This window comes from Haloarchaeobius sp. HME9146 (assembly GCF_025399835.1).
Taxonomy (GTDB): Archaea; Halobacteriota; Halobacteria; order Halobacteriales; family Natrialbaceae; genus Haloarchaeobius.
The window spans coordinates 1-443,948 of sequence record NZ_JAODVR010000001.1; the positions used below are offsets into that span (position 1 = coordinate 1).

General features: G+C 66.5%; 442 protein-coding genes, 6 tRNA genes and 3 pseudogenes (1 of these 451 running past the window's edge). 216 read left to right on the forward strand and 235 right to left on the reverse strand.

From position 1 onward, the window contains the following. The 3 genes from N6C22_RS00005 to secF all read right to left on the reverse strand — a co-directional run. A partial coding sequence (locus tag N6C22_RS00005) for a hypothetical protein (RefSeq protein ID WP_261648451.1) occupies positions 1-333 on the reverse strand: 333 nt, incomplete at its 3' end. Positions 334-398: 65 nt separating this feature from the next. Next, positions 399-1,952, reverse strand: a complete 1,554-nt coding sequence (locus N6C22_RS00010) for a preprotein translocase subunit SecD (RefSeq protein WP_261648453.1) — start codon at positions 1,950-1,952, stop codon at positions 399-401. After that, entirely contained in the window at positions 1,949-2,854 is a 906-nt protein-coding gene (gene secF / locus N6C22_RS00015) for a protein translocase subunit SecF (protein ID WP_261648454.1), read from the reverse strand. The genes N6C22_RS00010 and secF overlap by 4 nt, the downstream gene beginning before the upstream one ends. A gap of 112 nt (positions 2,855-2,966) precedes the next feature. Between secF and N6C22_RS00020 the strand changes: the two genes are divergently transcribed. Next, positions 2,967-3,284 carry a hypothetical protein gene (locus N6C22_RS00020; RefSeq protein ID WP_261648455.1) on the forward strand — a complete coding sequence of 106 codons (318 nt, stop codon included), beginning with the start codon at positions 2,967-2,969 and terminating at the stop codon, positions 3,282-3,284. 16 nt (positions 3,285-3,300) lie between these two features. Here the strand turns inward: N6C22_RS00020 and N6C22_RS00025 are convergent, their stop codons facing one another. The 3 genes from N6C22_RS00025 to N6C22_RS00035 are packed head-to-tail and all read right to left on the reverse strand — an operon-like array spanning position 3,301 to position 4,344. Then, positions 3,301-3,774 carry a DUF5812 family protein gene (locus tag N6C22_RS00025; RefSeq protein ID WP_261648457.1) on the reverse strand — a complete coding sequence of 158 codons (474 nt, stop codon included), beginning with the start codon at positions 3,772-3,774 and terminating at the stop codon, positions 3,301-3,303. Between the two features lie 16 nt (positions 3,775-3,790). Continuing rightward, positions 3,791-4,027 carry a hypothetical protein gene (locus N6C22_RS00030; RefSeq protein WP_261648459.1) on the reverse strand — a complete coding sequence of 79 codons (237 nt, stop codon included), beginning with the start codon at positions 4,025-4,027 and terminating at the stop codon, positions 3,791-3,793. Next, positions 4,027-4,344, reverse strand: coding sequence for a hypothetical protein (locus N6C22_RS00035; RefSeq protein ID WP_261648461.1), 318 nt, complete (start codon positions 4,342-4,344; stop codon positions 4,027-4,029). The genes N6C22_RS00030 and N6C22_RS00035 overlap by 1 nt, the downstream gene beginning before the upstream one ends. A gap of 121 nt (positions 4,345-4,465) precedes the next feature. Here N6C22_RS00035 and N6C22_RS00040 point away from each other — a divergent pair, with 121 nt between their 5' ends. From N6C22_RS00040 to N6C22_RS00050, 3 genes are all read left to right on the forward strand, one after another. Further along, entirely contained in the window at positions 4,466-5,758 is a 1,293-nt protein-coding gene (locus N6C22_RS00040; RefSeq protein ID WP_261648463.1) for a glucose-6-phosphate isomerase, read from the forward strand. A gap of 88 nt (positions 5,759-5,846) precedes the next feature. Next, a complete protein-coding gene (locus N6C22_RS00045) occupies positions 5,847-6,677 on the forward strand; it encodes a CPBP family intramembrane glutamic endopeptidase (protein ID WP_261648464.1) in 831 nt (276 codons plus the stop codon). A gap of 66 nt (positions 6,678-6,743) precedes the next feature. After that, entirely contained in the window at positions 6,744-6,881 is a 138-nt protein-coding gene (locus N6C22_RS00050; RefSeq protein WP_261648466.1) for a CopG family transcriptional regulator, read from the forward strand. A 12-nt stretch (positions 6,882-6,893) separates the two neighbouring features. Here the strand turns inward: N6C22_RS00050 and N6C22_RS00055 are convergent, their stop codons facing one another. Further along, complete coding sequence (locus N6C22_RS00055) at positions 6,894-7,355, reverse strand: NOB1 family endonuclease (RefSeq protein WP_261648467.1); 462 nt, start codon at positions 7,353-7,355, stop codon at positions 6,894-6,896. Next, positions 7,356-7,601 carry a PRC-barrel domain-containing protein gene (locus N6C22_RS00060; protein ID WP_261648468.1) on the reverse strand — a complete coding sequence of 82 codons (246 nt, stop codon included), beginning with the start codon at positions 7,599-7,601 and terminating at the stop codon, positions 7,356-7,358. Between the two features lie 186 nt (positions 7,602-7,787). Here N6C22_RS00060 and infB point away from each other — a divergent pair, with 186 nt between their 5' ends. Further along, entirely contained in the window at positions 7,788-9,599 is a 1,812-nt protein-coding gene (gene infB, locus N6C22_RS00065; protein ID WP_261648469.1) for a translation initiation factor IF-2, read from the forward strand. A gap of 293 nt (positions 9,600-9,892) precedes the next feature. On the opposite strand, the gene N6C22_RS00070 is transcribed toward infB, so the two are convergent. The 9 genes from N6C22_RS00070 to N6C22_RS00110 form a co-directional block, all read right to left on the reverse strand. After that, positions 9,893-12,232, reverse strand: a complete 2,340-nt coding sequence (locus N6C22_RS00070; protein ID WP_261648471.1) for a type II CAAX endopeptidase family protein — start codon at positions 12,230-12,232, stop codon at positions 9,893-9,895. Between the two features lie 55 nt (positions 12,233-12,287). Further along, on the reverse strand, positions 12,288-13,049 hold the full coding sequence (locus tag N6C22_RS00075) for an ABC transporter ATP-binding protein (RefSeq protein WP_261648473.1): 762 nt from the start codon (positions 13,047-13,049) through the stop codon (positions 12,288-12,290). Positions 13,050-13,187: 138 nt separating this feature from the next. Next, complete coding sequence (locus tag N6C22_RS00080) at positions 13,188-13,583, reverse strand: DUF5811 family protein (RefSeq protein WP_261648474.1); 396 nt, start codon at positions 13,581-13,583, stop codon at positions 13,188-13,190. Positions 13,584-13,647: 64 nt separating this feature from the next. Beyond that, complete coding sequence (locus N6C22_RS00085) at positions 13,648-14,121, reverse strand: pyruvoyl-dependent arginine decarboxylase (RefSeq protein WP_261648475.1); 474 nt, start codon at positions 14,119-14,121, stop codon at positions 13,648-13,650. 75 nt (positions 14,122-14,196) lie between these two features. Further along, positions 14,197-15,438, reverse strand: coding sequence for a proteasome-activating nucleotidase (locus N6C22_RS00090; protein ID WP_261648477.1), 1,242 nt, complete (start codon positions 15,436-15,438; stop codon positions 14,197-14,199). Between the two features lie 806 nt (positions 15,439-16,244). Then, positions 16,245-16,877, reverse strand: a complete 633-nt coding sequence (locus N6C22_RS00095; RefSeq protein ID WP_261648478.1) for a hypothetical protein — start codon at positions 16,875-16,877, stop codon at positions 16,245-16,247. 764 nt (positions 16,878-17,641) lie between these two features. Beyond that, on the reverse strand, positions 17,642-18,799 hold the full coding sequence (locus tag N6C22_RS00100) for a hypothetical protein (protein ID WP_261648480.1): 1,158 nt from the start codon (positions 18,797-18,799) through the stop codon (positions 17,642-17,644). Positions 18,800-18,953: 154 nt separating this feature from the next. Then, positions 18,954-20,747 (reverse strand): oligoendopeptidase F, encoded by a 1,794-nt coding sequence (pepF, locus tag N6C22_RS00105; RefSeq protein WP_261648482.1) that lies wholly within the window; start codon positions 20,745-20,747, stop codon positions 18,954-18,956. A gap of 289 nt (positions 20,748-21,036) precedes the next feature. Continuing rightward, entirely contained in the window at positions 21,037-21,222 is a 186-nt protein-coding gene (locus N6C22_RS00110; RefSeq protein WP_261648484.1) for an endonuclease Q family protein, read from the reverse strand. Between the two features lie 233 nt (positions 21,223-21,455). Here N6C22_RS00110 and N6C22_RS00115 point away from each other — a divergent pair, with 233 nt between their 5' ends. Together N6C22_RS00115 and N6C22_RS00120 are read left to right on the forward strand one after the other, a co-directional pair. Continuing rightward, complete coding sequence (locus N6C22_RS00115) at positions 21,456-22,760, forward strand: M28 family metallopeptidase (protein WP_261648485.1); 1,305 nt, start codon at positions 21,456-21,458, stop codon at positions 22,758-22,760. 449 nt (positions 22,761-23,209) lie between these two features. Then, positions 23,210-24,109, forward strand: coding sequence for a spondin domain-containing protein (locus N6C22_RS00120; protein ID WP_261648486.1), 900 nt, complete (start codon positions 23,210-23,212; stop codon positions 24,107-24,109). 168 nt (positions 24,110-24,277) lie between these two features. Here N6C22_RS00120 and truA read toward each other — a convergent pair whose 3' ends face one another. The 3 genes from truA to N6C22_RS00135 all read right to left on the reverse strand — a co-directional run bounded on the left by truA (position 24,278) and on the right by N6C22_RS00135 (position 26,136). Further along, positions 24,278-25,105, reverse strand: a complete 828-nt coding sequence (truA, locus tag N6C22_RS00125) for a tRNA pseudouridine(38-40) synthase TruA (RefSeq protein ID WP_261648488.1) — start codon at positions 25,103-25,105, stop codon at positions 24,278-24,280. 64 nt (positions 25,106-25,169) lie between these two features. After that, positions 25,170-25,676 carry a hypothetical protein gene (locus N6C22_RS00130; protein ID WP_261648490.1) on the reverse strand — a complete coding sequence of 169 codons (507 nt, stop codon included), beginning with the start codon at positions 25,674-25,676 and terminating at the stop codon, positions 25,170-25,172. Continuing rightward, positions 25,669-26,136, reverse strand: coding sequence for a hypothetical protein (locus N6C22_RS00135; RefSeq protein ID WP_261648492.1), 468 nt, complete (start codon positions 26,134-26,136; stop codon positions 25,669-25,671). The genes N6C22_RS00130 and N6C22_RS00135 overlap by 8 nt, the downstream gene beginning before the upstream one ends. 93 nt (positions 26,137-26,229) lie before the next feature. Here N6C22_RS00135 and N6C22_RS00140 point away from each other — a divergent pair, with 93 nt between their 5' ends. Continuing rightward, entirely contained in the window at positions 26,230-26,652 is a 423-nt protein-coding gene (locus N6C22_RS00140) for a hypothetical protein (protein ID WP_261648493.1), read from the forward strand. A 288-nt stretch (positions 26,653-26,940) separates the two neighbouring features. On the opposite strand, the gene hisS is transcribed toward N6C22_RS00140, so the two are convergent. After that, positions 26,941-28,257, reverse strand: a complete 1,317-nt coding sequence (gene hisS / locus N6C22_RS00145) for a histidine--tRNA ligase (protein ID WP_261648495.1) — start codon at positions 28,255-28,257, stop codon at positions 26,941-26,943. Positions 28,258-28,340: 83 nt separating this feature from the next. Between hisS and N6C22_RS00150 the strand changes: the two genes are divergently transcribed. Next, on the forward strand, positions 28,341-29,390 hold the full coding sequence (locus N6C22_RS00150; protein WP_261648496.1) for a HAMP domain-containing sensor histidine kinase: 1,050 nt from the start codon (positions 28,341-28,343) through the stop codon (positions 29,388-29,390). Between the two features lie 325 nt (positions 29,391-29,715). Here the strand turns inward: N6C22_RS00150 and N6C22_RS00155 are convergent, their stop codons facing one another. The 4 genes from N6C22_RS00155 to N6C22_RS00170 all read right to left on the reverse strand — a co-directional run bounded on the left by N6C22_RS00155 (position 29,716) and on the right by N6C22_RS00170 (position 32,280). Beyond that, positions 29,716-30,306: an asparagine synthase-related protein gene (locus N6C22_RS00155; protein WP_261648498.1), complete on the reverse strand. Its 591-nt coding sequence runs from the start codon at positions 30,304-30,306 to the stop codon at positions 29,716-29,718. Further along, a complete protein-coding gene (locus tag N6C22_RS00160; RefSeq protein ID WP_261648499.1) occupies positions 30,306-30,662 on the reverse strand; it encodes a DNA-binding protein in 357 nt (118 codons plus the stop codon). Before N6C22_RS00160 ends, N6C22_RS00155 begins: the two co-directional genes overlap by 1 nt. 90 nt (positions 30,663-30,752) lie before the next feature. Next, on the reverse strand, positions 30,753-31,208 hold the full coding sequence (locus tag N6C22_RS00165; protein WP_261648501.1) for a 30S ribosomal protein S19e: 456 nt from the start codon (positions 31,206-31,208) through the stop codon (positions 30,753-30,755). A gap of 40 nt (positions 31,209-31,248) precedes the next feature. Then, a complete protein-coding gene (locus N6C22_RS00170) occupies positions 31,249-32,280 on the reverse strand; it encodes a lysylphosphatidylglycerol synthase transmembrane domain-containing protein (RefSeq protein WP_261648502.1) in 1,032 nt (343 codons plus the stop codon). 114 nt (positions 32,281-32,394) lie between these two features. Between N6C22_RS00170 and thiL the strand changes: the two genes are divergently transcribed. Next, on the forward strand, positions 32,395-33,276 hold the full coding sequence (gene thiL / locus N6C22_RS00175; RefSeq protein ID WP_261648503.1) for a thiamine-phosphate kinase: 882 nt from the start codon (positions 32,395-32,397) through the stop codon (positions 33,274-33,276). A 395-nt stretch (positions 33,277-33,671) separates the two neighbouring features. Here thiL and N6C22_RS00180 read toward each other — a convergent pair whose 3' ends face one another. The 5 genes from N6C22_RS00180 to N6C22_RS00200 form a co-directional block, all read right to left on the reverse strand. Then, positions 33,672-34,802, reverse strand: coding sequence for a site-2 protease family protein (locus N6C22_RS00180; RefSeq protein ID WP_261648504.1), 1,131 nt, complete (start codon positions 34,800-34,802; stop codon positions 33,672-33,674). Between the two features lie 352 nt (positions 34,803-35,154). After that, on the reverse strand, positions 35,155-35,406 hold the full coding sequence (locus N6C22_RS00185) for a hypothetical protein (protein ID WP_261648506.1): 252 nt from the start codon (positions 35,404-35,406) through the stop codon (positions 35,155-35,157). Between the two features lie 277 nt (positions 35,407-35,683). After that, a complete protein-coding gene (locus tag N6C22_RS00190; protein WP_261648507.1) occupies positions 35,684-36,511 on the reverse strand; it encodes a molybdopterin synthase in 828 nt (275 codons plus the stop codon). A 53-nt stretch (positions 36,512-36,564) separates the two neighbouring features. Next, positions 36,565-36,855, reverse strand: coding sequence for a hypothetical protein (locus N6C22_RS00195; RefSeq protein WP_261648510.1), 291 nt, complete (start codon positions 36,853-36,855; stop codon positions 36,565-36,567). Between the two features lie 297 nt (positions 36,856-37,152). After that, on the reverse strand, positions 37,153-39,345 hold the full coding sequence (locus N6C22_RS00200) for a YCF48-related protein (RefSeq protein ID WP_261648511.1): 2,193 nt from the start codon (positions 39,343-39,345) through the stop codon (positions 37,153-37,155). A gap of 140 nt (positions 39,346-39,485) precedes the next feature. On the opposite strand from N6C22_RS00200, the gene pyrH reads away from it, so the two are divergent. The 3 genes from pyrH (at position 39,486) to N6C22_RS00215 (ending at position 44,421) form a co-directional block, all read left to right on the forward strand. Next, positions 39,486-40,202: a UMP kinase gene (gene pyrH, locus N6C22_RS00205; RefSeq protein ID WP_261648513.1), complete on the forward strand. Its 717-nt coding sequence runs from the start codon at positions 39,486-39,488 to the stop codon at positions 40,200-40,202. A 138-nt stretch (positions 40,203-40,340) separates the two neighbouring features. Continuing rightward, positions 40,341-42,011 carry a lysine--tRNA ligase gene (gene lysS, locus N6C22_RS00210; protein WP_261648514.1) on the forward strand — a complete coding sequence of 557 codons (1,671 nt, stop codon included), beginning with the start codon at positions 40,341-40,343 and terminating at the stop codon, positions 42,009-42,011. 613 nt (positions 42,012-42,624) lie between these two features. Then, positions 42,625-44,421 (forward strand): site-2 protease family protein, encoded by a 1,797-nt coding sequence (locus tag N6C22_RS00215; RefSeq protein WP_261648517.1) that lies wholly within the window; start codon positions 42,625-42,627, stop codon positions 44,419-44,421. A gap of 55 nt (positions 44,422-44,476) precedes the next feature. Here the strand turns inward: N6C22_RS00215 and N6C22_RS00220 are convergent, their stop codons facing one another. Continuing rightward, positions 44,477-45,007, reverse strand: coding sequence for a PadR family transcriptional regulator (locus tag N6C22_RS00220; protein WP_261648518.1), 531 nt, complete (start codon positions 45,005-45,007; stop codon positions 44,477-44,479). 113 nt (positions 45,008-45,120) lie between these two features. On the opposite strand from N6C22_RS00220, the gene N6C22_RS00225 reads away from it, so the two are divergent. After that, positions 45,121-46,641, forward strand: coding sequence for a heme-binding protein (locus N6C22_RS00225; RefSeq protein ID WP_261648519.1), 1,521 nt, complete (start codon positions 45,121-45,123; stop codon positions 46,639-46,641). 600 nt (positions 46,642-47,241) lie between these two features. On the opposite strand, the gene N6C22_RS00230 is transcribed toward N6C22_RS00225, so the two are convergent. Then, complete coding sequence (locus tag N6C22_RS00230; protein WP_261648520.1) at positions 47,242-48,294, reverse strand: aldo/keto reductase; 1,053 nt, start codon at positions 48,292-48,294, stop codon at positions 47,242-47,244. Between the two features lie 158 nt (positions 48,295-48,452). Between N6C22_RS00230 and N6C22_RS00235 the strand changes: the two genes are divergently transcribed. Further along, on the forward strand, positions 48,453-50,588 hold the full coding sequence (locus N6C22_RS00235; RefSeq protein WP_261648522.1) for a GH32 C-terminal domain-containing protein: 2,136 nt from the start codon (positions 48,453-48,455) through the stop codon (positions 50,586-50,588). Positions 50,589-50,876: 288 nt separating this feature from the next. Here N6C22_RS00235 and N6C22_RS00240 read toward each other — a convergent pair whose 3' ends face one another. Further along, positions 50,877-52,178, reverse strand: a complete 1,302-nt coding sequence (locus tag N6C22_RS00240; protein ID WP_261652522.1) for a glycoside hydrolase family 68 protein — start codon at positions 52,176-52,178, stop codon at positions 50,877-50,879. 299 nt (positions 52,179-52,477) lie between these two features. Between N6C22_RS00240 and N6C22_RS00245 the strand changes: the two genes are divergently transcribed. Next, positions 52,478-53,377, forward strand: a complete 900-nt coding sequence (locus N6C22_RS00245) for an acyltransferase (RefSeq protein ID WP_261648524.1) — start codon at positions 52,478-52,480, stop codon at positions 53,375-53,377. Positions 53,378-53,412: 35 nt separating this feature from the next. Next, on the forward strand, positions 53,413-54,501 hold the full coding sequence (locus N6C22_RS00250) for a sorbosone dehydrogenase family protein (RefSeq protein WP_261648526.1): 1,089 nt from the start codon (positions 53,413-53,415) through the stop codon (positions 54,499-54,501). 27 nt (positions 54,502-54,528) lie between these two features. Here the strand turns inward: N6C22_RS00250 and N6C22_RS00255 are convergent, their stop codons facing one another. Beyond that, a complete protein-coding gene (locus N6C22_RS00255) occupies positions 54,529-55,821 on the reverse strand; it encodes an aryl-sulfate sulfotransferase (RefSeq protein ID WP_261648528.1) in 1,293 nt (430 codons plus the stop codon). Positions 55,822-55,920: 99 nt separating this feature from the next. On the opposite strand from N6C22_RS00255, the gene N6C22_RS00260 reads away from it, so the two are divergent. Beyond that, positions 55,921-56,205 (forward strand): hypothetical protein, encoded by a 285-nt coding sequence (locus tag N6C22_RS00260; RefSeq protein ID WP_261648529.1) that lies wholly within the window; start codon positions 55,921-55,923, stop codon positions 56,203-56,205. 94 nt (positions 56,206-56,299) lie between these two features. Continuing rightward, the gene (locus N6C22_RS00265) at positions 56,300-56,455 is read left to right on the forward strand and encodes a hypothetical protein (RefSeq protein ID WP_261648530.1); all 156 of its coding nucleotides are present in this window, start codon (positions 56,300-56,302) and stop codon (positions 56,453-56,455) included. On the opposite strand, the gene N6C22_RS00270 is transcribed toward N6C22_RS00265, so the two are convergent. The 3 genes from N6C22_RS00270 to N6C22_RS00280 form a co-directional block, all read right to left on the reverse strand. Next, a complete protein-coding gene (locus tag N6C22_RS00270; protein ID WP_261648531.1) occupies positions 56,431-56,922 on the reverse strand; it encodes a cupin domain-containing protein in 492 nt (163 codons plus the stop codon). The genes N6C22_RS00265 and N6C22_RS00270 overlap by 25 nt on opposite strands. Before the next feature lie 95 nt (positions 56,923-57,017). Continuing rightward, positions 57,018-57,272: a hypothetical protein gene (locus tag N6C22_RS00275; protein ID WP_261648532.1), complete on the reverse strand. Its 255-nt coding sequence runs from the start codon at positions 57,270-57,272 to the stop codon at positions 57,018-57,020. Positions 57,273-57,557: 285 nt separating this feature from the next. Then, positions 57,558-57,628: transfer RNA gene (locus N6C22_RS00280), tRNA-Gly, on the reverse strand. Positions 57,629-57,897: 269 nt separating this feature from the next. Between N6C22_RS00280 and N6C22_RS00285 the strand changes: the two genes are divergently transcribed. Then, positions 57,898-58,695, forward strand: coding sequence for an NAD+ synthase (locus N6C22_RS00285; RefSeq protein WP_261648534.1), 798 nt, complete (start codon positions 57,898-57,900; stop codon positions 58,693-58,695). 48 nt (positions 58,696-58,743) lie between these two features. On the opposite strand, the gene N6C22_RS00290 is transcribed toward N6C22_RS00285, so the two are convergent. Both N6C22_RS00290 and N6C22_RS00295 read right to left on the reverse strand, forming a co-directional pair. After that, on the reverse strand, positions 58,744-59,370 hold the full coding sequence (locus N6C22_RS00290; protein ID WP_261648536.1) for a hypothetical protein: 627 nt from the start codon (positions 59,368-59,370) through the stop codon (positions 58,744-58,746). Positions 59,371-59,439: 69 nt separating this feature from the next. Beyond that, positions 59,440-60,129: an enoyl-CoA hydratase/isomerase family protein gene (locus N6C22_RS00295; protein WP_261648537.1), complete on the reverse strand. Its 690-nt coding sequence runs from the start codon at positions 60,127-60,129 to the stop codon at positions 59,440-59,442. A 60-nt stretch (positions 60,130-60,189) separates the two neighbouring features. Here N6C22_RS00295 and N6C22_RS00300 point away from each other — a divergent pair, with 60 nt between their 5' ends. The 4 genes from N6C22_RS00300 (at position 60,190) to N6C22_RS00315 (ending at position 65,523) form a co-directional block, all read left to right on the forward strand. Further along, entirely contained in the window at positions 60,190-60,861 is a 672-nt protein-coding gene (locus N6C22_RS00300) for a hypothetical protein (RefSeq protein WP_261648538.1), read from the forward strand. Between the two features lie 64 nt (positions 60,862-60,925). After that, positions 60,926-60,997: transfer RNA gene (locus tag N6C22_RS00305), tRNA-Thr, on the forward strand. 208 nt (positions 60,998-61,205) lie between these two features. Further along, complete coding sequence (locus N6C22_RS00310) at positions 61,206-61,574, forward strand: hypothetical protein (RefSeq protein WP_261648540.1); 369 nt, start codon at positions 61,206-61,208, stop codon at positions 61,572-61,574. Between the two features lie 196 nt (positions 61,575-61,770). Next, a complete protein-coding gene (locus N6C22_RS00315) occupies positions 61,771-65,523 on the forward strand; it encodes a glycoside hydrolase family 97 catalytic domain-containing protein (protein WP_369684378.1) in 3,753 nt (1,250 codons plus the stop codon). 29 nt (positions 65,524-65,552) lie between these two features. On the opposite strand, the gene N6C22_RS00320 is transcribed toward N6C22_RS00315, so the two are convergent. Next, on the reverse strand, positions 65,553-65,924 hold the full coding sequence (locus tag N6C22_RS00320) for a hypothetical protein (RefSeq protein ID WP_261648542.1): 372 nt from the start codon (positions 65,922-65,924) through the stop codon (positions 65,553-65,555). A 107-nt stretch (positions 65,925-66,031) separates the two neighbouring features. On the opposite strand from N6C22_RS00320, the gene N6C22_RS00325 reads away from it, so the two are divergent. The 3 genes from N6C22_RS00325 to N6C22_RS00335 all read left to right on the forward strand — a co-directional run bounded on the left by N6C22_RS00325 (position 66,032) and on the right by N6C22_RS00335 (position 69,436). Then, on the forward strand, positions 66,032-67,069 hold the full coding sequence (locus N6C22_RS00325; RefSeq protein WP_261648543.1) for an NAD-dependent epimerase/dehydratase family protein: 1,038 nt from the start codon (positions 66,032-66,034) through the stop codon (positions 67,067-67,069). 76 nt (positions 67,070-67,145) lie between these two features. After that, positions 67,146-67,859, forward strand: coding sequence for a hypothetical protein (locus N6C22_RS00330; RefSeq protein ID WP_261648545.1), 714 nt, complete (start codon positions 67,146-67,148; stop codon positions 67,857-67,859). Between the two features lie 56 nt (positions 67,860-67,915). Next, the gene (locus tag N6C22_RS00335) at positions 67,916-69,436 is read left to right on the forward strand and encodes an Hvo_1808 family surface protein (protein ID WP_261648546.1); all 1,521 of its coding nucleotides are present in this window, start codon (positions 67,916-67,918) and stop codon (positions 69,434-69,436) included. 30 nt (positions 69,437-69,466) lie between these two features. Here N6C22_RS00335 and N6C22_RS00340 read toward each other — a convergent pair whose 3' ends face one another. From N6C22_RS00340 to N6C22_RS00370, 7 genes are read right to left on the reverse strand one after another with little or no spacing between them, the layout of a single operon-like run. Further along, a complete protein-coding gene (locus tag N6C22_RS00340; RefSeq protein ID WP_261648547.1) occupies positions 69,467-71,647 on the reverse strand; it encodes an LUD domain-containing protein in 2,181 nt (726 codons plus the stop codon). Then, complete coding sequence (locus tag N6C22_RS00345) at positions 71,644-72,150, reverse strand: LUD domain-containing protein (protein ID WP_261648549.1); 507 nt, start codon at positions 72,148-72,150, stop codon at positions 71,644-71,646. Before N6C22_RS00345 ends, N6C22_RS00340 begins: the two co-directional genes overlap by 4 nt. Beyond that, entirely contained in the window at positions 72,147-72,920 is a 774-nt protein-coding gene (locus tag N6C22_RS00350) for an ABC transporter ATP-binding protein (RefSeq protein WP_261648551.1), read from the reverse strand. The genes N6C22_RS00345 and N6C22_RS00350 overlap by 4 nt, the downstream gene beginning before the upstream one ends. Then, a complete protein-coding gene (locus N6C22_RS00355; protein ID WP_261648553.1) occupies positions 72,917-73,735 on the reverse strand; it encodes an ABC transporter ATP-binding protein in 819 nt (272 codons plus the stop codon). Before N6C22_RS00355 ends, N6C22_RS00350 begins: the two co-directional genes overlap by 4 nt. After that, positions 73,732-74,856 carry a branched-chain amino acid ABC transporter permease gene (locus N6C22_RS00360; RefSeq protein WP_261648554.1) on the reverse strand — a complete coding sequence of 375 codons (1,125 nt, stop codon included), beginning with the start codon at positions 74,854-74,856 and terminating at the stop codon, positions 73,732-73,734. Before N6C22_RS00360 ends, N6C22_RS00355 begins: the two co-directional genes overlap by 4 nt. After that, a complete protein-coding gene (locus tag N6C22_RS00365; RefSeq protein ID WP_261648556.1) occupies positions 74,853-75,872 on the reverse strand; it encodes a branched-chain amino acid ABC transporter permease in 1,020 nt (339 codons plus the stop codon). Before N6C22_RS00365 ends, N6C22_RS00360 begins: the two co-directional genes overlap by 4 nt. A gap of 6 nt (positions 75,873-75,878) precedes the next feature. Continuing rightward, complete coding sequence (locus N6C22_RS00370; RefSeq protein ID WP_261648557.1) at positions 75,879-77,147, reverse strand: ABC transporter substrate-binding protein; 1,269 nt, start codon at positions 77,145-77,147, stop codon at positions 75,879-75,881. Positions 77,148-77,458: 311 nt separating this feature from the next. Here N6C22_RS00370 and N6C22_RS00375 point away from each other — a divergent pair, with 311 nt between their 5' ends. After that, positions 77,459-78,112, forward strand: a complete 654-nt coding sequence (locus tag N6C22_RS00375) for a TrkA family potassium uptake protein (RefSeq protein WP_261648558.1) — start codon at positions 77,459-77,461, stop codon at positions 78,110-78,112. A gap of 328 nt (positions 78,113-78,440) precedes the next feature. Then, positions 78,441-79,319 carry a dihydrodipicolinate synthase family protein gene (locus N6C22_RS00380; RefSeq protein ID WP_261648559.1) on the forward strand — a complete coding sequence of 293 codons (879 nt, stop codon included), beginning with the start codon at positions 78,441-78,443 and terminating at the stop codon, positions 79,317-79,319. Here the strand turns inward: N6C22_RS00380 and N6C22_RS00385 are convergent. Next, positions 79,281-80,009 carry a TOBE domain-containing protein gene (locus N6C22_RS00385; RefSeq protein ID WP_261648561.1) on the reverse strand — a complete coding sequence of 243 codons (729 nt, stop codon included), beginning with the start codon at positions 80,007-80,009 and terminating at the stop codon, positions 79,281-79,283. The genes N6C22_RS00380 and N6C22_RS00385 overlap by 39 nt on opposite strands. Before the next feature lie 65 nt (positions 80,010-80,074). Here N6C22_RS00385 and N6C22_RS00390 point away from each other — a divergent pair, with 65 nt between their 5' ends. The 6 genes from N6C22_RS00390 (at position 80,075) to N6C22_RS00415 (ending at position 85,700) form a co-directional block, all read left to right on the forward strand. Further along, complete coding sequence (locus N6C22_RS00390) at positions 80,075-81,085, forward strand: substrate-binding domain-containing protein (RefSeq protein WP_261648563.1); 1,011 nt, start codon at positions 80,075-80,077, stop codon at positions 81,083-81,085. 38 nt (positions 81,086-81,123) lie between these two features. After that, on the forward strand, positions 81,124-82,104 hold the full coding sequence (locus tag N6C22_RS00395; RefSeq protein WP_261648564.1) for an ABC transporter permease: 981 nt from the start codon (positions 81,124-81,126) through the stop codon (positions 82,102-82,104). Next, positions 82,101-83,036 (forward strand): ABC transporter ATP-binding protein, encoded by a 936-nt coding sequence (locus tag N6C22_RS00400; RefSeq protein ID WP_261648565.1) that lies wholly within the window; start codon positions 82,101-82,103, stop codon positions 83,034-83,036. The genes N6C22_RS00395 and N6C22_RS00400 overlap by 4 nt, the downstream gene beginning before the upstream one ends. A 58-nt stretch (positions 83,037-83,094) precedes the next feature. After that, positions 83,095-84,306: a PQQ-binding-like beta-propeller repeat protein gene (locus N6C22_RS00405; protein ID WP_261648566.1), complete on the forward strand. Its 1,212-nt coding sequence runs from the start codon at positions 83,095-83,097 to the stop codon at positions 84,304-84,306. Next, positions 84,303-85,094, forward strand: coding sequence for a hypothetical protein (locus N6C22_RS00410; RefSeq protein ID WP_261648568.1), 792 nt, complete (start codon positions 84,303-84,305; stop codon positions 85,092-85,094). The genes N6C22_RS00405 and N6C22_RS00410 overlap by 4 nt, the downstream gene beginning before the upstream one ends. A gap of 138 nt (positions 85,095-85,232) precedes the next feature. Next, entirely contained in the window at positions 85,233-85,700 is a 468-nt protein-coding gene (locus N6C22_RS00415; protein WP_261648569.1) for a hypothetical protein, read from the forward strand. Positions 85,701-85,708: 8 nt separating this feature from the next. Here the strand turns inward: N6C22_RS00415 and N6C22_RS00420 are convergent, their stop codons facing one another. The 16 genes from N6C22_RS00420 to N6C22_RS00495 all read right to left on the reverse strand — a co-directional run bounded on the left by N6C22_RS00420 (position 85,709) and on the right by N6C22_RS00495 (position 96,613). After that, positions 85,709-85,918 carry a hypothetical protein gene (locus N6C22_RS00420; protein WP_261648570.1) on the reverse strand — a complete coding sequence of 70 codons (210 nt, stop codon included), beginning with the start codon at positions 85,916-85,918 and terminating at the stop codon, positions 85,709-85,711. A 58-nt stretch (positions 85,919-85,976) separates the two neighbouring features. Beyond that, positions 85,977-86,756, reverse strand: coding sequence for an SDR family oxidoreductase (locus tag N6C22_RS00425; RefSeq protein ID WP_261648572.1), 780 nt, complete (start codon positions 86,754-86,756; stop codon positions 85,977-85,979). 193 nt (positions 86,757-86,949) lie between these two features. Further along, positions 86,950-87,516, reverse strand: a complete 567-nt coding sequence (locus tag N6C22_RS00430) for an XTP/dITP diphosphatase (protein ID WP_261648573.1) — start codon at positions 87,514-87,516, stop codon at positions 86,950-86,952. A 73-nt stretch (positions 87,517-87,589) separates the two neighbouring features. Then, entirely contained in the window at positions 87,590-88,243 is a 654-nt protein-coding gene (locus tag N6C22_RS00435; protein WP_261648574.1) for a helix-turn-helix domain-containing protein, read from the reverse strand. 107 nt (positions 88,244-88,350) lie between these two features. Continuing rightward, positions 88,351-88,623, reverse strand: a complete 273-nt coding sequence (locus tag N6C22_RS00440) for a DUF5808 domain-containing protein (RefSeq protein ID WP_261648575.1) — start codon at positions 88,621-88,623, stop codon at positions 88,351-88,353. Positions 88,624-88,664: 41 nt separating this feature from the next. Next, a complete protein-coding gene (locus N6C22_RS00445) occupies positions 88,665-89,243 on the reverse strand; it encodes a VIT1/CCC1 transporter family protein (protein WP_261648576.1) in 579 nt (192 codons plus the stop codon). Further along, positions 89,244-89,531, reverse strand: coding sequence for a DUF211 domain-containing protein (locus N6C22_RS00450; RefSeq protein WP_261648577.1), 288 nt, complete (start codon positions 89,529-89,531; stop codon positions 89,244-89,246). 55 nt (positions 89,532-89,586) lie between these two features. After that, complete coding sequence (locus tag N6C22_RS00455; protein ID WP_261648578.1) at positions 89,587-91,182, reverse strand: bifunctional N(6)-L-threonylcarbamoyladenine synthase/serine/threonine protein kinase; 1,596 nt, start codon at positions 91,180-91,182, stop codon at positions 89,587-89,589. Next, positions 91,183-91,317 carry a 30S ribosomal protein S27ae gene (locus tag N6C22_RS00460; protein ID WP_261648580.1) on the reverse strand — a complete coding sequence of 45 codons (135 nt, stop codon included), beginning with the start codon at positions 91,315-91,317 and terminating at the stop codon, positions 91,183-91,185. A 3-nt stretch (positions 91,318-91,320) separates the two neighbouring features. Continuing rightward, complete coding sequence (locus tag N6C22_RS00465; protein ID WP_261648582.1) at positions 91,321-91,623, reverse strand: 30S ribosomal protein S24e; 303 nt, start codon at positions 91,621-91,623, stop codon at positions 91,321-91,323. Between the two features lie 114 nt (positions 91,624-91,737). Continuing rightward, complete coding sequence (locus tag N6C22_RS00470; protein ID WP_261648584.1) at positions 91,738-92,283, reverse strand: GTP-dependent dephospho-CoA kinase family protein; 546 nt, start codon at positions 92,281-92,283, stop codon at positions 91,738-91,740. Between the two features lies 1 nt (position 92,284). After that, positions 92,285-92,482, reverse strand: coding sequence for a transcription elongation factor subunit Spt4 (gene spt4 / locus N6C22_RS00475; protein ID WP_261648586.1), 198 nt, complete (start codon positions 92,480-92,482; stop codon positions 92,285-92,287). Then, complete coding sequence (locus tag N6C22_RS00480; protein ID WP_261648587.1) at positions 92,483-93,052, reverse strand: DNA-directed RNA polymerase; 570 nt, start codon at positions 93,050-93,052, stop codon at positions 92,483-92,485. It abuts the gene before it with no gap. Positions 93,053-93,055: 3 nt separating this feature from the next. After that, positions 93,056-93,442, reverse strand: coding sequence for a PIN domain-containing protein (locus N6C22_RS00485; RefSeq protein WP_261648589.1), 387 nt, complete (start codon positions 93,440-93,442; stop codon positions 93,056-93,058). Next, positions 93,443-94,678, reverse strand: a complete 1,236-nt coding sequence (locus N6C22_RS00490) for a translation initiation factor IF-2 subunit gamma (protein ID WP_261648590.1) — start codon at positions 94,676-94,678, stop codon at positions 93,443-93,445. It abuts the gene before it with no gap. A gap of 90 nt (positions 94,679-94,768) precedes the next feature. After that, entirely contained in the window at positions 94,769-96,613 is a 1,845-nt protein-coding gene (locus N6C22_RS00495) for an SLC13 family permease (RefSeq protein WP_369684379.1), read from the reverse strand. Between the two features lie 111 nt (positions 96,614-96,724). On the opposite strand from N6C22_RS00495, the gene N6C22_RS00500 reads away from it, so the two are divergent. The 4 genes from N6C22_RS00500 (at position 96,725) to N6C22_RS00515 (ending at position 99,341) form a co-directional block, all read left to right on the forward strand. Further along, complete coding sequence (locus N6C22_RS00500) at positions 96,725-97,609, forward strand: helix-turn-helix domain-containing protein (RefSeq protein ID WP_261648591.1); 885 nt, start codon at positions 96,725-96,727, stop codon at positions 97,607-97,609. 107 nt (positions 97,610-97,716) lie between these two features. Next, positions 97,717-97,953 (forward strand): hypothetical protein, encoded by a 237-nt coding sequence (locus tag N6C22_RS00505; protein ID WP_261648592.1) that lies wholly within the window; start codon positions 97,717-97,719, stop codon positions 97,951-97,953. An 81-nt stretch (positions 97,954-98,034) separates the two neighbouring features. Beyond that, entirely contained in the window at positions 98,035-98,280 is a 246-nt protein-coding gene (locus N6C22_RS00510; RefSeq protein ID WP_261648593.1) for a hypothetical protein, read from the forward strand. Positions 98,281-98,369: 89 nt separating this feature from the next. Further along, entirely contained in the window at positions 98,370-99,341 is a 972-nt protein-coding gene (locus N6C22_RS00515) for a DUF5787 family protein (protein ID WP_261648594.1), read from the forward strand. A gap of 116 nt (positions 99,342-99,457) precedes the next feature. Here N6C22_RS00515 and N6C22_RS00520 read toward each other — a convergent pair whose 3' ends face one another. The 4 genes from N6C22_RS00520 to N6C22_RS00535 all read right to left on the reverse strand — a co-directional run bounded on the left by N6C22_RS00520 (position 99,458) and on the right by N6C22_RS00535 (position 105,250). Further along, positions 99,458-100,345, reverse strand: a complete 888-nt coding sequence (locus tag N6C22_RS00520) for a purine nucleoside permease (protein WP_261648595.1) — start codon at positions 100,343-100,345, stop codon at positions 99,458-99,460. A 42-nt stretch (positions 100,346-100,387) separates the two neighbouring features. Further along, on the reverse strand, positions 100,388-101,209 hold the full coding sequence (locus N6C22_RS00525; RefSeq protein ID WP_261648596.1) for an MBL fold metallo-hydrolase: 822 nt from the start codon (positions 101,207-101,209) through the stop codon (positions 100,388-100,390). A 3-nt stretch (positions 101,210-101,212) separates the two neighbouring features. Then, positions 101,213-102,556, reverse strand: a complete 1,344-nt coding sequence (locus N6C22_RS00530) for an ATP-binding protein (protein WP_261648597.1) — start codon at positions 102,554-102,556, stop codon at positions 101,213-101,215. Positions 102,557-103,015: 459 nt separating this feature from the next. After that, positions 103,016-105,250, reverse strand: a complete 2,235-nt coding sequence (locus N6C22_RS00535; RefSeq protein WP_261648598.1) for a flippase activity-associated protein Agl23 — start codon at positions 105,248-105,250, stop codon at positions 103,016-103,018. 143 nt (positions 105,251-105,393) lie between these two features. Here N6C22_RS00535 and N6C22_RS00540 point away from each other — a divergent pair, with 143 nt between their 5' ends. The 4 genes from N6C22_RS00540 (at position 105,394) to N6C22_RS00555 (ending at position 109,820) form a co-directional block, all read left to right on the forward strand. Further along, complete coding sequence (locus N6C22_RS00540) at positions 105,394-106,458, forward strand: zinc-dependent alcohol dehydrogenase family protein (RefSeq protein WP_261648599.1); 1,065 nt, start codon at positions 105,394-105,396, stop codon at positions 106,456-106,458. Between the two features lie 198 nt (positions 106,459-106,656). Then, the gene (locus N6C22_RS00545; RefSeq protein ID WP_261648600.1) at positions 106,657-107,802 is read left to right on the forward strand and encodes a thiolase family protein; all 1,146 of its coding nucleotides are present in this window, start codon (positions 106,657-106,659) and stop codon (positions 107,800-107,802) included. 726 nt (positions 107,803-108,528) lie between these two features. After that, positions 108,529-109,002, forward strand: a complete 474-nt coding sequence (locus N6C22_RS00550) for an HTH domain-containing protein (protein WP_369684380.1) — start codon at positions 108,529-108,531, stop codon at positions 109,000-109,002. 62 nt (positions 109,003-109,064) lie between these two features. Then, complete coding sequence (locus tag N6C22_RS00555; protein WP_261648603.1) at positions 109,065-109,820, forward strand: ABC transporter ATP-binding protein; 756 nt, start codon at positions 109,065-109,067, stop codon at positions 109,818-109,820. Positions 109,821-109,824: 4 nt separating this feature from the next. On the opposite strand, the gene N6C22_RS00560 is transcribed toward N6C22_RS00555, so the two are convergent. The 7 genes from N6C22_RS00560 to N6C22_RS00590 form a co-directional block, all read right to left on the reverse strand. After that, on the reverse strand, positions 109,825-110,355 hold the full coding sequence (locus N6C22_RS00560) for a 2'-5' RNA ligase family protein (RefSeq protein ID WP_261648605.1): 531 nt from the start codon (positions 110,353-110,355) through the stop codon (positions 109,825-109,827). Beyond that, entirely contained in the window at positions 110,356-112,035 is a 1,680-nt protein-coding gene (locus N6C22_RS00565) for an aldehyde ferredoxin oxidoreductase family protein (RefSeq protein WP_261648607.1), read from the reverse strand. Between the two features lie 289 nt (positions 112,036-112,324). Continuing rightward, complete coding sequence (locus tag N6C22_RS00570) at positions 112,325-114,226, reverse strand: cation:proton antiporter (protein ID WP_261648608.1); 1,902 nt, start codon at positions 114,224-114,226, stop codon at positions 112,325-112,327. Positions 114,227-114,325: 99 nt separating this feature from the next. Then, positions 114,326-116,293 (reverse strand): long-chain fatty acid--CoA ligase, encoded by a 1,968-nt coding sequence (locus tag N6C22_RS00575; RefSeq protein WP_261648610.1) that lies wholly within the window; start codon positions 116,291-116,293, stop codon positions 114,326-114,328. Positions 116,294-116,368: 75 nt separating this feature from the next. After that, complete coding sequence (locus N6C22_RS00580; protein ID WP_261648612.1) at positions 116,369-118,357, reverse strand: long-chain fatty acid--CoA ligase; 1,989 nt, start codon at positions 118,355-118,357, stop codon at positions 116,369-116,371. 73 nt (positions 118,358-118,430) lie between these two features. Further along, positions 118,431-120,386: a long-chain fatty acid--CoA ligase gene (locus N6C22_RS00585; protein WP_261648614.1), complete on the reverse strand. Its 1,956-nt coding sequence runs from the start codon at positions 120,384-120,386 to the stop codon at positions 118,431-118,433. Positions 120,387-120,454: 68 nt separating this feature from the next. Next, complete coding sequence (locus tag N6C22_RS00590) at positions 120,455-121,363, reverse strand: MBL fold metallo-hydrolase (RefSeq protein ID WP_261648616.1); 909 nt, start codon at positions 121,361-121,363, stop codon at positions 120,455-120,457. A 135-nt stretch (positions 121,364-121,498) separates the two neighbouring features. Here N6C22_RS00590 and serS point away from each other — a divergent pair, with 135 nt between their 5' ends. From serS to N6C22_RS00605, 3 genes and pseudogenes are all read left to right on the forward strand, one after another. After that, positions 121,499-122,875, forward strand: coding sequence for a serine--tRNA ligase (serS, locus tag N6C22_RS00595; protein ID WP_261648617.1), 1,377 nt, complete (start codon positions 121,499-121,501; stop codon positions 122,873-122,875). Positions 122,876-123,119: 244 nt separating this feature from the next. After that, a pseudogene (locus tag N6C22_RS21125) lies at positions 123,120-123,221 on the forward strand (SHOCT domain-containing protein); the annotation flags it as partial. A 22-nt stretch (positions 123,222-123,243) separates the two neighbouring features. Beyond that, the gene (locus N6C22_RS00605; RefSeq protein WP_261648620.1) at positions 123,244-123,567 is read left to right on the forward strand and encodes an SHOCT domain-containing protein; all 324 of its coding nucleotides are present in this window, start codon (positions 123,244-123,246) and stop codon (positions 123,565-123,567) included. Positions 123,568-123,589: 22 nt separating this feature from the next. Here the strand turns inward: N6C22_RS00605 and N6C22_RS00610 are convergent, their stop codons facing one another. Both N6C22_RS00610 and N6C22_RS00615 read right to left on the reverse strand, forming a co-directional pair. Next, a complete protein-coding gene (locus tag N6C22_RS00610) occupies positions 123,590-123,916 on the reverse strand; it encodes a nuclear transport factor 2 family protein (protein WP_261648621.1) in 327 nt (108 codons plus the stop codon). A gap of 39 nt (positions 123,917-123,955) precedes the next feature. Then, positions 123,956-124,837 carry a redoxin domain-containing protein gene (locus N6C22_RS00615; RefSeq protein WP_261648623.1) on the reverse strand — a complete coding sequence of 294 codons (882 nt, stop codon included), beginning with the start codon at positions 124,835-124,837 and terminating at the stop codon, positions 123,956-123,958. A gap of 137 nt (positions 124,838-124,974) precedes the next feature. Between N6C22_RS00615 and N6C22_RS00620 the strand changes: the two genes are divergently transcribed. From N6C22_RS00620 to N6C22_RS00635, 4 genes are all read left to right on the forward strand, one after another. Further along, positions 124,975-126,717: a Rieske (2Fe-2S) protein gene (locus tag N6C22_RS00620; RefSeq protein ID WP_261648624.1), complete on the forward strand. Its 1,743-nt coding sequence runs from the start codon at positions 124,975-124,977 to the stop codon at positions 126,715-126,717. Between the two features lie 67 nt (positions 126,718-126,784). Further along, positions 126,785-127,201: a hypothetical protein gene (locus N6C22_RS00625; protein WP_261648625.1), complete on the forward strand. Its 417-nt coding sequence runs from the start codon at positions 126,785-126,787 to the stop codon at positions 127,199-127,201. Between the two features lie 37 nt (positions 127,202-127,238). Beyond that, positions 127,239-127,745 carry a DUF367 family protein gene (locus N6C22_RS00630; protein WP_261648626.1) on the forward strand — a complete coding sequence of 169 codons (507 nt, stop codon included), beginning with the start codon at positions 127,239-127,241 and terminating at the stop codon, positions 127,743-127,745. 225 nt (positions 127,746-127,970) lie between these two features. Next, positions 127,971-128,120: a 50S ribosomal protein L40e gene (locus N6C22_RS00635; protein WP_261648627.1), complete on the forward strand. Its 150-nt coding sequence runs from the start codon at positions 127,971-127,973 to the stop codon at positions 128,118-128,120. A gap of 55 nt (positions 128,121-128,175) precedes the next feature. Here N6C22_RS00635 and N6C22_RS00640 read toward each other — a convergent pair whose 3' ends face one another. Next, the gene (locus N6C22_RS00640) at positions 128,176-128,787 is read right to left on the reverse strand and encodes an MBL fold metallo-hydrolase (protein ID WP_261648629.1); all 612 of its coding nucleotides are present in this window, start codon (positions 128,785-128,787) and stop codon (positions 128,176-128,178) included. A gap of 130 nt (positions 128,788-128,917) precedes the next feature. On the opposite strand from N6C22_RS00640, the gene N6C22_RS00645 reads away from it, so the two are divergent. Genes N6C22_RS00645 through N6C22_RS00655 form a run of 3 tightly spaced genes read left to right on the forward strand, consistent with a single transcriptional unit; the run spans position 128,918 to position 130,304 of the window. After that, the gene (locus N6C22_RS00645; protein ID WP_261648631.1) at positions 128,918-129,097 is read left to right on the forward strand and encodes a DUF5786 family protein; all 180 of its coding nucleotides are present in this window, start codon (positions 128,918-128,920) and stop codon (positions 129,095-129,097) included. 6 nt (positions 129,098-129,103) lie between these two features. Then, positions 129,104-129,658 carry a DUF99 family protein gene (locus N6C22_RS00650; RefSeq protein ID WP_261648632.1) on the forward strand — a complete coding sequence of 185 codons (555 nt, stop codon included), beginning with the start codon at positions 129,104-129,106 and terminating at the stop codon, positions 129,656-129,658. 25 nt (positions 129,659-129,683) lie between these two features. Continuing rightward, positions 129,684-130,304 carry a uracil-DNA glycosylase family protein gene (locus N6C22_RS00655; RefSeq protein ID WP_261648633.1) on the forward strand — a complete coding sequence of 207 codons (621 nt, stop codon included), beginning with the start codon at positions 129,684-129,686 and terminating at the stop codon, positions 130,302-130,304. Here the strand turns inward: N6C22_RS00655 and N6C22_RS00660 are convergent. From N6C22_RS00660 to N6C22_RS00675, 4 genes are all read right to left on the reverse strand, one after another. Beyond that, complete coding sequence (locus tag N6C22_RS00660) at positions 130,301-131,335, reverse strand: ABC transporter permease (protein ID WP_261648635.1); 1,035 nt, start codon at positions 131,333-131,335, stop codon at positions 130,301-130,303. The two genes, N6C22_RS00655 and N6C22_RS00660, sit on opposite strands and share 4 nt — an antisense overlap. After that, the gene (locus tag N6C22_RS00665) at positions 131,332-132,090 is read right to left on the reverse strand and encodes a phosphonate ABC transporter ATP-binding protein (RefSeq protein ID WP_261648636.1); all 759 of its coding nucleotides are present in this window, start codon (positions 132,088-132,090) and stop codon (positions 131,332-131,334) included. The genes N6C22_RS00660 and N6C22_RS00665 overlap by 4 nt, the downstream gene beginning before the upstream one ends. 63 nt (positions 132,091-132,153) lie before the next feature. Continuing rightward, positions 132,154-133,104, reverse strand: a complete 951-nt coding sequence (locus N6C22_RS00670; protein ID WP_261648637.1) for a phosphate/phosphite/phosphonate ABC transporter substrate-binding protein — start codon at positions 133,102-133,104, stop codon at positions 132,154-132,156. A 136-nt stretch (positions 133,105-133,240) separates the two neighbouring features. After that, positions 133,241-135,283 carry a DUF4350 domain-containing protein gene (locus N6C22_RS00675; protein WP_261648639.1) on the reverse strand — a complete coding sequence of 681 codons (2,043 nt, stop codon included), beginning with the start codon at positions 135,281-135,283 and terminating at the stop codon, positions 133,241-133,243. A gap of 133 nt (positions 135,284-135,416) precedes the next feature. On the opposite strand from N6C22_RS00675, the gene hisH reads away from it, so the two are divergent. Next, positions 135,417-136,082: an imidazole glycerol phosphate synthase subunit HisH gene (gene hisH, locus N6C22_RS00680; protein ID WP_261648641.1), complete on the forward strand. Its 666-nt coding sequence runs from the start codon at positions 135,417-135,419 to the stop codon at positions 136,080-136,082. Positions 136,083-136,092: 10 nt separating this feature from the next. Here hisH and N6C22_RS00685 read toward each other — a convergent pair whose 3' ends face one another. The 3 genes from N6C22_RS00685 to N6C22_RS00695 all read right to left on the reverse strand — a co-directional run bounded on the left by N6C22_RS00685 (position 136,093) and on the right by N6C22_RS00695 (position 138,163). Then, positions 136,093-136,260, reverse strand: coding sequence for a hypothetical protein (locus N6C22_RS00685; protein ID WP_261648642.1), 168 nt, complete (start codon positions 136,258-136,260; stop codon positions 136,093-136,095). A gap of 46 nt (positions 136,261-136,306) precedes the next feature. After that, positions 136,307-136,663 (reverse strand): hypothetical protein, encoded by a 357-nt coding sequence (locus tag N6C22_RS00690; RefSeq protein WP_261652524.1) that lies wholly within the window; start codon positions 136,661-136,663, stop codon positions 136,307-136,309. A 78-nt stretch (positions 136,664-136,741) separates the two neighbouring features. Further along, entirely contained in the window at positions 136,742-138,163 is a 1,422-nt protein-coding gene (locus tag N6C22_RS00695; protein ID WP_261648644.1) for a PAS domain-containing protein, read from the reverse strand. 90 nt (positions 138,164-138,253) lie between these two features. On the opposite strand from N6C22_RS00695, the gene N6C22_RS00700 reads away from it, so the two are divergent. The 4 genes from N6C22_RS00700 (at position 138,254) to N6C22_RS00715 (ending at position 141,801) form a co-directional block, all read left to right on the forward strand. Next, a complete protein-coding gene (locus tag N6C22_RS00700) occupies positions 138,254-139,360 on the forward strand; it encodes a tRNA (guanine(26)-N(2))-dimethyltransferase (protein WP_261648646.1) in 1,107 nt (368 codons plus the stop codon). Between the two features lie 77 nt (positions 139,361-139,437). Beyond that, a complete protein-coding gene (locus N6C22_RS00705; protein WP_261648648.1) occupies positions 139,438-140,334 on the forward strand; it encodes a YihY/virulence factor BrkB family protein in 897 nt (298 codons plus the stop codon). Beyond that, a complete protein-coding gene (locus N6C22_RS00710) occupies positions 140,327-140,911 on the forward strand; it encodes a ribonuclease BN (RefSeq protein WP_261648649.1) in 585 nt (194 codons plus the stop codon). The genes N6C22_RS00705 and N6C22_RS00710 overlap by 8 nt, the downstream gene beginning before the upstream one ends. Beyond that, positions 140,899-141,801: a phosphatase PAP2 family protein gene (locus N6C22_RS00715; protein WP_261648650.1), complete on the forward strand. Its 903-nt coding sequence runs from the start codon at positions 140,899-140,901 to the stop codon at positions 141,799-141,801. The genes N6C22_RS00710 and N6C22_RS00715 overlap by 13 nt, the downstream gene beginning before the upstream one ends. On the opposite strand, the gene N6C22_RS00720 is transcribed toward N6C22_RS00715, so the two are convergent. Further along, a complete protein-coding gene (locus tag N6C22_RS00720) occupies positions 141,749-142,396 on the reverse strand; it encodes a DedA family protein (RefSeq protein WP_261648651.1) in 648 nt (215 codons plus the stop codon). The genes N6C22_RS00715 and N6C22_RS00720 overlap by 53 nt on opposite strands. Before the next feature lie 42 nt (positions 142,397-142,438). Then, complete coding sequence (gene glnA, locus N6C22_RS00725; protein ID WP_261648652.1) at positions 142,439-143,791, reverse strand: type I glutamate--ammonia ligase; 1,353 nt, start codon at positions 143,789-143,791, stop codon at positions 142,439-142,441. Between the two features lie 126 nt (positions 143,792-143,917). Here glnA and lrp point away from each other — a divergent pair, with 126 nt between their 5' ends. Together lrp and N6C22_RS00735 are read left to right on the forward strand one after the other, a co-directional pair. After that, positions 143,918-144,376, forward strand: coding sequence for an HTH-type transcriptional regulator Lrp (gene lrp, locus N6C22_RS00730; protein WP_261648653.1), 459 nt, complete (start codon positions 143,918-143,920; stop codon positions 144,374-144,376). A 196-nt stretch (positions 144,377-144,572) separates the two neighbouring features. Next, entirely contained in the window at positions 144,573-144,887 is a 315-nt protein-coding gene (locus tag N6C22_RS00735) for a thiamine-binding protein (RefSeq protein ID WP_261648654.1), read from the forward strand. Positions 144,888-144,947: 60 nt separating this feature from the next. On the opposite strand, the gene N6C22_RS00740 is transcribed toward N6C22_RS00735, so the two are convergent. The 9 genes from N6C22_RS00740 to N6C22_RS00780 form a co-directional block, all read right to left on the reverse strand. Next, positions 144,948-145,352, reverse strand: a complete 405-nt coding sequence (locus tag N6C22_RS00740; RefSeq protein WP_261648655.1) for a ubiquitin-like small modifier protein 1 — start codon at positions 145,350-145,352, stop codon at positions 144,948-144,950. Between the two features lie 271 nt (positions 145,353-145,623). Continuing rightward, positions 145,624-147,267 (reverse strand): thermosome subunit beta, encoded by a 1,644-nt coding sequence (gene thsB / locus N6C22_RS00745; protein ID WP_369684381.1) that lies wholly within the window; start codon positions 147,265-147,267, stop codon positions 145,624-145,626. Between the two features lie 231 nt (positions 147,268-147,498). Beyond that, entirely contained in the window at positions 147,499-148,239 is a 741-nt protein-coding gene (locus N6C22_RS00750) for an SOS response-associated peptidase (RefSeq protein WP_261648657.1), read from the reverse strand. 150 nt (positions 148,240-148,389) lie between these two features. Next, a tRNA-Ser gene (locus N6C22_RS00755) sits at positions 148,390-148,471 on the reverse strand. 64 nt (positions 148,472-148,535) lie between these two features. After that, complete coding sequence (locus N6C22_RS00760; RefSeq protein ID WP_261648658.1) at positions 148,536-148,736, reverse strand: hypothetical protein; 201 nt, start codon at positions 148,734-148,736, stop codon at positions 148,536-148,538. Next, positions 148,733-149,113 carry a Rid family detoxifying hydrolase gene (locus tag N6C22_RS00765; protein ID WP_261648659.1) on the reverse strand — a complete coding sequence of 127 codons (381 nt, stop codon included), beginning with the start codon at positions 149,111-149,113 and terminating at the stop codon, positions 148,733-148,735. Before N6C22_RS00765 ends, N6C22_RS00760 begins: the two co-directional genes overlap by 4 nt. A 69-nt stretch (positions 149,114-149,182) precedes the next feature. Beyond that, on the reverse strand, positions 149,183-149,614 hold the full coding sequence (locus N6C22_RS00770) for a PaaI family thioesterase (RefSeq protein ID WP_261648660.1): 432 nt from the start codon (positions 149,612-149,614) through the stop codon (positions 149,183-149,185). A gap of 91 nt (positions 149,615-149,705) precedes the next feature. After that, positions 149,706-150,692, reverse strand: a complete 987-nt coding sequence (locus N6C22_RS00775; protein WP_261648662.1) for a cytochrome d ubiquinol oxidase subunit II — start codon at positions 150,690-150,692, stop codon at positions 149,706-149,708. Then, positions 150,685-152,097 carry a cytochrome ubiquinol oxidase subunit I gene (locus N6C22_RS00780; RefSeq protein ID WP_261648664.1) on the reverse strand — a complete coding sequence of 471 codons (1,413 nt, stop codon included), beginning with the start codon at positions 152,095-152,097 and terminating at the stop codon, positions 150,685-150,687. Before N6C22_RS00780 ends, N6C22_RS00775 begins: the two co-directional genes overlap by 8 nt. Before the next feature lie 147 nt (positions 152,098-152,244). Between N6C22_RS00780 and N6C22_RS00785 the strand changes: the two genes are divergently transcribed. Next, complete coding sequence (locus N6C22_RS00785) at positions 152,245-153,129, forward strand: hypothetical protein (RefSeq protein ID WP_261648665.1); 885 nt, start codon at positions 152,245-152,247, stop codon at positions 153,127-153,129. 55 nt (positions 153,130-153,184) lie between these two features. Here the strand turns inward: N6C22_RS00785 and N6C22_RS00790 are convergent, their stop codons facing one another. Together N6C22_RS00790 and N6C22_RS00795 are read right to left on the reverse strand one after the other, a co-directional pair. Next, entirely contained in the window at positions 153,185-154,546 is a 1,362-nt protein-coding gene (locus N6C22_RS00790) for a GAF domain-containing sensor histidine kinase (protein WP_261648666.1), read from the reverse strand. Then, positions 154,455-155,063: a hypothetical protein gene (locus N6C22_RS00795; RefSeq protein WP_261648668.1), complete on the reverse strand. Its 609-nt coding sequence runs from the start codon at positions 155,061-155,063 to the stop codon at positions 154,455-154,457. The genes N6C22_RS00790 and N6C22_RS00795 overlap by 92 nt, the downstream gene beginning before the upstream one ends. Positions 155,064-155,398: 335 nt before the next feature. On the opposite strand from N6C22_RS00795, the gene N6C22_RS00800 reads away from it, so the two are divergent. Continuing rightward, entirely contained in the window at positions 155,399-155,680 is a 282-nt protein-coding gene (locus tag N6C22_RS00800) for an amphi-Trp domain-containing protein (RefSeq protein ID WP_261648669.1), read from the forward strand. A gap of 28 nt (positions 155,681-155,708) precedes the next feature. On the opposite strand, the gene ilvA is transcribed toward N6C22_RS00800, so the two are convergent. After that, positions 155,709-156,920 carry a threonine ammonia-lyase gene (gene ilvA, locus N6C22_RS00805; RefSeq protein ID WP_261648670.1) on the reverse strand — a complete coding sequence of 404 codons (1,212 nt, stop codon included), beginning with the start codon at positions 156,918-156,920 and terminating at the stop codon, positions 155,709-155,711. Between the two features lie 261 nt (positions 156,921-157,181). After that, entirely contained in the window at positions 157,182-157,589 is a 408-nt protein-coding gene (locus N6C22_RS00810) for a gamma-glutamylcyclotransferase (protein ID WP_261648671.1), read from the reverse strand. Between the two features lie 52 nt (positions 157,590-157,641). Here N6C22_RS00810 and N6C22_RS00815 point away from each other — a divergent pair, with 52 nt between their 5' ends. Next, complete coding sequence (locus tag N6C22_RS00815; protein WP_261648672.1) at positions 157,642-159,009, forward strand: MATE family efflux transporter; 1,368 nt, start codon at positions 157,642-157,644, stop codon at positions 159,007-159,009. Here N6C22_RS00815 and N6C22_RS00820 read toward each other — a convergent pair whose 3' ends face one another. Next, entirely contained in the window at positions 159,010-161,259 is a 2,250-nt protein-coding gene (locus N6C22_RS00820) for a PAS domain S-box protein (RefSeq protein ID WP_261648674.1), read from the reverse strand. 148 nt (positions 161,260-161,407) lie between these two features. Here N6C22_RS00820 and N6C22_RS00825 point away from each other — a divergent pair, with 148 nt between their 5' ends. Next, entirely contained in the window at positions 161,408-162,430 is a 1,023-nt protein-coding gene (locus N6C22_RS00825; protein WP_261648676.1) for an NEW3 domain-containing protein, read from the forward strand. Continuing rightward, positions 162,427-162,930, forward strand: a complete 504-nt coding sequence (locus N6C22_RS00830) for a hypothetical protein (RefSeq protein ID WP_261648678.1) — start codon at positions 162,427-162,429, stop codon at positions 162,928-162,930. Before N6C22_RS00825 ends, N6C22_RS00830 begins: the two co-directional genes overlap by 4 nt. Here the strand turns inward: N6C22_RS00830 and N6C22_RS00835 are convergent. The 3 genes from N6C22_RS00835 to citZ form a co-directional block, all read right to left on the reverse strand. Continuing rightward, positions 162,927-163,271, reverse strand: coding sequence for a hypothetical protein (locus tag N6C22_RS00835; protein WP_261648680.1), 345 nt, complete (start codon positions 163,269-163,271; stop codon positions 162,927-162,929). The genes N6C22_RS00830 and N6C22_RS00835 overlap by 4 nt on opposite strands. 56 nt (positions 163,272-163,327) lie before the next feature. After that, complete coding sequence (locus N6C22_RS00840; protein WP_261648682.1) at positions 163,328-163,795, reverse strand: hypothetical protein; 468 nt, start codon at positions 163,793-163,795, stop codon at positions 163,328-163,330. 171 nt (positions 163,796-163,966) lie between these two features. After that, on the reverse strand, positions 163,967-165,103 hold the full coding sequence (gene citZ, locus N6C22_RS00845; protein ID WP_261648684.1) for a citrate synthase: 1,137 nt from the start codon (positions 165,101-165,103) through the stop codon (positions 163,967-163,969). Between the two features lie 257 nt (positions 165,104-165,360). Between citZ and N6C22_RS00850 the strand changes: the two genes are divergently transcribed. Beyond that, positions 165,361-166,578, forward strand: a complete 1,218-nt coding sequence (locus tag N6C22_RS00850) for a potassium channel family protein (protein WP_261648685.1) — start codon at positions 165,361-165,363, stop codon at positions 166,576-166,578. Here N6C22_RS00850 and N6C22_RS00855 read toward each other — a convergent pair. Both N6C22_RS00855 and N6C22_RS00860 read right to left on the reverse strand, forming a co-directional pair. Further along, positions 166,558-167,454: a hypothetical protein gene (locus tag N6C22_RS00855; RefSeq protein WP_261648687.1), complete on the reverse strand. Its 897-nt coding sequence runs from the start codon at positions 167,452-167,454 to the stop codon at positions 166,558-166,560. The genes N6C22_RS00850 and N6C22_RS00855 overlap by 21 nt on opposite strands. Before the next feature lie 62 nt (positions 167,455-167,516). Next, entirely contained in the window at positions 167,517-168,863 is a 1,347-nt protein-coding gene (locus tag N6C22_RS00860) for an MFS transporter (protein WP_261648688.1), read from the reverse strand. A gap of 125 nt (positions 168,864-168,988) precedes the next feature. On the opposite strand from N6C22_RS00860, the gene N6C22_RS00865 reads away from it, so the two are divergent. From N6C22_RS00865 to N6C22_RS00890, 6 genes are all read left to right on the forward strand, one after another. Next, positions 168,989-170,140: a hypothetical protein gene (locus N6C22_RS00865; RefSeq protein ID WP_261648690.1), complete on the forward strand. Its 1,152-nt coding sequence runs from the start codon at positions 168,989-168,991 to the stop codon at positions 170,138-170,140. Between the two features lie 55 nt (positions 170,141-170,195). Beyond that, a complete protein-coding gene (locus tag N6C22_RS00870; protein WP_261648691.1) occupies positions 170,196-171,320 on the forward strand; it encodes a hypothetical protein in 1,125 nt (374 codons plus the stop codon). An 84-nt stretch (positions 171,321-171,404) separates the two neighbouring features. Continuing rightward, a complete protein-coding gene (locus N6C22_RS00875) occupies positions 171,405-172,544 on the forward strand; it encodes a hypothetical protein (RefSeq protein ID WP_261648693.1) in 1,140 nt (379 codons plus the stop codon). Between the two features lie 81 nt (positions 172,545-172,625). Beyond that, positions 172,626-173,582: a succinylglutamate desuccinylase/aspartoacylase family protein gene (locus N6C22_RS00880; RefSeq protein WP_261648694.1), complete on the forward strand. Its 957-nt coding sequence runs from the start codon at positions 172,626-172,628 to the stop codon at positions 173,580-173,582. 5 nt (positions 173,583-173,587) lie between these two features. Then, positions 173,588-174,691: a threonine synthase gene (locus N6C22_RS00885; RefSeq protein ID WP_261648695.1), complete on the forward strand. Its 1,104-nt coding sequence runs from the start codon at positions 173,588-173,590 to the stop codon at positions 174,689-174,691. A 3-nt stretch (positions 174,692-174,694) separates the two neighbouring features. Further along, on the forward strand, positions 174,695-175,219 hold the full coding sequence (locus N6C22_RS00890) for an NUDIX domain-containing protein (RefSeq protein ID WP_261648697.1): 525 nt from the start codon (positions 174,695-174,697) through the stop codon (positions 175,217-175,219). Between the two features lie 248 nt (positions 175,220-175,467). Here the strand turns inward: N6C22_RS00890 and N6C22_RS00895 are convergent, their stop codons facing one another. Further along, a complete protein-coding gene (locus N6C22_RS00895; protein ID WP_261648699.1) occupies positions 175,468-176,742 on the reverse strand; it encodes a tRNA(Ile)(2)-agmatinylcytidine synthase in 1,275 nt (424 codons plus the stop codon). A gap of 72 nt (positions 176,743-176,814) precedes the next feature. Further along, a complete protein-coding gene (locus N6C22_RS00900; RefSeq protein WP_261648701.1) occupies positions 176,815-178,695 on the reverse strand; it encodes a right-handed parallel beta-helix repeat-containing protein in 1,881 nt (626 codons plus the stop codon). Between the two features lie 358 nt (positions 178,696-179,053). On the opposite strand from N6C22_RS00900, the gene N6C22_RS00905 reads away from it, so the two are divergent. Next, positions 179,054-180,058: a transcriptional regulator gene (locus N6C22_RS00905; protein ID WP_261648702.1), complete on the forward strand. Its 1,005-nt coding sequence runs from the start codon at positions 179,054-179,056 to the stop codon at positions 180,056-180,058. Between the two features lie 63 nt (positions 180,059-180,121). Here N6C22_RS00905 and N6C22_RS00910 read toward each other — a convergent pair whose 3' ends face one another. Continuing rightward, the gene (locus N6C22_RS00910; RefSeq protein ID WP_261648704.1) at positions 180,122-180,376 is read right to left on the reverse strand and encodes a glutathione S-transferase N-terminal domain-containing protein; all 255 of its coding nucleotides are present in this window, start codon (positions 180,374-180,376) and stop codon (positions 180,122-180,124) included. 156 nt (positions 180,377-180,532) lie between these two features. On the opposite strand from N6C22_RS00910, the gene N6C22_RS00915 reads away from it, so the two are divergent. Next, positions 180,533-182,845, forward strand: a complete 2,313-nt coding sequence (locus N6C22_RS00915; protein WP_261648705.1) for a DUF2298 domain-containing protein — start codon at positions 180,533-180,535, stop codon at positions 182,843-182,845. On the opposite strand, the gene N6C22_RS00920 is transcribed toward N6C22_RS00915, so the two are convergent. Beyond that, entirely contained in the window at positions 182,846-184,291 is a 1,446-nt protein-coding gene (locus tag N6C22_RS00920; protein ID WP_261648706.1) for an NCS2 family permease, read from the reverse strand. It lies immediately after the preceding gene. Positions 184,292-184,639: 348 nt separating this feature from the next. Between N6C22_RS00920 and N6C22_RS00925 the strand changes: the two genes are divergently transcribed. Further along, positions 184,640-186,559 carry a DEAD/DEAH box helicase gene (locus N6C22_RS00925; protein ID WP_261648707.1) on the forward strand — a complete coding sequence of 640 codons (1,920 nt, stop codon included), beginning with the start codon at positions 184,640-184,642 and terminating at the stop codon, positions 186,557-186,559. Between the two features lie 22 nt (positions 186,560-186,581). Here N6C22_RS00925 and N6C22_RS00930 read toward each other — a convergent pair whose 3' ends face one another. The 6 genes from N6C22_RS00930 to N6C22_RS00955 all read right to left on the reverse strand — a co-directional run bounded on the left by N6C22_RS00930 (position 186,582) and on the right by N6C22_RS00955 (position 192,551). Then, positions 186,582-187,298 (reverse strand): phosphoribosyltransferase family protein, encoded by a 717-nt coding sequence (locus N6C22_RS00930; protein ID WP_261648708.1) that lies wholly within the window; start codon positions 187,296-187,298, stop codon positions 186,582-186,584. Between the two features lie 78 nt (positions 187,299-187,376). Then, on the reverse strand, positions 187,377-189,311 hold the full coding sequence (gene thrS / locus N6C22_RS00935) for a threonine--tRNA ligase (RefSeq protein ID WP_261648709.1): 1,935 nt from the start codon (positions 189,309-189,311) through the stop codon (positions 187,377-187,379). Positions 189,312-189,575: 264 nt separating this feature from the next. Next, positions 189,576-190,079, reverse strand: coding sequence for a DUF4352 domain-containing protein (locus N6C22_RS00940; RefSeq protein WP_261648710.1), 504 nt, complete (start codon positions 190,077-190,079; stop codon positions 189,576-189,578). A gap of 3 nt (positions 190,080-190,082) precedes the next feature. Then, positions 190,083-191,801: a b(o/a)3-type cytochrome-c oxidase subunit 1 gene (locus tag N6C22_RS00945; RefSeq protein WP_261648711.1), complete on the reverse strand. Its 1,719-nt coding sequence runs from the start codon at positions 191,799-191,801 to the stop codon at positions 190,083-190,085. Continuing rightward, positions 191,798-192,355 (reverse strand): cytochrome c oxidase subunit II, encoded by a 558-nt coding sequence (locus N6C22_RS00950; protein ID WP_261648712.1) that lies wholly within the window; start codon positions 192,353-192,355, stop codon positions 191,798-191,800. The genes N6C22_RS00945 and N6C22_RS00950 overlap by 4 nt, the downstream gene beginning before the upstream one ends. Before the next feature lie 4 nt (positions 192,356-192,359). Then, positions 192,360-192,551, reverse strand: coding sequence for a cytochrome oxidase (locus N6C22_RS00955; protein ID WP_261648714.1), 192 nt, complete (start codon positions 192,549-192,551; stop codon positions 192,360-192,362). 176 nt (positions 192,552-192,727) lie between these two features. Between N6C22_RS00955 and N6C22_RS00960 the strand changes: the two genes are divergently transcribed. Genes N6C22_RS00960 through N6C22_RS00975 form a run of 4 tightly spaced genes read left to right on the forward strand, consistent with a single transcriptional unit; the run spans position 192,728 to position 196,627 of the window. Next, positions 192,728-192,919, forward strand: a complete 192-nt coding sequence (locus N6C22_RS00960) for a hypothetical protein (RefSeq protein ID WP_261648715.1) — start codon at positions 192,728-192,730, stop codon at positions 192,917-192,919. Positions 192,920-192,923: 4 nt separating this feature from the next. Next, positions 192,924-193,454 carry a TlpA family protein disulfide reductase gene (locus tag N6C22_RS00965; protein ID WP_261648716.1) on the forward strand — a complete coding sequence of 177 codons (531 nt, stop codon included), beginning with the start codon at positions 192,924-192,926 and terminating at the stop codon, positions 193,452-193,454. Positions 193,455-193,456: 2 nt separating this feature from the next. Further along, positions 193,457-194,221 (forward strand): sulfite exporter TauE/SafE family protein, encoded by a 765-nt coding sequence (locus tag N6C22_RS00970; RefSeq protein ID WP_261648717.1) that lies wholly within the window; start codon positions 193,457-193,459, stop codon positions 194,219-194,221. A 15-nt stretch (positions 194,222-194,236) separates the two neighbouring features. Then, positions 194,237-196,627 carry a cation-translocating P-type ATPase gene (locus N6C22_RS00975; protein WP_261648718.1) on the forward strand — a complete coding sequence of 797 codons (2,391 nt, stop codon included), beginning with the start codon at positions 194,237-194,239 and terminating at the stop codon, positions 196,625-196,627. 37 nt (positions 196,628-196,664) lie between these two features. Here the strand turns inward: N6C22_RS00975 and N6C22_RS00980 are convergent, their stop codons facing one another. The 9 genes and pseudogenes from N6C22_RS00980 to N6C22_RS01020 form a co-directional block, all read right to left on the reverse strand. Continuing rightward, complete coding sequence (locus N6C22_RS00980; RefSeq protein WP_261648720.1) at positions 196,665-196,892, reverse strand: hypothetical protein; 228 nt, start codon at positions 196,890-196,892, stop codon at positions 196,665-196,667. 121 nt (positions 196,893-197,013) lie between these two features. Further along, complete coding sequence (locus N6C22_RS00985; protein ID WP_261648724.1) at positions 197,014-197,265, reverse strand: hypothetical protein; 252 nt, start codon at positions 197,263-197,265, stop codon at positions 197,014-197,016. A gap of 145 nt (positions 197,266-197,410) precedes the next feature. Next, the gene (gene pyrE / locus N6C22_RS00990) at positions 197,411-197,944 is read right to left on the reverse strand and encodes an orotate phosphoribosyltransferase (protein WP_261648726.1); all 534 of its coding nucleotides are present in this window, start codon (positions 197,942-197,944) and stop codon (positions 197,411-197,413) included. A gap of 183 nt (positions 197,945-198,127) precedes the next feature. Continuing rightward, entirely contained in the window at positions 198,128-198,673 is a 546-nt protein-coding gene (locus N6C22_RS00995) for a CDP-2,3-bis-(O-geranylgeranyl)-sn-glycerol synthase (protein ID WP_261648727.1), read from the reverse strand. 25 nt (positions 198,674-198,698) lie between these two features. Next, positions 198,699-199,421 (reverse strand): aspartate/glutamate racemase family protein, encoded by a 723-nt coding sequence (locus N6C22_RS01000; protein WP_261648728.1) that lies wholly within the window; start codon positions 199,419-199,421, stop codon positions 198,699-198,701. A 2-nt stretch (positions 199,422-199,423) separates the two neighbouring features. Beyond that, positions 199,424-201,021: pseudogene (locus tag N6C22_RS01005) on the reverse strand (hydantoinase B/oxoprolinase family protein). Continuing rightward, positions 201,018-203,033 (reverse strand): hydantoinase/oxoprolinase family protein, encoded by a 2,016-nt coding sequence (locus N6C22_RS01010; protein WP_261648730.1) that lies wholly within the window; start codon positions 203,031-203,033, stop codon positions 201,018-201,020. The pseudogene N6C22_RS01005 and the gene N6C22_RS01010 overlap by 4 nt, the downstream one beginning before the upstream one ends. Before the next feature lies 1 nt (position 203,034). Next, positions 203,035-204,243: an Nramp family divalent metal transporter gene (locus N6C22_RS01015; protein WP_261648732.1), complete on the reverse strand. Its 1,209-nt coding sequence runs from the start codon at positions 204,241-204,243 to the stop codon at positions 203,035-203,037. 149 nt (positions 204,244-204,392) lie between these two features. Further along, positions 204,393-204,935, reverse strand: coding sequence for a ribbon-helix-helix protein, CopG family (locus tag N6C22_RS01020; RefSeq protein WP_261648734.1), 543 nt, complete (start codon positions 204,933-204,935; stop codon positions 204,393-204,395). Between the two features lie 118 nt (positions 204,936-205,053). Between N6C22_RS01020 and N6C22_RS01025 the strand changes: the two genes are divergently transcribed. Continuing rightward, on the forward strand, positions 205,054-205,893 hold the full coding sequence (locus tag N6C22_RS01025) for a proline dehydrogenase family protein (protein ID WP_261648735.1): 840 nt from the start codon (positions 205,054-205,056) through the stop codon (positions 205,891-205,893). Positions 205,894-205,949: 56 nt separating this feature from the next. Then, entirely contained in the window at positions 205,950-206,612 is a 663-nt protein-coding gene (locus N6C22_RS01030) for a DUF502 domain-containing protein (protein ID WP_261648737.1), read from the forward strand. A gap of 122 nt (positions 206,613-206,734) precedes the next feature. On the opposite strand, the gene N6C22_RS01035 is transcribed toward N6C22_RS01030, so the two are convergent. The 4 genes from N6C22_RS01035 to N6C22_RS01050 form a co-directional block, all read right to left on the reverse strand. After that, positions 206,735-207,688 carry a branched-chain amino acid transaminase gene (locus N6C22_RS01035; protein WP_261648738.1) on the reverse strand — a complete coding sequence of 318 codons (954 nt, stop codon included), beginning with the start codon at positions 207,686-207,688 and terminating at the stop codon, positions 206,735-206,737. A gap of 72 nt (positions 207,689-207,760) precedes the next feature. Next, positions 207,761-208,120: a hypothetical protein gene (locus tag N6C22_RS01040; RefSeq protein ID WP_261648739.1), complete on the reverse strand. Its 360-nt coding sequence runs from the start codon at positions 208,118-208,120 to the stop codon at positions 207,761-207,763. Positions 208,121-208,267: 147 nt separating this feature from the next. Then, positions 208,268-208,945, reverse strand: a complete 678-nt coding sequence (gene ribB / locus N6C22_RS01045) for a 3,4-dihydroxy-2-butanone-4-phosphate synthase (protein ID WP_261648741.1) — start codon at positions 208,943-208,945, stop codon at positions 208,268-208,270. Position 208,946: 1 nt separating this feature from the next. After that, on the reverse strand, positions 208,947-209,651 hold the full coding sequence (locus N6C22_RS01050; protein ID WP_261648742.1) for a CTP-dependent riboflavin kinase: 705 nt from the start codon (positions 209,649-209,651) through the stop codon (positions 208,947-208,949). 216 nt (positions 209,652-209,867) lie between these two features. On the opposite strand from N6C22_RS01050, the gene N6C22_RS01055 reads away from it, so the two are divergent. Together N6C22_RS01055 and N6C22_RS01060 are read left to right on the forward strand one after the other, a co-directional pair. Then, the gene (locus tag N6C22_RS01055; protein WP_261648744.1) at positions 209,868-212,450 is read left to right on the forward strand and encodes a PAS domain S-box protein; all 2,583 of its coding nucleotides are present in this window, start codon (positions 209,868-209,870) and stop codon (positions 212,448-212,450) included. 46 nt (positions 212,451-212,496) lie between these two features. After that, the gene (locus N6C22_RS01060) at positions 212,497-215,079 is read left to right on the forward strand and encodes a PAS domain S-box protein (RefSeq protein ID WP_261648746.1); all 2,583 of its coding nucleotides are present in this window, start codon (positions 212,497-212,499) and stop codon (positions 215,077-215,079) included. 14 nt (positions 215,080-215,093) lie between these two features. Here N6C22_RS01060 and twy1 read toward each other — a convergent pair whose 3' ends face one another. Together twy1 and N6C22_RS01070 are read right to left on the reverse strand one after the other, a co-directional pair. Then, entirely contained in the window at positions 215,094-216,083 is a 990-nt protein-coding gene (gene twy1, locus N6C22_RS01065) for a 4-demethylwyosine synthase TYW1 (RefSeq protein ID WP_261648748.1), read from the reverse strand. A 45-nt stretch (positions 216,084-216,128) separates the two neighbouring features. Then, on the reverse strand, positions 216,129-216,632 hold the full coding sequence (locus tag N6C22_RS01070; protein WP_261648749.1) for a hypothetical protein: 504 nt from the start codon (positions 216,630-216,632) through the stop codon (positions 216,129-216,131). Positions 216,633-216,818: 186 nt separating this feature from the next. Here N6C22_RS01070 and argS point away from each other — a divergent pair, with 186 nt between their 5' ends. After that, entirely contained in the window at positions 216,819-218,573 is a 1,755-nt protein-coding gene (gene argS, locus N6C22_RS01075) for an arginine--tRNA ligase (protein ID WP_261648751.1), read from the forward strand. Between the two features lie 90 nt (positions 218,574-218,663). Here the strand turns inward: argS and minD are convergent, their stop codons facing one another. Beyond that, positions 218,664-219,572, reverse strand: coding sequence for a cell division ATPase MinD (minD, locus tag N6C22_RS01080; RefSeq protein ID WP_261648752.1), 909 nt, complete (start codon positions 219,570-219,572; stop codon positions 218,664-218,666). Positions 219,573-219,883: 311 nt separating this feature from the next. On the opposite strand from minD, the gene prf1 reads away from it, so the two are divergent. Then, a complete protein-coding gene (gene prf1 / locus N6C22_RS01085) occupies positions 219,884-221,125 on the forward strand; it encodes a peptide chain release factor aRF-1 (RefSeq protein ID WP_261648754.1) in 1,242 nt (413 codons plus the stop codon). Positions 221,126-221,198: 73 nt separating this feature from the next. On the opposite strand, the gene N6C22_RS01090 is transcribed toward prf1, so the two are convergent. The 11 genes from N6C22_RS01090 to ahaH all read right to left on the reverse strand — a co-directional run bounded on the left by N6C22_RS01090 (position 221,199) and on the right by ahaH (position 231,625). Then, complete coding sequence (locus N6C22_RS01090; protein ID WP_261648756.1) at positions 221,199-222,065, reverse strand: hypothetical protein; 867 nt, start codon at positions 222,063-222,065, stop codon at positions 221,199-221,201. Positions 222,066-222,105: 40 nt separating this feature from the next. Beyond that, complete coding sequence (locus tag N6C22_RS01095) at positions 222,106-222,498, reverse strand: DUF6276 family protein (RefSeq protein WP_261648757.1); 393 nt, start codon at positions 222,496-222,498, stop codon at positions 222,106-222,108. An 87-nt stretch (positions 222,499-222,585) separates the two neighbouring features. Then, positions 222,586-223,278, reverse strand: a complete 693-nt coding sequence (locus N6C22_RS01100; protein ID WP_261648758.1) for a V-type ATP synthase subunit D — start codon at positions 223,276-223,278, stop codon at positions 222,586-222,588. Positions 223,279-223,425: 147 nt separating this feature from the next. Further along, positions 223,426-224,832 (reverse strand): ATP synthase subunit B, encoded by a 1,407-nt coding sequence (locus N6C22_RS01105; RefSeq protein ID WP_261648760.1) that lies wholly within the window; start codon positions 224,830-224,832, stop codon positions 223,426-223,428. A 4-nt stretch (positions 224,833-224,836) separates the two neighbouring features. Continuing rightward, positions 224,837-226,600 (reverse strand): ATP synthase subunit A, encoded by a 1,764-nt coding sequence (locus tag N6C22_RS01110; RefSeq protein WP_261648761.1) that lies wholly within the window; start codon positions 226,598-226,600, stop codon positions 224,837-224,839. A 3-nt stretch (positions 226,601-226,603) separates the two neighbouring features. Next, entirely contained in the window at positions 226,604-226,927 is a 324-nt protein-coding gene (locus N6C22_RS01115; protein WP_261648762.1) for a V-type ATP synthase subunit F, read from the reverse strand. Further along, positions 226,924-227,985: a V-type ATP synthase subunit C gene (locus tag N6C22_RS01120; RefSeq protein ID WP_261648763.1), complete on the reverse strand. Its 1,062-nt coding sequence runs from the start codon at positions 227,983-227,985 to the stop codon at positions 226,924-226,926. Before N6C22_RS01120 ends, N6C22_RS01115 begins: the two co-directional genes overlap by 4 nt. Further along, entirely contained in the window at positions 227,982-228,566 is a 585-nt protein-coding gene (locus N6C22_RS01125) for a V-type ATP synthase subunit E (protein ID WP_261648764.1), read from the reverse strand. The genes N6C22_RS01120 and N6C22_RS01125 overlap by 4 nt, the downstream gene beginning before the upstream one ends. A gap of 21 nt (positions 228,567-228,587) precedes the next feature. Next, positions 228,588-228,836 (reverse strand): F0F1 ATP synthase subunit C, encoded by a 249-nt coding sequence (locus tag N6C22_RS01130; protein WP_369684428.1) that lies wholly within the window; start codon positions 228,834-228,836, stop codon positions 228,588-228,590. A gap of 256 nt (positions 228,837-229,092) precedes the next feature. Beyond that, positions 229,093-231,306: a V-type ATP synthase subunit I gene (locus tag N6C22_RS01135; protein WP_261648766.1), complete on the reverse strand. Its 2,214-nt coding sequence runs from the start codon at positions 231,304-231,306 to the stop codon at positions 229,093-229,095. After that, the gene (ahaH, locus tag N6C22_RS01140; protein WP_261648768.1) at positions 231,293-231,625 is read right to left on the reverse strand and encodes an ATP synthase archaeal subunit H; all 333 of its coding nucleotides are present in this window, start codon (positions 231,623-231,625) and stop codon (positions 231,293-231,295) included. The genes N6C22_RS01135 and ahaH overlap by 14 nt, the downstream gene beginning before the upstream one ends. A 153-nt stretch (positions 231,626-231,778) precedes the next feature. Here ahaH and N6C22_RS01145 point away from each other — a divergent pair, with 153 nt between their 5' ends. After that, on the forward strand, positions 231,779-232,480 hold the full coding sequence (locus tag N6C22_RS01145) for a methyltransferase domain-containing protein (protein WP_261648770.1): 702 nt from the start codon (positions 231,779-231,781) through the stop codon (positions 232,478-232,480). Positions 232,481-232,770: 290 nt separating this feature from the next. Here N6C22_RS01145 and N6C22_RS01150 read toward each other — a convergent pair. Both N6C22_RS01150 and N6C22_RS01155 read right to left on the reverse strand, forming a co-directional pair. After that, a pseudogene (locus N6C22_RS01150) lies at positions 232,771-232,944 on the reverse strand (type IV pilin); the annotation flags it as partial. A 39-nt stretch (positions 232,945-232,983) separates the two neighbouring features. Then, positions 232,984-234,183, reverse strand: a complete 1,200-nt coding sequence (locus N6C22_RS01155; RefSeq protein ID WP_261648771.1) for a hypothetical protein — start codon at positions 234,181-234,183, stop codon at positions 232,984-232,986. Between the two features lie 152 nt (positions 234,184-234,335). Between N6C22_RS01155 and N6C22_RS01160 the strand changes: the two genes are divergently transcribed. The 8 genes from N6C22_RS01160 to N6C22_RS01195 all read left to right on the forward strand — a co-directional run bounded on the left by N6C22_RS01160 (position 234,336) and on the right by N6C22_RS01195 (position 245,509). Continuing rightward, positions 234,336-235,679 carry a hypothetical protein gene (locus N6C22_RS01160; protein WP_261648774.1) on the forward strand — a complete coding sequence of 448 codons (1,344 nt, stop codon included), beginning with the start codon at positions 234,336-234,338 and terminating at the stop codon, positions 235,677-235,679. Positions 235,680-235,772: 93 nt separating this feature from the next. Continuing rightward, positions 235,773-236,573, forward strand: a complete 801-nt coding sequence (locus N6C22_RS01165) for an electron transfer flavoprotein subunit beta/FixA family protein (RefSeq protein WP_261648776.1) — start codon at positions 235,773-235,775, stop codon at positions 236,571-236,573. Beyond that, complete coding sequence (locus N6C22_RS01170; protein WP_261648779.1) at positions 236,570-237,526, forward strand: electron transfer flavoprotein subunit alpha/FixB family protein; 957 nt, start codon at positions 236,570-236,572, stop codon at positions 237,524-237,526. The genes N6C22_RS01165 and N6C22_RS01170 overlap by 4 nt, the downstream gene beginning before the upstream one ends. A 334-nt stretch (positions 237,527-237,860) precedes the next feature. Further along, positions 237,861-238,979: a BMP family protein gene (locus N6C22_RS01175; protein ID WP_261648781.1), complete on the forward strand. Its 1,119-nt coding sequence runs from the start codon at positions 237,861-237,863 to the stop codon at positions 238,977-238,979. 1 nt (position 238,980) lies between these two features. Beyond that, the gene (locus N6C22_RS01180; protein ID WP_261648783.1) at positions 238,981-241,419 is read left to right on the forward strand and encodes a methyl-accepting chemotaxis protein; all 2,439 of its coding nucleotides are present in this window, start codon (positions 238,981-238,983) and stop codon (positions 241,417-241,419) included. 259 nt (positions 241,420-241,678) lie between these two features. Next, positions 241,679-244,024 (forward strand): methyl-accepting chemotaxis protein, encoded by a 2,346-nt coding sequence (locus N6C22_RS01185; protein WP_261648784.1) that lies wholly within the window; start codon positions 241,679-241,681, stop codon positions 244,022-244,024. A gap of 132 nt (positions 244,025-244,156) precedes the next feature. After that, positions 244,157-244,999, forward strand: a complete 843-nt coding sequence (locus tag N6C22_RS01190; RefSeq protein WP_261648786.1) for a polyprenyl synthetase family protein — start codon at positions 244,157-244,159, stop codon at positions 244,997-244,999. A 45-nt stretch (positions 245,000-245,044) separates the two neighbouring features. Continuing rightward, on the forward strand, positions 245,045-245,509 hold the full coding sequence (locus tag N6C22_RS01195) for a hypothetical protein (RefSeq protein WP_261648788.1): 465 nt from the start codon (positions 245,045-245,047) through the stop codon (positions 245,507-245,509). A gap of 19 nt (positions 245,510-245,528) precedes the next feature. Here the strand turns inward: N6C22_RS01195 and N6C22_RS01200 are convergent, their stop codons facing one another. Continuing rightward, complete coding sequence (locus N6C22_RS01200; RefSeq protein ID WP_261648789.1) at positions 245,529-246,629, reverse strand: DUF373 family protein; 1,101 nt, start codon at positions 246,627-246,629, stop codon at positions 245,529-245,531. 26 nt (positions 246,630-246,655) lie between these two features. Beyond that, a complete protein-coding gene (locus tag N6C22_RS01205) occupies positions 246,656-247,516 on the reverse strand; it encodes an N-acyl homoserine lactonase family protein (RefSeq protein ID WP_261648792.1) in 861 nt (286 codons plus the stop codon). A 118-nt stretch (positions 247,517-247,634) separates the two neighbouring features. Between N6C22_RS01205 and N6C22_RS01210 the strand changes: the two genes are divergently transcribed. Then, a complete protein-coding gene (locus N6C22_RS01210; protein ID WP_261648794.1) occupies positions 247,635-248,426 on the forward strand; it encodes a YqcI/YcgG family protein in 792 nt (263 codons plus the stop codon). Beyond that, positions 248,423-248,986, forward strand: a complete 564-nt coding sequence (locus tag N6C22_RS01215) for a cysteine hydrolase family protein (RefSeq protein WP_261648796.1) — start codon at positions 248,423-248,425, stop codon at positions 248,984-248,986. Before N6C22_RS01210 ends, N6C22_RS01215 begins: the two co-directional genes overlap by 4 nt. Here N6C22_RS01215 and N6C22_RS01220 read toward each other — a convergent pair. Next, the gene (locus N6C22_RS01220; RefSeq protein WP_261648798.1) at positions 248,978-249,487 is read right to left on the reverse strand and encodes a phosphate-starvation-inducible PsiE family protein; all 510 of its coding nucleotides are present in this window, start codon (positions 249,485-249,487) and stop codon (positions 248,978-248,980) included. The two genes, N6C22_RS01215 and N6C22_RS01220, sit on opposite strands and share 9 nt — an antisense overlap. A gap of 179 nt (positions 249,488-249,666) precedes the next feature. On the opposite strand from N6C22_RS01220, the gene N6C22_RS01225 reads away from it, so the two are divergent. Further along, positions 249,667-250,662 carry a radical SAM protein gene (locus N6C22_RS01225; protein ID WP_261648799.1) on the forward strand — a complete coding sequence of 332 codons (996 nt, stop codon included), beginning with the start codon at positions 249,667-249,669 and terminating at the stop codon, positions 250,660-250,662. A gap of 324 nt (positions 250,663-250,986) precedes the next feature. On the opposite strand, the gene N6C22_RS01230 is transcribed toward N6C22_RS01225, so the two are convergent. After that, a complete protein-coding gene (locus tag N6C22_RS01230) occupies positions 250,987-251,673 on the reverse strand; it encodes a hypothetical protein (protein ID WP_261648800.1) in 687 nt (228 codons plus the stop codon). Positions 251,674-251,835: 162 nt separating this feature from the next. Here N6C22_RS01230 and N6C22_RS01235 point away from each other — a divergent pair, with 162 nt between their 5' ends. From N6C22_RS01235 to N6C22_RS01250, 4 genes are all read left to right on the forward strand, one after another. Further along, positions 251,836-252,282, forward strand: a complete 447-nt coding sequence (locus N6C22_RS01235) for a TRAM domain-containing protein (RefSeq protein ID WP_261648802.1) — start codon at positions 251,836-251,838, stop codon at positions 252,280-252,282. A 75-nt stretch (positions 252,283-252,357) separates the two neighbouring features. Beyond that, positions 252,358-252,834, forward strand: a complete 477-nt coding sequence (locus tag N6C22_RS01240) for a Tfx family DNA-binding protein (protein ID WP_261648803.1) — start codon at positions 252,358-252,360, stop codon at positions 252,832-252,834. 23 nt (positions 252,835-252,857) lie between these two features. Then, positions 252,858-253,217 carry a DUF952 domain-containing protein gene (locus tag N6C22_RS01245; RefSeq protein WP_261648805.1) on the forward strand — a complete coding sequence of 120 codons (360 nt, stop codon included), beginning with the start codon at positions 252,858-252,860 and terminating at the stop codon, positions 253,215-253,217. Positions 253,218-253,241: 24 nt separating this feature from the next. Next, a complete protein-coding gene (locus N6C22_RS01250; RefSeq protein ID WP_261648807.1) occupies positions 253,242-254,027 on the forward strand; it encodes an SDR family oxidoreductase in 786 nt (261 codons plus the stop codon). Positions 254,028-254,045: 18 nt separating this feature from the next. Here N6C22_RS01250 and N6C22_RS01255 read toward each other — a convergent pair whose 3' ends face one another. Both N6C22_RS01255 and N6C22_RS01260 read right to left on the reverse strand, forming a co-directional pair. Then, the gene (locus tag N6C22_RS01255; RefSeq protein ID WP_261648808.1) at positions 254,046-255,026 is read right to left on the reverse strand and encodes a sugar phosphate nucleotidyltransferase; all 981 of its coding nucleotides are present in this window, start codon (positions 255,024-255,026) and stop codon (positions 254,046-254,048) included. After that, positions 255,020-255,301 (reverse strand): hypothetical protein, encoded by a 282-nt coding sequence (locus N6C22_RS01260; protein ID WP_261648811.1) that lies wholly within the window; start codon positions 255,299-255,301, stop codon positions 255,020-255,022. Before N6C22_RS01260 ends, N6C22_RS01255 begins: the two co-directional genes overlap by 7 nt. Positions 255,302-255,461: 160 nt before the next feature. On the opposite strand from N6C22_RS01260, the gene N6C22_RS01265 reads away from it, so the two are divergent. From N6C22_RS01265 to N6C22_RS01275, 3 genes are all read left to right on the forward strand, one after another. Beyond that, the gene (locus N6C22_RS01265; protein ID WP_261648812.1) at positions 255,462-255,665 is read left to right on the forward strand and encodes a hypothetical protein; all 204 of its coding nucleotides are present in this window, start codon (positions 255,462-255,464) and stop codon (positions 255,663-255,665) included. 150 nt (positions 255,666-255,815) lie between these two features. After that, positions 255,816-256,751: a replication factor A gene (locus N6C22_RS01270; protein ID WP_261648814.1), complete on the forward strand. Its 936-nt coding sequence runs from the start codon at positions 255,816-255,818 to the stop codon at positions 256,749-256,751. Position 256,752: 1 nt separating this feature from the next. Then, positions 256,753-257,367: an RPA family protein gene (locus N6C22_RS01275; protein WP_261648816.1), complete on the forward strand. Its 615-nt coding sequence runs from the start codon at positions 256,753-256,755 to the stop codon at positions 257,365-257,367. A 15-nt stretch (positions 257,368-257,382) separates the two neighbouring features. On the opposite strand, the gene N6C22_RS01280 is transcribed toward N6C22_RS01275, so the two are convergent. Next, positions 257,383-258,030 (reverse strand): histidine kinase N-terminal 7TM domain-containing protein, encoded by a 648-nt coding sequence (locus tag N6C22_RS01280; RefSeq protein ID WP_261648817.1) that lies wholly within the window; start codon positions 258,028-258,030, stop codon positions 257,383-257,385. A gap of 115 nt (positions 258,031-258,145) precedes the next feature. Between N6C22_RS01280 and N6C22_RS01285 the strand changes: the two genes are divergently transcribed. Then, the gene (locus tag N6C22_RS01285) at positions 258,146-258,577 is read left to right on the forward strand and encodes a ribbon-helix-helix protein, CopG family (protein WP_261648818.1); all 432 of its coding nucleotides are present in this window, start codon (positions 258,146-258,148) and stop codon (positions 258,575-258,577) included. A 12-nt stretch (positions 258,578-258,589) separates the two neighbouring features. On the opposite strand, the gene N6C22_RS01290 is transcribed toward N6C22_RS01285, so the two are convergent. Continuing rightward, on the reverse strand, positions 258,590-259,048 hold the full coding sequence (locus tag N6C22_RS01290) for a DUF5814 domain-containing protein (protein ID WP_261648819.1): 459 nt from the start codon (positions 259,046-259,048) through the stop codon (positions 258,590-258,592). A gap of 130 nt (positions 259,049-259,178) precedes the next feature. Between N6C22_RS01290 and N6C22_RS01295 the strand changes: the two genes are divergently transcribed. Further along, positions 259,179-259,251, forward strand: a tRNA-His gene (locus tag N6C22_RS01295). Positions 259,252-259,515: 264 nt separating this feature from the next. Here the strand turns inward: N6C22_RS01295 and N6C22_RS01300 are convergent. Next, the gene (locus N6C22_RS01300; RefSeq protein ID WP_261648821.1) at positions 259,516-260,859 is read right to left on the reverse strand and encodes a hypothetical protein; all 1,344 of its coding nucleotides are present in this window, start codon (positions 260,857-260,859) and stop codon (positions 259,516-259,518) included. A 167-nt stretch (positions 260,860-261,026) separates the two neighbouring features. Between N6C22_RS01300 and N6C22_RS01305 the strand changes: the two genes are divergently transcribed. Further along, on the forward strand, positions 261,027-261,377 hold the full coding sequence (locus N6C22_RS01305; protein ID WP_261648823.1) for a hypothetical protein: 351 nt from the start codon (positions 261,027-261,029) through the stop codon (positions 261,375-261,377). A 304-nt stretch (positions 261,378-261,681) separates the two neighbouring features. Further along, entirely contained in the window at positions 261,682-261,858 is a 177-nt protein-coding gene (locus N6C22_RS01310) for a hypothetical protein (RefSeq protein ID WP_261648825.1), read from the forward strand. 14 nt (positions 261,859-261,872) lie between these two features. Here the strand turns inward: N6C22_RS01310 and N6C22_RS01315 are convergent, their stop codons facing one another. Next, positions 261,873-263,036 carry a CBS domain-containing protein gene (locus tag N6C22_RS01315; RefSeq protein WP_261648826.1) on the reverse strand — a complete coding sequence of 388 codons (1,164 nt, stop codon included), beginning with the start codon at positions 263,034-263,036 and terminating at the stop codon, positions 261,873-261,875. A 70-nt stretch (positions 263,037-263,106) separates the two neighbouring features. On the opposite strand from N6C22_RS01315, the gene N6C22_RS01320 reads away from it, so the two are divergent. Next, positions 263,107-263,478 carry a cupin domain-containing protein gene (locus N6C22_RS01320; RefSeq protein WP_261648827.1) on the forward strand — a complete coding sequence of 124 codons (372 nt, stop codon included), beginning with the start codon at positions 263,107-263,109 and terminating at the stop codon, positions 263,476-263,478. A 194-nt stretch (positions 263,479-263,672) separates the two neighbouring features. Here N6C22_RS01320 and N6C22_RS01325 read toward each other — a convergent pair whose 3' ends face one another. After that, the gene (locus N6C22_RS01325; protein WP_261648828.1) at positions 263,673-264,134 is read right to left on the reverse strand and encodes a hypothetical protein; all 462 of its coding nucleotides are present in this window, start codon (positions 264,132-264,134) and stop codon (positions 263,673-263,675) included. Between the two features lie 168 nt (positions 264,135-264,302). Here N6C22_RS01325 and N6C22_RS01330 point away from each other — a divergent pair, with 168 nt between their 5' ends. From N6C22_RS01330 to N6C22_RS01350, 5 genes are all read left to right on the forward strand, one after another. Continuing rightward, the gene (locus N6C22_RS01330; RefSeq protein WP_261648829.1) at positions 264,303-264,599 is read left to right on the forward strand and encodes a hypothetical protein; all 297 of its coding nucleotides are present in this window, start codon (positions 264,303-264,305) and stop codon (positions 264,597-264,599) included. Between the two features lie 55 nt (positions 264,600-264,654). Continuing rightward, positions 264,655-266,763: a DEAD/DEAH box helicase gene (locus N6C22_RS01335; protein WP_261648831.1), complete on the forward strand. Its 2,109-nt coding sequence runs from the start codon at positions 264,655-264,657 to the stop codon at positions 266,761-266,763. 203 nt (positions 266,764-266,966) lie between these two features. Further along, positions 266,967-267,701, forward strand: coding sequence for a hypothetical protein (locus N6C22_RS01340; RefSeq protein WP_261648833.1), 735 nt, complete (start codon positions 266,967-266,969; stop codon positions 267,699-267,701). Positions 267,702-267,786: 85 nt separating this feature from the next. Beyond that, complete coding sequence (locus N6C22_RS01345; RefSeq protein WP_261648835.1) at positions 267,787-268,617, forward strand: hypothetical protein; 831 nt, start codon at positions 267,787-267,789, stop codon at positions 268,615-268,617. 81 nt (positions 268,618-268,698) lie between these two features. Next, entirely contained in the window at positions 268,699-270,603 is a 1,905-nt protein-coding gene (locus N6C22_RS01350; RefSeq protein WP_369684382.1) for an SLC13 family permease, read from the forward strand. Here the strand turns inward: N6C22_RS01350 and N6C22_RS01355 are convergent. Further along, positions 270,600-270,866, reverse strand: coding sequence for a hypothetical protein (locus tag N6C22_RS01355; RefSeq protein WP_261648837.1), 267 nt, complete (start codon positions 270,864-270,866; stop codon positions 270,600-270,602). The genes N6C22_RS01350 and N6C22_RS01355 overlap by 4 nt on opposite strands. A gap of 110 nt (positions 270,867-270,976) precedes the next feature. Here N6C22_RS01355 and N6C22_RS01360 point away from each other — a divergent pair. Both N6C22_RS01360 and N6C22_RS01365 read left to right on the forward strand, forming a co-directional pair. After that, positions 270,977-271,047 (forward strand) — tRNA-Pro (locus N6C22_RS01360). A 45-nt stretch (positions 271,048-271,092) separates the two neighbouring features. Then, positions 271,093-271,263, forward strand: coding sequence for a hypothetical protein (locus tag N6C22_RS01365; protein ID WP_261648838.1), 171 nt, complete (start codon positions 271,093-271,095; stop codon positions 271,261-271,263). Here the strand turns inward: N6C22_RS01365 and N6C22_RS01370 are convergent. Further along, entirely contained in the window at positions 271,230-272,051 is an 822-nt protein-coding gene (locus N6C22_RS01370) for an alpha/beta hydrolase (protein WP_261648840.1), read from the reverse strand. The genes N6C22_RS01365 and N6C22_RS01370 overlap by 34 nt on opposite strands. Before the next feature lie 268 nt (positions 272,052-272,319). On the opposite strand from N6C22_RS01370, the gene N6C22_RS01375 reads away from it, so the two are divergent. From N6C22_RS01375 to N6C22_RS01405, 7 genes are all read left to right on the forward strand, one after another. Then, positions 272,320-274,545, forward strand: coding sequence for a S8 family serine peptidase (locus N6C22_RS01375; protein WP_261648841.1), 2,226 nt, complete (start codon positions 272,320-272,322; stop codon positions 274,543-274,545). A 74-nt stretch (positions 274,546-274,619) separates the two neighbouring features. Continuing rightward, entirely contained in the window at positions 274,620-276,716 is a 2,097-nt protein-coding gene (locus N6C22_RS01380) for a minichromosome maintenance protein MCM (RefSeq protein WP_261648843.1), read from the forward strand. Beyond that, positions 276,716-276,991: a hypothetical protein gene (locus N6C22_RS01385; protein ID WP_261648845.1), complete on the forward strand. Its 276-nt coding sequence runs from the start codon at positions 276,716-276,718 to the stop codon at positions 276,989-276,991. The genes N6C22_RS01380 and N6C22_RS01385 overlap by 1 nt, the downstream gene beginning before the upstream one ends. A gap of 68 nt (positions 276,992-277,059) precedes the next feature. Beyond that, positions 277,060-277,398, forward strand: a complete 339-nt coding sequence (locus N6C22_RS01390) for a hypothetical protein (RefSeq protein ID WP_261648846.1) — start codon at positions 277,060-277,062, stop codon at positions 277,396-277,398. A gap of 26 nt (positions 277,399-277,424) precedes the next feature. Continuing rightward, a complete protein-coding gene (locus tag N6C22_RS01395) occupies positions 277,425-278,258 on the forward strand; it encodes a hypothetical protein (protein WP_261648848.1) in 834 nt (277 codons plus the stop codon). 25 nt (positions 278,259-278,283) lie between these two features. Further along, positions 278,284-278,823: a hypothetical protein gene (locus N6C22_RS01400; protein ID WP_261648849.1), complete on the forward strand. Its 540-nt coding sequence runs from the start codon at positions 278,284-278,286 to the stop codon at positions 278,821-278,823. Then, positions 278,820-279,497, forward strand: a complete 678-nt coding sequence (locus N6C22_RS01405; protein WP_261648851.1) for a MinD/ParA family protein — start codon at positions 278,820-278,822, stop codon at positions 279,495-279,497. The genes N6C22_RS01400 and N6C22_RS01405 overlap by 4 nt, the downstream gene beginning before the upstream one ends. On the opposite strand, the gene N6C22_RS01410 is transcribed toward N6C22_RS01405, so the two are convergent. Then, positions 279,481-280,356 carry a transcription initiation factor IIB family protein gene (locus N6C22_RS01410; protein ID WP_261648853.1) on the reverse strand — a complete coding sequence of 292 codons (876 nt, stop codon included), beginning with the start codon at positions 280,354-280,356 and terminating at the stop codon, positions 279,481-279,483. The genes N6C22_RS01405 and N6C22_RS01410 overlap by 17 nt on opposite strands. Positions 280,357-280,615: 259 nt before the next feature. On the opposite strand from N6C22_RS01410, the gene N6C22_RS01415 reads away from it, so the two are divergent. Further along, entirely contained in the window at positions 280,616-281,131 is a 516-nt protein-coding gene (locus N6C22_RS01415; protein ID WP_261648854.1) for a hypothetical protein, read from the forward strand. Here N6C22_RS01415 and N6C22_RS01420 read toward each other — a convergent pair. Continuing rightward, a complete protein-coding gene (locus N6C22_RS01420; RefSeq protein WP_261648855.1) occupies positions 281,128-281,520 on the reverse strand; it encodes a pyridoxamine 5'-phosphate oxidase family protein in 393 nt (130 codons plus the stop codon). The two genes, N6C22_RS01415 and N6C22_RS01420, sit on opposite strands and share 4 nt — an antisense overlap. Before the next feature lie 210 nt (positions 281,521-281,730). On the opposite strand from N6C22_RS01420, the gene N6C22_RS01425 reads away from it, so the two are divergent. The 5 genes from N6C22_RS01425 to N6C22_RS01445 all read left to right on the forward strand — a co-directional run bounded on the left by N6C22_RS01425 (position 281,731) and on the right by N6C22_RS01445 (position 287,767). Further along, on the forward strand, positions 281,731-282,936 hold the full coding sequence (locus N6C22_RS01425; RefSeq protein WP_369684383.1) for a substrate-binding domain-containing protein: 1,206 nt from the start codon (positions 281,731-281,733) through the stop codon (positions 282,934-282,936). A gap of 92 nt (positions 282,937-283,028) precedes the next feature. After that, a complete protein-coding gene (pstC, locus tag N6C22_RS01430; protein ID WP_261648859.1) occupies positions 283,029-284,150 on the forward strand; it encodes a phosphate ABC transporter permease subunit PstC in 1,122 nt (373 codons plus the stop codon). Then, positions 284,150-285,760 carry a phosphate ABC transporter permease PstA gene (gene pstA, locus N6C22_RS01435; protein WP_261648861.1) on the forward strand — a complete coding sequence of 537 codons (1,611 nt, stop codon included), beginning with the start codon at positions 284,150-284,152 and terminating at the stop codon, positions 285,758-285,760. The genes pstC and pstA overlap by 1 nt, the downstream gene beginning before the upstream one ends. Next, positions 285,757-286,668, forward strand: coding sequence for a phosphate ABC transporter ATP-binding protein PstB (gene pstB, locus N6C22_RS01440; protein ID WP_261648863.1), 912 nt, complete (start codon positions 285,757-285,759; stop codon positions 286,666-286,668). Before pstA ends, pstB begins: the two co-directional genes overlap by 4 nt. Positions 286,669-286,735: 67 nt before the next feature. Further along, positions 286,736-287,767, forward strand: coding sequence for an AbrB/MazE/SpoVT family DNA-binding domain-containing protein (locus N6C22_RS01445; RefSeq protein ID WP_261648864.1), 1,032 nt, complete (start codon positions 286,736-286,738; stop codon positions 287,765-287,767). A 54-nt stretch (positions 287,768-287,821) separates the two neighbouring features. Here the strand turns inward: N6C22_RS01445 and N6C22_RS01450 are convergent, their stop codons facing one another. The 3 genes from N6C22_RS01450 to N6C22_RS01460 form a co-directional block, all read right to left on the reverse strand. Beyond that, entirely contained in the window at positions 287,822-288,781 is a 960-nt protein-coding gene (locus N6C22_RS01450) for a hypothetical protein (protein WP_261648865.1), read from the reverse strand. 114 nt (positions 288,782-288,895) lie between these two features. Beyond that, the gene (locus N6C22_RS01455) at positions 288,896-289,657 is read right to left on the reverse strand and encodes a ParA family protein (RefSeq protein ID WP_261648866.1); all 762 of its coding nucleotides are present in this window, start codon (positions 289,655-289,657) and stop codon (positions 288,896-288,898) included. A gap of 60 nt (positions 289,658-289,717) precedes the next feature. Further along, a complete protein-coding gene (locus tag N6C22_RS01460; RefSeq protein WP_261648867.1) occupies positions 289,718-290,140 on the reverse strand; it encodes an HIT family protein in 423 nt (140 codons plus the stop codon). 89 nt (positions 290,141-290,229) lie between these two features. On the opposite strand from N6C22_RS01460, the gene N6C22_RS01465 reads away from it, so the two are divergent. Both N6C22_RS01465 and N6C22_RS01470 read left to right on the forward strand, forming a co-directional pair. Beyond that, positions 290,230-291,060, forward strand: a complete 831-nt coding sequence (locus N6C22_RS01465) for an amidohydrolase family protein (RefSeq protein WP_261648868.1) — start codon at positions 290,230-290,232, stop codon at positions 291,058-291,060. A gap of 90 nt (positions 291,061-291,150) precedes the next feature. Continuing rightward, positions 291,151-292,260, forward strand: a complete 1,110-nt coding sequence (locus N6C22_RS01470; RefSeq protein WP_261648869.1) for a hypothetical protein — start codon at positions 291,151-291,153, stop codon at positions 292,258-292,260. A gap of 63 nt (positions 292,261-292,323) precedes the next feature. On the opposite strand, the gene N6C22_RS01475 is transcribed toward N6C22_RS01470, so the two are convergent. The 3 genes from N6C22_RS01475 to N6C22_RS01485 all read right to left on the reverse strand — a co-directional run bounded on the left by N6C22_RS01475 (position 292,324) and on the right by N6C22_RS01485 (position 293,640). Continuing rightward, positions 292,324-292,704 carry a MaoC family dehydratase N-terminal domain-containing protein gene (locus N6C22_RS01475; protein ID WP_261648870.1) on the reverse strand — a complete coding sequence of 127 codons (381 nt, stop codon included), beginning with the start codon at positions 292,702-292,704 and terminating at the stop codon, positions 292,324-292,326. An 80-nt stretch (positions 292,705-292,784) separates the two neighbouring features. Next, positions 292,785-293,414 carry a uracil-DNA glycosylase family protein gene (locus N6C22_RS01480; RefSeq protein WP_261648871.1) on the reverse strand — a complete coding sequence of 210 codons (630 nt, stop codon included), beginning with the start codon at positions 293,412-293,414 and terminating at the stop codon, positions 292,785-292,787. A gap of 1 nt (position 293,415) precedes the next feature. Continuing rightward, positions 293,416-293,640 (reverse strand): hypothetical protein, encoded by a 225-nt coding sequence (locus N6C22_RS01485; RefSeq protein ID WP_261648873.1) that lies wholly within the window; start codon positions 293,638-293,640, stop codon positions 293,416-293,418. An 86-nt stretch (positions 293,641-293,726) separates the two neighbouring features. On the opposite strand from N6C22_RS01485, the gene N6C22_RS01490 reads away from it, so the two are divergent. The 4 genes from N6C22_RS01490 to N6C22_RS01505 all read left to right on the forward strand — a co-directional run bounded on the left by N6C22_RS01490 (position 293,727) and on the right by N6C22_RS01505 (position 299,855). Continuing rightward, on the forward strand, positions 293,727-293,975 hold the full coding sequence (locus tag N6C22_RS01490) for a hypothetical protein (protein WP_261648875.1): 249 nt from the start codon (positions 293,727-293,729) through the stop codon (positions 293,973-293,975). Between the two features lie 272 nt (positions 293,976-294,247). Continuing rightward, complete coding sequence (locus N6C22_RS01495) at positions 294,248-294,400, forward strand: hypothetical protein (RefSeq protein WP_261648876.1); 153 nt, start codon at positions 294,248-294,250, stop codon at positions 294,398-294,400. 64 nt (positions 294,401-294,464) lie between these two features. Further along, positions 294,465-297,662: an isoleucine--tRNA ligase gene (gene ileS, locus N6C22_RS01500; RefSeq protein ID WP_261648878.1), complete on the forward strand. Its 3,198-nt coding sequence runs from the start codon at positions 294,465-294,467 to the stop codon at positions 297,660-297,662. A gap of 42 nt (positions 297,663-297,704) precedes the next feature. Beyond that, positions 297,705-299,855: a CARDB domain-containing protein gene (locus N6C22_RS01505; protein ID WP_261648880.1), complete on the forward strand. Its 2,151-nt coding sequence runs from the start codon at positions 297,705-297,707 to the stop codon at positions 299,853-299,855. 29 nt (positions 299,856-299,884) lie between these two features. Here N6C22_RS01505 and N6C22_RS01510 read toward each other — a convergent pair whose 3' ends face one another. The 4 genes from N6C22_RS01510 to N6C22_RS01525 all read right to left on the reverse strand — a co-directional run bounded on the left by N6C22_RS01510 (position 299,885) and on the right by N6C22_RS01525 (position 302,699). Beyond that, positions 299,885-300,421: a heme NO-binding domain-containing protein gene (locus N6C22_RS01510; protein WP_261648881.1), complete on the reverse strand. Its 537-nt coding sequence runs from the start codon at positions 300,419-300,421 to the stop codon at positions 299,885-299,887. 75 nt (positions 300,422-300,496) lie between these two features. Continuing rightward, positions 300,497-301,345 (reverse strand): ribose-phosphate diphosphokinase, encoded by an 849-nt coding sequence (locus tag N6C22_RS01515; RefSeq protein WP_261648883.1) that lies wholly within the window; start codon positions 301,343-301,345, stop codon positions 300,497-300,499. Between the two features lie 37 nt (positions 301,346-301,382). Next, entirely contained in the window at positions 301,383-301,847 is a 465-nt protein-coding gene (locus N6C22_RS01520; RefSeq protein WP_261648885.1) for a twin-arginine translocation signal domain-containing protein, read from the reverse strand. Between the two features lie 51 nt (positions 301,848-301,898). Beyond that, complete coding sequence (locus N6C22_RS01525; protein WP_261648888.1) at positions 301,899-302,699, reverse strand: hypothetical protein; 801 nt, start codon at positions 302,697-302,699, stop codon at positions 301,899-301,901. A 465-nt stretch (positions 302,700-303,164) separates the two neighbouring features. On the opposite strand from N6C22_RS01525, the gene glmM reads away from it, so the two are divergent. The 5 genes from glmM to N6C22_RS01550 all read left to right on the forward strand — a co-directional run bounded on the left by glmM (position 303,165) and on the right by N6C22_RS01550 (position 307,762). Further along, complete coding sequence (gene glmM, locus N6C22_RS01530; RefSeq protein WP_261648890.1) at positions 303,165-304,532, forward strand: phosphoglucosamine mutase; 1,368 nt, start codon at positions 303,165-303,167, stop codon at positions 304,530-304,532. A 368-nt stretch (positions 304,533-304,900) separates the two neighbouring features. Next, positions 304,901-305,650 (forward strand): hypothetical protein, encoded by a 750-nt coding sequence (locus tag N6C22_RS01535; protein ID WP_261648891.1) that lies wholly within the window; start codon positions 304,901-304,903, stop codon positions 305,648-305,650. Positions 305,651-305,691: 41 nt separating this feature from the next. Continuing rightward, complete coding sequence (locus N6C22_RS01540) at positions 305,692-306,075, forward strand: hypothetical protein (RefSeq protein ID WP_261648892.1); 384 nt, start codon at positions 305,692-305,694, stop codon at positions 306,073-306,075. Next, on the forward strand, positions 306,072-306,989 hold the full coding sequence (locus N6C22_RS01545; protein ID WP_261648893.1) for an ABC transporter ATP-binding protein: 918 nt from the start codon (positions 306,072-306,074) through the stop codon (positions 306,987-306,989). Before N6C22_RS01540 ends, N6C22_RS01545 begins: the two co-directional genes overlap by 4 nt. Continuing rightward, positions 306,986-307,762, forward strand: coding sequence for an ABC transporter permease (locus N6C22_RS01550; RefSeq protein ID WP_261648895.1), 777 nt, complete (start codon positions 306,986-306,988; stop codon positions 307,760-307,762). Before N6C22_RS01545 ends, N6C22_RS01550 begins: the two co-directional genes overlap by 4 nt. A gap of 4 nt (positions 307,763-307,766) precedes the next feature. On the opposite strand, the gene N6C22_RS01555 is transcribed toward N6C22_RS01550, so the two are convergent. Both N6C22_RS01555 and hisI read right to left on the reverse strand, forming a co-directional pair. Then, positions 307,767-308,864, reverse strand: a complete 1,098-nt coding sequence (locus tag N6C22_RS01555) for a hypothetical protein (protein WP_261648897.1) — start codon at positions 308,862-308,864, stop codon at positions 307,767-307,769. Beyond that, positions 308,857-309,222, reverse strand: a complete 366-nt coding sequence (gene hisI / locus N6C22_RS01560; protein WP_261648899.1) for a phosphoribosyl-AMP cyclohydrolase — start codon at positions 309,220-309,222, stop codon at positions 308,857-308,859. The genes N6C22_RS01555 and hisI overlap by 8 nt, the downstream gene beginning before the upstream one ends. A 214-nt stretch (positions 309,223-309,436) precedes the next feature. Here hisI and N6C22_RS01565 point away from each other — a divergent pair, with 214 nt between their 5' ends. Continuing rightward, positions 309,437-309,661 carry a hypothetical protein gene (locus tag N6C22_RS01565; RefSeq protein WP_261648900.1) on the forward strand — a complete coding sequence of 75 codons (225 nt, stop codon included), beginning with the start codon at positions 309,437-309,439 and terminating at the stop codon, positions 309,659-309,661. Positions 309,662-309,664: 3 nt separating this feature from the next. Here N6C22_RS01565 and N6C22_RS01570 read toward each other — a convergent pair whose 3' ends face one another. Further along, complete coding sequence (locus tag N6C22_RS01570; protein WP_261648901.1) at positions 309,665-310,771, reverse strand: A24 family peptidase C-terminal domain-containing protein; 1,107 nt, start codon at positions 310,769-310,771, stop codon at positions 309,665-309,667. A gap of 425 nt (positions 310,772-311,196) precedes the next feature. Here N6C22_RS01570 and N6C22_RS01575 point away from each other — a divergent pair, with 425 nt between their 5' ends. Further along, positions 311,197-312,018, forward strand: coding sequence for a hypothetical protein (locus N6C22_RS01575; protein WP_261648902.1), 822 nt, complete (start codon positions 311,197-311,199; stop codon positions 312,016-312,018). Between the two features lie 198 nt (positions 312,019-312,216). Here the strand turns inward: N6C22_RS01575 and fer are convergent, their stop codons facing one another. Together fer and N6C22_RS01585 are read right to left on the reverse strand one after the other, a co-directional pair. Then, positions 312,217-312,606, reverse strand: coding sequence for a ferredoxin Fer (fer, locus tag N6C22_RS01580; protein ID WP_261648903.1), 390 nt, complete (start codon positions 312,604-312,606; stop codon positions 312,217-312,219). A 131-nt stretch (positions 312,607-312,737) separates the two neighbouring features. Beyond that, positions 312,738-313,982, reverse strand: a complete 1,245-nt coding sequence (locus tag N6C22_RS01585; RefSeq protein WP_261648904.1) for an inorganic phosphate transporter — start codon at positions 313,980-313,982, stop codon at positions 312,738-312,740. 79 nt (positions 313,983-314,061) lie between these two features. Between N6C22_RS01585 and hisA the strand changes: the two genes are divergently transcribed. Beyond that, entirely contained in the window at positions 314,062-314,793 is a 732-nt protein-coding gene (hisA, locus tag N6C22_RS01590; protein WP_261648906.1) for a 1-(5-phosphoribosyl)-5-[(5-phosphoribosylamino)methylideneamino]imidazole-4-carboxamide isomerase, read from the forward strand. Between the two features lie 215 nt (positions 314,794-315,008). On the opposite strand, the gene N6C22_RS01595 is transcribed toward hisA, so the two are convergent. Beyond that, positions 315,009-315,254 carry a hypothetical protein gene (locus N6C22_RS01595; RefSeq protein WP_261648908.1) on the reverse strand — a complete coding sequence of 82 codons (246 nt, stop codon included), beginning with the start codon at positions 315,252-315,254 and terminating at the stop codon, positions 315,009-315,011. A 301-nt stretch (positions 315,255-315,555) separates the two neighbouring features. On the opposite strand from N6C22_RS01595, the gene hisB reads away from it, so the two are divergent. Then, positions 315,556-316,143 (forward strand): imidazoleglycerol-phosphate dehydratase HisB, encoded by a 588-nt coding sequence (hisB, locus tag N6C22_RS01600; RefSeq protein WP_261648910.1) that lies wholly within the window; start codon positions 315,556-315,558, stop codon positions 316,141-316,143. Here hisB and N6C22_RS01605 read toward each other — a convergent pair. Further along, positions 316,140-317,297 (reverse strand): laminin B domain-containing protein, encoded by a 1,158-nt coding sequence (locus tag N6C22_RS01605; protein WP_261648911.1) that lies wholly within the window; start codon positions 317,295-317,297, stop codon positions 316,140-316,142. The genes hisB and N6C22_RS01605 overlap by 4 nt on opposite strands. 131 nt (positions 317,298-317,428) lie before the next feature. Between N6C22_RS01605 and N6C22_RS01610 the strand changes: the two genes are divergently transcribed. The 5 genes from N6C22_RS01610 (at position 317,429) to N6C22_RS01630 (ending at position 322,031) form a co-directional block, all read left to right on the forward strand. Then, positions 317,429-317,932 carry an amino acid-binding protein gene (locus N6C22_RS01610; protein WP_261648912.1) on the forward strand — a complete coding sequence of 168 codons (504 nt, stop codon included), beginning with the start codon at positions 317,429-317,431 and terminating at the stop codon, positions 317,930-317,932. Between the two features lie 52 nt (positions 317,933-317,984). Continuing rightward, a complete protein-coding gene (locus N6C22_RS01615) occupies positions 317,985-318,497 on the forward strand; it encodes a hypothetical protein (RefSeq protein WP_261648913.1) in 513 nt (170 codons plus the stop codon). After that, on the forward strand, positions 318,494-319,093 hold the full coding sequence (locus N6C22_RS01620) for a YigZ family protein (protein ID WP_261648914.1): 600 nt from the start codon (positions 318,494-318,496) through the stop codon (positions 319,091-319,093). Before N6C22_RS01615 ends, N6C22_RS01620 begins: the two co-directional genes overlap by 4 nt. A 51-nt stretch (positions 319,094-319,144) precedes the next feature. Then, on the forward strand, positions 319,145-321,181 hold the full coding sequence (locus tag N6C22_RS01625) for a S9 family peptidase (RefSeq protein WP_261648915.1): 2,037 nt from the start codon (positions 319,145-319,147) through the stop codon (positions 321,179-321,181). A gap of 337 nt (positions 321,182-321,518) precedes the next feature. Beyond that, complete coding sequence (locus N6C22_RS01630; RefSeq protein ID WP_261648916.1) at positions 321,519-322,031, forward strand: GNAT family N-acetyltransferase; 513 nt, start codon at positions 321,519-321,521, stop codon at positions 322,029-322,031. On the opposite strand, the gene N6C22_RS01635 is transcribed toward N6C22_RS01630, so the two are convergent. The 3 genes from N6C22_RS01635 to N6C22_RS01645 form a co-directional block, all read right to left on the reverse strand. Continuing rightward, on the reverse strand, positions 322,032-322,235 hold the full coding sequence (locus tag N6C22_RS01635) for a hypothetical protein (protein WP_261648917.1): 204 nt from the start codon (positions 322,233-322,235) through the stop codon (positions 322,032-322,034). Positions 322,236-322,324: 89 nt separating this feature from the next. Further along, positions 322,325-323,002: a uracil phosphoribosyltransferase gene (upp, locus tag N6C22_RS01640; RefSeq protein ID WP_261648918.1), complete on the reverse strand. Its 678-nt coding sequence runs from the start codon at positions 323,000-323,002 to the stop codon at positions 322,325-322,327. A 60-nt stretch (positions 323,003-323,062) separates the two neighbouring features. Beyond that, positions 323,063-323,752, reverse strand: a complete 690-nt coding sequence (locus N6C22_RS01645) for a type 1 glutamine amidotransferase domain-containing protein (protein ID WP_261648919.1) — start codon at positions 323,750-323,752, stop codon at positions 323,063-323,065. Between the two features lie 105 nt (positions 323,753-323,857). On the opposite strand from N6C22_RS01645, the gene N6C22_RS01650 reads away from it, so the two are divergent. Beyond that, positions 323,858-324,274: an SRPBCC family protein gene (locus N6C22_RS01650; protein WP_261648920.1), complete on the forward strand. Its 417-nt coding sequence runs from the start codon at positions 323,858-323,860 to the stop codon at positions 324,272-324,274. Positions 324,275-324,344: 70 nt separating this feature from the next. After that, on the forward strand, positions 324,345-324,566 hold the full coding sequence (locus N6C22_RS01655) for a hypothetical protein (RefSeq protein ID WP_261648922.1): 222 nt from the start codon (positions 324,345-324,347) through the stop codon (positions 324,564-324,566). Here the strand turns inward: N6C22_RS01655 and N6C22_RS01660 are convergent, their stop codons facing one another. Next, positions 324,567-324,743 (reverse strand): hypothetical protein, encoded by a 177-nt coding sequence (locus tag N6C22_RS01660; RefSeq protein ID WP_261648924.1) that lies wholly within the window; start codon positions 324,741-324,743, stop codon positions 324,567-324,569. A gap of 115 nt (positions 324,744-324,858) precedes the next feature. Here N6C22_RS01660 and N6C22_RS01665 point away from each other — a divergent pair, with 115 nt between their 5' ends. The 4 genes from N6C22_RS01665 (at position 324,859) to N6C22_RS01680 (ending at position 328,514) form a co-directional block, all read left to right on the forward strand. Next, positions 324,859-325,179 (forward strand): hypothetical protein, encoded by a 321-nt coding sequence (locus N6C22_RS01665; RefSeq protein ID WP_261648925.1) that lies wholly within the window; start codon positions 324,859-324,861, stop codon positions 325,177-325,179. Positions 325,180-325,258: 79 nt separating this feature from the next. Next, positions 325,259-325,558, forward strand: coding sequence for a hypothetical protein (locus N6C22_RS01670; protein ID WP_261648926.1), 300 nt, complete (start codon positions 325,259-325,261; stop codon positions 325,556-325,558). Further along, entirely contained in the window at positions 325,558-326,523 is a 966-nt protein-coding gene (locus N6C22_RS01675) for an ArsA family ATPase (protein WP_261648927.1), read from the forward strand. Before N6C22_RS01670 ends, N6C22_RS01675 begins: the two co-directional genes overlap by 1 nt. A gap of 152 nt (positions 326,524-326,675) precedes the next feature. Further along, positions 326,676-328,514: a carbon starvation protein A gene (locus tag N6C22_RS01680; protein WP_261648928.1), complete on the forward strand. Its 1,839-nt coding sequence runs from the start codon at positions 326,676-326,678 to the stop codon at positions 328,512-328,514. Here the strand turns inward: N6C22_RS01680 and N6C22_RS01685 are convergent. Continuing rightward, positions 328,511-329,104: a hypothetical protein gene (locus tag N6C22_RS01685; RefSeq protein ID WP_261648929.1), complete on the reverse strand. Its 594-nt coding sequence runs from the start codon at positions 329,102-329,104 to the stop codon at positions 328,511-328,513. The genes N6C22_RS01680 and N6C22_RS01685 overlap by 4 nt on opposite strands. Continuing rightward, positions 329,097-329,477 (reverse strand): cupin domain-containing protein, encoded by a 381-nt coding sequence (locus N6C22_RS01690; RefSeq protein WP_261648931.1) that lies wholly within the window; start codon positions 329,475-329,477, stop codon positions 329,097-329,099. Before N6C22_RS01690 ends, N6C22_RS01685 begins: the two co-directional genes overlap by 8 nt. A 93-nt stretch (positions 329,478-329,570) precedes the next feature. Between N6C22_RS01690 and N6C22_RS01695 the strand changes: the two genes are divergently transcribed. Both N6C22_RS01695 and N6C22_RS01700 read left to right on the forward strand, forming a co-directional pair. Next, positions 329,571-329,786, forward strand: a complete 216-nt coding sequence (locus tag N6C22_RS01695; RefSeq protein WP_261648933.1) for a hypothetical protein — start codon at positions 329,571-329,573, stop codon at positions 329,784-329,786. Positions 329,787-329,955: 169 nt separating this feature from the next. Continuing rightward, entirely contained in the window at positions 329,956-330,648 is a 693-nt protein-coding gene (locus N6C22_RS01700; RefSeq protein WP_261648935.1) for a DUF5828 family protein, read from the forward strand. A gap of 3 nt (positions 330,649-330,651) precedes the next feature. On the opposite strand, the gene N6C22_RS01705 is transcribed toward N6C22_RS01700, so the two are convergent. Continuing rightward, on the reverse strand, positions 330,652-331,446 hold the full coding sequence (locus tag N6C22_RS01705; protein WP_261648936.1) for a hypothetical protein: 795 nt from the start codon (positions 331,444-331,446) through the stop codon (positions 330,652-330,654). Positions 331,447-331,529: 83 nt separating this feature from the next. On the opposite strand from N6C22_RS01705, the gene N6C22_RS01710 reads away from it, so the two are divergent. From N6C22_RS01710 to N6C22_RS01720, 3 genes are all read left to right on the forward strand, one after another. Continuing rightward, positions 331,530-332,720: an inorganic phosphate transporter gene (locus tag N6C22_RS01710; RefSeq protein WP_261648937.1), complete on the forward strand. Its 1,191-nt coding sequence runs from the start codon at positions 331,530-331,532 to the stop codon at positions 332,718-332,720. Positions 332,721-332,907: 187 nt separating this feature from the next. Continuing rightward, positions 332,908-333,087, forward strand: coding sequence for a hypothetical protein (locus N6C22_RS01715; protein WP_261648938.1), 180 nt, complete (start codon positions 332,908-332,910; stop codon positions 333,085-333,087). A gap of 156 nt (positions 333,088-333,243) precedes the next feature. Further along, the gene (locus N6C22_RS01720) at positions 333,244-333,888 is read left to right on the forward strand and encodes a helix-turn-helix domain-containing protein (RefSeq protein ID WP_261648939.1); all 645 of its coding nucleotides are present in this window, start codon (positions 333,244-333,246) and stop codon (positions 333,886-333,888) included. Positions 333,889-334,047: 159 nt separating this feature from the next. On the opposite strand, the gene N6C22_RS01725 is transcribed toward N6C22_RS01720, so the two are convergent. After that, entirely contained in the window at positions 334,048-335,445 is a 1,398-nt protein-coding gene (locus N6C22_RS01725) for a hemolysin family protein (RefSeq protein WP_261648940.1), read from the reverse strand. Between the two features lie 131 nt (positions 335,446-335,576). Here N6C22_RS01725 and N6C22_RS01730 point away from each other — a divergent pair, with 131 nt between their 5' ends. The 4 genes from N6C22_RS01730 (at position 335,577) to N6C22_RS01745 (ending at position 337,535) form a co-directional block, all read left to right on the forward strand. Continuing rightward, a complete protein-coding gene (locus tag N6C22_RS01730; protein WP_261648941.1) occupies positions 335,577-335,846 on the forward strand; it encodes a glutathione S-transferase N-terminal domain-containing protein in 270 nt (89 codons plus the stop codon). After that, a complete protein-coding gene (locus N6C22_RS01735) occupies positions 335,846-336,361 on the forward strand; it encodes a redoxin domain-containing protein (protein WP_261648942.1) in 516 nt (171 codons plus the stop codon). The genes N6C22_RS01730 and N6C22_RS01735 overlap by 1 nt, the downstream gene beginning before the upstream one ends. A gap of 61 nt (positions 336,362-336,422) precedes the next feature. Next, on the forward strand, positions 336,423-337,016 hold the full coding sequence (locus N6C22_RS01740; protein ID WP_261648944.1) for an L-threonylcarbamoyladenylate synthase: 594 nt from the start codon (positions 336,423-336,425) through the stop codon (positions 337,014-337,016). A 54-nt stretch (positions 337,017-337,070) separates the two neighbouring features. Beyond that, entirely contained in the window at positions 337,071-337,535 is a 465-nt protein-coding gene (locus tag N6C22_RS01745) for a GyrI-like domain-containing protein (RefSeq protein WP_261648946.1), read from the forward strand. A gap of 46 nt (positions 337,536-337,581) precedes the next feature. On the opposite strand, the gene N6C22_RS01750 is transcribed toward N6C22_RS01745, so the two are convergent. Together N6C22_RS01750 and N6C22_RS01755 are read right to left on the reverse strand one after the other, a co-directional pair. Continuing rightward, positions 337,582-338,235: a hypothetical protein gene (locus tag N6C22_RS01750; RefSeq protein ID WP_261648947.1), complete on the reverse strand. Its 654-nt coding sequence runs from the start codon at positions 338,233-338,235 to the stop codon at positions 337,582-337,584. Positions 338,236-338,260: 25 nt separating this feature from the next. Beyond that, on the reverse strand, positions 338,261-338,863 hold the full coding sequence (locus N6C22_RS01755; RefSeq protein WP_261648948.1) for a transposase: 603 nt from the start codon (positions 338,861-338,863) through the stop codon (positions 338,261-338,263). 251 nt (positions 338,864-339,114) lie between these two features. Between N6C22_RS01755 and N6C22_RS01760 the strand changes: the two genes are divergently transcribed. Further along, positions 339,115-341,265 (forward strand): (Fe-S)-binding protein, encoded by a 2,151-nt coding sequence (locus tag N6C22_RS01760; RefSeq protein ID WP_261648949.1) that lies wholly within the window; start codon positions 339,115-339,117, stop codon positions 341,263-341,265. Positions 341,266-341,300: 35 nt separating this feature from the next. Here the strand turns inward: N6C22_RS01760 and N6C22_RS01765 are convergent, their stop codons facing one another. The 6 genes from N6C22_RS01765 to N6C22_RS01790 all read right to left on the reverse strand — a co-directional run bounded on the left by N6C22_RS01765 (position 341,301) and on the right by N6C22_RS01790 (position 344,300). After that, complete coding sequence (locus N6C22_RS01765; protein ID WP_261648950.1) at positions 341,301-341,579, reverse strand: hypothetical protein; 279 nt, start codon at positions 341,577-341,579, stop codon at positions 341,301-341,303. 145 nt (positions 341,580-341,724) lie between these two features. Next, positions 341,725-341,928, reverse strand: a complete 204-nt coding sequence (locus tag N6C22_RS01770; protein ID WP_261648951.1) for a hypothetical protein — start codon at positions 341,926-341,928, stop codon at positions 341,725-341,727. Position 341,929: 1 nt separating this feature from the next. Continuing rightward, positions 341,930-342,205 (reverse strand): hypothetical protein, encoded by a 276-nt coding sequence (locus N6C22_RS01775; protein ID WP_261648953.1) that lies wholly within the window; start codon positions 342,203-342,205, stop codon positions 341,930-341,932. A 147-nt stretch (positions 342,206-342,352) separates the two neighbouring features. Further along, entirely contained in the window at positions 342,353-342,913 is a 561-nt protein-coding gene (locus tag N6C22_RS01780) for a GNAT family N-acetyltransferase (protein WP_261648955.1), read from the reverse strand. Next, positions 342,914-343,531: a GNAT family N-acetyltransferase gene (locus tag N6C22_RS01785; RefSeq protein WP_261648957.1), complete on the reverse strand. Its 618-nt coding sequence runs from the start codon at positions 343,529-343,531 to the stop codon at positions 342,914-342,916. Between the two features lie 70 nt (positions 343,532-343,601). Then, entirely contained in the window at positions 343,602-344,300 is a 699-nt protein-coding gene (locus tag N6C22_RS01790; RefSeq protein WP_261648958.1) for a DedA family protein, read from the reverse strand. Positions 344,301-344,390: 90 nt separating this feature from the next. Between N6C22_RS01790 and hemB the strand changes: the two genes are divergently transcribed. From hemB to N6C22_RS01820, 6 genes are all read left to right on the forward strand, one after another. Then, positions 344,391-345,371 carry a porphobilinogen synthase gene (gene hemB, locus N6C22_RS01795; RefSeq protein ID WP_261648959.1) on the forward strand — a complete coding sequence of 327 codons (981 nt, stop codon included), beginning with the start codon at positions 344,391-344,393 and terminating at the stop codon, positions 345,369-345,371. A gap of 99 nt (positions 345,372-345,470) precedes the next feature. Continuing rightward, entirely contained in the window at positions 345,471-347,231 is a 1,761-nt protein-coding gene (locus N6C22_RS01800; protein ID WP_261648960.1) for a hypothetical protein, read from the forward strand. A 2-nt stretch (positions 347,232-347,233) separates the two neighbouring features. Beyond that, on the forward strand, positions 347,234-347,830 hold the full coding sequence (locus tag N6C22_RS01805; protein ID WP_261648961.1) for a plastocyanin/azurin family copper-binding protein: 597 nt from the start codon (positions 347,234-347,236) through the stop codon (positions 347,828-347,830). Between the two features lie 402 nt (positions 347,831-348,232). Beyond that, positions 348,233-349,657, forward strand: a complete 1,425-nt coding sequence (locus N6C22_RS01810) for an ammonium transporter (RefSeq protein WP_261648963.1) — start codon at positions 348,233-348,235, stop codon at positions 349,655-349,657. Then, positions 349,650-350,012: a P-II family nitrogen regulator gene (locus N6C22_RS01815; protein ID WP_261648965.1), complete on the forward strand. Its 363-nt coding sequence runs from the start codon at positions 349,650-349,652 to the stop codon at positions 350,010-350,012. Before N6C22_RS01810 ends, N6C22_RS01815 begins: the two co-directional genes overlap by 8 nt. Before the next feature lie 390 nt (positions 350,013-350,402). After that, positions 350,403-352,073, forward strand: a complete 1,671-nt coding sequence (locus tag N6C22_RS01820) for an ammonium transporter (RefSeq protein WP_261648966.1) — start codon at positions 350,403-350,405, stop codon at positions 352,071-352,073. Here N6C22_RS01820 and N6C22_RS01825 read toward each other — a convergent pair. Next, the gene (locus N6C22_RS01825; RefSeq protein ID WP_261648968.1) at positions 352,031-353,806 is read right to left on the reverse strand and encodes a hypothetical protein; all 1,776 of its coding nucleotides are present in this window, start codon (positions 353,804-353,806) and stop codon (positions 352,031-352,033) included. The two genes, N6C22_RS01820 and N6C22_RS01825, sit on opposite strands and share 43 nt — an antisense overlap. Continuing rightward, the gene (locus N6C22_RS01830) at positions 353,793-354,170 is read right to left on the reverse strand and encodes a hypothetical protein (protein ID WP_261648970.1); all 378 of its coding nucleotides are present in this window, start codon (positions 354,168-354,170) and stop codon (positions 353,793-353,795) included. The genes N6C22_RS01825 and N6C22_RS01830 overlap by 14 nt, the downstream gene beginning before the upstream one ends. Positions 354,171-354,382: 212 nt before the next feature. Between N6C22_RS01830 and N6C22_RS01835 the strand changes: the two genes are divergently transcribed. Then, the gene (locus tag N6C22_RS01835) at positions 354,383-354,961 is read left to right on the forward strand and encodes a TetR/AcrR family transcriptional regulator (RefSeq protein ID WP_261648972.1); all 579 of its coding nucleotides are present in this window, start codon (positions 354,383-354,385) and stop codon (positions 354,959-354,961) included. A gap of 76 nt (positions 354,962-355,037) precedes the next feature. Then, positions 355,038-355,688, forward strand: coding sequence for a phosphoribosyltransferase (locus N6C22_RS01840; RefSeq protein ID WP_261648974.1), 651 nt, complete (start codon positions 355,038-355,040; stop codon positions 355,686-355,688). On the opposite strand, the gene N6C22_RS01845 is transcribed toward N6C22_RS01840, so the two are convergent. Beyond that, complete coding sequence (locus tag N6C22_RS01845) at positions 355,642-356,544, reverse strand: EamA family transporter (RefSeq protein WP_261648977.1); 903 nt, start codon at positions 356,542-356,544, stop codon at positions 355,642-355,644. The genes N6C22_RS01840 and N6C22_RS01845 overlap by 47 nt on opposite strands. A 153-nt stretch (positions 356,545-356,697) precedes the next feature. Between N6C22_RS01845 and N6C22_RS01850 the strand changes: the two genes are divergently transcribed. The 6 genes from N6C22_RS01850 (at position 356,698) to N6C22_RS01875 (ending at position 362,819) form a co-directional block, all read left to right on the forward strand. Then, complete coding sequence (locus tag N6C22_RS01850) at positions 356,698-358,038, forward strand: glutamate-1-semialdehyde 2,1-aminomutase (RefSeq protein WP_261648979.1); 1,341 nt, start codon at positions 356,698-356,700, stop codon at positions 358,036-358,038. 48 nt (positions 358,039-358,086) lie between these two features. Further along, complete coding sequence (locus N6C22_RS01855; RefSeq protein WP_261648981.1) at positions 358,087-358,722, forward strand: class I SAM-dependent methyltransferase; 636 nt, start codon at positions 358,087-358,089, stop codon at positions 358,720-358,722. Between the two features lie 208 nt (positions 358,723-358,930). Then, positions 358,931-360,007, forward strand: coding sequence for a phosphotransferase family protein (locus tag N6C22_RS01860; RefSeq protein ID WP_261648984.1), 1,077 nt, complete (start codon positions 358,931-358,933; stop codon positions 360,005-360,007). Between the two features lie 237 nt (positions 360,008-360,244). Beyond that, positions 360,245-361,333: a hydroxymethylbilane synthase gene (gene hemC, locus N6C22_RS01865; RefSeq protein ID WP_261648985.1), complete on the forward strand. Its 1,089-nt coding sequence runs from the start codon at positions 360,245-360,247 to the stop codon at positions 361,331-361,333. After that, complete coding sequence (gene cobA, locus N6C22_RS01870; RefSeq protein ID WP_261648986.1) at positions 361,330-362,073, forward strand: uroporphyrinogen-III C-methyltransferase; 744 nt, start codon at positions 361,330-361,332, stop codon at positions 362,071-362,073. Before hemC ends, cobA begins: the two co-directional genes overlap by 4 nt. Beyond that, the gene (locus tag N6C22_RS01875; protein WP_261648988.1) at positions 362,070-362,819 is read left to right on the forward strand and encodes a uroporphyrinogen-III synthase; all 750 of its coding nucleotides are present in this window, start codon (positions 362,070-362,072) and stop codon (positions 362,817-362,819) included. The genes cobA and N6C22_RS01875 overlap by 4 nt, the downstream gene beginning before the upstream one ends. Before the next feature lie 204 nt (positions 362,820-363,023). On the opposite strand, the gene N6C22_RS01880 is transcribed toward N6C22_RS01875, so the two are convergent. The 3 genes from N6C22_RS01880 to N6C22_RS01890 form a co-directional block, all read right to left on the reverse strand. Next, positions 363,024-363,644, reverse strand: a complete 621-nt coding sequence (locus tag N6C22_RS01880; RefSeq protein WP_261648990.1) for a VOC family protein — start codon at positions 363,642-363,644, stop codon at positions 363,024-363,026. 85 nt (positions 363,645-363,729) lie between these two features. Beyond that, positions 363,730-364,572 (reverse strand): universal stress protein, encoded by an 843-nt coding sequence (locus N6C22_RS01885; RefSeq protein WP_261648992.1) that lies wholly within the window; start codon positions 364,570-364,572, stop codon positions 363,730-363,732. Next, on the reverse strand, positions 364,569-365,969 hold the full coding sequence (locus N6C22_RS01890; protein ID WP_261648993.1) for an APC family permease: 1,401 nt from the start codon (positions 365,967-365,969) through the stop codon (positions 364,569-364,571). Before N6C22_RS01890 ends, N6C22_RS01885 begins: the two co-directional genes overlap by 4 nt. A gap of 88 nt (positions 365,970-366,057) precedes the next feature. Between N6C22_RS01890 and N6C22_RS01895 the strand changes: the two genes are divergently transcribed. Beyond that, on the forward strand, positions 366,058-367,473 hold the full coding sequence (locus tag N6C22_RS01895; protein WP_261648995.1) for a DHH family phosphoesterase: 1,416 nt from the start codon (positions 366,058-366,060) through the stop codon (positions 367,471-367,473). 41 nt (positions 367,474-367,514) lie between these two features. On the opposite strand, the gene N6C22_RS01900 is transcribed toward N6C22_RS01895, so the two are convergent. After that, positions 367,515-367,709 carry a hypothetical protein gene (locus tag N6C22_RS01900; RefSeq protein ID WP_261648997.1) on the reverse strand — a complete coding sequence of 65 codons (195 nt, stop codon included), beginning with the start codon at positions 367,707-367,709 and terminating at the stop codon, positions 367,515-367,517. A 70-nt stretch (positions 367,710-367,779) separates the two neighbouring features. After that, the gene (locus N6C22_RS01905) at positions 367,780-368,379 is read right to left on the reverse strand and encodes a metal-dependent hydrolase (RefSeq protein ID WP_261648998.1); all 600 of its coding nucleotides are present in this window, start codon (positions 368,377-368,379) and stop codon (positions 367,780-367,782) included. A 107-nt stretch (positions 368,380-368,486) separates the two neighbouring features. Between N6C22_RS01905 and N6C22_RS01910 the strand changes: the two genes are divergently transcribed. Both N6C22_RS01910 and N6C22_RS01915 read left to right on the forward strand, forming a co-directional pair. Further along, positions 368,487-369,122 carry a hypothetical protein gene (locus N6C22_RS01910; protein ID WP_261649000.1) on the forward strand — a complete coding sequence of 212 codons (636 nt, stop codon included), beginning with the start codon at positions 368,487-368,489 and terminating at the stop codon, positions 369,120-369,122. A gap of 25 nt (positions 369,123-369,147) precedes the next feature. Further along, positions 369,148-369,849 (forward strand): TVP38/TMEM64 family protein, encoded by a 702-nt coding sequence (locus tag N6C22_RS01915; RefSeq protein WP_261649003.1) that lies wholly within the window; start codon positions 369,148-369,150, stop codon positions 369,847-369,849. Positions 369,850-369,866: 17 nt separating this feature from the next. Here N6C22_RS01915 and N6C22_RS01920 read toward each other — a convergent pair whose 3' ends face one another. From N6C22_RS01920 to N6C22_RS01955, 8 genes are all read right to left on the reverse strand, one after another. Beyond that, the gene (locus tag N6C22_RS01920) at positions 369,867-370,574 is read right to left on the reverse strand and encodes a DUF2270 domain-containing protein (protein WP_261649005.1); all 708 of its coding nucleotides are present in this window, start codon (positions 370,572-370,574) and stop codon (positions 369,867-369,869) included. A 19-nt stretch (positions 370,575-370,593) separates the two neighbouring features. Beyond that, on the reverse strand, positions 370,594-370,998 hold the full coding sequence (locus N6C22_RS01925; RefSeq protein WP_261649006.1) for a helix-turn-helix domain-containing protein: 405 nt from the start codon (positions 370,996-370,998) through the stop codon (positions 370,594-370,596). Between the two features lie 111 nt (positions 370,999-371,109). Beyond that, complete coding sequence (locus tag N6C22_RS01930; RefSeq protein WP_261649009.1) at positions 371,110-371,508, reverse strand: helix-turn-helix domain-containing protein; 399 nt, start codon at positions 371,506-371,508, stop codon at positions 371,110-371,112. A 264-nt stretch (positions 371,509-371,772) separates the two neighbouring features. Continuing rightward, the gene (locus N6C22_RS01935) at positions 371,773-372,966 is read right to left on the reverse strand and encodes an MBL fold metallo-hydrolase (protein ID WP_261649010.1); all 1,194 of its coding nucleotides are present in this window, start codon (positions 372,964-372,966) and stop codon (positions 371,773-371,775) included. Positions 372,967-373,217: 251 nt separating this feature from the next. After that, positions 373,218-374,249 (reverse strand): sulfite exporter TauE/SafE family protein, encoded by a 1,032-nt coding sequence (locus tag N6C22_RS01940; protein ID WP_261649012.1) that lies wholly within the window; start codon positions 374,247-374,249, stop codon positions 373,218-373,220. Positions 374,250-374,252: 3 nt separating this feature from the next. Continuing rightward, a complete protein-coding gene (locus tag N6C22_RS01945; protein ID WP_261649014.1) occupies positions 374,253-374,402 on the reverse strand; it encodes a hypothetical protein in 150 nt (49 codons plus the stop codon). A gap of 374 nt (positions 374,403-374,776) precedes the next feature. Continuing rightward, positions 374,777-375,238: a YeeE/YedE family protein gene (locus N6C22_RS01950; protein WP_261649016.1), complete on the reverse strand. Its 462-nt coding sequence runs from the start codon at positions 375,236-375,238 to the stop codon at positions 374,777-374,779. Next, a complete protein-coding gene (locus tag N6C22_RS01955) occupies positions 375,235-375,702 on the reverse strand; it encodes a YeeE/YedE family protein (protein WP_261649017.1) in 468 nt (155 codons plus the stop codon). The genes N6C22_RS01950 and N6C22_RS01955 overlap by 4 nt, the downstream gene beginning before the upstream one ends. A 196-nt stretch (positions 375,703-375,898) precedes the next feature. Here N6C22_RS01955 and N6C22_RS01960 point away from each other — a divergent pair, with 196 nt between their 5' ends. Further along, positions 375,899-376,144, forward strand: coding sequence for a sulfurtransferase TusA family protein (locus N6C22_RS01960; protein WP_261649019.1), 246 nt, complete (start codon positions 375,899-375,901; stop codon positions 376,142-376,144). A 4-nt stretch (positions 376,145-376,148) separates the two neighbouring features. Continuing rightward, a complete protein-coding gene (locus N6C22_RS01965; RefSeq protein WP_261649021.1) occupies positions 376,149-376,739 on the forward strand; it encodes a DsrE/DsrF/DrsH-like family protein in 591 nt (196 codons plus the stop codon). Positions 376,740-376,790: 51 nt separating this feature from the next. Here N6C22_RS01965 and N6C22_RS01970 read toward each other — a convergent pair whose 3' ends face one another. Both N6C22_RS01970 and N6C22_RS01975 read right to left on the reverse strand, forming a co-directional pair. Beyond that, positions 376,791-377,036 (reverse strand): hypothetical protein, encoded by a 246-nt coding sequence (locus N6C22_RS01970; RefSeq protein WP_261649023.1) that lies wholly within the window; start codon positions 377,034-377,036, stop codon positions 376,791-376,793. Positions 377,037-377,192: 156 nt separating this feature from the next. After that, positions 377,193-377,873 (reverse strand): TetR/AcrR family transcriptional regulator, encoded by a 681-nt coding sequence (locus tag N6C22_RS01975; RefSeq protein WP_261649025.1) that lies wholly within the window; start codon positions 377,871-377,873, stop codon positions 377,193-377,195. Between the two features lie 150 nt (positions 377,874-378,023). Here N6C22_RS01975 and N6C22_RS01980 point away from each other — a divergent pair, with 150 nt between their 5' ends. Continuing rightward, a complete protein-coding gene (locus tag N6C22_RS01980; RefSeq protein WP_261649027.1) occupies positions 378,024-381,497 on the forward strand; it encodes an MMPL family transporter in 3,474 nt (1,157 codons plus the stop codon). A 609-nt stretch (positions 381,498-382,106) separates the two neighbouring features. Next, positions 382,107-382,337, forward strand: coding sequence for a hypothetical protein (locus N6C22_RS01985; protein WP_261649029.1), 231 nt, complete (start codon positions 382,107-382,109; stop codon positions 382,335-382,337). Positions 382,338-382,749: 412 nt separating this feature from the next. On the opposite strand, the gene N6C22_RS01990 is transcribed toward N6C22_RS01985, so the two are convergent. Both N6C22_RS01990 and N6C22_RS01995 read right to left on the reverse strand, forming a co-directional pair. After that, positions 382,750-383,349, reverse strand: a complete 600-nt coding sequence (locus N6C22_RS01990) for a hypothetical protein (protein WP_261649030.1) — start codon at positions 383,347-383,349, stop codon at positions 382,750-382,752. A gap of 138 nt (positions 383,350-383,487) precedes the next feature. After that, entirely contained in the window at positions 383,488-385,275 is a 1,788-nt protein-coding gene (locus N6C22_RS01995) for a VWA domain-containing protein (protein ID WP_261649032.1), read from the reverse strand. 111 nt (positions 385,276-385,386) lie between these two features. Between N6C22_RS01995 and N6C22_RS02000 the strand changes: the two genes are divergently transcribed. The 4 genes from N6C22_RS02000 (at position 385,387) to N6C22_RS02015 (ending at position 389,038) form a co-directional block, all read left to right on the forward strand. Then, complete coding sequence (locus N6C22_RS02000) at positions 385,387-385,707, forward strand: DUF5783 family protein (protein ID WP_261649033.1); 321 nt, start codon at positions 385,387-385,389, stop codon at positions 385,705-385,707. Between the two features lie 321 nt (positions 385,708-386,028). After that, positions 386,029-386,397: a NifU family protein gene (locus N6C22_RS02005; RefSeq protein WP_261649034.1), complete on the forward strand. Its 369-nt coding sequence runs from the start codon at positions 386,029-386,031 to the stop codon at positions 386,395-386,397. Between the two features lie 72 nt (positions 386,398-386,469). After that, positions 386,470-387,999: a sulfatase-like hydrolase/transferase gene (locus tag N6C22_RS02010; RefSeq protein ID WP_261649035.1), complete on the forward strand. Its 1,530-nt coding sequence runs from the start codon at positions 386,470-386,472 to the stop codon at positions 387,997-387,999. Position 388,000: 1 nt separating this feature from the next. After that, a complete protein-coding gene (locus N6C22_RS02015; protein ID WP_261649036.1) occupies positions 388,001-389,038 on the forward strand; it encodes a lysylphosphatidylglycerol synthase transmembrane domain-containing protein in 1,038 nt (345 codons plus the stop codon). A 15-nt stretch (positions 389,039-389,053) separates the two neighbouring features. Here the strand turns inward: N6C22_RS02015 and N6C22_RS02020 are convergent, their stop codons facing one another. From N6C22_RS02020 to N6C22_RS02040, 5 genes are all read right to left on the reverse strand, one after another. Beyond that, positions 389,054-389,974: a ketopantoate reductase family protein gene (locus N6C22_RS02020; protein WP_261649038.1), complete on the reverse strand. Its 921-nt coding sequence runs from the start codon at positions 389,972-389,974 to the stop codon at positions 389,054-389,056. Between the two features lie 33 nt (positions 389,975-390,007). Continuing rightward, positions 390,008-390,304: a hypothetical protein gene (locus N6C22_RS02025; protein ID WP_261649039.1), complete on the reverse strand. Its 297-nt coding sequence runs from the start codon at positions 390,302-390,304 to the stop codon at positions 390,008-390,010. A 257-nt stretch (positions 390,305-390,561) separates the two neighbouring features. Then, positions 390,562-394,650, reverse strand: a complete 4,089-nt coding sequence (locus N6C22_RS02030; protein WP_261649040.1) for a DNA-directed DNA polymerase II large subunit — start codon at positions 394,648-394,650, stop codon at positions 390,562-390,564. A 1-nt stretch (position 394,651) separates the two neighbouring features. After that, positions 394,652-395,071 carry a PPC domain-containing DNA-binding protein gene (locus N6C22_RS02035; RefSeq protein WP_261649042.1) on the reverse strand — a complete coding sequence of 140 codons (420 nt, stop codon included), beginning with the start codon at positions 395,069-395,071 and terminating at the stop codon, positions 394,652-394,654. 161 nt (positions 395,072-395,232) lie between these two features. Continuing rightward, the gene (locus N6C22_RS02040; protein ID WP_261649044.1) at positions 395,233-395,355 is read right to left on the reverse strand and encodes a hypothetical protein; all 123 of its coding nucleotides are present in this window, start codon (positions 395,353-395,355) and stop codon (positions 395,233-395,235) included. 569 nt (positions 395,356-395,924) lie between these two features. Between N6C22_RS02040 and N6C22_RS02045 the strand changes: the two genes are divergently transcribed. From N6C22_RS02045 to N6C22_RS02095, 10 genes are all read left to right on the forward strand, one after another. After that, on the forward strand, positions 395,925-397,784 hold the full coding sequence (locus tag N6C22_RS02045) for an ABC transporter substrate-binding protein (protein WP_261649046.1): 1,860 nt from the start codon (positions 395,925-395,927) through the stop codon (positions 397,782-397,784). Positions 397,785-397,942: 158 nt separating this feature from the next. Further along, a complete protein-coding gene (locus N6C22_RS02050) occupies positions 397,943-399,037 on the forward strand; it encodes an ABC transporter permease (RefSeq protein ID WP_261649048.1) in 1,095 nt (364 codons plus the stop codon). Between the two features lies 1 nt (position 399,038). Further along, complete coding sequence (locus tag N6C22_RS02055) at positions 399,039-400,829, forward strand: ABC transporter permease (RefSeq protein ID WP_261649049.1); 1,791 nt, start codon at positions 399,039-399,041, stop codon at positions 400,827-400,829. After that, positions 400,829-402,214, forward strand: a complete 1,386-nt coding sequence (locus N6C22_RS02060; RefSeq protein WP_261649050.1) for an ABC transporter ATP-binding protein — start codon at positions 400,829-400,831, stop codon at positions 402,212-402,214. Before N6C22_RS02055 ends, N6C22_RS02060 begins: the two co-directional genes overlap by 1 nt. Beyond that, positions 402,211-403,875, forward strand: a complete 1,665-nt coding sequence (locus N6C22_RS02070) for an ABC transporter ATP-binding protein (protein WP_303647467.1) — start codon at positions 402,211-402,213, stop codon at positions 403,873-403,875. Before N6C22_RS02060 ends, N6C22_RS02070 begins: the two co-directional genes overlap by 4 nt. A gap of 3 nt (positions 403,876-403,878) precedes the next feature. Further along, positions 403,879-404,388 carry a hypothetical protein gene (locus tag N6C22_RS02075; protein WP_261649051.1) on the forward strand — a complete coding sequence of 170 codons (510 nt, stop codon included), beginning with the start codon at positions 403,879-403,881 and terminating at the stop codon, positions 404,386-404,388. A gap of 56 nt (positions 404,389-404,444) precedes the next feature. Next, positions 404,445-405,029 carry a hypothetical protein gene (locus tag N6C22_RS02080; RefSeq protein ID WP_261649053.1) on the forward strand — a complete coding sequence of 195 codons (585 nt, stop codon included), beginning with the start codon at positions 404,445-404,447 and terminating at the stop codon, positions 405,027-405,029. A 160-nt stretch (positions 405,030-405,189) separates the two neighbouring features. Beyond that, positions 405,190-406,041 (forward strand): CBS domain-containing protein, encoded by an 852-nt coding sequence (locus tag N6C22_RS02085; RefSeq protein ID WP_261649054.1) that lies wholly within the window; start codon positions 405,190-405,192, stop codon positions 406,039-406,041. Further along, entirely contained in the window at positions 406,034-407,764 is a 1,731-nt protein-coding gene (gene glyS / locus N6C22_RS02090) for a glycine--tRNA ligase (protein WP_261649055.1), read from the forward strand. The genes N6C22_RS02085 and glyS overlap by 8 nt, the downstream gene beginning before the upstream one ends. Before the next feature lies 1 nt (position 407,765). Next, positions 407,766-408,362 (forward strand): dolichol kinase, encoded by a 597-nt coding sequence (locus N6C22_RS02095; RefSeq protein WP_261649057.1) that lies wholly within the window; start codon positions 407,766-407,768, stop codon positions 408,360-408,362. A gap of 360 nt (positions 408,363-408,722) precedes the next feature. Here the strand turns inward: N6C22_RS02095 and N6C22_RS02100 are convergent, their stop codons facing one another. Beyond that, positions 408,723-408,878 (reverse strand): hypothetical protein, encoded by a 156-nt coding sequence (locus N6C22_RS02100; RefSeq protein ID WP_261649059.1) that lies wholly within the window; start codon positions 408,876-408,878, stop codon positions 408,723-408,725. On the opposite strand from N6C22_RS02100, the gene N6C22_RS02105 reads away from it, so the two are divergent. Further along, on the forward strand, positions 408,868-411,345 hold the full coding sequence (locus N6C22_RS02105; RefSeq protein WP_261649061.1) for a DEAD/DEAH box helicase: 2,478 nt from the start codon (positions 408,868-408,870) through the stop codon (positions 411,343-411,345). The genes N6C22_RS02100 and N6C22_RS02105 overlap by 11 nt on opposite strands. Beyond that, entirely contained in the window at positions 411,342-411,539 is a 198-nt protein-coding gene (locus N6C22_RS02110) for a hypothetical protein (protein WP_261649062.1), read from the forward strand. The genes N6C22_RS02105 and N6C22_RS02110 overlap by 4 nt, the downstream gene beginning before the upstream one ends. Positions 411,540-411,543: 4 nt before the next feature. Here N6C22_RS02110 and N6C22_RS02115 read toward each other — a convergent pair whose 3' ends face one another. Further along, a complete protein-coding gene (locus N6C22_RS02115) occupies positions 411,544-412,131 on the reverse strand; it encodes an Sjogren's syndrome/scleroderma autoantigen 1 family protein (RefSeq protein WP_261649063.1) in 588 nt (195 codons plus the stop codon). 210 nt (positions 412,132-412,341) lie between these two features. Here N6C22_RS02115 and mdh point away from each other — a divergent pair, with 210 nt between their 5' ends. Continuing rightward, complete coding sequence (mdh, locus tag N6C22_RS02120) at positions 412,342-413,256, forward strand: malate dehydrogenase (protein WP_261649064.1); 915 nt, start codon at positions 412,342-412,344, stop codon at positions 413,254-413,256. A 241-nt stretch (positions 413,257-413,497) separates the two neighbouring features. Here the strand turns inward: mdh and N6C22_RS02125 are convergent, their stop codons facing one another. The 4 genes from N6C22_RS02125 to N6C22_RS02140 form a co-directional block, all read right to left on the reverse strand. After that, positions 413,498-414,514: a Brp/Blh family beta-carotene 15,15'-dioxygenase gene (locus N6C22_RS02125; protein ID WP_261649065.1), complete on the reverse strand. Its 1,017-nt coding sequence runs from the start codon at positions 414,512-414,514 to the stop codon at positions 413,498-413,500. After that, a complete protein-coding gene (locus N6C22_RS02130) occupies positions 414,505-415,230 on the reverse strand; it encodes a lycopene cyclase domain-containing protein (protein ID WP_261649067.1) in 726 nt (241 codons plus the stop codon). Before N6C22_RS02130 ends, N6C22_RS02125 begins: the two co-directional genes overlap by 10 nt. A gap of 87 nt (positions 415,231-415,317) precedes the next feature. Next, on the reverse strand, positions 415,318-417,291 hold the full coding sequence (locus tag N6C22_RS02135; protein ID WP_261649068.1) for a bacterio-opsin activator domain-containing protein: 1,974 nt from the start codon (positions 417,289-417,291) through the stop codon (positions 415,318-415,320). 90 nt (positions 417,292-417,381) lie between these two features. Beyond that, on the reverse strand, positions 417,382-417,630 hold the full coding sequence (locus N6C22_RS02140) for a ferredoxin (RefSeq protein ID WP_261649069.1): 249 nt from the start codon (positions 417,628-417,630) through the stop codon (positions 417,382-417,384). A gap of 282 nt (positions 417,631-417,912) precedes the next feature. Here N6C22_RS02140 and N6C22_RS02145 point away from each other — a divergent pair, with 282 nt between their 5' ends. The 9 genes from N6C22_RS02145 (at position 417,913) to N6C22_RS02185 (ending at position 426,258) form a co-directional block, all read left to right on the forward strand. Further along, positions 417,913-418,209, forward strand: a complete 297-nt coding sequence (locus N6C22_RS02145; protein WP_261649070.1) for a GYD domain-containing protein — start codon at positions 417,913-417,915, stop codon at positions 418,207-418,209. A gap of 366 nt (positions 418,210-418,575) precedes the next feature. Beyond that, positions 418,576-419,040 carry a DUF6653 family protein gene (locus tag N6C22_RS02150; protein WP_261649071.1) on the forward strand — a complete coding sequence of 155 codons (465 nt, stop codon included), beginning with the start codon at positions 418,576-418,578 and terminating at the stop codon, positions 419,038-419,040. A gap of 26 nt (positions 419,041-419,066) precedes the next feature. Beyond that, entirely contained in the window at positions 419,067-421,472 is a 2,406-nt protein-coding gene (locus tag N6C22_RS02155; RefSeq protein ID WP_261649072.1) for an ATP-dependent DNA helicase, read from the forward strand. Further along, positions 421,472-421,993: a KEOPS complex subunit Cgi121 gene (gene cgi121 / locus N6C22_RS02160; protein ID WP_261649073.1), complete on the forward strand. Its 522-nt coding sequence runs from the start codon at positions 421,472-421,474 to the stop codon at positions 421,991-421,993. Before N6C22_RS02155 ends, cgi121 begins: the two co-directional genes overlap by 1 nt. Before the next feature lie 207 nt (positions 421,994-422,200). After that, complete coding sequence (locus N6C22_RS02165) at positions 422,201-423,637, forward strand: selenium-binding family protein (protein WP_261649074.1); 1,437 nt, start codon at positions 422,201-422,203, stop codon at positions 423,635-423,637. Next, positions 423,634-423,960: a 2Fe-2S iron-sulfur cluster-binding protein gene (locus tag N6C22_RS02170; RefSeq protein ID WP_261649075.1), complete on the forward strand. Its 327-nt coding sequence runs from the start codon at positions 423,634-423,636 to the stop codon at positions 423,958-423,960. Before N6C22_RS02165 ends, N6C22_RS02170 begins: the two co-directional genes overlap by 4 nt. A 76-nt stretch (positions 423,961-424,036) precedes the next feature. Further along, positions 424,037-424,621 (forward strand): class I SAM-dependent methyltransferase, encoded by a 585-nt coding sequence (locus tag N6C22_RS02175; protein ID WP_261649076.1) that lies wholly within the window; start codon positions 424,037-424,039, stop codon positions 424,619-424,621. A 51-nt stretch (positions 424,622-424,672) separates the two neighbouring features. Next, positions 424,673-425,974 carry an NADH:flavin oxidoreductase gene (locus N6C22_RS02180; protein ID WP_261649077.1) on the forward strand — a complete coding sequence of 434 codons (1,302 nt, stop codon included), beginning with the start codon at positions 424,673-424,675 and terminating at the stop codon, positions 425,972-425,974. A 131-nt stretch (positions 425,975-426,105) separates the two neighbouring features. After that, positions 426,106-426,258 carry a hypothetical protein gene (locus tag N6C22_RS02185; RefSeq protein WP_261649080.1) on the forward strand — a complete coding sequence of 51 codons (153 nt, stop codon included), beginning with the start codon at positions 426,106-426,108 and terminating at the stop codon, positions 426,256-426,258. A gap of 121 nt (positions 426,259-426,379) precedes the next feature. On the opposite strand, the gene N6C22_RS02190 is transcribed toward N6C22_RS02185, so the two are convergent. The 4 genes from N6C22_RS02190 to N6C22_RS02205 all read right to left on the reverse strand — a co-directional run bounded on the left by N6C22_RS02190 (position 426,380) and on the right by N6C22_RS02205 (position 432,406). Continuing rightward, entirely contained in the window at positions 426,380-428,596 is a 2,217-nt protein-coding gene (locus N6C22_RS02190) for an LUD domain-containing protein (RefSeq protein ID WP_261649083.1), read from the reverse strand. Then, complete coding sequence (locus N6C22_RS02195; RefSeq protein WP_261649084.1) at positions 428,593-429,102, reverse strand: LUD domain-containing protein; 510 nt, start codon at positions 429,100-429,102, stop codon at positions 428,593-428,595. Before N6C22_RS02195 ends, N6C22_RS02190 begins: the two co-directional genes overlap by 4 nt. A gap of 72 nt (positions 429,103-429,174) precedes the next feature. Next, entirely contained in the window at positions 429,175-430,899 is a 1,725-nt protein-coding gene (locus tag N6C22_RS02200; protein WP_261649085.1) for an L-lactate permease, read from the reverse strand. 394 nt (positions 430,900-431,293) lie between these two features. Continuing rightward, complete coding sequence (locus N6C22_RS02205; RefSeq protein WP_261649086.1) at positions 431,294-432,406, reverse strand: NADH:flavin oxidoreductase; 1,113 nt, start codon at positions 432,404-432,406, stop codon at positions 431,294-431,296. Positions 432,407-432,519: 113 nt separating this feature from the next. Between N6C22_RS02205 and N6C22_RS02210 the strand changes: the two genes are divergently transcribed. Beyond that, the gene (locus N6C22_RS02210) at positions 432,520-433,287 is read left to right on the forward strand and encodes a helix-turn-helix domain-containing protein (RefSeq protein WP_261649087.1); all 768 of its coding nucleotides are present in this window, start codon (positions 432,520-432,522) and stop codon (positions 433,285-433,287) included. A gap of 261 nt (positions 433,288-433,548) precedes the next feature. Here N6C22_RS02210 and N6C22_RS02215 read toward each other — a convergent pair whose 3' ends face one another. Together N6C22_RS02215 and N6C22_RS02220 are read right to left on the reverse strand one after the other, a co-directional pair. Continuing rightward, a complete protein-coding gene (locus tag N6C22_RS02215; RefSeq protein WP_261649088.1) occupies positions 433,549-433,896 on the reverse strand; it encodes a hypothetical protein in 348 nt (115 codons plus the stop codon). Continuing rightward, complete coding sequence (locus N6C22_RS02220) at positions 433,886-434,896, reverse strand: transcription initiation factor IIB family protein (protein WP_261649090.1); 1,011 nt, start codon at positions 434,894-434,896, stop codon at positions 433,886-433,888. The genes N6C22_RS02215 and N6C22_RS02220 overlap by 11 nt, the downstream gene beginning before the upstream one ends. Before the next feature lie 297 nt (positions 434,897-435,193). On the opposite strand from N6C22_RS02220, the gene N6C22_RS02225 reads away from it, so the two are divergent. Then, positions 435,194-436,891, forward strand: a complete 1,698-nt coding sequence (locus N6C22_RS02225) for a formate--tetrahydrofolate ligase (RefSeq protein WP_261649091.1) — start codon at positions 435,194-435,196, stop codon at positions 436,889-436,891. A gap of 130 nt (positions 436,892-437,021) precedes the next feature. Beyond that, positions 437,022-438,389 carry a response regulator gene (locus N6C22_RS02230; RefSeq protein ID WP_261649092.1) on the forward strand — a complete coding sequence of 456 codons (1,368 nt, stop codon included), beginning with the start codon at positions 437,022-437,024 and terminating at the stop codon, positions 438,387-438,389. A gap of 55 nt (positions 438,390-438,444) precedes the next feature. Here the strand turns inward: N6C22_RS02230 and N6C22_RS02235 are convergent, their stop codons facing one another. After that, positions 438,445-439,668, reverse strand: coding sequence for a HEAT repeat domain-containing protein (locus N6C22_RS02235; RefSeq protein ID WP_261649093.1), 1,224 nt, complete (start codon positions 439,666-439,668; stop codon positions 438,445-438,447). Positions 439,669-439,892: 224 nt separating this feature from the next. Here N6C22_RS02235 and N6C22_RS02240 point away from each other — a divergent pair, with 224 nt between their 5' ends. Beyond that, positions 439,893-441,272: a cytochrome P450 gene (locus N6C22_RS02240; protein WP_261649094.1), complete on the forward strand. Its 1,380-nt coding sequence runs from the start codon at positions 439,893-439,895 to the stop codon at positions 441,270-441,272. 75 nt (positions 441,273-441,347) lie between these two features. On the opposite strand, the gene N6C22_RS02245 is transcribed toward N6C22_RS02240, so the two are convergent. From N6C22_RS02245 to N6C22_RS02260, 4 genes are all read right to left on the reverse strand, one after another. Further along, a complete protein-coding gene (locus N6C22_RS02245; RefSeq protein WP_261649095.1) occupies positions 441,348-442,085 on the reverse strand; it encodes a rhodanese-like domain-containing protein in 738 nt (245 codons plus the stop codon). Positions 442,086-442,207: 122 nt separating this feature from the next. Beyond that, a tRNA-Gln gene (locus tag N6C22_RS02250) sits at positions 442,208-442,280 on the reverse strand. A gap of 125 nt (positions 442,281-442,405) precedes the next feature. Next, a complete protein-coding gene (locus tag N6C22_RS02255) occupies positions 442,406-443,623 on the reverse strand; it encodes a PQQ-binding-like beta-propeller repeat protein (protein ID WP_261649097.1) in 1,218 nt (405 codons plus the stop codon). Further along, positions 443,616-443,948 carry the final stretch of a PQQ-binding-like beta-propeller repeat protein gene (locus N6C22_RS02260; protein ID WP_261649098.1) on the reverse strand. The gene runs 840 nt beyond the window's last position, so only the last 333 of its 1,173 coding nucleotides appear in the window; the start codon falls outside the window, past its right edge; the stop codon is at positions 443,616-443,618. The genes N6C22_RS02255 and N6C22_RS02260 overlap by 8 nt, the downstream gene beginning before the upstream one ends.

A 443,948-nucleotide genomic window follows, 5' to 3' on the forward strand; every position in this document is an offset into this window, starting at 1 on the left:
CGCCAGAACCGTCACCGAACCCGTGGTCGGCACCGCGAGCGTCGCGACCCTCGCGTCGGGTTGCAGCGTGGCCGCATCGTACCCGCTCCCGTCGGCGATGACGACCAGCTTGGCGACGCCGAGCGTCCGCGTCGCCTGCCGGGTGAGCGTCACGTCGACACGCGTACTGGAGGTCGCCCACGATTCGGTCCGGCTGACCGACGCGAACACCTCCGACTGCTGGATAGCCGGGGCATCGACCGAGAGGTCCGTCGTGAGACAGCCGCCGAGCAGGGGGAGACCGACCGCGGCGAGACCGCCGACGAGACGGCGGCGAGAGAGGACACTGGGCATGGCGGAATGCGACGACAGCCACACAGAAGGGAGACCGGCCTAATCGCCGGCTGACGGGTCGGTCGTCAGTGCTCGCCGGTCGTCAGCGACCGGAGGATGTCACCGTACGCCGGCCGGGTGATGAGCACTCCGATGAGCACGCCGAGGATGGTCACGATGGCGAACCCGCGCAGGTCACCGAGCGAGAGCACCGCCAGCGGCGACATCGCGATGATGGTCGTCGCCGCGGCCGCGCCGATGACCCAGAACGCCTTGCGGAAGCGGGACTGGAACACCCGTGAGGAGGTCGCCCCACCTTCGGCCATCACCTCGTCGGCGATGATGATGAGGTCGTCCACCCCGGTCCCGATGACCGCGATGAACCCGGCGATGTGCGAGAGGTCGAGCGGGAGACGCACCGCCGCGACGAAGCCGAGCAACAGCACGACCTCGGCGAGCGCCGTGAGTATCATCGGCAGTGCGACCTTCGGCTCACCGTAGCGCAGGTAGACCACGCCGCTGACCGCCAGCACCGCGACGATACCGGTCAGCAGCGAGTTCAGCTTGAAGCGCTCGGCGAGCGCCGGTTCGAGCGAGAACACCTGGGACTCCTCGAAGTCGAGGGGTGCACGGAGCGACCCGGCCTGGAGGTCGACGGAGACCTCGCGGGCCTCGGCGCGCGAGCCCGTGGTCATGACGAACCGTGGGTCATCGGCGAAGTCGCCCGACTCGATGCTGTTGGCGAGGCTCGGGGCGACCGAGAACGTACTCGTCACGTTCCCCTCGGAGACGAGCACCAGACAGTGTCCGGCGTCGTTACGGGAGTCACCGCCACACTCGGGCGAACCGGCACCGGACCCGGTGAACCCGTTGTCCACCATGACGTTGGTGAACCGGCCGGCGGCCTGCTGGTTCAGGACGACCGGAACCTGCCAGGTACCACGGTCGTTCTGTTCGGGCGCGCCGACGCTCTTCAGGTCCTCGTAGGTGATGACGGGCTGTTCCTCCATCGTCCCGTTCTCGCCCGGATAGCGGGCGTAGACGGTGACGACACCACGGTCACTGATGAGATTGCGCAGCTCGTCGGGGTCCTGGTTCGGTGCCTCGATGACGATGTAGTTCGTCCCGTCGACGGTCGTCGCCGTCGTCACCGACCCCGCCGTGAGCCCGGTCGCCTCGAGCTTCCGGTTCAGGACGTCGGTGATCTGGTTGCGGGTGGACTCGGTGACGCCGTCGCGCACGTCGTCGGTGGTCACCCGCCCGCCCTCCGCGGACTGGATGCCGGCGTCGTTGAGCGCGGAGACGAACTCCGTCCGGTTGACGGAGTCGGTGAACACCTCTGCGGTGCCCGCCTCGGGGCGGAGGTAGACGTCACGCAGTTCGACGCCGAGGTCGTTGGCGATCTGCTGGCGAGCCGCGCTGATCTGGCTCGAATCCTCGAAGCCGCCGTAGCTCACGGGCTCTGCGGTCATCCCGACCACGGGGGCGCGGATGCGCGTCCCGCCGTCGAGTTCGAGGCCGTACTGGAGGTTGGTCGGCCCGGTCGACCCGGCGATGAGGCCGGGGGTGAACAGTATCGTCCCGCTCCCGACGAGCAGGAGGGCGAGGACGACGACGCGCCAGTTCTCGCGGAGGTTCATTCCGGCGTCACCTCCCCGAGCTTGTACCAGCGAAGCAGGCTGAGATTGAGCATGTACGTGTTGACGAGGTCGGTCGCGAGACCGAGGACGAGCACCAGGCCGATGGAGGCCATCAGCTCGATGCCGAACAGCGTCGCGACGACGGTCATCACGGCCATCGCGGCGATGGACGTGACGGTCATCGTGACACCAGTCTCCATCGCGCGGTGGACGCTGTCGTAGAACCCACCGGAGCGACGGAGGACGTGGTTGTTCAGCAGGATGTCGGAGTCCACCGAGTACCCGATGAGCATCAGGAGCGCGGCGACGGTCCCCAGCGAGAGCTTGATGCCGAGGAGGTTCATCGCCGCCAGCGGGATGACGATGTCCGAGAACGCCGAGATGACGATGGCGATGGAGGGGACGAACGAGCGGAAGAAGACGAACGCGAGGATGCTCATGCCGAGGAACGCGGCGAACAGGCCCTGTGCCGCGGTCGTCCGGGCGCTGCTCCCGAAGCTCGGCGAGGTCGTCTGACGGGCCTGGACGAGCTCACACTCGTCGGGGTTCGAACAGGTCGCTTGCAGGTTCGCCTGCGCCTGGTCGGCCAGTTCCTGTCCGTCGGTCTCGGGGCCGAACGTCAGGATGTAGGTCGGCTCCGTGATGGACGGGCCCTGGACCCGTTGTTTCGAGACGATGTCCGCCTCGAACGCTGTGTCGAGTTCGCTTCGTGGCGTGTCTGTCTGTACCGTGAGTTCGGTGCCACCGGTGAAGTCGGTGCTCAACCCGACCGGTGTCCCGAACACGACGTACCACCCGAGAATGACCACCAGAGCGACAGCGAGTAACGCGAGGGGGACTGCCGCCAGCTGGCGGTTCGAGTACGGGGTGTAGTCTATCTCCGGTACCTCGAACTTGCTCATGGACGCCGGTCCGGTATCGGCCCACCTAAGCCTTCTTATCTCCCCGTCCAGTCGTGTAGAATCGGCGCACCCGCGGGGGAGGCTTTTGCGTCGGCAGGTCGTAGGTTCCGGTATGAGTCAGTACGCCAGCCGAGTCGTCCTGTCGTACCCGGCCGACCTCTCCGACTGGAGCCGCGACCAGGTCGCCACCTCCCACTTCAAGGCGTGGCTGCGCCGGACCCGAGAGACCGCCGCCGTCGGCGACATCTGGGAGGAGTTCGTCGACGTGGGCTGCTGTGGCAGCACCTACGACGTGCCCCTCCGCGTCGAGACGGTCGAGGGTGGCGACGAGATGGGACCGGACACCGACATCGAGTACACGGTCAGAGAGCAATGCGGCCTCGAGGGCGGCTGGAAGGTCCAGAGTCAGGCCGGGCCGGCGACCGAGTGACGGAAGAACGAACGACTCAGTCCGGCAGGTACCGCACGTTCAACACGCCCTCTTCCACCGAGCGCCGGACCTCGACGCGAATCGCGTTCACCCGCGCCGCCCGGGCGATCGTCTCGGGGTCCTCCAGGACGTCTGCTGCGGCCTGTTCGGTCTGCTCCGGCGGCACCGAGAGCACGTGAATCTCCCCGGTGCCGGCGCGCGGGACGCGCTCGATGTCCCCAGTCTCTAGCTCTTCGGCGATGTCCATCGCCTGCGTCGTCGGCGAGAGGTCGCTGTCGACCAGCTCGACGGTGTGGCAGTAGTCCTCCTCGACGACCTCCCAGACGACCTCCATCGGGGGGACGGGTGCGATGGTCGCGCCCACCACCTGGTGGCGCTCGTAGCCGTCGTTCTCGCCGAGGGTGTGAATCTGGCCGGTGTCCACGTCGCGCAGGACGGCCGAGCCCTCGTCGGCTTCGGTCACGAGGAACGTCGCGGTCTTCTCGCTCATGTCCCGAGGCTAGCGGTCAGGCCTTTTCCGGGTTTCGTCGTCGGCCCAGCAGGAGCATCACCACGCCGACCAGTGCCGGCGGGAGCGGGCTGGAGAGCGGCGGCATCGCGTACAGGAGGCTGACGACGGGTGCGAAGAGGCCGCTGGGAGCGGGCCGGGTGACGGTCTCGCCGTCGAGGGTGAACTCTGGCGGCATGGAGATGACGAGCGCGAGGTAGAGCGAGAGCAGGAACAGGAAGCCCGTCACGGCCATCAGCAGGTCGTAGCGCGTGTCGCTCCCGACCCGGCGGTGCCGCCGGGCGACGAACAGCACCGGGGCGAGGATGGGCGCGACCACGAGCAGCCCGAAGAAGATGTAGAACGCCCGAAGGAAGGTGAACGTCCCCCGACCGACCCGAGCGTGTTCGCCACCTGGACGGCCAGGGCCGCCCCGAAGTAGAACGTGAGGACGACGCCGAGCAGCCCGCCGACCACCGCGTACAGCTTGAACAGCCGCGACTCGCTCTGGCGGAGGGCGTACGGGAACGCCCCGAACACGCCGTCGTAGGTCTCCTCGGCCTCGTCGGTCATCGCCCTGACTTGGGACGAGAGGGCCAAAAGCGGCGCGGTCCAGCGCCGATAGCACACCGCAGACGCGGCCCTTGCACCAGTCATCAGCAGCGTTTTGTCGCTGCCACGAGCGAGTCCCCGTATGTACGTCGACATCGGCAACGCGCTGGCCGAGGAGGCCTCCCCGGGCATCTCTCGGGACGCACTGGAGCGCCTGGACACACAGGTCGCGCAAGCCCACGAGCGCATCGCGGACGGGATCGCGAACCACGAGCACGGCTACGCCGCGCTCGACCTGCCCCAGACGGTCGACACTGCCGCCATCGAGAACGCGGTCGCGCCCTTCGACGACAGCGAGGCGGTCCTGAACGTCGGTATCGGCGGGAGCGCGCTCGGCGCGGCGACCATCGCGGACGCCCTCGACAGCGACGTCGACGCCTACTTCCTCGACAACGTGGACCCGGAGCACGTCTCCGCCCTGCTCGCCGACCTGCCCCTCGAGAAGACGACCGTGAACGTCGTCTCCCGGTCGGGCACCACCGCCGAGACGCTCGCGAACTTCCTCGTCGTGCAGGACGCGATGGAGTCCGCAGGTGTGGACTGGACCGACCGGACCTTCGTCACGACCGGCGAGTCCGGCCCCCTCCGGACGCTCTCGGACCGCCACGACCTCCCGTCGCTCCCGGTCCCCGACGGCGTCCCGGGCCGGTTCTCCGCGCTCTCGACCGTCGGACTGGCCTGTGCAGCCATCCAGGGCCACGACCTCGACGAACTCGTCGCTGGGGCCGCCGAGCAGCAGGCGAAGCTCTCGGGCTCGCTGTTCGACTCGCCCGCCTACGCCTACGGTGCCATCTCCTACGCCCTCGACGTCCGGGGCGCGTCGGTGAACGCGATGATGCCCTACGCCGAATCCCTCGAGACCTATTCCGAATGGTTCGCCCAGCTCTGGGCCGAAAGCCTCGGGAAAGATGGCCTCGGCCAGACGCCCGCCCGGGCGCTCGGCGCGACCGACCAGCACTCCCAGCTCCAGCTCTATCGCGCCGGCCCCCGTGACAAGCTGGTGACCCTCGTCCGGCCCCGCGAGTACGACGACACCGAGATTCCGGAGACCGAGTTCGACGACCTGGCCTACCTCGGCGGGAAGGGCCTGGGGACCCTCCTCGACGCCGAGTTCGAGGCCACCGAGGCCAGCCTCTCCGCGGCGGGCCGCCCGAACGTCCGGGTCGAACTCGACCGCGTGGACGAGCGCGGCGTCGGCTCGCTGCTGTACGGGATGGAGGCCGCCTGCGTCATGGCGGGCGAACTCTACGGTGTCGACACCTTCGTCCAGCCGGCGGTCGAGTGGGGCAAGAAGGCCGCCCGCGGCCTGCTCGGCGGCGGTGACTTCGAGGAGGCCGACGCGGTGGCCGAGAAGACCGAGCTGCTCGTCGAGTAACGGCGGCCCGTTTTCGCGGCCGGTTCCACCGTGCGCAGCCTATTCACCATAGCAGAGAGCCTATAGTTCTCCGTTCGCTACCTCCGGTATGGACGATTCGCTCGTCGACCGCACCGGCTCGCCCTCGCCCTCCCCGCCATCGAAGGTGACGGCGGCCATGACCGCGAAGACCGTGTTGCGGTTCGCGCTGCTCGGGTTCGCCTCCCTCCCGGTCCTCGTCGTGTACCAGCTGGTCCTCTACATGGGAGCAGTCCTGGTCTTCGGCCAGTTCGAGCCGACCGGGCCGAAGGGGCAGATAATCTCGGTCCTCAGCCTCGGCCTGGGGACGCTCACGCTCGCCATCGCCTATCTGAAGTACTCAGACCGGGACTGGTCGTTCGTCGACCTGCGGGTCCCGACGCTCCGTGACGTGGGCTGGGCCGTCGGTGGGTTCGTCATCCTGCTCCTGGGATTCATCGCCATCACCTCCCTCATCAACGTCCTGGGGCTCTCGACCGCCCAGCACAGCACCGCCCAGCAGGCACAGCAGGGCGACCCCGCGCTGTTGCTCCCGCTCATCCCCCTCTCGCTGCTCATCATCGGCCCGGGCGAGGAGCTGCTCTACCGCAACGTCATCCAGAAGTCGCTGTACACGCACTTCAGCAAGGTCGGTGCGGTCGCCGTCGCCAGCGCCATCTTCGCGCTGGTCCACATCCCGGCCTACGCGACCGGCAGTGGTCCCGCCGCACTGGCGTCCTCGCTCGCGGTCATCTTCGTGCTCGCGCTCGTGCTCGGCGGCGTGTACGCCCGGACCGAGAACGTCCTCGTGCCGGCGTTCATCCACGGAGCGTACAACGCGCTGGCGTTCGCCAGCAGCTACGTCGACCTGACGAACAACGCCGTCGAGAGCGCGTTCGTCACCCTGTTCGCGCTCGTGTGACGATTCAGCCCGTCTTACGGCTGTCTGACGAACCTTTTTCGATATCCCCGTTGTAGCTTGCCTCGTATGACGAAGCGGTACTCCATCGTCTGCGGTGAGGACATGAGCGAGCGGGTCGACGCGCTCGCACAAGAGTTCGACCTCACCGAACAGGCGGTGCTCCGGCAACTCATCGAACGGGGCCTCGAACAGGTCGAAAAGTAGGGGCGAGGGGTACTAGTTCGAGGGGTTCTTCCGCGAGAGCGCGCTCCCGCAGATCGGGCAGCGCTCCTTGTTCTCGTCGAACTCGCGACCACAGCCCGCACACTGGAACCGCCAGTCGCGGCGCTCGTCGATGCCGTCGCGAGCGATGACCTCGACGCCGACGTTGAGTTTCTCGGCGACGTTCTGCATGGCGTAGTCGTCGGTGACGAGCGTGCCGTCGAGTTCGAACGTCGCGGCGACCAGCCGGATGTCGGTATCCGAGAGCACGTCGAGGTCGCCCGTCTCCTTGGCGGCCCGCCGGACGCGCTCGGTCGTCTCGGTGTCGGGGATGTGGACGTGCATCCCGGCCCCCTCCATGGCGTCGTACCGGTAGACGCTCTCACCTTCGAGCTCGTCCCGGACCATGGGGATGGTGGCGGTGTCGTTGGACGTGTGGTACTCGTTGATGAACGCGGAAGAGTCGAGAACGTACATTTACCGCTGGACGACGATGTAATCCTTCACTGCCTGCACGTTGTCCACCGGGACCCGGAAGCGCCCGCTCTCGTCACGGTTGTAGTCGATCGCGCGAGTGGGCGTCTCGTCACCGGGTTCGACGACGAGGTCGTCGAGTCGGCCGCTCTTCAGGTCCATCGTGATGTTGTACAGCATCCCAAGTTCCGTCCCGTCAGAGCCCATGACGGACTTCCCCGAGAGGTTCTCCGCGAGTATGTCGGACATACCACTGTCTTCCCAACGGGTGCTAATAAACGCCACGGGGACCACCGCGGGGCGACGCCGGTGCACCGGGCCCGGTCGACCACCGGGCCGAGACGTGTCGACGCCTCACAGGGCCTGACGACCGTGACGATGGAATTAAATGCCGTCCTGAGTACTCTCAGATAAGAACCTTCTAGGGTGTTCGCCATGTCTGATACAGATTCCTCCGAAACCGACACAGCATCCAACACGCTGAGGACACCCATCGTGGCCGTCCTCGGCCACGTGGACCACGGCAAGACCAGCCTTCTCGACAAAATCCGCGGCTCCGCCGTCATCGAGGGTGAGGCCGGGGCCATCACCCAGCACATCGGCGCGACCGCGGTCCCGCTCGAGGTCGTCTCCAAGATGGCCGGGTCGCTCGTCGACCCGGACGACTTCGACCTCCCCGGGCTCCTGTTCATCGACACGCCCGGCCACCACTCGTTCAGCACGCTTCGCTCCCGTGGTGGCGCACTGGCCGACATCGCCGTCCTCGTCGTGGACGTGAACGACGGCTTCCAGCCACAGACTCTGGAGGCCATCGACATCCTGCAGAACACCCAGACCCCCTTCATCGTCGCCGCCAACAAGGTCGACACCGTCCCCGGCTGGAACGCCAACGAGGACGCCCCCATCCAGCAGACCTACGACGCCCAGTCCGACCGCGTCCGGAACGACCTCGACCAGCGGCTCTACTCCATCATCGGCGAACTCTCCGACAACGGCTTCTCCGCGGACATGTACTGGCGCGTGCAGGACTTCCAGAAGAACGTCGGGGTCGTCCCCGTCTCCGCGATGACCGGCGAGGGTATCCCGGACCTCCTCGCCGTCATGATGGGCCTCTCCCAGCGCTACATGAAGGAGGCCATGGCCATCGACGTGACCGGCCCCGGCGTCGGAACCGTCCTCGAGGTCAAGGAGGAGCGCGGCTTCGGGACCACCATCGACCTCGTCCTCTACGACGGCATCATCCGCGAGGACGACACCATCGTCGTCGGCAGCAAGAACGAGCCCATCGTCACCGAGGTGCGCGCCCTCCTGCAGCCGCGCCCGCTCGCCGAGATCCGGACCGAGTCCCGCTTCGAGCGCGTCGACGAGGTGAAAGCGGCCTCCGGTATCAAGGTCGCCGCCCCCGACCTCGACAAGGCGATGTCCGGCGCGCCGGTCCGCGTCGTCGGCGACCGTGACCTCGACGAGGTCGTCGCCGAAGTGGAGGCCGAACTCGCCGAGTTCGCCGTCTCCACCGAGGAGGAAGGCGTCGTCGTCAAGGCCGACACCCTCGGCTCGCTCGAAGCCATGGCGAACGCCCTCGAAGAGGCGGAGATTCCCATCGTCCGCGCCGAGGTCGGCGACATCGCCCCGCGCGACGTGAGCGTCGCCTCGACGGCCGACGACGACCTCCACCGGACCATCCTCGGCTTCAACGTCGACGTGCTGAAAGACGCCGAGAACCGCGCCGACATCGACGACGTGCGCATCTACACGGACGACGTCATCTACCAGCTCATCGAGGAGTACGAGGAGTTCGTCGAGAGCACGAAGCAGGCCCAGCAGGACACCGTCCTGAAGAACATCGCCCGCCCGTGCCGGTTCCAGATCCTCCCCGACCACACCTTCCGCCAGAACAACCCCGCCGTCGTCGGCGTCGAGATCCTCTCGGGGACCCTCCGCAAGAACCAGAACGTCGTGAAGTTCGAGGGGAACGACCCGAAACGCGTCGGCTCCGTCAAGGGTATCCAGGACCAGGGTGAGGACGTCGACGAGGCCCGCGCCGGCAACCGCGTCTCGGTCGCCATCGACGGCCCCACGGTGGGTCGCCAGATCGAGGAGAACGACGAACTCTGGATCGAACTCCCCGAGAAGCACGCGAAGATACTGGAGCAAGAACTCAAAGAGGAGATCCCGATGGACGAGCGCGAAGCACTCTCGTTCTACCTCGAAAAACGCCGCAAGGTCGACCCGTTCTGGGGCAAGTAAGCCCGACGGGCCGACTCGATTTCCGTTCGTCTCATTCCCATCAGTGGGTACGCGACCCCGACAGGTCGACGTGAGTCAGTGCTGTCTCTCCCCCGCTCTGGCTTCCCCCCGGAAGCGATTGCAAGGTTGCGAGCAATCGGGCGGTCGGCGTGCTCCCCCAAGCGGTCGTCGCCGCCCCTACCGCAACCTATCCGCACCTTCCAACCGGAGCCACATCGTTTACCGGCTTTCCCAGTACTGCCCTTTATAAAAATACCCTCAAAGTACTGGATAATCATCCAGTTCCACGGTGCTCACAACAACAGCAGCGCGACCGCCAGTGCGTTGCTCACGCCGTGACAGAGCATCGGCACCGCGAGGTTGTGGGTGCGGGCGTACACCGTCCCCCAGACGATGGAGATGGCGAACAGCTGGGCGAGCGCCATCCCGACCGCGGCCGGGGTTCCAGAGTACATCGGCAGGTGGGCGATTGCAAACACCGCCGAGCCGACCATCACCGCGCCCGCAGTCGTGAAGGAGCGGTCGAGGTTGCGCTGGATGACGCCCCGGAACATCAGCTCCTCGATGGGCCCGTTGACGAGCAACACGAGCGGGAGGACCGAGAGCAAGAGCCCGGCCCCGCCCAGCGCCGCGTAGGAGACCAGCGTGTGCTCGGCCACGGGGAGGTCGAAGTACCACGCCATGGCGACGACACCCATCTCGACCGCACCGGTGGCGGCGACACCGGCGATGACGTGCGTGACGTCGGAGTCGGAGAGCCAGTAGACGTCCATCCCGCGGATACCGTCCCCGAATCCCTCCAGGATGAGCACGACGACGAGCAGGTAGCCGAAGTAGCCCGCGACGAACAGCAACACGAGGTCGGTGACGCCGTCGCCCGGCAGGACGACGAGCGCGGCCAGCCCGACCGCCGAGGAGACGAGGGTCCCGATGACCGCGACGCCGACGGCGAGGTGGACCGCAAGGCGGCGCGACCAGCGGACGCGGCCGGGGTCGCGGCCGACGGCCTCGAACGATTCGAGGGCGTAGCGGTAGGAGCCGTCGGTGACGAGTACGAGCAGGCCGAACAGGAAGCCGACGACGAGCAGCAGGTCGAACTCGGCAAGCACCAGCGCCGGTCCGGCCGCGACGAGCACGGTCGTGGCGACGAGGTGGTAGACGATGGCGGTCACCGAGGGCGCGACGCTCTCGACCCGGGCGAACAGCCTGACCGGGGTGTACCGCGGCGCGAGCGTCCCCACACCGAGGGCGAACGCCGCGCTGGCGAGCGTCAGCGCGACCCAGTACCCGCCGACCGCCAGGGCGTCGAGGGGTGCCAGTGGCCCGAGCGCGAGCAGGGTCGTCCCGACGAGCACCAGCGGGACACCGACGAGGACCCCGAGCATCATCCGGGCCCGCAACAGGACGGCCGCTGGCATCGTCGCCAGCAGGAGCTGGGCGAGCATCTCCTCCTCCTCTCCGAGCGGGTTCAGCCCGAACAGCGCGCCGGCGAGCCAGACGCCGAGTAGGACGAACGACGTGCCGACCAGCGTCAACGCGAGCGAGGGATACACCACGACGGGCACCAGCAGCGTCCCGACCGCGAACAGGTAGTAGAAGACGTAGCCGTGGCGGTGCGGGGACCGAACGGCGCGCCACCAGAGCCGGGTCGCGACGCGGCGAGTGGGCGAGGGTGACCTGACCGACTGCGAGCCGATGTGGGTACGGCCGTCGCTCGACAGCGGTGCGTCACCGTACCAGAAACTCGGCGAGAACACGGAGATGACGGTCAGACTGCCCGGGATGGTCAACACGACGGCGACGGCGGCGACGAGGGTCGCGGTCGTCAGCGTCTCGACGGCGGGCGTGCCGACGAACAGCAGGTCGGCGTACCACGAGAGTCGCGAGAGCGGGTCGCCCGCGGGCAGGGTCGCCACCGGAATCGAGACCTGCGCGAGTACCCCACCGGCTCCGGTCCCGGTGGTCGCCGTCGGTGCCGGGCCGTGGACCGCGATGCTGCCTGCGAAGGCGACCAGCCCACCCGCCATAACTGCCGCGGTCACACCCCCGAGCGCGCCCAGGACCGACCGGACCGACGTGGGCAGGGGGACCCGTCGAAGGCCGAGCCGGACCAGCAGCCCGAGTGCGTACCCGAACAGGATGGCCGCGACGAACAGGGTGGCGACGGCGAGCGTCCCGGCGACGGCGAGTATCGGCGAGCCAGCACCGACCGCCACCGCCAGCACGAGGATGGTGGCCGGCGTCAGGAAGACCACGGTCCACTCGAACAGGTCGGCGAGCAACAGGCCGCGAACGAGCGTCCGCACCGGGACCGCCGTCAGCATCATCTCTCTCGCATCGAGCGACAGCACCCGCCGCCCGGCCTGGATGGCCCCGAGGACGACGACGAACACGACGACGCCCGGCAGGTAGTACCGGGCCGCGCTGACCGTGGTCGGGTCACCGGCCGCGAGCGACCGGCCGACCGCCATGGCTGCCTGCACGAACACCACGAACACCGGCGCGAGCAGGACGAGCGCGAGCACCAGCAACGCCTCGTGGTGGCGACTCCCGATGTAGCGCCGGCCGTTGCGCTGGACCTCGGCGCTCGCGATGCGCCAGGCGACGTTCGCCCGCGGCCAGCGCGCGCTCATCCCGCGGCCTCCGCCCGCCCGCCAGCGCCGCCCCCGGCGCGGGACCCAGCCCGGCTCATACCGACACCTCCGACTGGTCGGCCGTCAGGTCGAGGAACACCCGCTCCAGCGAGCGCTCACCGTCGGCGACGCGCTGGGTCAACTCCGCGGGCGTGCCCTCGGCGACCAGCTTCCCGAGGTGGAGTACCCCGACAACGTCCGCCAGCTCCTCGACGACCGACAGGGCGTGCGAGGAGAGGAACACCGTCGTCCCGCCGTCGGCGAGCCCGTCGATGAGGTCGAGTACCTCACGGGCCGCCCGCGGGTCCAGCCCGCTCGTCGGCTCGTCGAGGAACAGCACTTTGGGCTCGTGCAACATCGCCTGCACCAGCCCGACCTTCTGGCGCGTCCCTCGCGAGTAGGACTCGATGCGCTCGTCGGCCACGTCCGCCAGTCCGACCTGGTCGAGCAGCGTGTCGATGCGGGTCGCCGCCGCCTCGGGCTCCAGCTGGCGCAGGTCCGCCACGAACCCCAGTTGCTCGCGTGCCGTGAACTCGTCGTACAGCGGCGGCTCGTCGGGCAGATAGCCCACGTGGGGCTTGACGCCCTCACGGTCGGCGATGGAGACCCCGACGATGGCCGCCGTCCCCGCCGTGGGTGGCACCAGCGTCGTCAGCATCCCCATCGTCGTCGTCTTCCCCGCCCCGTTCGGCCCGAGGAACCCGTAGACGGTCCCCCGTGGTACGGCGAGGTCGAGCCCCTCGACGGCGACGACCGGCCCGTACACTTTCCGCAGTCCGGACGCCGTTATCGCCAGTTGCTCCTCGCCCCGTCTCATACACAGAGAATGGTCTCCCGGGGAAATAGTCCATATGCTCCTACAGGTTGCTACGCGGGAGTTAGGATACCGAGAACGCGACCTTACCCCGAAGTGAATCGGTGCGCCGAGAGGTCGGTGGGAGCCGGGTGACCCGGCCTATCGCGCCGTAGGGGTGACGGAGTCCTGAATCGCCTGCTTGACCTGCAGGGCCGCCGAGGCGGCCAGCCCGCGGGCGACCTCCGCTTGCTCGTCCGGGTCGATGAGGTACTCGCCCTCGACGTCGTCGATGTCCGGCGTGAACCCGGCACTGACGGGGTGGCCCGCCGGCGGCCGAACGGCCACCGTCGCCTGCGGCCCGCTGATGCCCTGTGTCACGTCGCCGTTGACGACGTACTCGCTCGGGAGGAACTCCCGGGTGCGTGCCGCGATAGCCGTCACGTCGCGGCGCAGGGCCCGCGTCTGGTCGGGGGAGAGTTCCGGCACGTCCACGTCTGCGCGTTTCCCGGCCTGCGTACTGCCCGGGAGTCCGGCATACGGATTGTTTCCGTTCATAAAAACTCGCTACCGTCCGTAGTGGTAGAACGGATAAAAAGGGTTCGGCTACTGCAATCCCGACTCAGAGCAGCGGGTCGCTGCCGCCGTACACCGCCAGCACGACCGCCGTCGTGTAGGTTCCGGGCTCGACCGCGGCGCTCTCGACCTTCACGTGTGGCTCCCCGAACTCCCAGTCGCGAAGCGCCTGTCCGGCCGCCAGCCCGCGCCGGACGCGCTCGTCCACGTCCGCCTCGTCGGTGTCACCGGATGCCTCGTAGAACAGGCCACCTTCGGGTGACTGCGCCCAGCCAAGCCCCGCGCTGACGTGCCCCGGTTCCGTGGTCGTCGCCCGCGCCTGCACGACCGTCAGTCGCTCCCCGACCGGGCCGAGGTCGGGTGCCGTGCCGACGACCTCGACCTCGGCGTCCTGTGGAATCACGGAGGAGACGGCGACGAGGTTGTAGTTCTCCACGCCAGCCTCGGCGAGCGCCGCGTCGTAGGACGACATCTCGGTCGGGCCGGTCGCCTGGCCCCAGACGATGCGAATCGGCTCCATACCCGGTGAGAATCGGTGCGTCGAAAAGGGGGTTGCGATTGCGCGGTCGGTGTGTCCCGGCCCCGGCAGTCCCGGTCAGTAGTGGTACGTCGCGTGCCCGGCCGACGGGACGTAGTCGCTGCCGTCATCGCGTTCGATCTTGTCGAGCGCCTCGGTGAAGTCCACCTCGCGGACCTCGGTGCGGCCCTCGCGGATGGCGAACATCCCGGCCTCGGTGCAGACGCTCTCGATCTCGGCACCGGAGTAGCCGCCCGTGCGGTCGGCGAGCGCCCCGAAGTCCACGTCGTCGGCGACGTTCATGTTCCGCGTGTGGATGGCGAAGATCTGCTCGCGGCCCTCGCCGTTCGGCTCGGGCACCTCGATGAGACGGTCGAACCGGCCCGGGCGCAGGATGGCGCGGTCGAGCATGTCGTAGCGGTTCGTCGCCGCGATGATACGGATGTTCCCACGCGCCTCGAAGCCGTCCATCTCGGAGAGCAGCTGCATCATCGTCCGCTGGACCTCGGCGTCGCCGGAGGTCTTCGACTCCGTGCGCTTACTCGCGATGGCGTCGATCTCGTCGATGAAGATGATTGCCGGTTCGCGCTCGGTCGCGAGCTCGAACAGGTCACGGACCAGCCGGGAGCCCTCGCCGATGAACTTGCGGACGAGCTCGGAGCCCGCCATCTTGATGAACGTCGCGTCGGTCTCGTTGGCGACCGCCTTCGCCAGCATCGTCTTCCCGGTGCCCGGCGGCCCGTAGAGCAGGACGCCCGACGGCGGGTCGATGCCGACCGCCTCGAACTTCTCGGGGTCGATGAGCGGCTCCTCGACGGCCTCGCGCACCTCGCGCACCTGCTCGTCGATGCCACCGATGTCCTCGTACACCACGTCGGGACTGGCGTCGACCTCCATCGCCTGCGCCCGCGCGTCGGTCTCGTTGGCGAGGATGGTCTGGATAGAGAACGAATCGTTCACGGCCACGCGGTCGCCGGCCTGCAGTTCCTCGGCCATGCGACGCGAGACGTCGGTCAGCACCTCCTGGTTGTTACCGTGCTGTTTCACCACCGCTTCCTGGTCCTCCTCTTCGAGCTCTTCGACGGTCGCGATGTACAGCGAGGACGTCTTCAGCGCCTCGTTCTCGCGTTCCGTCTGGTCGACCTCCTCTTTGAGGTCTTCACGACGGCCGTGGGCCGATTCGAGCTGGGAGGAGAGCTGCTCGTGCACCTGCGAGACGTCGGCGAGGTGCTTCTTGAGAGCCATCAGACGCTCGTCGTCCGACATCTCCGGGTCGAGGTCGAGCCGGGGGCGGTCGGGCAACGAAGGACTCCGGGACATGAGTTATCGGTCGTATGCGTGGCGCGTAAAATAGCCTTTGGGTTGGGGAGAGTGTGCTGTCCAAAAGGTTGATTTTCGTCGGTCTGCTGGAGGTGTGGGTCGACGGTCGTTGGGTCCAGCAACCGGGCGGGAAGGCGGTGGATATTCCCCCTCGAACCCCGGCCATCCGGGCGGCGCGCGCTGGCGAGCGTGGCGAGTGAGGCGACGCAGTCGCCTCGACAGCGAACGGGGAGGAACGACCCGTGAGCGAGTGAGACCGCGAGCCAGCGTCGTGCGAGGGACGACCGGAGTGCAACGGAGGGAGTCGGCTGGGGAGGGCGTGGTGTGGAGCGGTGCGGTGGCGGTCCCACTTTCATCGGCGCGAGCACGCTGCTCGTCGCCACCAGTACCAGCAATCGAATCGGGCAAGAATCAAACCGCGAAACCCGGAAAGCCAGCCCTGTTGTTACCCTCAGCAGTTGACACAGGTGTCGTGCAAAATACAGAAGATACAGTCAGAACCCGACTTTCGTTCGTTTCGGCGTCTGTTCGCCGAATGCGCTGACAGACTGAGACTGCGAGTGAACCGCCGATGTTCCTGACAGTCTCGTTTGGTCCTCTCAGTACCGTGCTGAATAGAGGGCGCGAGTCGGTCACCGAACCTGCCTCACTCAATCGTTGCGTGCAGGTGAGACACTTAGCGTTCGGAGCTGTCTGCAGACCGTCCGCTTGGTACCCCGAACCCAGTAGCAGAAGCGGACAAACGTGTGTGGTGGTGTTTACTCGTCGGGGGCGTGTGGGCGACTTCGACTCTACTCGTTCTCTCCCTACATTACGAGTTGTGCCGTCGCGAGATCCCGCTCTGAGGCCCCGAAGAATCCCTTCGTGAATCCTCCACCGAACATCGCGTCGACGAGAGTGTCGCCTGTCCCGGGGGCTTCCTCCCGGTCCACGACAGTGGCGAAGCGGAGGGTGCGGGAGTCCCCCGTTGTGGGGTCGAACGTCAGGTCCCACCGGTTCCGCCTCGTCGAGCGGTCGGTACCTAAGTAAAGATTCGAGTCGGCGTCACCATCGGCAGCCGGAACAACGTCACCAGAGTGGGAGACGAGCGTACCGGAGCGCCAGCTGTGTTCGACCGTCAGAGAGGCAGTTTCCCACTCGGTCCCCGCCTCGTAGTTCGACCCTGGAATAAGTCGATACTTGGTGACGAGGGCGTAGCGGCCGGTCGATTCGAGGTCGAGAACCGACGCGAACTGTCGAACGGTCCCGTACGTTTCGCTTCCCGCCGTCGTCGTGTCGGTGGCCACGACGGGACTGTTCCGTTCATCCGTCGAAGCTACCGGCTCCTGTGCGTAGGTGGCCGGTGGAAGGGAGGGCTCGTCGGCGACCCTGGCTGTGGCCCCGAGCACGCCGACGGCCCCGGCGCTGATGGCCAGTCCGAGGATGGTTCGGCGCTGCATCGTTCAGAGGAAACTCCTCCGCGATAGAATACCTGTTGATACTATGCAAGGGCGAACCCCCCGTATCGAATAGGCCGGGAGAGAGGACGTGCTCGGCGCGCAATCGTGCAGTATCCGATCTGAGTCGAATGTAACGCAGTTGGTGTGCTGAACTCACCCTCTGTATGCAGTACGCAGGTTCTGGCAGCAGCTGGGAATGTTCTTGCGGCGCTGCTGAATGCAGGGCGCATATGTGTCAGTACGAGAAGCGTGTGTCCGTAAGAGAACAATCTCCTTGACGACCATCACGTATTAGTTGCTCATCAGTAATTTTCGAACGAATGGTCTCCCGCGAACATCAAATATTCATTCTGTTCGGAGTTCTCACAATTGGGGCACTCATCGCAATTCATCTGTTTACCGATTCACCAATGTGGGTGAGGATTCTCGTGATTATCGTCGGTGGAGGTATCCTACCTCGTCTCGTTCGGGATGCGGTTACTACGTAAGGAAACACATCCCTTCTAGCGGGTGAGTCTGCTGCGTACACCCTCTGTATTCAGCACGACACTTCTGTCAATGTTGGTTCAGAACTCTGAGTGAAGCGACAGACACAGCACTCTATATTCAGCACGCCACTTCTGACAAACTTGATTCAGAAAAGTGGGTGAAGCGACAGACCGAGACCTCTGAATCAATCGTTCCCCAGCTGGCCAGTGGTCGGTACCCGATTCGTGCTCTGTCTCTCGCACCGCTATCACAACCTGCGCTGGACCGCCCGGTGCTCACAGACCCAGGCCAGTACTGTACTCCAGCGTCCCGAATCCGGTCCCCAGCGACTCGCTGTCGATCGGCGTCCCACCGACGCGTCCGGCGAGGCCGGTCATCCGGAACATGAACTCGTTGTAACTCCAGTGCGACGCGAGCCGACCACCGAGTCTCGGCCGGTCGAGCCAGTTCCGCGCATGGCCGTAGGTCCGGGCGACGAACCGCACGTAATCGCCCGCCTCGTTCTCGACGCGAACGTCGAAGTCGGGGTGCTCGCCGCTACCCAGCAGTGGTTCGACGGTCATCCTGTCGAACTCGACGTGCCCTTCCTTCGTGCCCCAGTTCCAGAACCCGTTCTGTCGAAGGGGTATCGTCAGGCGTTCGAGTCTGTCCGAGGAGAAGAACTTGTAGCCCCGTCGGAACACGTGTGGCCCGATGAACGGGATCAACACGGAGAACGAGGTCCCGTCCGGGAATATCGCCCAGATCCACTTCCAGGGCATCAGCGGCATGTCGAAACACACGCGCTGGAAGTAACACGAGCCGGACAGCGTCTCGGGGCCGTCGGGCAGGTCGAACTCCCCTTCGAACTCCATCTGCCGCCAGGCCACGACCTCGGCACCACCCAGTGGTGTGTCGATATCCAGCGAGTGGTGTGGTGCGGTCATCTTCGAGTCGAGGTCGCCCCACGCCTCGAACTCCGCCTCGGCGTCGTCACCGATGACGTGGGCTCGCAGCCCGAGGCGGTCCGAGAGCGCTGAAATCTCGCTTCCGCGTCTGGTTCCGTCCTCGCGGTCTGCCCAGGCGTCGAGACGCTGGTCCTCGCGGGAGAGCACCGCTTCGGCTGGTTGCCTGACTACGTGGTCGTGGACCTGGTCCTCGTCGCCGGCCCAGCCGACCGTCGTCGCGTTGAATCTGTCCACACCGTCGGCGACGGGGCGGTCGGCGTCCATTCCGTTGGGCGGGAGGTCGTTCACACGTGACTCGTCACCCACACAGGCAGCTATCGAGAACATGAGCTGTCTCGGACCGTACCCCTCCTCGCCCTCCGGGAACAGGATGAAGAACCACCAGGACGAGGACGTTCCGTTCTGTCGCTCGGGGTTCTGCCACCATATCTTCTCGAAAACACGCCGGTGTTCGGCGAGGGTCCTGTCGGCGAACGCGTCGGTCATTGGCTTACCTCCTGCTGGGGCGCTCAAATAAGCCGTGCATCGGTGCTGGGATTCCATCGATTATTCGGGCGGCTCGATGCAATGGTCGAAACACGCGAACGAACCGCAAGCCCAGCGAAAACCGGACAGAAAGCGAACCCGCAAGCGAACCCGATTAAATCAGTTCGGCCATCTCGTCGAGGTACTCGCCGTACACGTCGAGTGCGGCCTGCACGGGTTCTTTGGTGCCCATGTCGACACCGGCACCCTGCAGCAGTTCGAGCGGGTACTCCCGCGAACCCTTCGAGAGGAAGTTCAGGTAGTCGTCTGCGGCCTCGTCGTCGTCGGGGTCGAGGATCTTCTGGCTGAGCGCGACGGCGGCCGAGATACCAGTTGCATACTGGTACACGTAGAACGAATAATAGAAGTGGGGAATCCGCATCCACTCCCGTTCGATGTGCTCGTCGACGTTCGCGGGTTCGTAGAACTCGCGCTTGAGGTCGCCGTACACCTGGTCGACCGCGTCGGGGGTGAGCGCCTCGCCCTCCTCGACGAGCTTGTGGGTCTGGTGCTCGAAGTCCGCGAACATGGTCTGGCGGTACAGCGTCGACCGGAAGCGCTCGAGGTACTCGTTGAGGACGTGGCGGCGGAACGTCTCGTCCTCGACGGTGTCCAGCAGGTGCTGGGTGAGCAGCGCCTCGTTGACCGTGCTGGCCACCTCGGCCACGAAGATCTCGTAGCCGGAGTAGACGTAGGGCTGTTCCTGCTTGGTGTACTGGCTGTGCATGGAGTGTCCCAGCTCGTGGGCCAGCGTGAACATGCTCGAGATGTCGTCCTGCCAGTTCATCAGGATGAACGGCTGGGTGTCGTAGGTGCCGCCGGAGTACGCGCCCGACTGCTTGCCCTTGTTCTCGTACACGTCGACCCAGCGGGAGTCGAGACCTTCCTGGACGCGCTCCTGGTACTCTTCGCCGAGTGCACCGAGGGCTTCGACGGTCCACTCACACGCCTGCTCGTAGGAGATGTCGGGGCTCTCGGTCTCGGTCATCGGCATGTAGAGGTCCCACATCTCGACCTGGTCGACGCCGAGGGCCTCACCCTTCAACTCGGTGTGCCGGTGGAGCTTGTCGAGGTTCTCGCGGACCGATTCGAGGAGGTTGTCGTACACCTCGACCGGGACGTTGGGGCCGTCGAGGGCGGCCTCGCGGGCGGTGTCGTAGTAGCGGGCCTGTGCGGTCTTCACGTCGGCCTTCACCGCGTTCTTGTACGCCGCGGCGACCGTGTTTCGCACGTCCGCCCAGTCCTCGTAGAAGGACTCGTGGACGGTCTGGCGGAACTCGCGGTCCTGGTTCTTGAGCAGGGTGGTGAAGTTGTTCTGGGTGATCTGGACCGAACTCCCGTCGGGCTTCTCGACGGTGGGGAACTCCATGTCGGCGTTGGCGAGCATGTTGTACACCTCGCTCGTGCCGCCGGTGACCTCACTGAGTTCTGCGAGCAGCTCCTCGACCTCGGCCGAGCGCGTGTGTTCTTTCATCCGGAGCACGTCGTCGAGGTAGTGCTCGTAGGTTTCCAGGCCCTCGGTCGACTCGACCATCGCCGATATCTCCTCGCGGGTGGCGGACTGGATCTCGGGGTCGATGAACGACGCGGCGCTGGAGGCGTCGGAGGAGAGCGACTGCGCACGGGCGGTGAACGCCTGGTACTGCTGGTTCGTGGTGTCCTCGTCCTTGCGCATGCGGGCGTAGGAGTACACCATGGACACCTCGCGCATGATATCGTCGCGGAGCTGGAGGACCGAATAGAGCGTCTCGCCGTCGTCGGTGACCTGCCCCTCGTACTGCTCGAGGTCGTCGAGTCGTGACTGCACCGTCTCGAACGCCTCCTCCCACTCCTCGTCTGTCGCGTAGATAGACTCGAGGTCCCACGTGTACTCGGTGTCTATCTCGGACCGTTCGGGGACTGAACTCATGGCACTGGCTTCGAATCGAAACGAGGTAAGCCTTGCCAACCAGCGTCCGCTGCGGGTCGGCGAGAACGGGATCTGTCGCAAGGGTCAGGCGATGGGAGAAGCGGACCGAGCCCGGGAGCGCCGACGTGGCACGATGCCAGGTCGACCGCGTGAGACCCGCTCGCGGCGGTGTCGGGTGGGAGCGGTCCAAGCGCGAATGGTTCGCTGTGGGGTGAGGGGGTGCCTCTGGGTGCCAGTGGGGTGATGGGTGGGTGTTCGGGAGTTCGTCCCGCGGTGGGATGACGCTCGGTCAGGAGTTCTCGAACCAGGACCGGATTCCACATTCCGGGCAGCTGAGGGTGTCGACGGTGGGCTCGTCGGACTCGAAGCTGGTCCCGCAGACCCGACAGTCGTAGTGGTAGTGGCGCTCCTCGGACTCGGACTCGAACGCGGTCTTCAGGGACTGGAGTACGGTCATCATGCCACGTTTCTCCATGGTCGCTCGGGGAGTATGAACCCCTGAATCCGTTCGCGAAGTTCATGCTCTCTCACTGGATTGTCCGCCCCTGTTGCGCTCTGTTTCATCGGAGCGAACGCCCGGTAGAAACTATCTACGCAGCGAATCTCCGTCCCGACAGTTCCATACGTTCCCCCGACAGTTTCGGTTTTCCCAGTCGGTTCATGCGTCTCACACCCAAGGTTTTCCCCCCACCCCACCCACCACCAGGTATGACCGATATCGATGCGGTGCTCGGGCGGCTCTGGCGCGACGAGACCCCCTGGCAGTTCCTGACCGCACTCTGTGAACTCGAGGACCGACTCGCGGGACATCCCGGGGAGGCCCGGGCCGCGGCCCTCGTCGTCGACGCGTTCGCGGACGCTGGCGTCGCGACCCTCACGCACGAGACCTCGCCGATCACCCGCTGGTCACGAGGCCACACCGAGTTCGCGGTCACCGACCCGGTCGAACGCACCTTCGAGGCGGTCGCGCTCCCGTACTCGCCCGCGGGCGAGACGAACGCCCGACTGGTCGACGTTGGCCACGGAACACCGGCCGAGATAGCGGCGGCAGACCTCGACGGCGCGGTCGCGCTCGCGAGCACCACGACCCCCAGCGACCAGCGGTTCGTCCACCGCATGGAGAAGTACGGGCACGCAGCAGAGGCGGGTGCCGACGCGTTCGTCTTCGCGAACCACAAGCCCGGCCAGTTGCCGCCGACCGGCTCGCTCCGGTTCGACGAGGAGGGTGCCATCCCGGGCGTCGGCGTCTCCTACGAGACGGGCGAGTGGCTCGGGGAGTACGCCGAGCGCGACGGCTCGGTCCGCCTGTCGGTCGACGCGAGCACGGATGCGGGCGAAACCCACGTCGTCCACGGGACCCTGGGCCCCGACACCGACGAGGAGATTCTGGTGCTGGCGCACTTCGACGCCCACGACGTGGGGGAGGGCGCGCTCGACAACGGCTGTGGCATCGCTGTCGTCGTCGCGCTGGCCCGGGCACTCGCCGCCGTCGACCTCGACTGTCGAGTGCGTGTCGCCGGCGTCGGTGGCGAGGAGGTCGGCCTGCTCGGGAGCGAGGCGCTGGCGGAGCGTCTCGACACCGACCGCATCCGCGCCGTGGTCAACGTCGACGGGGCGGGCCGCCACCGCGACCTCGTGGCCTACACCCACGCACACCCGGAGCTGGAGACGGTCGCCGCCGAGCTCGCCGACCGGACCGACCGCCCGGTCCACGTACGGCCCGACCCACACCCATGGAGCGACCACTGGCCGTTCTTGCGCGCTGGTGTGCCATCCTTGCAACTCCACTCCGAGAGTGGCGAGCGTGGCCGCGGCGTGACGCACACGCGAGCCGACACGAGAGACAAGGCAGATTCCCGAACGTTACGGGAACACGCCATGCTCACCTGCTTACTTGTACGTTCCCTGGCGTGTAGAAACTTCAGTCGCCTGGGGACTGAATCGCTCCACGACGCGCTCCGGGAGCAGTCGTTCGAACCGGGGATGCGGGCCGCGGGTATCTGGCCCGAGTAAGGTGGTTTCTGGTTGGTTACGTTACTGAGCCACAGACACTAACCTACCGACCCCTCATAGACTTTCTACGAATCTCCTCAAGGTTTTTATCGATTACGTAGTTGACTACTTACAACAACCACACAGGTCTGTTGAGTTATCCTTACTATCTAACCCAGCCGTAGTTACTGATGCGAAACGACAACTTGCCCACGTGCAGGGGGGTGCACGGTAATGCGTTGTCGGTACACGACAGCGCGACACATATAATGAGCAAACACAACAACGCTGTAAACAGACGTACTGTTCTGACGACACTCGGTATCGGGGGGGCCGCACTGGTCGGTGGTGTCGGGACCGCCTCCGCGCGCGGACGCTACGGTCGCCGCGGCTTCTACGGCCCGACGGCGGACCCCTGTGGCACGTGTGCCCCAGAACCCGTATGCGAGCCGCTGTGTGAACCCGAGCCCGTGTGCGAGCCCACGGTGAAGTACATCGTCGACATCTGCAACACCACGTGTGGGCAGGCATGGACCCCGCCCGCGCTGGCGATCCACAGCCGCTTCGCCAAGCTGTTCCAGGTCGGCAGCGAGGCGTGCCCCGAGCTCGCCGCGCTCGCGAAGAACGCGGACCTCGGCCCGATGATCAACACGCTGGGCGTCAGCGCCGAGGACGGCACCGACATCTTCGCGTTCGACATCGGTGACGACGTCGTCATGTCGACCACCGACCCGCTCAACACCGGGATATCGAACAAGACGACCATCGAGATCGAAGCGCCGATGCGCTACTCGGTGCTCTCGATGGCCGCGATGATGCTCGCGACCAACGACGGGTTCGCCGGCGTCGACTCCATCCGCATGCCTCGCGGGCCGGGTGAGGTCGTCAGCGCACCCATCTTCGCGTACGACGCGGGTGTGGAGTGCAACAGTGAGAAGGCCGCCGACCTCGTGCAGGAGGCGTTCCTGTTCACCGACGTCGTCTCCAGCGGTACCCAGGCGACCTCGGAGCAGGACCTCACCTGCAACGCCGAGGGCTTCGTCCACCACCACCAGGGCATCCTGGGCCTGTGCGACCTCGACTGCGTCAAGCACGGCTGGGACGGCCCCGTTGGGACCATCACCATCACGATGGAAGCGCCCGACCCGTGTGCCGACGTCGACCCGTGCGCAGACCCCTGCGCCGACGTCGACCCGTGTGCAGTCGACCCGTGTGCAGACGTCGATCCCTGCGCGGTCGACCCGTGCGCTGACGTCGACCCGTGTGCAGTCGACCCCTGTGCCGACGTCGACCCATGCGCGACCAACACCTGCCCCAGTGGCCTGAAGAAGAAGAAGCAGACCCGCACCATGCGGCGTGGCTACTACTGAGCCACCGAGGTAACGACCGAACCGGTCTCGGGCGGGCCGTCACCCGCGCGAGCCGCCGACGGGCCAGGTAACCCATCCATCCAGTCTGCCATTCGGGACACTCGACTGCTGTCCGGGTGACCCACCTCCGGGAGACCCGCCCGTCGCGTTCGCTGTCGTCTCCGTACATCATCCGTCGTTCTCCGTTTTCTCCACCGCTGTTTCCACACATCCGGCAGCCCTGGCTCTGGTCGCCGCATCGGCACGCTTCGTCTCGAACACGTCCTGGACACTCTCGACCCCGCGAGCGTCGCGCTCGAAGACCACCCTCGGATACGTGGCATCGACCAGCACTAGCCCCACCGGCGACGCCGGCGGGATACCCTCGTGGCCGGGCAGCGGCTCCGGATCGAGGACCCGGTCGACCTTCGAGAGTGGGGCCGCCCCGGTCGCGACCGCCCGGACGAGCGACCCGAGCCGGCGGACCAGTTCCCAGAGGAAGCCGTCGGCACGAACCGAGAATACGAGGAACTCGCCGTCGCCCTCGACCGTGGCGGTCTCCAGCGTCCTGACCGTGTCGTCTTTCGAGGTGGCGGTCAGGTTCGCGAAGTCGTGCGTGCCAGCCAGCTTCGCCATCGCCGCGCTCGCCAGTTCGGGGTCGGCACCCGGCGCGTAGAGGTGGCACTCGTACGCCCGGCTCGTCGCGTCGTAGGTCGCGTGGAAGTCGTCGGGCACGTCGGCACTCGCCCAGGCGCGGACGTGGGCCGGGAGCTGCCCGTTGAACGCTCGCGGCGTCAGCCAGTCCGGGCACTCGAACGCGACGGTCTGGGCGACCGCCGAGACGCCCGCGTCGGTCCGGCCCGCCGCCGCGTAGCCCTCGGGGACCTCGTCGGGCGCGTCGATGATACCCAACTCGCAAAGGGCGTCGAACAGGGCCGACTCGACGGTCGGCACGTCCGGCTGGCGCTGGAAACCGTGGTAGGGGCGACCGTCGTAGGCGATGCGGAACGCGCGCATTGGCGAGGGTTCGCCGGGCACAGGTTTGTAGCTGGCGCGTTTCGCCGGTGATTCCGTGGGTCCCCTACTCGGCAGCCGTGGGCGCGCCCGGCGGCACCAGCCACCGCGAGAGTGCGAGCAGTCCCACGTCGAGGAGCGAGAAGGCGAGGCCGACGACAGTCCCGATGGCGAGGGCGAACGCGCCGCCGATACCGAAGAACAGCAGGAGAACGAGCATCTCGCCGAGGAACGCGAACGCGAGCGTGAGCAGGACACCGAGGAAGAACAGGAGGCCGGTGACGGCACCCCACTTCGCACCCGCGGCGACGACGGCCCGTGTCGAGGACCGGTCGGGACCGAACAGCTCGACCGCCCCGAGTACCCGGGTCGTCGTCCACAGCGTCACCGCCCAGAGGTACAGGAACGCCGCGAACCCGACGACCGTGTTCAGGCCGCCCAGCGGGTCGCCGAGCGCACCCGAGAGGTGCAGACTCGCGACCCCGGCGGCGGTCAGGGTCGCGGTGTGATACGTCCCGAGACACCACGCCAGCAGCGTCGGCTGTGCTTCGGCGAAGAAGCCCGAGTCAGCCATGTGCCAGCACCTCCGCCAGCGAGAGCAACAGCACGAGCACGCCCGCGGTCAGCCCGTAGGCACGCGTGAGGGTGGCTTCCGACCCGGGGAGCCCGAGCCGACGAACCCGGACGACGGCCAGTGACCGGGCCATCGAGAACAGGACGAACCCGAGGAGCACCGCCAGTTTCAGCGCGAGGACCGCCCCCCAGCGCGTCTCGGTCGTGGGGACGGCCGGGGCCAGCGCCCCGAGGTTCCCGACGCCGGTCATTACGACCACGCCGAGGGCTCCCCAGAACAGCCACTCGTAGCTCGCGGCCGTAGGGAGCAAGTGCTCGGCGGTTCGGTCAGCGTCATCGGTGTCGCGGCTGTCGCGTCGGAACGCCAGCCACACGACGACGGCACCACCAACTAGCACCGTCACCGCCAGCAGGTGTAGCAGACGCACGAGGAGGGCGGTCGCCTGATGCGAGAGGACCATGCGCGAAATTGGCGGTGACGTGACAAAGAGATTACCACGACCCCGGGCACACGACCCGGTACGCTTAGACGCCCGGCCCACGACAGACGGGGTATGGACACGCTTTCGGGGGACGAGGTCGCCGAACTCATCGGCCCGAACCTCGCGGCCGCACTCGGCATCACGGACCAGGAGTTCACGGACGCCCAGATAACCGCACTGACCGAAACCTTACAGGAGAGCACGGCCCTGGCGGAATCCGTCGGGGAGGGCGACACCGACAGCCTCGCCGAACTGTTCACGCCCGAGTTCGTCGCGGCCCACACCGAGTTCGACGACTTCGAGGCCATGCAGGCGGCGAGCCCGTGGGGCGACGACATCGGCGCGGCGTTCAGTGCCCGGAAGCCAGGCGAAGCCGACGGGCCGGCCACCCAGACGAGTTCGTTCCTCTCGCGCACTACCGAGTTCACGACACCCGGCGCGATGGTCCGGGCGGCGGTCATCGACCGGACGAAGCGCAAAGTGGACGCTCTGTAGCTGCGGTTTCTGTTCTGGTTTCCAGTGCTCTAGACTGGAGTTCATCTGCTGAATCGACTGCTTCCGCGGCCGATTCGACGACTCGCGCTGGTGGCAATGGAACCGCAACCGCACAGCACCGCCCCGCACCACAGCCTCCCCAGCCGATTCCGGTGCTCGGCTCCGCCTGCGCTTCTCATCCCTCGCGCGATAACGCGACACCTCTCACTGTCGTTCGAGGGTCGCTGTCTCGCGCGCCACGGCTACTGGTCGGGAAAAGCCGAAGAATCGAAGAGAGATTCGAGTCGCTTACTCGAAGTCGGCGAGCGTCGGGTGCGCGCGGTCGCCGGGGAAGTCGTCGACGGGGGCGGTGGTCTGGTCGCCGGATTCCATGTCCTTGACGGTGACCTCGTCGTTCTCGAGGTCCTGCTCGCCGACGATGACGACGGTCTCGGCGTTGATGGAGTCGGCGTAGTTCATCTGGGCACCGAACGACCGGCCGGCGACGTCCGATTCGACGACGTTGCCAGGCTCGCGCAGTTCCCGGGCGATGCGCGAGGCAATCGGGCGGGTGTCGCCGACGGTGAGGACGTAGTAGTCGGTCGAGATGGCTTCGTCGGGCCAGACGCCGGCGCGCTGGAGCAGCAGGGGAAGGGTGGAGTTGACGACGCCGGGGGCGACCCCGACGGCGGGCGTGGGCTGGCCGCCGAAGTCCTCGATGAGGTCGTCGTAGCGGCCGCCGCCGAAGACGGCACGGGAGACCTCGCCGGTGGAGTCGAAGCACTCGAAGACGACGCCGGTGTAGTAGTCGAACCCACGGGCGGTCGTCAGGGAGACCTCACAGTACTCACGAACACCGAAGTCCTCGGTCGCGGCGAGGACGTTCTGGAGGTTCGCGACGGCGTCGTGGACCTGTTCGCTGTCGGCCCACTCGGTCAGGGCGTCGAGGTCCTCGTCGCCGGCGAGCAGCAGGTCGTCGAACTCGCGAGCCTGGTCGTAGCTCAGGCCGGCCTCGTACAGCAGGTCGAGGTACTCGTTCTCCTCGACCTTCGCGCGCTTGTCGACGGCGCGGATGGCGTTGCGGACGTCGACGTCCTCGTCGGTCTCGAACTCCCGGAGCAGCCCACCGAGGATGTCCCGGTGGGAGACTCGAAGCTCGAAGTCGTCGGCGTCGAGCCCGAAGTTGGTGAGCATGTCCGCGCCGTAGGCCAGAATCTCGGCGTCGGCTTCGGGTTCCGAGGAGCCGAAGATGTCGACGTTGGTCTGGTAGAACTCGCGGAAGCGGCCCTGCTGGACCTGCTCGTAGCGCCAGAACGGGCGCGTCGAGAACCACTTGATGGGCTTGGAGAGCTCCTGTTGCTTGGCGACGACCATCCGGGCGACCGTCGGCGTCAGCTCCGGGGTGAGCGAGACCTCGCGGCCACCCTTGTCCTCGAAGGCGTACAGTTCCTCGACGATGTCCTCGCCCGACTTGTCCACGTACATCTGGGTTCGCTCCATCGCCGGGGTGGCGATCTCGCGGAACCCGTAGCGGCGGGCCGTGTCCTCGACGGTGTCGATGACCGCCCGGTAGGCGGCCATCTCCGCCGGGTAGATATCACGGAAGCCCTTGAGTCCGTCGTACATACGCCGCGGTTGGGTCACAGCGCGCTTGAAACCTTTCATCCAGCCCCGGGAGTTATGGTCCAGCGACCGGTATCGCTGTCAAGATGAGCGGGCGAGACCGCGCGGCGGAGCGACCGTGGGTCGAGGAGCTGGCGACGAGCCTGCCGGTCTCGCCGCTCTCCGCCCTCGGGACGCTGCTCGCCGCGGTCATCCTCGTCCGGGCGGTCGTCGACCCCGACCCCCTCATCCGGGACGCCATCGAGGGGGCGCTCCCGTTCGCCGCGAGCGTCGCCGTCGTCGTCATCGACCGGCACCTCATCCGCGACGGCGTGGACTCGCGCGACCGGCTCACCGTCTTCGCCTACGGCCTGTTCGGCTTCCTCGTGGCCGCGATGGTCACCTCGCTGCATCTCCTCATCCTGCTCACCGACGGCGTCTCGGTGCCCGAACCGCTGTATCTCACCCTCACGTCGGGGACCGTCGGGGTCGGGGCAGGCGCGGTTGCTGGTGCCGGCGAGGTCCGCCAGCGCATCGCGGCCCGCGAGGCCGAGCGTCAGCGCGCCCGCCTCGAGGAGTTCGCGAGCGTGGTCAGCCACGACCTGCGCAACCCCCTCAGCGTCGCCCAGGCCCAGCTCGAAGAGACCTTCCGCAGCGGGGACCCGGCCCATCTCAAGGAGGTCAAGCACTCCCTGGACCGCATGGACGACCTCATCCAGGACTCGCTCGAACTCGCCCGACAGGGCCGGGTGGTCGGTGACCGCGAACCCGTCGCGCTCGACGCGGCCGCGACCGCCGCCTGGGAGGGCGTCCAGACCGCCGACGCGACCCTTCGGGTCGACTACGGCGGCACCCTCGACGCCGACCGGTCGCGACTCGTGGAACTGCTGGAGAACCTCTATCGAAATGCTATCGAGCACGGCCGCGAGGACGTGACGGTCACCGTCGAACAGACGGCCGAGGGCTTCGCCGTCGCCGACGACGGCCCCGGCATCCCCGAGGACGACCGCGAGCAGGTGTTCGAACGCGGCCACACCGGCGACGACGGCTCGGGCCTCGGGCTGGCCATCGTCGAGTCCATCGCCGACGCCCACGACTGGTCGGTCCACGTCGAAGAGAGCCGGGATGGTGGTGCCCGGTTCGTCTTCGAGACCTGACTAGCACGGTTCTGCAAGGGGTCGCCCCGCGACCCGCTTTCCGCCGGGCGAGAAATTCGAGTATCTGGACACTTCATCGCGACACGAGACCCTGAAGCCGTATAAACCAGAAGAAACACACAAGTGGTTTTTGCGTTTCTCCACCCGAAATAGAGGGGTTCGACGGGTGATACGGATTTCTTCCTCCCAGCGCGGCCAGCGGAACCAGATATGTTACTCTCCGAACACCTACCGAGACCTATTGTTCACACGATATCGAGTGAACGACACGCCGCTCGACACACCTGTGGCTGGAACTCGCTGACTCACGGTCGAAAACCGCTGGTCACCGCGTGCCGGTGACGAACGTCTGGTCGTGCGCGGGGAACACGTCCTCGATGGCGGCGGGGCCGTGCTCGTCGGCCAGCAGCGCGCGGAGTTCCGCCTCGTAGTCGGCCCGGCGGATCTCCTCGCTCGGGCCGATGGTCACGTCGAGTTCGGCCTCGACGATGCGGTCGACCGCCCCACGGCCGAACCCCGACAGGGGCGCGATGTAGTCCACCTCGTGTCTGTCCTCCAGGCTCTGTGCCTGTGCTCGCGAGACCGTGGGGACGCGGTCGTCGCGGCGCGTGCCGTCGGCGATGGCGTCGAACTCCATCTCCGCGAGCTGTTCGAGCGCGTGCTCGTGGACGTCCTGAATGGCGTTCCGGGGGAACCCGTCGGCGAGCATCCGCTCGACCGCGTCGTCGGCGACCTCGCGGTCGAGGTCGAGTCGCTCGTGGGGGAACCCGACCGCCTCGGCAGCGTCGCGGGCGTGTTCCCAGTCGTCGGTGATGCCGAAGCTCCCGGTGACCAGTGTCACGTCGTAGAACTCGGCGCACAGCAGCGCCGCCAGCGTCGAATCCTTGCCGCCGCTGTAGAGCAGGCCCAACCGCATCAGCGACGGATGTTGAAGCTCTTCGAGTCGGGCTTGAGTTCGCGCAGCAGGTCCTTCATCTTCTCCTCGTCGATCTTGCCCTGGACGCGCCCGGAGCGTGCCAGTGCGATGATCTGCTGTTCGACCTGCTCGCCGAACTGCGGCTTGGACATCTTCACCGAGTTCAGGCGCTGACGGGCACCGTCGGTGAGGTACTGGCGAAGCAGCGCCTGCTTCTGGGCCTCGGCCTGCTCCTGCATGGCCTCCTGGGCTTCAGCGTCGCCCTGGCCCTGTCCCTGCTGTTGCTGCTCGCGGAGTTTCTCCATCTTCTCCTGTCGAAGCCGTTCGATCTCGTCGTCGTTGGGGCTGCCGCTCATACTCCTCTGTTGTGGATTGTGCAGGAAAATCGTTTCGACTGCGGGAGAGTGCCGTCGCTGGTGCGTGCGTGAAACGTTGAGAATCGACGCTTACGCGTACCGTTCGAGTTCGGGGCGGTCGAGGTCCTGCATGACCTTGTCCGCGGTGTTGTCGAGGAGGCTGCGGCCCTCGTCGGTGACGCTGCGGCCGGCACCCTTCTGCGTCTGGACGAGACCCTCGTCTTCGAGCTGCTGGAGCGCGGTGCGGATGACCTTCTTCGAGCCGGACGAGCGCTTCGAGGTGGCGACACGGTAGCGGTTGGAACCGCCCGTGGCACCGCCGTACTCGGTGGCGAGACGCTCGACACCGACCGGGCCGCTGTCAGCGACCTTGCGGAGGAGGGAGGCGGCACGGATCGCCCAGAAGTTCTCCTGCTCCGGCGGGAGCTCCTTGCTCACACCGGTCTTCGTGAACTGGATCCAGTCGGGCTGTTCGAGTCGACCTTCGAGGTCCTCGGCGAGCGCCTCGATGAGGGCGTCCGCCGGCACGTCGTACATCGTTGTCATTGCAAGCCAGTTCCCTCGCGCGGGTTAAAAGACCATCGTCTTATTCCTGCTCCGACGCCCCGAGTGCGGCCATCGCGCCACCCCCGACGAACACCGGAAACCAGTAGGTTGCGAGCCGGTGCAGCAGGATTCCAGCGCTGACCGACGCCGCCTCCAGCCCCGTCACCGTCGGCAACACCATCAGCAGGACCGTCTCGATACCGCCGAGCCCGCCCGGCAGCGGGGTGATGCTGGCCACGGTCCCCAGCGGCACCGCGAGCATGGCCGCCACGAACAGTTCCGGCCCACGGAACCCGAGCGCGTACAGCGACAGCCAGAGGCACACCACGAGCATGAGCCAGCCGAGGGCCGAGTACGAGAGGGTCGCGAGCAGCGAGAAGCGGTCGCTCGCGACGCGCTCGATGGTGCTGAAGAAGCCCTCGATGCGACGCCGGATGTCGGCCGGTCCCGGCGGATTGACCCGTGGAATCACCCGCCCGACCCGGCAGACGAGCGGCGAGACGACCGCGACGACGACCTCCTCGACCCGGTACCGGTTTCGCCAGCCGAGGGTCGCCGCCACCGCGAGCAGGGCCGTCAACACGACGACCACGACCGCCGCGTCCGCGAGCCGGTCGGTCAGGGTCACCGTCGCCGCGTAGTAGCCGAGCGCGATCAGGGCGAACCCGACCGACGGGACGAAGTTGATGGCGTCGACGCTCGCGATGGCGGCCAGCCCGGTCTCGTATTCGCTGTCGGCCCGCCGGGAGATGAGGAGCGCGCTGAACGGTTCGCCGCCAGCCTGGCCGAACGGCGTCACGTTGTTCGCGAAGGTCGCGGCCGAATAGACCAGGAAGGCGTCCCGGACCGAGAACTCGATGCCGAGGATACGCAGGACGGAGCGAAGCGCCAGTCCCCAGGCGAGCAACCAGACGAGTGCGGCGAGGAGGACGAACGCGAACACCGTCGGGTCAGCCATCGAGAGCTGTGCGACGACAGCCTCGAACCCGACGAACCACAGGAGCACGGCCAGCACGACGATGGCACCGACGAAGCCGGCTACCATGGGGCGAACGTCCCAATCTCCTGCCATGCGGGTCCCGTTGACCGTCAACCGCTTGAACCCACCGACTCCAGCCGGGTGTGTTCCCACGTCCCCCGGGCAGGACCGGTCCGTTTTTTGGCACCCGTGTGAAATAGGCACGCAATGGACGAACGGGCTGCCCTGGACCTGCTCGGCGGTGTCGTCGGTCGCGCCGGCGACGACGCAGCCGTCGTGGACGGCCAGGTCGTCACGACGGACATGCTCCACGAGCGGACCGATTTCCCGCCCGGGACCACCCGGTACACCGCCGGCTGGCGAGCCGTCGGCGCGTCGCTCTCGGACGTGGCCGCGATGGGCGCGACGGCGACCGCGGCCGTCGCGGTGTACGCCGCCCCCGAATTCGACGAGGCCGACCTCGTGGACTTCGTCACGGGCGCTCGCGATGTCTGTGCGGCCGTCGGCGCCGAGTACGTCGGTGGCGACCTCGACTCCCACACCGAGTTCACCGTCGCCACGACCGCCCTCGGCCGGACCGACGACCCGGTCCACCGAGACGGCGCGACTCCCGGCGACCTGCTCTGCGTCACCGGCACGATGGGGCGCTCTGCGGCCGCCCTCCGGCTGTTCGAGCAGGGTGACACCGAGCGCGCGAACGACCTCTTCCGGTTCGAACCCCGCGTCGCCACCGGGCAGGTGCTCGCCGCCCACGCGACCGCGATGATGGACTCCTCCGACGGGCTGGCGCGCTCGGTCCACCAGCTCTCGGAGGCCAGCGACTGCGGCTTCGCCGTCGACTTCGAGGCCGTCCCGGTCGCCGAGGCGGTTCGCGACGTGGCCGAAGATGGGGAGGACGAGCGCGAACTCGCCTGCTTCTTCGGCGAGGACTTCGAACTCGTGTTCACCATCCCCGAATCCGAACTCGACGCGGCCCGGGACGCCTCCCCGACGCCCCTCTCGGTCATCGGGCAGGTCACCGCCCCCGACGAGGGTATCACCATGGACGGCGAGGAACTCCCCGACCGCGGGTTCACGCACGGGGAGTGAGACGCAGGGACTGGTTTTCGACGACGACTGGATTCACAGTCTGGCGCGTGCTGGCGAGCGTGGCGAGCGAGGCGACGCAGTCGCCTCGACAGCGAACGGGGAGGAACGACCCGTGAGCGAGTGAGACCGCGAGCCGGCATCGCGCGAGGGACGACCGGAGTGGAACGGAGGGAGTCGGCTGGGGAGGGCGTGGTTGCGGGGCGGTGGCGGTTCCATCGCCACCAGCGCGAGTTCGCTGCTTGCTGGAAGAGCCGCTTCTCCTCGAAACACACCCGCCTCACCCCGAACCAAACTTGCGAGTACGGGATACGAGGGTGCCGAAAACCGACCCCAAAGCCGTCAGAACAGCCGATTCAACCCACGAGAGTCAACCCACGAAATTCAACCCACGAGTTTCAGCCCACAATCGCAACAGGAACGGGCATGAAACAGAGCACGCCCAGCAGGAACGTCAACACGCCCAGGGCCATCCGGGTCGTGTCCAGTTCCTCCTCCTCGCTCACCGGCCGGGCCGAACCCGCGGCGGCCACGAACGCCGCGAGCCCGCCCCAGAAGATCCAGATGAAGACGTTGTTGAGCGAGTAGTGCTCGACGAAGTGCAGGAAGCCCGCGAGGCCGAACAGGCCCACCGGCACCAGCGTCGCCAGGGTCTCCTGGCGCTCGCCGAACATGGCGCGCATGATGTGCCCGCCGTCGAGCTGGCCCACCGGAATCAGGTTGAGCAGCGTGACGAAACAGCCCGCCCAGCCGCCGATGACCACCGGGTGGACGTTCACCGTCGGGTCCTGGTAGCTGAGCGGCTGGCTCGTGAGCTCCGCGAGGATGCGGATGAGCGGCGGGAACGCCAGCTGGATGGTCACCGCGTTGGGGCCGGGGTCGAACCCCGGCGGGGCCTGGACCGGCGGGAGCTGCAGGCCGACGACGGTCACGACGACGGTGGCGACCAGCCCCGCGAGTGGGCCGGCCGCGCCGATGTCGAACAGGGCCTTGCGGTCGGGCATCCGCCCCCGCATCCGGATGACAGCCCCCATCGTCCCGATGAGTGTCGGGAACGGGATGAAATAGGGTAAGGATGCGTCGACGTCGTGGTAGCGACTCATCGCGTAGTGGCCGAGTTCGTGCGTGCCGAGGACGACGAGGATGGCCGCGGAGAACGGCCACGCGGTCGTCACTGCCTCCAGGGGGTTCGCGAACGGGTCGATGAAGAACCACTGCGCACCGACCAGCAGGGTGGAGAACACGGTCGCGACGAACAGCAGGACGTTCTTCCACGGGATGCCGTCGATGCCACCCCCGGCGGGCTCGGCGACGATGACGTACCGGCCGGCGCGGGTGGTGAGCTGTGGCTCGTAGCCGGCGTCGTGGAAGGTCTGCCAGACGTGCTGCATCACCACGTCGGGCTGCCGCAGGGGCATCCCGTAGTAGTACAGCGTCTCGCCGTCGGTCCGGACCTCCTCGACGTAGAACTCGTCGTCGAACGAAGAGAGCGGTGGGCCGGCGTCTGGCGACAGGTCCCTGGCAGACATCTACCGAGCCTACGGCATCGTCGCGTAAAAACCCACGGCGGCGTCACGTTGCCGTAACCAGCGCGCGTGCTGCCAGCAGGAACGCCGCGAGGGTGGGAGGGCCGAAGCGGGATAGCTGTCGCTCACCGGTGTGGTGAGATGACAGACGGGGGACCACGACAGGCCACCGGGGGCCGTGCGGGAGCGGTCGGCGTGTGGGTGGGCTGCCGTTCGCAGCGGGTGTGGGAGCGCTGCGTGCAGTGCGGGAGTCGGGTGGGGAGTTGTCTGCGTGCGGTGCGGGGAGGTCAGGACGGGTCGAGGTCGCGAGGTGCGGGGACCTGCGGGACCGGTGGTGTGGGAGGCCGGTCCGGGTTCAGGCCCGTGCGACGCGCCAGGTGGTCGCACTCGTGTACGACCACTTCTCGATCTCGAGGTCCGTCGCGGACTCTCTGAGCTTGACCATGAGTGCGCCGATCTCCTTCGGGGAGAGGCCGACGTCGTCGGCGATGAACTTCGACTTGAAGTACATCTCGCCGTCGTTCGCCTTCTCGCGCAGGTAGTCGGCAAGGCGTGTCTCTTTGTTTGCGGGCTCGTTGTCAGCGGAGGGGTTCTGAGTGACGCTCATTTCTTTTCGCCTCGACCAATCCTATCTGCCCGGAGATGTTATAAAGGGGAGATGCTTCGGGCTGTTTCGCCACGTTTCGAGTGAAATCGCCGTATTTCGCCTCATTGTATTCTTTTTATTACCTTTAACGGCGCTTCGAGAGATGTTTAGACGTTTTATAGACGGTGCTAACGCTTTTATCCCGAATCAATCGAGCGCCCAGATTCGTTCAGCTACAGCGACATGTATCGGCAAGAGAGACCGCTTTCAGGCTGCGGTTGCGTCGGTGCGCGCCGGCTCAGGTGCGCTCGTGTACCCAGAATTCTTCGTCCGTTGTCACTTCCTTCTTGAATATCGGCACCTCGTCCTTGAGCCGGTTGATACCGTCCTCGACGGTCCGGAACGCCTCGTCACGATGGCCAGCGAGCACGACCACGAACACGATGTCCTCGCCGTACTCGATGACGCCGGTGCGGTGGTGCATGAGCACCTCGTGAACGCCCTCGCGCGATTCGAGATCCGCACTGAGCGCGGCCATGCGCTCTTCGGCGACGCCGTCGTACTTCTCGAACTCCAGTGACTCCGTCACGTCGTCCTCGTCGTGGTCCTTCGCACGGACGCGTCCGGTGAACGTGGCGATGGCACCCGCCTTCGGCGCGTCGGGCGAACGCTTCGCGCGCGCCACGAGCGAGTCGAGGCACTCGTACGGGTCGGTATCCGCCAGCGCGTCACAGACGGCTTCCACGGCCACGTCGTCTGCGGTCTCACCCGTCACGAGCGCCTCGCCCGCGTGGTCGCGCCCGCCGAGGACGACCTGCGGGACGTTCGCCCAGCTGTACCCCTCCAGCAGGCAGAAGTCGTAGTCGGGGGCGAGGTCGTCGAGCGTCTCGTCCAGGGTCCGCTCGTCGCCAGTCGCGAACCACGAACCCTCTGCCACCCCGTAGGTCACGTCCGCGCCGGCAGCCCGGTGACGGGCCGTGTCGCGGCCCTCGGTGTCGATGTCCGGGTCGACCGTGCAGTGTTTCACCGTCGCGACGCGACCACGCTCGCTGAGGCGCTCGACCAGCCGGCTCACCAGCGTCGTCTTGCCCGAGTCCGACGGACCGACGACACCCAGTACGTACATATCCGTGCGAAGCGGCGGCAGGCGCTTGTAGGTATCGCCCTGGCCAGTGAGAATCAGGGTTCGGGCGGCAGGCGGAACAGCCAGCGGACCCCCTCGAACAGCGAGTCCTTGGCGACGACGAGGGTGAAAAAGAGGAAGAGGACACCGCCAGCCCGCCCGAACATCGGCTGGCCGGCCTCCTCCCCGAACGCGAGGACGACGAGCGAGAGGGACCCGAAGGTGGGACCGGTCACACGCCGCAGATTCGTCGTCGAGAGGGCACCCGTGCGATACTGCACCACTGCGTAGCCGAGTATGGCACAGCAGGCGGTACCGAACACTATCGCAACGAGAGCCCCGAGCATACCATAGAATATGCGACGTTGACATAAAAGGGAGACGGTTCGTTCATCCGAAAATTGCCGCCTCAAATGGTCGAGTCGCCCGTTACCGGCAGTTTCGACAGTGACAGCCTGAGCCTACCAGTAGTCGGTCACCGACGGGAAACGTGGGTTCCCACCAGTGAGCACCGCAGCTGGCACGGTGGAACCACCTACGAACACCGCCGGTCGCTGTCCAGAACCCGACGACGGGACGGCGGTATGATGTCAATACTATGGAGGACGCTCGCTGGCCAGCCAGGCGCTGGCCTGCCTGCCCGCTCAGAACAGGGGGTCGTCGAACGTCTGACGGAGTGCGACGCCGTTCCCGCCGACCGCGTACTTGCCGGTCGTCGGGTCGTCCTGTACCACGATACTGCTATACAGCGTCACGTCCGAGGGGTCGGCTGCGGTCCCGGTCCAGCCCTCTATCTCGCGCTCGAACAGCTCGGCACTCCCACCGACGGCCACCCCGCGGTCCGCGTCGCGGTCGACCGACAGCCGGCTGTTCCCGCCGAGTTTCGTGAGCGTCCAGACCGCCCCGTTGTAGCGGAACAGCCGACCGCTGCCACCGACGACCGTGATGTCGTCGGGCGATTCCGCCGCGACATCGTAGAGCGTGACGCCGGCGCTCTCGATGCCGATGTCGGTCCACGTCTGGCCGCCGTCGCGCGTCTCGTACACCTTCGCGTTCCCGTCGCAGGTGTACCCGGTGTCGTCGTCGATGAAGGTCACGCCGCGCAGCGTCGAGCCGTTCCCTGGTTTGACCGGCTCGTCGAACGTGACCGCGCCGCGGTCGTTCTCGCCGTGGAGCACCTCCCCGGAGCCGTTGACGAGGTAGATGGACTCCGAACCGGCCGACCCGGTGACGGCCACGTCGGTCCACGACGAGGTCGCCCCGCCGGGCTGCGAGTAGTCCGTGATCTCACCGGTCGTCGCGTCGATGTGTCCGAGCGCGCCGCTCCCGCCGGCGACCCAGAGCGACTCGCCGTCGTCGGTGACGCCAGCCCCGAACAGGGAGTTGCCGCCTCCGCGGACGCCGGTTTTCGTGACCACGTCCCACTCACCGGTCGAGTCCGTCCGGATGATGCGACCGCTCCCGCCGACCGCGTACAGCCCGGCCGACGACTCGACGATCTCGTACAGGGTCACGTCCACCGGTGTGGACACCCGCGACCACGACCGGTCGGCCAGCCGTTCGACGGAGACCTCGGTGCCGCTCCGCACGGTCGTGAGGTCGCTCGCGCTCCCGTCGGTGACGGTGAGCCCGGTCACGTCGCCGCCGAACCGGTAGGCGTCGGCCCCGTCGCCGTCGCCCAGTGTGCCGCCGACCTCGTACCCATCTGCCACGCTGGTCACCGTGTCGTCGGACTCGTTGAGCGTGGTTCCGGCGGTGGGCCCCGACACGTCGAACCCGTAGGAGAGGCTCGCGCCGTCGTCGACCTCCAGGCGGAGGGTGTCGGGGTAGGCGGTGTAGCCGCCACGCTCGTATATCTTCCCGGCGTTCCCGACCACGGCGTCGGGGTACTCGCCGGTCGTGTCCAGCGCGACCCCGCGGAGCGTCTTCGAGGTGGCGAGGTTCGTGCTGGTCCAGCCGTCGGTGGACCGGATGTAGAGCGTCCCGCCCGCGCCGGCCGCGACGTGGCCGCCCTCCGCGTCGCTGGTGCGGTCGACGCCGCGAATCGCGCTGCCACCGGGCTTGAACCTCTGCCAGGTGGTCCCGTCGTACTCGAAGATGCGGCCGCTGCCGCCGACGACCGTGATGGCGTCCTCGTCGGCGACGGCGATGTCGTACAGCGGGACGGTCGCGGCGTCGACGCCGATGTCGGTCCACGTCTGGCCGCCGTCGCGCGTCTCGTACACCGACCCGGTCGAATCACAGCACCACACCTCGTTCTCCTCGAGGCGGGCCGCCCCGTAGATGGCGTTGCCGCCGTTGAACGTCGTCGCGGTCCCCCACGACATGCCCGCGTCGTCACGCTCGCCGACGAGGACCTGGCCACCCCCGCCGAACAGGTAGACGCGCTCGTTCCCGGCGGTCTCACCGACGGCCACGTCCCGCCAGGTCGCCGCGAGACCGTTCGGTTTCGAGAAGTCCGTGAACTGTTCGTCGACCGCGTCGTAGTAGCCGACTCGCCCGCTCTCGCCGGCGACCCAGACGTTCCTGCCATCGACGGTGGCATCGACGCCGTAGAAGCTCTTGTCGCCCGCGGTCAGTCCCGCGTCGAGGACGCGCTCGTACCTGCTTCCCGACTCCTCGGTGGCGCGGCGAGCGAGCACGTCGCCGTTCTCGCCCACCGCGTAGGGTCCCTCGCGCGACTGGGTGACCGAGCGCAGCGTCTTCTGCGTCGGCGAGTCGCGCGACGAGAACTCGTCTGTCCCGGCCGATTCGGCGGAGACGACGCCGCCGCTGCCGAGCCAGACGCCTGTTGCTCCGAGTGCCGTCAGTGCTTCGCGTCGAGTGAGGTTCGACACACGAGACGCTCACCGGTCGACAGAGAACAAAGACCGGCCTAATCGTTCGGGTATCGACAACGTCTCCGGTTCGAACGCACGCGTTCCCGGCGGTCCCGACTTGGCAATCCTTAAGAGATGCAGTGGGCTACACGGCGACAATGAAAGTAGTCGTCTCCGTCGGCGGGAGCGTCCTCGCGCCGGAACTCGACGCAGAGCGCGTCTCGGCGTTCGCCGACGTCATCAACGAACTCGTCGACGACGGGTGCCAGGTGGCAGCCGTCGTCGGGGGCGGCGGCGTCGCCCGGGACTACATCGGGACCGCCCGCGACCTCGGTGCCAACGAGATCGAACTCGACCAGCTCGGCATCGACGTGACGCGGCTGAACGCCCGCCTGCTCATCGCCGCACTCGGTGAGAACGTCGTCACCGCGCCCGCGAAGAACTACGAACAGGCTGGCGAAATCATGCGCAACGGCGACGTCTGCGTCATGGGCGGTGTCGCCCCGGCCCAGACGACCGACGCCGTCGGCGCCGCGGTCGCCGAGTACGTCGGCGCGGACCTGCTCGTCTACGCCACCTCGGTCCCCGGCGTCTTCTCCGCGGACCCCAACGAGGACCCCGATGCCGAGAAGTACGACCAGCTCTCCGCCGAGGAACTCGTCGAGGTCATCGCCGGGCTGGAGATGAACGCCGGGTCGTCCGCCCCGGTCGACCTCCTCGCCGCGAAGATCATCCAGCGCTCGGGCATGCGCACCATCGTCCTCGACGGGAACGACCCGACGCGCGTCCTGGACGCGGTCCGCCACGGCGAGCACGACGGCACCGACATCATCCCCGAGGGCACCGGCGACAACCTGACGTACTGGGTCGAATAGCGCGACACCCCCGACCCGCCGCCGCGAGCCCCGTGTGACCCGTTTTCGCAGGTTGACAACCCTTAAGAGCGCGACAGCGGTACGCTCTTCCATGCAACAGACACGTGTTCGACCGACAGGAATCGGGGTGGGCGACCGGTGAGCCGTACCGACGACGCCACCAGTCCGTACACCCTCTCCGCCGACGACGACCGAGACAGCGAGACGGCCCGCCACGTCTTCTGGGCCGACCGCATCGCCGACGTCGTCGAGTCCCGCGACCCCGACGAGCCAATCATCATCAAGGGCGGCATCTCGCCCTCGGGCGTCCCGCACCTCGGCAACGTCAACGAGATCATGCGCGGCTACTTCGTCGCGGAAGTGCTGCGCGAGCGTGGCCACGAGGTCCGCCAGGTGTTCACCGCGGACGACCGCGACCCCCTGCGCAAGCTCCCGCGCAAGCTGGCGAATCTGGACGGTGACATCGTGGATTTAGGGGATGTGAACGCCGGCGCGCTCGGCCGGAACCTCGGCCATCCCTACACCGACATCCCGGACCCGTTCGGCTGCTGTGACTCCTACGGCGCGCACTTCTCGAACCTCATCACCGAGAGCGCGGAACTGCTCGACGTCGAGTTCGACATCGAGTCCAACACCGCGATGTACGAGGCGGGCCGCTTCGACGACGTCGTCGAGTTCATCCTCGACCACGCCGACGAGGCCCGCGAGGTCCTCTCGCACTACCAGGACAAGGTCGACGAGGACTACGTCCCGTTCAACCCCATCTGTTCGGAGTGCGGGAAGATCACCGAGACCGTGACCGCCATCGACACCGAGGCCGGTACCGTCGACTACGTCTGCACGGACATGCAGGCCGGCGACAACACCATCTCGGGCTGTGGCCACGAGGGCACCGCCACCTTCCGCGAGGGCAAGCTCCCCTGGCGCTTCGAGTGGCCCGCCCAGTGGCAGGTACTCGGTGTGGACTTCGAGCCGTTCGGGAAGGACCACGCCGAAGGCTCGTGGCCCTCCGGCGACGACATCGCCCGGAACGTGCTGGACATCCAGCCGCCGGTCCCGATGGTGTACGAGTGGTTCACCCTCGACGGGAAGCCGTTCTCCTCCTCGGAAGGGAACATCATCCTCGTCAGCGAGGTGCTCGACCTGCTCGAACCCGAGGTCGTCCGCTACTTCTTCGCGAAGGACCCGAAGAAGGCGCGTGACTTCTCCATCGAGCGCCTCGACCAGCTCGTCGACGAGTTCGACCGCTTCGAACAGCTCTACTTCGGCGAGGTCGAGGGCTCCGAGGACGAACTCGCGAAGGCAGAACGCGTCTACCCCTTCGTCGTCGAGAATCCCGACGAGGACCGGATTCGCCTGCCCTACACGTTCGCGGCCGTCCTCTCGATGTTCCCCGACGAGCAGACCCGTATCGACCACGCGAAGAAGCAGGGTCACATCCCCGAAGACGCCGACCAGGCGACCATCGACGCCGCATTCCAGCGCGTCGAGCGCGCCGCGAACTGGGCCGAACGAACCGACAACGAGTACAACTACACCGTGCTCGAGGAGCTGCCGGAGGTCGACTTCGACGAGGAGACGTGCGAGGCACTCGACCAGCTCGCCGACTTCATCGAGGAGGGCCACGACGGCGAGGCAATCCAGGGCGAGATCTACGAGTCCGCCAAGCGCCGCGACCTCGACATGGGCTCGTTCTTCGGTGCCGGCTACCAGCTCTTCTTCGGGCAGGACCAGGGCCCGCAGCTGGGGCCGTTCCTCTCGAAGCTGGAGCGCGAGTTCGTCGTGAATCGGCTGCGGCGAGAAGCCTGATTCTCGGGTTCTGCTGTTTCAATTCGGTTCGCGTTTCGAGTGGTCAGCTGTTTTGCGGGCGTGGCTGCAGTCTCCGACTCGTAGAAGACTATCGCTAGCGTCCATGACCGCACCACGCCCTCCCCAGCCGACTCCCTTCGTTTCGCTCCGCTCCACTTCGGTCGTCCCTCGCACGGTTTCGGCTCGCGGTCTCCGACACGCTCGCCAGCGCGCGCCAGAGTGTTCGATTGGAGGTCGAGGTAAGGAAAAAGCCGCCTGGCGTGCGCGGTCGGCAGTCTGAGCGTCAGCGAAGACTGCAGACGAAAGCGCGCGAGGGATGAGCACTGGACTGGAGCGAAACGGAGTGAAGCGGAGGGAAGCGCGGAATCGGCTGGGGAGGGCGTGGTGCGGGGCGGTGCGGTGGCGGTTCCAGTGCCATCGGCGCGAGTTCGCCGCTCGTCGCCACCAACAACCGAACCCCTCACTCCAGTCGAAGCAACCACCGACCCAACAACCCAAACCGACCCAACAACACGCAGCCCACTTCCCCAGCACTCCGAAACCACCCACGAGAACACCACGTACCCTCCCCCAAACCAAACTCCTTTGCCCGTCCCTGCCCCAGTCACCGGTAATGGTCTCCACTCTGCAGTTGGTATTCGCCGGCTTCGCCGTCTACTGGGTGGCCGTGCTGGCGGCCAAGCGTGAGGGACTCCTCCCGTCGTACGTCTCTACACAGGGGCCGATCCTGCTCATCCACACGAAGCGGGGGCGGGAGTTCCTCAACTGGGCCGCCGGGCCACGCCGGTTCTGGCGGGCCTGGGCGAACGTCGGTGTCGGTATCGCGCTGGTCGTGATGTTCGGCGCGTTCGTCTTCCTGCTCGATGCCGCACTCTCGACGATTCAGAACCCGCCACCGCCGACGGCGGTGAACCAGCCGAAGAACGTGCTCGTCATCCCCGGCGTGAACGACTTCCTGCCGCTCTCGGTGGCACCCGAGATCCTGTTCGGCCTGGGCGTGGGCCTCATCGTCCACGAGGGCGGCCACGGCCTGCTCTGCCGGGTCGAGAACATCGACATCGAGTCGATGGGTATCGGGCTGCTCGCCATCCTCCCCATCGCGGCGTTCGTCGAACCGAACGAGAACTCCCGCCGGAAGGCATCGCGGGGCGGCCAGACCCGGATGTTCGCCGCGGGCGTGACGAACAACTTCGCCATCACCATCGTCGCCTTCGCCCTGCTGTTCGGGCCGGTCGCGGGCTCCATCGCGGTCGCGGACGGGGCGCTGCTGGGCGGCGTCGCAGCGGGCTCACCCGCCGACCAGGCCGGACTCTCCGGCGGCGACCGCATCACCGCGGTCGACGGGACCGCGGTCGAGAACAACTCCCACCTCACGGAGCTGCTCGACGCGACCGACGAGAAGACCGTCCAGATAACGGTCAACGGTGAGGAGACGCGGACGCTCGAACGGGCCGTCCTGGTCCGCGAAGCGCTGGCGAACGGGCCGACCGGGCTCGACGCCGAGGCCACCATCCGGACGGTGAACGGCACGTCGGTCGATACGGTCTCGGAGTTCCACGCGGCCCTCGGCGAGTCGCCCGGCCCGGTGACCGTCGAGGCGACCACTGGCGACGGCGAGGACGTGACCACCACGTTCGTCGCGGGTGCGTACGTCCGCATCGCCGAGGACGGTGCCTTCGCCGCGGCGGGCCCCGAACCAGACACGAACCTCATCGTGACCGAGTTCGCCGGCCAGCGGACCGTCACCTGGACGGACCTCTCGGAGGCCATCGAGACCACCGAGCCGGGCCAGACGGTCGAGATCGTCGCCTACGACGACGGCCAGCGCCAGACCTACCAGGTCGAGATGGGGAACCGTGACGGCAACCCGCAACTCGGCGTGTTCGCGACCTCCTTCGGCACGGCCGGGCTCGACGTGACCGACCTCGGCGTGCAGTTCTACCCGGCCGACCGCTACCTCGCCATCCTGGGCGGGGGCGACCAGGCCAGCCTGAACGCGTTCGCCTCGTCGTTCTTCGGCAAGATGCTGTTCGTGCTCATCCTGCCGGTCGTCGGCGTCGTCGCGGGCAGTACCGGGACGCTCCCGTACAACTTCGCGGGCTTCACCGGCGAGATAACGAACTTCTACGTCGCCACGGGGCCACTGGGCTTCCTCGGCGGCGGCGTGTTCCTGCTCGCCAACCTGCTGTTCTGGACCGGCTGGATCAACATCCAGCTCGGCTTCTTCAACTGCATCCCGGCGTTCCCGCTCGACGGCGGGCACATCCTGCGGACCTCGACCGAGGCCGTCATGTCCCGGCTTCCCATCCAGGCGACGCGCCGCCGGGTCCGGATGGTCACGACGACGGTCGGGCTCACCATGCTGGTGAGCTTCCTCGTGCTCATCCTCGGGCCGCAGCTGTTCGGGTGACGGTCGAGGTCTCGAAAACAGGCAGCAGTTCGTTCCGTTTCGCGGTCTCGTCGACTCAGTCCTCGTCGTCCTGGTCGATGTCGTGGCGCTCGTAGAACTCCTCGGGCGTGTCCTCGATTCTATCGAAGTCGTCGCTGAAGTAGTGCTCGTGGTGGCGGATCATCTGCTCGACGATCCAGCCCGAGAACTCGTCGTCGAAGCGCCACTCGCCGTCGAGTTCGGGGACCGAGAACCGGTCGTCGGTCGCGAAGGCGACGTAGACGTGGTAGAAGCCGAGGATGACGTCGGCGAACTCGCGAGCCTTCGTCGCGCTGTCTTCCCGTCGGTCGGCGAGTTCGTCGCGGCCCGCCTCGGTCAGCTCGAAGTACTTGCGGTCGGGTTCGTCCTCGCGCTCGATACGCTGAGCCCAGCCCTTGTCCTCGAACTTGTAGAGGATGGGGTACACCGAGCCGTAGGAGGGCTCCCAGTGGCCGCCGCTGATGTCACGGATTTCCTTGAGTATCTCGTACCCGTATCGCGGTTTCTCTTCTAAGAGTTCCAGCACGAGATACGCGATGAGTCCTTTCGGCGGGCCGCTTTTCCGCATCGCGTGAGGCTTTCCTCGGTGGTAGTAATAGGGTTTCGATACCCGCGAGGGGTTGCCCGCATCGCGGACGACGAACCAACACGTCCTTACTCTCGGTCTCCCAAGCCGACGATATGGAGCGACGCGAACCTCCGATGACGGAGGAGGGCTGGTACGCACTGCACGACTTCCGAACCGTCGACTGGGACGCGTGGCGCAACGCCCCCGAGCGCGAACGCGAACGGGCCCTCGCCGACGCCCGGTCGTTCTTCGACGCGCATTCGAGCCCCGAGGTGGGTGGCACGGCGGTCTTCACCATCATCGGGCACAAGGCGGACCTGCTGGTCCTGCACCTGCGCGAGTCGATGAGCGACCTCGACCGGCTCGAACGGAGCTTCGAGAACACGGCGTTCGCGGAGTACACCGAGCAGTCGAGTTCGTACGTCTCCGTCACGGAGGCCTCGGGCTACACCGAGCGCGCCCGGGAGTACTTCGAGGGCGAGATGGACGAGGACTCCGGGCTGGCGCAGTACATCGAGTCGCGCCTCCACCCGGACATCCCGGACATGGAGTACGTCTCGTTCTACCCGATGGACAAGCGTCGCACGCCCGAGGACAACTGGTACGACCTGTCCCACGACGAGCGCGCCGAGCACATGGCGAGCCACGGGGAGATCGGCCGCGACTACGCCGGCAAGGTCACCCAGATGATCACCTCCAGCGTGGGCTTCGACGACCACGAGTGGGGCGTCACCCTCTGGAGCGACGAGCCGACCGAGATCAAGGACCTGCTGTACGAGATGCGCTTCGACCCCTCCAGCAGCCGGTTCGCCGAGTTCGGCACCTTCTACTTCGGTCGCCGGTTCGAGCCCGAAGACCTCGACGCCTTCATGGCCGGCGAGGCGGTCCCGGCCGACGAAGGGCATCCCCACGGCGACGCCGCCGGGCACCCGCACGGGGCGTCCGACCACGGCGAGAGCGGACACGCTCACGGTGAGGGCGGCCACCCGCACGGCGAAGGCGGCCACGGCGACGACTCGGGCCGCCCGCCGACCGACCACGGCGCGGAGGTCCGCGAGGAACTCGAGGACCGCGGCGTCTACGGCGGCCAACCCCACGGCGAGGACGTGTACGCGGTCGTCCTCTACTCCGAGGCCGACACCGACGAGCTGTTCGACGAGGTCGACGGCCTGCGCAAGAACTTCGACCACTACGACTCCCACGTCAAGACCGCGGTGTACGAGAGCGACGGCGACTCCCCGGCCGCCATCGCGAGCGTCTGGGAGACCGAATCGGCGGCGGACACCGCCAGTGGATTCCTCACCGACCTCCCCGGTATCGTCCGGCAGGCCGGCGACGACGCCGACAGCGACACCTGGGGCACGATGGGGATGTTCTACACCGTCAAGCCCGAGAAGCGCGAGGATTTCGTCGAGAAGTTCGGCGTCGTCGGCGAGGTGCTCGAGGACATGGACGGTCACATCCAGACCGACCTGCTCGCGAACCGCGAGGACGAGGACGACATGTTCATCGCCTCGCGCTGGGAGTCCCAGGAGGACGCGATGGCGTTCTTCCGCTCGGACGCCTTCTCGGACACGGTCGACTGGGGCCGAGACGTGCTCGCGGACCGCCCGCGACACGTGTTCCTCGCCTGAATCGGCCGGGCGGGACCGCGACAGCAGTTTTCGAAGAACAGGGCGCTCCCGTCGACACTGTACGCTGCGCTATCTCTGTATGCTGCGCTATCTCTGTATGCTGCACTATCTTCTGTACGCTGCGCTATCTTCTGTACGCTGAAGAAACCGCGTGGAGAGCCGAAGCGACAGCCAACGGAGACTCGCTGCAGATGGGGGAAAGGAGCGGTTGCTGAAAGAGAGGTCACGAAGCAACGCGACGACCTCGTTTCGTCGCGCCTGTCGCGTGCCCTCACCTGCCAGGGCCGCGGGGGGCTTGCGGCCCGACACGGCAGATGGCCCCGACCCGTCGGTGTGGGGGGTAGCCGACAGGTCGGGACGATGCACCGTGTCGCACACGAGTGCGAGCGGAACCGATGCATTTCGACACGGAGTCGAGACGGAATCGGAGTTCTTCCGCACGCCATGTGCCCGACCGGGAGTGATACCAGCGCACTGTGCCCCGAGTCCCGGTCAGTGGCGAACGTCGTTGCACGCTTCTCACGGCGAGCTGGACGCTCCCGCGAGAAGGGCGTATATAAGTAGTGCTTCGGAGGGTATAGCTAATCGCTCGTTTCCTATTTAAGCGACACGCTTGTCTATCCCGGCGGTTTCTATGTCCTCCCCGCCGACAGACGAGCGGAGCACGTCCATCCCGTCGTCGCGGTCGACGCCGAACCCGTCGGCGTAGAGGTCCTGCACGCGCTCGAACTCCTCGTCCGAGAGCGGCGGGACGTCACTGGCGGCTGCCCACTCATCGATGTCCTCGCGAGTGCGGAACGTCGGCGTGATGGTCGCCACAGAATCGTGATACAGCAGCCACTGGAGGCTCGCCTGGGACATGGTTCGCTCGCCGTCGCGTTCGAGGAACCGGACCGTGTCGAGCTTGTCCCAGCCCGTCTCGTACCAGGCGTCCGGCCGGTACGAGCGGTGGTCGTCCTCGGCCAGTTCCGTGTCACGGGTGACCTGTTCGTTCAGGACGCCCGAGGAGTGCGGGACGCGGGGGATGAGGCTCGTGTTCGAGCCGGTCTCCGCGATGGTGTCGAGGAAGTGCCCGCCGACCTCCTGTTCGAGCATGTTCCAGACGAGCTGGAGGGAGTCGAACTCCTCGGTGATGGCCTTGTCGCCCTCGGCCAGCCAGCCGATGGAGGGGCCGAGCGCCCAGCCGACGGCGTTCACGAGGCCCTCCTCTTTCAGTTCGTCGAGGGTCTCCAGGACGTCGGCGTCGACCTCGTCGACGTTGGCGTTGTGGAGCTGGAGCACGTCGATGGTGTCGAAGCCGAGACGGTCGAGGCTGCGCTCGGTCGCGGTTCGGATCCACTCGGGTGTGATCTCCTTGGGGAGTTCGCCGTGGCCAGCCTGGGGGTTGTTGTAGAAGTCGTAGCCGACCTTCGTGGCGACGACGACCTCGTCCCGGCGGTCGCCCAGCGCCTCACCGATGAGTTCCTCGCTCCGACCGTGGCCGTACACGTCGCCGGTGTCGAAGTAGGTGATACCCTGGTCGAGGGCGTAGCGGACCATCTCCTTGGCCTGCTCTTCTGTCCGGTCGCCCCACCAGTCGGTGCCGACGACCCACGCGCCGAACCCGATCTCTGAGACCTCGAGTCCGGAATCGCCGAGTTCGCGATAGTGCATATCCCCGGGTTAGGAACCGGGATACTTAGCGGGTGTGCTTCGTTCTCGACCACTGAGAAAGAATCAGCCGGGAATCGGGTCCGCTCGCGGACCGCCGCGGCCGCGAATGACGGGAGAGAAGCAACGCTTTTCATTCGGTACCGAGTTAAAAACTGGCAATGGACGGAATTCCGGTTCGCGTCGCGTGTCTCTACGTGGCCGAGCTGACCAGCGAACAGCGGGCCGCCTACGACTGGTGTGCCGAGACGGCTGCACGGGCGGACCGCATCTCGCTGGACGTGGTCGCGGACGGCGCGGTCGACCTCGCGGCGTACGACGCCGTCTGGTGGCACCGTGACCGCCCGCTGGACGGTGCAGACGTGCGAGCCGCCGGCGAACCCCTGTCGGCCTACGTCGAGAACGGTGGTGGCCTCCTGCTCAGTCTGCGCGCCATGGCCGCCGTCGACCAGCTGGGCATCGACCCGGTCGCCCCCGACGCCACCGGCGTCGACGACATCACCGGCCGGGCTGGCATGTTGCGCCGGTCGCTGCACGACGACCATCCGGCGTTCGAGACGTTCGAGGGGCGACGCTTCTTCACTCGCGCCCCCGACCGCGAACAGGCGTTCGCCCGGTACGAGCGCGTTGTCCCGGATTCGGGCGACGTGCTGGCGTGCTCGGTCCGGGGCGACGCCGACCTCGTCGGCCACCGCACCCTCGTCGAGTGGACGCCGGGCGCGGGCCAGGTCATCGGGGCTGGCTCCGCGCTCGGCTTCCGCGACCCCGGCGACTACGAGGACGCCATGCGCCACGAGCAGTTCGTGCGCAACCTGCTCGCGACGCTTTCGAGTTCCCGAACCCGGGGCGTGACCGGCCGCCCCGCGACGACGGAGGGCTTCACCCAGCTACGCGAGCACCTCGCCGACGACCACCACCGGCCCGCGTACCACCTCTCGCCACCCGCGAACTGGCTGAACGACCCGAACGGGCTCATCCAGTACGACGGCGCGTACCACGTCTTCTACCAGTACAACCCGAGTGGGCCGTTCCACGGCTCCATCCACTGGGGCCACGCCGTCAGCGAGGACCTGGTGAACTGGCGGGACGAACCGGTCGCGCTGGCACCCACCCCTGGGGGCCCGGACCACGACGGCTGCTGGTCCGGCTGTGCGGTCGTCGACGACGACGGAACCCCGACACTGCTCTACACCGGTGGTGAAGGGCACGTGCAGTTACCGTGTCTGGCCACCAGCGACGACGACCTCCAGTCGTGGACGAAACACCACGACAACCCCATCATCGAGGAGGCACCCACCGACATCGACATCCTCTCGACCGACGACTGGGAGGCCGAGTTCCGCGACCACTGCGTCTGGCGCGAAAACGGGTACTGGTACCAACTCATCGGCTCGGGCGTCACCGAGGTCGGCGGCACCGCCCTGCTGTACCGCGGTGAGACCCTCCGCGAGTGGGAGTACGTCGGCCCCCTCCTGACGGGCGAGGACGGCCACGGCACCGTCTGGGAGTGCCCGGAACTGCTGGACTTCGGCGAGAAACAGCTCCTGCACGTCTCGAACTACGACGAGGTCCGGTACTTCCTCGGCGAGGCCGACCTCGACACGCCCGGATTCTCCGTCGAGTACGAGGGCAAACTCGACCACGGCGCGTTCTACGCCCCGCAGTCGCTCTCGACCGACGACGGCCGGGAACTCACCTTCGGCTGGCTGCCCGAGGCCCGCGGCATGGAAGCCCAGTGGGAGGCCGGCTGGTCCGGGCTCATGTCCCTCCCCCGCGAACTCGATCTGGGCGACGACGGCCGCCTCCGCCAGCGCCCCGCCGCCGAGCTGGCCACACTCCGCGAGCGTCACGCCGAATCGCGCGAACTCGGGCTCCCGACTGACGCGCATCGTCGGCTCGACCTGGAGGGCGCGGCCGAACTCCAGCTCTCGGTCGACGTCTCTCCGGGTGGTACCTTCGAACTCGGCGTCTGCGAGTCACCCGCCCTCTCGGAACGCACCGCCATCCGCTACGACGGCGAGTCCGTCGTCGTGGACCGGTCACACAGCAGCCAGAACCCCGCCGCCGACCCCGGTGAGCAGCACATGCCGGTCGACGACGACGGCCAGGTCGACCTCACCGTGTTCGTCGACGGGAGCGTCGTCGAGATATTCGCGAACGAGCACCGCTGCCTGACGACCCGGGTGTACCCGACCCGCGCGGACGCGACCGGAGCCTCGATTCGAGCCCTCGGCGGGCCCGTCGACGTCGACATCGAGGGCTGGGAGCTCGAAAGCGTGTGGCCAGCTGGGCGGTGAAGGCGGGAGAAACGGCTGTTTTCTGGGTTTTTTCACGAGCACTCTGGCGCGCGCTGGCGAGTGTGCCGAGCGAAAGCGAGGCTGCGAGCCAGAGCCGCGCGAGGGATGAGAAGCACAGCGAAACGGAGTGGAGCGAGCATCGAAATCGGCTGGGGAGGGTGTGGTGCGGGGTGGTGCTGTGCGGGGCGGTTTCCACTGCCACCAGCGCGAGTCACCTGCTCGTCCTCACCAGACCCAGTTCGCCAGCAGCGGGGAAGAGTCAGTTCTCAGCGACCCCGCAAACACGACTCACCGGTACGAGTACCCAGATTCCTCCTCGCGAGTCCCGTATCGCTCCGCGAACTCCACAGGCGGCAGTTCCTCGTCCTCGGTCGGGAGGTGCCCATGGTCCAGCACACCGCGAAGCCACGTCTCCCCATCGCCGAACCCTAACCGCACCGTCGGCGCGAGCGTCCCGCCGAAGCGGCGCATCTGCTCGTTCTCGGGCAGCAGGGCCACGTCGTCCAGCGACGGCCGGTCGAAGTCGTAGTAGTTGAAGAAGCTCGTCACCAGCAGCTCGTCGCGGTGCTGGTACACCATCCACGAGTACGCCTGGAAGGGGGCGTTCGCGGGATTCGTCAAGACCAGCCCGGAGCCGTTCAGGGGCTCGTACTCCCCACGAAGGTCGTCCGCGACGAAGCCGTAGAGGGCGTCGTACCCGGAGAGGCCGGGCGCGAACGTGTGGACGTGGCTCGCGGTGAACAGGTAGTACTGGCCGTCGTCGACCACGATGTGGGGGCGCTCCAGTTCCTGGTTGACTCCCACGGCGTCGAGGAGGGGTCCCTGCAGATTCCAGTCGGTCGGGTCGCCGGTCGGGGAGTGGGCGATACCGATGCTGCCGTTGAACTCCTGCTGGGCCGCATCGCCGCCGCAGGCGTCGGAGCCCTCGGGGACGGGCGTGTTCGCCTCGAACAGGAGGTACGTCTCGCCGTCGGCGGGGTCCTCGAAGAACCACGGGTCGCGGAAGGTGTAGATCATCCCGCGGGACTGGTCCTCCGTCTCGTACCACTCGCCGTCGGGTTCGGCGAGAATCTCGTGCTCCCACGGGCCCTGGAGGCTGAGGCCCTGGCCGCTCGTCTCGACGGTCCCACCAGAGGCGCAGGCGAGGCGCTGGGTGTAGGTCAGTTCGTCCTCGCCGGACTCGCCGGCCGCGGTGTAGTAGAGGTAGCAGGTTCCGTCGTCGTCCAGCATCGCGGAGCCGGCCCACTGGCGCGAGCCGAACGCCTCGTCGGGCTCGACGGCGACGCCGCCGCGGTTCCACTGCTCGCCGTCCTTCGAGTAGTAGTACCGGATGGTCGCCACGTCGTGGCGCTTGCCGGGGAGCAACTCCGCCGAGGCGGAGAGACAGAAGATGACGCGGTAGCCACCGGGGGTGGCGATGCTGCCGTCGCGCTCGCGCAGGAGCCACGTGTCCCAGATGTGGTTCTCGGAATCCGTGGTGCTCGCCGGCGGGTAGATGATGGGTGCGGTCGCGTCGTCACGCCGAGTGATGGTCGCGGCCTGGTCGCGGGTCCAGGCGGGCGTCGCGGACCCGGGCGTCTGCTCGGTCATACGCGGAGTACTCGTCTCCGAGTGAATAGACGTACTCATTTTCGGCACGTCCCGCGTCGCCTCGTCGGGCTCCGTGTCGGTCTCGTCCCGGTCGCGACACACGGTCGGTGTCGCGGAGTCGGGCGTCTCGTCGCTCATGGGAATACAACTCACTTCTGAGTGAATAGCTATTGCCCTTCCCGGCAAGTACCGCACCGGAGTTGTCGAGTCGCACACGGTCGGGTCCCGGCAACACTGCCCGGGTGGTACAGAGTTCGCACAACCGAACCACCATATGTGTCCGTGACGAAAGACCGCCCATGACGAAGCGTCACGTCTCGTTGCCGGACAGTGCGGAGGCCGGCGTCCGAGCGTTCATCGAGGAGGTAGACGAACGGCTCTCCTCCGACGAGAGCACCTGTAGCGTGGTCGAGGATGTGCTCGTCGACCTCCACGGCGACCGCGACGCCTACGAGCGCTGGAAGAACGGCGAGGACGTCTCCGCGGCCGAGCAGGTCCGCCTGCAGGGGTACGACCCGTGCAACACCACCCTCGAATCGGAGTACTACGCCGAGAAGGACGAGGAGGCGTTCAAGCGCTCGAAGCACCTCCAGTGGCTCTGGCGGCAGTTCGACGCCACACCGATGGCCGACAACGTCGAGTTCGCGCTCCGCTTCCGCCAGATGCTCGCCGAACACCTCTTCGAGGACGTGGGTGAGAACTGCCGCTTCTTCAAGGGCATCTCGTTCACCTACGGCCACAACATCACCATCGGCGACAACGTGGTCATCCACGACGACGTCCACCTCGACGACCGCGGCAAGCTCACCATCGGCGACCGCTGTTCCATCTCCGACGGCGTCCACGTCTACAGCCACGACCACGACGTCGTCGACCAGACCGCCGTCGAGAACTTCCACACCATCGTCGAGGACGACGTGCGCCTGACCTTCGACGTGATGGTCCGTGCCGGCTGCAAGGTCGGCGAGAACGCCGTCGTCGGCGCTCGCGGCGTCGTCCAGCACGACATCCCCGCCCACCACATCGCCGTCGGCCAACCCGCCAAGAGCGTGAAGATCAAGCCCGGCTGGGAGGACGAGGCCGAACCGCTGGAGGACGCCGGTGTCAACCGCCAGGACGAGCGGAAGCTCCCGTACGACCTCCCGGACGACTTCGAGGCGTTCGACGAGTTCGGACGCGACCTGTCGCCCCGGAAGTAACAGATTTTTACCCGGTCGGGCCGAATCGCATGACCATGCGACGCCGCCGGCTGCTCTCCACCCTCGCCGCCCTCCCCACCGTCGCCGGCGCGGGCTGTCTGACGCTCGACGACGACGACGAGCCGACGCCCACGACGGACGAGCCCGACCCCGTCCGGCTCGAACGCGTCAGGATGCGCCTCGACACACCGTGGGGGGCCGCCTTCCACCCGCGCACCGGCGAACTCTACCTCACGGAGCGCCCCGGCCGCATCCAGCGGGCGACCGGCCGTGACGCCGGCCTCGTCCGCGACCTGACCGACGAGACCGTCGAGCGCGGCGAGACCGGCCTGCTCGGGCTAGCGTTCGACCCCGTCGACCCGAGCCGGGCGTTCGCCTACCAGACGTACCAGCGAAAGTCGGGGCTGTGGAACCGCGTCCTCGAACTCGCCGTCGACCGCGACTTCGCCGTCAGCGGCGTGCTCTTCGACAAGATACCGGCCGCGAGAGTCAACAACGGTGGCCGACTCGCGGTCGGCCCGGAGAACGCACTCTACGTGACGACCGGCGACGCCGACGACCCGGAATCGGCACAGGACACCGACTCGCTCGCGGGCAAGGTGCTCCGGTTCACCCGCGACGGCGAGCCCCACCCGGACAACCCGTTCGGGAACGCGGTGTACAGCTACGGCCACCACAACCCGCTCGGCATCACGTTCGTCAGCGGCGAGTGCTACGTCTGTGACCACGGACTCGACGGGGACGACGAACTCAACCACGTCCGGGCGGGCGAGAACTACGGCTGGCCGGTCGTCGCCGGGAACACGCGGGCAGAGCGGTTCGTCGACCCGCTGGTGACCTGGGACGCACAGCTCACGCCCGCGAGCGTCACCTACTACCGCGGCGGTATCGAGCGCTGGCGAGACAGTTTCTTCCTCGGGTCACTCACCGGCGAGCACCTCCGTCGGGTCGTCGTCGAAGGCGACGGGGCCACGGCACAGGACACGTTCTTCAGCGACCTCGGTCGCATCCGGACGACGTTCACCGGCCCCGACGGCCATCTCTACCTCACGACGAGCGACCAGGACGGTGAGGGCGACCCTGAACCGACTGACGACGCCGTGTTCAGGGTCCTGCCGCCGTAAACCGCGAGGAAAGATCGGTTCGCTGACTCAGCGTAGCCGGGCCACGCCGAAGAGCGCGAGGTCGAACACGAGGACGAGCGACAGCACCGCCCCCAGCGTCGCCGCGGCGAACTCCTCGAACGACACCCAGCCGGGGAAGACGAACCGTGCCCAGGCCACGTAGGTGCCGACCTGCTTCTCGACACCGTCACCTTCGACCTTGCTCGTCAGGTTCTCCCCGGTCGCATCGACGCCACCTTCCTCGGGGCCGCCGAGTCGGTCGGCCGCGTACGGCATCTGTATGCCGCCGTACTGCCAGACGACCTCGCCCTCGGTGTTGAGCTCGATGACGCGGTTGTTGAACGTGTCCACGATGAGCGTGTTGCCGTTCTCCAATCGGTCCGCGTCGCGCGGCCAGAGGATGCCCTGGCTGTACTCCCAGACCTTCTCGCCGCTCTCGACGTCGTACTCGACGACGCGGTCGTTCTCGCTGTCCGCGACGAGGACCGTCCCGTTCAGCCGCATCGGGTTGTGCTGTTCGTAGAGCTGGTCGTGCTCGCCGGGCGTACCGACGACGCTCACCACGTCCTTCGTGGTCCGGTTCACCTCGATTACCACGTCGAAGTTCCGGATGGACATCTGGAAGTTCCCGTTCTGGAGCAGGTCGATGTCGTTCATGTGGGTCCAGTCCTTCTCGGGGCCGGTGTACTCGGGACTGTCGTACTGCTGGTCGAACTCGGTGCCTTCACCGAGGTGCTCCCGAGCGTGCCACTCCCAGGTGATGTCGCCCTGCTGGTCGACCGTGAACGCGCGGTTGTTCCCCATGTCGATGATGGCGGTCTCGCCGTTCGGCAGCCGGTCGGCGTCGTGGACCTCGTGGTTGTGGACGAACACGTCGTACCACGAGTGGTTCCACACCTCTTCTTTCGTCTCGTAGTCGAGTTCGACGACGCGGTTGTGGACACAGCCGCCCTCGGCGAACTCTTCGGGACACGCACTCGATGGCCGTTTCGTCGCTACGGAGGCGAGGATGTTCCCGTTCTCGAGCATCTCGACGTCGAACACCCGGGAGTTGTCGGGCTCGTACTCCCAGATCACCTCACCGTTGGGCGTCACCTCGATGGCGCGACCCTCGTACGCGTCGCCGTAGCTCTGGATGCCGATGAGCGTGTTACCGGCGTGCTGTTCGAGGACCGATGCCGTCTCGTTCGTCGTGTTCTGTTCGGTCGCCATCGGCGTGGCGGCGGCCGCAGGCGCACCGAAGGCGGCCTGCAAGCCGAGATACGCCGTGACGAGGAGGAGGAGCGCGGAAACTGCGAGCATCCGGGACCGTCGTTCCATATCCGAGCCTGCAGGTGACGGTGCCTAACTCTGACGGAATTCGGTGCACCTGAGAGGCAAGTACCAACAGTAAAGTAGCGTGCTACGCTATACCACGGTATGGCAGAGGTCTGGGACTGGGCTATCGGCTACCTGCTCGTGTTCGCAGCGCTGCAGCTGGCGGTCTACATCTACTACCGGCGACAGACCGACAGCGGGCCGTCGCGCGCCGTCCCCGAGGGCGACGGCATCGGTTTCGAGGAGCGAGCGGCGAGCGCGCCCGCGACCCGCCGACGCGAGCCCACCGGTGACAGCCGCCACTGTCCACACTGCGGCACCCCGAACGAACTCGACCCGACGTTCCGGTACTGCCGGTACTGCGCCGGCGACCTCTCTGGCACATAGGCGTTTCGGCCGTTACAGTCCCCCTATTAGCCGTTTCGGCCGGTCTTGGCCAGCAAACATATACCCACCCGCGCAGAAGCCAGTATCGAGTCGAATGAACACGACCGATACCGAAGCAGAGCGCTACGTCGGCCGCGAGACTGTCAACGGCCTCATCATCTACGACCGAGAGAACCTCGACGCCTGGATCGAATCCGATACGACAGTCGCCGTCGCGCAGTCCGACTACCGCTCCTCGCCGTCCCAGTAATCGACGGCCGCATCACGGGGGTAGTAGCCATCCACGGTCCGGGCCGCCGAATCACCGCCCGGAGGGGCACCGGCGAAGATGCCGAGTTTTCCAGAGTCCGGATACACCGTCACGTCAGGTTCCTGCATCGTCGACACACACAGGTAGCGAAGCGGCTCCTCGCCCGTGTTGACGACGCGATGGCCACCCTCCTCGCCCGTCGGTAACGCCACGAAATCACCCCGTTCCAGTGCATGCTCCCCATCAGCGGTTCGGAGCGTCCCCGCCCCCGCGAGCACGTAGATGGCCTCCTCGTTCGCAGTGTGGTAGTGGAACGGCCACGAACGCGCTCCAGCCGGGAGTTCGTACAGGCTCGCTCCCAGCTGCTCGGCCCCGGCTGCTCCACCGAGTTGCTTGCGCCGAAAGCGCGTCTCGCCCTTCTCCAGTTCGTCCCACTCCAGGTCTGCCTCGTTGACGTGTCCGACCATGGCCGACGCTACGAATCCAGTTCTCCTGATACTTTCGCGTCCGATACCCGCCGCTGGTCGATGCGAGAACGAGTCACCAGCGTGAGTATCGACCGTTACCCCTCACAGAGATATTCGTCCGGGTCGACGTGCAGGTCCTCGTGGTCGATGGTATCCCATTCGCCCGCGACCGTCGCCCTGACCATCGTGAAGTCGTTGTCACAGTACCCCCTCGCCAGCTGGGGCCATCGTTCGACGATAGCCTCGCTGTCGTAGTGGATGCCCAGCAGTGCCTCCTCGTGTGTGTCGTAGAACGTCCCGAGCGTGGTCTCGAACGATGCCCCACTGTCGTGTTGTACGTTGTAGCTCACAGGTTCCCAACTCCCAACTCATCAATCGGCCAGTAGAATCATAGCTAATAGTATGTTATCGAACCGGTAGTTCCGCTGTAACCCGGCGACGAGACGGCGTAGGGTGAGACTACTATCGCTAGCCGTCGGCGGGTTTGCACGTCGTGGTGACACGATGTGGGTTTAGAGGGGCCGAACGGCCGGTCCGGTTCGCGCACCGCTGTCCGTGTGACCGTCGCAGAAGTGCACCGGCAGGGAGTTCACCGAGCGCCGCGAGGTGAACGTCGGGCGGGAAGACCGAAGGGATGCACCGGCCGGGAATCGAACCCGGACTATTAGCTTGGGAAGCTAATGTCCTACCATTGGACCACCGGTGCTCGCTGGCGTTGTGACGCTGTACTGCACTATTGCCGACCTGGCTTTTTAAAGACATCGAATACTGACGGTGGGCGAGCGCCGAAGACCGCTGGACAGCGCTACAGTGTCACCGCAGGCACCGGGATGATACTCGCCCGAAGCCGGTGGTGTCGTCGAACCAGCGGCCCACATCCGTAAGAGAGACTATCGAGCCAGATAGCTGGACGAACGTCCAGCCTCCGACCCCATCGAGCAACGTATTAACGGATGGGGATGCAAGGCTCGCCTAATGTTGAACCTTCGCTTCTCGGAGGAAGAGCTGGCCGCCCAGCGTGACCACATCGTCTCGTTCATCCAGGACACAGTCGCGGCTGCCGGCGCAGACGGGGCCGTCCTCGGGCTCTCGGGCGGTGTCGACAGCACGACCACGGCGTATCTGGCCGTCGAGGCGCTCGGGAAAGAGAACGTCCGCGGGCTGGTGCTGCCGGCGGCGGTCTCCAGCGATGCGAACATGAGCGACGCCGAGCGCGTCGCGGAGACGCTGGACATCGAGTACGACACCATCGAGATCGGCCCCATCGTCGACGAACTGGTCGACGCGATTCCGGATGCAGACGGGTCGACCGTCGCGGTGGGCAACGCCCGGGCACGCCTGCGCGGGGTCGTCAACTACTACGTCGCCAACGAGGAGAACCGCATCGTCCTCGGGACCGGGAACAAGGCCGAGGCGCTGACGGGCTACTTCACGAAGTACGGCGACCAGGCGGTCGACTGCAACCCCATCGGGAACCTCTACAAGCAGCAGGTCCGCCAGCTCGCGGCGTACATGGGTGCGGCAGACGACCTCGCGGAGAAGGAGGCGACCGCGGAGCTGTGGGAGGACCAGACCGATGCACAGGAGATGGGCGTGGACTACGACACGGTCGACGCGGTCATCGCGCTCCACATCGAGGGCGGCGCGTCGACCAGCGCGACCGCGCGCGAACTCGGTATCCCGGAAGAAGACGTCGAGACGGTCCGCGGGCTGTACGAGGTCAGCGAGCACAAGCGTCACATGCCGCCCGCGCCGTCCGAGCTCCGGCTCTGAGCGAGCTGTCGACACGCGAAAAGAATCGCCGATTCGGCGACCGGCTTCCTATTCGTCGACTGGATTCTCCGCGACCACCCGCACGTCGTCACCGTTCTTGAGCACGTAGCTCTCCGGGTTGACGGCCTGCCCGTTCACCTCGTAGACGACCGTCGACCCCTGACCCGCCCGGTAGACGTCGTCGCCGAAGGCGAGGCCGTTCTCGGTCACGCCCATCCCCAGGGACTCCAGCGCGTACTCCAGCGTGACGCCCTGCCCGTGGACGTGCCACTGGCTCCCGTCACCGTTCTCGTAGTGGAAGTAGTCGTCCTGGAGCTGGTACTTGCTCTGGCTGAAATCGAGCGACTGGCCGTCGATGGTCACCGTCATCCCCCCGTGCTGGTGGACTGTTCCGAGGCTGGCGGGCTGACGGACACTGTCGCCGACGAGGGCGTTCGTCGCGCCGGCGCTGGACCCGCCGCTGAGGCTCACCAGCAAGCCACCCACGATGAGTGCGAAGACGACGCCCGCGGCCCCCAGCGCGAGGGTGCTGGTCGGGATGCCCTCGTCGTCGTCGAGTTCGGCGACACGTCGCTGTTCGATACGCCCCAGGTCGTCCGGGTGCTCGTCGCGGAGGTGGCGGAGGTAGGCCCCCTCGGCGTCGAACGAATCCCCACAGTGATCGCAGTCGTGCACACGCGCACTGGAGGGCCGGACCGAAATCAATGCTTCCCTGCTACGTCGGTACCCCCGGTGCCCAGGCCGTTACCGGCCTATTTCGTCGGCGTGCTCGACGACGAGGTCCGCGAACACCTCGGCCTCGCGGGCCTCCTGCACCACCCGGTCGGCACCGTCGCGCATCCGCCGTTTCAGTGCCGAGACGGTGTCGGGGTCGTTCGCGGCGACCTCCTCGGCCACCGCCCGGGGGTCCTCGACCACCCGCGACACGAGTCCCATCCGGTTCGCCTCCTCGGCGTCGACCACCCGACCCGACAGCGCGAGGTCCATCGCGTCGCCCTCGCCGAGGACGCGGGGGAGCCTGACGGTGCCGCCCCAGGCCCCGAACAGCCCGAGATTCACGCCCGTCTCCGCGAACGTCGCCTCGGGCGTCGCGATCCGGATGTCACACGCCAGCGCGAGTTCGACCCCGCCGCCGCGAGCCGGGCCGTCGATGCCTGCCACGACGACGTTCTCGGCGGTCTCGAGCGTCCGTGCAGTTCGCTGGCCCTGCCGCGCGAACGCCCTCGCGTCATCGTGGTCGAGCGACGCGACCACGTCGAAGTCCGCCCCCGCGGAGAACGCGCCCCCCGCGCCGGTCAGGTAGACCACCGGTGTCTCGGCTGCCTTGACGGCGGCCGCCAGGTCGTCCAGTCCGGCCCGCGTCAACGCGTTCCGCCGCGACGGCCGGTCCATCGTAACCGTCGTCACGTCCCCCGCAACCTCCGTCTGAATCATGTCCGTGCGTCTGTTGGGTTTTCCAAAGGTCTTTGCCTTTCCCACCGCTAGCGACTGCCAATGGACGAGGCCGCTACGTGCCGCCGTGCCGCCATCGAGGCCATCCGGGACATCTATCCGGACCGCCTCCGGGACGACCTGGAGGCGCGCCTCGAGTCGGCGTCGATGGCACCAGGAGTGCTGACGATTCGCTGTGCGCGCGCCTGCGACGACGCCGTCGACCCCGCGTCCGTCGCCGAGCGGGCCGCCGGGGTCCAGCTCATCTACGACGGGCTCCGGCTCACCCGGACGCTGGCCCACGAGGAACCCTGGACCGACAGCGATGACCACACCCAGCCCAACCTCGACTCGCTCGCCGCCACCGTCCTCGTTTCCCGCGGTTTCTACCTCCTCGCGCGAACCGACGCCGCCAGCAAGGCCGTCGCCACCGTCCGCCGGTTCGGTCGCGACCAGACCGGCCGCCGCGCACCCGACGCCGACACCGCCGCGCTCGACATCACCCTCGAACGCGACGTGTTCGAACTCGCCGCCACCGCCGGCGTCACCGCCGTCGACGCCACCCCCACGACCGAGCTGTTCGCACAGGTCGACGACCTCGCCGTCGCCGCCGGTATCGGGCTCCCCGACGCCGCGGCGTCACTCCCGGCACACACGGACCTCCAGACCGGCGCGACCGCCGGTGACGCGGCCGGCGCTGACGATCATGTCCGCCAGCCGGCGACGGATTCGTGACGACGAATCGAAGCCCTTAAAGATACGAGCGGGCAACCATGAAATGCGCCGAACGCGACACGGTGCCTGGGTAGCTTAGCGGTAAAGCGCGTCCTTGGTAAGGACGAGAGCCCGGGTTCAAATCCCGGCCTAGGCTTTTTCTGAAACTCACATCCCGAGCGATAGCGATGGGGCCGTGATGAGTGAAAAGCCGGACCCGAGTTCGAACAGCGAGCAACGTTTCGACCTGTGAGTGAGCTCAAATCCCGACCGGTACGCCGCACTTCTCTCTCCATCTACACCTCGAAACGGCGAGAATCTCGCTTATACTCGCAGCCCGCCTACAGTGTGTCACAGAGGCACACATGCTACGCCACACCCGACAACGCATCAAGGGTGGGCTCCTCGCGACGGTCGGCTTCATCCTCTCACCGCTCTCGTGGTGGAACGACCTGCTGGTGAACGTCCCGCTGGCGTACGCGTTCGCGACGGTCGTCGCCCTGTTGGTCCACGGGTCGTTCGTGCCTGCACTGGTCGTCGGCTACTGGCTGACGAACGTTCTCGGGTTCGTGCTGTTGCAACAGGGCACCACCAGCGTCGTCACCGGGGAGAACGAGCCGTACACGAGAAAGCGACTCACCCGCGATCTCCTGCTGTCGGTCGGGTACACGGTCCTCATCCTGGTGCTCGTCGAGGCCGGGGTTCTCACGTTCCCCGAGGGGGTGTTGCCCTGACCTTCGGGACGCGACTGGCCCACTCTGCCAGCGTTTTCAGTTCTTCTCTTCTCCTGTTACAAACGGGTGTGACTGCCTGAAGACACAACCACACCTGCTGTACTGCATCTCGATACGCAATCGAATCAGTTGAGAGAAATACACGTGTCCGATTAGATAGGTACGTTTATTATGCGCCCCTTTGGCATGCTAGCCGATGTTTGACGAACAAAGTAATCACACTTTACCATCCATGGACCGGCGCGAGTTCGTGGGTGGAGTGGCGTCGCTGGTCGCGGCGTCGGCGTTCTCGCTGACGGTCGCCGACGAGACGGCCGCAAAGGTCACGACGGGGAACGACGCAGCCACACAGACGGTCACGTCGCCGGACGGGACCGTCGCGGTGACGGTTGACGTGGCGGACGGGGTACCGAGCTACAGCGTGAGCCACGGCGGGGAGACGGTCGTCGCCGACTCACGGCTGGGCTTCGCATTCCAGGACCAGCCCGCCTTCGGCGAGGGCATCGCGGTGACCGGCAGTGAGCGCGCCACCGAGGACACCACCTGGACGCCCGTCTGGGACCAGTACGACGAGATTCGCGAGCAGTACGAGGAGCTTCGACTTGGGCTGGTCGAGGAGACCGCACCGGGCCGCCACCTCACGCTGGAGGTCCGGGCCTTCGACGACGGCGTCGGCTTCCGGTACGTCTTCCCCGAGGAGAGCGGGTTCGGCGAGTTCGTCGTCACGGACGAACGGACCGAGTTCGCGTTCACCGACGACCACACGAGCTGGTGGGTCGAGAACGACTTCAACAGCTACGAGTACGCCTACAAGGAGACGCCCCTGAGCGAGGTCGGCTCGGGGACACCCTACGAGGGCGCACACACGCCCATCACGATGGAGACGGCGGGCGGGCGCTACCTGAGCGTCCACGAGGCGAACCTGGTCGACTACGCCGCGATGGCGGTCGAACCGGTCGCCGAGGGCTCGACCACCGTCCAGTCCACGCTGGCACCGATGCCCGACGGGACGAAGGTGTCGGCGGCGGCCCCGCACCGGACGCCCTGGCGCACGATACAGATAGGCGAGCGCCCGGGCGACCTCGTCGAGTCGAGCCTCGTCCTGAACCTGAACGACCCCATGGACCCCGAGGAGTTCCCGCAGGGGACCGACTGGATCCAGCCCCAGAAGTTCCTCGGCGTCTGGTGGCTGATGATAACCGGCCGCGCGGACTGGGAGTACACCGGGCCGGAGAGCGGCAACCACGGGGCCCAGACCGACCGGATGAAGCGCTACATGGACTTCGCCAGCGAGCACGGCATCGAGAGCGTGCTCGTCGAGGGGTGGAACGAGGGCTGGGACTCCTACCCCGGCGACGGGAGCACGATGGACTTCGACGACACGTACCCCGACTTCGACATCGAGGCGGTGTGCGACCACGGCGAACAGCTCGACCCGCCGGTCGCGATGACGGCCCACAACGAAACCGCCGGCAACGTCTCGAACTACGAGGCCCAGCTCGACAACGACCCGAACCCGTTCGCCGACTACGACGACCTCGGCATCAACTCCATCAAGACGGGCTACGTCGCCGACAGCGGCGTCTCCATCGACGGGACGACGTACAACCACCACTGCCAGGCGCTGGTCAACCACCACCGGCTGGTGTACCAGGAAGCCGCGAAGAACCGCCAGATGCTGGAGGTCCACGAGCCCGTCAAACCGACGGGCGAGCGCCGGACCTACCCGAACGTGATGACCCGCGAGGGCGTCCTCGGGCAGGAGTACGACGCCTTCGGCTACATCGACCCCTCGCACCACGTCACGTTCCCGTTCACCCGGATGCTCGGCGGTCCCGTCGAGTACACGCCCGGTATCTTCGACATGGACTCCGGTTCCGGGGGAATCGAGACCACGCGGGCGAAACAGCTCGCGATGTACCCGACCTACCTGAGTGGCCTCCACATGGTCGCGGACCTGCCGAGTTCGTACCTCGCCGATCAGCCCGCCGTCTGCTCCGTCGGCGAGGTCTGCCAGGCCGAGTTCGCCGACAGCGACGGGTTCACCACGAAGGCGCGCTGGGCCGGCGCACAGGGCGGCCGGTACGTCCCGGTCGATCCGAACACGGTCGCCACCGACGCGTCGCTCTCGTGGACCGTCGCGGACGTCCCCGAGACCGGGGAGTACGCGGTCCACCTGCGCTACGCCAGCGACGCCGAGAACAACGCGGTCCCGGCGGACGAACCCCGGACCGCGACCATCGTCGCCAACGGCGACACCACGCAGGTCACCTTCCCACCCACGGCGTACTGGGACGAGTGGGCCACGGTGTCCGCGACGGTCACACTCGAATCGGGCGAGAACGACCTCGCGCTCACGCTGGCCGACGGCGACACCGGCGGCCTGAACCTCGATTCGGTCGCAGTCACAGAGCCTGGCGCATCGATGCCCGAACCGGACACCGACCCGACGCTCGGCCCCACGGTGGACGCCTTCCAGTTCATCGAGGACGTGCCGGCCGCCGGTTGGGACGACACCCGCGTCGTCGACGCCGACATCGGCTCCTACATGGTCACCGCCCGGCAGAAAGACGAGGAGTGGTTCGTCGGCGCGATGACCGACGACAACGGCCGCGCCCTCGACGTTCCCCTCGACTTCCTCGACTCGGCCCCCGGCACGCGCAACGGGCACGACGAGGGCACGGGGAAGGGCCACGGCGGCGACACAGGCAACGGGAACGGCAACGGCCAAGGCAAGCAGAACGGCCAGGGCACGGGCCACACGAAGGGCAAGTACGTCGCCGAAATCTACTCCGACGGCATCGACGCCCGCTTCGACGAGAACCTCACCGACGTGCTCATCGACGAGGCCATCGTCACCGCCGACACGACCCTGCTCGCCTCGACCATCGAGTCCGGCGGGACCGCGGTTCGCATCCGCCCCGCGGACTGGGAAGACGTGGCCGACCTGCCGGAGTACGAGTACCCCGAGCAGGACCTCGACGTGTCCATCCGCGACGAGACGTTCGTCCAGGAGCCCTTCGTCAGCGCCACGGGCTCGAATTCGGGCGACTACATCGGTGGCACGACGGTCGAGCTCGTCGTCGACGGCGAGGTGGCCGCGAGCGCGAACGTCCGCTTCCCGCCGAACTCGACCGACCAGACGTACGAGTTCTCGTACGCCATCGACACGCCCGGCACCTACGACGTGGTCGTCCAGACCACCGACGGGAAGACGCTCGCGAGCGAGACGGTCACGGTCAAACCGCCCGAGACGGTCGCGACCATCAGCGACCCGACCGGCGACGACCACGGCCCCGGCGAGTACACCTACCCGACCGCCGGCGCGTTCCCCGAGGGCGTGTTCGAGCTCACCTCGGTCACGGTCGAGCAGACCCCGAGCATCCACCAGTTCCGCTTCGAGGTCGAGACCCTGAACAACGCGTTCGGGAGCAGCCGCGGCTTCTCGCCACACATGTTCGTCTGCTGGCTCCGCGACCCGAGCAAGTCCGGCGGGTCGACGGCCAGTCTCGACGACCTCGGCGCGAACGTCGGCTTCGCCGACGCGTGGCACTACCGCCTGGAGATCAGTGGCTTCACCAAGAGCGCAATCGACGCGACCGGCGCGGCGCTCACCGACGCCGACGGGAACACCGTCACCGTGCGCGAGAGCGTCGACAACGCGGCGGGAACCGTCACCCTGAGCCTCGACCGCGAGGCCCTCGACGGGGTCGACGCAGCGGACCTGGAACTCGTCGCCATGGTCCAGTCCGAGAACTTCGGCGGGCTCCGGCCCGTCAACGAGACGGCCGGCGGCTACACCTTCGGCGGCGCGAAACCCGGCGCGGTCGACAACGCGCCGTGGATCATGGACCTGGTCACGCCCGACGGCGTGAGCCAGGCCGACGCGCTGGCCTACAGCGACACCGAGCGCGCGACGCTACCGTTCGTCTCGGTGGGCGACGAGTAGGCCGGAGAACTGTCTGTCGTCCCCTTCTTTCAGCAGACCGCCGCGACGGCGTAGTACGTCTCGTTCTGGTAGGCGACGAGTCCGGGACTGCTCCACAGGTCTGGCAGGCTGTCCGACTCGACGCTCCCGTTCTCGAGGGCTTGCTCGAACAGCTCCTGCTCGCGCTCGGAGAGGTCCCTGAACTGCCGGACGGTGTCGGTCTCGTTCCGTTGCTCGGCGGTCGCGGAGTCGATGTAGAGGACGTAGGGACAGTCGGTGCCGTAGGTGACGGTGGTCTGTGGGGTGGTCGTTGGCGGGTCCGTCGTCGGTGTACCCGTGTTCGTGGCCGTGAACCCGCCGAGACAGCCGGCGAGGGCGACGGCCACGACCAGTGCGAGGAGTGGGAGGGCTGGGCGAGCCATACGAGAACTGGACAGCATTCCGGTAAGTCTCTTCTGCAGGGAGCAGCAGGCCGGAGCCAGCAGCCGACCGGCACCACGGTTATCGTGTTTCCGAACCGATACACCCCATGCCACGCGCCCTGCTCGTCGGTGGTACCCGCTTCATCGGTCGCCACACCGTTTCGGAACTGCTCGCACACGACTACACGGTGACCACCTTCTCACGTGGGAAGGCCACGGACCCCTTCGCCGACACCGACGGGGTCAGCAACTACCAGGGCGACCGGAACGACCGCGCCGCCCTCGAAGCCGCCCGCGACGAGGTCGACCCCGACATCGTCATCGACTTCGTCGGGATGTTCCCCGAGCAGATAGCGACCGCGACCGAGGTCTTCGCCGACGTGGATGCGTACGTGTTCGTCTCCTCCGGGTCGGCCTACGGTGAACAGCCGATTCCGATGCGCGAGGACGAGATACCCCTGTGCGAGTGCACGCCCGAACAGGCGACCGACGAATCGATGGCGAGTTACGGGCCCCGGAAAGCCGAGTGCGACCGCGAAGTGTTCGACGCCGCCGACCGTGGGGTGAACGCGATGTCGGTCCGCCCGATGCTGGTGCACGGCCCGCACGACTACACCCAGCGGACCGACTACTGGCTGCACCGGTTGGAGGAATACGACCGGGTGCTCGTGCCCGGCGATGGCGACAGCCTGCTGCACCGGGCCTACGTCGCGGACGTTGGGCGAGCGCTCCGAATCGTCGCCGAACGCGGGGAACCGGGCGAGGCGTACAACGTCGCGGACCGCGAGGCGACGACGCTCGCGGGCTGGCTCGAACTCGCCGCGGAGGCCCTCGACACCGAGGTCAAGTTCGTGTACGCCAGTGAGCGCGAACTCGCCGCGACCGACCTATCTCCCTCGGATTTCCCGCTGTTCACGGACGAACCGATGCTCGTCTCGACCGAGAAGCTGGCCGCCCTCGGCTGGGACTCGACGCCCCTCTCGGATGCCTACGAGACGACCGTCGCGGAGCATCTGGAATCGGAGCGGGACGGGACCGACCTGGGCCCGGCTCGCGAGGCCGAGGAGGCGGCGATCGACGCCCTCGGACCGGTCGAGAGCGACTACGACGGCGGCGTGTCCTCGAAGCCGTCGCGGTCTGGATAGCCACGATCGCTCGGTCGGGGAGTCCAAAAAAACCGGGACACAGCACGGCTTTGTACCTGCCCCGAGTCTCCCCGGTATGGGAACGCTGGCACTCGACATCGAGACCGCGAGTCCACACGGCAAGCCACGCGACTTCGAGAACACCGACTACTTCGAACTCGTGGCGGTCGCCGTGGGCTATGCGGCCTCGCCTGACGACGAGCCCGAGACGGCGGTCTTTCTCAGGGAAGGCGGGTGGGAAGACGAACACACCGCCGACGTGCTGCAGACCGTGCTCGACTGGGTCGGTGACCGCCCAGTCGACCGCACGCTGACCTACCACGGGACCGGCTTCGACGAGATCCACCTGCGGAACTGGGCGAGCGAAGTTGCCGAGTCGGGCGCGTGGCCCGAGGCCGAGGCCGAACTCGACCGGCTCTTTGCGGGCCACGTCGACCTCGCCGTGCACGCGGGAGAGGCCTACCAGGACCGCCTCCGGGGTCGCGCGACCTTCCCCAAGCTGGAGCGGCTCTGTCGCTGGGAGGACATCGACACCGGCGAGGTTCGCTATGCCGAGTACGACTTCCACGACGGCTACCTCGCGGGGATGGGCATCACCGACGAGGTCATGCAGGGGAGACACATCGGTGTGGCGCTCGGCGAAGCCTACGTCGAAGGACTCGAGAACGGCCTCACCGGGACGGCGACGTTCCAGGAACTGGAGCGACTTCTCCGGGACTACGCCACCGGCGACATCGTCCCGCTGTTCGAGCTCGACGCGCTGTTCGGGCACCCCGAGCCGGAGGAGTGAGAGCAGCACACGTGGGGCACACCGCTTTTACCGTCCCCACCCCAAGCGTCTGAGGAATGCGACAGCTCGGCCCGCTCGGCCTCGCCCTCGTCCTCGTCGTCCTCCTCGCCGGCTGCAATGCGGTCCCCATCGGCGCACAGGAGTCGGGGACCCTCGGTGTGAACGACTCGCTCGCCGAGAACGCGAGCGTCACCAACCCGACGACCGACCAGCAGGGCTGGGAGGACGGGTTCTGGTACGACGAATCACTGAACGTCACGACCGCCGACGGACTCAGCGACGCCGAACTCGACGCCGTCGTCGCCCGCGCGATGGCCCGCGTCGAGCAGGTCCGGGGCGTGGAGTTCGAGCGCCCAGTCCCGGTGGAACTCGTCAGCCGGAGCGAGTACCGGAACTCGACGGCGGCAGGGGCCAGTGCCGGGAGCGGCGACGGCGCGTCAGCAGCACAGCAGGCCGCGGCCGCCGAACAGGCCGCCCGGTACGAGGCGCTGTTCCTCGTGGGCGAGTCGGCCGACGCCCAACAGCAGCAGTCCGAGAACCGCGGCTCGACCGTGCAGGGGTACTACGACACCCAGGAGGACCGCATCGTCATCGTCTCCCAGAGCGATCCGGCGCGCCTCAACGAGGTGACGCTGGCCCAGGAACTCTACCACGCCTACCAGTTCCGGCAGGTCCTCGTCTCGACCCCAGTGCCGAGAAACATGAACGACGACCAGGTTCGCGGGGTCATCTCACTGGTCGAGGGTGACGCCAACTTCGTCGACCGGCGATACGAGCAGCGGTGTTCGACGGACTGGGAGTGCCTGGAAGACGATGGAACCGGTGGCGACAGCGGCTCCGCCGAGGACGGCGACGGCGAGACCGCAGCCAGCACCGACGACGGCCCCTCTATCCACATGGGCCTGTACCTGCTCTCGTACTTCCCCTACGCCGAGGGCGAGGAACTCGTCCACGACATCTACGCCGAGGACGGCTGGGAGGGCGTGGACGACCTGTACGAGGACCCGCCGCTGTCCAGTGAGCAGGTCATCGAGCAGGACCTCGATGCCGACTCGGACCTGGTGCAGGAACCCGACCGGAGTAACCAGGCGTGGGAGCGCGTCGACGTCGGGCCGCCGGGGTCGACCCTCGGCGAGGCCGGCATCGCCACGATGTTCGCGTACACCCTCTACGACGACCGGAACGCGACGCTGATCTCGCGCGAGGACTTGCTCAACACGGACGCGAACGGGACCGTGAACAGCTCGAACCCGCTGGACTACGACCTGCCCCCGAGTGACGGCTGGGCAGGCGACACGCTGTACGCCTACCAGAACGGCGACCAGACGGGCTACGTCTGGCACACGACGTGGGATTCGCAGAGCGACGCCCGCGAGTTCGCCGACGCCTACCGCGAACTGCTTCGCTATCACGACGCAGAGCAGGTCGACGAGAACACGTACCTCATCCTTCAGGGGCCGTTCGCCGACGCCTTCCGGGTGACGGTCGACGGGAAACAGGTGACCATCGTGAACGGCCCGGCCCCCTCGACGCTGGACGGGATTCGCGATGGGGCGGCGAACGCGACTGCGGACTGAAAACGATGAACGCAACGGCGACCGCCTGAGTTACCGGACCAGCAACTCGACCGGGTGCCGAATCCCCTGCGACAGCAGGTCGCCTAACTGCTCGGTACAGGAGGTCCCCGACGCGACGACCGTTCCCTCGCCCGCGAACTGCTCGCGCAAGGGCTCGCCGACGGTCATGCTCATCTCGTAGTACTCCGACTTGTAGCCGAAGCTCCCGGCCATCCCGCAGCACTCGGTGTTGGAGGTGCGGACACTGGCTCCACAGTCTTCCAGCACTGCGACGGTGTACGGTTCCAGCCCGAGGGTGCGCTGCTGGCAGTGGCTGTGGTAGGCCACCTCGCTAGGTGGCGATTCCAGGGCACTCGAATCGGCCCCGTTCTCGAGGAGTCCGTAGAGGTACTCCATCACCTCGTAGCTCGCGTCCGCGAGGCGCTCGTACGCCTTCGGCGCGAGGAACTTCTCGTACTCCCGGTCGAACATCGCGAGGTCCGACGGCTCGACCACGACCACGTCGCGGTCCGCGTCGATGTGCTCGGCGAGGCTCGCGTACACCTCGTGGGCGTGATCCTCTGCAGTCGAAACCATGCCCTGCGATAGCGGGGCGCGCCCGGACGAGGCCATCTTCGGGACCTTGACGTGGACGTCCAGGGCTTCGAGCGCCCGGACCGCGGCCTTCCCGCGGTCGACCAGCACGTGGTTGGTGTAGAGGTCCGGATAGAGGACGGCCTCGCGGTCGGCCTCGTCGGCCGGAACCGTCGGTCCTCGCGAGTCGAACCACTTTACCAGGGTCTCGCGCTGGAATTCTGGTAACTCGCGCCGGCGGTCGATGCCGAGGAACCGGTCCATCCCGGCCCGGACTGGGTCGGTACCGGCCACCCAGTTCGAGACGGGGGCGGTCGCACTCGCCAGTCGGGCTACAGAATCGAAGTTGCCGAACAACCGCTTGCCGAGGTCCAGTCCAGCGGGTTCCTCGTCCGGCGTCAGCCCGTCGACGAGGTGGTCGAATGCGTCGGCATCTGCGCCCTGATTCACGCGGTCGCGGACGACCGTGTTTATCCAGGGGATGTCGATCTTGACGGGGCAGGCGTTCACGCACCGGGTACAGCCGGTGCACATGTCGTTGAACTCGGCGGCACTGTCGAGACCGTGGACGCCGGCCTCCCAGCCGGTGCCGATTCCTCCTGAATAGGTCTCGCCGCCGAACCCGTGGCCGCCGACGGCCTGGAAGTTGCCACACGAGTTCGAGCACGCGCCACACCGGATGCAGTACAGGGTCTCGCGCAGGTGTTCGTCCTCGCGCATGTCGAAGCGGCCGTTGTCGAGCAGCACGAGGTGGAACTCGCGGTCCTCGCCCAATCCGCGCTCGTCGGTCTCGAAGTCGAAGGTCGGCGAGTCCGTGGGTGGGGTGAACAGCGAGATGTACTGCGAGATGTCCTGCCCCGTGGCCGCCTTCGAGATGATGTCGATGAAGGGGCCGAGTTCGCGAATAGAGGGGATGAGTTTCTCGACGCCCGCGACCGCGACGTGCGTGTCGGGCGTCACCGCGCACTTGCGGGCGTTGCCCTCGTTCGTGACGAGCGCGATGGTGCCGGATTCGGCCATCACGAAGTTCGCGCCCGTGACGCCCACGTCGGCCTCCATGATGCGCTCGCCGAGGTAGTCCCGGGCGAACTTCGTCATCTCCTCGGCCGTCTCCAGGGGTTCCTCGGGCTCGAACACCTCGTTGAGCAGGTCGGCGATCTCCTCGCGGGACTTGTGCAGCGCCGGGCCGACGAGGTGGCTCGGGGTCTCGTCCGCGAGCTGGATGACGAACTCGCCGAGGTCGGTCTCGTACACGTCGACCCCGGCGTCCGCGAGCGCGTCGTTGAGTTCGGTCTCCTCGGTCGTCATCGACTTCGACTTCACCAGCGTCTCGGCCGACTCCTGCTCGCAGACTTCCTCGACGTAGCGGTTCGCGTCCGCCGCGTCCTCGGCGAGGTAGACCGTCCCGCCGTTGGCCTCGACCGACTCCCGGACCGTCTCGATGAGGTGGTCGAGGTTCGCGATGGCGTCCTCCTTGATGGCCCGTGCCGCCTCGCGACTGTCTTCCCAGTCGTCGAAGCGGTCGATGGCTGCGTAGCGCTTCTCGTTCTTGTCCTGGACGCTCGGGCCGATGTTCGGGCCCTCCGCGTCGAGCAGGTGACGAATCTCCGCCGCCTTGCGTCTTCGTTCTGTGCTCATCTGTCTTCGATGACGATGACGTGTACTTCGTTCGGGCCGTGGACCCCTTCGACGAGGCCACCCATGTCGGCCGTCGCGGACGGACCGGTCGCGAACACGTAGGAATCGCGCCCGGACTCAAACTCGTCGGCGAGCCAGTCGACCGCGTCCCGGGTCCCGTCGACGAGCGCGCTGGCCGCGACGACCGCGACGTGGCGGTTCGGGTAGAGGCTCACCGGCTCGTCGCCCTCGGGCGTCGACCGGATGAGGATGCTGCCGAGCGCGGCCACACCGAGGCGGGCGGGCGTGACACCCGTCTCCGCGTCGGCGAGGTCAGACGGACTGGGGTCGGTTCCAACCGGCTCCGGGAGGCCGACGCCCTCGAACGGCAGCGGTGTCCCGACAGCGGGCGCGTCGACCGCCGCCGCGATTGCGGATTCAGCGTCCGCCGCAGGGACGACATCGACTGTCGCGCCGGTCTCGGCGACCGACTCCGTGAACGCGTCTGTGATACCCGTACTCATACCCCGAGGTACGTCTGCCGAAGGGCGTCGTCTTTTCGGAGTCGGTCCGTGCTGACCTCGGCGACGATCTGGCCCTCGTCGAGGATGTAGTGGCGCGACCCGATGGCGAGCGCGGCCGCGACGTTCTGCTCGACGAAGAAGACGGTCACGCCCTTCTCGTCGTTGATGTCCGCGATGATGTCCTCGATACGCCGGACGATGTAGGGCGCGAGCCCCTCGAACGGTTCGTCGAGCAGCATCAGGTCCGGGTTCGCGGCCAGCGCCCGGGCGATGGCGAGCATCTGCTGTTCGCCCCCGCTCATGTTCCGGGCGTGCTTCTCCCGCATGTCGTCGAGTTCCGGGAAGAACTCGAGGACCGCGTCCACCGACAGCGAGTCGTCGACGGTGTTCACCGCGAGCTGGATGTTCTCGACGACCGAGAGCCGCGGGAAGCAGCGTCGCTTCTCGGGGACGATGGCGATGCCCCGGTTCGCGCGCTGGTAGGACTCCAGCCCGAGGATGGACTCGCCGCGGTAGCGGACGTCGCCGTTGGTCACCTCGGGCACGTCGCCGCCCATGATAGCCCGGATGGTCGTCGTCTTGCCTGCGCCGTTACGGCCGAGCAACGAGACGAGTTCGCCCTCGTGGATGGAGAGGTCGACGCCGAACAGCACCTGTCCCGTCTCGTAGCCGGCTTCGAGGCCGGCCACGTCGAGGACGACCGGCCCGTCCGCCGCGTCTCCATCTGCGTCCGATGCGTCGTCGCGTGGTGTGGCTGCGTCAGAACTCATAGTTCCTCCCTGATGCCGCCGAGATAGGCGTCCTGGACTCGTTCGTCCGCCTGGACCTCCTCGGGCGTGCCCGTCGCGATTATCGACCCGCGGTTGAGCACGCTGATGCGGTCGCTGATGGCGAGCACGACGTCCATGTCGTGCTCGATGAGGACGAGCGTGAGCCCCAGCTCGGACTGGAGCGACTGGATGAGTTCGGCGGTCGCGTTCGTCGCGTCCGGGCTCATCCCCGAGGTCGGCTCGTCGAGCAACAGCACGTCCGGGTCCGTGGCGAGCGCCATGGCGATGCCGAGGCGGCGCTGGTCGCCGTGGCTCAGGTTCTTCGCGAGCGTGTCAGGGTCGGCGTCGAGGCCGACGCGCCGGAGGTGCTCGCGGGCCGCGTCCTCGCCGACCTCGCGGTGGTCGCGGAACAGGTCCCAGCTGAAGTCGCCGCGCTCGGTGGTCTGGGCGACCACGCGAACGTTCTCCAGGACGGTCTGGTCGGCGAAGAGTTCGTTCGACTGGAACGACCGTGCCAGCCCCTGGTGGGGGCGGTCGTACTCCGGGTCGTCCGTGATGTCGGTGCCGTCGAGGTAGATGCGCCCCGCGGTCGGTTCCAGGGTGCCCATGACGGAGTTGAACAGGGTGGTCTTCCCGGCCCCGTTCGGGCCGATGACGGCCCGGAGCTCGCCCGGTTCGATGCCGAGCGAGACGTCGTCGACCGCGGTCACCTCGCCGAAGGTCTTCCGGAGCCCGTCGGTGGCGAGGGCTGCCTCGCTTCTGGGGACCGCCGGGTCGACGTCGACGTCCATCTTGCCCGGTGCTTCACCGCTCATTCGGCATCACCCCGGACCCGCGTGACGAGTCGAGAGATGCGACCGGTGAGGAAGCCCCAGACGCCTTCGAGCGGGGCCGCCACGACCACGATGACGAAGATGCCACCGAGGAAGAACGGCCAGTCCGCGGCGAGGTCGAGGCTCACGATACCGAGGTCGAGCACCCCGAAGTCGGTGAGGAACTCCTCGGCGAACTGCCAGAGGAACACCCCGGCGATGGGGCCGAAGAAGTACCGGACCCCGCCGAGCACCGCCATCAGGACGGTGTCACCGCTCGTGGTGACCGAGAGCGTCTCCAGTGACGCCCCGAAGTCGTTGATGGAGAGCAGTGCCCCGGCGAGGGCCGCGAACATCGCGCTCAGGGTGAACGACTGCACCTTGTAGCGCGTGGTGTTCACGCCCATCGCGCGGGCGAGGTTCTCGTTCTCGCGGATGGCCACCAGCGACCGCCCGAACGGCGAGCGCGTGATCTGCCAGAGCGCGAGCATCGCCGCGAGGAACACCAGCGCGACGAACCAGTACCAGTCGAGCGAGCCGAAGCCCGCGATGTCGAACGGGAGGGGCAGACTGAGTCGCCCCCGGGTCGTCTCGACGAAGCCGGGCAGGACGCCCTGGGAGATACCGTTCGAGCCGCCGGTGAGTTCGCCGGGGTTCTTGTTCGCCGTGAAGTGGATGGCCTGGGCGACCGCCAGCGTCAGGAAGGCGAAGTATATCTCGCCCTTTTGCACCGTGAGCCGGCCGATTCCATATCCAAGGCCAGCCGCGAGCACCATCCCGAGTACTGTCGAAAGGGGGAACCCGAGCACCGGGAAGCCCGCGTGCCCGGAGACGCCCAACGCGGCGGCGTACATCCCGATGCCGAGGAACATGGCGTGCCCGAACGAGAGCAAGCCCGTGTACCCGAACAGCAGGTTGAACGCCGCGACGTACAGCATCCAGATGAGCATCGTGGCCGCGATGGCCTCGAACCCGAGCAGGAACGGGAGCGACACGAGTGGTTTGAGCAGCACCACGAGCGCGATGAGGCCGAGTGGGATGCGGTAGCGCTGGGCCAGCGCCTTCGCGGTGGCGAGGGAATCGGAGTCGCGTTCGGCCTCGCCGTGGACCGTCTCGCCGCTCATTCGAGGAACCCCTCCTCGCCGAACAGGCCGCGTGGTCTGACCAGCAGGATGAGCACCATCACCAGATACGGCACGATGCCGCCGATGTCCGCCCCGAGGACGCCGATACCGGTGACCTCCGACAGCGCGTCGCCAATCGCCGGGACGAGGAAACGCGCCTCGCCGATGATGATGCCGCTGACGACGCTGCCGAACAGGCTGCCGACGCCGCCGACCACGACCACGACGAACGCGAGGATGACGAACGTCTCGCCCATCGTCGTGTTCATCGTGTACTCGGGCGCATAGAGCGCGCCGGCGAGGCCCGCGATGGCCGCCCCCACGAAGAACATCGTGGTGAAGCGGAACGGGAGGTTCACGCCGACGAACTCGGTCATCTCGCCGTCCTGCACGCCGGCCCGGACGGTCAGGCCGTAGTCGGTCTTCGAGATGAGTGCGTAGACGGCGACGACCGTGACGACCGCGACCGCGACGATGAACAGGCGGAACGCGCCCACCTGCGTCGGGCCGAGGTCGACGCTCGCCGCGAGCAGGCCGGGCTTGTCGTAGCCCAGCGGCTGGGTGCCCCAGTGGCTCTCGATGACCTGCTCCATCATCATCGTCAGGCCGAACGTCGCGAGCAGGCTGACGATGGGGTCCTGGTCGTACAGGTACCTGAGGACCGTCATCTCGAGCAACACACCGACGACCCCGACGAAGACGGGGACGAGCACGAGGGCCGCCCAGAACGGCAGCCCCAGCGTGACGACGACCGAGTACGAGGCGTACGCGCCGAGCATGAAGAACGCCCCGTGGGCGAAGTTCACGATGCCCATCAGCCCGAGGATGAGCGACAGCCCGAGCGTGATGAGCACCAGGACCATCCCGTAGACGAGGCCACCGATGGCCTGGTCGATGAACAGCCCCGGGTCGACCGCCGCCGTGATGCCCAGCAGGACGAGCGTCACGACGCCGACCACCCACCAGACGGGCGAGACGTTCACGAGTCGCTCACGCGTGAGTTGTGTCGTGCTCATCGACCGTTAGAACGAGCACCCGGTGTCGGCCACCGAACGCGCCACGTCGTCCCCCGCGAACGTCTTGGTCGCGGTGAACCAGCGCTTGTAGGGGTCGTCCTGCATGTCGCTCTCCGGGAGCGCCTCCATGCTGAACGTCGGCTGGATGAGCTGGTGGTCGCCCTCGCGCCAGTACATCTTCTCGCCGCCCTTGATGTCCTTCGCGGGCGAGGTGACCTCGTGGCCTTCGAGGGCCGAGCGCATCTCCTCGGCACCCGAGGAGTCCGCCCGGACCGCCGCCCGGACCGCCTGGTCCATCGCGACGTAGCCGAGGTAGTGCCGGACGTAGGGGCTGGTCTCGGAGTTCTCCGCGACGCGGGTCGCGAAGTCGTTGCTGGCGCTGTTGTCCACGCCGGGACCCCAGACCTGACCGGCCGCGTCGAGCACGCTGGCCGCCTTCTTGTCGTTGTACACCGCGTCCTCCAGCTGGTGCATCGCGAGGACGTGGTTCTCGTGCATGCCCTTCGCGAGGAGCTGGTTCGTCGCCTTGCGCAGGTCCAGCCCCGCGACGAGCATGCCGATACCGTCCGCATCGGCAGACTTCGCCTCGTTGAGGTACGGCGCGTAGTCGTCGTTGGGGAACGGCGTCGCCGACTTCCCGACGACGGTCTTGCCCTGCGATTCGAGGATGCGCGTGACCGCCGCCTGGGCGGTCTGGCCCCACGAGTAATCGGAGTACAGCAGGTACCAGTTGTCCGCCTGGTTCGCCATCTCCTCGCCGATGGTCGCCGCGAGCATCGAGTTCGAGGTCGTCGGCCGGAACACGTACTTGCCACAGCCGCTCCCCGTCAGCGCGTCACTGTGCGCGCCGGTCGGGAAGTAGACGACCTCGTTCTGCGAGGCCCACTCGCCCATCTTCAGCGCCACACTGGAGGAGACCGCGCCCATGGTGAAGTCTGCGCCGTCCTCCGTGACGAGCTTCTTCATCCGGCTGACGCCGGTGCTCGGTTCGAGCTTCGTGTCGCCGGTGACGATCTCGATGTCGACGCCGAGTTCGTCCTTGAGGTCCTCGACCGCCATCTTCGCGCCGTCGAGCGCCGACTCGCCGAACACGGCGAACGGGCCGGACAGCGAGGTCGTGTAGCCGACTGTCAACGTGTCGGTGCCACCACCGCCACCACCCAGGCCGCCGAGACAGCCCGAGAGTCCGGTGAGGCCGGCGACCCCGGCCGCGCCGAGGGTCTTCAGTGCAGTACGTCTACTCGTTCCCGTGCCGCGATTGTTGGTGCCACCCATGTCAATCCATTTCAAACCCGTTGGTATAAGCACCTATGGTGGTCTCCCGTATCGCCGGCGATGAATTTACGGTCGAAGGCTGGAATAATCAAGAACTCACAGAACCCGTGTTAGTTTGCCACAAAGTGCCAAATTCTCACCGGTTGGCAAGAGACTGTAGACGACTGCTTGGTACACCGCCGACACCGCCGACACCGTCGGCACGACGCGAGGCCGGCCGATCCGTCCTGCTGAGTTCGAGAATCGCACTGGGGGAAACCGATGCCCGAGGCGGACGCACTTTTTTACCCCCCGGTGTCGTAGCCACTCGCATGAAGTTCGTTATCGTGGGCTACGGTCGCGTCGGAACCCGAACCTGCCGCATCCTCGCGGAGGAGGGTCACGAGGTAATCGTCGTCGACAACGACTACGACAAGGTCCAACGTGCACGCAAAGAGGGCTTCACCGTCGTCGAGGGCGACGGCGAGGAGGAGGACGTTCTCGAAGAGGCCGGTATCGCGGACGCCGACGCCATCGCCGCACTCACGCCCGACCTGAACGTGAACTTCACCGCCTGCATGGTCGGGAAACACCACGGGGCCCGTACCGTCTTGCGCATCGACGAGGACTACCGGGAGGACATCTACGAGAAGTACGCCAACGACGTGGACGAGGTCATCTACCCCGAACGCCTCGGGGCCGCAGGCGCGAAGACCGCCATGCTCGGCGGCGACTTCAACGTCCTCGCGGACATCACGGAGAAACTCCAGTTCTCCGTGTTCGAGATTCCGGCGGACTCCCCGCTCGTCGGCAAGCGCGTCGTCGAGGTCGACCTCCCGGAGGAGGCCCGCATCTACGCCCACGGCCACGCGAACGAGTCCCTGACCATCCCGATGCCGACCACGAGCATCGAGGCCGGAGACCAGCTCGCCGTCGTCGTCGAGACCGAACGCGTCGGTGAGGTACGAGACGCACTGTCGGCCTGAACGCAGGCGCCAGGCTCGTTTTCGTCGGATATCGAACGCCCAGTGACGACCGTCGAGTCGTCCCGGAAAGGGGGGAAGAGGAGCGATTGTGGGGGGAGAGACAGCGGTGTGCCGGGGTGCGCGCCGAGTGAGGATGGGATCGCGAGGCCGTCGGACCGCGCACCCGGTTGCAGCCATCCGCGGAGACAGTATAAAACTACGTCAGACACCCGTCAGACCCCGTATGAACGGCTGTGGTTCCTGCAGACGGTGCCGGTATCTGCGACGGGCCGGTTCCCAGCTGGCCGGGGCGACCACACTTTTGCCAGGGCGGTGAGTCGTGGCGACCATGCGAGGAACCGGACTACCGCTCGTGACGCCCTTCAGCGACGACGAGAGCATCGACGAGGGCGCGCTCCGAGAACTGGTCGCGTGGGTCACCGACGCGGGGGTCGACTTCATCGTCCCCTGCGGGTCGAACAGCGAGGCGGCGCTGCTCACACCGGAGGAACGGACCCGGGTGGTCGAGGTCGTCGCCGACGAGACCGACCTGCCCGTGCTCGCGGGGACCGGCCACCCCGGGCTGCACCAGACCCGCGAGCAGACCGCCGCCGCGGCCGAGGCGGGTGCGGACGCCGCCCTGGTCGTCACCCCGTTCTACCACCAGCACGACCAGGCGGCCATGGCCGACTACTACCGTGACGTGGCCGACGCGAGTGCCATCCCCATCTACCTCTACAGCGTCCCGAAGTACACCGACACGGTGCTCCAGCCCGAGACGGTCGGCGAACTGGCGAGCCACCCCAACATCGCGGGCATCAAGGACTCCAGCGGGAGCCTGGAGGCGCTCCAGCGCACCATCTCACGGACCGACGACGCGGACTTCGACGTCCTCGTCGGGAGCGGGAGCATCTTCGCTGCCGGCCTCGAGTACGGTGCTGCCGGCGGCGTCCTGGCGATGGCGAACGTCGTCCCCGACCTGGCCAGCGAGGTGTACGCGCGACAGCAGGCTGGCGACATCGCGGGTGCACGCGAGCTGAACCAGTCGCTCGTCGAACTGAATCGCGCCGTCACGGCGGGACACGGCGTCCCCGGGCTGAAGGCCGCGATGCGCCACCGTGGGCAACCGGCCGGCAGGACGCGCCGTCCCTTCACGCCGGTCGACGCCGACGCCGAGGAGACACTCGCCTCACTCGTCGACGGCGCGCTCGACGACGCCCGGACCTGAATCGGCCGCGGGTGCAGCCACGGCCCGGGTCGCCGTCGCCTTCGCAGTTACGACGACCTGACGGCCGGGTTCCAGCCCCAGTCGCGCCACGCTGTCCATCGTCACGAGTGCCGACAGCGGCGACTCCGCGCCCACGTCCACGGTGACGGTGGCGATGGCCTGGCCGGCATCGACCTCCGACACGGTCCCCTCGAACCGGTTCCGGGCGCTGGTGCCGCCGGCAGCGGGCGCGTCGGCTGGCTCGTGGAGCGTCACCGCGTCCGCGCGGAGCCAGACCTGCACGTCGGTCGCCTCGGCGGGAACCAGTGCCCGCAGCCGGCCGACGGCCGTCTCGACCGTCCCGAGTTCCCCGTCGCGGTCGACGACCCGACCGTCGAGGACCGTCTCGTCGGCCTCCGCGACCCCGGCGAACTCGGCGCTGAGGCGCTGGAGGCGCGCGAGCAGGTCCCTGGCCTGCGGGGTGAGCTGGCTCCCGCCACCACCCGACCCACCGCGGGTCCGCTCGACCAGCGACCCAAACGCGCCCTCCAGCGACTGGAGCCGGGCGAGTGCCCGGGCGTACGAGCGACCGAGGTCGTCCGCGGCCCGGTTCAGCGAGCCCGCGTCGTCGATGGCCCGCAGTAGCGTCGCGTCGTCGGCTCCGAAGGTCACGTCGCCCGACCGCAGGCCTGCCTCGAAGTCACCCTCCATGCCCACCCGTCCGCGACCCGTCGGCAAAACCGTTATGTCACCCCCGTCGAAACACCGTTGTATCTATGTCGGAACAACGCTACTCGCGCCGGACGTTCCTCGCCGGCGCGGCCGCGACAGGGACCGCAGCACTCGCCGGGTGTATCTCGTCGTTCACGGGCGGGAGCAGCGGTGACACCGCGACCATCTTCCACGCTGGCAGTCTCGCCGCACCCTTCGGCGACGCCGAGAAACCGTTCGAGCAACAGCACGACGCCGAGGTGGTCCGCGAGGCGAAGGGCTCCGTGGGGTCGACGAAGAAGATAACCGAGCAGGGCAAGTCGGCGGAGGTACTCGGCGTCTCAGACTTCCGGCTCATCCGCGACATGATGCTACCCGACCACGGCGACTGGTACAGCATCTTCGCGACCAACTCGATGGCCATCGCCTACACCGACGACTCGACGGGGGCCGACGAGTTCTCGACCGAGAACTGGTGGGAGGTACTGGCCCGCGACGACGTGACCTTCGCCCACAGCGACCCCGCGGTCGACCCGAACGGCTACCGCTCCCGGATGGCGATGAAACTCGGGGCCATCGAGTTCGAGGGCGAGCGCCTCTACGACGAATCGACCCGCGACACCCTCATCGAGCAGTCGAAGATCCCCTCCGGCACGGAGACCGAGCTCATCGGCCAACTCGAATCCGGCGAGCTCGACTACGCCTGGCAGTACAAGTCCGCGGGCGCGAGCCACGACGTGAACGTCATCGACCTCCAGCCCGCCGTCAACCTCGCCGTCGCGGACCAGAAACACGCCAAGCATTACGCGAAGGCCGAGGTCGAAGCAGGCGGGAACACCTACACGGGCGCGCCCATCGCCTACGGCATCACCGTTCCCGGTGTCGCGGAGACCCCAGACCTCGGCGCGCAGTGGGTCGAGTTCATGGCCAGCGACGAGGGCAAGGCCATCCTCGAGGACAACGGGTTCTCGCCGGTCTCGCCACTGGTCGTCCCCGAGAGCGGGAAGAGCAACGTGCCGGAGAGCGTCATGGGCATGGCCGAGGCGAAGTCCAGCCTCGGTCCCCTGGAACTGTAGCGCGGGGTTCTTCAGTCCACACTCCCTGTTCGATGGCGATGGAAGACCAGACGGCAACCGGGACAGCCCCGATGAGCGACACGCTCGGCCGCGGCTCGCTCGCCGTCGCCGTTGCGACGGTCCAGTTCGCCGTCTTCGCTGGCCTCGTCGTCCTCGACATGCCGACGCTCTACGTCCCGTTCGCGCTCGCCAGCGCCGCCACGCTGGGGTACGTCAGCGACCGGGGCTGGTTCGGCCTCGCCACCGCGACCCTCGGCACGGTCCTCTTGCTGGCGCTCGCCCTCCCACTCGGGCTGTTCGTCGCCCGACAGAAGCCCGCTCTCGTCGCCGACGCCCTCACGGACCCGGCCGTCCACCAGATGCTGTACCTGACGATATACGCGCCGCTGGTCGCCGCGGTCGTCGCCCTGCTGTTCGGCGTCCCGCTGGCGTACCTGCTCGCCAGAGGCTTCCCCGGTGACGCGGTCATCGCCGCCCTCGTCGACCTCCCCCTCGTGGTTCCGCACTCGGTCGCGGGCATCCTCATCCTGTTCGGTTTCGGTCGCCGAGGCGTCCTCCCGGGCGTCTCCGTCCTCGGCACGATGGCCGGCATGGTGCTCGCCCTCTCGTTCGTCGCCGCCCCCTTCGCGGTCAATGCAGCCCGCGACGCCTTCGAGGCGGTCGACCCCAGACTCGAATACGCTGCCCGGAGCCACGGCGCGACCCAGACCGACACGTTCCTCCGGGTGAGTCTCCCGCTCGCCAAGCGCGGCATCGCGACCGGCGGCGTCCTCGCGTGGGCCCGCGGTGTCAGCGAGTTCGGCGCGGTCGCCGTCGTCGCCTACACGGTCGAGTTCTTCTACCCGCCCGCGCTCGACACGGTCCTCGGCACGCACGCCCCGGTGTACATCTTCCAGCAGTACAACCAGGCCGGTCTCGACCAGTCCGGGTCGGTCGCGTTCGTCCTGCTCGTGCTCTCGCTCCTGATATTCCTGCTCGTCAGATGGCTCGGCTTCGGCCAGCTGGGTGGTGCCTCGTGAGCCTCGACTTCACGGTCCGGGCCCGGTTCACCGCCCCCGGTGCCGAGCCGTTCACCGTCGACGCCGATCTGGCGGTCGAGACCGGCGAGACGCTGGTCGTCCTCGGCCCCAGCGGGAGCGGGAAGACCCTGCTCCTCGAATGCGTCGGCGGCCACCACAGCTACCACGGAACCGTCGCGAGCCACGGCCACGACCTCAGTGACGCCCCACCGGAGCATCGCGACTTCGGCTTCGTGTTCCAGGACTACGCGCTGTTCCCGCACATGACCGCCCGCGAGAACGTCGACTTCGGGTCGAAGTACCACGACGAGGTGGGCGACCCCGACGACCTGCTCGCGGACCTCGACGTGGCCGACCTCGCCGACCGCTATCCGGACACGCTCTCGGGCGGGGAGCAACAGCGCGTCGCCCTCGCGCGCGCCCTCGCCATCCAGCCCGACGTGTTGCTGCTAGACGAGCCGCTGTCGGCACTCGACGCACCGACCCGCCGGAGCCTCCGGGGTGACCTCGCGGACGTACTGGACGAGGTGACGGCGCTGTACGTCACCCACGACCGGACGACCGCCCGGGCGCTGGCCGACCGCGTGGCGGTCATGCGGGATGGGCAGGTCGTCCAGGTCGGGAGCCCCGAAGAGGTGTTCGAGCGACCAGCCACCGCGTTCGTGGCCCGGTTCGTCGGCGCGAACGTGCTCCCCGGAGGCCTCGTCGGTTCGAAGGCCGAGTCGGTCGCGATCCGACCCGAACACGTCCGAATCGGCGACGGGGAGTACACCGGGACCGTCGAACGGGCGGCCCGTGAGGAGGCTGCGACCCGGGTGACGCTCGATGTGGGCGGGACAAGGGTCGAGGCGCTGGTGCAGGACCCGCCGACGGTCGGTGAGTCTGTCGCGGTGGGACTGCCCGCAGCACACCGCAGCCGGCTCGACGGGTAGTCGATTCCGGCGGCCAGCACCGACGGAAATACATCTGTTCGCCGATATATATCGGACGATGACCGACTGGTTCCCCTCCCGACGCCGCTTCCTCCTCAGCTGTGCGACGGTGGGACTGAGTGGTTGCAGTGCCCTCCAGGCCGACCCGCCAGCCCCCGGTCCCGGCGACTGGACCCACCCACGGAGCGACGCCGCCAGAACCGGCCACAGCCCGGTTGGCGACCTTCGCGAACAGCCAAGCGTCGCCTGGCGCATCGACCTCGAACACGTCGGTGCTCCGAACGCGGCCGCGACGCTGTTCGACGGGACACTCTACCATCCCGACGGTGGGTTTCTCGCTGTCGACGCGACCGACGGAACCGTCCGCGCCCGCGGCACCGAGACGACGTTTTCGGCACCAGTCGTCGCGCCCACGGCGGCCTACCGGAACGAGACGCTGGTCTTCGGGGGTGCCGGGACCGTCACCGGCGCGAACCCGTCGGGTACCGTCCCAGGCGACCTTCGCCAACGCTGGCGGTTCCCCGGGCCACCGGGCGAATCACTGTTTCCGTCGTTCGCCGCTGGCGCGGACGAGCCCGGCCCCGCCGTCGCGGACGGGACGGTATACTGGTCCGGGCCCGTCTCGGGGGACGACTCCCTCGTCGCCATCGACGCCAGCAGCGGCCGGAAGCACTGGCACGTCACCGCCGAGAACGGCCTGCACGAACCTGTGGTCGCCGACGGCGCCGTGTTCGCAGGGAACCTCGCAGACGTGGTGGTGGCGGTCGACCACGACGGGACCGAACGCTGGCGGGTGCGGCGAGACATCCGGTTCGTCGACTGGAACCGCTTCGTCGCTGACGACGAGCGCCTCTACCTCGCCCGCAGCGAGCACGTGGCCGCACTGGACACGACCACGGGTGAGGAGGTGTGGAGCCAGGCGCTGACGGCTCGTAACGGAACCCGACCCGCCCTCGCCGACGGGACGCTCTTCGTCGGTGTCTCCACCGAGGAGGAAGCGAGCGACGCACTGGTCGCGCTCGACGCCGCAACCGGCGAGCAACGCTGGTCGGTGCCCGCGGGCTCACACGACCGGCCGCCCGTCGTCGCGGGCGAGACGCTCTACCAGGTCGACTACGACACCATCGTCGCCCGGGACGTCACGGACGGAACCGAGCGGTGGCGGTGGACGAATCCGACCGAGGACCAGCTAGCGGTCCCGACGCCAAGCGACAGACGCCTCTACGTCCCGGCGCTCCGTGAACTCCTGGCGCTGGAGGTGCCCACATGAGCGCGGGCGAGCAGCCCGACCAGGGACAGCGTTCCGGCGGTACCATGGGACTCATCGGCGACGCAATCGAGGACATCTGGGAGGACCCCACGCTGCTCGTGCCGTACCTCCTCGCCGGAGTGGTCACCGCGACAGTCGACACGTTCCGGCTCGCAGATCCCGTGCCCGTCGACGTGCAGACGACCGGGACGAACGGCCTGGTTCACGTCCGGATACGCTCGTTCCCGGGCGTGGTCCGGGTCGTCCAGTCGTGGCCGACGAGTCTCCCCGGACTCGAACCAGCATACCTGGCGAGCACCCTCGCGGCGAACGTCCTCGTCGTCGCCTGCGGCGTCCTCGCGATGGCACTGGTGGTGAGCCGGTTCGACGAGAAGGCGAGCCGAAGCTGGTGGCCGGTCGGCCGACTGCTCGGCTACGCCCTCGCCGTCGGTACGCTCGGGAGCGTGGTCGGCGGACTGGCGCTCTGGATCGGCTTCCCGGCGACGCTGTTGGGCGTCCTCGGGATGCTCGTCGTCGCGATGCGGACCTACCCGGTCCCCGTGCTGCTCCTCCGCGGCCGGTCGGTCGTGGACGCACTGAGACGGTCGGTGACGCTGACCGCTGGCCACAACCGGCTCACCTTCGGCCTCGTGACCGTCCTCGGCCTCGGGGCCCATCTCCTTGCGAGCCCGGTTCCTCTGCTCGAAGTCGACCTCCCCCTCGCGGTCGGGACGCTCCTGGCGACGGCCGTCGTCGGCCCGGTACACGCGCTCGCGACGGTCCACGCGACCAACCAGTGGGAGCGCTGACGCTCGCCGACGAGTTGCTTTTCACGTCCGGCCTCCTGCACCCAGACATGACCTGGGCAGAGCTGTTCGAGCGCGCCGACAGCTACGACGTGGACGAGGAGACCGTCCGAGAAACGCTCCGCCGCCACCGCGAGGACGATGTCTGAGGCGAGCACGCGTGTCGTCGCCGATGCGGACGTGCTGGCCGCGGACCTGCTCTGTGACGGCTCGAGTCGCGAAGCGCTCGACCACGTTCGCGCGCACTCGTGGATGACGCTCGTGGCGAGCGATCACCTGCTCGACGATGCCGAGGCGGTCGTCGCCGAGTTGGCCGACGCCGAGTTGGCTGCCGACTGGCGCGACCGCATCGAGCAGGACGTAGAGTCGGTCGAGCACCCGCCGAGCGACCACCCCGGGCTGGCGTCTGCCTATCGCGGCGAGGCGGCCCACCTGCTCAGCTTCGACCGCGGCCTCGGCAGCGCGAAAGCTGGCGCGGGCATGAACAAGCACATGTCTCTGAGCGTCCGGCCCCCGGACGCGTTCGCGCGGCTGTTCGACCCGGAGAGCCTGTACGAGGCCGTGGTCGGCGACGAGTATCCCGGGCCCGACGTGGACCCGCGGGAGTGAGAAGGCGGTTACGCCTCCAGCTGTTTCTCGAACGTCCGCGACAGGACGACGTAGGCGAGCACCAGATCGACTGGGACCATGGCGAGAACGAGATAGTAGACCAGCGACCCGGCGTCGAGGAACAGCGTCGTCGATGCGAGAACCATGGCACCGCCGGCAGCCATGAACAGCGCGAGTCGCTTCGGGCCGACGCGGTGGACCAGCGTCTCTTCAGACATGTTTTCATGCGCTGTTTTAGAGCATATAACCGTTCGGTTTCCGGGGCTGGCGGAACGATCAGCGGTCGCTGTTGACCCGGCGAGCCACACGCCGGAGGATAGGCCGCGGGGTGACGCGAGCGATCACCGTGAGCAGCTTCATCGGCAGGCCGGGGACCACCACGGTCTTGCCACTCATGACACCCTTGTACCCTGCCTTGGCCACGTCTTCGACCGGCTGCATATACGTCGACCCGACCGCCGAGTCCTGCATCCCGGCGCGCTCCTGGAACTCGGTGTCGACCGGCCCCGGGCAGAGCACGGTCGCGTTGACGCCCGTATCCCGGAGTTCCTCGGCGATGGCCTCGGTGAACGAGTTGACGTACGCCTTGCTGGCGTAGTAGCCGGCCATGAACGGGCCGGGCTGGAAGCCGGCGACCGAGCCGACGTTGAGGATTTTCCCACGGTCGCGCGCGGTGAAGTCGTCGAGGAACAGTCGGGTGAGCGTGACCAGCGTGGTGACGTTGAGCCGGAGCTGGCTCTGCTCGCGGCCGAGGTCCGATTCCGAGAACGGGCCGTACGTTCCGATACCGACGTTGTTGACGAGGACGCCGACGTCGAGGTCGCGCTCGTGGACCTCGTCGTACAGCTCCTGCGGGGCGGCCTCGTCGTCGAGGTCTTTCGGGATACTCGCCGCGTCGATGCCGTGGCGGGATTCCAGTTCCTCGGCGACGGCGTCGAGGTCGTCCTCCCGGCGGGCGACGAGGACGAGGTCGTGGCCGTGGCGGGCGAACTGGCGGGCGAGTTCGCGGCCGATGCCCGAGGAGGCACCGGTGACGAGAGCGGTGTCGCGGTTCATACCGGGACGGGCGGGCCGATATCAGAAACCGGTTCGGGTTCCGGCTGGCGGTTCGACTCGACCGTGGGCTCGAGCAAATGGCGAACAGGCGGCGCTCGCAGTCGGCCCGACGGTGCGCCACGCACCAGCCTCGGCCGCCGGGCGACGGGGAGTCAGGTCACGCCGCGATTGGCCCCGGCTTCCGATAAAAAGGTTAGCGCGGCCCCTTCCGCTCAGCCGGTTCCTTGGCGAGCCAGTCCGCGAACTTCGCGAGGGCCCGCCCCCGGTGGCTGATGGCGTTCTTCTCCTCGGTACTCATCTCGGCCATCGTCTTCCCGTCGTGCTCGAAGATGGGGTCGTAGCCGAAGCCACCCTCGCCGCGCGGGGCGACGATGCGGCCCGGAACTGCGCCCTCGAAGGTGGTCGTCTCCTCGCCGTCGTAGTACGCGAGGACGGTCCGGAAGTACGCCCGGTCGTTCTCCTGGAGGTCGGTGAGTTCGTAGACGCGCTCGACGCCGACGGTGTCCTCGACGTACGAGGAGTACGGGCCCGGAAAGCCGTCGAACGCGTCGAGGAACAGGCCCGCGTCGTCGACCAGCACGGGCTCGTCGCTGTCGAGTTGCTCGTAGGCCTCGCGGGCCCCGTGGGCTGCGATGTCCGCGAGGTCGTCGCTCTGGACCTCCAGATAGTCGTAGTTCACCTGCTCGACCGCGTCGGTGCCGAGGTACTCACAGGCCTCACGCACCTTCCCCTCGTTGCTCGTCACGAAGCGAATCGTCATGTGCGAGTGCCGGCGGGCAGCAGGCAAAGAGGCGTCGGTTGCGTCCGGTGACGGGGCGGTCGCGTCGACCGGGTCAGCAGTCGAGGTCGCCCAGCAGCGCGGACTCCGCCTTCCGGAGGTGTTCGGCCGCGGTCCCGGTCGCACAGCCCAGTTCGTCCGCCACGTCCGCGACCGACCCCTCGCGGGGCACGTCGTAGTAGCCGACTCGCTGGGCGGCCCGGACCGCCTCGCGCTGGCGGTCGGTGATGGGAACACCCGCAGCCGTGGGGTCGGCGTCGTAGCTCCCGAGGCGGTCGATAGAGACGTCGATACCGTCGGGCGTCGCGTCCATCGCGGCCTGCAGGGCATCGGGTTCCCCGAGGATGCCGAAGGAGACGGTCCGGTCGGTGTTGTAGGACAGCGGTGGCACCGCCACGAGACTCAGCTTCGAGAACGCTTCGAGCATCTGCTGGCCGGTCTCGCCCGGCTCGTCGAGCACGTAGACGTAGAACCGGTCGCCGCCGAGTGGCGCGACCTCGTACGACCGAACGGAGTCGACCTGGGCGAGTCGCTCCTCGTAGGCCTCGCGGTCGCCGCGGACGTGGAAGAGCAGCGTGTTCGCCTCGTCGTTCGCGAAGCTCCAGTGGACGAGCCGGTAGTCACTGTACCCGCCGTGCTCGCAGACGAACGCGTGCATCGGATGGATCGTCTCGTCCGAGTGCGAGAGCGTGACAGAGAGGTACTTCATGCTGAAAACCGGTCGCGGCTGGGAGGTAAATCCCGACCACACGCATCGCTGTGTCGGCTGGCAACGAAGACGAAGGAATCGACCGCTACCGTCGGTCAGCCCCGGGTTCAGTCCTCGACGACGACTTCGACGGGCTCGTCTGCCGCCTCGGACTCGCCCTTCTGTTTGCCACGCTCCATCCAGAGCATCCCGCCGGCGACGGCGAGGACGACCCACGACCGCCAGTTCGCGAGGTTCAGCGTATATCCGATACCGAACGGCTTCTCCACGAGCATCCCCTTGCCCGGCTTCCAGTACGACGAAAGCATCCGACTCAGGCTGGGGCGTTCGAAGTTGTACGGAACTCCAAGGATCTCACCGGAACTCGGCTTGTCTGCCATACTGAATTTTACGTCCGTTGTAGGTAAAAACGTACCTCCTCTCATCCCGGCAACAGGACGTTCACGACGGCCACGAGAACGCCTGCGAGCGCCATCCGAATCCCGGTCACCGTCCAGTCGAGTTCGGCGATGGAACCCATGTACGCGCCGAAGGCGAAGAGGAGACCGACGCCGACAGCCACCGCAAGCAGCGTCGCCTGCAGCAGCGACACCAGCCACCCCTCGAACAGGAACGGGACCAGCGGAAGTAGCGTCCCGACCAGCGGCCCGATCCCACTGGCGATGGCGTTCACCGCCCGGCCGGCGCGGTCCTCGCGCTGGAGGTGCGTGTCGTCGAGGTCCCGGAGCATGGCACGTTCGAGCTGGCGGCGCTGGCTCAGCTTCTCGGCGCGTTCGATCTCCCAGACGCTCCACACGCCCGACGTACACAGGCCGACTGCGCCACCGACCCCGACGAGCACGACGGTCCGCCCGTCGGGCACGCCCGAGAGGTACGCGCCGGTCGCGACACCGATGCTGGTGAGCGTCCCGTCGAACCCGTTCGAGACGAAGTAGCGCCGGGAGATGGACCGCACCGAGGATCGCCTGAGCGCGGCCTGCAGGGCATCGATCCGGCTCATCTAATCCTGTGGTGTCTCGCTCTGTTCGACGAGTTGCTCCCCGCACACCACCTCGTCGATGGAGTGGACCGACCCGCCCAGGTCCTCGACGCGCTCGCGGACCGTCTCGAAGGAGATGTCGGGGCCCTCGACGGTGAGCTTCACCGTCTCGACCTGGCGGTCGGTCTCGACGAGCACCACGTTGACACCCTCGACGCCATCGAGGCCGCCAACACCCCTGGCATACCGGACTGCGTTGGGGTCGTGTGGCTTCAGTACGTCCAGGACCAGCCGTCGTATGGGAGGCATCGCTACCTGTCGGTTCGACGGGGAGGCCCTTCAGTCCGACCCCGGGTTCCGGCGCTCAACCCGACTGGTACCGGCCGCGCCCCTCGACGGTCGCCAGCCGTCCGAGCACCGCGTCGGCCTGCTCGCTCGCGTCGCGGTACGCGTCACGAACCGCCTCGCGGAGGGGTTCCGGGTCGTCGGCCGTGCCGACGAGGCTCTGGTCGAAGACGTGGAGGTCCATGGCGTAGTCCTCGGCGTGGTCGGTGTGGTAGCCCAGGCCGAAGTCGATGAGATAGGTGCGAGACCCGACCCGGACGTTCCGGGTGGTCGGGTCGCCGTGGACGAACCCCGAATCGTGGATGGCCGCGAGGTGGCGACCCACGTCTCGAACGGCCGCCTCGGTGGGTGCCTCGCGCAGGTCGCTCTCGCCGACGAACTCGAAGACGATGGTCGACTCGGCGGGGTCGAGGTCGCGGACCACGGGGGTCGGGACGCCGACGCGGCGCGCCTGACTCGTCAATCTCGCCTCGAGGACGGTCCGGTCGCGCCGGAGGTTGTCGTCGAGTTCGGCGTGCCGGTACGCCTTGGGCACGCGACGCTTGACGACGCGGTCGTCCTCGAACTCGACGATGGCCTCGGCCCCGCGGACCGTCACACCCGCCTCCGGGCTGACGTGGACGTCCTCGTCCGCGCCGCGCCACGTCACCGGGACCTCGTCCGGCCGGAAGTTCGGGTCGACCGCCGAGTCGTCGATGGGGAGCGTGTCGCCGGCCCGTGCCATCTTCGCGCCCAGCACCGCGATCATCCCCGCGTTGTCCCGCAGGAAGCGCGGCTCGGGCGCGTAGAACTCGGCTCCCCGTTCCTCGCACATCGATTCGAGCATCTCGCGCAGTCGGGCGTTCTGGCCGACGCCGCCGCCGAGGACGAGCTCGTCGCTCCCGGTGAGTGACAGGGCGCGTTCCGAGACTTCGGTGAGCATCCCGAAGATGTGTTCCTGCAGGGAGAAGCAGACGTCTTCAACCGGGACACCGTCGTCGTACGCCTGCTTGGCCGCGCTCATGATACCCGAGAACGAGAAGTCCATCCCCTTGACGACGTAGGGCAGGTCACAGAACTCGCCGTCTTGCGCGTGCTGTTCGACCTTCGGGCCGCCGGGGTGGGCCCAGCCGACGTGGCGGGTGAACTTGTCGATGGCGTTGCCGACGCCGGTGTCCATCGTCTCGCCCAGCACCCGGTACCGGCCGTTCCGGTAGCCGAGCAGGTGGGCGTTCGCACCGCTGGCGTTCAGGCACACCGGCGAGTCGAAGCCGGACTGCTGGCGGCCGATCTCGAGGTGGGCCACCATGTGGTTGACGCCGACGAGCGGCACGTCGAGCGTCTGGGCCAGTGCGCGCGCCGCGGTGCCGACGGTTCGAAGACACGGGCCGAGGCCTGGCCCCTGCGAGAACGCGACCGCGTCGATGTCGCCATCGGCTTCTTCGAGGACGGTCCCGACGACTTCCGGGATGGCCTCGTGCATGTGCTCGGCCGCCTCGCGCGGATGAATGCCGCCGCTCTCCGGCTGGTAGGCGTCCGATTCGATAAAAATCGCGTCCGCGTCGTCAGCGGCCCCGGTATCGTACAGCGCGGCGCTCGCACACCACGCCGTACCCTCGATACCGAGGACTCGCATCTATTCCCACTCGGTGTAGGAGCACTTGCCGCAGTGCTTGCGGTCGCCGTAGTCGCCGAGGAACGTGTCGCCACAGCGCGGGCACTGCTCTTTCGTCGGGTTGCCGTCCTCGTCGTAGTATTCGTAGCGCGCCATGATTTAGGCCTCCTCGCCCTCTTCGGCGCCGACGATCTTGTTTCGCTCGAGCATGTGCTCCTGCTCGACCTCCTGTGCGCGCTCGGCGGAGTCGTAGACCTTCGCGTAGCCGACGGTCTTGCGCATGCCGAACTTGGTGTCGAGCTTGCGCACGACGACCTCGTCCGCGTCCTTGTTCAGCTTGGCCGCGAGGGAGTCGCGGACGGAGAGGCGCGAGGGAGTCGCTTCCTCGTGGACCATCTCGAACGTAACGTCCGTACGGTGCAACATGGGGTTCTCCTCTTCGGAGATGATGTCGATGTCCATGATATCCAGTTACCAGTTACTTCCCCTCGTAGCGGGTAAAAGGATTTCGAAGTGAAGGGTCTCGTGTCCGGTTTCCAGACCGAGCCGACGCTCCGCGGCGGCCGCAGCCTGTTGTCAGAACAGTGACCAGAACTGGTCGTGGTCGCCGTCCATCCGCTCGACCAGTTCGCGGATGTCGGCCTGAATGGCCTCGGTGACGCGGACGTGGACCATGCCCTCGTCGGGCTGGCCGTAGACGACGCTCGCACCGACGGGGGCCGCGAGAATCGCGGGCAAGGTGGCGAGGTCCTCCTCGCCGTCGACGAGGATGGTCGTCGGCTCGTCGGCCGCCAGCCCGTCCTGGATGGCGACGACGAGGGCCTCGGTCAGCGCGCCCGCCGGGTTCGAGACGGTGACGTCGGGGTCGACGACGACCTCGTGTATTTCGTCGTCGACGCGGTCGCGCTTGGTGTACTCGTCGACGAGCGCCACGTCCGGTCGGCGGTCAGCCTGCAGGAAGTGATAGGTGACGATGTCGCCGACGGCCACGAGCGGGCCGTCGACGTCCCGGAGAAGAATCTCTGCATCGGTCTCGACGGGACCCAGTGGGTCCTTGAACGCGCTCCGAAGCGCTCTGGGTAGGGTGAGCAAGACGTCGTCGCCGCGCGCTTCGTCGGGCACGTTATCTGACTTTGAGGGCGTACTTGCCCGGCTCCGTGACCTCCATCTCGCGGGCGATCTCGGAGTCCTCGGGGTGGGCGATGATGACGTAGCCGGCCCAGTCCTCGGTCAGCGAGGTGGAGCCACAGCCGTCACACGAGTCGAGGTCGGGCTCGTTCACCCGGTGACAGTCTCGACAGACGACTCGGTTCTTCGCCATCTAATCACCCGCCTGCGCTTCGCGACTGTTGCGCTCGTCCTCGAGCCACCCGTGCTTGCCGAGGCCGGGCTGTTTCGCCGTGAGCCCGATCTTGGAGTCCCGCGGGTTGCGCTCGTCGATGCTCTTGGTGACGATGCGCGTGCGGACGGCGTCGTCGACGCCGAGCGTGCGGTTGGACTCGTTCGAGGCGAGTTGCTGGTTCTCCGGGTCGAACGCGAGGTACTCGTCGGAGATCTGGGAGACGTGGAGCAGTCCGTCCACGGGGCCGATGCCGACGAAGGCACCGAACTCGACGACCTCGACGACCGTCCCGTCGACGACCTCCTGCATCTGCGGGTCGAACGTGACGGCGTCGAAGTCCGCCTCGTAGTAGACGCCCGGACGGTTCGGGAGGACCGCGCCCTCACCGATGTCGTGGACCTTCGTGACAGAGACGACGCTGCCCACGTCCTCGTCCATCCGTCCTTCGAGCTTGTCCTGCAGCAGTTTCTTCACGAGTTCCGGGGAGACGTCCCCGAGTTCCTCCGGCGGCACCTCGACCGTGTCTTTGAGCCTGACGCGCTTGTACATCTGTTATGGTTGAGTGATTGCGAGTTTGTTCCTGCCACGTAAAGCTATTACCGGAATACCCGTGTCGAGCACCCGGTCTCGCAGCGGCAGGTCGTTCGTGACGACGTAGTCGACCTGCCCTTCGCGGGCGAGTTCGACCAGGGCGTCGTCGGCGTACGATTCGTCCGTGTCCACGATGAGACAGCGTTCGGTCGCCAGGTCGTGTCCGACGTTCGCGGCGGTGCCCTCCTGTCCACCCTTCTCCGAGAGGCGGCGCAGTTCCTCGACGACCGCCTGTGGCGCGACGAGGTCGGCCGCCTCGAGGAGACGGTCGAGTTCGTCGAACAGGCGCACGTCGAGTTCGACGGGCATCATCAGCGAACTCGTGTCGAGCGCGACCCGGTGTGTCATCTATCCCTGGAGCGTGCCGACGCCGATGAGTCGCCAGCGAGCGCCGACGCGGCGGTTGATGGCTATCTTCGCACCCTCGCCCGCACAGACCGGGCGCTTGAGGTTGACCTCACACTCGCCGCTCCGGGCGGACGTGACCGCGCCGACCGTGGTGGCGGTGCCGACCGTGAGCATCAGCGGCTCGCCGGTCGAGATCTCCTCGACCTCGTCCATGTCCTCGCCGACGACGCGGTCGAGCAGGTCGACCGACATCGTGAACTGCTCCCACGTCGGCGGGAGCGACCCCGGCGGGCCAGCGATCTGGCCAGCGAGGGCGTCACCCTTCGTGTAGGAGGGGTCGAGGCCGGTCCCGACACCGAGCAGGCCGCCCGGCGACGCCTCGTCGGTGGACTGTCCGCCGGCCTGGATGGACCGGATGGAGGTCGTAATGGGCTGGTACTCGGTCTGGCCGCCCTCGTCGACCTCGCGGCCCGGGCGGACTTCGAGTTCCTCGTCCGGGTGGAGACGACCCTGCACGAGCGAGCCACCGATGACGCCGCCCATGAGGTTCTCCCAGGTCGTGCCCGGGCGGTTGATGTCGAACGAGCGGGCGACGTGGAGTCGCGCATCGTCGTCGGGGTCGCGTTCGGGGGTCGGGATGCGCTCCTCGATGGCCTGCATCAGCACGTCCATGTTGACGTTCTGCCCGGCACTGACGGGGACCACTGGGGCGTCTTCGGCGACCGTTCCCTCGACGAAGTCCTGTATCTGCTGGTAGTTCTCGCGGGCCCGCTCGGCGTCGACGAGGTCGACCTTGTTCTGGGCGATGACGATGTTGTCGATGCCGATGATGTCGAGCGCCATGAGGTGCTCTTCCGTCTGGGCCTGCGGGACGTCCTCGGTCGCGCTCACGACGAGGACCGCACCGTCCATGATGGCCGCGCCGGAGAGCATCGTCGCCATCAGCGTCTCGTGACCCGGTGCGTCGACGAACGAGACCGTGCGGACGACCTCCGTGTCGGCGTCGTGCTCGGGGCACGTGTCCTCGACGGTGTAACACTCGGGCTCGTCGCACTCCGGACACCGCCGGAAGGTGGCGTCGGCGTAGCCGAGACGAATCGAGATACCACGCTTCATCTCCTCCGAGTGCTGGTCCGTCCACTCGCCACTCAGAGCCTGCACGAGCGTGGTCTTCCCGTGGTCGACGTGACCGACGAGGCCGATGTTCACCTCCGGTTGTTGGTGGTTTCCTGCCATATCGAGAGTAATCTTGGCTACGTCTACCCTTGTGCGCCTGATAAACCCACCGTTCTCGCGCGCGGAGCGCTCCCTCTCGGCCCCGTCTGCTCAGCCCACCGGTGGCCAGAGCACGCCGATGCCGAGCGTCGTCACGACCAGCAGCACCAGCTGCAACGGCCCCCCGACCCGGAGGTAGTCGGTGAACTTGTACCCACCCGGGCCGTACACCATGAGATTCGTCTGGTATCCGATAGGTGTCATGAACGCGGTCGACCCGGCGAAGGTGCACGCCAGGACGAACGAGAACGGGTCGACGGTGCCGGGCAGTTGCTGGGCCGTCCCCACCGCGACCGGTATCATGAGCGCCACGCTCGCGACCGGCGTGATGACGTTCGCCAGCAGGCTCGTCAGCAGGTAGAACAGCGCGACCAGCCCGAGTACCGGCACCGCGGTCGCCGCGCTGGACACCACGAGGTCCGCGAGGTACTCGGCCGCTCCCGTCACCTGCAGTGCGGTCGACAGCGGGAGGATGCCCGCCAGCAGGAAGATGACGTCCCACGAGACCGCGTCGTATGCCTCGCTCGTGTCGATGCAGTCGGTGACGACCATCGCCACGACGCCCGCCAGCGCCGTGATGACGATGGGGAGCCGGGTGAACGCCGCCGCCAGGACGACCCAGAGCATGATGCTGATGGCGATCGGTGTCTTCACACTGAGCTCCGGCGGCTCCCGCTGGCCGTCCTCTCTCGCCCTCCGGGTGATGACCATGTCGCCGTCTGTCTCGAGCAGTGGGACCGCCTCGGACCGGCAGTACAGTAACAGCGTGTCACCGGCTTCCAGCGTCCTGTCAGCCAGTTGCTCGTGGAAGACCGAGCTGCCACGCCGGATGGCCATCACGGTCGCGTCGAACCGCTCCCGGAAGCTGAGCTCACGGAGTGTCTCCCCGTCGAATCCCGAGCTCGGCGGGAGGACAACCTCGACGAGTTCACCACGAATCCAGTGGGCACTCAGGCTGTCGCCGGTCACCTCCTCGCGCGGGAGCTGGCGGAGGTCGTACTCCTCGGCGAACCGGTTTATCTCCTGGAGGTTCGCCCGGAGCGTCAGCACGTCCCCCGGCAGTATCTCGCGGTCGGTCTTCGGCGCGATGGACACCTCGTCGTCCCGGATGAGCTGCAAGGCGTCGAGGTCTCGGCCGAGTTCCCTGAACGCGTCGTCGAGCCGCTGCCCTGCCAACGACGAGGTCTCACGGACCCGGACCTGCGCGAGGTAGTCGCTGACCTCGTACGTGTCGGTGATGTCCAGCACGGCCTCGATGCGCTCGGGGATGAGCCGCGGCGCGACGGTGAGCAGGTAGGCGCTGCCGACGATCAGCACCACGATGCCCAGCGGGGTGAGTTCGAACATCCCGATACCCGACCGGCCATCGATGAGCGTCGCGGCGAGGTCCGAGGCGACGATGTTCGTCGCGGTCCCGATGAGCGTCAGCGTCCCGCCGAGCATCGCCGCGTACGACAGCGGCAACAGGAGTTTGGAGGGAGAGAGATGACTGTCCTCGGCCAGGTCCGTTATCATCGGGATGAATACGGCCACGACCGGCGTGTTGTTCACGATGCCGGCGAGTGGCCCGGTCGTCCCGACCGTCGCCGCGAGCACCCGTTTCTCGTCGCCGTGTGTCACCCGTCGGAGGAAGGCACCCAACTGGTCGACGATACCGGTCCGCTGGACGCCCTCGCTCAGCATGTACATCGCCATGATGGTGATGGTGGCGGAGCTGGCGAACCCGAGGATGGCCGTGTTGGCGTCGACATCGGTCCAGGGTTCGAGGACGACCAGCGAGACGAGTACCCCGAGTGCCGTCACGTCCGGGGAGACCAGTTCGGTCAGGAACAACAGCAGGGCCGCGACGGTGACGGCGAACACCACGAGCATCTCGGTGGTGGGCGGGGGAACCATACGACGGCGTACTCACGTCTCCGAAAAATAACTACCCACAGATATTGACAGTTCTGTTACCAAAACTCGTTTCAGCGAACGTCTTTATCCCAGTGGTGAGATACATCTCGTATGAGCAAGGCGAGCATCACCGACTGCGAGGACTGCGTCGAGCCTGCCGAGGCGTTCTCCGTCATCGGTAACGAGACGCGGCTGTCCATCCTCGAGGCGCTCTGGCGGACGCCCGACCGGCCCGTGCGCTTCTCCCGACTGCACGAGGAAGTCGGGATGCGCGACTCTGCACAGTTCAACTACCACCTGCAGCAACTGCTCGGCCAGTTCGTCGTCCAGACCGACGACGGCTACGACCTCCGCTACGCCGGCGAGAAGGTCGTCCGCGCACTTCTCGCGGGCGAGTTCACCGAGGACCCGCACTGGGACCCCTTCGAGATAGACGGGACCTGTGTGAGCTGTGATTCGACCCTCGTCGCCGAGTACGAGAACGAGAACATCACCATCGAGTGCCCCGACTGCGGCCACGCCCACGGCGAGTACCCGTTCCCGCCGGGCGGGCTCAAGGACCGGACGAAGGCCGAGGTCATGCAGGCGTTCGACGAGCGCGTCCGCCACCTCCACTGCCTCGCGGCCGACGGCGTCTGTCCCGAATGCGCCGGCCGGATGGAGAGCGAGATCGAACGCGGCGGCGACTGCTGTATCGGCCTCGACCTCCGCGTCGAACACACCTGCCAGCAGTGTGGCCACTCCCTGTGCTCGGCGTTCGGGCTCCTCCTGCTCGACCAGTCCGACGCCGTCACCTTCCACCGCGACCACGGCATCGACCTGAACGACACGCCCTACTGGGACCTGCCATGGTGCGTGAGCGACCACTCGAACGAGGTCGTCTCCGAAGACCCGTGGGAGGTCGTCGTCTCGGTCACGCTCGACGACGAGACGCTCCAGGTCACCTTCGACGGGTCCCTCGAGGCGACGCGGGTCCAGCGCCAGCGCGAGCGATAACCCGGACAGCGCGACGACCCCGGCCCGGTTCCCTCACGGGAAAACGAATTCTTGGCGTGAATCAACACTTTGCCCTTCCACCACCTACGAGAGGCATGCGTCGCACTGTGTCGAATTTGAAGGACGCCATCGGTCGCCGTCGCTCGCGTGGGGCCGACTCCATCGATCTGGCCGGCCTGGTGGTGCTGGTAGTGCTGGTACTCGCCGGTACCTCGATGATGCTCGTGTGGCTCGTCCCGCGTTTCGGCCTCCTGTTCGCCATCATCGCCTGGGTCGCCGTCCTCGGCCTCGCCATCGGGCTGCCGGTGCTGGCCGTCCAGTACATCGGCGAGTCGCTCGACTGACTGAAGCGAATTTCAGTACGGCGGCTTACAGAAATGTAATTCAGATTACCTATTTAGCCACAGGGGTGCTATCATGACTTGATGATACACGACACCACCACCCAGCACCGGATCGCACCCCAGAAGCACGCCTCGATTGCCGCCGTGGTCGGACGCGCCAGTCTCCTGGTCGTGGCCGCCCTGCTGGCGGTTGCAGTGGTCTTCGCCGCCGTCTCGGCCGTGCCGGCACTCGCGCTTCCCATCGGCATCGCGATCTGGGTCGCCATCATCGGCGGCCTCGTCGCACTACCGGTGTTCGCGGTGCAGGCCATCGGCGAGTCACTGTAGCGCTCGACGAAGCACCGGTCTCCCTTCTCTCTCCGTCTTCACGCACCGCTGGCGCGAGGTTTTAGGCCACAGCCCACCGAACGGGAGACGTGCGAGAATTCGGGTTCGAACTCCACCTCTGTGCGTTCCTCGAACGCGAGCGTGACGCCGTCCTCGCCCGCCAGCTCGGCGGCGGGGTCCACAGTAGCAGACGCGTCCTCGACGTGGTCTGTGTCGAACCCGGACCGAGTTTCGCCGAGCGAACCGCCATCACCGCCGAGCGTATCCCCGACCTCGCCATCGAGAGCGACATCGGCCCCGGGAGAGCGCGCTACTACCGCGACGGCTTCGACTGCCGCCCGGACCGGGCACGCCACGTCGTCGACTGGGCGACCGACATCGGATTCTTCGAGCGCGAGCGACGCAGTGGCCGGGACTACGTCCGCCAGACCTGTCGCTACCCGGACGACTGGTTCGGCCGCGTGCTGGCCATCGAGAACAAGCCCGACCTCGGCGCACCCGGCGACCTGGAGACGCAGCTCCGCAAGGACGTGCGGCTCGGGCTGGTCGACGAGGTGGTGCTGGCGACGGCGAGCCACGTCACCGGCGCGCACCTCAACCGCATCCCGGAAGAGGTCGGGGTGTGGCGTTTCGACCCCGATACGCTCTCGCGGGAGGTCATCCGCGAGCCGACGGCCCTACCAGTGGCCGACCCAGGCGTCGAGATACTCGACGAGCACCCGGGGTGGACGGAGGTCCGAATCGCCGACGGGGCGGAGAAGGCGCGAGCCCGACGCCGTCTCGCCGAGCGCGCCTACGGCAAGGGCTGGCGGAGCTACGACTTCCCGAACTGTGCCGAAGTCGAGGAGACAGCAGTCGCTGGCGGTGGCGGCGTGCCCTACTGCGAGTGGAAGGGTCGCGTCGTCGACCCCGGGAACGAGTGCGGGCCGGACTGCCCCGGGTTCGCGGAAGCAGACCCGCCGGTCGTCGACGGCGAGGCGGAGCGCGACCGGCGGACGCCGTGGGTCGTCGACCCCGAGGGACAGGCGCGGCGACAGTCGGGACTCGACCGGTTCACGTAGGGGCGAACAGACGGCGAGAGAGAGGCGCGCGAACGGGGTCGCCGTGCAACCGCAGACCCGTCCGCGTCAGTGGTTCAGGGCACGCCGGGGGTGGCCGCGCCCTGGTATTTGAACCCTCAGCCGAGGCGCTCGTCCACCAGCGCGCTGGCGACCCGGACCGCGTTCTCCAGCCCGAGTTCGAATCCGGCCTCGAAGTCCTCGTCGTGGAGGCTCTCTTCCACCGATTGTCCGGGCTGGGGCCGGTCGAAGTTCGCGATACCACGGATGCTCAGGTAGTCGTCCAGTCGCCCGAACCGGGCGAGCGCGGCCGCCGTCGCGGCGTCTTCCATCTCGGTCGCGCAGTAGGTGCCGGCGTCGTACTCGTCACAGAGCCACTGGACACGCTCGGCGAGGACTTGACCGTGCCAGAACTCGTCGCCGCAGACGTTGGCACCGACGAGAGATTGCGGGTCCGCGTGAGCACCCCGACCCTCGTACCGTTCGCGGTGGGCTTTCACGTCCGGGTCGTCCGCGAGGTCGATGTCGCGGGCGAGTTCGGCGGCCCAGTCGAGTAGTGCGGAATCGGGCCGAAAGACGTGGTCGTCGAGCCGGTAGGGGTTCAGTTCGAGTGGAACCCCGCCGTCGCCCTCGGCCGCATCCCAGCGGACCTTCACGTCCCAGTCGACGATGGCGTCGGCGAGGACCACGGAGCCGATGGTCGTGTCTGTCGGTGGGCCGCCGGCCACGCCGACCGAGAGGAACAGCGTCTCCGAGAGGTCGAGTTCGGGACTGGCGAGGGCGGCCGCGACGGTCGTCGCCGTGTTCGCCTTCCCCATCCCGGTCGGGAGGAGCGCGAGGGGGCCGGTTCCATCGGTCGGGTCGGTGTACTGCAGCGGTTCGGGCGCGCCCGGCAGGTCGAGCTCGTTCGCGAACTCGTACCGGTCGAGCCACGGCTGGCGCTCGTCGAGCGTCTCGGCGTCGTGGACGAACGCCGGGAGGACGAGCACCTCGGGGGCGATGGTCATGTCTCGGCTGGCGGGTCGCGGTGAAAAACGTCTTTCTGTCTCTCAGAGCGAGTAGGTCTCGCCGTCGACCGCGATGGGCTCCTCGAACGCCTGCTCGACGGGGTAGTAGTGTGCGGCGTGGACGACCCGGGTCTGGCTGGCGTCGAGGTCCTCGGCGAGCGCCAGCGCGCCCTCCCGGGTCATGTGCTTCGTCCCGAACGTGTAGAACACGTCGCCGTGCTCGTGTTTCCCGCCGAGGGGGTGGTACTTGCAGAGTTCGCTCGGGACGATACCGTCCGCGAGCAGGAGGTCCGGGTCGGCGAGGGCTTCGCGAGACTCGTCGGGGAGGCCATAGCTCGTATCGCCCGAGAACGAGAGGACTGCACCGGTCTCGGGGTCCTCGATGCGGAGACCGTAACAGACCAGTGGCGGGTGCTCGACCGGAACCAGCGTCACCTCGAACCCACAGGTCTCGAAGGGCTGCATGGGGGTCTCGGGATGGACCGTGACCGCGTCGAGGTAGTCGTACTTCCGCGAGACGGTGTCGGCCACGCTTTCGTCGGTTATGGGGTCGGTCTCGTCCGCGGCGAACACGTCCAGTTCGTCGAACAGCCGGTAGGCGTTGCCCAGCCCATCGAGGTGGTCGAAGTGGATGTGCGAGATGATCATCGCGTCGGGCAGGGGAACGTCCTCGCGGAGGAACTGGTAGCGGAAGTCGGGACTCGCGTCGACCAGCAGCGACTCGTCGGTCCGCTCGTTGTGCACGTGGACCGAGAACCGGGTGCGTTCGACGTCGCGGCGTTTCGCCTCCTCGCAGGTGTCGCAGTCGCAGCCGACGGTTGGTGTGCCGGTGGTGTCGCCGGTCCCGAGCAGCGTCACCTCCATAGCTCAGTGGTCGTGGTCGTGACTGTGGTCGTCGTGGTCGTGGTCGTGCCCGCTCCCGTCACCGGCGACCAGCGCGTCACTGTCGTCCATCATGTCGAGGTTCTTCAGGTTGTCACGCTCCTCGAAGTCGGCGACGGCGTCCTCGAGGTCCGCCTGCGTGAGCGTCATCCGTTCCTCGGTCAGCGCGTCGAGGACGGCTTCGCGCATGACCAGCCGGAGGTCACTGCCGGTCAGGCCCTCGGTGATGTCGGCGATAGCGTGGGGGTCGAACTCCTCGATGTCCATCGCCCGGGTGATGATGCGGAGGATGTCCGCGCGCATCCCGTGGTCGGGCTTGGGGAAGTTGACAATCTCGTCGAAGCGACGCCAGGCCGCGGCGTCGAGCTGGTCCGGGTGGTTCGTCGCGCCGATGAGCAACACGTCGTCCTGGATGAGCGAGATGTCGTCGATGCTCTTCAGCAGGGTGTTGACTGCGCGCTTGATGGCGTTGTGCTCGTCCCCGCCGCGGGTCTTCGCGACGAAGTCGAACTCGTCCATGAACAGGATACACGGCGAGAGCCGCTTTGCCACCTCGAACGTCTTCTCGACGTTCTTGGCCGTCTCCCCGAGGTACTGGCTCGTGATCATCGAGAGCTTCACCTCGACGAACGGGAGGTCGAGCTTGTACGCCAGCCCCTTCGCGGCGGAGGTCTTCCCGGTGCCCGGCGGCCCCACGAACAGCAGCTTCCCGATCTCCCGCAGGCCGATTTCGGCCAGGTAGTCGCGGTGTTCGATGGCCTTGACGACCTTCTGGATCTCGCCCTCCTGCTCCTTGGTGAGGACGATATCGTCGAGGGTCTGGTCGATCTCTTCGGGTGCCCGGATGTCGACGAGGTCGAGCATCTCCTCGTCCTCCTCGTCCTCGAACATCTCGTCGAGCAGCGAGTCGATCCAGACGCGGTCGGCCTGGATGGGACGGTTGGTCTCCCGTGCCGCCTCGTAGGTGACGTCGACGTCCTCGTCGTCCTCGAACACCGACGCGAGGACGGGGTTCTGGAGGATGCCGGCATCGTCCATGCGCTCTTTCAGCCAGCGCTCGGCCATCTCCGGCTGGGTCAGGTTCAGCTTGCCGGAGAACTCGTCGCGGTCGGTGAACATCAGGTCGGAGACGGCGTCCCACGGGTGATCGATTCCCGTGGCCGCGCGGGCCGTCTTGTTCGTGACTGCGAGCGGACGCTCGACCGCCCCGTCGGTGTAGAAAACCCGGCGATACCGAGGGGGCAGGTCGTTCTCGTCCAGCTCACGGTCGTTGGTGTACACGTGGGCTGTCAACAGGAACTCGACGACCGATAGCGCCGCGGTACTCATTCCCCGTAGCGTACTGGCCACACGCGCTTAAGACCGTCGAACTACGCGGAATCCGCGGTTCTCGTGGGATGCGACCACACGACAGGGGGTGCCGTCCCCTGGGATGCTGATGGCCAATCTCCCACTCTGGCGCGTGCTGGCGGCGGTCCGAACGCGAGGCGACCCCGTCGCCTCGCACTGTGAGGCCGCCGACGAATCGCGCGAGGGATGACCGGAGCGAAGTGGAGTGAAACGGAACGGAGCGGAGGGAATCGGCTGGGGAGGCTGTGGTGCGGTGCTGTGCGGTTGCGGTTCCATCGCCACCAGCGCGAGTGAACTGCTGTCGATACGAACAGGCAAAATGGAGACAAGCAGACAGGCAGGCAAAATCACAGACGAGCAGGCGAACTCGCGGAATCAGCGCCCAAGACCACAGCGACAGAGAACCGGTGAACAACGACCAGAGCCGATGGGCAGTGCTCAGACGACAGCCCGCGCAGCTGGTTCGACCGGCGCACGGACCGATGCCACGTCCCTGCCGGACTCGAACCCAGCGACGACCGACTCCGCAGAGCGGTCACTGCTGTTCGACCCCGACTCCGCCAGCGCGTCCTCGTCGATGTAGATGATGAACGGGGTCCCCGGGCCGAGGCCCTCGTCGGTCCGGTTGGTGGTCAGGAAGCGCTGGAACTCGCGGGCCTCGTAACCGTTCTCCAGCGCCCAGTCGTGGATCTCGTCGGCGTCGTCGCCGTTGCTCCCGTTCCCGATGGCGATGATGACCGGCGGCTTCGACTCGTTGAGTTCCGTCAGCGAGAGCGTCGAGTCGTAGTTGAACGCGGCATCCGGGTCGTCGAGTGCCCGATGCTGGTACATCTCCATGTACCACATCAGCGTCCGGCGGTCGAAGTAACCACCCCCGGCGTTCGGTTGCAGGTTCTCCGACTCGTTCGAGACGTAGTAGCCGTTCCCGTAGAACATCACGTCGGTCTCGTCGATGCCACCGTGCTGGTAGCCGACCCGTTCGACGTCCGCGAGGGTCGGCTTGAGGTCGGTGCTCGAGGACTGGGCGTACTGGACCAGCGAGTTGTCGGGGCTCTGCGGTTCGCTGTAGACGAGGTTCCCGGCGGGAACCGCGATGAACATCAGGACCACGAGGACGACCACGGCCGAGAGCGCGACGCCGACCGCGTCGTCGTCGGTGAACGCGTCGACGCCCCACCGGAAGACGATAGCGAGGCCGACCGCCGCCGGGATGGCCAGCGGGAAGATGGCGTGGGTGGTCGCCCAGCCCGCGCGGATGTCGGTCGCGATGGGGTAGCCCAGGATGCTGACGAAGCCCCAGTACGAACACAGCGCGACGAAGTCACGCGGGCCGCGGTTCGAGTAGCGGTCCACGATGAAGCCGACGATAGCGAACAGCAGGACGACGAGTGCGCCGTCGATCATGACCGTCACGTAGTGCTCGAAGAACTGGAGGAACGGGTTGCCGTGGCCGCCACCCCACGTGCCCATGAACTCCTCCCAGGAGCCGACGAGGGACTCCCAGACGATAGCCCCGAACATGCCAACGTCGGCCGAGCCGATGGCGTTCCAGAGGCCGATGTCCATCCCGGCCTGCTCCGGGCCGGGCCAGCCCGCGACGCCTTCCTCGGTGAAGCCGCCGCCGCGGGGCGCGTAGAACAGCACGATGATGGCGACGAACTCGACGACCAGCGAGAACGCGAAGCCGACCGACTGCCAGTTGCCGCCCCACCACGCGAGGTGCCGGTCGACCAGCGCCCCGCCGTTCGCCCGGCGTAGCTCGCTCCAGCTACCACGCACGTCGAACGGGGCGAGCCAGTCGAGGTAGTCGACCAGCACCGTCAGCACGGACTCCCCGCGAGCGGGAGCGCGGAACAGTCGATGGTCGAGCAAGAGCGCGGCCGCCCCGAGCCAGCACACCGGGTAGAGCAGCACGTTCTCCTTGGTCGTCATCGCGAGCGCGAAGACGCCGACCCCGGCCGCGAGGTGCCAGCGCTTGCGGTCGTCGGCGTAGCGCAGGAAGAACCCGAGCGCGAACGCGGTGAACACGACCAGCGGGATGTCCTCGCGCATGAACCGCGAGTAGTACAGCAACACCGGGTTGAACGCGAACAGCAGGCCGAGCGCCACGACCTCGGTGTCCCGCAGATGCTTGCGGTAGAGCCACGCGGCCAGGGGCATCGAGGCCCCCAGGATGGCGGGGACGAGTCGCGAGGTGAAGTCCGAGGGACCGAGGAACTCGAAGACCCACTTGTTCACGTGGAAGAGGAACGGGCCGTGGACGATGGGGCGGTACTCCCAGACGCCGCTTTCGAGGTAGCGGATGATCCAGTAGGCGACCCGACCCTCGTCCTGGTGGGCGACGCGCTGGCCGATCCACACCAGGCGAGCGGCCAGTCCGAGAACGGCGAAGACGACCAGCGCGCCGAGAGCCTTGTCCGTGGAGGGGAAGGGGACGAGACTGTCCCGGTCGGCGACTCGGGTTCGAGCCGCGTCGGCGAGGGACTCGCTGGTGGCGGATTCGTCGTCGAGCGGCTCGCTGGCGGACGACTGCTCGTCCTGGGAGGGGTCGGCCGCTTCCGACGCTGCCGCCGTCGCTGGGTCGTCGACCGACTGGGCGCTCCCGCTGGCACCACCGTCGGCCTGGGCGTCGGCCGGCGGGCGGTCGGGCGAGTGCGGGGACTCGTCTGACATTAGTGGCGCAGAGTAACACAGCGGGTATACGCTTTTTGGGTTCGGTTGCAGGCCGGAGACGGCGTCCAGACCCCACGACAGCGACGGCGCTTGCAAGGACAGGCCCAATAGTTGTGTGGTGTGGTAACGATGTGCAAACTGCTATGCAAGCAGTCGTACTCGAAGCGTTCAGAGAACCGCTGCAGGTACAGGACGTCGACCGGCCGGAACTGACACCAGAAGGAATCATCGCCCGGGTGGACGGGTGTGGCGTCTGCCGGAGCGACTGGCACTGCTGGCAGGGGGACTGGGACTGGTTCGGCTACCGGCCGGACCCGCCGCACATCCTCGGCCACGAACCCTGCGGGACCGTCGTCGAGGTCGGCGCGGAGGTCGAGACCGTCAGCGAGGGTGACCGCATCGCCATCCCGTTCAACTTCGCGTGCGGGAAGTGCTCGCTGTGCCGGAACGGCCACGAGAACATCTGCGAGAACCACGTCGGTCTCGGCTTCATGAACGAGGCACCCGGCGCGTTCGCCGAAGAGGTGCACGTCCCGAACGCGGACATCAACGCGGTCCCGCTCTCGGACGGCATCTCGACCGACACCGCGGCCGGCATCGGCTGTCGGTTCATGACGTCCTACCACGCGATGGCCCACCAGGGCGACGTCGGCGACGGCGAGTCGGTGGTCGTCCACGGCTGTGGCGGTATCGGTCTCTCGGCCATCCACATCGCGAACGCGCTCGGGGCGAACCCCATCGCGGTCGACATCCAGGCCGAGAAACTGGAGAAAGCCGAGTCGCTCGGCGCGGTCGCGACCGTCGACGCCAGCCAGGGCGACCCGGTGAAGGAGGTCCACGACATCACCGACGGCGGCGCGGACGTCTCGGTGGACGCACTCGGTATCGAGACCACCTGTCGGAACGCGGTGGACAGCCTCGGGAAGGGCGGCCGCCACGTGCAGGTCGGCCTAACCACCTCGGAAGAAGCTGGCGAGATTCCGCTCCCGACGGACGAGTTCGTCGCCAAGGAGATCCAGTTCGTGGGGTCGCTCGGCCTCCAGCCGTCGCGCTACCCCGAGATGCTCTCGATGATAGAGTCGGGGAAGATCGACCCGACGAAACTCGTCGAGAAGACCATCGACATCCAGCAGGTGCCCGACGAGCTCGCAGCCATGAGCGATTACGGCACGCTCGGCATCCCCGTCTGTACGGACTTCACGGCCTGACGGGGCGCAGCGACCACCGGTACCGACCCAACTTCTTTCCGGTTGAAATCTGCCCTTATCTGAGAGCTGCTGCTGTAAGTAGCTACGACAGACCACGAAACACCGACTCGCGCTTTTCGGGGTGTGCAGAATAAACTTCTGGTGAGATTACTTGGAGTTCTACGGTGATTTAAGGGGCAGGACCACCACGTACGTAGCATGGCAGCCAACACGCCCGTCATCGCGGCAGCGTACCGGACACCGCAGGGGAAGAAGGACGGAGTCTACGCCGACATCCGCGGCGAGGACCTCGCCGTCCCGCTCATCGACGAGATTCTCGCGGAGACCGGCCTCAGCGGCGACGACGTCGACGACCTCATGTGGGGCTGTGCGCAACAGCGCGGCCACCAGGACAACAACGTCGGACGCGTCATCGCCCTCATGTCCGAACTGGGCGAGAGCGTCCCGGCGACGACCATCAACCGCTGGTGCGCGTCCTCGATGCAGTCCGTCATCTCCGCCAGCGACGCCGTGGCCGCGGGCAACCGCGACTGCGTCATCGCGGGCGGCTTCGAGCACATGACCAACGTCCCCATGGAGGGCGGGATGGACGGCCGAAGCTTCCACCCCGACTTCCAGGACATGTACAACATGATCGAACTCCAGATGGGCATGACCGCGGAGAAGGTCGCCCGGGAGTACGACGTGTCCCGTGAGGAACAGGACCGCTACGCCGTCCAGAGTCAGCAGCGCGCCGCAACGGCCACGGAAGAGGGTCGCTTCGACGACGAGATCATCCCCATCGAGACGCCCGATGGGAAGGTTACGGAAGACGAGGGCATCCGCCCGGGCACCGACTTCGAGACGCTCCAGAGTCTCCCGACCGTGTTCATGGAGGACGTGACCGCCGGGAACTCCAGCCAGATCTCCGACGGTGCGGCCGCGACGCTCGTCACCTCGAAGGAGTTCGCCGAGGAGCACGACCTCGAGATTCTCGCCGAGGTCGGCATGAACAACGTCGCCGGCGTCGACCCGACCGTCATGGGCATCGGCCCGGTCCCGGCCACCCGCGGCCTGCTCGAGCGCAACGGCCGCGACATCGAGGACTACGACCTCGTCGAGCTGAACGAGGCGTTCGCCTCCCAGTGTGTCTACGCCCGCGACGAGCTCGGCATCGACAACGACATCTTCAACGTCAACGGCGGGGCCATCGCCATCGGCCACCCGCTGGGTGCCTCCGGCGCGCGCCTCCCCGTGACGCTCATCCACGAACTCCGCAAGCGCGGTGGCGGCCGCGGACTGGCGACCCTGTGCGTCGGCTTCGGACAGGGTGCGGCCATCGAGTTCGAAGTGGAAGGCGAGTAAGGGCTCTCGAGTTCACTTTTTGTTCCGGCTACGACCAGCATCTGCACGGTTAGTAGCAACGCCACGAGTCACCCGAGACGCGTGTGAAATCCCGGCCAGTTGAGAAGACAGCAAACCGACGAACCAGTCATCACTCGTGACAGTCAGCGTTCGAAACGTGTTCGGCGAAGAAGGAGACGGCGGACCGCCGGTTTCCGGGGACGATGGCGCAGTGACGCTCCGAACAGTCCAGAGCCAGACCCATCTATCTCATGAATAGTCTGAATACAGACAATACTTCTCCACCACCTCAAAGTCAGCTTTCGAGGTACATTACGAACCACAAACCCGAGATGGCGATTTCTGGAAATGGGCGATTTACCATCGACCGGACCGAACACCTTCCAGATACGACTGCAGGCAGATAGCTCAGCCAAACAACCGGTCCTGTTTTCGCACCTATCTGCACACTAGAACACATTGACAACAGATTGAACTGTCAATCGACTATTCCGACGATTGCGAGTAATCACGCGGGCGGGATGTTTCACGCGCGCCGGACGTGTCGACACCTGTGGACGACAGTCCAACAGAAAGAGATGTCGGCCGAACGAGAACATCGGGAAAACCGAGGGGCAGAACCGACCTCGGTTCGGGACCGTTCAGGCGGACGTGTCAATCACGTACTGTGTTAGTTTGTGACACACACCCATACACCTTAGGTTCATCCGTCCCATTAGTACAGGCATGACCGGGGAATTTCAGACCGGGACTCGGCTGGAGCTCTGGCTTCGGCCGTCGTGCGAATGGATGTGCAGACACGAGAAGGGCCTCGTCGAGTGTACGAAGGGACTCGCAGACGCTGGCGTCGTTGACGAGGTCCAGGTAGAGCAATGGGGAAAGTACGCTCCCATCGACCCGGAAGACGCTAGCACCGAATCGGAGCGCAAGGCGAGCGAGCGACTTGCGGAGTACCGCGAGTGGGCCGCGTCGGAGGGAGTCGACCTCCACGCGTTCTCGCGGACGGCCGTACTCACCCGCGGTGGCGAGCCGGTGACGATGCAGGTCCTTCCACTCGTCGCACTCGCGTCCTACGACGAGACGGGCAAGCTGCTGTGGGTCGTCCCCCACGGGCAGGGGTCGGCCGCAGTCAGCGTCACCGAACGACTGGACGATCTCGAAGCGCTCGCGTCCGAGGACCGCGTGCTTATCGCGGACTGACCGCAGCACCCACCCTTTTCGAACCGCGAACTTTCTTACCCACCCCGAGTGAACGCCAGCGTATGGCAGTCCCCGCCATCGAGACCGACGGCCTCACCAAGGCGTACGACGGGACGAGCGCCGTCGCCGACCTCGACCTCTCCATCGAGCCCGGGACCGTGTACGGCTTCCTCGGCCCCAACGGCGCGGGCAAGACCACGACCATGCGGATGCTGACGACGCTCATCCGGCCTACCTCGGGGACCGCCCGGGTCGCCGGCCAGCCCGTCACCGACCGCGACGCCGTCACGCCCAACATCGGCTACCTCCCCGAGGAGCCGCCCCTGTACGACGAACTCACCGGCCGCGAGCAGTTGACCTACATCGCCGGCCTCCGCGACATCCCCGACGACGAGGCCCGCGAGCGCATCGACTCCCTCCTCCGGCGGTTCGACCTCCACGAGGACGCCAACAAGCGCATCTCGGCGTACTCGAAGGGGATGCGCCAGAAGACCGGCGTCATCCAGGCGGTGCTCCACCGACCCGACGTGGTGTTCCTCGACGAACCGACCTCTGGACTGGACCCCCGCGCTGCCCGGACGATGCGCGACACCATCGCCGACCTCGCCAGCCAGGAGATGACCGTCTTCCTCTCGACGCACATCCTCCCCGTCGTCGACGAACTCGCGGACCGCATCGGCGTCCTCCACGACGGTCGCCTCGTCGCCGAGGGGTCGCCTGAGGAACTGAAGCGTCGCGCCGAATCCGGCGAGGGGCGCAGTCTGGAGGAGGTGTTCCTCGAGGTGACGACCGAGGTCGAAGAATCACTGGCGGAGTGACCAGTCAGAACTCCACGCGCGAACAGATTTTCGTCTCGCCGTCGTTCGACTCCAGGTGGGCGATGTCCTCGACGCGCATCTCCCAGTCGAACGACCGGTCCGAGAGGTACGACACCACGTCGCCGACCAGCTCCTCGTCGAGGCTGTAGTACGCCAGCGTGATGTGCGGGAACCACCGGTCCGGGTGGTAGTAGTGGTCGGCGTGGTCCGCGAAGTCGGTGAGACTCGTCCAGACCCGGTCGTGCAGCGCGGCCAGGTTGGGTGACCGCGCGAGCGGGAGGTAGATGACCGGCGCGGCGGTGAACACCCCGAGCCCGCCCGTGTGGACGGTGAAGGGATCGACCTCGGGCGTGACCGAGTGCAGGCGCGACTCGACGGTCGTCTTGTCGTACTTCTCCGCGACGTGGTAGGAGATGTGCGGCGGTGGCAACTCGCTGGCGGGGTCGATACCGAACTCGTCGTGGAGGTCATCCCAGAGGTCGAGGACGCGCTGGTGATGGTCGTCCGGCAACGTGGAGATGACCGCGGAGTTCATCTAGTCGTCAGCGCTCGCGTGGCCGGAGACGTTGCCGTCCGGGACCGTCCCGTCGTCGTTCCAGCCACGGACCTCGTAGTACTCCGAGAGGGCCGCATCGAAGTCCGGCAGGTCGTAGGGCAGGCTGTCGTCCTCGCGGTCGAAGCCGCGCTGGTTGTTGAAGTGCCGTTCGAGTTCGACGATGCGCGAGCCGATGGCCTGCAGGTCGTCGTAGTCGGTGTCGAGCAGCGCGCCCAGGGTCTCGTCGTCGACGAAATCCCGCGAGAACTTGCAGACGACGCCGGAGTCAAGCACGGCAGCGTGGTTCTCCTTCTCGACGAGCTTCGGGGGCTTGCCCTCCAGCCCGTCCTTCGGGAGCGCCTTGTCCTTCCCGACGAGCGGGTACTCAAGCGAGTAGAACTCGGCGTACATGTGGTCGGCACCGCGGTTCGCGGTGGCGAAGGCGAGGCCCTGGCCGTTCAGGGTCCGGCCGTCGTGGGCGGAGAACTCCATGCCCTTGACCGACCAGTTCTCGACGCCCAGCTCCTCGTGACAGCGGGCGACGCCCTCGGCGAGCGTGTCGCCGATGTCCTCTCGCAACGCGATCTTCTCGACCGTCTCGTGGACCAGGTCGGCGTTCCCGAACTCGTCCTCGCTCGCGAGGTAGGCCGAGACCACGTCGCCACAGGAGATGGTGTCCATCCCGTACTCGTCGCACAGCTCGTTCGACTTCATCACGTCGACCACGTCGTCGATGCCCGCGTTCGAGCCGAACGCCATGACCGTCTCGTACTCCGGGCCCTCCGTCTCGATGCCCGACTCCTCGTCCTTCGTCGGCAGCTTGCAGGCGAACGCGCAGGACGAGCAGGTGCCCTTCTTGTACTTCTTCTCCTCGACGGCGTCGCCACCGATGCCGTCGGCACCCTCGAACGAGAGCTCGGAGAAGTACCGCGTCGGCAGCGCCTCGACGTGGTTCGCGTAGGAGGTGACGCTGGTGGTCCCCTGCCGGCGCATGATGTTGTCGCTGGTCGCGGCCTCCCGGTGGACGTCCATCTGCACGTCCGGGATGGTCACGTCGGGCGTGGCGTCCCCGCCAAAGGTGAGCGCCTTGACGTTCTTCGACCCGAGGATGGCCCCGAGACCGCCACGGCCGAAGGCACGGGTCTCGGTGGTCATGATGGAAGCAAAGCGCACCAGGTTCTCACCCGCGGGGCCGATGCAGGCGACCTGGTCCTCCTCGAGGTCGTGGGTCTCCTCCATGTATTCCGAGACCTCGGAGGTCGTCGCGCCTTCGAGGTCGGGCACCTCCTCGAACTCGACGCCCTCGTCCGTGACGTGGATGGCGAGCAGTTCGTCGCTCGCGCCCGTGACCTCGACCGCGCTGTATCCCGTGCCGGTGAAGTTCCGGGACATGAACCCGCCCGCGTTCGAGGAGAGCAGGCCGTTCGTGAGCGGCGAGACGCCCGTACAGCTCATCCGGCCGGTGAACGACATCTGGGACATCTGCATCGGACCCGTCGCGAAGAACAGCGAGTTCTCCGCATCGAACGGGTCGACGTCGACCGGAACCCGGTCGTACGCGAGCTTCGTGCCGACCCCGCGGCCACCGATGAACGATTCGAGGACGTCGTCGATGTCCGTCGTCTGTGTCTGGCGGGCACCGACGTCGAGCGTGAGCAGTGGACCGACTGCGTGTTTCATGTTCCGAGATAGCGGGCTATTCCCGATAAACGTTGTTGCACGACTCGCAAGGCAGCGCCACGTCTGACGCGCTGGTGAAAGTGGACGTTCGACCCATAACCGCCGGTACAGGGACACCACAGACTTGGTGTCAGGATTTACCCACCTCTCGGCCAACCGGGTAGCCATGCGCCGCGGAACGACGACGACAGCCCAGCGCCCACGACCACGAGGACACCGCCACCGAGACGAGGGTGAACCCTGATGGTCTCACTCCTCGCACAGGTCGCCGTCAGAGAAGGAAAGTCGGTCAGTCGCTCGGGTTACAGAGGTCCATCGCTTCACGGACGCCCTCGCGCCGACCGAGCAGGGTGATGCGGTCGCCCTCCTGCATCGTGAAGTCCGCGTCGGGGACCTGCGTGTCGCCGTTGCGGCTCACGAGCGCGATGAGACAGCCCTCGGGGAGTTCCGGCCCGATCTCGCGGACGGTGCGCCCGATGAGCTGCTCCGAGGTGACCTGAATCTCCTGGACGTCCCCGGTCCGACCGATGTGGGTCATCCAGTTCGCGAGCGCGGGCCGCTCTATCTCGTTGTCGATGGCCCACGCGGTCGCCATCGCTGAGGAGATGGTCCGCACGCCGAGGTCTTCGAACGCCTCGACGTTGTCCGGGTTGTTCGCCCGGGCGATGATGGTCTGGATGTCGAACTTGCTGTTTGCGAGCTGTGCCACGAGGAGGTTCGCGTCGTCGTCACCGGTTGCCGCCACGAGGATCTTCGCGTTCCCGGCACCTGCCGACCGCAACACATCGGTGTCGGTACCGTCGCCCTTGTGGACCGTATACCCGGCCTCGCGGGCGATCTCGACGATCTCGGGGTTCTTCTCGATGATGACGACGTTCTCCCCTCGGTCTTCGAGGCGGGCGGCGAGCTGTCGACCCACCTTGCCGCCTCCGATTACGAGTACACGCATTGGAATCACGTCGAGTAGTTCTGCGATCTGTCTGGCGAGTCCGGCCTCGAGCACGACCGTCACGAGGATGACCAGGAAGACGGTTCCGACGAGGATGTCGGCACCGGCCTGGTTGGTTATCGCGGACTCTGGGTTCGAGAGTTCGAGCGCGAACAGCGTCGCGACCGACGCCGGGATGATACCGCGGGGGCCGACGAGGCTGATGAACCAGCGCTCGTTGGTGGTGAAGCGGTTCCCGGTCGTGCTGAGGAACACCAGCGCCGGCCGGAGGAGGAGCGCGACGAAGATGACGACGGCCATGCCTTGCCAGCCGAGGTCGAGCAGCTTCTCGAACTCCAGCAACGCGGCGAGCGCGATGAAGACGAACGAGAGCACGATCAGGGTTACGTCACCCTTGAACGACTCTATCTGCTCTTCGTAGGGCAGGTTCGCGTTCCCGAGCACGATGCCGGCCGTCGCGGTCGCGGCGACCCCCGCCTCGGAGTAGATCTCGTTCGCGACCGCGAACGCGACGACCGCCCCCGCCAGGGTGAGCAGCCGAGCGTTCTGCGGTGCGTTGGCGGGCGAGAGGTCGACGTGCCGGAGGAGGTACCAGACGATACCGGCGACGACGAGCCCCACCAGGATGCCCGTCCCGAGTCGCTCGGCGAACAGCCGAACGTACTCGCTGACGCCGGGCTCTTGCACCCGGAACGTCTCGAAGATGACGACCGCGAGGATGGCCGCGGTCACGTCGTTGACGATACCCTCGGTCTCCAGCACCGCCTCGACGCGGTCGCGGACCGCGACCACCTCGAGGATGGGCGTGATGACCGTCGGCCCCGTCGCGACCAGCAGCGAGCCGACGAGGAACGCGATTCCCCACTCCGCGTCGAGCAGGTAGCGAACCGCGATCGCCGTACCGAGGAACGAGATGGCTGCGCCGAGGGTGACGAGCCGGAAGGTCGCCGACGGTGCCTCTCTGAGCTTCTCCAGTTTGAGGTGGAACGCGCCCTCGAAGACGATGATCGCGACGGCGAAGCCGACGATCGCCGACAGCGGGGTCGGCCCACCGAACGTCTCCAGTGTGACCAGACCCAGCACCTCTGGACCGACGATGATGCCGGTGATGATGAGGAACAGCACGCTCGGCACGCGGAACCGGTCGCCGAGTACCTGCGCTCCTACGCCGAGCGCGAGTATCAGCGCCACGAGCGCGAGGAGGCTACTGCTCCCAGCGGCCGCTGCGGTCAGGGCTAGCACGACGCGTCACCTCGGGTGTCCGCCATGTGGCCGGGACGAAGGACGCCTGTAGTATAAACGACCCGTTTGCAGTCGGGGATTCCCGGAAAATTTTGGGGGTCAGTTACTCGCCGTCGACGCCGACTTCGCCTCCTCGTAGATGTCGAACACGAAGTCCTCGTATCGCTCCGTGATCTTGCTGCGCTTCTTCTTCATCGTCGGGGTCAACATCCCGTTCTCCTCGGTGAACTCCTCGGGCACCAGCCGGAACTCCTTGATCTGTTCGTGCTTCTCGAAGCGCTCGTTGATGCGGTCGACCTCCGCCTGGATGTGCTCGCGGACCTCGTGGTTGCGACAGACCGCCTTCGGGTCGTCGGGCAGGTCGGCGTCGACCACGTCGCGCAGGGCATCGAAGTTCGGGACGATGAGCGCCGAGATGAACTTCTCCCCGTCGCCGAGGACGAGCACCTGCTCGACCGTGCGCAGGGACGCGAACGCGTCCTCGATGGGAGCCGGTGCGACGTTCTTCCCCGTCGAGAGCACGAGCAACTGCTTGGCACGCTCACGGAAGACGATGTAGCCGTCGGGGCGCTCCTGGACGATGTCGCCGGTCCGGAAGTAGCCGTCGTCGGTGAACGCCTTCTCCGTCTCCTCGGGCTTGTTCCAGTAGCCCTCGGTGACGTTCGGGCCCTTGATGAGCAACTCGCCGAAGGTCCCGAGCGCGTCGGTGAACTTGCCCTCCGGGACGACCGTCCGGTCTATCTTCGTCTCCTGGTCGTAGACGACCGGGCCGATGGTGCCGATCTTCGGTTCCTCCGGCGGGTTGGTCGAGACGACGGGTGCGGCCTCGGTGAGCCCGTACCCCTCGTAGATGGGCAGGCCCATCCCGTGGTACAGCGTGCACAGTTCGGACGAGAGCGTGCCGCCGCCGCTGATGAGGAAGTCGATGTTGCCACCGAGCGCCTCACGCACGTCGCTGAACACGAGCTTGTCGGCGAGCCAGTAGCGCGTCTTCAGCATCGCGCCGGGTTTGTCCGCACGGTAGTAGTCGCGGCTGACGTCGGTCGCCCAGTTGAACACGCGCTCTTTGAACGACGACTCCTCGGCCTGCTCGCGGATGGCGTCGTATATCTTCTCGTACACCCGCGGCACGCTGGTAGCCGTCGTCGGCTCGACCGCCTGGAAGTCCTCTTTCAGGGTGTCGACGCTCTCGGCGTAGCCGACGCACGCCCCGGCGGCGAACTGCAGGAAGTGTCCCGTCAACCGTTCGAACACGTGTGCCAGCGGGAGGTACGACACCGTCTGCGTGTTCTCGTCCACCGTTGGGATGCTGCCGGACTTGTCCGGACGCGGGCCGTAGCGCCGGTAACACTGGTTCACGTTCGCCCGGAAGTTCCCGTGGCTGAGCTTCACGCCCTTGGGCTGGCCGGTCGTCCCGGACGTGTACACCAGACTGGCGAGGTCGTCCATCCCGACCGCGTCGATCCAGCCCTGGTACTCCTCCTCGTCGAATCGCTGCTTGCCCTGCTCGTAGACGTCCGCCAGCGTGTAGATGCCGTCTCTGTCCGCGTACTCCCCGGAGAGCGAGTCCATCGAGATGATGAACCGCGTGTCCAGCGAGTCGACGACCTCCAGGACGCGCTCGAGGAGCGCCTCGTTCTGGACGACCACGCCGGTCGCGCCGGGGTCGCCGAGCAGGTACTTGATCTGCTCCGGCGAGGACGACTTGTACACCGTCGTCACGGTCGCGCCAGCGCCGAGCAGGGCGAAGTCACACTGGGCCCACTCCATGCGCGTATCGGAGAACATCCCGACGCGCTGGCCGTGCTGGAGCCCGAGCGCCCGGAACCCCGCCGCCAGGTTCCGGACGATGTCGCGCATCTCGGCGTATGTCAGTGTCTCGAACGCGCCGTCCGGTGCCGCCTCGATGGCATCGGTCTCGGCCAGTGCACGGTCGTGGACGCCTCCTTTGTACATCTGTGCCGGCCTGTCGGCGTGTCGCGCTGCGCTCTCCTCGAACATTCGTGCCAGGTTGTTCTCGACGAGCACCTCGTCCGAGAACTCCCGTTCTGCCTCCCGCCAGTCCATAGTCTGGCACGAAACACACGGTACACACCATAATAGTTTATGGCTGAGTCGTCGGTTTACGCCGGTTTATACATGTCAATCTGCTGTCGGTGCGTCGGCCGACTGCTCGTCGCGGTAGATGTCGGCCAACAGATGGTCGTAGCGCTGCCTTATCTTCAGGCGCTTCTTCTTCAGGGTCGGCGTGAGCATGTCGTTCTCGTCGGTCCACTCCCCCGCGACCAATCGGAACGCTTTCACTTGCTCGTGCTGCTCGAAACTCTCGTTCGCCTCGTCGATGGCCGCCTGAATCTGCCCCTGGGTGAACTCGTGGGCACAGAGCTCCTGGTCGTCGGCCGGGACGTCGACACCCTCGCTGGCGGCCCGGGACCGCACCTCGTCGAGGTTGGGGACCACGAGCGCGGAGACGAACTTCTCGTCGTCGCCCGTGACCATCACCTGTTCGACGACCGGCGCGTTCGAGACGGTGCTCTCGATGGGCTGGGGTGCGAGGTTCTTGCCGGTCGAGAGCACGAGCAGCTGCTTCGAGCGCTCGCGGAACACGAGGTAGTCGTCGGGGCGCTTCGTGACGATGTCACCGGTCCGGAACCAGCGGTCGCCGTTCTCGTCCTCGGTGAACGAGGCGTCGGTCTCCTCGGGCTTGTTCCAGTAGCCCCGGGTCACCTGCGGCCCCTTGACCAGCAGTTCACCCGTCTCCCCGAGCGTGTCGCGGAGGTCACCCTCGGGGACGACCGACTTGTCTATCCTGATGTCTGTTCCCTCGACCGTCGGGCCGATGGTCCCGACCTTCGGCTCCTCCGGCGGGTTCGCGGTGACGCCAGGGGCCGTCTCCGTGAGGCCGTACGCCTCCCAGAGCGGGAGCCCCATCCCGTTGTAGAGCGCGGCGAGCTCCGGCGAGATGCTCCCACCGGCCGACAGCATCACCTCGACGTTCCCGCCGAGCGCCTCCCGGACCGTCGAGAAGACGAGTCTGTCGGCGAGCCACAGCTTCGCGCCGAGGACGACCCCCGGGGAGGAGGTGTGGTACTGCTCCCGGGCGACCCCGGTCGCCCAGTTGAACACCCGCTCTTTGAACGCCGACTCCTGTGCCTGCTCCCGGATGGCGTCGTAGAGCTTCTCGAACACCCGTGGGACCGCGGAGGTGACCGTCGGCTGGAGCAACTGGAAGTCCTCTTTCAGCGTGTCGGGGCTCTCGGCGAAGCCGACACAGCTGCCGACCGTATACATGTGGAAGTGTCCGGCATGGCGTTCGAACACGTGTGCCAGCGGGAGGAACGAGATGGTCTGGGCGTCGCCAGTGTCGGGCACCGAATCCGGTCGGTCCGGCCGCGGCCCGTACCGCCGCAGCATCTGGTTCATGTTCGCCCGGAAGTTCCGGTGGCTCAGCTGGACGCCCTTGGGCTGGCCGGTCGTCCCCGACGTGTAGACCAGACTCGCCAGGTCCTCGACGTCGATGTCGTCGATCCAGCCCTGGTACAAATCCTCGTCGAACCGCTTCTTCCCCTGCTCGTACACCTCCCCGAGCGTGTAGATGCCGTCCCGGTCGTCGTACTTCGGGTCGATGTCGTCCATCACCACGACGAACCGGACGTCCAGCGCGTCGACGACCTGTTCGACCCGTTCGAGCAGCTCCTGGTTCTCGACGACGACCCCGACCGAGCCGGAGTCGCCGAGGAGGTACTTGACCTGCTCCGGCGAGGACGACTTGTACACCGTCGTCACCACGCCCCCGGCGGCGAGCAGCCCGAAGTCGGTCTGTGCCCACTCCATCCGGGTGTCCGAGAAGATGCCGACCCGCTGGCCGTGTTGCACCCCGAGCGCCCGGAAGCCCGTCGCCAGATTCCGGACGATGTCACGCATCTCCTCGTACGTGAGCGTCGCGAAATCGCCGTCCGGCGCGGCGTCGACCACCCCCTGGGAGACGAGTGACCGCTCGTACACGCCACCCTTGTACTTCTGGGCCGGCTTCTCGCTGTGTCGCTCGGCACTCTTCTCGTAGGTCCGGGGCAACGGCTCCATCGCGATGACGTCGCCGTCGAATGCCCGTTCTGCCTCACGCCAGTCCATGATACGAGCACTGTTGACATGGCACAGAATAAGCATTGTAGCCGAAGACTGACAGGAAACGGGACGAGCTGCGTCAGTTCTCGGCGTAGAGCGCGGAGATCTCGTCCTCGTACCGCTGCTTGATGTTCCGACGTTTCTTCTTCATCGTCGGCGTGAGCATGTCGTTCTCCTCGGTGAACTCCTCGGGCACCAGCCGGAACTGCTTGATCCGCTCGTACTTCTCGAAGTTCTCGTTGAGGCGGTCGACCTCCTCCTGGATGGTCTCGCGCACGAACTCGTGGGCACAGAGCGCCCCGGGGTTCTCGGGCAGGTCGATGCCCTCGTCGGCCGCGAGCGCCCGGAGACGCTCCGCGTTCGGGACGATGATCGCCCCGATGAACTTCTCGCCGTCACCGACGACCATGCACTGTTCGACCACCTGTGACGAGGCGAACGCGTCCTCGATGGGAGCCGGTGCGACGTTCTTCCCGGTCGAGAGCACGAGCAACTGCTTCGAGCGCTCGCGGAACTCCAGGTAGCCGTCGTCGCGCTGGTGGACGATGTCGCCCGTGCGGAACCAGCGGTCGCCGTTCTCGTCCTCGGTGAACGCCCGCCGGGTCTCCCCGGGCTTCTCCCAGTAGCCCTGCGTCACCGTCTCGCCCTTCACCAGCAACTCACCGACGATGCCGGGGTCGTCCGCGAACGGTTCCTGGTCGATGGCGCTCTCGTCGACCTTCACCTCGACGCCGGGCAGTGCCGGGCCGATGGTGCCGATCTTCGGCTCCTCGGGCGGGTTGACGCTGACGACCGGCGAGGTCTCGGTGAGCCCGTAGCCTTCGAGGATGGGCAGGCCCATCCCGTGGTACAGCGCACACAGTTCGGCGGAGAGCGAACCGCCACCACTCAGCAGGTAGTCGACGTTCCCGCCGAGGGCGTCACGGACCTTCTTGAACACGAGTCGGTCCGCGACAGCCGCCTTCGCGCGGAGCCCGACACCGGGATTCTCGGTCGTGTGGTACTCCTTGCCCACGTCGGTCGCCCACTCGAATATCTTCAGGCGCATGTCCGACTCCGCCGCCTGCTCGCGGATGGCGTCGTATATCTTCTCGTACACCCGCGGGACGCTCGTCGCGGCCGTCGGCTGCACGAGTTCGAAGTCGGCCTGCAGGGTGTCGGGGCTCTCGGCGTAGCCGACCGCCGCCCCCGACGCGAACATGATGAAGTGCCCGGCGGTGCGCTCGAAGACGTGTGCCAGGGGCAGGTACGAAACGCTCCGGGTGTTCTCGTCGATGACCGGGGTGTCGCCCTTGTCGGGACGCGGGCCGTAGCGCTTGCGGATCTGGTTCACGTTCGCCCGGAAGTTCCCGTGCGTGAGCTGGACGCCCTTGGGCTGGCCCGTGGTCCCCGAGGTGTAGATGAGGCTCGCGAGGTCGTCCCACTCGCGCTCGTCGACCCAGTTCTGGTACTCGTCCTCGTCGAATATCTCGGCCCCGCGGTCGTGGACCTCGTTCAGCGTGTAGATGTCCTCCCGGTCGTGGAAGCCCTCGATCCAGTCCATCACGACGATGAACTCCAGGTCGAGCTCGTCTTCGACCTCCAGCACCCGGTTCATCATGTCCGCGTTCTCGACGACCACGCCGTCGGCGTCCGGGTCGTCAAGCAGGTACTGGACCTGGCTCTTCGACGAGCCCGAGTAGACGGTCGTGACGACCGCACCGGCCGCGAGCAGCGCGAAGTCACACTGCGCCCACTCCATCCGTGTGTTCGCGAACAGCCCGACCCGGTCCGCGGGCTCGACCCCGATGTCACGGAACCCCGCCGTGAGATGGCGCACGATGGATTGCATGTCGGCGTAGCTGATGGCTCGGTACTCCTCGTCCGGCACTTCGGGGAGCACCGTCTCGGTGAGCGACCGGTGGTAGACGCCGCCCTTGTACAGCTGTGCCGGGCGGTCGGCGTACCGCTCGGCCGCCTCCTCGAACATCCGGGCGAGATTGGTTCGCCCGATGACCTCGTCCTCGTAGTCACGCTCCGCGTCCTGCCAGTTCATATCACACCCAAGCAGGGCAAACAGAATAAAAACCTATGAACTTTCGGTCGGTTTTCGGCCGGTCGTCCTCACTGCCTGCTGTCCAGGTACCGCAACACGCCCCGCACGTTCATCGCGGTCTCCCCGCGGGCCTTCCGCTCGCCCCACACGTCGGCCATCTCCGTGTCCTCGACGAAGTACTCGATGACCGCCTCGTCGTCCGCCAGTTCCTCGCGCATCTCCTCGACGGTGGCGACCCACGCCTCCAGCTGGGCCTCGTACTCGGTCAGTCGGCTCTCGGTCGGGGCCGGGCCGAAGTGCGGGTAGAGCAGGGTCGACGGCGCGATGGCGCGGATCTTCTCCACGTCGTCGATTGCCTGTTCGAGGTCGAACTGCGGCGGCGGCGTGGTCTCCCGGACGAAGTCGAGACTCGGGACGTAGATGCCGGCCGCGTCCGCGGTGAAGACGGCGTCGTTGGTCGGGTCGTAGAAGATGTGCTGGTGGGGCGCGTGGCCAGGGGCGTGCGTGGCGTGCAGGGAGTGGTCGCCGAGGCGGATGACGTCGCCGTCGGCGAGTTCGAGAATCCGGTCCTCGGGGACGGGTTTCGGCTCGACGTAGAACTCTATCTGGTCGCCGACCGCGCCCTTCGTCCCCTCCCAGAGCCGGGACGGGTCGACGAGGTGGTGGGCACCGCGCTCGTGGACCGCGACGGTCGCGTTCGGGCACGCCTCCGCGAGGTAGCCCGCACCGCCCGCGTGGTCGAGGTGGACGTGTGTGGGTACGAGGTACTCCACGTCGCCCGGCGCGATGTCGAGTTCGTCGAGCGCGTCGAGGATGTACTCGTAGTTGGTCCCGATGCCGGTGTCCACGATGGCCACCTGTTCGGCATCGAGGACGTACACCGCGCCGTACTCCTCGGTGTCGTACATCCCCGTGTCGACGTAGTAGAGGTCTGTACACTCTCCTGTCGTGACTTCCTGCGGGTCCCCTGGATCCATGTGTTACAACGCGACCCGAACCGGGAAAAAGATTCAGTCGTGGTGGGCAAGCAGTGCGGTGCGCTACCGTTCCTGTGCCACGCCGGACCACGGTTCCGATACGGTTTTCCGGTCCCCTCGTGAAGAATTCGGCAAATGCTTGACCGCCGGTACATCCGAGAGAATCCGGAGGAGGTCCGTGCGAGCCTCGTAAACCGAGGCTACGACATCGACCTCGACGAGATCCTCGACATGGACGAGGAGTGGCGCGAGCTCAAGGCCGAAGGCGACGACCTCCGCCACGAGCGCAACACGGTGAGCCAGCAGATCGGCCAGCTCAAACAGGAGGGCAAAGAGGAGGAGGCCCAGGAAGCCATCGAGAAGTCCAGCGACCTCAAGGAGAAGCTGGAGGACATCGAGGACCGCGCCGACGAGCTCGACGCCGAACTCGACGAGCGCCTGCTCGAACTCCCGCAGGTCCCCCACGACTCGGTCCCGGTCGGCGAGGACGAGTCGGACAACGTCGAGGAGAGCCGCTGGGGCTTCGACGACCTGCGCGACCTGCCCGACGAGGTCACCCCGCACTACGACATCGGTGAGGACCTCGACATCATCGACGAGGCCCGCGGCGCGAAGACCACGGGTGCCGGCTTCTACTTCCTCAAGGGCGACGGCGCGCGACTCGAACACGCGCTCATCCAGTTCATGCTCGACGTCCACCGCGAGCAGGAGTACGTCGACGTGTTCCCGCCGGTCCCCGTGAAGTCGACCTCGATGCGCGGCACCGGCCAGCTCCCGAAGTTCAACGAGGACGCCTACCGCATCGGCGGCGACGAGTTCGACGACTACGACGACGACGACCTCTGGCTCTGCCCGACCGCCGAGGTCCCGGTGACGAACATGTACCGCGACGACATCCTCCTGCGCGAGGACCTCCCGCTGAAGCACCAGGCGTACACGCCGAACTTCCGGCGCGAGGCCGGCGAGCACGGGACCGAAACCAGAGGAATCGTCCGCGTCCACCAGTTCAACAAGGTCGAGCTCGTCAACTTCGTCGAACCCGAGGAGAGCTACGACCGGCTCGAGGCGCTGGTCGACGAGGCCGCCGAGGTGCTCGAGCGTCTCGGCCTGCCCTACCGCGTGCTCAGCCTGTGTACCGGTGACCTCACCTTCGCCAGCGCGAAGACGTACGACCTCGAGGTGTGGGCCCCCGGCACCGAGAGCGACGACGCGCCCGAGGGACTGGGCGGCCGCTGGCTCGAGGTGTCGAGCGCCTCGAACTTCGAGGACTTCCAGGCCCGCCGCGCCGGCATCCGCTTCCGCCGCGAGCACCACGAGAGCGCGGAGTATCTCCACACGCTCAACGCCTCGGGCACCGCCGTCGGCCGCGTGATGGTCGCCATCCTCGAGTACTACCAGAACGAGGACGGCACCGTCACCGTCCCCGAGGCCCTGCGCCCGTACATGGGCGGGACCGAGGTCATCGAAGGCCACGAGAAGGTCGGCGAGAGCGCCCTCGGGAAGGGCGAGTAACCCCTGAGCAGTCCGGGGCGACCATTTCGGTCTCCCGGCCCGTCTTCTCCGGTATGCACCCCGTCAGTCGCGACCGTGCCGCGAGTACCCACCCGCCCAGCCGGTGCTCGCCATGCTGACCGCGTTCCTCGGCGGCCTCGGTGGCCCGGAACTCCTCGTGTTGTTCCTGCTGATCGCGCTCCCCGTGGGCATCGTCCTCGCACTCGTCGTCGCCGTGCGCGGGCTCACCAGCCACCGGCAGCAGGATGCTGCACTCGAAGCGCTCCGGCTCGCCTACGCCCGTGGCGACCTCTCCCGCAACGAGTACGAGGAGCGCCGGCACGTCCTCGAACGCGACCGGCGGTGAGTTCACAGAAAGTTGATTCGTCGTGAGCACGAACTCGACACCGACGATGGTCCTCGCACTCGACACCCTGGCTACACCCGCGCCACTGTTCGTCGGCGGCATCGGCGGCCCGGAGATACTCGTCATCCTCCTCGTGTTCGGGCTCCCCGCCGTGCTCGTCCTGCTCGCGGCCGGCGTCGGCCGCGAACTCCTGACCGGCGACGACGAAGATTCCGCACTCGAAGCGCTCCGTGAGGCGTACGCCCGCGGCGAGATAGACCGCGAGGAGTACGAGGAACGCCGCGACGTGCTGGTCGCTGACGGGGAGGAACCAGCAGACCGGACAGTAGAGACCGAACAGCAGTAGCAGAACAGCAGTAACAGTATTTCTATCGCGTGTACGTCCGCAGCGCCGTTATCTCGCCGTCAGCGACTTCGAACACGTCCACGAACCGGACCAGCACCTTGTCGTCGTCGGTCACGACCTGCCCCCTGACGGCCGTCTCCGTCCCGTTCCGGTAGACCGCCTCGACGGTGTGAGTCGTGTCGGTCCGCGGCCGCTCCTCGCGCATGAACCGGACGAACGAATCGCGTCCCTCGAAGGTGCGGTCGGGCCGATGCTGCACGAACGCCGGCGACAGCGCTGTTCGAAGCGACTCGTATGCCCCCTCGTCAAGCGCTCGGTAGTACGTGGCGACGGGCTCGGCGAGGTCCATGCCCACGCTTCGACCCGGTGGTAGAAAGGTCCGTCGCGGTCAGGCCTGTTCGGGGAAGAGCGAACTCGGCTTGCGGAGCTCGTCCCCGGTACTCGCGGACTCGTGTGCTTTCTCCGCATCGGCCTGATACTCCGCGCCCAGGTCGGCGTCCGCTGCGTCGAAGTGCTCTGCCGCCCCCGCGTACCACTTCGCCGCCCGCCGGAAGTCGTCGCTCCGGGACCGCGCCTCCTCCGCGGCCGCCTCGACCTCCGCGGATTCCGAGAACCGCTTGGCGGACCGGAAGCTCTCTGCCGCGGCGTCGAAGTACGCGACCGCCTCGTCGAACTGGTCGACCGCGCCGCCCCACGCCTCCATCTCGTACATCGACCACGCGGTCTCGAACCGGTCGTGGCCGCCGTCGTAGTGTTCGAACCCGCGGGCGTAGCGCTGGATGGCGGTCCGGTCGTCCCGTACGTCGTCGAGCGCGCCGCGGACCTCGCCCAGCTCGGGGACGACCCGCTGGTCCTCGGTCGTCCACGTGTACCGGACGCGCTGGCGGTCGTCGATGACGACCACGGACCGTTGCGGGACCTTCCGGTGGCCGCGCCACTCGTCCATGCAGACGCCATACTCCTCGGCGACCTCGCCGATGGAGTCCGTCAGGAGCGGATACGTGATGTTGTTCATCTCGGCGAACCGGCGGTGGCTGAACACCGAGTCCCCGGAGATGCCGAACAGCGTCACGTCAGCCTCGAGGTTCAGGAGGTCGAAGTCCTGCATCGTACACAGCGAGGAGGTACAGGTCGGGCTGAAGTCCGCGGGGTAGAACGCGAGGACGACCACGTCTTCGCGGAGCGCCTCGGACAGCGAGAACTCGCCGATCTCGCCGTTCTCGACGCCGGGGAGTGCGAAGTCCGGTGCGTGCGAGCCAACCGATAACATGGCTTTCCGTTGTGTGCCCCCGAACTTAGCTCTGGCCGCCGGCCACCAGCGTGCCCGACCGCCGGCAAACCACTCGGGTATCATACAGGAACGCGCTTCAGGGAACGGTTTTCCACCCGGCGACCGAACCCTGTGCCATGGCAACAACCGACGATTCGTTCGTCCCGGTCGCGTCGCTCGCCGAGCTCGAGGAGGACGGCCGAAAGCTCGTCACCCCGCAGGGGCACGCCATCGCGGTCTTCTACCACGAGGGCGAGGTCCGGGCGGTCGACAACCGCTGCCCACACATGGGGTTCCCGCTCGCAGACGGGACCGTCGACGAGGGCGTCCTGACCTGTCACTGGCACCATGCCCGGTTCGAACTCTCCTGTGGCGACACGTTCGACCCCTGGGCCGACGACGTCCAGACCTACCCCGTCGAGGTCCGCGACGGCGAGGTGTACGTGGACCCGGAGCCACCCCTTGAGACCGAGCCCGCCGAGCACTGGGCGACCCGGCTCGACACCGGCCTCGAGGAGAACCTGCGGCTGGTCGTCGCCAAGGCGACCGTCGGCCTGCTGAACGAAGGTGTGGAGCCTGTCGAGCCGCTCGCCCAGGGCGTCGCCTTCGGAACCCGCTACCGCGAGCAGGGCTGGTCCTCCGGCCTCACCATCCTCGCCGCGATGGCGAACGTCCTCCCCGAACTCGACGACGAGGACCAGAAACGGGCACTCTACACCGGCCTTCGCCACGTCGCCTCCGACTGTGCGGGCCAGGCCCCGAACTTCGACCAGCCGTCGTTCTCGACGCGCGAGGTCGCCCCCGAGCGCCTCGAATCGTGGTTCCGCGAGAACGTCGAGGTCAGGGACGCCGATGGTGCCGAGCGCGTGCTGCGAACCGCGGTGGCGACCTGCGACCGCGAGCAGGTCGAGCGGATGCTGTTCGCGGCAGCCACCGACCACCGCTATCTCGATTCCGGGCACTCCTTCGACTTCGTCAACAAAGCCATCGAGACACTGGACCACGTCGGCTGGGAGGCCGCGGACGACACGCTCGCGAGCCTCGTCCGACGCCTCACGGAAGCCCAGCGCAGCGAGGAACTCTCCTCGTGGCGACAGCCCATCGACCTCGCCGGGCTGCTGGACGACGCCTTCGAGGACCTCGACGACCTGGCGGCCAGCGGTGCGGGCGAGTCGTGGACCGAACCTGAGGACTTCCAGGACACGCTGCTCTCGGACGACCCCCACGCCATCGTCGACGCGCTCTGTGCAGCCATCGAAGCCGGGGCGACCACCGAGGAGCTGGCACACGCCGTGGCCCACGCCGCCGCAACCAGGGTCGCCCGGTTCGGCACCGCCAACGAGTTCTCCGACTGGAACACGGTGCATCACACGTTCACCTACGCGAACGCCGTCCACCAAGCGACCCGGCGCGTCGAGGCGACGGAACTCTACCGCGGCGTGTTCGATGCGGCCATCAACGTCTACCTCGACCGCTTCCTCAACACGCCGCCAGCGCCGATTCCGGAGCCTGCCAGCAGCGACCGCGACCCGGCCGCGGTGCTCGACGACCTCCGCGAGACGTTCGACGAGGAAGGGCAGGTGAACGAGGCAGGGAGACTCGTCGGGGAGTTCCTCGACTGTGGGGGCGACCCCGCCGACCTGAAGCGGACGCTCGGGCACTGCCTCCTGCGCGAGGACGCGGGCTTCCACACGCTGCAGGCGCTCGAGACCGGCTTCCGGCAGTTCGACCTCGCGGACTACGACTACCGGGCCAGGGTCGCGATGGTCGCGGTCGCCCGGTACATGGCGGCGCACTTCCCGACCCGCCGTGAGGCCGAGCAGACGTTCACCATCGCCTCGCGACTGCTCCGCGGAGAAGCGGTCCACGAGGCGGAGTAGCCGGGGACCGGTACCCAAGCCCCTACCGGACGCGTCGCTTTTCACCTCGGGGCCCCTGCATCCGTCCATGCTGCGCTTTCAGGTACACGGTGTGTACGGCGGCTGGGAAGCCGCCGTGACGGGTCCCTCCGACCACGTCGAGTTCGGCGTCGAGGCCGACGGCTCGCAGGTGTTGCACACCTACGGCTCGATGCACTCGCTACTCCGACTGTACGACCTCGCCCGGCTGGAGCAGCCCCGCCACCCCCGTTTTCTGGGGTACGACGTGCACGAGGGACCGAACGGCATCACCCTCGATTTCCAGGCCGCCCGGGTGGAGACGACGTACCCGGAGCTCCGCGAGGCGATGGAGCCGTTCCTGACCGACCTGTTCGGCCAGCTCGACGCCCAGACCGTCGGCGACCGCGACGACCACATCGACACCATCCTCGACCGCGACGAGGTGCTGGTCGACCTGCACGAGCTTCGCGACCAGCTCGGGTAGCGAGGCGCTTTTCTCCCTCGACGGGGAACCCTCTCGCGTGAACCTCCACGTCCGCTACGAGGGTGACGACGACCCCAAGAAGTGTACGGCCCGCAAGCTCGCGCGGTTCGACCTCGCCGAGTTGCACCGCTCGAACCGGGCCACCCCCTACGGCGTCGTCCTCAACCCCCACGCGGAGCAGGCACTCTCGCCGGCCGACGCGGACGCGACGAACCTCGTGGCGCTGGACTGCTCGTGGGAGACCGCCGAGGCTGCCATGTTCGAGATGCCGGGTGAGCACCGGGCGCTCCCGTTCCTCGTCGCGGCGAACCCGGTGAACTACGGCCGGCCGTTCAAGCTGACGACGGTCGAGGCGCTGGCGGCGGCGCTGTGCATCCTCGGCGAGCGCGACCACGCCGAGGAGATCCTCGCGAAGTTCACCTGGGGCGAGACCTTCCTGACGCTCAACGAGGAGCCGCTGCGGCGCTACAGCGAGTGCGCGGATTCCACGGAGGTCGTCGCGGTGCAAGACGACTACCTCGCGGACGAGGACGACGAGGAGTGAGCAGTCGCTGGTCGTCGGGCGGCTGGACAGTAGATAGCGAACAGGCGGCACGGGGGGCTGCTGTCGCGCGCGAGCGGGTGCCGCACAACCGCTGACGCTCGCGCGGTGACTCGTCAGTGCATGCCGAGACTGGTCCCGGCATCGGCCTTGAATGGTCGTGCAGGTGGGGTCGTGGGGCGACCTGACTCGGAAACGCTTTTATCCGCACCCGCATGAACTCACGATATGGCTAAATTCGACGCTGCGGTCGACCGGACGCTCGAGAAGATGATCTGCATGCGATGTAACGCCCGCAACGCGAAGCGCGCGGAGAAGTGCCGCAAGTGCGGCTACGCGAAGCTCCGCCCGAAGGCGAAGGAAAAGCGCGCGGCGTAATCGGCTCGTCCCTTCTCTCCGAGACAGCACTCCCGGAGCAGTGGGTCTGTCTCGCTTACCCGTCTGGGTACTTCGGCTGCCGGCGCTCGGCCCGAGAGAGGGCGGTCTCGACCACGTCGCGCACGTCGCCGTGGAACTCGTCGCCGTGGCCGGCGTACATGTGTTCGACGGTGTCAGGCATGCGGTCGAGCAGGTCCTTGATACTCTCGATGAGGCGTTCGCGGGACTGTCCGTCCATGTCGGTCCGGCCGAAGCTCCCGTAGTCGAAGGCAGCGTCGTTGTGGACCACGACGTCGCCCGAGAACAGCGTCGACTCGCTGACGTAGGCGACGTGGTCGGCGGCGTGGCCGGGGGTGTAGACGACCTCGAACGTCTCGTCACCGATCTTCACGAAGTCGCCGTCGTCCAGTTCGTGGGTCCGGCGAGGATGCTGGGCGTAGGCGTGGCAGTCACACGAGAAGGCGTCGAGGACGGGGTCGAGCTGGGCGACGTGGTCGCCGTGCTGGTGGGTGAGGACCACCTGGTCGAGGTGGTCGGTGTGGTCACGGACGACGTCGACGACGCCCTCCATCGCCCCGGCGTCGACGAGCGTCGTGCGCTCGCCGGTGACGAGGTAGGCGTTACAGGTGAACACGTCGGCGTCTGCCGTCACGTGGGTCACGTTCATACTCGGAGCCTCGTGGGCACGCCAGAAAACGGTGGCGGGGCGGGCAAACGCCGTTTCGACGACCGAATGGGTTGGTATTCCAAGGCATGGCCGTGATTTTTTTGAGTCCTTAACGATTATACCCGAATGCATGGGCTTCGGGAGCTACGACGAATCGGAACAGGAGAACCAGAGCATCGACACAGACCTCGACGAGAGCGAGTCAGTAAACACACGGGAATCGAACCACGAAGGCAGCATCGAGTTCGAGAACGGGGCGTCGAACGACGAACTTATCGACCGGCTGAAAGACATCAAGACCGAGGAGTAGTCACGCGTGAAGCCCGGAGTGCGGGCGTTGGGTGTCGCCGAATCGTTCCGGGACGACGAGAGCACACTCGCGGGTGTCGTGGTCAGAGCGAATCGCGTGGTAGATGGCTTCTCTTTTGGGACGTGTACCGTCGGTGGGAGCGACGTGACAGACGCGGTCGAGGCGCTGTACCGCCGACTCGACCGTGAGGACGTCCGCTACGTCATGGTGTCGGGCATCGCGCTGGCGTGGTACAACCTGCTGGACATGCACCGGCTGGCCGACGCCATCGACCGGCCGGTCCTCTCGGTGACGTACGAGGCGAGCGACGGACTGGACGACGCAATCCGCGAGGCGTTCGAGGGCGACGCGCGCGAGGACCGGCTGGCGACCTACCGGGCACAGCCCGACCGGACCCCCGTCGAGGTCAACGGCGAGACCGTGTACGTCCGGGCGGTCGGCGTGGACCCCGCCGAGGCGCGCGACGTGGTACGGGCGTTCACCCCTGAAGGTGGGCGACCCGAGCCGGTCCGGGTGGCTCGCATGGCCGCCCGCGCGGGTGACGCGCTCCGCAGGGATTAGGTACGCCCGGCGCGCCTCTCCCGACATGGCAAACACGGATTCCCTCGAGAACATGGACGGCCTCGAGGTGACGGCCTGTGAGCGCTGCCCGGAACTCTGTGAGTCGCGCAGTCGCATCGTCAACGGCGTCGGACCCGACGACGCAGCCGTGCTCTTTCTCGGCGAGGCACCCGGCGCGCAGGAGGACGAGGAGGGCGAACCGTTCGTCGGCCGGTCGGGCGACGTGCTCACCGAGGAACTCAGGAACGTCGGCCTCGACCGCGAGACGGTCCGCATCACGAACTGCGTTCGCTGTCGGCCGCCGGACAACCGCAACCCGCGCAAGGAGGAACTCGCGAACTGCCGGGAGTACCTCGAACGTGAGATCGACCTCGTCGACCCCGAGGTCATCGTCACGCTCGGGAAGGTCCCCGCCGAGCACCTGCTGGACCGGTCGGTCGCGGTGACGAAAGAGACCGGCAACGTCGAGGAGGTCCGCATCGCGGGCGAGCCGCGCCGGGTCATGCTCTGTCTGCACCCCGCGGCGACGCTGTACGACCGGAGCCAGCGCGAGCCGTTCGAGGAGACGCTCGCCGAAGCCGCGTCGCTGGCGGGCGTGCGTGGAGACGGTGGAGAAAGCGGCCAGTCGCGGTTAGGCGACTTCTAGGCGCTGCGGCCCAGCCACTTGTCGCCGTCGAACAGGCCCCGGAGCCTGTCGAAGAAGCCCTCGGAGACCTCCTCGTCCGGGCGCAGGCGCGACCGGAGCCGCGAGGAGAACAGCTCGACGGAGATGACGATGACGATGACCATGAAGATGCCCGCCGCCGCGTGACTGAACGCGAGCTGGGCGAGCTGGCCCTTGATGAACTGGCCGAGGCCACCGGCACCGACGACACCGAGCGAGATAGCGATACGGACGTTGATCTCGAGGATGTAGAGCGCCCAGGCGATGAAGGAGGAGAACACCTGGCTCAGCATCCCGAAGGTGATGACCTGCGAGCGGTCCGCACCCGTCGAGGAGATGGCCTCGATGGGGCCGTCCTCGACCTCTTCGAGTTCGTCCGTGAACAGCCGACCCATGTTCCCGATGGTGTCGGTCGCGATGGCGAACATCGCCGACAGCGGCGTCGGGCCGAACACCGGGATGTAGAAGAGCACCCAGACGATGGCCGGGATGGCCCGGATGGTGCTCATCGTGCCGCGGAAGATGAAGTTGAACGGGAACGGCGTCACGCGCTCGGAGCCCATCACACCGAAGAACAGCGCGAGGGGGAACCCGACGATGGTCCCGGTCGCACCGACGACGATGGTGACGATGCTCGCGCCGACGATGGAGGTCGCCTGGTCACGCTGGAGGACAGCCTCGACGAGCGACCCGGGGTGGGTCAGGCTGCCGATGAGGGCGCTCCAGCCGTGGAGCTCCATGTCCTGGGAGTACAGCGTGAAGAAGTAGAAGTCGGGGCTGAGGAACTCCAGCAGGTTCGAGATGAACACGGGGCCCTGTCGGACCACCTGTGCGATGGTGAAGTCGAGGTAGACGAGCCCCGCACCGGTGAACACGAGCATGGCCAGCATGAGCCCGGCGTACAGGCCACGCCGGATGAGCTGCTGGCGTTCGATGAGGTCGAGTCGCTCCGTGATGCGTGGGTCCGCGCCGGAGACGGTGCCGCCGTCGGTGGCGGTCCTGTCGTCGCTCATTGGGCTACCTCCTCGGCCGTCGCCGCTGACATCTCCTCGTCGTCGGAGTAGTAGATGTCGTCGACGATGTCCATGGTGAGTTCCTCTCTGCCGCCGTCGAACACCTTCTTGCCGTCGCGCAGGCCGATGTAGCGTTCACCGAACTCGCGGGCGAGGCCGACCTGGTGGAGACTCGCGATGGTCGTCAGGTTACGTTCCTCGGCCGCCCGTCGCATGTAGCCCATGACCTCCTCTGCGGCCTTGGGGTCGAGGCTCGCGACGGGTTCGTCGGCCAGCAACAGGGAGGGCTGCTGGACGAGCGCGCGGGCGATGCCGACGCGCTGTTTCTGCCCGCCGGACATCGAGCCGGCGCGCTGGTTCGCCTCGTCGAGCAGGCCGACGGTGTCGAGCGCTTCGAGCGCGGTGACCTTGTCCTCGCGGTCGTACCGCGTCAGCAGACTACTGACGAGGTCCTCACGGGAGAGCGCACCCGTGAGTGCGTTCTTGTACGCGCTCATGGCTTCGACGAGATAGTGCATCTGGAACACCATCCCGATGTCACTGCGCCGGCCGGTGACCTTCGAGTCCCCGATGTAGACGCCGCCCTCCGTGGGCTCTGCGAGCCCGTTGAGGAGTCGGAGGAGTGTCGACTTCCCGGCTCCCGAGGGGCCGAGCAGCACGACGAACTCCCCGTCGGGAATCGTGAACGACACGTCGTCGAGCGCGACTGTGTCGCCGTATCGTTTCGTGAGGTTCTCCACCTGTATCGCTGTCATTACAAAATAATTCGTGATAGACGGTTAGTTTGTTTCGGAGTCGGTTCGAGCGGAACCGGCTGCTCAGGCCGAGTCGAGCAGGTCGGTGCTCAGGTTGAGCTTGTTCGCGACGTCGATGACCGGCTGGTAGTCCTCCAGCTTGGCCGGGCGGACGCCGTCGAACCAGAGGTCGTCGTCCGTGTCGCCTTCGCCGTCCTTCCCGAGGTACGCGTCTTCCGGCGCGTCCTTGAGTGCGCTGACGAGGCTCTCCTTCTCGGAGTCCGAGAGCTCGGGGCTGACGACCATCGGCGCGCGCGGGATGCCCTTGCCGTACTCCTTCTTGTAGTCGATGATGGGCTCGATGCCCTCGACGTAGCCGTCGTCACCCTGCGTGATGAACTTGCCAACACCGGCGGCCTCGACCTGGCCGTCCTGCAGCGCCTTGAACGCCTCGGCGTGGCCGGACCAGGTACCGGTGAAGTCCGCACCGTTGTCGCTGACGGGGGCCTCACCGATCTCGAGGCCGGCGTCCTGCAGCATGTACAGCGGGTAGAGCGAGCCACTCGCGGAGGTCATGTCCGCGAAGGCGACGCGCTTGCCCTTGAGGTCCGACAGCGACTCGATGTCGCTGTCCTTGCGGGTCACGATGACGCTGGTGTACGTCCAGGAGCCGTATGCGTGGCGCTGGAGAGCGATCTCGGCCTTGTCTGCCTTGACACCGAGGGCGGCCGCGAACGGACCGGTCTCGGCGATGTCGGCGGAGCCGCTGCCCAGGCCCTGCAGCACGGCGCTGTAGTCCGCGGCGTACTGGAGCTCGACGTCCGCACTGTCGCCGATCTCCGAGTCGATGTAGTCCCGCATCGGGCCGTACTGTTTCATCATGTAGTTCTGGGGCTCGGACGGGGACATCATGAACTGGACCGTCCCGTCACCGTACGCCTGTTCGCCGAACGAACCGAGACACCCTGCTGTTCCGGTAAGGGCCGCTGCCCCTGCCACACCTGCTGCCTTGAGGAAATCGCGTCGACTTTCCATAGCGAATCAATTCATAGTTCTTGATGTCGACCTTAAAAGTTCCTAATCTGTCTACGTGGGACTATGTAGATTACGTTAGTGACTATCTGAAGTAAAAAACAAAAATAACCGGTAAAAATAAAATCGAGAGTCGGGATTAACTGTACGGACCGAACAGGCCGAACGAGCTGTCGAACGAGCTCGTCGTCGGCACGGTCTCGTCGCCGTCCAGATTGTTGCTGGAGTCGCGCACCGAACCGCCGAGCCGTAGGTCGGTTCCCAGCGCGCTCGCGAGGTCGTTCAGGTCGGTCGCGTCACCGTTGGACGCGCCCATCAGTACGACCGCACCACCGCCCGCAACGAAGTCGGAGAGGGCGGTCTTTTCAGCGCTCGTGAACGTGCTCGAAGGTGTCGTCACGACGACCGCTCTCGCCCCCGAGAGGTCTGCGGTGGCGAGGTCGTTGCGCTGCTCGAACGCGATGTCCTGACCTTCCAGATACCGCTGGTAGTACGCCGCATCCTCGTTCGAGAGCGCGGCGTCGGAACCGAACTGCCCGTGCCCACCGTCGATGACGATGCTTCCAGTCGTACTGGTGAGCGAGTCGACGAGGCTCGTGAGGAACGGGTAGTTGCCGTACTCGGCGGTGTCGACCGGGTAGCCCTCCTCGGACTCGTAGGACTCGTCGATGGTGAGGCCGCCGACCATGGCGACGTTCGCACTCGAGTCGACGCCGACGAGCGGGGTCGCGCCGGACTGGTCGTACACCGGGGCGCGCGAGTCGGCCAGCGCGCCAGTGCTGGTCTCGACCGCGGCCGCCTTCGGGAAGAACAGCTCCGAGTAGCTGCCGTCGCGGATCTCCGAGGACGCGTTCGGGTCGCTGTTGGCCCAGAGGCCGGTCCCGTTGGCGCGCGCGGTCGCCTCCGCGTTGCGGAAGCCGTCGTGCTTGGTGAGCGCGGACCCGTACACCCGGGCGTACCCCTGCTCGATGAGTTCGCGGTTGTAGAGGGTGTCGCGGCTGCCGTCGCCGGTCGCGTCGTACCTGACGTACGCGAGCAGGCGACCGAAGGGGTCGGTCTGGCCCTCGTTGTCGTCGTAGAATATCTCGACCGTGTCGCCCACGTCGAACGCCTGCTTCGAGAAGTCGGTCGCGTTCGCGCCCCACGTCGCGAGGTAGTCGTAGGACTCGATGCCCTCCCACTCGGGTGGGCGCTCGGCGGACCGGTTGCTCGCCTTCTCGGGCGTGTCGACGCCGAGGACGCGGATGCTCTCGACGCTGCCGTCCGGCATCGTCACGTCGAAGGTATCGCCGTCGGAGAGGCTCTCGATGGTCACCGTGGTGGTGTCGGGCGAGCCGCTGCCGCCGTCATCGCCGCCGTCGTCACCGCCGCCACCGCCGCCCGACCCGCCGTCGAAGTAGCCGAAGTCCGTGTTGAACACGGTCGTCGTCGGCCGGTAGGACGCGCCGGCGTTGTTCTGCGTGTCCGCGACCTGGTCGTCGTTGAACTGGAACGACAGGCCGAGCCGGAACGTGATGTCGTTCAGGTGGTTCGTCTCGTCGTAGTTGTTGTAGTCGGACTGGTCGTGCAGGAACAGCACGCCGCCGTCGTCGACGAACTGTGCGAGCTTGTCGAGTTCACCGTCGGAGAGCGCGTCACCCGGCGACGTGATGACCGCCGCATCTGCCCCCGACAGGTCGTTGTGCAGGTTCGTCGTCGGCTGGACGTCGTAGCCCGCGCTCTCGGCCGCCGATTCGAACGAGGAGAACTTCGAGAGGTCGTAGTACTGTGCGTTGCTCTCGTCCCAGATGACGGTGCCGGACCCGCCGAGTTCCTGGTCCCAGACGTTGAGGACGAACTGCTCGTTGTCGTAACTCCCGTCGAGGTTCGCGTCGTCCACGAGGACGGAGCCGAACGCCACGACGCCGTCTTCGGACGCGACGAGCGGGATCTGTCGCCAGTCCCAGTAGACGAACGCGTCGTCGTCGTAGTCCTGGTCGTCGTTGGTCGCTTCGTCTTCCGCCCACACGGGGACGACCGTGCTGTCCGTCAGCGGCCCGCCGTCTGCGCCGTAGAGACTGCAGGTGGAGTGGAATCGGAGTGCTGTTACGCTCGTGGTGAGGGTGCCATGCCCGGTTCGTGCCGCTGCGGTTCCGCCAACCGCGGACGCGGCCAGAAGTTCTATGAAGCGTCGTCGACGCATCAGTTTAGCCGTTCAAAGAATTACAATTTAAACGCTTCTATTATTAATAAATAGCTCGCTCGATTCTAAATAGTTGATGGCTATAGCTTTCGGAAAGGAAACCGACTTGGCGGCGCGGGGCCGACGCATACCCATGAGTCAACAGTCCGTCACCGACGAGCGCGAGACGCTCGCCTCGGTCGTCGTCGTGGACTACGGTCTCGGGAACCTCCGCAGCGTCACGCGCGGGCTCGAACGGGCCGGTGCCGACGTGGAGATCTCGGGCGACCCCGAGGACTTCGCAGCCGCCGACGGCGTCGTCCTCCCGGGCGTCGGTGCCTTCGGGGAAGGCATGGAGAACGCCGAGTCCGTCCGCGACGAGCTCGTCGCCGTGGCCGAGCGCGGCCAGCCCCTGTTCGGCATCTGTCTGGGGATGCAGATGCTCCTGACCACGAGTGAAGAAGCCGACCGCGAGGGCCAGGGCGACGTGCGCGGCCTCGACCTGATTCCGGGCACGAACGTCCGGTTCTCGCAGGGACAGAAGGTGCCGCACATGGGCTGGAACGAACTCGACGTGCAACGCGAGCACCCCCTCGTCGAGGGAATCGATGGTGAGTACGCCTACTTCGTCCACTCCTACTACGCGGCCCCCGACGACGAGCACGCGACGGTCGCGACGACCGAGTACGACGTCGAGTTCCCGTCCATCGTCGCCAACGACGAGGGCAACGTCTTCGGGACGCAGTTCCACCCGGAGAAGAGCGGGGAGACGGGGCTTCGTATCCTGAAAAACTTCGTCGAGTTCTGTGCCGATTCCTGAACCGTCGGTCCTACGCCGACGCTGAGAACCGCCCCTTTGCGGCGAGATACGCCAGGGAGACGACCCCGAGCGTCATCAGGGCGTAGTACAGTTTCGTTCCGTTCTCCAGACCGACGACGTAGCTGGTTGCACCAAGTAGCGCGGCACTCACTGCGACGATGAGGGCAGCGGATTTCACTGTACCCGGCCGATTATCTTTCCGAGAAGTTATAGCTTGAGATAACTCACAGGAACTCCCTGACCTCGGAGTACCACATGTCGTGGTGGTCGACCGCGTCCACGCGTTCCGCGATGGCGACCGCGAGCGCGTGCCAGCACTGCTCGGTCGGGTCGTCGGGGTCGAGGTTGTACTCGGCGTCCTTGCAGTTGCAGCCGCCGGCCTCGACGATGTACTCGTCCTCGTAGCCGACGACGACGGTGAAGTCGCGGTACTGCTTCACGCGACTCTCCGAGACCGCCTCGATGGCGTGGTGGCCCCGGTCGCCGTGGACCTGCATGATGCGCTTGGCCGCATCGGGCGTCAGGCTGCCGGCCTCCTCCAGCAGGCGTTGCCACTCGGCCACCACGTCCTCGTCGGTCACGTCGACCACCCGACAGCGAACACCCGAATCACTGGCGGACGTACGGACGGCCCCGTGAAAACAGGTTCGGCTGGTCGGTCAGTCCTGCTCGCGACCGGGGAGCACCGCTCGCTCGTCGTCGGACTCCGTCTCGGGGGGTGTCGTGAGGTCGGTCAGGTCGTCGACGATGGGGACCAGTCGCTCGATAGCCCCCTGAGCCGCGAGCACGTGGTCCTTGACGGGGCCACCGGCCACCACCCGCCGCAGGTGACTTCGCGCAACGCCCAGCCCGGGGTACACCTCGTCGGTGAGCAGGTCGTTCGCGTCGGCGAGCTGGTCGAGCGCGGTCTCGAGCTGTCGCCGGGCGACCTCGACCTCGGTGATGTCGTCGAACATGACGACGACGTACTCGAGTTCCCCGCCGGGGTCGAACAGCGGCGCGGCGTTGACCTTGCACTCGAACCGTTCGCCGTCGCCGCGGGTGACCACCATGTCCTCCCCGACGACCTTCTCGCCGGCTTCGAGGACCCGGTACGTCGGGTGTCGCTCTATCGGGTACTCCTCGCCGTCGAACGTGTACAGGCCCCAGTCCGGGTCGTCGTACGTGGTCCCGATGATGTCGTCGAGGTCCATGCGGAGCAGCGTCGCCGCCCGGTCGTTGGCGCGGACGATGACCCGGTCCGAATCGACCAGCACGATGCCGACCGGGCTCGTCTCGAACAGCCGGTCCATCAGGTCCCGCTCCTGTCGCAGCGAGGCGTCGAGTTCGACCTGTTCGGTCAGGTCACGGACGACGCAGACGTGGCCGCCGTCGTCGAGCATGGCGACCGAGACGGACTCGGGGAACGGCGACCCGTCGGCCCGCATCCCCACCGCCTCGCCGTGCCAGGAGCCCTGTTCTTCCATCTTCGGGAGGATATCGTCCTCGAACCGGGCCGCCTCGTCGGGACCGTACAGCATGTGCCAGTGGTTCCCGACGATGTCCTCGGGCTCGTACCCGTACGCCGCGGCGTAGGCCCGGTTCATGTACGTGTAGACGCCCTCGGCGTCGAGGATGGCGATGCCCTCGCTGGCCGTCTCGATGGCGTGCAACCGGCGGCGGAGGGTGCGCTCAGTCCGGTAGCGCCCGACGAGGTTCTGGATGCGGTTGACCAGCAGCGTGTACTGGTCGGTCCCCCGACCCTTCTGGATGTAGTCGGAGACGCCCTCCGAGATCGCCTGGCTGGCGATCTCCTCGGAGCCCTTGCCCGTAAAGAGGATGAACGGGAGGTCCTCGTCGACCTCACGCACCTTCGCGAGCAGTTCCAGTCCGTCCATACCCGGCATATCGTAGTCACTGACGACGCAGTCGACCCCCTCGCGGACCAGGTCGAGTGCCTCGGTCCCCGACGTAACGTCTGTCACCTCGAATCCGTCTGCCATCCGTTCCAGAAAGGTTGCCGAGACCTCCCCGAACGATGGTTCGTCGTCGACGTGAACGACCGAGATCCGGTCCGCCGACGCCACCATACTCGTTGCCATCTCCTGATGTACAGGACGGCGCGGAGTTCGATAAAAGGCGCGCCCATTCGTATCGAGCGGTTTAACGCCTTCCCTCGGTGACTGAGGAGTATGGACGTCACGGAGGGCCAGGTCACGGTCGACGTGCCCGAGCAAGACGGCACGGGGAAAACGGATTCCGTGTTCTTCAACCCGAAACAGGAGTTGAATCGCGACCTCACTATCGCCGTCTTGCGGGCCTACCGCGAGCACGACGAGCGGGCCGCGACGTACCTCGACGCGATGACCGCCTCGGGCATCCGAGGGGTCCGGGCCGCCGCCGACGGCTGGGACGTCACCATGTGCGACGTGGACCCCGAGGCGGTCGAGTTGGCCCGCGAGAACCTCGCGCGCAACGACCTCGACGGCACGGTCCTGCACCGCGACGTGAACGCCTATCTCTGGGACGAGTACGTCGACGTGGCCGACATCGACCCGTTCGGGACGCCGATGCCGTTCGCCGACACCGTGTTCGCCAACACCCGTGACCTCGCGTGTATCACGGCGACCGACACCGCCCCCCTGTGTGGCGCGCACTTCAAATCGGGCATCCGGTCGTACAGCGCCATCCCCCGGAACACCGAGTACCACGCCGAGATGGGCGTTCGCATCCTGCTCGGGGCGCTCGCCCGGAGCGCGGCCCGGTTCGACGTGGGTATCGAACCCCTGTTCACGCACGCCACGAGTCACTACGTTCGCACCTACCTCGACCTCACCCACAAGCCGAGTGCGGCGAACTGGAGCCTCGACCAGCTCGGCCACCTCTACCACTGCGAGGACTGCCTGTTCCGCGAGCCCGACCCCGGCCTCATCGCCCACCCGCCCGAGACCTGCCCCGAGTGCGACTCGAACCGCCTGCTCGAAGCCGGGCCGCTCTGGCTCGGCCCCTACCGCGACCGCGAGTTCACCCTCGACGTGCGCGACCGCATCACCGACGACATGGGGACCGCCGAGAACGCCCGCGAGCTGTGTACGGCCATCGAGCGCGAGCTCGACCAGCCGACCCACTACGACCAGCACAAGCTGTGCAAGCTCTGGGGTCGCGGCGCAAGCGGGATGGACGAGTTCCTCGAAACTCTCCGTGACGCCGGGTACGAGGCCGAGCGCGCCCACTACGGCGGGACCGCGTTCAAGACCGACGCGTCGATTCCGGAGATGCACGACGCGACCAGCGACTGAGCTGGGAGCGCGTCGCTCGCCCGAGACCAACGAGCTGTCGGCCGGTCTTTTTGTAGCTCCTCGGCGTACTCACAGTCGTGTCTCAGCCACCAGCCGAGTCGCTGCCACCCCGGCTCCAGCGCGCGAAATCGGTCACGCTCGCGGTCGTGAGCCTCGCGCAAGCGGAGCAGCTGACGTTCCTCGCGGCGGCCATCGCCTACTACGCCTTCGTCTCCCTCATCCCGCTCGTCTTGCTCGCGATCGCGGTCGCCACCAGCGTCGGCGGGGAGGCACTGGCGGCACAGGTCGCCGAGGCCGCCAGCAACGTCCTCACCCCGGCGAGCCAGGACGTGTTACGCGATGTGCTCACCGCGACGGAGGGACGCTCGGCGACGACCGTGGTCGGCCTCGGCGTGCTCATCTGGAGTAGCCTCAAGGTCTTCCGAGGCATGGACCAGGCGTTCTCCGAGGTGTACGGGAACGGGAACGGCAACTCCTTCGTCGACGAGCTCACCGATGCCGCGGTCGGGCTGGCCGCGGTGGGTGCCGCCGCCTTCATCGCCGTCGCCGCCATCACCGTCGTCCAGGTCGTCGATTTCCCGTTCGAATCGGTCGTCGGCCCGGTCGTCAGTCTGCTCGCGCTCGCCTTCGCGTTCTACCCACTGTACTACCTCTTCCCTGACGAGGACGTCCGCTGGCGCGAGGCCGTCCCGGGCGCGCTGTTCGCGGCCGCCGGCTGGACCGTGATGGGCGTCATCTTCAACCTGTATGCGGGCTACGCGGGCGCAACGTCGCTGTACGGCTTCTTCGGGGCCATCCTCCTGCTCGTCACGTGGCTCTATCTTGGGGCCATGATGTTGCTGCTCGGTACCGCCCTGAACGCGGTGCTGGCCGGGCAGACGGCGAACCTGAACCCTGACCTGTCAGCCGCCGTGGACCGGCACCTTCAAACCGCGGGCCTGCGACAGGAAGAACCGACAGAAGACGATGCCTGAGGACGAGCAGCCGGCGGACGACGACCGGCCCGACGAGGGGGAACGCGCGCCTGCCGATAGCGGCGACGACGCCGAACCGGCAGCGGACCCGGACCCGTCGGGCGACGATGGTCCGGCCGGGGACGACGAACCGGTCGACGACCGTGACGCCGAACTCGACCGGCTCTACGAACGCCTCGCCGACCTCGAAGACCAGGTCGAGGGGCAGCGCGCCAGCAAGGCCTCGGTCGCCGAGTTGCGCGAAGAACTCGAATCGTTCGAGGAGGACGTCGAATCCCGGACCGTCGACAGGGACTCGGTCGAGTCCGACCTGAAACGGTACGTCCGGCGCAAGCTCCGTCGCGGCCACGCCCGCGGGTGGGGTCCCTACCTCGTGCTGCTCTACGGGACCGCCATGACCCTCGGGCTGCTCTACGCCCCGAAGATGGAGGGCGACGGCTGGGTCGTGTTCGCGATGATAATCATCTGGCTGTCGGTGCTCGGGCTGTACACCCTGTTCGTCATCGTCGGCGTGACCTTCACCGTCCTCGGCGTGCCCGGTCGTCTCCGCGACCGTGTCCAGGAATGGCGCTCCTGACCCGCGCCGAGTGGGCGACCGAAGTCGCCCGCGGCCTCGTTCCCGACGCCCTCGCACCGGCGATCGGCCTCGTCTCACACCTCGGCGACCCGGTGTTCCTCGTCGCGCTCCTCGTACTCACGTACTGGTTCACTGACCGGGAGCGCGGCGTCCGCCTGCTCGGTATCGGGCTCGGGGCGCTCGCGCTCGTCATCTTCCTCAAGAACCTCCTGCTCGTCCCCCGGCCGACCATCGGGCCACCGGTCCCCGCGGAGTCGATCCCCTGGCTGTTCCGGACCTCGTATCGACTCGCAAGCGAGGCCGACGGCTACGCGATTCCGAGCGGGCACGCGCTGGGGACGACCGTCGTCTACCTGGCGCTCGCGATGCGACTCGGCACCAGCCGGGCGTACGGGGCCGCCGCCGCCATCATCGCTGGCGTCGGGTTCGCCCGCATCTACCTCGGGGTGCACTACCTGGGTGACGTGGTCATCGGTTTCCTCCTGGGCGTGACCTACCTCCTGCTAGCGACGAGACTGCTCGACGACCGGGAGCCGCGGGTCGCGCTCTGGCTGGCGGTCGGCATCGGGAGTCTCGGCGTTCTCGCCACGGCACCCATCCCCACCAGTGACGCGATGGCGACCATCGGGTTCGCGACCGGGGCGGGCGTCAGTTGGCAGGCGACAGACGTGCCGACGCAGCCGTGGTCGCCCTCGCTCGCGCTCTGGCGACCGCTCGCCGTCGTGGGCGGTGTCGGGCTGGCGCTCGGGCTGGTCATCCTGGGAGTCGGAACGGAACCGCTGTGGGTCCTCGTCGCCGCAGTCCTCGCCGGTGTGACGGTCGTCGCAGTGCCCGGCCTCAGAACGGGAACGCCTGCCGACGCCGCCACGCCACCATACCGAGAGCCGTGAGGAACACGACCGCGACCGTCGACGCGACCGGGTTCGCCTGCACGACGGGCCACACCGCCGCCCAGGCGACCTCGATGGGTGCCTTCGTCTCGCCGCCATTGGAGTAGCCGAGACCGGCGAGTGCGGCCACGTAGAGGGCCCAACCCGCGCCGGAGTAGAGGCTGAACTTCGTCAGGTCCATCTTGGCGAACCCTGCCGGGATGGAGATGGGCGTGCGGAGCACGGGGAGGAACCGACCCCAGAACATGAGGCCCTCGCCGTACCGCGTGAACCACTCCTGGCTCTTGTCTATCTCGTCGTCGGGCATCCGGACGATGTGGCCCCACCGGCGCATCAGGCGCTCACCGTTGACGCCGAACAACCAGTAACACAGCAGGCTCCCGATGATACCGCCGACCACCGAGACGGCGACGAACAGCCCGAACGTCGTCGGACCGGTTATCATGAACAGCGCGGCCAGCGGGATGACCACCTCGCTCGGGATGAAGTGGAGGATGAACGAGGTCTCGAGGACCACGAAGACGAACAGGGCGATGAATCCGTAGCTCTCGATGAAGGCGATAGAGAAGTCTGTGAGCCACGCGAGTTCGACCATTCACCCGAAAAAAGCCAGCAGACGATTATATGTCTCTTGGTCTCAGAAGGTCTCGAGGTAGCGGTCGAGCTCCCAGTCGGAGACGTCGACGAGGTAGTCCTTGAACTCGGCGCGCTTGGCCTCGACGAACTTCTCGTAGACGTGCTCGCCGAGCGCGTCGCCGATGACCTCGTCCTCCTCGAGGGCGTCGACTGCCTCGCCGAGGTTGGTCGGCAGCGTGTTGATGCCGTACTCCTCGCGCTTCTGCTCGTCGAACTCGTAGATGTTCTCGCGGACCGGGTCCGGGCACTCGAGGCCCTGCTCGATCCCGTCGAGACCCGCGTGGATGAGCGCCGCGAAGGCGAGGTACGGGTTACAGGACGGGTCGGGGAAGCGAGCCTCGATACGGCTGGCGGCCGGGACGCGGGCGGCCGGCTTCCGGATGAGCGCGGAGCGGTTGCGGTCGGACCACGCGACGTAGACGGGTGCCTCGTAGCCGGGCACCAGGCGCTTGTAGGAGTTCACGGTCGGGTTCGAGACCGCCGTGATGGCCGGCGCGTGCTCGAGGATACCGGCGACGAACTGCTTCGCCGTCTCGCTCAGGTTGAACTCGTCGTCGTCGTCGTGGAACGCGTTCTCGCCGCCCTGGAACAGCGAGATGTGCGTGTGCATGCCGGAGCCGTTGATGCGCGGGATGGGCTTGGGCATGAACGTCGCGTGCAGGTCGTGCTCGGCCGCGATGGCGCGGACGACGGACCGGAACGTCGCGACGTTGTCGGCCGTCGAGAGCGCGTCGTCGTACGTGAAGTTGATCTCGTGCTGGCCCTGGGCGACCTCGTGGTGCGAGGCTTCGATGTCGAAGCCCATGGACTCGAGGCCGTAGATGATGTCACGGCGGACGTCCTGGGCGAGGTCCTTCGGCGCGAGGTCGAAGTAGCCACCGGCGTCGTTGGTCTTCGTCGTCGCGCGCCCGTCCTCGTCCTCCTCGAACAGGAAGAACTCCGGCTCGGGGGCGGCGTTGATGTCGTAGCCCATGTCCTCGGCACGCTCGATGGCGCGCTTGAGGACGCCACGCGGGTCGCCCGAGAACGGCTCGCCGGTCGAGGTGTCCATCACGTCACAGATGAGGCGCGCGGCCGCGCTCTCTTCCGTGTTCCGCCACGGCAGGATGGCGAACGTGGACGGGTCCGGCTCGAGACGCATGTCGGACTCCTGGATACGGACGAAGCCGTCGATGGACGACCCGTCGAAGTAGATGCCCTCGGTGAACGCCTTCTCGGCCTGGCTGGCCGGGACGGAGACGTTCTTCACGGTGCCCAGGATGTCCGTGAACTGGAGGCGCAGGAAGTCGACGTTCTGTTCTTCGATCTGGTCGATGACCGCTTCTTCTTCCGCAGACAGGTTTCCGCTTGTCATCTTTCTGGTCGCGTAATCCAACTATCCCCACTACAAAAACCCTACTGTTATACGCAATTCTACCCCCCTCCCAGTGGAACTGGATATTCGTAAAATTCTAATGGCTGGAGGCGTAGTTCTGACGTAATGACGTACGAAAATCTCGATGCGAAGTTGGTGAATGCCCTACTCGACAACGGGGACGCGAGTCTCCGCAGCCTCGCAGAACAGCTCGACGTCTCGGTGACGACGGTCTCCAATCACGTCTCCGCGCTGGAGGAGGAAGGCGTCATCCGCGGCTACACGCCCAAGATCGACTACGACCAGCTCGGCTACGACGTGACGGCCATCCTCCAGCTCAAGGTCGAGGGGAGTGCCCTCCCCGACGTGACCGAACGCCTCCGCCAGGAGAAACAGATGGTGTCGGTGTACGAGGTCACCGGCGACTACGACGTCATCGCCATCGGGAAGTTCGTCGATACGGACGGCATGAACACCCAGATCAAGCGCCTGCTCACCGACCCCGAGATCAAGGAGTCGAACACCTCCGTCGTCCTGAACCCGGTGTGTGAGAACGAGCAGTTCGAGCTGGACCTCGAGGACTGACTTCGAGTTTCGCGCCCTCGCGTGCGCTCGCGGCACGCCCGCGACCGCCGACCAGCACCGACCAGCAGCCACGTTCTCCTCGCTGGCTGTACTCTCTTGCGCGCTGGGCCGTCCCGATAGCCCAAGAAAGCCATTTTCGCCGTCGTGGTGTATGCTAGCTCGAATCGCGACCAGAATACGACTACTCACCACAGCCATGACAGTCATCGCCCGGTTCGAGATACTACCCGTCGGAGAATCGCACATGTCCGAGTCCATCGCCCGCGCGCTCGACGCGCTTGAGGAGACCGGCGTCACCTACGAGACGACCGGGATGGACACCATCGTCGAGGCCGAGACCGCCGGCGAGGTGTTCGCCGCGCTCCAGGCCGCCCACGAGGCAGCCGCCGACGGCCGACTCGTCACCAACATCGAGATAGACGACGACCCCGAAGCCGAACAGAGCGCCAAAGACCGCGTCTCAGCCGTCGAGAAGGCTCGTAAGCACTCGGCAGGCGCAGCGAAACCGTAGCCTCGGTCACCTTTTCAGCATCGAAAACGGTCGGAACGACGAGCCGCGGCCGTCATCCTCTCAGGCGACGGCTGCGAACAGCCCGAGCTCGTCGTGGTCGTGCAGCGGCGCGGTGAACCGGTCGTCGTCGAAGGTCACGTCGTCGTGATTGACGACGAGGTGGACGCCCGGCCTGAACTCGCCCGCGTCGTCGAACACCGTCCCCGCGATGGTGGGGTACGTGTCGAGCAGCAGGTGGAGCGCGTCGGCGACCGTCGCACCCTCCTCGACCTCGACGGGGACGGACTTCTTGCCGACCGCGTGTTTGAACTCGCCGAACAGTTTCCACTCGACGTGGCTCTCGGGATGATACGCCGAGAAGTCGAAGTCGTCACAGACCGCACAGCGGCGGGGGCCGGTGGACGACGACGTCGCGTGGACGACACCGCAGTGTTGACAGACGTGAAGGTGGTTTCTGAATCCCATTGTGACTCCCCCAGGTAGAGATACGTCACCAGCGAGATTCAACAGAGACCTGATTCCTCCAGTTCGCTGGGCTGTCGCTGTCCAGCGCGGGAAACGGGAGTGTGTGGGATGACAGACGAAAACGGGAAACTGCGCTGCGGAAACTGCGTCTGGTTGTCTGCGGGTCGGTACGGGAGCGTGGTGGGCTATGGAAGTTCTTCTACGCCGAACTTCACATAGCCTTGGCCGAGGAAACCTCGGCCGTGCGATGAGATTTCTCGTTCCTCGAAATCTACATCGCGCCGCCCATGCCACCCATGCCGCCCATGCCGCCGGGTGCGCCGCCTTCGTCGTCGCCCTTGTCGGTCGACAGGTCGCCGGCGGAGATGATGTCGTCGATCTTGAGGACGAGGTTCGCGGCCTCGGTGGCGGAGGTGTACGCCTGCTCCTTGGAGTGAGCGGGCTCGACGACGCCAGCGTCGAAGGTGTCCTCGATGTCGCCGGAGAACACGTTCAGGCCGGCGCGCTTGTTGCCGCTCTCGTGCTCGGAGCGGAGGTTGACGAGGATGTCGATGGAGTCGAGACCAGCGTTCTCGGCGAGGACGCGGGGCACGAGTTCGAGGGAGTCAGCGAACGCCTCGACGGCGAGCTGCTCGCGACCTTCGACGGAGTCGGCGTAGTCACGGAGACGCGAGGCGACTTCGACCTCGATGGCACCGCCGCCAGCGACGACGCGGCCGTCGGAGACGGTCTGGGCGACGACGTCGAGGGCGTCGGTGACGCCGCGCTCGAGCTCGTCGACGACGTGGTCGGTGGAGCCGCGGAGGGTGAGCGTGACGCCGTGGGCGTTCTCGGCACCCTCGACGTAGAACAGCTCGTCCTCTGCGTCGCGGCTGATGGAGCCCACGCCAAGGTCGGAGGCGTCGAAGTCGTCGAGGTCGGAGACGACGGACGCGCCGAGGATCTCGCGCAGGAAGCGGATGTCGGACTTCTTCACGCGGCGGACGGCGAGGATGCCCTCCTTCGCGAGGTAGTGCTGTGCGAGGTCGTCGATGCCCTTCTGGCAGAAGACGACGTCAGCACCGGACTCGACGATGGCGTTGACCTTGTCCTTGAGCTGCTTCTCCTCCTGGTCGAGGAACTGCTGGAGCTGGCTCGGGTCGGTGACGTTGACCTCGGTGTCGACGCTGGCCTCCTCGACCTCGATGGCCTCGTTGAGGAGGAGGACCTTCGCGTCGTCGACCGTCTTGGGCATGTCGTCGTGGACCGGGTCCTTGTCGATGACCGCGCCCTTCAGGAGCTCGGAGGCGGAGGCGGGCTGGCCGGTCTGGGTCTCGATGTTGAGGTACTCCATGTCGACCTGGCCCTCGACGGTGACGGACTGGACCGCGTCGACGATGAGCTGGGCGAGGTGCTCCTTGTCGAGCTCTGCGCCCTTGCCCGTCATGGAGGTCTCGGCGACCTTCTTGAGGAGTTCCTCGTCGGAGGCGTCGACGCGCTCTGCGATGTCGTCGACCTCTTCGCGAGCCTGCTTGCTGGCGAGGTGGAAGCCCTTGATGATGGCGCTCGGGTGGATGTCCTGCTCGAGGAGGTCCTCGGCGTTCTTGAGGAGTTCACCCGCGATGGCGACGGCGGTCGTCGTGCCGTCACCGGCCTCGTCTTCCTGCGTCTCGGCGACCTCGATAATCATCTCGGCCGTCGGGTTGTCGATGTCCATCTCCTTCAGGATGGTTACGCCGTCGTTCGTGATGGTGACGTCGCCCATCGAGTCGACGAGCATCTTGTCCATCCCTTTCGGGCCGAGTGTGGAACGCACGGCCTCGGCGACTGCGCGAGCCGCCTGGATGTTGTACTCCTGCGCGTCACGGTCCTTGACGCGCTGGGACTCGTCGGACATCACGATCATCGGCTGACCTTGCTGCATTCGCTGGCTCATGTACAGGCGAGGCATTGATTGTGCTTCTATATAAAAGTTTGGTAATTGGAGCATCGTGGGTCCCGTGGGATGCCGTCAGCCACCCCAGCTAATCGCAGTACAGTGGCCCATTACCCCGCATACCATGCACATCTTTACCAAACCACGAGCCGGCAATCTGGTAGCCGAACACAGCCATTTATATAGTATCGTGCTGGCGAGCAGGCAAGTCCACGGTCGAGCCCGGCGTGCTCAGTTCGCACCGAGTTCTTCGACGACCGCGGGCGAGTCGTTCGCCGGGTCGTTCACCGCCGTCGACACCGGGTACGCCCGCATCTCGTCTGCGGGATACGGCTCGAACAGGCTGGCCGCCTCGTCGGTGTCCCCGTGGAGCCACGTCTCCTCCTCTCCCTCGGGGACCATCACTGCCATCCGGTGGTGCAGGTCAGCCACGAGGTCGTTCGGCTCCGTGGTACACACCGTAAAGGAGACCACTCGCTTCGTCTCGGGCTCCGCCTTCCCGCCGCCCGCAAACGCGTCCAGTCCTGTCTGCTTCTCGACGCCCTCCCAGACGGCGTACAGCCCGGCCATCGCGAACGGCTCCTCGTCGGCCAGCGTCACCCGGTAGGGCTGTTTTCCACCTCCCTCCTCTTTCCACTCGTAGAACCCGTCAGCGGGGACGAGACACCGACCCGCTGTGGCGAGGTCCGCCCCCTCACCCGCCGACGCGAAGGCGTCGCGGAACATCGGCTTGTCCCGGACCGTCTCCGACCGGGCGTTGATGGGGCGGGGCGCGTCGTCCGGGTCGTCGGTCCACGACGGGAGGAACCCCCAGTTCGCCCGGGTGAGTTCGGCGTCGGTGTCGGCCCGGATGACCGGCAGGTCCTGCCTCGGTGCCGCGTTGTACCGCGGCCCGTAGTCCGCAGGAACGGACACGCCGAAGCGTTCTTCCAGCTCGTCCGGCGTCACGAAGAGACTGTAGCGACCACACATGCGCCTGCGTACGCGTGGGAGCCACAAAAGCTGGCGTCACCCGGCAGTCGAGACGACGGTGCCGAAAGTACCCTGATAACCAATGTTGCACCGGAAACGAAGGGGTTGGGGGCGGGAGGCGGCGCTCGCCGGGAGTGAATCAGTGAGAAGCGCCAGGACAGGGATTTGAACCCTGAATCCCGAAAGGGAACACGCTTTCCAGGCGTGCGCCTTACCGTTCGGCCATCCTGGCTTCACCCGTGAGTTACCGGGTGTTGCATTTAACGGCTTTGTTTCGTTCGACGGTGTGCGAGAGTCTACCGTCCCCTGGTGAGGAGCCGAAACTCGGCGACGTAGGCCCCGGCGGCGACCGCGGCACCCACGACGAGAGCCACGCCGAGCGCGGGCAGGAAACCCACACCGTCGTTCCCGAGCGCCACGTACCCCTGGTAGAGCACGAGGAAGGCGAACAGGCCGACAGCGCCCCACAGCAGGGCCGATTTCGCTCTCTGGTTCACTCGTTCGACGCGATGGCCTCGATCTCGACGCCGACGCCCTTCGGGAGGTTCGCGACTTCGACGGCGGAGCGGGCCGGCGGGTTGTCGAGGAAGTACTCCTTGTACGCGTCGTTCATCTCGTCGAAGTCCTCGATGTCGTCCATGAAGACGGTCACCTTGAGCACGTCCTCCATGGTACAGCCCTCCTCCTCAAGGATGGCGCTGACGTTCTCGAGGGACTGGCGGGTCTGGACCGTGATGGACTCGTCGTCCAGCAGTTCGCCGTCGGGTGTCAGCGGAATCTGGCCGGCGGTGAACACGATGTCGCCGTTCGTCGTCGCCTGACTGTACGCCCCGACCGCGGCCGGTGCCTCGTCCGTGCTGATGATTCGCTTCATGTCAGGAGCGACGACCGCCGCCGTCTTAAAAACCCCCGACTCCCCGGCAACGTTTCCGCGCTCCCGCCGTCACTCGTACCCGACGTCGGGCGTCAACTCCATCCCACTGCGCTGGAAGGTCCCGCTCCCGCGGGCGATCTCGTTGCCATCGCTGTCCCACGCTACGGCCTCTGCGATGAGCTGGCGCGGGTTGTCGTTGACCACCTCGCCGACGGCGCGAATCTCGCCCGCCGAGACGGGCCGTTCGAGGTAGATGTTGAACTCCGTGGTGAGAACCGCCACGTCCTCGACCAGCGAACTGGCCGCGAAGAACGCCGCGTCGTCGAGCACCTTGAAGTACACCGAGCCGTGGACACCCCCCAGCGCGTGACACAGGGACTCGTCGACGGGCGTCACGACCTCGGCTTCACCCTCGCGGACGGTCAACTCCGGGTCGTAGAAGTCGTTGACCGGCGCGCTGGCGTACATCCCCTCCAGTCTCCGGAAGTGTTCCTCGTTCACGGACGACGACTCGCGGGCGAGCGAGAAATAGCTGTGCGCAGCGGCACCACCGACTTCACTCGGTGACTGCCGCGCTCAGTAAGTGCTGCGCTCAGTGACTGCCGTACCCGCCCTCCTCGACCGGTCCCGCGAACGTCGAGTAGAGGATGTAGAAGTACGAGAGTACCATCGGGAGCAGGAACGCCGACGCCCCGGTCAGGATGTTCATCGACAGCGGGGAGACCGCGGCCTCACTGGCCGTGCTCCCGGTCGCCGGGTCGAGCACGGGCCACAGCAGGGTCCCCACGAGCGCGACCAGGGCGTAGGTCAGCCCACCGGCGGCGAGGAACGCGAACAGGTCGCGCTCTCGCCGGATGGTCACCACGTATGCGCCCACGAGCAGGACCGACAGCACGACCAGTACGACCGGCCCCGGCGCGAGGAGCGGCTCGCGAACCGCGGGTCGCAACAGCAGGGCACCGAGCAGGACGACGACGAGCCCGAGGTACGCCAGAGCCGCCCGCAGCCCCCACCGACGCAGGTCGACCGCCATCCCGGGAGCCGGCCGAGCGACCTTCATCGCGAGGAACGCGGCCCCCGTAACGACCGTCAGCGCGACCACGGCGATGCCGACGAGGACCGATTCGAGGGCGAGGGTCGTCCCGAGCAGCCAGTTCCCCGTGAAGACGCCGAGCAGGAACGGCGAGCCGATGGAACCGACGACGAAGGCACGACCCCACCAGCGTTTCCAGTCCGCGTCCTCGCGTTGCTCGTACATCTCGGGAGCGAGCCCGCGCAGGATGAGCGTCCCGAGGACCCCGAACAGCAGCAGGTAGTGGCGGCTGAACAGGGTAGCGTAGATCCGCGGGAACGCGGCGAACAGCGCGCCACCGAAGACCACGAGCCACACCTCGTTACCGTCCCAGAACGGCCCGATGGCCGCCAGGACGTGCTCGCGCTCGGTCTCGTCCGCACGGGTCGCGAACAGGGCACCGGCCCCGAAGTCGAAGCCGTCGAGGAACAGGAACGTCCCGAGGAAGGCGAACACGACGCCGAACCAGAGCGCCGGGAGGGGCAGGCCGAGGAGGTACTCAGTCATCGGCGGTCACCTCCGAGACCGGGACCTCCGGGCGGTCGCTCGGCCGCGGTTCATCCCCTTCGACGCCGACCTCGGGTGGGCCCTCGCGGATGATTCGCAGGATGACGTAGCTGTACAGCGCGAGCAGGCCGGTGTAGACCAGCGCGAATCCGACCAGCGTCAGGGTCGCCTCGAACCCGGTGAGGCCGGGCGAGACGCCGTCTTCTGTCTTCAGGACGCCCTGGATGACCCACGGCTGGCGGCCGACCTCGGTGACCATCCAGCCGAGTTCGGTCGTGGCGATGCCGAGTACCGACGACCCGACCATGGCCTGGTGGAGGCGCGTGTCCTCGTAGAGTCTCCCCTGACGCCACCGGAGCGCGCCCCACATGGCGAGGAGGACGAACCAGAGCCCGAACAACACCATCAGCCGGAACGACCAGAAGACGACGGCCACCGGCGGGTTCTCCTCGAACTCGCTGAGCCCGGTCACCTGGTAGGTCGGGTCACCCCCGCTGGCGAGGATGGACGCGAGCGCGGGGATATCGAGCGTCCAGAGGTTCTCGGCCCGCGGGTCGGTGAACGCCGACGGTTCGGTGGGGATGGCGATGACGTGCAGGGCCGCGGGTGCTTCCGTCTCGTACTGTGCCTCCATCGCGGCGAACTTCTGTGGTTGCGTCTCGGCGACGTGGCGGGCATAGGAGTCCCCGTGGACCACCTGGAAGGGTGCCATCAGGAGCAACATCACGAGCGCGAGCTTCATCGTCACGCGCCAGAACCGGGTGTCGCGGTCGCGCCAGACGTGGAACCCCGCGACCCCGAGCATGAACAGCGCCACCGAGATGACCGCGGCAGACTGCATGTGGACGAACATCCACGGGAACCGCGGGTTGAGGTAGGCCGCCCACGGGTCGACGAGTGTCACGATGGGCTGCCCGCTCTGCTGGACCAGCTCGAACCCGCGCGGGGTCTGCATCCACGAGTTCGCGATGAGAATCCAGACCGCAGAGAGCCACGTCCCTGCGGCGACCGCGATGGCAGAGACCATGTAGAGGACGTCACCGACCTTCTCGCGCCCGAAGACGAACACGCCGAGGAACGTCGCCTCGAGGAAGAACGCCATCATGCCCTCGACCGCGAGCGGGCCACCGAACAGCTCCCCGGCGGTGGTCGCGAAGGCCGCGAAGTTCGTCCCGAACTCGAACTCCAGGACGAGCCCGGTCACGGTCCCGACGACGAACGAGAGGGCGAAGATCTTCGTCCAGAACCGGCGTTGCTGTTCCCAGAGCCGGTCGTCGCTCCGGATGGACTTCCACGTGAAGTAGACGAGGAAGGGCGCGAGCCCCATCGACATCACGGGGAAGATGATGTGGACGATGGTGGTCAGTGCGAACTGGAGTCGGCTGGCGAGTACGGGGTCTACCATTGGGTGAGCCTCACCGGCCGGGGGTCGACACCGCCTCCGGCCGAGTCGTTACCCTTGCTACGGCGAGCGCCCATACAATAGGCGAGCCAATTCTCGAAGGCCGGGAACCGGCGTGGTTTTCAGGATTGCCCCGAACGTGTTTCGGTGATGGCGTTCCCATCGTGGCTTCGCCGGCGACCAGGTGCCCTCCTCGTCGGAATCGCGGGGCTCGCAGTCGCACTCTGGCGGCTTCTCTCGGCGCGCGTCACCGACGTTCCCCTCTGCCCGCTCACGGCCCGGGGACGCATCGGCTCGAACTGGGTCGCACACACCGGCGTCGGGACGGGCGAGGACCTGCCCGGCGAGATGGACGACCTCGACACCTTCGCCCGCCCCGACTTCGACCCCGGACTGGTCGCCCCCGCGGTTCGAGACTTCTACGAACAGACGAGCCAGTACGACCTCGCCCTGACCGCCGAGTGGCACCGCCCCTTCCGGACCGGCGCGTGGCTGGCGAGTTTCCTCACCAGCGCCCTCGAACAGCTGAACCTCCCCGCACCGGGCGATTCGCGGGTCCAGCACCTCACGAACCACCTGGAACGGCTCGACCCGGCCGCCGACCCCCGCGAGGGTGCCCGGGCCTGGGTCCGGACCGACCGCGACACTGGCGAGGGCGTGTTCACCGCGATGTACGCGACCCACGAGAAAGCGGGAGAGCGGTTCGTCAACATCGGCGTTCCCCTTCCCGTCACGAATCTCTCGACCGTGCTGTCGATTCGCCACCTCGGAGACGCGGGCGCGGTGGAACTCACGACCGACGCGACCGGCGACCCGGGGCTCTACCTCGTGACGCCGGTCGGGACCTTCGAACTCCCCATGAAACAGCGGTTCCGGGTGTGGCCGGTCGACGCGCCGGGTGCGCCGCCCGCGCTGGACGCCAGTGCGAGCGTCGTCGCGACCCACGAGATGTGGCTGTTCGGCAGGCAGTTCCTGACGGTCAGGTACGCAGGGCTGCCGAACACGACCAGTCGGTCAGCGGTCGAGCAAGACTGACAGGAACGAATCGACGACGACCCATCTCACAGCCCGGGGGCAAGAACGACCGCACTCACCGCATCCAACCGGCCGTCTCGAACTCGAATCGGGCACCACCAGCTGCACTCTCCCCGACGGTCATCTCCCACCCGTGGGCCTCCGCGATGCGCTCGACGATGCTGAGTCCGAATCCAGTGCTACACCGGGACGTGCTGTAGCCGTATTCGAAGATTCGGTGACGTTCTTCGGCCGGGATACCCGGCCCGTCGTCCTCGACGAAGAACGAGGTGCTCTGGCTCCCGACGCGGACGGTGACACCGGCTCCGCCGTGTTCGACCGCGTCGCCGGGCTGCGCCCGGCTGTTCGTGGAACCATGTTCCACGCTATCACCGGCTTTGCCGGTGGTTCGTCGAACGCCATGTTCGACACTATTCCGGAACAGGTTCTCGAACAGCGTCCGGATTCGCTCCGGGTCACCCTGTACCGTCTCCACGTCGGTATCCACGACGAGGGTCGCCTCGTCCGCGTCGATGGACCGCCACGCCCTCTCCGCAACCTCGCTGAGTCGCACCGGCTGGAACTCGCTGACGACCGCTCCCTCGCGTGCCAGCGTCAGCAACGACGAGACGAGGTCGTCGATCCGGTCGAGCGCGCGAGCGATACGGTCGTGATTCTCCTCGGCACCGGGCGCGTCCTGTCGCGCGAGTTCGAGGCCAGTCTTGGCAACGCCGAGCGGGTTCCGCAGGTCGTGACTGAGCACGCTCGCGAACCGGTCCAGCTGTTCGACGTTGCGTTCGAGTTCTCGTTCACGTTCGACCCGTTCGAGCAAGCCGGCTGCCAACTGGATGTAGAGGTCCGTCAGCTGGAGGTCCCGCTCCGAGGGCCGGTGTGGCTCACGGAAGTGCGTCGAGAGCATCCCGAGAATCTCGCCTGAACTGTCGAATATCGGTGTCGACTGGACGCTCCGGTACGGGACGCTCTCGGCGGCCGACCGATGCGGCCGAAACCCCTCGTCGGTACGGATATCTTCCACGATTGCACGTTCCCCCCGCTTGAGCGCCCTCCCACACACCGACGTTTCCGTCGCGTGCAACGTTTCGAAGTGATCGAGGAACTCCTCCGGGAAGCCCCGATGAACGGATATCGTCAGTGTCTGCCGCGTGGTGTCGTACAGTTGGATTATCCCGTAATCCGCGTTCTGGAGTTCGATGGTGGCATCCAGGACCTCTTCCAGCATCTCCTGAACGTCCTTCTTCTCGACGAGTCGCATGCTCAACTCGTGCAACCGCGTCATCGCCGCGAGTTCGGATTCCAACTCCTCCCGAAGCGCCCGACTCTCCGCCTCAGCCTCCTTCTGTTCGCTGATGTCGTTGAACAGAATCGCGACCCGGTTCTCGGCCGGGTCCCCGATACGGAACGCATACACGTCGTACACAGCGGTCGCCGAGGTACTTCGCCTCGTCCGTAAACCGAATCGACTCGCCGGTCAGTGCGATATGGCCGTATATCTCGAACCAGTGCTCCTCGTGACGCGGCTCCAGTTCGCGCATCCGCTTGCCCTCGGCGTCGAGAAGTCCCGTCTGGTCATCGAAGGCAGGATTCGTCTCGAGAAAGCGGTAGTCCACCGGCTGTTCGTTCCCGTCGAACAGCACTTCGACGAGACAGTACCCTTCGTCCATCGACTCGAACAGCGTGCGGTAGTGTGCTTCCCGCTCGCGGAGTCGCTCGTATTCGTCCCCGTCCGGCAGACACCACCAGAGTTGTTCGCCGGACGCCACCGTCTTCGTCCGAAGCTCACCGGCTGCGACCAGTTCCTCGAGCACGTCCGAGAGCATCGACTCGGAACACCCGAGTTCGGCAGTGAGTGTCCCGATCGAAACCGGAGTTCCGGGCGGTCCGAGGCTCTCGAACGCTGCCAGTACAGCAGCCCTCGACAGCGCAGACGAACTCATGCTAGTAGTTCGTTCGATTGGTGATTAAAGATTCCTCTTGATGTGCTGAGGAAGAGAACTCTAAATCACGCTCTCGTGTCCCGGTTTGTGAAGTAAAAGGCGCTAATTTGACAGTTCTGTCACCGAGTGCAATCCCTAGTCAGACTGCCCATCTCTCGTGACGCCGGCCGGGAGCTTCGAACTCCCGGTGAAACAGCGGTTCCGGGTGTGGCCGGTCGACGCGTCGGGTGCGCCGCCGGCACTGGACGCGAACGCGAGCGTCGTCGCGACCCCGAGCGATGCTCCTCCTTGTGCCGATACGCAGAGTCAATAGCCTGCGTGCCGTAGCTGGACGAATGCCAGAAGAGACGCTGTTCGAGTTCGAACGGGACATGACCACGAGCGAGGTCGCACAGTACCTTCGGACGGTCGCGGACCGCCTCGACTCCGGTGGCGAGTTCACGCTGGAATCCGGCGGCGACTCGGTGACGCTCTCGCCACCGGGGCGCGTCGAGTTCGAGGTCGAAATCGAACGGGAGACCTCGAAGTCCGGCAAGTCGCCGGAGATCGAGCTCGAGTTCGCCCTGGAGTGGGACGAGAACGGGAGCGACGGCAGCGGCGACCTCACCATCGAGTGAGGTCCTGCGAGAGGAACGGCGAGGTGACTCAGACCAGCATCTCGACTTCGTAGCCCGCCTCCCGAATCGCCTCCAGCAGTTCCTCAACGTGGTCGTGGCCCCTCGTCTCGAGGTCGACCTCGACCTCGGTGTCGGCCATCCCGATCTGCCGGGAGGTCCGGTCGTGCTGGATGGCGTAGATGTTCGCCTTCTTCTCGGCGATGATGTGCAGTAGCTCTTCGAGCGACCCAGGGCGGTCGCGCAGGACCGTCTTTATCTTCACGTAGCGGCCCGTGGCGACCAGCCCGCGCATGACGACCGTCGTGAGCATGTTCAGGTCGATGTTGCCCCCGCACATCGCCGGGACGATGACCTCGCCCTCGTCGTAGTCGAACTTGTTGAACAGGATGGCTGCGAGCGGAGCCGCACCCGCGCCCTCGACCAGCGTCTTCCCGCGTTCGAGGACGTACGTCAGCGCCATCGCGATCTCGGGGTCCGAGACCGTGACGACCTCGTCGACGCGCTCCTTGATGACCTCGAAGGTCTGCGTACCGGGACCACGGACCGCGATACCGTCCGCGATGGTGTCGACCTTGTCGAGCTCGTAGCGCTCGCCCTTCTGGAGGGACTGGGCGACGCTGGAGGCACCTTCGGCCTGGACGCCGACGACCCGCGTCTCGGGATTCTTGGCCTTGATGGCGGTCGCCATCCCGGAGATGAGGCCGCCGCCGCCGATGGGGATGACGACTGTCTCGACCTCGGGGAGGTCCTCCATAATCTCCAGCCCGATGGTCCCCTGCCCGGCCATCACGTAGGGGTCGTCGAAGGCGTGGACGTAGGTCCGGCCTTCCTCCTCTTCCAGTTCGTGGGCCTTCTCGGCGGCCTCGTCGTAGTCGGTCCCGTAGAGGACGACCTCGGCCCCGTAGCTCTGGGTGGCCTTTATCTTGGAGATGGGAGCGTACTCCGGCATGACGATCTTCGCGTCGACCCCGGAGCGGGTGGCCGCGAGGGCGACGCCCTGGGCGTGGTTGCCGGCGCTCGCCGTCACCACGCCGGCAGATTTCTCGTCATCCGAAAGCGTCATGATTCGATTGGTCGCGCCTCTGATCTTGAACGACCCGGTTCGCTGGAAGTTCTCCATCTTCAGGTGGACCGCGGCTCCCGTCATATCCGAGAAGGTGTGGGAGTACTCGATGGGTGTGTGCCGCGAGGTCTCACGTACCCGGGGCATCGCTTCCAACACGTCGTCGAGTTCGAGCATACAGGAACGTCGGCGGGCACGTCGTTAATTATTTTCGCACGAGAATTCTGCGACGCAGACGAGACGCGACCACCCGGACCGGTCGCCGAGCCGGCGGCTCACGGGTGTTGGTCTGAAAGGGGGAATACGGGGGGAGCACGCGTGTGACGTGCAAGTGGAGAAGTGGGCGGGATACATATAAACGCCAGCCAAGCGGAGTGAAAGTGTAATCGCAAGACAGCGGCGCTGTGAATCGGGCGTCAGACGGTCGTCTGCCGGTCGTCATTCGGGTCGTGCGACGACGGTACACTCCCGGGCCATCGTGTCCGCGACCCGGGCCTGCAACGACCCCGAACCGGGCCATTCGATGGAGTCCTCGACTCCGAGTCTGGCCGGGTCCCCGACGTACACTTGCACGTCGCCAGTTGTCCGGTTGCCACTGCCGTCCGCCCACGGCACCGCCACCCGGACGTACAGCCCGCGGTCGACGCCCTCGTACCGGTCCAGCGCGTCGACCTCGTCGGTCCGCAGGATTCGCCCAGGCGTCTCCCCGCCGGGTGCCAGCGTCGGGTACTCGCCCTCTACCCGATGTGCGCCCCGGAGGACAGCGCCGGGGCCGAAGGTCCAGTCGTCCAGCAGCTCGTCGACGCGGGCTGGGTCCGTGAGCGTCCCGTAGACGAAACAGTCCATACGTTGCTTCCGCTTCCGACGACTAAAAGAGCCGAGCCCGGGAAACCCGACCATGAACCGCGGCCGGCTGTTGTCGGTGTGGCGGCGCGTCCTCGGCCTCTCGTGGCCCGTGATGGTCGAGCAGACGTTCCGCACCGCGATGCGGACCACCGACATCATCGTCACCGGGCTGTTCTCGCCGGCCGCCATCGCCGCCATCGGCCTCGCCGACCTCTACGCCCGCTTCCCCCTGCGGATCGGCCTCGGGCTCGGCGGCGGTGCCATCGCGCTCTCCAGCCAGGACACCGGTGCCGGGGCACAGGCGAACCGCGACGAGGCGGTCACCCAGGCCATCCTGCTCGGGCTGGTCGCCGGCATCCCGTTCGTCGCGTTCGGCTTCCTGTTCGGCCGCGAGGCCATCTCGCTGCTCGGCGCGTCGGACAGCGTCGCACAGCTCGGCGGCACCTACCTCGCCATCGTCTTCGCGACCGCGCCCGCCCGGCAGGTGTCGCTCATCGCGGCGAGGTCCCTGCAGGGCACCGGCGACACCCGTACCCCGATGTACGTCAACATCGTCTCGAACGGGCTGAACATCGTCGGGAGCGTGGTGCTCGGCCTCGGGCTGCTGGGGTTCCAGCGCTACGAGATCGTCGGCGTCGGCCTCGCGACCGCCTTCAGCAACGTGTTCACCGCGGTCGTGCTCTGTGCGATAATGTGGGTCGGGGGAACCAGTGCCGGCTTCGCCCTGCCGTCGAACCCCATCATCGCTCGCCAGCTCGTCGTCGTCTCGGCCCCCCGCGTCGTCGAGGGGTTCGCCGACACCCTCGCCGAGTTCCCGTTCAACGCCCTCCTGCTCGGCTTCGGGACCGAGGTCAACGCCGCCTTCCAGGTCGGTCGCCGTCTCTACCAGCAGGTGACCGGCCCCCTCTCGCGCGGCTACAGCGTCGCCGCGAGCGTGGTAGTCGGACAGGCACTCGGTGAGGGCGACCCGGAGCAGGCGAAGGAGAACGGGGTCGCGACCGCCCTGCTCGGTCTGGTGACCGTCGGGGGCATCGGCCTCGCACTGGTCGTCGGCGCACCCCTGTTCGTCCGCGTCTTCACCCGCGACCCCGCGACCGTCGGCTACGCGGTCGACTTCGCCCGCACCTACGGGCTGGCCGCGCCCGCACTCGTGACCTTCGTCGTGTTCTCGGGGAGCCTCCAGGGCGGGAGCGAGACGCGCACCCCGTTCGTCGCCCGGGTCGCGGGCCTGCTCGTGTTCTTCCTCGGCTTCAGCTACGTCGTCGGCGTGACGCTGGGCTACGGCGTGCTCGGCGCGTACGGTGGCATCATCGGGTACTACGGGCTGGCTGCCGTGCTCGTCACGGTCGGTTTCGTGCGTGGTGACTGGGCGAGACGGGCCGCGAAGATGATGGCAGACCGGGGCAGTGCGGCGGACTGATCAGGCTTCCACGTCGTCGTCCAGCACCGCCTCGTCGTACCACTCCACCCCGGAGAACACGAACCGCGCCCCGTCCGCCGAGTCGTCTATCTGCACCGACCAGTCGTGGGCTTCCGCGATGTCCTCGACGATGGCCAGCCCGAACCCGGTCCCCTCCGACGCCGTGGTGTAGCCCTGCTCGAACACGAGGTCACGGTCCTCCGGGTCGATGCCGGGGCCGTCGTCGGCGACCGCGAACCCCGCTGGATGGTGCTGGAGCGTCACGGTGACGCCAGTGCCATCAGTGGAACCGTGTTCGACAGCGTTGCGAAAGAGGTTCTCGAACAGGGCCCGCATGCGCTCGCCGTCGGCCAGCACCGGGGGAAAGCTGTCGGCGAGTTGCAGGTCGGACCCGCTGGTGGCACACCCCGCCCACGCGTCCGTGACGATGCGCTCGAACGGGACCGGCTCCGGGTCCTCGACCGTCTTCCCCTTCCTGGCGAGTGCGAGCACGTCCTCGATGAGGTCCTCCATCCGGTCGAGCGCCCAGGCGAGCTCTTCCAGCGACTCGTGGTCGTACTCCACGGCCAGCAGGTCGCGGTGACCCCGGGCCACCGTCAGTGGGTTGCGAAGGTCGTGACTCACGATGCTGGCGAACTCGTCGAGGCGTTCGTTCTGCCGGCGAAGCTGTCGTTCGCGCTCTCGCTGCTCGGTCGTATCCGTGTAGATGGCGAAGCCGAAGACGCTGTGCTCACCGAGCGTGACCGGGACGCCGTGGAGGATGAAGTCACGCAGTCCGTTCGCCGTCTGGCGGCGGACCTCGGCGTGGATCGAGTTCCCGGCGATGAGTTCCTCGCTGAGCCCGGTCGCCTCGTCCTCCTTGCCGGGTGGGACGATGAACTCGTCGAGGTCCCTGCCGACGATGGTCGCCTCGTCGTACCCCATCACCGTCTCGAACGATGAGTTGACCGCCCGGACCTGCATCGTCCCGTCCCCCTCGAACACGTACGAAACCGCCGGGTCGGGGATGTTCTCGAACAGCGCTGCGAACCGGTCACGCTGCTGTTTGACCTCGGCCTCGCGCTCGCGGAGGAGGTCTTCGCGTTCGGCCCGTTGCAGCGCAGAGACGACGTTCGTCGCCAGCAGTTCGGCGACCCGCACCGTCGCGTCGTCGACCGACTCGTCGTGGACACTGCCCGCCGTCAGCACACCGTGCCTGCCGAGTGGGACCGCCAGAACCCTGGTATCCTCGTTCGCGCCCGGGAACGAGCAGGTTCCCGTCTCCCCGTTGGTGAACAGGTCGGCCAGCGCCGTCTGCCGGTCGAGCGGGACCGGGTCCACGCCGTCGATATCCGTCGTCGCCACCGGGTCGAGCACGTCACCGTCGACGAGGAACACCGTGATCTGTGGCAGTCCGAGGATGTTCAGCCCGGTCGCGACCGCCCGGCTGGCCACGTCGGCCTTCGTCTCGGCGATCATCATCTCCCGGGTGGCGTCGTGCATCATCCGCAGGACCTTCTCGCGCTGCTTTCGCTCCGTGATGTCGGTGTAGACGAAGTACGCCAGGTCGCTCCGGTCGCCGACACGGACCGAACGCATCAGGAACTCTCGCGGACCGTCCGCGGTTATCCGGGTCCCCTCGGCCTCGAACGACTCGCCGGCCGCGACCCGCTGGTTGTACTCACGCCCGATGTCGCGGCGGCCCTGGGGGTGGACCACCTCGTCGAGGTCCTGGCCGACCATCTCCGCGGGGTCGTAGCCGAACACCTCGCCGAACGACTCGTTCACGCGGATGACGTAGGCGTGGTCACCCTCGATTCTGGCCTCCGCGATAGCGTCGCTGGTGTTCTCGAACAGGGTCGCGACGCGAGCGTCGGCCGACCGACCGCTCTCGGCCCGGAAGTGTCGTGCGGCCGCGACCGCTCGTCTCGCAGCCAGCCGCCGTGCCGTCTCGTTGCTCCAGTCGACCACGTCGGTCGCACCCGCGTCGAGTGCGGCAGCCGCGACCGCTTCCCGGTCCGTCGTGCCCACGACGACCGGGAGTTTCGACGCGACAGCGCGGACACCGTCGAGGCAGCCGATACCGTCCGCGTCGGGGAGGTTGGCAGCCGTAAGAACGCAGTCCGGCCGCTCGGTCAGGTCCGCGACCCGGTCGCGGGCTGCCGCCGCCGTGTCTGCGGTCACCGTCTCCGTCTCTTGAGCCGTCTCGGCGATGGCCGAAACCAGCGCCTGCCGACGGTCCGCATCCCCGTCGACACAGAGGACGGACACGGAAACAGTGTCGTGTGCCATCATCGGCGAATCGAGTGGTCGGGTAACTACCACCATTCATGGGAGTCTCTGACTAAGTGGTTTCGGCCCCGAGAAGTCGTCCCCTCTCCACACAAGACATTTAATAAATCCGATGGAACCGGTGCTTATGAAACCAGAGACGGGACTGGCTGCGGTCGTCGTGGTCGCACTCCTCGTCACCGCCGGCGTCCTCGTGGCCGTCCCGGGTGCCCTCCAGCCCCCACCCGACGACGAACCGGTCGAACGGCCCGGCCGGGTCGCGCTCACCGAGATGACGATCTCGGCCGGGCAGGTCACCGGTGGGACCGCGACCCTCCAGGTGACACCATACGTCGAACACCGCGGGAACCCTGCCCCGAACGTGACCGTCGTCCTCCGGGCGGTCGACACCGACTCCGGCCTCGTCGAGGCGACGACGCGACTGGCCTTCGGCGACCTCCGGAACGAGTCGGAGCTGAACCGGACCGGACGCCTCTCGGTCCCCCGCGAGGGTGGCTACCGCGTCGAGGCCGTCCTCTACCGCGACGGCGAGCGCATGACGGTCGGCTCGCGGACCGTCTCCGGCGTCGACAGCCTGACTCCGGCATACGCAGAGACCCCGGTCGGCTTCCACGAGTTCGACGGTGACGCCGAACTCCCCGTCATCGAGTACCGGGTCGCCTCGGTCGAGAACGACCGGGCGACACTGGCCGTGACGACCTACCTGACGAACACCGGTGACGACCCCGCCGAGAACCTCCGGTTCGTCCTGAAAGCTCGCCAGAACGGCTCGAACGTCGTCGCCGACCAGACCACGGTCCAGGTCGGGTCGGTTGCCCCGGGCGAGACCGTGACGCCGACCGCCGACCTGACCGTGCCAGATGGGTACAACTACTACCTCGATGCCATCCTCTGGAAGGGCGACACCATCGTCGGGACCGAGCGCTCCGTCGCGAACCTCGCGCCCGGACAGGGGCTGACGGTCAACTGGACACAGTCGGCTGCGGGCTTCGAGTCCGGCGACTTCGAGACCGGTGACGGCCCGGCGACCGGCCCACCCACCACGGCATCACCAGAGGCTGACGCCGGCGGCCAGCCCGGCTTCGGCCTACCAGCCGCCTTCGTCGCCGTGCTCGTGACCGCACTTGTCGCACGGAGGGTCCGCCGATGAGCCGCGACGACCCGCCGGCCGACGAGCACCGTGCCACCGACGCCGAGACCACGACCACCGACGCCGACAGCATGCCAGATCACGACCCCGACACCACCGACAGCGACAGCACCGACCGGCCAGCCAGCGACGAATCTGACACCGACCACGAGGTCGACACGTCCGCAGACGAAGACGTTCCCGTCAGGGACGCGGAACCGGCCGCCACCGCCGAGCACGCTGCGGCCCAGGGTCGTGATTCCCGCCGGTCCCAGCGCGATGCCCGGACCGACCGTGACCTGCGAACGAAACTGTCCTGGCTCGCGCTCGTCGTGCTCACCCTCGTCTCGCTGTACATGCTCGGCGTCTTCTACTCGAACGCCTCGCGGTTCATCCGGCTCTGGGTCGGGAAGGAGTTCGAACCGCTCGTGCAGGCCGCGTTCGCCCTCGTCCTGCTGGCGCTGTCGCTCGTGGGTATCGTCCGTATCACGCGCGGGCTAATCGAGTCGAACCCCGATTAGAGGCGACAGCACTCGTGGGCCAGCGAGTTCTGGAACACGTCGGTCGGGACCGGCCGGTTCCCCGCGAACGAGCGGTCCGTCAGCCGCAGGTCGGCGATCCGGTTCACGTCGTACACCCGCCAGCCGTCACCCGTCGTGAGGAAATCGGCCACCGCCACTCCCCCGACACCCTCACCCCCGTCGCTCCGGGCCGTCCCGGTGGGACGCTGGTAGCCACAGAGCAGTTCCTCGTCGAACCTGGTGGTGCCGTGATAGAACGGTTCGACGACGCGGCCCACGCCATCGTACTCGAACTCGACCATCCGGTTCGCCTGAATGGCCGCGCACACATCAGGTTCCATATGTGCTACGACGGGGCCACGGGGGATATGGAGCACCTTTAGTCTCGAACCCCGGCTCAGACAGTCCCGTCGACGAAACAGTTGAATCGCTCGACAGCTTCCCCGACCACCTCGCCCGTCTGGTCGTACGCCACCACCCGGTACCAGCCGTGAGTCGGTGCCGGCCCGAGGTCGACGGCGTAGGGTATCATCCCCGGTTCCAGCCCGGTCACCGTCAGGCCGTTGTCCTCCTGATTGTCCATCACCGGCACGTCGTGGACCAGCCCGCCGTCCTGGTCGTACACCCCGATGCGGACGACCGCCTCGGTCTCGACCGCCTCGGCTTTCACCCCGATGAGGAACAGGACCCGGTCCCCGTCCGCTTCCGCCCTGACCATCCCGATGGGGCCGGGCGTGGGGATGGACCCCCGGCTGGAGCAGTCGACGGACCGGCCACCCCCGCCGATGCCGAGACGCGTGCAGCCGGCCAGCGCGGCGAGGCCGGCGGTGGCGAGGCCGGCGAGGAGCTGTCGTCTAGAGCGCATACCCAGAGAAACGGCACGATTGGCAAAAGGGGAAACTCGCGGTGAACCGAGAGGTTCGGCACCACCGCTCCAGTCCGATATCGACCTCGAAAAGACGGAAAGTTGGTCAGTCGCGCGGTCTCACGGGCCTACGACCCGTTCACCATCGAGGTGGCTCCGCCACCTCGCAACCTACCGCTCGTCCACGTCGACGAAGTCCTCGTCCATCGGCCCGACGTACCGCGCCCGCGGCCGGATGAGGCGATTGTCGTCGTACTGCTCCAGCACGTGGGCGATCCAGCCGCCGACGCGGCTCATCACGAAGATGGGCGTGTAGATGTCGATGGGGATGCCCATCTGGTAGTACGTCGAGGCGGAGTAGAAGTCGACGTTCGGGGCGAGGCCCTTCTCGGCGGTGAGGTACTCCTCGATGGCGACCGAGTAGTCGTGCCACTGGGGCGTGCCCGCGGCCTGGCCGAGTTCCTCGCTTTTCTCGGAGAGGATCTTCGCGCGGGGGTCCTTGACGTTGTAGACGCGGTGGCCGAAGCCGGGCACGCGCTCGCCCGCGTCGAGACGGTCCTCGACCCACTCGACGGGGTCCTTCCCCGATTCTTCGAGTTCGAGCAGTGCCTCCATCACGTCCTGGTTCGCGCCGCCGTGCAGGCTGCCCGAGAGGGCACCGATGCCGCCCGGAATCGTGGAGTGGAGGTCGGCGAGCGTCGAGGAGATGACCATCGTCGTGAACGTCGAGGCGTTCAGGCCGTGGTCGGCGTGGAGCACGAGCGCCATGTCGAACGTCTCGGCGAGCACGTCGTCGGGCTCCTCGTCGTTCAGCATGTAGAGGAAGTTCGCGGCGTGGCTCAGGTCGTCACGCGGCTCGACGGGGTCGTCGCCGTTGCGGATGCGGACGAACGCGGCGAGGATGGTCGGGATCTTCGCGGTGATGCGGCGACCCTTGCGGAGGTTCGCGGCCTCGTCGGTGGAGTCGGCGTCAGCGTCGGGGTCGTACGCCGAGAGCTGGGACACGGTCGTCCGGAGCGCGGCCATCGGCTCCTCGTCCTGCTCGGCGAGCTCGCGAACCGTCTCCATGACTCCCTCGTCGACGTGGCGCTCAGCAGCCATTTGCGCTGTGAAGTCGTCGAGTTCCTCGCGATTGGGGAGTTTCCCGTGCCAGAGGAGGTAGAGGACCTCCTCGTAGCTGGCATCGCGGGCCAGGTCTTCGATCGCGTACCCGCGATAGATGAGACGTCCTTCGTCACCGTCGATGAAGCTCAGATCCGATTCGGCGACCAGAACGCCCTCCAGCCCTTTCTTGAGGTCGTCAGACATACGTTGAGCCTTGCGCACGCCCCCCGAAAAGTATTGTCGTTTACGCCGTTACTGCTGGAAGTCTGCCCAAAACACCCCAACTCGTTTCAACCGGCTACCAGTTGGAATTAGACAACTGTGCGAGAATCTGGCCCACCGACGAGATAATCCTCACAGACGACCTGTGATACGACATGAAGATGTGGGTTCTGGGCAGTGAGCCCCCCGCACGATGGAGCCGGGCAACGCTTTTCTCGCGGCCGGGCGAACGTCGGGCCATGGATGCCGGTGACGTCGAGTACGAGCCCGTGAGTGTCAAGGAGGTGCTCGCGGAGATGAAAGACACCGCCGAGTTGATGATCGACCTGTCGTTCTCGGCGGTGTTGCTGGGGAGTGCAGAGGTTGCCGAGGAGGTGCTCGAACTCGAGGACCGGATGGACGTCCTGCAGATGCGGGCCCGCATGAGCCTGATGATGGCAGCGCGCTCGCCCGAGGACGCCGAGGAACTCGCCCCCGTGCTGGGAATGGTCGGCGCGACCGAGAAGATAAGCGACGCGACCGGCGACATCGCGAAGGTCGTCCTCGAGGAGATCGGCCTGCCGGATGCCATCCGGACGACCCTGCCGGAGGCCGTCGAGACGGTCGTCCGCGCCACGGTCTCGGGGAACTCGTCGGTCACCGGCCAGAGCCTCGGGAGCCTGAACATGGAGACCGAGACTGGCGTCCGCCTCATCGCGATGCGTCGGGGCGGCGACTGGCACCTCAACCCCGGCAAGGACACCGTCCTCGAACCCGGTGACGTGGTCCTGCTCCGCGGTGCCGAGGAGAACGTCGCCGACGTGTACCAGGACGTGACCGGCGACGAGTTCGTCGCACCCGAACCCGTCGAGGAGGGCATCGACGACCTCGAACGGGCCGTCGACTCCATCGTCCTGATGAAGAACATGAGCGAACTCGCGGTCGACGTGGCCTACGGCTCGGTGCTGTACGGCTCCGAGGCGCTGGCCGAGGAGGTCGCCGAACTCGAGGCCGAGGTCGACGCGCTCGAATCCCGGTTCGAGGCGTGGGTGCTGCAGGCCGCCGAACGCGTCGACGACCCCGTCAGCCTGCGCGGGCTGATGCACCTCGCCGGCGCGACCGAGGTCATCAGCGACGCCGCCCTCGAGATAGCCGAGGGCGTCCTTCGCGGGATGGGCACCCACCCGGTCGTCGCCGAGGCCGTCTTCGAGTCCGACGAGGTCATCGTCCGGCTGACCGTCGCTCCCGGCAGCCAGCTCGCGGGCACCACGCTCGGCGACCAGATGGTCCGGACCGACACCGGGATGCGCGTCATCGCGGTCCGTCACCGCGACGCCGCGGGGAACGACTGGGAGATAATGCCGGGACCGAAGACGGAGCTCCGCGTCGGTGACGTGTTCATCGCGAAAGGGACCCGCACCGGGGCGACCCGACTGGCAGAACTGGTCGGCGACGACTCACTCGACGAATTCGAATAGCTCGTCGTCCTCACTGGGTTCCCACCCTGCGGGCGTCGGCGAGTCGCGGCACGCTTTTCCGAGCAGTATCCAGGCGAGCCCGAGTGGCGACACCGTCAGGAGGCCGACCCAGGTCGGGACCGAGACGACGGCGACGGCGGCGAAGCCGACCGCCGACAGCGGAAGGACGGCCGCTGCAGCCACTGCCAGCCCGCCGAACTCCTCGCGAGCCGCGAGCCCGAACAGGGCCGTCCCGACGAGCAGGCTGCCGAGTCCGACAGCGAAGGGAGTCACGAGTGGCGTTTCGGTCGTCGCCAGCACCGGCTCCGGGGTCAGCAACGCGCCGACGTGGACGGCACCGAGCCCGACGACCGACGTGAGGACGGCGAGGCGACCGAGGTCGCCGGCAACGAACTTGAGCCTGGTGTAGACCGCCCAGATACCGGGGAACAGTAACAGCGCGGCGACCGACAGCGTCGCACCCGAGGGTGCAGCCGCGACCAGCGACGTCGTCGCAGACAGCACCGCGAGCCCCGAGAGGCCGACCCAGACCAGCCCGCCGAGCGCGCCGACGGTCCCGCCGCGATGCACCCACTTCGGCGGATCCATGACCTGTACGACGGCGTTCCGGGCGGTGAGGACGGTCGCGACGAACATCGCGGTCGAGACGAAGACGACGAACGCGAGCACCACGAACAGCAGGGGCGAGCCCGTCCGGGGGCGCACGTCGGCCACGATGCCCGGAATCGCGACGAAGAAGACGAACAGCCCGAACGCGAGGACCAGCCCGCTCGCGACGCCTATCTTGACATTGCGGCCCGCGCCCAGCGCCGCGAAGAACTGGACCATCGGCGGGCGACCCGGGCGGTCGTCGCCAGTGTCGGTGTTCTCGCTCACGACCCGACCTTGGGAACTGGGGCACAAATCCGCGTCGGTCCCTCGCTGGCGGCCCCGCACGCTCACGCGTACGGGCCGAACTCCTCGCCCCGCAAGAGGAAGTAGCCGGTCCCGAGCAGGCCCACGACGGTCGCGATGGTGAACGCGAGCTGGGGGCCCGAGAGGTCGAGACCGGCCAGCGTGATCCCGCCGGTGCTGTAGAGCCAGCCGCCGACCGCGGCGCTCGGGATGGTGATGGCGTTCCGGACCAGGTAGTACGACCCCGTGACGCGCCCGCCTGCGTCCTTCTCGGCCGGGCCGACGATGAGCGCCTTGTGCGCCGGGAGGCCGGCGAACCTGAGTCCGGAGAAGGCCCAGATAGCCCCGACGACGACCGCCTCGGAGAGGGCGATGCCCGCGATGTCGAGGCCGCCGTCGGGCGCGTTCACCAGCAGGACGGGGAAGACAGAGTAGACGAGGAAACCGAGGCCCACCACCGGCACGAGGCCGGAGCGCTGGGTCAGCTTGGCGACCGGGACCATCGTCAGCAGTGCGACCGCCATCTCGACCGCGAGGAACACGCCGAACAGTGCCTCCGGGGCGAGGAAGACGCCGAAGATCGTCGCCGTGGTCTGCAACTCGCGGGTGACGACCAGCACCGCGAACACGTACACCATCCCGTTCGCGAACCGGACCAGGGTGTCCCCGACGAGCAGCGGGCGAAGCGGGGCCGGGAGGCTCGCGAGGTCGTCGCGAATCTGGGAGACGCCGGCGAACTCCTTCCCGAAGGAGTCGCCCTCCGACTCGTAGAGGACGTACTGGGCCACGGTCGCGACGAGTGCAGCCCCGAAGGCGACCGCGATGACGTACCGGAAGCCGAGGTCGAACCCGTAGGCCGCCACGAGTCCGGCAGCGACGAGCGGCCCGACCAGGAACGCCACCCGGCGGAAGGTCTCGGTGCTGGCGAAGCCCGTCGCGAGCTGGTCGGTCGGCACCGACTGCTTGACGATGGCGAACGTCGCGCCCAGCCCGAACGACTTCCAGGCCTGTGCGAACACCAGCCCCGCGAAAATCCACGCCCACGCCGGAATCGGCCCAACCGCGAGCTGCTCGGCGAACAGCCACAGCGCGAAGCCGACCGCGGAGGCGAACCCGAAGGCGGTGAGGGCGGTCCGCGAGCCGATGCGGTCCGAGACGGCCCCGCCGGGATACGGGTACACCGCCCCGATGAGGTTCCCGAAGCTCCCGTACAGCCCGACGACGACCGAGGTGCCACCCAGCGCGACGATGTACTCGCCCATGTACCGGCCCGTCATCTGGAAGCCGAGGCTGAACGCGAACATCGCCACCGAGAGCACGAACACGTCCCGCTCCAGCGCGAAGAACTGCCGGAAGTAGGTGAGCGCCCCGGGCGTGTCGCTCTCTGCCATAGACGTGTCTGTGAGCGAGGCAGACAAAACCGGTTCGGTCGCGCACGATTGCGAGGAACAGCCCCAGACGGAGCGGTCCAGTCGGCCACGCGATTTATGACAGTTCGGGCGAACGACACACCAACATGCAACGACGCCGACTACTGGGCGTGATGGGGGCACTGGTCGGCTCCGCCGGCTGTCTCCGTCTCAGTGAAGGCGGTGGGGCGACCGGAACGGCAGGGTCCCAGACGGTCTCTGCGACCGACACCGCGAACGGAACCGCAGCCAACACGAAGGCCGACACCGCGACCGACGCCGGCACCGCAGAACCGGTCGACAGACCGCCGGGGCTGCAGGGCGACGGGGTCGAGGCGTACCTCGCCGACGCCCACCTCAACGCCCTCTCGCGGACATCCTTCACCACGTCGTGGCGGTTGACCAACCTCACGAGGGGCGAAACGGCGGAGGCGAAGCAGGCGCTGGTCGGCGGGTCGGCCGCACTCGAACGCTGGCAGGACGGCAGCGCAATCGACATGTACCGCACCGCAGAGGGGTCGTACTGGCGACAGGACGTCGGCGGGCAGTCCACCTACGGCCACGGCCGGTACGACTTCGACCGCCAGCAGCTCGCCCGGGCACGCCAGCTCAGGGAGCTTTTCGCCGCCGGACAGTGGAAACCACCCGAGGAGACCGACGACCGGACGTTCGCCATCGAAGCCGACGGCGTCGGCGAGACGGGCAGGTTGAAAGAGGACTGGCGATTCCAGGCGAAGTCGGTCGAGTCGTTCACCGCGGAAGGGGAGGTCCGGCCGGATGGCATCGTCTCGAAGCTCACGGTCGAACTCTCGCTGCTCCGGGAGGACGACGGGCAGGACCGACTCGTCAAACTCCGCGTCGACTTCCAGACGACCGACGTGGGGTCGACCGACTCCTCCAAGCCCGACTGGTACAGCACCGCGGTCGAGCAGGCACCCGACGTGTCCGCCCGCATCACCGACGACGGGAACTACGTCCGGATGGAACACGCCGGTGGCACCGCGATGCTTCCCGGGACTAACGTGGTCCTCTACGACCGCTCCGAGGAAACCGACCGCGGTAACTGGGGCTACGAACAGCTCGGACAGCCGGTCGAGGCCGGCACCACGCTCTACCTCTGGATGGAAGACGGCCAGTTCCACTGGAACCGCGGCAGCAAGCCGGCGGACGCGAACCCGACGCCACTCGACGGCCGGTACGGCTTCTGGATGCACCGCGAGGGCGCAGAGTACTTCGGGAACATCGAACTGCCGAAGTAGTGCTCTGACAGTGCCGTCGGACTTTTAACACGTCAAACCTATCTATCGACTCGATATGCGACGACGCCGACTACTGGGGACGATGGGGGCACTCGTCGGCTCTGCTGGCTGTCTCCGCCTCAGCGGAGGAGACACCGAAACGACACGACCGCCGACGTTCTCCGTGACGAACACGGGGACCGGGACCGCAGCCAACACGAAGGCCGACACCGCGACCGACGGGCAGAGCGCCGAACCACTCGACCGACCGCCGGGGCTCGAGGACGACGGCGTGGCCGTCTACCTGGCCGATGCACACGTCAACGCGCTCTCGCGGACCTCCTTCACCGTCTCCTTCCGGTCGACGAACCTCACCCGCGGCGATACCAACGAGGCACGGAAGGCACTCGTCGGGGACGAGGGGGCACTGGAGCGCTGGCAGGACGGCAGCGCCATCGACATGTACCGCACCGCAGACGGCTCCTACTGGCGACAGGACGTGGGGGGACAGTCGACCTACGGCCGCCAGCGGTACGCCTTCGACCGCCAGCAGCTCATCCGGGCGCGTGACCTCCGGACGCTCATCCTCGCCGGGCAGTGGGACGCCCCCGAGGAGACCGACGACCGCGCCTTCGAGATAACGGCCGACGGCATCGGCGAGCCCCAGGCGCTCATGGACGAGTACGAGGGGCAGGAGCTGAAGTCCTACGCCGCCGAGGGGAAAGTCCTCGAGAGCGGTGCGATCGCCGAACTGACCGCCGAGTTCTCGTACCTCCACCAGGAGGCCGACCGCCTGTTCAAGGTCCGGGTGGACTACCGGGCGACGGACATCGGCTCGACCGACGCCTCGAAACCGGACTGGTACAGCACCGCGGTCGAGCAGGCACCCGACGTGTCCGCCCGCATCACCGACGACGGGAACTACGTCCGGATGGACCACCAGGGCGGCAACGCGATGCTCCCCGGGACCGCCGTCGTCCTCTACGACCGCGACGGTCGCGGCAACTGGGGGTACCGTGACCTCGAACAGCCGGTCGAGGCCGGCACCACCCTCTACCTCTGGATGGAGGACGACCGGTTCCACTGGAACCGCGGCGGCAAGCCGGCGAACGCGAACCCGACGACGCTCGACGGCCGGTACGGCTTCTGGATGCACCGCGAAGGTGCCGAGTACTTCGGGAACATCGAACTGCCGCAGTGACGACCGAGGGAGACGCCTTCCTCGCTCGACTCGAATACCGAAACGGCCGATACGTTTAGGCGAGTTGCTCGGAACCGCACAGGTATGCAACGCCGACACCTCCTCGGTACTCTCGCCGTCCTCGCTGGCACCGCGGGCTGTCTGCGGCTGGAAGACTCGGGAGCCGCGACCACCGGGCAGGCAGTGAGCGAGACGAGCGCCACCGCCACCGCAGCCGAGACGACGACCGCGACGGAGTCGGATACCACCGCCGAGACCGACGCGGCCGCCGCCGAGGTCCCCGACTACCCCTCCGGCCTCGACGAAGACGGTATCCAGTCGTACTTCGCGGACACGCACAGCAACGCTCTCTCGGGGGAGTCGTTCACGCTCCGCCGGCGCATCATCGATCAGGACCACGGCAGCACCTTGGAGAACGACCTGAACCGGGTCGGCAGTGGCGGGGAAGCGCTCGTGACGACCCAGTTCAACACCGAGGTGACGAAGTACCACAGCAGCCGCGGCGTCGTCTGGCGGCAGACCCACCAGGGCAGTGTCCGGTTCGGTTCGAACCCGATGTCGCTCCCGCGTCGCGAGTTCACCGGCTACCGGCTCCTCCAGAAACTGCTCCGGGCGGGCGAGTTCGGCGCGCCGTCCGACCCCGACACTGGCGGCGACCTGGTGACGTGGGACCTGCGAGCCGAAGCGCTGGCCGACCCGGGGCCAATCGAACAGCGCTTCAACGCGGCCGCGGTCAACAGCTTCGGTGCGGACCTGACCGTCGACGAGCGCGGTATCGTCGACGAACTCGTCGCGGAGTTCACCTTCGACCCGGCGTACGACGACACGGAGAAGTCACTGCTCACGCGCATCGAGACCAGCGACGTCGGCGGGACCAGCGTCTCCGAGCCGTCGTGGGCCGGAAAGGCCCGCGAGCGAAGCCCGAAACTGAAGCCCTCGATGGGCGACGACCGACGCGTCGTCACCATCTCTCACGAGGGTGGCGACCCGGTTCCCGCGGGGGCGGAGATATCGATGTACGACGAGTCTGGCCACCTCGGCTTCGAGCGCCTCCCAGAGCGTATCGAGACCGGTGGCCGGCTCGACGTGTGGATAGAGAACGGCCGGCTGGCCATGGAGTTCGGCGAGGCCGACGGCGCTAGCGCTACCCGCGAGTTCGGAAGCAGGACCGGCGTCTCGATGATGCTCAACGGTGCGCAGTACTTCAACCGCGATCTCAGGTGAGCCGGAAACCAGCGGGTGACGCCGCCGCATGTCGGTTGGTATACCGAACACCTAAAGGGTGACCGACCTTTCTGTAGGGCAATGACGACCCTGGGAACCGCGAGCGCGGCCCCCGGCGAGGTCGACACCGGTCGCCTGACCGTCGGGGAGACCCGCGACGGCAGCCCGGTCGGCCTCCCTGTCGCCGTGGTCAACGGCGAGCAGGACGGCCGGACCCTCTACATGCAGGCCGTGAGCGACGGGAACGAGTTGAACGGTGTCGGCGTCATCCGCGAGGTGTTCCCCCAGCTGGACCCCGCGACGCTGGCCGGCGAGATACGCATCGTCGGCATCGTGAACTACCACGGCTTCCAGATCGACTCGCACCGGAACCCCATCGACGACACGAAACTGAACCGGACCTACCCCGGCGACCACGACGGCACCTCCTCGGAGCGCCTCGCCGCGGCCACGTTCGACGCGGCCCGTGACGCCGACCTCATCCTCGACCTCCACCAGGGGTCGGACAGCCGGATGATAAACGAGACGCGGGTGCGCTGTGGCCGTCGTCACCGCCTGCACCAGAAGTGCCTCGAGCTCGCGAAGGTGTTCGGCGCGGGTCACATCCTCGACCAGAAGGGCCCCGACGGCCAGCTTGCACGAGCCGGCCCCGACGAGGGCATCCCGACCATCGACCCCGAACTCGGCGGCACCGTGGGCTTCGACCACGAGAGCATCGAGATCGGTGTCGACGGTGTGTTCAACGTCCTCCGGTACTACGACTTCCTCGACGAGGACGCAACGACGGAGACCCAGACCCGCGCGAAGGGCTTCGACCAGTACGGCTCGCCGGCCGGCGGGCTCGTGTCCTTCGAACCCGACCTCGGAGAGCAGGTCGACCGCGGCGACGTCCTGTTCACCGTCACCGATGCGTTCGGCCAGCTGAAGGCCGAAGTGACCGCCGACTCGAACGGTATCTTCTGGCGCGCCCGCCGGCTCCCGCAGGTCGCGACCGGCGAGTACGTCTGTTCGGTCGGCACGGACATCGACTCCTACTGATTCCCATGCAGCACCTCTACTGCCCCGAGTGTGGCACCGAACACGAAGCAAGTGCGGACGAACCGTGGCGCTGCCCCACAGACGGCCACGCGCTCGACCTCGAGACGCCGCCACTGCCGGACGGGAACCCGCTCCCCGTCAGCCAGCTGGACACGCGTCGCGGCCTCTGGACGTTCCACGAGTTCATCCCGGTCGACCAGCGCGTGACGCTGGGCGAGGGGTTCACCCCACTGGTGGACGCGCCCCACTGGGACGCCGAGTTCAAGCTCGAGTACGTCTCGCCGACCGGCTCGTTCAAGGACCGCGGCGCGACGACCACCCTCTCGCGAGCCGCCGGTCTCGGCGTCGAGAAGGTCATCGAGGACTCCTCCGGGAACGCCGGCTCCGCCATCGCGACCTACGCGGCCCGCGCCGGCATCGAGGCCGACGTGTACGTCCCGGCCGACGTGAAGCAGTCGAAGCTCATGGCCATCCAGCGCTCGGGTGCCCGCCCGGTCCGCGTCGAGGGCACTCGCGAGGACGTGACGCAGGCGGCCATCGACGCCGTCGAGAACGGTGAGGGCTGGTACGCCAGCCACGCCTGGAACCCCGCGTTCTATGCCGGCACGATGACGTTCGCCATCGAACTCGCCGCCCAGCGCGACTGGAGTGCCCCCGACGCCGTCGTCACCCCGGTCGGCCACGGCACCCTGCTGTTGGGCGCCTACCGCGGCTTCGACGTGCTCGAACGCGCCGGCATCATCGACTCCATGCCCCGCCTGCTCGGCGTGCAGGCTGCCGGCTACGCGCCCATCGCGGACACCTTCCACGGCTCGCCCGAGACCGAGGACGACCACCCCAACGACATCGCCGACGGAATCCAGATCCGCGAACCGGCCCGCATGGACCAGCTCGTCGACGCCCTCGAGGCCACCGGCGGCGACTGCATCGCCCTCGGTGAGAACATCGTCGAGAACACGCTGGATGCCCTGCACCGCCGCGGCTTCTACGTCGAACCCACCTGTGCGACCGCGCCCGCCGCGCTGACCAAGTACCGCGAGATGGGCGTCCTCGACGAGGACGACGACGTGGTCGTCCCGCTCACCGGCAGCGGCCTGACGACGCTCTGAGCCGTGACGAGCCACCCCGCCTCGTTCTGCCCGGACTGTGGGACTGAGACCGAGAGCACGCACTTCGACGGGCGCGACCGGAAGCTCTGCCCCGCCTGCGAGCGCATCGTCTGGCACAACCCCATCCCGACCGCCGGCGTCGCCGTGGTCGGTGACGAGGGTGTGCTACTCGGTCAGCGCGACGTCGAACCAGGCATCGGCGAGTGGGGCGTCCCCGGCGGCCACATGGAGGTCGACGAGACCCCCGAGGAAGCTGCCGCCCGCGAACTCGAAGAAGAGACCGGCGTCAGCGTCGACCCCGACGAGTTGGCACTCCTCGAGACGTTCACGAGCGGTCCGTTCGCGGGGAAGTACGTCGTCTCCATCGGGTTCGCGGTCCGCGCCGAGGCGACGACGGGGACGCCGGAAGCCCTGAACGAGGTGCAGGCGGTCGGCTGGTTCACGCCCAGGTCGTTCGCTGCCAGTGACGCGGTGCTGCACGAAGACCACGCCCAGCGCCTGCGGCTCGCGTGGGAACGGTTTGGGTAGTCAAGGTGGAGTGGAAGCGAAGGGGTTCTAATTTTGCAGTGGCGGGTGGCGCGCGTCGGAAGCAGTCGCCGAACGATAGTGAGGCGGATGCTGGAGCGTGCGAGGGACGACTGGAACGAAGCGTAGCGAAGTGAAAGGAGTCGGCTGGGGAGGGTGTGGTGCGGTCTCCATTTCAACCAGCGATAGTCGACGAGGTCGAACCAGTCGCAACGCTCGAAACACGAGCAGAACCACCCAGAACGACTGCGTCAACGCTCAGGATGCGTCTCGGCGTCGAACCCACCCCGCACCAGCGGTTTCGCGACGTGCCTGCGGGCACAGGGCGGCACCTCGTACCAGCCCTCCGCAAGTTCGCGCTCGACCGAAACCTCGACCTTGCCCGGCGCGTCGGTCCCGCAGTCCCGGCATCGGTAGCCCTGGTTCCGGCCCGCGGACTTCATCGTGTTCCCGCAGCCGTCACAGACGGGGGTTTCGTATCCAGTCCGATTCAGCTCGCGAACCGCGAACTTCTCCAGTTTCAGGGTTCCATGGGTGACCTCGCCACAGACGGTGAGTGCGTCTCCCGCCCTGAGATTTCGAACCCGGTCGCGGAACCGTTTCGTGGGTTCGAAGGCGGCGCACTGGATGGACTCCTCACCCGCCGCATCCGCGAACTCGAAGAAGACGTGCCCGCCCCGCCTCGTCTCTGGTTCCGAAGCCACGACACCCGGGACGCGGTAGGCCCGGTCTTCTGCCAGTGACCCGAGTTCGCCAGGGGCAAGGTGGGCATCGGTGCCCTGGTTCGTCTGGAACGTCGCCGCGTCGAACACCGGTTCGGAGTCGATGGCTCCTGCAAGTGCCCGGCACGCCTCGGAATCGTCACCGCGAATCCCGTGCAGGATGGGACACGGCGTGTGGGGCACGCAGACCGCCTCGCCCTCGACCCGATCCACTGTGTCCCAGGCGCGGGGGTAGTACTCGTCGGCGGCCGCGAAGAGCGAATCGTAGTCGATGTCGCGCTCGGTCCCCCATCGGTCGGGCTCGCGGTAGCTGATGTGCTCGGTCGTCCAGTCGTCGAAGGCGGCCCAGGAACCCACGGCGGCGAGTGCACCCACCAGCCCTTGCGAGTTCTTCCAGCCGGCGCGGGCGTAGCCGAACTCGTCGGCCAGTTCCTCGGCTCGTTCGACCGGGATAATCTCACGGAGGGCGTCTCGGGCGAATTCGGCGACCGCGTCGGGCACGTCTTCGGGGTCCCCGGAAGCGACCACGAGGCCGGGATTGGTCATCGGGTCGTCGGTCTCGGCCGCCCCGTCCAGCTCCTCGCGGGCGAGTTCGAGGGCCGTCTCCGGGTCGGCATCGGTGTGGATTGCGAGCGCGGCGTTCCCGCGAGTCTTGAACTCGACCGCGGGATTGAGCCGGATGAGGAGCAGGCGCTCGACCGTCGCGCCAGCGTCGCGCAGGCGTGTGGCGACCCGGTTCGCGACGTAGGTCGTGCACATCCCGCGGGTGCGTGAGTCCGTGTCGTCCAGCCCGATGACCGTCATCGTCTGCGAGAAGTAGGCCGGTGGCTATCGGGGTTTCGACTCGTGCCCAAAGAATTGGAGGGTGCTGCGGCGTTACTTGCTCTTCTGCTTCCCCTTCCCCTGCTCTTCGTCGTCATCGTTCCCGGAACCGCCCGGTGCCGGATGGCAGGCGTTCTCCGAGACGCGCTCGAACCGTTGGGGGAGGAGTGGGTCGTAGTCGACGCCTTCGCCGACGCGCTCGCCACGGCCAGCGTTGTTCTCGTCGGTCGTCGGCCCGGTCGGATGGCCCCAGAAGTTGCAGGTCGCGTCCACCACGCCGTTACCGGATTCGTTCTTTGCAGCGGCATCAGTGTGGTCGAAGAAGTTGCAGTGGTGGACGTGGAGGCCGTCTCCGGAGGCGGTCCCCCGGGTCGTGACACCTATCTCGTTTGCTTCGAAGGTCGTTCGTTCTGCGGTGGCCTCGATCGTGGACTCATCGTCGTATCCCCAGGTGAGCATGCCGACGTCGTTGTTCGAGATGGTGCAGTCGGTGAGTACCACGTTCCGTACGGTAGCGTGTTCAGCCCGGCCGCCACGACTGGTGTCTCCAACCCCGAAGACGACGACGCCGAGGTTGTACTTCGAGATGTCCTGTTCAGTCACCTGGATGTCCTCGATATCGGCACCGTAGCCGACGATCTGGATTCCGTGCCTCGCCGTGTACTCGTCGGGTCGGACGTCTCGATGGATCTCGTTATTTCGAACGGTTACACCGCGAACCAGACGGCCACGGCTCCACACGTTGACCCCGAGCTGGCAGTTCTCGAACCGGTTCTCCTCGACGGTGACGTCGGCAAGGTCACCCGCACGGGTCGTCAGTGGGATACAGCCGGTGCCACAGTCGACCGCCTCGTTGTCGCGACAGACCACGTCTCGGATGCCGCTTTTCGTGTCCGAATCCGACGTGAAGGAGGACATGGACAGGAACTTGTAGGCGTGGTTCGCGCCGGTGACCCGGTTGCCCTCGATAGTCACGTCACGAATCGCCGCTGCTCGCGACCAGTCCGGCCCTCCGTTCGCGTCTATATTGATACCGTGTTTCTCGTTGGCCTGGATGTCATCGTCGCCGTCCGAGGTGAGTTCGACGGTGTTGTCCCGGATGGTGACCTGCTCGACGAGCGACTGCGCCCCGGAGTAGTTGTGAGAGAACACCTTGATGCCAGAGATGTCGAACCGCCCGACAATCTCGTTGGCCGCGACCGTGACGTTCCGCGATACCGAGGTCCGTCCGTCCTGTGCATTGGCCTGGATTCGAATGCCGTTTACGGGATTGCCGTCGGGTGTGTTCTGCTCCCACCATTTCCCCTCCGCGTCTGGGACCGGGTCGGAAGCCGTTATCACGTTGTCCCGAACCACCGAATCGGTGACGCCGGACAGATTGATCGCCGTGTGTGCGATCGAATCGAACCGACAGCGCTCAACTGTCCAGTTCCGTGAGGTTCCCCGTCCGCCGTTGTACACAGCGACAGCCGATCCGACGATATGGTCCATCGAGACGTCACGGATGGTGACGTTGGACCGGTACCCGGTCTGGATGCCAGCCCCGGCCTCGTTGGTCTCCTGCCCGGGCGAGTTGAGGTCCGCGCCGAAGTTTCTGATGACGACGCCCTCGATGGTCAACGAGGGACCGTCCTCGGTGTTCTCCATCGAGATGCCACCGGCCCCTGTCACACCGCCACCGTCGATGACCGGGGCATCTGGCCCTGCACCTCGTTCATCCCCTCCGGTATCACCCCGGATTGTGAGTGACTTCGCCGCCGGGACCCAGACCTGTTCAGTATATGTGCCACTCGCGATGTGGATGGTCGCCCCATCGGGTGCCGCCGCGACGGCTCGTCGAATCCGGTCGTACGCCTCCGGGTCGTCCTTGTCGACCGTGAGTTCGCGTGCCGCTGTCGCCGTGGTCGTTCCGACGATTCCGATACCACCCGCCATCAGCGATTTTTTGAGAAAATCTCGTCGCCGTGCTGGTCCAATCCCCATTTCGGATTGACAGTCAAATTAGAATGACAAATAACTGTTGGCCATCATGAATGAGTCGGTAGTAACGAGTTCAAACAGGTTTAGAGCAAGAGATTCGAATTCAGTGTTTCTACCGGTGATTCAGCACGAGACATGGATTACTCTGTTCCAGACACGATTCTTCGAACGGCCCGTCAGGCCAAGACCGGCCACGACTGTCCACCCACCACTGCTCCGGGAGAGGTATCCACGAAAACGCCCGACTCACCCGGTCTCAGAAGCCGTGAGGACGACACAACACATATATGCGAGAAACAACTTACGTGTCCGTATGTCTCGGGATGCACTGGTCGAGAACCTCACCGCCATGCTGCAGGATGCAGGCTTCCGCGTGAGCGACCGGTGCGTCATCCGTCCGAAGAGCTTCGACCTGGCAGCCCGCCGGGGCGAGGAACTCGTCCTCGTCAAGATCCTCTCGAACATCGACGCCTTCGACGCGGCGACCGGCGCGGAGATGCGACGGCTCGGGTCGTACCTGGACGCGACGCCCCTGGTCATCGGTCTCAGAACGCGCGACGAGGACCTCAAGCCCGACGTGGTGTACTTCCGCCACGGCGTTCCCGTCATGGCACCCAACACCGCGATGGACCTGTTCGTCGAGAACGTGCCGCCGCTCATCTACGCGGCCCCCGGCGGCCTGTACGTCAACATCGACGGCGAGCTGCTGGCGGACGAGCGCGAACAGCAGAACATGAGCCTCGGACAGCTCGCGAGCGAACTCGGCGTCTCCCGGCGCACCGTCTCGAAGTACGAGGACGGCATGAACGCCTCCGTCGACGTGGCGATGCGCCTCGAAGAGATGTTCGACGCACCCCTGACCGCCCCGGTCGACGTGATGGACGGGGCCGACGAGGTGCGCGAGGCCGAGCCGACGCCGGACGACCCGGAGGCCGACCCGGACGACGAACCCATCGTCACCGTGATGACCCGCGTCGGCTACGACGTCCACCCGACGCTTCGCTCGCCGTTCAAGGCTGTCAGCGAGGACAACGAGGCCGACGACGAAGGGCCGGTGTCACACCGCGACGTCCGCGAGCACACGCTGCTCACCGGCCACTCGAAGTTCACGAAGGCCGCCGAGAAGCGCGCCCGCATCATGAGTTCCATCGGGTCGGTCACCCGCACCCGGTCGGTGTACTTCGTCGACCGCTCGAAGCGCGAGTCCGTGCATGGAACCGCCATCATCGAGCGCGAGGAGGTCGAGCAGATGCGCGACGCCGACGACCTGCGCGACCTCATCCGCGAGCGGACCGACGTGGAAGAGGAGCCGGCCTGAGTCGGCACTGGCGGGCGTTCGTTCTCTCGTCGAAACAGACAGCGACAGCCTGTAGCGGCCCGCTTACGCTTCCGCGCCGTACGTCTTCTCCAGGTAGGCGACGATGTCGTCCGACTCGGGCATCCCGTCGACGCCGTGTTCCTTGTCGACCAGGACGGGCACGCCCGTCTGGCCGCTGACCTCCTCGACCTCCGTGCGCTCGGCGTGCGAGCGCGGCACCTCGTGGGAGACGTACTCCAGGTCGAGGTCGGCGAGCTTGGACTTCACTTTCGCGCAGTAGGGACAACCCGGCAACTCGTACAGTTCGAGGTTCGTCATGGCTGGCCGGACGTAGGACCGCCCATATAAAGAGGCCAGCGGTCCTGTGTGACGCCGCCGCCAGACCACCGCTGGTGGCAGGCCGCCCGAGCACCGGACATCACGGCCCGCCAGTACACAAGACACTTACGTCCTGTTACGTGATATATCAGTCACGTGCTGGTGAGCCCACTCGTGGTGTGGCTCATCGTGCTCGCCCTGCTCGCAACCGTCGGGGGCCCGCTCGCGGCAGCCGCCCTCCCACGGTCTTACGACCGCGGCACCGCGTTCGCCCTCCCCATCGCCCTGGTCGTGGCGACCCTGTTCACCTACTGGGCTGGACAGGTCAGCTTCACAACTACTACGGTCATCGGAGCGGTGGTGCTCCTCGGCGGTCTGAGCCTCCTCGCGAGCCGAGTCGCACCACCCATCCCGCGCAGAACCGCCCTCGAAACAGCCGCGGTGTTCGGTGTCGCCTTCGCGGCCATGCTCGCGCTCCGGCTCGTCGGCCCTGCCGCCATCCCGCCGGGCGGCGAGAAGTTCCTCGACTACGGCCTCCTCCGTGGCGTCCTGCGCGCCGACCAGCTTCCGCCCGAGGACTTCTGGTTCGCGGGCGAGCGACTGCGCTACTACTACGGCGGCCACCTCGTCGCGGGAATCGTCGCGAAGCTGTCCGGCGTCGAGGCGAAGTACGCCTACAACCTGGCGATACCGACCTTCTTCGCCTGCATCGCGACGGGTGCGTACAGTCTCGCGGGGACCATCGCCGACGCGCGGGACCGGTCGCCCCGGGCCGCTGGACTCGCTGCCGTCGTCGTGGTCGGGTTCGGGAACAACCTCGCACCCCTCGCCCGGCTGTTCCTCGGGGTCCTGCCCGACTCGCTCGTCGAGCAGTACGGTCGAGCCGCCGTCGCGGGAATCCGCGCACCCACCAGCGAGGCACTCGACAGTGTCATCGGCTACGCGAACTGGGGCTACTGGAACACCCGGTACGTGCTGGACGGGACGCTCGTCGTCTCGCCCTCGTGGGAGTACGTCAACGGTGACCTCCACGCCCACATGATGGCACTGCCGTTCCTCCTGCTGGTCGCGGCGCTCTGTTTCGCGTGGTGGCGGACCCAGAGCACCGACCCGCGGCGCTGGCTCCGTCTGCTCGCGGTGATTCCGGTCGTCGGCCTCCTCGCACTGACGAACCTCTGGAGCGTCCCGACCGCCTGCGGTCTCGTCGCCCTCACGGTCGCCTGTGCGGGCGACCACCCGTTCCCCGGGCTCGACCGGGGGAGTCGCTTGCGGCGGGAGGTGACCAGACATGCCTCCGCGGCCGCGAGCGCCGTCGTGGTCGGGGGCGGCGGCGCGCTCGTCGCGGCACCGTTCCTGCTCGACCACACGCCGGTGAGTCGTGGCGTCGGCCTGTTGCCACCGCGGAGCGCACTCGTGCCGTTCCTCCTCGCCTGGGGCCTGTTCGCCGTCCCCTTCGCGGTCGTCCTGCTGCCGCGGGTGCTGTCGTGGACGGCGGGCTCTCGGCGGCGAACCGCGGGCGTCGGCATCGTGCTGCTGGTGTCGGTCGCTGGTCTCGCCGTCGACTTCGCAGCCCTCGCCGTCCTCGGCCCCCTGCTCCTGGCGGGCTGGGTGCTCTCGCGGGCCCGGGCCGACTTCACCGCCGCACTCGTGCTCGCGGGGGCGGGGCTGTTGCTCATCGTGGAACTCACCTACGCCCGGGTGTGGCCGGTCGGCGGCCACGAACGGTGGAACACGGTCTACAAGGTATCCATACAGGTCTGGACGTTGTGGGGCGTCGGGCTGGGTGTCGTGCTCGGCCGGTGGCACGACCGACTGCACGAGTCGCTGCGGGCGCTCGGACAGGACCGGGACCTCCCGGCAGCACCCTCGAAGACCGTCCTGACGAGCGTCCTGCTCGTCGCCGTCCTGCTCTCGACCTGCGCGTTCCCGGTGCTCGTCTACGACGCCCAGGTCGACCCGGTCGTCTCGAACCCCGGGCAGGCAGACCTCTCGCTCGACGCGACGCGATACGTCGAGCGCGCCCATCCGAACGAATCCGCGGCCATCGACTGGCTGAACCAGCGAGAAGGCACGCCGACCATCCTCACCCAGGCCGGCGACGAGACGTACACGTGGCACTCCGCACCGGCGACCCTGACCGCCCTCCCGACCGTCGTCGGCTGGGAGCACGAGGCCGGCTATCGCGGCATAGAACCGTACGAGAGCCGGGTTAACGACACCGCGACGATATACAGCGGTAACTGGTCAACGTCGGCGCAGCTGCTGGCCAGATACGACGTTCGCTACGTCTACGTCGGGCCCGACGAGCGCCGCCAGTACGACCAGCCGACGCTCACGCATCCGGACCGGAACCTGGTCGCGTTCGAAGAGAAACCGGGAATCACGGTCGCCCACCGGAGCGGGACCGTGACCATCTACGCCGTCAACGAGACGGCGATGTGTGCCGCTGAGAATGTGAGTTGTCCGTGATCAGCCGAGGACGCCGCCGGTGCGGACGACGAAGTAGACGAGGAACGCGCCGGCGAGCAGCCACTGCCCGGCCGAGATGTCGTCGAACTCGCCAGCGGCCGCCTTCACGAGCGGGTAGCTGAGGATACCTGCCGCGATACCGTACGCGATGGAGAACGTGAACGGCATGATCATGATGGTCAGGCCGGCCGGCACCGCGTGCGTGATGTCCTGCCAGTCTATCTCGACGACGTTGCGCATCATCAGGACCGCGATGACGACCAGCGCGAGGTGCGAGGCGTACATCGGAATCGCGGCCGCGAGCGGAACGAACGCGAGCGAGAGCAGGAACAGCAGCGCGACGACCAGCGCCGTCATGCCGGTGCGACCGCCCTCTTCGACGCCCGTCGCGGACTCGATGTACGTCGTGACCGTCGACGTGCCGAGGATGCCGCCCGCGGTCGTGCCGACCGCGTCGGCCATCAGGGGCTTGTCGATGTCGGGGAGTTCGCCGTCCTCGTCGAGGAAGTCACCCGCCTGTCCGACGCCGACGAGCGTGCCGGCGGTGTCGAAGAAGTCCACGAAGAAGAACGTGAAGACGACGAGCGCGAAGGTGAATGCCTCCACGTTGCCGAAGCCGCTGATGAACGCGCCGACCAGCGGCGTGATGTCGTAGGTGGCCGCGGGGAGTTCGCTCGAGACGAACGCGCCCTCCTGGATGAACTTCCCCGAGAGTGCCGCCGGGGCGTACCCGAGGTACGAGAGGACGAAGCCCGCGATGGTCGTCAGGGCGATGCCGACGATGATGGAGCCCTTCACACCACGGGCATACAGCGCCATGGTGAGGAAGAGGCCGAGGACCGAGACGATGGCGACCGGGTTCTGTGCCAGCGACCCGAGCGTGATCATCGTCGCCTCGTCGGGGGCGACGACGCCCATCGCCTGCAGGCCGATGATACCGAGGAAGAGGCCGATACCGGTCCCGACCGAGAACTTGACCGGTTCGGGGATGAGGCCGATGACGAACTCACGCGCGCCGACCGCGGTGAGGAAGATGAAGATGACGCCCTCCACGAACACCGCGGCGAGTGCGGTCTGCCACGGTATCCCCAAACCGAGCACGACCGTGAACGCGAAGAACGCGTTCAGGCCGAGCCCCGGTGCCTGCGCGAACGGTCTGTTCGCGTAGAACGCCATGACCGTCGTGGCGACGACGCTCGCCAGGATGGTGACGACCGCCAGCATCTGGATGACCTGTCCCTGGGAGTAGCCCTGGATCTGCACAGCGTTGCTCATGATGGCGGGGTTGACGGCGACGATGTAGCTCATCGTCAGGAACGTCGTGATACCCGCGACGATCTCTGTTTTCAGGTTCGTCCCGTGCTCCTCGAAGCCGAAGTAGTCGGCGAACCAGCTGTCCCCACCCGTGGACGTGGACTGGTTTGCCGTGCTTTCACTGGAACCCATAATGCACGTATGGCCAACCACAGAATTACTAAATTAAAGCTTTACGGAAATTCAGCCCCGATATAACCATGAACTTGCATATTTTCGCGGTCGTACCCTCCGAAAGCCGACAGGGCGGCACGACGACCACCAACTTTCTGATTCATGCTCCGGGAGTCGGGGACGCGCTGAATTCCGGCCTGCGAACCACACACCTGTCACCTCGTTTTGAGGAACACGACACGCCAGTCAAACCATCTGCCTCGTGCAGACGGACCGTATCGACCGTCGTTCGAGACACCGTCCCGGAATCTTTCAATCCAGAATCACTACGCCAATTTTTATACCGGGACGCACAACGTCATGCCAATGGACGTCGCGGACCTGCCCCTCGCCGACCGATTCGTCGACCACTTCCACGCGAAGGGGGTCGAGGAACTCTATCCCCCACAGGTCGAAGCGGTCGAGGCCGGTGTCTGCGAGGGCGGCCGCGTCCTCGCCGCGGTCCCGACCGCCTCCGGGAAGACCTTCGTCGCCCAGCTCGCCATGCTCACGAGCGACGGCCCCGCCCTGTACGTGGTGCCGCTCCGGGCGCTCGCGACCGAGAAGTACGACGAGTTCTGCGAGCTTCCCGATGTCTCGGTCGGCATCTCGACGGGGGACTTCGACGCGACCGACGAGGACCTCGCCGAGCACGACATCGTGGTCGCCACCAGCGAGAAGGTCGACTCCGCGATTCGAAACGGGGCGGCGTGGGTCGAGGCCATCGACTGCGCCGTCGTCGACGAGATACACCTGCTCGACGCCGATGGCAGGGGACCCACGCTGGAGGTCACCATCGCCAAACTCCGCCGGCTCACACCGGACATCCAGCTGGTCGGGCTCTCCGCGACGGTCGGCAACGCCGAAGAGATCGCCGACTGGCTCGACGCCGAACTGGTCCACTCGACCTGGCGACCCGTCGACCTGAAGACCGGCGTGTACGCCGAGGAGACCATCAGCTTCGACGACGGCGAGGAGCGCGACGTGGACACCGGCGGCGACCCCGCTGCCGTGGCGCTGGCCCGCGACGCGGTGGAGGACGGCGGCCAGTGCCTCGTGTTCGTCTCCTCGCGTCGGGCCGCCCAGGGCCTCGCGACCGACCTCGTGGACGAGTGGTTCGATTCTGCGCCAGAGGTCGCCGAGGAGTTGCGGGTCAGCGCCGCCACCGACACCGGGATGGAACTCGCGCGGTGTGCCGCGAACGCGGTCGCGTTCCACCACGCCGGTCTCTCCGCGGAACACCGCCGACTGGTCGAGACCGCGTTCCGCGACCGCGAGCTGAAGGTCATCGTCGCCACGCCCACCCTCGCCGCGGGCGTGAACGTCCCCGCCCGCCGGGTCGTCGTCCGCGACCACGAGCGCTACGACGGCAGTGGGATGGAACCCCTGCCCGTCCTCGAGGTCCACCAGATGTTCGGCCGAGCCGGTCGGCCACACCTCGACCCCTACGGCGAGGCGATGCTGGTCGCCCGCGACGGCGAGGCCGACACGCTCCGTGAGCGCTACATCGGCGCGGACCCCGAGCGCGTCACCTCCAAGCTCCACAGCGAGGTCTCCCTGCGGACTCACGTCCTCTCGACCGTCGCCTCCGGGTTCGCGGACTCCCGGGCCGCTGTCCTCGAACTGCTCGACGAGACGTTCTACGGCCACCAGCGCCCCGGCAGCGACCTCGAGGCCGTCGTCGACGACGTGCTCGACTACCTCGAATCGGCGGGGATGCTCGACCGCACCGGCGGCCTCCGGGCGACCAAACTCGGCTCCCTCGTCTCCCGGGTGTACGTCGACCCCGTCACCGGCGCGTCTGTCATCGACGCCCTGGGTCGGGCGGCCGACAACCCGCGGCTGACCCCCCTCACTGTGCTCGAACTGGTCTGTGACACCACCGACATGCCGGAACTCTACACCCGGAACGACGAGGCCGGTCGGCTCACCGACGAGGCGATGCGCCGCGAGTCCGAGCTCACGAAGTCGGTGATGGACTTCGACGGCGACTTCCAGGCGTGGCTGGACGTGTTCAAGACCGCGAAGATGCTCTCCGACTGGTCGGAAGGGGCGGACGCCGACACGGTCGCGGAACGCTACGGCGTCGGACCCGGCGACGTGCGCCGCATCGCCGAGCGTGCCGCCTGGCTCCTGACGGCGACCGAGTCGCTGGCGGAGTACATCGCCGACGAGGGGACCGACGTGACGCGAGTCGCCCGGGTCATCCGGGAGACGCGCGAATCGCTGGTCGAGCGCGACGTGTGATAGCAGGGAGAAGCAGCCAGAATCAGGGTTCGACGTCGACCAGCGCGCCCACGGGTGCGTCGGTCCGCTCGGCGGCTCGTTCCTTGCCCTCGTCGCCGACCGCGATGAGCGCGAACACGCCCGCCACGTCGGCACCCGCGTCGGATACGATGTCGAGCAGGAGTTCCTGGGTCTCGCCCGACCGGATGAGGTCGTCAACGACGAGGACGGAGTCACCCGCATCGAGCGCCGACGCCGGAAGATAGTACGTCAGTTCGATGCCGGACTGGAGGCGCTGGCGGGCCTCGATGAACTCCTCGACCGCGGTCTCCTTCGACTTCTTCGCGTACACGCAGTCCGCACCGAAGTAGCTCGCCATCGAGGCGGCGAGCGTGATACCGTCGGTCGCGGCCGTCAGGACGGCGTCGGGGCGGTCGAACGCGAAGGCGTCGGCGGCGACCGGCGCGACGAGGTCGAGGAAGGCCTGGTCGAAGACGGCGGCGCTATTGTCGACGTAGCCCTCGTCGTCGACCCGGATGCGCGCGCCCAGTTCCGCGGCGAGTTCGTCGCGACCGACCCCTTCGACGACCTCCCGGGCCCGGTCGGCGCTCGGGAGGACGTGGCCGTTCACGTAGCGGTTCAGGTCGCCTGCCGGCAGCCCCGTCAGCGCCGCCAGCTCGTCGTACGTCCGCGTCTCCTTGAGCATCTGGAGGACGTCGACGGCGCGCAGCTGGAGGGCCGCCTTCTCGGCTCGGTTCATACCCACTATGCACGACTACACAATCATGAATACATCGAATCTGTCGAACCAGAAAGTGGGCACGACCGTGGAGTCGACCTAGCTCAGGAAGTTCGGCTCGACGTGCTTCTGGTCGCGCTCGGCGCGGAGGTGCTCGAGGAACTCGTCGGTGTCGACGTCGTACTCCTGGCGCTCCTTGCGGTCACGCACGGAGAGGTTGCCGGCCTCCTCCTCGTTGTCGCCCACGATGATCATGTAGGGCACGCGGTCGTTGTGCGCGCCGCGGATCTTGCGCTCGATGGTCGCGTCGCGGTCGTTGACCTCGACACGGAACTCCGAGAACTGCTCTTTGACCTCGTAGGCGTACTCGAGGTTGTCGTCCGAGATGGGCAGGATGCGGACCTGCTCGGGGGCGAGCCAGAACGGGAACTTGCCCGCGAAGTGCTCGATGAGCACCATGAAGAAGCGCTCGTAGGAGCCGTACAGCGCGCGGTGGATCATCACCGGGCGCTCGTGCTCGTTCTCCTGACTGACGTAGCTCAGGTCGAAGCGCTCGGGCATGTTGAAGTCGAGCTGGACCGTCGGGCCGTCCCACTTGCGGCCGAGGGCGTCCGTGAACGCGAAGTCGATCTTCGGGCCGTAGAACGCGCCGTCACCCTCTTCGAGGTCGTAGTCCATGCCACGCTTCTCGAGGACCGAGGTAAGCTGCTCCTCGGCCTGCTCCCAGATCTCGTCGCTGCCGACGGACTTCTCGGGACGGGTCGCGAGCGCGACCTCGAACTCCAGCCCGAAGGTGTCGAGGATCTGCATGATGATGTCCATGATGGCCTCGACCTCCGCCTCGATCTGGTCGGGGCGAGCGAACAGGTGGCCGTCGTCGATGGTGAACGCCCAGACGCGCGAGAGTCCGGAGAGCTCCCCGCGCTGTTCCTTGCGGTAGACCTTCCCGTTCTCGGCGTAGCGGATGGGGAGTTCGCGGTAGCTCCAGGAGTGGTCCTGGTAGATGGCGGCGTGACCCGGGCAGTTCATCGGCTTCAGGCCGTACTCGTCGTCACCCACGTCGAACAGGAACATGTCGTCGTGGTAGTTCTCGTAGTGGCCCGACTGCTTCCAGAGGTCCGTCTTGAACACGTGGGGGGTCTCGACGTACTCGTAGCCCGCGTCGAGGTTCATCCCCTCGATGAAGCGCTCGAGTTCGCGCAGGATGGTCTTCCCGTTCGGGTGGTACAGCGGGAGGCCCGGTCCCGTCACGTCCTGGATGGAGAAGAGGTTCATCTCGCTGCCGATCTTGCGGTGGTCGCGTCGCTCGGCCTCCTCCTTTCGCTCGAGGAACTGTTCGAGGTGGGACTCCTTCTCGAAGGCCGTCCCGTAGACCCGGGTCTGCATCTCGTTCTCCTCGTCGCCGCGCCAGTACGCGCCGGCGATCTCCATGAGCTCGATGCAGCCGATCTCGCCCGTCGAGGCGACGTGCGGGCCGGCACAGAGGTCCTCGAACTCGCCCTGGCTGTAGAAGGTGATCTCCTTGCCCTCGTCGTGGAGTTCATCCAGCAGCTCCAGCTTGTAGGGCTGGTCCGCGAGGCGCTCTTTGGCGTCCTCGTAGCTCACGACCTCGCGCTCGATGTCGAGGTCGGCCTCGATGATGTCGCGCATCTCTTCTTCCAGTGCGGGCAGGTCGTCGGAGTCGATGTCGACGTCGTCGAAGTCGTAGTAGAAGCCCTCGTCGGTCGGCGGACCGATGGCGAGCTTCGCGTCGGGGTACTCGCGGAGCACGGCCTGTGCGAGGACGTGGGCCGCGGAGTGACGCATGACTTCGAGGTATTCGTCGGACTGGTCCGTGACGATCTCGATCTTCGCGCCGTCGTAGACGGTCGCTTCCTTGGCGACGAGGTCGCCGTCGATCTTCCCGGCGACCGTGTCCTTCCCGAGACCGGGGCCGATCTCGTACGCGACATCCTCGACGCTCGCCCCTTTCGAGACCGCGAGTTCCGAGCCGTCTGGTAGTACTACCGCTATCTGTTGTTCTGATTTCGACATGGGTGACGTTCCTCAGGCTGGTCAGTGTCTGCCAACGCGAGAACCGGTAGGTGAAGTTGTGATTTAGCGGGTACAAACCCGACCTGTAAAGCAGACACCTACCATCGTACTTTTCCATACCCGGTTGTGCGAGAAAAGAGTTGCGTTTCATTTAATCGAAAACATGCGTGAGAATGTATCACACGGTGTTGTCGGGGCTTGAGATAGAAAGTCCGACGCAGCACTGTCAGCGAAGGCGCAGTTTCTGGCCGCGACGAGGGCCGGTCAGCTGTCCCGTTCGGTGACGGGCGCGAGTGGCACGGAGTGCTGGTTCCTCACGGTGACGCTGTCAGCCGAGACGACCGACGTGGCGTTCAGCGATGCGACCGCGACGCCTTCGTCGACGGCCCACGAGGCCGAGACCGTGGCCGTCTCCCCACGGGTGAGCCTCCCGGTCGAGGCGTTCGCCGAGAGGGTCGTGCCGTCTTCCAGCGTCACGCCGTCGACCCGGAACTCGTAGGGGTCGTTGCCGGTGTTTCGCACGGTCACCTCGAGGACCAGTCGGCGCTCGCCGTCGACCGTCTCGAAGTGGGCGTCCGTGAGTCGCTCCGTCTGCTCCGTCGTCAGCACGACCTCGTCGCCGATACCGACGGGCTCACGCTGGTCCGCCGGCTGTTCCCCGCCGAAGAGCTGGTTCGAGACCAGCCCGAAGAACGTCGCCCCCTCGATGACCAGCGGGATGCCGATGCCCACCACGATGAGCAGTCGGATGAGGGTCCGGCGCTCCATCGGTCAGGGGTTGATCGGCGGCGAGCCCGGCGTGAGCGCCCCATCCGCCAGCAGGTCCACGACCGGGATGCCGTAGGCGATCAGGATGAGGACGATGGCCAGCGCCGTCCACAGCTTGAAGTTGTCGAGGATGCGCGGGCTATCGCTCGGCCCCGACAGCGGCTCCGGGATGAAGCCGTCGACGACGACCTTGCTCTTCTCGCGGTCCGCGTTCCACGTCCCGGCGAACACGAGCCAGAACATGCCCAGGGAGACGAACAGCAGGACCGCCCCGATGGCGATCTGGAGCTGCATCTCCGCGACGGTCCCGAACGGCGTCTCGTACGCGATGCCCGTGACGCGCCCCCACTCGGGTTCGGCCGTCCGGCGGGGCAGGCTCGCGAGGCCAGCGCGGTGCATGGCGTTCGACATGAGCGTCATCCCGAGGAACCAGACGAACGGTTGGGCGACCGCGACGCCGCGGAACTGCAGGCGCTTGCCGGTGACCTGCGGCCACAGCCAGTACGTGATGGCCATGAACGTCAGGGCGGCCGCGGTGCCGACGGTGAGGTGGAAGTGGCCGGGCACCCACAGCGTGTTGTGGATGAGGTAGTTGATGTTCATCCCGGCGTTTATCATGCCGGAGAAGCCCCCGGCGGCGAACATCAGCCCAGCGAGCGCACAGCCGGCGAACGCCGGGTTATCCCACGGCAGGGCGCGAAGCCAGCCGAAGCGGCCCTCACCGCCGCGCTGGCGCGCCCCGTGCTCCATGCTGGCGACGACGGTGAACGCCGTCAGCAGGCTCGGCAGCAGGAGGAACATGGTGTTCGTCATCGCGACGAACTTGAACCCGCTCGGGATGCCGGGGTCCATGTACTGGTGGTGGAACCCGACCGGCGTCGAGAGGATGAGGAACAGGATGAACACGACGCGGGCCAGCGGGTCGCTGAACAGCCGGCCGCCCGAGAGCTTCGGCAGGATGGTGTACCAGACGAAGTACGCGGGCATCAGCCAGAAGTACACGACCGGGTGTCCGAAGTACCAGAACAGCGTCCGCGTCAGCAGCGGGTCGACCGTCTCGAAGAGGCCGAGCGACCACGGCAGCAGGAAGAAGAGCACCTCGACGGCGACGCCGAACGTCGAGATGTACCACATCAGCATCGTCGTGAGTACCATGAACGTCTGGAGCGGGACGCGCTCGTCCGGGTTGTCCTGCCGCCAGACGTAGAAGGTACGGAACCAGTCGAGGCCGGCGATCCACGTCCCGACGAGGAACGCGGCCAGCCCGAAGTAGAAGATGGGGTGCGCCTTAAGCGGCGCGTAGAACGTGAACAGCACGTCGGCCTGGAACGGAATCTCGCCCGCGAAGCCGCCAAGGATGGCGACCGTCGCGAGGACGGTCCCGAGCGCCATCAACAGCACCCAGGCGCGGGTGATGTTCCGGTTGGGGATGGGCGTCTCCAGGCTCCGGGTGATGCCCCAGGTGAACAGGCCACAGATGAAGAAGGTCGTGAAAACGAGTGCGAGCAGGACACCGTGGCCCGTCAGGACGGTGTAGTAGTCCTGCGAGGGCATGATACGCAGGGCACCCGTGCGGTGGAGCGCCTGCACCAGCCCCATCAGGCCGCCGATGAGGAGCGACCCGAACGCGATGGCCAGGCAGACCCGGGTGACCTTCGCCTCAAACGGGTACTCGTCGACGAAGTGCGTGTCGGTGGACCCCTGGAGTGCCTCGGCGCTCATGCGCTCACCCCCGCGGTGGCGTTCGTCGTGTTCCCGCTCGTCCCGTTGTACGTGTACTGGTCAGACGGAACGGCGACGACCTTGCCCTCCATGTTGTGGTGGTTCGCGCCACAGTACTCGTGGCAGACGATGCCGTACGTATCGGCCTCGTCGAAGCGCGTCTTGATGGTCGCGACCTGTCCGGGGATGACCATCGTGTTGATGTTCGTCCCCGCCAGCTCGAACCCGTGGATGACGTCGCCACTGGTGATGTGGAAGGTCACGTTCGCGTCGGTCGGCACCCGGATGGGCCGGGAGACGTCCGGCGTCCCCGGGTTGTAGCTGAACTGCCGGGCGACGATGTAGACGTGGTACTCGTTCGGGCCGGTCTTGACGACACCCGGGTCGGAGAACTCCGGATGCTCGTCGAGTGCCTGTGGGTCGACCTGCCCGCCCTTGTCGTCGACCATCTCGACCCCGGCACCGATGGCACCGTAGGTGATCGTCGCGATGAAGCCGACGATGAGCAACAATGCAACACCGAGCCAGAGCTTCTCGAACCTGTGAATGTGCATGGTCTCACCCGATCACCGTCGGTCCGTTGCCGAGGAACTCGATGAAGTACATGAACCCCCACAGGAGTACCAGGATGAGGAAGTACACCACGATGAGCGACGCCGTTCCGACAGGGTCGAACTCGTCGTGACCGAGCTCCCTGACGACGCCGTCGGCATCGGCGGTGTCCTCCGCCTGCGATACCTCCGAACTCATATCGACACCCCGTCTCCAGCGCACCCGCCCTGGGGGCGCGCGTGAACCGTACTGCTACTCGTGCTGCGCATAGACAGGCAGGCAGTTGTGGGCCACCCACACTATAATAGGGGGTGAATTCTCATGCTGTTGGAACCGGCGGTAGGCCAAAGAGGGAGGAACGAGTAGCATGGTCCATGAACCTCGACCGAACGCAATTCGTCGCGGGTGTGGGACTGCTCGGTCTGCTCCCGGTGGTGGCCTACGCCGCGATAGAGGGGATGTGGCCCGTCGTACTCGCCCTGCTGAACGTCCTCCTCATCTCCGCCGGTCTCTACTACATGCTGTCCCCGACGGAGCACGAGGGCGACCACGCCGCAGGCCACTGAGCACATGCGACGCCGAACGTTCCTCGGTGCGGCCGCCGGAGCCGCAGGCCTCGGCATCGGGGCGGGCGCGTGGGCCGCCACCGGGGACGGCACCGGGCGACTCCGCGAGACCACCGTCCAGACCCTCGACGCGCGGGGAAGCGAAGCGGGGACCGTGACGGTCCCGGACGACCGCCCCGTCGTCCTCGACCTCTTCGCGACGGTGTGTGGTCCCTGCAAACCGCAGACCCGGGCGGTCGCTGTGGCCCGCGACCGGCTCGGTGATTCGGCACGATTCATCTCGGTCACGGGCGAACCCATCGGCGAGACAGGCATCTCCCCCGCTGGCCTGCGGGAGTGGTGGCGCGAGGCCGACGGGGACTGGACGCTCGCGCACGACCGCGAGGCGAAACTCGTCCACGCGCTGGACGCCCGCCAGATTCCATTCCTCGCTATCGTCACCCCCGACGGCCACGTCGCCTACCGCGAGACGGCCCGGCCGAGTATCGTCCCGGCCGACCGCATCGTCGCCAAAGTCGAAGAGGTGACGGGCTGACGATGGTCCCCGACCCGGCGACCCTCGGCGTCTTCCTCGTGGTCGGCCTCCTCGCCGGGGCGCACTGTCTCGGCATGTGTGGCCCCCTGGTCACGCTGTACGCCGACCGGATGGGTGCAGACCGCGAGCGTGTCTCGTTCCGAGATATGCGCCAGCACCTCCTGTTCAACCTCGGGCGGACCCTGAGCTACGCAGCCATCGGGGCCCTGATGGGCCTGCTCGGGATGCTCGTCTTCGACGCGGCCGCGGTGACGCCACTCGCTGACGGTCTCCGGGCCGTGACGGGCATCCTCGTCGGCGGCTTCATCCTCGTGACCGGTGCGGGCTACCTGTTCCGGGGGCGCACGGTCGGCCACGGCGTGTCGATTCCACTCGTGGGCGGCGCGTTCCAGCGCGTGTACAGTACCCTGACGGCCCACGTCGACTCGTGGGTCCGGGGTCCCAGAATCGTCGGCCTCGGCGCGGTCCACGGGCTGCTCCCGTGTCCCATCATCTACCCGGCGTACCTCTATGCGCTGGCAACTGGCTCGCCCCTCGCCGGGGGCGTGTCGCTGGGCGTCCTCGGCCTCGGGACCATCCCGACGCTGTTCGCGTACGGGACCCTCTTCCAGTCCGCCGACGCAAGGTGGCGTTCCCACCTCCATCGGGCGCTCGGGGCGGCGTTCCTCGTGCTGGGGTACATCCCGCTCTCTCACGGGCTGATGCTGCTCGGCATCCACGTCCCCCACGTCCCGCTCCCGATGCCCGGCCCGACCATCCCAGCCTGAAACCATCTCCCGCCAATGAGCACGCAGCATCCATCCGAGACCCCGGCCGACGAGACCGCCGACGAGTGCTCGCTTTGCGGCCTGCCGACGCCGGAGCCCCCCATCACGGCAGCCGACGTGGACGGGACGTTCTGCTGCCAGGGCTGCTGTGAAGTCGCCCGACAGCTCGGCGACGTGGCGGACGTGGAGAGCCCCGACGACGTGCGGGACGCATTCGAGGAGTCCGCGGAGTCCATCGACGATGCCGAGACGACCTATCTCGCGGTCGACGGCATGCACTGTGCGACCTGCGAGGCGTTCCTCGAAGGGTCGGGGCGGCAGGAAGCAGGCGTGGTCGACGTGGACGCCAGCTACGCCAGCGAACTCGTCCGGGTGCGCTACGACCCCCGGAAGCGCTCGGAGGCGAGCCTGCCCGACCTGTTCACCACCGCGGGCTACCGGGCCCGCCTGCTGGACGAGGAGCACGAGGACGACGGGACCGAACTCATGCGCCTGCTGGTCGGCGGCTTCTTCGGGATGATGACCATGCTGTGGTACGTCCTCTTCCTCTACCCGGCGTACCTCGGCGTGAACCCGGACGACCTGCTCATGAACGTCGCCGGGTCGGCGGGCCAGTACCTGCTCGCGAACACCGCGGTGATGGCCGCGGTCGTCCTCGGCTACACCGGCTACCCCATCCTGCAGGGCGCGTACGTCAGCCTGCGCTCTGGCATCCCGAACATGGACCTGCTGGTCGCGCTGGCCGCGGTGAACGCCTTCGTCTACTCGGTCGCCGTCCTCCTCACCGGCGGGACCGAGGTGTACTTCGACATCACCGTCGTGGTCGTGCTGGTCGTCTCCATCGGGAACTACTACGAGAAGCGCATCAAGCGCCGGGCGACCGACCGGCTGGGCGAACTCACCGAGGAACAGGTCCGGACCGCCAGAAAACGACTGCCCGGCGGCGACACCGTCGAGGTGTCGGTAGAGGACCTCACCGGCGGCGAGGCAGTGCTGGTCAAACCCGGTGAGCGCGTGCCCGTCGACGGCGTCGTCAAAGAGGGCACCGCCGCGGTCGACGAGTCCCTCGTCACGGGCGAGTCCGTCCCGGAGCGCGTCGAGGCGGGCGACGAGGTCGTGGGGGGCGCGGTCGTCACGGACGCCCCACTGGTCCTCGAAGTCGCCGAGGACGCCCGGAGCACCCTCGACCGCCTCGTCACGCTCATGTGGGACATCCAGACCGGCCGGACCGGTGTCCAGCGCCTCGCGGACCGCCTCGCCGCGGTGTTCGTCCCGCTCGTTCTCGTCGTGGCCGTCCTCGCCGCGGGCTGGCAGCTCGTCACCGGTGCAGGAATCACGGCCGCCCTTCTCACCGGCCTCGCGGTCCTCGTCGTCTCCTGTCCCTGCGCCCTCGGCCTCGCGACCCCGCTCGCGGTCGCCTCGGCGGTCGGGGCGGCCCTCGACGAGGGCATCGTCGTCGGCGATTCCAGCGTGTTCGAGACCGCGACCCAGCTCGACGTGGTCGCCTTCGACAAGACCGGGACGCTCACGACCGGGCAGATGCGGGTCCACGACGTGGTCCCCGGCGAGGGCACCACCGAGGACGACCTCCTCGCCCGGGCGGGCGCGGTCGAAGCCCTCTCGGAGCACCCCATCGGTGCGGCCATCGCCCAGGTCGCACCCGACCAGGACCACAACGTCACCGATTTCGAGGCGCACCCCGGTCGCGGCGTCTCCGCCGACGTGGCCGGCGAGCGTGTCGTCGTCGGCCACCCGGACCTCTTCGCGGCCCGCGAGTGGCCCGTCCCGGAGACCCTCCACGCCCGGGTGGACGACGCCCGCGCGTCCGGGAACGTCCCGGTCGTGGTCGGCTGGGCTGGCGCGGTCCGGGGGCTCGTCGTGGTCGGCGACGACGCTCGCGAGGAGTGGGACCCGGTGGTCGCCGACCTCGCCACCGACGAGCGCGAGGTGGCGGTCATCACCGGCGACGACGAACGCGCCGCCGAACGCTTCCGGGTGAACCAGAACGTCGACCACGTGTTCGCGGGCGTTCCACCCGAAGCCAAGGCCGAGATCGTCGAGCGCCTGCAGGAACGCGGAACCGTCGCGATGGTCGGCGACGGGAGCAACGACGCCCCCGCGCTGGCGACCGCCGACCTCGGCATCGCCATGGGCGGCGGGACCGCGCTCGCGGCCGACGCCGCCGACGTGGTGCTCACCGAGAACGACCTCGCCGCCGTCTCGCGAGTGTTCGAGTTGACGCGGGCCGCGAAGCGTCGGGTCCGCCAGAACCTCGGCTGGGCACTCGCCTACAACGCCATCGCCATCCCGGTGGCCGCGACGGGCAACCTGAATCCCCTGGTTGCGGCGGTCGCGATGGCCGCGAGCAGCCTGCTCGTCGTGGCGAACTCCTCTCGGTCGCTGTGAGGCAACACGTGCGGCCAAGATGGCCGTGACGCGACGGTCACCAGCGGGACGCTGGCCCAGTCTGTCCGACGAGCGCCAGTCCGAGAACCAGTACCACCAGGCCTGCGCCGATACCGAGCACCTGCGTCCAGATGGTGAACGGCTGGACGAAGCTCGCCGCCAGCGGGTCGGCCGTCCTGTTCCCGAGGAACGCCGTCGCGACCGCCAGCCCGGCCAGCGCCACTGCGCCACCGAGATACCTGACAACTCGTTTCAGGAGCCCCATACTCGCCTCGTGGAGCGACCCGTACAAAAAATATCTCCCGTATTGAACAACCAGCAAACGTCGAGCGAGTGCTACCGCTCGACGGGGCAACCACGGGTGGGATGACAGCAGAAACAGCCGTTCAGGGACGGAACTCGACCTCGGGCGACTCCCGCGGCTTCTTCCGGCCGAGGAGCCAGGCCCCGCCGACGACCATCGCGCCGAAGAGGACCGAGATCGCGAACAGGCCGGTCAGTTCGATGCTGACGCCAGCGTCCGACAGCAGGAGGTACGCACCTGCCGAGACGAGGAGCCCGGCAATCAGCAGGAACACGGCCTGAATTACTTCGAGTTTGATTCCGGGACCAGCGTTCCGACGTTGCTTGATGCTCATGACAGCTAGAGAGAGGACGGGAAACAGGATAAAAACAGAAGCCGATTCCAGAGTGTTGAGAACGGGAAACAGCGGCGGGATGACCGGTTCACTCGACGGTCGGCTGTCCTGTCACGGGTCGCGAAGGAGCGACCGGCGAGCCGTCTCAGTTCTCCGCGTCGGCCAGCAGCTCGCTCGCGGTGACGAGCGCCTCCATCTCGACGCCGGCCTCCGCGAGGTTCTCGCGGCCACCCTCCTCGCGGTCGACCACGATGAGCGCGCGGTTCACGACTGCGCCCGCATCCCGGAGCGCCTCGACCGCGTCGACGGCGGACTGGCCCGTCGTCGCGATGTCCTCGACGACGATGACCTCCTCACCCTCCTCGAGCCGTCCCTCGACGAGGTTCGCCGTCCCGTACTCCTTCTGTTGCTTGCGGGCGATGACGTAGGGTCGCTTCGCCTTCAGCGCGGTCGCCGCGACCAGCGGGACGCCACCCAGGGCGACGCCGGCCAGCTTCGCGTCGGAGTCGGCGACGCGCTCGGCGAACGCTTCTGCGATGAGGTCGAGACAGGTCGGGTCCGTCTCGAACAGGTACTTGTCGACGTAGTACTCGCTGGTGCCGCCGTGGCTCAGTTCGAACTCGCCGAACTGGACCGCGTCGGCCGCCTTCAGGGCCGCGATGAGTTCCTCGGACGCCATTGCTCGTGAACGGGATGCGGGCGAGCATAAGCCCCGTGGATTCGTCCGAGCGTTCAAAAGCGATGCCGGCACAGACCCGGCGTGGTCTGACCGATACCGGGTGTCGTCTCGCGGGTGCACGGCACAGCGACACCCGTCCCTGCTGCGGCGTGCCGTCTGTTCGCCACTAAAACCGCCCAGTGTCTACCACGGCTCTTCTTTCAGGTGCAACACGTAGGCGATGCCGTTCGTCCCGAGGTGCAACAGCGGCGTGAGGACGAGGACGACCGCGAGCACCGGCAGGGTGAACACCTCACCGAACCAGGCCGGGGCGGCGAGCGCCGTCAGCACGAGCGACGCGACCACGAAGTCGAGCTGGTCGAGGCCGGGGAACGCGGCCCCGCGCTCGCGGCCGGTCCGACGCTTCAGGAACGAGGCGACGATGTCGCCGAGCATCGCGCCGAACGAGAGCGTGAACGCGACGACGAGCGGGAAGGTCGGGAGTGTCACTCCGACCGCCACGCTCATCGGGTCGGCGATGGCCGACAGGCCGAACGCGAGGGCCATCCCGGCGAGCGTGCCGCCGATAGTCCCGCGCCAGCTCTTGCCATCACCGAGCAGCCGGCGACCCTTCCAGGTCCGGCCACCGTCGATGGGCGGGCCGCCGCCGACCAGGACGGCAGCGTTGTTCGGGACGTAGGCCGGAAGCATCGCCCAGAAGGCGAGCACGACCGTCGCGACGAGGTCCATACTCGACCGAAAACAGCCCTGGCTCTTAACGACCTGTGATTCGTCCGAGGTGACCGGGCACGCAGTCGGTCGCTTCCCCGGCGGCCCGGAGCGCGTCCCACAGCGTCGCCGTGTTGCTCGTGACGACCGGCACGCCGAGTTCGGCTTCAAGGTCGGGGACGGCCGCGAACGTCCGGTAGTTCGTACACGAGACGAACACCGCGTCGGCCGAGACCTCCGCACCCATCGCCTCACGGACCTGCTGTGCTGCGTCGCCCGGCGTGAGCGCGCCGATCTCCGTGTTGGCCTCGATGCCGCGCCCGTCGACGCTCGTAACCGACACGCCCTCGGCTTCGAGGAAGTCCACCTCGCGAGCGTTCAGGTCGTCGGTGTACGGCGTGACGAGCGCGACCGATTCTGCGCCAAGCGCGTCGAGCGCCCGCTTCACCGACCGGGCGGTCGCGACCGCCGGGGCCTGCGTCGCGTCCGAGAGGTCCTCCTCTAACTGGGTGTCGAAGCCGGGACCGTGCAGGAGGCTCCCGGTCGTGCAGGCGTAGGCGACCACGTCCACGTCTGCGTGCGACAGTCGCTCGGCTGCCGCGACCGCGTCGTCGGCCATCGCGTCGAGCTCCTCGACCGTGACGTTCTGCAGCGGCATCCGGGCCGTGTGGAACGAGACACCGCCGGGCAGGGCCGCCGCCAGCTCGCGTTCGACCGTCGTGTTCGAGGACGGGACGACGAAACCGAGTTTCGTTGGCTGGCCCGACATGGTCACACCTTCTCGTCGGCTTCGTCGTCGGCTCGTGCGTTCTCGTCGCGGTCGGCCGGGTCGCCATGGCCGCCCCCGCCGGGCGTCTTCACCGTGACGGTCGTCCCGGCCTCGACATCTCGCGTCGTCTTCGCCGGGACGTCCTCGCCGTCGATCCGGTTCTCGCCGGTCGCACCGTCCTCGCCGCCGGCGACGCCCTTCGGCGCGTGCCGGCGACGTTCCGTGAGGAGCGAGACGGTCGCGTCCGCCTCGACGGTCACCGAACGGACGATGCCGAGCCCGCCGCGGTGTTCGCCGTCACCGCCGCTCCCCGACCGAAGACAGTACTCCTCCACGCGGAGCGGGTATTCGGCTTCGAGCGCCTCGACCGGCGTGTTGAGCGTGTTCGTCATGCCGACGTGGACCCCGTCGGTCCCGTCGCCGTTGGGCCGGCCACCGGCACCGCCGCCGATGGTCTCGTAGTAGCTGAAGCCGTTCGCGTCGCGGCTGCCGATGACGAGGTTGTTCATCGTGCCCTGCCCCTGCGCCGGCACCCGGTCGGGCGCGGCCTCGGCGAAGGCGGCCAGCACCACGTCGGTGACGCGCTGGCTCGTCTCGACGTTCCCGCCGACGACCGCCGCGGGGGCGGTCGGGTTGAGCAGCGAGCCCTCGGGTGCCTCGACCGAGATGGGGTCGTAACAGCCCTGGTTCGGCGGGATGTCCGGGTCGGTCACGCAGCGGACGACGAAGTAGACCGCACTCGTGGCAACGGCCAGCGGCGCGTTCACGTTGCCGTCGACCTGGTCCGCGGTCCCTTCGAAGTCCACCGTCACGTCGGTGCCGTCGACCGTGACGGTCGCCTCGATGGGGATGTCCGCGTCGGTCTGGCCGTCGCCCTCCAGCACGTCGCGAGCGTGGTACTCGCCGTCGGGCAGGGCGTCGAGTTCCGCGGTGATGCGGTCGCGCGAGTAGTCCATCACCGCGTCGAAGGCCGCGACGATGCGCTCCTCGCCGTGTTCGTCGACGAGGTCGCGCAGGCGCGCCTCGGCCCGGTCGTTCGCGGCGAGCTGGGCGCGGATGTCGGCCTGGCGCTCGCCCGAATTGCGGACGTTCGCGAGGACGATGTCCATCACGTCGTCGTTGACCTCGCCGCCGATGGCGAGTCTGGCGGGAGGCAGTCGCAGCCCCTCTTGGTAGATCTCGCGGGCACCCGCCGGCATGCTGCCGGGGCTCATCCCACCCACGTCGGCGTGGTGGGCGCGAGAGACCGCGTAGCCCAGAATCTCGTCGGAGTCGTCGCTGACGGTTATCGGCGAGACCATCGTCACGTCGGGCAGGTGGGTCCCCCCTGGAACGGGTCGTTGAGCACCCACACGTCGCCCGGCTCGGGGTCCTTGGCGATGACCGCGTCGACCGCGGCGGGCATCGCGCCGAGGTGGACCGGGATGTGCTCGGCCTGGGCGACGAGGCGTCCCTCGGCGTCGAACAGGGCCGTCGAGCAGTCGCGCCGCTCCTTGATGTTGGGGGAGTACGCGCCTGTGATAAGCACCTGACCCATCTCCTCCGCGACGCCCTCGAACTGGTTCCGGAGGATCTCGAGCGTGACGGCGTCGAGGCTCATCTTGCATCACCCCCGTGGGTCATCACGAAGGTGCCATCCGGCTGCACCGCCCCCGCCCATTCCGGCGGCACGACGACGGTACTCTCGTCCTGTTCGAGGATGGCTGGCCCCTCGACGGTCTCGCCGACGGGCAGGGACTCGCGGTCGTACACCGCGGTCTCGTGGAACCGCTCGCCGAAGAAGGCCTGGCGGGTCCCCTTCTGCGGGTCCTCGCCCGCTTCGTAGCGCACGGAGACCTCGTCGCGCTCGGCGACGGCGGTCGCGCGCACGTTGACGAGTTCGACCGGTTCGTCCATCCGGTAGCCGTAGGTCGTCTCGTGGGCCTGGTGGAACCGCTCGGCGACCGTCTCGGCGTCGAACTGCGCATCGACGGGCACCGTGAGCTCGAAGCTCTGGCCGAGGTAGCGCAGGTCTGCGGCGCGTTCGACCGTGGCCTCTGCACCGTCTGCCACATCGTCGAGCACCTGGCTTCCGAGTTCGTCGTAGGCTGTCTCGACGCGCCCGCGGTCGAGGTCGGCGAGGGGTTGGCGGAGCGTCCGCACCGCGTCGTGCTTCTCGTCGGCCGCGAGCAGCCCGTACGCCGAGAGGACCCCACATGCGCGGGGAACCACGACGGTCCCCACGTCGAGTCGCTCCGCGAGGTTCGCGGCGTGCATCGGGCCCGCGCCGCCGAAGGCGACCAGCCCGAACTCGCGCGGGTCGTGGCCGCGTTCGACCGTCACGGCGCGGATGGCCCGCGTCATGTTCGCGTTCGCGACCCGGTAGACGCCGCGGGCTGCCGCCAGGGCGTCGTCCAGTCCAGCCGCGTCGGCCAGGTTCGCGAGGGCGTCCTCGGCGGCCGCCTCGTCGAGCGACAGCTCTCCGCCGAGCGCGGACGAGCCGCCGATGTAGCCCAGGACGACGTTCGCGTCCGTGACCGTCGGGTCGGTCCCGCCACGGCCGTAACAGGCCGGGCCGGGCTCGGCACCCGAGGACTTCGGGCCGACCCGGAGCGCGTTGCCCTCGTCGACCCAGGCGATGGAGCCGCCGCCGGCCCCGACGGTGTTCACGTCGACCATCGGGACCTTGATGGGGCGGCCGTTGATCTCCGCATCGGTGGTTCGCTCGGCCTCGCCCTCGCGGACGAGGCTCACGTCGCTGGAGGTACCGCCCATGTCGAAGGTCACGAGGCCGGAGAGGTCGTCTGCGGCGTCGCCGGCGGTTGCGGCCGCGCCGACGACTCCCGCTGCCGGGCCGGACATCGAGGTCGTCACGGGCCGGTCGCGCACCGTCCTGGCCGCGGCGATGCCGCCGTTGGCCTGCATGATGCGCGGGGCCGGGACACCACGTTCTTCGGCGCGCTCTTCGAGGCGGCCGAGGTAGGCGTCGATAGCCGGCTTGACGTAGGCGTCGACCACCGTGGTCGAGGTTCGCTCGTACTCGCGGAACTCCGCGAGCACCTCGTGGCTGGCCGACACTGGCACGTCGAGTTCCTCGCGCAGTATCTCGGTGACGCGGGCCTCGTTCTCCTCGTGCTGGTAGGCGTGCAGCAGCGAGACCGCGACGCTCTCGGCGTCACTGTCTTCGATTCGGTCGGCGACCTCGCGGACAGCCGCCTCGTCGACGGGTTTCTCGACGCCGTCGATGGTGGTCCGCTCGGGCACCTCGAACCGGCGGCGACGCGGCACCAGTGGGTCGGGCCGCGTCTCGTCGAAGTCGTACAGGTCCGGCCGGTCCTGCCGGGCGATCTCCAGGACGTCCCGGAAGCCCTCGGTCGTGACGAGCGCGGTCTCCGCGCCGTCTTCCTCCAGCAGGGCGTTGACCGAGACGGTCATCGCGTGCGTGAAGGCGTCGACCTCGGCGGGATCGATACCCGCCTCGGAACAGGCCTTCTCGATGCCCTCGACGACGCCGACGCTCTGGTCGGCAGTGCTCGGCACCTTCGCGGTGACGAGGTCGTCGTCAGGGGTCAGCAGCACAACGTCGGTGAACGTCCCGCCGACGTCGACGCCGACGCGTGTTCGATTCCCCACTTCAGAGCACCCCCGCGATGGAGAGCAGCGTCCGGATGCCGAGCCACAGTGCGATGGCCGTGACGATGCCACCGAGCACGTTCTGCAGGGTCGAGTTGGTGTACTTCCCGAGGATGTCGCCGTCGTTCATCACGTAGATGAGGAAGATGGCGACGATGGGCAGGAGGACGCCGTTGGCGACCTGCGCGAAGACGATGGCCTGCACGGGGCTGTAGCCGAGCGCGGAGAACAGCACGCCGATGCCCAGGATGGACCCCCACACCGCGCGGAACCGCGTGGACTTGAGGTCGGCGTCCCAGCCGAGTGCACCTGCCGTCGCGTACGCGCCGGCCAGCGGCGCGGTCGTCGCGCTGGTGAACCCGGCGGCGAACAGGCCGATGCTGAACAGCACCTTCGCCTGCGTGCCGACGAGCGGCTCGATCTGCTCGGCCATCGTGCCGACGTTGTCGATGTTCGTCCCGACCGGGAACGCGGCCGCGGCCGTGATGAGGATGGCACAGGTGATGGCCCCACCCAGCACGATGGAGAGGATGGTGTCGGTGCGGGACTCGGGCAGGTCCTCCGGCCCGTCCCAGCGCTCCTGGACGCTGCTCGCGTGCAGGAACAGGTTGTAGCCGACGACGGTGGTCCCGACGAGGCCCGTGATGAGGAACGCCGAGCCCTCGGGCACCGACGGGACGAACCCGGCGGCGACCTTCCCGAAGTCCGGCCCGATGATGATGGCGTCGAGCACGAACGAGAACGCCATGATGGCGATGAGTCCGACGAGTGCCTTCTCGATGAGCTTGTAGCGGCCGGTCCACAGCAGGGCACCGGCGCAGATACCCATCAGCGGCCCCCAGACGTTCTCGCTGATGCCGGTCATCACGGCGAGGCCGGCGGCCCCACCGATGATGTTCCCGGTCTCGTACGCCGCCGTCCCGATACCGATAGCGGAGACCACGAGCGCGATGGCGATGTAGGTCGCCGCCGGGTTGTCGAAGCGCTCGCGGAGCGCCTCGCCCAGCCCCTCGCGGGAGACGAGGCCGAGTCGAGCACTCATCTCCTGCAGGACGATGGTCGCGATGACCGAGAACGCGATGGTCCACAGGAGCGCGTAGCCGAACTTCGCACCCGTCACACTTGCAGTCGTTACCGTGCCCGGTCCGATGAAGGCTGCCGCCACCATGGCCCCCGGGCCAACCGCCTTGAGTCGCTGTACGATGTTCATGGTTGACTATGTACGGTAGTATGTCACACAGAAACTCCCTAAAAGGTACTTGAGAACGCCGAATACGGGCAGCTCACCGAGTATGAAGTCGTATGAAGACGTGTGAAGCGTCGGTGGGGACCGCCGCCGGTGACCAGCCCGGTCACCGCCTACCGGTCGACTGCGGAGAAGATGACCTTCGACAGCCCCTCTTCAACCTCGAGTTCGAACGGGAGTCTGGCCGTGCTCTCCTCGATGAACCCGGTCATGAACCACTTGACCGACTCGGTCGGGAAGACGACGTGGTACGTCTGGCCCCTGCTCTCGCGCACCGTCAGGAACCCGCAGAACGAGAGCCAGTCGAGCAGTTCGCCGAGGGACTCGAACCGGTCCTCGTACTCGCGAGCGTGGAACGATGCGACGCGGTCGGCCGCCTCGACGAACTCGGGGTCCGGCTCGCCCTCGGCGTTCTCGACGTAGTCCAGGAAGCAGTGCAGGAAGTCCACGTCGAGCAGCACGTGCTCGCCGCTGGAGAGCATCTGGTGGTACGATTCGAGGTTCGCCCCGGCGTCGGCGGTCGCCGCCTCGAAGTTCGCGGCGTAGAACGACAGCGCCTGCCGGACCAGTTCGCTCTGTGGTTTCCCCGTGCGACTGGTGAGCGACTCCAGCGCGGTCACGGCGTCCTCGTCGAGCGAGACGGTGATGCGGTCCATTATCCCCTGATATTCGTCCCGTCGGATATGGCTTCCCCTGTCGAGCGCTGGTGAACGACACACGGGCCACCGACCCGGACCATCAATCCCTTTATATCGTCGGTCCGGAGTTTCGTGCATGATTCCCCCCATCGCCTCCCGGTTCGTCGCCGGCGAGTCGCCAGCCGAAGCCATCGACCACGCCCGCGAGTGCAACGAGGGCGACGTGAAGGTCATCCTGAACCTGCTCGGCGAGCACTACGACGAGCGCGGTCCCGCCGAGGAGGACGCCGAGGAGTACATCCGGCTGGTCGAGGACATCGGCAAGTCCGACATCGACGCCTGCATCTCGGTCAAGCCCTCCCAGATCGGCCTCGACGCCGGCGAGGACGTGTTCGACGACCTGCTCGGGCGTATCGTCGAGCGCGCCACCGAGGCCGGCACCTTCGTCTGGGTCGACATGGAGGACCGCCACACCACCGACGCGACCCTCGACGCCTTCGAGAAGTACACGACACAGACCGACGGGAACGTCGGGCTCTGCGTGCAGGCGAACCTCAAGCGCACCGAAGAGGACATCGAGCGCCTCGCGGACCTCCCGGGGAAGGTCCGCCTCGTCAAGGGCGCGTACGACGAGCCGAAAGAGGTCGCCTACAAGAAGAAGTCGAAGGTGGACGAGCAGTACGAGAAACTGCTGGAGTACATGTTCGAGCACTTCGACGGCGGCATCGCGGTCGGCAGCCACGACCCGAAGATGATAGACCTCGCCGCGGACCTCCACGAGGAGTACGGGACGGACTACGAGGTCCAGATGCTCATGGGCGTGCGCGAGGACGCCCAGTACGACCTCGCCGAGCAGGGCGTCGAGGTGTGGCAGTACGCCCCCTACGGCGGGAAGTGGTTCCAGTACTTCTACCGCCGGGTCCGCGAGCGCAAGGAGAACCTCACGTTCGCGTTGCGTGCAGTGCTCGGTCGCTGATGAATATCGACCGATAGGAACAAACCCATTACCCCCCAGACTGATATCTCGCCTATATGTCCTCGTGGAAGCGTGACTTCGCGTCCGGCCTCATCGTCGTCATCCCGGTCCTCGTCACGGTGTTCGTCATCGCGTGGCTCTACGACAAGGTGGCCGCGGTCACCCCGAAACGGGTCATCAGCCCCGATCTGTTGACCGGCCTCGGGCTCTCTCCGAGCGCCGCACAGGCCCTCATTCAGCCGTTGCGCGTCATGGCTGTCCTCGCTGTCTTCGTCGTCTTCGTCTTCTCCGTCGGCTATCTCATGCGGACCGCGGTCGGTGGCTTCTTCGAAGAGATAATCGACGACATCGCGAACCGCGTCCCCGGCCTCCGCGTCGTCTACAACGCCTCGAAGATGGCGGCCGAGACGGCCCTCGGCGGCACCGAGGCGCTGCAGGCCCCCGTGAAGGTCGAGATGTGGGGTGGCATGCGCATGACCGCGTTCAAGACCGGCAAGACGACCGACGACGGCCGCGAGGTCATCTTCCTCCCGACCGCGCCGAACATCACCACCGGGTTCGTCATCGAGGTCGACCCGAACGACATCGAAGAGACCAACGAGAAGGTCGAGGACGCCCTGACCCGCATCCTCTCGGCCGGGTTCGGCGACGCCGACCGCATGGGCGGCCAGATTCCCATCGAGGAACTCACCGGCGGCGACGAAGACGACGACGACTGACTCCCTGCCCTGTTTTCCACGCCCGTCGCGACCGTTCCAGGAGCGAGACTCCCCGGCATCGATTCCAGCGGCTCTGGCTGGCGAATATCGAAGAACGGTAGAAAGACGAGTCGTCGGCGGCGTTAGACGTCGACGTACTCGAACCACTCGTCGTGGTCGTCGGTGCGGCGGTGGACCACGTCGAAGAAGCGCTGCTGGATTTCCTCGGTGACCGGGCCGCGCGAGCCGTTGCCGATCTCGACGTTGTCGACCTGGCGGATGGGCGTGACCTCGGCGGCGGAGCCGGTGAAGAACAGCTCGTCGGCGGTGTTGAGTTCACCGCGGGAGATGGTCGCGCCGTCGTGGACCTCGTAGCCCAGCTCCTCGGCGAGCGTGATGACGGTGTCGCGGGTGATGCCGTCGAGGATGGACTCGGCGAGCCCGGGCGTGTAGATCTCGCCGTCACGGACGAGGAAGATGTTCTCGCCGGGACCCTCTGCGACGTTGCCCTCCTTGTTCAGGACGATGGCCTCGCGGAAGCCGTTGCGGCGGGCCTCCTCCCCAGCCAGGAGGCTGTTGACGTACAGGCCGGTCGTCTTCGCGTTCGTCGGAATCTGGCTGGAGGAGTGCTTGCGCCACGAGGACACCTTCACCTTGATGCCGTTCTCGAGGGCCTCCTCGCCGAGGTACGCGCCCCACGGCCAGACCGCGATCATCGTGCGGGTCGGGCACTCGCCGGGCGAGACGCCGAGGCTCTTGTAGCCGTAGTACGCCAGCGGCCGGATGTAACAGGAGGGGAGTTCCTGCTCGCGGATGAGCGTCTTCGTCGCCTCGGTGAGCTCTTCGGGCTCGTGCTGGATCTCCATGTCGTAGGGCTTGCAGGAGGCGTAGAGGCGGTCGACGTGCTCCTCCCAGCGGAACAGCGCCGGTCCCTTCTCGGTGTCGTAACAGCGTGCGCCCTCGAAGACGCCGGTCCCGTAGTGCATGCCGTGGGAGAGGACGTGAATCTGAGCGTCGTCCCAGTCGACGAACTCGCCGTCCATCCAGATGGTGTCGAGCGCGTCGTTCTCTTCGCGCATCTCGTCGAACGTAGCCATGTCGTAGAGTGCTGGGGAGATGGCAATAAAGATACCGCGATTATTGCCAGCGGGCGTGCCAGGGCACCGACATCAGGACAGCGGGATGGTGACCTGTATCTCGTCGAACTGGGGAACCGGGCGGGTGGCGTTCCCGTGGTCGACGAGCTCGATGAGCCCGAAGCTCTCGAGCGCCTGGAGTCGCCTGTTGACCTCCGCGAAGTCGTGGTCCGTCGTCGCCGTCAGCTTCGCGACGGTCGTCGGGTGTGCGTCGACGATGGTGCGCAGCAGGCGGACGTTCGAGGGGGAGAACAGCCGGGCGAGTTCCTCCTCGCTCCGGATGCTGAGCGCGTCGCGGTCCCCGCCGCCGAGACGGGCGTAGAACTCTTCGGCGGATTCGAGGCGTATCTGGAGGGTCTCTGGCTCGGAATCGGATTCCGGTCGCGTCGCCATAGTTTCACCACCTCGGCCACAACATATAAACGTGACTTACTGCAGTCTGCGGTCGGCGAGCAACGGCTTCACGGTGAGAACACGTCGGGTTTCGACGTAGCTTCCTGTTATCGGAGAACGGGAGCGAGGCAGGAACGGGTTCGTGGCTTACCCGAGTCGCGCCACGAGGTCAGCACCCTCGACGTAGGGGATGCCCTCGCGCTTCGCGTAGGCGCGGGCGTCGGCCGGGACGAGCGCCTCGCCGGTCTCGTCGTCGAGCATCTCGCAGACGACGACTGCAGGAGCCGTTTCGGCGGCCTCGGCGAGCGCGATTCCCAGCTCGGTGTGACCCAGTCGTTGCGAAAGCAGTTCGGGGGCGGCCCGGAGCAGGTGGACGTGGCCGGGCGCGCGGAACTCCTCGACGAACGGGAAGCCCTCGGGGTCGGCGGCGGCCTCGCCCAGCTTCGTGATGGTGAGGGCGCGGTCCGAGTCGGGAATGCCGGTGAAGGTGTCGCGGTGGTTCACCGTCAGCGAGAACGACGAGCGCTCGTCGTAGCCGAGTTCGTGGTCCGCGGTGAGCGGGTGGTCGAGCTCCTCCTGCATGAACGGGAGGTCGAACGCCTCGGACACCGAATCCGAGAGCGCGACACAGACCAGGCCACCGGCGTCGTTTCGCATGCGGGCGACGGCCTCGGGGGTCACGCCCTCGGCGGGGTAGACGAGGTCGGTCTCGCCCTCGCGGTCGGCCGCGTCGTGGATGGCGACGGGCTGGCCCGCGCGGAACGCCGCGATGGCGCGGTCGACGGCGGCGTCGGCGTCGGCCTCGCTCTGCGTGCTCTGGGACATCTTACTGCTCCTCGACATAGATGGTCACGTGGTCGTCGTCGGCCAGTTCGAGGGCGTCGCGGAGGCGCTCGGGGGCGATGATCTCCAGCTGGTCCTCGTCGTGGTGGGTGCGCTCGGGGGCGATGGTGTGGGCGGCCTCGTACGTCTCGCCGTCGGCGGTCTCGACGGTCGCCGGGTAGCAGATGCAGGGGCCGTAGGTGCGGTCGTCGTCCTCCCAGCCGTCGATGGGAACCGGCGTCATGGCCTCCATCGCGGAGCGCCGGCGGACGCTCTCGTCGTCGAGTTCGACGTTCAGGGTGCCCGCGAAGGGTTCGTAGCCGAGTCGCTCCTCGAACTGTTCCATGTAGCCCGGCAGGGAGATGTAGTGTCGTCCCTCGCCCATTCCGCTGGTCACGGTGCCGTACAGTTCGACGCTGGAGCGACCCTCGAAGATGGCACGGTAGTCCTCGTACTCGCTGCGGAGGGCGCGTTCGCCGTCCTCGGTGAGGGCGACCCACTGGCCGTCGCTGACGGTCTCGCGGGTGACGAGTCCGGCGTCTTCGAGTCGCTGGAGGCGGCGCGACGCCGTCTGGTTGGACGCGTCGAGTCGGTCCGCGAGCCCCGCACAGGAGACCTTGATCTCGCCGTCGATGGCCCCGTCGAGGGCCAGCAGTTTCGCGACGGCGAGTTCGTCGTGGCCGACCGCGAACGACGCTATCTCTGACATGCCAGTGGCTTGGGACGCCTGTGGGATAAGCATACCGAATGTGGAATGCATTCCAGAAATGAGATAGTGTATCACGCCAGTGTGACGCAGCGTGAGAAACGGGAGTCTAGTTGGAAGTTTGATTGCGGCAACTAAAGCCCATCGCTTCGGGCAATGGGACAGGTGTGGCCGGAACGATTAACAGACAAAAATACCATCAAGAGACAAGAACTCACCGTGTCAGGTCCGTCGTCCGTGCTGTGGACCGCCCCCGCGAGCGACGCCTCGAGCCCGTGGGACGAGACGAGCCTCACCGTCGACCGCGTTCCCGTCGACGCGAACGCCTCGGCGACCGCCGTCGCCGACACCCTCCTCGCCGCCGACCCCGACTGCCTCGTCTGCGAGTTCGCCCTCCCGGGCGACTGCGACGGCCTCGACGTGATACAGGCGGTCCGCGACCGCGACCGGCACATGCCAGTCGTCCTCCACACCGCAGAGCCGGACGGTCGCGTCGCCAGCGACGCCATCAGCCTCGACGTGACCGACTACTGCTACGGCGACGACCTCGTCGACTGCGTCGAATCCGTGCTCGACAGCCCACGCCAGCCCGACGTCGAGCCACGGGAACCCGACCGGCAGGGTGCCGAGCAAGCCACCGAAGTCGCGAGAGCGGAGCTGAACCGGGTTCTCGACCGCGTCGACGACGGCTTCTTCGCGCTCGACAGGGACAGGCGGTTCACGTTCATCAACCAGCGAGCCCTCGACCTCCTCGACGTGGCCGGTGACGAGGTGCTCGGCCAGCCGATTCGGACCGTGTACGACGACCCGGCCGACTCGACGCTCCTCGACGCGCTGGAGACGGCGATGGAGTCCCAGGAACCCACCGCCTTCGAGGAGTACGTCGACCCGATATCGGTCTGGCTGGAGGCGAGCGCGTACCCGGCCGCCGACGGGCTGTCGGTCTACCTCCGCGACGTGACCGAGCAGCGACAGCGCGAGTCGATGCTCGACGACCTGCTCGGGACGATGCGCGACCTCATGCAGGCCAACACCACGCAGGCCGTCGCGGACATCATCATCAGTGCCGCCCACGACATCCTCGGACTGGAGTACGTCGCGGTCCGCCTGCAGAACCCCGAGACCGGACAGCTCGACGTGGTCGCGGGCACGGACGGCCTGTTCGAGGACCTCCCGGCCCGGCCGACGTACGGGAGCGAAGAGGGGAACCCCGGCACGGCGTTCACCGCCGGCGAGTCGTTCGACTCGACCATCGACTACCACGACGAGATACAGTCCGCCCGGTACGTTCCGCTCGGCGAACACGGCGTCATCTCGGTCGCGTCCCGCGACACCGACCCGGTCGGTGACATCCGCCGCGGCGTGCTGGACGTGCTGGCGACGAACGCCGTCGCCGCACTCGAACGCGCCGAACGAGAGGAGACGCTTCGAGAGTACGAGACCGTGCTCGAGAACGTCCAGGACATGGTGTACGTCCTCGACGAGGACGCCCGGTACAGCTACGTGACCGAGCCGTTCGCGGATTTCCTCGGCTGCGAGCGCGAGGACCTCATCGGCGAACGGCCTGGCGAGTACCTCGGCGAGGCCAGCACCGCCGCGGTCGAAGACCGCATCTCCTCGTTCACCGGGTCCGACTCCCCCGTGTCCGGCACGTACGAACTCACCATCGAGACGGCTGCCGGCGAGTCCGTCCCCGTCGAGATAGAGAGCACCACCCTACCCCAGTGCGAGGAGACCGACGGGTTCCCGGGGTCGGTCGGTGTCGTCCGCGACATCTCCGACCTCCACAGCACGCGCGAGGAGCTGGAGGCGGAGAACGAACGGTTCCGGAACCTGTTCGCCAGCATCCCCGACCCGGTCGTCGAGAACGAGTTCCGTGACGGCGAACCCATCGTCACCGGCGTCAACGCCGCGTTCGAATCGGTGTTCGGCTACGATGCCGAGACCGTCATGGGCGAATCCATCAACGACTTCATCGTCCCTCGAACCCGGCAGGAAAAAGCGCAGTCGCTCGACGAGCAGGCGAACGACGACGAGATAATCACGGCCGAGGTCCGCCGCCGGACCACCACCGGTGACCGCGACTTCCTCTTCCGTGGCATCGGCTACGACCTGGACGACGGGACCCGGGCCGGCTACGGCATCTACACCGACATCACCGCCCAGAAAGAACGCGAGCGCCGCCTCGAGGTCCTCCACACCGTCCTCCGGCACAACCTCCGTACCGAACTCACCCTCGTCGGCGGGTATCTCGACCTCCTCGCGGCCGAGGTCGACGCGCCGGACGCCATCGCGAAGGTTCGTGACGCCGTGACCGAGATAGAGAACCTGAGCGCGAAGGCCCGGACGCTCGAACGCGTCGTCGACGACGACAGTCACCCGTCCCCGATAGACGTCGTCCCGAAGATCCGCGACATCGTGGCGACCGAACGCGACAACCACCCCGACGCCACCATAGAGACCGACCTGCCAGAAACGGCGATTTCGGTCGCCGACGACGGCCTCGACCTCGCCCTGGCGAACCTCATCGAGAACGCGGTCGAACACGGCGGTGAGCACATCACGGTCTCGCTGACCCGCGAGGCCGAGTCGGTCACCATTCGCGTGGCGGACGACGGCCCCGGCCTCCCCGAGCGAGAGCGGGAACTCGTCCAGGGCGAACGCGACATCACGCAGTTAGAACACGGCAGCGGCCTCGGCCTGTGGGTGGTCGACGCGGCCGTTCGCTCGCTCGGTGGCGATCTCTCGTTCGCGGACCCCGAGACGGGCTGTATCGTCGACCTGTCACTGCGACAGGAGTAGCCAGAAGCGTTTTCGTCGGCCCTCTGTAATCGAAGGCAAGCATACCGTGTCGCACACGCGCTCTCTCCTCTACGTCGGGTCACGCGACGAGGCCACCCGACGGTCGGTGAACGCGACCCATCCCGATGACTGGCAGGTCATACCGGCGACGAGCGCCGCCGAAGCCGGGGACGCGCTCGCCGCGAACGCCATCGACTGCGTGCTGTGCGACCACGAGCTCCCCGACGAGACCGGCCTGGCCGTCCTCGACGAAATCGCACCGCAGGCCCCGATTCTCTACCGGACAGCCGAGCCGGACGGCGAGGTCGCCGCCGCCGCGACCGCCGCCGGTGCCGCCGGCTACTGCTACGGGGACGCCGACCTCGGCGAGCGACTGGCGGGGCTGGTCGAGACGCACGGCGACTCCGGCGGTGCAACGGCGTCCTCGGTGGTCGCGCCCGACGCCTCCGCCGCGGTCATCCTCGAACGCATCGGTGAGGCGTTCTTCGCGGTCGACGACGACTGGTGCTTCACCTACGTCAACCCGACCGCCGCAGCCCGCCTCGAGCGGACCCGCGAGGAACTCCTCGGCGAGAACATCTGGTCGGCGTTCCCGGAGGCCACCGACCTCCCGTACTACGAGAAGTACACGACGGCGATGGCGACACAGGAGCCGGTCTCCTTCGAGGCGTACTACCCACCGCTCGACCTCTGGACCGACGTGACCGCCTACCCGGACCCGGACGGCCTGTCGGTGTTCTTCCGGGACGTGACCCGGCGCAAGCGCTACGAGCAGATGCTCCCGGGACTCCTGCAGACCACGCGCGACATGATCCAGGCACGAGACCGCGAGACCATCGCCCACCGGACCGTCGAGGCCGCCAAAGACCTGCTCGGCCTCGACCTCACGGTCGTCCGGTTCCACGACCCCGAGACCGGCCTGCTGGTCCCGACCGCCGGGACCGACGACCTCGGCGAGGTGCTGGGTAACCGTCCGCCCTACGCCGTCGGTGAGGGCGGCCCCGGCGAGGCGTTCGCCCGTGGCCAACCGCTCTTCCGGACCGACATCGAACCGGCCGGCGACGACCGACTCGAACGGGTCGAGGCCGCGCTCTACCTCCCCCTCGGCGACCACGGCACGCTCAGTGCCGCGTTCCACTCCGCCGCGGGCCTCGGGCCGGTCGAACGCCAGACCGCCGAACTCCTCGCGGCCAACGCGACGGCGGCCCTCGACCGGACCGAACGCCAGCAACAGCTCGAACGGTTCGAGGCCGTCATCGACTCGGTCGAGGACATGCTCTACGTCCTCGGTCCGGACGGCGAGTTCACCTACGTCACCGAACCGTTCGCCGAGTTCCTCGGCTACGACCGTGACGAACTCGTCGGGGAGACACCGGACCGCATCACCGAGGACGCCGTCGTCGACCGCATCGAGGCCGTCGTCAGGGACCTCTGGAAGGACGACGACCGGCGAAGCGGGACCGTCAACGCCCAGGTCATCACCGCCAGCGGGACCACGGCCCCCATCGAGCTCGACGTCTCGCTCCTCCCCGACGACGACGGGCAGTTCGCCGGGTCGGTCGGCGTCGTCCGGGACGTGACCGACCTCCGGGAGACCCGCGAACGACTGCGCTCGGAGAACGAACGGTTCCGCTTCCTGTTCGACCACATCCCGGACCCGCTCGTCGAGTGCGAGTTCTGCGGGACCGACCCCATCGTCACCTCGGTGAACCCGGCGTTCGAGCAGGTCTTCGGGTTCGAGAGCGAGGCCATCGTCGGCGAACGCCTCAACGACTTCGTCGTCCCACCCGGCGAAGCCGACGACGCGGGCCGGATCGACCGCGAGATAGTCACCGATGGCGAGGTCACCGAGGAGCTTCGCCGCCAGACCGCCACCGGCGAACGCCACTTCCTGTTCCGGTCGGTGAGCTACGAACTCGACGGGACCCTGTACGGGTTCAGCACCTACACCGACATCACCGACCGCAAGGAACGTGAGCGTCGGCTCGAAGTGCTCCATACCGTCCTCCGGCACAACCTCCGCACCGAGATGAACCTCATCGGTGGCTACGCCGAACAGCTCGAACGAGAACTGGACGACGACCTCGACGAAGAGGTCGAACTGGTCGAGGACATCCGGGACGAGGTCCGCCACGTCGCGAACCTGAGCGACACCGCCCGCAACGTCGAGCGTGCCCTCGACCGGGCGGACGAGTACTCCGTCGGGAGCCAGGACGTGACCGGGTTCGTCGCCGACGCGGTCGACCGAGCCCGGGTGGCGTACCCCGACGCCGACATCAGCCTCGACCAGCCGGGCTCGGTCGCGGCGGTCGCGGACGACCGCCTCGAGTTCGCACTGACGAACGCCCTGGAGAACGCGGTCGAGCACTGCGACGAGCCGGTTCCACGCATCGCAGTGACCGTCGAATCGTGCGGAGAGTCCGTCGAGATACGCATCGCCGACAACGGCCCCGGCATCCCCGAACAGGAGCGCAAGCTCGTCACCGGCGAACGCGACATCACGCAGTTAGAACACGGCAGCGGCCTCGGGCTCTGGGCCATCACCTGGGTCGTGAACGCCTTCGATGGCGAACTGTCGTTCGAGACCTCGGACGACGGGAGCGTGGTCGTCTTGCGACTCCGTCAGTAGGTCGCCGGGACTCCTCAGTCGTCGACGAGCGGGTCGTCCGCCCAGAAGTCGCTGTCCTTCTTCAGCTTCGGGACCCACGTGTCCGCCTCCTTCGAGAGCACGGCGACACGCGACTGTGGGACGTCCTTGATCTCGTCGTGCTCGGGCATGTGCTCGGCGACGGCCTCGGTGAACTCGACGACCTCTTCGTGGGCCGGCATCGCCGACCGGTCGAGACGACCGCGCGAGTGCCCGACGTGCATGTACGCCTTCAGTTCGACGAAGTCCGGGTCCGCCCGCTCGTAGAACGCGGCGTACCAGTCGGGGTCCTTCATGTTCTCGCCCTTGACCAGGGTCGTCCGGAGGACGGTCCTGGTGTCCTCTTTGGCGGCGAGCACGTCCATCGTGTCGACCAGGTTCTCCCAGGCGTCGTCGTCGACCGCCTTCACCACGTTGTCGAAGGTGTGGCGCTCGGCCGCGTCGACCGAGACGTACAGTTGCGTGGGGTCACACCGCGAGAGCAATTCAGGGTTGGTGCCGTTCGAGACGAGGAACGTCGTGATGTCCCGCTCGTGGAACTCGTCGATGAGTTCCGGCAGGTAGGGGTACAGCGTCGGCTCCCCGTCGAGCGAGATGGCGACGTGGCGGGGCTCCATCGCCTGTTCGAACACGTCCCTGGGCACCTCGTCGTTGCCGCCGTACCCCGCGAGCAGCTCGCGCTGGAGTTCCAGCGTCGCGTCGGCGACCGCCGCCGGGTCGTCCCACTCCACGTCGCCGAGTTCGTAGGCGTGACCGGCGTGGTCGCGCCAGCAGAACACGCAGCGCTCGTTGCACTTGACGACCGGCGTCATCTGCATGCACCGGTGGGACTCGATGCCGTAGAACGCGTACTTGTAGCACTTCCCGTCCCCCGTCAGTGCGTTCTTGGTCCACCCGCAGGTCTGTGCCGCGGTGTGGTTCACGCTGTGGTAGTTCGGGCTGGAGACCTGCATCGGCCCGTCCCCGGACTCTTCGGAGTCGCTCATTGCAGGCGGATTCGGCGGCCGAGGGGAAAAGCGAACTGGTGCGGCTCAAAGCAGCGCGACGACGACGACGGGCCCGTCGTCCTCCTCGTCTTCTTCCGCATCCTCTTCATCCCGCTTCTCTTTCTCATCCTTCTCATCCCCTTTCTCCGTTTCATCCTTCTCTTTCCCGTCCTTCTCATCTCGCTTCTCCTTCCCATCCTTCTCTTTCTCATCCTTCTCCCCCCGCTTCTCCTCGTCCTCCGCTTCCTCCTCGTCATCGTCACCGATAACGATGAGAACGTCGTCGCTCTCGTCGTCCTCCGTGGGCCCGGGTTCGGTCGATGTGGTCGACTGCGTCTCGGTCGCAGCCGTGGCCTCGGTGTCGGGTTCGGACGTCGACGTTGCCGCGGTCGACTGTGATGCCGCTGTCTGTGTGTCCGTCGCGCCGCCGGTGGAGTCCACGTCCTGTGACACCGAGGGGGTGTCACCGGTTCCGACCATCGCGACCGCGACCCCGCTGACGAGCAGGACGATACCGAAGACCGACAGCAACCGCTGGAGCCGAACCATCGACAGTGGGTACGCACCGCCGCCCTATTGCTACCCTCTCGATAAGACGCTCGCATCGCGTTGCAGACCGTTTCGTACTGTTGCGACCCGGCGACGGTGGCGCGGCTGGCCCGAACGCACGACCCGACACCCCGGGTCCCTTCACATTCAGAAACCCCTTTACCCGAGAGCGAGGTACGTGGGCGTATGTTCCTGCAGCTACGGACGGAGGTCGAGGACGCCCTCACCGGGGCGCTCGCCGCACGCGACCTCCCCACAGACGACCTCGGTATCGAGGAGCCACCGGAAGACGTGCCGGCCGTTCTGGCCTCCAGCGTCGCCTTCCGACTGGCCAGCGAGGTCGGCGCACCGCCGCCGAAGGTCGCCGCCGACGTGGCGGGCGAGATCGACCCCGACGACTACGAGTACATCGGCGGCATCGAGACCCAGGGCCCGTACATCAACGTCCTCCCGAGCGACGCCTACTTCGTGGGGACGCTCCAGGCCGGCCAGGCCGAGGAGTACGGCCACCTCCCCGAGAAGAACGAGTCGGTGGTCGTCGAGCACACCTCCGCGAACCCGACCGGCCCGGTCCACGTCGGGCGCGCACGCAACCCCATCGTCGGTGACGCCGTCGCCAACACGCTCGACTTCGCCGGCTACGACGTCGAGCGCCACTACTACGTCAACGACGCCGGCCGCCAGATGGCCGTCTTCACCTGGGCCTACGAGACCTTCGACGAGGAGGACCTCGACTCCGAGCCCGAGCGCGACCGCATCGAGTACGACCTCGTGCGCTACTACCGCAAGGGCAACGCGTTCCTCGAGGACGGTCCCGCCGACAAGGTCGACGAAGCCGAGGCCGAGATCCAGTCCATCATGCAGGGCCTCGAAGAAGGCGACGAGGAGACCTTCGAGCGCGTCTCGACCGTCGTCGACCAGGTGCTCTCGGGCATGCAGGAGTGTCTCGCGCGCCTGCCCGCCGAGTTCGACCGGTTCGTCAAGGAGACCCAGTTCATGTTCGACGGCTCCACCGACGACCTGGTCGCACGGCTCAAGGAACTCGACGAGGCCGTCTACGAGGAGGACGCCTGGCAGCTCGACCTCACCGAGCACGGCATCGACAAGAACATGGTGTTCCTGCGCTCGGACGACACCAGCCTCTACACGACCCGTGACCTCGCCCACCACGAGTGGAAGTTCGACAACTACGACCGCGCCGTCACCGTCCTCGGCGAGGACCACAAGCTGCAGGCCGACCAGCTCCGCACGACGCTCGACCTGCTGGGCAACGACGTCGAGAAGCTCGAGAACGTCATCTTCTCGTGGGTCAACCTCCCCGGCGGCCTCGGGATGTCCACCCGCGCCGGCACCGGCGTCGACCTCGACGACCTGCTCGACGAGGCCATCGATCGCGCCCGGAACGAGGTCGAGACGCGCATGGAAGACCGCATCCGCGACGACGACCTCACCGAGGAGGACATCGAGCGCATCGCCCACCAGGTCGGCATCGGGGCGGTCCGCTACGACATCGTCTCCAAGCAGCCGACGAAAGCCATCACGTTCGAGTGGGACCAGGCGCTCGACTTCGAGGCCCAGTCCGCACCCTACGTCCAGTACGTCCACGCGCGCTGCTGTGGCATCCTCGACGACGCCGAGGAGATTCCCGACGAGGTGGACGCGAGCGTCCTCACCGAACAGGCGTCGGAGGACCTGCTCCGCGTCATCGCGCGCTTCCCGGCCGTCGTCGAGGCGGCCGCCGCCGACCTCGAACCGCACTCGGTCGCGACCTACACCCGCGAGTTCGCGGAGACGTTCAACGCGTTCTACCGCGAGTGCCCGGTACTCAGCGAAGAAGACGACGAACTCCGCCAAGCCCGCATCGCACTCGTCGCGGCCTCGCGCCACACCATCGCGAACGCGCTGTCGATCCTCGGCGTCGCCGCGCCCCACTCGATGTAGGGGCACCAGGGCCGGGTGCACCGCTCACGAGACCAGCTGCTGTTTTTCGGAGCATCGGAGAAGCAGTGACGACCGTCGACGCGGCGGGACCTATTCGTTGGTGCTGTCGTCGGCTTCCGCGTCCCGGATCCCCAGATCGTCTTCACCGTCGATCTCGGAGATGGCCGCGGACACGTCGTCCTCGCTGGCCGCCTGAGCACCCTCGTCAGGCACCTCGCCACCATCGGTGTCGGGACGGGGCTGCTGGCGCTTCGGTGCCTCGAATCGCGGCCGCTCGTCGGCCGACGCCTCGCCGACCAGCCGGGCAGCGAGGTAGCGGTACGCCCGCGACGCGCGGCTGCGGGGCGAGTGGACGACCAGCGGCGTCCCCGCGAAGACGCTCTGTCTGACGGCATCGTCCTCCGGAACCGTGACCAGCAAGGGCAGGTCGAGCCCGTCGGCGATCTCTTCGTGGTCGATATCACTGCCGGGGCGCGTCCGGGTCAGGACGAGTCCCGCGAGCGTGCCGCCGGCCCGGTCGGCGAGTTCGCACGTCTTCGTCGCGTTCTGGAGCGCGGCCGGTTCGGGCGTGGAGACGACGATGATGGCGTCCGCGAGCCCAAGCGGGAGCACGGTCTCGTGGCTCACGCCGGCACCGACGTCGAGCAGGACGTAGTCGAACTCCTCGCGCAGCGTCGTGACCACATCGCGGAGGTTCTCGGTCTTGACGCCGGCGTAGCTGTCGAGTTCGTTCCCGCTGGGGACCGCCCAGATGCCGTCCGCCAGCTGGTACGTCGCGTCCATGACGGCGGCCTCGCCGGCGAGTACCTCGTGCAGGGTCACCGAATCGGGGCTGAGGCTGACGAACCCTGCGAGGTTCGCCATCCCGAGGTCGACGTCGACGATGGCGACGCGGTTCCCCGCGCCCGCCAGCGCGGTCCCCAGATTCACTGTTGTCGTCGTCTTCCCGACACCCCCCTTCCCGCTCGCGATAGCGTACACCGACTCCTGCGTGGTCATGCTAGGTGGACAGACTCGTGGACGACTAAAAAACGTTGAGGGGGACACTGTAGCACGACAAACCCTCACCCATCGAGCCCGTGGGCTGGCTGTCGCATCGGGGGCGAACAGGCGGCAGCCGCGTCGCCGGTCGAGGGTCTGCCGCGCACCCGCCTCGGCCACTCGACCGGTCCTGGTCAGGACACACCGGCGCTGGCCCCGGCATCGTATATGAACCCTCGACCACCGTCTCCGGGCCGCTACCGTGGGACGTGTGGGCACGCGAGCCGCAAGGAACAGTTACTTACCGCCCGCCCGGCCTAGAATCGCCAATGAGTGAGCAGGAGGGCGAGGCGCAGTCCGACCGAAAGAAGTACGAGTTCCAGAAGATCATCGAGGAGCTCCAGGACTACGAAGGATCAGGCACCCAACTGGTCAGTATCTACGTTCCCGAGGACAAGCAGATCAGCGACGTGGTCGCCCACGTCACCCAGGAGCACAGCGAGGCAGCCAACATCAAGTCCAAGCAGACCCGGACCAACGTCCAGGACGCCCTGACGAGCATCAAGGACCGGCTCCGCTACTACAAGAACCCGCCGGAGAACGGGATGGTGCTGTTCTCGGGCGCGATCGACGCCGGCGGCGGCCAGACCGACATGGTCACCAAGGTACTCGAGGGGCCGCCACAGCCCGTCGAGTCGTTCCGCTACCACTGTGACTCGGCGTTCCTCACCGAGCCGCTGGAGCACATGCTCGCGGACAAGGGCCTCTACGGGCTCATCGTCCTCGACCGGCGCGAGGCCAACGTCGGCTGGCTCCGCGGCAAGCGCGTCGAGCCCGTCAAATCAGCGAGTTCGCTCGTCCCGGGCAAGCAGCGCAAAGGTGGCCAGTCCGCCCAGCGTTTCGCCCGCCTCCGCCTCGAGGCCATCGACAACTTCTACCAGGAGGTCGCCGAGATGGCGAACGAGCTGTTCGTCCCCGAACGCCACGAGATGGACGGCGTCCTCGTCGGCGGTCCCTCCCCGACCAAGGACGAGTTCATGGACGGCGAGTACCTCCACCACGAGGTCCAGGACATCGTGCTCGGCAAGTTCGACGTCGCCTACACCGACGAGTCCGGCCTCTACGACCTCGTCGACGCCGGCGAGGAGGTACTGGCCGACGCCGAGATAATGGAGGACAAGGAGCTGATGGAGACGTTCTTCAAACAGCTCCACAACGGGAACAAGGCGACCTACGGGTTCGAGCCGACCCGCCAGAACCTCGTGATGGGCTCGGTCGAGACCCTCCTCATCTCCGAGGACCTCCGTGACGACGTGGCCGTCTACGACTGCGGCGGCACCGAAGAGTACGAGGTCGTCGACCACCGCAAGAACACGCCGACCCACCAGTGTGAGGACGGCACCGAGGTCGAGGCCGAAAAGCGCGAGGACGTCATCGAGTTCCTCATGAACATCGCCGACCAGCGCGGCACCGACACGAAGTTCATCTCCACCGACTTCGAGAAGGGCGAACAGCTGCTCAACGCCTTCGGTGGTATCGCCGGCATCCTGCGCTACTCCACCGGCGTCTAAACCGGCGGCCGTTCCTCGGTTCTCCTGCTCTTCGCACCTCGTCCGAGCGCGACGCTTCGCTTCGACGACGCCGCTACCTCGACTGCTCGGAAACATACCACAGACTAGTCAACGAGAGGAGGACCGGCCTGCTATCGGTGAGTTCTCTCGCCAGCTCGTTCGAGGCTGGAAGGGTGAGACCGTCGGTACATAGCTCGGATACTTGCGAGTCCGAAATCGGTGGAGACGCGGTACACGAGCGAGGAGTCGTCTCCTGCTCGGTCGTCCATGCGCTGAGCGAGAGCGCCGCCGGCGGCCAGTCCGGTGTCTGTACCGGTGGTGAGTGAATCGTGTAGGGCTGGTCGCCGACGATAACCGTGCGGTCGCGAACCATCTCGCCAGCCGGGACGGCCACCATCCGTTCGATTCTGTTCTCGCGCCCGGGCTCGGTCTCGGAAACGAGAGTCCGAACCAGAGACTGCACTGGTCGGGGGAACGTCGACAACGGTTCGCCGTCCGAGGGAGACGAGTCTGTCAGGGTGTACCAGAGTCTGTACCGCGCGGCGGTGGTACTACGCAGCTCGATAGCAGGCCCATCGGCACCCGTCGTCAGTGGGCCAAGTTCGCCGTGGGGGAAGACCCCGCCTGCACTCCCGAGCGCGGTGTATTCGAACGCTGGAATCTCCTGAAAGATACGTGACTGGTACGACGATACATCCCCGAGCAAGAGGTCCTGTTGGCGCGAATCGACGACCCACAGTGGCGTGTCGGCGGTGAGCGCACCCCGACTCACCGGGTTCGCCGTGAACCGAAGATTTGTCCGGTCCGTCGAAGTCCCTGATAGAGTGGGTGAGTGCTCGCCCGGGGTCGACGACCCGCTATTCGATCCCAGTTGCTGACAGCCGGCGAGGGTCAGACTCGCGGCGCTGGCAAGGGACGAGAGGAGCGACCGCCGTTTCATATTCTGACCGATATGTATAGAGAGTAGATAAATACCCGACTTACTCCAGCAACTGCTCCAGCTGCTGCCGTCGTCGCCCGATCGCCACCGACGGCTGCAGGTGCGAATCCGTCTCGAGCTCCTCGAGTACGAGCATCGGGTCCACGCCCTGTCCCTCGACCCGTTCGAGCAACTCCTCTATCTTCCCGCGGTTCAGTGCGAGCGAGGAGAGCAACCCAACGATGAGTGCCATCTCGACCGCGGCCACCTCGTCCGCGGGAAACGCCTCACTCACCTGTGAGAAGTCGGCGCTCGCGGGCGCACTCTCGACGGGCTGGAGATGGAGACACGACGTGCAGATGGCTACCGCCTCGCTGCCACCCGGTGCGTACGACGCGACCGCGTCGGGCACCTGGAACGGGACGCTCTCCGACCGACACTCGGAACACTGCATACGAGGAAGGAAACGCCCGATTGCCTAAAATCTAGGCGGCGCTACGCGCGATACGGCGAGAGACGAACAGAGATGGGGGAAAGAGAGTCAGTCCGCGGCTGCAACGACGTCGGCTTCGGCTTCCTCGGCCTCCTCCTGCCGAGCTTCCTTCTCCTCTTTCTCCTTCTTGTCCTTGATCTTCTTCATGCGGAAGATCTCCTCGCGCTCTTGCTCTTCGAGCTTCTGCTCGATGTACTCCTGGTTCTCCTTGAGTTCGGGCAGGAGCTTGAACTCGAGTGCGTTGACACGACGCTTGGTCGTCTCGATCTCGGTGAGCATCTTCTTCATCGCCGTCTCGACCTCGGCGGCGAGGATGATGGTCTCCAGCAGTTCCTCGTAGGCTTCCGCGGCCTCGTCGATGCGGGCGGAGGTGCCCAGCACACCGTAGCCACGCTCGTCGAGGGACTTCTGGACCTTCGAGGACTCGATCTCCGGCACGACGACGCCCATGATGTTGCGGGACTCCGTCGTGATCTCGGGGTGCTCCTTCAGTGCGGCCGCCGCCCCGCGGACCGCGACGTCACCCTCCATGGCGCGTGCCATGTTGATCTTCTTCTGTGCCTCGTCGTAGTTCTCCTCTAAGTTCTCACGGACGTCCCGTGCCTGGTCGAGGATGTCCATGAACTCCATGATGAGGCCGTCGCGCTTCTGTTCCAGCGTGTCGTGACCCCGCTCGGACAGCTCGATGCGATCCTCGATCGCCATCAAGTTCTTGCGAGTGGGCTTGACGTCGTTGGCCATTACGAGGGGCTTGCACACCCAGCCTGTTAACCCTTTACGATTGTCTTCACGCGCGAGCGCGTGCGAGGCGGCGAGACTTGCCTTTCGAGGGGGCTGACTGCCGGGCGCTGTCGCTCACGGCGCGGAAAGAGAGAGAAAGATACCTGTTCAGGCTTCGACTGCCTGCCCTTCTTCGACGTAGTACTCCTCGATGAGGTCCTCGTCGATACGGTTGAGCTCCTCCTTCGGGAGCGTCGAGAGCAGGTCCCAGCCGATGTCGAGCGTCTCGTCGATGGTACGGTCGGTGTCGTACCCCTGCTGGACGAACTCCTCCTCGAAGCGGTCGGCGAAGTCGAGGTACTTGTTGTCGAGTTCGGACAGCGCCTCGCGGCCGACGATGTTCACGAGGTCGCGCAGGTCCTCACCCTCCGCGTACGCGGCGAAGAGCTGGTCCTTCACGTCGGCGTGGTCCCCACGGGTGAGGCCCTCACCGATACCGTCGTCCATCAGGCGCGAGAGGGACGGCAGCACGTTGACCGGCGGCTTCACACCCTGGGAGTTCAGGTCGCGGTCCATCATGATCTGCCCCTCGGTGATGTATCCGGTCAGGTCCGGAATCGGGTGCGTGTCGTCGTCACCCGGCATCGTGAGGATGGGCAGCTGCGTGACCGAGCCCTCGCGGCCCTCGATGCGCCCTGCGCGCTCGTAGAGCTGGGCCAGGTCGGTGTACATGTACCCGGGGTAGCCACGGCGACCCGGAACCTCTTCGCGGGCCGCACCGATCTCGCGCAGCGCCTCACAGTAGTTGGTCATGTCCGTGAGGATGACCAGCACGTGATAGCCCTTGTCGAACGCGAGGTACTCTGCCGTGGTCAGGGCGAGACGCGGGGTGACCGTCCGCTCGACTGCGGGGTCGTCCGCGAGGTTCATGAAGACGACGGAGCGCTCGAGTGCACCCGTGCGCTCGAAGTCGTCCATGAACTCGTTCGCCTCTTCGGCGGTGATACCCATCGCGCCGAAGATGACTGCGAACTCGGTGCCTTCGTCGTCCTCGCCCTCGTCCTCCTCCGGGACGGTCGCCTGACGGGCGACCTGGAGTGCGAGGTCGTTGTGCGGCAGCCCAGATGCCGAGAAGATCGGCAGCTTCTGGCCGCGAACGAGGGTGTTCATGCCGTCGATGGCGGAGACGCCAGTCTGGATGAACTCCTCGGGGTACTCACGCGAGTACGGGTTGATAGCCGCCCCGACGATGTCGCGGCGTTCGTCCGGGACGATGTCCGGGCCGCCGTCGATGGGGCGACCGGACCCGTCCAGCACCCGCCCGAGGAGGTCCTCGGTGACGGGCATCTTCATCGTCTCGCCAAGGAAGCGAACCGAGGACTTGCGGTCGATACCTTCGGTGCCCTCGAAGACCTGGATCGCCACCACGCCTTCTGAGGATTCGAGCACCTGGCCACGCTTGGTCTCGCCGTTCGGGGTCTCGATCTCGACGATCTCGTCGTACCCGATGGCCTCGTCGACCTCGGCGAACACCAGCGGACCGCTGATCTCTGTAATCGTCTGGTACTCCTTCATGGTCTTAGTACATCTCCCGGAGTTCGTTCGCGAGCTCGTCTTCGAGCTCCTCGACGTACTCCTCGTAGTCTTCCTGCACGCCGATGCGGTTGAGTCGCGGGGCGGCGTCGGTGTTCTGGATCTCGTCGACGGGGACGCCAGCGTCGAGGGCGTTGAACGCCTCGTCGTTGAACGTCTTGATGGCGTCGAGCATCATGTAGATCTTGTCGGGCTCGCAGTACGTGTCCACGTCGTGGAACGCGTTCTGCTGGAGCCACGCCTCGCGGAGGTAGCGAGCGACCTCGAGGGTCAGCTGCTGGTCGTCCGGAAGCGCGTCCTTGCCGACGAGCTGGACGATCTCCTGCAGTTCGGCCTCCTCGTCGAGGACGTCGACGGCCCACTGGCGCTTCTCCGGGAAGTCCTCGCGGACGTTCTCTCGGTACCAGGGGTCGAGCTGGTCCTTGTACAGCGAGTAGGACTCGTTCCAGTTGATGGCCGGGAAGTGACGACGCTCGGCGAGGTCCGCGTCCAGCGCCCAGAACGTCTTCACGATACGCAGGGTGTTCTGCGTGACCGGCTCGGAGAAGTCACCGCCCGGGGGCGAGACTGCACCGATTGCGGACACGGAGCCCTCCGTGCCGTTGATGTTCTCGAACTTGCCTGCACGCTCGTAGAACTCGGAGAGACGCGCGGCGAGGTAGGCGGGGTAGCCCTCCTCACCGGGCATCTCCTCGAGACGCGAGGAGATCTCGCGCATGGCCTCTGCCCACCGCGAGGTGGAGTCGGCCATGAGTGCCACGTCGTACCCCATGTCGCGGAAGTACTCCGCGATGGTGATACCCGTGTACACACAGGATTCACGCGCGGCGACCGGCATGTTGGACGTGTTCGCGATGAGGCACGTCCGGGACATGAGCGGCTTGCCCGTCATCGGGTCCTCCAGCTCCGGGAAGTCCTCGATGACCTCGGTCATCTCGTTGCCACGCTCGCCACAGCCGACGTAGACGACGATGTCCGCGTCGGCCCACTTCGCGAGCTGGTGCTGGGTGACCGTCTTCCCGGACCCGAACGGTCCCGGAATCGCGGCCGTCCCACCCTTCGCGATGGGGAACAGACCGTCGAGGATGCGCTGACCGGAGACGAGCGGCTCGCGCGGGGTCTTCTTCTCCTTGGACGGTCGCGCACGGCGGACCGGCCACTCCTGGTACATGGACACTTCCTCGCCGTTCGCGAGTTCGACGACCGTCTCCTGGACGGTGAAGTTGCCGGACTCGACGGACGAGACCTCGCCACCCTCGAAGTCGGGGGGCACCATGACCTTGTGCTCGATGCTCTCGGTCTCCGGGACGGTCCCGACGATGTCGCCGGGCTCGACCTCGTCGCCTGCCTCGACCTCCGGGGTGAACTCCCAGGTCTTCTCCAGGTCGATACCTGGTGCGTCGACACCGCGGTCGAGGAACGCCGAGTTCATCTTCTCCTCCAGTTCGTCGAGCGGGCGCTGGACACCGTCGTAGATGGCGTCCAGCATGCCGGGCCCGAGGTCGACCGACAGCGGCTCGCCCGTGTTCTCGACGGGTTCACCGGGGCCGACACCGGAGGTCTCCTCGTACACCTGAATCGTGGTCAGGTTCCCTTCTATCTCGATGACCTCGCCCATCAGACCTTCGTCGCCGACGTAGACGACGTCGTTCATCCGGGCGTCGAGGTCCGCAGCGGTCACGACAGGACCGCTCACGCTCTCGATGACGCCGTCCTCGCGGACGGTGTCGGATTCTGTTGCTTGACTCATGGTTTAGTCTTCATCCATCAGGTCGATGCCGATGGCTCGTTTGATCTGGTCGCGCAGCCCGCTGCTTCCCGAATCGCCACCCAGCGTGACGAACACCGGTTCGACGCTCGTCTCGACCGTCTTTCGCGGGTCGCGCGAAAGATAGTCGAGGTCGTCGGCGTGGATGACGACGATACCGATACCGTCGTCCTCGGCGACACGGCGCACGGCGTCGTCGAGTTCCTCGTCCTTCTCGTCCTCCGGGACGTTCTCGAACGCTCGGACGCCGGCCAGCCGGAAGCCGGTGGTGAAGTCCGGACTGCCGATGACAGCTATCTCCTGGCTCATATGGTGACCAGCTCCGCTTCGATCTCCTCTTCGTTCAGTCCCGCTTCCTTGCCGCGCGCGATGGCGCGGATGTTGTCAATCTCGCGTTCCTTCGCGATGAGGTACGCGAGCACCGGACAGATGGAGAGCGGGAACACGTGCGAAAGGTGGTCCGCGTACTCCTGCAGGGCCGCATCGAGCGCGTGCTCGAAGCCGATGAGGCTCTCCGCGTCCTCGAGTTCAGAGAGTGCGGCCGAGAGGTCGCTCCCGTACGTGCTGTCGCGGATGCGTGCGACGAGCTCGTCGGTGTTGCTGACCAGCTGCGTGAGTTCTGCGGCGTCGAACAACCGCCCACCCTCGATGAAGTACTCCGAGGGGTCGATGTCCGCGCCACTGCGTGCGAGACGCAGCGCGTTCCGGACGTTACGGAAGTCGATCTCCGCCTGCAGGAACTCGAGGTACAGCGCACTGGGGCTGTCTACAGCGTCGGTCGTGCCCACCTCGTCCAGCAGGTGCTCGTAGAACGCACGGTCGACGGCGTTCTCGAGCGGGACGAGAACGTTGGACTCCTGGTACTCCTCGAACGCGACCTCGAGGTCGGGCCCGAAGAGCGTGCCTTCCAGCAGCTCCACGGCATCCTCGATGGACTGGGCCTCGAGGAGTCGCTGCAGGAAGCGCTCGTCGAACTCACCGGCGCCGATGAGGTCGGGTTCGACCTCCTCGGCCGACGAGTCGGCGTACAGGCCGCGCAGGATCGTCTTGACGTTCCACGCGTCGAACTTGCGCAGGTACGCCGCGATCTGGTTGTAGATGCGGCCGTTCGCCCATTCGAGCACGTCTTCGAAGTTCTTCGCGAGGTTTCGGTTGAGCGCGTACTCGATGAGGTCGACCCCGCTGTGACGGGAACCGAGCGCGTTCATCTCGGCCTCGTACTCGGTCTCCTCCATGTAGCGGGCGATCTCGCCCGGCCCCATGCGTACGAGCTTCCGGTAGTCCTCGTCACCGAACAGCTTCGCTCGACGTGCCCTGACGCGGGCGTTGACGTATTCTGGATTCGAACCGCGGTCGCTCTTGCTCATTGCTCGTCGAACAGCTGGGAGCTGATTTCTCGCAGGTTGTCCTCCCAGACGTCTTCGAGCACCGAGTCGAACGTGTTGTTGACCCGGAGACGACTCTCCTCGCTCTCGACGACGACGCCGCCGAGGCAGTCGTACTCGCCGGCGTACTCGTAGCCGTCGTAGTCGGCGAGAATCGTCTCGAGCAGGTCTTCGTCGCTGGCGCGGCCGTAGACGACGGCGCTGTCGACGGTTTCGAACTCCTCCGCGGCTGCGTCGAGCAGTGCACGGGTGAGTTCCTCGCGCTCGTCACCGTCCAGGGCGACGATCTCGGACTCGACGTCCTCGCGGACCTGTTCCAGCACGTCGCGACGCGCTTCGAGGCGCATCTGCTTGGCCTCGAGTTTGGCGCTCGAAAGCTGCTGCTCGCGCTCCTGTGCTACCTTTCGTTCGGCCGCGCGCTCTGCCTCTTCGAGCGTCTCCTCGGCGTCGGCTTCGGCTTCCGAGATGATCTCCTCGGCCTCCGCCTCTGCGTCCTCGCGGATTTCCTCCGCACGCGCGCGGGCTTCGTCTCGTATGTCCTCAACGACTGTTTCCAAACTCATTGTAAGAAAGTGGGGAGCGGTTTAGACGAAGAGCGCGACCAGCGCGAAGATCACCAGCGTCTCGGGCAGGACCGTCAGGACGATCCCGATACCGGTAGAGATGGAGTCTTCGGCGAGTGCGCCGACTGCGGCGGCACCGATGCCGCGTTCTGCGTACCCTGCACCGATCGCGGCCAGCCCGATACCGAGAGCTGCACCGGAGTCTGCGGGAATCGCGGGAGCGTTACCCTCCTGCAGGGCGATGTCTGTTACGTTGTTCAGTGCGGTCATTCCGACGTCGGCGAGAGCTTCGAACATGTTTACGTATACCTCGTGGTTTGTAACCGGACAATCGCTAATCACCGCACTGGCTTCATAAAACTTCCCAAAAGAAACCGCCGATTCTGCCGGTATAACAGCTAATTGGCGGAGTCCATGGGGTTTATACTTTCGATTGACGCCGGGTTTCCTGACAGTCGGAAGAGACGAATCTGAACAACTGTGAGGAATCAGCCGCCAAACAGCGAGAGAAACGAAAGGGCCGAGCTCAGTCCTCGGTGGTGTAGGTGCGCTCGTACCCGAACGGGTTGAACACGCGACCGCCACCCTCGTAGAACTTGTCGAAGAACTCGACGTACTCGAGACGCACTCCCTGCAGTCCTGCGCTCGTCACACCGAGCAGCAGGACGACGAGGTGGCCGACGATGAGGATGAGGACGCCCGCGAGCGCCATCCCGATACCGCCGTGCAGCAGGCCGCCGAACATGACCTCGGTGACCTCGTGGCCGTGGTACGTCCCGACCTCGAGCATGTGCTTGGGGTCGTGGGTCGTCCCGAAGTGCCACTCGGCACCCTTCTCGGTCTCGACGACGTACACCCCGAAGAAGAGCAGGTTGACGACGAACGCCATCCCTGCCTTCGCCAGGATGACTGCCCCGATACGCAGGTAGGACAGGACGTTGACGAGCACGTTGACGGACTCCAGCGCACCGACGAGGAGACCGAACCCGCCCATGTGCTGGACCTCGCCGTAGATCATCGCGACGAGCCCACCGACGAACAGCACCAGACCGAGGGTGCCGATGGCCGGCGAGAACCCGGTGAATCCGAGGTCGTAGACGGCCTTCGAGCCGCCGAACGACTGGAACAGGAAGTCAGGCTTCAGGCCCTCTGCCTGCGTGCTGAAGATCCACATCCAGACCCCGAACATCATGGTCGCCCACGAGCCGTTCTCGATGAACGCCGTGACGGGACCGTGGTCGAGGTCGTTGATGAACCCGAAGACGTACCCCACCGTCAGGTGGAGCAGGCCGAGCAGCATGCTCACGACGAGCCAGGTCTGGCCGTACTGCAGGTAAGCTGGCTGGAGACCCTTGTGCATCGGCGGGCTGCCGCCGAACAGGACCTCACCCAGCACGTGTAAGCCGAATATCTCGCCGTACAGGATACCGAACAGCATGGTGAACCCACCGGCCCACAGGCCGATGCCACCGAGTGCCTTCAGCACGTCGCTGTTGGTGCGCGTGTAGAGCAGGAAGCCGACCGCGGTGTAGATGAGCCCGTATCCGAGGTCGCCCAGCATGAACCCGTAGAACAGCGGGAACGTCATGAGCAGGACGATAGTCGGGTCGAGTTCCGTGTACTTCGGTCGGTTGACCATCTCGATGAGGAACTCGAAGGGTTCTGCGGCCTTGTTGTTCTGCTGGACGGTCGGCGGTGCGTCACCCATCGTGACGACGCCACCGTCGGCGGCCGCCTCGGCACCACCGGAGGTCCCGTGGGACTCGCCCGGCATCTCCGAGGAGCCGACCGCGTGGCCCTCGTGGTAGTCGGCGCGTTCTATCTCCTGGACCTCGGCGTGGTCGCCGACCGCGGAATCGAGTTCGCGCGTGAGGGTGTCGACCTCGTCGGTCGGGAGCCACCCTTCGGCGACGAATGCGTTCTCCGTCGTCGCGAACTGCAGCGGCGCTTCGGACTTCTGGACGTCGATGGACAGGCGCTCCTCGGCGGCCAGCAGGAAGCCGGCGGCGTCGAGGCGCAGGTCCTCGAGTTCGTCCTCGACCGTCGTGAGCTTCGATTCGAGCTGCTGCCGACGGTGGCGCAGTTCGTCGATGTACTCGGTCGGGTCGCCCTCCCCGTCGGGAATCTCCTGACGGGTGAAGTTCGCGCGGACGAGCAGGTCGTCGAGCAGGCTGTCGCTCGCGTTCGACTCGGGGTACGCGAAGACGGCGATGAGGTCGCCGCCACCGCTCTCGACGTCGAACGACCGGATCGCCTTCGCCCCGTTGAGCTCGGCTTTCACGGCCTCGACGTCGCCTTCACCGACCGCGACCTGCAGCGAGTCGTAGCCCGAGAGCAGGTGCAGCGGGATTCCGAGCTCCGCGAACGGTGCGAGCGAACTCACTTTCTCGTCGAGTTCACGCACTTCCGCCTCGAGCTCGTTCCGGCGGTCATCGAGACGATTCGCCTCCTGGCGAACCTCTTCGAGCTCCTCCTCGAGCGCGTCGTCCGTGACGATGCGGCTCGGGCCGGCGTGTTCGGCCTCGACACCCAGGATGCTCTTGATGGAGCGAACGGTGACGAGTTTCTCTGAGGCGTCCTCGGCACCCTCGACGGGGTTCCCGTTGGAGAACCCGTCCCAGGAGCCGTCGTAGTCGCTCAGGTGAACCAGGCGGAGATCGTGTACCGTCTCGATGACGTCGTCCATGACGGACTTCGAGCCCGTCACGGACACCTTGCTCATTTGCTCAGGTCTGAGCATGTACCTCCTCCGTGAATGTTTCGAGGACGTAGTCGACGACCTCGCTCGTGCGTCCCTCGGCGCGGGTACGGAGTTCCTCGCGCTCCGCCTCTCCCTCCTCGAGGATCTGCTCGCGTTCCTCGGCTATCTCGGTGCGAGCTTCCTCAAGGCGGTTCGACTCGAGCTCACGTGCGTCGTCCTCCGCCTCCTGGCGGATTTCTTCGGCACGGTCCCGGGCCTCGGCGATGCGCTCGTCGCGGTCGGCTTCTGCCTCGGCGACGATGTCGTCGGCCTCCGTCTCGGCCGTCTGAATTCGTTCGAGAACCTCTGGCCTCGGCATGGCTTGAACACGCGTGAGTTTACATAGCGGCTATAAGGTAGTTGCGAAAGGTGCTGGACCGGGGTTTCACCTGAGTGCGCCGGTCAATCACGAACGTTCACTCACGATTCAATCGCGACAGAACTATGGCGGGACGTTGCTAAACCCCGGCCAATGGGAATCCTCGAAAACAAGGCTCGTGCACGCCTGTTCTACAAGTATCTCTCGAAGGTGTACGATACCATCAACCCGTTCATCTGGAACGAGGAGATGCGTACCGAGGCCATCGGGATGCTCGATATCGAGCCCGACGACCGGGTGCTCGACGTGGGCTGTGGGACCGGCTTCGCGACCGAAGGACTCCTCGCTCACGAGAACGTCGACGAGGTCTGGGGCCTCGACCAGAGCCCGGACCAGCTCGAGAAGGCCTACGCCAAGTTCGGCAAGCACGGCCCGGTCCACTTCCACATGGGTGACGCCGAGCGTCTCCCGTTCGCGACGAACAGCTTCGACGTCATCTGGTCGTCCGGCTCCATCGAGTACTGGCCGAACCCGGTCCGTGCGCTGCGCGAGTTCCGCCGCGTCGTGAAACCCGGTGGCCAGGTGCTCGTCGTCGGGCCGAACTACCCGAAGACGACGGTCATGCAGAAGGTCGCCGACGCCATCATGCTGTTCTACGACGAGGAAGAGGCGGACGAGATGTTCACCGCGGCCGGCTTCGAGGACATCCAGCACCGCCTGATGGGCCCGGAGTACGACCCCGACATCGCCATCACGACCGTCGCACGTGCACCAGGTGCAGACGATGCGGCGGACGAGGCGGCCGAGGAGGGCGAGACCATCGAAGACGACGCCGGCCCGGAAGCCGAAGCCTGAGAACGGGCGACCGTCTCGACCTGCCCGACCACCAGTTCCTCGCTGTAGAACGTCACCACGACTCGCGAGTCCGGTGAGAGCGTCGGCCGGTTCGTCCCCGCGATCCTGACGCTCGCGGTCTCGCCTGCGGTCCACGTCGAATCGGCTGCGGTGTTGAACGGCCCGGTCGGCCCCGGCGCGAACCCACGCGCGGAGAAGAACGGCACCGGTGGCTGGTGTGCGAGCCGTGTCCCATCGACCTCGACCACCACCCGCAGGTCTCGCACGTCGACCGTCTCACCACCGGTGTGGGTCACGGTGATACGCCCGGTGTCGGCGTCCGCCGTGGCCGCGAAGCTCGCACGCGGAGCCTCTGTCGGTGGGGTCTCGTAGACGCCGACCACGACGACGCTCGCGAGGACGAGCGTCACCGCGAGCAAGAGCGCGGTACCGACGACGGGGGTGACTGCACGGGGAGAGAGCACGCGGGCTCTGGCCGCGGCTTCGGATAAAAAGGCTCGGCGTCAGGACGAGACGCTGACGTTGATGGGACCCTGTGGGAGTTCGACCGTGACCTCGTAGTCCCCACTCGGCTGGGTGAACCAGTGGATGCCGTCATCGTCCGTCTGCCCGACGACCGTGCCATCCACCATCACCGGCGCAGCGATGGCGTCGCCGCTGAGGACGTTCTGGACCTGGATGCGTGCCGGGCCGCCGTTGGCCGTCTCGTTGATGACGACCTCGACGCCGTAGTCGGTCGCGTTGACGCTGTTGCTGACGGGGAGCGCGGAGACGGTCAACTGCTGGTACTCGCGGTACACCTTCCGCTGCGAGCCATCGACGTAGATACGGATGGAGCCCTGGTCCAGGGGGCTCTCGTAGAACCAGCTACCGCGCCTGAACTCCCAGATGTTCACGCCGGAGCTCTCGCGCACGTACGGGTATCTCCCCTCGGTGTACTCCAGGAACTCCGTTCGGTTGTCGAACCCGTTCGTCGTGTCGGTGTCCCAGTGGTCGAGCCTGACCGCCTCGCGGTAGTACTCCAGGTCCGGGCCAGTCTGTGCGAGCAACTGGATGACGACACCGGACTGTGAGCCCTGGACCTGGGCCTGCAGCGACCCGTCACGTTCGTTGTTCAACGTCCGGAACAGGGCCGACCGGGTCGGTGTGCTGTACTCGTTTGCCTGCCTGGTGAGGTACCCGAGGGATGCACCGGTCGAGCGTTCGAGCCGCGCGATGGTGTCCTTGGTCTGTTCGGCACGGTAGCCGACGAGTGCGAGTCGCTTCAACAGCTCTCGCTCGGAGATGTCACCGGCTCCGTACGCTTCGATCGCCTGCCGTTCCTGCTGTTGCAGCGTGTCGACCCGCGACTCCACGTCCTCGATGGCCGCCTCCACGAGCGCCTGCCGTGCCTCGTCGGAGGACGCGGCACCGAGGCGAACCGAGAGGAGTTCGAGCTGGTAGTTGCTGTCGACGGTCTCACGGTTCATCGCCACGGCGGCACCGAGATCGAGCCCGGGCGTACCGTAGCCCTGTGTGGAGACCGTGTCGAGTTCGAGTCGTCGCGTCGTGTCGTTCGAGATGGACGTGCGACTCGTCACGTCCGCCGACAGCGTTGGCCGCTCGGCGGCGGTGTCTGCGGGGACCGCGGGTGCGCTGGCGGCCGTCCCGATGGGCGACAGGACGAGGAGGGCCAGCAGGGCGACGCACGTGAAACGTCTCATTGGTCGCCCGTACTGCGCGACGGTACAAAAACCGGTCGACGTGTCTCGAACGAGCACGAAAACCCTCGAGAGCCGGCGAGACATTTCATAACGGCTGCTGATGTTTTATCTCGATGGAAAGCGTTTTTTCCCCGCGGCATGGACGCACCTGTATGCGGTCCCTCTCTGTCGTCACAGCCGCCCTCCTCGTGCTCGCCCTCTTCACCGGGGTCAGCACCGGCGTGCCGAGCGGTGCTCACGCGGGCACACCGGCCGCGTCCCCCGACCTCGCGGTCGCGCAGGACGAGTTCGAACCTGCAGACCCCGGAACGGTCATCGAGGTGAACGTGACCGAGTCCGGCGACGCGCAGTGGTCCGTCTCCTATCGCTACCGCCTGACCGGCGAGAACGAGACGACCGCCTTCAGGCAGTACGGTCGCGCCGTGGCGAAGGGACAAGAGCAGTTGACGTTCTCGGCCGAGCTGTTCCAGCAGTTCGCCGACCAGGCATCGACGTGGACGGGCCGGGACATGGAGATCCGGGACACGTCGTGGCAGGAACCGGTCGTGCGCGAGCCGGCACAGCCCGGCACGGCGACCACCACGACGGGGAGTGACGAGATGAGGACCAGAATCGGCGTCCTCACCTACACCTTCACGTGGACGAACTTCGCCGAGGTCCAGGGGGACGGCGAGGTTCGCGTCGGGGACGCGTTCGGGACCGAGAACGAGACGTGGCTGCCGACGCTGTACGAAGGGCAGCGGTTCGTCATCAACGAGCCGCAGAACTTCGCCATCATCAACTCGCCGGCCGACAAGGGCCCGCAGAACAGTTCCCTCATCTGGGACGGCCCACAGACGTTCGAGCCGGGCTACATCGAGGCGACGTACGTTCCGCGCGAGCCCTCGCAGACCCAGACGACACCCGGCACGACGCCGGGCGGCCTCGGTGAGGAAGGCGGTCTCCCGCTCCAACTCATCGGGTTCGGGCTCCTCGTCGTCCTGGTCGCCGCCGGGAGCTACCTGTTCGCGCGGTGGCAGACCGAACGGGAGCAGTCCACCCCAGCTGCCACCCCGAACGGCGGGCACGACACGGTGACGGCGGACAGCTCGACGACCGACGGTCCGCGCCAGTCGGAGACCACAGACACCGATGCTGCGACGGATGCGGCGACAGCCGCGAGCGCGGGCGCGGCAGCCGCGGACGAAGCTGCAGAGGACGAACCCGAGGCCGAAGACACCGCGTCCGACGCGGGCCAGGAGGAAGCGGAGGAACTCGACCCCATCGACGTGGAGCTCCTCTCGGACGAAGAGCGCGTCCTCCGCCTGCTCCGACAGAACAACGGCCGGATGAAGCAGGCGAACATCGTCAAGGAGACCGGCTGGTCGAACGCGAAGGTCTCCCAGCTGCTCTCCGGCATGGACGACGACGACGAGATCGAGAAGCTCCGCATCGGCCGGGAGAACCTCATCACGCTCCCGGGCGAGAGCATCGGGGACTTCGACGACGACGCCTGACGGACGACGCGTCCGGAGGCTCCTGACAAACGATTTTCACAGGGTCCCGCGTTTCGTAACCATTTACGTGGGTGCCGGCATAATCAGCCGTTGATGAAGGTTCTCGTCACCGTCAAGGAGGTGGCCGCCGTCGAGGACGAATTCCAGATCGATGGGACGTCAATCGACGAGACGTACCTCGAATACGACCTCAACGAGTGGGACGACTACGCCGTCGAAGAAGCCGTTCAGCTGCAGGAGAACGGCATCGCCGACGAAGTCGTCGCCGTGACCATCGGGCCCGAGCGGTCCGAGGAGACAATCCGCATGGCCCTCGCGAAGGGTGCGGACCGCGCGATTCGCGTGTGGGACGACGCCATCGAGGGCACCGACCTGCTCGACGTGGGTGCGAAGACACGCATCCTCTCGGCGGTCGTCGCCGAGGAGGAGCCGGACCTCGTCCTCAGTGGTGTCCAGGCCGACGACGATGGGTTCGGCGCAACGGGCGTCTCCCTCGCCGACGAGATCGACTACGAGTGGGCCGCGGTCGTGAACGACCTCGACCACGACGCGCTCGACGCCGAGAGCGTCGCGAAGGTCCACCGCGAACTGGAGGGTGGCGTCGAGGAGCTGACCGACGTGGAGCTCCCCGCCGTACTCACCATCCAGACCGGTATCAACGAGCCGCGCTACGCCAGCCTGCGCGGTATCCGGATGGCCCAGCGCAAGGAGATCGCCCCGAAGACGCTCGACGACATCGGCCTCGACGCCGACGCCGTCGCCAACGACCTCGAACTCACCGACATGTACGAACCCGAATCCGAAGGGGACGCCACGTACTTCGAGGGCGGCCCGGAGGAAGAAGCCGCACAGCTTGCTGACCTCCTGCGGGAGAAGGGGGTGGGTGCGCAATGAGCGACATCCTCGCAGTCGCCGAGCACCGCCGCGGTGAACTCCGCGACGTGAGCTTCGAACTCGTCACGGCCGGCCGCGAGCTCGCCGACGCGACGGGTGGCGACCTGCACGTCGCCGTCATCTCGGGCGACCTCGACGACTTCGCCGAGCAGCTCAAGCTCGAGGGCGTCGACACCATCCACACCGTCTCCGACGGTGAGGAGTTCAACCACGACGTGTACGCCCAGGCCGTCACGCAGCTCTACGACGCCATCGGCCCGCAGGTCCTGCTCATGCCGAACTCGGTGAACGGGCTGGACTACGCGCCCGCCGTCGCGAACCGCCTCGACCTGCCCTACGTCAGCGACGTCGTCGGGATGGAACTCGACGGCGACACCCTGACCGCCACGCGCGAGATGTACGGTGGGAAGGTCGAAACGGCGACCGACGTGCCCGCAGAGCACGTCGCAGTCTCCATCCGGAGCGCCGAGTGGCCGACGACGGAGGAGACGGGCGACGCCGCCGTCGAGTCCTTCGACGTGGACCTCGACGAGGATCTGATCCGCTCGACCGTCACCGGCTTCGAAGAGGTCGGGTCCGGCGACGTGGACATCAGCGAGGCGGACGTGCTCGTCAGCGTCGGCCGCGGTATCGAGGAGGAGGAGAACCTCGACCTCGTTCGTGACCTCGCCGACGCGCTCGACGCGACGCTGTCGTCGTCGCGCCCCATCGTCGACGCTGGCTGGCTCCCGAAGAACCGCCAGGTCGGTCAGTCCGGGAAGGTCGTCACGCCCGACGTGTACATCGCCATCGGCATCTCCGGGGCGGTCCAGCACGTCGCCGGCATGAAGGGTGCCGACACCATCGTCGCCATCAACACCGACCCGAACGCGCCAATCTACGACATCGCGGACTACGGTATCGTCGACGACCTGTTCGACGTCGTGCCGGCGCTCATCGAACAGTTCTCCTGAGCGGCCCGCTACCGTTTTTTGCCCGAGTAATCCCGGGTTTTCGGCATTATACAAACACCGGGTATGTTTTACACCGGCCGTACGATTCCGTTCGGAACACGAGTGAACGCGCCCAATCAGGACCCGTTGGGAGGCTGACGGGAGGGGCCGTGAACAGACCGTCAGATTCCGGGAAACTAAACTGGCATTCTTTTTATGATTAGGCGGGGTGTGCGTGGGTAGCCACCGAACCGCACACTCGAAACCGCAAGACAACCATGAGGAACAGACTCATACAACCTCCATTGTAACTCGGCAAGAAGATATAAGTATTCGAGGATATACCTGCCGAGATATGGATAGGAGTATCACGCGGCGAGGGATACTGACTGGTGCCTGTGGTGGCATCACGTCGGCCCTCGCCGGGTGCACGTCCGTCGTACCCGGGATGGGAACGGGAGACGGCGATGGTGCCACAGAGACGGCGACACGACAGTTCGACCAGAGCGAGACGTTCATCGGGATGCTGTACGCGACCAGTGGGCTGGACGACGACTCGTTCAACGACATGGCCAACCGCGGGGTCAAGCTCGCTCGCGTCCGTCACGGCATCGAGTACAAGAACGCGGTGCCGGAGACCGTCGACCAGATCCAGGCGCTGCAGACGGAGTACGCGAAGTCGACGAACCCGCAGTTCGACCTCACCGTCTGCATCGGCTTCCTGCAACAGGAGCCGTTGACGAAGACCGCGAAGGAGTATTCCGACCAGAAGTTCATGCTGGTCGACGCGGTCGTCGACCGGGACAACGTGGCGAACTACGTGTTCAAGGAGCACGAGGGCTCGTTCCAGGTCGGCGTGCTCGCCGGGTCGCTGACGTCGCAGGGGTTCTCGGCGGGGGCCGGCCAGACCCGCGTCGACCGGAAGACGGTCGGTTTCGTCGGCGGTATCGAGTCCGACCTCATCAAGAAGTTCGAGGCCGGGTTCATGGCCGGGGCGAAGTACGCCGACGAGGACGTCGAGGTGCTGCGCGAGTACGTCGGCAGCTTCAGTGACGTCGAAGCCGGTCGGCAGGCGGCCCAGTCGATGTACGACGAGGGCGCGGACATCGTCTACCACGCCGCCGGCGGGACCGGCGTCGGGGTGTTCCAGGCCGCCCAGGAGAACGGTCGGTTCGCCATCGGCGTCGACTCGGACCAGTCCGAGACCGACCCGCGGTACGCGAACGTCATCCTCGCGAGCATGGTCAAGCGGGTCGACACGGCGGTGTTCAACGCCATCGACACCATCGAGAAAGGCGAGTTCGACGGCGGATCGGTCCAGTCACTCGGGCTGGACCGGAACGGTCTCGAGGTGGCGTACGGGAACGTGGTCGGGCCAGAGATACCCGAGCTGGCGAAGCTCCAGGTGGACGACACCCGGTTCAAGATCGTCAACGGGGAGATCGACGTCCCCACGACGCCGGAGGAGGTCTGAGATGGCGGACGACTCTCCCTCCATCGGTGCGCGACTCACGCCGGGGTTCATCCGCCGGCGCTACTCGCTGAAGTTCGCCGTGTCCTTCCTGCTCGTCGTCCTCGTCATCGGCTCGGTCGGTGCCGTCGGCTACGTCCAGACGAAGGACACGGTCGAGACGAACACGCAGGCACAGCTCGAGGAGACGAGTTCGCTCCGGGCGTCCTCGCTCTCGGAGTGGACCGAGAGCATGCGCATCCAGACGCGGACCGTCTCTGCCGGAGAGGAGCTCCGGGGCGACGAGCAAGGCTCGTCCTACGGAACGGCGGAACGGTACCTGCAGACCAGGGAGTCTCGCCTCTCCGGCGACATCCTCGGCATGCACCTGGTCAACAGCTCGAACGGCCGCGTGATGGCCAGTACGGACCCAATCTCGGGGTTCAAGCTCGAGGAACTCGGCGTGCCGTGGGCGAACGCGAACGTCTCGGGGAAGTCCGCCGAGAAGGCGGACGAGGTGTGGGTGTCCGACAGTTCCTACGAATCACCGCTGACGCCGTACACCCAGGGTGACGTGGTCGCGTTCGCGAGCGCAGTCCCGAACTCTGACGACCGCTACGTCGTCGTGGTGACGCGTATCCAGACCCACCTGGACACCATCAAGGACTCCGAGACCGAGGGACAGACCCGCATCATCAACGAGAACGGTGGGACCGTGTTGACGCCGGGCGGTTCGGTCGACCAGAGCGTCCACGGTGACGGGCTCTCGGCAGCGCGGTCCTCGGGTGACACCGCGTTCGAGACCGCGGGCAGCCAGGTCCACGCGTACGCCGCCGTCGACGGGACCCAGTGGGTCGCGATCACCAGCGTCGAGACGAACGAGGCGTTCGCCGTGCGTGACACGGTCGGCCAGAACGTCCTGCTCATCATCGCGAGCGGCCTGCTCGCGCTCGGGTTCGTCGGCGTGGTGCTCGGTCGCCAGACCGTCACCCCGCTGGCGAAGCTGCGCGACCGCGCCAGCCAGATGGAAGACGGGAACCTGAACGTGAACCTGGAGACGCGCCGGGTCGACGAGATCGGCCGGCTGTACGGCGGGTTCGCGGAGATGCGTGACTCGCTGCGCGACCAGATACAGGAGGCTGAAGCCGCCCGCAGCGAGGCCGAAGCCGCCCGGACCGAGGCCGAGCGCCTGAACACGCACCTCGAACGGAAGGCGGACGAGTACTCGCAGGTGATGCGGCGCTGTGCGGACGGCGACCTGACCCAGCGCATGGACGCCCAGTCGCAGAACGAGGCGATGACCGACATCGCCAACGAGTTCAACGAGATGATCGGCCAGATCGACGAGACCGTCGCTCAACTGCGCGTCTTCGCGACCTCGGTCGCGAGCGCGTCCGAGGAGGTCACGGCGAGCGCCGAGGAGGTCCAGAGCGCGAGCCAGCAGGTGTCCGGGTCGGTCCAGGAGATCTCGGACGGAGCCGAGCGCCAGAACCAGCAGTTCCAGTCGGTGTCCGCCGAGATGGACTCGCTGTCGACCACCACCGAGGAGATCGCGGCCTCCTCGAACGAGGTCGCAGACCTCGCCCAACGCACGGCCGAGACCGGCAGTGCAGGGCGCGAGGCCGCACAGGAGGCCATCGCCAGCATGGCCGAGATCGAGGACGAGTCCTCCGAGGCCGTCGAAGCCATCGAGGACCTGGAGGCCGAGATGGCACAGATCGACGAACTCATCGAGTTCATCACGGACCTGGCGAAGGAGACGAACATGCTCGCGCTGAACGCCAACATCGAGGCGTCGCGTGGCTCGGCCGAGGGCGCGAACGGCGATGGCGGCGACGGGTTCGCCGTCGTCGCCCAGCAGGTCAAGGAACTCGCTGCGGAGACCAAGGACGCGGCCGAGGACATCGAGGCGCGTCTCGAAGGCATCCAGGAGAAGACCGACCGCACCGCCGAGGAGGTCCAGAAGACCTCGACGCGCGTCTCGGAGAACCGTATCGCCGTCGAGAACGCGGCGGACGCACTCGAACAGATCGCGACGTACGCCCAGCGGACCAACGACGGCGTCCAGGAGATATCGGCAGCGTCCGAGGAACAGGCCGCCTCCACCGAGGAGGTCGTCGCGATGGTCGACGAGGCCGCGACGATCTCGGAAGAGACCACCGCCGAGGCCGAGAACGTGGCCGCCGCCGCCGAGGAGCAGACCTCCTCGCTGTCGGAGGTCACGAAGAGTGCATCCAGCCTCGCCCAACAGGCGTCCCAGCTCAGCCGTGCACTCGACCGGTTCGAGACCGAATCCGACGGCACCAGTGGGGAGGGCCCGCTCCTGGCCGACCAGCTGTCGGGCTCCGGGGACGCGGGCGACGACGCGTCGGCCGACACCGCAGACGCGGGCGACGCGGACGAAGACGACGCGAAGAGCGCGTTCGAGTTCGCGAACTATCCGGAGCAGGGCAGAGAGGACTGACGGCGAGCACAGCCGAGGACGTGGGCGAGCGTCGCCCCGTCCGTTCAGATGGTTAACTCATCTTCGACTAAACATTCTACAGACATATACGCCCTCTGCCACGTCTCTGGCTGCGGAAAGGCAGAGATAGAATCAGCCCGTTACCGTTCGAAAAGTAACGGGAACGGCGGAAAGATACATACGTTTCCGAGGATACCTGCATGTAATGTCAGGTGTGTTGGGACGTCTTGTGCCGGGACCGATCCGGCGAAGTTACGCGTTGAAGTTCGCACTCGCGCTGTTCAGTGTGCTCGTCATCATCGGTGGGGTTGGCGGCTACATCTACTTGCAGACCGGGACAGTGCTCGAAGAAGACACGGGGCGGGAGCTGAACGCCAGTGCGAAGATCCAGGCACAGTTCATCGACCAGACACTCCGTGAGACCAGAACAGAGGTCGAGCGTCTGAGTACGTCCGACGCCGCCCAGGACGACAATACGAGCTCCGAACGACGGGCGTTGATGCGAAGTGCGGCCTCGGACGAGTACGTCGACTCTATCTATCTGGTCGACACGTCATCGGGGGCGATAGATCAGCAAGTCGGACGGGGAACCGGTGCGGACGGGGACAGCCTCACCGACGCGTTCCAGACGAAACTGAACGAGATGGAGTCCGCACAACTGGGCCAGGTCGTCACCAGCAAACCCTTCCAACTCGGGGACCGGAAAGTGATGGTCGTCCGGAGTTCGGTGCCGAACCAGGCCGATAAGTCGTTCGTCGCGGTGCTCGACATGCAGTTGCTCTCGGTGACCGCGCTCCCGCAGGTGAGTTACGGAGAGGTCGTCGTCGTCGACGGCTCCGGGACGGTGATGCTGTCGGCCGATGCGTCTAACATCCTCCAGACGGACACGGTTCCAGCCGGCGAGATCGACGGGTCCAGGGGCTTCAAGACCCTCGACACCAGCGACGGCGAGAAAGCGTTGAGTTACCGCCAGCTGACGACCGAGGACTGGACCGTCATCCGACGGGTCCCGGAGTCACAGGCGTTCGCGCTCCAGGACACCATCCTGACGCAGCTGGTCGCGATGCTCGGACTGGCGTTCGGGAGTATCATCCTCATCGGGATGACCATCGGCCGGAACACGGTCAAATCGGTCGCGAACCTGTCCAACAAGGCCGGTGAGATCGAGGCGGGTGACCTCAACACCGAGATCGAGAGTTCGCGCGTCGACGAAATCGGCCAGCTGTACAACTCCATCGACAACATGCGCGAGTCCCTGCAGGACCAGATCGCCGCGGTCCAGCAGGCACGGACCGACGCCGAGCAGGCACAGGCGGAAGCCGAGCAGATGAACCGCCACCTCGAACGCAAGGCCGACCAGTACCGCGACGTGATGCAGGCGTGTGCGGCCGGGGACCTCACCCAGCGCATGGACGCCCAGTCCGAGTCCGAGGCGATGAGCGACATCGCCAACGAGTTCAACCGGATGGTCGCGGAGCTGGAGGAGACGACCGACCGCGTCAAGACGTTCGCGAGCGACGTGGCGACAGCGTCCGAGGAGGTCACGGCGAGTTCCGAGGAGGTCCGCTCCGCGTCCGAGCAGGTCACGGAGTCGGTCCAGGAGATCTCGGACGGGGCCGAACGGCAGAACCAGAGCCTCCAGTCGGTCAACACCGAGATGGACGCCCTGTCGACCACGACCGAAGAGATCGCGGCCTCCTCGAACGAGGTCGCCGACCTCGCCGAGCGCACGGCCCAGACTGGCCGGAGTGGTCGTGACGCCGCAGAGGACGCCATCGAGGGCATGAGCGAGATCCAGGAAGAGTCCAGCGAGGCAGTCGACGCCATCGAGGACCTCGAGGCCGAGATGGAACAGATCGACGAGCTCATCGAGTTCATCTCCGGACTGGCGAAGGAGACGAACATGCTCGCGCTGAACGCCAACATCGAGGCGTCGCGCGGGGCAGCCGGTGGGGACGGTGGCGCTGGTGACGGGTTCGCCGTCGTCGCCCAGCAGGTCAAGGAGCTGGCACAGGACACCAAGGACACCGCGGAGGACATCGAGAAGCGCCTGGAGACCATCCAGGACCAGACCGACCGCACCGCCGAGGAGGTCCAGCGCACCTCGAACCGCATCGCCGAGCACGCCGGCTCCGTGCAGGCGGCCGTCGAGGCACTGGACGAGATCGCCGAGTACGCCCAGCAGACCAACGACGGCGTCCAGGAGATCTCTGCGGCATCCGAACAGCAGGCGGCCTCCACGCAGGAGGTCGTCGCGATGGTCGACGAGGCCGCGACCATCTCGGAGGAGACCACCGCCGAGGCCGAGAACGTCGCTGCTGCGGCCGAAGAGCAGACGACTGCACTCACCGAGGTGTCTGGCAGTGCGAGCGACCTCGCGGACCAGTCCGCCCGCCTGAGCGAGGCCCTCGACCGCTTCGAGACCGACACGGAGCGCGTCGAATCCGACTCGTGGGGTGACGCGGAAGAGGTGATGTTCGAGGAGACGACCGAGGACGAAGCGACCACGCCTGCTGGCGACCAGCACGACGAGATGGCAGCAGAATCGCCAGAGGGTTCGGCGGACGAGCAGTCCGACGACACCTTCGAATTCGGCGACCACTGAGCGGGAACACGGTCCCAGTTCCCCCACTCGACCCCACACCGTCGTGCGGTCGATACGGAGAGGCGGTAGCGCGGTCCCGATTGCGGACACGTTCCGTCACCTACTTTTTGGGGCGTTCCTAAGCGGTCGGTGATGGAGTTCCTGGAGCGCCGGCGTGGGCTGGTCGACGACCGGTTAGTGGAGGTGCTCGACGCCGTCGAGCCCGGCGAACTGGCCGACGAGCTACGACACGTCTCGCTCTCGGGCGGCAAGCGAGTCAGACCGACCGTAACCGTCCTGGCCTGCGAGACGGCCGGTGGCGACGCGGAGGACGCCGTGGACTTCGGCGTCGGTATCGAACTCGTGCACAACGCGTCGCTGGTCGTCGACGACATCATCGACCAGTCCGACATCCGCCGCGGAACCGCCGCGGCGTGGGCCGAGTACGGTTACGGCCCCGCGATAATCGCCTCCGACGGGCTGCTGGGCGAGGCGTTCGCGCTGTTCTCCTCGGACCCACAGGCGATGCAGATCGTCGCCGAGGCGATGGTCGAACTCGGCGAGGGCGAGGCGACGGAGATCGCCGCTCAGCCGACGAACGAGCGCGAGTACATGGAGCTCGCCCGGCGGAAGACGGGCGCGCTGTTCCGGGCGGCCGCCGAACTGGGCGCGGTGGCGGCCGGCGCGGACGCCTACACCATCGAGGCACTCGGCGAGTACGCCGAGCGCGTCGGTATCGCCTTCCAGATCCGCGACGACGTCCTCGACGAGACCGCGGACGCCGACGACCTCGGCAAGCCGACCGGGCAGGACGCAGAGATGGACCGCCCCTCCGTGGTGCAGGTGACCGACCTCACGCCCGAGGAGGCCAACGAGCGCGCCGAGGCCGAGGCCGAAGCCGCGCTGGAGGCGCTCTCGAAGGTCGACACGGGCGACTCGGAGGCCAGCGAGTACCTGCGCGACCTGGCGCGGTTCGTGGTCGTGCGGGAGCGGTAGTCGGTTCGCGGAAAGCCTACAACCGAAACGCTCGATTCTGACGGTATGTCGAATGGCTCAGCAACCACCGGGGAGCGACTGCTCGTCTTCGTCGGGGCCATCTTCGCACTCTTCGGGTCGTACCAGGCATGGGCTCGGACGAATCCGGAGACTGAGGTCACGCTGCTCATTCGCGTGTACAAGATGGAACCCGGTCTGGGGCCCCTCATCTGGCCTGTCGTCCTACTGACCCTCATCGCGGTTGGAATGGTACTCGTCGGCCGGCGAGACCAGCAGCGTTGGGTCGCCTCCGGAGTCGCTGGCCTGTTCACGCTTACCGCGACCCTTCTCTACGCGGTGGCGATACGGTCGGTCGACGTGCTCCCGCCGCAGCAGGGGATGTTCGTTCCAACGGTCTGGTGGTACGTCGCGGTTCTCGGTGGCCTCATGCTGGCTGCCAATGGCCTGGGTCGGCTCGTTCTGGTGAGGCTCTCCAGAACGAGATGGCGGTGGCTTCCGAGGCCTGTCTGAAGTCTCCTCGCCTGCCAACCTATCCCGTCTCCGCGTCCGTCTCCGCCCCTTCCGAGAAGTGCGTCTCCGCGATGGCGAACGCGAGCGTGCTGATGAGTCCGAGCAGCGTGCCACCCGTCAACACGGCCGCGAGGTTCGAGAGCGTCATCAGCCCGAGGAAGAACGCCGAGACGGCGTGCAGCACCGCGCCCATGGCGACGACGTAGAAGGGTGCGTTGAGATAGCGCCACTCGAGGGTGTCGGCGATGTACTCGTCCGTTATCTGGCCGAGACTGGTCGTGACGCCGGCGGCGGCGAACCAGCGGACCGAGCCGAACGTGAGTGCGGCGAGCACCTGTGACGCCGAGAGGCCCGTCTCGGCCTCGGCCTGTGCGATAGTCAGGTACTCCGCGCCGCTGACGCCCCCGACGACCAGCAGGGCAGCCGCGACGACGTAGGAGAGCAACGTCATCCGGCCAGCGTAGAGGCTGTTCCGGACGCGCTCGAACGTCGAGTCGATCTTCTCGCCGAGGCCGAGGCCGCGCGAGAGGAGGTAGAACCCGAGCAGCGCCGACGCCAGCCCGAGGACGCTCCCGACGGTCACGTCCATGAACGTCGCCGCGATGGCGAGAGGATACACCAGCAGGAGGATGCCGATGGGGACGAGCAAGGTCCCGCGGGTCTCCGGGTCGTTGAGCACCTGCTTCATGGTGTAGTACATCGATTCGAGGTCCTGGGCCTGCCGGACGACGACCCGGCGGACCCCGTCGACCTTCACGCGGGACCGGATGACGGGGATGACGGACTCGTCCTGGGCCCCGTCGGTGACGATGAGCGCGGTGACCTCCTCGCTCGTGGAGAGGCCCGCCAGCACCTCGTCGACCTCCTCGCCGACCTTCCGGTTGGCGCTCACGTCGCTCTTCTCGTTCCCGGTGACGGCCGCCACCTCGACCGCCTCGTCGTGGATGGTGTCGAGCAGGTTGATGCCCTGGAAGAGGACGTTCACGTCAGAGTCCTCGGGGTCGGCGGTCGCCAGGGCGACGGCGGCTTCCTCGACGTTCTCTCGGCCGACAACAGGGGTCCGCGTCCCTGTCTTGCGACCGATGTCGTCGTCGAGGTCGACGCACAGCACGAGCAGCATTCAGTGCGTGGGTTCGCCGTTGCCGTTCAAGTGCTTTTGGTTGCTGGCACCGCGTCGGGCGGGACCCGGCAGAACTCGTGCTCGCGGAGTCGGCGCGGCGCGTCCGGGTCGTGCGAGGGCAGGACCACGGTCGGTCGCTCCGCGACGAACCGGAGGATGCGTCGCTGGGTCTCGCGGTGGGTGTCAGCGTCCATCGCCACGCCGTCGACGCGCCGGGCGAGCAGGCTCTGCTGGTCGAAGGCGGCGTCACCGGCGAGGAACAGTTCGCCGTCGCCGGTGTCGACCACGACCGAGAGGTGACCGTGGGTGTGTCCCGGTGTCGGGACGAGGAACACGCCATGAGCGAGATGGTGTGATGCCGAGAAAGGGCCGATTTCGGGGCCGTCGAAGGTGATACACGTCGGGGAGAAGTTCGCCGGGAGGTGCTCCCGCAAGGTTCCGTAGCGCGCGCCGCCGGCCATCGCGTCCTCGTACTCCCGCCGCGAACAGACCACCTCGGCGTCGGGGACGTCGCACAGGCCGTCGACGTGGTCGAAGTGTGCGTGGGTCAGGACGACCGTGGCCACGTCGTCGGGGTCGAACCCCAGCCGCCGGAGCTGTGGGTCGAGTTCGTCCTCGGGAGCCACGTCGACCTGAAACTGCCACCGGTAGAACCAGCGCGCCAGCGGGGGGTAGTAGCTGGAAAGTGAGGCCGCCGCGCGTTCGCCCGTGTCGACGACGATGGGACCCTCGGGGTGGTCGATGACCCAGCCGAGGATGGGCAACGGGTCGTGGAAGTTCGGGTCGAGCGCCCAGCGCAACGTCCGCACGGCCCGGGACTGGCCGCGGCCGCGGTAGTGCGCCTCCTTCACGCGAATCGAGCCGAACCGGAGGGGGTGGACGTCCATGGAACCCGTACGCCGCCGGAGAGTAAGAGCCGTTCGTCGGTCGTGTGGGACGACCCTGATTTCTCAGGCGCTGGGAAGCAACCGTGGCGTACTAACCGCTGCGCGCTAACTCTGGTGCATGAGTAGACGGGCCGTCACCAGCGGGTCGGACCAGTTGACCGGGACCGACCTCACACGCCTGTTCGACCAGGAGCGCCTCCACCAGCGCCTCGACGCGGGTACCCTACCCGACTGGGCCGTCGAGCACTACGAGGAGTTCCGGAGCGCCATCCTCGGCGAGCGAAACGGCACGCCGTTCCCCTGTTACTTCGGCGTCGACTCCGAGGAGAAGGGCTGGGCCCTGTACACGTTCGTGCCCGGCCTGGACGACGAATCGCTGCTGCACTTCCGTGACGTGATGCTGGCGTTCCTGAACACGTACGAACACCACTCGCCGCGGACCTCGCTGGTCGCGTTCTTCCAGCACGACGGGACCGACCTGCCCGAGGCGGAGTGGTACGAGCGCTACTGGCACGTCCTGCAGTTCCTGCACGACAACGACCCGGAGGCCTGGCCCGAGGAGTTCCCGACCGACCCGGACCATCACCAGTTCGAGTACTGCTTCGGCGGGCACCCCATCTTCCCGACGGTCCGGGCCCCGAGCTACGAGCAACGCCACAGCCGCCACAACCCGCACGGGCTGGAGGTGACGGTCCAGCCCCGGGCCGTCTTCGAGGGCGTCACCGGCGACACCGAAGCTGGACAGCGCGCCCGCGAGGTCATCCAGGGTCGCCTGGAGGACTACGATTCGGTCTGCCCGCACGCCCACCTCGGCGAGTGGGAGGACGACACGAGTCACGAGTGGAAGCAGTACATGCTGCCGGACGGTGAGGAGGAACTCGAAGAGTGCCCGCTGGAGGTTCGGGCGTGAGCGAGGACGAGGAGTCAGCGCGACCCGACGCCCTGCTCGTCATCGACGCCCAGTGCGGCTTCGACGAGCCCGGCTGGGGCGAGGAGCGTTCGACGCCGGAGGCCGAGACGAACATGCAGCGCCTTCTCGAGACCTGGCGCGAGGAGGGCTGGCCGGTCGCCCACGCGAAACACGACTCGACCGAGGACGGCTCGCCCCTGCGGCCCGACACCGCCGGGAACGAATTCAAGGAGGGGCTGGAACCCGAGGGCGAGGAACCGGTGTTCGCGAAGACCGTCAACAGCGCCTTCATCGGGACCGATTTGGAATCCTGGCTGCGCGAGACGCCCCACGGTCGGGTGGTCATCTGCGGGCTCACCACCGACCACTGCGTCTCCACGACGACCCGGATGGCCGAAAACCTGGGATTCGACCCCGTGCTGGTGGCCGACGCCACCGCGACGTTCGACCGGGCGATTCCCGGCGGCGGCCACCTCTCGGCCGAGGAGAACCATCAGGCCGCCCTGGCACACCTCTCGGGCGAGTTCGCGACGGTCGTCGACACCGACGAGTTAGTCTGACGCCTCTGCCTCGGCGGTCGACCCGGCTTCCTTGTCCCCGGCGGTCCGTTCGATGTACAACAACACGCCGAGTCCGAGCAGGACGACCGTGTAGGCCGCCGCCGTCAGCAGCGCCTCGGTCTTGCTCGCGTACACGTCGGTTCGGAAGACGATTATCTTCCGGACCATCGCGATGACGCCGGTGTAGACGACGATGCGGACGATCTCGGTCGTCTTCGACTTCTGGGCGTAGGCGAGGACGGTCTGGTACACCTCGACGATGATGAACAGCAACAGCGCGGTGTCGATGAAACCGACCACCACGAGCGGGTCGGTGATGTCCCCGTTGCCGACCGCGCCGGCGATCTGCATCCCCAGATCGAGCACGCCGACAGCGAACAGGAACACCATCACGACCGCGGCGGCGAACTCGATGGCCTGCATGACCACCTCCGTCAGTTCGACCCCGCGGTCGAGGGTGAAACGGGGTCGCTCGGGCGGGCGCGGCAGGTCAGTTGCCATATCGTGCTAGAGGAAGGCTAGCACGAAGAAGGGGCAGAACCCTCATCGGGCGAGGTGGTCGGGAGTGCCGACTACACCCGTCGCACTGCACCGGTCGCGAACGTGCCATGCACCCCCGAGCCACGCCGTCTCCATTTCGCACGCTTTTTCCCGTTCGGCCCGATTATACCGTACAACGAATGATCTCCAAGGGCTGTGAGCAGTGCGCGGAAGGCGGAAAGATGGTCATGTTCGTCTACGGCTACTGTGACCAGCGCGACTGCTTCTACTGCCCGCTCGGTGAGAACCGCAAGAACGTCACCGACGTCTACGCCAACGAGCGCCTCGTCGAGTCCGACGAGGACGTTATCACCGAGGCCAAGCGCATGGACGCCCTGGGCACCTCCATCACCGGCGGCGAACCCCAGGAGGCGCTGGACCGCACCTGTCACTACCTCTCCCTGCTCAAAGACGAGTTCGGCGAGGACCACCACACCCACCTCTACACCGGCATCACCGGCGGCCGCGAGAACATGCGCCGCCTCTCGGAGGCCGGCCTCGACGAGATTCGCTTCCACCCACCCCTCGAGTTGTGGGGCGACATGCACGGCACCGAGTGGGAGGAGATACTCTACATCGCCCGCGAGGAGGGGCTGACCCCCGCCTTCGAGATTCCCGGGATCCGCCCCGAGAAGGAGTTCCTCGAGTTCCTCGACGAGGGGGCCGCCGAGTTCTGTAACATCAACGAGTTCGAGATGTCCGACGGGAACTACCGCCGGATGCAGGAGGAAGGCTTCGAGCTGAAGGAGGGCCACATGTCCGCGGTCGACGGCTCCCGCGATGCCATCCTCGACGTGATGGGTGACCACGAGCGCGTCTACTTCTGCACCAGCGTCTTCAAGGACGCCGCCCAGCACCGCCGCCGGCTGAAGCGCATGGCCCGGAACGTCCGCCGCGAGTTCGACGACGTGAGCGACGACGGAACCCTCGTCTACGGGAAGACCTACACCGACCCCGCCGTGTTCGAGGCGCTGGGCGTCCCCGAGGAGTTCTACACGGTCAAGGAGAACCACGTCGAGGTCGCCTGGTGGCTGCTCGAAGAGATGATCGAGGACGGTGACGTCGACGACGGCGAAATCGTCGAGCAGTACCCGACGTACGACGGGCAAGTGGTCGAGCGGACGCCGCTCGCGTAGGCCGGTTCTGGTTTCTCGGTCGTTTCGAACGTTTTTGACGAGGTCCCTTCTCAGAGCGGTCGGTCTGCGAACGTCTCGACTCGCCACTGGCAGTCGATCTGGTGCTGGTGGCGACGACCAGACCACTCGCGATAGCGTCTTTGACCGCGACCGCCCAGCACCGAACCACTTCCTCCCCAGCCGACTGCGATGCTCACTTCGCTCCGTTTCACTCCGCCTCGTTGCGCGTCTCATCCCTCGCGCGAGTTCGTCGGCGACCCCACGCGAGGCTCGGGGCGCCGACCGCGCACGCCGCCCGGTAGTCAGGCTCCAACGTCCCCTACCTTAGAACGCCTCACGCGGCGGCACACCGGCCACCCGTGCGGCCACGATTCCCCCGAAGGCGACCGTGAGCACGGCGGCCAGCGTGGCGGTGGGGGAAGCAGCGACGCCGAGCCCGAACCCCACGACGGCCAAGGTCGCCAGCACGGTCGCGCCGAGCACCCACCGGGTGGGCAGCCGGTCGTTCGTCAGGTGGTCGTACATCCCCAGCGCCGGCAGGAACGCGAAGAGGGCGGCCAGGCCGCCGAGCCATGGCTGGCCGAGCACGAGGCCACCGGCCAGGCTGGCGATACCGAGGGCGGTGCCAGCCACCAGCGTGGGAACCGGTGGCGGCGAGACCGCGCCGAAGACGACGGCGTACACCGCGGCCGGGACGGCGACGCCGAGTCCGACCAGCAGCCCGAGCAGAGGTTCACCTCCCGCGAGGCCGAGAGTCACACACAGCAGGCCGACCGCGGCAGCGACCGCGAGGACCGGTCGGGGCGGGATGGTGTCGTCGGGGTCCGCTGCACGAGTAACCGTGTAGGCCGCAAACGGGTAGAACAGGGCGGCCGCGACACCGACGTACCCGAGGAACGAGGCGGGGTCGGCGACGAGGTCGACCTCGCCGACGAGGACGGGGAAGACGAGCCACGTCGTCGCGAACAGCACGCCGACGACGATGGCGGCTTCGGGGACCCGACGGGTCATACCGGCACTCGGGACGGGAGACGTGAAACGGTGTCGCTCGCGGGCACCGGCGGTGGACGTGGGGCCAGTATGTGCCGTCATCACATACGAAACCGGGCGAGACAGTTCGGCTGATTCAGGGAAGGCGCAAGCGTTTAGATGTCTGCCTCGTTAGTCGTGTCCATGTCGGACTGTCCACTCGCGGACGACTGCCCCAGATTCGAGGAACGTATCGCCGGAATGGGCTGTGCCCATTACGGGGACCGCGGGGGGATGGAGTGGTGCAAGAACTACGACCAGCCGATCTCGGACCTGAAGACCCAGCCGGTCAAGCCGGGCGAGCAGATCGTCGTCGACGTGACGGACATCCACGAGTCCGGTGCCGGTATCGGCCGCACCGACGAGGGCTTCATCATCTTCGTCGACGGCGTCCTCCCGGACGCCCGCGCCAAGGTCGAAGTCACCAAGGTCTACAACAACCACGCGCAGGCCGAAGAGGTCGAGCGGCTCCCGATGGAGGACGAAGACGAGGACGAGGAGGAACAGGAGCCTCGCACCTCCAGAAGGAGCAAGAGTGGCCGCGCCTCCCGCGAACGCCTCGGCAGCCGCGACAACTTCTGGGGCAAGTAGCCGCCCCAGCCCAGCGAACCGCACCCACGGACAGTCCACCGACCCTTTTTCGCGTGGCGGTTCCTACGCCGCCATATGGCCGACGAGTTGCCCGACGTAGACGACATCCTCGACGAGACGGGATTCTCCGCCGCCGAGAGCGTCCTGACCCGCCGACAGGCCGAGGTGCTCGCGCTCCGGGAACGCGGCTTCGCACAGGCCGCCATCGCCGAGCGTCTCGGCACCTCGCGTGCGAACATCTCCAGCGTGGAATCGACCGCCCGCGACAACGTCGCGAAAGCCCGCGAGACCGTCGCGTTCGCGGACGCGCTGGCCGCGCCCGTCCGTATCACGGTCGAGGCCGGGTCGGACCTCTACGACGTGCCCCAGCAGGTGTACGACGCCTGTGACGCGGTCGACGTGAAGGTCCCCTACGCCGCACCGGACCTGATGAAGGTCGTCAACGACGACGCCGGCGACGCTGTCGACGGCCGAGAGATCGGCGACGACCTGCTCATCAGCGTCACCACGGACGGGACCGTTCAGGTCCGCCGGCAGAAGGACACCGATTAGGCCGTCGAGTCGCTCTCTCAGGTATGGGTCTCATCCTGCACATCGTCCCCGAATCCGACTGGGACGACGACACCGACGAGTATCGCCCCGCGAGCCTCGACGACGAGGGCTTCATCCACTGCTCGAAACCCGAGCAGGTCGAGGACGTGGCGAACCACCCCGAGAACGACTTCCCGGACGACTGCCTGCTCGTCTGTATCGACGAGTCGAAGGTCGACGCCGACATCCGTTACGAGAACGGTTTCCCGCACATCTACGGGCCGCTGAACACCGACGCCGTCGCGTCGGTCGTCGAGTTCCCCATCACGGACGAGGGGACGTTCGGGCTGCCCATCTCTGTCGCCATGGTAGAGGCAGACGTGGTGCGTAACTCAGGTACTTAGGGGGATGAGAACGTCTCTCCCGATATGGACCTGAACCTGGAAGGAGAGACCGCACTGGTAACGGCGAGCTCGTCCGGCCTCGGGCTCGCGAGCGCGAAGGCACTCGCCCGCGAGGGCGCGAACGTGACCATCTGTGGGCGTGACCGCGACCGCCTCGACGCGGCGGCCGAGGAGATAGAGAACTACGGCTTCGGCGAGGTGCTCGCCCGGCCGGCCGACATCACCGACCCCGACGACATCAAGGACGTCGTCGAGACGACCGTCGAAGCGTTCGGGGGCCTGGACCACCTCGTCACCTCTGCGGGCGGCCCGCCGTCGGGCCCGTTCCTCGACATGACGGAGAAGGACTTCTACGCGGCTTACGACCTGCTCGTGATGAGCGCCGTCTGGACCCTCAAGGAGGCGCACCCCCATCTGGCAGCGAGCGACTCGGGGAGCTGGGTCGCCATCACCTCGACCAGCGTCGTCGAGGCCATCGACGGCCTCGTGCTCTCGAACGCGGTCCGCCGGGCCGTCGTCGGCCTGGTGGACACCGTCGCCCGCGAGTGGGCACCCGACGTGCGCGCGAACGTCGTCATGCCCGGGGCCCACGAGACCAGCCGAATCAAGGAACTCATCGAACAGTCGATGGAGCGCGGCGAGTACGACAGCTACGAGGAGGGACTGGCCGACTGGTCCGCCGACATCCCCATGAATCGTATCGGCGACCCGATGGAACTCGGTGACGTGGTGGCGTTCCTCGCCTCGGAGAAAGCGAGCTTCGTCACCGGGACGTCGCTCCCGGTCGACGGCGGGCGGACGCGGAGTTAAGGAAAACCAGACTAGCACTCAGAACCGCGCTTGCTCGCGGAGTTCCGAAACGACCTCCCGCACCCGCTGTGCGTCAGACTTCGGAACCACGAGCACCCGGTCGTCGTACGCCGCGACGACCAGGTCGTCGACACCGACCAGCGAGACGTGTTTGCCGTCGCTGGCGACGACGTTCCCGCTCGAATCGATTGTCAGGGCGTCGCCCAGCACCGCGTTCTCACCCTCCAGCAGGCGCTCGAACGCGTCCCACGAGCCGAGGTCGTCCCACTCGAAGTCGGCCGGGACGACGTACGCGTCGTCGGTGCGTTCGAGGACAGCGTAGTCCACGCTGACCGACTCGGCACGCTCGAAGCCCGTTTCCGCGTTCTCGGCCGTCGCAATCGGTTCCAGTGGGGTCCCCTCGCACTCACGGAGGAAGGCGTCGGGGGTCCACGCGAAGATGCCGGCGTTCCACAGGAAGCTGTCCGCGACGAACGTCTCGGCCGTCTCGGAATCGGGTTTCTCGCGGAACTGCCGGATGGTGGCAGCGCCGTCGGTGAACGACCCGGGTTCGATGTAACCGTACCCGGTGGCGGGCCGGGTCGGCTCCACGCCCATCGTCACCAGCCCCCCGGTTTCCACTGCAACCTGACAGGCACGGGTCGCGACCGTCGTGAAGTCACCCGTGACGTGGTGGTCGCTCGGGAGACACAGCAGGACGCAGTCGCCGACCTGCTCACGGATTCTGCGGGCCGCGTACGCGAGCGCGGGACCGGTGTCTTTGGGTTCGGGTTCGACGAGCACGCCTGCACTCGGCGCGTGCTCGCGGACCTGCTCGGCGTAGTCCGCTCCCGTGAGGACGTACGTCTCGTCGGCGAAGCTGGCACGTGAGACGGTCCGGGCGAGCAGGGAGTCGTCACCGCCGAAGGCGTGGAACTGCTTGGGGCGGTCGCTGCGGCTCGCGGGGTAGAGCCTGGTGCCGGTCCCCCCGGCGAGCACCAGCGCGACGGTCGTCACCACGTCTCTATCTGCCCCTCCTGGATGTCCTCCAGGCAGCCCTGACAGTCGGGATTCTCCGGGTCGAAGCACTCGGGGACGCCGGCCTCGCTCAGGAGGACGGCGCGCTTCTCGGCGTAGCGCCGGCAGACGATTCTCGCCCGCCCGTACTCGTCACGGGGGAGCTTGCTCACCTGTCTTCCCGTCGTGAAGTTCTGGCGGGTCTTGGCGTACTGCCGGCCGGCCGAGCGGAACGTCTTGCGGATGAACCGGCCGACGCCGTCGTTCTGGTCGCTCACCGGGGGCACCTCCCGGGCACGAACGGTCGCATTGTTGTCGAATCGTAGCGGCGCAGGGCACTAAGGTACGTCGGTGGGGTCCTCCCCCATGGCGTGCCTGCCGGATGGGGCCAAGCCTGAAGGAGCGCATGGCCCTATCACCGGCTGACCCCGCCAACCCATGTCATCGACCGAGACGCCCTCCCTGTCCGACCGGAACCGACTGCTCGCCGTGCTCGCCCTCGCGACGGTCTCGGCCGTCCTGAACTACGGCGACCAGGTCCAGTCACTTGGCGATGCAGTCGTCTGGTTCAGTCTCTTCGTCATCGTCGGGTATCCCCTCATGACCGTGCTCGCGTTCGGCCGCCAGCGCCTGGGCGTCTAACCGGCGACGGCGGCCGGCCGGTCGTCCAGTCACCAGCCCCTGCAATCGGGACCATTTTCACTTTCACTCTGCCCTTAGACTAGTTTAAATAGGATGGCGCACCAATCCCGATACGTCTCCCACCGAAACACACGCGGAGACAGAGAGACCATGACTGATGTGCGCCAGCACGCGGAAGACATACACGAACAGTTCTCCGGGCACGACATCGACGTGTCCGTCGACGACATCGAAGAGCGTCTCGACCGACTCGTCAACGAGTTCAAGGTCCCCATGGACGAGGCCACCCGCAGCGTCCGTACCCACTACCTCGACGAGGCGGGCATGGACCGCGACGAGCTCGGCAGTGGCGGTGCCAACGACGAGATGCTCCTCGGTGACATCGACACCGACGAGCAGTGGATCGACGTGACCGCGAAGGTCACCCAGCTCTGGGAGCCCCGCTCCGACGCGGTCGCCCAGGTCGGCCTGCTCGGCGACGAGTCCGGGACGAAGAAGTTCATCTCCTTCACCACCTCCGAGCTGCCCGAGCTGGAGGAGGGGAAGTCCTACAACCTGACCAACGTCATCACCGACGAGTACGAGGGCAACTTCTCGGTCAAGCTCAACCGCACGACCGGCATCGAGGAACTCGACGAGGACGTCGAAGTCGGCGACGACTCGACGACCGTCGAGGGCGCGCTCGTGGACATCCAGTCCGGGAGCGGCCTCATCAAGCGCTGCCCCGAGGAGGACTGCACCCGCGTCCTCCAGAACGGCCGCTGTGCCGAACACGGCGAGGGCGAAGGCGAGTTCGACCTCCGCATCAAGGCGGTCGTCGACGACGGCGTCGACGCCCACGAGGTCATCTTCGACAAGGACGCGACCGAGTCCGTCGCGGGCATCACCCTCGACGAGGCCAAGCAGATGGCCATGGACGCGCTCGACACCACGGTCGTCGCGGACGAGATCCGCGACTCGATCATGGGCACGTACTACCGCGTCGAGGGCCCGACCTTCGGCCGGTACGTCCTCGTCGACGACCTCGAAGAGCTGACGGACAGTCCGAGTGGAGAAGCGGCTCTCATCCGCGCGAGGTCGATGTGACATGAGTCAGGCACCCACCCGCGAAGTCGCAAAGCGCGTCTTCGCACGCGAGTTCAACGACGCGACGTACACGTTCAAGGAATCCGACGACGAGCGCGCCCCCAACTTCGCGCTCCTGCCGACGGGCGACCGCGCCAACCGCGTGTTCGTCGTCGGCACCCTCACCGAGACCGAGGACATCGGTGACGACTCGGAGTACTGGCGTGGCCGCGTCGTCGACCCCACGGGCACGTTCTTCGTGTACGCTGGCCAGTACCAGCCCGAAGCGGCCTCGTTCCTGCGCGAGACCGAACCGCCTGCCTACGTCTCCGTCGTGGGCAAGCCGCGCACGTTCGAGACCGACGACGGCAACGTCAACGTCTCTCTGCGGCCGGAGTCCATCACGCCGGTGGACGAGGCCACCCGCAACCGCTGGGTCGTCGAAGCCGCCGAACGCACCCTCGACCGCATCGAGGCGTTCGACGACGAGACCAACGAGTACGCCGCCATGGCCCGCGAGCACTACGACCCCGACATGCTCGGCATGTACCGGGACGAAGTGATCCAGGCACTGGAGAGCATGGACGGCGTCAGCGGTGACGACGAGGAAGAAGACGAAGCGGAAGCCGCAGTCTGAGCCGACTGTACTTTTTTAGTCGAGTCGAGTCGAACCGGCGACGAACAGCGATGCGACAGCCATCCCGAAAGGGCCTGCACCCCTGAAGCCACCGGCGACCGAGGCGACTATTCCGAAGACGACCGCTGCATATCCGACAACTGCGAGGGCACCTCCGAGATCGCCCCGAAGTGCCTCTCGACCGTGGACGACAGCACCAGCGAGGAACACTGCGTGCGTGAACGCGAGGAGCGCGAAGTACGCGATTCCGGGTTCAGCAGAGAGCACGGTGTCTCCGTGGCGCGTCACGACGCTGGCCGACTGCCAGTACAGCCCGTGGAGCGAGTTCGTCGCCACCAACAGCTGCCCACCGGCCAGGACGAGTGCGACCGGTGCCAGGACGAGTGGCGACGGGTTCGCCGTCCGTCGGGACAGAGCGTACCAGAACCAGCACCCGGCTGCGACGGCGAAGCCGAGGAACCCGGCGACGTGCAGCACGAGTAGCAGCGAGAACCCACCCGTGAACATCTCGAGGAGACTGGTGAGACTGAGGACGGCGATGCCGGCGGCGAACCCGACCGCGCCTGTCGCCCTGTGACGGGGCGCGTGGCTGCTGGCCGCGAGGATGAGCGCGCTGCCGGCGACCAGCAGGGTCGAAAACGGGAGGAACGATTTCGGGACCATACTATCGGGTTTCGACAGGTCGGATGATAAACACCCAGCGTGCGAGCGAGCCCGTAGATTCCGACAATCGTCTGACGAAACTTCAAGTACGTCCGCTTCCCTATCCTACCACGACATGGGCAACAAGAACAAGACGATCTCCTTCCGCGTGAACGAGGACGCCTTCGACACGCTCCAGGAGATCGCGGCTGAACGCGACATCTCCCTCTCGGCGGTCTTCCGCGACTACGTCGACATGCTCGTCGCCCACGACGGCCAGGTCGAGGTGCTCCCGGAACACGAAGTGCCCGAGCAGGACAGCACCGGCGAGGACGAGTGGCCACCGAAGGTCGAGGTCCCCAAGAGCTTCGTCCGCGAGCACGAACGCCTCGAACTCGAGGCCGACCACCTCCGCGAACAGCTCGACGAGTACAAACAGTACGTCACCCACCTCCGCGAGACCCTCGAAGACGCAGAGGACGGTGAGGAGGTCATCCACCTCGAAGACCTCGACCTCGGGAACGAGACGGAGCGCGAAGAAGACTCGAGCTACCGCATCCGCGACTGAGTTCTCGACTTCCTAGCCGGAGAGTTCGTCCTTCGTCTGTTTCGCTCGCTGGCGCATCTCCTCGTTGCCGTCGACCCGGGCCAGTTCCTCCATCGCCTCCAGGGTCCGGACCCCGTCGTCGAGGAACGAGAGGATGTCGCCCTCGTAGGCGTACACCATGTAATCGTCGCCCATCACGTCGACGATGGCTCCCGGGTTCAGCCCCTGTGCCCGCAGTTCGAGCAGGTACCCGATGAACTTCCGCTCCGGGTGCCCACAGTACGGCGCGTTATCACAGCCACAGTCCATGAAGTCCTTCGCGAAGTCCAGCACCCGCTCCCGGGTCGTCTCGTCCAGCTTGTCGAGGCTGTCCCCACCGTTGAACAGGATGTCCAGTGTCGCCCCCTTGAACGCCCCCTTCGGGATGTTCGTGTCCAGCTGGGAGCTGAGCTGGCGGTGGTTCTTGACGTATATCTTGTCCGTGATGGCCACGCTTGGAGATGGATAACGCCGTGGCGGGCAAAAACGCCCCGGTCTCGCCGCGCGTGTGTCTGTCTGTCGTGGGGAGGCCGAGTCGTAACGTATTTTTACGCTGCTGGATTACCTGTGACTGCACACAGTGTCCGGGTTGGGGTAGTGGACTATCCTTCAGCCTTGTGGAGGCTGAGACGCGGGTTCGATTCTCGCACCTGGACCTTTTGCGGAACGTAACTGTCCGAGCGTGTGCTCCGGCAGGAGCACCGTGAGGAAGCATGAAGTGACGCAACGGTCGTCCTAAGAGAATTGAACCAGGGAGCGAAGCGACTAGGGTTCAATTCTCGCACCTGAACCTTTTCACCCTCTAACCCCCCTAATTAGTTTGTTTTATTGTTTATATATTATAATTGATACTGTGGTAAAAGCCACAAAGGAAGGGTTCGACGGGGGGAGATAGTCCCAAAACCCTCGAAGGGTGTTACTTAGATGCCCAGTTCTTCCCGGATATCTGCCGCAGAAAGGATACCACTTTCAGCGAGGAAATCCTGTACACCAGGTCCTTCCGGGCCTCCTGGTCCCAAATCGAACTTTGGATCTCTGAGTCGGTTTTCGAGGAGTGCAAGGAGCGTATCCGCTTCGATTAACCGAACCTCTTGAACATCGGTCGAGATTTTTAGCGTCCGTATTGCTTCACGGCTCTCGTCGGAGAACTCGCCGGTGAATACAGCAAAGTAGACGTTCCTCAACCCCTGATTCCGTAGAGTTGGGACTTCTCGGTTGATATAGTCCTGAAACTGACGTTCGTCACCCGTATTAATCGTGTAGCCGTCACGACGAACTTTTGCGTCGTATATGATGGCATAGCTGTGCCGCTGACTGATTGCGATACCATCGGGATTGCGCCCCATTCCCTGCCCTCTTTCTTCGACCTCGAACCCGATCATGCGGAGGGCTTTTGCAAGTCGATTCTCGAATAGCGTCTCTACCGCATTACCAGTCTCTTCGGCGAGCTCCTCGATTTCCTCAGTGTTTGAACCCAGCTCAGGCAGAATAGACACAATCGGGGGAATGTAGCTGTCAGGGAGGGTCTGGAGGACATCAGGCTTTGCGACCCTTTCATCCTCGAACTCATCCCGGTTTTGCCAATACCAGAACACGTGCTCGACAGTCCAAAGATCAACATCACGGTCAGTATACCCCTCAATCGCCTCTCTCATCTCCTCATTCAGTTCCCAGAACTTCCCGTAGCTCTCCGCAATGTCGTCATTTGGCTCCCAGATGGCCAAATCCGAGAGTGCGTTGACCATCGAGGTGTAGTAGATGGGGTATCTCTCGGGGTCACGAATCTGCCAAAAGTAAGAAATAAAGTACGGAATCGAACCAGGTCGAGGGACTTTTCGTAGATCATCAGCTTCGTTTCGGAGACGTTCGACGAACCCTTCGATTGAACGAATCTTCTCCTTGGCTTCCGTTCGGTCTTCAGGCGGCTGAATGGCCTTCTGGAGAAGGGATGTTAATTCATCCTCGCGGGATTCGCCAGCCGAGCTATAAATCATATTGAAGAACATCATCCCGTTCATGCCTTTGAATCCCCAGTAAGGGAACCGCTTGTTCTGGCTATCAATTGCAGACTTGAACTCGTCAAGTGGCAATTCTCCCCTGATGAAGTCATCAATGAGTTCGTTGAGAACTACTAGTCGTTCATTCCGTCTCTCATCCGCCTCTGCCATTGTCACGACCTCCCCCTGGCTATCCTTCATTCGAAAATCATTGGCCTCGAACTCCTCCCAAGCCCGTTGGAGTTGCTGATCGTCAGAGAGCACCATAGAAAGAAACACCCAATCCACACCCATTAATATATTCGCACAGGTAGCCTCGTTGAAACTCTAAGCCGGCGTCACGTTTCTCTGTCTATCGAGTAAATCTCACGAATCGTCTACACAGATTTGTGCTCAACAAAGTGTTATGTGCCATCAGCAACGTTGACATATTCATGCCGATTAAAAGCTACAGTGAAGCAACTGAAAAGCGGAAACTCGTAATCGATTACTGCGCCCGGTATGCCGTCGTTCCGAGGAAATCAGACGATTCCAATCTCCCAGAACCTTGGGAAGGCGTCTCCAGCGAGGAAATCCAGGCGGGAATAAAGGAGAAGTTCGGCAGAGACGTTTCGAAGGGGATGGGAACTCTGACATGGGAAGAGCTGGGGGCTCGGGGAGAAGAAAACCGTGGTACAGTTCGGGTTACCGGCCACGATGTAGAAGAACCTTTAGCTTTTTTACAGAAGAGACGGGAGGAGCTTCTGGATGCAGGTCTACGCCAGTTAGCTGAGTGGGAGGCATGAACGGGTAAAGATGCGCGTTCGGCTCGTCTAAATTCCCACAGGACAAGGCAATTCGAGACCTATCTTGCCCCAGAACAATGTGGGCTGATCGAGGCCTCAGCGAGGTGGCTGGTGGCAGAGCGACTTGTGGTGCCCAAACAGGACAATTATTTTATAAGTATTTGCAATCAAGCGCTACATATCTTCAAATGGAAACCAAAGGCTTCCCATGGGGAAGACGGAGGTTCAAGGGGAGGTAAATACGCCAGGAGTCAAGCCTGGGTAGTGACAGCTCCATCCTTTCTCTTTCAAGGAGACACACAACATGGAAGAAGATAACAGAGAGTACATTCTCGGACTCGTCGCTGGTGAAGAGTCGTTCTACATCACATTTGCAAAGAATAGCCGGTACAAACACGGCGTCGTCTCTGGTATCCGGTTCGCGATGGGAGCCGTTCATCGTGTGTCACCCAGTGATGCACTCGACCCGGATGAGCTATAAACTATCAGCAGGTCTCAGTCCGCCGTTTCGGCCCGCGTCGCCGGGTTCGCCGAGCCGCTCTCCTGGATGATGTTGAACGCGGTCATGAGGTCCGAGCGGGAGATGAGGCCCACCAGGTCACCGTGGTAGTCGGTGACCAGCAGGCGGCCGACCCCCTTCTCTTGCATGGTCTGGAGGGCTTCCATCGCGTCGGCATCGGGGTCGATGGTGACGAGTTCCGTGGTCATGATCTCCTCGACGAGGTAGGCGTCGCGTTCGACCGACGGGACGCTGCGGGCGTCTTCGAGCGTCACCAGGCCGACGAGGGTGCCGTTCTCGAGCACCGGGTAGCCGGTGTGGCGTTCCTGGAACATGCGCTGGATGAGCGTGGCCACGCTCTGGTCGCGCTCGATGGTGTTGAGGCGCTCCCAGGGGGTCATGATGTCGCGAACGGTGACGTTCTGGAACGCCGCTTTCATCACGACCTGCTGGGCCTCGGAGGACGCCCCGATGTAGACGAAGAAGGCGATACCGATGAGCAGTATCTGGAAGGTGAACAGGCCGAACAGGCCGAGCAGCAGGGCGAACAGCTTACCGACCTCGGCCGCAATCTGCGTCGCTCGGGCGTACGGGCGGCGGCGCGCGAGCAGTGCACGGAGCACCCGGCCACCGTCCATGGGGAAGCCGGGGAGCATGTTGAACACGGCGAGCGAGATGTTCATCAGTGCGAGGTAGCCCACGACGAACCGTGCCGCGGGGTAGCCAGACGGGAGCGCGACGAACGCGACCGCGGAGGCGACGCCGACCAGCACGGACACGATGGGCCCGGCGAGGGCTATCTGCAGCTCCTCCTTCCAGTCCTCGGGCATCTCCGAGAGCGAGGCGATACCCCCGAAGATCCACAGCGTGATGGAGTCGATGGGGTAGCCGTACCGCATCGCGACGAGGGAGTGCCCGAGTTCGTGTAGGACGACCCCCGCGAACAGGCCGATGGCTGCGGCCGAGCCGACGATCCAGGGGGTCGGTCCGGAGGTGAGCGGGCCGATGGGGAGGCCCGCACCGAACACCTGGTTCATCAGGTCGGCGACCGCCGCCACGCGGTCACCGATGAGGTAGGCGAACAGGGGAAGTACCAGCAGGAACGTCAGGTCCAGCTTGATCGGGATGCCGAAGAGCGACCCGATACGGAAACTTCGCATGGGAGACAGTAGCCGCGGGACGGTATTAAAAGGGAGGCCGTTTTTGTAGCCAGTCGCCCTACCGTCGGGCATGAGCGACCCCGAACCACTCGTGCGACGCGCCGCAGACATCGACTACGAGGACGTGGACGCCGCCGCTGGCCTGCGCAAGGGCGTGCTGGTCTCCGAAGCGCAGGGTGCCCCGCACTTCGCCATCCGGCGGTTCACGCTCGACCCTGGAACCGAGGTCCCGAAGCACACCAACGCGGTCGAACACGAGCAGTACGTGCTCGACGGCGAGTACGTGGTCGGAATTGGCGACGAAGAGTACCGCGTCGAAGCGGGTGACTCGCTGCTCATCCCCGCCGGGACCGTCCACTGGTATCGCAACGACAGCGACACGCAGGGCGCGTTCCTCTGTGCGGTACCGAACGGAGACGACGAGATAGAGCTCCTGGAGTAGTCGGCGAGACGACCGGTTCCGGTACACTTTTGACTTTTTAGGCAGACCTAAAACACATGAGCAAGCGTCAGTCACAGCCTCGCACGACTCGTTCTCGCGCCGCCGTCGGCCTGTTCCGTGGCATCTTCGGGACGCCCGAACCGGACGACGAGACCGAGGAGTAACGGTCGAATAATCCGATTCCCGACCGACTCTCAGTCCGAGAGCTTCGCGTCCAGTTGTCGCGCCACTACGTCGTCGTCGAAGGGTCCGTCGTCGCGCGAGAGGTGGATGAGCGGCGCGTTCTCCATCTGTATCCACTCGCCGTCACGGCCGTTGCTCAGCGTCACGGACTCCTGGGTTCTCGGGAGGCCGTTCGAGCGCATCCCCTTCGTGCGGGAGCGGGTCGTCGCGACGTGCAGGGGCGTGTCGTCGTCCTCGTAGACGGTCGGTCGGTAGGTCGGATGCTCGGGGTCAAGTTCGCACATCGCGGCCTGGTACTCCTGGGTCGCTTCGGCGGCCTTCTGGGCATCGGCGCGGGAGTCGAACCGGGCGCCAGTGGCGGGCTCGGGGCGGTGGCCGGTGGTCGAACAGGCGACGATGAAACCGCCGTCGTCGCTGGCGAGGTCGGCGACGGTTCGGCGAGCGTTCGGGAGGCGCTCGGCGGGGTCGGTCATACCAGCCACTATTTTAGGCCATCCTAAAAGAGTGCCGATTCGACCCGCAGCGACCCCAATTGTCTCGAATCCAACCACTTTTGGGCAACCTAAAAACATTGTATCGGTCTCGGCAGTATCTCGCGCAATCCATAACGATTTTTTATTCATAGGTCTTCGACACGACTGATGGCACGCTATCGCGACGGGTTCGGCGAGATTCGAGCCCACCTGGATGCCCTCCACGCCCCGGGTGGCCCGTACCACGTGGTCTGTGCGAAGACCGGCGAGACCCCGGCCCCACTGAAGGGGCTCCGGTTTGACGACCGCCAGACCGCCGCGGAGGCTACCGAGGTCGCAGCGACCTACCGTGCGTACCTGCGCCTCTACGACCCATCGGTCCCCTTCACCGACCTCATCGTCACCGAAGACGTCGAGGTCGAGGCAGAAGCGGGCCGACAGCCCGCCACGGTCAACCGGGACTGACCCGGGTCGGGCGGAACGCAGAACCCTGAAATACCCCACTCACGTATCGCCAGCCGTGTCTAAACAGGTCCAGCGCGTCGACACGTTGTTCCTCCACGAGACCGGAGACACCTACCTCGCCGTCGTGGTGCGCGACGGCAAACGCGTCTTCCGCGCGAAGCTGGAGCTCAAAGAGACCAGCGCCGGGCCCCGTCCCGGCCGCTTCCGGGTCATCCGCGGCTCGTCCGAGGAGCCACGCAGTCCCGACGAGTTCGTCGAGATAGCTCGCCGAGCGAGCCGTATCCGCATCTCCGAGCAGACCACGAAACCGGCTCGCGACGAGCTTCGCGAGATGCTCGGTGGCTACCAGCTGGACGCGAAGGTGGTCCGGACCTGTCGCTACTGCGCCTCCGACGGGCGCTACTCCCCGATCACTGCAGACTCCGCGGTCAAGTCCGGACAGGACTACATCTGCGTCGACTGTGCGGTCACCGAGCTCGAACAGGAACTCGCCTACCACGGCGAGTTCACCGGGGCCGCACAGGACCGCCTCGAGGAGCTGATGCTCGAAGTGCAGGACATCGAGAAGATCAAGAACCTGCTCAAGGGCGAACTCGACCCGGACCTCACGAAGTTCGACGAGATTTCGTCGACGACCGACGACATCGAGCTCGTCCGGACGGATACCCTGAACCTCCATCCCGGGCTGCAGGGGATGCTCGAAGACCGGTTCGACACCCTGCTCCCGGTCCAGAGTCTGGCCGTCGACAACGGACTGTTCGATAGCGCGGAACGAAGTTCCGCGAAAGACGGGAGCGGGCACGGCCCGCGACCGGGCGGAGCCGACCAGCTCGTGGTGAGCGCGACCGCGACCGGGAAGACCCTCATCGGCGAGATGGCCGGCATCAACAACGTCCTGAACGGGAAGGGCAAGATGCTCTTCCTGGTGCCCCTCGTCGCGCTCGCGAACCAGAAGCACGAGGACTTCGAGGAGCGCTACGGCGACATGGTCGACGTGACCATCCGCGTCGGTGCGAGCCGCGTCGCCTCCAACGGGTCGCGCTTCGACCCCTCCGCCGACGTCATCGTCGGCACCTACGAGGGTATCGACCACGCGCTTCGGACCGGCAAGGACCTCGGCGACATCGGGACCGTCGTCATCGACGAGGTCCACACGCTCAAGGAGGACGGTCGGGGGCACCGCCTCGACGGGCTCATCTCTCGCCTGAAGTACTACAGCGACAAGCGAAAGAAGCAGCGCCAGGACTACGGCGGGGCCCAGTGGGTGTACCTCTCGGCGACCGTCGGCAACCCCTCCGAACTCGCCCAGAAGCTCCGCGCGAAGCTCATCGAGTTCGAGGAGCGCCCGGTCCCCATCGAGCGCCACGTCACCTTCGCCGGTGGGCAGGAGAAGCCACGCATCATCAACCGGCTGGTGAAACGCGAGTTCGACCGGAAGTCCTCGAAGGGCTATCGCGGCCAGACCATCGTGTTCACGAACTCGCGGCGGCGCTGTCACGAGATCGCCCGGAAGATGGAGTACCAGGCCGCGCCCTACCACGCCGGGCTGGACTACGGCCGCCGGAAGAAGGTCGAGCGGATGTTCGGCAACCAGGACATCGCCGCGGTCATCACGACCGCCGCACTCGCCGCCGGTGTCGACTTCCCGGCCTCGCAGGTCGTCTTCGACTCGCTCGCGATGGGTATCGAGTGGCTCTCCGTGCAGGAGTTCAGCCAGATGCTCGGCCGCGCAGGCCGCCCGGACTACCACGACCGCGGGAAGGTGTACATGCTGGTCGAACCCGACTGCAGCTACCACAACTCCATGGAGATGACCGAGGACGAGGTCGCGTTCAAGCTGCTCAAGGGCCAGATGGAGCCGGTCATCACCCGCTACGACGAGGACGCCGCCATCGAGGAGACGCTGGCGAACATCACCGTCGCGGGCAAGAAGGCCAAGAAGCTCAACGACCGGATGCTCGGCGAGATTCCGACGAAACACGCCATCGGGAAGCTGCTAGAGTACGACTTCATCGACGGCTTCGCGCCGACCGACCTCGGCCGCGTCGTCTGTACGCACTTCCTCACGCCCGGCGACTCGTTCACCATCCTCGACGGCATCCGCAAGGAGAAACACCCCTACGAGGTCGTCGCGGACATCGAGTTGAAAGACCAGGAGCTGTGACGCCGACCCGCGTCCCCCCTCTCGGTCGACTCCACCCACTTCTGTCTGACGGCCCGTGACAGCGGAAATCACCGTCTGCGCCGGCGAGAGGGGCCACAACGCTCATTACGAACCTTTCAATTGGCCAAAACTATCAAGAGCAATCCTGCCATCCCGTTCGATAACACCGGGGTCCGGCGGCAGACGACCGGCCCTCCACCATCATGACTGGAATCGAAACCATCGGGGAGACCGGGAACGTGTTGCTCACCGACCGCGAGCACGAACAGGAGTACTGTGGTGACCTGCTCGACGCGAGCGCGACCGACACTCGTGCGGAGCTGACGGTCTCGTTCCCGAAGGCACAGACGGAGAAGACCGGCTTCGGGAGCCTCTCGTCCAGCCAGCCGGCGAAGAAGGGTGTCATCTCGGTCGGCGACGTGATGCGGTCTGCCGCCTCGAGCAGCCCCGATTTCTCGGCTCCCGTGCCGATGGACGCCGTCGAGGACCCGGGCAACCTGCAGGCCATCGGGACCTCCATCAGCCGGTTCTGCGAGCAGTGGGACCGCCAGGCGTTCGACATCGTGGTGTGTTTCGACTCGCTGACCGAGCTACTCGAGCACGCGAGTACCGAGGCCGTCTTCCAGTTCTGCCACGTCCTCAACAGCCGTCTCGGGTCGGTCGACGCGCTGGCACACTTCCATCTCGACCCGGACGCACACGACGACGAGACGGTCGCCACCTTCCAGTCGATATTCGACGAGACCGTCGGTGAGACCACGGACGCAGACGTAATCGAGGAGTTCGCCCAGGCCACCGACGACGACATCGCCGCGCTCACCGACGGCTGGGGCGAGGAGGCACAGTACTCCATCGTCGGCGATGGCGACCAGGACCGCCCCGACGAGGTCACCGAGGCCTCCGACGAGGAGATCGCCGAGCTGCTCGACGGCTGCTGACCGGCCAGAAATAATTAATAGTGAGGAATCTAACGATGGACGCAATAGCCTCGGTCGGTGAACCGGGGGGGGTTGGGTGTCAGGTATGATGGACGACGGGAAGACAGCGGATGCACGAACAGTTCTCCTGCTCGACGAGACGACGGCATCGGAGTCCGGCGAGCACTGCGACGAGTTGATGCACGTCTGTGAGGCGAGCAGACGCGCGGAACTCACGGTGACGTTCCCGCAAGACGTGACCGATAGCGTCGACTTCGCGTCGCTCTCCGGCGGTCGCCAGCCCGCGAAACGCGGGGTCATCACCGTCGGCGAGACGATGCGCGCCGTCGGTGCCGGCGAGCCCGATTTCGACGAACCACTCGTCGAGGACACCGTCGCGGACCCGGGCGACCTCCAGAGCCTCGGCCAGAAGATAAGCCGGTTCTGCAAGGTGTGGACGAACGCTGGCTACGAGATATCGGTCTGCTTCGACTCCCTGAGCGATCTCCTGGCCTCGAACGACCCCGAAGTCGTCTTCAAGTTCTGCCACGTCCTCGCTGGCCGTCTCACCTCGGTCGGTGCTGTCGCTCACTTCCACCTCGACCCGACCGAACACAGCCAGCAGCTCCAGTTGACCTTCGAGCAGATCTTCGACGAGACCCTGCTCGAGGAGATCGACGTGGAACACCTCGTGCCGACACGGCGGTCGACCGCCAGCGACACCGACGTGGCCCAGGGCACGGCCTCGCTGACCCTCGAGGACACCGACGACGGTGGCACAGCACCCCCCGACAGCGGCAGTTCCGCCGGCGAGTCCAGCCCCGAGACGGGGGGCGATACGGCCGACCCTGCAGGCGATGACCCCACCCGAGAGACCGGCGGAGAGGCCTCCGACGAGGAGATAGCCAAGCGCTTTTCAGCGATGAACGGACCCTGACCGGGGTTCCTGGCTCTCGAAACGCCCGTCAGTCCTCCCGGTTTCCGTAGCCTTTTCTTGTGGCCAGCCGTTCCACGGCCTGTGGTCGCACTCACGCCCGAGATACTCTACGTCTTCGCGCTGGTCCTCGTTGCGCTGGTGTTCTTCGCGACCGAACCCGTCCCGGTCGACATCACCGCGCTCGGCATCATGGTGGTGCTACTCGCCACCGGACCACTCACCGAGCAACTCGCTCGGTTCGGGCTCATCGGCGGTCCGCTCTACCTGCTCGGCAACGCCGAGACCGGCCCGGCACCGGAACTCGGCATCGCCGGCTTCGCCTCGACAGCGACCATCACCGTCCTCGCGATGTTCATCCTGTCGGACGGGGTCCAGCGGACCGGCATCATCCAGATTCTCGGGCGCAAGATCGCGGCGTTCACCCGGGACTCCGAGACCAGACAACTGAGTGCGACGATGGGCGTCGTCGCCCCGCTCTCGGGGTTCATCAACAACACCGCCGCGGTCGCCATCCTCCTCCCGATGGTGACCGACATCGCCCACAAGGGCAAGACCTCGCCCTCGAAACTGCTCATCCCGCTCTCGTATGCCTCGATGTTCGGCGGGATGCTCACCCTCATCGGCACCTCCACCAACATCCTCGCCAGCGAGGTCGCCCGCGACATCGCGACCCGCGCCGACGCTCCCGTCGGCTCGGCCCGGCTCTCCGACGGCTTCTCCATGTTCGAGTTCACCCAGCTGGGCATCGTGGTCGCCATCGTCGGCTTCATCTACCTCCTCGTCGTCGGCCGCTACCTCCTGCCCGAGCGCATCAAGGCCCGCGAGGACCTCACCGAGGAGTTCCAGATGGCGGACTACCTGACCGAGGTCGAGGTCCGCGAGGACTCTCCCCTCATCGGCCAGACGGTGCGGGACGCCCTGGTCGAGACCGACTTCGACGTCGACCTCGTCCAGCTCGTCCGTGGCGAAGAGGTGTTCCTCGAACCGCTCGGCCCGAAGGCCATCCAGGCGGGTGACATCTTCCTCGTCCGCACCGACCGCGATACCCTCGTCGAACTCATGGACGTGGAAGGGTTCGAGCTCGTCCCGAACTTCGAGGTCACCGAAGAGGAACTCGAGCTCGCCGAAGCCGACGAGAACCTCGTCGAGGTCGTCGTCGCCCCCGGCTCCGACCTCGTCGGCGAATCGCTCACCTCCATGAACTTCCGCCAGCGCTACGACGCCACCGTCCTCGCCCTGCGCCGCGGTGGCGAACTCATCCGCAAGCGCATGGACAACATCGTCCTCCGGGTCGGCGACACCCTGCTCGTGCAGGCGACCGCCGACTCCATCGAGCGCCTAGACTTGAACCGTGACTTCATCGTCGCCCAGGAGATCGAGCGCCACGATTACCGCGAAGAGAAGATTCCGGTCGCCATCGGCATCATCGGCGGGGTGGTCGGTCTCGCCGCACTGAACGTCCTCCCCATCGTCGTGAGCGCCCTCGCCGGGGCCCTCGCGATGGTGTTCACCGGCTGTCTCAAACCCGGTGAGGTGTACGACGCGGTCCAGTGGGACGTCATCGTCCTGCTCGCCGGCGTCATCCCGCTCGGCACCGCCATGCAGAACACCGGTGCCGCGCTCTACATCGCCGAGGTCCTCGTCCAGAGCGCCGACGTGCTCCCCCAGATAGCCGTGCTCGGCCTGTTCTACGTCCTGACCGCGGCGCTCACCAACGTCATCTCGAACAACGCCAGCGTCGTCCTCATGATACCGGTCGCGTTCGACGCCGCCGCCCGACTCGGCGCGTCACCCTACGCGTTCGTGCTCGCGGTCACCTTCGCGGCCTCGACCGCGTTCATGACGCCGGTCGGCTACCAGACCAACCTGTTCGTCTACGGTCCCGGCGGCTACCGCTTCTCGGACTACGCCCGGATCGGGACCCCGCTCCAGCTCGTCTTCGCGGTCGTCACGACCGTCGGCATCGCCGCAATCTGGGGTATCTAGGCCAGCGGGGCGGCGAGGAACGCCACGCCGAACACGTGCAAGAGGAGCACGAGCAATGCCCCCGGTGCGCCCCCGATGGCGACGACGAGCAACACGAGGGGCGTGACCGCGACACCGACGCCGAACCAGGCCGCCAGCAACAGCACGAGTAACCCGACGACCGTGTTCACGATGAAGGGCTTGACCGTGTCGACCACCCGGCGTGCCCCGAGGAAGAACGCGACGACGAGGACGAGGATGGCGAGTTCGATGGTCGTGACCATGTTCGATACGAAGGGCGGCTAGCGAGATAAATCGAGAGGCGTGGTAACGGGTGGGACGAGGGGATGTGGAACGAAACGCTTTACATCGGACGGGAGAAAGGTCCGGGTACGGGACCGTAGGGTAGTGGTATCCTCGGACGTTTGGGACGTCTGGACCTGAGTTCAATTCTCAGCGGTCCCATCCCCGATTTTCAGCCGCATAGAAAACTTTCTATTTCAGACAGTATTGAGGCTATTTCCTGTCGAAACCCCGGAGGCGGTCGTCGATAGCTCGCTCCGTGTCGAGCCGCCGAAGCAGACCCACGCCGACATCACCTGGGCAGACGGCTACACCTGGGCGGACAACTACACCTGGACAGACGGCTACACCTTCGCAACCAGCTGGCCGCCGGCCTGAATATCGCCAGTCCTGCTCTCGCAGCCGACGGCTTCGCCTTCGGCACACAACCATTCGACCACGGCAGCGACGAACTGCTCGTGCGCTTGTGCAGTCGAAATCGTCCCCCGGTTGTCGCCCGACTGTCCGCCGTAGTGCCCGAACTGCGAGTGGTTCATGCCCTCGATGGCGACGAACGTCGCGTCGGCGGGGAGGTTCGACCGGCTCGACTCGAAGCGGTCACGGTTCAACACGCCGTCTCGGGTTCCGGTCACCGCGAGCACCGCCAGGTCCGAGTCCGCGATGGATTTGTCGCAGTACGACGCCCCGAGCACCAGCCCGTCGACGCGTTGCTGGTTGTTCGCCGCGTACCGGCAGGCCATCGCACCGCCGAGGGAGTGGCCGCCGACGTACCACGTCTCGACCGACTCGTCGCCCTCGATGACGGCGGTCGCCGTCCCCTGGTCCAGCACCGCGAGGTTGAGGGGCATCTTGGGGACGTACACCGTCACGTCGTGCTCGGCCGCCAGTGGCGCGAGCGTCTCGACGTAGGCATCTGGAGAGACTCGGCCGCCGGGGTAGTACACCAGTCCGACGGTTTCGGCCTCCGAATCCGGGTCGCGGATGACGTAGCCACCATGGGCGCGCTCGACCACCACGTCGTGGTCGGCCTCGACCGCGGACATCGGCTCGACGGCGTCGTAGGCCAGCACATCGAAGTAGACGTAGGCCCCGATGGCCGAAAGCAAGAGCAGTCCGACCAGCGCGAGGGCGGCGTAGGGGGCATACCGGCGGAGCGTCGTTCGCATCGGGTCGGACTCGGCTCCCCGCGTACTTGTACGTTGGTACGCGCTGGAATATTCACTGGCCTGAGGGTTACGCACAGGCACCCCCCTCCCACCCGGTAACCACGTTACGGTTCGAGAACGTTCAAGCCCGTGAGAGTACTTTCATAAATCTAGTAGGTCGCCCGCTCGCGGACAGGCACATCCGGGGAGCAAGCGACCTGGGGGAGACGGACATCATGACACCAAAAGGGGACCACGGGGTGGCATCGCACGGGAGAACACCGGAGCAATGGCGGTGGTTACGGTGAACCGGCGCGCGCTCGCCCTCGCGCTGGCCGTCGTCGTCCTGCTCTCGGCCGTCGCGGGCACCGCGACCGGGAACGGGCACGGTGCCGGAGCCGCTCCTGGCGACGGGCCGGGAACCGCACCGGGCAACGGCCCCGGCGATGGGCCCGAAGCAGACCCTGGTGACCGCCCGGATGACGGGCCCGGTGCCGGCGGACCGCCCGTCGGCGTCGGTCCCGACGACATGACCCGGGTCATCGTCGTCTTCACCGACCACGCCGCGCGCAGCGCCGCGCCCATCGAGGCGGCTGGTGGCTGGGTCACCGGCGGCGAGGACGTCGACCTCGTGCCGGTCGCGTTCGCGATGGTGCCCGAGCGGGCCGTCCGCGGCCTCGAACGCAACCCGAACGTCGCGGGAGTGTACCCCGACGCCATCGCAACCGTCGAGCCCACAGTCTCCGGACAGACCACGCCGTGGGGCATCGCACGCATCGACGCGCAGGCCGCTGGCGCGGCTGGCGTCGGCGCGGCCGACCAGTCGAACGTCCAGGTCGCGGTCATCGACACCGGTATCGACTACGACCACGAGGACCTCCAGAACAACGTCGACTGGGGCGTACGCGTGACCTCCGGCCAGGAGTGCTGGTGGATCTTCTGCTGGCCGACCGAAGAACTGTCCTACGGCAAGCAGGCGGCCGACGACGACAACGGGCACGGGACCCACGTCGCCGGCACGGTCGCCGCCGAGGACAACGGCCTCGGCGTCGTCGGGGTGGCCCCGCACGTGTCGCTGTACTCCGTCAAGGTGCTCGACAGCTCCGGCAGCGCGCCCTACTCCGTCATCATCACCGGGATGGACGAGGCAGTCAAGGGCCCCGACGGGGTCATCGGCACCGCAGACGACGCGGACGTGCTCTCGATGAGCCTCAGCGGGCCGAGCGATGGCGGGCTCTGCGACGCGGTGAACAGCGCCACCGCCGCCGGGTCGGTCGTCGTCGCGGCGGCCGGCAACAGCGGCGACGGCGACACGTCGAGCGACGACGTGCGCTACCCGGCCAAGTGCGCCGGTGCCGTCGCGGTCGCTGCGACCAACAGCAACGACGGCACCCCGACGTGGAGCGCGGAAGGGCCCGATCTCGACGTCGCTGCACCCGGCGTCAGCGTCTACTCGACCGCCCGCGGGAACGGCTACACCACCATGAGCGGCACCTCGATGGCGACCCCGCACGTCTCCGGCACCGTCGCCCTCCTGCTCGCGCAGGACCTGCAGGACGGGACGCGTGACCTCTCGCCCGACGACGTCCGGACCAGACTCGTGCAGTCGACGGACGACCTCGGTGCGACCGGCTTCGACTACGACACCGGCTACGGCCTCGTCATGGTCGATCAGGTGCTCGGCGTCGCCGACCAGGAGCCCGCTGCAATCGGCGAGACCGGTCGCGTGACCGTCTCGCAGTCGAGCCGTGACCAGTGGCACACCGTGTCGCTGGCGAACACCTACGCCAACCCGGTCGTCGTGATGGAGCCCCCGAGCTACAACGGCGACCACGCACTCCACGTCCGGGTCCGCAACGTCGGCCCGAACAGCTTCGAGTTCCGGCTCGAGGAGTGGCTCATCGCCGACGGCAGACACACCACGGAGACCGTCTCGTACATGGTCGTCGAGGCGGGCACCCACACGCTCGCCGACGGCCGCCTCCTCGAGGCTGGCACCGTCGAGGTCGACGAAGCGAACGACTTCGTCGCGTTCGGCACCCAGTTCAGTTCGACCCCCGTCGTCCTGAGCCAGGTCCAGACCGTCGTCGAGGACGACCCGGTCGTGACCCGCATGAAGGACGTCTCGTCCGGCGGGTTCACCGTCCGCCTCCAGGAGGAGGAAGCCCGTGGCGGGCACGCGACCGAGACCGTCGGCTACGTCGCCATCGCGAAAGGTGACGGCCAGCTCGACGGCACCGCGATGCGGGTCGCCGCGACCCCGAACCAGGTGACCCACAACTGGTACCGCCTCGACTTCGGCGCACAGAACTACGGCGCGGCCCCGGTGCTCCTCGCCGCCCAGCAGACCACCGACGGCGGCGACCCCGCCGGCCTCCGCTACCAGAACCTCGACGGAACCGGCGTCGACGTGAAGGTCGAAGAGGAGAAGAGTGCCGACAGCGAGGTGAACCACACCTCCGAAGTGGTCGGCTACGTCGTCTTCGGGCAGTCCGGGACGCTGTACGGCTACTGAGCGCGCTCCGGCGTGCATCACTTCCGGCCCGCTTTGCCAACCTTCTTAGGCGGAGACGACTCTAGTCCAGTCCAATGGCTCAAGGGGACAACGCCGAACTCGTCGACGCGTTTCTGGAGTTCTATCGGGACTACTACCGCGACGAAATCGGGGAGCTCGCACGCAAATACCCCAACGAGAAGCGCTCGCTCTATCTCGACTGGAACGACATCTTCCAGTACGACTCCGACCTCGCCGACGACTACCGCAACCAGCCCGAACAGCTCCAGGAGTACGCCGAGGAGGCGCTGCGTCTCTACGACCTCCCGGTCGACGTGAGTCTCGGGCAGGCCCACGTCCGCATCCTCCCGCTCCCGGACAGCACCGAGATCCGTGACCTCCGCTCGCGGCACGTCAACTCCCTCGTCACGGTCCGCGGCATCGTCCGCAAGGCGACCGACGTCAAGTCCAAGATGGAGGTCGCCGCCTTCGAGTGCCAGCGCTGTGGCACCCTCACCCGCATCCCGCAGTCCACCGGCAGCTTCCAGGAACCCCACGAGTGCCAGGGCTGTGAACGACAGGGCCCGTTCATCCTCAACCACGACCAGTCCGAGTTCGTCGACGCCCAGAAGCTCCGCGTCCAGGAGTCCCCCGAAGGCCTCCGCGGCGGGGAGACGCCACAGGCCATCGACATCCACATCGAAGACGACATCACCGGCGAGGTCACCCCCGGCGACCACGTCGCCGGCACCGGCATCCTCCGGCTCGAACAGCAGGGCAACCAGCAGGAGAAATCGCCCATCTTCGACCACTACATGGAGGGCGTCTCCGTCAAGGTCGACGAAGAGCAGTTCGAGGACATGGAGATCACCGAGGAGGACAAGAAAGAGATCGTCTCCCTCTCGAACGAACCCGACATCTACGAGAAGATGGTCGGCTCCATCGCCCCCTCCATCTTCGGCTACGACCAGGAGAAGCTCGCGATGATGTTGCAGCTGTTCTCCGGCGTGACCAAACACCTGCCCGACGGGTCGCGGATTCGTGGCGACCTGCATATGCTTCTGATAGGGGACCCCGGTACGGGTAAGTCCCAGATGTTGTCATATATCCAGAATATTGCGCCCCGGTCGGTGTACACGTCTGGGAAAGGTTCGTCCTCGGCCGGTTTGACCGCAGCTGCGGTTCGCGACGACTTCGGCGACGGCCAGCAGTGGACCCTCGAGGCCGGCGCGCTCGTGCTCGCCGACCAGGGCATCGCGGCGGTGGACGAGCTGGACAAGATGCGACCGGAGGACCGCTCCGCCATGCACGAGGCACTGGAGCAACAGAAGATATCGGTCTCGAAGGCGGGCATCAACGCGACGCTCAAGTCGCGCTGTTCGCTCCTCGGTGCGGCGAACCCGAAATATGGGAGATTCGACCAGTACGAGCCCATCGGGGAGCAGATAGAGCTCGAGCCGGCGCTCATCTCCCGCTTCGACCTCATCTTCACGGTGACGGACAGCCCGGACCCCGAGAAGGACCGCGACCTCGCGGACCACATCCTGACGACGAACTACGCCGGTGAGTTGCACACCCAGCGCAACCACATGACGAACCACGACGTGAGCGACGAGGAGGTCGCGAAGATGACGGAGTCGGTCGACCCGGACATCGACGCGGACCTGGTTCGCAAGTACATCGCCTACGCGAAGCAGAACTGCTACCCGCGGATGACCGAGGAGGCACGCGAATCCATCCGGGATTTCTACGTGGACCTGCGTTCGAAGGGGCAAGACGAGGACGCGCCGGTGCCGGTGACGGCCCGGAAGCTGGAGGCGCTGGTGCGGCTCTCGGAGGCCTCGGCCCGGATGCGCCTCTCGGATACGGTCGAGGAGTCCGACGCCGACCGCGTCATCACCATCGTGCGCGAGTGCCTGCAGAACATCGGGGTCGACCCCGAGACGGGCGAGTTCGACGCCGACGTCATCGAGACGGGCCAGTCCAAGAGCCAGCGCGATCGCATCAAGAACCTCAAGGCGCTCATCAGCGACATCGAGGAGGACTACGACGAGGGTGCGCCGGTCGACGTGGTGCTGGAGCGGGCCGACGAGATCGGTATGGACCAGTCGAAGGCCGAACACGAGATAGAGAAACTGAAACAGAAGGGCGAGGTGTACGAGCCTCGCACCGACCACCTCCGGACGACCTGATGGACCGGATCTCGGCACTCCGGAACGTCGAGGAGGTCCTCGGCGAGTTCGAACGCGGTGAGGTCGATCTGGCGGGGATGGAGCAGCGCGTCCAGGCCATCCTGCGGACCTACGTCAGCGAGTTCGACGTGCCCGAGCTCGCGGTGTACCGGGTGCAGGGTGACGAGCGTGGCGTGGTGGTCGTCGCCGAAGGGCCGACCGATGCCAGGGCGCGGGCGCGGGAGTTGTGGGCGGACGCGCCGCAGGCGCTGGACGTCGAGCGCGTCTCGGACTGAACCGGCAGACTCGACCCGTCCCCATCGCCGACCGAACAGTTTTTTACACCGATTCTTCAATGAATATTGTGTTCCTCGTCATCACCTACTCGAAGGCGGCGCGACAGGCCCTGCGGAACGTCTGCAACCGCCACGAGGACGTGGTCGTGCGGCGGTTCGGGCGGGCAGCGCTGTTCGAGGCGACCGAGTTCGGGGCGTTCTGTGCGCTACGACTCCGGGCGACGGGTGAGGGCGACGTGCAGGTCGAACGGACCGAGCCGCTGAACGAGTTCGAATCGCGGTTCGAACGGGCCCGGCGCGCCGCGGCTGCGTTCGAGGCACGGGAGTCGCCGTACACACCCTACGCGAAGTTCGCGGCGGGGACCGACCATCCCGCACCCGAGGCGATGCGCGACCGGGAGCTGTGAACCGGGACGACCCACGACGAGACGTGGTGAGAATCCAGGGAGAGGGATGGGTTCGCACCGGGCGGGAAATCGACCTCCGGGACCGGGCGGTCGAACCGACGGCCGTGGTGGCGGCCATCGCTGGCGAACCCGCCCACGAGCTGACCGTGGAGGCTCCGACGCCGGGGCCGGTCCACGAACACGTCGCTCATCTCGGACCGAACACGGGATTCTCGCGTCGGCAGGCACTCGCCGCCGTCGCACGAGAGCGAGGCTTCGAGCCGCCACAGGCTGGTGCACTCCAGCGGGTCGAGGCTGCACTGGCCGACCCAGACACCCAGACCATCGACCTCCAGCACGCACGTCGGCAGGTCGCCGAGGTGGCCACGACCGAAGAACGACTTCGCGAGCGAGTCGCTACGCTCCAGGGCGAACTGCGGGCGCGCCGGGACGTCGGTTCCCCGGTCGCAGAGACGCAAGAAGCCCTGCAAGAGGCGCTGCAAGCGCTGACGGACACCGAGACGGCCCGCATCGCCGCCGAGCAGACGCTCGTGCAGGCACGGCAGGCCGCCCGGTCGAACCGGGACGACCGCGAGCGACGGCTCCGGCTGGAGGACCGGCGCGACAACCTGCGCCGGGAGGCGACGGCGTGGCTGGTGCGCCAGCTGGATGCGGAGTTCAGGACGGCCCTCGATGCGGTTCCCGGCGCATCTGGACCCGCCGCTGGATCCAGGGCAGTCGCCGAGACCGACCAGCTGTCGGCCGCGCTCGCCATCGTTCGGCTGGCGTCCCTCGACGCTCCTGTCGTCCTCTCCACCGACCGGTTCGCCTCGGCCGCGGACGCTGCGCGGGTGCTCGACGCGCCCGTCGTCATCGTTTAAATCCGAACGCGCGGCCAGAGTGGGCATGGTCGAGATACACGTCGAGACGGACAGGCGCGAGTGCGTGACGTTCGTGGCGGCGACGGTCGCGAACGACGGGACGAGACCGCGTGAAGTGACGCTCGAGACGGGGCTGGAAACCGTGTGGGCGCCACGTCGGCAGGGGCACCCCGAGGCAGGGTGGGACGGTGACGCGGTGACGCTGGTCGTCCCGGCTGGTGGGACCCGCGGCATCGGCTTCGCCAGCCCCGACGCGCCGGAATCCGTGCGCGATGCCGTGGGCATCCTCTCGGTTACGGCGGAAGCCCCGACGACACCAGCCGAGGCGGTCCTTCCGCACTCGGCGACCGGGCTGGTCCGGACGCTCGGAGACCCGACGCCACCCGGTGACGCCGTGCCGTCTGCCGAGACGCCTCCTGCCCCGTCGCCGAAGCCACCCCGTGCCGTCGCCGCCTGGTTCGACGCACTCGAAGCCAGGGACGACCCGGACGAGCGCGACCGGAAGCGGGCGCGGGCGGTCGCCGACCGCGCGGCGCGACTGCTGGCAACGCTGGAGGCGCGATGAGGCTCGCCGTCACCGGTGGGAAGGGCGGCGTGGGAAAATCGACGGTCGCGTACAACCTGGGGGCGGCGACCGGCGCGGTGGTCGTCGACGGGGACCTCGGGATGGCCGACCTGCCGACCGCGCACGGGCCGGACCTTCACGACGTGCTGGCGGGGCGAGCCGACCCGGTCGAAGCCGTGCGAGAGGATGGGCCCGTGAAGCTGTTGCCCTGTGGGCGGAGCCTGGCGGGTTCTCGTGCCGCCGACGTGACCGAACTCGTCCGGACCGCCGCGGCGGTCGAACACGCCTACGGGGACGTGATACTCGACTGTCCGGCCGGGATGGCCGCCGACGCGGGCATCCCCCTGCTGGTGGCAGACCGGTCCGTGCTCGTCGCGCTCCCCGATGCCTTCGCGCTCCCCGACGCGCTGCGGACGCGGGCGCTGGCACGGGAACTGGACGCTGGTCTGGCCCAGGTCGTCCTCAACAAGGTCGGCGACCGGCCGCCCGCCGCGGCGGTCGAACGGGCGCTCGGTGCCCCGGTCACGACGATACCAGAGTCGGCGGCGGTCCGACGGGCCGGGAGAACCGGACAGCCGGTGCAGAAGGTGGCCCCGGACGGGCCGGTCGCCAGGGCGTTCGACTCGCTCGCGGCTGCGGTGTCGCCGCGGGACTGCCTCACTCCGACTCGGTGACCGTGTAGAACGCCGACCGGACCGTCACGGTCGAGACGTCGGCGACCTCGGCAGCCGCGGCCTGGGTGAGGTTCGCGTTCGTGTCCCTGGCCGCGGCGTACAGGCAGCCCGCGGCGAACCCGCTCGGGTTCCGGCCCGAGGCGAGCCCGTCATCCATCGCGTCGCCCGCGAGTTCCCTGGCCCGTCGCTCGACCGAGTTCGGGAGCTCGAGTTCGGTCGCGAAGCGCGCGAGGTACTCTCTCGGGTCGATGGGGCCGGTCGGCAGCCCGAGGTCGCGGTTCATCGCGTCGTAGGCGGCCTGCAGTTCCGCCTCGTCGGCCCGGGACTCGTCGACGACCTCGTCGACCGTCCGCGAGATGGACCGGACCCGGCAGGTCGCGTACACCGCGGCCGACGCGAACCCCTCGATGGAGCGCCCACGCAGGAGGTCCTCGTTCTGGGCGGACTCGAACAGGGTACAGGCCTGCTCGCGGATGCTCCGCGGGAGCGAGAGCGACCCGACGATGCGACGGATTTCGGTGAAGCCGTACACCTTGTTCCGGTCGGTCTTGGTGGCGATCCGCGCCCGGTTGTGCTGGCGGCGAAGTCGCGTGAGGGTCCGACGCTTGCGCCCGGTGAGGCGGGTGTCGGTGTTCCCGTAGCCGATCTCCGTCGAGAGCCCACGGTCGTGGCGCGACCGTGTGAGCGGTGCGCCGGTTCGCTTGCCGGAGGCATCGCCGTCGGAGAACGACCGCCACTCGGGGCCGCGGTCGATGCGGTCCGCGCCGACGACGAGGCCGCACTGGTCACAGACCGTCTCGTCGCGGTCGCGTTCGAGGGCACCACTGCACTCCGGACAACACTGCGTCGCTTTGCTCATACTCGGAACTACGCGCCGACAGGTTATTTAAACGAGAGACGATTGCGACGAAAACCCGGAGTCGGGGTGGGTCGAACCGACCGGTCACCGGTCGGTTTACGCCGAGGCGGGAGACCGGAGTGAAAGTAGTTTATGGAGCGACACCAACCACAGAAAGCGGCCGACAGCGACGAATTCGTATCTCTGTTCGACTCGAAACGAAGGGGTTCGAGTGGCGAACCCCCGTGCTTTTTATTTCATGCAGCAGTAGCAGCCAACAATGGCGCTGTCGGACATCGCGGACGGGTTGTGTGTGACGACGGAGCAGCGCGACCGCGGGGTCGCCTGCAGTGACGAGACCGACCGGACGCTCGCCGAGCGCCTGACCGAGTACGAGGCAGCCCTGCCCAGCAGTGCGACCGAGGCGGCCACCGTCGTGGATGCGTACGCCGGTGGGTCGGCCATCGACGCCGCCGGACACGAGGCGGGCGTGGCACCCATGGAGGCCGCCAAGGTGCTCCACCTGCTCGGGCTGGACGGCGTCTCCCCGCTGGCCCCGCAGGGGCGTCGCATCGTCCGTGACTGGCTCGACGCGAGAGTCTCCCGTGCGGACGCCCGAGCGCTCACGGGCGCGGGCGAGACCGAGTTCGCCCTCGCCGCGTTCGTCGAGAGCCACGACCCACTCTCCGGGGCCGAGGATGTGGTCACCGGTGCACTCTCGCGGTCGGGCAACGCGGCGGTCCACAAGCGCGATGCACTGGCGGAGACGATGCGCGGCGCAGACGACTTCTTCTAGTCGTAGGTCCGCAGGCTCGCCGAGCCGACCGCGATTCGGACCAGCACGTTCTCCGCCCAGGCGTCTTCGGGCATGCCGTATCTGCGATTGATTCGCGCGTTCGCTTCCTGGGTCAGTTCCCTGTCGTCGACGACCGTCGCGGTCCCCCGCAGGGTAACCGTCCACTCCGGGACGCCCCCGGTTTCGGCGCTAACAGCTAGCGACACGCGAGGGTTATCTCGAAGGTTCGCCAGCTTCCGGCCGGTCGTGACGATCTCGACCGTCCCATCCTCGTACCGGTACCAGACGGGCGCGACGTGGGGACGCCCTTCGGTGCACGTCGAGAGGTAGGCAGCGTGTGGCGGGTCGCTCGTGAGGAGCTGCTCGACTTCGGCGGAGACGGCGGGCATGGTCGAGATACGTGCCGGGGCGGCATGAGCGGACCGAGCCAATGTCAGGAGTCCGGTAGACCAAGAGCACCCACCCACTATATATCCCTCAATATCCGTCATAGAGCCCTATTAGCGATGCGTAGCAGAGCGTATGGAACTATTCGATTATGTGTCGTAGTAGACACCTATTATAAACAGGTTTTATGAGTCTCACGAAGGTTTCTGGTGATGACGCAAGACCTGACGCGTCTGGCTGACGGGGTATCACGGCGTAAGTTCCTGATGACATCCGGTGCGGTCGGCGCAGCCTCGCTTGCTGGCTGTACGGGGGACAGCAGCAGTGGGAGCGACGAGAGCGACACGCCCGCCGACGAGAGCGAGAACTCGGGCGAGGACACGAGCGGAGACACGAGCGGCGACGAGTCCCAGGGCATGGACACGTCGATGCTCACCGCCGAGGGTTCCTCGACGGTCTACCCGATCTCCAACAAGGGTTCCTCCTACTGGAACTCCAACGCGCCGTCGAGCGACGGCGAGTACTGGGGTGCGAACGACGAGACGTCCGTCCCTGGCTGGGACGAACTCAAGAGCAACGGCGCCGAGGGCATGCGCCTCGCGGACTACTTCGCGAGCCTCTACGGCTTCGAGCCGACGGGTCAGCAGGCTGGCCCGCCGTTCGCGACCAGCATCGGCCTGAGCCACTCCGGGACGGGCTGTAAGTCCGTCCGCGACGGGCTCGTCGACATCGGTAACTCCTCCGGCCCCATCACGGCCGAACTCGGCATCAGCGAGTCCGAGCGCGACGAGAAGTACGTCGACCACGTCGTCGGTCGTGACGGCCAGCCGGTCTTCGTGAGCCAGGCCATCTACGACGCCGGTGTCGAGCAGCTCACCGGTGAGGAGGTCCGCGGCATCTACCAGGGCGACATCCAGAACTGGAGCGAAGTCGGCGGCCCCGACGAGGAGATCTTCGTGGTCGGCCGCGCAGAGGGCTCCGGGACGGACACCTCCTTCCGCCTGAACATGCTCGGCGACGCCGAGGCACCGATGGAGGTCGACACCCGGAAGGGCCAGAACCAGCAGGTCAAGACGGTCCTCCAGCAGAACGACAACGCCATCGGCTACATGGCGCTCGCGTTCCAGGGCTCCGGCATCGCGCCCATCGCCATCGACTTCGAGGGCACGCTCTTCGAGCCGAGCAAGGACGCGGAGAACACCATCTTCGACTCCGCGTACCCGCTCAACCGTGACCTCCACATGTACACGACCATCACCGACGACACGCCCAAGGGCACGGACATGCGTGAGGCCGCATTCATCAACATGCACCTGACCACGTTCGGGCAGAAGGTCTTCGTCGAGGGTGTCGAGTACATCCCGCTCCCGACCAAGGACATCGAGAAGGAGAAGGGCAAGCTCCCGTCCCAGGCGTAATCCCGCCTGACTCCCTGTCCACCGGTATCGCTTTTCGAACGTGATGCGATTCTGACCCGTCTCAGACTCTTTCAATACGTGACACCGATACAATGACCGAACCTGATTCACCCGGATGGCAGACGGCCATCCAGCATCGGCTGACCGACGCCCGCGAGGTCGTCGAGGAGACAGAACCGCCCGTGCTCGCCGCGGGGGCGCTCGGCTTGCTGAGCCTGCTGGGCGCGTTCGTCGGCTTCATCGTGATGTCGCCCCTGACCGTCGTGCTGGCGGGGGTGTTCGCGCTGACCGTCGGCTACGGGTGGGTCAGACACCAGCCCAGAACCGCCCACGCCGTGACGCTGGTGATGACGGCCTCGACCATCCTGATACTGGGCCTCATCACGGTGTTCATCTTCCTCGAGGCGTGGCCGATGATGGAAGCCGCGACCGGGACCGCGTTCGGGCTCCCGGTTCCCGGTCTCGAACTGTTCACCCAGACCGAGTGGGACCCGGTCGCGACCGAGACGTTCTCGATGGTCCCGATGATCCACGGCACCGTCATGGTGACCATCATCGCGACCCTAGTCGCCGGGCCACTCGGCGTCGGCACCGCGCTGTTCATCAGCGAGATGGCCCCACCGACGGTTCGTGAACTCGTCAAGCCGGGCATCGAGATCCTCGCTGGCATCCCCTCCATCGTGTACGGCTTCATCGGGTTCACCATCCTGAGCCCGTGGGCATCCGACGCGTTCGACATCAACGGCCAGGGGACGTACCTCTTCGTCGGCCTCGTGGTCGGCCTGATGGCGCTCCCGACGGTCGTCTCCGTCGCCGAGGACGCGCTCAACAGCATCCCCGAGTCGATGAAGAGCGGCTCGCTCGCGCTCGGGACGACCGACTGGCAGACCATGACGAACATCACCATCCCGGCGGCGTTCTCCGGAGTCTCGGCTGCCGTCCTGCTGGGCGTCGGACGCGCCATCGGCGAGACCATGGCGGCCACCGTCATGCTCCGGAACTCCCCGGACATCGCGGAACCGCTCTACAACGTCTTCTACGGGTACGAGACGCTGACCTCGCTCATCGCGTCGCGCTACGGTGACGCCCACGGCCTGCAGTTCAACGCGCTGTTCGTGGCCGGCGTCATCCTGTTCATCACGGTCCTGACCCTCAGCATCGGCTCGCAGTACATCGAGGCCCGCATGAAACGGAATCTCGGGGGTGAGGAGTGATGAGTACGATCGAACGCTCCGACCTGGTCCGTGACGGCACCTCGACGGTCGAACTCGTCGCGGGCGCGACGGTCGCCCTCACTGCCGTGGTCTTCACGCTCGGGCTGACCTCGCTGTTCGGCCTCGTCTCCGTCACCGGGACGGTCGGCGGGCTACCCGTCCCCGTCCTGCTCGGGACCCTGCTCTCGCTCAGCGGCCTGCTCGTCGTCGGCTTCGGCCTCGCGTCGTACACCGGGATGGTCGATACCGACCCGCTCCCGACCGCCGGACTGGTCGCCGCCGTCGCGTTCTCCGGCGTCTGGTTCGTCATCGGCGGGCTGGTCGCCTCCCAGACGCTCGGCTTCGGCCTGGCGGGCTGGCTCGTCGCCGCCATCGCCACCGGTGGAGTCGCGTTCGCGGTGACCGTCTTCCCCCGCGAGGACATCGGGTCCACCGTCCCCGCTGGCGCGCTGTCGCTGCTCGCGGGCGTCGTGATGCTCACCGGCATCATCGGCCCCGGCTGGAAGTGGGCCCCGAACGGGCTCAACGCGGCGTTCTTCTACGACATCACCGCCCCGGTCATCGTCATGTTCTGTGCGCTGTACGTCGGCTGGGCGGCCGCGAAGGCCTACGGCGGCTTCGGCGCGCGCGGTCGACACCTCGGCGCACACGTCCTCGTCTACCTGACCGTCACGGCCATCATCGCGGTCCTCATCGGGCTCGTCGCCTTCGTGGTGATGAAGGGGATGCCCGGCGTCCTCCGGGGCGTCGAGGTCGGCCTCGGCGTCGGTCCCGCCTCGACCATCAACCTCTTCGGACTGAGCTACACCATCGTCTGGCCGCTCAACTGGCCCATCGTGATGAACGGTGTGGCGCTGCTCAACGACTACAACGGCGTCCTGCCGGCCATCGTCGGCACCATCTGGCTCGTCGTCGGGGCCGTCCTCTTCGCCGTCCCGCTCGGCATCGGGACCGCCATCTTCCTCAGCGAGTACGCCGAGGAGGGCCGGTTCACGCAGGTCGTCGAGGTCGCGACGAACGCCCTGTGGAGCACGCCGAGTATCGTCTTCGGCCTGTTCGGCTACGCGTTCCTCCTGCCGCGCTTCGGCGGGCAGAAGTCGCTGCTCTCGGGCATGCTCACGCTCGGGTTCATGCTGCTTCCCCTGGTGGTCATCACGAGCCGCGAGGCCATGCTCGCCGTTCCCGACGAGTACCGTGACGGCAGCGCCGCCCTCGGCGTCTCGAAGTGGCAGACCATCCGGAGCGTCGTGCTGCCGGCCGCGCTGCCCGGCGTGGTCACCGGCGTCATTCTGGGCGTCGGCCGCATCGCGGGCGAGACCGCGCCCATCCTGCTGACCATGGCCGGCGGAACGTTCGTGCCCGGGAGCCAGACCGCAGACGTCATCGGCGGCTTCCAGTTCACGGCCTCGCCGCCGTTCGTCACCAACCCCGAGCTGCTGCAGTCGACCAGCGCGCTCCCCTACCAGCTCTATGCCATCATCACGGCCGGGCTCAACAGCTCGAAGCTGGACCCGTGGGCGCTCGCGCTGGTGCTCCTCACCATCGTCCTGTCGTTCTACGCCATCGGCATCGTCACGCGCTACTACTTCCGCAAGAAACTGAACCAATGACAGAAACCACCACCCGAACGGAGCAGACGGAACAGCACGCGGCGTCGTCCACGACGACGACCGGCGAGACCGAAGAGGAGGTCCAGGACGAGTGGACCGACTACGAGTCCGAGAGCGAGACCAAACTCGCGGTCCGCGACCTCGACGTCTACTACGGGGACGACCACGCGCTCAAGAGCGTCTCCATGGACATCCCCGAGAAGAGCGTCACCGCGCTCATCGGCCCCTCGGGCTGTGGGAAGTCGACGTTCCTCCGGTGTCTCAACCGGATGAACGACCGCATCAAGGCCGCGAGCATCGACGGCTCGGTCGAACTCGACGACCAGGAGGTGTACCAGGACGACGTGAACCTGGTCGAACTTCGCAAGCGTGTGGGCATGGTGTTCCAGAACCCGAACCCGTTCCCGAAGTCCATCCGCGACAACATCGCGTACGGCCCGCGCAAGCACGGCGACCTCGAATCGGGGCTGCTCGCGCGCCTGACCGGCCGGTCGACACCCGAGAAGGAACTCGACCTGGTCCAGCGCTCGCTCGAGCAGGCCGCGCTCTGGGACGAGGTCAATGACCGCCTCGACGACAGCGCCCTCGGCCTCTCCGGCGGGCAACAACAGCGCCTCTGTATCGCCCGCTGTCTCGCCGTCGACCCCGAGGTCATCCTGATGGACGAGCCCGCGAGCGCGCTCGACCCCATCGCGACCTCGAAGATCGAGGAACTCATCGAGCAGCTCGCCGAGGAGTACACGGTCGTCATCGTCACGCACAACATGCAGCAGGCGGCGCGCATCTCCGACCAGACCGCGGTGTTCCTCACCGGCGGCGAACTCGTCGAGTACGACAAGACCGAGAAGATTTTCGAGGACCCGGAGAGCCAGCGCGTCGAGGACTACATCACCGGCAAGTTCGGGTGACCGCCCGTGGCACGCCAGGTGGAGTGCACCGGACCGAGCGAACGCAGCTGCGACCGACACCACCCACATGGAGACACGTAAACTGCAGACGGTCGGCGGCGGCACCTACACCGTGTCGATTCCGAAGGACTGGGCGCGGGAGAACTCCCTCGAATCGGGCACCGAGGTGTACCTGTTCACCCACACCGACGGCTCGATAATCGTCCGGAGTACGAAGCGAGACACCGACGACCTAGCTGACGCCAGCATCGGTATCGACGGGACCGACCCCGCGCTCGTGACGCGAGCCCTCCGGGCCGCCCACGCCATCGGCTTCGAGACGGTGACGCTCACGCCAGGCGAATCGTTCACCGACGAGCAGCGCCGGACAGCCCGCTCGCTGGTCGGCGACCTCGTCGGGACCGAGGTGCTCGTCGAGAGCGCCGAGGAGATAACGGTCCAGAACCTGCTCAGCGCCGCGGACGTCTCCGTCCGGCAGTCGGTCGTCCAGCTCCAGTTCGTCGTCCTCTCCATCAACCGGACCGCGACGACGGCGTTCACCGACGGCCGGGAGGACGTCCACGACCAGCTTCGAGACCGGGCTGACGACGCCGAGCGCCTCGCCGGGATGGTCGCCCGGCACTTCAACCGGTCGCTCGTCTCCCTCGGCGAGGTCGACCGGCTCGGCATCTCCCGCCCCGAGTTGTTCGACTACTACGACACCGCCCGCCAGCTCGAATCCGTGGCGGCGATGGCGGTCGACCTCGCTCGCGTCAGCGAACACCTCACCGAACCCCTGCCGGAGACGGTCGCCGCGGACGTCCACGACGTGGCCGACGCGACGCGGCAGGTCGTCGACGACGCCGCGACCGCCGTGCTGAAAGGCGGTCCCGACGTCGAGATGGCACACGAGGTGCTCGACAGGCACGACGACACCCTCGCCGACATCGCGGCGATGGAGCAGGCGGTGTTCGAGGCCGATACCGACGACATCGACCTCACCGCCACCGAGAAGTGTGCACTGGTCCGCGGCCTCGACAGCCTCGCCCGGACCGCCGAGTGCGGTGGCGCGATCGCCGACGTGGCGGTGCGAGCCAGCACCCGGGCGGACCACCTCTGAGAATCAGCTACCGTTCTCTCCTGTTCCCGTTCTCGTCCGAATCCGTCGAACGACTCAGTTCGTGTCCTCGACCATCGACCGATGCTCGTCGAGCACCTGCTCGACCTCGCCCCACGGAATCGGCGGTTCGAGGTGGTCGCAGGCGGCTTCCAGGGAGTCGAGCACCTCGCCGAAGCGGTCGCGCCACGCCGAGCGGGCGACCTCGTCGAGTCGCTGGTCGAAGCTGGCGAGTTGGTCGTCGAGGTCGTCGAGAGTGGCCGCGACTCCGGGGTCGCGGTCGTCCCGGTCGAGGTCCTCGCGGTCGGCCCACGTCCGGAACTCCGCGAGGGAGGCCCAGAGGTCGGCCAGCACGAGGTCCAGCACCCGACGCTGGAACTGCATGTCCACCCAGTCGCCCGCGTCGTCGTCACTCCACTCGCGGTCGAGGGCGGCCGCCAGTTCGTCCAGTCGCTCCCCGGCAGCCTCGACCTCCTCGTCGAGCTGGCGGAACCGCACCGACTGACTGCCGACCCACTTCTCGAAGTCCTCGATGTCGAGTTTGAGGTCGTCGGCGACCTGCTGGGCGTTGTTCGCCAGCGAGGTGATACGGCGGACTTCACTCGCGATCTCGTAGATGTCGCCCGTTGCGCTCTGTTGGCCCACGGTGGTCTGGAGTTCTTCGCCAAGCTCGGCCGTTCTGTCTTCGACCGCCGACAACCGCGCCTCGAACTCGTCGAGGCGTGCCTGTACGGTGTCCAGATCGGCCACGTGGCTCGCCGTCTCGCGAGCCTCGGCGAGGTCTCTCGCGGCGAGTTCGACGCGCGTCTCCGGCGTGGCGACGACCTTCGACACCCGCCCGAGCGCGTCGTCGACCGCCTCCCGGGTGACGACGCCGTCGTCGGCGACTATCTGGAGTGTCCGCTCGACTTCGTCCCGGTCGCGCGACTGGTCTCGGTCGAGAACGACCTCGGCGGCGTCTGCAACCGGCATGCCGGCGAGGTCGTCGTCGGCAGCGTCGCGGGCGTGTTCGCGCATATCCCACGCTTACCGAGAAACCCGGTTATAGCTTCTGTAAGTTACGTATACAGTGATATTGACTCGCGTCGAGCGCACAATAGCGATATATAGCTCGCGCTCGCAGCCGGCTGCTCAGAACCGGGACGCGAGGCGCTCGCGCAGGCCACCGCGGGGGAACTCGATGCCGAGTTGAGTGTTGAACACGGCCTCGGCCGCGGTGGCGACGGTCTGGGCGAACGGGCCGGTCTCACCGGTGACGCACACCGGGGAGCCAGCCACGCCGGTCACCTCGGACCGGGGGATAGCCACGTCGGCCGACTCGACGGGGTGCTCGTCGAGGTCTGCCACCCGGTTCGCGAGCACGCGGTCCGCCCCGGCACCGATGTCCGTGAGGCGGTCCTCGGTGCGCCGGAGCGTGTCGACGCCGCGTTTCGACGGCGGGACGACCACGGCGACCCGGTCGGCCGCGTTCACCGCGGCGATGGAGGGGTTGTCCGCGACCGGCGGCGTGTCGACCAGCACGTGGTCGTAGCTCTCGGTGGCCCGGCGGATTATCTCGCCGAAACGGTCGGCGGCCTCCCCGGACTTGGCGCGGGCGAAGCGTTCGAGGGAGGCGTACGCCGGGCAGACCACGACCGGGGCGGGCGTGTCGAGACCGAGGTCGATCATGGCGGCGCGCTGGTGGACCGAGTCGTCGGTCAGCAGGCGCGTCACGTCGATGTCGATGCGGCCGTGGACGTAGTGGCTGAGGCCCTGCGTGGCGAACGAGGCGTCGAAGACGGCGACGCTCCGGCCGTCGCGGGCGAGCGTCGCGGCGAGTTCGACGGTGAGCCGGGTCGCGCCCGCGCCGCCGGTCGCGCCGACGATGGCGGCGGAGCGCTCCTGATTCGTCATGCTAATTCCTCCGCCGTTTTCTGTTAAAAAATGTCCGGATTCCACGGCCTGTCGCCCCGGTTACTCCGTCGCCGCGATGTCGTCGGCGATGCGGTCGAGTTCCTCGTCGGCCATCTCGCCCGGCCCGTCGAACAGGGCGTGGATGGGGCCGTTCCCGTCGCCGTCGAAGCGCGGGACGATGTGGGCGTGGACGTGCGGGACCTCCTGGCCGGCGGCCTCGCCGTTGTTGAACGCGACCGTCGAGCCGTCGGCGTCGACCGCGGCCTCCACGCGCGGGACGAGGTCGTGGAGCGCCGAGAAGACGGCCGACCCCTCGTCGGCGGGCAGGTCGTTCAGGGTCTCGTGGTGCCCCTTCGGGATGACGAGGGTGTGCCCCGGCGCGAGCGGGTTCACGTCGAGGAACGCGAAGGCGTGCTCGTCCTCGTAGACGGTGCGGCTCGGGATGTCGCCAGCGATGATCTGGCAGAAGATGCAGTCGTCCATGTGCGGGGAGTCTCGTGGCTGGGGTATCAAGGTTTCCCGGCGAGGGCATCGGGACAAACCTCATGGTCGCAGGCCGAGCACCCTCGCACATGTCCTTCGCCCCCGCGACCGACGCCCACGTCCACCTCATGCCGGACCGCCTGATGGATGCGATTCGCGACGCGCTCTCGCGGGACCTCGGCTGGACTATCGACCATCCGACCGAGCGGACCGCCATGGAATCGGTGCTTCGCCGGCAGGGCGTCGACCGCTACCTCGCGCTGCCCTACGCCCACGAACCGGGGCTGGCCGCGAAGCTGAACCAGTGGGTGCTGGAGCAGGCCAGGAAGTCCGAGATAGCCGTGCCCTTCGCCACGGTCCACCCCGAGGACGACGTGCGGAGCGTGGTCAGGGACGCGCTGAACGGTGGGGCACGGGGACTCAAACTCCAGTGCCCGGTGCAGGATGCCGCGCCGAACGACCCCAGACTGGACCCGGCGTTCGAGCTCTGTGCCGAGTACAACCGCCCGGTTCTGTTGCACGCCGGGCGTGCCCCGAACTTCGGAGACTCCGATGCTGTCGGTCTCGGGCCGTTCCGCGAGTTCGTCTCCTCCTATCCTGAGATTCGAGTCTGCTGTGCCCACATGGGCGCGCCGGACGTGGACGGGTTCGTCGCCGAGGCCCGCGCCCACGACCAGGTGTTTCTGGACACGTCGGTCGCGATGTCGGCGGCGATACCCGAGACCATGGACTTCGACCCGGGAAGCGTCGCGGACTCGGTGTTCGAGGAGCTGGCAGGCTCCATCATGTACGGCTCTGACTACCCGAACGTGCCGTACGAGTACGCGAGCGAGCGAGAGCACCTGCTCTCGCGGGAGCTGTCGGAGGAGGCACTGGAGGGGTTGTTTCGGGACGCCGCGGCGCGGTTCCTGGGAGAATAATCAAGATGCCGGAAACTAGAAAGTCGTCAAGACGACTCGCTGACTAGTCAGGCCCATTAGACAAATATAGGACGCAGCCAGACGTATCGTATGCGAGTCTTCGACCAAGTCGAATCTGCTTCAACTCAGAGGACGGAGCAGTGCGACAGAGCGGCCGTTCAATCCGAAGAGGCGTTGGAGTCGCTCCTGCACGCGAATCCAGCGATGCTCCTCGACGAGGACGTGTTCATATTTAGTCGCCAACATCCACTCGAAGGCGGTATTCCGGATTTGCTGGCGCTCGATAAGTTCGGAAACGTTCAGGTGTTCGAACTCAAAGCTGGAAAGAGTGGCACAGGGAGTGCGAGCGAGGAAACGATTCTCGGTCAACCGCAAACCTACGCCCAATCGATTCACTCCTACGACTATGCTAGACTGAATGATCTGTACCAACGTTACAAATCGGACATCGTTCAGGGCCGCTGGGACGTGCCCGAACGTCTGGCCCCTGCAGACGCACTCCGAGATGCTCACGAATCGGTATTCGGTGTCTCACTAAAACCCGACGAGTTCAATTCAGAGCAACGAATGGTCGTCGTCGCCGAAGAGATAACAAGACAAACCGAACAAAATGCCCGTTACCTCCTAAACAACGGGATGAACATCCAGTGTGTCGAGGTCCAATGTTTTGAGCGCGATGGATCCCAACATCGAACTGTCGCCACGAACACTGTCGTCGACTACGACCTGTCCCGTGTTCGGCCAGCGCGTGCAGCGAACCCAACGTACCCCGAAGTCGTCTCCGAACTCGTTGACCTAACCTTCCCGAAGGTACGACATCTGGTCGATTCAGGGTCGCCGGGTCTGGCTTTCGAGAACACGGATAGCTATCGGCCGAGACTCCAGTCAAACCATGCCGACCATCCAGATGGATTAAAATACGTGTTCTATCTTCGGCCAGCCGAGTGGAACTCGATCATCGTTGCTATGGACTATATGGACCAAGACAGGGACACGTTAGACACACTTCTTGCGAACGCCGAGGTCTTCGAGGCGCAGGGATTCCACGTGAATCCGAATAGGTCGCGTGACAGAATCGTGGGATTCAGTTGGGATGTGGACTCCGCTGAAGTATTAGACGACGAGGAATTCCTCACCGAGGTTGCAGAGCGGTTCGTCACACTCGTCGAAACCGGCCACGACGTGTTCACCGCGGACTAGTCACGGCCGACGGCTGGAAAGCGTGCTTGTCTGCGCCAGCACAGTGATTCGACCGCTTCCTCGCTACTTCATGATGACGCCGGTCACCTGGGCCCGCAGGACGACCTCGCCGGACTCGTCCCGGCACACCGCCCGGGCGGACAGGATGTACCGCGATTTGCGCTCGGTGACGTGCTCGAACCGCCAGCGGCAGGTTATCTCCTCGCCGGTGTACACGGGGCGGGGGAACTCGAAGTCCATCTCACGGGCGAGCACGTCGTAGTCGCCGCCGATCTTGGTTGGCAGGGTCGCCGTCAGGAGGCCGTGGACGAGCAGGCGACCGTCCTCGTCGGGCTCGACGTGGTGCGTGCCCTCGTCTCCGGAGAGGGCGGCGAACTCGCGGACCTCCTCGCGGGTGAACGTTCGCGTGAAGGTGTCCGTGTCGCCGGCTTCGGGGACTTTCACAGGCGAGGGTGGGGATTCGACCGACAAAAAGCCACACCCCAAATCCGCGGTGATTACCAGTAACTGCACCGGATATCAGCCTACCCGACCAGTCTATCCAGTTCGTCGCCGAGTGCCGTCACGTACTCGTCGGATTCGTAGCCCAGCCGTGAGACCCACACGTCCTGATAGGACGGATGCAAGATGGGCAGCACGACACAGGCCAGTGCCGGCGATTCGACCGGTTCCAGCACCGAGTCGAGGAACCCATCGAGGGAGCGGTCGTCGAAGGCGAAGACGGTCTCGGTGGCGTGCTTTCCCGTCGGGACGACCACGGCGGGGTCGATGCGGGCGAGTTCTGTGTCGAGGTGGGCGCGACAGTTCGCGAGTTCCTCGGGGGCCGGTTCGCGGTTCGTCCCGCCCTCGGCCGCCTCGGGGAAGCACTTCACCGCGTTGGTGTAGTAGGCCTCGGGGTGGCCTGCTGCGGCGAGCAGGTCTCGCACCCGCCGGCCGGAGTGCTGGGAGGTGTACGCCAGCCCGGTCAGGTTACCGCCCTGCCAGCGGTCCGCGTCGGGGTCGCCGGCAGCCGGGGCTTCACCGACCACGACCACGTCGGCGTCGCGCGGGCCGTTGCCCCACGAGATGCGCTGTCGGCACTCGGCGAGTTTCGGACAGCGGGTACACCCCGGTTCGACGACGAGCGCGTCGTCGGCAGCGGGGAAACGGGGCATCTTACTCGATGAGCGGGAGGACGACGCCGAACACCGCCAGCGAGAAGAAGGCGGTCAGGATGCCCAGCAGGATAGAGTCGGTGAACAGGGTATCCTCCCACGCCGGCAGCGTGTCGTACAGTGCGTGACCGACGACCTCGCCGCCCGCACCGACCACGAACAGGCCGAGACCGAGCAGGAAGCCGAGTTTCGCCAGTTCCGGATACGTTCTCGAACGAGTGCGCATAGCTGGGAGAGGCCGTTCCGTCGGCAAAATCGTTTCGTCACCGCCGTGGCGAAAGGTAGATATTCGGCGAGGGATTCGAGACGGCTATGTTGACGATACTCTCCGAACTGGTCCCCGAACTCCTGGCGATACTCGCGTACGCCGTGGTCGCGGTCGCACTCTCGGCCCTGGGCGCGGGCACCGAGCTGGCCGGCCTGCACAATCTCCTCACGGACGGCTTCAGCATCCTCACCCTCTGGTACGCGGGCATCGGTGGCCTGTTGCTCTACAGCGCGGTCTACCTCGTGGGCCAGAAGCGCCTGCTCCCCCGCGTGAAGCTTCTCCTCGCCGACTGAAGACCGTGAACCCGGCGGAACCGACGACATAATTCTCGCGAGACCGCCTCGAAAATATCTCATTCGGCCAACAGCTTCATATCACACGGGTCTAATCGTCGGATTGATATGAGTGCAGGGGACGCTGGGAGTATCTTCGCCCACGAGAAACGAGAGCCGACGCACGAATTCCCGCAGAGTATCTTCGAGTCGCGAACCGACGAGTAGGGGCCGAACCGCCTGAATATTCAGGCCGCGCCTTGATGTAATTCACCTATGATTTTCTAGACGACATGTCGGGGGACATGGGGTCGATATTCACGGACGAACCGGTGGAACCGTCGCACGAACACCCGGAGAGCATCTTCCGACTGCCGCTCGACGACCACGTCATGACGGTGTTCGAGGACGACGGCTCGTTCTACCGGCTGCGGGTCGACGACTGACGAGGTGGAATCGCCCACCTGCAGGACCGATTCCCATTTAATGACGGAGTGAGTCACTCCGCACATGGAACGATTCGGGGAGGTATCCGACCAGTACGACCCCCACGACGTCGAAGACCGTATCTTCGACTACTGGGACGAGGTGGATGCCTACGAGCAGACGAAGATACACCGAGAGGACTGCGAGCCGTTCTTCTTCGTCGACGGCCCGCCGTACACCTCCGGCGCTGCCCACATGGGCACGACCTGGAACAAGTCGCTCAAGGACGCCTTCATCCGCTTCTACCGGATGCAGGGCTACGACGTGACCGACCGGCCGGGCTACGACATGCACGGCCTGCCCATCGAGACGAAGGTCGAGGAGGAACTCGGCTTCGAGAACAAGAAGGACATCGAGGAGTACGGCGAGGAGAAGTTCATCGAGGCCTGCAAGGACTTCGCGAACCGCAACCTCGACGCGATGGACGAGGATTTCCAGTCCTTCGGCGTCTGGATGGACTGGGACGACCCGTACAAGACCCTCTCGCCGGAGTACATGGAGGCCGCCTGGTGGGGCTTCCAGCAGGCGCACGAGCGCGGGCTGGTCGAGCAGGGCAAGCGCTCAATCAACCAGTGCCCGCGGTGTGAGACCGCCATCGCCAACAACGAGGTCGAGCGCCACGACGTGCACAAGCCCGCTATCTACGTGAAGTTCCCACTAACGGAGCGTGAGGGCAACCTCGTCATCTGGACGACGACCCCGTGGACCATCCCCGCGAACACGTTCGTCGCCGTCGAGGAAGACGCGACCTACGTCGGCGTTCGCGCCGAGAAGGACGGCGAGAGCGAGGTGCTCTACGTCTCCGAGCCGCAGGTCGAGGAGGTCCTGAAGGAGGGCCGCTACGAGGACTACGAGGTCGTCGAGGAGGTCTCGGGAGAAGAGATGGTCGGCTGGCCGTACGAGCACCCGCTGGCCGAGGAGGTCCCGGAACACCCCCACGGCGAGGGTGCCGGGCAGGTGTACACCGCCGAGTACCCCGACGCCAACGACAAGTCCGGGATGGTTCACTCCGCACCAGGGCACGGTGAGGAGGACTTCGAGCGCGGTTCAGAACTCGGCCTCGAGATCTTCTGTCCCGTCAGCGGCGACGGCACCTACACCGAGCAGGCCGGCACGTACGCCGGCCAGTTCGTCCGCGACGCGAACGCGAACGTCATCGCCGACCTGGAGGCGAAGGGCTTCCTGCTCGGCCACGACGAGAACTACCTCGTCGAGGGCGAGGGGCAGTGCTGGCGCTGTGACACGGACATCGTCCGCCTCGTCACCGACCAGTGGTTCATCACCGTCTCCGACATCAAGGAGGACCTGCTCGAGAACATCGAGGACAGCACCTGGTGGCCCCAGTCCGCCCGCGACGAGCGCTTTCGCAACTTCGTCGAGGATTCGCCGGACTGGAACGTCTCCCGCCAGCGCTACTGGGGCATCCCCATCCCCATCTGGGTTCCTGAAAACTGGGGCGGGAGCATGGACGACGTGGTCGTCGTCGGCACCCGCGAGGAACTCGCCGAGCGCGTCGACCAAGACGTCGACCCCGACGAAGTCGACCTGCACAAACCGACGGTCGACGACCTGACCATCACCGAGGACGGCACCACCTACACCCGCGTCCCCGACGTGTTCGACGTGTGGCTCGACTCCTCGGTCGCCTCGTGGGGCACGCTGGACTACCCGAGCGACGACAGCCAGTTCGACGAGCTCTGGCCCGCCGACCTCATCATCGAGGCGCACGACCAGACGCGTGGCTGGTTCTGGTCCCAGCTCGGGATGGGCTCGGCTGCACTCGACGAGGTGCCCTACGACGAGGTGCTCATGCACGGGTGGGCGCTCGCCGAGGACGGCCGCAAGATGTCCAAGTCCATCGGGAACATCGTCGAGCCCAGCGAGGCCATCGAGCGCCACGGGGCCGACGCGATGCGCCTGTTCCTGCTCTCGCGCAACCCGCAGGAGGAGGACATGCGCTTCTCGTGGGACGAGATGGAGAACATGCAGCGCGACCTCAACATCCTCTGGAACGTGTTCCGGTTCCCGCTCCCGTACATGCGGATGGACGGGTTCGTCCCGGAGCACAGTTCGCCCGAGGAGGCCGACACCGAACTCGTCGACGAGTGGGTGCTCGCACGCCTGCAGAGCGTCAAGGCCGAGATGGCCGAGCAGTGGGAGGACCACCGCCGCCCCGACCGCGCGCTGAACACGCTGCTCCAGTTCGTCGTCGAGGACGTCTCCCGGTTCTACATCCAGGTCGTCCGCGAGCGCATGTGGGACGAGGAGGACAGCCCCTCGAAGGAGGCCGCCTACGCGACCTTCTACCGCGTCCTCACCGACGTGGTCAAGCTGCTCGCCCCCTACGCCCCGTTCGTCACCGAGGAGATCTACAACACCCTCACCGGCGACGAGGGCCACGACACGGTCCACATGTGTGACTTCCCCGAGGTCGACGACTTCTGGGCCGACGAGCAGCTCGAGACGGACGTCCAGCTCCTGCGTGCCGTCGAGGAGGCCGGCTCGAACGCCCGCCAGCAGGCAGACCGCAAGCTCCGCTGGCCCGTCTCGCGCGTCGTCGTCGCCCCTAACGACCCGCGCGCCGCCGAGGCCGTCGAGCGTCACCGCGACCTACTCGCTGACCGCCTCAACGCCAGGGAGGTCGAACTCGTCTCGCCCGAGCAGGAGTGGGGCGAACTCCAGTACGCGGCCCGCGCCGACATGGGCAAGCTCGGCCCCGCCTTCGGCCAGCGCGCCCCCGAGGTGATGAACGCGCTCAACGAGGCCAGCATCGACAGCACGGACCTCGACGCCCTGCGCGAGGCCGTCGGCGAGGACGACCTCACCGAGGAGATGGTCGAGTTCGTCACGCGCACGCCCGAGGGCGTCACCGGCAGCAGCTTCGCCGTGAAGGGTGACGAGAAGGGTGTCGTCTACGTGGACGCCACCCTCACCGAGGACATCGAGAGCGAGGGCTACGCCCGCGAGGTCATCCGCCGGGTGCAGGAGATGCGCAAGGACCTCGAGCTCGACATCGAGGCGCGCATCCGCCTCGAGCTCGACGTGGCCGACGACCGCGTCGCCGACCTCGTGCGCCGCCACGAGGACCTCATCGCCGAGGAGGTCCGGGCGACCGAGTTCGCGACCGTCGAGGACGGCCACCGCAAGGAGTGGGAGGTCGAGGGCGTCACGATGACGCTCGCGGTCGAGCCGCTCGCGGAGGCCGAGGCGTCGGACGACTGAGCAGGCACAAGAGTCTTTTTCGCGGTCTCCGTTTTCGAGGACGTGTACCGACGGCTCCTCGTCGCGCTGCTCGTACTCGTGTCGCTCCCTGCTGGCACCGCGATGGCGGCACCGACAGCGGACGGTGCTGTCGCGGCCGGGCAGGTGTTCGACCGTGACACGCTCGCCGACGGGGCCAGCCAGAACCGGACCACGACCGACATCCAGCGGACGGTTCGCCTCCACCTGACGCCGACGGAGAAGGGCTCGATACAGACCGACGTCGTCTACGACATCCCCAGCGACGTGACCTCGCTCACCGTGACGCTGCAACAGAACGCCGACGTGGTCGAGACCGAGCGGTTCAGACAGACCGGCCCTCGCGAGTACGAGTGGACCGGCAGCGGCGACACCGCGACCATCACGTTCGACGTCGACGCCAACGAGACCGAGGACGCGGGGCGGCGTGACGTGCAGTTCGCAGGCGGGGAACCCACAGCCGACGCCGCGACCGGACCCAACACCGCGACCGACCGGCCGGACGCGTCCCTCCCGATGAAGACGGCCGACGCGACGCCGGCAGCCAAAACCGACGAGGAGACGTACGCGTTCATCGACATCGGCCCCTGGGCCATCGTCCGCGTCCCGCAGATGGCGACCTCCTGGAAGTGGGTCGGGGACGACCAGGTAGGCCTGACCAAGCGCACCGTCGTCGCCGGTGAGGGCGCGACCGGCGGCCAGCTGGCCTATCTGGGCCCGATGACCGAGTACGACACGACGGTCCGCGAGCAGCACATCCGACTGATCGTGCCGCGGGCCGCCGAGATGCGCGAGAAGCCGACGGCCGTGTTGGACTCGATGGCGGAGGCGAGCGGTCAGCTCCGGGTCGGAGCCCGCGACCCCTCCGTCATGGTGGTCGCCGCACCGACCAGTGTCCGCTGGAGCGTCGCGGGCCTGCAACTGGGTGCCGACGACGCCTGGGTCACGGCGGACTCGCGACTCGACTCCGCCGACAACGTCTGGCTCCACGAGTACGTCCACACGCGACAGGCGTTCAGGCCGACCGACGACGGCCAGTGGCTCATCGAGGGGAGCGCCGACTACTACGCGGCCCTGCTCGCGTTCGACCAGGGCCACATCTCGTTCTCGCAGTTCCAGTCGAAGTTGGAGCGTGGCGAGAACGACCCGTACGCCGATTCGGTCCTGTCAGAGCCGTCGACGTGGACCAGGGGAGCGGTGTATCTCAAGGGGTCGCTCGTCACGGGTGCCATCGACCGCGAACTCCGGGACGTGAGCGACCAGACGAGCAGTTTCCAGAGCGTGTTCCGGGAACTGAACCGGCAGGACGGGAAGGTGTCGAACGCGGACATCCTCGCGGCCATCGAGGCCGAATCGACGACCGAGACGAGCGAACTCGCGGGGCGCTACACCACCACCTCGGCGACGCCCGACATGTGGACGCGGCAGGTCCACGAGATCCTCTTCGGCGTCATCCCTGCCCTGATGCGGACGACCGTCCCGGCCGACGGCGTGACCGTCACGGGACCGTACCGGAACGAGACGGTCTCCTCGGAGCCGACGCTCGCGGTCGGCGAGCAGTTGCAGGTGAACGTCACCGTCGAGAACGTCGGCGGGCGCGCGGGCGAGTTCGAGACGACGTTCCGGGTCGACGGCGAGGTGACGCAGTCGAAGACCGGCAGCCTCGTCCCGGAGGAGACGGAGACGGTCACGTTCACCCGGGAGGCCACCGAACCCGGTACCGCCCGGATTCTCGTCGGTGACCGGGTGCTGAACGTGACGGTTCGTGAGCCCGCGACGCCCACGGTCGCGAGCATCGACGTGCCGACCTCGGTCGCCCCCGGCGAGCAGTTCACCGTCCGTGCGACCATCAAGAACGGCGAGGACTGGCCGGGCAGCGCGACGGTTCCGTTCGTCCTCGACGGGGAGATGCAGTTCGACCGAGCGGTCAAACTTCCCGCCCGGTCCGAACTCACCTACACCGCGACCGCGTCGTTCGATGACCCGGGCGAGCACACGATTCGCGTCGGCGACCAGCAGGTGACGGTGCTCGTCGAGCGTGAGCAGTCAGCGGGTGGGACCGGCACGGGCGACCCCGACTCGCTGGCGATTCCCGGCTTCGGGCCGACCGCCGCGCTCCTCGCACTGGCCGGGCTGGTCGGTCTCGGGGCCGTGAATCGGCGGCGACGAACGTGAGTCGGTTGCAGAAATCGGGGTGGACCGGACTACTCGAAGTCGACCGTCAGCTCGCAGTGGTCGTCGCCGGCATGCAGACAGACCTCCTCTGAGATCGTCACCTCGTCGCCGTACTCGGCGGCGATTCCCTCGATGATGCCCTTCCCGAGGTCACAGAGGCGCTTCTCCGAGCGGTACTCCAGCACGTAGGTGTCCGGGTCGAGGCGGGATGTCGCGACCGTGGGCAGGGCGGATTCGTCGTCCTGCTTCCGAATCTGCTTGTAGATACCGTCCAGCGCCGCGAGTATCTCGCGGGTCCCCCAGCCCTGCTTGACGTGGGCCTTGAACGTGTTCAGGATGTCCGGCGCGAGGAAGCGCCCGACGTCGCGCTGGATGGTCTCCTCGGAGTGGTCGGTCACCGCGGCGATGGCCGCGATGGCGTCCGTGAACTCCTCGTCCGGGTAGCGTGTCACCGGCAGATAGAGTTTCGGCTCGATACCCGCCGCGTCCATCACCTCGTTCCAGGTGGCTTCCGCGACGTTCTCCCCGACGTACCCCTTCAGCGACTTGTGAAGTATCCCGTGCATGGTCCCACCCGCTCTCGTATGCGGTATATAGCCTCTAGCAGCGAACTATCGTATAAATAATCCGTGTTTTAATTCCTACAATTGTGCTGCGACAACTTTTGCCACAGACACCTCGGAGACGGGGCGTTCGAGCGTGTCCGTCCCGATGACGGTCTCGACGCCCGCCCGGGCGAGCTTCGTGACGGCGTTCTGGGCGAGCAGCGGGTGGACGCAGGTGACGAACACGCGCGCCGCGTCGCGGTCGTTCAGCACCGCGATGGACTCGCTCATGGTCGAGCCGGTGGCGATGATGTCGTCGACGACGACCACGTCCCGGCCGGTGACGTTCGCGTCGCTCGGGGAGATCTCGACCTCCGACCCCGAGAGGCGCTTCTTCTCGAAGTAGTCGGTCTCGCCCTCGCCGTAGGCGGCACAGACGGTCTCGGCGAGTTCGATTGCGCCGTCGTCGGGCGCGAGAAAGAGTGGTTCCGTGAGCGTCTCAGGCAGCGGCTCGGCGAGGACCGCGGCAGCGTCGACGGCTTCTGCCGCGGGGTCGAAAAACTCGCAGACGGCTTCCTCGTGCGGGTTCACCGTGATGACCCGGTCGGTGTTGGCCGAGATGGCGCGGGCGACGGCCCGCGAGGAGACCGGCTCGCCCGGATTGAACACCTTGTCCTGGCGGGCGTAGCCCATGTACGGCAGGACGGTGACTATCTCGTCTGCGCCCGCCTCGCGGGCGGCGTCCTGCAGCTGGAGCAGTTCGAGATGTGCGTCACTTGTTGCGGTCGATGCCACGACGACGGCCCGCTCGGGCGAGACGTCCCCGATGCGAGCCATCACCTCGCCGTCGGGGAAGCGCTCGAACTCGACCGGCGCGAGCTCCTCACCGAGCTCGGCGGCGAGTTCGGCCGCGAGCGCCTGCGACCCGGAGCCTGGGAGTATCATGTGCGATGGGTCACTCGCCGGGGTTATTCCAGTTTCGTTACGGGGCGGTTTCGGTTGGGCAAGTGTCGGGTGGGTCGACAAGGCCGACGAGGCGGAGAACAGAGTCCTCCTCGATGATGGCGTACGGTCGGAGTGCGCCCGACCGCTCCGTCCGACTGTCCCACGCCTTCGTCTGTTCCCCGTCGAGCGTCACCGTCAAGACGAACTGCCCCGGGTCGGTCGGGAGGTTCTCGGAGACGACGAAGCCAGTGGGGTAGTTTCGGGATTCTCTCGCGTCGAGGTCGCGAGTCAGGTCTGTGAGAATTTCGCCATCCTGCTCGACGGTGACCGAGACGGTGTGGGCCTCGTCGTCCTTGTTCATGACTTCGAGTGAGCAGAGGACGGAGTCCTCAGGTGGTTCCTCACTGGTCGGCAGGTCCGGCCAGAGGTCGAATCGCGTGGCTGCGAGGCCAACTGCGCCAGCAGCAGCGACCGAGCCGAGGAGGTTGCGGCGGGAGACCATTCGTCACAACTTCACCGCCAGCAGACATGAACTTTGTTAGAGAGTTCGAGGCTAGCGGGGAACTGCAACCGCTGCCACGTCGGGCATCCCCAGCAACTGGTGTCGCCAGCCGTCCTCGGCCTCGGCGAAGAACCTGCCATCCGAACTGACCGCGTAGGTCGTGTCGCCGTAGTCGAGGTCGGCGAACGCGCCAGCGGGCTGGTGCGGGTGGGCGGTCCAGCCGTCGTCGGTCAGCTGGTAGAGTTCGCCGTCGCCGAGGGCGTGGCTTCGCTCCCCGTCGCTGGCGACCAGTGTGAAGTCACCATCGAGGTCATCCATCCAACCGTTACCGAGGTAGTAGAGTCCTGAACCCGTGGCGGCTCGCGGGGTACCTTCAGTAGCCACGTCCCGGGCATCGTCCAGCCCGGCATGAGTCAGTTCGTCGGTGATGCGGTAGACGCCGTCGCTGGCGGCCACGAGGTCGCCGTCGATGGCACGAACGTCGCCTGCGCAGGTGCCGATGTCGTGCCAGTCGCCCGAGTCCTCGTCGTATCGGGCGACCCCGCCGTCCTCACCCGCGGCGAGCAGGCCGTCTTGGGACAGGCCGACCGCGACCGCCGGGCCGAAGCCCGACGCCTCGAACTCGCCGGGGCCGATCAGCACGTCCTGTTGGGTTGCGACCGCGACCAGCCCGTCGCCCGCGGCCACGTCGCTGGCCTCGCAGCGGTGGGCGAGTTCGAACCCGCCGACGCGTTCTTCGACCACGTCGACCGTCACGACGCCCATCCCGCAGGCGACGTAGGCGGTCGTCTCGCGTTTGTCGCCGGAGTAGACCCGCTTCTCGTCGAGGCTGATGTCGTTGTCGGCGCTCATACGTGGAGATGTGTGTGGTGGGGTCGAAAACGATGCGGTCTGGTGCTGACAGTGGGTGGTGAATCGAGTCGGGTGGTTGGTAGGAAGAGGAGGGAACGTGGTGGTTCCTGTGACGACGAGCAGTTCACTCGCGCTGGTGGCGATGGCCGCACCCGCCCCGGACCGCCACCGCACCACACCCTCCCCAGCCGATTCCCTCCGTTCCGCGATGCTCCACTCCGGTCATCCCTCGCACGTCTACAGGCTGGCACGCTCGCTGTCGCTCACTGCCAGCCAAGCGTGCGCCGGGTGGCGAGACGGGTCTCAGGCGGCAGTGTATCCCCGCTCGCCTGCACGACGGAATCACGGGCGGCCACCGCGTCTCCGGGACGACCCATACTCGAAACGCCAGTTTCCGTGCCTGTCATCGCCTCGCCTGCGACAGTTCGGAACCACTTTTGTCTCGGACACCGCAGTATCGCTCGAATGAAGGTATTCGGTTCCAGCGGGACGCGCGGCGTCGCCAACGAGGAGTTGACGCCCGACTTCGTCCTGCGCGTGGCGAAGGCTGCCGGTACGGCGTGGAACGCCGACCGGGTGGCCATCGCCCGCGACACACGAGCGACAGGAGAGATGCTCGCCGACGCGGCCGTCGCTGGCCTGACCAGCGTCGGCGTCGACGTCGACCGCCTCGGGGTCGTTCCGACGCCCGGCGCGCAGGTGTACGCCGAGAGCGAGGGCGTGCCCGCGATGATGATAACCGCGAGCCACAACCCGCCGGAGTACAACGGCGTGAAGCTCATCGGCACCGACGGGGTCGAACTCGCCGTCTCGGACCTCGAACGCGTCGAGGACATCCTGCTGACCGAGAAGTTCGAGGCCGCGTCGTGGGACGAGGTCGGCCACGTCACGACCGTCGAGGACGCCTGTGACCGCTACGTCGACCAGCTGCTCGACGCCGTGGACACGGAGAAGATCGCCGACGCCGACCTGACCGTCGCACTTGACCCCGGCCACGGCGCGGGCGCGCTCACCTCGCCCGAGTTCTTCCGGCGCCTCGGCTGCCGGGTCGTCACGGTCAACGCCCAGCCCGACGGGCACTTCCCCGGGCGCGACCCCGAGCCCGTCCCGGAGAACCTCGAAGACCTCGGCCGCCTCGTCCGCGCGACCGGTGCCGACGTGGGAATCGCCCACGACGGCGACGCCGACCGCGCCATCTTCTACGACGAAAATGGAGACTACGTCGAGGGCGACGCCACCCTCGCAGCGCTCGCGGCTGCCGAACTCGGCCCCGAGGACACCACGGTCTCGGCGGTCAACGTCTCCCAGCGCCTCGTCGACGTGGCGAACGAGACGGGCGCGACGCTGGAACTCACGCCCATCGGCTCGACCAACATCATCACCCGCATCGAAGAACTCCAGGCGAAGGGCGAACACGTCCCGGTCGCCGGCGAGGGCAACGGTGGCATCTTCTTCCCCGACTACCGGCTCACCCGAGACGGCGCGTACGTCGGCGCACGCTTCCTCGAACTCGTCGCCGACCGACCCGTCAGCGAGATCGTCGAGCCCTACAGCGGCTACCACAACGTCCGCCGGAACGTCGAGTACGACACCGAATCCGAGCGCGCCGCCATGCTCGCCGCCGCCGAGCAACGCGCCGAAGCAGACGACGAGGCCGACCTCGACACCAAGGACGGCTACCGCCTCGACTACGGCGACGCCTGGGTGCTCGCCCGCCCGTCCGGAACCGAACCGCTCGTGCGCATCTACGCCGAAGCGAAGGACGAGGACCGGGCCGTCTCGCTGGTCGAAGCGATGCACGACGCGCTCGAAGCCGCGAAGTCCGGCAACTGAGCGACTGTCACCGTTCTCCGCGTCGAATCGAGGATTCCTGTCGACGACTGACACCACCAGTAGCCATTGGTGGACCACCAGTAGCCATCGAAGAATTGTCCGGGCGAAGTGTTCTCCCATATTCGATACACTTCAGGATAGTTCCCACTGTCGGGAGAATACGTGTAGACCAGCCAACTCGAACAGCGGCCGTCAGAGTGGCCGCCCTCTCTGGGCAGAACTTCAGTTTTCGAGGCATTTTCGAATATCTATCAGATATCTCCAAAAGTAATTATCGGGTCGTTTTGTATAAATCATACCTTATCAACTAATATCTAATACTTTTATATATTAAGATTTATGTATTAATATAGTGGAATCTAGCTCGCATGTCTGACCAATCCCGGAGGAAGTTCCTCCGCAACGGTAGCATCGCAATGGGTTCACTGGCGCTTCCCGGCGCTGCATCCGCCGCGACCGGCGAAGCGGACCCTGGTCCAAAGTTGTCGCTCGCCGACAGGACCGTCCTCGCTAGTACAGACGACACCACCGTCGTCGCGGTCAGTATCGCAAAGAACGGCCGAGGGCAGTCCGTCTCTCCGAGAGACGCCGCGGCCGACAACTACGTCTACGACATCGACACCGAGACTGGCTCCGTCTCCTTCGCCGAGGTCGATGGCAAGAAGTACGAGGCACTGACGAACGGTCCCTCGACCATGACCGTCGAGAGCGCGAAGGACGAGGTCTCGACCATGGGCGATACCGATATCGTCCAGCGGTCCACGACCTGGGGCTACTACGTCGGTGGCTGTGCAGCCTACAGCGGCCACAACCACCGGTTCCAGGCGATCAGTGCGGAGTTCAACCAACGCGTCAACGACTACAGCTGGACGGCCATCGCGGGAGCACTTACCACACTCACGTCGTCGGCACTGCTCACCGGTGGCATCTTGCTGGTCGGCGGTATCGCAGCCATCGTGAGCGACACGGACACCATCACGTTCGGTGCCGAAGAGTACGACGTCAGCCAGTGGGGCTGGAACCAGACCATGTACAAGGCGTCCGTCGCCGCAGGCTGGGAGCGTTCGCGCGGCGCGCTCACCACCATCTCGTCCGCACCCACGCACCCGACCCGCTGAGACCCTAAATTCAATACACCAACTACGTATTTTTACATACAATGGAGAATACCGATAGTCACGGTGCCACGGACTCACGCGGTTCGTGGGTCGCCGTCGCCCTCCTCGTCGGCTTCGCTGCGGCGCTCGGTGCAGCGGGGTACCTCCAGACCACATCGTACCAGTTCGAGAACCTCCCCGTGATGTTCGCGCTCGCCGGTGTCGTTGTCGGAGGCGCGCTCACCCTCGTCGAGGCCGACACTCCCCTCTCCGCCCTGGTCGAACGCGTCCCCAGTGGGTTCCGTACCGCGGCCTACATCCTGGCCATGCTCGCCGTCGTGACCTTCCTGACCGAGCGGGAAGGCCTGACCCTCGTGCTCGGCTTCGGCGGCGGTATCCTGCTCACGACAGCCCTCCTCCTGTCGAGTTCGAGGCTGCGGTCATGACACGACCGGTCGTCGAAGCGACCGACCTGACGAAACGGTTCGACGACACGCTTGCAGTCGACACCGTCTCGCTCGACGTCCATTCAGGAGAGGTCCTCGGCCTGCTCGGGCCGAACGGAGCGGGCAAGTCGACACTACTCGACATGTGCGTCGGCTACACCCGGCCGACCAGTGGAACCGTCCGCGTGTTCGACTCCGACCCAGTCACCGGCGGTGCGGCCATCCGCGAACGCGTCGGTATCGTCCCGGACGGCTACGGACTCTACCGGGACTGGACCGGGCGAGCCCATCTGGACTACTTCATCGAGTCCAACGACCTCGACGTCGACCCGGAGGAGGTCCTCGACCGGGTCGGCCTCCTCGACGCGATAGACCGCCCGGCTGCCGAATACTCCGCAGGGATGCGAAAGCGACTGGTGCTGGCGACAGCGATCGCCGGCGACCCACCGCTGTTGCTCCTCGACGAGCCCTCGGCCGGACTCGACCCGGAAGGCATGCGACGCCTCAGGGAGATCGTGTCGACGCAGGCGAACCGCGGGACGACGGTCGTCGTCTCCAGTCACCAGCTCGGCCAGCTGGAGAGCTTCTGTACGCGCGTCGCCGTGATGCGAGATGGCGCGATTCAGCGCATCAAAGACGTCGATGCGTTCGACACCGACGAGCAGTCGACGAGCGTCCTTCGACTCCTGGTCGAGGCCGTTCCCGCCGACCTCGGGACGACCGTGGAATCGCTCGACGGCGTCGAAGACGTCCAGGTGCAGGGGTGTCGTGTCTCGGTGACCTGCGTCGGTCGCAGCAAGAAAGCCGTCCTGGACGCCGTCGAGGCGACCGGGACCACCATCCGCGACTTCGACGTCGACTCCCGGACGCTGGAGTCGCTGTTCTTCGAAGTCACCGAAGAGGGGACCGCATGAGCCGTCTCTCGGCGGTTCGACACATATTCCGCGCAGAACTCTCCAGGGAGTTCGATCCGGAGACACTGGTCGGTATCGCGGGCGTACTGCTCACGGGCGTCGCGCTGCAGTTCGCGACGTTCGTCATCCGGAACGGCCAGCCCGGGACCGACCTCCACCCGTCCGCAGCAGATTTCCTCCTGCCGTTCCGCCTGTTCGTCCCGATATCGGCCGTCCTGTTCACCTACGCCACGGTCGCCAGTGAGCAGACCGGTGGGACGCTCCGACTACTGCTCGCCGCCCCCTACGACCGCGAGGAGGTGCTGCTGGGGAAGCTAACCAGCCGACTCCTGTTGACGGTCGTACCCGCGAGCCTCGGCGTGGTCTCGGTCGCCGCCGCCGTCGCGTACTTCGGTCCGGTCGACCCGAAGACGTTCGTGCTGTTCGCCCTCGGGACACTCGTACTCGGTGCCACGTTCGTGAGTACATCGCTGTTCTTTTCTGTGACGTATGCCGAGGACACGAAGAAAGCGCTGGTCAACGCGGCGGGACTCGTGGTCGTCTCCGTGTTCGTGTGGCCGGTCCTCACGAACGTCCTCACGGTCCTCCTGGGCCTCCCGAAGACCGCGAACGCTGCGCTCTCGGTGACGATGCCGACGAGTGCGTACGAGCATCTGGTCACGGCGGCGAGCCCGTCGCTCGTCACTGCCGTGGCCGTCGGCGCGCTCGGGTTCTGGTGTCTCGCCCCCTTCGCATACGCCCGAACCGCATTCGACGGACTCGACCTCGCCTGACCGGTTACGACAGCGCCGCCCGTAGTTCCTGTCGTTCAGCACGTAACTCCTCGAGTTCGTCGGCGACGGCCCCCGACGCGAGCCGGTCCCGTTCCTCGTCGTCCAGTTCCGCCAGTGCGACCGCGGCGGTCCGCAGCCGCTCGTAATCGTCGCGCCACGTCAGCTCCCGGACCGTCCGGAGCGTCGCGACGACATCCTCGTCGGCGAACCGCGAGACCAGCGAGATGCGCTCCTCACAGCGCCGACGAAGCTGCTCGGCCGGGCCCGGCGGCCAGCCCAGTTGCAGGGCCGAGCCGTCGAGGCGGTCGAGGTAGGTCTGGCGGGTCGAGACCGCCCTCGTGAGTTCGACCGGGTCGTCGACGTAGTGCTCCAGCTTCGAGCGCGAGTAGTCCGCGAGTTCGAGCAGTCGCGGGATGGTCTCGGTGCCCGCCTCGTGGGTTTCGACGTAGTCGGCCAGCTCGGCGGGCGGCTCGCGCACGTCGACCAGCGGGTACTCGGCCGCGTCGGCCGCGGAATCGAGGACCTCCCGGGCACTCGCGTCGAGCCGGTAGTCCAGAAACGCCTCGACCACCGCCTCGTCGTACGCCTCGACGGGCTCGCGGAGGTCCTCGACCGGTGCGTCGAGGTCCGCGTCGCCGAGTTCCTGCAGGCGCTCTGCGTCCTCGATGCGGTCGCGTACCGTCGAGAGGCGCTTCTTCGCGGCTTTCTCGGCGTCTCTGTACGATTCCTCGGCCTCCCGCTCGGCATCGAGCAGGTCGACCGCATCTTTCGCCGGTTCGAGTGCCTGTCGGGTCGCCTCGAAGTCGGACTCGCTCAGTCGGCGCTTGTCGGTCCGGTCCAGCGCCGTCCCGAAGGCGTCCCGGTGTGCCACGTCCTCGGGCAGCCCTTCGACCAGGGTGGCGAAGCGCTCCTGGAACTCGACGTAGGCCTGGAAGTCGCCCGACCCCGTCGCGGTGTCGACGTAGTCGTCGAGCAGTTTCGTCGCCTCGTGGTACGCCTCGGCGACCTGTTCGAGGCCGTCTCGACCCTGCTCTTCGACCGCCTGACGGGCCTGCTCGCGCTGGCTGGCTGCCTCACGGAGCCGGGCCGCGGCCTCACTCATAGACGTCGTCCGGGTCGAAGACACGCTCTCCCACCTCCTCGCCGTCGAGGGTCCGGTAGAAACAGGAGCGATAGCCGGTGTGGCAGGCCCCACCCGTCTGGTCGATTCGATAGAGGAGGGCGTCGCCGTCGCAGTCCACCCGGACCTCCTCGACGGCCTGGGTGTGGCCGCTGGTCGCGCCCTTCTCCCAGAGCTCGTCGCGCGACCGGGAGTAGTAGTGCGCCCGCCCCGTCTCGCGGGTCTTCGCGACCGCCTCCTCGTTCGCGTACGCGAGCATCACCACGTCGCCGGTTTCGACGTCCTGGGCGACCACGGGAACCAGCCCATCGTCACCGAAATCGAGCGAGACTGCTGTCATTACCTCACACGTCGGTTGTTCGCGCTATGTGTCTTTTGCTGCGGGTAGTGTGGTGTAGAGATTCGCCGATGTTCCGAGACAGTTGCGTTGGTTCCTGTGAAAACGACACCACCCACACCGAAACTCCACCCAACCCAACGCGAGCCGAGCCACGACTCACCACCCGATAGCAGCGACACGCCTAAGCCACCGGCAACACCACACAACAACACGAATGGCAAGCATCGCAGAGCAGTTCTCGCAGGCCCCGGTCCTCGTCTCCCTCTCGCTGGCGAGCCTCGTCGCGAGCGTCCTCATGTTCGGCGGAACCCTCGCCTTGCTCCCGACCGGTCTCTCCGATTCGACCGAACCCTTCTGGCTGGCCATCGTCGTCGTCGGCGTCGCTATCACGGTCATCTGGAACGTGCTGTACCCGCTGTACGAGAACTTTCTCGCCTGAGCCTCAGATTAATCCGAGCGCCCGCAGCGCCCCGATGAGGATGTCACCGTAGACGAACGCGACGAGCAGGCCGAAGAACACCGGCACCAGGAACGGGATGCCGGGCGTGACCCACAGCTCTTCCTCGGTGACCAGCCGGTCCAGCCCGTCGCGTAGGCGCTCGGGGGAGGTCCCGTAGGCGTCGCCTTCGATGTCGTCGAGGAAGGCCGCCGCGCCCCAGGGGTCCTCCGTCTCTTCGTCGAGGTCCCCTTCTTCGGGCGATTCCGCCGTCACGTCAGCCACGGCGTCTTCCGACTCGTCCACCCCGCCGTCGGTCGCCACGTCCGCGTTCTCGGCCGTCGATTCGGGTCCGAGGTGGACCGCGCCGTCGGTCGGGTCGTGCGTCTCGTCCGGGAGGCTCTCGGGGTCACGGTATCGGTCGGGGTCGGCCCGGGCCTCCTCCAGCGTGAGGCCGCGCCAGCGCAGGTACATCCGGACCGCGTCAAGGTCCAGCCCGGACTGGCGGGGGTACAGCAGGCTCTTGAGGCGCTCGCCGATGCCCGCATCAGAGTCTGAAAGGAGCTTCCCGTGGGTAGTCGGGATGGCGTCCCAGCGGACCGGAATCCCGACGAACATGCGCCGTCCCTGCTGGCCCATCGCCGTGTTCCGCAGGGCGAGCAGCCCCGGGTAGGCGATGCCCCAGACCACGGCGTTCGTGAGGATGGTAAAGGAGAACACCCGCATCGGGGCGGGGTCGGCGATGGGGAAGGTCGTCCCGGCGAGTGTGATGGCCGGCCACGTGGGATAGAGCACCGCCATCGTCATCAGCGCCCGGGCGTCCGCGCCGCCGAAGGCACCGAGGAAGTGAAACAGGTACGCCATCGAGACGACGAAACCGACGCTGATGGTCGTCGTGATGACGAACAGCCGCCACTCGCGGCCCCCGGCTGCCACCGCGTCCTGGTAGTCCAGCGCGAGCAGCGCGACGCCGAGCGCCGTGAGGGGAACCCACGTCAGGTTGTCGACGCGGCGCGTCTGGATGTCGGTGTACGCCAGATAGGCGAAGACGGGGACCGTCAGCAGGCGCAGCAGGTCTGGAATCGTCGCGGAGAGGGGGCCGACGTCTACCACTGGAAAGAGAGGCACCGGGAAGGGAGGTAACAGTTACGGTCAACTCGGTGCGCGATACGCGATGCCGGACGGGGGGTGAAAACGGATGTAGGTGAGAGTCCGTCTCAATGACGCGGTTCTGTAGTTCAGGCCCACGTTCATCTCCCCAACCTGCTCGTCCGAGCGGGTCTCCTGACCCCGGTTGACTACCGAAGTCGCCAACTTCCACCCTCTCTGACGAAGCCGGTCTTGGACCACGTGACCTCCCACATCGAAGCTGTCTTCGAACGGGCCGCCGCTCATGCGAATCCAGTGACATCTTCCATACAAGTATGCCAACATCGTGAATCAATCACAGTGAAAGATCAACGTTATTTGTACTCAGGAATAGTCCGACCGCACCGGAATGAGAAGAGCTAATAACCGATAAAAATCACTATTGGTTAATGTCAGATGAAAATCCGACACGTCGAACGACGCTGAAGACCCTGTCGAGCCTCGGAGTCGCCGGAGCAGGACTGGCCACAGCCAGCTCTCACGTCACCGCAACGCCGGAGACGGAACTCCCGTACGAACCCGACAAGAAGTGGGGAACGTCTACTATCGTCACGGACGGGGTCCTCGAAGACTCGAACCCGTTCGGACAGGCCTGTGCCCTGGGCTGGTACGGTGCGACCGACGAGTTCAACGACGACCAGTGGGTTCACGAACTGGTGTTGTTGAACCTCGCGACCGTGAATCAAGACCTCGGTGCACCTGGTATCGACTCCATCGTGAGTACCATCGAACCATCCAGCTACTCCAACGTGACAATCACTGGGAACATCACTGGTGCGCACGACCAGGCGTTCCCGAACACGACAGGCGATCTCGTCCCCGATTGGCTCGAAGTACCCGCCAAGTTCGTCCTCGGTCTCATGCGGACGTCTCTGTCCGTGGCCTTCGGCATTGAGGGGATGATCGAAAAGTTCTCGCCGAAAAACGGCTGGCAGTCGACCTCCAACGGATACAAATTCAGGCACGGAACGCCCTGGTACGCGACCTGGAACTGGGGGAGTGCTGGCACCGCGCTCCGCTTCCAGGTTCGTGTTCCGAAAGGCGGCCAGCAGGGTGTCACCCTTAACACCAAGACCCACCGCGGGGAGATCTGGGCCGACGAGCCACAGAGTGATTTCGATATCACGTTCTTCGGCGACGGGAGCCAACCCTACGTGAGCACCGACGGGTCCTGTTTCGACGGCAGCAGCTGCGAAGAAGTGACCAACTGAGAAGCTATCGCGACTCGATGACACGGGTTGGGCGGCCACATCAGCCCGAGCAACCCTGTCGACAGCGTCCACTCTGTCTCCGAGCGCTAATCACGAGTAACCGTGTATTCTGATGCTGGTCGAGAGCCACACCGCATTCCCATCTCCGAAGCATACGGCTGGTGGATGTTCGAAAACGGATGAAGGTGAGAGTCCGTTTCAGATGACGCGGTTCTGCAGGTAGTCGAGGTGCTTCGCGTTGTACACGATCCTGACCTCGTCGGCAGCCGGGCTGCCGATGCAGGTCAGACGGACGTTCTTCTCCTCGACTTCCTCGTCCGAGAGGATCTGCTGCATGTCCATGTCGATGTCACCTTCCGTGACGATAGCTGCGCAGTTCGCGCAGGCACCGGCACGGCACGAGAAGGGCCAGTCGTAGCCCTGGGCCTCTGCGGCCTCAAGGATGTACTCGCCCTGGTTGACTTCGAGGGAGCCGTAGTCCTCGTCACCGAGGCCGGCGTCCGCTGCTTTCTCGAAGAGGTCGTCGTCGTCCATGTCCCAGCCCTGGTCGTCCAGCACTTCGTAATTGAGGTATTCTACCGTGGGCATCACCCGACGATTCGACCCGCTTCCCCTAAGACCTTGCTGTTTTGAGGGTCACGAAATATAAGGAACGTTTCGCCGGTATCGCGGTCCTGTCCGGGGAATCTCGGTGTGTCACGGGGTGGGGAGGAGCGGGGTCAACCGTAGATGGGGAACACCGAGAACAGCAGGTACGACGCGGCCGCCGAGAGGCTGGGCGTGACGATCCACAGCCCGATGACGCGGCCGGTCGTTCCGGGGTCGAACAGGTCGCTGGCGGCGAGTTCGTCGGGTTTCTCCTCGCCGATTGGGGCGACCGACTCGCCGGGTTTGTCGGCCTGGAGCGCGCCACCGACCGTCTTCTTCGGCTTGTTCTTTTGTGCCGGGCCGGTCACTCGTTCGGGACCACCGTCAGCCTGCGCCGCACCGTCGCCCTTGACTGCCTGTTCAGCTGCCTGCGTGATGGTCGTCGTGCGGGTCGCACGGCCCCAGCCGAGCCCGACGATGGACATCGTTGCCGACACCGCGAGCGAGGCTGGGATGCCGTTAAGCGAGAGGAACGTGATGAGACTCGCGCTGACGACCTCGACGATGAGGGCGGCCAGCAGGGGCAAGTCGGTGAGGTCGTTGCCCACCGTGTCCAGGGTTCGGCGGGCGATGGTGAACGCGCCGAGTCCGATGGCCCCGCCACCGATGAGGACGTAGAAGGCGAAACCCTCACCCAGAGCCTGGATACTGTACAGCGGGGCGACCGCGTTGGCGACGTTCGACGCGCCCGCCGAGTAGGCCATGTAACAGCCGATGACGACGACGAGGACGCCGCTGATAGCCTCACGGCGCGACGTGTCCTCGGCGACCCAGACCAGTGGAATGCCAGCGACGCGCCGACGCTCGAAGATCGAACCGGTCGATGTGTCCACACCAAACCGCGTGGCGAGCGCCGGGTAGAAGTACCGTCCAATGACTGCACACACCCAGAACGCCATCACGGGCGCGAGGATCCACCACGAGACGATGCCCCCCATCACCTCCCAGCGGAGGGTCCCGCTGGCGACGCCCATCCCGGCGGTCGCACCTACGGCGGTCATCGACGTGGAAGCGGGGACCCCGAAGAGGTTCGAGATGAGCAGTGCCAACCCGATGAACAGGAGGATGACGACGCTGGCGGCCAGGGTGAACTTGTACGCGGGGACGATTCGCCCACCCATCGTCTTGATGACCTCCCGACCGGCGGTCCAGCCACCGAGGAGCGCGAAGCCGGACATCAGGGCCGCCGCCCAGAACTTCGAGATGGAGTTCGAGCCAACGGCTGGCCCGAACGCGACGCCGGTGGACGAGCCACCGATGTTGAAGCCGACGAACACGGCCACCGCGAGTCCGACGACGAGGAGGAGTTCGACCATTCTGTTCTGGCGTAAGACGACCGTCGGTAAAAAGGCCGTCATCGGTGTCTTTACACCCATACGACACGCCCACTCACCTGTGACACCCTTCCCCGATTTCGCGGTCATTCCCGCCGTCGATATGCAGGACGGTGAGGTGGTACAGCTGGTCCAGGGCGAGCGCGGCACCGAGAAGACCTACGGCGACCCCGTCGAGGCCGCCGAGGGCTGGGTCGCCCAGGGCGCGAACACGCTCCACCTGGTCGACCTCGACGGCGCATTCGAGGGCGAGCGAAAGAACGCCGCCGCGGTCGAAGCAATCCGCGAAGCGGTCGACGTCGACGTCCAGCTCGGGGGCGGTATCCGCACGGTCGAGGACGCGACGAGCCTGCTCGAGAGCGGCGTGGACCGCGTAATCCTCGGGACCGCCGCGGTCGAGAACCCCGACATCGTCGCCGAGATAACGGCCGATTATCCGGGCAGCGTGATGGTGAGCCTCGACGCCAAGGACGGTGAGGTCGTCGTCTCCGGCTGGACCGAGAGCACCGGGCTCGACCCCGCCGAGGCCGCCACGCGCTACGAGGAACTGGGTGCCGGTGCCATCCTCTTCACGGACGTGGACGTCGAGGGGAAGCTCGACGGCGTCCACACCGAACCGGTCCGTCGCGTCGCCGACGCGGTCGACATTCCAGTGGTGGCCAGCGGGGGCGTCGCGACGCTGGACGACGTGAAGGCGCTCCGGGATGCGGGTGCGGCTGCCGTCGTCGTCGGCAGCGCACTCTACGAGAACCGGTTCACGCTCGAAGAAGCGATGGCCGCCGTCGCGGAGTAAGCGCGGTCTGTTTTCGCGGTCGTCCGGGGCGTGCCAGGGTCACGACTGCCGAGTCTACCGAGAGTACAGGTCGGCGGTTGGGGGAGAAGGGAGCGAGCGGTGTGGAGGGACACCGCGAGTGGGTGGGAGTGTGTTGGTGTGGGAAAGCGCTGGTGTGGGAGAGCGCTGGTGGGTGGAGGGGTCGCGTGTGGTGGTGTGGGAGCGGCAGATCGGGCTCACTCGGCACCGTAGCCGTGACCGGCCACGAGCGCGAACAGGTTCAGTGACAGCAGGACGAGGAACGCCTGCGTCTCCGCCGGCGACTCGATACCTGACGCCAGGAGCGACAGGTGCGCGAACGGGAGCGCGATGGCCAGCCAGAAGCTGGCGGTGCGCAGGGGAGTCAGGAACTTGTCCGAGTCGAGTCGCTCTGCGAGCGAGCCTGGGATCGATGGGAGCTGTTGTGGCGTTGCGGGGGACATCGGGAACACCTCGTGGGCACTCCTTGCTACGACGGGGTACCCCATATAACGAGGCGAGCCTTTGCCCTATTTCGAGACGTTTTACACGGGATGCCAGAATGTTTTACAGCGCTTCAGATTCTTTTAGACGTTTTAGAACCCTTTCTAAGCCGATATCTCATTTCGTGTTACCAACCCACATCATCAGATTCCTGAGGTTTCAGAATCGCCGTCACTCTGGGGGCGACCGACCACCGAGTCCTCCCCGACAGGACTCACCGCGAGCGCAATCGCTTTGCACACGGGGGCGTTCGGATGTGGTATGACCGACCGAGCCGCCGCGGTCACGCGCGAGACCGGAGAGACCGACATCGAGGTGCGCCTCGACGTCGATGGCGACGGCGAGAGCGAGGTCGACACCGGCGTCGGCTTCTTCGACCACATGCTCGACGCGTTCGCCAAACACGGCCTGTTCGACCTCACCGTCGAGTGCGACGGCGACCTGGAGATCGACGACCACCACACGGTCGAGGACGTAGCCATCACCCTCGGCCAGGCGTTCACCGAGGCCCTCGACGACAAGCGCGGTATCGTCCGCTACGCCGACCGGAAGGTCCCGCTGGACGAGGCCGTCGCGGGCGTCGTCGTCGATATCTCCGGGCGTCCGTACTTCGAGTTCGACGGCGAGTTCTCCCAGCCCTACATCGGCGATTTCACGAGCCACATGGCCGAGCACTTCGCGATGTCGCTGGCGATGAACGCCGGGCTGACGCTCCACTGTGAGGTCTCGGGCGACAACGCCCACCACGAGGTCGAGGCGCTGTTCAAAGCGCTGGCGCGCTCGCTCGACGACGCGACCCGCATCGACGAGCGCCGGAGCGACACCCCCAGCACGAAAGGACAGCTCTAGGAACCCGTCTCCGTCGGTTCCTCGTCGCCCGGCCCGGGCGTGAGGGCCACGCTGTCGATGTCGCCCACGTCGGAGCCGTCGACGTACTCGCCGCGGATGTGGAGCGTCTCGACCGACCCGAGGACCGATTCGAACGTCTCCCTGTCCGCGGGTTCGCTGCGGTCCAGCCGGCCGTCGTCCGGCACGTCACTCACTCCACCTGCCTCCGTCTCCTGCAGCCACGCGTCCGGCGTCAGCGGAACCTCGTACCGGGTCCAGTCGGTCCCCGGGTGGGCGGTCTCGTCGCCGAAATCGTGGTACAGCACCTGCTCGTCCGACGCCAGCACCACGTCCGCCGCGTCGAACTGGTCCTCGGTGGTCGACTGCCGGAGCGAGAACGAGAGCGTCCCGCCGATGTACGGCGATTTCGACCCGCGGAACGACCGCGGCGCGACCCAGTACCACACGTCGCCCGTCGTATCGTCCTCCGCCGACAGGTAGCTCCCGGTGTCGCCGTCGCCGGATTTCCGGTCCGGGAACACCGAGCCGTCCTGTACGTCGCCGACCACGGTCCAGCCCTCGGTGGTGGTCTCGAACGTGCTCTCACGGGGCGTGAAGTCGCTCGCGATGGTGACCGCCCCCGAGTCGGAGACCGCGCCGTTGACCTCGACCCCAACGAGGTACTCGCCGGTTCGCACTGGTGCCGAGACACCACGGAACTCGACGACGATGGTGTCGGTCGCCGTCAGCGTGACCGACGACCCCGGCGAGAGCGTGAGGGTGGTTCCGTCCGAGCCGACCCGCACATCGTTGATGTTCGCCTGTCGCGTCGGCGACCCCGGGCCGCCGACCCGGACCGCCACGTCGTCGTAGGTGAGACTCCTCGACAGCGAGAACGTCTCGGGGAAGGTGATGACGAGTTCGTCCAGTTCCTGGCCGTCGAGGGTCTGGGTCGCCCGCACGGTGATGGTGTACGCATCGGTGAGCAGCGGCACGCCGAGACTCGGGAGGACCGTCGCGTCGCCCACCGGCTCGGTGATGGTGTGTGGCGGTGGCTGCGTCGTCGCGGTCGAGTTGTTGTCGCCGAACTCCACGTTCCCCTCACAGCCCGCGAGCCCCGTCGCGACCATCGTACTGGCCGCAGCGAGGAGTCGTCGTCGAGTGACTGGTGTCATCGATATCTCGACCTCGGTTCGGTAGGGCATAAGCGGAGACGCGAAGTACGACGTGTCCCCCTCCTGCCGGCCCTGTCGGCCCGCCAGCCGTATCCACACGAATAAAGCCACGGGGCGTCTCTGTTCGCGCAATGTTCGACGAGATCATGGAGAAGTTCGAGGGCTCCCCGAGCCAGCAGGCCGTCATCCGGCTGTTGCTCGAACGGGGTTTCTCCGTGAACGACGACGGGCGGGTCGTCTCCGGGGGTATCGAGATTCCGAACACGGGCATCGCCCGCGAGATCGGCGTGGACCGACGGGTCGTGGACTCGACGACGGACGCCATCCTCGAGGACGAACAGCTCCGACGCATCTTCCAGAACATCTCGCAGGTGCCGAGCCTGATGGACCTCGCGCCCGTGCTCGACCTCACCGTCCTGACGGTCGAGGTGACCGACGCCGAACAGCAGGGCATCGTCGCGACCGTCACCGCCCTGCTGGCCGAACACGACATCTCCATCCGCCAGACCATCAGCGAGGACCCCGAGTTCACCGACGAGCCGAAACTCCACATCGTCACCGACCAGGAGCTCCCCGGCGAGCTCATCAACGAGATACGCAACCTCGACTTCGTCCGCAAGATCGAGCTGCAGTAGGGGTCGAAAATCGAACCGACGCGCTATTGGGGCCGGCTTCCAGAGTACGGGTATGGACGAGAAGGTAGAGACAGCCCTCCGCTTCGTCGCCGCACAGCTCGCGGTCGCGACCGCGGGCATCCACCTCTGGCTGGGGTGGCGAGCGCTGTACGCCTACATCAACGCCGGGCGGCCTTTCACCGACCCCCGGATGGTCCTGTTCGTCCTCTCCGCCATCGCGGTCCCCGTGGGCATCGGACTGGCAGCCGCCGGCATGCGCCGTGACTACGTCTACAGCCTCGGCATCGGCCTCATGGCCTGTTACCTGGTCGGCTGGCTGCTGTTCGGCGGCCACCCACAGCCCGGGCAGTTGACCATCGCCCCGGCGTGGACCGCGACCGGCGAACACACCCACGGGTCGATTCTCTCGACGCTCGTCGAGCACCTCTTCTCACAGTGGGAACTGCTCGCGAGCAAGGTCATCGAGAGCATCCTGCTCGTCGTCCTCGTGGTGTTGCTCTGCGAGGAGCGACGCGATTCGGCCGGCAGTGAGGGCGACGCGACCGACGCGGAGGCCACGGCGTGACCGAGACCTTCAACACCATTGCGGGGCCCGGCGAAGCCCGCTTCGAGGTTCGAGGCTCGGAGTTCATCGGCCACGTCAGACCCGTCGACACCGTCGCGGACGCCGAGGCGTTCATCCAGTCCGTCGCGGCCGAGTACGACGACGCGACCCACAACGTGCCCGCCTACCGGGTCCGCGCCGACCCGCTCCGCGAGTGGTCGAGCGACGACGGCGAACCTACGAGTTCGGCCGGGAAACCCGCCCTGAACGTCCTCGCCCAGCGCGACATCGAGAACGTCGTCGCGGTCGTCACCCGCTACTACGGCGGGACGAACCTCGGCGTCGGCGGGCTGGTCCGGGCGTATTCGAGAGCGGTCAAGGAGGCCGTCGACGCTGCCGGCGTGGTCGAGGAACGCCCCCACGAACGGTTCGACATCACGGTCGACTACGACGATTCCGGCTCTGTCCGAGGTATCCTCGAATCCGCAGGCGTCGAGTTCGACGCCGACTACGAGGCCCGCGTCAGCTTCGACGTGCGCGTCGCGGTCGCCGACGGCGACGACCTGCGCGACCGCATCCGCAGTGCGACGAGCGGACGCGCCGAGATATCGGACTAATCTCCACCGGCGACCCAAGCGTACTTTTGCTCCCCCGCCGTCGTGCGGTCCATGCAGACCGTCGAACCCGCTGACTATCGCGATCTCGCGCTCGCCTCGTCTCCTGCGGTCTCTCCCGGTGGCGAGCGCGTCGCGTTCGTCCGGACGGTACCGAGAGACGACGAGTCCTACGAGGCCACGGTGTACGTCGCGCCGGTCGGCGGCGACGAACCCGAGCGGTTCACGCTCTCAGAGGGCGTCGACGCGGAACCGACGTGGAGCCCGTCCGGCGACCGCCTCGCGTTCGTCAGCACCCGCGGCGAGGACGACGACCGCCAGCAGCTCTGGGTGCTGGACGCCGACGGCGGCGAGGCCCGCCAGGTCACGTCGGTCGTCGGCGGGGTCAACTCCATCACCTGGAGCCCGGACGGCGAGCGCATCGCCTTCCTCCAGCAGGTGACCCGCGAGGACCGCGACGAGGACCGCGACCGACACGTCGATTCCGAGTACGAGCCCGAGGAGCCCGACCCGCGGGTCATCGACCGGACGGTCTACCGCGCCGGCGCACAGTACACCGACGGCCGGCGAACGCACGTCTACGGCGTCGACCTCACCGACGACGCGGTCCGTCGGCTCACGACCGGTGACGTCGACCACGTCGGCGTCGACTGGGTCGACACCGAGACGCTGTACTACGGTCGGAAGGTCGGCGAGGACCCCGACGACTCGCTCACCATCGAGATATTCGAGCAGGACCTCGAGACGGGGACCGAGACCAGCCTGACCACCGACACCAGCTGGGGAACGCCGCTCCGGGCGACGAGCGACGGCCGGGTCGCGTACTTCCACACGCCCGCCGAGCGGTCGACGCTACGCCAGACCGAGGTTCGCGTGTTCGACCCCGGAACCGGGACGACCCACACCCCGACCGCCGGCCTCGACCGGACGATGGCCTACGACGCCGACATCTGCTGGGGCCACGACGAAGAACGGCTCTACTTCCCGACGCCGGAGGCCGGCTCGGTCGTACTCCGGCGGGTCCGGTGGGACGAGGGCGAGTCCGCGGACGACACGACCATTGTCGCCGGAAGCGGCATGCACCTCACCGACTTCGACGTGGGCCGGGACGTTGCCGCGTTCGCCGCCAGCGAGTGGGACCACCCCGGCGACGTGTTCCTCTCGACGCCCGGCGGCGGCGAAGGTACTCGATTGACGCGGCTCAACTCGGGGTACCTCGACGACCGCGCCGTCTGCCAGCCGGAGGAACTCAGCTTCGAGAACCCGGATGGCGACGAGATACAGGGCTGGCTGCTCACGCCGCCGGATTTCGACCCCGACGAGACCTACCCCCTCGTGGTCGAGGTCCACGGCGGCCCCCACGTCATGTGGTCGCCCTCGGACACGATGTGGCACGAGTTCCAGTCGCTGGCGGCCGCCGGCTACTGCGTCTTCTTCTGCAATCCACGCGGCTCCGCGGGCTACGGCGAGGCGTTCATGGCCGCCATCGAGCGCAACTGGGGCGCGGTGACGAGCGCGGACGTGCTCGCGGGGCTCGACGCGGTCTGTGCCCGTGACAGCATCGACGCCGAGAACGTCTTCCTCACCGGCGGCTCCTTCGGCGGCTACATGACCGCCTGGCTGGCCGGTCACAGTGACCGCTTCCGGGCCACCGTCGCCCAGCGCGGCGTGTACGACCTGCTCGGGTTCTACGGCTCGACCGACGTGGCGTACAAGCTGGTCGAGGGCGACTTCGGCACGCGCCCGTGGGACGACCCCGAGTTCCTCTGGGAGCACTCGCCGGCCGCCCACGCCGAGACCATCGACGCGCCGACGCTGGTCATGCACGCCGAGAACGACTTCCGGGTGCCTATCGACGGCGCGGAGCTGCTGTTCCGGTTCCTCCGGAAGGCCGGCACCCCGACCCGGTTCGTGCGCTACCCGCGCGAGGGCCACGAACTCTCGCGCTCGGGTGAACCCGCCCACGTCGTCGACCGCATCGAGCGCATCCAGCGCTGGTTCGACGGCTACTCCGACTACCGGGACGTGCCACCCGCGCTCGAGCGCGACCGCGACGCCGGGCTCTCGGCGGCCGAGGACGACGCGGAGTGACGGTGTGAGAAACGGAGCCATACTGACGGTCGTTTCGTTCGGAACTTCTGTCACCTGAGCTTCCCCCCGTCGTGCGGTCTAGACCCGAAACGAGGGGGTTCGGTCGCCAGTCGATTTCGCAATCGGGTACAGAACCGGCCTTCGAGAGCCCTCGATAGCACTCGATAGCCATGTGGAGGTCCGTTTCGTCTGGTTCTGGGTGCCAGTGACGGGACCGTAGTCGGGCGATTCGCACCCGAAACCAGGGGGTTCACGCGGGGCGTGGCACCAGCAAGAATCGACGGTAGCGTCCGCGTATTTCGGAACGCCACTGCTCTTCCCGGTACGAGACGCCACCATGTCACCGGAGTTCACCATCCGCCGCTACCGCCCTGCCGACCACGAGCGCGTGCTCGCACTCCACGAGGAAGCGATGCGACAGGTGGGTTCGTTCGTCGAGGGCGCGCCCGACGCCGACCTCGCAAAGATAGAATCGTCGTACCTCGATTCGGGCGGGGAGTTCCTCGTCGGCGAGGTGGACGGGCGACTCGTCGCGATGGGGGCGTTTCGACCCGCCGACGGGTACGTCACCGAGTTCCTCGACGACCTCCGTGACGGGGCAGCCGAACTCAAGCGGATGCGCGTCGACCCGGCCCACCAGCGCCAGGGGTACGGGAGTCAGCTCCTCGACGCCCTCGAACGACGGGCGCGAGCACAGGGGTACACGGAACTGGTGTTAGACACGTCGCCGAAACAGGAGGGTGCCCAGCGACTGTACGAGTCACACGAGTTCGAACAGGTGCGACGAGAAGAGGCGCAACTGGCGGAGGAGGCGTTCGTGTTGCTGTTCTACCGGAAATCGCTGGCGTAGTCAGTCCACGATGATGTCGTCGTCCTCGATGACCGGCCCCTGCTGGGGCTGCATCTCCTCCTGGTAGCGTCGAATCCACGTCGCGAAACAGTCCGGGCAGAGCCGCTGGGCGTCTATCTGTGTTCGGTCGACCGCGAGTTGTACCGTCCGGGACAGCGCATCGGAGACCGGCTCCCCACAGTCGTCACACGCGTCGTCGCTCATGGGCCAACCCTCGCGGTCCTCCGTTAAAGACGTTCAGGTCGTTCGACGAGCGTGGCTCGACGCTGCCCCTCGTCAGTCGTGGACTGACGCTACGTCGTCCGGAATGCCCGGTCACCCGCGTCGCCGAGGCCGGGTACGATGAAGCCGTCGTCGTCGAGGTGGTCGTCGATGGCGACCGTCAGCAGGTCGACGTCCGGCACCTCGTTGCCGACGCGGAGCAGCCCGTCGGGGGCGCTCACGGCCGAGAGCACGATGAGGTGCTCCGGGTCGGGTGCCTGCTCCTGGACGTGTTCGAGGACGGCACACATCGTCGAGCCGGTGGCGAGCATCGGGTCGGCGACGATGACGGTGTCCTCCTCGTGAATCTCGGGGAGTTTCACGTAGTCGATGGTGATGGGGAACTGGCCCTCGTCGTTGCGGCCGGCCTCCTCGTCGCGCGAGGCGGAGATGACGCCCTGGCGGGCGCGCGGGAACGCCTTGAGCAGCCCCTCGACGAACGGCGTCGCGGCGCGCAGGACGTTGATGATGACGACGTCGTCGAGTCCCTTGACGCGCTCGCCCATCGTCGTCTCCAGCGGCGTCTCTATCTCGACGTACTCGGTCTCCATCCGGCCGTCGATGATCTCGTAGCCACAGATACGGCCGAGCTTGACCAGGCCCTTGCGGAACGCGACCTGCTCCGTCTCGATGCTTCGCAGCTTCGACAGTGTGTCCTTGGCGAGTGCGTGCGTGACGAGGTACGCGTCGCCTCGGTCCTCGATGGTCATACCCCGAAACGGGACGCCTGTGACTTAGAAAGTACCGAATTCCGCGGCGGTCGGGGGCTGTCAGTCCTCGTACTCGATGCCGAGCTCGTCGAGCAGTGTCACCGCGGCCGCGTGCGAGGAGCCCGGTCCCCGTGCCGTGACGAGCGAGCCGTCGACCGTGACGGAGGTGTCCTGGTCCAGTTCGGCGTCCCAGTTGCCGCCCGCGGCTTTCACCTCGTCCTCTACCCAGTAGGGCAGCTTCCGGCCGTCGGGCATCAGGTCGTCGTCGTCGACGATTCCCTCCTCCCACTCGTTCGGGAAGCCGGTCACGTCCCGGCCGTCGACGAGGAACCCACCGTCGCTGTCGCGGGTGAACGCGAGGATGCCGACGGCGTGACAGACGACGAGTGCGACGCCGTCTCCTTCGACGGTGTCCCGGAGGAGGTCGCGTGCGTGGCTGTCCTGGTTGATGTCCCACTCGGTGCCGTGGCCGCCGGGGAACACCACCGTATCGTAGTCGCCGGCGGTCTGGCGGGCGAGTGGCTCCGGGTTCTGGAGGCGCTCGTCGGACTCGTGAACGTCCATCACCCACTCGGCCTGCTCCTCGCCGACGTTCTCGGGGTCGACCGAGCGCTCGTCCACCTCGGGCGGGTCGCCGGTCGGTGTCGCGACGGTCACGTCCACGCCGGCGTCCGAGAGCGTGGTCAGTGGCTCGATGCACTCCTCTCCCCAGTAGCCGTGCTCGCTGACGACGAACAGTGCGGATGGCATACATCACGCAACGACGCCCAACGGATTAAGTCTCGGGCCTACCGACGCACCCACCGGAACCGACACCCCCTACGCCTATGAGAGGGGGAGGCGTGGGTGGGGCCAATGGCAGACGTGACCGTGTCACGCCACCTCGACGTCTCGCGACCGACCGTCGCCAGTCACCTGAACCCCGGTCGCCTCGTCGAACTGGAGGGGACCTTCGACGTGGCGTCGGTGACCGAGACCGACGAGGGCTGGCGCGTCGAGGCGACGGCACCCGGCATGACCGCCGCGTTCGACGTGCGGGCGCTCGACGACGGCGACGGCTACGAGTACGAACAGGTCGGCGACCACGGGCCGTTCGCGTCGATGGAGACGCGCATCGAACTCGCGGCCGCCCCCGACGGGACCGAGGTGACCGCCACCTCCTCGGTCGACCTCGGGCTGCCCCTGACGGTGGTGACCGACCGCGTCGCCGGCTGGAAGCGCCGCGGGGAGTTGCGCCGGGCGCTCGACCAGCTCGCCGAGGACGTGGAGTGAGGTCGTGGCCTGTGCGACCGTGGCGCACAACTGGCCGGGGATTTAGTAGGAGAGTCGCCGATTCGGACGTATGGGTGTCATTACCACGATAAAGGAGATGCTGCAGGCGTCGACACAGTCGACGAACCGTGGGACCACGACGGAGCAGTCGAAGGGGGCGTACTGGTGTGACGACTGCAGCGAGCGGCTGCTGGACACGGCGGTCGAGGGCGACGAGGCCCCCGAGTGCCCGTCCTGTGGCGAGGAGATGCGGTTCGAGCGCTCGCCCGGGTCGACCGGCTGTGCCTGCTGACTAGCGCGTCGCCAGGTACGTCAGTACCATCATGATGCCCGTGAAGACGGCGAACCGACCCAGCGTGAACTCCGTCACCCCGATGAACTCCGACCCCCAGAGAACGACGGCCGCGAACACCGCAGAGAGTACGAGGTTCATCACGAAGTGAACCCGCGGGTCACCTTTCCTGTCCATGGTCGGAGACGACAGGACCCACCCACTTAGTTCTCCCTCGCATCCCCAGCCTGCCCGCGGGCCGACCAGCCTGACTAGAACGCTTACAATAGCACGACACCTAGTCACACGCGTGATGCAGTTCCGGAACAGGCGGGGGACGCCCGTCGACCCCGTGCCCTTCTTCGTCGTCGTCGCCAGTGTCTTCCTCGTCACCTTCTCGTTCGGCCCGATGTACCTGCTGGCGCTGGACCTCCAGCTACCGGTGTCCCTCGGGGTCTGTACCATCGTCTTCCTCGGGGCCTCGGTCCTCGCGTACTACCAGCTCGTCTGGCTGACCCGGCCGGAGTTCCTCGCGGAGGTCCCCGCGGCGACCCGCCTGCGCCGACTCGCCTACGCGGTCGTCACCGGTATCGCACTGCTGGGGCTGCTGTCGATTCCCCTGTTCCTCCAGTAGCGACGGGAGTCGCCGACACTACGTCAGGTGAGCGTCAGGTGACCGTGTCTTTTTGTACCACCACGAGAAGTGTGGACGCATGACACTCGCAGAGCGAATCGCGTCGTTCCGAGACTGGCTCGAAGAGGTCTTCCACGGGCTCTACCACGGGATGATCGAACACCCGGCGTTCGAGAAGATCGAACACGAGGCTGAAGACCAGGAGGACGCCTTCTTCTTCGCCTGCTTCTCCGACGCCTTCGGTATCCCGAGCCCCATCTCCTACTACACCAGCGAACTGCTGCCCTACCTCGCCGAGGAGTTCGAGGCCTGGGAACGCCGGATGTGGGACCGCCAGACGCTGCTCGAACGCAAGGGCGAACAGTACCACTTCCACTGATGAGCAAGTTTGTCTTCTTCGGCGGGAAGGGCGGGGTCGGCAAGACCACCGTCTCGAGCGCCTTCGGCCTGAAGAACGCGAACGCGGGACTGAAGACTCTCGTGGTCTCCACCGACCCGGCCCACAGCACCTCCGACGTGTTCGACCAGCAGTTCGGCGACGACCCTGACCCCGTCGAGGGCATCGAGAACCTCTGGGCGATGGAGATAGACCCCGAGGAGGAGGTCGAACGTCACCTCCAGGAGACCAAACGGGCCATGGGCGACCAGGTGAGTCCGGCCATCGTCAACGACATCAACCGGCAGATCGACCTCGCGCACAAGACCCCCGGTGCCTACGAGTCCGCGCTGTTCGACCGGTTCATCGACGTGATGAAGAACAGCGACGAGTTCGACCGCGTCGTCTTCGACACCTCGCCCACCGGCGGAACGCTCCGGCTGCTCTCGCTCCCGGAGTTCCTCGGCGACTGGATCGACCGGCTGGTCCAGAAGCGCATGAAGAGCATCGACCTGTACGAGAAGGCCGCCATCGGCGAACGCGAGGCCCGCCTGAAGATGGAGAACGACCCCATCATCGGCCGACTCACCGACCGCAAGGAGAAGTTCGAGTTCGCGGGCGACGTGCTCCGCTCGGACGCGACGTTCTACCTCGTGTTGAACCCGGACGAGCTCTCCATCCGCGAGACCGACCGCGCCATCGACCAGCTCGCGGAGTACGACCTCTCGGTCGCCGGCCTCGTCGTCAACAGGATGACGCCGGAACCCGACGCGGACGAAGACGGGACCGGCGCACGCTACCTCCGGGACCGCTGTGCGACCGAGCGCGAGCGCATCGAACGCGTCCGCGAGGACTTCGAGGAGCCCATCGTCGCGGTCATCGAGACACGCGTCGAGGAGGTGAAAGGGTCGCTCCTCGCCGAGGTAGCGGACGAACTGGAGATAACGGTCGCGCCGTCAGTCACGTAACCAGAAAGTATTCAAGCGGATTTGTTTCGGCTCGAAACACGTTTCCCCCGCGTTCAGCCGTTATCGACCCCGAGATTCGCATTGCTCCTGTTCGGATGCTATAACAAATTTTAAATCACAGTTTTCCATTATATGCCCTGAGGCACGATAGCATGGTACAGGCAATTTGGTTGGTGGTGTTCGTACTGCTCACGTTCAGCGTCGGTTACATCGGGTACAGCAGGTACCTGGCACGGTTCGTCGGCCTGGACGACGAACGCGAGACACCAGCACACAAGTACGAAGACGGTCAGGAGTACGTCCCGGCGAAGAAGCCGGTGCTCCTGGGGCATCACTATTCGAGTATCGCAGGCGGGGCACCCATCGTGGGTCCCATCACAGCCGCGGTGTGGTGGGGATGGGTGCCGGCGTTCCTCTGGATCGCCATCGGGAACCCACTGTTCGGTGCGGTTCACGACTTCATGTCGCTGAGCACGAGCGTGCGACACGACGGGAAGTCGATCGGCTACATCATGGGTGAATACGTGGGCGAACGCGGCAAGGACATGATCCTATGGTTCGCGTTCCTCACGATCATCCTGGTCATCGCGGTGTTCGCACTGGTGGTCGCACTGGTGTTCACCGCCTATCCGCAGTCGGCGACGGCGAGCATGGTTTACATCCTGCTCGCGCTGGTGTTCGGGGTCTACCTATACCAGCTCAACCTGCCGTTCCTGCCGGGAGCCGTGGCGTTCGTCGCCGCGGTCTTCGCCGGCGTGTTCGTGGGGGCGCAGTTCCCCATCGCGCTCACGCCCGGCGCGGGCGGCTTCGCGCCGTACCCAGAGGGAACCATCGTACTGTTCTCCTCGTCACCGCTTCCGGCGGTGCTCGGGAGTACGAACATCGCGATGTGGATCCCCGTGGTCATCATCTACGGGTTCGTCGCCAGCGTGCTGCCGGTGTGGGTCCTGCTACAGCCACGGGACTTCCTCACGTCGAACCTGCTGTACGTCGGCGTCGGCGGCACGCTGCTGGCGGTCATCGTCGGGACCTTCACGGGTGCCGGCGAGACCCTCGCAATCAGTCTCCCCGCGTTCAAAGGGTTCATGGGGGACCCCGAACTCGCGGCGGCACCACTGTTCCCACTACTGTTCGTGACAATCGCGTGTGGGACCATCAGCGGCTTCCACTCGCTGGTCTCCTCGGGGACGACCGCGAAGCAACTCAACAAGGAGTCCGACGCGCGGATGATCGGTTACGGGGGCATGCTCGGTGAGGGCCTCCTCGCGTCCGTCGCACTCATCACCGTCGCAGTGTACGCGAACATTCCGGCCGGGAGCGGTATCGGGCTCGCACTCCCGAACTTCGCGACCGGTGGCGGCATCATCCTGAACGCGGCGTTCGGCATCAACCAGACGCTGGCCGCCTCGTTCATGGGACTGGTGCTGGTGAGCTTCCTCCTCACGAGTACGGACACGGCCGTCCGGCTCGGTCGCTACATGATGGAGGAGATCATCGGCACGCCCGAGACCGACCTGCAGCGCTCGCTGTCGAACCGCTACGCGACCGCAGGCATCCAGGTCATCCCGGCGTACGTGCTCGTCGCCAGTGGCCGGTGGGCCGACCTCTGGCCGCTGTTCGGCGGCGCGAACCAGACGCTCGCCGCACTGGCACTGCTCATCGCGACGGTGTGGCTGGCCAACTGGGACGAGAGCAAGCAGCTGCTCAGCACGGGCGTCCCGATGGCCATCATGTTCACCGTCACGACGACCGCACTGCTGTACCTGGCGTTCTACCAGAACCTCTACGTCAAGTTCATCCAGGGCAACTGGCCCGGTGAGGGCGCGCCAGGACTGGTGCCACAGCTCGCGGCCGCGGTCCAGATAGTCATCGCACTGACGCTGATATACCTGGCCCTGTCGGTGTTGAAGATGGGGTACGAGAACATCCAGCACGCCAGGGGTTCGGGTGCCGTCGCCGCCGACGGCGGGGAGGTGGAATCGGACGACTAACCCAGCAGCCCACGCAGCTTGGTGACCAGTCCGGTTGTCTCTGGGGTGGCGGACTCCCACAACCGAAACGCGCGTTCGACCTCCGCATTTTCGCTGGCGACGAGTTCCTCTGCTTCGGGAGCGACGACCACGAGGTTGACCTCGTAGTGACCGTAGTAGCCGTACTTCAGCAGGGTTCGGTCGTGGAACCCGTCGACGAAGTCGGCGACCTCGTCCGGAATCTCGGGGACGACGACGACGAACGTGAACTCGGTCTCGAAGTGGTCCTCGTCGAGGGTGATCCAGTCGTCGGCGAGGTCGTGCCCGAGGTCGACAAGGGCCTCGAGGTCGGCCGTCGTCACCGACTCGGCCCGCCGGACGAACAGGTGCTCGACGGCCTCGTGGTAGCCGTACCGCAAGGCGGCGATGAAGAACTGCTTCTGGTTCTTGATGAGCATCTCGCCGTAGAGGGTGAACTCCTCGCCCTCGACCGTGTAGTCCTTCTCGAGGTCGTAGTTGTACATGAGCCGGTCGGAGACGCGGTCGACGTACTCGTCGTCGTCCCAGTCGGGCACGTCCTCCGGCAGCTGTTCGTGTGCGTCGTCACTCATGGTCAGGGTCGTAGGCGTGCGCGTCGTCGTCGACGGCCGGTGCACCGATGGCGAGGACGCGAACCATGTCCGAGGCCGCCGCCGGGTTGTACGCGCGCTGTGGGCTGTCGGGGGTGATCACGACAGCCTCGTCGGGGCCAGCGGTCAGGTCCCCGTCCGGCGTCTCTACGTGTAGCGTCCCCGAGAGCACGTAGAACACCTCTTCCTGCTCGTCGTGGTAGTGGTACGCCAGTGGAAGCTGTTCGCCCGGGTCCGCCTCGTACACGTTCACGGCGACCTTCGAGAGCCCGGCGGCGTCGCTCAGGCTGCGCTGTACCGATGGTCGGTCCGGTGTGACGTCGAGGTCATCGACGTCGATGACGTGGTAGCCCATACCCGTCGGAATGAGAGTATCCGATAAATATCCACTGCCACATGTTCCCATAGACCACAACTTTTGTCACCCTGTACCGCTAGCATACTCTCTATGGGCACGAACGACGAGGCAGAGGCCTGTGGACGCTGTGCCATGAGCTCGGCGATGGCGACCACAGGGGGCGACCACGGCACCAACCCGTTCGACGGCGACCGCATCGAACTCAGCGACGACGAACTCCGCTCGGCGTCCCGGCACGTCGTCGCGCTCGGGAACCTGAAGCGCCGGCTCAACGAGTGGGTGCACGACCTCACCTACGGGCGCTGACGGCCGCTCACGGCGCTTCAGCCTGTCACGAACACGGCGAGCCGCTGGCTCGTCTCCAGCGGAGGCCGACACCATTGCTCGCGAGCAGGTCGTAGACACGTGGTGAGTGTCACGTTCACACGCGCGCTGGAAGGTTTATGGCGCGTGGTGGCTTAGGGGCCAACGACCGATGGAAGAGAGCATCTCCGGGTTCAAGGTGCGCGGCGAGTGGCACGACGTCGTCGAACACGGCGAACGTGTCACACGCGCACTCAGGGACCTCGACGCGAACACCGGGGAGTACGAGAAAGCGTTCGACGCATGGAACGAGTGGCGGCCGAAGGCGACCGACACCATCGAACAGGACGTCCCGGAGAAGACCGCCGAGCAGGCGAGTGTCGGCGAAGGCCAGGGCGAGAAGGCCGGGAAGAAGCCGAACGAGGACGTCCAGACCGCGGGCGAGAAGCTGAGCGAGTCCTACGAGAAGTTAGAGGAGGGCGACACCGACGACGCGGTGAACAAGTGGAACGAGTCCATCGAGTACGTCGCGCGGGCGGCCGACTCCGCCGGCCGGAAGGCGCTCCGGAAGGTCGAGAGCACGGTGTACCAGCGCGTGATGACGCAGCTCGCGCCGTACTACTTCGACAACGAACTCGTCTCCGCGAACCTCCAGCAGACCGGCGGGCGCGAGGAGCTGTTCATCTTCGAGGTGAACGTCAACGACGACGCCCTCAAGCCCGAGGTCGCCGACCGCCTCTACGAGTACGAGGACACCGTCGACCGCTGGCACGTCGACGTCGAGAAGGAGACCACCCAGATAGAGGCCGCCGAGGGTGTGGAGCCGCCGAAGTCCGAAGACCGGTCGAAGCACTCGACCAACTGATTCTCAGAACTCGACCCAGTCGGACTGGGTCCGGGCGTCCCCACCTGCACCGACCAGGTCCTCGACGAACAGCATGGTCGCCGCGTCGGCCGCGACCGCGAGTGGCGTCGTCGCGAGCAGGCCGACGACGATACCGACGATGCCGGTGTTGTACACGACCACCGAGAGCGGGAACGAGACGGCCGCGGTGAACAGCAGGTACTGGAACGCGAACGAGAGGTACTCCCCGCCTTGCCGGGCGAGCCCGTAACTGCGCCGGAGCGCGTCGACCGCACCGCGGTCTTCGACCACGACGAGGTAGGGTGCCGCATAGAACAGGTAGGCGAGGACGAGCAGGAGCGGGATGGCCAGAATCAACAGTCCCGACCCGGCAGCTCCACCGAGAACGAGCAGGAGGACGATGGCGAAGTCGAGCGCGACGAGCCCGAACATGGGGACGAACCGGTCGCGGGCCGCCTCGACGGGGTCGACCTCGCGGCTGTGCATCGTGGCGCGGAGTCTCGAGAGATAGCCCGCGGTCAGGGCGGCGTCGGCACCCAGCGCGACCGGTGCCAGGACGAACAGGGGCGAGACGGTGACGCCCGCCGGGACCGGGACGTTCACGAACGCGTCGAGGGTCCCGAGCCCCGTCGGGAAGCCGAACTTTATCGAGGCGACGTCGGCCCCCACGAGGATACGCCGAAGCCGGTCCACGTAGAGGAGCGACGCCAGCAGCGGGAACGCGAACAGGAGCCGGTCGTCAGATGCCCGGAACCAGCCACGGCGGAGGTAGGTGGTGAGCGAGGACGTGACAGCCATGGCGGGCCGTACTCGACTGAGACTCGTATAGGTTGGGAGTCGAGACGACACCGACTTATAGCCGCCCACCGACGTGGCCGACAATGGTAGGCGCCGCGACGATCGCGACGTTCCTCGTGGCGGGACTGGCCAGTCTGTTCATGGCGTGGTCCATCGGTGCCGGGTCGTCCGGGTCCACACCGTTCGCTCCCGCGGTCGGCGCGAACGCCATCTCGGTGATGCGTGCGGGCTTCTTCGTCGGTATCCTCGGCTTCGCCGGCGCGGTGTTGCAGGGCCAGGGCGTCACGGACGCGGTCGGGAAGGAACTCGTCCTCTTCCCGGCAGGCGGCGGCCTGACCGCGCTCGCGGCCACCGTCGGCCTGCTCATCGCGGGCCTGCTGGTCGCGGCCGGTATCTTCACCGGCTACCCCATCGCGACCGCCTTCACCGTCACGGGTGCGGTCGTCGGCGTCGGGCTGGCACTGGGTGGACAGCCGGCCATCGACAAGTACCGCGTCATCGTGACGATGTGGGTCGCGGTTCCGTTCGTCGGTGGCGGGGTGGCCTACGTCGTCGCCCGGTTGCTCCGGGCCGAGGGCGTCAGCGAACGGCTCGTGGTGCCCCTGCTCGCCGGCATCGTCGGGGTCATCATCGCGAACGTGAAGTTCGTGCTGCTCGGGCCAGCCGGGGAGAGCCAGTCCATCGCACGCACCGCGGCCCAGTCGATGCCGGGCTCGACGCTGGCCGACATGGCCATCGTCTCGCTCGCCCTCGGCGGCATAGCCGCGCTCGCGCTCGCACAGGACATGGCGAACGACGAGACGGCGGGCCAGCGCCACTTCCTGCTGGTGCTCGGCGCACTCGTCGCGTTCTCGGCCGGTGGCAGCCAGGTCGGCCTGGCGGTCGGCCCACTCGCGCCACTGCTCTCCGAGTTCTCGATTCCGACCGTCGCCCTCCTGCTCGGTGGCGGCCTCGGCCTGCTCGCCGGGTCGTGGACGGGTGCCCCGCGGATGATAAAGGCGCTCTCGCAGGACTACTCCTCGCTCGGGCCGCGCCGGTCCATCGCCGCGCTCATCCCGAGTTTCGCCATCGCCCAGACCGCCATCTTCCTCGGCGTCCCCATCTCGTTCAACGAGATAATCGTCAGCGCCATCGTCGGGTCCGGCTACGCCGCCGGTGGGTCGGGTGTCAGTCGCAAGAAGATGGTCTACACCGTGCTGGCGTGGATCGGCTCGCTGGTGCTCGCGTTCGTCGTGAGCTACCTCGGGTTCCTCGCGGTCGACGCGGTGCTGTAGCGCTATCGCGTTGGGGACGCAACTGCCGACACGACTGCGTCGCATCGACGGACCCACTGCGCTCGTCCTGCTCGTTCGGCGAGACGCACGGCCAGCTGTGGAAACTGTCACTCGGTCAGTTCCACACAGTTTTTTCAATCGGAAGGTAGACTGGTGACACATCGCAGCGGGGGCAACGGGGCATACAATGAAGAATCCAAAGCGAGACGCGCCACAGACGACCAGCGAGTTTCAGGACCAGCTTCGGCGACTCCTTCGCGCGGCCTACGAGAACGACGTCGACATCAAGGGGTCGGTCGACTGTCGAAACGGGCCGTATATGCCGGACTACGAGCTCCAGATCACGGAGATAACGAAACCGGATTAGTGAGCCGGGCGACCGACGCCAACAGCGACGGGCGTGACCCACAGTTGACTATCCATGGCGGTCGTTTATTCCCTTATAGCTGCAATAGTTTCAGACGATGCTCACTGACGTTAGCCCCTGCTGCTGGCAAGCGAAAACAAGAATGGGAACGGAGAGATGACGGTCTCACTCGCACTCGGGGTCGACGTCTCGGCGGTCTTTCCGGGCAAAGAGACGCTTCTCGAACCGAGTCAGACGGGGACGTTCGAACGCATGGTCCCGTTCAGAAGTGGCGGAAAGACCACGCTCTGGGTCTCCGGCCCGTCCCACGACGCGGCCGCAGACGTATTGCTGTCACACCCGGCGGTCACGCACGCAGTCCGCCTCGACGAGGGAGACGAACGGTCGCTGTACGAGCTCGAACTCGCGAGCGACCTGGGCCCCGTCGCCGACGCTATCGACCACACCGGTGCGATGGCCACCCGCGCCGAGGTCATCGACGCGACGATCCGCCTGACGCTGCGCTTCCGGGACCAGGACGAACTGCAGCAGTTCGTCGATTCGCTCGAGGTGGCAGCCGTCCAGTTCGAGGTCACCTGGAAGGGCAACGGGACCGTCACCGGCGACGGTGGCACCGATTCCCTGACCCAGTGCCAGCGCCAGACCCTCTGGCTCGCCTACGAACGCGGCTACTTCAACATCCCCCGCGACACGTCGCTCTCGGAACTCGCGGACGAGCTGGGTGTGTCGAGCCAGGCCGTCTCGGAGCGGCTCCGTCGGGCGATGGGGTCCTACCTCGGGACGACCATGCTGACGGAGTGAGACACCGCCGTTCTCGACGGTCCCGCTCCGTCTCGGCGACGATAGAACGATTGTAGCGAGGACACGCGATTCCACCAGTCTCGGTGGGAAATAGTTGTATCATGCACGGAGCGTCGCAATCAGCGACGTGGTGAAAACTCGTGAACCGGACCGGGACCGCTATTCGCTCGACGTGACTTCGCTCGCCTCGGCCTCCTGTGACTCGCCGTCCTCGACAGGTTCGGTTTCGACACGCGTGAGGCGTGCCTTCATGATGCGGGTGTTCTCGACCGCCTCGACGGTGATGCGGATGTCGCCGTACTCTATCTCTTCACCTTCCTCGACGAGCCGACCGGCCCGGTTGAAGATGAAGCCCGCGATGGTCTCGAACTCCTCACCCTCGGGGAGTTCGATCTCCATCGCCTCGTTGACGACCTCGATGTTCACCTCGCCCTTGACGATGTAGGTGTCCTCGTCGAGGGCCTCGATGGGCTCTTCCTCCTCACCCTCGAGGATCTCGCCGACGATCTCCTCGATCATGTCCTCCATCGTCACCAGCCCCTCGGTGGTGCCGAACTCGTCGATGACGATGACCATGTGCATGCGGTTCTCGCGCATCTCGGCCATCAGTTCGTCGGCGTTCTTCGACTCGGGGACGTGCAGCGTCGGGTGGATGAGGTCACTGAGCGTGATGTCCTCGGGTTCGCTCTCGCCGTAGTTCAGGTCCCGGACGAGGTCACGGATGTGGACGACGCCGATGACGTTGTCCAGGCTCCCCTCGTACACCGGGATGCGGGCGTGACCCGACCGGATACACTGCTCGATAGCCTCCTCGATGGGGGCGTCCTTGGGGACGGCCTCCATGTCGAGACGGGGGGTCATCACCTCCTTCGCGATGGTGTTGTTGAACCGGAAGATGCGCTGGAGCATCTCGTGTTCTTCTTCCTCGATGACGCCCTCGCGTTCGCCGGTCTCGATCATGTCCTGAATCTCGTCGCGCGTGACGTACGAGGTCTCGATGGCCGACCGCCCGCCCGTGACGCTGTTCACGATACGGGTCAGGTAGTCGAACAGCACGATGAGCGGCATCAGGACGTACTCGGACACCTTCAGGGGCTTCGCGATGCGAAGCGACCACGACTCGGTGTTCTCGACCGCGTAGCTCTTCGGGGCGGACTCCCCGAACAGCAGGACGAGGGCGGTGATACCGAAGGTCGCAGCGATGACGGCCTCGCCCTGTCCGAGGTACAGGCCGAACAACCCGGTCGCGATGGACGACATCGCGATGTTCACGAGGTTGTTCCCGACGAGGATGGTCACGAGCAGCCGGTGCGGGTCGTTCTTCAGTTCGGCGACCGTGTCGGCTCCAGGTGTCCCATCCTCGACGAGTGCCTCGACGCGGTGCTTCGCGAGCGAGAACATCGCGATCTCGGACGACGAAAAGAACGCCGAGAGTCCGATGAGGATGACGATGACGAACGAGCCAGCCAGTGCTAGCACGTCTTTCGGGATGAGTATCCCGTAGACGTTGACGTCGCTCTGGAGGACCACAGCCGCAATACTAGACGATGAACCCATTCAACAGTGACCCTTGGTGGCCGCCGGGATTAACTCTTTTCTCTTTCGTTGACCAGTCTGGGAGTCGATTGACACGCTCGCGGCCTGCCGGGAACAACACCTTTTCCGACCTCGCCGGCGAAGTAGGCTGTATGTCAGAGCGCGACCCGGGCATCACCCTCTACCGGCTGCAGGCGTGCCCGTTCTGTGAACGAGTCGTCCGTGTGCTGGACGAGTACGGCCTCGACTACGAGTCCCGGTTCGTCGAACCGATGCACTCGGACCGCAACGTCGTCAAGCGAATCTCGGGTAAGCGCACGGTGCCCGCCATCGTCGACGAGAACACCGGCGTCACCATGTCCGAGAGCGCGAACATCGTGGAGTACCTTCACGGCACCTACGGCGACGGGGGTGCGAACTGATGGAGCTCGACTTCGACGTGGTCGACCTGCCCGAGGCGGACCACGTGGCCGAGGGCGACGAAGCGCCCGATTTCACCCGCCCGCTGGTGAACGAGGAGTACTGGGCGGACGCCTCCCTCTCGGACCTCACCGAGGAGGGCCCGGTCCTGCTCGTCTTCTACACGATGGACGGCGCGTTCCCCGCGACGTACATCTGGAACGAGATCCGCGACCGCGAGTGGGGCGAGCGCTTCGACGCGCAGGTCGTCGGCGTCTCCATCTCGGACCCGTACGCGCACAAGCAACTCATCGAGGAGCGCGGCATGGACTACGACCTGTTCTCCGACCCGGGCAACGGCGTCGGGAAAGCGTACGGTATCGAGAACCCGCTCGACGGGATGGCCGGCATCTCCGAGCCCCGACCCGCGGTCTTCCTCGTCGACGCTGACCGGACCGTCGAGTACGCCTGGGTCGCCCAGCAGTGGCCCGACTTCCCCGACTACGACGCGGTCGAGGCGGCGCTCGAAGGCTACTGACTGGCTCCGGCCGCCGTCGTGCAACGTCACCGTTTTTTCGCCCTGCCGCGAACGCGTTCCCATGACGGAGAACGACATCGACCGGGCCGGGCAGGCCATCCGCGACGGCGAGCTGGTGGTCTACCCGACCGAGACGGTGTACGGCCTCGGCGCGGACGCGCTCGACGCCGACGCTGTAGAACGCGTGTTCGAGGCGAAGGGACGCAGCCGCGACAAGCCGGTCTCGCTTGGCGTCCCGAGCGTCGACGCGGCGCTGGAGCACGTCCACGCGAGCGACCGAGAGGAACGGTTCATGCGCGAGTTCCTGCCGGGGCCGGTGACGGTACTGTGCGAACGTCGTGGGCACGTCCCCGACGTGTTGACCGCCGGGCGCGACCGAGTGGGCATCCGGGTTCCCGACCACGAGCTGGCGCTGGCGCTCTACCGCGCCGCCGAGACCCCGGTGACGGCGACCAGCGCGAACGTGAGTGGCACGCCCAGCGTCACCGACCCGGCCGACCTCGACGCCGTGTTCCTCGAACAGGTCGCGGTCACCCTCGACGGCGGCGTGACCGCAGGCACCGAGAGCACCGTCGTGAACGTCTCGACGGGCGAGATTCACCGTCCCGGCGCACTCGGCCAGCGCATCGAGACCTGGCTGGCCGAGGACGCCTGACCCCGTCGGCCGCATCAAGCAACGCCCAAGGCAACCGGGTTCCTGGGTCCTCGTATGGACGACATCGACGGTCCACGAATCGAGCACCACGACAGCTTCACCGTCGTCGGCCTCTCGACGCGTGCGACCTCGGAGACCGACCTCGGTGCGCACTGGGTCGACTTCGACGCCCGACACGACACGTACACCGATCTCACAGACACACAGGAAGCCTTCGGCGTCCTGTTCGACTTCGACGTCGACACCGACTCCTTCACCTACATCGCTGGCGTCGAACCGTCGGCCAGCGCGACCGTCCCTGGAGACGTCGAACGGGTCGACGTGCCCGGTGGGACGTTCGCAGTGTTCACCACCCGAATCGACGAGGTCGGTGACGTGATGGACTACATCTACGACGAGTGGTTCCCCACCAGCGAGTTCGAGCGCAGCGACCGCCCCGTGTTCGAGCACTACGGGCCGGAGTTCGACCCCGCCAACCCCGCGGCGACGCTCGACGTGTACGTGCCGGTCGAGGAGTAAGCACCCGTCACGGTCCGGGCACCCCCGGCGACGTCGATGCGGTGCCTCACAGCCCCAGCAGCGACCGCAGACTCCGCGTCTTCACGCCGCACTCGCTGGCGTACTCGCAGGACTCGCACTTCGGGCTGTCGCGGAGTCGCGGCGGCGGCCCGTCGATGGCCTCGAGGGTTCGCTTCGCTCGCTGGAACGCGGCCTTCCGACCGCCGGTCATGCGGACCGCTCTGACGACGCCCACTTTCGGGTACTCGACGAACGCCCTCGCGACCGGTTCCTCTTTCTCCCACGCGAGTGCCTTCGCGGCCGCGACCGCCCATACCGCGTGTGGCTCCCAGACGCCGTTCTTCGGTGGCGTTCCGGGCGAGACGAGTGCGGGTTCGGGTGGTCCCGTGAGGACCTTCTGTGCGATGCCTCGAACCTCCTTCCCGGTCAGCAACGCGTCGCGCCCGGCCGGGTCACAGAGATCGTCGAACCGGTCGAGTCGGTCGCGGGTCCGGCGGAGGTTCTGGCGATACTCGGCGGGCGGCAGGTCGATACGAAGGCTCCGGAGTTCGTCGTCGGTGGCTTCCAGCAGCTCGGGGTACCGGAACGCGAGGGCCCGAACCTCGGCCACCTCGTCGGGTGGCTCTCTGTCGCCCTGTCTGGTGTAGTAGAGCTTGCGCGGGCAGTAGGTCGCGAGGCGGAGGTCGCTGAAGGCGAACACGCCACCTCTGGCCGCGGCTTCGTATTTAAAACGAGACGTTGGACTCGGGTTCCGCGTCCTCCGTGGCGTCCTTCAACCCCGTCTCCCTCACCTGTTCGGTGAGGTGGCCGCTGATGTCCGCGTCACTGAGGATGGAAGCGAACTCGTCGCGGTACCGGTCGTTGGCGGCCCGGGACTGGTCTCTGGCCGCGACGGCGTCGCGGTACCGCCGGAGGGTCGATTCGCTCACGCCGACGTCCTCGGCTACCTCGGCCAGCGGTTCCCCGCTTTCGAGGCGCTCGCGGAGCGTCGTCAGGTCGAAGGACGCGTCGAGGTCTCCCTCTCGGAGGAGGTGGAGGTCCATCCGCGCCCGGAACGCGGTGTGCCTGGACACGTCGAGTTCGTCGGCGAGTTCGGTGTCGTTCGCGCCCTCGTGGAACCGGCGGACGAGCGTGCACAGCTCGCCGTCGTCGAGGTCGGTCCGGAACTCGTAGCGCTCGCGCAGCTGCCCGACGACCGCTTCGAGCCGTTCCGACACGTCGCCGCGGTCGGCGAGCGACCCTCGCGAGGCCTCCTGTGTCTCGGTGACCGTCTCCCCGTCGGCCACGTCCATGAAGATGTCTCGGAGTTCCTCGGTCTTCTCGTCCATCGTGGAGCAGAAAGTAGGCGAGTTTCAGTATAAAAGACTGCGGTGACGGGCCGCGGCACGCGCCCGAACCGACACGCTCGTCTCAAAAAGCCGACTCGAACCGGCCGACCCCCGCCCCGGCAAGCGATTCCAACTGGTGGGCCGCCCGACGGATAAATTCGAAACTCGTTCGCGATTCCCGCAAGACGGGAGCGGGTTGGTTCGAACGGTCGGTGACAAGATTTAAGCCCCGTACGACCGGGTGATAGACTATGACAGTTCCGCTCGCATCGGGCCAGACGCGGGAGACGTTCTGGCAGATCAGCCACGTCGAGGAGGTCGTCTTCTACTTCTTCGCGTTCGCGGCTGTGCTGGCGTTCGGCTGGGGTGTCTACCAGCGTTTCGCCCGGTATACGAAGGGTTCCGAGGACTGGTTCGACCGCACGGACCAGCTCGGCAAGCGCATCGCCGAGGCGGCGAAGATCGTCGCCACGAACGAGAAGCAGTTCAACCGCGACCTGTACGGCGGGTTGATGCACACGTTCATCATGTGGGGCTTTCTCACCCTGCTCATCGGGACGACCATCATCGGCATCGACATCGACCTCTGGCAGAAGGCGCTCGGCAACGAGCCGTTCCTCTCCGGCGCGTTCTACCTCTCGTACTCGCTGGTGATGGACGCCATGGGCCTGCTGTTCGTCGTGGGCATCGGCATGGCCATCTACCGCCGCTACTGGGTCCGGAACGAGCGCCTGTGGGGCAAGCACACCTCGGCGGAGGACGACCTGTTCATCTGGACGCTGTTCCTGCTCGGCGTGGGCGGCTACATGGTCGAGGGGCTGCGCATCCTCGGCCGCGGCGGCGGCAGTGAGTCCTTCCCGAGCTTCGAAATCGTGAGCTTCGTCGGCTGGTTCACCGCCCGAGTGTTCCAGGCAATCGGCATCTCGCCCGACCTCGCCGCGGACATCTACCCCGCGATGTGGTGGAGCCACGCGCTGCTCGCGTTCGGCTTCATCGCGCTCATCCCGTACGCGAAGCCGTTCCACATGATATCGAGCTTCGCGAACGTGGTCGCCCGCGACGAGAAGGCCGGCAAGCGCCTGCCCTCCGTTCCCGCTGCCCTGGACGCCGAGACCGGTGCCGACAGCATCGACCACTTCTCCTGGAAGGAGATCCTCGACCAGGACGCCTGTACGAAGTGTGGTCGCTGTTCCTCGGTCTGCCCGGCGAAGGCCTCCGGTCGGAACCTCGACCCCCGCGACGTGATTCTCGACCTGAAGCAGTACCGTGAGAATCTCGATTCGGGCGGCGAAGAGAAGACCATCGTCGCCGACGGCGGGTCCTCGGTCATCCAGGCCGAGACGATGGAGTCCTGCATGTCCTGTATGGCCTGCATGGACGCCTGCCCGGTCGAAATCGAGCACCTGAAGAGCTTCACCCGGATGAACCGCCAGCTCACCGACATGGGCGAGATCCAGGGCCCGCTCCAGGACGTGTTCCAGAACGTCATGCAGAAGGGCAACACCTTCGGCGACCCCAACCGCAAGCGCGGTGACTGGACCGAGAAGGTCGACGTGGACGTGCCCGACGCCCGCGAGGAGGAGGTCGAGTACCTCTGGTACGTCGGTGACTACCCGAGCTTCGACGAGCGCAACAAGAAGGTCGCGCGGTCGCTCGCGACCATCCTCGACGCCGCCGACGTGAGCTTCGGTATCCTGTTCGACGACGAGAAGTACGACGGCAACGACATCCGCCGCGTCGGCGAGGAGTTCCTCTACATCGAACTCGCCGGCCACCACGTCGAGTCCTTCGAGGACTGCGACTTCGAGAAGATCATCTGTACCGACCCGCACTCGTACAACACGTTCAAGAACGAGTACCCGGAGGTCGACTTCGAGGAGTTCGCCGACGACCCGATGATGCCCTTCGAGATCGAGGGCTTCTGGAACGAGGACGGCGACATCGACGTGCTCCACTGGACCCAGGCCGTCGAGGAACTCGTGCCCCAGCTCGGCCTTTCAGGTACGGAACTCGACTACACCGTCACCTACCACGACCCGTGCCACCTCGGCCGCTACAACGACGAGTACGAGGCCCCGCGCGAACTCGTGAAGGCGACGGGCTGTGACCTCCACGAGATGCCGCGCAACCGCGCCAACTCCTTCTGCTGTGGCGGCGGTGGCGGTGGCCTCTGGATGGAACTCGAGGAGGAGACCAAGCCCAGCGAGGAGCGCCTGCGTGAGGCGCTCGAAGACACCGAGGCCGGTGCTGGAATCGAGAAGTTCGTCGTCGCCTGCCCGATGTGCATGACGATGTACGAGGACGGCCGCAAGACCGGCGGTTTCGAGGAGGACATCGAAATCGTCGACGTGGCCGAGCTGGTGGTCGAAGCTATCGGCGAGAAGGAGACGGCCGGGTTGTAGGCGGGCTGTTTTCGGTTTTTTCTGTGCTGGTCGTGCTACGCCGACCGATAGCGGAGGTAGTACGCGGCACCGGCGATGGCTGGCAGCAGCACCGCCCCGACGTAGAAACCGGCTGGCGCGCCGTCGGTCGTGGTCGCGTGCTTGTGGATGAAGAACGCCAGTAACCCGCCGTGGACGACGTTCACCACGGCGATGTCGAGGAGAAGGTTCGAGCCGAAGACGACCGCACCAGTGGTCGCGAAGGAGTAGACGACGAGGGTGAGCACGATACCGCGAAGCGAGTTCGTCGCGATGTCCGCGTTCTCGGCCTGCATGGCGCTATTATGTCTACGATAAATCGTCGAGTGATAAATCGGCTGGTACGAACCGCAGCCGGCGTTCACCGTCGCTGCGGATGCAGGCACCACATCGAAAAACGAACGAACCGAACCACCGACACCGGCGAGCCAGGAAACGAACTCACCGGAACCGGTCTTTCAGGTACAACACGGTCGCGACGGCGGTTCCCACACCAAGAACCGTCGCGACCGGGAGTCCCAGCAACATCGTGGTGCGCGTCCCACTGGCGACCACGACGAGAAGCCCGAAGACGAAGACACCAGCCAGCAGCCCGACCGTCAGTATCGAGACGGGTCGAACGCTGGCTCGCGTCCGCGTGGCCATCTCAGGCCGTGAGTTCTTCCGCTTCGTCTTCCAGTTCGATTTCGGCGGACTCGTCGTCGCTGCCGGCGAACTTGCGGGCTGCCGCGGCGGCCACCGAGAGGCCCACGACGAGCGCGAGGAACTTCACCGCGCGTCCTGCACCCGAGGAGCCGGTCATCTCGGCCGATTCCATCTCGGCTTCGCGCTCGACTTCCACCGGAATCTCGACGCCCTCGCCGCCGCCGATCTTCGCGCCATCCATCCGGATCTCGAACAATGTGAGCTTCTCGAATACCATACACCTCAATACGCCGATAAAGTATATAGTCGTTGTGCGACACGTGCTATCTCTGGCGAGGAGAGTACGAGACGTAGGTTCTCGGCGATATATCAGTTCATCCCCTTCGCCCGAAAGGAGAACGACCCCTCAGCAGCGTGAACACAGTCAGGTATCCTGGTCGCGCCAGCTATCGAAGCCGTCCCACTCGTCTTCGAGCAGGCCGAAGTAGCGCATCCCGACGTGCTCGCCATCGAGGAACTCGGACTCGCGCAGGGTGCCCTCGTGGGTGAACCCGAGTTTCTCCCAGATACGGGCGGAGGCGTCGTTCGTCGTCAGCACGCGCGCGAGCACGCGGTGGAGCCGACGCTGGCCGAAGGCGTGGTCGACCACCAGGGCGGCGGCCTCGGTGCCGTAGCCGTTGCCGTGGTAGTCGGGGTGGAGCCAGATGCCGATCTCTGCGTTCCCGCGGCGGTCGTCGATGTCGAACAGGATGACCATCCCGGCGGGGTCGTCGTCCTCCACGCAGATGAGGAGGTTCACGCTCTCGTCGTCGGAGATGTGCTCCTCGAAGTGGCTCTCGGTCGTGGCCATGGGGGCGGGCCCGGCCATCGTCATCCCCAGGCGAACCTGGCGGATGTTTATCGTCTCGTTGATGAACGCGAGGTCCTCTTCCTCGACGGTGCGAAGGGTCACGTCGTCCCCGTCGAGGTAGCGAGCACCCGGCATCTAGGCGTCCTCCTGTGCGCCCGCTGCGTCCCCAGCAGGCCACTCGTGTTCGAGGATGCTGTAGAGGTGGGTGTCGACGTGTTCACCGTCGACGAACTTCGCGTCGCGCATGACGCCCTCCTCGGTGAAGCCGAGCGACTCGAGCAGGGCGCGCGAGCCGTCGTTCCAGGTGAGGGTTCGGGCGCGCACCCGGTGGATGCGAAGCTGGCCGAACGCGTGGTCGAGCACGAGCGAGACGGCTTCCGACATGTAGCCCTCGCCGTGGGCTGGGGGCGTCAGCCAGTAGGCGATCTCGAAGTCGCCCGCGGTCTCGTCGCGCGGCCAGCTGAACAGCGCGCCGACCGGCTCGACGGGCGTCTCGCCGTCCTCGGCCTCGACGTACTCCTCGTTGTACCCGGTCCGGTCACCCTCGACGCAGACGAGTAGCGAGAAACCGGGGCCGTCGTCGTCACCGTCCGGGATGTGTTCGCGCTGCTGTTCGAGGTTGTTCGGCCCGGTCATCGTCATCGGCCGACGGATTCGCGGGTCGTTGGTGTGGTCGCGGAGGAACGCGGCGTCGTCCGCCTCGACCGTTCGGAGTGTCACGGTCTCGCCGTGCAGGAACGGGGAACCAGGCATGGCTACGTGTGCGAAACCGACCACAAAAGACTTTCTGGGGCAGTGAGAGGCACTGCCACGGTGGCGCGGGCTACAGGAAGCCGAGTTCGAGCACGCCCATCGTCACCAGCGCGAGGACGATCTCGAACGAGAGCGTCCCGAGCGCCGAGAGCAGGATGAACTGGTGGTCGTCCATCTCGGAGAGGCCCGCCGGCACCGTGAGCATCCCGCGGGTGAACAGGAGCGTGTTGCTCACCGGCACCGCGAGCAGGCCCCACTTGCCGAACCAGTCCTCGAACCGCTCCAGTTGCGAGTCGCTGATGCGGAACCAGGGGCGTTCGAGCAGGCGCTCGCGGCCCCAGCGCTTGGCCAGCAGGAACAGCACGTACTGGCCGATGGTCGCGCCGGCGACCGCGGTCCCGATGATGAGCGCGTACACGGGCAGGGTGTTCGGCGCGATGTCGGTCTCGATGGCGAGGCCGATGGCGACCGGGACGAGCGACTCGCTGGGCGCGAAGTACAGCAACATCGCCCCTTCGAGGATGAAGATGGCGAACAGGGCGGCGAGCCAGTAGCGTTCGAGCAACACCTCGAAGAAGGCGGCGTCGCGGTTCAGGAACAGCCAGACGCCAACGACCGCGAAGAAGCCGAAAAGCACGAACACGCCGTAGTCGAGTGCGAGACGACGGGTGGAGTCGCGGACGTCCTCGGAGAACACGGAGGCGACGCCGAGGGGGAGCAGTGCCGCGAGCACGACGAGGGGGAGGGGCAAGGTAGCGGCGACCGTCATCGTTCCACAGGTCCGGTTCGTCGGGCATAGGTGTTCTGTTCGGAGGTGACGAGCGACGGGACTTTGGGCCGACCCGTCGAAGCCCCCAGTATGAACCTGTCCGACAGACCGCGTCGCCTGCGCGGCGACGGCGTCCGCGGGCTCGTCAGCGAGACCAGTCTCTCGGCGAGCGACCTCATCGCGCCCGTCTTCGTCGACGCGACGACCGATTCGAGGGTACCCATCCAGTCGATGCCCGGCCACGAGCGCGTGCCCATCGACGAGGCCGTCGCCCGCGTCGAAGAGGTGCTGGAGACGGGCGTCGAGGCCGTCATGCTGTTCGGCATCCCCGAGGAGAAGGACGAGCGCGGCTCGCGTGCCTGGGCCGCCAGCGGGGTCGTCCAGGAGGCCACTCGCCGAATCACGGAGCAGACCGACGCCTACGTCATCACCGACGTCTGCCTCTGCGAGTACACCGACCACGGCCACTGCGGCGTCCTCGAAGAACACGCCCAGGCAGAGCCCGACCTCACCGTCGACAACGACGAGACGCTCCCCCTGCTCGGGAACATCGCGGTCTCGCACGCCCGCGCGGGAGCGGACATGGTGGCCCCCTCCGGCATGATGGACGGGATGGTCGCGAGCATCCGCGAGGCACTCGACGAGGACGGCCACGAGAACGTCCCCATCATGAGCTACGCGGCGAAGTTCGAGTCCGCCTTCTACGGCCCGTTCCGCGACGCCGCCGACGGCGCGCCCGCCTTCGGCAACCGCCGGCACTACCAGATGGACCCCGCGAACCGCCGCGAGGCGATGCGGGAGGTCCAGCTCGACGTCGAACAGGGCGCGGACGTCCTGATGGTCAAGCCGGCCCTGCCGTACCTCGACATCGTGGCGGACGTGCGCCGCGAGTTCGACCATCCCGTCGCGGCCTACAACGTCTCGGGCGAGTACGCGATGCTCCACGCCGCCGCCGAGAAGGGCTGGCTGGACCTCGACGCGGTCGCCCACGAGTCGCTCCTCTCCATCAAGCGCGCCGGCGCGGACCTCATCCTGACGTACTTCGCCGAGGATATCGCGGAAACCCTATAGGTCGCCGCCTGCTTGCGGGTTAATCGGACCATTCTCGAACGGCGGTCCACGGTACGTTGCGCATAACAATCAGAAAAATTCGTGATAGATATGCGTGTCATGGCACGAGAGACACACCGTCGGTGGGTTCTGCGCTCCCTGGCACTCGGTGCAGGCGTCACACTGGCCGGATGCAACACCAGCCAGCAGACGGAGACGGAGCCCGGGACGGAGACAGACACGCAGGAGCCGGGCACCGACACCGGGACCCAGACGCAGACCGACGAGGACAGGGCGGGCATCGTCGAGGACCTCACGTACCTCCCGGTTCGTGACGCCGCCTCGCCAGACGAACTGGTCCAGACGCGGAAGGAGGCCGCACTGAAGCAGCTGTTCGCGGTCGACGAAGTGGCGACGCTGGTCGAGGACGCCGTCTCCTCCACGGCGTACCACCGCATCTTCGAGGACGTCGACTTCGTGGAGATACTCGCCCCGCACGAGATGGACGTGCAGGGGTCGCTCGAATCCGGGCACACCATCGAGTACCGCGACATCAAGCAGGTCCGGGGCCTCGTCCACCGCGAGACGGACGACCTGCTCGCCGTCGACGTCCGGACCCGTGAGCCACACACCATCGAACAGAACTACGACAGCATGAACATGGCCACGGTGGAGGCCGCGATGGAGAACGACCAGATACAGCAGGCCCTGGAGGGCAAGGACTGGTTCGTCGCCGCCTCGGACTACTCCATCATCACGGCGTACTCCGAGGAGTTCCCGATCGGGGTCGTCACGCCGGTCCTGTTCAACTGGAACAACGACGAGGGCGACCTGGTGGCCATCAGCGCGGCGGTGACGACCGGCGAGACGAACGAGGTTCTCAGCGTCCAGCGGCCGACGCGCGAGACGACGACCCCGCTGCCGAGACTCGTGGCAGATGCGAGGGGGAACGACCCCGGCGAGTACGCGGAGGCCGAGATCGACCCGCCGGGCGACATGGAGCACGAGGACTGGGCCATCAACCGCCCGGCACAGACCATCGAACAGGACGGCTGGACCGTCGAGTGGGAGAACACGCTCCACGACGCGTACCGCGTGATGGCCTCCTACAACGGCAAGCCGGTGTTCGGGTCCGAGACCAAGGTCCCCTGGATGTTCTCGGACTACGAACCGTTCGGGCTACAGGCCCCGGGCGTCCCGGAGGGACAGGCGAACTGGCACTTCTGGGACACCCTCGGGTTCACCGGCCCCGGCGTCATCGAGAAACACGACTTCGACGGCGGGTTCCGCATCCGCGGGAGCTACCACACCGGCTCGCTCGACCACTGGGAGTGGCGCTTCGGCCAGAACTGGGGTCCGTACCGCTACCTCATCGACTGGAACTTCCACGACGACGGCGTGGTGACGGTCACGTCCCGGCACCCGACGACCGGCTTCCGGACGACCAACGGCTACCCGAAGTACACGTTCCACCTCTGCATCGAACCGGGGTACGAGGCCGCCACGATGGCGACCAGCGATGGGAGCGAGTGGTCAGCCGTCACCGAAGAGACTCGCGTCGACCGGGGCGACGTGGCGGCGTTCCGGGTCGAGCGACAGGATGGCCCGGAACGGCTCGTGTTCGAGCGCCCGGGCGACCGGAACTACCTGCTCCAGTACGACCCCGAACTCGTCGAGTACGACCAGACGCTCCAGGGCGTCGTCAAGGAGATGCTGGAACACCAGGAGTACCTCGACCCCGAGAACTACCTCCGCGGGAACTCGGTCGAGGGAGAGAAACCGCTGGTACGACTGTACTCCTCACGCGACACCGGGGCGGGGCTACACGCGACGACGAACCCGTTCATGTTCCGGTTCCGGATGCGCGCGGAGAACTACTGACGATGCGAGAGGACAGACAGTCACCGTCGAGGCGGGCCGCGCTGCGCCGTGTAGCCGGAATAGCGACCGGGACACTCCTTGCCGGGTGTCTCAGCGGTGAGGTCGGCACGACGGCGACGGAGTCGACGGACACCGAGACCGACCCAGCCACCGGTACGGGAACGATGACGGGTACGACCACGCCGAGTGTCGACCATACCGTCGGGCTCTACACGGACCTCTACTTCGACCCCATCGGGCTCCATGTCGAGCCGGGCGATACGGTCGCCTTCGAGCTGGTCTCCGGCGCTCACTCGGCGACCGCGTACCACCCCGACAACGAGGCCGTCCTGGAGCGTCGCGTCCCACAGGACGCAAAAGCCTGGGACACCGGCACCTGGAGCGAGACGGGGACTAGCAGGACGATCACGCTGGAAGCCGAGGGGACGCACGACTATTTCTGCATCCCACACAAGGGTGTGGAGATGGTCGGCCGCATCGTCGTCGGTAGTCCGGGCGGTCCGGCGACCGCCTCGGCGAACCCCGACGGGAAGCTCCCCGCGTCGGCCCGCATCGTCTCCGAGGGATCGGTTCCCTACGACGAGTGGGCGTCGGAGTAAGTCCTGCGGCGGCGCTCCCGGCGGGACAGCCACCACGGCGCGTGCAATCTTTGCCACCTATATAATCGCAGTAGGGCGTCGACCCGGTCGTGCGCGACCATCTCGCATGGGACGGACCATCAGGGTTCTACATTGTGGACAGTCGTCCGGGAATAGGATGGACAGCTGCCCTGTTTCTGGACACTAAACAACCTTATATTGACTTCATTCGATTTTAATTTGGACATACGACCATTAGGCCCGAGAATTATGGACACTCGTCAACGCCAACTACTAAATAGTAATCTCTCTACGCCATCGACCGGAGAAAACAGTCACAAACATGGTCGAAATAGCTGAAAACGTGGACGGTTGTATGGGTGTATCGGGTATCGGTAACGGGTTCGGTGGGGTGAACTGCTGATGTTGCCGCTACAGGCGGATGCGGCGGCGATCGCGAACAGCATCAACTACGTGTGGATTCTCGTGGTGTCGTTCCTCATCTTCTTCATGCAGCCGGGCTTCGCGCTGCTGGAGGCGGGGCAGGTCCGCGCGAAGAACGTGGGTAACGTCCTGATGAAGAACATGACCGACTGGGGCCTGGGGGTCCTGGTCTACTTCATCGTGGGGGCGGGCGTCGCCGGCATCGTCGGCAGCCTGACTTCCTCGAGCGCACTCGACATCATGGGTGCGTTCTCGTACATCGGTGAACCCGGCGCGACCGGGTGGATCGACTGGGTGTTCGGCGCGGTGTTCGCCATGACGGCGGCCACCATCGTCTCCGGGGCAGTCGCGGAACGCATGGACTTCCGTGCGTACGTGGTCTTCGCCGGAGTCATCACGGGCATCATCTACCCGGTCGTCCAGGGCCTGACCTGGTCCGGCGGCCTCCTCGCCGGCTCGGGCTACCTCGGTAGCGCACTCGGCGTCGGCTACATGGACTTCGCCGGTGCGACCGTCGTCCACATGGTGGGCGGCATCGCGGGTCTCGTCGCCGCGAAGATGGTCGGCCCGCGCAAGGGTCGCTTCGACGAGGACGGTAACAGCCAGCCCATCCCGGGCCACTCGATGCTCCTTGCCGTGCTCGGCACGCTCATCCTGGCCTTCGGCTGGTACGGCTTCAACGTCGGCACGCAGGCGACGGTCCTCGCCGCTGCCGACGACGGCTCGCTGACCTTCATGGGCGCTGCACTGGGACGCGTCGTGCTCGTCACCACGCTCGGCATGGGTGCCGGCGCGGTGGCCGCGATGATCGTCTCGACGCAGTGGCAGGGCAAGCCCGACCCGCTCTGGATGGCGAACGGTCTGCTGGCCGGTCTCGTGGCGGTCACGGGTGCGGTCCCGCACGTCACCTGGTGGGGCGGCCTCATCCTCGGTGCACTCGGCGGCGCAATCGTGCTGCCGGCGTACCGCTGGACGGTCGACTCGCTGAAGATCGACGACGTCTGTGGTGTCTTCGCGGTCCACGGCGCGGCCGGCGCGCTGGGGACGGTCCTCATCCCGGTGTTCGGCGCGTCCAGCTCGGGCGCGGCCATCCTGGGTGACGGCTACGCCTTCATGGGCGTGACCCAGCTCGTCATGCAGGTCCTCGGCGTCGCAATCATCGCGCTGTGGACGGTCGCGGCGACCGCGGTCACGTTCAAGGTGCTCGACGCGGTGTTCGGACTCCGCGTCTCCGAAGAGGAGGAACTCGCCGGCCTCGACGCTGGCGAACACGGCATCTCGACGTACCCCGAGTTCGTCGGCGACACCGGTCCCGACTCCGCCCGCGCCACGCTGACCACGGACGGCGGTGTCCGCACGGACGGTGGCGCTGTCGCGGAATCCGGAGGTGAGACCGATGACTGATGCGGTCGACACCGACATCAAGATGGTCGTCGCTATCATCCGGCCCGACCGCCTGACCGACGTCAAGCGGGCGCTGGCCGAGACGGGCGCGCCGTCACTGACCGTGACGGACGTCTCCGGTCGTGGCTCCCAGCCCGCCAAGAAGAGTCAGTGGCGTGGCGAGGAGTACGTCGTCGACCTCCACCAGAAGGTCAAAGTCGAGTGCGTCGTGGCCGACATCCCGGCTGAGGACGTCGTCGACGCCATCTCGGAGGCCGCACACACTGGTGAGAAGGGTGACGGCAAGATATTCGTCCTTCCCGTCGAGGGTGCCTACCAGGTCCGCACCGGGAAGGAGGGGGTGGAAGCAGTCTAGGCGGCGACTGGCAGCAGGTGCCGCCCTCCCTGTGCCACTCCGTTTCCGACGTCGGTCCCCTTTGAACCATCGCAGGCAACGCACCGCGGCCAGCGCGCGACATGGTGTTCGGCTCCGGTGCACTCCTCCATTCTGACACGACAAACGTAGTGTTCTGTGGCAACATTTGTCCAGACAGTGGCAACAATACAACCTTAAACAACCCTTATCCGATTATAATTTGGACAGTCGAACTAATACGCACGATAAATTAGACACTTGCAGTGCGCACCTTTATGTGATAAAGCACCGTGAGCGTTTAACCGAAGTGAGCATGACGAAATTCACGAATTACAGCCACTCGGTGAACGAACGTCCAGCAAGTATTGACTCGACGACGGAGGGAGCAGTATGGTACTGACCCCCCTCCAGACCGACGTCGCCGCCCTCGCCGAAGGTATCAACCTGATGTGGGTGCTCGTCGTCACCTTCCTCATCTTCTTCATGCACGCCGGCTTCGCCATGCTGGAGGCCGGGCAGGTGCGCTCGAAGAACGTCGCGAACCAGTTGACCAAGAACATGCTGACCTGGAGCGTCGGCGTGATGTTGTACTTCGCACTGGGTGCGGGTATCTCGACGCTCGTCGGACAGCTGACCGGTCCCGACCCGATGAACGTCGGCGGGGCGTTCGGCTACATCAACGGCGGCTCGGCCGGCTGGGTCAGCTGGCTGTTCGGCGCGGTGTTCGCCATGACGGCAGCGACCATCGTCTCCGGCGCGGTCGCGGGGCGTGCGAAGCTCCGTGCCTACGTCGGCTACACCATCCTCCTCGCGGGCGTCATCTACCCCGTCGTGGTCGGGTTCACGTGGGGCGGCGGCATCCTCGCGCAACTCGGCTTCCACGACTTCGCGGGCGGCATGATCGTCCACGGGATGGGCGGCGTCGCCGGTCTCACCGCCGCGTGGGTCATCGGCCCGCGCATCGACCGCTACAACGCCGACGGCAGCACGAACGTCATCCCGGGACACTCCCTGACGTTCGCCGTCCTCGGCACGCTCATCCTCGCGTTCGGCTGGTACGGCTTCAACGTCGGGACCGCCGCGACCGTGTTCTCACAGGAACAGGCCGATGCCGGCACCCTCGCCCTCGGTGCGTTCGATTACGTCGGGCGCGTCGCGCTCGTGACCACTCTCGGCATGACTTCGGGGGCCATCGGTGCGGCCGCCATCTCGCTCTACAAGACGCAGAAGGTCGACACCCTCTACGTCGCGAACGGCCTGCTCGCCGGTCTGGTGGGTATCACCGGCATCGCCGACGCCATCGTCTGGCCCGGTGCCATCGCCGTCGGCCTCCTGGCCGGGGCACAGCTCCCCATCGTCTTCGAGTTCGTCGAGAAGCGCCTCAAGATCGACGACGTGTGTGCGGTCTTCCCGGTCCACGGTTCGGCCGGTATCCTCGGCGCACTCGCGTTCCCGCTCGTCGCAGTCCCCGGTGCAGAAGCGAGCTTCGTCGCCCAGATCGCGGGCGTCGTACTCATCGTCGGCTGGACCGTCCTCGCGACGGCCCTCGTCTTCGGCGGTGCGAAGGCAATCGGTCAGGCTCGCGTCTCGGAAGCACACGAGCGTGAGGGCCTCGACGTCAGCGAACACGGCGTCGACACCTACCCCGAGTTCGGCCAGCCCGACGTGGTCACCGACGGCGGCATGGACGTGTTCCGCACCGACGGCGGACACCCCGACGCCATCAAGATGGTCGTCGCGTACATCCGCCCGGACAAACTCGGTGACGTCAAGCAGTCCCTCGCGGCTGCCGGCGCGCCGTCGCTGACCGTGACGAACGTCTCCGGCCGCGGCTCCCAGCCCGCGAAGAAGGGCCAGTGGCGCGGCGAGGAGTACGTCGTCGACCTCCACCAGAAGGTCAAGATCGAGACCGTCGTCGCCGACATCCCGGCCGACGACGTGGTCGAGGCCATCGCGGACGCGGCCCACACGGGCGAGAAGGGCGACGGGAAGATCTTCGTCACCCCCGTCGACGACGCCTACCAGGTCCGCACCGGCAACCGCGGCCCGGACGCGGTCTGAGGACCGCCCGCGGCACAGAACACCACATATTTCTCTTCTTTCGTCCGGTTCCAGCCGCCGATAGCTGCGGCCTCGGTTTCTAGTGGGTCGACCGGGTCGGCTTCGCCGGGGCGCTCGTCGTCGAACAGGCCCTGCCGACAGGGTTCGACGAACGGGGCGACCCGCTCGGGCACGGCATCGTGGCCGTTCTCGTAGAGCGCCACCAGCGCCCGCACGGCCCGCCGACGCTGGCGGGCCATCGAGTACCCCTCAGCAGTGTACTCGGCAGTCGCCACGAGATCGTCGACGACGTCCGCCGGGACACCCTGCCACTGGCCCGCGGTCGCTTCGAGCATTGGCACGAACTCGGTGCTGACCGGGGGATTACGATGCGCGGCCGCCAGCGCCTCGGGGAAGGTTTCGGCGACCAGGTCGGGACAGACCAGCGAAAGCTGGTAGGTCGCCCGCAGGAGCGTCCGGTCGCCCAGGTCCCCGGTCAAGACGGCGGGGACCCCTTCGACCGCCGCTCTGGAGCGTTTCGCTACCCCCGCGACCAGGTGCTCATCGAAGCGGGAAAACCCGGACAATTCACCCGCAAGCACCTGCTGATAGCCAGCCCGCAACTGCTCGGCCACGAACGAGGGGTGCTCGTCTGCCAGCGCGACTAGCGGGTCGGTTTCGTCGAAGTCGACCGTGTCGACCAACCCCGCGAGCGTCTGCAAGACAGGGTCGGCGTCGAAGTCACTCTCGGTCACGAGCCGTGCAATCGCCTCGACCGTGTACTGGCTCTGGTAGGTGCAGTGATGCGGCTGACTCGTTCGTTCACCACCGATCTTCAGCCGGAGTTCCCGGGCGAGGGTGTCTGCCGTCGAGGGAGAGGCAAGCGCGACATCGACCGCAAGCGGCATCGACCGTTCCGTCAGCGGATAGACGCTCTGTTCGAGTGCACCGACAACGTCGGGAGCGATGGTTTCGAGGTCGATGGCTCCACACTCTCTCAGGTCGCATATCAACTCGGTGGCAGCCCATCGGACCTGCTGCGATGGGTCTGTGAGCAGGCGCGTGATGGCGTCGATTCGGTCGGCGACGAGCCACCCGTCGTGGGCTGCGTACTCGGTGAGCGCCCGCAGTGCCGCGTACCGCGGTGTGGTCGCGTCACGGTCCGGTGCCAGGGCGTCGAGGCCGTCGTCGAAGCTGTCGACCAGACTGTCGACAGCTGCTGCCGTGTCGGGGTGCGCCTCCAGTACCTCCACCGCGTTCGAGGCGACGTAGTTGGCGACGCGTTTGCGAACGATGGGCGCAGGGTCGTGCAGTCGCGCAACGAGACGTCGGGCCAGCCACGCCCGCGACTTCGAACTGAACGACTCGTCGTCGAGCTCGCTGGCGACCAGCCGCCCGGTCATCCCGCTGGAGACCGCGACCTGCCGGACGTGGCGATGCTCGTCGTCGATACAGTCGAGGAGTCGACCAGCGAGCACGGCACGGTCGATGCTGGCATCGAGTTCCTGATTCTCCTCGAAGACGCTCCTGGTGACGAGAGAGGAGAGCAAGACGACCGTGCTGGCTCGGACACTTTCGTCGTCGTGTGCCAGCAACGACCCCAGCGTCTGGACGTTCTCGGCAGACGGAACCACGGACCACCCCGGCGGGTCACTGACCAGCGCGGCATGCAGGTCCGCGACGACGTGAACAGCCTCGTCGTGGCCAGCGGTCTCGAGTCGTTCCCACAACAGGGCGTCGTCAGATTCCGCCATCGACACCGTAGCGTGCTGTGTAGTAGTCGAAATGTGACTCCACGAACCAGCGCGAGACGCTTTCGAGTTCGTCGACCGGGTCGCCCAGTCCCTCGTCACCGACTTCGTAGTACCGGCTCACTGTTTCTCCCATGCCGCCCTCGAACGACTCGACGATGACCACCCGGTCGAGGTGCTCGCTGACAGTAGAGAGGGCTGGCTCGACCGATGTCGTCGCCACGCCGTCGTCGTAGAATACGACGCGGGACTCCTCACGCTGTCCCCGCACCTGCCCGGGATTCGCCCCGGTGACTGCCTCCAGCACGGCTGTCGGGTCGCCGGTGTCCGATACCTCCGCGACGACCCATCCCTGATGTTCTGCCATATCGACTCGTAGAGTTCGGGATGGTAAATTTCATCTGGGGGATGGGTCCTGAACTGTCCCCGAGGTCAGGAGAACACGGCCGTCACCGTGACCCCGCGCTTTGGACGCGGTCGAAACAACCCTACTTTGCTCTTTTGGCCAGAGACGCGCTAGAAACCTGATATTCGGCCAGTGCGTTTTTTATGATATGCCTCGCCTGTACTACCGAGACAATGGCAGGGGGGCCGAAGCCAATCGTCGAGAGTGCCATCATGGAGGCCACGCGCGAAGCACTGGCCGAGGAGGGGTACATGGAGCTCTCGTTCGAACGCGTTGCAGCAGGGTGTGAACACGACCGGAGTACACTCGACCGCTACTACGACGACACCACGCACCTCGTCGCCTCGTTCCTGGAGTACGAGAGCGACCGGTTCACGGAGTTCGTCATGGTCGCGCCCGAGCAGCCACACCTGCGCCTGCGGGTTCTGCTGGAGACGCTCGTCGGCCTCGACGCGCTCGACGCCGACGGCCTGCTCGAACCCTACCTCGAACTGTACGTCCACGCGCTGCGTGACGAGCGCATCCGGGCGAGCCTCGACAGCCTCCAGTCGGTGATGTACGATTCACTGGTCGAGACCATCGAACGCGGCGTCGACGACGGGACGTTCGAACCGGTCGACCCCGACCTGGCCGCCTCGGCCATCTTCTCGGTCCACGAGGCGGCGCTCCGCAGGGAGGCGCTGGGACACGACTCGGCCCGGCTGCGGGACGCCCTGGACCAGTTCGTGCTCTGTCAGCTTCGACCCGCATAACACCGGTCACGTCCTGATACCGTGGGAATACGAGAGCGAAGACGAATGTAGCTCGGTGTGGTATCTTTTCACACAGATGTTCCGCAACAGGAGAGACGCGGCCGAGCAACTGGTACAGGTCATCGACGACCGCGACCTCGAAGACAAGGTCGACCTCGTGGTCGCCGTCCCGCGTGGCGGCGTGCCCATCGGACGCATCGTCGCCGACGAGCTGGGGGTCCCCCTCGACATCGTCGCGGCGAAGAAGCTGGGCGCGCCCGGGAACGCCGAACTGGCCATCGGGGCGGTGGCGGCGGACGGGAGCCTGTGGCGAAACGAGCCACTCATCGGTCGGCTCGGCGTGCCCGAGACGTACGTCGACGAGGAACGCGAGCGGGTCGCCGAGCTGGCTCGCGAGAAGGCAGAGCACTACCGGGTCGACGGCCCCGAGACCGTCGCCGGCAAGCACGTCATGGTCGTCGACGACGGGGTCGCCACGGGCGCGACCATGTTCGCCTGCGTCGAATCGCTCGAGAACGCGGACGCCGCCTCGGTGACCGTCGCCGTCCCGGTCGCCCCACCGAACACCGTCGAACAGCTCCGGCGGGTCGCAGACGACGTGGTCGTGGTCTCGTCCCCACCACACTTCGCCGCCGTCGGGCAGTTCTACGACCACTTCGAGCAGGTCTCGGACGACGAGGCTATCGCGATGCTCCACGGAGAGCGCCGCGGAGCGCCGGGCGCTTGACCAGCGCGAACCCCACGCAAATAACGAGGAAGCCCACGACGGTTCCCACGGAGACGACCTCGTCCAGCCAGTACCAGCCGACGAGCGTCGCGAACACGGGGGCGACGTAGCCGACGAGGTTTATCTCGACCGGCCCGAGTCGGTCGAGCAGGCCGAAGTACAGCAGGTAGCCGGCGACACCGGCGGCGAGGACGAGATAGCCGAACGCGATGACGACGCGGGGGGTGACCGTGATGGTCTGTGGTTCGCCGGCGAGGACGCTGGCGACGTGGAGGAGCGGTCCGCCGACGAGCATCATCCAGCCCTGGCGAGCAGCCACACCGAGCACAGGGGACTCGCGACGGAGACCCACTGCGGCGAGCGCGAACGCCGCTGCGGACGCGAGGAGGAGCCCGACACCCAGCGGGTCTGGCGCATCGACTGCCATCGGGCCGGGGACGGCAAGGATAGCCGTGCCGATGAGGCCGAGGCAGACGCCGGCCACCCGAGAGGGCGTCGGGCGGGCGGTGTCGAGGAACGCGGCGGCGAAGCCGACGCTCCAGATGGGGACGGTCGCGAGCACGACCGCGCCGACCGCACCCGAGACGCGGGCCTGACCCACGAAGAGCAAGCCGTTGTGGACCGCGACGATGCCGACACCACCGACCAGGATGCTCCGGGCGTCCTGCGCGCCCGGCCAGATGCGCTGCCCGCGAACGAGCGCGTACGCGAGGACGACGAGGCCGATGGCGTCGAACCGGAGCGCCGCCATCAACAGCGGGTCGACACCGGCCTTCGCGGCGCGGATAGCCGGATACGACGCGCCCCACAGCGCGGCGAGCGCGACGAAGCCGAACAGGTTCTCGTGACGCGTCACGATTCGACCGAGGAGAGGCCTCGAAATAGCAGTTGTGTGGTGGGAACGCTCAACATGATTGCCGATGGTAGCGCCAGCCACGCCAGTTCTCGGTCCCTGAAACCGACGCGCCAGTGGGTCAACCCTTTTAGGACCGACTTCGAACGCCCTGCCATGCACGAGGAGAACTCGCGGAACCTGTACGACCGGGCGCTCTCTGTCATGCCCGGTGGCGTCAACTCTGCCGTCCGTGCCGCCATCGAGCCGTACCCCTTCTTCGTCGAACGCGGCGACGGCGGCCACGTCATCGACGCGGACGGGAATCGCTACATCGACTGGGTGCAGGGTCTCGGCCCACTCCTGCTCGGCCACGACCTGCCCCAGCCGGTCCAGTCCGCGGTCCAGAAGCACGCCAGCAGCGGCCCGATGTTCGGCGCACCCGCCGAGATCGAGGTCGAACACGCCGAATTCGTCACCCGGCACGTCCCGAGCGTCGAGATGATCCGCTTCGTGAACTCCGGGACCGAGGCGACCGTCTCCGCGGTCCGCCTCGCCCGTGCCTACACCGGTCGCGACAAGATCGTCGTGATGCAGGGCAGCTACCACGGCGCGAACGACTCGACACTCGTCGAGGGCGAGGGCGGCGACCTCCACCCCTCCAGTCCCGGCATCCCGGACTCGTTCGCCGAGCACACCATCGCGGTGCCGTTCAACGACCACGAGGCCGCCCACCACGTCTTCGAGAAGCACGGCGACGACATCGCGGGCGTGCTCGTCGAACCCGTCCTGGCGAACTACGGCATCGTCTCGCCGACCGACGAGTACCACGAGACCCTCGAAGAGCTGTGTGAGGACCACGACTCCCTGCTCATCTTCGACGAGGTCATCACGGGCTTCCGCGTCGGCGGCCTCCAGTGCGCCCAGGGCAAGTTCGACATCGACCCCGACATCACCACGTTCGGGAAGATCATCGGCGGCGGCTTCCCCGTCGGCGCCATCGGTGGCAAAAGCGAGATCATCCGGAACTTCACGCCCTCGGGCGACGTGTTCCAGGCCGGCACCTTCTCGGGCCACCCCGTGACGATGGCCGCCGGGCTGGAAACCCTGAAATTCGCCGCCGAGAACGACGTGTACGACCACGTCAACTCGCTGGGCGAGCAGTTGCGGCGCGGCCTGACCGAGATCTGTGCCGACTACGCCCCCGAGTACACCGTCGTCGGCACCGACTCGATGTTCAAGGTCATCTTCACCCGCGAGGGTCCGAATGACCTCGAGGGCCAGTGCGAGGCCGGCTGCCAGCAGCGCCCCGGCTGTCCACGCTTCGAGTACTGCCCGAAAGACGGCGGGGACGTGGCCGCAGCCGAGACCGACCGCTGGCGGCGGCTGTTCTGGCCCAAGATGAAAGAACTGGGCATCTTCCTCAGCCAGAACCAGTTCGAGTCGCAGTTCGTGAGCTACGGGCACACCGAGGAGGACGTCGAGGAGACGCTGGAAGCGTACAAGGAAGCGCTGTAGACACCCCGAACACGCCTTCTTTCTCCCTCCGGTCCTAACGCCTACCCGATGCCAGACGACCCGGTCCTCTCCGAGGCGGACCGCGCAAAGCTCGATTCGAGCCCCGACGATTCGTTCTACGACCAGCCGCGCTTCGTCCATCACGTCGACGACGGCTTCAGGGACCGGCTCACAGACCTCTATTCGGACCACCTCGAAGACGGCGACGAACTCCTGGACGCGATGTCGAGCTGGGTGTCGCACCTGCCCGACGAACTCAAACTCGAGCGCGTGGTCGGTCACGGCCTGAACGAGGCCGAACTGGCCGAGAACCCGCGACTCGACGAATACGTGGTCCAGAATCTGAACCAAGACCAGGCCCTTCCATTCGCCGACGACAGCTTCGACGCGGTGCTGTGTGCCGTCTCCGTGCAGTACCTGCAGTACCCGGAACCCGTCTTCCGGGAGTTCTCACGGGTGCTCCGCCAGGGTGGCGTCCTCGTCGTCTCGTTCTCCAATCGAACGTTCTGGCAGAAGGCCATCCGGGCGTGGCGCGAGGGCTCGATGGACGAGCGGGCCGACCTCGTGGCCCGCTACTGCGAGGCAGCCGGGTTCGAGGTGGTCGAGACGATTCGAGATTCGAGACAGTCCGTCCTGCCCGGGCTGAGTGGTGACCCGTTCTATGCGGTTGTGGCGCAGGCCTGACGACGGGCCCACGTCGCGTGCTGCCCACATTTTCAAGTAGCCGTCTCGTCTCGGTTCACACGAGATGGACTGATCGTGGTTCCTGGCGTCGGACGGTAGTCTATTCGCGTCGAGCAGCAGCTGTTGTACTGCTCTCGAAGCCTCAGGTCCGGCTGCCCTGGCTGTTCTCGTATCGCTTCCTCAGCAGCGGCTTCGATATCACACCACGATGAACGACGACACCACCATCGGTACAGAAACGATAGAACGGACGGTCCGAACCATCGCCCCTGAGTGGTCGCTCCGCGCACACGAACCGGCGAAGGGCGGCTACCTGCCCGTACACGTCCTCAAGCTCGACACACCTGTCGGCCCGAAACGAGCCGTCCTGAAGGCCAGCCCGAACGGGGAGTCTCACGGTATCGACGTCGAGGCACGCATCCTGCGGCTCCTCGACGCGAACACGTCGATTCCCGTGCCCGAGGTGTACGGCGCAGTCGACGAACACGACGACCTGCCAGCTCCGTATTTTCTGGCCGGCTACGCTCCGGGTGTCACCGTCGAACGGAACGAACTCGACACGCTCCCCGACGGTCGGCTCGAACAGCTCGCTCGGGCGTCCGGGCGGTATCTCGCCGAACTCCACGACCTCACCCTGTTCGACGGCTACGGCTACCTGACCCGGAACCCAGACAACACGCTCCGCGGCGCACGTCCACCGGCCTCCCCCGACACGCTCGTCGTCGCAGACCCGGTCGAGACGTGGAAATCGCAGATTCGTGCGTGGGCCGACGACACCCTCACCCGCGCGGCCGACACGCGGTTCGGTGACCTCGTAGACGACATCGGACCGTTTCTCGACGACCGTATCGGACGACTGGAGGGACCGTTCCGGCCGGTGCTCGGGCACATCGATAACTCCGTCGAGAACGTTCGACACGACCCCGAGACGGGCGATATCACCGGGATGCTCGACTGGGCGTTCTCGCTGTCGGTCACACCCGCCTACGACCTCGTGCTCATCGAACAGAGCATGAACGGTGGCCAGTGGCGGCTCCTCCCCGACTCACCGGACTACACCGACCGCATCCGTCCCGCACTGTTGGACGGATATCGCGAGGCCGGATCGCCGCGTGTCTTCGACGAGCTCGCCGAGCACCGCGACCTCTACGAACTGCTCACGCTGCTCCGCTCGATGAACAACCTCGAAACGTGGCTCTCCGTGAAGGGTGCCACATCCGAACAGGTTGACGCCGCCGCCCGGGCAGTCCGAGAAACGGCGCTGGCCATCGTCGACGGCAGGTGACGGACCTCGGGCTCCTCGGCGCGTCGCCGTGAGCACCACCGAATAGATTTGATATAGCAGTATGTGATACATCACTACGGAAGGGCAGAACCGACTCATCGGCCGAGAAACAGCGCACCAGCGTCTCTGAGCGGCATCTTCCGGAGAGTCGTGGCGAGAAGCGGGTAGTACGGCCACCAATCGAGTGGGCAGCGACAAACTGGAGGGCTTTTCACCCTCGGCCGCCGATTCCCGACCATGCGAACACGCGGGACCATCCGACTCGCCACGCGGGGCTCCGACCTCGCGCTGCGACAGGCGGCGACGGTCCGGGACGCCCTCGAAGACCAGCGATACGAGGTCGAGCTGGTCGAAGTGGAGACCGAGGGCGACCGGATACGCGACGAGTTGATACAGGACCTGGGGAAGACCGGGGCGTTCGTCCGGTCGCTGGACGAGGAGATCCTCGACGGGAACGTCGATGCTGCCGTCCACTCCATGAAGGACATGCCGACGGAGCTGCCCGACGACCTCGTGGTCGCGGGCGTTCCCGAGCGCGCTGCACCGGGCGACGTGCTCGTTACCCCCGACGGGACGTCGCTCGACGACCTCGAACCCGGGGCGGTCGTGGGCACCTCGTCGATGCGACGACAGGCCCAGATAGAGGACTACCGCGATGACCTCGTCGTCGAACCCCTGCGCGGGAACGTCGACACCCGGGTCGAGAAGCTGCTCGCGCCCGCCCTCCAGCGCGAACACGAGCGCCGGAGCGAGGCGGACAAGGAGCGCAAGGGCGCAGTCGGTAAGGACGACCCTGACCCCGAGTTCGACCAGACCACCGACGAGTGGTTCGAGTCCCTCTCGGAGATCCGCAAGCGTGCCCTCGGCCGCGAGGTCGAGACCGACTACGACGCCATCGTGCTCGCCGAGGCTGGCCTGCGCCGGTCCGGGCTGCTCCACCACATCGAGTACGAACAGCTGCCGACCACCGAGTTCGTCCCGGCCGCCGGCCAGGGCGCACTGGCCGTGACGGCGGCGGACGGCGAGACCGCCGAGGCCATCCACAAGGCGCTCGACCACCCCCGGACCCGCGTCGAGACGACAGTCGAGCGGACCGTGCTCGCGGGGCTCAACGGCGGCTGTATCGCCCCAATCGGCGTCCACGCCATGATTCAGGGCGAGTTCGTCCGAACCACGGCGCAGGTGCTTCACCCCGACGGCGAGGGCGTCGTCAAGGAACGACGCGACCTCCCGGTCGAGACCCACGCGAAAGCCGCACGAGATTTCGCCGAGGACCTGAACGAGAAGGGCGCGGCCGAGTACGTGCAGGCCGCCCGCGAGAAATGACGGGGAAGGTCTACCTCGTCGGGAGCGGCCCCGGCGACCCGGAGCTGCTGACCGTGAAGGCCACCCACCTCCTTGAGGAGGCCGACGTGGTCCTGCACGACAAGCTGCCTGGCCCAGAGATTCTGGGCCTCATCCCCGAGGAGAAGCGCGAGGACGTGGGCAAGCGCGCCGGCGGCGAGTGGACCCCGCAAGAGTACACCAACAAGCGGTTGGTCGAACTCGCCGAGGAGGGCAAGACGGTCGTCCGCCTGAAGGGCGGCGACCCGTTCGTCTTCGGCCGCGGCGGCGAGGAGGCCGAACACCTCGCCGCGAACGGTATCGAGTTCGAGTACGTCCCCGGTATCACCTCCGCCATCGCGGGGGCTGGCGTCGCAGGCATCCCGGTAACCCACCGCGACCACGCCTCATCCGTCTCGTTCGTCACGGGCCACGAGGACCCCACGAAAGAGGAATCCGCAGTGAACTGGGAGGCGCTCGCCGCGACCGGCGGCACTATCGTCGTCTTCATGGGCGTCGGCAAGCTGCCGGAGTACACGAAAGCCCTGCGAGAGGCCGGGATGGACCCCGAGACCCCCGTCGCACTGGTCGAACGCGCAACCTGGCCCGACATGCAGGTCGCGACCGGGACCCTCGACACCATCGTCGACGTTCGGGACGCAGAGGGTATCGAGCCCCCCGCGATCACCGTCATCGGCGACGTCGCGGGCACGCGTGAGGAGGTGCTTGAGTTCCTCCAATGACGACCAGAGACACGACCGTCGCCGTCTTCCGGCCGGACGACGAGCGCCTGTCGAACGCAATCGAACTCATCGAATCGCTGGGCGCGACGCCGGTTCCAGACCCGATGCTGTCGGTTCGTCCCTCGGGGTCTGGCCCGCAGACGGGCGCGGACTACACCATCCTCACGAGCAAGACCGGCGCGGAACTCGCCCGCGAGGCAGGCTGGGAGCCCGGAGAGACCACGGTCTGTGCCATCGGCCCCTCGACGGCCCAGGCGCTCCGCGACCAGGGGTACGAGGTGGACCGGATTCCGGACGAATACACGTCCAGCGGGCTGGTTTCGGAGCTTGCCGGCGATGTGGCTGGCGCGACCGTCGAGGTCGCCCGGAGCGACCACGGCAGCGACGTGCTCATCGACGGCCTCTGGGAGGCTGGCGCGTTCGTCCACGAGACGGTCCTGTACGAACTCGTCCGGCCCGAGGGCGCGGGTGAGTCGGTCGAACTGGCCGCTTCGGGCGATCTGGACGCTGCCGCGTTCACCTCCTCGCTCACGGTCGAGAACTTCCTCGCGACCGCCGACGAGAAGGGGATTCGCGAGGAAGCGCTCGCCGGCCTGAACGACGCCGTCGTCGGCGTCATCGGCCCGCCGACCCGTGAGACGGCCGAATCACTCGGTATCGCAGTCGACGTGGTCCCCGACAACGCGGACTTCGAGGAGCTGGCCTGCGTGGTCGTCGAGGAAGCGGCCCCGACGTACCACGACTGAGTTCGGAACCCGGTTTTCGGTAGTATTCGGCATCGAGAAGCCACTTTTCGAGAGAATTCTGTGTTGGCCGGGTATCGCCCGACCACGTCCAATAAATCACATACCACGATATCAAATCGGTTTCGCGAAGGAACTCCTATCCTTCGGCGACGGGCAAGAGAAAGCGTCTCTGGTGGGTATTTGGGAATTCGGGGCGAAACTGCGTCAGTTCACGCCACCGACGCCCGAGGAAGCGTCGGGCAGGTCGTACGGCGTCGCGTCCATCCCGAGTTCCTCCAGGGCGGCCGCCATGTGCTCGTCCTTCGCGTAGTCGGCACCGTCCTCCTCGCGGATGCGCTGGGTCGTCGCCAGCACCTCGGCGCGGCGATCGTCCGGGATGTCGTACTTGTCCGTCGAGAGCTCGATGACGAGGCCGTTGTTGTCCTTGGTGTAGATGGAGTGGAAGATGCCCCGGTCGAACACGTTGTAGTGGTGCCCGGCCTCGTCCAGCGCGTCCATGACCTCCTCGTACCGTTCGGGGTCGACGCTGAAACAGAGGTGGTGGACCGCACCGACGCCGCCGCGGACGCCCCGAGCCGAGGGGCGGTCGTCGCTCACGAAGAAGGTGAGGATGCGGCCGTCACCGGTGTCGAAGAACAGGTGCGTCTGCGAGGGGTCGTCGAGGTTCGGCTGTCGGAGCACGAGTCGCATGCCGAGGAGGTCGCGGTAGAACGCGAGCGTGTCTTCCTCGTTACTGCCCCAGATTGTGATGTGGTCGGTGCCGGTCGTTCGGAAGGGACTCTCGGGGAACTCGTCGGTGACGGGTGCTTGCTGCTGGTCGCTCATGAGAGAAACGTACGGGTTCTCGACCGATAAACGCTCGCGGACACCACCGTCACCCGGTGACAGGCGTGTCCCCAGTTGGTTGGGGTTATCGATCAGCCTCGTCGGTCTCGTCGTCCCTCTCCCGTATCGCGGCGTCCACTGCTTCCTGCTCCGCGGCCTCCATCACCTCCCGCTCGGCCTCGGCTTCCTCGGCAGCCTCCACGACCTCGTCCGGTTCCGGCTCCGGCGGGCGCTTGACGACGAGCACCGGTCCGACCGACAGCTCGGCCACCTGGTCGACGTCCTCGCCGAAGACGATCGACCGGAGCGAGGGGGCGCGTTCGCCCATCACGACGAGGTCGTGCTCGGTGGCGGCCGCCGCCGTGGCGCGGATGGGGGCGTCGGTCAGCTTGACGGTGGTATCGAGCACGTCCTCGGAGAAACCGTGCTCGACGAACCAGTCGTAGGCGGCCTCGACGAGCGCGGTTCGCTCGGAGAGCGTCTCCTCGTCGGGGGCGGTCGCGAAGATGGAGATGGTGACGTCGTCGTTCGCGAAGACGGCCGCGGCGTACTCGACGACGCGCTCGACGGCCACGTCGGGGTGGACCGGGACGAGTACGTCCTTCACCTCGGGGGTCGGATTCGGAAGGAGGTAGGCGTCGCATCCCGTCTCGTCGGCGACGCGGTCGATGGTCTTCTCCGCGTCGTGGGTGAAGACGATGCGGGTCTCCGGGGTCGCGCCGTGCTCCTCGAACAGTTCGACCACGTCCGCGAGCTTGTTCTGTGCCTGTTCCTCGAACTCCAGTTTCCCTTGCCCGGGCGGCGTCTGCTCGGGGAGGACGTGGTAGCCAAGCAGCAGGACCGGCACGTCCGCGAGGACCTCGGCCACGCCTGGCGAGACGCTCTCCCCCTTCAGTACCTGCACCGGAACGAGTACGCGTCGGGTCATACGGCACCTCGTAGTTTCACGTCGCGGGCGTAGTACAAGTACCACACCCCTGCCAGTACCATCACGGCGACCCCGATGAGCTGTGAGGCGGGCTTCATGAACGCGATGAGCCCGAAGCTCGCGATGGCTCCAAGCACGGGAATCACGGGGCCGAGGGGCACCTCGAAGTCGGGTTCGTACCACTCCGGCGGCGACCGCCGGATGACCACCAGCGCGACACACATCAGGCCGTACATGATGAGATGCAGGAACGAGGCCACCTCCGCCAGTATCTCGACCTGCCCGGTTCCCACGAGCACCAGCACCGGTCCGGCTGCCGAGACCAGCGCGATGTGCGGGGTGCCGTACTTCAGGTTGAGCCGGCGGAAGCGCTCGGGGACGATGGCGTCACGACTCAGGGCGTAGATAGCCCGTGAGGACGAGAGGATGCTCGCGTTCGCCGACGAGAGCGTCGCGAGCAGCCCCGCGAGCAGGATTGCCACTGCGCCGGCCAGCCCGAAGAAGTCGCGGGCCACCTCGACCATCGCGGTCTCGCCGAACTGTTCGAGACGCGGGCTCCCGAACGCGCTCGTCGCGACGAAGATGGTCGCGACGTAGAACACGCCGACGAGGAGGACCGAGCCGACCATCGCCAGCGGGAGGTTCTTGCCCGGTTTCTTCACCTCACCCGCGACGGTCGCGACCTGTGCGAACCCGAGGTAGGAGGTGAACACCAGCGCCGCGGTCGAGAACACCGGCGCGAGGCCGAACCGGAAGAACGTCTCTGGTGCCGAGGCCCGGCCGAACACCCCGAGGGCGTCGAGGCTGCCGTAGGTCAGGAACCCGGTCAGGATGACGAGCAACAGCGCGACGACGACGTTCTGGAGCTTGGTCGCGTTCTCGGTCCCCGTGAGCGAGAGCGCGGTGAGCAAGACGGCGAACGCGAGCCCGAGCGGAATCACGAGCCCGGCTGCGTTCACCCCCACTTCGGCGAGGACGGCCGCGGCGTAGTTGCCGAAGCCGACGAGGTAGAACGCCGACGCGAACACGAGCCCGAGCCAGACCGAGAGCCCGACGACAGCCCCGAACAGCGTCCCGAGCCCACGCGAGATGAAGTAGTAGCCACCGCCCGACTTCGGCATCGCGGTGGCCAGTTCCGCGGTCGGGACCGCCACCAGCAGGGCGATGACCGCCCCGATGGCGAACGAGAGGGCGGCGGCGGGCCCGGCCTGCCCGGCTGCCAGCCCCGGGAACACGAAGATACCCGCGCCGATCATCGTCCCGACGCCGATGGCCATGGCCCCTCGCAGGCCGATGGTCCGTTCGAGTTCGACGCCCTCGTCGTGGACGGTCGCCTCCTCGGTGACCGCGCCGGCGTCGGTGTCCGGCTCCGGTCGTGCGGCTGGGTCGACTGCCATGCGGTAAGATAGCACGGTTGCGCTGAAAAATGACGACCTTGATACTGTCCCGATGGTTTAAACCCGAGACCGCCCCACTACCCGACGAATGCCCGATTCCGTCCCGGTCCCAGAAATGGCAGACCGCGCCGCCGCGTGCGCCGAGCGCCTGCGCGCGGCCGACGAGGTGCTCCTCAACTCGCACATCGACGCTGACGGCCTGACCAGCGCCGGCGTCGCCGCGACGGCGCTCGAGCGCGCCGGTATCCCGTTCGAGGTGAACTTCGAGAAACAGCTCGACGAGGAGGCTGTCGCGGCCATCGCCGCGACCGACTACGACACCGTGCTGTTCACCGACTTCGGGAGCGGGCAACTGGACGTCATCGCGCCACACGAGGAGGCGGGCGACTTCACGCCGGTCATCGCGGACCACCACCAGCCGGCCGACGCAGAGACAGAATACCACCTGAATCCCCTGCTGTTCGGCATCGACGGTGGTTCCGAACTCTCCGGCGCGGGCGCGGCGTACGTCCTCGCACGAGCGCTGGAGGGCGACGGCGACAACCGGGACCTGGCCCGTCTCGCGGTCGTGGGGGCCGTGGGCGACATGCAGGACACCGACGGCGAGTTGCAGGGGGCGAACCAGGGCATCGTCGAGGACGGCGTGGCAGCGGGCGTCCTCGAGGAGGGCACCGACCTCGCGGTGTACGGCAAGCAGACGCGGGAACTCCCCAAACTGCTCGAATACGCCAGCGACGTGGTCATCCCGGGCATCACGAACAACCGGAACGGGGCCATCGACTTCCTGAACGACCTCGATATCGAGGCGAGAGCGGGCGACGACTGGAAGCGCTGGGTCGACCTCGACGCCGACGAGCGCCAGAAAGTCGCCAGCGGCCTCGTCCAGCGGGCAGTGCGCTCGGGCGTGCCCGCCGACCGCATCGACCGCCTCGTCGGGACGAGCTACACGCTCCTCGCCGAGCCCGAGGGCACGGAACTCCGGGACGCCAGCGAGTTCTCGACGCTGCTCAACGCGACCGCCCGGTACGAACGCGCCGACGTGGGGCTCGCGGTGTGTCTGGGCGAGCGCGACGAGGCACTCACCGCGGCGCGCGAACTGCTCCGGAACCACCGCCGGAACCTCTCCGAGGGCCTCCAGTTCGTCAAGAACGAGGGGACGACCAAGGAGGACCACGTCCAGTGGTTCCACGCCGACGACCGCATCCGCGAGACCATCGTCGGCATCGTCGCCGGGATGTCCCTCGGGGCGAGCGGTATCGACAGGGGACGACCCATCATCGCCTTCGCGAACGAGAGCGACGAGGAGGTCAAGGTCTCGTCCCGTGGAACCGGCCACCTCGTCCGGGATGGACTGGACCTCTCGGTCGTGATGCGCGAGGCGTCACAGGCCGTCGGCGGCGACGGCGGCGGGCACGTCATCGCGGCCGGGGCGACGATTCCGCGGGGCAAGGAGGACGAGTTTATCGCGGAGTGCGACCGGCTGGTCGGGGAGCAGTTGGGGTGAGCGAGGTGGCGGTAAACAGCAGAAATCGGACTACCGAGACCCTACTGCTCGACGGCGACTGCTCCAGAGACGTGCCAGACGACACCACCGACGAGTATAGCCGCGACGACAGGCACGACGAAGAAGGTCATCGTCATCGATACCGACGACACCAGCAGGTCGGTCGCTAACAATCCGATTATCAGGCTCAGTTGTATCGAAATCGCGTTCAGGTAGCGTCTGAGTTCCGCATCCATACGGTTTCCTGACACACGGTGAGGAAATAAACCGGGTGGGAACGAGGAAGAAGGGTCGACCGGCAACGGCTCACTCGTAGAACCGCTCGGGGACGTGGTGCCGAAGTTCCGGCGGGAGCGCCTGCGCGACCTGTGACCAGACCGTCGCGAGCCGCTTTCGCAGGGCGACGTACACCCCGCCGACCACTATCGTCACGACGACCAGCGGCGGCACCGGTTCCGGGAGCGTCAGGGCAGGGACGCCCAGCGCGCCCGCCAGTGCGAGGTCACGCGGCGAGCCGTCGTAGGGCACGAGTCGCCGCGGTGCGAGCCAGCGGCCGTGGTAGTGGCTGTAGACCGCTTTCTCGGACCGTCCCTCCCAGGGGCGAAGTTCGAGGCCGCCACCGTAGAGGTCCATCACGGGGTGCAAGGCGGCCGCGACGAGGAACGTCGCGAGCGCCAGCGTCGCCGTGGTCGGGATCGCCAGTGCGAGCACGACCGCGAGGCCGGCCGGGAACCAGCCGAAGACGGGGAAGTGAAGCGTCTTTCGGTGGCCCGCGTAGATGTCCAGGTCCGGGAACACGCTGCCGGCGACCGCCGCCGCGACGACCGTGGCGGGGTCGCCACCGCCCAGTTGGACCACGAACGTCGCGAGCAGGAGGCCCGCGAGCGCGTGGGTCATGGCCATCATCGTGGAATCCGATACGTCTCGAACCTATACAAGGTTGTCCCGACTGATGTTACTCTGTGACATGGTGGTGCGGGGGTGTTTTTCGGGTGGGGCGCGTAATGACGAGTATGCGAGGACACGGGGTGTGGATGCGAAACGCCACGCTGTTCACCCGGACGACACAGGCGTGTCTCGTCGGCGTGTTCGTCCTCGGGATGACGCTGCGCAACGTGAGCGTGGTGCTCAACGCCCTGTTCGCCCTCGGCGTGACGTTCCTGCCGGCGGTCCTCGAACGCGACTTCCGCATCGAACTCGACCCCCGGTTCACCGTCTACCTCGGCGTCGCGGTCCTGTTGCACGCCGTCGGGATGTTCCGGTTCTACGACCAGGTCTGGTGGTGGGACCACCTCACGCACACCCTGTCTGCCAGCATCGTCGCCGTCGTCGCCTATGCGACCGTCTGGGCCATCGACGCCCACAGCGACCGGCTCTACTTCCCCGAGACGTTCGTCACGGTGTTCGTCCTCGCGTTCACGCTGGCGATGGGCGTCTTCTGGGAGGTCCTGGAGTTCGCCGCCCGCGAAGCCGCCCTCGCGCTGAATCTCGACCCGGTGCTCATCCTGTACGGCCTCGACGACACCATGCTCGACCTCGTGTTCAACCTCGCGGGCGCGCTGGTCGTGACGCTGTTCGGGACCGGTGCGGTCCGCGAGCAGGGCGAGGAACTGGCGGCGTGGCTGGAACGGCGGCGGGGGACGAGCTAAACACCCGGCGGCCGAACAGTCGCCCGTGAGACCGGAGCGCTTCCTCGCGGCCGACGCGGACCGTCGACAGCTCCTGCTCGTGGTCGTGGTCGTCACCGTCGGGCTCGTCCTCGGAACCGTGGTGACGGGCCGGTACCTGTGGTTCCTGCGCGACCCCGACGCCATCCGGACGGTCGTCGAGGGGTTCGGCCCGCTCGCGCCGTTCGTGTTCGTCCTCCTCCAGACGCTGCAGGTCGTTGTCGCGCCCGTCCCCGGGCAGGTGCTCGCGTTCACCGCTGGCTACCTGTTCGGGGCGGGTCCGGGCTTCGCCTACAGCATGACCGGCGCGACGGTCGGCACGTACCTCGCCCTGCTGCTGGCACGCCGGTACGGCCGGCCCTACGTCGAGCGGGTCGTCACACCCGACGCACTCGACCGGTTCGACGACTTCCTCGGCGAGTACGGCCTCGCGGGCGTCTTCGTCGTCTTTCTCTTACCCGGGTTCCCCGACGACGTCATCTGTTTCGCGGCCGGCATGAGCGACCTCGACGTGCGGAAACTGGTACTGGTCTCCGTGGCAGGGCGGACGCCCGGATACCTGGTGCTGGTCTTCTCTGGGGCTGGACTGGCGCAGGAACAGGTGTATCAATCAGTGGGGTTGCTGGTCGCGGCGGGGTGCGTCGGCATCGCGCTGTTCTGGAAACGGGAGGTGCTGTTACGACGGCTCGCGACGGCGAGAAACCGATAGCATACAGAAACAGGGCGTCAGTCGTCCCAGACCGCGACGTTCTCCTCGCGGAGTTCGCCCTTCGCCTTCCAGGTGCGGGGGCGGAGCGCGATGACGACGAGGGTGACGTACGCGAGCCCGACCATCACGGTGACGAGTTCGCCGGAGAGCCGGCCGACGGCGGCCGTCTCGGGCCACGGGCGTTCGGTCGGGACGACGAAGATGCGCGCGAGCCACGCCGCGCCCAGTACGGTGAACAGCGGGAGGTAAACCCGCCGGAGGCGGTGGGCGAGGGCCTCCTCGAACGATATCTTGATGACTGGCGTGCGGTAGTCCTGTGCGAGTTTGCGTCGCCAGTTCGGGTCCGCGACGGGAATCGTGGGGTCGAGGCCCTTCGCGAACACGTTCTCCTGCAGGACCCGGACCCGCGAGCGCCAGATGTCGTAGCCGCGGTAGCGTCTGGCCTCCATGACGAGGAACGTCGAGAGCATCACGCCCGCGATGAGGATGAGGTAGTGGGGATGGTCGGGACTGGCGAAGGCGAACGTCAGGATGGCCGCGAGCGTCGTGACCGCCCAGTTCGTGGTGCGGTCCAGCCGCTCTCGCCAGAACTTCATCCGGTGGATCTCGCCACGGTAGAGGTGCGCCAGCGACGAGCTCGGCCCCATGGTCTCGTCGAGCAGGCCGGCACCGACGTCCCGGGCCTCCGCGCTGGTTGGGTCGAACGGCTCTTCGTCGGCCGTCATCGTGTTCCCGCCCGTCGTGTCACTGCTCGGCGGCCTGCTGGAGCTGGGCAGACTCGTCGTACTTCTCGCGGAATTCGCCGATGAGGTTGCCCATCTTGGCGTACCAGTCGTTGAGCATCCGCTGCATGTCGTCGGCGACCTGGTCGGGGTCGACCGGCTGGTAGACGTGGTAGTAGCCGCCCTGCTCGTAGTTCACCTGTTCCTGCTGGACGAAGCCCGACTGCTGGAGGCGCTTGATCGCGCGGTAGGCGGTCGAGCGCTCGCGGTCGACGCGCTCGGCGATCTCGTCGACCGTCAGCGCTTCGGGGCTCTCGACGATGGTCGAGAACACCTCCTTGTCCAGTTCCTTGAGTCCGTGGATACACTCCAGCAGGCCCTCGCACTCCATGTCCTGCTGCAGGTACTCCCGCATCGAATTGGCCATCTCGTGTTGAATCTATGTGGTACGGAGGTAAAAGCCTTGTTCGATTCGTGCAACACCGCGCACGGGCGGACCGGAAGCTCGCTGGAGGGTGACGATGGGGGACCACGGCTGTCAGTCCGACGCCTCCCTGGTGGCCGCCTCCTCGTACTTCTCGCGGAACTCGCCGACCAGCATCCCCATCTTGGCGTACCAGTCGTTGAGCATCCGCTGCATGTCGTCCGCGACCTGCTTCGGATCCGCGGCCCGGTAGACGTGGTAGTAGCCGCCGTCGGCGTAGTTCACCTGTTCCTTCCGGACGAATCCGGCGTCGACGAGCCGCTGGATGGACCGGTAGGCGGTCGAGCGTTCACGGTCGGTCGCGACCGCGACCTCGTCGATAGAGAGCGGCTCCGGGCTCTCTGTGAGCGTCCGGAACACCGCCAGGTCGAGGTCGCCGAGTCCGTGCCCGCACTCCAGCAGGCCCTCGCACGCCATGTCCTGTTCAAGGTACTCGCGCATCGAATCGGGCATCGTTCGTCCTGAGAGACGGGCCACATCGCCAAAAGTATTGTGCAATATTCGAAATACTGTTCGTGCAGCTGTCAGCAGTCACTGACAGTGAGAGGTGAAGACTTCTGTGCAGAAGCAGTCGTTACGATGGCGGGAAGCGACCAAACGCTATTGATTGGTGGTGGAAGAAATACACACAATCGACCGGCTGCAAGCGACGCGCGCGAGGTGGTCAGGCACGCGGGCGCGAGTGGTGAGGAGTAGCGGCAGGCTGTGAGTGGGGAATCAGTCGCTGGTGAGCGCGTCCTGGCTGGCCGCGCAGTTGTTCGGCCCGAGTTCGAGCTCGAAGGCCTCCTCGTCGGTGGCCTCGTGCTGGCCGAGGTTGGTCTCGATGATGTCGACGTAGTTCGCCGGACGCGGGGGCATGTCCGAGAGCACGAGGTCGACGAAGTCGTCCTCGTCCATCGTCAGCGCGGCCATCGTCTCGACGAGTTCGCCGATGGGTGCGGTGTAGGTCTCGTCCTCGGCCGGCGTCGCGGCGTCGCTGAAGTGCGCGCCGCCGACGAGCACGTCGTCGTCCTGGGTGAGGACCTTCGTCTGGAGCGTGTCATAGAGCTGCTTTGCGGCGTCGGGTGCGCCCTCGTCGCCCTCTTCGAGGTCGGGGCGTGCGACGCTCTCGGTGAACAGCCCGTCACCGGTCGCGAGCAGGCTTCCGCCGACGAGGTAGGAGGTCATCCCGCTCGTGTGGCCGGGCGTGTGGATGGTCTCGATCTCGGCCGCGCCGACCTCGAAGACCTGGCCGTCCTCGGCCGTCTCCACGTCGTCCGCGTAGGTGACACCGCGGGGGACCGCGGCGGCCGGGATGACGCCTGTGACGCCCTCGGCATCGAGGTTCCGGACGCCGCTGATGTGGTCGGCGTGGATGTGCGTGTCGATGGCGTAGCGGAGGTCCGCGTCGAGCTCGTCGGCGTCCGCGAGGTAGCGGTCGGTGAACTCCCGGAGGGGGTCGATGACCGCGGCCTCGCCGACGGAGACGAGCATGTACGCGAGACAGCCACTGGACGGGCGCTGGTACTGGTAGAGCTTGCCCGGGCCGTCGTAGCGCGTGACTTCGACGCGCTCGTAGATGCGGGCCCAGCCGTTCATCCCGTCCGCGAGGTGAGCCACGTCGCGGCCGTTCTCGGCCAGCTTCGCGGCGACGTACTCGCTCGCGCCGCCCTTCGCGCACAGGACGACGAGCGGCTCGCCCTCGGGGACGCGGTCGAGCACCTCCTCCGGAACCTCGTCGTCGAGGAACTCGAAGTACGGAACGTTGGCGATCTCGACGTTCTCGCCCTCGATGTGCCACTCGGAGAAGTCGCTCTCCATGCGGGCGTCGAGGATGGTCACGTCCTCGCCCGCGTCGATGCGGGACTTCAGTTCGGTCGGGTTCAACTCTTCGACGTCGATGTCTATCGTGGGTAACGCGTCAGGGTCCATGCGTCACTCCACGCTTGGGGATGGCCTGCAATAAGTATTGTGGATATTGCGCAAGACACTCAGAAATATCTTCATCAGGCGATGTCCAGCACAGCAACAACCAGCTATACAGCCGCCCTATGCCTTCTATCGGCGTTTGGCAGGAATCCAGGGATGGAGACCAGAAGAGCTTTATTGGACAATTTGTCCAATACACACAATTCTGTCTGCGATGTGGGTACAACCGAAAATAGACGCTCCAGGAAAGTCCGTCAGTCCGCGGCGGCGTGGCTGGTTCCCGACTCCGCGCGCAGCTCTTTGATGCTGCTGTAGACGACCGCACCGCTGACGAGCAGGGCTGCGCCGAGGATGATGGCGAGGCTGACCGTGTCCGCGACGGGAACCTCGAAGACGTTGCCGAGCTTGCGGATGGCGACGGCGATGGCCCCGAGCAGGAGCATCACGCCGAAGTACACCTTGATCTCGGCCTCGTCGACCAGGCTGGTCGAGGCCGCGCCCATGCGGGCCCCGAGCGCGCTACCCGCGAGGAGCGGGACGACGATGCTCAGGTCCACCGCGCCGGACTGGGCGTAGAGGAAGCTCCCGATACCGCCCGAGAAGACGATCTCGAACAGGTCGGTCCCGACCGCGACGGGGACCGGCACGCCGATGAGGTAGAACAGCGCGGGCATCCGGATGAATCCGCCACCGACGCCGAGGAATCCCGATAAGAGGCCCGTGAGGAACGCGACGAGCAGTATCATCCACAGGGAGACGCTGACGCCCCCGCGGAGGGATATCATCGGCGGGACGCGGTAGGACTGTATCTTCTTCGCGATGTCGGGGATGTCGTCGGCCGACAGTTCGGCGTCCTCGTCGACGTCGTGGCTGATGCCACCGTCACCGCCTTTCAGAGCAGTGTAGGTGACGAACACACCGATGCCGCCGAGCAGGAAGACGTAGGCGACGCTGACCACGCTGTCCGCGTAGCCCATGTGCTGGAGCCACTCCAGGCCGAGCTTCCCGACCTCGATGCCGGCGGTCGTCCCGGCGATCATCAGGATGCCAAGCTTGTAGTCGACCTGCCCCAGGTCGCGGTGTTTCAGCGTCGCGATGACGGAGGTCCCGAAGACGAACGCGAGGCCGGACGCGACCGCAACGTCGGTCTTGTACCCCATCACGAGCAACGCGGGCGTGACGAGGAACGAGCCGCCCATGCCGAAGAACCCGAACAGGATGCCGATGAGCACCCCGAAGCCCGCGAACGTCGCGAGCAGGAGGACGCTCATGCCGAGTACCTCCATGGTTCAGGCACCCCGCAGGGCGTCTCTGATGGCTGGTCCGAGGACGCGCTCCAGAAGGCCGTAGCCGACGTAGAGGACCCCGGCCTCAGCGAGCACGATCCCGATCAGTACCGCCGCCTGTGCGTTGCCGCTGAGGGATTCAATCCCGAACATCGTGCACCTCGAACGTTAGTATTGTACACTTCATGAGTTTCTGTACACGACACCGTAGCCGACAGGGTGTAATAACGGTTTTGGGAACACCGTGCAAGACTATATCCCCATACCTCACACATGGTGATGCATAAGTTATGGGTAGCTACAGCGTCGATTGTAGTCAGTTCACAGACAGTTCAGGCGAGGAGCGTTGGTGCCGACTCCGCGCGCCAGCAGGGTGAAGAAGGTTGATGCGCGAAAACAGGTCTGGAAGCCGAGAGAATGGAATCATCGGGCGCGACGCTGTGTCGAACGGGACGGGGGGTCGAGGAAAGAGCGGTCGAAACCGGTGAATCGAGTCGAGAACGAGCCGCAGGAGCAGCGAGTCAGCGTCAGTCCGCAGAACTCGGCGTCGTGCTCGGCTCGTCGTCACGAGAGCGCCAGACGCCCTGGACGTACGCGCCGAGGAACATCCCGCCGATGCCCCAGAGGATGGTGAGGTTCCCGACCCCGAGGCTGGCGTAGGCCGCGCCCGGGCAGATGCCCGAGAGGCCCCAGCCGACGCCGAAGATGGTGCCGCCCACGAGGACGTTGCTGTCGTAGTCCTTCAGTCGGCGGGCGTACTCTGCCCCGGTGAGGGGCGCACGCCTCCCGGAACGACTCATCGTCCAGAAGGCGATGCCGGCGGTGACGCTGGCCCCGCCCATCACGAGGAGCAGGCCGAAGTCCTCCAGCTGGAGGAACCGCAGGACGACCTCGGGGTGGGCCATCTCACTGAGCGCGAGGCCGACCCCGAATATCAGGCCACCCAGCAGGACGAGGCCGTAGAACGCGAGGCCGCGGTCCTGGCTCATATGCCCCACCCCATGGCAGCGATGACGTTCGCCGTCCCGATGGCGACGATGACGAAGGTCGCGACGTTCACCAGCGAGGTCTCAGAGAGCGACCCGACACCACAGACGCCGTGGCCGGACGTACAGCCCTTCCCGACGCGGGTGCCGATACCGACGAGGAAGCCGCCCAGGAGCAGCCGCCACGGGGCGACCTGTGTGGTGAACCAGTCGGCACCGGTGGCGACCGTGTAGCCCGCGGCACCCAACACGATGCCGACGGTGAAGACGACGCGCCAGTCGCGCGAACTGGTGAAGCGGTACTGCTGGAAGCGCGAACGGTCGGAGACGTACGACCACGTCGACTCGAGGAACGTGCTCGCCCCGGCGATGATGCCGGTACCCAGGTAGATGAGTACCGTCCCGAGGCCGATGAGGACGCCCCCGAGGGCGTAGTGCGCCACGCCGTTGGGGAAGAGTTCGATCATCAGTGGCAGAAGCTATCTGCCGGGCGCACTTAAGCGTTCGGATAGAATATCGTGTTTTGTGCAAGACTGTTGCAGTTACTATCTGGTTACTTCGTCGGGATTCGCGCACGAATAGGAGATATGGGCCGCAAGAACCAGTCCGAACACAGCGATAGATATTTATTGTATAGCCCAATATTGTGGAGTACACGCAACAATGAGCACAGACATCAGCGTTACCGAGACCCTCGACGTGAAAGGAGAGAACTGCCCGATGCCCGTCGTCAAGACCAAGCAGGCCATCGACGACCTCGAAGCCGACGACGTGCTCGAAGTGGTCGCGACCGACTCCGGCAGCATGAGCGACATCGCTGGCTGGGCCGACACCACCCCCGGCGTCGAACTGGTCGCCCAGGAGGAAGGCGACGGCATCTACACGCACTACGTGCGCAAGACCGAGTGAACCCATGAGCACCGACACTCCCGCATCACAGGAGGCCGACGCCGCCGTCGACGGTGACGACGCGGCGGCCCTGCTGGCCCGCGTCGACGAGCTGGAACAGCAGCTCGCCGACCTCGAGAGCGAGGTGGCCGACGACCAGCGAAAGATGGTCATCATCGCCACGAAGGGCACCCTCGACATGGCGTACCCGCCGCTCATCCTCGCGAGCACGGCGGCCGCCTTCGGCTGGGACGTGACCGTCTTCCACACGTTCTGGGGGCTGGACATCCTGCACAAGGAGCACTCCCAGAACCTCGGCCTGAGTGCGGTCGGCAACCCCAACATGCCGATGCCGAACGCCATCGCGGCGCTCCCCGGCATGGACCGCATGGCCACGAAGATGATGGAGAAGAAGATCGCGGACAACGACACAGCGACCATCCAGGAGCTCATCGACACGAGTCTGGACATGGGTGTGGAGTTCCAGGCCTGCCAGATGACCATCGACCTGATGGACTACGACGAGGACGACTTCTTCGACGGGGTCACCACCGGTGTGGGTGCCGCGAGTGCCCTCAGCGAGATGGGCGACGCGGACGTCCAGCTGCTGGTTTGAACCGCCTTTCGGACCGTCGACCCACTTTTGTGTGACCCACTCCCCGAGTGGTCACTCGCGCAGTACCGACCCGACAGCCAGCGCGACCCCGAGGAGCACGAACCCCGCCTGCAGCGTCTCGGTGAACGCCCGGAGCAGCGGGCTGCCGACGAGTGACCGGAGGAACAGGGTGTAGGCGACGGCCGCGGCACAGCCCAGGGACAGCAGCGCGCGCGAGCCGAATCGGCTCCGGTAGCCGACGTATAGCAGGCCCGTGAGGAACAGGGAGAGCCCGGCTTCGGGGAGGGGAAACGACATCGTCTCGTGTGCTCGTTCGGTCGCCACAGGTTTCAATCAATTGACCGACTCACGGCTCGATACGTGCCACCACGGCGCAGTGGCTGTCGAACTCTCACCCTCGACGGTGACCGAACACCTATAAAAACTGGAGCGGGCGGTGCTGACGCGGCTCTGCTACTCCTGGGTCGCGCCGTCGGGGAGCAACCGGTGTTCGATGTAGGACTCGGCCTCGGCGATGGCGGCGTCCCGGTCGAACGTCGCGGTCGCGCCCCGGAAGATGGTCCCCATCCCGATGGTCACCAGCATGTCCGCGACCCGGGTGGCGTCCACCTCGCGGAAGACGCCCTCCTCGATGCCGCGCTCGATGATGGCCGCGAACGTGCCGCGGAACGCCCCGTCCATCTCGGTGAAGCGCTCCCGGAAGGCGGGTTCGTTGACGCCCTGGGCCCGGACTTCCACGAGTGGGCCACGCTCTAGCGCGTTGTTCTCTCGAATCGGCGCGTCGGGTGGGACCTCGCCCGGGATCGTCTCGAGTATCTCGCCGGCGATGTCCTCGTCCATCGGGCCAGCCACCATCAACTGGACGTGGAGGCGCAGGTCCTCGACCGGGTCGTCGCTGAACCGGATGTCGAAGCCCGTCCCGAACTGCCCGAACATGAACTCCATGAACGAGAGCAACAGGTCGTCCTTCCCGTCGTAGAAGTGGTAGCAAGAGGACTTGCTCAGGCCGGCTTCGTCGGCGATACGCTGGATGGAGAGACCGGCGTAGCCGTGCTCGCGGAGCGCCCGGAACGTCGCGTGCATGATCTTCTCGCGGGTGTCGGTCGGTTCGGCGGTGAAGGACCCGTCGCTCATACCGACCGAATATTCGGTCGGTCCGTAAAAGCGTGCCGTGAGCGTCCCTCCCGCGGGGAGAGCCGAAAGATTGATTACTTACCGAACGTTCGTTCGACGCATGCCTACCGAACGTTCGTTCAGTAACCGGTCGGGAGGGAGGGTCGACAGATGAGCCGACCCAGCCTCCCCGGCCACATCACCGAGTACAGCAGACACGCCATCGCGGTCGTGCTCATCCTGACGCTGGTCGTCGGGGCGGGCGTCCCCGCCATGGAGCAGTCGACCTCGCTGGAGCAGTACCAGGGTGGAACGGCCGAGAACGATGCGCTCGACTACCTCGACGCGAACTTCTCGGCGGGCGACGGGAACACGACGGTGGCCCAGATAATCGTCGAAGGAGACGACGTGCTCTCGAAGGAGAGCCTCGTGGAGACGCTCTCGTACCAGCAGGCCCTCCGGGCGAACGAGACGGTGAACGGGACCGTCGGCGAGGACGGTATCCGGAGCGTCGCCGGTGTGGTCGCCACGACCGCCATCGCCGAAGAGCGCGCGGCCGACCTGCAGGAACGCCAGCAGGAACTGAACGAGACCAACAGCGCGCTCCGGGAAGAACTCGCCAAACTCGAGGCGAATCCCAACGCGAGCGCGAGCGCCGCGTTCGCGTCGGTCGATGCGAACAGTTCGGTGAACCTGACCGCCACGGACCAGGAGACGTTCGAGAACGCGACCCGGCAGCTCCGCAACGCCTCGAACGAGAGCCAGCGACAGGCCGCCTACCAGCTCGGAACGCAGGGCGTGCTCGCCGACGAGTACGACGCTCTGCGAGAGGACCGGGCGTCACTCGAATCAGGTATCGACCCGACGCTGGCCGAGCAGCAGACCCAGCTCGAATCGATGAACGAGAGTTCGGTCGAGGACGTGGTGTCGCAGGTCCTCGGCGGCGATACGGGCGGCGACGGGAGCCCCACGAATGCCCCGAGCACCGCCCAGATGCTCCGGTTCATGCCCGCGGAGTACGAGCCGGGGAGCACGGAGGCCAACGGGACGCTCCTGCTCGTGAGCCAGCAGACAGACGTCGCCTCGTTCGCGCCGGGTGACGCACCCGCAGAGATCGTCGACTCCGAGCTGGCGATGCAGGAACTCGCCGACTCCCAGGGCGGCGACCTGACGTATCTCGTCTTCGGGGACGGCATCGTCGCCCACGAGGTGTCGGCCTCGATGGACGACAGCATCGCCATCGTCGGCCCGCTGGCGTTCCTGTTCGTCCTGGTCGTGCTGACCATCACCTACCGGGACCTGCTCGACGTGGTGCTCGGGCTGGGGGGCGTCGTCACCGTCCTCGTCTGGACGTTCGGCGTGATGGGCTGGACCGGCATCGCGTTCAACCAGATGTTCATCATGATACTGGTGTTGCTCATTGGCCTCTCCATCGACTACGCCATCCACGTGGTGATGCGCTACCGCGAGGAGTTGGGCGACGACCCCGACGCCGGGCCACTCGGTGCGATGCGGACCAGTCTGGCGACCGTCGGTGGCGCGCTCGTGCTCGTGACGACGACGACCGTCGTCGGCTTCCTCTCGAACCTCACCAGCCCCATCGGGACCTTTCGAACGGTCGGCGTGGTCGCCGCGGTCGGCATCGCCTCGGCCCTGCTCGTCTTCGGCGTACTGGTGCCCGCGGTGAAGCTCGAACTCGACACCTGGCTTGAATCCCGGGGCTGGAACCGCCAGCTGCCCGCCTTCGGCACCGGCGGCGGCCGCTTCACCGAGGCCCTTCGCGTCGGCGAGCTGGCGGCCCGGCGAGCCCCCGTGGTCATCCTCGCCGTTGCGCTCCTCCTCACTGCGGCCGGTGCCTACGGCGGCACGCAGGTCGAGACGAGCTTCAGTCAGGAGGACTTCCTCGCGGACGACCCTGCCGAGTGGATGCAGGACCTGCCCGACGCGCTGGCCCCGGGCGACTACCAGGCCCAGGAAGCCATGTCCGTCCTCAACGACCGCTTCGTCCGCGAGGACTCGAAGGCACAGATACTCGTTACCGACGACGTCACGAATCCCGAAACGCTCGATCGGTTGGCCGACGCCGCCGACGCCGCCGCCGAGAAGGACACCACGAGCAGGCTCTCGAACGGCGAGGCGGCCATCGACTCCCCCGTTAGCACGTTCGAGCGCGTCGCCGCGGAGAACGAGTCGTTCGCGGCGACGCTCAACGCCGCCGACACCGACGACGACGGCCTGCCCGACGAGAACGTCAGTCTCGTCTACGACCAGCTCTACCGGGTCGCCCCTGACCAGGCCGGCGACACCGTCTACCGGACCGACTCTGGCGAGTACGAGGCGCTCCGGCTGGTCGTCTCCGTCGACGGCGACGCCGACGGCGAGACGGTGATGGAGCAGATGCGCGACGTGGCCGACATCGTCGATGGCGACGGTGCCGAGGCGGTCGCGACCGGGCAGGTCATCGTCGACCAGCTCACCCAGGAACAGCTCCTGACGACCGTCCTCCGGGGACTGGTCATCTCGCTCGTGGTCGTCACCATCATCCTGATGCTCGCGTACCGCCTCACCGAGGGCAGCGCCTCGCTGGGCGCGGTCACCGTCCTCCCGGTCGCGTTCACCCTGGCGTGGATTCTCGGGACGATGCACCTGCTCGACATACCGTTCAACGTCGTCACCGGGCTGATAACCAGCCTGACCATCGGCATGGGCGTCGACTACAGCGTCCACGTCAGCGAGCGCTACAACCACGAACTCGCCGAACTCGGGTCGGCGCGGGAGGCGCTCGACGCCGCCGTCACCGGGACCGGCGGTGCCCTGGCGAGCAGTGCCGCGACGACCGCCGGCGGTTTCGGCGTCCTCACGGTCGCCATCCTCCCGTTCCTCCAGCAGTTCGGGTTCATCACGGCGCTGACCATCGTCTACGCGTTCGTCGCGAGCGTCGTCGTGCTCCCGAGCCTGCTCGTGCTCTGGACGCGCTTCGCCCACCCCGAGACGCTCGGAAGCGAAGCCAACGATGCCGAGCAGTCGGAATCCGAAGAGCCGGCGGTGGCGACGGCGACCGGTCTGGAGACGGTCGACGCAGAGAGGACTGCCAGTCACCCTGAACCGCTGGCGACTCGCAGCCTCGACCAGACCCACGTCCGGCCGGGACAGACGCTTCGCGTTCACCTCGCGGTCGAGGCCACCGACGACCAGCGCCTCGTCCTCCGTGACCGCGTCGTCGGGACCGAGACGGCCCTGGTGGACGTCTCGCCCGAACCCACCCAGGCGATGGCCCACGATGGCGTCGTGTTCGTGGCGTGGGACGGTGCAGGGGATGGGGAGCGTCGCTGCACCTACGAGACGACCATTCCCCAGACCGCGAGCGATGGTGACACCGCCCGGTTCGTCGGTGCAATCGAGACGGCTGCCGGCGAGACGCACGTTGCGGGCGACGACAGCGTCCACGTCGTCTCGGACCTGTTCGAACGCGTGGTGTCGCAGGGCCACGCTACTGATGCAGACCTGGCGGTCGCCGCGACCGCGTACGAGCAGGGGCAACTCACCGCGGCGCAGTTCGAGCGCCTCACCCACGCATGGCTCCGGGTCGAAGGCGGGATGGACGAAGACGAACAACCGGCACGACTTCGGTCGTCGGCCGACTGAGGCCCGGAACCTGCTTCGGACGCGGGTTCGTCGCGGAGCCGGTTCGACGAGTCGTGGCCGCCTTCGCAGGTCGGGTGTTCCTCGCGAACCCCGATTTGGTATCGTTGTATGTGGTTTATCGAGTCGGCTGGTGTGGTCTTCACCGACCATCGGAAGAGGCCTATACCTGCGTCTGGCGGTCCATCGAACCCGAAAACAGCCGGTATCGGTGTTCCAGGTCGAAGCGGCGAGAACGGGCACCGGCCGAGGCGGTTCGGTGGTCCTCGCGGTCGACGCAGGGGACTCGACCGCCACCGCCCCCTCGACCATCGATGTGGTTCCGCCAGTCGCCAGACCCAAGCCGCGCCCCACTGGCACTCGCGCGCGCGGGCAGAACCGGTAATTGCTCAGGGCGAACCAGACCAGTACCCTCGAACTCGACCGAGAGTGGTCCTCTCTGCAGACACGGTCCAATCCCGTTCTCGTGGATCCACAGCCCGGACAGCCTCCTGGGGCTGGCAGCACTCGCCCACCACTGCTGCTGGACGAGCGTGGTGACGGACGTCGAACAGAGGATGTGGATGGGTGCCAGTGCACCATACATATCATCTTTCCCGCACAACTGGGCGTATGGCATTCCCGCTCGGGACATCCTCACCCCTCCTGGAGGCCCTTCGAGACGTGTTTCGCGATGTGTTCGAACACCAGTACGACGACGTGGTCGTGTATGCCGACCGCGAGAGCGAGGTCGTCCTCCACGAGGGGTCCGTCAGAATGCGTGGTGACGGCTGGCTCGAACTGCCGACTGGTCGGCTCATCTCCCCGGACGCAGTCCACCACATCGACATCCGGTCGGCGTGATCGACCGGGGGGAGTAACAGCGTTCTTTCCGCCGGAAGCGAGACCCGGGAGTCCACAACAACGGTGCAGCAAGCATCGGTCGATCTGGAGAGGACACGTCCTGTCGCCGACGACCCCCGGAGTAGTGCCCACAACACCCGGTCGTCCCGTCGTGCCCGCGACTCCAATCTAGACGTTCACCCAAGGTCGAGACCGACTGCCAGCCACGCCGACAGTCACGAAGGTCAGCGCCGACTTCAATCGATGACGGTGCTCCTGCGGAGCCGGTTCGGGGTGGAGAGAAGCCAGTGCGCGTCGAATCGGTAGTTCCCTCGATTCGCCCCCAAACGACCGATGAACCCCATTCCACTATACAGAATCATGGCTGGTCTGCAGAAGCAGTGCGACGAAGCGCTGCTCTTCGACGACCACACTAGCTTGTGTCTTCGCGGCCAGCGTCGTCGTGTCCACCCACTCGGAACAGCCCGACACGGTCGTCGAACGCCGCCACGAGCCACCCGGTCAGTACCCCAGCAGGCAGCGTCAGCCAGGCTCCGACCACGAGGCTGTACGAGCTCGCGACCCCCGAGACCAGAAAGACCGCGACGAGCGCGTCGAGAACTCCCGTAACCGTGAGGAGCCCACTGGGGAGGGAACCGCCGGTGAGGTAGTGTGCGGCCGAGGACCAGAGAGAGAAGCCCGGGCCGAACAGCAGGTGTGCCAGCAACACGGTCGCCCCACCAAGTCCGGCACCGCTGTATCTCGCGCCGGGGGCGGGGTCGAAACTGTACCAGAGCCACGAGCCGACGACGAAGGTCGACACCGCACTGATCACGACCGTCGTCGTGAGGTCGACGGTCCTGATGACCTCCAGGTACAGTGAGAGAACGTCCACCAGTGCAGATCGTTCCGGCGCAGATTCGAGAGCGGCCAGCAGCGACAGAAGCAGTCCGAGACAGCCGACCGCGGCGATGGCGAACGCGAGGCCTGCACTCGCGGCCCGCCTGCCTCGTGTACTCGGCCAGTCGACCATACAAGGGCCGATACGGAGACAGACATTAGTTATTTTCAAACACGTTCGGCGCGTCTTCTGGAAGCCGGAAGGGGAATCGACTACCGGAGTGGAGGGGGCGAACCGTGAGTGGGACGAACCCGGTTCGCTCGCGAAACGCTACGAGCGCGACCGCGGTGACAGCACCTGGAACAGCCGGGCGGCCGCCGACTCACCCGCCAGCTTCCGTAACACGTCGAGTTCCTGTTGCAGTGCGTCGTCGCCGAGGGCGGTCATCTCAGTCTCGAAGTAGTCCGAAAACGTGGCGAAGCGCTGGCGGTATTCGGTGGAGACGGTGAGCGGGTCGGACTGGCGCTCCCACTCCCCGAGTTCGTATTCGGGGACCTCGATGCCCTCTGCGGGTGGGTCGCCACCCGACTCGCGTTCGGCGACCATCCAGTTCTTCATCAGGTCGGCGTACCGGGTGAGGAGGACGGCCTTCCTGACTCCCGAGTTCGCGAACTGTTCGGGCCCGCCGTCGGGGAACTGGATGGTCGTCTCGGTGTTCCCCGATTTGCCGGTCCGGTCCTCCCAGCTCGCCCGGAGGCGGAGCTGGCCCGCATCGCCGGTCTTCTTCACCTTCACGAGCACGACCCCACCCTTGGTCTTACCCTCGGACGTGGGCGAGGCGAACAGCGTGTTCACCTGCATGAGTTCGCCGGTCGCCTCCTCGGCGGCGCTGGAGCCGTACACCTTCTCGATGTCGTACCCGTCGGCGTCGAGTTCGAGCGAGAGGTCGAACACGAGCGGCGTGACCATGTACTCGAAGCCGTCCGTGACCCGTTCCTCGAACTGTTTCGCGGAGTGGACGGAGTAGTAGTTCGCTCCGCGGACGCTGGTTATCTGGTCGATTATCTCGGAGTTGAAGTCGACCCCGATGCCCACGAAGGTGCTGTGGACGTTGTTCTCGGCCTCGCGCGCGAGACGGTCTTCGAGGCTGTCCGCGCTGGTTTCGCCGATGTTCGGCATCGCGTCGGTGAGGACGATCATCCGGTTCTCGTAGGTCGTCTGGTCGGCATCGCGGTACTCCTCGAGGAGTTTCGACGCGTCGCTGAGGCCGGCCGAGAGGTTGGTCCCGCCGGTGGCCCTGATGTCCTCTTTGATGTGGCCGCGGATGGCCTCCATGTCGGTCTGTTCGACCGGATTCATCGGCTTTGCGACGGCGGCGGTGCCGTTGTAGAGGACGACCCCGAAGCGGTCGCCGGGGCGGAGCTGTTCGGTGAGGGAAGCGAGGGCATCCTTCGCGACCTCGATCTTCGGGCGGTCACCCGCGTCCTCGACCTCCTGCTTGTTCCCGTACTGGTCGTAGTAGTACTGGCTGAACGGCGACCCCATCGACCCGGAGATGTCGAGGACGACCACGAGGTTCAGGCGCTTGCGGTCGAAGTCGCTCGCGTCCAGCCCGGAGTTCAGGCCGACCGAGAGGTAGCGCTCGGTCTCGCCCGAGAGCGGGTCGGCGGTGACGGCCGGCGAGTAGGAGGGACAGAACAGCGACTCGCAGGGCTTCGAGGAGCCGGTGTCGAAGTAGTAGTCGTAGAACAGTCCTTCGTACGAGAGGTCCGACGGGATGGGCAGGTAGCCCTCCTCGACGTTCTGCCGGAAGTTGTTCACGTCCTTCGCGCCGCCGGCTGCGAGCCCGACCGACCCGCCGCTCTGGGTCGAGGTGGCCATCGCGGTCGCACTGCCACCTGAGCTGCCGGACGCGTTGCCGCCCGAGTCGCCCTGTGCCTGGCTCGGGTCGTACTGCCAGTCGTCGACGAGACTGCCGGGCGGGGCGGTCGTCGGCAGGTCGTCATCGTCGTCGGTTCGCGGGCCGGTACCCGGGAAGACCTGCGAACAGCCGGCGATGGAGGTTGCGGCTGCGGTCGTGGCGAGCGAGAGGAACGCTCTGCGATTTCGCGGGGACATAGGGGACTAGAGGCGAACAAACCGCATAACGTGTGGGCTAGCTGAAACGAGGGTTTCACCGTGACGCGCCGAAACGTCCCACTTTTGTCGGGGGTGACCATTCTCCCGAGTATGCAAGACCTCGACCCCGAGACCTTCGAGGAGGAGAAGTACGTCGAGTACTTCCCGCGCCTCCAGCAGGCGTACAAGAACGCGTTCAACACGTTCAACGAGAAGTACGACTCACAGCTCATCCACGGCATCGACCAGCAGGTGCTCAACGAGTCCGAACCGCACTACGAGGGCGACGGCGAGTTCACCATCGAACTCCCCGAGGACCCGTACGACCGGCTCACGGCCGTCGTGGTCGACGAGGAGAAGTTCGATGCCGTCCTCGAGGAGTACTGTGACGAGATAGAGTCAGAACTGCGTCGGGTCTTCAACATCCGTTAGAAGCGCGGTCGAATCGGCGGTTCCGGTCTGGACCAGACCGTCAGAAGTCCCGCCCGGTGGCTTCCTCCGCGACCTCTTCGACACCCTCGGAGAGGGCCTCCTCGGTGCCGCCCTCGATGTATCCCTCTACCATCTCCATCAGTACGTTGAGCAGTCCCATAGTTATCCTGTAGTCAACCCACTATCGCTTAAGTTTTCGGTGTTCGTGAACGTCCTGCACGGTGTAAGGTCGTGGGGCCGGGGCTGACGGGGGCGAGCGCCGGGGACCCGAGACGACCCGGGTGCGCAAGGTTTAGGGACAGTGACTCCCAAGCCCTATCCATGAGTACCGACGCTCAGAAGGGCGACGACCTCGAGGAACGAGTCACCAACTTCCTCCGTCGCAACTTCCCACAGATCCAGATGCACGGGGGTAGCGCGGCCATCCAGGACCTCGACCGGGAATCCGGTGAGGTCACCATCCTGCTCGGCGGAGCCTGCTCCGGGTGTGGCATCTCGCCGATGACCATCCAGGCAATCAAGTCCCGCATGGTCAAGGAGATTCCCGAGATCACCGCGGTCCACGCCGAGACCGGCATGGGCGGCGAGGGCGGCCACGGCGGCGGCGGTGGCGGCATGTCGCCGTCGTTCCCCGGCGAGACCGTCGACGACGACGCAGAGGACGACGAAGGCCCGCAGGCCCCGTTCTAAACTCGTTCTTCCCCGTTTGCATCTGCTCGGCAAAAACAACAGTACTTAGTCTCCGGTCCCCCGAGCACCAGTATGGAACGCACCGACACGGCCGGACAGAACGTCCTCTTCGTCGTGATGGACACGGTGCGGAAGGACCACCTGTCCGTCTACGGGTACGACCGCCCGACGACGCCAGGACTGGAGGCGTTCGCCGAGGAGGCAGCCGTCTACGAGCAGGCCGTCGCGCCCGCCCCGTGGACGCTGCCGGTTCACGCCTCGCTGTTCACCGGCCTGTACCCGAGTCAGCACGGTGCCAGCCAGGAGAACCCGTACCTCGAGGGGGCGACGACGCTCGCCCAGACGCTCTCGGACACGCACCAGAGCGCCTGTTACTCCTCGAACGCCTGGATCACGCCTTACACGCACCTGACCGACGGTTTCGACAATCAGGATAACTTCTTCGAGGTCATGCCCGGCGACTTCCTCTCCGGGCCGATGGCGAAGGCCTGGAAGACGATGAACGACAACGACAAGCTCCGCAAGATCGCGGACTGGCTCGTCTCGGTGGGCAACATGGCCCACGAGTACCTCGCGTCGGGTGAGGGTGCCGACTCGAAGACCCCACAGGTCATCGACCAGTCCAAGGAGTTCATCGATTCCGCCGACGGCAACTGGTTCCAGTTCGTCAACCTGATGGACGCCCACCTGCCGTACCACCCACCGGAGAAGTACCGCGAGGAGTTCGCTCCCGGCGCGGACCCACAGGAGGTCTGCCAGAACTCCAAGGAGTACAACTGCGGGGCCCGCGACATCGACGACGACGAATGGGACGACATCCAGGGCCTCTACGACGCCGAGATTCGCCACATAGACGCCGAACTCCAGCGCCTGTTCGACTGGATGAAGGCCGAAGGCCACTGGGAGGACACCCTCGTCGTGGTCTGTGCCGACCACGGCGAACTGTTCGGCGAGCACGACCTGTACGGCCACGAGTTCTGTATCTACGACCCGCTCGTGAACGTCCCGTGCATGGTCAAGCACCCGGACATCGAGCCCGGTCGCTACGACCAGCAACTCGAACTCGTCGACCTCTACCACACCGTCCTCGACCACGCAGGCGTCGAGCACGGCGACGAGCAGGCGGTCGACCTCGACCCCGCCCGGTCGCTGCTCTCGGACTCACACCGCGAGGGCGTCGTGCCGCCACGGACCGACGCGGCCGACACCGCGGACGTGGACTTCGGCGAGTACGCGTTCGTGGAGTACTACCGTCCCGTCGTCGAGCTCAAACAGCTCGAACAGAAGGCCAGCGGTGCGGGTATCACGCTCGATACTGACTCGCGGTTCTACTCGCGGATGCGCGCCGCCCGTCGGCTCGACGGGAAGTACATCCGGAACGAACGCATCACCGACGAGTTCTACCGCATCGACGAGGACCCCGGCGAGACCGACGACCGCATCGCTGCCGACGACCCCGTCAAGGACGAGGTCGAAGCGACCCTCTCCGAGTTCGAGGAACTGGTCGGCGGCGAGTGGAAGGAGGTCGACGACGACGACGTCCTCGGCGACATGAGCGACGACGCGAAAGACAGACTGCAGGACCTCGGGTACATCGAATAACGTGACGGACCAGAAGGGCGGGTCGTTTGCCGAGATGTTCGGCCGCCAGACCCTCGTGAAGATGGGGGTGGGCTTCGTCATCGCCCTCGTCCTCGTCTACCTGCTCGGCACCGTCGTCGGGTGGGAGGAGACCATCACGGAGGTCCGGGAGGCCGACCCGGCGTGGATCGCCCTCGGCTGTCTCTCGACCCTGCTCTGCCTGATGATGTGGGGTCGTGCCTGGCAGATCGTCCTGGGCGTCGGCGGCATCAAGGTGCCGTACCACAAGCTCGTCGTGACGTACTTCGCGGCGACGTTCGCCAACTACGTCACCCCCCTCGGGCAGGCCGGCGGTGAGCCGTTCATCGCGTACGTCCTCTCGCGGGACACCGACGCGGACTACGAGCAGAGCCTCGCGAGCGTCGTCACCGCGGACCTGCTGAACCTGCTCCCCTTCTTCAACTTCGCCGCCGTCGGCGTCGCGTACCTCGTGTTCCAGTCGTCGTTCCAGGGGTCCGAGACCGTCGACAACCTCGTTCTCGGCCTCGGTGCGCTGGCGGTCGGCGTCCCGGCCATCGTCTGGGCGGGCTGGCGACACCGGAACGGGGTCGAGGAGGCCGTGGTCAGAATCATCACCCCACTCTCCCGGCTCACCAGTCGCATCAGCGCCGACGGCATCCGGCACCGCATCGAGCGCTTCTACACGGCCATCGAGCGCATCGCCGCCGAGCCGCGGGCACTGGCCCGTGCACTCGGCTACGCCTACCTCGGCTGGTTCTTCTTCACCGTCCCGATGTACACCGCGGTCCGGGCCACCGGCGCGGACATGAACGCCATCCTCGTGTTCTTCATCGTGCCTGCCTCGACCATCGCCGGGCTGGTGCCAACGCCGGGCGGCCTGGGCGCGGTCGAAGGCGCGCTCACGGTGTTGCTCTCGCAGGTGGGAGGGCTCTCACAGAGCAGCGGGCTGGCCGTCGCGACCCTCTACCGCGTCGAGAGCTACCTGTTCGCGCTGCTCGTCGGCGGTATCGCGGCGCTGTGGGTGACGATTCGCGCCTGAAAAGCGTCGTCGAACTCAGTCCGGGCGCAGTCCGCGTCCTTCCTCCCACGCCCGGAGCAGTCGGGTCGTCGTCTCACAGACCGGGACCGAGACGTGTGCGTCCGGAATCTGTGCAGCCTGCTCGACCACGTACCCGGTGATCGCGTCGACCTCGGTCCGCTTCACGTCGTGGATGTCCTGGCGCATCGAGGAGGTGTTCGCAGCCGTGGCCTCGGCGACGGTCTCGACCGCCGCAACCGCGTCCCGGTTGGAAAGGGACACGTCGTGGCCGCGGGCAACCCGGGCGGTCTCTTTCGCCGCGGTCGTCGCGAGGCCGTGTGCCTCGCCGCCGAGGAGGTCACCGTTGTCCACGTCGGCGAGTGCGGTCACCGTGTTGATGCCCGCGTTCACCGCCAGTTTCTCCCAGAGGCGGCGGGGCATGTCGGCCGCGAGTTCCGCGACCAGGCCGCCGTCGGTGAAGGCGGTCTCGAGGTCGGTGTCGAGGGGGCCCTCACCGCCCTCGTATGGCCCGAAGACGACCTCGCCGACCCCGGTGCATTCGACGACGCCGGGCTCGCGCAGGACCGCGCCGTAGGTGACCGTGCCGGCGTAGACGGGACAGTCGAGGTGGCGGGCGAGCGTCGCCTCGTTGCCCATCCCGTTCTGGAACGAACAGACCGAACCGAGGTCGCAGTCGGCGAGGTCGCGGGCCGCATCGGCGGTGTCGAACGCTTTCACCGTGACGATGGCGAGGTCGGCCGACAGGTCCGCTGCGTCGGTGGTCGCTCCCACGTCGACGGTGAACTCGTCGTCGGGCATGACCACCTGGAGCCCCGACTCGCGGACCGCCGAGATGTGCGGATCGCGGCCGACGAGCGTCACGTCGTGACCGTGGTGGCCGAGGATGCCCCCGACGAGGCTCCCGAGGCTCCCCGCCCCGTAGATACAGATACGCATACCGGCCCCTCCGCGGGGCGACGGCAAAAACAGCTAGTCTTCCGTCCAGTAGTAGATGTCCTCCCGGCCGGTGCCGCAGTCCGGGCAGGTGTCCGGGATGTCGTTGTTCAACCGGCCCATCTCGCCACACTCCCAGCAGCGCCACATCAGCTCGCCTTCACCGAACTCGTGGCCCGCCCGGATGTGCTCGATGCTCATCCCCTCGATACCCTCGTCCGCGGTGACGTAGAAGCCGTGCTCGTCGAACCCGCGGATGGTGCCGACCTTCGTGCCGTCCTCTGTGTAGATGTCGGTGCCGAACCGGAGCTTCGTCTGCTGGCTCTCGCTCATACTGTGGTAGACGGTCGCAAGGGGCTTAAAACAGCGTGCTTACATTGATTGGATTCGACGCAAGCGGGTGGTTGGCGACCGTTCCACCCTGATTTCTAAAGGGATTCACAACTCGAGAACCCCGTAGCGTCACATGAAGTCCGCAATACCCAACTTGTTCTTGACCTCCTGCGACCACCTTTTTCCGCGTCAGGGTCGCTCCCCATGGTCGCGACCCCTCCGGCAAAAAGCTGGACCAAAAACTCGCTCGCGGACGACTACATGAAGTCCGCGATACCCGACTGCTTGTTCTTGTCGTTCTCGAATATCGAGTTCAACGCCTTCTCCAGCTTCTCGAGGCGCTGTTTCGTGTAGTTCCGACAGCCGAAGTCGTCGGCGACGTTGATGGCCGTCTGCATGTACTTGTTCACCGAGCCCTGGTGGACCGTGAGGTTCACCCGGCCACCGCACTCCCGGCAGTCACCCGTCAGGGGCATCCGCCGGTACTTCTCGCCGCAGTCGAGACACCGCGTCTCCTGTCGACTGAACGCTCGCAGGTTCCCGATGAGGTCCGGCAGGAAGTGCCCCTCGATGATGCGCTCTGCCACGTCGGTCTCGTCGACCGACCGGAGCTTGCGCGAGAGCAGGAGCTGGGCGTCCATCTTGTCCTGCATCGACCCGAGCGTCTTGTACGCCGACAGCGCCGGCCCGAGGTGGATGTTGGTCGTGTCGTGGGTGTGTGCGAACTCGGTGTACTCGCGGTCCGTGCCGAGTGTCTCCTCGGCTATCTTCATGATGTCCTCGACGTCGTCCGGGTCCGCCATCTCCCGGGTCGCCTCGTAGAACTCCCGCGGGTACTCCCACATGATGTCCATGTTGTGCGCCTCGTCGTCGATCTCCGAGGGGTCGATGCGGCTGGACATGACGAGCGGCGCGTCCATCTTGCCGCCGCGCTTGTCAGGGAGGAAGGACTTGCTGAAGTTCAGCAGGCCGTCGAGCAGGAGCATGACGCAGTCTTCGTCGCCGTCGCACTGCGCTGCCGCAACGCCATTCGCGAACAACGAATGGGTGTCAGCGACCGTGAGACAATAGACGTGGTCCGTCTCACCTGCAACTGGTCCGGCCGATTCGACGGTATCGAGTTCAGTAAGACCACCGTCGGCAGCGAGTGATTCCGCACTCGCGACCTCCGGCGTGTCGTTCGTGATGATGAGCGACTCGCCACCATCGAGGTCCCGTGCTTCGACCCGGACCACGCCGCCCGAATCCCAGCAAAGGACCTCGTGGTCCGGCGTCACGGTCAACTCTCGACCGAGTCGCGTCTCGATGTGGACCATGTGGTCGGGTGCGACGTGCTTCGACACAGCCTCGACCGGTTTCCTGACGACATTCCCGTCGTCATCCACACTGGGAACGAACACGTCGCCATCGAGTTCCTGCACGAGCGTCCCGAAGTCGTCCTCGTCGGCGGTCTCGGGGTCGAGACGCTCCTCGACGAAGCTCTGAATCTCGTCGTAGTGCGTCTCGCCCGACTCGTCCTCGAACCAGACCTTAGTCTCGGGGTGGAAGCAGTTCCGGCGCTTCGCGGCGTGGAAGTACGGATGCGCGTACCCAACTGCTGCACTCGTGAACCCGACGACCCGGCCCACGGTCGCGGCAGAGGTGTGGGGTGCCATCCCGAAGACGAGTTCGCCGATGAGTTCCTCGCGTTCGTCCATCTCGTAGAACGGTTCGACGCCGTAGTAGGATTCGAGGAGGTCGTCGACGAAGTCGGCCGTCTTGAGCATGTGTTCGGCCGCGCCGTCGGAGAGGACGATGTCCTGTACCTTGAGTTCGACCAGCTGGTCGTCGTGGCGCAGGGGTTCGCCGTGGATGTCCTCCTCGTAGCCGAGGCCGCGGAACTGGTCCGCGGTGGCGTCGAGTTCGGCCGGCCGGACCGACGTGACGGGCAGGTCGGTCATGTCGTAGCGGACCGTGCCGTCCTTGAACGAGGTGACGCCGTGTTTCGCGCGGAGGACGCCCTTCTCCATGGGTTCGGGGGTCTTGTTCGCCGACATCAGACCCTTGGCACCCTTGAGAATCTGGAAAGCGTTCTCGCGTTCGCCGACCGCGTCGAGGGCGTCCCAGTACTCGGCCTTGATGTCGATTTCGGTGACGTCGACGCTGGTGCCGTCGCGCTCGCAGCGGTCGCAGTAGACGCGGCCGGCCTCGTCGGGTTCGAGTTCCTGCTCACAGGAGGGACACCAGTAGTGCGGTTCGGTGCGGGCGTCGCACTCCGGACAGCGGACCTTGAAGCTGTGTTCGCCGCACTGGGTGCACTCGCGGTCGCCGACCTGGGCCTCGATGACGCCGGGGGTCGAACGCATGTCGGGGGCGAACTTGGCGGCCTCGGCGACCGAGCGCTGGCTGCCACCGGCCTCGCCGACCGGGAACAGGGTGTGGACCGCGGGCGAGAGGTCGCGTGACTCCGATTTCTCGGGGCGGCCCATCCGGGTGCCGATGCGGGTCGGGGCACGCTCCTGGACCTCGAACGGGGCGACCTCGTTGACCGCTTTCACCGCGTTGTCGCCACCGTCCCACTGACGGGCTTCGGGTGAGAGGTCGTCAAGTTCCCACGGCTTCTCGAGGTCGCGGGTGAGGCCGAGACTCCGGACGAAGGGGACCCAGTCGCGCACGAGGAGTTCCTCGTCGGTCTGGGTGTGCTGGAGGAGAACGTGTTCTGCGGTCTCACTGAGTTCGTCGGTCTGGGGGATGTGCAGGGTGCCGTCCTCGACGAAGCCGTCGGCGACCGCATCGGCGAGTTCCGCGAACTGTTCGACGCCGATGTCGTGCCAGAGGTAGGTGTACTTCGGGTGCAGCGGCGCGTCGTAGGCGTCGGCCCAGTCGAGCGCCTCCTCGGCGCTGGGGTCGGCGAGGTCGACGTGGGGCGAGTCATCGAGCGCCTGAACGTTGCACTCGGTCGCGGCGAGGTCCTGTCGCCACCACTCGACCGTGTACGAGGAAGGGGCGAGCGGATGGTTGTTCTCGACGAACTCGCCGAAGTTGACGAGGTACTCGCCGGCGTCGATTATCTTCTCGACGCCGTTTCGGACTTCGAGCGCCTCCTCGGGGTCGTCGATGCGGCGGACGTCCCCATTGGCGAGGCGGACCGTGGGCCCCTCGATGCTGTCGACGGGGACGACACCCGCGGCCTTCCCGGGTCGTTCGGTCTTTATCTGGGTGCCCGTCGCGAGGAAGTCGTCCACGAGGTGCATCGTCGCGGGGTGGACGCCCGCCGTCGCGAAGCCGTGGTTGCGCGAGCGGCCGTAGCGCAGGCGGAAGCCGCCGGCGCTGCAGGGGTGGCCGAAGACCGGGCGGCCCGCGATGAGGTCGCGCAGGTACTTCGTCGCGGGCTCGACGCGGGGCGGGCCCGACGGACCGGCAGGCTCCGGCTGCTCGGACTCACCGTCTTGTCCCGCGTCGTCGCCGTCTGCCGACTCCTCGTCCTCGTCCTCGGATTCGTCGTCTTCCTTGCCGTGGTCGTCGTCGTAGTAGGTGCCGTCGATGAGGTCCTGGAGCCACGGCCAGTCGACCTCGTCGAGGTTCTTCGTGTAGCGTTGAATCTTCGGGGCCTTGAGCGCGATACCTTCCGCCAGGACGAGACACATCCCACCGCGGGCGGAGTTCGTGTCGACGCGTTCGAGGTCCCGGTACCCGGAGACCTCCTCGTCGCCGGTCGCCTCCCCGTCCAGCATGATGGGCATGTGCTCGGCGATGAACTTCGTCTCCTTGTCCTTCGGCGAGTACTGGAGGCCGGTCTCCTTGTCGTACAGGCCGATCTCCTCGGCGTAGCGCTCGACCTCCTCGGTGCGAGCTTTGAACTCGTCGATGTCGAGCAGTGCGCGGGCGTAGTCGGCAACGAGCACGGACAGCGCCTGGGCGGTCCCACCCGCCGAGCGAATCGGGCCCGCGTAGTAGACGTTGACGAACTCGGTGCCGTCGTCGTTCTGGAGCAGCTCGACGCGGTCGATACCCTCGATGGGGGCCGCGACGACACCCTCGGTGAGGAGCGCGACCGCGGTCCGGACCGCGCCCTCGATCTTCCCTTCGCGGGTCTCGTAGTCACCGACTTCGCCCTCGACGAAGTCCGTGACGAGTTCGAGCGCTGCCTCCTCACGGCTCATCTCGCCTTCGAGTTCGCGCACACGCTCGGCGACACCCTCGATGCCGAGGATGTTCTCGACGCGGTCCGCCATGTCGCGGGCGGTCGGAATCTCGACCTCGGGCTGGGGGTCGCCGCCGCGCTGTTTGGCGCGCTCGGCGAGCTCGAACGCCTCGTCGAGGCGGGATTCGATGCGCTCGAAGTAGCGCTCGTCTTCCTCGCGCATTCTACAACCAGAGGTCGAGGTCGGTGGTCTCGTCGTGTTCGCGCACGAGCGGCTCCTCGAACTCCCGGACGTACAGTTCGCCGGCCCAGACGGTCGCCGCGTCGAGGTGGCCGGCCAGGGCCTGCCCGCTCGGTCGTGAGAGGACCGCGTGCGTGTGGGCGAACGGTTCACCGTTCAGCTCGGAGACGTTGCCGACGCAGGCTGCGACCTCGAGGGGTTCGTCGAAGGTCGCGGCGTCGTACTCCTGGCGCTCCTGGTCGTAGAACCAGACGTCCGCGTCCTGGACTGCGCCGAGCCCGGTGAACCATGCGGCGTCGAGGTCCTCCCGGGCGGCCAGGTCTTCGATCTGCGCGCGCCAGTCGCCACCCGTCTCGAGCCGAACGACGAACTCACGCGAGGTCGCGACTTCCCGGTAGTGCATACCCACGTGAAAGAGGGTAGATGGGAAAAAAGTAGTGTCCTCGCGCTGGCACCGTTCGACGTGTCACAGCCGGGGGAACGGAAGCACAGCCGTGGGAACGGGAACACAGCCGAGCGGTAGCTGTTGCTCGACGACGAAGAACGACAGAGAACGACCGGCGGTTACCGCCAGTCGGGAAGGTCCGGGGCGTCTTCCGCTCGCATCGAGAGCCAGGCTCCATCGTCTGTGATGTCCGCGATGACGTACTCCTTCGAGGAACCGTCACCGTCGACAGACGCTACCACATCCCGGTCGTCGGCTGAACCCGACGGGCCTGACTCGGATGCTGCCATATGAGTCACTGTCTCATGGTCAGGTATAAACTCATCGACTCGACAGTCGAGTTTCTGAAGTGTATATGTCTAATTTAATATATTTAATCAGAGATTGTCGGTGTGGAGTGGTATCAACCATCATGAAGGTGCATGCCAAGAGTATATAAACCATCGTTTGTTCAGAAGCCAGCTGCCGTTCATCTATCCACGAAAACGAGATGATTGGAATCGGGAATGCAACAACGAATACGGAGTGGGCACCGCACCGGGAGTCCACCGACAAGCGGCACGTCTGGTGGTTTCGGAGCGTACGTAGTCGCTTCCGGCACCGGCCCAACGTCACCCGAACCAGATAAACAGTTTACAATTTGTTCTCAGTTCTTCGTACATATACCTGCCCCCTCATGGTAATTGTTACCGTCGTAAGCTCGGTATTCTATATATTCATTCCGCGCGCCAATTTAAACGTTTGGGTATGTAAAATAGCTGCAGACCATAACGGTAATTTTAACCATACCGTCTCCAAAGGGGTGCGTGGGATGACAGACAATACCAGCATCGACCGTCGTCGCTTCCTACAGGCGACTGGCGGCGCAGCATCTGCAGTGGCGGTTGCGGGATGTCTCGGCGGCGGTGGCGAAGGCGACACCGACACCCCGACGGACGAACCGACGGACGAATCCACGGAAACGGCGACCGAGAAGACGACACGGCCGCCGGAAGACCGTGAGAAGCTCGACAAGACGTTCGAGCTCATCAACGCGACGATGAGTACGCTCGACCCCATCAAGGCGACCGACACGGCCTCTGGGACGGTTATCCAGCAGGTCTTCGACGCCCTGATGAACTACCCGAACGGTGAGGTCGAGGTCGAGCCGCTCCTCGCAGAGGACTTCGAGGTCTCGAGCGACTTCCGTACCTACACGTTCAACCTCAAGGAGGACGTCAAATACCACAACGGTGACACCGTCACCGCACAGGACGTCGTCTACTCCTTCGAGCGCCTCGCAGCGTCCGAGAACTCGCGGCGTGACTACTTCATCCTCTCGTACGCGATGAACGTCGAGCACGAGACGGACAGCGACGGCAACTACGTCTCCGGCTCCCTCAACATGGAGGCCGTCGACGACACGACGTTCGAGATGACGCTGACGAAGCCGTTCGCGTCCGCCGTCGAGATGCTCGCATACACCTCGTTCTCCGTGATCCCGGAGGGCATCGTGGGCGACATCGACGGCTACGACGGCGAGATGTCCCACTCCGAGTTCGCGACGCAGAACCCCGTCGGCGCGGGTCCGTTCGTGTTCGAGAACTGGGAGACGAACACCCAGGCCTCCGTCACGCGTAACGACGACTACCACGGCCCCGTTCCGTTCGTGGCAGGCGTCCACTGGCAGGTCATCACCGACCCCGACGCGGCGTACAACTACGGCCAGAACAAGAACTCCGACCTGGCCTCCATGCCGACGTCGAAGTACGACCCGAGCAAGGTCAGCATCGAGACCGAGGACGACAAGGGTCGTAAGATCGGTACCTACGGTCCGATGCGGAACGGCGAGACGGCCAACTACCTCCAGTACGCGACCATCAACACGTTCTACATCGGCCTGAACGCCAAGAACGTCCCCGGTCCGGTCCGGAAGGCCATCGCCTACGCGATGAACCAGAAGGAAGGCGTGGACCAGGTGTTCAAGGGTCGCGGCAAGGCCGCGTACCACCTGACGCCGCCGGGTATCTACCCGGGTCAGGGTCCCGCCTACGACAAGCACGCTGAGGAGAAGTACCCCTACGGGTACAACACGACCGACCTCGAGTCCGCACGCCAGGTCATGGAAGACGCTGGCTACGGCCCGAACAACAAGTACGAGGTCACCTTCACGACCTACCAGTCCGACACCTGGCAGGGTCTCGGGAAGATCCTCCGCGACAAGCTCAGCAGTGCCCACGTCAACATGAAGCTCGAGGAAGCACCGTTCTCGACGCTTCTCAACCGTGGTCGCTCCGGCAACCTTGCCGCGTACTCCCTCGGCTGGATCATGGACTGGCCCGCAGCAGACAACTTCCTCGGCCAGATGGTGCCGGAACTCACCGACACCACGGACGGGGCACAGGGCTTCTACCTGGACTGGGACGACGCAGAGGGCGACGCGTCCGACCGCGCTGCCGAAGCGTGGCAGAAGATCCAGGACAACCCCGAGCCGACCGAGGACGCGCAGCAGGTCCGTAACGAGGCTTACATCGCGATGGAAGAGGCCATGTGGGAAGACATGATCCTGCTCCCGACGTACCACAGCGTCTCCGAGCGCTTCGCGTACGACTGGGTCGACATGCCGCGCACCGGTGCCGCCGGTGGCAGCCGCATGAAGTTCAACAACGTCTACCTGAACGACCGGAGCTAACCGGGTCTCATCGGAACCCGATTTTCCATTTTTCGACCGTCTAGCCCCTGCTATAACCTCAATTAACGTAGGAAAAGAACGCAAGACATAACCATGGGTGCAAAATACACTATGAATAGAACAATGGTGATGGAAGTGGATCACCGGAGGGACATGTCATGAGCAGGTGGGGATACTTCGTCCGCCGCCTACTGCTGGCTATCCCTGTGGTACTCTTCGGTACGACAATCACGTTCCTGGTCCTTCGCATGGGTCCACTGGACCCCGTGGCTGCGATTCTCGGGCCGAACGTCCCCGCATCGAAGTACGAACAGATAGAACAACAGCTCGGGCTGAACCAACCCTTGTGGGAGCAGTACATCGACTACATGATCGGATTGCTCACATTCGATCTTGGTGAGTCCTACGTCATCAAGGACGGGACCACCGCCATGACGCTCATCGTCCAACACGCGCCACGGACGCTCTGGCTCGGCTTCTGGTCGGTGCTCATCCCGCTGTTCATCGGTATCCCGCTCGGTTTCTACGCAGGTCTCAACCCGAACACGTTCAGCGACTACATCGCGTCGTTCGGTGGGATCGTCTGGCGTGCGATGCCGAACTTCTGGCTCGGTGTCATCCTGCTCTCCGTCCTGAGCCAGTCGAAAGACTACTCCGGGATGTTGACGTTCGGCCTGTTCGAGTTCGAGTGGGCCAAACTCTTCGTCAATACGAAGATCATCGGGCAACCGCCGCTCGACTTCTACGACCCGTCAGGGACGACCGCCATCGCGCTCGGCGGGACGACGCTGTTCAACTTCCCGCTGTTCGAGTTCGACAGCACGAAGTTCCTGCAGGCCGTCAAGATGGTTCTGCCGCCCGCCATCGTCCTCGGTTCCTCGTCGATGGGGAACGAGATGCGCCTCGGGCGGACCGCCGTGCTCGAGACGGTGAACTCCAACTACGTCGAGACCGCTCGCGCCAAGGGGCTCTCGAACCGGAAAATCGTCTGGAAGCACGTGTTCCGGAACGCACTGATTCCGCTCGTCCCGATCATCCTGAACGAGGCGTTCCTGCTGATCGGCGGGTCGGTCATTCTGGAGACGATCTTCAGCATCAACGGGCTGGGCTACCTGTTCTTCCAGGCGGCCCTTCAGGGCGACGTGCCGCTGGTCGGCTCGCTGATGTTCATCTTCATCCTCATCATCGTGTTCATGAACATCCTTCAGGACTTCATGTACACGATCATCGATCCACGTGTGGGGTACGAATAATATGAGTCAGGTACAGGAGAACGCGACATTACGAGAGCGGATCTTTGCTCACCCCGAACCGGCACTCATCTGGCTCGGTGGGGCACTGGTGCTACTCGCCCTGGAGTTCGGGGCGTTCGCCAAGACGATGGTACTCTTTGGCGACCAGTTCAATCCGCTCATCAACGGGAGTACAGAGATCGGTGGCTGGTACGTCGACCAGATGTTCAAGACGTTCGGTACCGCCGGCGGCATCGTCATGTCCGCCCTCGGTGCCATCATCGTCCTGGCCGTCATGTCGGTGTTCGTCAAGGCCATCTTCATACCGTTCAATCTGGTCGAGAGACTCGGGCTGGAAGACGTCCCGATGTCCGTCGACCTGCTCGAACGGCTCATGATCATGAGTGGCCTCGCCGTCATCTGGGCCATACTGATCTACGAACCGCTCGGGATGCTGCTCCCGGCGCTTCCGGTCATCGGTGAGCCCTCGTTCGCACAGCTGTTCCACGGGTTCGCCCAGACAGCTGCGGGCGTGGGTAACTGGCTCGGGGACACCTTCCCGACGCTGCTCTCGCGGGACCTCATCCCGAACAACGGCTTCAAGCCGCCGGCGAGCGCGACGGACCAGTACCCGACCGGGGCCCTCGGCCCGTACCACGGGACGTTCCTCGGCCTCGCACCCGCCTACGCCTGGGCGATCCGCGTTGGGCTCGTCTACGCCTACGCGTTCATCTGGATGGCGTGGCTCTGGTTCGGCTACAAGACCTTCCGACGACACTACCGCTACGCCGACTGGACGCCGCGTGACGACATGATCGACCGCCTGAGCAACCACCGCTGGGGCCAGTTCGGGTTCCTGATGGTCTCGATGTTCATCGTGATGGCGTTGTTCGCGCCCGCACTCGGGCCGGTGACGACCCAGGAGAACATCTACGACCCCTACAGCTACACCTTCAAGTACACCGAGGACGGCCAGGTCAAAGAGATCAGTCACGGGACCGCCAACCTCGACAGCGTCTCACAGGGTGATCCGAACAGAAACGTCGGTCCGATGAGCTACGACGAACACGGCAGGTTCCATCCGTTAGGGACCTTGACAACGGGGAAAGACTTGTTCACCTTCATGGCTGATGGGGCGAGGGTGTCACTGTTCATCGGCCTCCTCTCCATCGTCCTCGGCGGGTTCATCGCGACCGCACTCGCGATGGTGACCGCCTACTACAAGGGGCTCGCAGACCTCCTCGTCGTCATCACCAGTGACTCGATCCAGGCGATGCCAGGGTTGCTGATCTACATCATGCTCTCGGTCGTCTTCGGGAGTCACCCCATCTCGAACGTGTACAACGGTGGGTTGCTCCTGTCGCTCATCTTCGCAGCGACCGGCTGGCCGGGACTGTGGCGCGCCATCCGTGGCCCCGCGTTCCAGGTCTCCGAGCAGGAGTGGATCGACGCGGCCCGCTCGTACGGGCAGCGCCCGACCGAGACGATGAAGAAGCACATGCTCCCGTACGTGGCAGGCTACCTGCTCGTCTACGGGTCGCTCATCCTCGGTGGCATCATCATCAGTGTCGCCGCACTCTCGTTCCTCGGACTGGGTGTGTCGCCGCCGACCCCCGAGTGGGGCCGCGCGGTCAACGAGGGTCGGTCGTACGTGACGACCGTCTCCTGGCACATCTCCACGATTCCGGGCCTGATGGTCGTGTTCGTCGTCACCGGCTTCAACGCGTTCGGTGACGGTATCCGCGACGCCATCGACCCGCAGTCCGGCGGGGCAAGTGCTGACGAGGCCGCAGCCGCAGGGGGTGGTGGATGATGTCCCTGCAACAGCAGCGTGAGGAGACCATCCTCACCATCAAGAACCTGCAGACCTCCTTCTTCACGGACAAGGAGGTCATCCGCGCCGTCGACGGCGTCGACTTCGACATCCGCGAGGGTGAGACGGTCGGTATCGTCGGCGAGTCCGGGTCCGGGAAGTCGGTGACTGCCCGGTCCATCATGGGCCTCGTCGAGAGTCCCGGTCGGACCCTGCGCGGGAGTTCCATCCAGTTCCGCGACACCGAGACGGTCGAGCGGTTCGCGAACACCTACACGGCTCGCACGGTCGACCTGACGAAGCTCGAGCAGAAACACGACCTCGCGACCGTCGTGGCCGACGCGATGGACCAGTACGGTGCGAAGCCGGGTGAGCTCACCCAGCACGAGAAGTACGCGAACCTCCCGCCCGAGCGCATCGACCCGACCCAGATGGTCGCAGACGGTGCGGTCCACTGGGACGACCTCATCGCGTCGGGGTACGCCGACGAGCTCAACCTCATCGACGAGACGGACTTCGTCTTCGTCGAGGAGGGCACCAGCGACTCGAAGGGCATCCGCGTCGACCGCGGCTTCGTCGAGGTGACGCGCGCACACGAGCGTGGTCTTCGACGCCTCCGCGGCGGGAACATCGCGATGGTGTTCCAGGACCCGCTCACGTCGCTGAACCCGGTGTATACCGTCGGGAACCAGATCAAAGAGGCACTGCGGCTCCACCAGGGGCTCCGCGGTTCCGACGCGACCGAGGAGGCCGTCGAGCTGCTCGAAGCAGTCGGTATCCCGGACGCTCGTCGCCGTGTCGGGGAGTACCCCCACCAGTTCTCCGGTGGGATGCGCCAGCGCGCCGTCATCGCGATGGCACTGGCGTGTGACCCCGAGCTCCTCATCTGTGACGAGCCGACGACGGCGCTCGACGTGACCATCCAGGCACAGATTCTGGAACTCCTGCAGGAACTGCAGGACGAGCGCGACCTCTCGATCATGTTCATCACCCACGACATGGGTGTCATCGCGGACATCGCGGACCGCGTGAACGTGATGTACGCCGGCGAGGTCATCGAGACCGCGCCGGTCGAAGAACTGTTCGGCAACCCGAAACACCCCTACACCGAGGGGCTGCTCCAGTCGATTCCCGGCCGACAGCAAGGTGACCGCCTCGTCACCATCGAAGGTGACGTGCCGACACCGAACGAGGAGCCGACGTACTGTCGGTTCGCGCCACGGTGTCCGAAGGCGTTCGACGAGTGCCAGGCCGTCCACCCCGAACTGGTCAAGGCCAACGACGAGGCCGAGGACCACCGGGCCGCCTGTCTCCTCTACCCCGAGGACCAGTCGCAGACGGAGGCCATCGAACTTCATAAGGCCAAAGGAGGGAGCAAAGAATGAGCAAGCAAGCGATGTCCCACGCCCAGCAGACAGCACAGACCGAGTCGATGATAGAGATCCGCAACCTGAAGACGTACTATCCGGGTGGCGGCCTCATCAACGACCAACCGGTGAAGGCAGTCGACGGCGTGAGTTTCGACATCAAGAAGGGCGAGACGCTCGGTCTCGTCGGTGAATCCGGGTGTGGGAAGTCCACGCTGGGCCGGACGCTGGTCCAGCTCGAGGACGCCACCGCCGGCGTCAGTCGCTTCCACAAGCCGGACGTGGTCGAACGGATGGCCAACACGTACGGCCGCCGGACGGTCATGCTGGCCGAGATCTACGACTCGAACGACCCGGTCGACCTCGTGACGAAGCTGTTCGCCGACGACGTGCCGCCGAAGGCCGTCGCCCGCGAGAGCGGCTACGAGAACGTCAGCGCCGACGACATCGACGCCGCACAGTTCGTCAACGAGCAGAACCTCACCGTCCAGGACATCGTCGACGAAGGCTTCGGTGCCAGACTCGGCCTGTTCGGCGAGAAGGACTTCGTGTTCGTCGAGAACGGCCACCGCGACGGCGACGAGATCCGCGTCGAGGAGGGCTACATCGACGTCACGGCCGCGCCCGGCCGGGCACTGAAGAAGCTCCGCGGCCGACAGCTCGGTATCGTCTTCCAGGACCCCGAATCGAGCCTCAACGACCGTATGACGGTCGGAGAGATCATCCGCGAGCCGCTCGACGTCCATGGCTGGGGCGACCCCCAAGAACGACGCCAGCGCGTCCGTGAGCTGCTCGAGACGGTCGGGCTGCGCCCGGAGCACTACTACCGCTACCCGCACCAGTTCTCCGGTGGGCAGCGCCAGCGTATCGGCATCGCCCGGTCGCTCGCGCTCGAACCGGACTTCCTGGTGCTGGACGAGCCGGTGTCCGCGCTGGACGTCTCGGTGCAGGCGAAGATCCTGAACCTGCTGGAGGACCTCCAGAAGGAGTTCGGACTCACCTACCTGTTCATCGCCCACGACCTCTCGGTCGTCAAGCACATCTGTGACCGTGTCGCGGTGATGTACCTCGGCAACATCATGGAAATCGGGCCGACGGACGGCCTGTTCGAGAAACCCGGGAACCCGTACACGCACTCGTTGTTGTCGGCCATCCCGGAGCCGGACCCGACCTCGACCAAGGACCGGATCACCCTGCGAGGGACGCCGCCGAGTCCGCGCGACCCGCCGGTCGGCTGCCCGTTCAGTACGCGCTGTCCGGTCAAGATCCGCCCCGACGACTACCAGCACCTGGACGACGACGTCTGGGAGCGCATCGAGGTCTTCCGCGAGGTCGTCCGCGAACGGTCCCGTGCGGATCGGTCGCTCACCGACCGCGCCAAGGAGATGCTCGGCCAGCAGACCAGGTTCTCCGACATCACGGAGATCACCGACGAGCTGTTCGGGGACGTGGACGTGCCCGCCGAGGTGTCCGAACACCTGCGCGAGGCGTCTGGCCACATCGAGAAAGGCCACGACAACAAGGCTCGCGAGTACCTGTTCGAGCAGTTCGGGAGCATCTGTGACAGGGACCAGCCCAAGCACCACGTCGTCAGCGACGACGGCCGGACCAGCTTCTGTCACCGCCACCAGGACCGCTACGACGAACCAGCAGTCGCGTTCGACCAGCTCCACGACTGATCGATGAGCGACGCTCCGCCCGAAGTGGTCGCCGCCAAACGGCTGGCACGGAAGACCCTCGAAGCCGTCGTGTACGGCCTCGTCGTCGCCCTGTTCGTCGCGGGCGCGTCGGCCTTCCTCGAACTCTCCGGGCGGGGGACGCTCTACACCACGAAACACGTCCTGTTCTGGGTCGGATTCGCCCTGCTGGCGTACGCCTCCTTCCAGCTTCGCCCACCGTCGCCGCGAGGGTCGAACCGACCGGACTCTGACCGGTTCGTCACCTCAGGTGACGACCGCCAGAAGAAGGCTGATACGACGGTCGGGGGGCGTCGCGAGACTCGCCTCGAACGGTTGGTCTCGTGGCTGCCGCCGGTGCGGTGGTTCGCCATCGCGCCGGACGACCGCTTCTCGGTCCACGCGAAGCTGTTCCTGGCCGCGGTGTTCATGCTCGCGCTGTCGATGGCGATGGAGTTCGTCTTCGGCATCGCACGGCCCGGGGTCGCCAGCGTGGCAGCTGTATTCATCGGCTGAGGCGCTGCGAGAAACAAAGACACCCTTATCAGACTCCACACCATGTGTGTGGACATATGCCAGACGTGCCCAAGTCCGGTGAGGACATAGATTACGCCGAGCGAATCGCGAGCAACGCGGACGTCCTCTCGAACGCGTGGGAACAGGCACTCGAGGAGATGGAACTGATGGCCGAACAGCGCCGCGAGGAGGGCTGGGAGGCGGTCACGGTCATGGCGGCGAACACCGCGCCCCGGAACCGTCGTGCAGGCGACGACGACGACAACCGGTTCGGCCTGGTGTACGTCGTCCCGTCGAACATGGGTGAGGACTTCAGCGAGGCCTTCGAGGGCAAGCAGTTCCCGAAGTACGAGGTGTACCGCCGCGAGATGAACGGGAACGTGTTCCTCGTCGCCGAGTACATCGACCCCGACACGGAGACAGTCATCTTCATCGCCAGCCAGTACGAGCTCCGCCACGCGGCCGGGATGGTCCACGACGCGGAGGAGGAAGGCGAGTTCTACACGTACGTCCAGACGCTCCCGGGCGACATCCTCGGCGTGTTCAAGCACGACTCCCACGAGAAGTTCGTCCCGCACGCCGAGCGCATCGACGACTGGAGCCCGTCGGCACCCGGCCCGGGCGAGGTCGAGAAGAACTGACGGCGACCCGAATCGCGGCGCTCGTTCCCGCTACCGGCTGGTTCGTCGTTCGAGCCTGACATACCCGGCACTGTTTTATATACGTCGTCGCGAGCGAGGGCGTCACGGTTCCGCACACGAAACAGGGGCTTTATGCGGCGATTGAACCTATAGAGCCGATATGAAAGTAGCCGACGCGATGACCCCCCGCTCCGAGCTGGTGACGGTCGAGTTGCCGGGTACCCGTGACGACGTCCTGTCGTACCTGCAGGAGCACGGGTTCTCTTCGGTTCCAGTGGTAAAGCCGTCCGACGACGGCGAGGAGTACCGCGGTCTCGTCTCCCGAGACAGCCTCATCGAGCGACCCGACGAGGACCAGTTGGCCCTCCTGATGGAGGACGTGCCGACGACGACCGACGACACGTCCATCGCGGACGTCGCCCGCCTGATGGTCGAGGAGCGCGCCCGCCGCGTGCCCGTCGTCGACGGCGAACTGGAAGGCATCATCACGGTCACCGACGTGGTCCACGCCATCGCCCGCGGGGACGCCGAGACCGACGCCGTGGTCGGCGACCTCGCGACGAAGGACGTCAACACCACGTACTCGGGCACGCCGCTGCCCGTCGCCGAGCGCGAGCTCTACTACGCGAACGTTCCCTACGCGGTCGTCCTCGACGACGAGGCCGACATGGCCGGCATGCTGACCGAGGTCGACATCATCGAGGTCGCCCGCATCGTCGAGGGCGAGGACGACACCGGCGACTCCATCGCCAACGAGGACGACGAGTGGATGTGGGAAGGCATCAAGGCGGTCGGCGGCCGCTACCTGCCGACCCGGAACGTCGAGATTCCGGCCGAGCCGGTCTCGGAGTTCATGACCGAGGACCTCGTGACGGTGTCGACGAAGAAGACCGCCGAGGAGACCGCCCAGCTGCTCATCCGCCACGACATCGAGCAGGTCCCGATGGTGTCGGGCGACCAGCTGGTCGGCATCGTGCGGGACCTGAACCTGCTGGAGGCACTGTATGACTGAGACGGCCACCGTCGTCGAACTCGCCAAGCGCCGGGGCTACTTCTTCCAGTCCAGCCGCGCGTACGGCGGTGTCTCCGGCTTCTACACGTACGGTCCCCAGGGTGCGGCCCTCAAGGAGAACATCGAGGACACCTGGCGCGAGCGCTTCACCCTGAAGGAGGGTAACTTCGAGGTCGACGCACCCATCGTGATGCCCGAGCCCGTCTTCGAGGCGTCGGGCCACCTCGACGGCTTCGACGACATGCTCGTCGAGTGCCCCGAATGTCACGCCAGCCACCGCGCCGACCACATCATCGAGGACAACACCGGCATCGAGGAGGCCGAGAGCCTCCCGATTCCGGAGGTCGAGAACCTGCTCGCCGAGCACGAGCTCACGTGCCCGAACTGCGGCGCGGACCTGGCGGGCCAGGCCATCGAGGAGTTCAACCTGATGTTCCAGACGAGCATCGGCCCGGGCTCCTCCCAGCCCGGCTACCTCCGCCCCGAGACGGCACAGGGTATCTTCGTGGAGTTCCCCCAGTTGAAAGAGTACGCCCGGAACCAGCTGCCGTTCGGCGTCACGCAGATCGGTCCTGCCTATCGAAACGAGATCTCCCCGCGGAAGTCGCTGTTGCGCCTGCGCGAGTTCACGCAGGCCGAGCTCGAACTGTTCATCGACCCCGAAGAGGACGAGCCGGCACTCGACGTGGTTCGTGACGTGGAAGCGCCGCTGTACTCGGCGGAGATGCAGGAATCGGACGACAGCGAGCCCGTCACGATGGCCATCGGCGACGCCGTCGACGAGGGAATCATCTCGGACGCGTGGGTCGCGTACTACCTCGGCCTCGCGAAGCAGTGGTACACCCGCATCGGCATCGACATGGAGAAGTTCCGGTTCCGCCAGCACCTCTCGGGCGAGCTCGCCCACTACGCGGCGGACTGCTGGGACGCCGAGGCGCTGGTCGACGGCGACTGGATCGAACTCGCCGGCTTCGCCAACCGCGGCGACTACGACCTCTCCAAGCACGGCAGCTACAGCGACGAGGACTTCACGCTGTTCAAGCAGTACGACGAGCCAAAGCACGTCGAGCGCGCGACGGTCGACCCCGACATGAGCTACCTCGGTCCCGAGTTCGGTGGCGCGGCCGCCGACATCGGCGAGGCGCTGCAGACGCTCGCCGAGCGCGACCGGAGCGCCTTCGACGGCGACAGCGTCGAGGTCGAGGTCGACGGCGAGGCCTACGAGATCCCGTCCGAGCACGTCAACTTCGAGGTGAGCGAGGAGACCGAGGCCGGCGAGCACATCGTCCCACACGTCATCGAGCCGTCGTTCGGTGTCGACCGTGCCCTGTACACCGTCGTCCACCACGCCTACCGCGAGGACGAGGTCGAGGGCGAGGAACGCAGCTACCTCGCGCTGAAGCCGGAGGTCGCCCCGACGTTCGTCGGTGTCTTCCCGCTGACGAGCAAGGACGGGCTTCCCGAGACGGCCCAGTCGGTCGCGACGGAACTGCGCGAGCGTGGCCTCTCGGTCGCCTACGACGACTCCGGCTCTATCGGTCGTCGCTACCGGCGACAGGACGAGGTCGGGACACCGTTCTGTGTGACCCTGGACGCCGACCCGGAGGGGACGGCGACCATCCGCGAGCGCGACTCGACCGAGCAGGTCCGCGTCGACCTCGACGAGCTGGCCGACGTGTTGACCGCGCTCAGAACCGGCGAGCGGACGTTCGACACCCTCTGAGATGCGCGACGAGGTGGCCCGACGACTGGTGCACGCGACCGGTGCGGTCCTGCCCACCGCGTACCTCGTGAGCCAGCTCGACGGCGTGCCGACCATCCCCTGGCGGGCGGTCCAGGCGTTCCTGGTCCTCGCGATGGGGGTCGCACTCGTCCTGGAAGCCGTGCGGCTGTTCGTCGGCCTGGACTGGGCCATCTTCGATAAGCTCACCCGGGAGTACGAACAGGACAACCTCGCGGGCTACGCGCTGTACATGATCGGCGGGGCGTTCGCCGGCCTGCTGTTCCCGCCGGCGGTCGCCATCCCCGCGATGTACATGCTGACCATCGGCGACCCCATCAGCGGGTTGCTCTCGTCGGGCGAGCTGCGGAGCGTCAAGCAGCCGCGGGTGCTCGTGGCGATGTTCCTCGTCAGTCTCGCGTTCGCCCTCCCGTTCCTACCGGCGTTCGTGGCCGTCTCGGCGGCCGTCGCGGCGACCCTGGCCGACGGCGTGAAGCCGGTCATCGCCGGCTACGTCATCGACGACAACCTCACCATCCCCATCGCGGCCACGGTGACGGCGTGGGTGATGCTGGCGCTGACGGGCTCGCTGCCGGTCTGAGCCGCACCGCCCGCCGTCTAGTTGTGTAGGCCCGACGTATTCGATTTTGCAGCGATCAGTCCCTGGTATGACACTGCTCGAACTGCTCGTCGTGGCACTGATCGTCCTCGTACTCCTCGCGATCGTGGCGGCCGTTATCGGCGAAGAGGAGCTACTGCTGGAGCTCGTGCTCGAACTCGTTGACTGAGGGACTCGGCAGATTTATTACGGTACGCGTACTTCCCATTTTTTAGCCACGACGACACGCCGATATCTCCGGCGTTCTTGGCGACTTCGTCGCCCAGTCACCGTCGTGGTGAGACGAACGACACCGTGCGGCGGACTCCCCCCAACTCTCCCCCCAATCCGCCGCCTGTCGTTTCACACGGTTGACCGCGCCGTCTCCACTTTCATCGCGGTCGGCCCTTTCCCGTCGAGGAGCGGCCGGACCGTCATCGGCGACTCGCGCTTCACTTTCACCCCGGTCGGCGAAGTCTTAAACGGCGGGACGACGAATTTCCCCCCGATGGCTGCCACCGACGAGGCGTCCGTCGAGCACCCGCTGCTCGCGCCGAACTTCCTCCAGCGCCGGCTCTACCAGTTACAGCTCGCAGGGACGGCGACCGAGGACCACACCCTCGTCTGCCTGCCGACCGGGCTCGGGAAGACGACCGTGAGCCTGCTCGTGACCGCCCGCCGGCTCGACGAGGTCGGCGGGAAGTCGCTGATGCTCGCGCCGACGAAACCCCTCGTGCAACAGCACGCCGAGTTCTACCGCGAGGCCCTCGAGATTCCGGACGAGGAGATCGTCGTGTTCACCGGCGACGTGCGCCCGGACGACCGCGCCGCCCTGTGGGAGGACGCGACCGTCGTCATGGCGACACCGCAGGTCATCGAGAACGACCTCGTCGGTGGCAGAATCTCGCTGCGCGACGTGACACACATCGTCTTCGACGAGTGTCACCGCGCGACGGGAGACTACGCATACAACTACATCGCAGAGCGCTACCACCAGGACGCCGCTGACCCGCTGGTGACGGGCATGAGCGCGTCTCCCGGTGGTGACGAAGAGGAGATTCTGGAGGTGTGTGAGAACCTCGGCCTGCGCGAGGTCGAGGTGATGACCGAGGACGACGCCGACGTCTCGGAGTACACCCACGACACCGAGGTCGAGTGGAAGAAGATACAACTTCCAGACGAGGTCATCGAGATTCGCGACGCGCTGAACGAGGTCATCGCGGACCGTCTCGGCAAGCTCAAAGAGATCGGCGTGACCAAGGCGACCTCGCCGGACCTCTCGGAGACCCAGATAAACAAGATCTCGGCGCAGCTGCGCCAGATGATGGACAACGACCAGTCGGCGGGCTTCAAGGGCATGAGCCTGCTCGCCGAGATCCGCAAGCTGCGGACCGCGGTCACCTACGTCGAGACCCAGAGCGTGGAGGCCACCCGCAGATACTTCGAGCGCCAGCAGAACGCCGCCCGGGCGTCGGGTGCGTCGAAGGCGAGTCAGCGCATGGTGTCCGAGCCGAAGGTCAGAGAGGCGATTCGACGGACCGAGTCATTCGACGATATCCACCCGAAGTACCGGGAGGCACGCATCCTGCTCGCCCAGACGCTCGGTATCGAGGACGGCGAGCGCATCATCGTGTTCACCGAGTCCAGAGACACCGCCGAAGCCCTCACGGAGTTCCTCTCGAACCACTTCGAAACGCGGCGGTTCGTCGGCCAGGGCGACAAGGAGGGCTCGGACGGGATGACCCAGAAGCAGCAACAGGAGACCCTCGAGCAGTTCAAGGCGGGCGAGTTCGAGGTGCTCGTCTCGACCTCGGTCGCCGAGGAGGGGCTGGACGTGCCCGAGGTCGACCTCGTGCTGTTCTACGAGCCGGTCCCGACGGCCATCCGGTCCATCCAGCGCAAGGGGCGGACCGGCCGCCAGGACGAGGGGCGCGTGGTCGTGCTGATGGCCGAAGACACCCGCGACGAGGCCTACTTCTGGATCTCCCGGCGGAAGGAGAAGCAGATGGAGAACGAGCTTCGCAAGCTCAAGGGCGTCGCGAAGAACGTCGAGGAGCAACTCGACGACTCCCAGCAGAGCCTCGCCGCGTTCGCCGGTGGTGAGTCCGACGGGGGCGACGCGGAAGCCGGGGGCGGGGCAGCCGCCGACGGTGGCGCGAGCGCGGATACCCAGCCCGGCCTGCAGGAGTTCGGGGCGGGCGACGACGCGGACGGCGACGAGGAGGCCGACGCCGACGCGGGCGCAAACGACGGCGAACAGGCGACAGAGACGGCCGCCCAGTCAACCGCCGACGACGGTGTGGTCGCCGCCGCCGAACCGCAGGACGACGACACCGTCGAGATCGTCATCGACCAGCGCGAGATGGACTCCTCGATTCCGCGGGACCTCTCGACGCGCGAGGGCGTGACGACCCGGCTCGAGACGCTCGCCGTGGGCGACTACGTCCTCTCGGACCGCGTCGCCGTCGAGCGAAAGTCGGTCTCCGACTTCCTCGATACCCTCACCGGAAGCGACCGCTCGGTGTTCGAGCAGGTGCGCGACATGGCCGGCCACTACGCCCGCCCAATCCTCGTCATCGAGGGCGACGACAGCCTGCTCGGGTCGCGGGACATCCACCCGAACGCCATCCGGGGCGCACTCGCCTCCCTCGCCGTCGACTTCGGCGTGAGCGTCCTGCGGACCGAGGGCGAGGCCGACACCCGCGACCTGCTCGCCGTCATCGCGAAACGCGAACAGGAAGCGAGCGGCCGCGAGGTGTCCGTCCACGGCGAGAAGTCGAAGAAGACGCTGTCCGAACAGCAGGAGTACGTCGTCTCTGCCATCGCGGACATCGGCCCGGTCACGGCCCGGTCGCTGCTGGCACACTTCGGCACCGTCGAGGAGGTCATGTGCGCGAACGAGGACGACCTCCTCGAAGTGGACGGCGTCGGTCAGGTGACCGCCGAGCGCATCCGGGAGGTCATCGGGAGCCAGTACGAGCCGTGAGCGACGCGTTGCGCGCCGCCGTCCGGAAGACCTTCCCCGGGCTGGTGGTCACGCTGCTCGTCCTGCTCGCGGGGCAGGTGTTCGACCTGCACTGGAGCATCGGCTACGGCGCGGCGCTCGTCGCGTTCACGCTCTGGATGGTCTGGTTCGTCGTGACGTTCGTGCGCTGGTTCGAGTGGGGCGAAGAGAACTGAGGACCTACCGCCGGAGCGCGCCGAGCGCTTCTGCCGCCTCCTTCACCGCGGCGAGGCACTCGCGAGCGCGGGCAGGGTCGTCCGTGTTCGCGGCGGCGTCGCTGAAGTAACGGATGGTCTCGGCGATGGAGGCCTCGGCGTCGCCGAACTCGCCGGCGAGGGCGGGACGTGACGCCTGTCTGCTGGGGGCTCGCGACGGGGTGTGGCTCTGGACCTGCGAGCTGAAATCGTCGCCGGACTGTGACTGCGAGACGCCCTGGGCCTCGACGTCGGCGACCGACTGGGACGGCGTGGACTGGTCCGGGGAGTCTGCCTGCTGGTTCTGGGCCTCCTGCGCCTGCTGTTGTTGCTGCGCTTGCTGGGCCTGCTGCTGGCGCTGTGCCTCCTGTCCTGCGGCCTGGCAGCTCGGGCAGAACTGCTGGCCCTTGTGGCGGAAGATGGGGTCGCCACAGGTGTCGCAGTGCTGGTTCGTCATCGTCGCACCCTGCAGGAGCAGTTCGCTCATCCGCTGTGTCGTCTTGCGGTCTTCCTCGTCCTTCGCGAACTTCTCTCGCAACTTCTCGCGCTCTGCCTCCTTGTCGAACTCGCTCATGTCGGGATAGACGACTTTGGGAGAGGAAAGTCCTGCGGGACCGGTCAGTGGTGGCGGAGGGGGTGCCGAACTGTGGAGTTCTCCGTCAGATATGGCTCTGAGACTGCCCGAACGTCAGGGTCGAATGGGCCGTGGAACCGGTATCGGTGCCCAAGCCGTACTGCCGACTTCGACACGTTTAACCCGGAATCGGGAGCAGTTTCGAGTGTTATGGCGAAAGTTAGCGTAGTCGGCGCGGCCGGCACCGTCGGGGCCGCCGCAGGCTACAACCTCGCGCTTCGTGACGTGGTCGACGAACTCGTCTACGTGGACATCCCGGACCAGGAGGACGTGACAGTCGGCCAGGCCGCGGACGCCAACCACGGCATCGCGTACGACTCGAACACGACCGTCCGTCAGGGCACCTACGCCGACACGGCGGGCTCTGACGTCGTCGTCATCACGGCCGGCATCCCGCGCCAGCCCGGCCAGACCCGCATCGACCTCGCGGGCGACAACGCGCCCATCATGGAGGACATCGGCTCCTCGCTCGCCGAGCACAACGACGACTTCATCACGGTGACGACGTCGAACCCGGTCGACCTGCTCAACCGTCACCTGTACGAGGCCGGCGACCGCGACCGGAACAAGGTCATCGGCTTCGGCGGCCGACTGGACTCCGCGCGCTTCCGCTACGTCCTCTCCGAGCGCTTCGACACGCAGGTCCAGAACGTCGAGGCGACCATCCTGGGCGAGCACGGCGACGCACAGGTCCCCGTGTTCTCGAAGGTTCGCGTCGACGGCGCAGACCCCGAGTTCTCCGACGACGAGAAGGAGGAGATCCTCGGTGACCTGAAAGAGTCCGCGATGAACGTCATCGAGCGCAAGGGCGCGACCGAGTGGGGTCCGGCGACGGGCGTCGCCCACATGGTCGAGGCCATCCTGCGCGACACCGGCGAGGTCCTGCCGGCGTCGGTCAAGCTCGAGGGCGAGTTCGGTCACGACGACGTCGGCCTGGGCGTCCCGGTCAAGCTCGGCTCGAACGGCGTCGAAGAGGTCGTCGAGTGGGACCTCTCCGAACTGGAGCGCGACCAGCTCGGCGAGGCCGCCGACAAGCTCTCCGAGCAGTACGACAAGATCTCGTAAGCACTACAGCGGTCTCAGTTCTCGCGGTCGCCGGGCCGCCGTGGCTCGGCGGTACTGCCGTTCGCACGAGTATCGATAGCGTCCGGAACCTGTTCCCCTATCAGTTCCGCCCACTCCCGAATACGGGACGTGCGGTCGTTTCCCGACATGGTAGTCATGGGATACGTCAACACGGACGTGTATAACTTTTTTCTCGACGTTCCTACAGCTCTGGCGACGTGAACGGGGGCACTCGGCGTGGCTACCAGACGCCCTGCCGGCGGTCCAACAGCGTGACGACGACGACGTGCGGGAGCGTCAGCACCGCCAGCAGGACGAGGTAGATGGCGACGAGACCGATGAGTCCGGCCGGGGTCTGCGGGACCGTGATGGCGAGGCCGGCGAGGACGACGAGAGAGATGGCCGTCGTCGGGGTGGCGTCACGGGCGAAGCCTCGGACTGCGCCGACGAGGTCGCCCCGGGCGAGCGCCGCGACCGAGGGCTCGTCGAGGCCGACGACGCGGACGATGTGGCGCAGCGAGTGCCAGACGCAGAAGTACACCCCGATGGCGAGGACGGGCGGGACGACCGCGAAGAAGAACGAGAGCAGCCCGACCTCGGTCGCATCGCGCTTCCAGGTCGCCGGGTCGGGCGAGCGTGCCCCGAGCACGAGCGAGCCGGTGACGAGCACGGCGAAGCCGACCGCGACCGCGATTCTGGTTCCTGGCGTGAACGCCCACGCGACCGTGGCCGGGTCGGCCCCGAAGAGGCCGACCGTGGCCGCGAGAACCGACTCGTACGCGCCCGGAAACGCGACCAGCGGGACCAACATGGGAAGCGCCCCCCGGACCGCGACCGTCAGGAGCCGGTGGACTGGCGTCGTCGGGTACCGACCGTCCGAGAGCACGTGTAGGCAGTAGAGGTCGCCCTGGCCCCAGTGGGCCCACGTGAGCAGGATGAAGAAGGCGAACGCGGCGACCGGCGCGAGGAACCATCCCAGGAGGTAGATGCCCCCGAGCAGGGCGTAGAGCCCGCTCACGAGGACGACGGACCGGCGGACCGACGTGCCGGAATCGACCCGGGCCGGGACGAGGTGGTCGACCGCGCCGTGGGGAAGCCCGAGGACGAGGATGCTGACGAGCAACGGGAGGTACTCGGCCCACGCTGGGACCGAGAGCCCGAGCGCGAACGGGAGGGCCACCACCCCGAGCAAGAGCCACTCCGGGCGCAGGAGCCGGTCGACCGCGTGTCGGACCGGACGGGGAACGGCTACTGCCATCGGTCCACCACCCAATGATAGAGGACGATACCCTGGACGACGAGCAGGGTCGTGACGAGGAAGAACACCATCTCCTCGACGGGGAGCCCGAACAGCCCGATGCCGGTCGTGTGGTCGGCCGAGATGGTCCAGATACCGAGCTCGATGGCGTACCAGTCGACCGCCCAGAGGTACGCCACGGGGAGGACGACGACGGGCGCGAGCGAGCGCCGGGCCGCCCAGAGGTAGTGGCCGCCGACGGCCCACTGCAGGGCGACGACGGGACAGGCCCACGCCAGGATGGCACCGAGGTAGTACGTCGACGGGTCGGTCAGGAACCAGACGCCGAATAGGGAGACGAGGAGCCAGCCGACGGTCCCGACGAGGCGCGCTCGCCCGGGCAGCGGCCCCTCGGGGTGGACCGGCGGCCAGCGGAGCGTGTAGAACCACAGGGCCGCGAGCACCGGCTGGAAGGCCATGAAGAGGTACTCCTCGAGTGGGGCGAGGCCGACGGTGAGCGCGACGGTGTCGGGGCCGTACCACCAGACGCCCTGGCCGATGAGGTAGTTGTCCCACGGGGTCGTGTACGCGAGGGCGACGACGACCATGAGCCCGGTCGGGAGCAGGCCCTCACGGGGAAGCGGGAGGCCCTGTCGCTGTGCCGCGACCGAGAGCCCGAAGATGGGTGCCACTACGAACAGCACCAGGAAGGTCGCGTAGGTCAGGGTCGTCGACATCTACCCCGCTCTAGGGGATGCAGAGAGATGGCATAGACGGCGGAGCCCTCAGCGAGCCGGAACGACGGCGACCCGTCGGGCCAGCGCTCAGGGCCGGTCGAAGAACTCGCCGACGAGCTTGCGTTCTGCCGCCCGGAGGTGCTGGTGGTACGTCGACCGGGCGATACCCATCGAGTCCGCGAGGTCGTCCCCGCTGGTCGGGCGGGGCCACTCGAAGAAATCGCCGAAGTACGCCCGCTGGAGCGCCGTCAGCTGGCGCTCGGTGAGCTGGTCCTCGAGCGCCGCGATGAACTCCTGTTTGGTCGTCGCGGGGCGCTCGCGCTCGCGGTACGCCGTGAGGTCGATGCCGTCGAACTCGGCCTCGATGGTCTCGACGATGGTCCGGGCGTTCGCGTCACGCGGGAGTTCGACCTCCACGCTCGCCGTGCCGGGTTTCGCCGTGATGGCCTTCACGTCCGCGCCGTAGGCCGCGAGCGTCGAGAGCAGCCCCTCGTTGGCGACGGTGAACTCGATGAGGCTCATGCCCTCGTTCCGGGTGATTATCTTCGTGTCGAGGACGGTGTCGGACTCGCTCGCGATGTCGGCGACCTCGTCGGGGTCCTCCGCTTCGACCGTGAAGAACATCCCCAGCGAGTCGTCGTCGCGGTAGACGGAGCCGGCGTACGTGAGCGTCGCGTTCGCGCGTTCGGCCACGTCCACGAAGAACACCGACCGGTCCGTGACGGTGAAGGAGAGCTGGACGATGTTGTCCGCGGTGAGGGTGCGCCGGGTCTCGGCGGCCGAGATTGCCGTCGCGACCATGCGCCCCAGTGCGGCGAGGATGGTCGCCTCGCGCTCGTCCAGCGCCGCCGGGTCGTCGGTGTAGACCGTCAGCACGCCGTAGCGGGCGTCCCGGTACACCAGCGGGATGACCGCGACCGTCGAGAACGGCTCGTCGGTCCGCGCCTCGTGCCACTCGCGGTCCGTGAGGTCGTCTGCGGCGACGACCTGCACCTCGCCGGTCTCGACCGCCTGCTCGACCACGCCACCGCTCCCGTCGAGCACCATCGCCTCACCCTCCGCGGAGCCGCCGACGATGGCGTTCGGGCGGACGGTGTTGTCCGCGAGGTCGGGTTCGCCCGTCCAGGCACAGGTGAACGGGTCGGTCTCGGCGAGCAGCTCGCACATGTTCGTCTCGATCTCGTTCCGGCTGGTCGCCTCGACCAGCGCGCCCATCGTCTCCTGGATGAGTCCGTCGATACGTTCGAGCAGGTGTTCGAGCCCCTCGCGCTCGGCGGCGAGCTGGGCGGCGCGCTGTTCCGCGGTTCGCTCGGCCTGCACCCGGTCCGTCACGTCGGTCTGGAAGCCCACGTAGTGCGACACCTCGCCGGACTCGGCCCGGATGGGGGCGATGTCGACCTTGTTCCAGAAGCGCTCGCCCGACTTCGTGTAGTTCACCAGTTCGACCGACACCGGCTCCTCGGCCTCGATGGCCTCACGCATCTGCCGAACCGCGTCGGGGTCGGAGTCCTCGCCCTGCAGGAACCGGCAGTTCCGCCCGATGACGTCCTCGCGCTCGTAGCCGGTGAGGCGCTCGAACGCGTCGTTCGTGTAGATGAGCGGCATGTCCGGCGCGTTCGCGTCCGCGATGGTGATGCCGACCGGTGCCTCGTCGAGCGCACGCTCTTTCAGTTGCTGGTCGGTCGGCCGGACCGACTGCGACTCGCACACCCGTTCCAGCAACCGGTCCTTCCAGTCGCTTCCCTCCCGCCGGACGTACCCGTCGACGTCGGCGGCGACCGCCCGCTCTGCAATCGCTTCGCTCCCGTCTGCCGTGCACAGCACGAACGGCACGCCACCGTGGACCGCCCGGACCGTCCGGAGGAGTTCGACACCCGTCACGTCGCCGACGTCGAACTCGCAGACGACACAGTGGGGCAGCGCCCGGCCCATGGCCGAGAGCGCCTCGTCAGCGTCTGCGACGACGTCGACGGCGAATCCTTCGGTCACGAGCACGTCGGCCGTCTCACCAACACGGCCGTCGTCCCCGTCGACCAGCAGGACCCGCGTCTCTGAATCCATGGCTACTGATATTGACTGACAGGGTAAAGAGGTTCCCTCAAACAGGGGGGTGGTTCAACAGGGAGTATCAGGTTCGGTATTTAATCTATCTCAGGGGATGAGCTGTTCGCCGTCGTCGTCGTACACCCGAATCGCGTCGACCGGGCAGACCCGGGCGGCGAACTTCGCGTCGAACTCGGCGTCCTCGGGAATCTCGCGGACGAACAGGTCGTCGTCGGTCTCCTCCCCGTCGACGAGGACGGCCTTGCCGGCGTCGCGGTCGGCCTCGAAGCCCTCCTCCCACTCGGCCACGCACTGGAACATCCCGATGCAGGTGTCGCGGTCGTACTCTATCTTCATGTAGCGGGGGTTCGCTCGTGGGGTGTAAATCGTTGACGGACGGTGGTGTCGTGGGTTGTGGCGCGAACTCGTGTTGGTTCGGGTGCGTTCAGGACCGGTGATGGTGACCTGTCAGCGGACGATTTGGCTCCATCGAAACCCTCCGTATTTGTGCCCGAGGGGGCCCTGATACTCCGTGACAAACACCTATCTCAGTGGCGAACAAAATATACGGAGCATGTCTTAGCCCGATGGACCATCTGGGTCGAACGGTGTCGGCTACGGTATGCAAGAGGTACTCCGATGCCGACGTACATCATGCTCGTTACGCTCAACCAGAAGGGCGCAGAGAACATCGAACAGAGTCCTGACCGGCTCGAGATGGTGAAGGAGCGGACCAGATCGTTGGGTGGCGAACCGAAGGAGTTCTACATGACCTTCGGACGATACGACTTCGTATACGTCGCCGACCTGCCCGACGATGAAGCAGCTGCACACCTCGCGCTCACGTACGAGAGGGGTGGTGCTGGTAAATTCGAGACGGTGAAAGCCTTCACAGAAGACGAATATCGCGAGGTCATCAGAAATCTCCCCGAGTAGACTGAACACTTGCAGAGACGCTCCACCATTGCCGCGCTGTTTTGCTCTGACTGAGAGATACGCCCTCTGTATGCAGCACACTCCCTGGGACCACTCACCGATTGAGCAGTTCAACGAAGCCGATGATTTCGATATGCGATTGGCGACTGGTGTCAGCGACGACAGGTGGCGAACTCGCGCTGGTGGCAATGGGACCGCACCGCTCCGCACCGCACCTCGGCCTCCCCAGCCGACTCTCTCCGTTCTGCTTCGCTTCACTCCGGTCGTCCCTCGCGCGTTTCCGCCGTCGCGGTCTCGCTGTCGCTCGACACGCCCGACCGCACGCGCCGTGGTGATTTATCGGGGTTCTGGTCGTATCCCGAGACGATGCCCTCCGAAACCGACGCCGGTCCCGGTCTCGCAGAACGCTACTTCTGGGCGGGCCACGCCAACCCCTGGAGCGTCTGGACGTTCGTCGCGACCTACCCACTGCTGGTGCTGGCCATCTACCGGCGCGAACAGCGCCTGCTGGCCGCGATCCTCGTGTTCGTCGCGGTGAACCCGCTCCTGTCGCCGGAACCCGAGGACGACTCGGCGTGGGCGACGCGGGTCGTGTTGGGGGAGCGCGTCTGGCTCGACGAGGGGCTGCTGTCGTCGGTGTCGAACCTGCTGTTCGTGGGTATTTGCGCTCCGGTCCAACTATACACGCTCCGCGCCGCGATGAAGCGTCAACCCGCCAGAACGGCGGCCGGGACCGCCTGCTCGCTCGTCCTGATGTTCGTCTTCTTCGGGCGGATGGCCCGGCTGTACGAGGAACGCGCGACCGGGTCGCGGGAGATGACGACAGTTTAAACCAGAGCAGGCACCACTCTCCGTCAATGAACACGGCGGACGTGCCCGGCATCCCTGCACCCTTCGTCGAGCACCTGCAGGGCCAGGGCATCGAGGAGCTGTACCCGCCACAGGCGCAGGCGGTCGAGGCGGGCGTCACCGAGGGCCAGAGCGTCGTCGCCTCCATCCCGACGGCGAGTGGGAAGACGCTCATCGCGACGCTGGCGATGCTCTCGGCGGTCGAGCGGGGCGGGAAGGCGCTCTACATCGTGCCCCTGCGGGCGCTGGCCTCCGAGAAGAAGGCTGAGTTCGAGCAGTTCGAGGAGTTCGGCGTGAGCGTCGGCGTCTCGACGGGGAACTACGAGTCCGAGGGCGGCTGGCTCGGCCAGAAGGACATCATCGTCGCAACCTCCGAGAAGGTCGACTCGCTCGTCAGGAACGGCGCGCCCTGGATAGACGACCTGACCTGTGTGGTCGCCGACGAGGTCCACCTCATCGACGACCGGAGCCGGGGGCCTACACTGGAAGTGACCCTCGCCAAGCTCCGGCAGGTCAACCCGAAACTCCAGGTCGTCGCGCTCTCGGCGACGGTCGGGAACGCGGACGACCTCGCGGACTGGCTGGACGCGGAACTCGTCGACGACGACTGGCGACCCATCGAGTTGCGCAAGGGCGTCCACTTCGGGAACGCGCTGTCGTTCGACGACGGCTCGCAGAAAGAGGTCCCGGTGCGAGGCAGCGAGAAGCAGGAGGCTGCACTGGTCCGGGACGTGCTCGAAGACGGCGGGGCCTCGCTCGTCTTCGTCAACTCCCGGCGGAACGCCGAGGCCGCGGCGCGACGGCTCGCCGAGGTGGTCGAACCGTTCCTCACGCCCGCCGAGAAGGACGACCTCGCGGACCTCGCCGAGGAGGTCCGGGGCGTCAGCGACTCCGAGACCAGCGACGATCTGGCCGACGTGGTCGCCAAGGGTGGCGCGTTCCACCACGCCGGCCTCGCCAGAGAGCACCGTTCGCTGGTCGAGGACGCCTTCCGCGACCGGAAACTCCGGGTCATCTGCGCGACGCCGACCCTGGCGGCGGGTGTGAACACGCCGAGTCGCCGCGTCATCGTCCGCGACTGGCAGCGCTACGACGGCAGCGGGATGGCCCCCCTGTCGGTGCTCGAAGTCCACCAGATGATGGGCCGGGCGGGTCGGCCGGGCCGGGACCCCTACGGCGAAGCGGTCCTACTGGCCTCGAACCACGACGACCGCGAGGAGCTGTTCGACCGGTACGTCTACGCCGAGCCCGAGCCGGTCCGGTCGAAACTGGCTGCCGAACCCGCGATGCGGACCCACGTCCTGGCGACCATCGCGTCCGGGTTCGCCCGCACGCGGAGCGGCCTACAGGCGTTCCTCGAGGAGACCCTCTATGCCGCCCAGTCGACCGAGGAGGGGCGGCTGGAGCAGGTCATGGACTCGATGCTGGACTACCTCGAACACAACGGCTTCATCGAGGTCGACGGCGAGGAACTGTCGGCAACTGCAATCGGCCACACCGTCTCGCAGCTCTACCTCGACCCGATGAGCGCGGCGACGGTCATCGATGGCCTGCGGGCCTGGGCCGGGCAAACCCCTGGAACGAGCAGTTCGGCGAGCAGTTTCGATGCCAGCGACAGCAGTGCCGGGTTCCAGACGTACAGCATCGGTGACGACGACAGTGAGGACGGCGAGCGTGACGAGGCCGACGACGAACCCGCGAAAGTCGAGAAACCGACCGCCCTCGGCCTCTACCACCTCGTCTCCAGAACGCCGGACATGTACGAACTCTACCTCAAGTCGGGCGACCGCGACGAGTACTCCGAGGTGTACTACGAGCGCGAAGAGGAACTCCTCGGCAGTGCCCCCTCGGAGTACGAGGAGCACCGCTGGGAGGACTGGCTCTCGGCGCTGAAGACCGCCCGCCTGCTCGAGGACTGGGCGAGCGAGGTCGACGAGGACCGCATCACGGCCGACTACCAGGTCGGGCCGGGCGACCTGCGCGGGAAGGTCGAGACCGCCCAGTGGCTGCTCGGGGCGGCCGAGCGCATCTCGGGCGAACTCGACTTGCCTGGAAGCGTCACCCGCGGGGTGCGGGACGCGAAGAAGCGGGTCGAAGACGGCGTCAACGAGGAACTCCTCGAACTGGTCGGGGTGCGCGGCATCGGGCGGAAACGCGCCAGACAGCTGTTCGAGGCCGGAATCGAGACGCCCGCGGACATCCGCGACGCGGACAAGAGCGTCGTGCTCGCTGCCCTGAATGGCCGGCGCAAGACCGCCGAGAACATCCTGGAGAACGCGGGCAGAGAAGACCCCTCGATGGACGGGGTCGACGCCGACCCCGAGACCGAGGCGGTGTTCGAGCGGGCGAGTGAGGACGAGACCGAACCGGACGACGAGACGGAAGAGAGCCAGACGAGCCTGGGTGATTTCTGATGCACGTGATAGAAGGGACGGCGACGGTGGACGACATCGACGACTTCGTCGCACGAATCGGCGAGATCGGAACCGAACACGACTGCGTGGTCCAGGCGTTCGACGCCCGGTACGTGGTGGACCGCGCACATCTCGAGGCAGCGGTCAGGCAGGCCGCCCGGGCGTGGCTGCGCGACGAGGCTGTCGCCCGTGACGCCGCGGTCGAGATTCTGCTGTACGCGGCGGGTCGCCGCCAGATATCGGAGGCGCTGACGATGGGTGTCGGCGAAGGGGAGACGCCCGTCGTGGCCGTCGTCGTCTCCGATTTCCCCGATGCGCCGTTCGGGACCGACGACGCAGAGATGGCCGCCGCCGAAGCCCTCGCAGGGCTGTTGGAACCGGCGGAGACCCTCGGGGACGCCGCCGACGAGGCCCGCATCTGCGAGTTCTTCGAGGTGGGTGGGGCGGAACGGGCAGCCACCGACGCGACGCTCTCGGAACTGGTCCGTGAGCGAACCGTGTTGCTGACCGTGAACAAGTAGGTCGCCTCGCCGGGAGATGCAGAGATATTTGCCAGATAGTATGACAATATTCCCGCATTAGCTTGCAAGTACCCCACATTTCGCTTGAGGAAGCAGTTCCTTACCCCGAGTTTTCGAACTGGGTTTCGATTCTGATGTGTCACAGATACCGGTAGTCGAGAGACCCAACCCGACGAGTTGACCCCTGTGCATGATATACTCTATCACATGAGCAACGCCCACCAGCCCGACGACGAGACCCACGCCGACCACGAACACCACGCTGGCCACGGTGACCACGCCCATCACGAGCATCACGAACACCACGGGCCCGGATATGCCACACCGCAGGCCGCCATCGAGGAGGGCGACCGCGAGAAACTCGCGTACGTCATGGGCCTGTACGTCGGGACCGACGTGGACGCGCCGGACTTCCTCGCCGTCGTCGACCTCGACCCCGACTCCGACACCTACCAGCAGGTCGTAAACCGGGTCGAGATGCCGAACAAGGGCGACGAACTCCACCACTTCGGGTGGAACGCCTGCTCCTCGTCGTGTCACATGGAGGGACTGGCCCGGAGCCACCTCCTCGTCCCCGGCCAGCGCTCCTCGCGCCTGCACGTGATCGACGCCACCGACCGCCTGAACCCCGAGCTGGCGAAGGTCATCGAGCCCGAGGAGGTGTTCGCACACGACCTCTCGGCCCCACACACCGTCCACTGCGTGCCCGAGGGGAAGATCCTCGTGAGCATGCTGGGGAACGCCGACGGCGACCTCCCGGGCGGGTTCCTCGAACTGGACCACGACTTCGAGGTCGCGGGCCGGTGGGACGCCCCGGGCGACATCGGCATGAACTACGACTACTGGTACCAGCCCCGTCAGAACGTGATGATCTCGACCGAGTGGGCCGCCCCGAAGACGTACTACCCCGGCTTCGACCTGGAGGACGTCGAGGCCGGAAAGTACGGCCACAAGATCAACGTCTGGGACTGGACCGAACGTGAGGTTCTCCAGACCATCGACCTGGGCGAGGAGGGCCAGATTCCCCTCGAAGTCCGGTTCCTGCACTCCCCGGTGTCGACCCACGGGTTCCTCGGGGCGGCGCTGTCGTCCAATGTCTTCCACTTCTACGAACAGGGAGGCGAGTACCGCGCCGACAAGGTCATCGACGTCGAACCCCGCGAGCACGACGACTGGGACTTCCCGATGCCCGGCCTCGTCACCGACCTGCTGGTTTCGATGGACGACCGCTACCTGTTCTTCTCGAACTGGCTCCACGGCGAGGTCCGGATGTACGACATCTCTGACCCGGCGAATCCGCGCCACGTCGACAGCGTCTGGGCGGGCGGGAACTTCGGCCCGCGCCGCCCCACCGGCGAGGACGACCGCCCCGTCTTCGGCGGCCCGCAGATGCTCCAGCTCAGCCTCGACGGCGAGCGCCTCTACTGGACCACCTCGCTGTTCTCCTCGTGGGACAACCAGTTCTTCCCCGACGAGGGCACGCAGGGCTCGGTGATGCTGAAGGCCGACGTGAACCCACGGAAAGGGACGATGGAACTCGACACCGACTTCATGGTCGACTTCGGCGACATGCCCCACGGTCCCGCGAGGGCGCACGAGATTCGCTGGCCCGACGGCGACTGTACCAGCGACGTGTGGTCGTGAGCCGGCAGCGGTTCACCGTCACGTTCGAGTGGGAGTCTGGCCGAAGCGAAACCTGTGTACTCCCGGACGAGACGGACCTGATTTCGGCGAGTGAGGAACAGGGCCTCGGCCTGCCCTTCGGCTGCCGGACCGGGGCGTGTGCGACCTGTGCTGCGGAGCTGTTGGAGGGTGAGCTCGAACACGTCAGGCCACCCCGCGGGCTGAAAGACAGGCATCTCGATTCGGGGTACGTGTTGCCCTGCATCGCCCAGCCCCGGAGCGACTGCACGCTTCGGGTCGGCAGCGCGGTGCAGGCCGAACTCGTCTCGAACCCCTGGAAGTAACGACGAGGGACCATCCCCCGGGCGCCGAAACGCACAGCCCCAGAGTGCTTTTATCGAGCAGTCGTCTGCACCACGTATGGCCAAGTTCCAGAACACGGGACAGCCGGACCGCGACTGGTGGAGCGCGCTCTGGCCCGACCCCGCCGGCACGCTTCGCGACCTCGGTCTCGAAGCAGGTGACAGCGTCGCCGACGTGGCCTCGGGGAACGGCTACTTCACGCTCCCGGCGGCCCGCATCACCGGTGAGCCGGTGTACGCGGTCGACATCGATTCGGACCTCCTCGGTGAACTCGCCGACCGGGCGGCCGATGCCGGCCTCGACCGTATCGAGACCATCGAGGGCGACGCCAGGGCCCTGCCCGAACTCCTACCAGAACCGGTCGACGTGGTGCTGTTCGCGAACACCCTCCACGGGGTGCCCGAACCAGAATCTTTCCTTCAGAGCGCCCGCGAGGTCCTGACTGACTCGGGACGGCTCGTCGTCGTGAACTGGCACGACCTGCCCCGCGAGGAGACGACGGTGCTCGAGGCGGTGCGTGGCCCGCCGACCGACCTGCGGCTGTGCGAGGCCGACTGCATCGACCTCGTCCGCGAGGCTGGCTTCGACGAGATTCGGACGGTCGACCTGCCGCCGTACCACTACGGTCTGGTCTGCCAGTAACCGCCGCCCGTCGGTGACAGCTTCTTGGCCGTCCCGCGCGAACCCTCTCACATGCCGCGGCTGGACGACCCCGTCACCATCGGCCCCCTTGAGGTACCGAACCGGCTGTATCGCGCGCCACTGCTCGAATGTGCCGGGAACGGCGAGGACGCCGTCGACATCCTCGTCGCGGACCTCGAACCGGCCGCCGAGTCGGGTGTCGGACTGGTCTTCCAGGGGGCGACCATCGTCACCGAGGACGGGGGGTGTGCCGCCCCGGGGATGACCCGGGTCCACGACCCCGAGTTCGTCTCTCGCCTGTCGAACCTCACCGACGCCATCCACGACCACGGCGGGACGATCTTCGTCCAGCTCGAACACGGCGGCCTGCGGAGCATGGAAACCTGGCACGCCGGCTACCGCGAGCAACATCCCGGCGAGCAGCAACTCGCCGTCTCGCGCCCGCCCTGGCAACTCCGACTGCTGGACCGGCTGGGATTCCTCGATTTCGACCCACACGTCATGAGTACGGAGGAGGTGTACGACCTCGCCGAAGCCTTCGGGAACGCCGGCGAGCGCTGCGTCGAGGCGGGCTACGACGGCATCCACCTCGCTGGCGCGAACATGGGCATCATCCAGCAGTTTCTCTCGCCCTTCTACAACCGCCGCGACGACGAGTTCGGCGACGGCGTCCGGTTCCTCGAAGTCGTCCACGACGAGTTGCGCGAGCGGGTCGGCGACACACCCATCGTCACGAAGGTCCCCTCGGAGGCCCCGGCCCCGCCCGTCGTTCGGAGAAAGCTGGGTGACGACGACGCCGTCGACATCGCCCACCGGCTCGCCGACATCGGCTACGACGCCATCGTCCCGGTCCGGACCTCCGTGGTCTGGGACATGAGCATCGTCCGCGGGGAGTACCCAAAGCGGGCGTGGCGCGACGAGTCCTTCCAGGGTGGCTACGCCGAGGCGTTCGGCGGCCGCCTGCGAACCAGGGGCGTCCGGTTCATGAACTGGCTCGAATCGTTCCAGTTCGACTTCGAGCCCGCCTGGAACGCCGACCTGGCCCGGCGGATTCGCGACGTGGTCGACGTCCCGGTCCTGCTCGAAGGCGGGGTCCGCGAACGCGGCCAGATGAACCGCCTGTTGGGGGAGTCGTGCGACATGGTCGGGATGGCCCGCCCGTTCTACGCCGAACCGAAGCTTGCGGCCCGGCTGCTCGCCGACGAGGCGGGCGACGGTACCCGCGTCGTCTGCGAGAACTGCAACAACTGCACCGTCCCGCAGGTCACCGGCGCGGTCGGCCAGTGCCGAACCCCCTCGGTGTTGCGAAGACGCGGGAAATTCGAGGAATCAGGCGCCTACGACCGGGATTGAACGGTCTCGAACCAGTCTGAACGGCCGACAGTTCAATAATCATTGAAGACCCAGTTCCGTGTGACCACGGCTCATGGCCGGCGATGGGTCGCCTGCCTGCGGCCCCGGGGGTCACCAGGGTGACACAAAACATGCCACAATGTAACGTCTGCATGGACGACATCGACGAGGAGGAAGACACCCACATCGAGGTGGTCAAGCCGATGGAGTTCAAGGGCGCGAAACAGGAGATACGACACTACTACTGCACGATATCGTGCCTGCTCGACCAGGCACGCGAGTAGCGGTACGGTACCGACACGACGAGCACAGCAGGGGCACTTCTTCGGGGAGACCACCACGGAGCGGCTGGTATCGGCGTGTCGCAGCCTCCCTCGAGATGGAGTGTGCAGCGTAAGCGAGGTGCTACCGGCCGCGTCCCGGCGCGAGCAGTTCGACCGGGTGGAGCGGCCGTTCCCCGAACAGGTCGTCTATCTGGTCGGTACAGGAGGTGCCCGAGGCGACGACGTGGTCGCCGTCAGCCTCCCTGAGCTGCCCCGCAAGGTCCTCACCGAGGTCGACCGAGAGGTCGTAGTACTGTTCCTTGTAGCCGAAGCTGCCGGCCATGCCACAGCACTCGACCTCGCTGGTGGTCACGTCGTAGCCGCACTCCTCCAGCACCGCGATGGTGTGCGCTTCGAGCCCCATGCTTCGCTGCTGGCAGTGACTGTGGTAGGCGACCGTCTCGTCGCCCGTCGCGGTCGACAGGACCTCGGCGTCGGCCCCGTTCGCCAGCATCCCGAAGGCGTACTCCAGCACCTCGTAGCTGTTCTCTGCGAGGGGTTCGAACGCCGGGTCGGGCAGCAGGTGGTCGTAGTCCTCGCGGAACATCGCGAGGTCGCTCGGCTCGATGACGACCACGTCCCAGCCGTCGTCGAGGTAGGGCGCGAGCGTGGCCGTGACGCGTTCGGCCTTCTCGGTCGCGGTGTCGATCATCCCCTGCGAGAGCGGGGCGCGACCGGCACCTGGGACCGAGGGCACCGCGACCTCGACGCCGAGCGCTTCGAGCAGGTGGACCGCGGCCTTCCCGCGCTCGACCAGCATGAAGTTCGTGTAGACGTCCGGGTAGAGGACGGCCTTGCGGTCGGTGTGGTTCGGGGCCTGCGAGTCCCGGTTCGCGAACCACTCGACCAGCGTCTCGCGCTCGAAGCTGGGGAACTCGCGGCGGCGGTCCACGCCCGCGGTCCGCTCCAGCAGTGCCTTCGCCGGCGACGAGTTCGCGACCCAGTTCGAGAGGGGGGCGAACGTGCTGCCCGTCTTCGCCAGGGTCTCGAAGTTGCCGAACAGGCGCTTCTGGAGCTCCGGGCCGTCGTCGCCCTCGGCGTCCGGGCTCAGGCCGTCGACGAGGAAGTCGAACTTTTCAGACTCGCCCTCGCGGTTGATGCGGTCGCGGACGACCGTGTTTATCCAGGGGATGTCGATCTCGACCGGGCAGGCGGGTTTACACCGCGAGCAGCCGGTACAGAGGTCGTTGAACTCGGCGGCGGTGTCGAGGCCCTCGATGCCGGCTTCCCAGCCGGTGGCGATTCCTCCCGAATAGGTCTCGCCGCCGAAGCCGTGCCCACCGATGCCCTGGAAGTTCGCACACGTGTTCGAGCAGGCCGAACACCGGATGCAGTACAGGGTCTCGCGGAGGTGCTCGTCCTCGCGCATGTCGAGGCGGCCGTTGTCGATGAGGACGAGGTGGAACTCCCTGTCCGACTCGCCCGCCGTGATGGGCGTCTCCGGGTCGTCGAAGTCGACCGGCGGGGAGTCCACCGGCGGCGTGAGCAGGGAGATGTAGCTCGTGATGTCCTGACCGGTGCCGGAGCGCCCGATGAGTTCGACGAACGGCTGGAGGTCCTCGACGCTGGGAATCACCTTCTCGACGCCGGCGACGGCTATCTGCGTGTCGGGGACCGTCACCGACTTCCGGGCGTTGCCCTCGCTGGTGACCAGCGCCATCGTCCCCGAGTCGGCCGCGAGGAAGTTCGCGCCGGTCATGCCCACGTCGGCCGCCTTGATGTGCGCCAGCAGCTTCTCGCGGGCGAACATCGTCAGCTCCTCGGCGGTCTCTAACTCCTCCTCGGGCTCGAAGACCGCGTTGAACAGGTCGGCTATCTCGGCCCTCGATTTGTGGATAGCGGGCGCGACGATGTGGCTCGGGGCCTCGTCGGCGACCTGCAGAACCCACTCGCCGAGGTCGGTCTCGGTGACGCCGACGTCCCGGGATTCGAGGTGCTCGTTGACCTCGATCTCCTCGCTGGTCATCGACTTCGACTTGACGACGCGCTCTGCGTCCTGGTCGGCACAGACCTCGGCGATGTACTCGTTAGCGTCCGCGGCGTCGTCGGCGATGTAGACCGTGCCACCGTTCTCCTCGACCGCCTCGGTGAGCTGGTCGATGAGCTCGGGGAGGCGCTCGATGGCGTCCTCCTTGATGGCCCGGGCCTCCGATTTGAGGTCCTCGTAGTCGTCGAGTTTACCGACGGAGTCGTACCGGCCCTGGTTGAAGCCGCGGGCGTTCTCGCCGACGGCGGTCCCCTCGGTGTCGAGCAGCTGGCGGATGCGGGCGGCCTTCGCCTCGCGCGACTCCGAACTCATCGAATCACCACCACGTGGACCGCCTTCGGGCCGTGGGCCCCCTTGACGAGGGCACCCATGTCGGCCGTGGCCGAGGGGCCGGTCGCGAGGATGGCCGAGTCCCGCGTCTCGCGGAGCTCGTCGCCGAGCCACTCGAACGCCGCGGCCATGTCGGGGACCACGTCGTCCGCCCGGAGGACCGCCACGTGGAGGTCCGGGAAGACGCTCGCCGGTTCGCTCCCCTCGGGCGTCTGCCGGAGGACGAGACTGCCGTACTCGGCAACGGCGAGGTCGGCCGCCGTGACGCCCGTCTTGGCGGCATCGAGCGCGGCTGGTGTCGGGTCGGTCTGGACGCCCTCAGGGAGCGACACGTCGTCCCAGGGCAGCGGCGCACCGACCGCCGGGTCGTCGACGAGGTCGGCGATGGCGGCCGTCGCCTCGTCGGCGGTGGTCCAGGTCACCTCGACGCCGAAGTCCCCGGCGCGTGCGGCCCACTGCTCGGCGACGTCGCTCTCGACGCCGGTCATCGTCTGTCACCCGTGTGAATCGGGTCGTGCATATCGTGTCTCATGGCTGGAAGTACGAAAAAACGGCCTCCGTCAGAAGGCCCCGGGTGCGACGACGTAGGCGAACAGGATGGTCAAGACGCCCGTCATCGCGGCGTAGTACAGCAGCGGAATCAGTTCGAGGCGGATGACGCGACCCTCCTCGCCGACCAGTCCGACGACGGCCAGCGCGGCCACGACGTTGTGGATGGCGACGAGGTTCCCGATGGCCCCACCGACGGCCTGTGCGCCGACGAGGATCTGGGTCGGGACGCCGATGTTCTGTGCGGCGTTGAACTGGAACGTCCCGAACAGGATGTCACTGACCGTGTTCGACCCGGCGATGAACGCGCCGAACGCGCCCACGAGCGCCGAGAAGAACGGGTAGACGCCACCCGCGAGGTTCGCCGTGAAGTCCGAGAGGATGACGAGCATGCTGTCGGTGCCCGCCGCCTGCCCGGAGTTGATCATGATCTGGACGGTCGCGACCGCGAACCACAGCGCGATGACCGCCGGCAGTATCTTCTGGGTGGTCTCCTGCCAGGAGTTCTTGACCTCCTGCCCGTCCATCCCGTGCAGCAGGTACGTGATGACGCTGACGAACACGAAGATGGCACCCGGCAGGTACAGCGTGCGGAACGACCCGTCGAGGCCGGTCCCGAGGATGTTGCTCCACGCGATGACGAGGTTCTCGTTCAGGAAGCTCTGGAGCGGGGTCCAGACGCGGGTGACCACCAGCAGCGCGGCGGTCATGATGTACGGTGCCCACGCCATGCCCAGCGACATGTCGCGGCTCTCCTGGACGACGCCGCCATCGGCGGCGACGGTCTGGTCACCACCGCTGACGGACTCGCCGGGTTCGATGTCGCCGACCCAGTGGCTGGGCCACTGCTCGCGGGGCGCGAAGTCCCACTCCTCGTCGGGGAGCAGGAAGCCCGCCTTGAGCGTCCCGGCCGTGATGAACAGCCCGACCATCGCGCCGAGCAGCGCGGGGAACGTCGGGCCGAGGAAGTACGCGGTGAGCCAGTACGGAATCGCGAAAGAAGCCCACGCGAAGATGGTGAGCGGGAGCACCTGGAGCGCCGGCTTGATGGAGCGCTCCTCGCCGAAGAAGCGGGTCATCATCGCGACCCCGATGAACGGGAGCACGATGCCGACGATGGCGTGGATGGAGGCCGCCCAGACCGCCGCGTCCGCGACGTACTGGGTGACGGTCATGCCCTCCGTGTTGATGGCCTCCTGTATCGCCGTGTTCTTGCTGAAGACGTCCTCCAGCCCGATGATGAGCGGCGTCCCGACTGCCCCGAACGTGATGGCCATGATGTTCCCCGTCAGGGCGACCACGACGGCCGCCAGCGGCGGGAAGCCGAGGCCAACGAGCAGCGGGCCGACGATGGCTGCGGGCGTCCCGAAGCCGGCCGCACCCTCGATGAACGAGCCCATGAGGAATACGAGCAGGACGACCTGCACGCGCCGGTCGTCGCTGATGGACGAGAAGCCGGCGTTGATGGCGTCGAACGCGCCCGATTCCTTCAGCGTGAACAACAGCAGTATCGCGCCGAACACGATCCACAGAATCTCCGTGGCGGTGAACACGCCGGCGATGGTCGCCGCCGCGATGAGGTCGGGCGACATGCCCCAGCCGATGAGCCCGACGGCCGCGGCCGTCACCCACGCAATGGGCATGGTGGTCGTCGCGGGCTGGTAGAGCCCGACCATCAGGACCGTGATGGCGACCAGCGGCAGCACCGCCAGCAGTATCATCAGCGGGTCAGCCATCGTGGCTCACCCCCGTGGTTTCGATCTCGCGCAGCTGTTCTACAGCCCCAGTACCAGGGCAGGCCGAGTACCTGCCATCCCGTGTCCATGAATCTGGCATGAGAAAAAGATGATTTTACTCCGTTAAAGAATCACGGTAGGTTGGCAAATCTCTGTGATGGTCGAAACATTCAAATGTGTAGTATCGGATTCAGCGCCCGTCTTGGGGGTGTTTGACAGCGTACTGGAGGGTTCAGGCCGGTATCATGGCACCTCCAGGGGCCCGGACAGCCTTTGCACACGACTGAAATACCTCTTCACACGTGTGCAAAACACCAGTTCACACGTCTGTAAAGGACGTGTTCGAGTGGAAGCGAAGGGGTTCGGGTGGGGCGCGCCGGATGTGCCGGGACCGTCAGTCGTCCGCCGCCGGAGCCGCCGGTATCTCGTGGTCCGCGAGTTCAGCGGTCGGCGCGAGGAAGCGCGCCGGGTCGAACTGGTCGAGCTCCCGGTCGTCGGCGACGCGGGTCGGCCAGTCCGGGTTGGCGAGCGCCCCGGTCCCGAGCGTCAGGAGGTCCGCCCCGGCCTCGGTCGCCTCCCGTGCGGCTTCGGGGTCGCCGAGGCCGCCGTTGGCGATGACGACCGTGTCGTCGGTGACGTGCTCGACCGCCGCCTCGGCGAGCGTTGGTCCGTCGTCGCCAAACGCGGGCGAGGTGACGTCTGGTTCGGTGACGTGGACGTAGTCCGCACCGGCCGCCGAGAGTTCCGGGAAGAACACCGCAGCCGCGTCCTCGCCCTCGGGCCACTCGTACTCGGGGTCGGTCACCTTCGTCTGGGAGACGCGGACGCCGACGACGAAGTCGTCCGGGACCGCCTCGGCGACGGCCGAGACGACCTCGGCGGGGAACCGGACGCGGTTCTCGGGAGCCCCGCCGTACTCGTCGTCGCGCTGGTTCGCGTCCGCGGCGAGGAACTCGTTGAGGAGGTAGCCGTTCGCGCCGTGGACCTCGACGCCGTCGAAGCCGGCATCGTGGGCGTTCTTCGCGGCCTCGACGAAGCCCTCGCGGATGTCGTCGAGGTCGTCGTGGGTGGCCGCGTTGGCGACCGCGAACTCCCCGCTCCCGCCGTACGGTTCGGCCTTCTCGCCCTGCGGCTGCCAGGCCGAGGGCGCGATGGTCTCCTCGCCGTCGACGTGCGGGTTGCCCTGCGTCTGGGCCCCGGCGTGCATCAGCTGGGCGAAGATGGGAGCCTGGGCGTCGTGGACCGCCTCGGTCACCTGGGTCCAGGCCTCGACCTGCTCGTCGGTGACGAGGCCGGGCTGGTTCAGGTAGCCCTGGCTGTAGCGGTCGTCGGTGTAGACGCCCTCGGTGACGAGGAAGGAGAACCCGCCCTCGGCGAACCGGGTGTAGTACCGGGCCATCTCGGCGGTCGCACGCCCATCGTCGGTGGCGCTGACGCGTGTCATCGGCGCGAGGCCGACGCGATTGTCGAGTGCCAGTTCGTTCAGGCTCGTCGTATCGAACAACATGTGGGCCTCGGTATGGCGCAGAGACCGGTAATCCCCAGTTTGCCATATGCCAAACGCTCTGTGGATGGTTCGCACACCAACGAGCTTATTTGGCGATAGCCAAACTCTGTGCCATGCGCGAGTTCGCGTTCACCATCGAGTACGACAGGGGGGCGGACCCACTGATGGACGTCTTCATCGAGCACCCGGAGGCCCACGCCCGGACCATCAACTGCCACGTCTCGCCCAACAGCATGTGGCGCATCGACCGGATCGCTGGCCCCGAGGACGCTCTCGAACGCATCGACGACCTCTACACTGCCCCGGAGCACTGCAACGAGTGCATCGGCTCCCGGCACTGCCACACCGACTGGGAGCACGAGTTCCTCGAACGCGCGCCCTCGCGCCGGACCATCTACACCTTCCGTCCCTCCCCCGGCGATTGCTACTCCATCCCCCAGCTCGCCTGCATGTACCTCGGCGAAGGGTACCTCTGTGCCGCCGAACGCCGCAACAATCGCTACGAGTGGCGCATCCTCATGCGCGACGACGGCGACGCGATGGGCCTCCACGAGGCGTTGAGCGAGGAGTTGCGCGATGGGCTCTCGCTTTCCTTCCGCCAAATCGGCGGCCCCTCCTACTGGGCGGAGGAGGCAATCACGCTCGCCGAACTCCCCTACGAGCAGCGTGAAGCCATCGAGACCGCGGTTCGGATGGGCTACTACCAGACCCCGCGTGGCACCTCGATGGCGGAGGTCGCCCAGGAACTCGAGATTCCGCGGTCGACGCTGCAGTACCGGCTCCAGCAGGCCGAATCGTGGATCATCGGCTGTTTCGTCTCCCGGTCGGTGTCGGACATCGGTGAGCAGTGCTCGCGCCAGCCAGCCGCACCCGAGGTCTGAAGACGCGCCGCGGGACGCCAGCCCGGAGTCCAGTTTATGCGTCTGTAGTCCCGAGAGACGCTCGTGCTCGGATTGCGATACTTCGCCTGTGCCCGGTGCGAGACCGTCTTTGCGTTTCCAGAGTCCGAGTCGCGGTGCCCCAGCTGCGACGGTGGGACGCTCGAGGAGATAACGAACCGCCTGCACGACGACGCGTACTTCGCCCCGGCGACCGAGCCTGGCGCTCGATGACGGGTCGACGACACGCGCAAAGAATTCGAATCAGGGCTTGCAGGAACACGTCCGGGTCGACTCGGCCCACCGGGACCGGGTCACGCGACCGGTCAGGCGGGCGAGCCGAGCCCTGAGACCCTCGACGGCAGTGCTCGCGCGCTCCTGTCCGTTCTGCTGGGCCGTCTCGCGCAGGTAGAGATACGTCGCCGTCGGCAGCATGAGGCCGCTGTATATCAGCCCGACCGCGACACCGGCCTGGAGGGGATGCCCGGCAGGAACCGCCAGCCACGCCGTCGCGGCGACGACCAAGAGCGCGAGTCCCGACAGGACGGGGGCTCGCCACTCCGACGGTGTCGATGCCCCGGCCTGCGTCCGGTTCCGGTCCTCAGTCGCCATCCTCGACTCGCAGGCTGGAGAGTCGCTTCTGGCCGACGACCTCGAACAGCTCCTGGTAGCGGTTGCGGATGGTGACCTCGCTGATGTCGGTCACCTCGCTCACCTCGTCCTGGGTCAGTTCCTCGCTCGCGAGCAGGCTCCCGGCGTAGATGGCCGCCGCAGCGAGTCCGACCGGGCTCTTGCCGCTGTGGACGCCCTCCTGCTTGGCCGCCTGGAGCAGCCTGCGTGCGGGGCGTTCGACGGTGGCCCCGGCGTCGAGCTCCGAGAGGAACCGCGGGAGGTACTGCTCGGGGTCGGCGGGTTCGACCTTCAGGCCGAGTTCGCGGACGACGTAGCGGTAGGTCCGGCTGAGTTCCTGCTTGTCGACGCGGGACACCTCACCCACCTCGTCGAGGCTGCGGGGCACGCCGGCCTGTCTGGCGGCGGCGTACAGGGACGCCGTGGCGACGCCCTCGATGGACCGGCCCGGGAGCAGGTCCTCTTCGAGTGCGCGGCGGTAGACGACGCTCCCCGTCTCGCGGACGTTCTTCGGGAGCCCGAGGGCGCTGCCCATCCGCTCTATCTCGCCGAGTGCCTGCTTGAGGTTGCGCTCCTTGGAGTCACGGGTCCGGAATCGCTCGTTCCAGGTGCGCAGGCGCTGCATCTTCTGGCGCTGGCTCGACGAGAGCGAGTTCCCGTACGCGTCCTTGTTCTGCCAGCCGATGTTGGTCGACAGCCCGTCGTCGTGCATCAGCTTCGTCGTGGGTGCGCCGACGCGGGACTTCTCGTCCTTCTGTTTCGCGTCGAAGGCGCGCCACTCCGGGCCACGGTCGATGACTCCCTCGCGGACGACCTCGCCGGTCTCGGGGTCGACCCACTCGCCGTGACGTTCGTCGTAGACGAGGTCCTCCTCGCTGGGCTGGTCCGACCGCTCGTCGCTCGTCTCGTGCTGTTCCTCTCCGCTGGTCGTCCTGACGCCGGTGGAGGCCGAGCGCCGGGCAGTTCGGGTTGTCTCCGACATCAATCGTATACACAGTCGTTGCGGCGTCTCCCCCTTGGAGCCTCGTTTGGCATATGCCAAGACAAGTGTCGCCAGTGGCACGAGTAACGTGTGGATAGGGAGCGCGAACGCGTCGGTACCCAGTCCCAAAAGGTCGTTTTCTGGACGGAGGACGACGCTACACGACGGTTCGCAGCACCTTCGTCTATCACCAACCAGTGAGACGGTAGTGCCGACCACCGCCACCGGCGGTCACTACCAGAACGTGAGAACCAACAATCGAGGTTAACCCCTCCGCAGACGTATCAACAGATACGCATGAGTAGTCAGGAGCCAGTCACACAGCGAGAGGTACCGCCCGACATCGAAATCGCGCGCGACGCGACGCGCCGACCCATCGAGGCGGTCGCGGGCGACCTGGGCCTCGACGCCGTGGACCTCGAACCGCGGGGGAACGAGGTGGCGAAGCTGACCTGGGACGCCATCAGCCGGACGCTCGAGCAGCCGGCCGACGGGAAGCTGGTACTGGTGACGGCGATGACGCCGACGCGCCGCGGGGCGGGCAAGACCGTCACGACGGTCGGACTCGGCCAGGCGCTCGGGCAGCTCGGCGCGTCAAACGCGGTCGCGGTCCGGGAGCCGTCGCAGGGGCCGGTGTTCGGCATCAAGGGCGGCGCGGCCGGGGGCGGCTACAGCCAGGTGCTCCCAATGGAGGAGATAAACCTCCACTTCACGGGCGACATCCACGCCGTCACGTCGGCGCACAACCTCATCGCGGCGATGGTCGACGCGAGCCGGCACCACGGCAATCCGCTGGACATCGACCCCGACCGCGTGGTCTGGGGGCGGGCGCTCGACGTGAACGACCGGGCGCTGCGCGAGACTGTCGTCGGCCTCGGTGGGACCACGAACGGCCCACCGCGGGAGGACTCGTTCTGCATCACCGCCGCATCCGAACTCATGGCGGTGCTCTGTCTCGCCACCGACATCGCGGACCTCAAGGCCAGAGTCGGACGGGTCATCGTCGCCTACGACACCGACGGCGAGCCGGTCACCGTCGCGGACCTCGACGCCGTCGGGGCCGTGACCGCGCTCCTGAAGGACGCCCTGCGGCCGAACCTCGTCCAGACCATCGAGGGCACCCCCGCGTTCGTCCACGGTGGCCCCTTCGCCAACATCGCAACCGGGACGAACTCGGTGCTGGCGGACCACCTCGGCCTCCGACTGGCGGACTACCTCGTCACCGAGGCCGGCTTCGGCGCGGATCTCGGTGCGGAGAAGTTCGTCGACATCGTCTCGCGCGAAGGGGTAGCCCCCGACGCGACGGTGGTCGTGGCGACGGTCGAGGCGCTGAAGAGACACGGCTCCGCGACGGTCGACGACGAGGACTCCATCGCGGCACTTCGCGCCGGATTCCCGAACCTCGACCACCACGTCGACAACCTCCGGGCGATGGGCCTGCCGGTCGTCGTCGCGGTCAACCGGTTCCCGGGCGACACCGACGAGGAGATCTCGGCAGTGCTGGAGCACTGCGAGGCACGGGAGGTCCCGGCCGCGGTCTCGACGGTCTACCAGGACGGCGGCGAGGGCGGGCTCGACCTGGCCCGGCTGGTGAAAGCCGCCGCCGACTCCGGCGAGGCCGACCTCCAACCGACCTACCCGCTGGACGCCCCGCTCGCCGAGAAGATCCGGGCGGTGGCCACGCAGGTGTACGGGGCCGACGGCGTGGAGTTCACCCCGGCTGCCAGGAAGGACCTGGAACACATCGAGTCCCTGGGGCTGGACGACCTGCCGGTGTGCATCTCGAAGACCCCTGCCTCGCTCTCCGACGACGCCGACCGGGTCGGTGTCCCGCACGGCTGGAACCTCACGGTCCGCGAACTCTACCCCTCCGCAGGTGCCGGGTTCGTCGTGGCCCTGACCGGGAACGTGCTGACCATGCCCGGCCTGCCCGCCGAGCCCGCCGCGACCGACATCGAAGTCGACGACGACGGCACCGTGAGCGGGCTGTTCTGAGCGCATCGCGGGCGGCACGGGACACCATCCGGAGCCGGGTTCGGCTGCCCGGAGCCCCATCCGATTCCCACGGGTTCGGGACCTGCGCTGGGGCAACCTCTTGCTTTCGCACCCCTTACGTCCGATAGAGATGAGTGCGGAGGGAGACCGGGGAACGGGGCAGCCAGTGAGCCGGAGCCGTCGAGTCCACGTGCTCTGTGTCGACGACGAGCCCGACCTCGTGGAGCTGACGTCGACCTTCCTGGAACAGGAGAGCGACCGCATCGTCACGACCGCGACCACGAGCGTCGACGACGCCCTCGACCACCTCGCTTCGGCTCCAGTCGACTGCATCGTGAGCGACTACCAGATGCCCGGACAGGACGGCCTCACGTTCCTCGACGCCGTCCGCGCCGAGTACGGCGACCTCCCGTTCGTGCTGTTCACCGGGAAAGGGAGCGAGGAGATCGCCAGCGAAGCCATCTCCAGGGGCGTGACCGACTACCTCCAGAAGTCACAGGGCGCCGACCAGTACACCGTCCTGGCCAACCGCGTCCAGAACGCCGTCCGGGGTCACCGGTCGGAAAAGCGGGCCGAGAACTACCTGGAAGCGACTCCCGACGCTATCGTCATCGTCGACCCTGATGGGCGGATTCGCCAGGTGAACGAGCGGACCGAGTCGCTCTTCGGCTACGACCGCTCGACACTGGTCGGCGAACGGGTCGAGCTGTTGATTCCCGAACGGTTCCGCGAGACGTACGACACCTACCACCAGGAGTACGTCGAGTCACCGTCTCGGCGGGTTCTCGGCGCTGACTACGACCTCGTGGGACGACGCCGTGACGAGACGGAGTTCCCGATCGACGTGACACTCAGTTCGATGTCGGTCGACGGCCACGTCGAGGTCATCGTCTCGGTCCGGGACGCGACGGTCCGACACGAGCACGAACGTGCCCTCGCGGAACTGAACCGCATCAACCGGACGATCCGGGAGACGACGAGCGGCGTCATCGCGGCGTCCACCCGTGAGGAGGTCGAACAGTCCGTCTGTACGACGCTCGCCGAATCCGAGCCCTACCTGTTCGCGTGGGTCGGGAGAGTGGGCGACGAGCGAGAGGTCCTCCCGACCGCCTGGGCGGGAATCGAGGAGGGCTACCTCGACTCTATCATCGTCACGACCGACGAGACCCCGACCGGGCAGGGACCCGGCGGGCGGGCCGCCCGGCTCCACGAACCCCAGGCGATGCAGAACGTCAACGAGGACCCGACGTTCGAGCCGTGGCGCGAGGAGGCCGGAAAGCGCGGCTTCGAGTCGGTGGCCTCGATTCCCATCCTGCACGACGACACCTGCTACGGCCTGGTGAACGTCTACGCCGACAGACCGGAGGCCTTCGACGAGCGAGAACTGTCCGTGCTCGCCGACCTGGGCCGGACGACCGGCCACGCCATCCACTGTCTCGAACTGGCCGACCGACTCGACAGGGCCGGCGACGCACCCGAGGAGTCGCCCCTTCGGTGAGCCAGCGCGTCCGAGGTCATCGCCGACGGGACCGCCGTGACGCTCGACCGACCGGTCACGACAACCGGTCGATGGCCCAGGTCGCCTGTTCTCGCACCGTCTCGTCCGGATCGTTCGACGCCAGTTCCCGGAGTCGCTGCAACTCCACCGGACCCCCGGCCTTTCCGATAAGCACGCAGACGTTCGCCCGGACATCGGGGTTCGTGTCGTTCAGCGCCGTCCCCAGACTGTCGGCGTGGCCGGCGACTGCGTCGGGGTCAACCGACGCGATTCGCCCGAGGGCGGTCGCGGCGTTCGTCCGGACGGTCTCGTTCTCAGCCAGCAGTGCATCGACCAGCGACCCCACCGCCGGTGTCGCCGCTTCGGGTTCCGCGGCCGTCGCCCGCGTCAGCGCGTACACTGCGAACCGCCGGGTCCCACCTCCTTCCGCCTCGGCGACGGTGGCCAGCGCCGGGACGGCGTCCACCACCGCAGCCGGGTCCGCCGCCGCGACCTCCATCAGGGTGCGGCTGCCCTGCTCTCGATAGACGGGACGCGACGCGACGAGCGATGCGAGGTCCGAGACGTGCGGTATCAGCGGGTCGGGGTCGTCCGCGGCCTGCGTCGCGACGGCATGGAGAACCGCCCGCCCACTCGGGAACCGCTCGCGAGCCAGCAGGTCGAGCGTCGGCTCCACGAGCGGTTCGACCGCGTCGCCGCGGTTCTCGACCAGCCAGAGCGCCAGTTTCAGCGCTTCGACCATCCGGTCTCGGTCCCCGGACTCTCGGGCGGCGTCGAGGGCTCGCCGGGCAGCCGAGAGCGAGACCGTTGTGGGGTCGTCCTGGGCCTCCGACAAGAGCGACTCGGGCTGGCTGTCGGCGTCGTCCGGCGTGTCGAGCGGGAGCTCGCCCGCTCGAATCGCGGGCATGAACTCCCAGGAATGGTAGTGGTCCCAGCCGTCGACGTGCGAGAGCTCGAGGTCGTCCACGACGACGTACCCCTCGGCGTCGGGGAACAGCCCCGCGAGTATCTCCAGTCGTCGTTCTCGGACCGGCCACCACTCGTAGCGACCGCGCTCGTCCTGCTCGCCGAGTGCCGAGATGTCGCCGTCGCGGCGTCTGATGGACTCGACCGTGCCGGGGATGTCTGCCTCCGCGACGAGGTCCTGGTTGCCGATGGCCCAGACCTCGTGGTCGGTCTCGTGCGCCCAGTAGCGGACCCACTCGAGAGGAACCGCCTCTTCGTGCGGGTGTGGGTTCACGTCGACGGTCCAGTCGCGGTCGAACGCGAGGACGTACATCAGGGCTCACCTCGGGCGGGTGTCTCGGTGAGGTGGCTGCGGCCGGACGGGACGCCGGGACGTCTCGGAACAGCACTGGTTTGCATATTGTTGACAATGGTCTTCCCGCGTCAAAAAGTGTGGGTGGGCGTGAACTATCAGGTGGCTCCGTTCCCGGGCGCGGTTCCCACAGCGAGGGATACCGGGTCCGCAACCTCCATACAGATGCAAGCGTATATTCTTACATGTCACAGTCGCTGCCGAAGCCACCGGACGCAGGCGTCATCAACGCGGCCCGGTTCGGCACGGACACGTTCCGCTTCATCGAGGGGATGCAGGCGCGCTTCCCCGACATCGTCGGGATTCCCATCCCGGGCAGACCGCCCATCGTCCAGGTGACGAACCCCGACCTCATCCACGACGCGCTCTCGCGACCCGACGAGTTCAGCCGCGTCCCCGCCCAGAAACCCGCCTCCCTCATCGCCGAGCAGGGCCTCGTCCAGAGCGAGGGCGACCTCTGGCGACAGCAACGGACCCTGATGAGCAACGCGTTCGCCGGCGACCAGGTGCGCGCCTACGCCGACACGGTCGGCGAACGCGTCGAAGCCCTCTGTGGAGAGTGGCGCGACCGGCTGGCGAGCACCGACGAGGACAGCTTCGAGACGAACCTCCACTTCGACATGACGGCGCTGACGGTCCGGGTCGCCTCCGAGATACTGCTCGGGGAGGACATCGGCCTCCAGCGCGCCGAGCAGTTCTCCGAGTGGATGCAGGTCGCTGGCGACGAGTTCGAGTTCGGCCTCAGTGCCGTGTTGCCCGCGTGGGTGCCGACCCGGACCTCGTCCGAATTCAAGGCGGCCGCAACTGGCATCCGCGAACTCTCCGAGGAACTCATCGAGCGCCGCCGCGAGTCGATGGCCGCCGGGGAGAATCCGGACGCGAAGGACATGCTCTCGCTGCTCCTCCGGGCCGAGTCCAACCCCGCCGTCGACTTCTCCGAGAACCAGATCCGCGACGAGGTCGCCACCTTCCTCATCGCCGGCCACGAGACGACCGCGCTGAGCCTGACCTACGCCCAGAGCCTGCTGGCCTGGCATCCCGAAGCCCGCGAGCGCGTCCGCGAAGAGGCCGAGGCGGTCATCGGCGACGACGAACCGAGACACGAGCACGTCGAGGACCTCGAGTACACCGGCCGGGTCTTCACCGAGGTGCTCCGGCTATACCCCGCCGCCTGGGCCGTGTTCCGGCGTGCATCCCGGGACGTCGACCTCGGCGGCTACCACATTCCGGACGGGGCCGCCGTCATCATGCCCCAGTGGTCGGTCCACCGCGACAAGCGGTACTTCGACGACCCGCACACCTTCGACCCGGACCGCTGGCTCGACCGCTCACCCCAGTCCGTCCCGGCGTACTTCCCGTTCTCCAGCGGCCCCCACGCCTGCATCGGCCGGCAGTTCTCGCTCACGGGTGCGCGACTCGTGCTGGCCCGCATCGCGAAAGAGTTCGCCGTGGACGTCCCCGAGAACGGGCTGGACGACCTGCGAGCGACGCCGACGCTCCGGCCGGGTGGCGGCGTGACCGCGACGGTGTCTGCGCTGGAAGAGGCGAGACCAGTCACCCAGTGAAGAGCAGCAGGAGCGAGACGGCAATCTGGCTCAGACTGCGAACGCGGGTATCAGAATAGCTGACGGATAGCGGGACTATTCGAGCGTCCGAACCGACTCCGCCGTCACGACCTGCTCGGTCAGCGCCCCGAGGGTCGTCTCCAGCTGGTAGTCCGGAGCCTCCAGCGAGACGACCGAATCCGCGGTGACGCCACTGAAGTGGACCGTGATTGCGTACGACCCGTCCTCCTGGATGGGCGCTGCCTCGAGTGGCTGTGTCTCGCCGTCGGCCTGCAACCAGAGCATGACCATCTCGCCAGCGTACGACGAGTCCGTCTGTCCGCGAATCTCGAACTCCTTCCTGGCGGACGAGCCGGTCACCGGGTAGCCGCGCTCCACCCACTCGTAGAAGCCCTCGTCGATGACGTACACGTTCGTGTAGCCCGCCTTCTGCAGTTCCGCCGCCCGGAGCGAGGACAGGTGATGGGGGCAGCCACAGTACGACACGATTCGCGTGTCCTTCGAGACACCCTCGATCGGCTCTGCCTCGATGGGCGTCTGGACGGGGCTACTCATCGCATTCGTGATGTGCCCCTGGTTGTACGCGGAGGAGCCACGCGCGTCCACGAACGTCGCCTCCTCGTTCTGGTGCCACTGATGCGTCTCGTCGACGGGGACCAGGGCGATCTGCTCGCCCTCGACCGCGATCGTCTCGTAGCCCTCGGGTGACGTGCCGCTACTCTGCGTGCCGCCGGACCCGGTGAGACCACCGACACAGCCAGCCAGCGCTGTCATCGAGAGGCCGACACCGGAGAGGAACGCCCGTCGTTTCATGTGGCGGATGCTATGGCGTGGATGGAAATAGGAGTGTTGGTGAAGAAAGCAACCCCTTCGTTTCGACTGGAGAACACGGGAGGGCGCTGTCGCTCCGGTCGAGTTGAAACGTGGAACAGAAGTAGTTCCACCAGGATTCGAACCTGGGTCGTTGCCCCCAGAAGGCAACAGGATTGGCCACTACCCCATGGAACTTCGTCGGTCGGGTCTCCCCGAATCCATCATACAGTATTGCGCTTGGATATTTGAGTGTTGCGAAACGGTAGGAGGGTGAGACGACGTGACGGGTCCTCACCTGTGCCATGGACTCGGGGAGCGTCTCAGGTCGTCAAGAGCTTCGCGACCTTCCCGCGGTCGATGTTCGAGACGAACACCCCGTCGGGTGCGCCGGCGACCCCGACCCGCCCGTGAGAGTCCGCCTCGTACGTCCAGCGCGTCTTTCCCGTCTCCCAGTCGAGTGCGGTCAGCGACCGGTCGCTCGCGGCCACGGCCGCGTAGCCGGACACCACCAACCGCTCCAGTGATGGCATTTCGGTCGTCGTCTTCCAGCGGCGAGTTCCATCGTTCCCAAAGCAGTCGACGCGGGCGAGGATGCCACCGTCGGGGTCGTCGACTTCGCTCCCGACGAAGACGGCGTCGTCGGTCGGTTCGACGGCCGCGACGCGGTAGCCGGCGGTCCGCCGCCAGCGGACCTCCCCGGTCTGTCGGTCCAGCGCGACCACCTCGTTCCCGCCATCGCCGTGGAAGGAGTGGAGGTACACGAGCGAGCCCAGCGCGACGTTGTCGAACCCGTCGCGGCCGGTGACGGTGGTCTCCCACCGGACAGTCCCGTCGGCCGGGTCGTAGCCCGTCACGTCCGGGCCGCGGGCCGCCACGAGCAGCCGGCTGTCTGCACCGACGTCCGGATACAGTCGCGACGGCTCGGTCTGCCACCGGACGCTCCCGTCCTGTGCGAGGACGGCGAGGCGGTGCCGGTCGTCGGTCTCGGCCGGGAGCACGACCGCGATACCGTCGTCGGCCTGCTCGGGTTGACGGTAGCCGGCGTGCTCGCGTTCGAACCGTGGTTCGCCCGTCTTCACGTCGTAGCCACGGAGCAGGTCGTCGGTGAGGTCGAGGTCGACGACGAGCGAGCCGTACCGACCGAGGACGCCGCGTTCGTGCAGTCCCTCGACGTGCCAGCGGCGCTCGCCCGACTGGCCGACGGTGTAGAGGTCGCCGTCGGTGCTGTGGACGTGGTAGGGGCCGCCGAAGTCGGGCGCGACCGGGCGGGCCTCGATGGGGCCGCCGGTCTCGACGCGGAACTGGGTCGTTCCGTCGTCGAGCGCGAGCCCGTAGAGGGCCTTGTCCTGCCCGCCGACGAGGAGGTGCTGGCCGCCGACGGTCGGCGGGGAGGCACCACTCGCCTGCTCGAGGTCGCGTCGCCAGACTGGGTCGACGCTGTTGTCGGGCAGGACCGACGAGACACAGCCCGCGAGCGCCAGCGAGCCGACACCGGCGAGGGAACCAAGCGCCTCGCGGCGAGAGAGTGGGTTACGCATCGTCGAACACCTCCTCGCTGGCGCGAGAGAGCGACCACTCCTGCCCGACGTAGACCGCGTCACCCATGTGGGCGACCCACATCGGGCCCCCGCCGTCCTGGTAGCCCTCGAAGCGATACTCGTTCACCAGTTCGCCAGCAGTGTCGTGGACGTACACGGCCTCGGGCTTGAACGGAACCGTCCCGCTCGGCCCGCGCTGGTTCATCCGACCGCCGACCATGGTCACGAGTCGGTCGTCGACCATGACGGGGCCCGACGTGAACGCGCTCGCGGCCTCGGTCCGCCACAGTCGCTTCCCGCTCCCGGCGTCGAGGGCGTAGAGGTA

What these genes read in the sequence shown, in the direction of transcription:
- N6C22_RS00010 (WP_261648453.1), bottom strand. Translation starts at nt 1,952, where the DNA reads ATGAACCTCCGCGAGAACTGGCGCGTCGTCGTCCTCGCCCTCCTGCTC.
- secF (WP_261648454.1), bottom strand. Translation starts at nt 2,854, where the DNA reads ATGAGCAAGTTCGAGGTACCGGAGATAGACTACACCCCGTACTCGAAC.
- N6C22_RS00020 (WP_261648455.1), top strand. Translation starts at nt 2,967, where the DNA reads ATGAGTCAGTACGCCAGCCGAGTCGTCCTGTCGTACCCGGCCGACCTC.
- N6C22_RS00025 (WP_261648457.1), bottom strand. Translation starts at nt 3,774, where the DNA reads ATGAGCGAGAAGACCGCGACGTTCCTCGTGACCGAAGCCGACGAGGGC.
- N6C22_RS00030 (WP_261648459.1), bottom strand. Translation starts at nt 4,027, where the DNA reads ATGGCCGTGACGGGCTTCCTGTTCCTGCTCTCGCTCTACCTCGCGCTC.
- N6C22_RS00035 (WP_261648461.1), bottom strand. Translation starts at nt 4,344, where the DNA reads ATGACCGACGAGGCCGAGGAGACCTACGACGGCGTGTTCGGGGCGTTC.
- N6C22_RS00040 (WP_261648463.1), top strand. Translation starts at nt 4,466, where the DNA reads ATGTACGTCGACATCGGCAACGCGCTGGCCGAGGAGGCCTCCCCGGGC.
- N6C22_RS00045 (WP_261648464.1), top strand. Translation starts at nt 5,847, where the DNA reads ATGGACGATTCGCTCGTCGACCGCACCGGCTCGCCCTCGCCCTCCCCG.
- N6C22_RS00050 (WP_261648466.1), top strand. Translation starts at nt 6,744, where the DNA reads ATGACGAAGCGGTACTCCATCGTCTGCGGTGAGGACATGAGCGAGCGG.
- N6C22_RS00055 (WP_261648467.1), bottom strand. Translation starts at nt 7,355, where the DNA reads ATGTACGTTCTCGACTCTTCCGCGTTCATCAACGAGTACCACACGTCC.
- N6C22_RS00060 (WP_261648468.1), bottom strand. Translation starts at nt 7,601, where the DNA reads ATGTCCGACATACTCGCGGAGAACCTCTCGGGGAAGTCCGTCATGGGC.
- infB (WP_261648469.1), top strand. Translation starts at nt 7,788, where the DNA reads ATGTCTGATACAGATTCCTCCGAAACCGACACAGCATCCAACACGCTG.
- N6C22_RS00070 (WP_261648471.1), bottom strand. Translation starts at nt 12,232, where the DNA reads ATGAGCGCGCGCTGGCCGCGGGCGAACGTCGCCTGGCGCATCGCGAGC.
- N6C22_RS00075 (WP_261648473.1), bottom strand. Translation starts at nt 13,049, where the DNA reads ATGAGACGGGGCGAGGAGCAACTGGCGATAACGGCGTCCGGACTGCGG.
- N6C22_RS00080 (WP_261648474.1), bottom strand. Translation starts at nt 13,583, where the DNA reads ATGAACGGAAACAATCCGTATGCCGGACTCCCGGGCAGTACGCAGGCC.
- N6C22_RS00085 (WP_261648475.1), bottom strand. Translation starts at nt 14,121, where the DNA reads ATGGAGCCGATTCGCATCGTCTGGGGCCAGGCGACCGGCCCGACCGAG.
- N6C22_RS00090 (WP_261648477.1), bottom strand. Translation starts at nt 15,438, where the DNA reads ATGTCCCGGAGTCCTTCGTTGCCCGACCGCCCCCGGCTCGACCTCGAC.
- N6C22_RS00095 (WP_261648478.1), bottom strand. Translation starts at nt 16,877, where the DNA reads ATGCAGCGCCGAACCATCCTCGGACTGGCCATCAGCGCCGGGGCCGTC.
- N6C22_RS00100 (WP_261648480.1), bottom strand. Translation starts at nt 18,799, where the DNA reads ATGACCGACGCGTTCGCCGACAGGACCCTCGCCGAACACCGGCGTGTT.
- pepF (WP_261648482.1), bottom strand. Translation starts at nt 20,747, where the DNA reads ATGAGTTCAGTCCCCGAACGGTCCGAGATAGACACCGAGTACACGTGG.
- N6C22_RS00110 (WP_261648484.1), bottom strand. Translation starts at nt 21,222, where the DNA reads ATGGAGAAACGTGGCATGATGACCGTACTCCAGTCCCTGAAGACCGCG.
- N6C22_RS00115 (WP_261648485.1), top strand. Translation starts at nt 21,456, where the DNA reads ATGACCGATATCGATGCGGTGCTCGGGCGGCTCTGGCGCGACGAGACC.
- truA (WP_261648488.1), bottom strand. Translation starts at nt 25,105, where the DNA reads ATGCGCGCGTTCCGCATCGCCTACGACGGTCGCCCCTACCACGGTTTC.
- N6C22_RS00130 (WP_261648490.1), bottom strand. Translation starts at nt 25,676, where the DNA reads ATGGCTGACTCGGGCTTCTTCGCCGAAGCACAGCCGACGCTGCTGGCG.
- N6C22_RS00135 (WP_261648492.1), bottom strand. Translation starts at nt 26,136, where the DNA reads ATGGTCCTCTCGCATCAGGCGACCGCCCTCCTCGTGCGTCTGCTACAC.
- N6C22_RS00140 (WP_261648493.1), top strand. Translation starts at nt 26,230, where the DNA reads ATGGACACGCTTTCGGGGGACGAGGTCGCCGAACTCATCGGCCCGAAC.
- hisS (WP_261648495.1), bottom strand. Translation starts at nt 28,257, where the DNA reads ATGTACGACGGACTCAAGGGCTTCCGTGATATCTACCCGGCGGAGATG.
- N6C22_RS00150 (WP_261648496.1), top strand. Translation starts at nt 28,341, where the DNA reads ATGAGCGGGCGAGACCGCGCGGCGGAGCGACCGTGGGTCGAGGAGCTG.
- N6C22_RS00155 (WP_261648498.1), bottom strand. Translation starts at nt 30,306, where the DNA reads ATGCGGTTGGGCCTGCTCTACAGCGGCGGCAAGGATTCGACGCTGGCG.
- N6C22_RS00160 (WP_261648499.1), bottom strand. Translation starts at nt 30,662, where the DNA reads ATGAGCGGCAGCCCCAACGACGACGAGATCGAACGGCTTCGACAGGAG.
- N6C22_RS00165 (WP_261648501.1), bottom strand. Translation starts at nt 31,208, where the DNA reads ATGACAACGATGTACGACGTGCCGGCGGACGCCCTCATCGAGGCGCTC.
- N6C22_RS00170 (WP_261648502.1), bottom strand. Translation starts at nt 32,280, where the DNA reads ATGGCAGGAGATTGGGACGTTCGCCCCATGGTAGCCGGCTTCGTCGGT.
- thiL (WP_261648503.1), top strand. Translation starts at nt 32,395, where the DNA reads ATGGACGAACGGGCTGCCCTGGACCTGCTCGGCGGTGTCGTCGGTCGC.
- N6C22_RS00180 (WP_261648504.1), bottom strand. Translation starts at nt 34,802, where the DNA reads ATGTCTGCCAGGGACCTGTCGCCAGACGCCGGCCCACCGCTCTCTTCG.
- N6C22_RS00185 (WP_261648506.1), bottom strand. Translation starts at nt 35,406, where the DNA reads ATGAGCGTCACTCAGAACCCCTCCGCTGACAACGAGCCCGCAAACAAA.
- N6C22_RS00190 (WP_261648507.1), bottom strand. Translation starts at nt 36,511, where the DNA reads ATGTACGTACTGGGTGTCGTCGGTCCGTCGGACTCGGGCAAGACGACG.
- N6C22_RS00195 (WP_261648510.1), bottom strand. Translation starts at nt 36,855, where the DNA reads ATGCTCGGGGCTCTCGTTGCGATAGTGTTCGGTACCGCCTGCTGTGCC.
- pyrH (WP_261648513.1), top strand. Translation starts at nt 39,486, where the DNA reads ATGAAAGTAGTCGTCTCCGTCGGCGGGAGCGTCCTCGCGCCGGAACTC.
- N6C22_RS00215 (WP_261648517.1), top strand. Translation starts at nt 42,625, where the DNA reads ATGGTCTCCACTCTGCAGTTGGTATTCGCCGGCTTCGCCGTCTACTGG.
- N6C22_RS00220 (WP_261648518.1), bottom strand. Translation starts at nt 45,007, where the DNA reads ATGCGGAAAAGCGGCCCGCCGAAAGGACTCATCGCGTATCTCGTGCTG.
- N6C22_RS00225 (WP_261648519.1), top strand. Translation starts at nt 45,121, where the DNA reads ATGGAGCGACGCGAACCTCCGATGACGGAGGAGGGCTGGTACGCACTG.
- N6C22_RS00230 (WP_261648520.1), bottom strand. Translation starts at nt 48,294, where the DNA reads ATGCACTATCGCGAACTCGGCGATTCCGGACTCGAGGTCTCAGAGATC.
- N6C22_RS00235 (WP_261648522.1), top strand. Translation starts at nt 48,453, where the DNA reads ATGGACGGAATTCCGGTTCGCGTCGCGTGTCTCTACGTGGCCGAGCTG.
- N6C22_RS00240 (WP_261652522.1), bottom strand. Translation starts at nt 52,178, where the DNA reads ATGACCGAGCAGACGCCCGGGTCCGCGACGCCCGCCTGGACCCGCGAC.
- N6C22_RS00245 (WP_261648524.1), top strand. Translation starts at nt 52,478, where the DNA reads ATGACGAAGCGTCACGTCTCGTTGCCGGACAGTGCGGAGGCCGGCGTC.
- N6C22_RS00250 (WP_261648526.1), top strand. Translation starts at nt 53,413, where the DNA reads ATGCGACGCCGCCGGCTGCTCTCCACCCTCGCCGCCCTCCCCACCGTC.
- N6C22_RS00255 (WP_261648528.1), bottom strand. Translation starts at nt 55,821, where the DNA reads ATGGAACGACGGTCCCGGATGCTCGCAGTTTCCGCGCTCCTCCTCCTC.
- N6C22_RS00260 (WP_261648529.1), top strand. Translation starts at nt 55,921, where the DNA reads ATGGCAGAGGTCTGGGACTGGGCTATCGGCTACCTGCTCGTGTTCGCA.
- N6C22_RS00265 (WP_261648530.1), top strand. Translation starts at nt 56,300, where the DNA reads ATGAACACGACCGATACCGAAGCAGAGCGCTACGTCGGCCGCGAGACT.
- N6C22_RS00270 (WP_261648531.1), bottom strand. Translation starts at nt 56,922, where the DNA reads ATGGTCGGACACGTCAACGAGGCAGACCTGGAGTGGGACGAACTGGAG.
- N6C22_RS00285 (WP_261648534.1), top strand. Translation starts at nt 57,898, where the DNA reads ATGTTGAACCTTCGCTTCTCGGAGGAAGAGCTGGCCGCCCAGCGTGAC.
- N6C22_RS00295 (WP_261648537.1), bottom strand. Translation starts at nt 60,129, where the DNA reads ATGATTCAGACGGAGGTTGCGGGGGACGTGACGACGGTTACGATGGAC.
- N6C22_RS00300 (WP_261648538.1), top strand. Translation starts at nt 60,190, where the DNA reads ATGGACGAGGCCGCTACGTGCCGCCGTGCCGCCATCGAGGCCATCCGG.
- N6C22_RS00310 (WP_261648540.1), top strand. Translation starts at nt 61,206, where the DNA reads ATGCTACGCCACACCCGACAACGCATCAAGGGTGGGCTCCTCGCGACG.
- N6C22_RS00315 (WP_369684378.1), top strand. Translation starts at nt 61,771, where the DNA reads ATGTTTGACGAACAAAGTAATCACACTTTACCATCCATGGACCGGCGC.
- N6C22_RS00320 (WP_261648542.1), bottom strand. Translation starts at nt 65,924, where the DNA reads ATGGCTCGCCCAGCCCTCCCACTCCTCGCACTGGTCGTGGCCGTCGCC.
- N6C22_RS00325 (WP_261648543.1), top strand. Translation starts at nt 66,032, where the DNA reads ATGCCACGCGCCCTGCTCGTCGGTGGTACCCGCTTCATCGGTCGCCAC.
- N6C22_RS00330 (WP_261648545.1), top strand. Translation starts at nt 67,146, where the DNA reads ATGGGAACGCTGGCACTCGACATCGAGACCGCGAGTCCACACGGCAAG.
- N6C22_RS00335 (WP_261648546.1), top strand. Translation starts at nt 67,916, where the DNA reads ATGCGACAGCTCGGCCCGCTCGGCCTCGCCCTCGTCCTCGTCGTCCTC.
- N6C22_RS00340 (WP_261648547.1), bottom strand. Translation starts at nt 71,647, where the DNA reads ATGAGCACAGAACGAAGACGCAAGGCGGCGGAGATTCGTCACCTGCTC.
- N6C22_RS00345 (WP_261648549.1), bottom strand. Translation starts at nt 72,150, where the DNA reads ATGAGTACGGGTATCACAGACGCGTTCACGGAGTCGGTCGCCGAGACC.
- N6C22_RS00350 (WP_261648551.1), bottom strand. Translation starts at nt 72,920, where the DNA reads ATGAGTTCTGACGCAGCCACACCACGCGACGACGCATCGGACGCAGAT.
- N6C22_RS00355 (WP_261648553.1), bottom strand. Translation starts at nt 73,735, where the DNA reads ATGAGCGGTGAAGCACCGGGCAAGATGGACGTCGACGTCGACCCGGCG.
- N6C22_RS00360 (WP_261648554.1), bottom strand. Translation starts at nt 74,856, where the DNA reads ATGAGCGGCGAGACGGTCCACGGCGAGGCCGAACGCGACTCCGATTCC.
- N6C22_RS00365 (WP_261648556.1), bottom strand. Translation starts at nt 75,872, where the DNA reads ATGAGCACGACACAACTCACGCGTGAGCGACTCGTGAACGTCTCGCCC.
- N6C22_RS00370 (WP_261648557.1), bottom strand. Translation starts at nt 77,147, where the DNA reads ATGGGTGGCACCAACAATCGCGGCACGGGAACGAGTAGACGTACTGCA.
- N6C22_RS00375 (WP_261648558.1), top strand. Translation starts at nt 77,459, where the DNA reads ATGAAGTTCGTTATCGTGGGCTACGGTCGCGTCGGAACCCGAACCTGC.
- N6C22_RS00380 (WP_261648559.1), top strand. Translation starts at nt 78,441, where the DNA reads ATGCGAGGAACCGGACTACCGCTCGTGACGCCCTTCAGCGACGACGAG.
- N6C22_RS00385 (WP_261648561.1), bottom strand. Translation starts at nt 80,009, where the DNA reads ATGGAGGGTGACTTCGAGGCAGGCCTGCGGTCGGGCGACGTGACCTTC.
- N6C22_RS00390 (WP_261648563.1), top strand. Translation starts at nt 80,075, where the DNA reads ATGTCGGAACAACGCTACTCGCGCCGGACGTTCCTCGCCGGCGCGGCC.
- N6C22_RS00395 (WP_261648564.1), top strand. Translation starts at nt 81,124, where the DNA reads ATGGAAGACCAGACGGCAACCGGGACAGCCCCGATGAGCGACACGCTC.
- N6C22_RS00405 (WP_261648566.1), top strand. Translation starts at nt 83,095, where the DNA reads ATGACCGACTGGTTCCCCTCCCGACGCCGCTTCCTCCTCAGCTGTGCG.
- N6C22_RS00410 (WP_261648568.1), top strand. Translation starts at nt 84,303, where the DNA reads ATGAGCGCGGGCGAGCAGCCCGACCAGGGACAGCGTTCCGGCGGTACC.
- N6C22_RS00415 (WP_261648569.1), top strand. Translation starts at nt 85,233, where the DNA reads ATGTCTGAGGCGAGCACGCGTGTCGTCGCCGATGCGGACGTGCTGGCC.
- N6C22_RS00420 (WP_261648570.1), bottom strand. Translation starts at nt 85,918, where the DNA reads ATGTCTGAAGAGACGCTGGTCCACCGCGTCGGCCCGAAGCGACTCGCG.
- N6C22_RS00425 (WP_261648572.1), bottom strand. Translation starts at nt 86,756, where the DNA reads ATGAACCGCGACACCGCTCTCGTCACCGGTGCCTCCTCGGGCATCGGC.
- N6C22_RS00430 (WP_261648573.1), bottom strand. Translation starts at nt 87,516, where the DNA reads ATGACGATTCGCTTCGTGACGAGCAACGAGGGGAAGGTGCGTGAGGCC.
- N6C22_RS00435 (WP_261648574.1), bottom strand. Translation starts at nt 88,243, where the DNA reads ATGAAGTACCTCTCTGTCACGCTCTCGCACTCGGACGAGACGATCCAT.
- N6C22_RS00440 (WP_261648575.1), bottom strand. Translation starts at nt 88,623, where the DNA reads ATGGCAGACAAGCCGAGTTCCGGTGAGATCCTTGGAGTTCCGTACAAC.
- N6C22_RS00445 (WP_261648576.1), bottom strand. Translation starts at nt 89,243, where the DNA reads ATGAGCCGGATCGATGCCCTGCAGGCCGCGCTCAGGCGATCCTCGGTG.
- N6C22_RS00450 (WP_261648577.1), bottom strand. Translation starts at nt 89,531, where the DNA reads ATGCCTCCCATACGACGGCTGGTCCTGGACGTACTGAAGCCACACGAC.
- N6C22_RS00455 (WP_261648578.1), bottom strand. Translation starts at nt 91,182, where the DNA reads ATGCGAGTCCTCGGTATCGAGGGTACGGCGTGGTGTGCGAGCGCCGCG.
- N6C22_RS00460 (WP_261648580.1), bottom strand. Translation starts at nt 91,317, where the DNA reads ATGGCGCGCTACGAATACTACGACGAGGACGGCAACCCGACGAAAGAG.
- N6C22_RS00465 (WP_261648582.1), bottom strand. Translation starts at nt 91,623, where the DNA reads ATGGACATCGACATCATCTCCGAAGAGGAGAACCCCATGTTGCACCGT.
- spt4 (WP_261648586.1), bottom strand. Translation starts at nt 92,482, where the DNA reads ATGGCGAAGAACCGAGTCGTCTGTCGAGACTGTCACCGGGTGAACGAG.
- N6C22_RS00480 (WP_261648587.1), bottom strand. Translation starts at nt 93,052, where the DNA reads ATGTACAAGCGCGTCAGGCTCAAAGACACGGTCGAGGTGCCGCCGGAG.
- N6C22_RS00485 (WP_261648589.1), bottom strand. Translation starts at nt 93,442, where the DNA reads ATGACACACCGGGTCGCGCTCGACACGAGTTCGCTGATGATGCCCGTC.
- N6C22_RS00490 (WP_261648590.1), bottom strand. Translation starts at nt 94,678, where the DNA reads ATGGCAGGAAACCACCAACAACCGGAGGTGAACATCGGCCTCGTCGGT.
- N6C22_RS00495 (WP_369684379.1), bottom strand. Translation starts at nt 96,613, where the DNA reads ATGGTTCCCCCGCCCACCACCGAGATGCTCGTGGTGTTCGCCGTCACC.
- N6C22_RS00500 (WP_261648591.1), top strand. Translation starts at nt 96,725, where the DNA reads ATGAGCAAGGCGAGCATCACCGACTGCGAGGACTGCGTCGAGCCTGCC.
- N6C22_RS00510 (WP_261648593.1), top strand. Translation starts at nt 98,035, where the DNA reads ATGATACACGACACCACCACCCAGCACCGGATCGCACCCCAGAAGCAC.
- N6C22_RS00520 (WP_261648595.1), bottom strand. Translation starts at nt 100,345, where the DNA reads ATGACCATCGCCCCCGAGGTGCTCGTCCTCCCGGCGTTCGTCCACGAC.
- N6C22_RS00525 (WP_261648596.1), bottom strand. Translation starts at nt 101,209, where the DNA reads ATGGAGGTGACGCTGCTCGGGACCGGCGACACCACCGGCACACCAACC.
- N6C22_RS00530 (WP_261648597.1), bottom strand. Translation starts at nt 102,556, where the DNA reads ATGAGTACCGCGGCGCTATCGGTCGTCGAGTTCCTGTTGACAGCCCAC.
- N6C22_RS00535 (WP_261648598.1), bottom strand. Translation starts at nt 105,250, where the DNA reads ATGTCAGACGAGTCCCCGCACTCGCCCGACCGCCCGCCGGCCGACGCC.
- N6C22_RS00540 (WP_261648599.1), top strand. Translation starts at nt 105,394, where the DNA reads ATGCAAGCAGTCGTACTCGAAGCGTTCAGAGAACCGCTGCAGGTACAG.
- N6C22_RS00545 (WP_261648600.1), top strand. Translation starts at nt 106,657, where the DNA reads ATGGCAGCCAACACGCCCGTCATCGCGGCAGCGTACCGGACACCGCAG.
- N6C22_RS00550 (WP_369684380.1), top strand. Translation starts at nt 108,529, where the DNA reads ATGACCGGGGAATTTCAGACCGGGACTCGGCTGGAGCTCTGGCTTCGG.
- N6C22_RS00555 (WP_261648603.1), top strand. Translation starts at nt 109,065, where the DNA reads ATGGCAGTCCCCGCCATCGAGACCGACGGCCTCACCAAGGCGTACGAC.
- N6C22_RS00560 (WP_261648605.1), bottom strand. Translation starts at nt 110,355, where the DNA reads ATGAACTCCGCGGTCATCTCCACGTTGCCGGACGACCATCACCAGCGC.
- N6C22_RS00565 (WP_261648607.1), bottom strand. Translation starts at nt 112,035, where the DNA reads ATGAAACACGCAGTCGGTCCACTGCTCACGCTCGACGTCGGTGCCCGC.
- N6C22_RS00575 (WP_261648610.1), bottom strand. Translation starts at nt 116,293, where the DNA reads ATGGACTGGCGGGAGGCAGAACGGGAGTTCTCGGACGAGGTGCTCGTC.
- N6C22_RS00580 (WP_261648612.1), bottom strand. Translation starts at nt 118,357, where the DNA reads ATGGACTGGCGTGAGGCAGAACGGGCATTCGACGGCGACGTCATCGCG.
- N6C22_RS00585 (WP_261648614.1), bottom strand. Translation starts at nt 120,386, where the DNA reads ATGAACTGGCAGGACGCGGAGCGTGACTACGAGGACGAGGTCATCGGG.
- N6C22_RS00590 (WP_261648616.1), bottom strand. Translation starts at nt 121,363, where the DNA reads ATGGATCCAGGGGACCCGCAGGAAGTCACGACAGGAGAGTGTACAGAC.
- serS (WP_261648617.1), top strand. Translation starts at nt 121,499, where the DNA reads ATGCTTGACCGCCGGTACATCCGAGAGAATCCGGAGGAGGTCCGTGCG.
- N6C22_RS00610 (WP_261648621.1), bottom strand. Translation starts at nt 123,916, where the DNA reads ATGGACCTCGCCGAGCCCGTCGCCACGTACTACCGAGCGCTTGACGAG.
- N6C22_RS00615 (WP_261648623.1), bottom strand. Translation starts at nt 124,837, where the DNA reads ATGTTATCGGTTGGCTCGCACGCACCGGACTTCGCACTCCCCGGCGTC.
- N6C22_RS00620 (WP_261648624.1), top strand. Translation starts at nt 124,975, where the DNA reads ATGGCAACAACCGACGATTCGTTCGTCCCGGTCGCGTCGCTCGCCGAG.
- N6C22_RS00625 (WP_261648625.1), top strand. Translation starts at nt 126,785, where the DNA reads ATGCTGCGCTTTCAGGTACACGGTGTGTACGGCGGCTGGGAAGCCGCC.
- N6C22_RS00635 (WP_261648627.1), top strand. Translation starts at nt 127,971, where the DNA reads ATGGCTAAATTCGACGCTGCGGTCGACCGGACGCTCGAGAAGATGATC.
- N6C22_RS00640 (WP_261648629.1), bottom strand. Translation starts at nt 128,787, where the DNA reads ATGAACGTGACCCACGTGACGGCAGACGCCGACGTGTTCACCTGTAAC.
- N6C22_RS00645 (WP_261648631.1), top strand. Translation starts at nt 128,918, where the DNA reads ATGGGCTTCGGGAGCTACGACGAATCGGAACAGGAGAACCAGAGCATC.
- N6C22_RS00655 (WP_261648633.1), top strand. Translation starts at nt 129,684, where the DNA reads ATGGCAAACACGGATTCCCTCGAGAACATGGACGGCCTCGAGGTGACG.
- N6C22_RS00660 (WP_261648635.1), bottom strand. Translation starts at nt 131,335, where the DNA reads ATGAGCGACGACAGGACCGCCACCGACGGCGGCACCGTCTCCGGCGCG.
- N6C22_RS00665 (WP_261648636.1), bottom strand. Translation starts at nt 132,090, where the DNA reads ATGACAGCGATACAGGTGGAGAACCTCACGAAACGATACGGCGACACA.
- N6C22_RS00670 (WP_261648637.1), bottom strand. Translation starts at nt 133,104, where the DNA reads ATGGAAAGTCGACGCGATTTCCTCAAGGCAGCAGGTGTGGCAGGGGCA.
- N6C22_RS00675 (WP_261648639.1), bottom strand. Translation starts at nt 135,283, where the DNA reads ATGCGTCGACGACGCTTCATAGAACTTCTGGCCGCGTCCGCGGTTGGC.
- hisH (WP_261648641.1), top strand. Translation starts at nt 135,417, where the DNA reads ATGAGTCAACAGTCCGTCACCGACGAGCGCGAGACGCTCGCCTCGGTC.
- N6C22_RS00695 (WP_261648644.1), bottom strand. Translation starts at nt 138,163, where the DNA reads ATGGCAACGAGTATGGTGGCGTCGGCGGACCGGATCTCGGTCGTTCAC.
- N6C22_RS00700 (WP_261648646.1), top strand. Translation starts at nt 138,254, where the DNA reads ATGGACGTCACGGAGGGCCAGGTCACGGTCGACGTGCCCGAGCAAGAC.
- N6C22_RS00710 (WP_261648649.1), top strand. Translation starts at nt 140,327, where the DNA reads ATGCCTGAGGACGAGCAGCCGGCGGACGACGACCGGCCCGACGAGGGG.
- N6C22_RS00715 (WP_261648650.1), top strand. Translation starts at nt 140,899, where the DNA reads ATGGCGCTCCTGACCCGCGCCGAGTGGGCGACCGAAGTCGCCCGCGGC.
- N6C22_RS00720 (WP_261648651.1), bottom strand. Translation starts at nt 142,396, where the DNA reads ATGGTCGAACTCGCGTGGCTCACAGACTTCTCTATCGCCTTCATCGAG.
- glnA (WP_261648652.1), bottom strand. Translation starts at nt 143,791, where the DNA reads ATGACAAGCGGAAACCTGTCTGCGGAAGAAGAAGCGGTCATCGACCAG.
- lrp (WP_261648653.1), top strand. Translation starts at nt 143,918, where the DNA reads ATGACGTACGAAAATCTCGATGCGAAGTTGGTGAATGCCCTACTCGAC.
- N6C22_RS00735 (WP_261648654.1), top strand. Translation starts at nt 144,573, where the DNA reads ATGACAGTCATCGCCCGGTTCGAGATACTACCCGTCGGAGAATCGCAC.
- N6C22_RS00740 (WP_261648655.1), bottom strand. Translation starts at nt 145,352, where the DNA reads ATGGGATTCAGAAACCACCTTCACGTCTGTCAACACTGCGGTGTCGTC.
- thsB (WP_369684381.1), bottom strand. Translation starts at nt 147,267, where the DNA reads ATGAGCCAGCGAATGCAGCAAGGTCAGCCGATGATCGTGATGTCCGAC.
- N6C22_RS00750 (WP_261648657.1), bottom strand. Translation starts at nt 148,239, where the DNA reads ATGTGTGGTCGCTACAGTCTCTTCGTGACGCCGGACGAGCTGGAAGAA.
- N6C22_RS00765 (WP_261648659.1), bottom strand. Translation starts at nt 149,113, where the DNA reads ATGAAGCGAATCATCAGCACGGACGAGGCACCGGCCGCGGTCGGGGCG.
- N6C22_RS00775 (WP_261648662.1), bottom strand. Translation starts at nt 150,692, where the DNA reads ATGACTGAGTACCTCCTCGGCCTGCCCCTCCCGGCGCTCTGGTTCGGC.
- N6C22_RS00780 (WP_261648664.1), bottom strand. Translation starts at nt 152,097, where the DNA reads ATGGTAGACCCCGTACTCGCCAGCCGACTCCAGTTCGCACTGACCACC.
- N6C22_RS00785 (WP_261648665.1), top strand. Translation starts at nt 152,245, where the DNA reads ATGGCGTTCCCATCGTGGCTTCGCCGGCGACCAGGTGCCCTCCTCGTC.
- N6C22_RS00795 (WP_261648668.1), bottom strand. Translation starts at nt 155,063, where the DNA reads ATGAGTTCGTCTGCGCTGTCGAGGGCTGCTGTACTGGCAGCGTTCGAG.
- N6C22_RS00800 (WP_261648669.1), top strand. Translation starts at nt 155,399, where the DNA reads ATGCCAGAAGAGACGCTGTTCGAGTTCGAACGGGACATGACCACGAGC.
- ilvA (WP_261648670.1), bottom strand. Translation starts at nt 156,920, where the DNA reads ATGCTCGAACTCGACGACGTGTTGGAAGCGATGCCCCGGGTACGTGAG.
- N6C22_RS00810 (WP_261648671.1), bottom strand. Translation starts at nt 157,589, where the DNA reads ATGGACTGTTTCGTCTACGGGACGCTCACGGACCCAGCCCGCGTCGAC.
- N6C22_RS00815 (WP_261648672.1), top strand. Translation starts at nt 157,642, where the DNA reads ATGAACCGCGGCCGGCTGTTGTCGGTGTGGCGGCGCGTCCTCGGCCTC.
- N6C22_RS00825 (WP_261648676.1), top strand. Translation starts at nt 161,408, where the DNA reads ATGAAACCAGAGACGGGACTGGCTGCGGTCGTCGTGGTCGCACTCCTC.
- N6C22_RS00830 (WP_261648678.1), top strand. Translation starts at nt 162,427, where the DNA reads ATGAGCCGCGACGACCCGCCGGCCGACGAGCACCGTGCCACCGACGCC.
- N6C22_RS00835 (WP_261648680.1), bottom strand. Translation starts at nt 163,271, where the DNA reads ATGGAACCTGATGTGTGCGCGGCCATTCAGGCGAACCGGATGGTCGAG.
- N6C22_RS00840 (WP_261648682.1), bottom strand. Translation starts at nt 163,795, where the DNA reads ATGCGCTCTAGACGACAGCTCCTCGCCGGCCTCGCCACCGCCGGCCTC.
- citZ (WP_261648684.1), bottom strand. Translation starts at nt 165,103, where the DNA reads ATGTCTGACGACCTCAAGAAAGGGCTGGAGGGCGTTCTGGTCGCCGAA.
- N6C22_RS00850 (WP_261648685.1), top strand. Translation starts at nt 165,361, where the DNA reads ATGGATGCCGGTGACGTCGAGTACGAGCCCGTGAGTGTCAAGGAGGTG.
- N6C22_RS00860 (WP_261648688.1), bottom strand. Translation starts at nt 168,863, where the DNA reads ATGGCAGAGAGCGACACGCCCGGGGCGCTCACCTACTTCCGGCAGTTC.
- N6C22_RS00865 (WP_261648690.1), top strand. Translation starts at nt 168,989, where the DNA reads ATGCAACGACGCCGACTACTGGGCGTGATGGGGGCACTGGTCGGCTCC.
- N6C22_RS00870 (WP_261648691.1), top strand. Translation starts at nt 170,196, where the DNA reads ATGCGACGACGCCGACTACTGGGGACGATGGGGGCACTCGTCGGCTCT.
- N6C22_RS00875 (WP_261648693.1), top strand. Translation starts at nt 171,405, where the DNA reads ATGCAACGCCGACACCTCCTCGGTACTCTCGCCGTCCTCGCTGGCACC.
- N6C22_RS00880 (WP_261648694.1), top strand. Translation starts at nt 172,626, where the DNA reads ATGACGACCCTGGGAACCGCGAGCGCGGCCCCCGGCGAGGTCGACACC.
- N6C22_RS00885 (WP_261648695.1), top strand. Translation starts at nt 173,588, where the DNA reads ATGCAGCACCTCTACTGCCCCGAGTGTGGCACCGAACACGAAGCAAGT.
- N6C22_RS00895 (WP_261648699.1), bottom strand. Translation starts at nt 176,742, where the DNA reads ATGACGGTCATCGGGCTGGACGACACGGACTCACGCACCCGCGGGATG.
- N6C22_RS00900 (WP_261648701.1), bottom strand. Translation starts at nt 178,695, where the DNA reads ATGGCGGGTGGTATCGGAATCGTCGGAACGACCACGGCGACAGCGGCA.
- N6C22_RS00905 (WP_261648702.1), top strand. Translation starts at nt 179,054, where the DNA reads ATGTCTCGGGATGCACTGGTCGAGAACCTCACCGCCATGCTGCAGGAT.
- N6C22_RS00910 (WP_261648704.1), bottom strand. Translation starts at nt 180,376, where the DNA reads ATGACGAACCTCGAACTGTACGAGTTGCCGGGTTGTCCCTACTGCGCG.
- N6C22_RS00920 (WP_261648706.1), bottom strand. Translation starts at nt 184,291, where the DNA reads ATGGGTTCCAGTGAAAGCACGGCAAACCAGTCCACGTCCACGGGTGGG.
- N6C22_RS00925 (WP_261648707.1), top strand. Translation starts at nt 184,640, where the DNA reads ATGGACGTCGCGGACCTGCCCCTCGCCGACCGATTCGTCGACCACTTC.
- N6C22_RS00930 (WP_261648708.1), bottom strand. Translation starts at nt 187,298, where the DNA reads ATGAACCGAGCCGAGAAGGCGGCCCTCCAGCTGCGCGCCGTCGACGTC.
- thrS (WP_261648709.1), bottom strand. Translation starts at nt 189,311, where the DNA reads ATGTCGAAATCAGAACAACAGATAGCGGTAGTACTACCAGACGGCTCG.
- N6C22_RS00940 (WP_261648710.1), bottom strand. Translation starts at nt 190,079, where the DNA reads ATGGAGCGCCGGACCCTCATCCGACTGCTCATCGTGGTGGGCATCGGC.
- N6C22_RS00945 (WP_261648711.1), bottom strand. Translation starts at nt 191,801, where the DNA reads ATGAGCGCCGAGGCACTCCAGGGGTCCACCGACACGCACTTCGTCGAC.
- N6C22_RS00950 (WP_261648712.1), bottom strand. Translation starts at nt 192,355, where the DNA reads ATGCACATTCACAGGTTCGAGAAGCTCTGGCTCGGTGTTGCATTGTTG.
- N6C22_RS00955 (WP_261648714.1), bottom strand. Translation starts at nt 192,551, where the DNA reads ATGAGTTCGGAGGTATCGCAGGCGGAGGACACCGCCGATGCCGACGGC.
- N6C22_RS00960 (WP_261648715.1), top strand. Translation starts at nt 192,728, where the DNA reads ATGAACCTCGACCGAACGCAATTCGTCGCGGGTGTGGGACTGCTCGGT.
- N6C22_RS00965 (WP_261648716.1), top strand. Translation starts at nt 192,924, where the DNA reads ATGCGACGCCGAACGTTCCTCGGTGCGGCCGCCGGAGCCGCAGGCCTC.
- N6C22_RS00970 (WP_261648717.1), top strand. Translation starts at nt 193,457, where the DNA reads ATGGTCCCCGACCCGGCGACCCTCGGCGTCTTCCTCGTGGTCGGCCTC.
- N6C22_RS00975 (WP_261648718.1), top strand. Translation starts at nt 194,237, where the DNA reads ATGAGCACGCAGCATCCATCCGAGACCCCGGCCGACGAGACCGCCGAC.
- N6C22_RS00980 (WP_261648720.1), bottom strand. Translation starts at nt 196,892, where the DNA reads ATGGGGCTCCTGAAACGAGTTGTCAGGTATCTCGGTGGCGCAGTGGCG.
- N6C22_RS00985 (WP_261648724.1), bottom strand. Translation starts at nt 197,265, where the DNA reads ATGAGCATCAAGCAACGTCGGAACGCTGGTCCCGGAATCAAACTCGAA.
- pyrE (WP_261648726.1), bottom strand. Translation starts at nt 197,944, where the DNA reads ATGGCGTCCGAGGAACTCATCGCGGCCCTGAAGGCGGCCGACGCGGTC.
- N6C22_RS00995 (WP_261648727.1), bottom strand. Translation starts at nt 198,673, where the DNA reads ATGGACCTCGTCGCGACGGTCGTGCTCGCCTTCTGGGCGATGCTTCCG.
- N6C22_RS01000 (WP_261648728.1), bottom strand. Translation starts at nt 199,421, where the DNA reads ATGTCGGGCCAGCCAACGAAACTCGGTTTCGTCGTCCCGTCCTCGAAC.
- N6C22_RS01015 (WP_261648732.1), bottom strand. Translation starts at nt 204,243, where the DNA reads ATGAACATCGTACAGCGACTCAAGGCGGTTGGCCCGGGGGCCATGGTG.
- N6C22_RS01020 (WP_261648734.1), bottom strand. Translation starts at nt 204,935, where the DNA reads ATGGACCGCATCACCGTCTCGCTCGACGAGGACGCCGTGACCGCGCTG.
- N6C22_RS01025 (WP_261648735.1), top strand. Translation starts at nt 205,054, where the DNA reads ATGATTCCCCCCATCGCCTCCCGGTTCGTCGCCGGCGAGTCGCCAGCC.
- N6C22_RS01030 (WP_261648737.1), top strand. Translation starts at nt 205,950, where the DNA reads ATGTCCTCGTGGAAGCGTGACTTCGCGTCCGGCCTCATCGTCGTCATC.
- N6C22_RS01035 (WP_261648738.1), bottom strand. Translation starts at nt 207,688, where the DNA reads ATGGCTACGTTCGACGAGATGCGCGAAGAGAACGACGCGCTCGACACC.
- N6C22_RS01040 (WP_261648739.1), bottom strand. Translation starts at nt 208,120, where the DNA reads ATGGCGACGCGACCGGAATCCGATTCCGAGCCAGAGACCCTCCAGATA.
- ribB (WP_261648741.1), bottom strand. Translation starts at nt 208,945, where the DNA reads ATGTCCCAGAGCACGCAGAGCGAGGCCGACGCCGACGCCGCCGTCGAC.
- N6C22_RS01050 (WP_261648742.1), bottom strand. Translation starts at nt 209,651, where the DNA reads ATGTCAGAGATAGCGTCGTTCGCGGTCGGCCACGACGAACTCGCCGTC.
- twy1 (WP_261648748.1), bottom strand. Translation starts at nt 216,083, where the DNA reads ATGAGCGACTCCGAAGAGTCCGGGGACGGGCCGATGCAGGTCTCCAGC.
- N6C22_RS01070 (WP_261648749.1), bottom strand. Translation starts at nt 216,632, where the DNA reads ATGGTTCGGCTCCAGCGGTTGCTGTCGGTCTTCGGTATCGTCCTGCTC.
- argS (WP_261648751.1), top strand. Translation starts at nt 216,819, where the DNA reads ATGTTCCTGCAGCTACGGACGGAGGTCGAGGACGCCCTCACCGGGGCG.
- minD (WP_261648752.1), bottom strand. Translation starts at nt 219,572, where the DNA reads ATGACCACGCAGGAGTCGGTGTACGCTATCGCGAGCGGGAAGGGGGGT.
- prf1 (WP_261648754.1), top strand. Translation starts at nt 219,884, where the DNA reads ATGAGTGAGCAGGAGGGCGAGGCGCAGTCCGACCGAAAGAAGTACGAG.
- N6C22_RS01090 (WP_261648756.1), bottom strand. Translation starts at nt 222,065, where the DNA reads ATGAAACGGCGGTCGCTCCTCTCGTCCCTTGCCAGCGCCGCGAGTCTG.
- N6C22_RS01095 (WP_261648757.1), bottom strand. Translation starts at nt 222,498, where the DNA reads ATGCAGTGTTCCGAGTGTCGGTCGGAGAGCGTCCCGTTCCAGGTGCCC.
- N6C22_RS01100 (WP_261648758.1), bottom strand. Translation starts at nt 223,278, where the DNA reads ATGGCCAACGACGTCAAGCCCACTCGCAAGAACTTGATGGCGATCGAG.
- N6C22_RS01105 (WP_261648760.1), bottom strand. Translation starts at nt 224,832, where the DNA reads ATGAAGGAGTACCAGACGATTACAGAGATCAGCGGTCCGCTGGTGTTC.
- N6C22_RS01110 (WP_261648761.1), bottom strand. Translation starts at nt 226,600, where the DNA reads ATGAGTCAAGCAACAGAATCCGACACCGTCCGCGAGGACGGCGTCATC.
- N6C22_RS01115 (WP_261648762.1), bottom strand. Translation starts at nt 226,927, where the DNA reads ATGAGCCAGGAGATAGCTGTCATCGGCAGTCCGGACTTCACCACCGGC.
- N6C22_RS01120 (WP_261648763.1), bottom strand. Translation starts at nt 227,985, where the DNA reads ATGAGCAAGAGCGACCGCGGTTCGAATCCAGAATACGTCAACGCCCGC.
- N6C22_RS01125 (WP_261648764.1), bottom strand. Translation starts at nt 228,566, where the DNA reads ATGAGTTTGGAAACAGTCGTTGAGGACATACGAGACGAAGCCCGCGCG.
- N6C22_RS01130 (WP_369684428.1), bottom strand. Translation starts at nt 228,836, where the DNA reads ATGACCGCACTGAACAACGTAACAGACATCGCCCTGCAGGAGGGTAAC.
- N6C22_RS01135 (WP_261648766.1), bottom strand. Translation starts at nt 231,306, where the DNA reads ATGCTCAGACCTGAGCAAATGAGCAAGGTGTCCGTGACGGGCTCGAAG.
- ahaH (WP_261648768.1), bottom strand. Translation starts at nt 231,625, where the DNA reads ATGCCGAGGCCAGAGGTTCTCGAACGAATTCAGACGGCCGAGACGGAG.
- N6C22_RS01145 (WP_261648770.1), top strand. Translation starts at nt 231,779, where the DNA reads ATGGGAATCCTCGAAAACAAGGCTCGTGCACGCCTGTTCTACAAGTAT.
- N6C22_RS01155 (WP_261648771.1), bottom strand. Translation starts at nt 234,183, where the DNA reads ATGAGACGTTTCACGTGCGTCGCCCTGCTGGCCCTCCTCGTCCTGTCG.
- N6C22_RS01160 (WP_261648774.1), top strand. Translation starts at nt 234,336, where the DNA reads ATGCGGTCCCTCTCTGTCGTCACAGCCGCCCTCCTCGTGCTCGCCCTC.
- N6C22_RS01165 (WP_261648776.1), top strand. Translation starts at nt 235,773, where the DNA reads ATGAAGGTTCTCGTCACCGTCAAGGAGGTGGCCGCCGTCGAGGACGAA.
- N6C22_RS01170 (WP_261648779.1), top strand. Translation starts at nt 236,570, where the DNA reads ATGAGCGACATCCTCGCAGTCGCCGAGCACCGCCGCGGTGAACTCCGC.
- N6C22_RS01175 (WP_261648781.1), top strand. Translation starts at nt 237,861, where the DNA reads ATGGATAGGAGTATCACGCGGCGAGGGATACTGACTGGTGCCTGTGGT.
- N6C22_RS01180 (WP_261648783.1), top strand. Translation starts at nt 238,981, where the DNA reads ATGGCGGACGACTCTCCCTCCATCGGTGCGCGACTCACGCCGGGGTTC.
- N6C22_RS01190 (WP_261648786.1), top strand. Translation starts at nt 244,157, where the DNA reads ATGGAGTTCCTGGAGCGCCGGCGTGGGCTGGTCGACGACCGGTTAGTG.
- N6C22_RS01195 (WP_261648788.1), top strand. Translation starts at nt 245,045, where the DNA reads ATGTCGAATGGCTCAGCAACCACCGGGGAGCGACTGCTCGTCTTCGTC.
- N6C22_RS01200 (WP_261648789.1), bottom strand. Translation starts at nt 246,629, where the DNA reads ATGCTGCTCGTGCTGTGCGTCGACCTCGACGACGACATCGGTCGCAAG.
- N6C22_RS01205 (WP_261648792.1), bottom strand. Translation starts at nt 247,516, where the DNA reads ATGGACGTCCACCCCCTCCGGTTCGGCTCGATTCGCGTGAAGGAGGCG.
- N6C22_RS01210 (WP_261648794.1), top strand. Translation starts at nt 247,635, where the DNA reads ATGAGTAGACGGGCCGTCACCAGCGGGTCGGACCAGTTGACCGGGACC.
- N6C22_RS01220 (WP_261648798.1), bottom strand. Translation starts at nt 249,487, where the DNA reads ATGGCAACTGACCTGCCGCGCCCGCCCGAGCGACCCCGTTTCACCCTC.
- N6C22_RS01225 (WP_261648799.1), top strand. Translation starts at nt 249,667, where the DNA reads ATGATCTCCAAGGGCTGTGAGCAGTGCGCGGAAGGCGGAAAGATGGTC.
- N6C22_RS01230 (WP_261648800.1), bottom strand. Translation starts at nt 251,673, where the DNA reads ATGACCCGTCGGGTCCCCGAAGCCGCCATCGTCGTCGGCGTGCTGTTC.
- N6C22_RS01235 (WP_261648802.1), top strand. Translation starts at nt 251,836, where the DNA reads ATGTCGGACTGTCCACTCGCGGACGACTGCCCCAGATTCGAGGAACGT.
- N6C22_RS01240 (WP_261648803.1), top strand. Translation starts at nt 252,358, where the DNA reads ATGGCCGACGAGTTGCCCGACGTAGACGACATCCTCGACGAGACGGGA.
- N6C22_RS01245 (WP_261648805.1), top strand. Translation starts at nt 252,858, where the DNA reads ATGGGTCTCATCCTGCACATCGTCCCCGAATCCGACTGGGACGACGAC.
- N6C22_RS01250 (WP_261648807.1), top strand. Translation starts at nt 253,242, where the DNA reads ATGGACCTGAACCTGGAAGGAGAGACCGCACTGGTAACGGCGAGCTCG.
- N6C22_RS01265 (WP_261648812.1), top strand. Translation starts at nt 255,462, where the DNA reads ATGTCATCGACCGAGACGCCCTCCCTGTCCGACCGGAACCGACTGCTC.
- N6C22_RS01270 (WP_261648814.1), top strand. Translation starts at nt 255,816, where the DNA reads ATGACTGATGTGCGCCAGCACGCGGAAGACATACACGAACAGTTCTCC.
- N6C22_RS01275 (WP_261648816.1), top strand. Translation starts at nt 256,753, where the DNA reads ATGAGTCAGGCACCCACCCGCGAAGTCGCAAAGCGCGTCTTCGCACGC.
- N6C22_RS01280 (WP_261648817.1), bottom strand. Translation starts at nt 258,030, where the DNA reads ATGGTCCCGAAATCGTTCCTCCCGTTTTCGACCCTGCTGGTCGCCGGC.
- N6C22_RS01285 (WP_261648818.1), top strand. Translation starts at nt 258,146, where the DNA reads ATGGGCAACAAGAACAAGACGATCTCCTTCCGCGTGAACGAGGACGCC.
- N6C22_RS01300 (WP_261648821.1), bottom strand. Translation starts at nt 260,859, where the DNA reads ATGGTGCTCTCTGACGATCAGCAACTCCAACGGGCTTGGGAGGAGTTC.
- N6C22_RS01305 (WP_261648823.1), top strand. Translation starts at nt 261,027, where the DNA reads ATGCCGATTAAAAGCTACAGTGAAGCAACTGAAAAGCGGAAACTCGTA.
- N6C22_RS01310 (WP_261648825.1), top strand. Translation starts at nt 261,682, where the DNA reads ATGGAAGAAGATAACAGAGAGTACATTCTCGGACTCGTCGCTGGTGAA.
- N6C22_RS01315 (WP_261648826.1), bottom strand. Translation starts at nt 263,036, where the DNA reads ATGCGAAGTTTCCGTATCGGGTCGCTCTTCGGCATCCCGATCAAGCTG.
- N6C22_RS01320 (WP_261648827.1), top strand. Translation starts at nt 263,107, where the DNA reads ATGAGCGACCCCGAACCACTCGTGCGACGCGCCGCAGACATCGACTAC.
- N6C22_RS01325 (WP_261648828.1), bottom strand. Translation starts at nt 264,134, where the DNA reads ATGACCGACCCCGCCGAGCGCCTCCCGAACGCTCGCCGAACCGTCGCC.
- N6C22_RS01330 (WP_261648829.1), top strand. Translation starts at nt 264,303, where the DNA reads ATGGCACGCTATCGCGACGGGTTCGGCGAGATTCGAGCCCACCTGGAT.
- N6C22_RS01340 (WP_261648833.1), top strand. Translation starts at nt 266,967, where the DNA reads ATGACTGGAATCGAAACCATCGGGGAGACCGGGAACGTGTTGCTCACC.
- N6C22_RS01345 (WP_261648835.1), top strand. Translation starts at nt 267,787, where the DNA reads ATGATGGACGACGGGAAGACAGCGGATGCACGAACAGTTCTCCTGCTC.
- N6C22_RS01355 (WP_261648837.1), bottom strand. Translation starts at nt 270,866, where the DNA reads ATGGTCACGACCATCGAACTCGCCATCCTCGTCCTCGTCGTCGCGTTC.
- N6C22_RS01370 (WP_261648840.1), bottom strand. Translation starts at nt 272,051, where the DNA reads ATGCGAACGACGCTCCGCCGGTATGCCCCCTACGCCGCCCTCGCGCTG.
- N6C22_RS01375 (WP_261648841.1), top strand. Translation starts at nt 272,320, where the DNA reads ATGGCGGTGGTTACGGTGAACCGGCGCGCGCTCGCCCTCGCGCTGGCC.
- N6C22_RS01380 (WP_261648843.1), top strand. Translation starts at nt 274,620, where the DNA reads ATGGCTCAAGGGGACAACGCCGAACTCGTCGACGCGTTTCTGGAGTTC.
- N6C22_RS01385 (WP_261648845.1), top strand. Translation starts at nt 276,716, where the DNA reads ATGGACCGGATCTCGGCACTCCGGAACGTCGAGGAGGTCCTCGGCGAG.
- N6C22_RS01400 (WP_261648849.1), top strand. Translation starts at nt 278,284, where the DNA reads ATGGTCGAGATACACGTCGAGACGGACAGGCGCGAGTGCGTGACGTTC.
- N6C22_RS01405 (WP_261648851.1), top strand. Translation starts at nt 278,820, where the DNA reads ATGAGGCTCGCCGTCACCGGTGGGAAGGGCGGCGTGGGAAAATCGACG.
- N6C22_RS01410 (WP_261648853.1), bottom strand. Translation starts at nt 280,356, where the DNA reads ATGAGCAAAGCGACGCAGTGTTGTCCGGAGTGCAGTGGTGCCCTCGAA.
- N6C22_RS01415 (WP_261648854.1), top strand. Translation starts at nt 280,616, where the DNA reads ATGGCGCTGTCGGACATCGCGGACGGGTTGTGTGTGACGACGGAGCAG.
- N6C22_RS01420 (WP_261648855.1), bottom strand. Translation starts at nt 281,520, where the DNA reads ATGCCCGCCGTCTCCGCCGAAGTCGAGCAGCTCCTCACGAGCGACCCG.
- N6C22_RS01425 (WP_369684383.1), top strand. Translation starts at nt 281,731, where the DNA reads ATGACGCAAGACCTGACGCGTCTGGCTGACGGGGTATCACGGCGTAAG.
- pstC (WP_261648859.1), top strand. Translation starts at nt 283,029, where the DNA reads ATGACCGAACCTGATTCACCCGGATGGCAGACGGCCATCCAGCATCGG.
- pstA (WP_261648861.1), top strand. Translation starts at nt 284,150, where the DNA reads ATGAGTACGATCGAACGCTCCGACCTGGTCCGTGACGGCACCTCGACG.
- pstB (WP_261648863.1), top strand. Translation starts at nt 285,757, where the DNA reads ATGACAGAAACCACCACCCGAACGGAGCAGACGGAACAGCACGCGGCG.
- N6C22_RS01445 (WP_261648864.1), top strand. Translation starts at nt 286,736, where the DNA reads ATGGAGACACGTAAACTGCAGACGGTCGGCGGCGGCACCTACACCGTG.
- N6C22_RS01450 (WP_261648865.1), bottom strand. Translation starts at nt 288,781, where the DNA reads ATGCGCGAACACGCCCGCGACGCTGCCGACGACGACCTCGCCGGCATG.
- N6C22_RS01455 (WP_261648866.1), bottom strand. Translation starts at nt 289,657, where the DNA reads ATGACGAATCAGGAGCGCTCCGCCGCCATCGTCGGCGCGACCGGCGGC.
- N6C22_RS01460 (WP_261648867.1), bottom strand. Translation starts at nt 290,140, where the DNA reads ATGGACGACTGCATCTTCTGCCAGATCATCGCTGGCGACATCCCGAGC.
- N6C22_RS01465 (WP_261648868.1), top strand. Translation starts at nt 290,230, where the DNA reads ATGTCCTTCGCCCCCGCGACCGACGCCCACGTCCACCTCATGCCGGAC.
- N6C22_RS01470 (WP_261648869.1), top strand. Translation starts at nt 291,151, where the DNA reads ATGCGAGTCTTCGACCAAGTCGAATCTGCTTCAACTCAGAGGACGGAG.
- N6C22_RS01480 (WP_261648871.1), bottom strand. Translation starts at nt 293,414, where the DNA reads ATGCCCCGTTTCCCCGCTGCCGACGACGCGCTCGTCGTCGAACCGGGG.
- N6C22_RS01485 (WP_261648873.1), bottom strand. Translation starts at nt 293,640, where the DNA reads ATGCGCACTCGTTCGAGAACGTATCCGGAACTGGCGAAACTCGGCTTC.
- N6C22_RS01490 (WP_261648875.1), top strand. Translation starts at nt 293,727, where the DNA reads ATGTTGACGATACTCTCCGAACTGGTCCCCGAACTCCTGGCGATACTC.
- N6C22_RS01495 (WP_261648876.1), top strand. Translation starts at nt 294,248, where the DNA reads ATGTCGGGGGACATGGGGTCGATATTCACGGACGAACCGGTGGAACCG.
- ileS (WP_261648878.1), top strand. Translation starts at nt 294,465, where the DNA reads ATGGAACGATTCGGGGAGGTATCCGACCAGTACGACCCCCACGACGTC.
- N6C22_RS01510 (WP_261648881.1), bottom strand. Translation starts at nt 300,421, where the DNA reads ATGCACGGGATACTTCACAAGTCGCTGAAGGGGTACGTCGGGGAGAAC.
- N6C22_RS01515 (WP_261648883.1), bottom strand. Translation starts at nt 301,345, where the DNA reads ATGATACTCCCAGGCTCCGGGTCGCAGGCGCTCGCGGCCGAACTCGCC.
- N6C22_RS01520 (WP_261648885.1), bottom strand. Translation starts at nt 301,847, where the DNA reads ATGGTCTCCCGCCGCAACCTCCTCGGCTCGGTCGCTGCTGCTGGCGCA.
- N6C22_RS01525 (WP_261648888.1), bottom strand. Translation starts at nt 302,699, where the DNA reads ATGAGCGCCGACAACGACATCAGCCTCGACGAGAAGCGGGTCTACTCC.
- glmM (WP_261648890.1), top strand. Translation starts at nt 303,165, where the DNA reads ATGAAGGTATTCGGTTCCAGCGGGACGCGCGGCGTCGCCAACGAGGAG.
- N6C22_RS01535 (WP_261648891.1), top strand. Translation starts at nt 304,901, where the DNA reads ATGTCTGACCAATCCCGGAGGAAGTTCCTCCGCAACGGTAGCATCGCA.
- N6C22_RS01540 (WP_261648892.1), top strand. Translation starts at nt 305,692, where the DNA reads ATGGAGAATACCGATAGTCACGGTGCCACGGACTCACGCGGTTCGTGG.
- N6C22_RS01545 (WP_261648893.1), top strand. Translation starts at nt 306,072, where the DNA reads ATGACACGACCGGTCGTCGAAGCGACCGACCTGACGAAACGGTTCGAC.
- N6C22_RS01550 (WP_261648895.1), top strand. Translation starts at nt 306,986, where the DNA reads ATGAGCCGTCTCTCGGCGGTTCGACACATATTCCGCGCAGAACTCTCC.
- N6C22_RS01555 (WP_261648897.1), bottom strand. Translation starts at nt 308,864, where the DNA reads ATGAGTGAGGCCGCGGCCCGGCTCCGTGAGGCAGCCAGCCAGCGCGAG.
- hisI (WP_261648899.1), bottom strand. Translation starts at nt 309,222, where the DNA reads ATGACAGCAGTCTCGCTCGATTTCGGTGACGATGGGCTGGTTCCCGTG.
- N6C22_RS01565 (WP_261648900.1), top strand. Translation starts at nt 309,437, where the DNA reads ATGGCAAGCATCGCAGAGCAGTTCTCGCAGGCCCCGGTCCTCGTCTCC.
- N6C22_RS01575 (WP_261648902.1), top strand. Translation starts at nt 311,197, where the DNA reads ATGTCAGATGAAAATCCGACACGTCGAACGACGCTGAAGACCCTGTCG.
- fer (WP_261648903.1), bottom strand. Translation starts at nt 312,606, where the DNA reads ATGCCCACGGTAGAATACCTCAATTACGAAGTGCTGGACGACCAGGGC.
- N6C22_RS01585 (WP_261648904.1), bottom strand. Translation starts at nt 313,982, where the DNA reads ATGGTCGAACTCCTCCTCGTCGTCGGACTCGCGGTGGCCGTGTTCGTC.
- N6C22_RS01595 (WP_261648908.1), bottom strand. Translation starts at nt 315,254, where the DNA reads ATGTCCCCCGCAACGCCACAACAGCTCCCATCGATCCCAGGCTCGCTC.
- hisB (WP_261648910.1), top strand. Translation starts at nt 315,556, where the DNA reads ATGACCGACCGAGCCGCCGCGGTCACGCGCGAGACCGGAGAGACCGAC.
- N6C22_RS01605 (WP_261648911.1), bottom strand. Translation starts at nt 317,297, where the DNA reads ATGACACCAGTCACTCGACGACGACTCCTCGCTGCGGCCAGTACGATG.
- N6C22_RS01610 (WP_261648912.1), top strand. Translation starts at nt 317,429, where the DNA reads ATGTTCGACGAGATCATGGAGAAGTTCGAGGGCTCCCCGAGCCAGCAG.
- N6C22_RS01615 (WP_261648913.1), top strand. Translation starts at nt 317,985, where the DNA reads ATGGACGAGAAGGTAGAGACAGCCCTCCGCTTCGTCGCCGCACAGCTC.
- N6C22_RS01625 (WP_261648915.1), top strand. Translation starts at nt 319,145, where the DNA reads ATGCAGACCGTCGAACCCGCTGACTATCGCGATCTCGCGCTCGCCTCG.
- N6C22_RS01630 (WP_261648916.1), top strand. Translation starts at nt 321,519, where the DNA reads ATGTCACCGGAGTTCACCATCCGCCGCTACCGCCCTGCCGACCACGAG.
- N6C22_RS01635 (WP_261648917.1), bottom strand. Translation starts at nt 322,235, where the DNA reads ATGAGCGACGACGCGTGTGACGACTGTGGGGAGCCGGTCTCCGATGCG.
- upp (WP_261648918.1), bottom strand. Translation starts at nt 323,002, where the DNA reads ATGACCATCGAGGACCGAGGCGACGCGTACCTCGTCACGCACGCACTC.
- N6C22_RS01645 (WP_261648919.1), bottom strand. Translation starts at nt 323,752, where the DNA reads ATGCCATCCGCACTGTTCGTCGTCAGCGAGCACGGCTACTGGGGAGAG.
- N6C22_RS01650 (WP_261648920.1), top strand. Translation starts at nt 323,858, where the DNA reads ATGGCAGACGTGACCGTGTCACGCCACCTCGACGTCTCGCGACCGACC.
- N6C22_RS01655 (WP_261648922.1), top strand. Translation starts at nt 324,345, where the DNA reads ATGGGTGTCATTACCACGATAAAGGAGATGCTGCAGGCGTCGACACAG.
- N6C22_RS01660 (WP_261648924.1), bottom strand. Translation starts at nt 324,743, where the DNA reads ATGGACAGGAAAGGTGACCCGCGGGTTCACTTCGTGATGAACCTCGTA.
- N6C22_RS01665 (WP_261648925.1), top strand. Translation starts at nt 324,859, where the DNA reads ATGCAGTTCCGGAACAGGCGGGGGACGCCCGTCGACCCCGTGCCCTTC.
- N6C22_RS01670 (WP_261648926.1), top strand. Translation starts at nt 325,259, where the DNA reads ATGACACTCGCAGAGCGAATCGCGTCGTTCCGAGACTGGCTCGAAGAG.
- N6C22_RS01675 (WP_261648927.1), top strand. Translation starts at nt 325,558, where the DNA reads ATGAGCAAGTTTGTCTTCTTCGGCGGGAAGGGCGGGGTCGGCAAGACC.
- N6C22_RS01680 (WP_261648928.1), top strand. Translation starts at nt 326,676, where the DNA reads ATGGTACAGGCAATTTGGTTGGTGGTGTTCGTACTGCTCACGTTCAGC.
- N6C22_RS01685 (WP_261648929.1), bottom strand. Translation starts at nt 329,104, where the DNA reads ATGAGTGACGACGCACACGAACAGCTGCCGGAGGACGTGCCCGACTGG.
- N6C22_RS01690 (WP_261648931.1), bottom strand. Translation starts at nt 329,477, where the DNA reads ATGGGCTACCACGTCATCGACGTCGATGACCTCGACGTCACACCGGAC.
- N6C22_RS01695 (WP_261648933.1), top strand. Translation starts at nt 329,571, where the DNA reads ATGGGCACGAACGACGAGGCAGAGGCCTGTGGACGCTGTGCCATGAGC.
- N6C22_RS01700 (WP_261648935.1), top strand. Translation starts at nt 329,956, where the DNA reads ATGGAAGAGAGCATCTCCGGGTTCAAGGTGCGCGGCGAGTGGCACGAC.
- N6C22_RS01705 (WP_261648936.1), bottom strand. Translation starts at nt 331,446, where the DNA reads ATGGCTGTCACGTCCTCGCTCACCACCTACCTCCGCCGTGGCTGGTTC.
- N6C22_RS01710 (WP_261648937.1), top strand. Translation starts at nt 331,530, where the DNA reads ATGGTAGGCGCCGCGACGATCGCGACGTTCCTCGTGGCGGGACTGGCC.
- N6C22_RS01715 (WP_261648938.1), top strand. Translation starts at nt 332,908, where the DNA reads ATGAAGAATCCAAAGCGAGACGCGCCACAGACGACCAGCGAGTTTCAG.
- N6C22_RS01720 (WP_261648939.1), top strand. Translation starts at nt 333,244, where the DNA reads ATGACGGTCTCACTCGCACTCGGGGTCGACGTCTCGGCGGTCTTTCCG.
- N6C22_RS01725 (WP_261648940.1), bottom strand. Translation starts at nt 335,445, where the DNA reads ATGGGTTCATCGTCTAGTATTGCGGCTGTGGTCCTCCAGAGCGACGTC.
- N6C22_RS01730 (WP_261648941.1), top strand. Translation starts at nt 335,577, where the DNA reads ATGTCAGAGCGCGACCCGGGCATCACCCTCTACCGGCTGCAGGCGTGC.
- N6C22_RS01735 (WP_261648942.1), top strand. Translation starts at nt 335,846, where the DNA reads ATGGAGCTCGACTTCGACGTGGTCGACCTGCCCGAGGCGGACCACGTG.
- N6C22_RS01740 (WP_261648944.1), top strand. Translation starts at nt 336,423, where the DNA reads ATGACGGAGAACGACATCGACCGGGCCGGGCAGGCCATCCGCGACGGC.
- N6C22_RS01745 (WP_261648946.1), top strand. Translation starts at nt 337,071, where the DNA reads ATGGACGACATCGACGGTCCACGAATCGAGCACCACGACAGCTTCACC.
- N6C22_RS01755 (WP_261648948.1), bottom strand. Translation starts at nt 338,863, where the DNA reads ATGGACGAGAAGACCGAGGAACTCCGAGACATCTTCATGGACGTGGCC.
- N6C22_RS01760 (WP_261648949.1), top strand. Translation starts at nt 339,115, where the DNA reads ATGACAGTTCCGCTCGCATCGGGCCAGACGCGGGAGACGTTCTGGCAG.
- N6C22_RS01765 (WP_261648950.1), bottom strand. Translation starts at nt 341,579, where the DNA reads ATGCAGGCCGAGAACGCGGACATCGCGACGAACTCGCTTCGCGGTATC.
- N6C22_RS01770 (WP_261648951.1), bottom strand. Translation starts at nt 341,928, where the DNA reads ATGGCCACGCGGACGCGAGCCAGCGTTCGACCCGTCTCGATACTGACG.
- N6C22_RS01775 (WP_261648953.1), bottom strand. Translation starts at nt 342,205, where the DNA reads ATGGTATTCGAGAAGCTCACATTGTTCGAGATCCGGATGGATGGCGCG.
- N6C22_RS01780 (WP_261648955.1), bottom strand. Translation starts at nt 342,913, where the DNA reads ATGCCGGGTGCTCGCTACCTCGACGGGGACGACGTGACCCTTCGCACC.
- N6C22_RS01785 (WP_261648957.1), bottom strand. Translation starts at nt 343,531, where the DNA reads ATGCCTGGTTCCCCGTTCCTGCACGGCGAGACCGTGACACTCCGAACG.
- N6C22_RS01790 (WP_261648958.1), bottom strand. Translation starts at nt 344,300, where the DNA reads ATGACGGTCGCCGCTACCTTGCCCCTCCCCCTCGTCGTGCTCGCGGCA.
- hemB (WP_261648959.1), top strand. Translation starts at nt 344,391, where the DNA reads ATGAACCTGTCCGACAGACCGCGTCGCCTGCGCGGCGACGGCGTCCGC.
- N6C22_RS01800 (WP_261648960.1), top strand. Translation starts at nt 345,471, where the DNA reads ATGGCACGAGAGACACACCGTCGGTGGGTTCTGCGCTCCCTGGCACTC.
- N6C22_RS01805 (WP_261648961.1), top strand. Translation starts at nt 347,234, where the DNA reads ATGCGAGAGGACAGACAGTCACCGTCGAGGCGGGCCGCGCTGCGCCGT.
- N6C22_RS01810 (WP_261648963.1), top strand. Translation starts at nt 348,233, where the DNA reads ATGTTGCCGCTACAGGCGGATGCGGCGGCGATCGCGAACAGCATCAAC.
- N6C22_RS01815 (WP_261648965.1), top strand. Translation starts at nt 349,650, where the DNA reads ATGACTGATGCGGTCGACACCGACATCAAGATGGTCGTCGCTATCATC.
- N6C22_RS01820 (WP_261648966.1), top strand. Translation starts at nt 350,403, where the DNA reads ATGGTACTGACCCCCCTCCAGACCGACGTCGCCGCCCTCGCCGAAGGT.
- N6C22_RS01825 (WP_261648968.1), bottom strand. Translation starts at nt 353,806, where the DNA reads ATGGCGGAATCTGACGACGCCCTGTTGTGGGAACGACTCGAGACCGCT.
- N6C22_RS01830 (WP_261648970.1), bottom strand. Translation starts at nt 354,170, where the DNA reads ATGGCAGAACATCAGGGATGGGTCGTCGCGGAGGTATCGGACACCGGC.
- N6C22_RS01835 (WP_261648972.1), top strand. Translation starts at nt 354,383, where the DNA reads ATGGCAGGGGGGCCGAAGCCAATCGTCGAGAGTGCCATCATGGAGGCC.
- N6C22_RS01840 (WP_261648974.1), top strand. Translation starts at nt 355,038, where the DNA reads ATGTTCCGCAACAGGAGAGACGCGGCCGAGCAACTGGTACAGGTCATC.
- N6C22_RS01850 (WP_261648979.1), top strand. Translation starts at nt 356,698, where the DNA reads ATGCACGAGGAGAACTCGCGGAACCTGTACGACCGGGCGCTCTCTGTC.
- N6C22_RS01855 (WP_261648981.1), top strand. Translation starts at nt 358,087, where the DNA reads ATGCCAGACGACCCGGTCCTCTCCGAGGCGGACCGCGCAAAGCTCGAT.
- N6C22_RS01860 (WP_261648984.1), top strand. Translation starts at nt 358,931, where the DNA reads ATGAACGACGACACCACCATCGGTACAGAAACGATAGAACGGACGGTC.
- hemC (WP_261648985.1), top strand. Translation starts at nt 360,245, where the DNA reads ATGCGAACACGCGGGACCATCCGACTCGCCACGCGGGGCTCCGACCTC.
- cobA (WP_261648986.1), top strand. Translation starts at nt 361,330, where the DNA reads ATGACGGGGAAGGTCTACCTCGTCGGGAGCGGCCCCGGCGACCCGGAG.
- N6C22_RS01875 (WP_261648988.1), top strand. Translation starts at nt 362,070, where the DNA reads ATGACGACCAGAGACACGACCGTCGCCGTCTTCCGGCCGGACGACGAG.
- N6C22_RS01880 (WP_261648990.1), bottom strand. Translation starts at nt 363,644, where the DNA reads ATGAGCGACCAGCAGCAAGCACCCGTCACCGACGAGTTCCCCGAGAGT.
- N6C22_RS01885 (WP_261648992.1), bottom strand. Translation starts at nt 364,572, where the DNA reads ATGACCCGACGCGTACTCGTTCCGGTGCAGGTACTGAAGGGGGAGAGC.
- N6C22_RS01890 (WP_261648993.1), bottom strand. Translation starts at nt 365,969, where the DNA reads ATGGCAGTCGACCCAGCCGCACGACCGGAGCCGGACACCGACGCCGGC.
- N6C22_RS01895 (WP_261648995.1), top strand. Translation starts at nt 366,058, where the DNA reads ATGCCCGATTCCGTCCCGGTCCCAGAAATGGCAGACCGCGCCGCCGCG.
- N6C22_RS01900 (WP_261648997.1), bottom strand. Translation starts at nt 367,709, where the DNA reads ATGGATGCGGAACTCAGACGCTACCTGAACGCGATTTCGATACAACTG.
- N6C22_RS01905 (WP_261648998.1), bottom strand. Translation starts at nt 368,379, where the DNA reads ATGATGGCCATGACCCACGCGCTCGCGGGCCTCCTGCTCGCGACGTTC.
- N6C22_RS01910 (WP_261649000.1), top strand. Translation starts at nt 368,487, where the DNA reads ATGCGAGGACACGGGGTGTGGATGCGAAACGCCACGCTGTTCACCCGG.
- N6C22_RS01920 (WP_261649005.1), bottom strand. Translation starts at nt 370,574, where the DNA reads ATGACGGCCGACGAAGAGCCGTTCGACCCAACCAGCGCGGAGGCCCGG.
- N6C22_RS01925 (WP_261649006.1), bottom strand. Translation starts at nt 370,998, where the DNA reads ATGGCCAATTCGATGCGGGAGTACCTGCAGCAGGACATGGAGTGCGAG.
- N6C22_RS01930 (WP_261649009.1), bottom strand. Translation starts at nt 371,508, where the DNA reads ATGCCCGATTCGATGCGCGAGTACCTTGAACAGGACATGGCGTGCGAG.
- N6C22_RS01935 (WP_261649010.1), bottom strand. Translation starts at nt 372,966, where the DNA reads ATGGACCCTGACGCGTTACCCACGATAGACATCGACGTCGAAGAGTTG.
- N6C22_RS01940 (WP_261649012.1), bottom strand. Translation starts at nt 374,249, where the DNA reads ATGGAGGTACTCGGCATGAGCGTCCTCCTGCTCGCGACGTTCGCGGGC.
- N6C22_RS01945 (WP_261649014.1), bottom strand. Translation starts at nt 374,402, where the DNA reads ATGTTCGGGATTGAATCCCTCAGCGGCAACGCACAGGCGGCGGTACTG.
- N6C22_RS01950 (WP_261649016.1), bottom strand. Translation starts at nt 375,238, where the DNA reads ATGAGCCAGGACCGCGGCCTCGCGTTCTACGGCCTCGTCCTGCTGGGT.
- N6C22_RS01955 (WP_261649017.1), bottom strand. Translation starts at nt 375,702, where the DNA reads ATGATCGAACTCTTCCCCAACGGCGTGGCGCACTACGCCCTCGGGGGC.
- N6C22_RS01960 (WP_261649019.1), top strand. Translation starts at nt 375,899, where the DNA reads ATGAGCACAGACATCAGCGTTACCGAGACCCTCGACGTGAAAGGAGAG.
- N6C22_RS01965 (WP_261649021.1), top strand. Translation starts at nt 376,149, where the DNA reads ATGAGCACCGACACTCCCGCATCACAGGAGGCCGACGCCGCCGTCGAC.
- N6C22_RS01970 (WP_261649023.1), bottom strand. Translation starts at nt 377,036, where the DNA reads ATGTCGTTTCCCCTCCCCGAAGCCGGGCTCTCCCTGTTCCTCACGGGC.
- N6C22_RS01975 (WP_261649025.1), bottom strand. Translation starts at nt 377,873, where the DNA reads ATGAGCGACGGGTCCTTCACCGCCGAACCGACCGACACCCGCGAGAAG.
- N6C22_RS01980 (WP_261649027.1), top strand. Translation starts at nt 378,024, where the DNA reads ATGAGCCGACCCAGCCTCCCCGGCCACATCACCGAGTACAGCAGACAC.
- N6C22_RS01985 (WP_261649029.1), top strand. Translation starts at nt 382,107, where the DNA reads ATGGCATTCCCGCTCGGGACATCCTCACCCCTCCTGGAGGCCCTTCGA.
- N6C22_RS01990 (WP_261649030.1), bottom strand. Translation starts at nt 383,349, where the DNA reads ATGGTCGACTGGCCGAGTACACGAGGCAGGCGGGCCGCGAGTGCAGGC.
- N6C22_RS01995 (WP_261649032.1), bottom strand. Translation starts at nt 385,275, where the DNA reads ATGTCCCCGCGAAATCGCAGAGCGTTCCTCTCGCTCGCCACGACCGCA.
- N6C22_RS02000 (WP_261649033.1), top strand. Translation starts at nt 385,387, where the DNA reads ATGCAAGACCTCGACCCCGAGACCTTCGAGGAGGAGAAGTACGTCGAG.
- N6C22_RS02005 (WP_261649034.1), top strand. Translation starts at nt 386,029, where the DNA reads ATGAGTACCGACGCTCAGAAGGGCGACGACCTCGAGGAACGAGTCACC.
- N6C22_RS02010 (WP_261649035.1), top strand. Translation starts at nt 386,470, where the DNA reads ATGGAACGCACCGACACGGCCGGACAGAACGTCCTCTTCGTCGTGATG.
- N6C22_RS02020 (WP_261649038.1), bottom strand. Translation starts at nt 389,974, where the DNA reads ATGCGTATCTGTATCTACGGGGCGGGGAGCCTCGGGAGCCTCGTCGGG.
- N6C22_RS02025 (WP_261649039.1), bottom strand. Translation starts at nt 390,304, where the DNA reads ATGAGCGAGAGCCAGCAGACGAAGCTCCGGTTCGGCACCGACATCTAC.
- N6C22_RS02030 (WP_261649040.1), bottom strand. Translation starts at nt 394,650, where the DNA reads ATGCGCGAGGAAGACGAGCGCTACTTCGAGCGCATCGAATCCCGCCTC.
- N6C22_RS02035 (WP_261649042.1), bottom strand. Translation starts at nt 395,071, where the DNA reads ATGCACTACCGGGAAGTCGCGACCTCGCGTGAGTTCGTCGTTCGGCTC.
- N6C22_RS02045 (WP_261649046.1), top strand. Translation starts at nt 395,925, where the DNA reads ATGACAGACAATACCAGCATCGACCGTCGTCGCTTCCTACAGGCGACT.
- N6C22_RS02050 (WP_261649048.1), top strand. Translation starts at nt 397,943, where the DNA reads ATGAGCAGGTGGGGATACTTCGTCCGCCGCCTACTGCTGGCTATCCCT.
- N6C22_RS02055 (WP_261649049.1), top strand. Translation starts at nt 399,039, where the DNA reads ATGAGTCAGGTACAGGAGAACGCGACATTACGAGAGCGGATCTTTGCT.
- N6C22_RS02060 (WP_261649050.1), top strand. Translation starts at nt 400,829, where the DNA reads ATGTCCCTGCAACAGCAGCGTGAGGAGACCATCCTCACCATCAAGAAC.
- N6C22_RS02070 (WP_303647467.1), top strand. Translation starts at nt 402,211, where the DNA reads ATGAGCAAGCAAGCGATGTCCCACGCCCAGCAGACAGCACAGACCGAG.
- N6C22_RS02075 (WP_261649051.1), top strand. Translation starts at nt 403,879, where the DNA reads ATGAGCGACGCTCCGCCCGAAGTGGTCGCCGCCAAACGGCTGGCACGG.
- N6C22_RS02080 (WP_261649053.1), top strand. Translation starts at nt 404,445, where the DNA reads ATGCCAGACGTGCCCAAGTCCGGTGAGGACATAGATTACGCCGAGCGA.
- N6C22_RS02085 (WP_261649054.1), top strand. Translation starts at nt 405,190, where the DNA reads ATGAAAGTAGCCGACGCGATGACCCCCCGCTCCGAGCTGGTGACGGTC.
- glyS (WP_261649055.1), top strand. Translation starts at nt 406,034, where the DNA reads ATGACTGAGACGGCCACCGTCGTCGAACTCGCCAAGCGCCGGGGCTAC.
- N6C22_RS02095 (WP_261649057.1), top strand. Translation starts at nt 407,766, where the DNA reads ATGCGCGACGAGGTGGCCCGACGACTGGTGCACGCGACCGGTGCGGTC.
- N6C22_RS02105 (WP_261649061.1), top strand. Translation starts at nt 408,868, where the DNA reads ATGGCTGCCACCGACGAGGCGTCCGTCGAGCACCCGCTGCTCGCGCCG.
- N6C22_RS02115 (WP_261649063.1), bottom strand. Translation starts at nt 412,131, where the DNA reads ATGAGCGAGTTCGACAAGGAGGCAGAGCGCGAGAAGTTGCGAGAGAAG.
- mdh (WP_261649064.1), top strand. Translation starts at nt 412,342, where the DNA reads ATGGCGAAAGTTAGCGTAGTCGGCGCGGCCGGCACCGTCGGGGCCGCC.
- N6C22_RS02125 (WP_261649065.1), bottom strand. Translation starts at nt 414,514, where the DNA reads ATGGCAGTAGCCGTTCCCCGTCCGGTCCGACACGCGGTCGACCGGCTC.
- N6C22_RS02130 (WP_261649067.1), bottom strand. Translation starts at nt 415,230, where the DNA reads ATGTCGACGACCCTGACCTACGCGACCTTCCTGGTGCTGTTCGTAGTG.
- N6C22_RS02135 (WP_261649068.1), bottom strand. Translation starts at nt 417,291, where the DNA reads ATGGATTCAGAGACGCGGGTCCTGCTGGTCGACGGGGACGACGGCCGT.
- N6C22_RS02140 (WP_261649069.1), bottom strand. Translation starts at nt 417,630, where the DNA reads ATGAAGATAGAGTACGACCGCGACACCTGCATCGGGATGTTCCAGTGC.
- N6C22_RS02145 (WP_261649070.1), top strand. Translation starts at nt 417,913, where the DNA reads ATGCCGACGTACATCATGCTCGTTACGCTCAACCAGAAGGGCGCAGAG.
- N6C22_RS02150 (WP_261649071.1), top strand. Translation starts at nt 418,576, where the DNA reads ATGCCCTCCGAAACCGACGCCGGTCCCGGTCTCGCAGAACGCTACTTC.
- N6C22_RS02155 (WP_261649072.1), top strand. Translation starts at nt 419,067, where the DNA reads ATGAACACGGCGGACGTGCCCGGCATCCCTGCACCCTTCGTCGAGCAC.
- cgi121 (WP_261649073.1), top strand. Translation starts at nt 421,472, where the DNA reads ATGCACGTGATAGAAGGGACGGCGACGGTGGACGACATCGACGACTTC.
- N6C22_RS02165 (WP_261649074.1), top strand. Translation starts at nt 422,201, where the DNA reads ATGAGCAACGCCCACCAGCCCGACGACGAGACCCACGCCGACCACGAA.
- N6C22_RS02175 (WP_261649076.1), top strand. Translation starts at nt 424,037, where the DNA reads ATGGCCAAGTTCCAGAACACGGGACAGCCGGACCGCGACTGGTGGAGC.
- N6C22_RS02180 (WP_261649077.1), top strand. Translation starts at nt 424,673, where the DNA reads ATGCCGCGGCTGGACGACCCCGTCACCATCGGCCCCCTTGAGGTACCG.
- N6C22_RS02185 (WP_261649080.1), top strand. Translation starts at nt 426,106, where the DNA reads ATGCCACAATGTAACGTCTGCATGGACGACATCGACGAGGAGGAAGAC.
- N6C22_RS02190 (WP_261649083.1), bottom strand. Translation starts at nt 428,596, where the DNA reads ATGAGTTCGGAGTCGCGCGAGGCGAAGGCCGCCCGCATCCGCCAGCTG.
- N6C22_RS02195 (WP_261649084.1), bottom strand. Translation starts at nt 429,102, where the DNA reads ATGACCGGCGTCGAGAGCGACGTCGCCGAGCAGTGGGCCGCACGCGCC.
- N6C22_RS02200 (WP_261649085.1), bottom strand. Translation starts at nt 430,899, where the DNA reads ATGGCTGACCCGCTGATGATACTGCTGGCGGTGCTGCCGCTGGTCGCC.
- N6C22_RS02205 (WP_261649086.1), bottom strand. Translation starts at nt 432,406, where the DNA reads ATGTTGTTCGATACGACGAGCCTGAACGAACTGGCACTCGACAATCGC.
- N6C22_RS02210 (WP_261649087.1), top strand. Translation starts at nt 432,520, where the DNA reads ATGCGCGAGTTCGCGTTCACCATCGAGTACGACAGGGGGGCGGACCCA.
- N6C22_RS02215 (WP_261649088.1), bottom strand. Translation starts at nt 433,896, where the DNA reads ATGGCGACTGAGGACCGGAACCGGACGCAGGCCGGGGCATCGACACCG.
- N6C22_RS02220 (WP_261649090.1), bottom strand. Translation starts at nt 434,896, where the DNA reads ATGTCGGAGACAACCCGAACTGCCCGGCGCTCGGCCTCCACCGGCGTC.
- N6C22_RS02225 (WP_261649091.1), top strand. Translation starts at nt 435,194, where the DNA reads ATGAGTAGTCAGGAGCCAGTCACACAGCGAGAGGTACCGCCCGACATC.
- N6C22_RS02230 (WP_261649092.1), top strand. Translation starts at nt 437,022, where the DNA reads ATGAGTGCGGAGGGAGACCGGGGAACGGGGCAGCCAGTGAGCCGGAGC.
- N6C22_RS02235 (WP_261649093.1), bottom strand. Translation starts at nt 439,668, where the DNA reads ATGTACGTCCTCGCGTTCGACCGCGACTGGACCGTCGACGTGAACCCA.
- N6C22_RS02240 (WP_261649094.1), top strand. Translation starts at nt 439,893, where the DNA reads ATGTCACAGTCGCTGCCGAAGCCACCGGACGCAGGCGTCATCAACGCG.
- N6C22_RS02245 (WP_261649095.1), bottom strand. Translation starts at nt 442,085, where the DNA reads ATGAAACGACGGGCGTTCCTCTCCGGTGTCGGCCTCTCGATGACAGCG.
- N6C22_RS02255 (WP_261649097.1), bottom strand. Translation starts at nt 443,623, where the DNA reads ATGCGTAACCCACTCTCTCGCCGCGAGGCGCTTGGTTCCCTCGCCGGT.